Source organism: Flavobacterium lindanitolerans (genome assembly GCF_002846575.1).
In the GTDB taxonomy this organism is placed as follows: Bacteria; Bacteroidota; Bacteroidia; order Flavobacteriales; family Flavobacteriaceae; genus Flavobacterium; species Flavobacterium lindanitolerans.
The window spans coordinates 1-348,330 of record NZ_PJND01000009.1; the positions used below are offsets into that span (position 1 = coordinate 1).

The 348,330-nt window shown below is 36.9% G+C and carries 297 protein-coding genes, 5 tRNA genes, 1 other RNA gene, 1 pseudogene and 1 riboswitch; of the genes and pseudogenes, 152 read left to right on the plus strand and 152 right to left on the minus strand.

The genetic code is table 11. The annotated features are described in order from the left end of the window. A partial coding sequence (locus B0G92_RS12625; RefSeq protein WP_101472488.1) for a choice-of-anchor L domain-containing protein occupies positions 1 to 8,021 on the minus strand: 8,021 nt, incomplete at its 3' end. Between the two features lie 557 nt (positions 8,022 to 8,578). On the opposite strand from B0G92_RS12625, the gene B0G92_RS12630 reads away from it, so the two are divergent. The 3 genes from B0G92_RS12630 (at position 8,579) to B0G92_RS12640 (ending at position 12,165) form a co-directional block, all read left to right on the plus strand. After that, positions 8,579 to 9,082: a SixA phosphatase family protein gene (locus tag B0G92_RS12630; RefSeq protein WP_056067496.1), complete on the plus strand. Its 504-nt coding sequence runs from the start codon at positions 8,579 to 8,581 to the stop codon at positions 9,080 to 9,082. Further along, positions 9,066 to 11,204 (plus strand): polyphosphate kinase 1, encoded by a 2,139-nt coding sequence (gene ppk1, locus B0G92_RS12635; RefSeq protein WP_180326442.1) that lies wholly within the window; start codon positions 9,066 to 9,068, stop codon positions 11,202 to 11,204. Before B0G92_RS12630 ends, ppk1 begins: the two co-directional genes overlap by 17 nt. Before the next feature lie 70 nt (positions 11,205 to 11,274). After that, positions 11,275 to 12,165 carry a Ppx/GppA phosphatase family protein gene (locus B0G92_RS12640; protein ID WP_056067493.1) on the plus strand — a complete coding sequence of 297 codons (891 nt, stop codon included), beginning with the start codon at positions 11,275 to 11,277 and terminating at the stop codon, positions 12,163 to 12,165. A gap of 74 nt (positions 12,166 to 12,239) precedes the next feature. Here B0G92_RS12640 and B0G92_RS12645 read toward each other — a convergent pair whose 3' ends face one another. Beyond that, on the minus strand, positions 12,240 to 12,650 hold the full coding sequence (locus B0G92_RS12645; RefSeq protein WP_056067491.1) for a hypothetical protein: 411 nt from the start codon (positions 12,648 to 12,650) through the stop codon (positions 12,240 to 12,242). A 16-nt stretch (positions 12,651 to 12,666) separates the two neighbouring features. Between B0G92_RS12645 and B0G92_RS12650 the strand changes: the two genes are divergently transcribed. Next, complete coding sequence (locus tag B0G92_RS12650) at positions 12,667 to 12,864, plus strand: hypothetical protein (protein WP_101472489.1); 198 nt, start codon at positions 12,667 to 12,669, stop codon at positions 12,862 to 12,864. A gap of 16 nt (positions 12,865 to 12,880) precedes the next feature. Here B0G92_RS12650 and dnaX read toward each other — a convergent pair whose 3' ends face one another. The 4 genes from dnaX to B0G92_RS12670 all read right to left on the minus strand — a co-directional run bounded on the left by dnaX (position 12,881) and on the right by B0G92_RS12670 (position 16,066). Next, positions 12,881 to 13,966: a DNA polymerase III subunit gamma/tau gene (gene dnaX, locus B0G92_RS12655; protein WP_101472490.1), complete on the minus strand. Its 1,086-nt coding sequence runs from the start codon at positions 13,964 to 13,966 to the stop codon at positions 12,881 to 12,883. Between the two features lie 86 nt (positions 13,967 to 14,052). Beyond that, positions 14,053 to 14,661, minus strand: coding sequence for a hypothetical protein (locus B0G92_RS12660; protein WP_101472491.1), 609 nt, complete (start codon positions 14,659 to 14,661; stop codon positions 14,053 to 14,055). A 13-nt stretch (positions 14,662 to 14,674) separates the two neighbouring features. Next, positions 14,675 to 15,754 carry a DNA topoisomerase IB gene (locus B0G92_RS12665; RefSeq protein ID WP_101472492.1) on the minus strand — a complete coding sequence of 360 codons (1,080 nt, stop codon included), beginning with the start codon at positions 15,752 to 15,754 and terminating at the stop codon, positions 14,675 to 14,677. Positions 15,755 to 15,757: 3 nt separating this feature from the next. Next, the gene (locus tag B0G92_RS12670; protein ID WP_056067482.1) at positions 15,758 to 16,066 is read right to left on the minus strand and encodes a hypothetical protein; all 309 of its coding nucleotides are present in this window, start codon (positions 16,064 to 16,066) and stop codon (positions 15,758 to 15,760) included. Between the two features lie 147 nt (positions 16,067 to 16,213). Between B0G92_RS12670 and rnpB the strand changes: the two genes are divergently transcribed. Next, positions 16,214 to 16,528, plus strand: an RNA gene (rnpB, locus tag B0G92_RS12675) — RNase P RNA component class A. Here the strand turns inward: rnpB and B0G92_RS12680 are convergent. Both B0G92_RS12680 and B0G92_RS12685 read right to left on the minus strand, forming a co-directional pair. Then, the gene (locus B0G92_RS12680; RefSeq protein ID WP_101472708.1) at positions 16,526 to 17,209 is read right to left on the minus strand and encodes a response regulator transcription factor; all 684 of its coding nucleotides are present in this window, start codon (positions 17,207 to 17,209) and stop codon (positions 16,526 to 16,528) included. The genes rnpB and B0G92_RS12680 overlap by 3 nt on opposite strands. 24 nt (positions 17,210 to 17,233) lie before the next feature. Then, positions 17,234 to 18,613, minus strand: a complete 1,380-nt coding sequence (locus tag B0G92_RS12685) for a sensor histidine kinase (protein WP_101472493.1) — start codon at positions 18,611 to 18,613, stop codon at positions 17,234 to 17,236. Positions 18,614 to 18,755: 142 nt separating this feature from the next. Here B0G92_RS12685 and B0G92_RS12690 point away from each other — a divergent pair, with 142 nt between their 5' ends. The 3 genes from B0G92_RS12690 (at position 18,756) to B0G92_RS12695 (ending at position 21,848) form a co-directional block, all read left to right on the plus strand. Then, positions 18,756 to 19,769, plus strand: a complete 1,014-nt coding sequence (locus tag B0G92_RS12690; RefSeq protein ID WP_101472494.1) for an alpha/beta hydrolase — start codon at positions 18,756 to 18,758, stop codon at positions 19,767 to 19,769. Beyond that, positions 19,759 to 20,256 carry a hypothetical protein gene (locus tag B0G92_RS16805; protein ID WP_245867862.1) on the plus strand — a complete coding sequence of 166 codons (498 nt, stop codon included), beginning with the start codon at positions 19,759 to 19,761 and terminating at the stop codon, positions 20,254 to 20,256. The genes B0G92_RS12690 and B0G92_RS16805 overlap by 11 nt, the downstream gene beginning before the upstream one ends. A 164-nt stretch (positions 20,257 to 20,420) precedes the next feature. After that, entirely contained in the window at positions 20,421 to 21,848 is a 1,428-nt protein-coding gene (locus tag B0G92_RS12695; protein ID WP_245867863.1) for an outer membrane beta-barrel family protein, read from the plus strand. 51 nt (positions 21,849 to 21,899) lie between these two features. Here the strand turns inward: B0G92_RS12695 and B0G92_RS12700 are convergent, their stop codons facing one another. Together B0G92_RS12700 and B0G92_RS12705 are read right to left on the minus strand one after the other, a co-directional pair. Beyond that, positions 21,900 to 22,496 (minus strand): RsmD family RNA methyltransferase, encoded by a 597-nt coding sequence (locus B0G92_RS12700; protein WP_101472495.1) that lies wholly within the window; start codon positions 22,494 to 22,496, stop codon positions 21,900 to 21,902. After that, positions 22,497 to 23,315 carry a DUF3822 family protein gene (locus B0G92_RS12705; protein ID WP_056067471.1) on the minus strand — a complete coding sequence of 273 codons (819 nt, stop codon included), beginning with the start codon at positions 23,313 to 23,315 and terminating at the stop codon, positions 22,497 to 22,499. A 106-nt stretch (positions 23,316 to 23,421) separates the two neighbouring features. Here B0G92_RS12705 and B0G92_RS12710 point away from each other — a divergent pair, with 106 nt between their 5' ends. The 3 genes from B0G92_RS12710 to B0G92_RS12720 all read left to right on the plus strand — a co-directional run bounded on the left by B0G92_RS12710 (position 23,422) and on the right by B0G92_RS12720 (position 26,203). After that, the gene (locus B0G92_RS12710) at positions 23,422 to 24,843 is read left to right on the plus strand and encodes an ATP-dependent DNA helicase (protein ID WP_101472496.1); all 1,422 of its coding nucleotides are present in this window, start codon (positions 23,422 to 23,424) and stop codon (positions 24,841 to 24,843) included. A gap of 113 nt (positions 24,844 to 24,956) precedes the next feature. Beyond that, positions 24,957 to 25,682: a 3-deoxy-manno-octulosonate cytidylyltransferase gene (gene kdsB / locus B0G92_RS12715; protein ID WP_101472497.1), complete on the plus strand. Its 726-nt coding sequence runs from the start codon at positions 24,957 to 24,959 to the stop codon at positions 25,680 to 25,682. 164 nt (positions 25,683 to 25,846) lie between these two features. Next, positions 25,847 to 26,203 (plus strand): PKD domain-containing protein, encoded by a 357-nt coding sequence (locus B0G92_RS12720; RefSeq protein ID WP_101472498.1) that lies wholly within the window; start codon positions 25,847 to 25,849, stop codon positions 26,201 to 26,203. Between the two features lie 221 nt (positions 26,204 to 26,424). On the opposite strand, the gene B0G92_RS12725 is transcribed toward B0G92_RS12720, so the two are convergent. Then, positions 26,425 to 27,087, minus strand: coding sequence for a spermidine synthase (locus tag B0G92_RS12725; protein WP_101472709.1), 663 nt, complete (start codon positions 27,085 to 27,087; stop codon positions 26,425 to 26,427). Between the two features lie 58 nt (positions 27,088 to 27,145). Between B0G92_RS12725 and B0G92_RS12730 the strand changes: the two genes are divergently transcribed. Both B0G92_RS12730 and B0G92_RS12735 read left to right on the plus strand, forming a co-directional pair. Continuing rightward, complete coding sequence (locus B0G92_RS12730; RefSeq protein ID WP_101472499.1) at positions 27,146 to 27,697, plus strand: 1-acyl-sn-glycerol-3-phosphate acyltransferase; 552 nt, start codon at positions 27,146 to 27,148, stop codon at positions 27,695 to 27,697. A gap of 77 nt (positions 27,698 to 27,774) precedes the next feature. Next, the gene (locus B0G92_RS12735) at positions 27,775 to 28,794 is read left to right on the plus strand and encodes a YncE family protein (RefSeq protein ID WP_101472500.1); all 1,020 of its coding nucleotides are present in this window, start codon (positions 27,775 to 27,777) and stop codon (positions 28,792 to 28,794) included. A gap of 64 nt (positions 28,795 to 28,858) precedes the next feature. On the opposite strand, the gene B0G92_RS12740 is transcribed toward B0G92_RS12735, so the two are convergent. Beyond that, on the minus strand, positions 28,859 to 29,248 hold the full coding sequence (locus B0G92_RS12740; protein ID WP_101472501.1) for a helix-turn-helix domain-containing protein: 390 nt from the start codon (positions 29,246 to 29,248) through the stop codon (positions 28,859 to 28,861). Positions 29,249 to 29,552: 304 nt separating this feature from the next. Between B0G92_RS12740 and B0G92_RS12745 the strand changes: the two genes are divergently transcribed. The 4 genes from B0G92_RS12745 (at position 29,553) to B0G92_RS12760 (ending at position 34,454) form a co-directional block, all read left to right on the plus strand. Then, positions 29,553 to 30,707, plus strand: a complete 1,155-nt coding sequence (locus B0G92_RS12745; RefSeq protein ID WP_101472502.1) for a M14 family metallopeptidase — start codon at positions 29,553 to 29,555, stop codon at positions 30,705 to 30,707. Between the two features lie 77 nt (positions 30,708 to 30,784). After that, complete coding sequence (locus B0G92_RS12750) at positions 30,785 to 31,264, plus strand: Lrp/AsnC family transcriptional regulator (protein ID WP_056067456.1); 480 nt, start codon at positions 30,785 to 30,787, stop codon at positions 31,262 to 31,264. Between the two features lie 78 nt (positions 31,265 to 31,342). Next, entirely contained in the window at positions 31,343 to 33,928 is a 2,586-nt protein-coding gene (locus B0G92_RS12755; protein ID WP_101472503.1) for a phosphoenolpyruvate carboxylase, read from the plus strand. A 7-nt stretch (positions 33,929 to 33,935) separates the two neighbouring features. Then, the gene (locus B0G92_RS12760) at positions 33,936 to 34,454 is read left to right on the plus strand and encodes a DinB family protein (RefSeq protein ID WP_056067499.1); all 519 of its coding nucleotides are present in this window, start codon (positions 33,936 to 33,938) and stop codon (positions 34,452 to 34,454) included. On the opposite strand, the gene B0G92_RS12765 is transcribed toward B0G92_RS12760, so the two are convergent. The 6 genes from B0G92_RS12765 to aroB form a co-directional block, all read right to left on the minus strand. Continuing rightward, on the minus strand, positions 34,449 to 34,763 hold the full coding sequence (locus B0G92_RS12765; RefSeq protein WP_143395043.1) for a hypothetical protein: 315 nt from the start codon (positions 34,761 to 34,763) through the stop codon (positions 34,449 to 34,451). The two genes, B0G92_RS12760 and B0G92_RS12765, sit on opposite strands and share 6 nt — an antisense overlap. 212 nt (positions 34,764 to 34,975) lie before the next feature. After that, entirely contained in the window at positions 34,976 to 35,374 is a 399-nt protein-coding gene (locus B0G92_RS12770; RefSeq protein ID WP_101472505.1) for a DNA primase, read from the minus strand. 10 nt (positions 35,375 to 35,384) lie between these two features. Next, positions 35,385 to 36,356 carry a deoxyhypusine synthase family protein gene (locus B0G92_RS12775; RefSeq protein ID WP_056067448.1) on the minus strand — a complete coding sequence of 324 codons (972 nt, stop codon included), beginning with the start codon at positions 36,354 to 36,356 and terminating at the stop codon, positions 35,385 to 35,387. 124 nt (positions 36,357 to 36,480) lie between these two features. After that, positions 36,481 to 37,881 (minus strand): type III PLP-dependent enzyme domain-containing protein, encoded by a 1,401-nt coding sequence (locus B0G92_RS12780; protein WP_056067446.1) that lies wholly within the window; start codon positions 37,879 to 37,881, stop codon positions 36,481 to 36,483. A 56-nt stretch (positions 37,882 to 37,937) separates the two neighbouring features. Beyond that, positions 37,938 to 38,117, minus strand: coding sequence for a hypothetical protein (locus tag B0G92_RS12785; RefSeq protein ID WP_056067444.1), 180 nt, complete (start codon positions 38,115 to 38,117; stop codon positions 37,938 to 37,940). 57 nt (positions 38,118 to 38,174) lie between these two features. Further along, positions 38,175 to 39,242 carry a 3-dehydroquinate synthase gene (gene aroB, locus B0G92_RS12790; protein ID WP_101472506.1) on the minus strand — a complete coding sequence of 356 codons (1,068 nt, stop codon included), beginning with the start codon at positions 39,240 to 39,242 and terminating at the stop codon, positions 38,175 to 38,177. 146 nt (positions 39,243 to 39,388) lie between these two features. Between aroB and B0G92_RS12795 the strand changes: the two genes are divergently transcribed. Continuing rightward, complete coding sequence (locus B0G92_RS12795; RefSeq protein ID WP_101472710.1) at positions 39,389 to 40,558, plus strand: proline dehydrogenase family protein; 1,170 nt, start codon at positions 39,389 to 39,391, stop codon at positions 40,556 to 40,558. A gap of 116 nt (positions 40,559 to 40,674) precedes the next feature. Here B0G92_RS12795 and B0G92_RS12800 read toward each other — a convergent pair whose 3' ends face one another. The 5 genes and pseudogenes from B0G92_RS12800 to B0G92_RS12825 form a co-directional block, all read right to left on the minus strand. After that, positions 40,675 to 41,958 (minus strand): 3-coathanger stack domain-containing protein, encoded by a 1,284-nt coding sequence (locus B0G92_RS12800; RefSeq protein WP_101472507.1) that lies wholly within the window; start codon positions 41,956 to 41,958, stop codon positions 40,675 to 40,677. 29 nt (positions 41,959 to 41,987) lie between these two features. Next, positions 41,988 to 43,577, minus strand: coding sequence for an autotransporter outer membrane beta-barrel domain-containing protein (locus tag B0G92_RS12805; RefSeq protein ID WP_101472508.1), 1,590 nt, complete (start codon positions 43,575 to 43,577; stop codon positions 41,988 to 41,990). 371 nt (positions 43,578 to 43,948) lie between these two features. Beyond that, positions 43,949 to 44,022: transfer RNA gene (locus B0G92_RS12810), tRNA-Val, on the minus strand. Positions 44,023 to 44,732: 710 nt separating this feature from the next. After that, a complete protein-coding gene (locus tag B0G92_RS12820) occupies positions 44,733 to 45,161 on the minus strand; it encodes a hypothetical protein (protein ID WP_101472510.1) in 429 nt (142 codons plus the stop codon). Continuing rightward, positions 45,154 to 45,294: pseudogene (locus B0G92_RS12825) on the minus strand (Y-family DNA polymerase); the annotation flags it as partial. The pseudogene B0G92_RS12825 and the gene B0G92_RS12820, both read right to left, overlap by 8 nt. Positions 45,295 to 45,374: 80 nt before the next feature. On the opposite strand from B0G92_RS12825, the gene B0G92_RS12830 reads away from it, so the two are divergent. After that, a complete protein-coding gene (locus B0G92_RS12830) occupies positions 45,375 to 46,136 on the plus strand; it encodes an XRE family transcriptional regulator (RefSeq protein WP_101472511.1) in 762 nt (253 codons plus the stop codon). A 72-nt stretch (positions 46,137 to 46,208) separates the two neighbouring features. On the opposite strand, the gene B0G92_RS12835 is transcribed toward B0G92_RS12830, so the two are convergent. From B0G92_RS12835 to B0G92_RS12850, 4 genes are all read right to left on the minus strand, one after another. Further along, complete coding sequence (locus B0G92_RS12835) at positions 46,209 to 46,700, minus strand: Imm26 family immunity protein (RefSeq protein ID WP_101472512.1); 492 nt, start codon at positions 46,698 to 46,700, stop codon at positions 46,209 to 46,211. 3 nt (positions 46,701 to 46,703) lie between these two features. After that, complete coding sequence (locus tag B0G92_RS12840) at positions 46,704 to 50,630, minus strand: DUF6443 domain-containing protein (RefSeq protein WP_101472513.1); 3,927 nt, start codon at positions 50,628 to 50,630, stop codon at positions 46,704 to 46,706. Between the two features lie 14 nt (positions 50,631 to 50,644). Further along, positions 50,645 to 52,924, minus strand: coding sequence for an RHS repeat protein (locus B0G92_RS12845; protein WP_143395044.1), 2,280 nt, complete (start codon positions 52,922 to 52,924; stop codon positions 50,645 to 50,647). A gap of 800 nt (positions 52,925 to 53,724) precedes the next feature. Beyond that, a complete protein-coding gene (locus tag B0G92_RS12850; protein ID WP_101472711.1) occupies positions 53,725 to 55,344 on the minus strand; it encodes a T9SS type A sorting domain-containing protein in 1,620 nt (539 codons plus the stop codon). Between the two features lie 453 nt (positions 55,345 to 55,797). On the opposite strand from B0G92_RS12850, the gene B0G92_RS12855 reads away from it, so the two are divergent. Continuing rightward, a complete protein-coding gene (locus B0G92_RS12855) occupies positions 55,798 to 56,085 on the plus strand; it encodes a hypothetical protein (protein WP_101472515.1) in 288 nt (95 codons plus the stop codon). Positions 56,086 to 56,466: 381 nt separating this feature from the next. On the opposite strand, the gene B0G92_RS12860 is transcribed toward B0G92_RS12855, so the two are convergent. The 5 genes from B0G92_RS12860 to porX all read right to left on the minus strand — a co-directional run bounded on the left by B0G92_RS12860 (position 56,467) and on the right by porX (position 60,307). After that, positions 56,467 to 56,541 (minus strand) — tRNA-Val (locus B0G92_RS12860). 60 nt (positions 56,542 to 56,601) lie between these two features. Continuing rightward, a complete protein-coding gene (locus tag B0G92_RS12865) occupies positions 56,602 to 56,988 on the minus strand; it encodes a DUF4258 domain-containing protein (protein ID WP_101472516.1) in 387 nt (128 codons plus the stop codon). Positions 56,989 to 57,016: 28 nt separating this feature from the next. Beyond that, positions 57,017 to 58,210: an alanine dehydrogenase gene (locus tag B0G92_RS12870; RefSeq protein WP_101472517.1), complete on the minus strand. Its 1,194-nt coding sequence runs from the start codon at positions 58,208 to 58,210 to the stop codon at positions 57,017 to 57,019. A gap of 122 nt (positions 58,211 to 58,332) precedes the next feature. Further along, complete coding sequence (gene tsaE, locus B0G92_RS12875) at positions 58,333 to 58,740, minus strand: tRNA (adenosine(37)-N6)-threonylcarbamoyltransferase complex ATPase subunit type 1 TsaE (protein ID WP_101472518.1); 408 nt, start codon at positions 58,738 to 58,740, stop codon at positions 58,333 to 58,335. A 13-nt stretch (positions 58,741 to 58,753) separates the two neighbouring features. Continuing rightward, on the minus strand, positions 58,754 to 60,307 hold the full coding sequence (gene porX, locus B0G92_RS12880) for a T9SS response regulator signal transducer PorX (RefSeq protein ID WP_056073752.1): 1,554 nt from the start codon (positions 60,305 to 60,307) through the stop codon (positions 58,754 to 58,756). Between the two features lie 281 nt (positions 60,308 to 60,588). Between porX and B0G92_RS12885 the strand changes: the two genes are divergently transcribed. Further along, positions 60,589 to 60,840 (plus strand): hypothetical protein, encoded by a 252-nt coding sequence (locus B0G92_RS12885; RefSeq protein WP_101472519.1) that lies wholly within the window; start codon positions 60,589 to 60,591, stop codon positions 60,838 to 60,840. 86 nt (positions 60,841 to 60,926) lie between these two features. On the opposite strand, the gene B0G92_RS16715 is transcribed toward B0G92_RS12885, so the two are convergent. Continuing rightward, positions 60,927 to 61,073, minus strand: a complete 147-nt coding sequence (locus B0G92_RS16715; RefSeq protein WP_180326443.1) for a hypothetical protein — start codon at positions 61,071 to 61,073, stop codon at positions 60,927 to 60,929. Between the two features lie 164 nt (positions 61,074 to 61,237). After that, positions 61,238 to 61,561 carry a hypothetical protein gene (locus tag B0G92_RS12890; RefSeq protein WP_101472520.1) on the minus strand — a complete coding sequence of 108 codons (324 nt, stop codon included), beginning with the start codon at positions 61,559 to 61,561 and terminating at the stop codon, positions 61,238 to 61,240. 171 nt (positions 61,562 to 61,732) lie between these two features. Here B0G92_RS12890 and B0G92_RS12895 point away from each other — a divergent pair, with 171 nt between their 5' ends. From B0G92_RS12895 to B0G92_RS12965, 15 genes are all read left to right on the plus strand, one after another. Next, positions 61,733 to 62,971, plus strand: a complete 1,239-nt coding sequence (locus B0G92_RS12895) for an HD domain-containing protein (protein ID WP_101472521.1) — start codon at positions 61,733 to 61,735, stop codon at positions 62,969 to 62,971. Between the two features lie 30 nt (positions 62,972 to 63,001). Next, a complete protein-coding gene (lpxD, locus tag B0G92_RS12900) occupies positions 63,002 to 64,045 on the plus strand; it encodes a UDP-3-O-(3-hydroxymyristoyl)glucosamine N-acyltransferase (RefSeq protein WP_056073743.1) in 1,044 nt (347 codons plus the stop codon). Next, positions 64,038 to 65,426, plus strand: coding sequence for a bifunctional UDP-3-O-[3-hydroxymyristoyl] N-acetylglucosamine deacetylase/3-hydroxyacyl-ACP dehydratase (locus B0G92_RS12905; protein ID WP_056073741.1), 1,389 nt, complete (start codon positions 64,038 to 64,040; stop codon positions 65,424 to 65,426). Before lpxD ends, B0G92_RS12905 begins: the two co-directional genes overlap by 8 nt. 13 nt (positions 65,427 to 65,439) lie before the next feature. Beyond that, positions 65,440 to 66,225, plus strand: a complete 786-nt coding sequence (gene lpxA / locus B0G92_RS12910; protein WP_056073739.1) for an acyl-ACP--UDP-N-acetylglucosamine O-acyltransferase — start codon at positions 65,440 to 65,442, stop codon at positions 66,223 to 66,225. 36 nt (positions 66,226 to 66,261) lie between these two features. Continuing rightward, a complete protein-coding gene (efp, locus tag B0G92_RS12915) occupies positions 66,262 to 66,828 on the plus strand; it encodes an elongation factor P (protein WP_056073737.1) in 567 nt (188 codons plus the stop codon). An 81-nt stretch (positions 66,829 to 66,909) separates the two neighbouring features. Continuing rightward, positions 66,910 to 67,839 (plus strand): UDP-3-O-(3-hydroxymyristoyl)glucosamine N-acyltransferase, encoded by a 930-nt coding sequence (locus B0G92_RS12920; RefSeq protein WP_101472522.1) that lies wholly within the window; start codon positions 66,910 to 66,912, stop codon positions 67,837 to 67,839. 2 nt (positions 67,840 to 67,841) lie between these two features. Then, positions 67,842 to 68,204 (plus strand): nuclear transport factor 2-like protein, encoded by a 363-nt coding sequence (locus tag B0G92_RS12925; RefSeq protein ID WP_056073734.1) that lies wholly within the window; start codon positions 67,842 to 67,844, stop codon positions 68,202 to 68,204. A gap of 95 nt (positions 68,205 to 68,299) precedes the next feature. Next, positions 68,300 to 69,172 (plus strand): succinate--CoA ligase subunit alpha, encoded by an 873-nt coding sequence (sucD, locus tag B0G92_RS12930; protein WP_056073732.1) that lies wholly within the window; start codon positions 68,300 to 68,302, stop codon positions 69,170 to 69,172. A gap of 80 nt (positions 69,173 to 69,252) precedes the next feature. Continuing rightward, positions 69,253 to 69,738 (plus strand): DNA-deoxyinosine glycosylase, encoded by a 486-nt coding sequence (locus B0G92_RS12935; protein WP_101472523.1) that lies wholly within the window; start codon positions 69,253 to 69,255, stop codon positions 69,736 to 69,738. A 50-nt stretch (positions 69,739 to 69,788) separates the two neighbouring features. Next, complete coding sequence (locus B0G92_RS12940; RefSeq protein ID WP_101472524.1) at positions 69,789 to 70,664, plus strand: pirin family protein; 876 nt, start codon at positions 69,789 to 69,791, stop codon at positions 70,662 to 70,664. 150 nt (positions 70,665 to 70,814) lie between these two features. Next, a riboswitch (SAM-I-IV-variant riboswitch) is annotated at positions 70,815 to 70,911 on the plus strand. Between the two features lie 59 nt (positions 70,912 to 70,970). Continuing rightward, the gene (locus tag B0G92_RS12945) at positions 70,971 to 72,293 is read left to right on the plus strand and encodes a Na+/H+ antiporter NhaC family protein (protein WP_218971862.1); all 1,323 of its coding nucleotides are present in this window, start codon (positions 70,971 to 70,973) and stop codon (positions 72,291 to 72,293) included. A 74-nt stretch (positions 72,294 to 72,367) separates the two neighbouring features. Further along, the gene (gene fabG / locus B0G92_RS12950; protein WP_056073724.1) at positions 72,368 to 73,114 is read left to right on the plus strand and encodes a 3-oxoacyl-[acyl-carrier-protein] reductase; all 747 of its coding nucleotides are present in this window, start codon (positions 72,368 to 72,370) and stop codon (positions 73,112 to 73,114) included. 325 nt (positions 73,115 to 73,439) lie between these two features. Then, entirely contained in the window at positions 73,440 to 75,467 is a 2,028-nt protein-coding gene (locus tag B0G92_RS12955) for a hypothetical protein (RefSeq protein WP_101472526.1), read from the plus strand. Between the two features lie 425 nt (positions 75,468 to 75,892). Next, complete coding sequence (locus tag B0G92_RS12960; protein WP_101472527.1) at positions 75,893 to 76,315, plus strand: META domain-containing protein; 423 nt, start codon at positions 75,893 to 75,895, stop codon at positions 76,313 to 76,315. Between the two features lie 5 nt (positions 76,316 to 76,320). After that, complete coding sequence (locus tag B0G92_RS12965; RefSeq protein WP_101472528.1) at positions 76,321 to 77,118, plus strand: META domain-containing protein; 798 nt, start codon at positions 76,321 to 76,323, stop codon at positions 77,116 to 77,118. A 33-nt stretch (positions 77,119 to 77,151) separates the two neighbouring features. Here B0G92_RS12965 and B0G92_RS12970 read toward each other — a convergent pair whose 3' ends face one another. Both B0G92_RS12970 and B0G92_RS12975 read right to left on the minus strand, forming a co-directional pair. Next, positions 77,152 to 77,553, minus strand: a complete 402-nt coding sequence (locus B0G92_RS12970) for a hypothetical protein (RefSeq protein ID WP_056073712.1) — start codon at positions 77,551 to 77,553, stop codon at positions 77,152 to 77,154. 69 nt (positions 77,554 to 77,622) lie between these two features. After that, positions 77,623 to 78,888, minus strand: coding sequence for an OmpA family protein (locus B0G92_RS12975; RefSeq protein WP_101472529.1), 1,266 nt, complete (start codon positions 78,886 to 78,888; stop codon positions 77,623 to 77,625). Between the two features lie 389 nt (positions 78,889 to 79,277). Between B0G92_RS12975 and B0G92_RS12980 the strand changes: the two genes are divergently transcribed. Next, positions 79,278 to 79,667, plus strand: coding sequence for an acyl-CoA thioesterase (locus B0G92_RS12980; RefSeq protein WP_056073709.1), 390 nt, complete (start codon positions 79,278 to 79,280; stop codon positions 79,665 to 79,667). 3 nt (positions 79,668 to 79,670) lie between these two features. On the opposite strand, the gene B0G92_RS12985 is transcribed toward B0G92_RS12980, so the two are convergent. The 3 genes from B0G92_RS12985 to nhaA are packed head-to-tail and all read right to left on the minus strand — an operon-like array spanning position 79,671 to position 82,580. Then, the gene (locus B0G92_RS12985) at positions 79,671 to 80,921 is read right to left on the minus strand and encodes a mechanosensitive ion channel family protein (protein ID WP_056073707.1); all 1,251 of its coding nucleotides are present in this window, start codon (positions 80,919 to 80,921) and stop codon (positions 79,671 to 79,673) included. Positions 80,922 to 80,924: 3 nt separating this feature from the next. Further along, entirely contained in the window at positions 80,925 to 81,215 is a 291-nt protein-coding gene (locus tag B0G92_RS12990) for a DUF3817 domain-containing protein (RefSeq protein ID WP_056073705.1), read from the minus strand. Between the two features lie 15 nt (positions 81,216 to 81,230). Beyond that, the gene (gene nhaA, locus B0G92_RS12995) at positions 81,231 to 82,580 is read right to left on the minus strand and encodes a Na+/H+ antiporter NhaA (protein ID WP_101472530.1); all 1,350 of its coding nucleotides are present in this window, start codon (positions 82,578 to 82,580) and stop codon (positions 81,231 to 81,233) included. A gap of 136 nt (positions 82,581 to 82,716) precedes the next feature. On the opposite strand from nhaA, the gene B0G92_RS13000 reads away from it, so the two are divergent. Further along, positions 82,717 to 83,229 carry a DUF6155 family protein gene (locus tag B0G92_RS13000; RefSeq protein WP_101472531.1) on the plus strand — a complete coding sequence of 171 codons (513 nt, stop codon included), beginning with the start codon at positions 82,717 to 82,719 and terminating at the stop codon, positions 83,227 to 83,229. A 4-nt stretch (positions 83,230 to 83,233) separates the two neighbouring features. Here the strand turns inward: B0G92_RS13000 and B0G92_RS13005 are convergent, their stop codons facing one another. After that, the gene (locus B0G92_RS13005) at positions 83,234 to 83,941 is read right to left on the minus strand and encodes an endonuclease V (RefSeq protein ID WP_180326444.1); all 708 of its coding nucleotides are present in this window, start codon (positions 83,939 to 83,941) and stop codon (positions 83,234 to 83,236) included. A gap of 171 nt (positions 83,942 to 84,112) precedes the next feature. Here B0G92_RS13005 and B0G92_RS13010 point away from each other — a divergent pair, with 171 nt between their 5' ends. Both B0G92_RS13010 and hutH read left to right on the plus strand, forming a co-directional pair. Next, positions 84,113 to 85,648 (plus strand): DEAD/DEAH box helicase, encoded by a 1,536-nt coding sequence (locus tag B0G92_RS13010; protein ID WP_180326445.1) that lies wholly within the window; start codon positions 84,113 to 84,115, stop codon positions 85,646 to 85,648. A gap of 96 nt (positions 85,649 to 85,744) precedes the next feature. After that, positions 85,745 to 87,253, plus strand: a complete 1,509-nt coding sequence (gene hutH, locus B0G92_RS13015) for a histidine ammonia-lyase (RefSeq protein WP_101472533.1) — start codon at positions 85,745 to 85,747, stop codon at positions 87,251 to 87,253. Positions 87,254 to 87,287: 34 nt separating this feature from the next. On the opposite strand, the gene B0G92_RS13020 is transcribed toward hutH, so the two are convergent. The 3 genes from B0G92_RS13020 to B0G92_RS13030 all read right to left on the minus strand — a co-directional run bounded on the left by B0G92_RS13020 (position 87,288) and on the right by B0G92_RS13030 (position 91,973). Continuing rightward, positions 87,288 to 87,803, minus strand: coding sequence for a DUF421 domain-containing protein (locus B0G92_RS13020; protein ID WP_101472534.1), 516 nt, complete (start codon positions 87,801 to 87,803; stop codon positions 87,288 to 87,290). Continuing rightward, positions 87,803 to 89,173: a 30S ribosomal protein S6--L-glutamate ligase gene (gene rimK, locus B0G92_RS13025; RefSeq protein WP_056073694.1), complete on the minus strand. Its 1,371-nt coding sequence runs from the start codon at positions 89,171 to 89,173 to the stop codon at positions 87,803 to 87,805. The genes B0G92_RS13020 and rimK overlap by 1 nt, the downstream gene beginning before the upstream one ends. 253 nt (positions 89,174 to 89,426) lie before the next feature. Then, on the minus strand, positions 89,427 to 91,973 hold the full coding sequence (locus tag B0G92_RS13030; RefSeq protein WP_056073692.1) for an ATP-dependent Clp protease ATP-binding subunit: 2,547 nt from the start codon (positions 91,971 to 91,973) through the stop codon (positions 89,427 to 89,429). 259 nt (positions 91,974 to 92,232) lie between these two features. Here B0G92_RS13030 and gyrA point away from each other — a divergent pair, with 259 nt between their 5' ends. Further along, positions 92,233 to 94,767 carry a DNA gyrase subunit A gene (gene gyrA, locus B0G92_RS13035; protein ID WP_101472535.1) on the plus strand — a complete coding sequence of 845 codons (2,535 nt, stop codon included), beginning with the start codon at positions 92,233 to 92,235 and terminating at the stop codon, positions 94,765 to 94,767. Positions 94,768 to 94,798: 31 nt separating this feature from the next. Further along, positions 94,799 to 96,136, plus strand: coding sequence for a tetratricopeptide repeat protein (locus tag B0G92_RS13040; RefSeq protein ID WP_101472536.1), 1,338 nt, complete (start codon positions 94,799 to 94,801; stop codon positions 96,134 to 96,136). A 53-nt stretch (positions 96,137 to 96,189) separates the two neighbouring features. On the opposite strand, the gene B0G92_RS13045 is transcribed toward B0G92_RS13040, so the two are convergent. The 6 genes from B0G92_RS13045 to B0G92_RS13070 all read right to left on the minus strand — a co-directional run bounded on the left by B0G92_RS13045 (position 96,190) and on the right by B0G92_RS13070 (position 99,201). After that, positions 96,190 to 96,951 carry a C40 family peptidase gene (locus tag B0G92_RS13045; protein WP_101472537.1) on the minus strand — a complete coding sequence of 254 codons (762 nt, stop codon included), beginning with the start codon at positions 96,949 to 96,951 and terminating at the stop codon, positions 96,190 to 96,192. 100 nt (positions 96,952 to 97,051) lie between these two features. Further along, positions 97,052 to 98,230, minus strand: a complete 1,179-nt coding sequence (locus B0G92_RS13050; protein WP_101472538.1) for an acetyl-CoA C-acyltransferase — start codon at positions 98,228 to 98,230, stop codon at positions 97,052 to 97,054. A 209-nt stretch (positions 98,231 to 98,439) separates the two neighbouring features. After that, the gene (locus B0G92_RS13055; protein ID WP_101472713.1) at positions 98,440 to 98,844 is read right to left on the minus strand and encodes a DUF5367 domain-containing protein; all 405 of its coding nucleotides are present in this window, start codon (positions 98,842 to 98,844) and stop codon (positions 98,440 to 98,442) included. A 100-nt stretch (positions 98,845 to 98,944) separates the two neighbouring features. Then, a tRNA-Arg gene (locus B0G92_RS13060) sits at positions 98,945 to 99,018 on the minus strand. Positions 99,019 to 99,033: 15 nt separating this feature from the next. Further along, positions 99,034 to 99,108, minus strand: a tRNA-Pro gene (locus tag B0G92_RS13065). Between the two features lie 9 nt (positions 99,109 to 99,117). Further along, positions 99,118 to 99,201: transfer RNA gene (locus B0G92_RS13070), tRNA-Ser, on the minus strand. Between the two features lie 266 nt (positions 99,202 to 99,467). Between B0G92_RS13070 and B0G92_RS13075 the strand changes: the two genes are divergently transcribed. Together B0G92_RS13075 and B0G92_RS13080 are read left to right on the plus strand one after the other, a co-directional pair. Beyond that, on the plus strand, positions 99,468 to 100,319 hold the full coding sequence (locus tag B0G92_RS13075; protein WP_101472539.1) for an NAD(P)H-hydrate dehydratase: 852 nt from the start codon (positions 99,468 to 99,470) through the stop codon (positions 100,317 to 100,319). Positions 100,320 to 100,321: 2 nt separating this feature from the next. Continuing rightward, positions 100,322 to 100,873 (plus strand): GNAT family N-acetyltransferase, encoded by a 552-nt coding sequence (locus B0G92_RS13080; RefSeq protein ID WP_056073591.1) that lies wholly within the window; start codon positions 100,322 to 100,324, stop codon positions 100,871 to 100,873. Here B0G92_RS13080 and B0G92_RS13085 read toward each other — a convergent pair whose 3' ends face one another. Then, positions 100,874 to 101,563, minus strand: coding sequence for a hypothetical protein (locus B0G92_RS13085; RefSeq protein ID WP_056073589.1), 690 nt, complete (start codon positions 101,561 to 101,563; stop codon positions 100,874 to 100,876). Between the two features lie 227 nt (positions 101,564 to 101,790). Here B0G92_RS13085 and B0G92_RS13090 point away from each other — a divergent pair, with 227 nt between their 5' ends. From B0G92_RS13090 to B0G92_RS16720, 3 genes are read left to right on the plus strand one after another with little or no spacing between them, the layout of a single operon-like run. Further along, complete coding sequence (locus B0G92_RS13090) at positions 101,791 to 103,254, plus strand: glycoside hydrolase family 130 protein (RefSeq protein ID WP_101472540.1); 1,464 nt, start codon at positions 101,791 to 101,793, stop codon at positions 103,252 to 103,254. Positions 103,255 to 103,270: 16 nt separating this feature from the next. Continuing rightward, on the plus strand, positions 103,271 to 103,576 hold the full coding sequence (locus tag B0G92_RS13095; protein WP_101472541.1) for a hypothetical protein: 306 nt from the start codon (positions 103,271 to 103,273) through the stop codon (positions 103,574 to 103,576). An 8-nt stretch (positions 103,577 to 103,584) separates the two neighbouring features. Then, positions 103,585 to 103,761 (plus strand): hypothetical protein, encoded by a 177-nt coding sequence (locus B0G92_RS16720; RefSeq protein WP_180326446.1) that lies wholly within the window; start codon positions 103,585 to 103,587, stop codon positions 103,759 to 103,761. 234 nt (positions 103,762 to 103,995) lie between these two features. Here B0G92_RS16720 and arsB read toward each other — a convergent pair whose 3' ends face one another. The 12 genes from arsB to B0G92_RS13160 form a co-directional block, all read right to left on the minus strand. Further along, positions 103,996 to 105,039 (minus strand): ACR3 family arsenite efflux transporter, encoded by a 1,044-nt coding sequence (gene arsB, locus B0G92_RS13105; protein ID WP_101472543.1) that lies wholly within the window; start codon positions 105,037 to 105,039, stop codon positions 103,996 to 103,998. 6 nt (positions 105,040 to 105,045) lie between these two features. Then, positions 105,046 to 105,657: a low molecular weight phosphatase family protein gene (locus B0G92_RS13110; protein WP_101472544.1), complete on the minus strand. Its 612-nt coding sequence runs from the start codon at positions 105,655 to 105,657 to the stop codon at positions 105,046 to 105,048. A 19-nt stretch (positions 105,658 to 105,676) separates the two neighbouring features. Then, positions 105,677 to 106,150, minus strand: coding sequence for a DUF6428 family protein (locus B0G92_RS13115; RefSeq protein WP_101472545.1), 474 nt, complete (start codon positions 106,148 to 106,150; stop codon positions 105,677 to 105,679). Between the two features lie 64 nt (positions 106,151 to 106,214). After that, entirely contained in the window at positions 106,215 to 106,547 is a 333-nt protein-coding gene (locus tag B0G92_RS13120; protein ID WP_101472546.1) for an ArsR/SmtB family transcription factor, read from the minus strand. A 499-nt stretch (positions 106,548 to 107,046) separates the two neighbouring features. Then, positions 107,047 to 109,332 carry a DUF2357 domain-containing protein gene (locus B0G92_RS13125; protein WP_101472547.1) on the minus strand — a complete coding sequence of 762 codons (2,286 nt, stop codon included), beginning with the start codon at positions 109,330 to 109,332 and terminating at the stop codon, positions 107,047 to 107,049. Positions 109,333 to 109,334: 2 nt separating this feature from the next. Continuing rightward, complete coding sequence (locus B0G92_RS13130; protein ID WP_101472548.1) at positions 109,335 to 111,338, minus strand: McrB family protein; 2,004 nt, start codon at positions 111,336 to 111,338, stop codon at positions 109,335 to 109,337. A 7-nt stretch (positions 111,339 to 111,345) separates the two neighbouring features. Further along, positions 111,346 to 112,449, minus strand: coding sequence for a DNA cytosine methyltransferase (locus B0G92_RS13135; RefSeq protein WP_101472549.1), 1,104 nt, complete (start codon positions 112,447 to 112,449; stop codon positions 111,346 to 111,348). 3 nt (positions 112,450 to 112,452) lie between these two features. Then, positions 112,453 to 112,878, minus strand: a complete 426-nt coding sequence (locus tag B0G92_RS13140) for a very short patch repair endonuclease (protein WP_101472550.1) — start codon at positions 112,876 to 112,878, stop codon at positions 112,453 to 112,455. 690 nt (positions 112,879 to 113,568) lie between these two features. Next, positions 113,569 to 114,033 carry a hypothetical protein gene (locus tag B0G92_RS13145; protein WP_101472551.1) on the minus strand — a complete coding sequence of 155 codons (465 nt, stop codon included), beginning with the start codon at positions 114,031 to 114,033 and terminating at the stop codon, positions 113,569 to 113,571. Between the two features lie 11 nt (positions 114,034 to 114,044). After that, entirely contained in the window at positions 114,045 to 115,202 is a 1,158-nt protein-coding gene (locus tag B0G92_RS13150) for an HNH endonuclease (protein ID WP_245867871.1), read from the minus strand. Between the two features lie 38 nt (positions 115,203 to 115,240). Then, positions 115,241 to 116,701, minus strand: a complete 1,461-nt coding sequence (locus B0G92_RS13155) for a hypothetical protein (protein ID WP_101472552.1) — start codon at positions 116,699 to 116,701, stop codon at positions 115,241 to 115,243. Positions 116,702 to 116,728: 27 nt separating this feature from the next. Then, complete coding sequence (locus B0G92_RS13160) at positions 116,729 to 117,139, minus strand: helix-turn-helix domain-containing protein (RefSeq protein WP_101472553.1); 411 nt, start codon at positions 117,137 to 117,139, stop codon at positions 116,729 to 116,731. Positions 117,140 to 117,189: 50 nt separating this feature from the next. Here B0G92_RS13160 and B0G92_RS16810 point away from each other — a divergent pair, with 50 nt between their 5' ends. After that, positions 117,190 to 117,759: a SymE family type I addiction module toxin gene (locus tag B0G92_RS16810; RefSeq protein ID WP_245867874.1), complete on the plus strand. Its 570-nt coding sequence runs from the start codon at positions 117,190 to 117,192 to the stop codon at positions 117,757 to 117,759. Positions 117,760 to 117,797: 38 nt separating this feature from the next. Then, complete coding sequence (locus B0G92_RS13170; protein WP_101472554.1) at positions 117,798 to 118,172, plus strand: SymE family type I addiction module toxin; 375 nt, start codon at positions 117,798 to 117,800, stop codon at positions 118,170 to 118,172. A gap of 257 nt (positions 118,173 to 118,429) precedes the next feature. Here B0G92_RS13170 and darG read toward each other — a convergent pair whose 3' ends face one another. From darG to B0G92_RS13215, 9 genes are all read right to left on the minus strand, one after another. After that, positions 118,430 to 119,467 carry a type II toxin-antitoxin system antitoxin DNA ADP-ribosyl glycohydrolase DarG gene (gene darG / locus B0G92_RS13175; RefSeq protein ID WP_101472555.1) on the minus strand — a complete coding sequence of 346 codons (1,038 nt, stop codon included), beginning with the start codon at positions 119,465 to 119,467 and terminating at the stop codon, positions 118,430 to 118,432. 11 nt (positions 119,468 to 119,478) lie between these two features. After that, on the minus strand, positions 119,479 to 120,147 hold the full coding sequence (gene darT / locus B0G92_RS13180) for a type II toxin-antitoxin system toxin DNA ADP-ribosyl transferase DarT (protein ID WP_245867877.1): 669 nt from the start codon (positions 120,145 to 120,147) through the stop codon (positions 119,479 to 119,481). Positions 120,148 to 120,249: 102 nt separating this feature from the next. Next, positions 120,250 to 122,253 (minus strand): ATP-binding protein, encoded by a 2,004-nt coding sequence (locus B0G92_RS13185; RefSeq protein WP_101472556.1) that lies wholly within the window; start codon positions 122,251 to 122,253, stop codon positions 120,250 to 120,252. A 56-nt stretch (positions 122,254 to 122,309) separates the two neighbouring features. Then, positions 122,310 to 122,720 carry a helix-turn-helix transcriptional regulator gene (locus B0G92_RS13190; RefSeq protein WP_101472557.1) on the minus strand — a complete coding sequence of 137 codons (411 nt, stop codon included), beginning with the start codon at positions 122,718 to 122,720 and terminating at the stop codon, positions 122,310 to 122,312. A gap of 1,515 nt (positions 122,721 to 124,235) precedes the next feature. Next, positions 124,236 to 125,408 (minus strand): restriction endonuclease subunit S, encoded by a 1,173-nt coding sequence (locus B0G92_RS13195; RefSeq protein WP_078691057.1) that lies wholly within the window; start codon positions 125,406 to 125,408, stop codon positions 124,236 to 124,238. Beyond that, on the minus strand, positions 125,401 to 126,903 hold the full coding sequence (locus tag B0G92_RS13200; protein ID WP_101472558.1) for a class I SAM-dependent DNA methyltransferase: 1,503 nt from the start codon (positions 126,901 to 126,903) through the stop codon (positions 125,401 to 125,403). Before B0G92_RS13200 ends, B0G92_RS13195 begins: the two co-directional genes overlap by 8 nt. Then, positions 126,903 to 128,657, minus strand: coding sequence for an AAA family ATPase (locus B0G92_RS13205; RefSeq protein ID WP_078691055.1), 1,755 nt, complete (start codon positions 128,655 to 128,657; stop codon positions 126,903 to 126,905). The genes B0G92_RS13200 and B0G92_RS13205 overlap by 1 nt, the downstream gene beginning before the upstream one ends. Then, complete coding sequence (gene hsdR, locus B0G92_RS13210) at positions 128,657 to 130,975, minus strand: EcoAI/FtnUII family type I restriction enzme subunit R (RefSeq protein ID WP_101472559.1); 2,319 nt, start codon at positions 130,973 to 130,975, stop codon at positions 128,657 to 128,659. The genes B0G92_RS13205 and hsdR overlap by 1 nt, the downstream gene beginning before the upstream one ends. A gap of 268 nt (positions 130,976 to 131,243) precedes the next feature. After that, the gene (locus B0G92_RS13215; protein WP_061889415.1) at positions 131,244 to 131,675 is read right to left on the minus strand and encodes a helix-turn-helix domain-containing protein; all 432 of its coding nucleotides are present in this window, start codon (positions 131,673 to 131,675) and stop codon (positions 131,244 to 131,246) included. A 152-nt stretch (positions 131,676 to 131,827) separates the two neighbouring features. Here B0G92_RS13215 and B0G92_RS13220 point away from each other — a divergent pair, with 152 nt between their 5' ends. Then, entirely contained in the window at positions 131,828 to 132,073 is a 246-nt protein-coding gene (locus B0G92_RS13220) for a hypothetical protein (RefSeq protein WP_101472560.1), read from the plus strand. 827 nt (positions 132,074 to 132,900) lie between these two features. Here the strand turns inward: B0G92_RS13220 and B0G92_RS13225 are convergent. The 3 genes from B0G92_RS13225 to B0G92_RS13235 form a co-directional block, all read right to left on the minus strand. Next, positions 132,901 to 133,188: a chaperone modulator CbpM gene (locus tag B0G92_RS13225; RefSeq protein ID WP_101472561.1), complete on the minus strand. Its 288-nt coding sequence runs from the start codon at positions 133,186 to 133,188 to the stop codon at positions 132,901 to 132,903. Positions 133,189 to 133,199: 11 nt separating this feature from the next. Then, on the minus strand, positions 133,200 to 134,093 hold the full coding sequence (locus B0G92_RS13230) for a DnaJ C-terminal domain-containing protein (RefSeq protein ID WP_101472562.1): 894 nt from the start codon (positions 134,091 to 134,093) through the stop codon (positions 133,200 to 133,202). A gap of 121 nt (positions 134,094 to 134,214) precedes the next feature. After that, a complete protein-coding gene (locus B0G92_RS13235) occupies positions 134,215 to 134,721 on the minus strand; it encodes a DUF2911 domain-containing protein (protein ID WP_101472563.1) in 507 nt (168 codons plus the stop codon). Positions 134,722 to 134,873: 152 nt separating this feature from the next. Between B0G92_RS13235 and B0G92_RS13240 the strand changes: the two genes are divergently transcribed. The 8 genes from B0G92_RS13240 (at position 134,874) to B0G92_RS13275 (ending at position 143,339) form a co-directional block, all read left to right on the plus strand. Further along, positions 134,874 to 135,737 (plus strand): DMT family transporter, encoded by an 864-nt coding sequence (locus B0G92_RS13240; RefSeq protein WP_101472564.1) that lies wholly within the window; start codon positions 134,874 to 134,876, stop codon positions 135,735 to 135,737. Between the two features lie 80 nt (positions 135,738 to 135,817). Then, positions 135,818 to 137,734: a DUF294 nucleotidyltransferase-like domain-containing protein gene (locus B0G92_RS13245; protein WP_101472565.1), complete on the plus strand. Its 1,917-nt coding sequence runs from the start codon at positions 135,818 to 135,820 to the stop codon at positions 137,732 to 137,734. 3 nt (positions 137,735 to 137,737) lie between these two features. Continuing rightward, complete coding sequence (locus B0G92_RS13250; RefSeq protein ID WP_101472566.1) at positions 137,738 to 138,331, plus strand: 3'-5' exonuclease; 594 nt, start codon at positions 137,738 to 137,740, stop codon at positions 138,329 to 138,331. Between the two features lie 105 nt (positions 138,332 to 138,436). Then, complete coding sequence (locus B0G92_RS13255; RefSeq protein WP_101472567.1) at positions 138,437 to 139,528, plus strand: sensor histidine kinase; 1,092 nt, start codon at positions 138,437 to 138,439, stop codon at positions 139,526 to 139,528. A 3-nt stretch (positions 139,529 to 139,531) separates the two neighbouring features. Then, a complete protein-coding gene (locus B0G92_RS13260) occupies positions 139,532 to 140,863 on the plus strand; it encodes a sigma-54-dependent transcriptional regulator (protein ID WP_101472568.1) in 1,332 nt (443 codons plus the stop codon). 388 nt (positions 140,864 to 141,251) lie between these two features. Next, entirely contained in the window at positions 141,252 to 142,532 is a 1,281-nt protein-coding gene (locus B0G92_RS13265) for a Glu/Leu/Phe/Val family dehydrogenase (protein WP_056073779.1), read from the plus strand. 16 nt (positions 142,533 to 142,548) lie between these two features. Beyond that, a complete protein-coding gene (locus tag B0G92_RS13270; RefSeq protein ID WP_056073554.1) occupies positions 142,549 to 142,947 on the plus strand; it encodes a GreA/GreB family elongation factor in 399 nt (132 codons plus the stop codon). 5 nt (positions 142,948 to 142,952) lie between these two features. Continuing rightward, positions 142,953 to 143,339 carry a hypothetical protein gene (locus B0G92_RS13275; RefSeq protein ID WP_143395045.1) on the plus strand — a complete coding sequence of 129 codons (387 nt, stop codon included), beginning with the start codon at positions 142,953 to 142,955 and terminating at the stop codon, positions 143,337 to 143,339. A 223-nt stretch (positions 143,340 to 143,562) separates the two neighbouring features. On the opposite strand, the gene B0G92_RS16725 is transcribed toward B0G92_RS13275, so the two are convergent. Further along, positions 143,563 to 143,994 (minus strand): helix-turn-helix transcriptional regulator, encoded by a 432-nt coding sequence (locus B0G92_RS16725; protein ID WP_180326447.1) that lies wholly within the window; start codon positions 143,992 to 143,994, stop codon positions 143,563 to 143,565. A gap of 742 nt (positions 143,995 to 144,736) precedes the next feature. On the opposite strand from B0G92_RS16725, the gene B0G92_RS13285 reads away from it, so the two are divergent. Then, a complete protein-coding gene (locus B0G92_RS13285; protein WP_101472570.1) occupies positions 144,737 to 146,362 on the plus strand; it encodes a helix-turn-helix domain-containing protein in 1,626 nt (541 codons plus the stop codon). Between the two features lie 27 nt (positions 146,363 to 146,389). Here the strand turns inward: B0G92_RS13285 and B0G92_RS13290 are convergent, their stop codons facing one another. The 4 genes from B0G92_RS13290 to B0G92_RS13305 form a co-directional block, all read right to left on the minus strand. Then, entirely contained in the window at positions 146,390 to 147,559 is a 1,170-nt protein-coding gene (locus B0G92_RS13290; RefSeq protein ID WP_180326448.1) for a sensor histidine kinase, read from the minus strand. Between the two features lie 161 nt (positions 147,560 to 147,720). Next, positions 147,721 to 148,143 (minus strand): hypothetical protein, encoded by a 423-nt coding sequence (locus tag B0G92_RS13295; RefSeq protein WP_101472572.1) that lies wholly within the window; start codon positions 148,141 to 148,143, stop codon positions 147,721 to 147,723. Between the two features lie 499 nt (positions 148,144 to 148,642). Then, a complete protein-coding gene (locus B0G92_RS13300) occupies positions 148,643 to 149,665 on the minus strand; it encodes an LLM class flavin-dependent oxidoreductase (RefSeq protein WP_101472573.1) in 1,023 nt (340 codons plus the stop codon). Between the two features lie 91 nt (positions 149,666 to 149,756). Beyond that, positions 149,757 to 150,362 carry an FMN-dependent NADH-azoreductase gene (locus tag B0G92_RS13305; RefSeq protein WP_101472574.1) on the minus strand — a complete coding sequence of 202 codons (606 nt, stop codon included), beginning with the start codon at positions 150,360 to 150,362 and terminating at the stop codon, positions 149,757 to 149,759. A 98-nt stretch (positions 150,363 to 150,460) separates the two neighbouring features. Here B0G92_RS13305 and B0G92_RS13310 point away from each other — a divergent pair, with 98 nt between their 5' ends. Next, on the plus strand, positions 150,461 to 150,805 hold the full coding sequence (locus tag B0G92_RS13310) for a winged helix-turn-helix transcriptional regulator (protein ID WP_101472575.1): 345 nt from the start codon (positions 150,461 to 150,463) through the stop codon (positions 150,803 to 150,805). 3 nt (positions 150,806 to 150,808) lie between these two features. Here B0G92_RS13310 and B0G92_RS13315 read toward each other — a convergent pair whose 3' ends face one another. Together B0G92_RS13315 and B0G92_RS13320 are read right to left on the minus strand one after the other, a co-directional pair. Next, positions 150,809 to 151,336, minus strand: a complete 528-nt coding sequence (locus B0G92_RS13315; protein WP_101472576.1) for a hypothetical protein — start codon at positions 151,334 to 151,336, stop codon at positions 150,809 to 150,811. Next, positions 151,333 to 152,238, minus strand: a complete 906-nt coding sequence (locus tag B0G92_RS13320) for a hypothetical protein (RefSeq protein ID WP_101472577.1) — start codon at positions 152,236 to 152,238, stop codon at positions 151,333 to 151,335. Before B0G92_RS13320 ends, B0G92_RS13315 begins: the two co-directional genes overlap by 4 nt. A gap of 163 nt (positions 152,239 to 152,401) precedes the next feature. On the opposite strand from B0G92_RS13320, the gene B0G92_RS13325 reads away from it, so the two are divergent. Then, positions 152,402 to 153,388 carry an SIMPL domain-containing protein gene (locus tag B0G92_RS13325; RefSeq protein ID WP_101472578.1) on the plus strand — a complete coding sequence of 329 codons (987 nt, stop codon included), beginning with the start codon at positions 152,402 to 152,404 and terminating at the stop codon, positions 153,386 to 153,388. 60 nt (positions 153,389 to 153,448) lie between these two features. Here B0G92_RS13325 and acs read toward each other — a convergent pair whose 3' ends face one another. Then, positions 153,449 to 155,356: an acetate--CoA ligase gene (gene acs / locus B0G92_RS13330; protein WP_101472579.1), complete on the minus strand. Its 1,908-nt coding sequence runs from the start codon at positions 155,354 to 155,356 to the stop codon at positions 153,449 to 153,451. Between the two features lie 349 nt (positions 155,357 to 155,705). Between acs and B0G92_RS13335 the strand changes: the two genes are divergently transcribed. After that, positions 155,706 to 156,290, plus strand: a complete 585-nt coding sequence (locus tag B0G92_RS13335) for an HPP family protein (protein ID WP_101472580.1) — start codon at positions 155,706 to 155,708, stop codon at positions 156,288 to 156,290. 27 nt (positions 156,291 to 156,317) lie between these two features. Here the strand turns inward: B0G92_RS13335 and B0G92_RS13340 are convergent, their stop codons facing one another. Both B0G92_RS13340 and B0G92_RS13345 read right to left on the minus strand, forming a co-directional pair. Further along, complete coding sequence (locus B0G92_RS13340; RefSeq protein WP_101472581.1) at positions 156,318 to 156,752, minus strand: DUF2147 domain-containing protein; 435 nt, start codon at positions 156,750 to 156,752, stop codon at positions 156,318 to 156,320. Next, positions 156,749 to 157,651 carry an outer membrane beta-barrel protein gene (locus tag B0G92_RS13345; RefSeq protein WP_101472582.1) on the minus strand — a complete coding sequence of 301 codons (903 nt, stop codon included), beginning with the start codon at positions 157,649 to 157,651 and terminating at the stop codon, positions 156,749 to 156,751. Before B0G92_RS13345 ends, B0G92_RS13340 begins: the two co-directional genes overlap by 4 nt. 218 nt (positions 157,652 to 157,869) lie before the next feature. On the opposite strand from B0G92_RS13345, the gene B0G92_RS13350 reads away from it, so the two are divergent. Both B0G92_RS13350 and B0G92_RS13355 read left to right on the plus strand, forming a co-directional pair. Continuing rightward, positions 157,870 to 158,700, plus strand: a complete 831-nt coding sequence (locus tag B0G92_RS13350; protein WP_245867880.1) for a LytR/AlgR family response regulator transcription factor — start codon at positions 157,870 to 157,872, stop codon at positions 158,698 to 158,700. A 68-nt stretch (positions 158,701 to 158,768) separates the two neighbouring features. After that, the gene (locus B0G92_RS13355; RefSeq protein ID WP_101472583.1) at positions 158,769 to 159,434 is read left to right on the plus strand and encodes a dioxygenase family protein; all 666 of its coding nucleotides are present in this window, start codon (positions 158,769 to 158,771) and stop codon (positions 159,432 to 159,434) included. Positions 159,435 to 159,509: 75 nt separating this feature from the next. Here B0G92_RS13355 and B0G92_RS13360 read toward each other — a convergent pair whose 3' ends face one another. The 7 genes from B0G92_RS13360 to B0G92_RS13390 form a co-directional block, all read right to left on the minus strand. Continuing rightward, entirely contained in the window at positions 159,510 to 160,487 is a 978-nt protein-coding gene (locus B0G92_RS13360) for an NAD-dependent epimerase/dehydratase family protein (RefSeq protein WP_101472584.1), read from the minus strand. Beyond that, complete coding sequence (locus B0G92_RS13365) at positions 160,484 to 161,305, minus strand: SDR family NAD(P)-dependent oxidoreductase (protein ID WP_101472585.1); 822 nt, start codon at positions 161,303 to 161,305, stop codon at positions 160,484 to 160,486. Before B0G92_RS13365 ends, B0G92_RS13360 begins: the two co-directional genes overlap by 4 nt. Before the next feature lie 128 nt (positions 161,306 to 161,433). Beyond that, positions 161,434 to 162,546, minus strand: coding sequence for a helix-turn-helix domain-containing protein (locus B0G92_RS13370; protein ID WP_101472586.1), 1,113 nt, complete (start codon positions 162,544 to 162,546; stop codon positions 161,434 to 161,436). A gap of 38 nt (positions 162,547 to 162,584) precedes the next feature. Beyond that, complete coding sequence (locus tag B0G92_RS13375; protein WP_101472587.1) at positions 162,585 to 163,784, minus strand: patatin-like phospholipase family protein; 1,200 nt, start codon at positions 163,782 to 163,784, stop codon at positions 162,585 to 162,587. 228 nt (positions 163,785 to 164,012) lie between these two features. After that, positions 164,013 to 164,918: a glycerophosphodiester phosphodiesterase family protein gene (locus tag B0G92_RS13380; protein ID WP_101472588.1), complete on the minus strand. Its 906-nt coding sequence runs from the start codon at positions 164,916 to 164,918 to the stop codon at positions 164,013 to 164,015. A gap of 76 nt (positions 164,919 to 164,994) precedes the next feature. After that, entirely contained in the window at positions 164,995 to 167,736 is a 2,742-nt protein-coding gene (locus tag B0G92_RS13385) for a DUF7619 domain-containing protein (RefSeq protein ID WP_180326449.1), read from the minus strand. 172 nt (positions 167,737 to 167,908) lie between these two features. Further along, the gene (locus tag B0G92_RS13390) at positions 167,909 to 168,883 is read right to left on the minus strand and encodes a DUF4421 family protein (protein WP_101472590.1); all 975 of its coding nucleotides are present in this window, start codon (positions 168,881 to 168,883) and stop codon (positions 167,909 to 167,911) included. A 109-nt stretch (positions 168,884 to 168,992) separates the two neighbouring features. On the opposite strand from B0G92_RS13390, the gene B0G92_RS13395 reads away from it, so the two are divergent. From B0G92_RS13395 to B0G92_RS13420, 6 genes are all read left to right on the plus strand, one after another. Then, positions 168,993 to 169,343, plus strand: coding sequence for a DUF2200 domain-containing protein (locus tag B0G92_RS13395; protein ID WP_101472591.1), 351 nt, complete (start codon positions 168,993 to 168,995; stop codon positions 169,341 to 169,343). Between the two features lie 831 nt (positions 169,344 to 170,174). Continuing rightward, positions 170,175 to 170,951, plus strand: coding sequence for a hypothetical protein (locus tag B0G92_RS13400; RefSeq protein ID WP_101472592.1), 777 nt, complete (start codon positions 170,175 to 170,177; stop codon positions 170,949 to 170,951). Between the two features lie 43 nt (positions 170,952 to 170,994). Beyond that, entirely contained in the window at positions 170,995 to 171,816 is an 822-nt protein-coding gene (locus B0G92_RS13405) for a hypothetical protein (RefSeq protein ID WP_101472593.1), read from the plus strand. Positions 171,817 to 171,892: 76 nt separating this feature from the next. Next, a complete protein-coding gene (locus tag B0G92_RS13410) occupies positions 171,893 to 172,723 on the plus strand; it encodes a hypothetical protein (protein WP_101472594.1) in 831 nt (276 codons plus the stop codon). A 95-nt stretch (positions 172,724 to 172,818) separates the two neighbouring features. Beyond that, complete coding sequence (locus B0G92_RS13415) at positions 172,819 to 173,829, plus strand: META domain-containing protein (protein WP_245867883.1); 1,011 nt, start codon at positions 172,819 to 172,821, stop codon at positions 173,827 to 173,829. 48 nt (positions 173,830 to 173,877) lie between these two features. Further along, complete coding sequence (locus B0G92_RS13420; RefSeq protein ID WP_101472596.1) at positions 173,878 to 174,894, plus strand: threonine aldolase family protein; 1,017 nt, start codon at positions 173,878 to 173,880, stop codon at positions 174,892 to 174,894. 217 nt (positions 174,895 to 175,111) lie between these two features. Here B0G92_RS13420 and B0G92_RS13425 read toward each other — a convergent pair whose 3' ends face one another. Together B0G92_RS13425 and B0G92_RS13430 are read right to left on the minus strand one after the other, a co-directional pair. Further along, positions 175,112 to 176,944 carry a hypothetical protein gene (locus B0G92_RS13425; RefSeq protein WP_101472597.1) on the minus strand — a complete coding sequence of 611 codons (1,833 nt, stop codon included), beginning with the start codon at positions 176,942 to 176,944 and terminating at the stop codon, positions 175,112 to 175,114. 39 nt (positions 176,945 to 176,983) lie between these two features. Next, positions 176,984 to 177,400 carry a hypothetical protein gene (locus B0G92_RS13430; protein WP_101472598.1) on the minus strand — a complete coding sequence of 139 codons (417 nt, stop codon included), beginning with the start codon at positions 177,398 to 177,400 and terminating at the stop codon, positions 176,984 to 176,986. Between the two features lie 311 nt (positions 177,401 to 177,711). On the opposite strand from B0G92_RS13430, the gene B0G92_RS13435 reads away from it, so the two are divergent. The 10 genes from B0G92_RS13435 (at position 177,712) to B0G92_RS13480 (ending at position 189,181) form a co-directional block, all read left to right on the plus strand. Further along, positions 177,712 to 178,317, plus strand: coding sequence for a flavin reductase family protein (locus B0G92_RS13435; RefSeq protein ID WP_101472599.1), 606 nt, complete (start codon positions 177,712 to 177,714; stop codon positions 178,315 to 178,317). Between the two features lie 71 nt (positions 178,318 to 178,388). Continuing rightward, positions 178,389 to 180,686, plus strand: coding sequence for an oxidoreductase (locus tag B0G92_RS13440; protein ID WP_101472600.1), 2,298 nt, complete (start codon positions 178,389 to 178,391; stop codon positions 180,684 to 180,686). A 41-nt stretch (positions 180,687 to 180,727) separates the two neighbouring features. Then, positions 180,728 to 182,341 carry an AMP-binding protein gene (locus B0G92_RS13445; RefSeq protein ID WP_101472601.1) on the plus strand — a complete coding sequence of 538 codons (1,614 nt, stop codon included), beginning with the start codon at positions 180,728 to 180,730 and terminating at the stop codon, positions 182,339 to 182,341. 54 nt (positions 182,342 to 182,395) lie between these two features. Continuing rightward, positions 182,396 to 183,976, plus strand: coding sequence for an FMN-binding glutamate synthase family protein (locus tag B0G92_RS13450; RefSeq protein ID WP_101472602.1), 1,581 nt, complete (start codon positions 182,396 to 182,398; stop codon positions 183,974 to 183,976). A 24-nt stretch (positions 183,977 to 184,000) separates the two neighbouring features. Further along, a complete protein-coding gene (locus B0G92_RS13455) occupies positions 184,001 to 184,429 on the plus strand; it encodes an acyl-CoA thioesterase (RefSeq protein ID WP_101472603.1) in 429 nt (142 codons plus the stop codon). Positions 184,430 to 184,541: 112 nt separating this feature from the next. After that, positions 184,542 to 185,522: a carbon-nitrogen hydrolase family protein gene (locus B0G92_RS13460; RefSeq protein ID WP_101472604.1), complete on the plus strand. Its 981-nt coding sequence runs from the start codon at positions 184,542 to 184,544 to the stop codon at positions 185,520 to 185,522. A gap of 70 nt (positions 185,523 to 185,592) precedes the next feature. Beyond that, positions 185,593 to 186,201 carry a hypothetical protein gene (locus B0G92_RS13465; protein ID WP_101472605.1) on the plus strand — a complete coding sequence of 203 codons (609 nt, stop codon included), beginning with the start codon at positions 185,593 to 185,595 and terminating at the stop codon, positions 186,199 to 186,201. 84 nt (positions 186,202 to 186,285) lie between these two features. Further along, on the plus strand, positions 186,286 to 187,398 hold the full coding sequence (locus tag B0G92_RS13470) for a cupin domain-containing protein (protein WP_101472606.1): 1,113 nt from the start codon (positions 186,286 to 186,288) through the stop codon (positions 187,396 to 187,398). Positions 187,399 to 187,454: 56 nt separating this feature from the next. Beyond that, positions 187,455 to 188,369, plus strand: coding sequence for a fumarylacetoacetate hydrolase family protein (locus B0G92_RS13475; protein WP_101472607.1), 915 nt, complete (start codon positions 187,455 to 187,457; stop codon positions 188,367 to 188,369). 62 nt (positions 188,370 to 188,431) lie between these two features. Then, positions 188,432 to 189,181 (plus strand): maleate cis-trans isomerase family protein, encoded by a 750-nt coding sequence (locus B0G92_RS13480; RefSeq protein WP_056073471.1) that lies wholly within the window; start codon positions 188,432 to 188,434, stop codon positions 189,179 to 189,181. A gap of 226 nt (positions 189,182 to 189,407) precedes the next feature. Here B0G92_RS13480 and B0G92_RS13485 read toward each other — a convergent pair whose 3' ends face one another. Further along, a complete protein-coding gene (locus B0G92_RS13485; protein ID WP_056073469.1) occupies positions 189,408 to 190,124 on the minus strand; it encodes a 3-ketoacyl-ACP reductase in 717 nt (238 codons plus the stop codon). 195 nt (positions 190,125 to 190,319) lie between these two features. On the opposite strand from B0G92_RS13485, the gene B0G92_RS13490 reads away from it, so the two are divergent. Beyond that, positions 190,320 to 190,841, plus strand: a complete 522-nt coding sequence (locus B0G92_RS13490) for a thioredoxin family protein (protein ID WP_101472608.1) — start codon at positions 190,320 to 190,322, stop codon at positions 190,839 to 190,841. 53 nt (positions 190,842 to 190,894) lie between these two features. Here B0G92_RS13490 and B0G92_RS13495 read toward each other — a convergent pair whose 3' ends face one another. Continuing rightward, positions 190,895 to 193,177 (minus strand): multicopper oxidase family protein, encoded by a 2,283-nt coding sequence (locus B0G92_RS13495; RefSeq protein ID WP_101472609.1) that lies wholly within the window; start codon positions 193,175 to 193,177, stop codon positions 190,895 to 190,897. Between the two features lie 11 nt (positions 193,178 to 193,188). Further along, on the minus strand, positions 193,189 to 194,037 hold the full coding sequence (locus tag B0G92_RS13500; RefSeq protein WP_101472610.1) for a DUF3347 domain-containing protein: 849 nt from the start codon (positions 194,035 to 194,037) through the stop codon (positions 193,189 to 193,191). A gap of 729 nt (positions 194,038 to 194,766) precedes the next feature. Here B0G92_RS13500 and B0G92_RS13510 point away from each other — a divergent pair. From B0G92_RS13510 to B0G92_RS13525, 4 genes are all read left to right on the plus strand, one after another. Then, a complete protein-coding gene (locus B0G92_RS13510; protein WP_101472612.1) occupies positions 194,767 to 196,863 on the plus strand; it encodes a glycoside hydrolase family 97 protein in 2,097 nt (698 codons plus the stop codon). A 131-nt stretch (positions 196,864 to 196,994) separates the two neighbouring features. Further along, positions 196,995 to 197,795 (plus strand): TIGR00266 family protein, encoded by an 801-nt coding sequence (locus tag B0G92_RS13515; RefSeq protein ID WP_056073456.1) that lies wholly within the window; start codon positions 196,995 to 196,997, stop codon positions 197,793 to 197,795. A gap of 44 nt (positions 197,796 to 197,839) precedes the next feature. Then, positions 197,840 to 198,295 (plus strand): DUF2750 domain-containing protein, encoded by a 456-nt coding sequence (locus tag B0G92_RS13520; RefSeq protein WP_056073454.1) that lies wholly within the window; start codon positions 197,840 to 197,842, stop codon positions 198,293 to 198,295. 50 nt (positions 198,296 to 198,345) lie between these two features. Continuing rightward, entirely contained in the window at positions 198,346 to 200,733 is a 2,388-nt protein-coding gene (locus tag B0G92_RS13525; protein ID WP_101472613.1) for a mechanosensitive ion channel family protein, read from the plus strand. A 100-nt stretch (positions 200,734 to 200,833) separates the two neighbouring features. Here the strand turns inward: B0G92_RS13525 and B0G92_RS13530 are convergent, their stop codons facing one another. After that, a complete protein-coding gene (locus tag B0G92_RS13530) occupies positions 200,834 to 201,463 on the minus strand; it encodes a matrixin family metalloprotease (protein ID WP_101472614.1) in 630 nt (209 codons plus the stop codon). Next, positions 201,453 to 203,201, minus strand: coding sequence for a DUF885 domain-containing protein (locus B0G92_RS13535; protein ID WP_101472615.1), 1,749 nt, complete (start codon positions 203,199 to 203,201; stop codon positions 201,453 to 201,455). The genes B0G92_RS13530 and B0G92_RS13535 overlap by 11 nt, the downstream gene beginning before the upstream one ends. A 646-nt stretch (positions 203,202 to 203,847) precedes the next feature. On the opposite strand from B0G92_RS13535, the gene B0G92_RS13545 reads away from it, so the two are divergent. Then, positions 203,848 to 204,408: a DUF6642 family protein gene (locus B0G92_RS13545; RefSeq protein WP_101472617.1), complete on the plus strand. Its 561-nt coding sequence runs from the start codon at positions 203,848 to 203,850 to the stop codon at positions 204,406 to 204,408. A gap of 50 nt (positions 204,409 to 204,458) precedes the next feature. Here B0G92_RS13545 and B0G92_RS13550 read toward each other — a convergent pair whose 3' ends face one another. Beyond that, a complete protein-coding gene (locus B0G92_RS13550) occupies positions 204,459 to 205,904 on the minus strand; it encodes a glycosyltransferase family 2 protein (protein ID WP_101472618.1) in 1,446 nt (481 codons plus the stop codon). Positions 205,905 to 206,219: 315 nt separating this feature from the next. On the opposite strand from B0G92_RS13550, the gene B0G92_RS13555 reads away from it, so the two are divergent. Genes B0G92_RS13555 through B0G92_RS13565 form a run of 3 tightly spaced genes read left to right on the plus strand, consistent with a single transcriptional unit; the run spans position 206,220 to position 208,467 of the window. After that, on the plus strand, positions 206,220 to 206,552 hold the full coding sequence (locus B0G92_RS13555; protein WP_101472619.1) for a PadR family transcriptional regulator: 333 nt from the start codon (positions 206,220 to 206,222) through the stop codon (positions 206,550 to 206,552). Positions 206,553 to 206,554: 2 nt separating this feature from the next. Further along, complete coding sequence (locus B0G92_RS13560) at positions 206,555 to 207,151, plus strand: hypothetical protein (RefSeq protein ID WP_101472620.1); 597 nt, start codon at positions 206,555 to 206,557, stop codon at positions 207,149 to 207,151. A 2-nt stretch (positions 207,152 to 207,153) separates the two neighbouring features. Then, the gene (locus B0G92_RS13565; RefSeq protein WP_101472621.1) at positions 207,154 to 208,467 is read left to right on the plus strand and encodes a serine hydrolase domain-containing protein; all 1,314 of its coding nucleotides are present in this window, start codon (positions 207,154 to 207,156) and stop codon (positions 208,465 to 208,467) included. 77 nt (positions 208,468 to 208,544) lie between these two features. Here the strand turns inward: B0G92_RS13565 and B0G92_RS13570 are convergent, their stop codons facing one another. Further along, a complete protein-coding gene (locus B0G92_RS13570) occupies positions 208,545 to 210,521 on the minus strand; it encodes an alpha-ketoacid dehydrogenase subunit alpha/beta (RefSeq protein WP_101472622.1) in 1,977 nt (658 codons plus the stop codon). Positions 210,522 to 210,713: 192 nt separating this feature from the next. Here B0G92_RS13570 and B0G92_RS13575 point away from each other — a divergent pair, with 192 nt between their 5' ends. The 9 genes from B0G92_RS13575 to B0G92_RS13615 all read left to right on the plus strand — a co-directional run bounded on the left by B0G92_RS13575 (position 210,714) and on the right by B0G92_RS13615 (position 217,671). Beyond that, complete coding sequence (locus B0G92_RS13575) at positions 210,714 to 211,664, plus strand: isopenicillin N synthase family dioxygenase (protein ID WP_101472623.1); 951 nt, start codon at positions 210,714 to 210,716, stop codon at positions 211,662 to 211,664. A 98-nt stretch (positions 211,665 to 211,762) separates the two neighbouring features. Then, positions 211,763 to 212,152: a GxxExxY protein gene (locus B0G92_RS13580; protein WP_101472624.1), complete on the plus strand. Its 390-nt coding sequence runs from the start codon at positions 211,763 to 211,765 to the stop codon at positions 212,150 to 212,152. 674 nt (positions 212,153 to 212,826) lie between these two features. Further along, a complete protein-coding gene (locus B0G92_RS13585) occupies positions 212,827 to 213,159 on the plus strand; it encodes a translation initiation factor (RefSeq protein WP_101472717.1) in 333 nt (110 codons plus the stop codon). Between the two features lie 85 nt (positions 213,160 to 213,244). After that, a complete protein-coding gene (locus tag B0G92_RS13590; RefSeq protein WP_056073433.1) occupies positions 213,245 to 214,117 on the plus strand; it encodes a nucleoside phosphorylase in 873 nt (290 codons plus the stop codon). Beyond that, the gene (locus B0G92_RS13595) at positions 214,117 to 214,575 is read left to right on the plus strand and encodes a DinB family protein (RefSeq protein WP_235498611.1); all 459 of its coding nucleotides are present in this window, start codon (positions 214,117 to 214,119) and stop codon (positions 214,573 to 214,575) included. Before B0G92_RS13590 ends, B0G92_RS13595 begins: the two co-directional genes overlap by 1 nt. After that, positions 214,572 to 215,420, plus strand: a complete 849-nt coding sequence (locus tag B0G92_RS13600) for a substrate-binding domain-containing protein (protein ID WP_101472625.1) — start codon at positions 214,572 to 214,574, stop codon at positions 215,418 to 215,420. The genes B0G92_RS13595 and B0G92_RS13600 overlap by 4 nt, the downstream gene beginning before the upstream one ends. A 28-nt stretch (positions 215,421 to 215,448) precedes the next feature. After that, positions 215,449 to 216,384, plus strand: a complete 936-nt coding sequence (locus B0G92_RS13605) for a transglutaminase-like domain-containing protein (protein ID WP_101472626.1) — start codon at positions 215,449 to 215,451, stop codon at positions 216,382 to 216,384. Positions 216,385 to 216,515: 131 nt separating this feature from the next. Beyond that, positions 216,516 to 217,088, plus strand: a complete 573-nt coding sequence (locus B0G92_RS13610; protein ID WP_101472627.1) for a DUF3575 domain-containing protein — start codon at positions 216,516 to 216,518, stop codon at positions 217,086 to 217,088. Between the two features lie 10 nt (positions 217,089 to 217,098). Then, complete coding sequence (locus B0G92_RS13615; protein WP_101472628.1) at positions 217,099 to 217,671, plus strand: hypothetical protein; 573 nt, start codon at positions 217,099 to 217,101, stop codon at positions 217,669 to 217,671. Positions 217,672 to 217,677: 6 nt separating this feature from the next. Here B0G92_RS13615 and B0G92_RS13620 read toward each other — a convergent pair whose 3' ends face one another. Next, positions 217,678 to 218,343: a uracil-DNA glycosylase gene (locus B0G92_RS13620; protein ID WP_101472629.1), complete on the minus strand. Its 666-nt coding sequence runs from the start codon at positions 218,341 to 218,343 to the stop codon at positions 217,678 to 217,680. A 347-nt stretch (positions 218,344 to 218,690) separates the two neighbouring features. Here B0G92_RS13620 and B0G92_RS13625 point away from each other — a divergent pair, with 347 nt between their 5' ends. Continuing rightward, on the plus strand, positions 218,691 to 220,862 hold the full coding sequence (locus B0G92_RS13625; RefSeq protein ID WP_101472630.1) for an endonuclease MutS2: 2,172 nt from the start codon (positions 218,691 to 218,693) through the stop codon (positions 220,860 to 220,862). Between the two features lie 12 nt (positions 220,863 to 220,874). Continuing rightward, positions 220,875 to 221,285, plus strand: coding sequence for a thiol-disulfide oxidoreductase DCC family protein (locus tag B0G92_RS13630; RefSeq protein ID WP_180326450.1), 411 nt, complete (start codon positions 220,875 to 220,877; stop codon positions 221,283 to 221,285). 52 nt (positions 221,286 to 221,337) lie between these two features. Here the strand turns inward: B0G92_RS13630 and B0G92_RS13635 are convergent, their stop codons facing one another. Further along, complete coding sequence (locus B0G92_RS13635) at positions 221,338 to 222,192, minus strand: T9SS-dependent choice-of-anchor J family protein (protein ID WP_101472632.1); 855 nt, start codon at positions 222,190 to 222,192, stop codon at positions 221,338 to 221,340. Between the two features lie 110 nt (positions 222,193 to 222,302). Further along, entirely contained in the window at positions 222,303 to 223,358 is a 1,056-nt protein-coding gene (aroC, locus tag B0G92_RS13640; RefSeq protein ID WP_101472633.1) for a chorismate synthase, read from the minus strand. Between the two features lie 139 nt (positions 223,359 to 223,497). Between aroC and B0G92_RS13645 the strand changes: the two genes are divergently transcribed. Next, positions 223,498 to 224,322: a UDP-2,3-diacylglucosamine diphosphatase gene (locus B0G92_RS13645; RefSeq protein ID WP_101472718.1), complete on the plus strand. Its 825-nt coding sequence runs from the start codon at positions 223,498 to 223,500 to the stop codon at positions 224,320 to 224,322. Positions 224,323 to 224,463: 141 nt separating this feature from the next. Continuing rightward, positions 224,464 to 224,952, plus strand: a complete 489-nt coding sequence (locus B0G92_RS13650) for a hypothetical protein (RefSeq protein ID WP_056073402.1) — start codon at positions 224,464 to 224,466, stop codon at positions 224,950 to 224,952. Between the two features lie 50 nt (positions 224,953 to 225,002). Here B0G92_RS13650 and B0G92_RS13655 read toward each other — a convergent pair whose 3' ends face one another. The 11 genes from B0G92_RS13655 to B0G92_RS13705 form a co-directional block, all read right to left on the minus strand. Next, positions 225,003 to 225,455: a protease complex subunit PrcB family protein gene (locus B0G92_RS13655; protein WP_101472634.1), complete on the minus strand. Its 453-nt coding sequence runs from the start codon at positions 225,453 to 225,455 to the stop codon at positions 225,003 to 225,005. 2 nt (positions 225,456 to 225,457) lie between these two features. Next, positions 225,458 to 226,588, minus strand: coding sequence for an N-acetyl-alpha-D-glucosaminyl L-malate synthase BshA (bshA, locus tag B0G92_RS13660; protein ID WP_056073396.1), 1,131 nt, complete (start codon positions 226,586 to 226,588; stop codon positions 225,458 to 225,460). Between the two features lie 320 nt (positions 226,589 to 226,908). Beyond that, positions 226,909 to 227,364: a DUF1801 domain-containing protein gene (locus tag B0G92_RS13665; RefSeq protein ID WP_101472635.1), complete on the minus strand. Its 456-nt coding sequence runs from the start codon at positions 227,362 to 227,364 to the stop codon at positions 226,909 to 226,911. 25 nt (positions 227,365 to 227,389) lie between these two features. Beyond that, positions 227,390 to 230,299, minus strand: a complete 2,910-nt coding sequence (locus B0G92_RS13670; RefSeq protein ID WP_101472636.1) for a serine hydrolase domain-containing protein — start codon at positions 230,297 to 230,299, stop codon at positions 227,390 to 227,392. Positions 230,300 to 230,315: 16 nt separating this feature from the next. Continuing rightward, a complete protein-coding gene (locus B0G92_RS13675; RefSeq protein WP_056073387.1) occupies positions 230,316 to 230,798 on the minus strand; it encodes a hypothetical protein in 483 nt (160 codons plus the stop codon). 5 nt (positions 230,799 to 230,803) lie between these two features. After that, positions 230,804 to 231,412, minus strand: a complete 609-nt coding sequence (locus tag B0G92_RS13680; protein ID WP_143395047.1) for a hypothetical protein — start codon at positions 231,410 to 231,412, stop codon at positions 230,804 to 230,806. Positions 231,413 to 231,443: 31 nt separating this feature from the next. Then, positions 231,444 to 232,235: a (Fe-S)-binding protein gene (locus B0G92_RS13685; RefSeq protein WP_101472638.1), complete on the minus strand. Its 792-nt coding sequence runs from the start codon at positions 232,233 to 232,235 to the stop codon at positions 231,444 to 231,446. Positions 232,236 to 232,272: 37 nt separating this feature from the next. Continuing rightward, positions 232,273 to 232,719 carry an LNS2 domain-containing protein gene (locus tag B0G92_RS13690; protein ID WP_056073381.1) on the minus strand — a complete coding sequence of 149 codons (447 nt, stop codon included), beginning with the start codon at positions 232,717 to 232,719 and terminating at the stop codon, positions 232,273 to 232,275. 46 nt (positions 232,720 to 232,765) lie between these two features. Beyond that, positions 232,766 to 234,094 carry a 4Fe-4S dicluster domain-containing protein gene (locus B0G92_RS13695; RefSeq protein WP_101472639.1) on the minus strand — a complete coding sequence of 443 codons (1,329 nt, stop codon included), beginning with the start codon at positions 234,092 to 234,094 and terminating at the stop codon, positions 232,766 to 232,768. Positions 234,095 to 234,103: 9 nt separating this feature from the next. Continuing rightward, positions 234,104 to 235,075 (minus strand): MlaD family protein, encoded by a 972-nt coding sequence (locus B0G92_RS13700; RefSeq protein ID WP_101472719.1) that lies wholly within the window; start codon positions 235,073 to 235,075, stop codon positions 234,104 to 234,106. A gap of 57 nt (positions 235,076 to 235,132) precedes the next feature. Next, positions 235,133 to 236,326, minus strand: coding sequence for an N-acetylmuramoyl-L-alanine amidase family protein (locus B0G92_RS13705; RefSeq protein ID WP_101472640.1), 1,194 nt, complete (start codon positions 236,324 to 236,326; stop codon positions 235,133 to 235,135). Positions 236,327 to 236,460: 134 nt separating this feature from the next. On the opposite strand from B0G92_RS13705, the gene B0G92_RS13710 reads away from it, so the two are divergent. Further along, entirely contained in the window at positions 236,461 to 239,154 is a 2,694-nt protein-coding gene (locus tag B0G92_RS13710; RefSeq protein ID WP_375153606.1) for a putative LPS assembly protein LptD, read from the plus strand. Positions 239,155 to 239,166: 12 nt separating this feature from the next. After that, on the plus strand, positions 239,167 to 239,547 hold the full coding sequence (locus tag B0G92_RS13715) for a RidA family protein (protein WP_056073371.1): 381 nt from the start codon (positions 239,167 to 239,169) through the stop codon (positions 239,545 to 239,547). 93 nt (positions 239,548 to 239,640) lie between these two features. Here the strand turns inward: B0G92_RS13715 and B0G92_RS13720 are convergent, their stop codons facing one another. The 4 genes from B0G92_RS13720 to B0G92_RS13735 form a co-directional block, all read right to left on the minus strand. After that, on the minus strand, positions 239,641 to 240,489 hold the full coding sequence (locus tag B0G92_RS13720; protein WP_056073368.1) for a BadF/BadG/BcrA/BcrD ATPase family protein: 849 nt from the start codon (positions 240,487 to 240,489) through the stop codon (positions 239,641 to 239,643). A 212-nt stretch (positions 240,490 to 240,701) separates the two neighbouring features. Then, complete coding sequence (gene gap / locus B0G92_RS13725) at positions 240,702 to 241,703, minus strand: type I glyceraldehyde-3-phosphate dehydrogenase (protein ID WP_056073365.1); 1,002 nt, start codon at positions 241,701 to 241,703, stop codon at positions 240,702 to 240,704. Positions 241,704 to 241,799: 96 nt separating this feature from the next. After that, positions 241,800 to 242,786, minus strand: coding sequence for a 6-phosphofructokinase (pfkA, locus tag B0G92_RS13730; RefSeq protein ID WP_056073362.1), 987 nt, complete (start codon positions 242,784 to 242,786; stop codon positions 241,800 to 241,802). A 292-nt stretch (positions 242,787 to 243,078) separates the two neighbouring features. After that, on the minus strand, positions 243,079 to 247,527 hold the full coding sequence (locus B0G92_RS13735) for a translocation/assembly module TamB domain-containing protein (protein ID WP_101472642.1): 4,449 nt from the start codon (positions 247,525 to 247,527) through the stop codon (positions 243,079 to 243,081). A gap of 106 nt (positions 247,528 to 247,633) precedes the next feature. Between B0G92_RS13735 and tsaD the strand changes: the two genes are divergently transcribed. The 6 genes from tsaD (at position 247,634) to B0G92_RS13765 (ending at position 252,934) form a co-directional block, all read left to right on the plus strand. Further along, the gene (gene tsaD, locus B0G92_RS13740) at positions 247,634 to 248,656 is read left to right on the plus strand and encodes a tRNA (adenosine(37)-N6)-threonylcarbamoyltransferase complex transferase subunit TsaD (RefSeq protein ID WP_101472643.1); all 1,023 of its coding nucleotides are present in this window, start codon (positions 247,634 to 247,636) and stop codon (positions 248,654 to 248,656) included. Between the two features lie 2 nt (positions 248,657 to 248,658). Continuing rightward, positions 248,659 to 249,369: a 16S rRNA (uracil(1498)-N(3))-methyltransferase gene (locus B0G92_RS13745; protein WP_101472644.1), complete on the plus strand. Its 711-nt coding sequence runs from the start codon at positions 248,659 to 248,661 to the stop codon at positions 249,367 to 249,369. 14 nt (positions 249,370 to 249,383) lie between these two features. Next, entirely contained in the window at positions 249,384 to 250,025 is a 642-nt protein-coding gene (locus B0G92_RS13750) for a DUF4159 domain-containing protein (protein ID WP_056073350.1), read from the plus strand. A 67-nt stretch (positions 250,026 to 250,092) separates the two neighbouring features. Further along, entirely contained in the window at positions 250,093 to 251,184 is a 1,092-nt protein-coding gene (locus tag B0G92_RS13755) for an AI-2E family transporter (protein WP_056073347.1), read from the plus strand. After that, positions 251,181 to 252,368: a THUMP-like domain-containing protein gene (locus tag B0G92_RS13760; protein WP_101472645.1), complete on the plus strand. Its 1,188-nt coding sequence runs from the start codon at positions 251,181 to 251,183 to the stop codon at positions 252,366 to 252,368. Before B0G92_RS13755 ends, B0G92_RS13760 begins: the two co-directional genes overlap by 4 nt. Next, complete coding sequence (locus tag B0G92_RS13765) at positions 252,365 to 252,934, plus strand: hypothetical protein (RefSeq protein ID WP_056073342.1); 570 nt, start codon at positions 252,365 to 252,367, stop codon at positions 252,932 to 252,934. The genes B0G92_RS13760 and B0G92_RS13765 overlap by 4 nt, the downstream gene beginning before the upstream one ends. 1 nt (position 252,935) lies before the next feature. On the opposite strand, the gene ddpX is transcribed toward B0G92_RS13765, so the two are convergent. Next, positions 252,936 to 253,637 carry a D-alanyl-D-alanine dipeptidase gene (ddpX, locus tag B0G92_RS13770; protein WP_101472646.1) on the minus strand — a complete coding sequence of 234 codons (702 nt, stop codon included), beginning with the start codon at positions 253,635 to 253,637 and terminating at the stop codon, positions 252,936 to 252,938. Positions 253,638 to 253,727: 90 nt separating this feature from the next. Here ddpX and B0G92_RS13775 point away from each other — a divergent pair, with 90 nt between their 5' ends. Then, positions 253,728 to 254,219, plus strand: a complete 492-nt coding sequence (locus tag B0G92_RS13775; RefSeq protein WP_101472647.1) for a hypothetical protein — start codon at positions 253,728 to 253,730, stop codon at positions 254,217 to 254,219. A gap of 59 nt (positions 254,220 to 254,278) precedes the next feature. Here B0G92_RS13775 and B0G92_RS13780 read toward each other — a convergent pair whose 3' ends face one another. Further along, positions 254,279 to 255,214 carry a polysaccharide deacetylase family protein gene (locus tag B0G92_RS13780; protein ID WP_101472648.1) on the minus strand — a complete coding sequence of 312 codons (936 nt, stop codon included), beginning with the start codon at positions 255,212 to 255,214 and terminating at the stop codon, positions 254,279 to 254,281. Between the two features lie 147 nt (positions 255,215 to 255,361). On the opposite strand from B0G92_RS13780, the gene gcvT reads away from it, so the two are divergent. The 5 genes from gcvT (at position 255,362) to B0G92_RS13805 (ending at position 261,159) form a co-directional block, all read left to right on the plus strand. Next, positions 255,362 to 256,444, plus strand: a complete 1,083-nt coding sequence (gene gcvT / locus B0G92_RS13785; protein ID WP_101472649.1) for a glycine cleavage system aminomethyltransferase GcvT — start codon at positions 255,362 to 255,364, stop codon at positions 256,442 to 256,444. Positions 256,445 to 256,450: 6 nt separating this feature from the next. Further along, on the plus strand, positions 256,451 to 258,499 hold the full coding sequence (locus B0G92_RS13790) for a S41 family peptidase (RefSeq protein ID WP_101472650.1): 2,049 nt from the start codon (positions 256,451 to 256,453) through the stop codon (positions 258,497 to 258,499). A 7-nt stretch (positions 258,500 to 258,506) separates the two neighbouring features. After that, a complete protein-coding gene (locus tag B0G92_RS13795) occupies positions 258,507 to 259,541 on the plus strand; it encodes an LIC11966 family surface protein (protein WP_101472651.1) in 1,035 nt (344 codons plus the stop codon). Positions 259,542 to 259,601: 60 nt separating this feature from the next. After that, positions 259,602 to 260,312: a YebC/PmpR family DNA-binding transcriptional regulator gene (locus tag B0G92_RS13800; RefSeq protein ID WP_056073320.1), complete on the plus strand. Its 711-nt coding sequence runs from the start codon at positions 259,602 to 259,604 to the stop codon at positions 260,310 to 260,312. A 100-nt stretch (positions 260,313 to 260,412) separates the two neighbouring features. Next, positions 260,413 to 261,159, plus strand: coding sequence for a head GIN domain-containing protein (locus tag B0G92_RS13805; RefSeq protein ID WP_101472652.1), 747 nt, complete (start codon positions 260,413 to 260,415; stop codon positions 261,157 to 261,159). Between the two features lie 75 nt (positions 261,160 to 261,234). Here B0G92_RS13805 and capA read toward each other — a convergent pair whose 3' ends face one another. Continuing rightward, the gene (gene capA / locus B0G92_RS13810; RefSeq protein ID WP_056073314.1) at positions 261,235 to 262,275 is read right to left on the minus strand and encodes a cysteate synthase; all 1,041 of its coding nucleotides are present in this window, start codon (positions 262,273 to 262,275) and stop codon (positions 261,235 to 261,237) included. Between the two features lie 78 nt (positions 262,276 to 262,353). After that, entirely contained in the window at positions 262,354 to 264,414 is a 2,061-nt protein-coding gene (locus B0G92_RS13815; RefSeq protein WP_375153607.1) for a S9 family peptidase, read from the minus strand. A 145-nt stretch (positions 264,415 to 264,559) separates the two neighbouring features. Between B0G92_RS13815 and B0G92_RS13820 the strand changes: the two genes are divergently transcribed. Continuing rightward, positions 264,560 to 264,883 carry a YbaB/EbfC family nucleoid-associated protein gene (locus B0G92_RS13820; protein ID WP_056073307.1) on the plus strand — a complete coding sequence of 108 codons (324 nt, stop codon included), beginning with the start codon at positions 264,560 to 264,562 and terminating at the stop codon, positions 264,881 to 264,883. A 91-nt stretch (positions 264,884 to 264,974) separates the two neighbouring features. On the opposite strand, the gene B0G92_RS13825 is transcribed toward B0G92_RS13820, so the two are convergent. Next, positions 264,975 to 266,000 carry a threonine aldolase family protein gene (locus B0G92_RS13825; protein WP_101472654.1) on the minus strand — a complete coding sequence of 342 codons (1,026 nt, stop codon included), beginning with the start codon at positions 265,998 to 266,000 and terminating at the stop codon, positions 264,975 to 264,977. 48 nt (positions 266,001 to 266,048) lie between these two features. Here B0G92_RS13825 and prfB point away from each other — a divergent pair. Both prfB and B0G92_RS13835 read left to right on the plus strand, forming a co-directional pair. Next, positions 266,049 to 267,147 (plus strand): peptide chain release factor 2 gene (gene prfB / locus B0G92_RS13830; RefSeq protein WP_121366419.1). Its coding sequence is split into 2 segments (ribosomal slippage): positions 266,049 to 266,111 and positions 266,113 to 267,147, totalling 1,098 coding nucleotides; the frame shifts between segments, so codons are not numbered across the junction. Between the two features lie 204 nt (positions 267,148 to 267,351). Continuing rightward, positions 267,352 to 268,575, plus strand: a complete 1,224-nt coding sequence (locus B0G92_RS13835; protein ID WP_101472655.1) for a GAF domain-containing sensor histidine kinase — start codon at positions 267,352 to 267,354, stop codon at positions 268,573 to 268,575. An 89-nt stretch (positions 268,576 to 268,664) separates the two neighbouring features. On the opposite strand, the gene B0G92_RS13840 is transcribed toward B0G92_RS13835, so the two are convergent. From B0G92_RS13840 to B0G92_RS13850, 3 genes are all read right to left on the minus strand, one after another. Further along, a complete protein-coding gene (locus B0G92_RS13840; RefSeq protein WP_101472656.1) occupies positions 268,665 to 269,432 on the minus strand; it encodes a dienelactone hydrolase family protein in 768 nt (255 codons plus the stop codon). A gap of 108 nt (positions 269,433 to 269,540) precedes the next feature. Continuing rightward, positions 269,541 to 270,824: an inorganic phosphate transporter gene (locus tag B0G92_RS13845; RefSeq protein WP_056073288.1), complete on the minus strand. Its 1,284-nt coding sequence runs from the start codon at positions 270,822 to 270,824 to the stop codon at positions 269,541 to 269,543. 23 nt (positions 270,825 to 270,847) lie between these two features. Beyond that, positions 270,848 to 271,492 carry a DUF47 domain-containing protein gene (locus B0G92_RS13850; RefSeq protein ID WP_056073285.1) on the minus strand — a complete coding sequence of 215 codons (645 nt, stop codon included), beginning with the start codon at positions 271,490 to 271,492 and terminating at the stop codon, positions 270,848 to 270,850. Between the two features lie 195 nt (positions 271,493 to 271,687). On the opposite strand from B0G92_RS13850, the gene B0G92_RS13855 reads away from it, so the two are divergent. The 3 genes from B0G92_RS13855 to B0G92_RS13865 are packed head-to-tail and all read left to right on the plus strand — an operon-like array spanning position 271,688 to position 275,627. Beyond that, a complete protein-coding gene (locus B0G92_RS13855) occupies positions 271,688 to 273,316 on the plus strand; it encodes an acyl-CoA carboxylase subunit beta (protein ID WP_101472657.1) in 1,629 nt (542 codons plus the stop codon). A gap of 5 nt (positions 273,317 to 273,321) precedes the next feature. Continuing rightward, positions 273,322 to 273,987 carry a class I SAM-dependent methyltransferase gene (locus tag B0G92_RS13860; RefSeq protein ID WP_101472658.1) on the plus strand — a complete coding sequence of 222 codons (666 nt, stop codon included), beginning with the start codon at positions 273,322 to 273,324 and terminating at the stop codon, positions 273,985 to 273,987. 23 nt (positions 273,988 to 274,010) lie between these two features. Then, positions 274,011 to 275,627, plus strand: coding sequence for a M1 family metallopeptidase (locus tag B0G92_RS13865; RefSeq protein WP_101472659.1), 1,617 nt, complete (start codon positions 274,011 to 274,013; stop codon positions 275,625 to 275,627). Positions 275,628 to 275,650: 23 nt separating this feature from the next. Here the strand turns inward: B0G92_RS13865 and B0G92_RS13870 are convergent, their stop codons facing one another. Together B0G92_RS13870 and B0G92_RS13875 are read right to left on the minus strand one after the other, a co-directional pair. After that, the gene (locus B0G92_RS13870; protein WP_101472660.1) at positions 275,651 to 276,697 is read right to left on the minus strand and encodes an AMP-binding protein; all 1,047 of its coding nucleotides are present in this window, start codon (positions 276,695 to 276,697) and stop codon (positions 275,651 to 275,653) included. Continuing rightward, positions 276,675 to 277,664, minus strand: a complete 990-nt coding sequence (locus B0G92_RS13875) for a CPBP family intramembrane glutamic endopeptidase (protein WP_101472661.1) — start codon at positions 277,662 to 277,664, stop codon at positions 276,675 to 276,677. The genes B0G92_RS13870 and B0G92_RS13875 overlap by 23 nt, the downstream gene beginning before the upstream one ends. A gap of 117 nt (positions 277,665 to 277,781) precedes the next feature. On the opposite strand from B0G92_RS13875, the gene arsC reads away from it, so the two are divergent. The 5 genes from arsC to B0G92_RS13905 all read left to right on the plus strand — a co-directional run bounded on the left by arsC (position 277,782) and on the right by B0G92_RS13905 (position 284,671). Next, positions 277,782 to 278,123 carry an arsenate reductase (glutaredoxin) gene (gene arsC, locus B0G92_RS13880; protein ID WP_101472662.1) on the plus strand — a complete coding sequence of 114 codons (342 nt, stop codon included), beginning with the start codon at positions 277,782 to 277,784 and terminating at the stop codon, positions 278,121 to 278,123. Positions 278,124 to 278,221: 98 nt separating this feature from the next. Continuing rightward, entirely contained in the window at positions 278,222 to 280,702 is a 2,481-nt protein-coding gene (locus B0G92_RS13885; protein ID WP_056073266.1) for a TonB-dependent receptor, read from the plus strand. Positions 280,703 to 281,170: 468 nt separating this feature from the next. Next, complete coding sequence (locus B0G92_RS13895; RefSeq protein WP_101472664.1) at positions 281,171 to 281,725, plus strand: STM3941 family protein; 555 nt, start codon at positions 281,171 to 281,173, stop codon at positions 281,723 to 281,725. Between the two features lie 21 nt (positions 281,726 to 281,746). Beyond that, positions 281,747 to 283,144, plus strand: coding sequence for a class II fumarate hydratase (gene fumC / locus B0G92_RS13900; RefSeq protein WP_101472665.1), 1,398 nt, complete (start codon positions 281,747 to 281,749; stop codon positions 283,142 to 283,144). Positions 283,145 to 283,378: 234 nt separating this feature from the next. After that, the gene (locus tag B0G92_RS13905; protein WP_143395048.1) at positions 283,379 to 284,671 is read left to right on the plus strand and encodes a hypothetical protein; all 1,293 of its coding nucleotides are present in this window, start codon (positions 283,379 to 283,381) and stop codon (positions 284,669 to 284,671) included. A gap of 1 nt (position 284,672) precedes the next feature. On the opposite strand, the gene B0G92_RS13910 is transcribed toward B0G92_RS13905, so the two are convergent. Further along, the gene (locus B0G92_RS13910) at positions 284,673 to 285,377 is read right to left on the minus strand and encodes a DUF1003 domain-containing protein (protein ID WP_101472667.1); all 705 of its coding nucleotides are present in this window, start codon (positions 285,375 to 285,377) and stop codon (positions 284,673 to 284,675) included. Positions 285,378 to 285,424: 47 nt separating this feature from the next. Further along, positions 285,425 to 286,507, minus strand: coding sequence for a magnesium/cobalt transporter CorA (gene corA, locus B0G92_RS13915; RefSeq protein ID WP_101472668.1), 1,083 nt, complete (start codon positions 286,505 to 286,507; stop codon positions 285,425 to 285,427). Positions 286,508 to 286,644: 137 nt separating this feature from the next. Here corA and hutI point away from each other — a divergent pair, with 137 nt between their 5' ends. Genes hutI through blaCHM form a run of 3 tightly spaced genes read left to right on the plus strand, consistent with a single transcriptional unit; the run spans position 286,645 to position 289,224 of the window. After that, the gene (gene hutI, locus B0G92_RS13920; RefSeq protein WP_101472669.1) at positions 286,645 to 287,880 is read left to right on the plus strand and encodes an imidazolonepropionase; all 1,236 of its coding nucleotides are present in this window, start codon (positions 286,645 to 286,647) and stop codon (positions 287,878 to 287,880) included. Between the two features lie 3 nt (positions 287,881 to 287,883). After that, entirely contained in the window at positions 287,884 to 288,444 is a 561-nt protein-coding gene (locus tag B0G92_RS13925) for a hypothetical protein (protein ID WP_101472670.1), read from the plus strand. A gap of 27 nt (positions 288,445 to 288,471) precedes the next feature. Then, entirely contained in the window at positions 288,472 to 289,224 is a 753-nt protein-coding gene (blaCHM, locus tag B0G92_RS13930) for a CHM family subclass B1 metallo-beta-lactamase (protein WP_101472671.1), read from the plus strand. A 99-nt stretch (positions 289,225 to 289,323) separates the two neighbouring features. Here the strand turns inward: blaCHM and B0G92_RS13935 are convergent, their stop codons facing one another. Continuing rightward, positions 289,324 to 290,205, minus strand: coding sequence for a type IV pilus inner membrane component PilO (locus tag B0G92_RS13935; RefSeq protein WP_056073237.1), 882 nt, complete (start codon positions 290,203 to 290,205; stop codon positions 289,324 to 289,326). Between the two features lie 108 nt (positions 290,206 to 290,313). On the opposite strand from B0G92_RS13935, the gene B0G92_RS13940 reads away from it, so the two are divergent. The 8 genes from B0G92_RS13940 to B0G92_RS13975 all read left to right on the plus strand — a co-directional run bounded on the left by B0G92_RS13940 (position 290,314) and on the right by B0G92_RS13975 (position 301,262). Then, positions 290,314 to 291,354: a formimidoylglutamase gene (locus tag B0G92_RS13940; RefSeq protein WP_101472672.1), complete on the plus strand. Its 1,041-nt coding sequence runs from the start codon at positions 290,314 to 290,316 to the stop codon at positions 291,352 to 291,354. Further along, entirely contained in the window at positions 291,355 to 292,029 is a 675-nt protein-coding gene (locus B0G92_RS13945; protein ID WP_056073232.1) for a response regulator transcription factor, read from the plus strand. 3 nt (positions 292,030 to 292,032) lie between these two features. Beyond that, the gene (locus B0G92_RS13950) at positions 292,033 to 293,385 is read left to right on the plus strand and encodes a sensor histidine kinase (RefSeq protein ID WP_101472673.1); all 1,353 of its coding nucleotides are present in this window, start codon (positions 292,033 to 292,035) and stop codon (positions 293,383 to 293,385) included. A 94-nt stretch (positions 293,386 to 293,479) separates the two neighbouring features. After that, positions 293,480 to 294,766, plus strand: a complete 1,287-nt coding sequence (locus tag B0G92_RS13955) for a TolC family protein (RefSeq protein ID WP_180326451.1) — start codon at positions 293,480 to 293,482, stop codon at positions 294,764 to 294,766. 27 nt (positions 294,767 to 294,793) lie between these two features. Then, positions 294,794 to 295,870, plus strand: coding sequence for an efflux RND transporter periplasmic adaptor subunit (locus B0G92_RS13960; protein WP_101472675.1), 1,077 nt, complete (start codon positions 294,794 to 294,796; stop codon positions 295,868 to 295,870). 7 nt (positions 295,871 to 295,877) lie between these two features. Further along, positions 295,878 to 298,967 (plus strand): efflux RND transporter permease subunit, encoded by a 3,090-nt coding sequence (locus B0G92_RS13965; protein WP_101472676.1) that lies wholly within the window; start codon positions 295,878 to 295,880, stop codon positions 298,965 to 298,967. Positions 298,968 to 299,128: 161 nt separating this feature from the next. Continuing rightward, complete coding sequence (locus B0G92_RS13970; RefSeq protein WP_056073218.1) at positions 299,129 to 300,382, plus strand: DEAD/DEAH box helicase; 1,254 nt, start codon at positions 299,129 to 299,131, stop codon at positions 300,380 to 300,382. Between the two features lie 49 nt (positions 300,383 to 300,431). Next, positions 300,432 to 301,262, plus strand: a complete 831-nt coding sequence (locus tag B0G92_RS13975) for an endonuclease/exonuclease/phosphatase family protein (protein ID WP_101472677.1) — start codon at positions 300,432 to 300,434, stop codon at positions 301,260 to 301,262. A 1-nt stretch (position 301,263) separates the two neighbouring features. Here B0G92_RS13975 and B0G92_RS13980 read toward each other — a convergent pair whose 3' ends face one another. From B0G92_RS13980 to B0G92_RS14000, 5 genes are all read right to left on the minus strand, one after another. Next, positions 301,264 to 303,471, minus strand: coding sequence for an ATP-binding protein (locus B0G92_RS13980; protein WP_101472678.1), 2,208 nt, complete (start codon positions 303,469 to 303,471; stop codon positions 301,264 to 301,266). Positions 303,472 to 303,540: 69 nt separating this feature from the next. Then, on the minus strand, positions 303,541 to 305,235 hold the full coding sequence (gene ettA / locus B0G92_RS13985; protein WP_101472679.1) for an energy-dependent translational throttle protein EttA: 1,695 nt from the start codon (positions 305,233 to 305,235) through the stop codon (positions 303,541 to 303,543). A 301-nt stretch (positions 305,236 to 305,536) separates the two neighbouring features. Beyond that, positions 305,537 to 307,183, minus strand: a complete 1,647-nt coding sequence (locus tag B0G92_RS13990; protein WP_101472680.1) for a T9SS type A sorting domain-containing protein — start codon at positions 307,181 to 307,183, stop codon at positions 305,537 to 305,539. 340 nt (positions 307,184 to 307,523) lie between these two features. Next, positions 307,524 to 307,973, minus strand: coding sequence for a GNAT family N-acetyltransferase (locus tag B0G92_RS13995; RefSeq protein ID WP_101472681.1), 450 nt, complete (start codon positions 307,971 to 307,973; stop codon positions 307,524 to 307,526). Between the two features lie 133 nt (positions 307,974 to 308,106). Next, positions 308,107 to 308,832 (minus strand): hypothetical protein, encoded by a 726-nt coding sequence (locus tag B0G92_RS14000; protein ID WP_101472682.1) that lies wholly within the window; start codon positions 308,830 to 308,832, stop codon positions 308,107 to 308,109. 640 nt (positions 308,833 to 309,472) lie between these two features. Between B0G92_RS14000 and B0G92_RS14005 the strand changes: the two genes are divergently transcribed. Together B0G92_RS14005 and B0G92_RS14010 are read left to right on the plus strand one after the other, a co-directional pair. Further along, positions 309,473 to 310,036: a Crp/Fnr family transcriptional regulator gene (locus B0G92_RS14005; protein WP_101472683.1), complete on the plus strand. Its 564-nt coding sequence runs from the start codon at positions 309,473 to 309,475 to the stop codon at positions 310,034 to 310,036. A gap of 329 nt (positions 310,037 to 310,365) precedes the next feature. Next, positions 310,366 to 310,695: a DMT family transporter gene (locus B0G92_RS14010; protein WP_056073199.1), complete on the plus strand. Its 330-nt coding sequence runs from the start codon at positions 310,366 to 310,368 to the stop codon at positions 310,693 to 310,695. Between the two features lie 31 nt (positions 310,696 to 310,726). On the opposite strand, the gene B0G92_RS14015 is transcribed toward B0G92_RS14010, so the two are convergent. Continuing rightward, the gene (locus B0G92_RS14015; protein ID WP_101472684.1) at positions 310,727 to 311,455 is read right to left on the minus strand and encodes a siderophore-interacting protein; all 729 of its coding nucleotides are present in this window, start codon (positions 311,453 to 311,455) and stop codon (positions 310,727 to 310,729) included. A gap of 116 nt (positions 311,456 to 311,571) precedes the next feature. Between B0G92_RS14015 and B0G92_RS14020 the strand changes: the two genes are divergently transcribed. Next, positions 311,572 to 312,570, plus strand: coding sequence for a helix-turn-helix domain-containing protein (locus B0G92_RS14020; RefSeq protein WP_180326452.1), 999 nt, complete (start codon positions 311,572 to 311,574; stop codon positions 312,568 to 312,570). A gap of 48 nt (positions 312,571 to 312,618) precedes the next feature. Here B0G92_RS14020 and B0G92_RS14025 read toward each other — a convergent pair whose 3' ends face one another. The 4 genes from B0G92_RS14025 to B0G92_RS14040 all read right to left on the minus strand — a co-directional run bounded on the left by B0G92_RS14025 (position 312,619) and on the right by B0G92_RS14040 (position 315,193). Then, the gene (locus B0G92_RS14025; RefSeq protein ID WP_056073191.1) at positions 312,619 to 312,801 is read right to left on the minus strand and encodes a CAL67264 family membrane protein; all 183 of its coding nucleotides are present in this window, start codon (positions 312,799 to 312,801) and stop codon (positions 312,619 to 312,621) included. A 129-nt stretch (positions 312,802 to 312,930) separates the two neighbouring features. Continuing rightward, positions 312,931 to 314,076, minus strand: a complete 1,146-nt coding sequence (locus B0G92_RS14030) for a GyrI-like domain-containing protein (protein WP_101472686.1) — start codon at positions 314,074 to 314,076, stop codon at positions 312,931 to 312,933. A 2-nt stretch (positions 314,077 to 314,078) separates the two neighbouring features. After that, positions 314,079 to 314,645 (minus strand): YdcF family protein, encoded by a 567-nt coding sequence (locus B0G92_RS14035; RefSeq protein ID WP_101472687.1) that lies wholly within the window; start codon positions 314,643 to 314,645, stop codon positions 314,079 to 314,081. A 41-nt stretch (positions 314,646 to 314,686) separates the two neighbouring features. Continuing rightward, positions 314,687 to 315,193, minus strand: coding sequence for a hypothetical protein (locus tag B0G92_RS14040; protein WP_143395049.1), 507 nt, complete (start codon positions 315,191 to 315,193; stop codon positions 314,687 to 314,689). Between the two features lie 1,064 nt (positions 315,194 to 316,257). Between B0G92_RS14040 and B0G92_RS14045 the strand changes: the two genes are divergently transcribed. Then, positions 316,258 to 321,411, plus strand: a complete 5,154-nt coding sequence (locus B0G92_RS14045) for a GEVED domain-containing protein (RefSeq protein WP_101472689.1) — start codon at positions 316,258 to 316,260, stop codon at positions 321,409 to 321,411. Positions 321,412 to 321,655: 244 nt separating this feature from the next. On the opposite strand, the gene holA is transcribed toward B0G92_RS14045, so the two are convergent. The 3 genes from holA to B0G92_RS14065 all read right to left on the minus strand — a co-directional run bounded on the left by holA (position 321,656) and on the right by B0G92_RS14065 (position 324,232). Then, complete coding sequence (gene holA, locus B0G92_RS14050; RefSeq protein WP_101472690.1) at positions 321,656 to 322,660, minus strand: DNA polymerase III subunit delta; 1,005 nt, start codon at positions 322,658 to 322,660, stop codon at positions 321,656 to 321,658. A gap of 223 nt (positions 322,661 to 322,883) precedes the next feature. Then, complete coding sequence (locus B0G92_RS14055; RefSeq protein ID WP_143395050.1) at positions 322,884 to 323,291, minus strand: hypothetical protein; 408 nt, start codon at positions 323,289 to 323,291, stop codon at positions 322,884 to 322,886. A 116-nt stretch (positions 323,292 to 323,407) separates the two neighbouring features. Next, a complete protein-coding gene (locus B0G92_RS14065; protein ID WP_101472693.1) occupies positions 323,408 to 324,232 on the minus strand; it encodes a helix-turn-helix domain-containing protein in 825 nt (274 codons plus the stop codon). Positions 324,233 to 324,490: 258 nt separating this feature from the next. Between B0G92_RS14065 and B0G92_RS14070 the strand changes: the two genes are divergently transcribed. From B0G92_RS14070 to B0G92_RS14085, 4 genes are all read left to right on the plus strand, one after another. Further along, complete coding sequence (locus tag B0G92_RS14070) at positions 324,491 to 325,249, plus strand: phosphatase PAP2 family protein (protein WP_101472694.1); 759 nt, start codon at positions 324,491 to 324,493, stop codon at positions 325,247 to 325,249. Positions 325,250 to 325,274: 25 nt separating this feature from the next. Then, a complete protein-coding gene (locus B0G92_RS14075; RefSeq protein ID WP_056073165.1) occupies positions 325,275 to 325,718 on the plus strand; it encodes a type I restriction enzyme HsdR N-terminal domain-containing protein in 444 nt (147 codons plus the stop codon). A gap of 18 nt (positions 325,719 to 325,736) precedes the next feature. After that, a complete protein-coding gene (locus tag B0G92_RS14080; protein WP_101472720.1) occupies positions 325,737 to 326,732 on the plus strand; it encodes a glycosyltransferase family 2 protein in 996 nt (331 codons plus the stop codon). 75 nt (positions 326,733 to 326,807) lie between these two features. Further along, complete coding sequence (locus B0G92_RS14085) at positions 326,808 to 327,647, plus strand: OmpA family protein (RefSeq protein ID WP_101472695.1); 840 nt, start codon at positions 326,808 to 326,810, stop codon at positions 327,645 to 327,647. Positions 327,648 to 327,860: 213 nt separating this feature from the next. On the opposite strand, the gene B0G92_RS14090 is transcribed toward B0G92_RS14085, so the two are convergent. The 3 genes from B0G92_RS14090 to B0G92_RS14100 all read right to left on the minus strand — a co-directional run bounded on the left by B0G92_RS14090 (position 327,861) and on the right by B0G92_RS14100 (position 332,390). Further along, the gene (locus tag B0G92_RS14090) at positions 327,861 to 328,481 is read right to left on the minus strand and encodes an L-threonylcarbamoyladenylate synthase (RefSeq protein ID WP_056073159.1); all 621 of its coding nucleotides are present in this window, start codon (positions 328,479 to 328,481) and stop codon (positions 327,861 to 327,863) included. Between the two features lie 129 nt (positions 328,482 to 328,610). Beyond that, positions 328,611 to 330,947, minus strand: coding sequence for an ATP-dependent helicase (locus B0G92_RS14095; protein WP_101472696.1), 2,337 nt, complete (start codon positions 330,945 to 330,947; stop codon positions 328,611 to 328,613). 108 nt (positions 330,948 to 331,055) lie between these two features. Continuing rightward, positions 331,056 to 332,390 (minus strand): peptide-N-glycosidase F-related protein, encoded by a 1,335-nt coding sequence (locus B0G92_RS14100; protein ID WP_101472697.1) that lies wholly within the window; start codon positions 332,388 to 332,390, stop codon positions 331,056 to 331,058. Between the two features lie 216 nt (positions 332,391 to 332,606). On the opposite strand from B0G92_RS14100, the gene B0G92_RS14105 reads away from it, so the two are divergent. Continuing rightward, positions 332,607 to 333,128 carry a DUF7935 family protein gene (locus B0G92_RS14105; protein ID WP_056073153.1) on the plus strand — a complete coding sequence of 174 codons (522 nt, stop codon included), beginning with the start codon at positions 332,607 to 332,609 and terminating at the stop codon, positions 333,126 to 333,128. 36 nt (positions 333,129 to 333,164) lie between these two features. Here the strand turns inward: B0G92_RS14105 and B0G92_RS14110 are convergent, their stop codons facing one another. Together B0G92_RS14110 and B0G92_RS14115 are read right to left on the minus strand one after the other, a co-directional pair. Further along, on the minus strand, positions 333,165 to 334,061 hold the full coding sequence (locus tag B0G92_RS14110; protein ID WP_101472698.1) for a patatin-like phospholipase family protein: 897 nt from the start codon (positions 334,059 to 334,061) through the stop codon (positions 333,165 to 333,167). Positions 334,062 to 334,127: 66 nt separating this feature from the next. Continuing rightward, positions 334,128 to 336,197 carry a M1 family metallopeptidase gene (locus B0G92_RS14115; protein ID WP_101472699.1) on the minus strand — a complete coding sequence of 690 codons (2,070 nt, stop codon included), beginning with the start codon at positions 336,195 to 336,197 and terminating at the stop codon, positions 334,128 to 334,130. Positions 336,198 to 336,323: 126 nt separating this feature from the next. On the opposite strand from B0G92_RS14115, the gene B0G92_RS14120 reads away from it, so the two are divergent. Both B0G92_RS14120 and B0G92_RS14125 read left to right on the plus strand, forming a co-directional pair. Beyond that, entirely contained in the window at positions 336,324 to 336,827 is a 504-nt protein-coding gene (locus B0G92_RS14120; protein ID WP_101472700.1) for a hypothetical protein, read from the plus strand. Positions 336,828 to 336,831: 4 nt separating this feature from the next. Continuing rightward, a complete protein-coding gene (locus B0G92_RS14125; RefSeq protein WP_101472701.1) occupies positions 336,832 to 337,518 on the plus strand; it encodes an aspartyl/asparaginyl beta-hydroxylase domain-containing protein in 687 nt (228 codons plus the stop codon). Positions 337,519 to 337,624: 106 nt separating this feature from the next. On the opposite strand, the gene B0G92_RS14130 is transcribed toward B0G92_RS14125, so the two are convergent. Beyond that, positions 337,625 to 339,319, minus strand: a complete 1,695-nt coding sequence (locus tag B0G92_RS14130) for a carbamoyltransferase family protein (protein WP_101472702.1) — start codon at positions 339,317 to 339,319, stop codon at positions 337,625 to 337,627. A 157-nt stretch (positions 339,320 to 339,476) separates the two neighbouring features. Here B0G92_RS14130 and recG point away from each other — a divergent pair, with 157 nt between their 5' ends. Together recG and B0G92_RS14140 are read left to right on the plus strand one after the other, a co-directional pair. Further along, positions 339,477 to 341,582 carry an ATP-dependent DNA helicase RecG gene (gene recG, locus B0G92_RS14135; protein ID WP_101472703.1) on the plus strand — a complete coding sequence of 702 codons (2,106 nt, stop codon included), beginning with the start codon at positions 339,477 to 339,479 and terminating at the stop codon, positions 341,580 to 341,582. A gap of 22 nt (positions 341,583 to 341,604) precedes the next feature. Then, a complete protein-coding gene (locus B0G92_RS14140; RefSeq protein ID WP_101472704.1) occupies positions 341,605 to 342,471 on the plus strand; it encodes a bestrophin family protein in 867 nt (288 codons plus the stop codon). 388 nt (positions 342,472 to 342,859) lie between these two features. On the opposite strand, the gene B0G92_RS14145 is transcribed toward B0G92_RS14140, so the two are convergent. Next, positions 342,860 to 344,803 carry a KUP/HAK/KT family potassium transporter gene (locus B0G92_RS14145; RefSeq protein ID WP_101472705.1) on the minus strand — a complete coding sequence of 648 codons (1,944 nt, stop codon included), beginning with the start codon at positions 344,801 to 344,803 and terminating at the stop codon, positions 342,860 to 342,862. A gap of 238 nt (positions 344,804 to 345,041) precedes the next feature. Between B0G92_RS14145 and pheT the strand changes: the two genes are divergently transcribed. Then, the gene (gene pheT, locus B0G92_RS14150; RefSeq protein WP_101472721.1) at positions 345,042 to 347,465 is read left to right on the plus strand and encodes a phenylalanine--tRNA ligase subunit beta; all 2,424 of its coding nucleotides are present in this window, start codon (positions 345,042 to 345,044) and stop codon (positions 347,463 to 347,465) included. A 79-nt stretch (positions 347,466 to 347,544) separates the two neighbouring features. Here the strand turns inward: pheT and B0G92_RS14155 are convergent, their stop codons facing one another. After that, positions 347,545 to 348,102 (minus strand): fasciclin domain-containing protein, encoded by a 558-nt coding sequence (locus tag B0G92_RS14155; protein WP_101472706.1) that lies wholly within the window; start codon positions 348,100 to 348,102, stop codon positions 347,545 to 347,547. Positions 348,103 to 348,330: the final 228 nt, after the last annotated feature.

Consider the following 348,330-nt stretch of genomic DNA (forward strand, 5'->3'; position numbering starts at 1 on the left):
GGGATACTGTCGCAAGACGCAGCCACTTCGGCAGCAGGCAGTGTTCCATCGAATGCAGGAGCCTGGGTATCTGTTACGGTCACAACCTGAGTGTGCTCGGCAGTGTTACCACAAAGGTCGGTAGCCGTCCATTTTCTAGTAAGGGTATAGCTTCCTGCACAAGCACCATCGGTTCTGGTCTCGGCGAATGTTACGGTCGCACTTCCGCAGGCATCTGTCGCAGTAAGCACAGCCGCAGCCGGGATACTGTCGCAAGACGCAGCCACTTCGGCAGCAGGCAGTGTTCCAGCGAACACAGGAGCCTGTGTATCGGTCACGGTTACTACCTGGGTATGTACGGCAGTGTTTCCGCAAAGGTCGGTAGCCGTCCATTTTCTAGTAAGGGTATAGCTTCCTGCACAAGCACCATCGGTTCTGGTCTCGGCGAATGTTACGGTTGCACTTCCACAGGCATCGGTTGCAGTTAACGTAGCCGCAGCCGGGATACTGTCGCAAGACGCAGCCACTTCGGCAGCAGGCAGTGTTCCATCGAATGCAGGAGCCTGGGTATCTGTTACGGTCACAACCTGAGTGTGCTCGGCAGTGTTCCCGCAAAGATCGGTAGCCGTCCATTTTCTTGTAAGCGTATAGCTTCCAGCACAAGCACCATCGGTCCTTGTCTCGGCAAAAGTTACGGTCGCGCTTCCGCAGGCGTCGGTCGCAGTAAGCACAGCCGCAGCAGGGATACTGTCGCAAGATGCAGCCACTTCGGCAGCAGGCAGTGTTCCAGCGAACGCAGGAGCCTGGGTATCGGTCACGGTCACTACCTGTACATGCTCGGCAGTGTTACCACAAAGGTCGGTAGCCGTCCATTTTCTAGTAAGGGTGTAGCTTCCAGCGCAGGCACCGTCGGTCCTTGTCTCGGCAAAAGTTACGGTCGCACTTCCGCAGGCGTCGGTCGCAGTAAGCACAGCCGCAGCAGGGATACTGTCGCAAGACGCAGCCACTTCGGCAGCAGGCAGTGTTCCTGCAAATACAGGAGCCTGGGTATCGGTCACGGTCACTACCTGAGTGTGTTCGGCAGTGTTACCACAAAGGTCAGTAGCCGTCCATTTTCTAGTCAATATATATGATGACGGACAGTTTCCGTCAGTCCTTGTCTCGGCGAACGTTACCGTCGCGCTTCCGCAGGCGTCGGTCGCAGTAAGCACAGCCGCAGCCGGGATACTGTCGCAAGATGCAGCCACTTCGGCAGCAGGCAGTGTTCCAGCGAACGCAGGAGCCTGGGTATCGGTCACGGTCACTACCTGTACATGCTCGGCAGTGTTGCCGCATAGGTCGGTAGCCGTCCATTTTCTAGTAAGGGTGTAGCTTCCGGCGCAGGCACCGTCGGTCCTTGTCTCGGCAAAAGTTACGGTCGCACTTCCGCAGGCGTCGGTCGCAGTAAGCACAGCCGCAGCAGGGATACTGTCGCAAGACGCAGCCACTTCGGCAGCAGGCAGTGTTCCTGCAAATACAGGAGCTTGGGTATCGGTCACGGTCACTACCTGAGTGTGTTCGGCAGTATTTCCACAAAGGTCGGTAGCCGTCCATTTTCTTGTAAGGGTATAGCTTCCTGCACAAGCACCATCGGTTCTTGTCTCAGCAAAAGTTACAGTCGCGCTTCCGCAGGCATCGGTTGCAGTTAACGTAGCCGCAGTTGGGATGTTTCCACAAGATGCAGTGATACTAGCCGCAGGCAATGTTCCTGCAAATACAGGAGCCTGGGTATCGGTTACGGTTACTATTTGCGTATGTTCGGCAGTGTTGCCGCATAGGTCGGTAGCCGTCCATTTTCTTGTAAGCGTGTAGCTTCCAGCACATGCACCGTCAGTTCTTGTCTCAGCAAACGTTACCGTTGCGCTTCCGCAAGCATCTGTTGCAGTTAACGTAACTGCAGTAGGTACGTTCTCACATGAAGCCGTGATGTTTGATGGCAATGTTCCTGTAAAGGTAGGGGGCACATTGTCTTGTACGGTTACAATCTGAGTGTGTTCAGCAGTGTTCCCGCAAAGATCGGTAGCCGTCCATTTTCTTGTAAGCGTGTAGCTTCCTGCACAAGCACCATCGGTTCTTGTCTCAGCAAAAGTTACAGTCGCACTTCCGCATGCATCAGTTGCAGTTAACGTAACTGCAGTAGGTACGTTCTCACATGAAGCCGTGATGTTTGATGGCAATGTTCCTGTAAAGGTAGGGGGCACATTGTCCTGTACAGTTACTGTCTGAGTGTGTTCAGCAGTGTTCCCACAAAGGTCGGTAGCCGTCCATTTTCTTGTAAGCGTGTAGCTTCCGGCGCAGGCACCGTCGGTTCTAGTCTCGGCGAATGTTACAGTCGCACTTCCGCAAGCATCGGTTGCAGTAAGCACAGCCGCAGTTGGGATGTTTCCACATGAAGCAGTAATACTGGCCGCAGGCAATGTTCCTGCGAATACAGGGGCCTGGGTATCTGTTACGGTCACAACCTGAGTGTGTTCGGCAGTGTTACCACAAAGGTCGGTAGCCGTCCATTTTCTTGTAAGCGTATAGCTTCCAGCACAAGCACCATCGGTTCTTGTCTCAGCGAATGTTACAGTCGCGCTTCCGCAAGCATCGGTTGCAGTAAGCACAGCCGCAGTTGGGATGTTTCCACATGAAGCAGTAATACTGGCCGCAGGCAATGTTCCTGCGAATACAGGGGCCTGGGTATCTGTTACGGTCACAACCTGAGTGTGTTCGGCAGTGTTACCACAAAGGTCAGTAGCCGTCCATTTTCTTGTAAGGGTGTAGCTTCCGGCGCAGGCACCGTCGATCCTTGTCTCGGCGAATGTTACAGTCGCGCTTCCACAGGCATCGGTCGCCGTAAGCGTAGCCGCAGTTGGGATGTTTCCACAAGATGCAGTGATACTAGCCGCAGGCAATGTACCAGTAAATACAGGAGCCTGTGTATCGGTTACGGTTACTACTTGCGTATGTACGGCAGTGTTCCCGCACAGGTCGGTAGCCGTCCATTTTCTTGTAAGCGTATAGCTTCCGGCGCAGGCACCGTCGATCCTTGTCTCGGCGAATGTTACAGTCGCGCTTCCACAGGCATCGGTTGCAGTAAGCGTAGCCGCAGTTGGGATGTTTCCGCATGAAGCAGTGATACTGGCCGCAGGCAATGTTCCTGCGAATACAGGAGCCTGGGTATCGGTAACGGTTACTGTTTGCGTATGTACGGCAGTGTTCCCGCACAGGTCGGTAGCCGTCCATTTTCTTGTAAGCGTGTAGCTTCCGGCGCAGGCACCGTCGGTCCTTGTCTCGGCGAATGTTACGGTCGCGCTTCCACAGGCATCGGTTGCCGTAAGCGTAGCTGCAGTTGGGATGTTTCCGCAAGATGCGGTGATACTGGCCGCAGGCAATGTACCAGTAAATGTTGGAGCCTGTGTATCGGTTACGGTTACTGTTTGCGTATGTACGGCAGTGTTCCCGCACAGGTCGGTAGCCGTCCATTTTCTTGTAAGCGTATAGCTTCCGGCGCAGGCACCGTCGGTCCTTGTCTCGGCGAATGTTACCGTTGCGCTTCCACAGGCATCGGTTGCCGTAAGCGTAGCCGCAGTTGGGATGTTTCCGCATGAAGCAGTGATACTGGCCGCAGGCAATGTACCAGTAAATACAGGAGCCTGTGTATCGGTTACGGTTACTGTTTGCGTATGTACGGCAGTGTTACCACAAAGGTCGGTAGCCGTCCATTTTCTTGTAAGCGTGTAGCTTCCGGCGCAGGCACCGTCGGTCCTTGTCTCGGCGAATGTTACCGTTGCGCTTCCACAGGCATCGGTTGCAGTAAGCGTAGCCGCAGTTGGGATGTTTCCACAAGCTGCTGTAATGTTTGATGGCAATGTACCAGTAAATACAGGAGCCTGTGTATCGGTTACGGTTACTGTTTGCGTATGTACGGCAGTGTTCCCGCAAAGGTCGGTAGCCGTCCATTTTCTAGTAAGGGTGTAGCTTCCTGCACATGATCCATCAGTCCTAGTCTCGGCAAAAGTTACAGTCGCGCTTCCACAGGCATCGGTCGCAGTTAACGTAGCCGCAGTTGGGATGTTTCCACATGAAGCAGTAATACTGGCCGCAGGCAATGTTCCTGCGAATACAGGGGCCTGGGTATCTGTTACGGTCACAACCTGAGTGTGTTCGGCAGTGTTACCACAAAGGTCAGTAGCCGTCCATTTTCTTGTAAGCGTATAGCTTCCAGCACAAGCACCATCGGTTCTTGTCTCGGCGAATGTTACCGTTGCGCTTCCACAGGCATCGGTTGCCGTAAGCGTAGCCGCAGTTGGGATGTTTCCGCAAGCTGCTGTAATGTTTGATGGCAATGTACCAGTAAATACAGGAGCCTGTGTATCGGTTACGGTTACTGTTTGCGTATGTACGGCAGTGTTCCCGCACAGGTCGGTAGCCGTCCATTTTCTTGTAAGGGTATAGCTTCCAGGGCAGGCACCGTCGGTCCTAGTCTCGGCAAAAGTTACAGTCGCGCTTCCACAGGCATCGGTCGCAGTTAACGTAGCCGCAGTTGGGATGTTTCCGCATGAAGCAGTGATACTGGCCGCAGGCAATGTACCAGTAAATGTTGGAGCCTGTGTATCGGTTACGGTTACTGTTTGCGTATGTACGGCAGTGTTCCCGCACAGGTCGGTAGCCGTCCATTTTCTTGTAAGCGTATAGCTTCCGGCGCAGGCACCGTCGGTCCTAGTCTCGGCAAAAGTTACAGTCGCGCTTCCACAGGCATCGGTCGCAGTTAACGTAGCCGCAGTTGGGATGTTTCCGCATGAAGCAGTGATACTGGCCGCAGGCAATGTACCAGTAAATGTTGGAGCCTGTGTATCGGTTACGGTTACTGTTTGCGTATGTACGGCAGTGTTCCCACAAAGGTCGGTAGCCGTCCATTTTCTTGTAAGGGTGTAGCTTCCGGCGCAGGCACCGTCGGTCCTTGTCTCGGCGAATGTTACCGTTGCGCTTCCACAGGCATCGGTTGCCGTAAGCGTAGCCGCAGTTGGGATGTTTCCGCAAGCTGCTGTAATGTTTGATGGCAATGTACCAGTAAATACAGGAGCCTGTGTATCGGTTACGGTTACTGTTTGCGTATGTACGGCAGTGTTCCCGCACAGGTCGGTAGCCGTCCATTTTCTTGTAAGGGTATAGCTTCCAGGGCAGGCACCGTCGGTCCTTGTCTCGGCGAATGTTACGGTCGCGCTTCCGCAGGCATCGGTCGCGGTAAGCGTAGCCGCTGCCGGGATGTTTCCGCAAGATGCGGTGATGCTGGCAGCAGGCAGCGTTCCTGCAAATACAGGAGCCTGGGTATCGGTTACGGTCACTACCTGGGTATGTACGGCAGTGTTCCCGCACAGGTCGGTAGCCGTCCATTTTCTTGTAAGGGTGTAGCTTCCGGCGCAGGCACCGTCAGTCCTTGTCTCTGCAAATGTTACCGTTGCATTTCCGCAGGCATCGGTTGCGGTAAGCGTAGCCGCAGCTGGGATGTTTCCACAAGCTGCAGTGATACTGGCAGTAGGAAGGGTTCCGTTAAATGTTGGAGCTGTAGTGTCGTTTATAGTGATTGTCTGAGTAAAATTTGCAGTTGTACAATCTGTAGCAACTGTAAATACTCTAGTGACAACCGTAGGACAACTTCCTATTTTAGTGTCTTTATAAGTTATTGTATGTGCCAGAGATGCATTTGAAGTTGTTCCTCCTGCACTTTGGAATTGTGCCAATGTAATTGAGACAGGTGTTTCGCTATAAGTCAAAGGAGTAATACTACTTTGGTTACAACCCTGAATACTGGCATTAGTCGGACCAGTCAAGGTAACAGTAGGTTTTACATTCACAGTTACCTGGGCACATGCTGAATTTCCACAACTGTTTTCCCAACGTACATAATAGGTAGTTGTTTGAGTTGGAGCTGCAACTGAAAGGTTATTTCCTGTTCCAATTGCTGTTCCGCCACAACTTGAAGTATACCATTTTAAGGTAGTGCCTGATCCTCCTGTAGCAGATAAAACAATATTTCCACCTGTATTTGAACAGATATTATTATTGTTTACGCTTGCAGCAGTTGGCGCTACAGGCGCTGAATCAACATTAACAACTACCTGATCTGTTGATGTACATTGTCCGTTAGCATTGGTTACTGTCAGTGTGTAGGTAGTAGTTGTTGTTGGAGAAGCAATAGGATTTGCAATATTATTGAAATTTAATCCTGTTGACGGACTCCAGCTGTAAATAATACCACCGCTACCGCTTAGTTGCGTATTTCCTCCCGGACAGATAGTAACATCAGGTCCAGCATTTGCAACAATAGGAGTAGGGTTTCCAATAGTAGCAGTACCACTAAGATTTGGTTTACAACTTCCTGGGTCTTTTACAACTACAGTATAATTTCCTGGTGAGAGGTTTGAAAAAGTATTGATACTTTGCCAATTTGCACCATTATCAATAGAATATAAGTAGCTTCCTGAGCCACCTGAAACGTTTACGGTCAATGTTCCATTGTTTTGTCCGTTACACTGTGCATTAGTAGCATTGATAGAATTAAGAACAGCCGTTTCGTAGATGGTCATCGTTTGCGTTACATATACTACGTCACTGGAACAAGGACAGCTTGTTATTGTCCTTACAATAAAAGTTTCGCTATTGTCTGAAATAGCATCAGCTACAGTAGTATAAGGTATGTCGATATAAGTTTGGTTAGCCGGAATTGTTACCTGTGTTGGGAATGGTTGTCCACCAGTTGTCTGAATGTCGACTCCATTGGTAAAAGTTCCGGATAAAAGCAGATTCACAACTAATGGCTGTGAAATATCACTGCCAGTTCTTTGTACTCTGAATTTATTATTACATCCTTCAAAAATATTGTTCTGGTTTTCAATCATGTTTCCATAGTTCGTAAGAACTATATTTTCTGAGTTAAAACTTCTGGCTCCTAAGAAAACACCCGAATCCCATTGCTGGTCACTTGCATCACCAATACTCAATTTGATTCTGTAGGTGGAGCAAGGTGTAACTGGATAGGTAGCAGTTAGGATAACAGTATTTCCATCAAATTGTGTAGTAGTTGATCCAGATGCATTATTTTGATAATATTGCCCGTTTACTGCAGGGAAATTAACACCATCAACGTTTGTTCCTGCTGCGTGGATTGTATTGATAGAGATTGGAGTTGTACTACTAGGAAGTAATGCCAAATTGATAGCATTATTTCTGTAAGGGCCTGAAATTCCAGGACCGCTTAAGAAAAAACCAAAGGCATCATTATATCCGGTTTCACAATATTCCAAATATTCTTCTGAAGAAAAGACATATTTAAATTCTAAAGTATTACCTGCTGGTACGAAATCAAATTCCAAAGTCGCGGCATCGTAAATTCTTCTACCTGTAATGCTTGCCAAATCAGGATCATTGGCTGCACTTACCATTTCGTCCGTGCTTCCTCCCGTATTGTTTGGCCCCATTGCAGATGAAGCTTTTCCGGTCGTAAGCAATAATCCTTCTTCAATAGGAAAAGTAGAAGTCCCTTTATTGAAATAAGCTAATTGGCGATTTCCAGGTGTTGATGACCATGTATGGTTTTGCCACGTGTAAGTATTGTTATTTCTTGAATAATAACCAAATCTTACATTGCTTGCCGATAAGCAACCCGTAACAAAAAGGTTTTTCACCAATTGTTCTGGTGTATAAGCATTGTATGTAGCATTTTCTGCTACCGAAATTGATCCGGCAACAGCCATGGTTTGATATTCCAGTCCGCCCTTATTCTCTTTTACTTTAGGAGCATAGGGAATATTAGGCTTTGTAGCCCTGCCGGATACTGGAAGTTCTTTTTGCTGTGCAAACGAAGGTATCGCAACTAAAATTAACAAGCCTAGGAGAAATAATCTACTAAGAACTATTTTGTTATTAAATAGGACTTGTTTTTTTAGGCAGCCATTTTTCTTTTCGGTGATAAAAGCTTGTGGAACTTTTATTTCCTCACGCAGCGTAAAATTTTTCATGTACGTATTTTTTGGGTAAAGTTTTTAAAAAGCATAGATCTTATTTTGATAGAAATAAGAACATTCGAATTACTTTTCGGGATAAAACTAACATCTAGTTTTTTAGATAAATAATTTTATCCGTGAATAGCATAAATAGTCGTTAAAGTATCTTTTTTACATAATTCTCTGGTTATTCAATTCAATTTTTTAATTATTGTCAGTTTTCTGGTTTCTTTATTGATTTATCGTTAAAATAAAAGCATAGAATGACAGTCCAAGTATTTTTGGATACAGAGTATTTGTTAAAAGGGAAATTTTGCAACCTGACTGATAGAAAACTTCAAAAGGTGGTATTAAGTTTTGCTATCTAAAATTTGCAACTGATGGTAGTCTAAAGTTTATATTAATTGACTTTTCTATAGCGAATTTATGTTAATAAATATTTAACTAATCGAAATCGGTAGTTTTTTCGATAAAAGTGCTTAAAATGTCTGTGAAGTAAACTTTTTTTTGTAATTTGTTCTTATAAATAGTGGTGTTTTTTGAAGTCTAACTAGTTTTTTAAATTATCATTTATGAAAAATTTGATATTAATACGACATGGAAAATCAAGCTGGAATGCCCCACTTCTGGATAAAGATCGTCCTTTAGCCAGTAGAGGAATGCAGGATGCCCATTTGGTTTCGATGGAAATAGGAAAACACCTTCCTAAAACTTTTACTATACTAAGCAGCACAGCAAAAAGAGCTTCAGAAACGGCTATTATTTTTGCCCAAAATCTTTCATGTCCGATTGAAAGCATTATTTTTAAGGACGAACTGTATACTTTCGATGACCGTCAGCTGGAGAAAATTATAAAATCATGTAATAATGATTATGACAACGTTATTCTTTTCGGACATAATGATGCTATAACAAATTTTGTTAATAAATTTGGGAACGTTTTTATCGATAATGTTCCTACAACGGGATTTGTTTCTATTAATTTTCAAAGCAATGACTGGCAATCGATCGATAAGGGCAAAACGCAACAAGTGATTTTTCCTAGAGATTTAAAAAAATATGATTCCACCAACTGATTACCGTTATATTGATCGTGAAAAAAGCTGGCTTGCTTTTAATGCGAGAGTTCTTCAAGAAGCCGCCGATAAAAATGTACCACTATTAGACAGACTCCGATTTTTAGGAATTTTTTCCAATAATCTTGATGAATTTTTCCGTGTCCGATTTGCAGCTATCCGCAGATTGAGCCATGCTGGTGTTTCAGGTGAAAAACTTTTGGGAGGCATCAGTTCACAGCAATTGGTCAAGGATATAACAGAAATCGTAATCCAGCAACAATCGGAAAGTTTAAGAATCCTGAGCAATATTGAAAGTGAGCTCGAAAACGAGAATATTTTTATCATTAACGAGACCGAAATTTCCCGTGAACAGGAAAATTTTATAAAAGACTTTTTCATACAGAAAGTTAGTCCGGCTCTGGTAACGATTATTTTGAATGACCTTGCTGAATTTCCTATTTTAAAGGATACATCCGGATATCTGGCTGTTAAATTGGTTATGACCAAACCCAAATCAACAACCAAAATAGTTGTTAAGGATACGGTATTAAAAATCAAAAAACCAAAAAAAGACGTACGTTATGCCGTTATTGAAATTCCAAAAACCATAAACCGGTTTGTTGTATTACCATCAAGCAATGATAAGCAATATATCATATTGTTGGATGATGTTATAAGATATAACCTGGGCAGTATATTCAATATTTTTGACTATGAGAGCATATCAGCACACATGATAAAAATAACGAGAGACGCGCAGCTGGATATTGATAGTGATCAGAGCAAAAGTTTGATGGAAAAAATTTCCACCAGTGTAAAAGATCGCAGGATAGGGGAACCGGTACGTTTTGTATATGACCAGTCTATAGAAAAAGATACGCTGAAATTTTTCCTGAATAAAATGGGAATAGACTCGACAGATAGTATTATTCCTGGAGGAAGATACCATAACCGACGGGATTATATGGATTTTCCTAACCTTGGAAGACAAGATCTTTTATACCAGTCTAATGTTCCTTTGCCGGTTGACGGATTAAGCCTGGAAGGGAGCATGCTCGAAAAGATTGCCAAAAAAGATTATCTGGTCAATGCGCCTTACCAATCGTTTTCTTACCTGATTAAATTTTTACGTGAAGCAGCACTGGATCCAAAAGTAATTTCGATAAAGATTACTTTGTACCGTCTGGCTAAAAATTCCCAGATTATCAGTTCCTTGATTAATGCAGCAAAAAATGGCAAGAAAGTAACTGTGCAAATCGAATTGCAGGCCCGTTTTGATGAAGCCAGCAACATTTCGTATGCAGAACAGATGCAGACTGAAGGAATTGAATTGATTTTCGGAATAAAAGGGCTGAAAGTTCACAGTAAGATATGTGTGATTGAACGTGTTGAAGAAGGAAAGGTAAAACGTTACGGACTAATTTCGACCGGGAATTTTAACGAATCAACAGCTAAGGTTTATACTGATGTGACCTTGTTTACGAGCCATTCTAAAATATTAAAAGATGTCGCAAAGATTTTTGATTTCTTTGATATCAATTACCGCGTACACCGATATAAACACCTTATCGTTTCACCCCATTACACAAGAACGCGTTTTGAAAAACTGATTGATAGGGAAATTGCCAATGCTCAAGAGGGAAAAGAAGCTCATATCAGTTTGAAAATGAATAGCCTTTCAGATTATGGTATGATTGATAAACTGTATGATGCAAGCAGGGCAGGAGTAAAAATAAGGCTGATTGTGAGAGGAATTTGTTCCCTGATTCCGGGTGTTCCGGGAATGAGCGATAATATAGAAGCCATCAGTATTGTCGATAATTATTTGGAGCATTCCCGTGTTTATATTTTTAATAATGATGGAGATCCGGAAGTTTACATCTCATCAGCCGATTTTATGACCCGAAATCTTGATGAAAGGGTTGAAGTTACCTGTCCTATTTATGATGAGAGCATAAAACAGGAATTGATAGACACCTTCAATATAGGTTGGAAAGGAAATGTAAAAGCAAGGCTGCATTCTGAAAAATTAGACAATTTGTACAGGGTTCGCAAAGATGCTCCTGTTTTCAGGGCACAGTTAGAAACCTATAATTATTACAGAAACAAACTGGAAGTAATTGCAGAAAACCTTAATTAGTTTGTACATCTGTTAACGGCCAGAAATGGTATTGTTTCCGGCTTTATTAAAATGATAGAATAAATAATTTATGATTACGATAAGAAAATATGCGGCGATAGACATTGGCTCCAATGCGATGCGCCTGCTGATTGCCAATATTGTTGAACAAAAAGGAAAAGAAACCCAATTTAGCAAAAGTTCCCTGGTGCGTGTCCCGATTCGTCTGGGTCAGGATGCTTTCACCGTAGGGGAAATTACGGAAGAAAATATCGAAAGAATGGTGGATGCCATGAAAGCATTCAAACTTTTGATGAAAGTGCATAAAGTAGAAAAATATATGGCCTGCGCAACTTCTGCTATGCGTGAGGCATACAATGGCAAGGAAGTCGTAGACCTGATTAAGAAAAAGGCAGATGTAAAAATTGAAATTATAGACGGGAAGAAAGAAGCGGCTATAATTGCTTCTTCAGACCTGCACCATTTGCTGAAAACCGACCAAACCTATCTTTATGTAGATGTTGGCGGAGGTAGTACTGAATTTTCTCTTTTTACAGAAGGCAAGATAGTCGCCTCCAAATCATTTAAGATTGGAACCGTACGTTTGCTGAATAATATGGTTAATGACATCGTATGGCAGGAAATTGAGAAATGGATTAAACATGTGACGGAAGATTACGAACACATCAACATGATTGGTTCCGGCGGAAATATTAATAAGGTTTTTAAAATGTCAGGAAAATTACAGGAAAAACCTTTGTCGTATATGTATCTGAATTCTCAGTTTTCTTTTCTCAACGGACTTTCCTATGAGCAAAGAATAGCCGAACTGGGGCTCAATGCAGACCGTGCGGATGTAATTATACCCGCGCTCAAAGTATATCTTAATGCAATGAAATGGAGTGGTGCCCGCAATATCTATGTGCCAAAAATAGGGCTTTCAGACGGTATTGTTAAGGCGATGTATTATAATAAGATTTAAGAAGGAAGATTTTAGATTTAAGATATCAGATTTAGGATTTAAGAGCGAAATTCAAAAATCTTAAATCAAAAATCCTAAATATCCAGGTCGAACGTTTTTCGCAAAATATCCAGGCTCGGATTAATTTCATTGAGCCTGTTGTATTTGTCCTGAGGTGTAAAGGCAAACTTATTCTCAACGGTTTCGTTGACAACAACCTCGATTTGGATATCGTAATTATGGAGTTTCCCACGCAAATGCCCTAAAAGGTCATGCTTTTCAGATTCAAATTCAATTTTTGAACCTTCGTTAGGAAGCTCATGATAAATGGTAGTTCCTTTTAATTTAGGGTCATTAATTAATAAAAGCGCTTCCAGAATTTTATATCCTTTATCGCCCAAACGCTGTGCATATTTGTTCCATTGCAACAGCATGTCGGTTTCTGTAAAAGGTTCTTTAGGCAATTCAGCCTCATGTCTTACAATAGTACTGTTTACTTTTTCCAACTCTCGTTTTGCTCTAATGCTGGAAAGTGATAAGGCAGAAATTTTCGTTACACTTTTATCTTCGATAGAAGTAGATGTTTCAACCTTGGCTACCGGAGCAATTTCTTTTTCCGGTTTTTCTTCTATAGCAGGTACAGGTTCAGCAACAACGGGAGGAGTTGCGACTTGGATAATTTCGGGTGATTTTACAGGGATTTCGAGTACTCTTCCGTAGAAATGATTAGGAGGAATTATATATCCGTCAACTTTTTTTTTTCTCCATCAAAAGTGATAGAGGCCAATTGCATTAAGCAAAGTTCAACAAGAAGACGTTGGTTTTGGCTGGATTTGAATTTCAAATCACAGTCATTTGCCAGGTCAATTCCTTTTAAAAGAAAATCCTGTGAAGCTTTTTGGGCTTGCAATCCATACATTTTCTGTGCTTGTTCTCCGGCTTCGAGCAAAGCCAAAGTGCTAGGGGTTTTTGAAACCAGCAAATCCCTGAAATGGGAAGCAAGTCCGGCAATAAAATGATGTCCGTCAAAACCTTTGGATAGAATTTCATTATAAGCAATCAGCAGTTCCGGGATTTTGTTTTCCAAAATCAGGTCGGTCATGTTGATATACGTTTCATAATCCAGTACATTCAGGTTTTCGGTTACCGCCAATCGGGTAAGGTTGTTTCCTGAAAAACTGACAACCCTGTCAAAAATAGACAAGGCATCACGCATCGCACCATCGGCTTTTTGGGCAATAATGTGCAAAGCATCATCTTCAAAAGTAATTCCTTCGCTATTGGCTACATCTGCCAGATGATTTTTGGCGTCTTTTACCGTAATTCTTTTGAAATCGAATATCTGGCAACGCGATAATATCGTTGGAATTATTTTATGCTTTTCTGTAGTTGCCAATATAAAAATGGCATGTTTTGGCGGTTCTTCCAGGGTTTTTAAAAACGCATTGAAAGCAGCCTGTGAAAGCATGTGAACCTCGTCAATGATATAAACTTTGTATTGACCTGTTTGTGGTGGGATACGTACCTGGTCAATCAGATTTCGGATATCGTCAACCGAGTTGTTGGATGCGGCATCCAGCTCAAAAACGTTGAAAGCAAAATCTTCGGTTGGGTCATCATAACCTTCCTGATTTATTTTTCGGGCCAGGATTCTGGCACAAGTTGTCTTACCAACACCACGTGGTCCGGTAAAAAGCAAAGCCTGTGCAAGGTGGTTGTTTTCTATAGCATTCAACAAGGTATTTGTAATAGCCTGCTGACCCACAACATCTTTAAATGTTTGCGGACGGTATTTGCGGGCTGATACAACGAAATGTTCCATAGAAATTTGACTGGACGACAAATATAGGTCTAAATTTAAAGATTAAAAAATACTGTTGAAAAGTTTTAAAATTAGTTTTTCTATACTTAAAAGCGTTCCATATCGGGATGGAAAGTAATGTATTCGTCAGTTACTTTTTTGCTTGTTTCATGAACGATAATACTGATACAGTTTTCTTTTCTGATTTCAAATGCAATTCCCAAATCTACAGCATCATATATTTCAACGGTGCCTTCTGCATCTTTGTATTTTCCACATAATACTAATTTTGGATAACTTTTTCGGATTGTATTTATAGAACTTCCTGTTGAAATTCCTTCTTCCGTTTTAAATTCCGGAGAAGTAATACGGATAAGCCGGATTACTTTTTCGGTCATCTCAGAATTTTTATAAGTTGTATAAATATTCAACTCGTTTTTCTTATCGTCTTTGGAATACCAGGTACTCCAGGCTTTTCCCATAGCTGCATCAGAAAAATCAGGTCGTCCTAAAGCAGCGAGTGTTTCTGCATTTTGTCCCAAATGGGTAAGTCCTATGCTTTTTCCCGGAACGATAAGCTGTTTTTTATCGGTAGTTTTAACCAAAATAGTTTCAGCAATCGTATCTGAAACAGGAGTGGTTTCAATAGTTTTTGCTTTTTTGTCGGAACATGAAATAAAACCGATTCCCATAAAAAGCCAGATTGTTTTTTTCATGACAATTTTTAATTTATCCTAAAACTTCAGCAATAGTTTCTTTTTTCAAGAGCCTGACCAATGCTTCTTCTTCGGGGTTCAGTTTATTGTTTTTAATATTAGCTTTTACCTTGTAATTCCAGATAGAACCTTTTTCATAAGAGGCGATGACGGTAGGATGCACATAATACTTTTTACAGACAGCTCTGGTATTTCCCAACTTTTTGGCCACATCATCAATAACCGAAACGATATTTCTTTTGCATTCCGTAACCGTAATAAACTGGCCTATTTCCTGAAAAGTAAACAGTGCGTGTACGCTTCCTGCCCATACCCTGAAATCTTTTGCCGTAAAATCTTCGTGTGTAATTTCTTTGAGATAATTATTAATGTCTGCCGAGCCAATGGAGTGGTGTTTTCCTTCATCATCATAATACTGGAAAAGTTCCTGTCCCGGAATTTCTTTGCATTTTTTGACCAGATTGGCCAACTTACGACTTTGCAGGCTTATTTTATGCGACACGCCTTTTTTGCCTTTAAACTCAAAATAGACGGATGAATTAGAAAACTTCACATGTTTGTCCCGCAATGTTGTTAATCCAAAAGAGCCATATAATTTTTTATAGGCATCATTTCCAACACGAATATGGGTTAGTTCGATTAGTTTAACAACCAACGCGACTACTTTTTCATAAGGAAGTCCTTTACGATTCAAATCTTTTTCGATTTGTTTTCGTATCATTGGAAGGGCATTTGCAAACCGTCTCAATCTGTAAAACTTAGATTGATTCCGGATTTTATTCCAATTCGGATGATAACGGTATTGTTTTCTTCCTCTGGCATCAATTCCGGTGACTTGCAAATGCCCATTTTCATAAGGAGAAATCCAAACATTCTCCCAAGCCGGTGGTATGACCAGCTTTTTTATCCTTTCGATTACAGACTTATCTTTAATTATCGTATTGTTTTCATCCTTGTAGACAAAAGCATTGTCTTTGCCTTTTATTCTGTAATAGCCTTTATGCATTTGAGGAGCATATCTCAATCCTACAGACTGGGCCGTTACTTTTGGATTACTGCCAATTTTTTGAAGTTTTGCCTCTAATCGGTTCATGCTTTATTCGGAAGGCTGTCTGCCTTTAATTACGAGTTCATGTAAAGTTTGGGCTGCTTCGTCTTCTGAAAAAGACAGGTCTCCGGAAACATAGACTCCTTTTTCACCTTTGTCCGATTTGATTCCGTATACGGTTGCTTCGTCTCCAGGGTCGGTAGCTCCTTCATAACGGTATATGTGGACAATTTCAAAGCAATCACCACAATCTTTAATACGGTCTGCTTCAAGATTAAAATCTACTGTGAATCCTTTTTCTGCCAACTCTTCCAAAGCTTTGGATACGGTGGCATAATGATACATTTGATGGTCCATGACTTATATTTTTAATTGGTTTTTAGTATTTCTAATTTACAATATAAATTTCCCTGAAGCTGCTAACGGAATGTTAATTGAGTTTATAAGATTATAAGGTAAGATTACAGATTAATGGAAATCTTGATTAATTGTATTAGTTTTGCAGTCGCAGACCGCCTTATCGCCGTCTTGAAAAAGAGGGAGGAAAGTCCGGGCACCATAGAGCAACATAGCGGGTAACGCCCGTCACCGAAAGCAATTCCGGGAGGACAAGTGCAACAGAAAGTATGTACAGGTAATGCTGTAGTGAAACCAGGTAAACTCTATGTGGTGAAATACCAAGTATATCGGCTTTTAAGGGCTGCTCGTCCGTTGCCGAAGGGTAGGTAGATTGAGTTCCGGAGTAATTCGGAATCTAGATAAATGATAAGGGTTTCTTTTTAAGAAATACAGAACCCGGCTTACAGGTCTGCTTTTTTATTGTTTGAGTTTGAACTCCAATCCGATATTACGGATACTTTCAATAGAGATTTTTGGGTCATTTCCAAAGTATTTTCTCAAACGGCTGATAAAAACATCCATGCTTCGACCTGAAAAAAAATCATCATTTCCCCAAACAGCTTTTAGTATTTCTTCCCGTTTCAACAGTTGGTTTTTATTTTTGTAAAGGAAAAAAATTAAGGAACCTTCTTTTTCAGTAACTCTTTGAATAGTTTCTCCGATTTTCAATTCCAGACGTTGCGGATTAAAAACATAATCACTAATTCGGATTTCTTCTGAAACAGGCAGAGATGTCTTTTCACTTCTTCTTACTATATTATTTAAACGGAGAACCAGCTCATCTGCTTCAAAAGGTTTGGCAATATAATCGTCGGCTCCTAATTTGAGTCCTTTGATTTTATCGTCTTTTAATTTTCGGGCTGTGAGAAAAACAAAAGGAACTTCCGGATTAATCTTAATGATTTTTTCTGCCAGTGTGAATCCGTCAATTTTAGGCATCATGACATCAAAAATGCAGATACTGAATTCTTCGTTTTGGAAAAGGTTCAACGCTTCTTCGCCATCTTTGGCCCAAAAAACCTGAAAATTATGAAGGTCAAGATATTGCTTGAGAATCATTGCAAAATCAAAATCATCTTCTGCTAAAAGTACTTTTTTGATAGTAATCGCCACTGCTTAAATAAATTATCCGTTGGAAACCTGAAGTCTAAGGTCAAAAGTAGCTCCTTTGCCAAGGTCGCTAATAACATGAATGCTTCCCTGATGTGCTTTTATAATCTGGTCTACATAATAAAGTCCTAACCCCAATCCTTTGGCATCATGCAGGTCGCCCTGTTCTACACGGTAAAATTTATCAAACAGGAGGGAATGCTTGTTTTTCGAAATACCAATTCCGTCATCTGAAATGCTGATGGCAAACTGACCTTCCTCCAACGAAGATTTTACCTTAATGTTTGTACAGCCATATTTTACGGCATTTTCTAAAACATTGGTGATAGCGGTGGTCAGGTGGAACTTATCTAGGTTAATACTGATTTTTTTGGAATCGAGCATTTTTTCAATCAAAATATCGGGATAGGCAATCTGGAAATCGTTGATAATTGAATTTAAAAAGTCCGGCATCAGCACTTTTTCTTTGTGCAGTTCGATTTCTTCATAGCCTAAGGAATTGGTCATTACCTGGTCAATTAGATTTTGCAGACGATTATTCTGGCGAATAATGGTTCCCAATACCGTGTTGTAGGTTTCTTCATTTTCGCGTATTTCCTTACGTTCCAGAATTTTTGCAGAAACAGAAAGTGTGGTTAGCGGTGTTTTGAGCTCATGGGTAATATTATTGATAAAGTCAGTCTTGATGTCACTGATTTTCTTTTGCTTAATCAGGGCTTTTAATGCGATTACGAAAAGGGTGATTAGTGTGAGTATGGAAAAAACAGCAAAAATAAGAATGAGTGCCATTCGTTTAAGTACGATATATTCCCAGTTTTTAATGGATACGTATAAGGTGTCTTCCGTCAGAAGTTTATAATCGGAATTGAGTTCCTGTTTTTTGAATGAACCGCTGGTAGTTCCCACATAATTCCGAATCAGAAAAGCATCGTCCAGAGAAGCCAGGTCACCGTATAATTTATTTTCAATGAAAGGCTTTTCTGCGAATATAGTGTCGGCTTCTTTTGTAGCGTCATAAATCACGAATTTGTCTAAAACAATCGCAAAATCAATAGTCAGGTTTGGTATTTCATTTTCGAATTCTTCCTGTAGTTTTCGGGTAAGTTCACTTTTGAATTCATTTTGCAGTAGGGCATTTTTAATATGGAATCGTGTGCTTTTATCCCGCAAATAATTTTCTGCTAATTGTTTATACAACAAGTCTTTTTTGCTGAATATGGTAGAATCGATATCACTATAATCGTTGGTGATTTTTGCAATTTTTGCCTTGATTTCAGAACGGAACTGCTCGACTTTATACTCATAGGTAGTTTTGACCAGATAGTATTGTATGGCCGAAAGCACGACCAGAACCAGAGCCGAGAATCCTATTAATAGGTTGATTTTCTTTTTCATACTAACAGATTGCAGAACCAAAAATAAGCGATTTATTCTGAAAAAAAGATATTAACCCAGCATTAACCTAGCATTAACTCTCGCAGTCTGTTTTTAAACCAATTTTGCTACATACGATATATGAACAATTTCAAATCGCAAAATGCAAACCAAACAAGTATTTATAATTATGCTGCTGTTTTCAAAAATCTATTCCTATTCACAGAAAATCCCGGAAGATTTCGGCTACAGACATATTGCCATGAAATATCAGGACGACCCGGTTGATATTATTGTTATCTCTAAAAAAGGCGAAGAAAAGTTAGCCAAACCTGTTTTCTTCTTTTGCCAGGGAAGTCTGCCGCAACCTGTTGTAAAATATGATGAAAAAGGGCTTTACGGTACACTACCATTTGATGAGAATTCCTTTTTGGAAACCTATCATATTGTTATTGTCGGAAAACCATTCATACCAATTATTTCTGATGTCAATAAATTAGGAAAAGACTATATGTATTTGAAAGACATAGAAAAGGAAATCCCACCCAAAGGATATACCGAAAGAAATTATCTGGATTATTATGTGTTTCGGAATAACTTCATAGTAAAGCAGCTGGCTAAAGAACGTTGGGTAAAGAATAAAAAACTGGTTGTAGCCGGACATTCCGAAGGCAGTTCTATTGCTGCAAAAATGGCCTCTATCAATAAAAAAATCACCCACCTGATTTATTCAGGAGGCAATCCTTATGGAAGAATAATGAATATTTTGGCACAGAGCAGAAGCTTTGACACGGATTCCATAGATGAAGGAAAAAATACGATAGAACATTGGAAAAAGGTCGTTGCACATTCTAACGATACAAGTCTGACGAATGGCGATGCCTATAAAACGACCTACAGTTTTTCATTGCCTCAAAAAGATAACCTGATGGGCTTAAAGATTCCGGTATTGGTTTCTTATGGAACCAAAGATTGGTCAGGTCCGTTCAATGACTTGTTTCAGATTGAAGCCATCCGCGAAAAAAAAGACAATTGCATTTTTAAAAGCTATCTGAATCTGGAGCATAATTATTTCCCTGTCAATGAGGATGGTACTGTTAATTATGAAGTATATAATTGGGATAAAATTGCTGTAGATTGGTTAAACTGGCTAAACAATTCTGATAATGAAAATTAGGTTAGTAGTACTAACCGTACTATTGGCAAGTTATCCTTCTTTTGCCCAGAAAACAGAAAACGACACCTTGAATCAAATGGAAGAAGTTGTCATTGAAGGAAACACGAAAACATTTATTTATAAAAACGGAAATGTTAAGATTGATATCGCAAATTCAATTCACAAAACCGTTTCCAATACTTTAGACCTTTTGTCGAGGCTTCCCAAAATCCAAATAAGCCCGGATAGGGAAAAAATTACGGTTATAGGAAAAGGAACGCCATTAGTGTATATAGACAATCAGAAAGTTGAAATGAACGACCTGAATGCGCTATCGGTTGAGGACATCAAAACAATAGAAATCATTGATAATCCGTCGTCAAAATATGAAGCTGAAGGCAGGTCTGTTATATTGATTACCAGAAAAAGAAACAAAAAAGAAGGCTACCAACTGACTTTTTTAGAAACTGCTGCTTTTAAAAAAAATTCAATAATTATGTCGGACTGAATTCAAGCTTCAAATTAAGTAAAACAGAATTTAAGGCAAACTTCAATTACAACAAGTTAAATCCTTGGGAAAGCAACGGAAGTGACTATAAGATTCCGGCAAACAATATCCAATCTGATTACCGGGTTGCAGGCTATACGAACAGAGATAAATACGTCTATGGCGTGAGTGTCTATCATAAGATTAATGAAGAAGAAGATTTTTCATTTACCGCAAACGGAACCTCCAAAAATGATGATTTTGACTTTTCTACCAAAACAAACAGCAAAATTGGAGAAGAACAAAATCGTATACGGACTTTAGGGAAAAGTAAAGAATATGAAAATTTTATCAATTCATTTTTAAATTATAATAAAAAAATAACCAGTTGGGAAGCGTCTCTTTTTGCAGGATTGCAGTATTCTAACTACAATTCGGAATCGTTTACAAGTGCTTTGAACAATTACAATGAAACAAGCTACGAGCCTTTCCAACAGACCCAGGATGGTTTCAATGTAAATGTCTTTTCAGGAAGGATTGATTTTGAAAAGAAATTTAAAAATGAAATGAAGTGGGAGACAGGAGCCCAATATTCTTCAGCTATTGCCCATACAGATTTAGATATTAAAAATTTTGAGCAGGATTTGGCTTCCAATTCAAAGTACCAACTCAAAGAAAAAAATACGGCGGCCTATGCTCAATTATCAGGAACACTTATGAAGATTTCCTGGATGGCAGGTGTGAGGGCAGAAAACACGAAAATCTTCGGACGTTATGAGGGAGAGCCGGTTTCAGTTGATAAGGACTATACTACTTTATTTCCAAAAGCGCAGCTAAGTATACCTATTGACAGTACAAAAACGCTGAACCTGAATTATGGAAGAAGTATTTCCAGACCTGATTATTCATCTACCAGCCAAGGTCTTACTTATATCAATCCGTATTTTGCCTTTGCTACCAATATCAATTTAAATCCATCTATTACGAGTGAAATAGCGGCTAATTTGCAGTATAGGGACAAATCTGTAAAGTTGAGCTACTACGAAAACAGCAACGTAATAAACTATGGTTTTTTATATAATGAACCGCAAAACTTATTGATTTACAGACCGCAAAATTTTGAAAAAGAAACTGGATATAATCTGGAATTTTTGTTGCCTTTTAGCAGCAATTTCTGGTCTTCGAACAATACCGTCAGCTTTATTTTAAATAAAATTGAAGACACATCAGCAGTAATTGGAGATACTAAACCGTATGCTTATTATTATTCCAATCATGTTTTTAAATTAAAAAATGAATTGCAGTTTTCCTTAACGGGCTGGGGACTCACGAGCAGAAATGAAGGAGTTTTTCAAAGAAACTCTTATTTTCAATTGGATTTAGCGGCTTCAAAGACTTTTATCAAGAATCTTTCCTGTACGGTCAATTACAACAATGTGTTTAGAAACAGAACGTTTACAGAAAATTTTGAAGTCAGTAACGTACGTTCCAACGCTATATTTTTTGTAGATAATTGCGAATTTTCAATAGCAATCCGATATACTTTAGGAAAAATAAAAGACTCTATTTATAAAGAAAAAGAAGTAAACGAAAATTCAGGAAGGATAAAATAATTCCGCAGCGTTATTCATCAATCAAAAATCACAAACGGTTATGTCTGCGGATTATCCTTCGTCATCTTCTGTAATTTCGGCTTCATTTTTTAATTCTTCATCTTCACCGCTGTTGATTTCAAAGAATGAAAAAACAGAGCCACCATAGCTTTTCTTGAACGAAAAATTAATCATGTGGTCCAGCTTTGTATATTTTGAGTGTTCGATAATCATCATGCCGTCTTCTTCGAGAAGTTCATTGGCAAAGATAAGTTCGACGAGTTTTTCAAATGTTGCCTGATCAAGGTCATAAGGCGGGTCGGCAAAAATAATATCATAAGCCGCTTTACTCTTTTCAACAAACTTAAACACATCGCTTTTGATTCCTGCTATGCCAAAACCAAATTCATCGGCTGTCTGTTTGATAAATTTTACACAGCCAAAATCACCGTCAACACTTGTAATCGTTTCACAGCCACGGGAAGCAAACTCATAGCTAATGTTACCGGTTCCGGCAAATAAGTCTAAAACTTTCAATCCGTTGAAATTGAAATAATTGTTCAATACGTTGAACAGGGCTTCCTTGCTCATGTCTGTCGTTGGACGGACCGGCAGGCCTTTTGGAGGCGAAATACGCCTTCCTTTATATTTCCCGGATATAATTCTCATTTATGAGTTGAATAAGATAAAATATTTTAAGTTTTCCAGTGTTGAAAAATCATTGTGCTTTTGCGTATGGAATACATTCATCAATGAAATGTTCCTGATATAACGATAAGCAATCTTAAACAGGTCACTCTCTTCTGAAATTTCGCCCAGCAATTGCAGTTTAAAAGTTTCAGGGTTCAATTTTAGCTGCTCAGCTGTAAAAAGGATATAGTAGATAAAATCCTCTTTGGTCTGGTATTCAAACGAATTAAACAACAAAAGCTTTTGGTTTTCTATCACGACAATCTCGAAATGCTCTTTCCCTACATGAACAAATAGCTGTGTTTCTGAAACATTCTTTGAATTCTCAAGAAGTTTCTGCACTAAAATGCTGTTCACGTGCAGGTAATCAAAACTATCAAACTGGTCCAGCAGATAATTATTGAAATTAACATACGGAATGTAAGTATTGACCATATCAAAAGGTTCAAGAACGTCAAAGGCAAAAAAATCAGATTCAAAAACTTTGGTACTGTATTGCAGATAACTTCCTAAATAGTTTTCATCAAACATCGCTTTTGGCACAAAAGAAGAAAGATTGTTTTCGTGGAGAACAACTACTTCGTCATAGGTTGCCGTAAGTTCTTTATGGTTTACAAAAGCCTGCCAGTAATGATCTTCTACCTTAATAGATTTTTCAAAATCATTAAAATCGACTTCCTTGACAAACAGAACGGTCTGATTCAAAGTATCAAAACAGCAAAATCGGAATCCATTCAAAGATACCTGAATGGAAAGTTTCCTGTATTTTTTTTCTGTTATGTTTGTGTTAGCCGACATTGATTTTTTCTGGTGTTCGCAAACTTACAATTTTTTGTGGCATACTCCTCATATTTATAGGGCAAAACTTATACTAAATCTATAACTTTACAGCAAATAATAAACCATGAATGCTGCATTTTTCTACAAAACCCTGAAGTCGAAGTTTCCGTACCAGCCTACTGTCAAACAGGATATCTTCTTCCAGAAAATTGCTGAATTTCTGACCAATGACAAACAGGATGAAATTTTTGTGCTAAAAGGTTATGCCGGAACAGGAAAGACAACCGTAATTTCGACTTTGGTCAACAACCTTACAGAAATCAATAAAAAATATGTGCTTTTGGCACCCACCGGTCGTGCGGCAAAGGTCATTGCCAATTATTCGCAAAAGCCGGCCTATACCATCCACAAAAAAATCTATTATCCTAAAACAAAAAGTGGAGGAGTGACCTTTACTACTCAGCAGAACAAACATAAAAATACGATTTTTATCGTTGACGAATCGTCTATGATTTCAGATTCAGGTAATGAAACCAGTATGTATGAAAATGGTTCACTGTTAGACGACCTCATATATTATGTGTATTCCGGAGTTAACTGTAAAATGATTCTTTTGGGTGATACGGCACAGTTACCGCCGGTAAATCTTGACATATCGCCGGCTCTGGATATTAATCTGCTACATAGAAATTATGATATGGAAGTTTCCCACATCGAATTTGATGAAGTAATGCGACAGGAAGAAAATTCCGGAATATTGTTCAATGCAACTGAACTGAGGGAACAATTGGAGGAAGACTTTTTTGAAGATTTCAAGTTTGATGTAACGCATTTTAAAGATATTGTCAGACTAACAGACGGTTATGACATTCAGGATGCCATCCACACAGCCTACAGCAATTACGGATTGGAAGATACCGCATTTATTGTACGTTCCAACAAAAGGGCCAATGCCTATAACCAGCAAATCCGGACTAGAATCCTGGATAAGGAGAGTGAACTTTCTACAGGCGATTTCCTTATGGTTGTAAAAAATAATTATTTTTGGCTCAAGGATTCTACAGAAACCGATTTTATAGCCAATGGCGATATTGTCGAAGTTATGGAAATCTATAAGATGCAGGAATTGTATGGCTTTAAGTTTGCTACCGTAAAAATAAGAATGGTGGATTATCCGAATCAGATACCATTTGAAACGGTCTTGATTTTAGATACATTGACAAGCGAATCGGCTTCATTGACCTATGAAGAATCAAACCGACTGTATCAGGAAGTAATGCTGGATTATGAAGAGGAAAGAACAGCCTACAGGAAATTCCAGAAAGTAAAAGAAAACAGGTATTTTAACGCCTTGCAGGTAAAGTTTTCCTATGCCATGACCTGCCACAAATCACAGGGTGGACAATGGAATACCGTATTTGTTGAACAGCCTTATTTGCCTAATGGAATCGACAGAGATTACATCCGCTGGTTATATACAGCCATTACCAGGGCTAAAGACAAATTATATTTGATTGGCTTTAAAGATGAAAACTTTATAGAATAGTGGATAGGCTATAGTTGGTAGTGGATAGTGAATAGGCGTTAGTTTATAGTTGAGAGTCAAAAATCTAAAATCATAAATCTAAAATCATAGATCTTAAATCAAAAATATTTAAAATGAAAATAATAGCAGTAATCCCAGCGCGTTATGCTTCAACCCGATTTCATGCCAAGCTGATGCAGGATTTGGGTGGGAAAACGGTAATTACCAGAACCTATGAAGCGGCCGTTTCAACACAGCTTTTTGATGATGTTTTTGTAGCCACCGATTCTAAGCTCATCTTTGATGAAATTGTTTCGAATGGGGGCAAGGCTATCATGAGTAAAAAGGAACATGAATCCGGTAGCGACAGGATAGCGGAAGCTGTTGAAGACCTGGATGTTGATATTGTTGTAAACGTGCAGGGCGACGAACCTTTTATTAATAAAGAACCGCTTGAAAAACTTTTAGAAGTATTCAGAAATGATGAAGCCCGCCAGATTGACCTGGCGTCTCTGATGCGCGAAATAAAAGACAAGGAAGAAATTGCAAATCCAAACAATGTAAAGGTAATTGTTGACCAAAGTGGTCTGGCTTTATACTTCTCACGTTCAGTTATCCCATACCCGAGAGATGAAAATGCAGGTGTGCGTTATTTTCAGCACATTGGTATTTATGCGTTTAGAAAACCGGCCTTAATGGATTTTTACAGCCTGCCGATGAAATCTCTGGAGGCTTCTGAAAAATTGGAACAGCTCCGATATCTGGAATATGGCAAGAAAATAAAAATGGTAGAAACCACTCATGTAGGAATTGGTATTGATACGGTTGAGGATTTGGAGAAGGCGAGGAAGTTGGTTTAGGATTTAAGATTTAAGATTGCAGATTTCAGATGTGAGATTTCAGCTTGCAACTTGCAGAATTGCATTTAGTTTGTACTGAAATAAAGTAAAGAAGATAATGCCTTTTTACTTAAAGACTAAAAATATTTACCTATCTTAGGGTTATCAAACTAAACGGTAACATTATGAAAAGACTGTCTCTTATTATCATTTTTGCTTTCGCTTTTGCTGCCTGTGATAAGGATGACGGTAAAAGTATAGTCGATTGCCTTGGTGAATCCCTATTTTTAAATGCCCATCATTCTATATCCAGTGAAAATCCAATGCAGGTAAATTATAGCGTTACTTATGAAGGAAGCCATACACTGAACAATACTGTTAAATGGGATTTTGGTGACGGAACACAACAGACAGTTACAAGTACTGAAGTAAGTCATACATATTCGCAACCAGGAAACTATACAGCTACGGCTTCTGTTAAGGTTAGTGTAAATGGGGCAACCTGTTCGTCAGACCTTCATGAGCATGTTACCATACAATAAGACGAAGCAAAATAGATTTTAAATTTCTGATATAAGATTTTGGATATGAAAATCTGTTTAATTTGTACAATTTGTGGCAGACAAGACTAAGATAGCAGATTTCAGAATGTACAATTTCTGAGGACAGTCTGGAAAAAACAATCTTTGCAATCAGTGGCAAAATAGAATACAAATGTAAGATTACAGAAATCTAAAAGTGAATTTTTTGCTGGGAATCTCAATTATTTCTTTTCTATTATAATGAGTTCGTTATAACGCTCAATTCTTGGGATAGTTCGTAAAGTATAGAATTCCGAATTGATGTTGGACAGATACTCTTTGTTACGCAGCCTGTCTTTATCAGTAAGACACATCGTATTAAAAAGAATAATTCCCTTTTTGTCTAAAAGTTCACAGATTTGTTTCTGAAAAAAATCTTCAAAAAGAAAGTCCGGCATTGTAGTATCCTGAAAAATATCAACAATAATAAGTCCGTATTTGTTTTTGTCTTTTAAAACATATTTAGAAGCATCATCAACAATGATTTCTAAATTCGGGATTTTGTCCAATCCAAAATAGGAATTGGCGATTTGCAGTACTTCAGAATCGATTTCTACTCCCGTAATCCTGCCTTTAAATCCAATTTCTTCACTTAAAGTTTTAATTACGCTTCCGCCTGCAACTCCAAGAACAAGAATGTGTTCCGCTTTTAATACAGTTTCAAAACCTATGTTTTCCAATCCTATTCTAAGAATACGCTGCAGGCTTCCATAAGAATAATTGGTGTTTTTAGAATCCAATACCAATTCACCATTGGCCCAGGTGACTTCCAGGTTTTTACTCACGGACGAATGCTGCTTATAAACATTTATGGGCAGGAGGTAGCTTAGTATTCTTTTTAGCACAAAACTTAATTTGCCCAAAAATAAGTATAAATGTTACATTTACAGAAAATAATAAAGCATGAAGCGTATTATTTATAAACTTATCTTTTTCAAAATAATGGGATGGAGCATCAAAGGAACGATGAATCCCGAAATTAAGAAATCTATTATTATTGTCGTGCCGCATACCAGCTGGCATGATTTCTACATAGGCCTTTTTGCCCGAGGCATTATCAATCTGGAGATGAATTATGTCGCCAAAAAAGAACTTTTTAAATTTCCATTCGGCGCTTATTTCCGTTGGATGGGTGGTGCTCCACTCAACAGAAACTCCCGACAAAATACAGTGGAGGCCATAGCGGAGATTTTTAAAAAAAGAGAAATCTTCCGACTGGCAATCGCTCCGGAAGGAACCCGTAAAAAAGTGACAGACTGGAAGACAGGCTTTTATTATATTGCATTGAAAGCAGAAGTTCCCATAATTCCGGTTGCATTTGATTATGCAAAAAAGGAGGTAGTACTCAATGAGGCTTTTTACCCGACTGGCGATATACAAAAAGATTTTGCAGAACTAAAGAGCAAATACAAAGGTATAGTAGGCAGGATTCCGGAATACAGTTTTGAAATTTAGGCAGGTTTTAAAAAAATAAATCCACATCCGTTTTTTTCTCGTATTTATAATTATCAACCTTTTTTAAAACCATAATTATGAGAAAAAAACTTTTACTAGCAGGACTTTTTTGTAGCATTTTAGGATTTGTTTCGTGCAGCAGTGATGACGATTCAAATGGAAATCCAGGCAGCGCAAAACTTGAATTGTTTACTTCGAGCAATACAAGCGGAACAATTACCTACACGGATTTATTAGCATCAATGCCAATGGCAAAAACATTTACTGTAGGTTCTCTGGATGCAGATGGTATTTATTATAATAATACCCGTGACGAGGTTATCATTGCATCCCGAACCAACAACCGTCTCGAAGTTTATGGCAATTTCAGAAATGCATTATCGTCTTCTGCCACATCTTTAACGATGACGGCCAGTAGTGCAACAGGCGATTTTACCAATGCAAGAGAAATAGCCGTTGTTGGAGACAGGGTAGTTGTAGTACAGGATCAGGCCGAAATTAATGGTAACACTAATAAACTTTTAGTGTATCAAAGAACTACATCAGGATTTACATTGGAGAAAACATTTACTGTAGGTTTTAAACTATGGGGAATTACTGTTTCTAATGGAAATTTATATGCAGTAGTAGATCTTAGCAGTGATATAGCTGTCTTTAACTCTTTTTTTTCAAAGCCAAACGGCACATTGGTGGCAGACAAGAGAGTTAGCATAGAAGGATTAACCAGGACACATGGAATTGCCTATTCGGAACAAGATAATGTTATGGTTCTCACAGATGTAGGTTTAGCTACTTCTGCAACAGATGGGGGAATTGTAGTTATAGAAAATTTTAACTCAGTATTTTCGTCAACAGCATCAGGGGGTTCTATCGCCTTGTCGAAACAAAAAAGAATATACGGGCCTAATTCATTGTTGGGAAATCCGGTAGATGTTTCTTATGATGAACAGACCAATAAAATCTATGTGGCTGAAAGATTAAATGGTGGAGGACAGGTATTAAGTTTTGCTTATCCAACATCAGCCCAGTCAGATGTCATGCCGTTAACAGCAAGATTAGAACCGGGTGTTACCGGAATATATTTAAGAAGGGAATAATGTTTGTTTTTTATGTATTAGTTGGGAAAACCTTGGCTTGAGAGTCAAGGTTTTTTTATGCCGTCTATTGGGGGTGATATTCTTTAAAAGCTCCGTTTTTATAAAAGATTACTATTCTTTCAATTGTATCATTTTTAATAATCGTTTCTTCCTTTTTGAAATTGACGGGTTGTTTTTCATCGGTATCTGATAGAGTAGGCGGATATGCTATATTGTATTCTTCATTATTTTTCGGGAATGAACCTTTGCCGTTTAAAATCCAATACAAATCAATTTCAGGAAATACATCTAAAATTTTTAATATAAAATCAAGGCTTGGTTTGTTTCTTCCGGATAGAAGATGTGATATGCTGGAACGTTGCACACCAATCTTATCGGCAAAAGAAGAAGCAGTGAGATTGTAATAGTCAAGAATTTTTTCAAGCCGTTTTATAAAATCTTCCGTGTTTACCATTGTAAAGCTTTATTTTAATAAAAGAACGTTACAAATGTAAATATATAGTTGTTATAAATGTAATTTATAAATAGAATCGGGTGTTTTCATCTGCTTTTTTAGTTTATATAATTATATTTAAATAATTGATTAATAGATTTTTAGTTATTTTGAAGTCGCTTAAAGTAAAATGTGTTAAAGTTTTTCTAACGAAAATATAGTGGTAGGGAGTATTTTGTTTACAGAGTTAAATTATTTTGAATTTTAATTGATTTACAATTGTAAATAATAAGATGTTTACTTTTGTAAAATATAATTCAGCACTATGGATTTTGAAAAAGTATTCCGGGAGAACAAGGAAAAAACGTTAGAAGGAAGATATATTACTCTTGATAAAATTGAGCCTTTATTAAGAACGATTAACAAGAATGAAAATTTAGATGTAATTGGAAAATCAGTATTAGGAAAACCAATCTATTCCTATACTATCGGAACAGGCAAAATTAAGATACTGCTTTGGTCACAGATGCATGGAAATGAAGGAACGACTACCAAGGCATTATTTGATCTTTTAAATGTATTAAACAGCGACACGATTTTAGGAAAAGAGCTTCTAAGCCATTTTACTTTTCTGGCCGTACCCATGCTTAATCCGGATGGCGCGGAAAGATATACGCGCATTAATGCTAACGGAATTGACCTTAACAGGGATTTCCAGGATTTAAGCCAGCCTGAAAGCCGTCTGCTCAGAGAGCTATATAATGACTTTAAACCGGACTTTTGCTATAATCTTCATGACCAACGTACCATTTTTGCGGCTGGAGATGTTAATAAACCTGCAACGGTTTCCTTTTTAGCACCTTCGTTTAACGATGCAAGAGAAGTTAATGAGGTTCGTATAAAAGCAATGGATGTCATAGTTGCAATGAATACAACTTTACAAGCTTTTATTCCCGGACAAGTGGGGCGTTTTGATGACGGTTTTAATCTGAATTGTGTTGGAGATACCTTTACTTATCTGGGATCGCCAACTATTTTATTCGAAGCCGGACATTATCAGCAGGATTACGAACGCGAAATGACGCGAAAATTTATTTTTATAGCATTGATTTCAGGGTTGAAATATATTTACGAAAACGATATAGTTCTCAATGAAACGGAAAAATATTTCAATATTCCTCAAAACAAACCAGTTTTTTACGACTTCATTTATAAAAATATCAAAATTTACTATGATAATAAACAAATTATTACGAATTTTGCAATTCAATTTACGGAGGTTTTGAATGAAGGGAAAATTGAATTTATTGCCTTCATTGTCGAAATAGGTGAGCTGACACAAAACTTTGGACATTTTGAATATGATGCAAAAGGAGCTTCCTATTCTGATGATCAGGACAACATTCCGAAATTGGGTCAAAAAGCTGAGTTTTATTTATCAGAAAAAGTTAAAATTGTTAACGGATTGCCAAATGTTTAACGATTCGCTTTTTTTATTTAAAAAAAATTAATTTTTTTGTAGTCGAATTTTGAAAACAAATACAAACATAAAATTATATGAATAAGTTTCGTTTAGATGAAGTTGATCATCAGATATTAGATATGCTGATTGACAATACAAGAGTTCCTTTTACAGATATAGCAAAAAAACTACTAATCTCTGCAGGAACTGTCCATGTGAGAGTTAAGAAAATGGAAGAAGCTGGTATTATCATGGGTTCATCTTTGACCTTGAATTACGAGAAATTAGGATATTCTTTTATTGCCTATGTAGGAGTTTTTCTTCACAATACTTCACAAACTAAATTTGTATTGGAAAGAATCAATGAAATTCCTTTTGTTACTGTTGCCCACGTAACTACCGGAAAATTCAATATCTTCTGTAAAATCCGTGCTATGGATACAAAACATGCAAAAGAAGTAATCTTCATGATTGATGATATCGAAGGAGTATACAGAACTGAAACCATGATTTCTCTTGACGAAAGTATCAACGATAAAAAACGTTTGATGCACACTATCTTCAAGGATATGTAATCTTTTGATAAGAATAATTTAAGACCCTCTTGTGAAAACTTGAGGGTTTTTTTATTAATTTAATGCAAAATTATACCCATGTACACTTCCCCGAGATTAGAGAGGTTTGAAGAAAACGTACTCGCTAAATATCAGATATATAACAGTATTCTTATTACGCTTCCGTTTGACAATATTGGCAATACAGGAATAATGCTGCCGCTTTTTGCAGAAGTTTGTGAATCAGGTTACAAAAAGGAATGGAATCCCCAACAGATTGTAGATTTTTTCTCTGAAAAATACCTGGATAATGCTTCCGAAAAAGAAAAAATAGACCTTATGTTCCGGTTTATCCAATATGTAGAAAGGCAGGTAGTCTTGTTTGATGCTATTGAAGATGCTGCTTTTTCTGTAGTGAATAATCTCGATGGAGAAAATTCACTCAGGAACACAAAAGACAAGGCGGAGTCTAAAGACAATCTGAAGGAACTAAAAGCTTTTTTTGAAGAATTTAAAATCCGGACTGTACTGACAGCGCATCCTACACAGTTTTATCCGGGATCAGTATTAGGGATTATCACAGATTTAGAAGATGCCATCAGAAACAATAATCTGAAAAGGATGCGTGAACTTCTGGCACAGTTAGGAAAAACACCATTCATTAAAAAAGAAAAACCAACTCCTTTTGATGAAGCGGTCAGCCTGACCTGGTATCTTGAAAACGTTTTTTATGAAACGGCAGGAAAAATGATGCATTTTTTCCAGAAAAATATTTATGATGGAGAATTGCCTAAAAATCAAATTTTAAATCTGGGATTCTGGCCCGGAGGTGACCGTGATGGAAACCCATTTGTTACAACAGATATAACTTTGCAGGTAACACAAAGATTGCGTACTTCAATACTCAAATGCTATTACAGGGATATTCGGGATTTGAAAAGAAAGCTGACTTTTCATCAGGTAGACCAATTGTGGACAGAGCTTGAACATAAAATTTACCGTTCTGTGTTTTATTCGGAAGGCGATTTGTATATAACTTTGGACGAAATGAAAGCCACATTGCTGGACATTCGCAATAGGATTATTGAAAACCACCAATCACTGTATCTTGACGATTTGGACGAATTTATTAACAAAGTAAATCTTTTCGGATTTTACTTTGCTACATTGGACATCAGGCAAAACAGCAAAATTCATGATAAGGTTATTAAGGATATTGTAAAAGTTACAAACGAACGCCAATTGTCTGTTTTTCCTAAAGACTATTCCTCATTGAATGAAAGTCAAAAATTAGATTGGATGGCGAAAGCCACTGCCAGTCTTGATCCGGAATGGTTTGAAGATGAACTGACCAGAGCTACTGTTGAGTCAATATATGCCATACAGAAAATACAGGAACAGAATGGTGAAATGGGGGCTAATCGTTACATCATCAGTAATAACCAGAGCGCACTAAACGTTTTGGAAACCTATGCACTTTTTCGTTTGTGCGGATGGGAAAATTCTTCTGTTGATATTGTTCCGCTTTTTGAAACTGTAGAGGATTTGGAAAATGCGCAACGAGTAATGCAAACGCTTTATACCAATCCGCTGTATTCGGAGCATTTAAAATCCAGAAATAATAAGCAGACCATTATGCTTGGTTTTTCTGATGGAACAAAAGACGGAGGTTATCTGATGGCTAATTGGAGTATTTATAAGGCAAAAGAGGCGCTGACTTCAATTTCCAGAAATTATGGTATTGAAGTTGTTTTCTTTGACGGAAGAGGAGGGCCACCGGCCAGAGGAGGAGGTAAGACCCATAAGTTCTATGCTTCACAGGGACCCGATATAGAAAATAATGAAATTCAGATAACCATTCAGGGACAAACCATCAGTTCTAATTTTGGAACTTTGGATTCCTGCCGTTATAATCTTGAAAATCTGTTAAGTGCCGGAGCAGCCAATCAGTTTTTTAATAAGGGAGAAAATAAACTTTCTGATACTGAAAAAAAGACCTTGGAATCGCTTTCGCAAATAAGCTATAAAGAATATTCCGATTTTAAAAACCATCCTAAGTTTATCCCATATCTGGAAAGAAGAAGTGCGCTTAAGTATTATGCAATGGCGAATATAGGTAGCCGTCCTTCTAAAAGGAGTCAATCCGAAAAACTTGATTTCAATGACCTTCGGGCAATTCCTTTTGTAGGGGCCTGGAGTCAATTAAAACAAAATGTTCCCGGATTTTTTGGAGTAGGTACAGCTCTGAAGCATTTTGAAGACAATGGAAACTGGCAGGAAGTTCAGGAGTTGTATGACCATTCACTTTTCTTTAAAACCTTGATTGAAAACAGTATGATGTCGTTGGCAAAATCGTTTTTCCCTTTGACATCCTATATGAAAGACGATCCGGAATTTGGTGAATTTTGGGAAATCATTTTTAATGAATTTAAAGAAACAAAAAGGCTGGTACTGAAATTATCCGGTTTTGATGCCTTGATGGAAAACTATCCTGACGGGAAAGCTTCTATACAAATGCGGGAACAAATTGTATTGCCATTGCTTACTATACAACAATATGCCCTGACTAAAATAAACGATTTAAACCTTAAAGGCAATCCGGACGAAGAAATGCTGAAAATCTATGAAAAAATAGTAATGCGTTCTCTTTTTGGAAATATTAATGCCAGTAGAAACTCTGCTTAAAATAACTATGAAAACAGACCAATTATTACCAACTGAATTTGCACCGTATTATTCTACCTATATTTCCAGGGTAGATCAGGAAGCAAACCTGCTTGAAGAGCTTGAAATTTCTGTACATGAATTTATAAAATTTGTACAAAACATTCCTTTGGATAAGTATGATTATCGATATGCTGAAGGTAAATGGACCATTAAAGATATTATCCAGCATTTGATGGATTCTGAAAGGATTTTTGCTTATCGTGCCCTCAGAATTGCAAGAAACGATAAAACACCATTGCCTGGTTTTGAAGAAAATGATTATGCCGATACTGCTAATGCAAATGAAAGGAGTATTAGGGATTTGCTTACAGAATTAGCTATAATCAGACAGTCTACAATAGCCTTGTTTGCTACGTTTAATGAAGAAATTCTAAAAAGAATGGGGATTGCATCCGGATATGATGTCTCAGTCAGGGCTTTGGGTTTTATAATCATCGGACACCAGAAGCACCATCAGAAGATCTTTATGGAACGTTACTTATAATTTGGAAAAATAACGGGTTCCGGCAAAAATATCAATCGCCTGTATAATAGCAAACAGTACAAGGGCAAACAGGAACAGAACAATCCCTTTTTCTTTTCTATGTTTATTTCTGGAAAATAAAGACAGGATGAAAAAGCCAAAGGCAATTGGGATGGCGATTTTAAAGCCGCGTGTGATTTCGAACATCCGCAGGTAGATTCCTAAAATAGAAAGACCCCATAGGAGGAAAATTATTTTTAGAGCTATTAAAGTTTTGAAATCAAACCATTCCTGGCAATGCTTTTGTTTCCGGTTGCTTTTAAATAACATGGTCATTAAGATTGTGGTAGAGTGTAAAAATATGAAATATGTATTTATTTTAGAAAAAACATCGATGTATATTTAGAAATATACGATAAATTACGTATGTTTGTTTTAGTAATTGTTAAATAAATGATTTTTTTACATCTGTTCCACTCTGTGGAATAAAAAAAACGGAACTCAAATTGAGTTCCGTTTTTTTTATGGAAATAGCTGGGAAGCTAGTCTTCATCATCATCTTCATCGTCAGCGATATCAGCAATATCTCTGTCCTCATCATCATCTTCGTCATCCAATTCGATTTTGTCTTCTTTTTCTTCGTCGTCATCATCGTCTGCATCATCATCCATGTCAAGATCTTTGATGGCTTCCATTGGTACAACTACATCTTCTAAATCATCATCTTCATCAAAGTTTTCGATTCTGCTGGCAAGTTTGGTGCTCACTTTTACCAGATAAATAGTGTCTTCTGTTCTAACTTCTACAGCCTCTACCAACTCGTTTTTAGCATTTTTGAAACGGATGATATTGGAGTCGTCATATCCATCAGGAAATTTTTCGACAAGCAAAGTCAGAATTTCATTGGTTAGTTTAGAATAATCTACAATAATTCTTTTCATACAATTTTTATTATAAGTCTAGTAGGTAAGCAAAAATTAATGGAGCTACGATGGTAGCATCCGACTCAATAACAAATTTTGGAGTGTTTATGTCTAGTTTACCCCAAGTGATTTTCTCATTTGGAACAGCTCCTGAATAGGAACCGTAGCTGGTAGTCGAATCTGAAATCTGACAGAAATAGCTCCAGAAAGGAACATCATGCATTTCCATATCCTGATATAGCATTGGTACAACACAGATAGGAAAGTCTCCGGCAATTCCTCCTCCAATTTGGAAGAATCCGACACCTTTGTCGCTGTTTTTTGTATACCAGTCAGCAAGGAAAGTCATGTATTCGATTCCTGACTTCATTGTAGAAGCTTTTAGTTCTCCTTTGATAACATAAGAAGCAAAAATATTACCCATTGTGCTGTCTTCCCAACCCGGTACAATGATAGGAAGGTTTTTTTCTGCAGCAGCATACATCCAGCTGTCTTTCAGGTCAATTTCGTAATATTCTTCCAATACTCCGGAAAGTAGCATCTTGTACATGAATTCATGCGGAAAATAACGTTCTCCGGCATCATCAGCATCTTTCCAGATTTTATAGATATGTTTTTGTAATCTTCTGAAAGCTTCGTGTTCAGGAATACATGTGTCTGTAACACGGTTTAATCCTCTTTCTAATAAATCCCATTCTTGTTGTGGCGTCAAATCGCGATAATTTGGAACTCTTTCATAGTGAGAATGCGCAACAAGATTCATGATATCTTCTTCCAGATTCGCTCCTGTGCAGGAAATAATCTGAACTTTATCCTTTCGAATCATTTCGGCAAAAATCTTTCCGATTTCAGCCGTACTCATGGCGCCAGCCAAAGTCACCATCATTTTTGATCCGTTCTGTAACTGTTGTTCATAAGCTTTTGCAGCATCAACTACGGTGGCAGAATTGAAATGCAGATAGTACTTCTCAATAAATTGACTGATTGGTCCTTTACTCATTTTGTTGTTTGTTAGTTTCTTTTAATGTTTGTCCGACTGGCAATCCAAAATAATTTTGAAATGGGGTAAGTCGGGATGATTGTAAGTGGGAAAAAACCACTTTTAATTATTTTCCAAAAATAGATTATTTTTTCGCGTAACCTAATATTTTTAAAATATCTTCTGAACTTTGTTGCTCAGAAAAAACTTCTGTGGCTAAAATACCATTTTCATCCCTGTCAATCAAGATGTGTTTTGGCTGTGGAATCAAACAGTGGTGAATTCCGCCAAAGCCTCCAATGGTTTCCTGATAGGCACCGGTATTGAAAAATCCAATATACAAAGGTTTTTCCTTATTGTATTTTGGCAGGTAAATCGCGTTCATGTTCTGCTCAGAGTTGTAATAATCATCGCTGTCACATGTCATTCCGCCCAATAAGACTCTTTCGTATTGGTCATTCCATCGATTGACGGCCAACATAATAAAGCGTTTGTTGATTGCCCAGGTATCTGGCAGTGTAGTAATGAAAGACGAGTCAATCATATTCCACTTTTCTCTGTCGTTTTGCTGTTTTTGATACAATACCTGATAAATGGCACCACCACTTTCTCCAACAGTAAAGGAGCCAAACTCAGTAAAGATATTCGGAACATCAACTTCAGCTTCGTCACATGCAATTTTAATCTGATTGATGATTTCGTCAATCATATACTGATAGTCGTATTCAAAAGCAAGAGAGTTTTTGATGGGAAAACCACCGCCAATGTTCAGTCCGTCCAATGTTGGGCATTCTTTTTTAAGCGCGATATATACCTTAATACATTTTACAAGTTCGTTCCAGTAATAGGAGTTGTCATTAATACCGGTATTGATGAAAAAGTGAAGCATCTTCAGTTCCAGGTTCTTGTTTTCCTGAATCTGTTTTTTGTAGAAGTTCACAATGTTTTTATATCCTATTCCTAATCGGGAAGTATAGAATTCGAATTTTGGCTCTTCCTCAGCAGCAATTCTGATTCCGATTTTAAATTTTCCTTTTATTTCAGCCTGAAGAAGGTCTAATTCTTCATAGTTGTCAATAATCGGAATGGCATTTTTATGGCCATTATTAATCAGTCGTGCAATATTGGTAATGTATTGGTCTCTTTTGAAACCGTTACAAATAACATAAGTGCTTTTGTTAATTTTACCGTTCTCAAGCAGGTTCTCAACAATATTAATATCAAAAGCAGAAGAAGTTTCGATATGGATGTTGTTTTTAAAAGCCTCGTTCATCACAAATTCAAAGTGAGAACTTTTTGTACAATAGCAATAGTAATATTTTCCTTCGTATTTGTTTTTTTCCATCGCCTTTCTAAACCAGGCTTTAGCCCGGTTGATATTGTTGGAAATTTGTGGCAAATAGGTGAACTTTAAAGGTGTGCCATATTGCTCCACCAGTTTCATCAGGTCGATATTGTGAAATTGAAGGTTGTCTTTGTTTAATTTAAACTCGTCTTGAGGGAAATAATAAGTTTGGTTGATTAGGTCAAAATATTTTGTATTCATTTATTTGTCAGTGTTTTAGATTAAAAATAAGAAAAAAATAATTTTTAATCTAAAGTTCAGACCCTAATATTTGCATAAATGATTGGGAGCTTTTCCTGATACATATTGGAGTATTGAAAAATATCAAAATTATGGATGCTCTTTACACCAAAAGAACCTTTCAGGAAATACTGAAAAGTTGCTTTGTTTTCGGCTCCCACGCTCGAAAAAGAATTGGCGTTTTGACTTTTTTTCATTGGGGCAAATGTAAAAAATATTATAACTGATATGCAATGATTTTTATTAAAAATATATTAAGAATTATATTCTAAAAACGCATCTATAATCAATTCGTTATCAGCTTTTTGTCCTGTGGATATACCGCCAATTCCATCAAGAAGTGCAAATTGGATTGTTCCGTATTCGTTTTTCTTGTCATGAATAAGCAATTCCAGTATGGGTTGGATGTCTTTTTCTTCAAAAACAACCCTTTCAAAAATATTATCAATTCCGTTTTTGATTTCTTCAAATTCCAGGTCGGAAATGAGATCTTTTCTCAGTGAAATATAACTCTCTAAAATCATTCCGGCAGCAATAGCCTCACCATGCAACAGTGATGTTTTGTTTTCATTTTCCAGAAAATAACTTTCAATGGCATGGCCTAAAGTATGTCCAAAATTCAAGGATTTTCGCAATCCGTTTTCTTTCGGATCCAGGGTTACGATAGTGTTTTTTATTTCAACTGATTGATAAATAAGAGTGTCTAAATCACCTGTATTTAAATTATTTAAGTCTAAAAATAATGACCAGTATTTTTTATCGAAGATTAGTCCGTGTTTTAGCATTTCAGCCAATCCGGAACGCATTTGGTTTTGAGGCAATGTTTCCAGATAGGTCGTGTCTATCAAAACCATTTTTGGTACGTTAATAACACCGATTTGATTTTTAAGGCTCCCGAGGTCGATTCCGTTTTTACCCCCAACTGAAGCATCGACCATAGCTAATAATGTAGTCGGAACATTTATAAAATCAATCCCTCTTTTAAATGTAGAAGCCACAAAGCCTCCCATGTCGGTTACAACGCCACCACCAACATTAATAACAAGACTTTTTCTGTCGGCACCCAAATCAGTCAGGACATTCCAAAGCTCAACACAGGTTTCTATATTTTTATTGATTTCTCCAGGCTCAAATTCGATGATTTCGATGTTTAAATCGGTTTCAAGATTAGGGAGAAATACAGGGAGGCAATATTCATTAGTATCACTGTCTGCAAAAATAAAAATAGAAGAATATTGATTTTCTGCCAAATGGCTGTTTAATGCTTCGTAGGCATTTTCATTAAAAAAGATGGAATATCCGTTGGCTTCAATTGGTTTCATCTGATGTTTTTGAGTGGCAATTCATGACGTATTCAGACAAGCGCCATAAAAATTGCTTATTTGTAATTTTAAAAGGCAAAATAAGGCAATTTTTAAGAAAAAATCACGAAGCTCTATTTATATTTGCAACATTATTAAACAAACGAATGGAAAAGATTTTCAACAATACACAAGTTGCTTTTGCACTAAAGAGTGATACTGAACTTGATAGGGCTTATTTTCTTTTTAAAATGATTGCTTCAGAACCGCTAGTTCGTATTGGCACGGCAGTCACAAATTTTGCCTTAAAGGCACATTTACCGGTTGAAGGCCTGATTCGGGCGACAGTCTTCGATCATTTCTGCGGAGGCGTTAACGAAGAAGATTGCCTTACAGTAGTAGATAAAATGTTTACAAAAGGTGTTTCGTCTGTTCTGGATTATTCGGTAGAAGGAAAAGAAGAAGAGGAGCAATTCGACCTGGCGCTCGAAATGACTTTGAAAACAATTGAATTTGCAAAAGAAAGACAGGCTATTCCGTTTGCGGTTTTTAAACCTACCGGATTGGGAAGATTTGAATTGTATGAAAAATTAGGAGAAGGAAAAGAGTTTTCAAAAGAAGAAACAGAAGAATGGCAACGTGTTGTTAACCGATTTGATCTGGTTTGTAAAACCGCTCATGCGAAAGATGTTGCGCTTCTAATCGATGCTGAAGAAAGCTGGATGCAGGATGCGGCAGATGATTTGGTATTGGAAATGATGCGTAAATACAATAGAGAGAAAGCGATTGTTTTTAATACGTTGCAATTGTATCGTTGGGATAGGGTAGACTATCTGAAAAAAATCCATGAGATTGCCAAAGTTGAAGGATTTTATATCGGTATGAAGCTGGTTCGAGGCGCTTATATGGAAAAGGAAAATAAACGTGCTGAAGAAAAAGGTTATGTTTCTCCAATCTGTATTTCAAAAGAAGCGACCGATGTGAATTATGATACCGCTGTAATCTATATGGTGGAACATCTGGAAAAGATGGCCATTTTCGCAGGAACCCATAATGAAGACAGTTCTTATAAGCTGATGAAACTTATGGATGAAAATAATATCGAAAAAGGCGATACTAGAGTTTGGTTTGGGCAATTGTATGGAATGAGTGACAATATCAGTTATAACCTGGCTTCGAATGGCTATAATGTTGCCAAGTACCTTCCTTTTGGCCCCGTGAGGGATGTTATGCCCTATTTAATCCGCAGGGCTGAGGAAAATACTTCAGTAGCAGGACAGACTAGTAGGGAATTGAACCTTATTAAAGTAGAAAGAGATAGGAGAAAAGGGAAGTAGTTTCCTGAATATAAATATAAAAGCCGGTTTCTCTTGAAACCGGCTTTTTGCTGTCTGCTCTTTTTTAAAAGCATTGTCCTGACTATAATGCTGTCATTAACAGAATTGTTTAGGGATTAATTCTTAACCAGTTTTGATTTAAAAATTTTCCCATCTACAGTGGTAACGGTAACAAGATAGACTCCTTCTTTATAATCGTTAACTGCCACCTCATGTTTTTCAGCTTCTTTAATTTTCTTATCAAGCATAATTCTTCCATCCATTGAAACTATGGATATATGTTGTATTAAAGAAGAATTTAGCATAATGGTTACGCTAGTGCTTGAAGGATTTGGAAACAGGCTGATTTTTTCCTCTTTCCCATTATTCTTATTTGGTTCAAGATTGGCCTTTCTTCCCACAAAGTCACTCGGGCACTCTTGGATGTAGGCTCTGAACCGGGAACGATACATACTGTGGAATCCTGGTTTAAGTACAATTGTATTTCCTGCATGATATATACCAACACCTCCATCACTAGTGTTACTGATTATGCTATTTGATGCAGTTATAGAATTTGATGCTTGTCGATTATCATGAGTTCCGATATTTACATCATGAGTTGGAGATATAAGGACAAGATCAGGAAGACAATCTTTAATCGCTATAGAACAGATTTCTTCTGTTGTATTGTTGATTTCTGCTGGAGTCATAATAAAATCTGTTTTATTCAAAAGAAATCTGGGTGTTATTCCAGCTCCGTCAGGATCAGTAGGATAAGATTCTACAATTCCTGTGTAAGTTCCCCCTGTACTTGCTACAGCAGCTGCTGCTTGTGTTGCATTTGCATTTGGGGAAACTATTGTTACAACAAATTTAGCATTACGAATTGTTTTGAAAGTCGTATAGTTCTGGAAAGCAGTACTGGTGTTCATTCCTGGGGAACTAGTATTTACAATATAGGAAGTTGGAGAATTTCTAGTAGCATCAGTAAAAAAATAAATAACTAACGAGTTGCCTGCTGTTGGACTTAACGAGGTTATCGGACTTACTATGCCAGGATTTGGGATTCCATCAAGTGCATTTCCTATCAAGCCTAATGCCTCGTGTGCAAAATCACCAATACCTACAGCATTTCGTCTGGTGAAAACAGGTACAACGTTAGTAAAAGGGGTTTCAATCCAGATTTTACTTTCAGAAGCATCACCTGTAGAACCATATTGCACTATGGAGATTCTATTATTGGGGTTGCAGACTATGACTTTTTCCATTATTGCCTGAACAGAACTGGTCATTTGCGTATATTCTAAATTGCTAATAGAACCGCTATTGTCAAGCCAAAATATTACGTCACTTCCTTGTGGATAGCCTTTAAAGGTAAATAGCAGAAAGGAAAGGTATATTAAATATACGTTCTTCATATTGTGTGTCTTTAATGTTAAACGAATATCTAATTTCTCTCTGATAAGATTTTTACCTGTTTCGTAAGCTCTTCTATTTTCTTATTCTGCTCGATCAAATAAAGTGTCAGCTCCTCGATTTTTTCTTGTTGTATTTTAGCCATTTCACCCAATTCAAGACCTTCTTCTGCTACTTTTGCTGCCGAAGGAACATTTGGGAGGTGACCATTTTCTTTAATAAAAGTCTCCACTTCAGCCAATGGCTTTAACTGATACTCTGGCGCAAAAACATAATCTGCCCATGCCGACATAAGATTGACTCTTACTTCTTCTGTTAAAATGCCTCCTTTGACAAATAGCTTGTAGTTGGCCAAGCTAACTGCTCCAGCTGTTGCAGGGAAAGCATCTGGTGTTGCATAGGTATTGATTCCGCCAATACCTACTTTTCCGGTTGAAAAATCGCCATAGATTAGCGTAGTCGTTGCACTATTTGCGATATGGAGCTTATTACTTCCAAGTTCGTTATATCCTGCAGAATCTCCAAGAAATACATTTCGTGAACCAGTATTGTTGGAATATCCTGCATTTGAGCCGATATAAGTATTGCCTTGCCCACTTGAATTTAAAGCTCCAGCTCTACCTCCAATAAAAGTGTTATATGAAGTTGTTGTGTTAAGTCCTGCTATAAAGCCCACAAAGACATTATTGACTCCTGTGGTATTTTCATATCCTGAACTGGCACCAACATATACATTATCATAGCCAGTTATATTGCTAAACCCTGAATTGGTGCCTGTAAACGTATTACGATAGCCTGTTGAGTTTGAGCGGCCTGAATCGTACCCATAAAAACTATTTGAATAACCATCTTTATTATAAAGTCCTGAATTGTTTCCAGTAAAAGTGTTGAATGTTCCAGTCGTATTATTAAATCCTGAGCTGGATCCTACAAAAACATTATATGAAGCCGTAGTATTAAGTCCGGCTGAATAACCCACAAATACATTGTCATTACCAGTAGAATTCTTATATCCGGAATTTGCTCCTAAATATACATTTTGTACACCTGTAGTATTATTCAGTCCAGAAAGGGCGCCAAAAAAAGTATTTTCGCTTCCACTTGTATTACTAAGACCTGAGAAAGCACCATAAAAAGAATTATTATCTGCAATATTATAATATCCTGACTTGTATCCGCTAAATACATTATGTTCGCCTTTAATATTAGAATATCCTGCCGACCATCCTGTAAAAACATTATTACTTGCCTTGGAAGAATTAAAACCTGAATAAGATCCTGTGAATGTATTATAATTACCGGACGAATTTTTATTTCCGGAAGAATAACCAATGAAAACATTTTCCCCTCCAGATATATTATTTACTCCTCCTAATGCTCCTAAAAAAGTATTTTTACCACCACCTGTATTGGTCATTCCTGCCTGATAGCCAAAAAAAGAATTTGATCCTCCAGTGTTTCCTGCACCGCCAATTAATGACCCGACTACTGTGTTCTGTGTTGATGGGGGAGCCACGTTACCGGTTCCTAAAGTTCCTGTTCCTACTACTGTATTTTGTGCTTGTATGTAAAATGTTCCTGAACAAACAGCCAGCACTGCTAATTTAATTTTTGTATTCATAAGTATCAGATTAAGTTATTGTTTAAAAATGATGAATTTGTTTACAGCTATAATCATAATTTATTTATTTGCATAATAAGAGAGATTTGTGTTTTTAAATATTTATAACACTTTAATGTTGAAAAAATCAATATCAGTATTAAATTATTGTTTTTGTTGTAAAACAAATAGCAAAAAGTAATAAGTGGAACTATATGAGAATAAGCGGGTGATTTTTACCGATAACTGGTAAAAAGAAAATTCTTAAAACTGAGTTTTAATCATAAAAATATGTTTACTAAAGAGTTAGAAGAAGAAGCAAATAGTTTCATTGCATAGAAATAAAAAAGCCAGTTTCAAAAGAAACTGGCTTTTTTATTATTTAATATGGGTGGGTCATACTGGAATCGAACCAGTGACTTCTACCCTGTCAAGGTAGCACTCTGAACCGCTGAGTTAATGACCCTAATGTGTTGAAATAAAAAAAGCAAGCCTAAAGGCTTGCTTTGTGGGCGATGAGGGATTCGAACTACGTTCGTTTAACCTGCATAAATCCACTATTCCTGTGCATTTGAACCAAAATTGCCACGAATGTGCCAATTGGTCTATTTTGCATAAAAAAAGCCACCAAAACGGTAGCTTTTTTCGTTTTGCGGAAAGGGAGGGATTCGAACTTGATTGCCTTATCCTTTTAAAGCAAGTTTTTTATTGACTTAATAGATGTGCGCCATGAAAGCGCCATGTCAAACTAAACTACTTTTTACCTTTTTATATCTTAAAGGGCTCCTGCCTCGAAGCCGACTGAATTTAAAGAACGCCGTAATCTCATGTTAATTGATGTGTAAATTTACCGATATTTTTTTTAAAATAGAGGTCAGCAACTTAAATTATGAGATTAGATTGTTAAAAACATATTTTTATCCCTTAACCTTCCCAAACGTTTCTAACTCCATAAACTTTGATTTAAAAAGATTCGAAGGTATTTTCTTCTTTAGTAGGTTATGAAAATTTTCGTCATGAGTAGATAATATGATCTGTTTTTTTGATTAACAACAATACTTCGTAATAAATCTATAGTTGATAATATATTGATACTATCCATTGACTGTATTGGGTCGTCCACAAAGATACAGTCGATCGGCTTCCCCTTACCATCTTTCGTATTCGAAGCTTTTGCTAAAAAATACATAAACTCAATATATTTAGTTGTGCTTGGCTAAAATATAAATTTGGAATAATATAGCTTTTATCATCATTTTCCTTGTAAAGGCAAACATTTAGTTTTGGTTTATTATCTTTGAAATCGGGAATAAATTTAACTTTTTTATAATCAGGATGCGGATCTATTCTTTTGTATAGATCATTAATCAAATCTTCATAGAAAAATGATCTAATTTGGGTTTCGATATGTAACGATACTTTATCAGCTTCATCTTTCAGACTTTTGGTCACTTTATTTTTCAAGTTTTTATTTGCCTTCAGATCATTTTCTATTTTTTTGTTTTTTTCAAAGTTCAGATAGGGAAGAATATTATCTTTTAATTGAGATAAAAGCTTAAGTTCCTTTTCTTCATTATTTTTCTTTAATTTATTAATTCGATTCAATAGAACAGGATGCCACCACGCCACGCTCGCCGCCGCCGACAATCAGCGGAATCCCGTCCAGCTTGGAATTTGCCAAGATTTCGCAGGATACAAAAAATGTATCCAGATCCATGTGAACAATCGCTCTCTCCATCATCATCAAATTTTACTTCAACAAAATTGCTAATATATTTAGTATCATATACTATCTTTGTTGCTACAAATCATAGCAAAATGTCGATACTATCAGAAAACCTACGCTATTTGCGCGCGCAGCGGGGATTATCTCAGCAGCGTGTCGCTGACGATCTTATCCTTACGCGGGCCAGATATTCCAAGTACGAGGAGGCTGCGGCCGAGCCGCCGCTTGAAGTGCTGTTGCGGATATCGCGCTATTTCCAGATCAGCATCGACCTTATATTGTCCTTGGACGTGCGGAAGGTCCCGACAGGCGATCTACTGAAACTTGAAAATAACAGGTTGCTTCTTCCTATCAAGGTCGATGGCGGGGGCGAGAACTATATCGAAGTGGTCACGCAAAAAGTCAAGGCAGGCTACCTTGAAGGCTATGCCGATCCCGAATATATAGAAGGCTTAGAACATATCTCACTACCGTTTTTGAGACATGGAAAGTTCAGGGCATTTCCAATAAGCGGAGATTCGATGCCGCCACATAGAGATGGTTCTCTCATTGTGGGGCAGTATTTGGAGAGCTTGAATGAGATAACAGAAAGCAAGTCATATATACTGCTGACCCGAAATGAGGGTATTGTTTATAAGAGAATAAAAAGGGACGGGGAAGGGAGGTTGGTACTCTATTCAGATAATGACTTTTATAAGCCTTATCCTATAAACCCCGAGGATATCATCGAGGTCTGGAGCTACGCCGCAAGCATCACTACCCATGAATTTGAGCCTGAGGACTTAAGCCCACAAAAAATCAGAGAAATGTTTGAGCAAATAAGGAATGAGATTATCGAGATCAGAAAAAAATAAAACCGGATATAACAGAAAAGAAAAGGGTGTATTATACACCCTCTTCCAATCAATATGCCTCGCAACCTGCTGTCATAATTCTTCTATCAGATTGGTAATCTGAACCACATTAGTATATAGCAGGTCATCGAAAACCGGGTTCCAGTCTGTAAGCTTGTAATGTGCTTGAAAAACCGTTTCCAGTCTTACAGGTGCTACGTAACTACGATAGGAAAGATAGTCCTCTTCAGCTCTAGTAGCTTTTCTGATTTGTTTCTCAAAAAAATCTTCGATGTAAACCGGACCAGTTCCAACTTTGTAATATGGCAATTTTATGTCCTTGAGATTCGACTTCTCGTTGCCGATAATAATCCAGTGTTTATGATGTAGCTTAGCATCGAAGGTATTGGCGAACAATAATATATCATCCTCTATTAGGTCTTTTATGTCGGGGCGTGATTTATATAGTCCCTTGAAGATAATTACAGAAATAGCGTTCTTTTTAAATTTACTTACTATCTGCCCATATCCTGTATTCTTTTCGTTTACCTGAAACTCGAATATATCTCCTTCCTTTAAATTCATCGGTTAATTTTTTTGTTTAATTACATTTTTCTTATTTGATGCACCCCCCGTCGGATTTGATTTGTTCGTTGGACCACCCAACTTTTCAAGCGCTTTCTGTTCCTTCACATCCAGCGATGTCGGAAAATTACCTTTTGTATTGCCTCTATCAATTATCTTAAATTCAAAATCTGCATTCGGATGGGCTCTTGCATGCTCAGCCTGACGAGCAAGATAGCGTGCCTCATTTTTTGCCTGTCCGACATACGGTTTTATCTTTCCTGTCAAATCAGTCCTTAAATATACTACTCCTTCTGCGTTAATCCTAGGTCTGAAGGCTAGTACTCCAGCAGCTCCAAGCACTCTCTGTGGATCTGTCCATTGGCTCAATGCTTCAGAATATGACATCGCCAACGCATTCTTCATGGTTGGGTTTTGTAAGTAGTCAATCGCATTTTGCCTTGACCACTGCGTTGTAAAGGCATCAAGCAGAGAATGCAGCTTATTTACTGTCTCTATGCCTAAAAACTCAGACTTGAAATGATCGTTCCACTCTTGGGAATTATAAAGAACCGGTGCTGTATATCTTACTAACGACTTGAATTTTTTAAGCTCTGAATCGGGAACCGTAATAATATCCTCGCTACCATCATCAGTTTCCAATATCAAATTGCCTTTGGTGTCAATGTACTTTGTTGCCCAAGTCTGCCCTGTTAGCCCTGTCGGATCTAAATAAGCTATTGGGTTGTTATGAGCATATTGAAAAGGTGTTTCGTCATCAGAAATTTCCGCTAGCGGGTCTATGGTTGTCCATCTTCCGATGGCAGGGTCATAATTCCTAGCTCCATAATCATAAAGATTGAGGCCTATTTCATCCTGAAACTCTTTCTCATTGTATTTAAACTGGTATGCCTTCCTGTAACCAGGAGGCAATGGAGAAATTCCCAATGGGTATTGAACTCCAAATTCATTTAAAACATACTCATATCGGTCAGAATTATATTTTTCATGTTTGGCTCCGAAAGGATAATAATGATTCTCTTCCAAGATCACTAACTTGCCTTCCTTGTCATCCATTCCGTAGCTCAATCTAACGTTGCCCAAATGGTCAGTGTAATTGAACACATACGCAAAGCGGGTTTTTATGGCTTGTACATACCCCTCGGTGGTTTGAAAAAAGTCAAGTATTCCAGAACTATATTGGAATCCGGAAAGGTATTCAGTCTCTGTAACGACCGTACCCTCGGTTACTGTTTTTTTAAGCTTTTCACCAGATGCGTTGTAAAGGTAGTTTATTTTTCCTCCAGCCCTAAAATTAATTTCCAGGGGTAGATCCATATGGTTATAGGAGATAGACAAAATGCCTTTATTTTCATCCTTGATTATATTTCCTCTATTATCGTAAAGATATTCTTCCTCCATATCTGCACCATCCCTGAAACCTGCAGGATGGTTTGTATTGTCTTTTACGCTTTTAAGCCTTCCGTGCGTATCATAGGCGTAGTCCAGTGCATCTATCTCAATGGAAAAACTATCGTAATCTAAGTCGCCGAAACGGTTTATATGCATTATGTTTCCATTTTTGTCGTAGTCCATAAATTCATTGTATGAATTCGATGCCCTACCATTTTTAAAGTAGAATGCACTTCTGAGTCTGTTTAACGGATCATAATAGTATGCGTAATCTCTTTTCTTGTAATCACTTCTTGATATCCAAGAAGATTGCGATATATTGCCATTGAAAAGCGGTGGAAGGTTACTATCAGGACTATCGCCAACCTCCCAATAATTAAGTTTAAAGGCAAAAAGGTCTTTGTTTGCGATTATCTCGTCCTCGAAATTATTTATCGAATTTATCTCCGTCAGCCAACCACGAATATTATAGGAGAAGTCAATTTTCTGTAATGGCCAGTTTCCATCAAGGTCCGTACCACCTACTTTTTTGGAGATTAGTTGTCCAAGTTCGTCATAGGCATTTAGACTAAGCAACTGCTCTGGATTCTGCCCTAGAATCTCATGAGTATGCAATAATAATCTGCCTTGGGCAGTGTATTTATACTTGTCGTATATCTTAATTTCTCCTTTTGCACCTAATCTGCTGTGAGCTGTCAATGTATGTATAGGCTTTCCCGAAAAATCAAATCTGCTGTCAGTCTTAGTATAGCCCCCTAAATAGTTGGTAATATACTTTCTGATCTCCCTTTCCTTATAATCATAGAGAATATATAAAAGCTCTCCTGTATAATTACTGGAACTCTGTAACGCACGACTCCATGTTCCTGTTGTGAGGCCATTTGGTTTTCTTACGAGATTGAAATAAACTTCCTGTCCTTCGACGGACCCAAAATCGATAGGAAAACCACCATAAGAATAATCGTCATAGTAGTTGATTGATAGTATATGGTAGCCTGAAGTTGGGAAAGCCTGATTAGTATACCGTACTGGAATACCATTTATATTTGAGTCTGAAGCAGACCTACTTTCATTAAAATATGTAGTTTCTGCATTCAGTTGCATCTGTAGGTTCTGTCGTGTTGTGCTATTAATTTCGGTTCCAATAGGCATCCATCCTGTGAGTATCTGTCTGTCAAAAGCATCAAACTTTGTAATATGCCATCCCACGGAGCTTAAATCACTAAAGGGAGATGCCGTGGGGCCCATGGCGATAGCTCTATCAAGTTTGTCATATACTATATATTCCCATTGCCTACCAGGTACTTTTTTTTCTACGAGTCTAAATTTCGCATCATATTTGTATTGGTAACACAGATCTGAAACTATGTTTTGATTTATGACTGTGGTATAAACAGTTTCACCGCTACCAAAAGCAGACGTATCCAAGGGGGCCGAAACAGAATGGTTCAGAGTGGTAAAATTTCCTGCATTTGGGTAGTTGTCAATAAATTTTAATTGGTTATTCTGTACGTATACTGTATATCTTGCAAAACCGGCAATTAGCGTTCCAATGGTCATATCGGGAATTGGTTGGCTCGCATTTATTGTAATACTCTTTGAAACATCTATTTGTGTAGCGGAAAAACTACCTGCAAAACTTACTGTTATTGAATTATTATTAATGCTAATACCGCCGTCGCCACCACCGTTATAGCTTAACAAGATGTTTCCGAGACCGACGCGTTGGTAATAACTGTATGGAAGTTGAGATGATGATGTTGTAGCTACTGTCTCCGAAGCTGCTGGCGGGATAACAAAGGCAAGGTCTCCACTTGTATTGTACACGTAGTAGGTATCCAGGATGGATGTTTCACTTTTGTAAGTTCTTTTTAATAGCACCCTATCTAAACCATCCTTGAATTCTTCGGCAGTGTTGCGTTTTCCCGATGTCCAGTTTTCGTCCTTGGTGATTGTCTTATAGAGTTTTCCTGCTGGACAGTAACCCCTTGAGGCTAATATACCAGCATCTACATAGAAATCCTGTACTTTGTCGTCAGTGGAATTTACGTCATACACATACTTTAGTGTCCTATCGTTGTCATTATTTTCGTTACCGGCCCAAGGCGCGCCGGGAGCAGCTTGTTTGAGTACTCTATCCAGTGGACTTTTGTCAAAGAAAATCTTGGTATAGGGGTTAGAATTCCCTGTATATAGTGGATAGTTGAGAGTATTTACTTCCGCATCAACGTCAAATAACATGTCTTGGCTACCTTTTTCGTACGGAAGGTATTGTCGATCTTCTCTTCCTAGAATATCGTAGGTCATATGAATGCCAAGGTCCTTTCCAGAACCAGACTGCTTATGGGCTATTTTCTGTATAGGACGCCCCAGACCGTCATAGTATGTGATATCAACTTTTACTTGTTCAGGATCATTATCTGGTAGTGAAACGGAGGATTCAACCTTATAGGTTTTCGCTTTCACATAGTTTTGGTCATGACTCTGTGCTGATAATATATAGGGTATCAGGAGAAATATCTTATATATGTTTTTCATAATCTTTTTATTAATTAAGGTCTAAAATGGTATTCATATTCGGCCAATAATTTTTCTCTTTCATCCCTAACGGAAATCAATCGGCCTGCGTCGTCATATTTATAATATGCTGTATTCCCTTTGGCATCCGTGATACTACTTAAGCCGATTCCTTGTATATGAGTATAACTGGTAACCATGGCCGATGGAAGAGAGCTTCTTAGATTGTCCAAAGCAGCGGCGAGCATCGTCTCCGTTCCAGTATCTGAGATGTTCTGTAAATTTGATATAAGTGGCGCTATTTGGCTATATTCCACTTTGTCTATTTTTGCGATTGGTAATGTGCCGCCATATCCCCAGATCACACATGACCTCAATCCATTTTCGATATGGAATTCTGCTAAATTCCCCTTATCATCATACCTGTCATAAATCACCTTTTTCCTATGTTCAGGAGCCGTACTTCCGCTGGGCCTTACCTCCACAGACGTTGGTAGTATCATGCCCATTGATTCCTGATAGCTGTAAACTTGCTGATTCATTTGCCCATTTTTTGTAACGGACTTAACAAGTGGTAAAGTCAGCCAGTTTCTTGAGGTACTTGTTGGAGTGTTATAATAAACTGTATTCTGAAGACTTATCAGAGTCCCAAATTGATCCCTTATTTCAAGTGATGTTGGCAGATTATAATTATTATAACCATAGCTTGCGGTCGTCCATCTAGATCCAGATGGGAAATACTCCGTAGTTTTTTCGGAAGAAAGAAGGCTCTGCTTCGCGTAAATGGCATAATAGCCGACCAGATGCTGCGGCTTATAATATGGAACGCATCCGCCACCAGCACAGTCAAATCCAAAGAGATTTCTAAAACCAACAATCGTATTGCCATAGTAGATATTTGATTTTTTTGTCGTATAAGTGTATTCTGTTCTTACAAGAGGTGATTGAGATCCAGCTGTATAGATTTCCTTACCCAATAACTTGCCGTTTTCTATAGAGTTTATGTCCATTAAGGAAGGCATTTCGATGTCGATTTTGTAGTCATGTTGTTGGAGAGACCTCTCGTCCCTGTTATTGGCGAAGCTAAACACCGTTCTGCCATTTCCCTCCTGTGATTCATGCGACATCGTTACAGTAGAATATCCTATGGCGTTATAGGAGCCAAGAAGGGCCGGACGCTGGTAATTGGTATTGTTGAATTCGTCAACCACGAAGTTAGAGCCTTGGTAGGTATCATTAGTGAAGGGGCCACCACCTGGCACAAAAGAATAGGTGGTAGCGGTATAGTGTTTTAGTATTTCAAATGGAACTATTGATATACCTCCTGAATATGTATAATTTGTTTTGCGTTGCACTATATTATTATCGGAGAGGATGATGCTGCGCACTCTTAATCCGTTGCCCCGTACGAAATCGCCGACAATATTTCCGGCATTCGGGATGGCAGTCTCAAACACCGCCCGTTGGTATTCATTCAGTTCGTAATCATATTCGACCTTTCCTCCAGTTGGGTATTGTATTGTTTTCAGTACAGATGCTTTAGCGAAATTTAGGTACGCTGATTTATCGTTACCATTGTCACCGAAAGCGGGATAGCCGACAGCTGTTGGATTAGGTGCAAGTGAGGTGTTTGTCGTCCTTCCATTGTAGAAGCCCCAAAAGTCTACTGCCGTAGATGTCTTTCTAGGAAGGTTGGTCTGCTCATAGCTAAAAAGATATGGGCTGCTGCCGATTTCCTGTAAAGAAGTTAATTTTAATCTATATGAATTATGGACTGGGTTGTAGTTCGGATTGTTTGGAGTTGGTGTCATAAAGACATTTCCATTCTCGGTTGCAATAAAATAATCATAGGAGAACCGAAAATCTTTGAGTATTATATTCTTTAAATTTTTTATGACAACTTTATCTAATTTCTTGTCATTTATCCTGTCCAAGCGATCGGAATATTCAAATGATATGGTTTCGTTTGGAGTAAAAATTCCGGTTACATATATCATTCGTTCGCTCATGATACTGCTTGTCAATGGATATGATGTCAAATCTCCGCCCTGAAATGAAGAGGTGCTAAGATTCCCGTAGCGGCGCCCCTGTCCCGCATAAAAGTTCCATGGACTTACTTGGGATATCCTACGCAATTTTTGATTATACGAACCTGTCTTTGTAATTCCGTAATCTGTATATTCAAATAGGATTTCCTTGTTTTTAGTCGTAATGATCTTTATTAGACTCCATGTATTGGTGTAGCTGTTTCCGCTCGACTGAAGGAAATCAGGTGTGATATCGTCTGTACGTGTTGAGGTGTTGTCCTGACGCATTTTTCCAAATATATATTGGTTTCCATCAGGCGTGGTAATTTTCCAGCCGATGGGGGTTGGACTAGCGTTATCAACGATCTGTTCCACGTTGTAGCCTTTATTATCGAGCACTTCTATGGTCCCATTAGTCGTATCGAATCTTTTGATAAACTTGAGTGAATGGCCCAGGAATGCCACCCTGAAGATGTCGGGTTCACTATCTATATAAGGATCGTTGACGTCCCAATCCTGCGTTTGACAGAAGGATCTTCCTTCAATAGGATAACCATTTGTTGCGATAAAAATAGAGTTCGAGACAGAAGGGGGTGTGGTTACAAAACTAGGTTCAGGTGTACAGTTGGTCCCGTTTGGTAGGCTTTGGCAGATTGATGGAGAAAGGTTGCTACAATTCATCGGCCATTCGTAGATTACAGGATTGACAGCTTTCTGGTATTTTAATAGTTTTCTAGTATATTGAACAGTAGAAAGGTCATCCTTATCATTGATTGTCTGCATGATCTGACCAAAGTTCATATTCCATCCAAGACCGACATTGCTGGACTCCTCACTTACCCTAAATCCCCCGGCATGATAGGTCAGCGCTATGGGAAGTATAACTTCGTCCACTTGAATATTATACATTGGTATGCTTATTGGCGGAACGCCAGTGTATTCACCAACTGGGATCTGGTCGTATTTTGTAAATTCGAAGGACTTTGAAGGTTCCGGCGCTTTGAAAGAGGGAAGATCCTGTGCGCTCATAATACCAGCATTAGCCAGAAATATGATAATTTGAAGTACTTTTTTCATAGATATGATGATTAATTGTTCTTATTCACTGTCTTTGCAATCTTTACAGAATCTGACTGTATATTGGTCCGGATTTCTACAATGTAGATACCTTCGGGGACGCCCCCTAGATCAACTGGAATGGTACGACCTGCAGTAAGTTCGAAATGTTGGAGCTGTCTGCCAGAGATATCGTATACTGTGGCTGTACCTTTTTCAAAATCATAGCCAAGTACCACATTTGAATAATGTAAGGTTGGATTGGGGAATGCCTCCAGTGATTTCCTTTTCTCTTCTTTCTTTTTCCTGTCTTTTAACTTAACAACCCAAAAATCATTTCTTCCCTGTATGGAACTCCTGTCACGTGACGCACCGCCACTCGAAGTCCCTGCGAGTAGATAACCACCATCCCTTGTTTGAAAGGCCTTTCGAAGAATGTCCTCATTTGCACTTCCTACATTTTTTGTCCACTGTTCTTGGCCTAACTCGTCAGTCTTGATGACAAAGAAATCATTTATACCCTCACGATCTTTTTTCTTAATTACCGTCACTTCGCTTTTGCTGTGACCAGCCAGTAGAAGTGACCCATCGGCATTTTCTTCAATAGATGTCAGGATATCAGTAGCACCGTTGTCGTATGATTTTTGCCATAGTATTGCTCCGGCAGTATCAATCTTTACCAGCCAGAAATCTGTGCCCTTACCATGCACGCTGGTTTTATTGCCTCCCATGGAAGAATTTGAATATCCGGCTAAAATATAATTGCCATCTATTGTTTGCTGAACTGACTGTAGCTGATCATCTGCGTTGCCACCAAATGTTTTCTGCCACTCAAGAGTTCCAGAACTATCTAATTTAATTACCCAGTAATCGGATTCTCCGTAGTTTTTTTCCCTCTTATTTCCAGATTCCGGCGAGTTGGAAGATCCACCGAGAAGATAACCTCCATCACTGGTTTGCAGGACGCTTCGCAGTTCATCTGAATATTGCCCGCCGTAAGTTTTCTGCCATTCGATTTTTCCGTCGCTATCGAGCTTTACGATAAAGTAGTCGAGGTTCCCCAAACACTTGTCTGTCTTTCCGAAGAGATCTTCGACTCCATTTTTTAGCGTGCTACTTTTTCCGGAACTTGAAGAACCACCGATAACGTATCCGCCGTCTATTGTCGGTACGATACACTGCAGGAGTTCCTGCCCAGAACCTCCAATTGTACATTGCCACTGTTCTGCGCCTTTGGCATTCAGCTTAAGGATCCAAAAGTCTTCCAAACCGCGGCAAGAGTCTTTCTTATGAAGATCTTTCTCTGAGTCGGAAGTTCCAGCAAGTATGAATCCGCCATCGCGGGTAAGCCTGATACTCTGTAGCATATCGGCTCCCGATCCACCGAAGCTTTTCTGCCAATCCAAATCGCCTTTCTCGTCCATTTTCCAAATGAAATAGTCCAAGTCACCATTGCCGTCGTCTGTCTTGTTGCCACTCTTGTTCGATAATGAGCTTCCGGCTAGGATAAATCCATAATCAGGGGTGGGTTGCGCGTCGAAGAGATAATCCGAGTGTTTTCCTCCATAAGATTTTTCCCAGAGGATATCCTGTGCCTGCACGGGCGTGCAGAGCAGTGCCACAATTAGCACGAACAAAATTTTTGTTTGCATAGAAATCTGTTTTGTTGTTAAATAATTACTTATAACGGGCATAGGTATCCCAATCAGTTTTGGCTGCCATGTCATTGTTATAGTGAGGTTAGTGGGTTTCAAAAGCGAATGTAGTGATGTTTTTAATAGGCTGTTTTCTATAAAAGCATTCTTTTTAGAAATTTATTAACAATTGAAATCCAATGGAATACAGGAGAGGGTCAGTCGGCTACAACTTGAATTCCAGGCTGTCTAGTGGTCCAGCCTGAAACAAAGGAAAGGATCATCGGATAACTGCTATCTGCAGCTTTCTGCCTCCGCTACGCCATTCCTAGCGTGAGGCAACATTGCGTGGTATTTGGAAAAGTATATTTTGATAAAGGCTTATACGGGGTCGTCGACAAAGATATAAAAACGGAGTAAACTCCGTTAATTTTAAATTAAATTTCTTGCGTCTATGTGCAATTTTGCATTATGGAGAAAGAACTGAACGAAATCAAGAAACAGCTGACAGCCAGAATACATCTTGTCTTCCTAAAAGACTTCAATGGAAACAAGACGCTGTTCGCGAGGACGGTCGGCTGCGACGAGAAAGCGATCAGGCTGCTGTTCGATTTCGGTCAGGGCATGTCTCTCAATCTTCTGCTTAAAATCTCCCGTGCGATCGGCAAGACCCCAAGCGAGCTACTGGATGGGCTGGCTCTTCCGCACGATGTCGAGGTTCCACTGCCCAACAAAAGAAAGCCTACAAAAAAGGGTTAACACTTTTATGCACGTCTCCTAAATTTCGACTTATTTTCTTTATTATTTACGATGCATCCTGCTGCTATCTGCCCTTGTTGTGCTATAGATTTCGCATAGGCCGGCTTATATTTTTTGGCTGAAATTAATTTTATTTAAATCAAGTTGTTAGCGTGCTTTATGTGTTGATATACAGTTGTTTACATTGTTTTTCGTGGCACTTTTTTTTAGAAAAAAAAGTGCCACAGATTTACCATATATACTTTGTAAATTTTTGAAAATTTTGTAGGTAGGCCGTAAAACAGAAAAACCTGCGAATTTCAAAATTCGCAGGTTTTACGTCTCTCTTCAGATATTTTTTGCAAAAGAAACGGCAATTTAATGCCATCTTCAATCAGGTTGTGGGCGATGAGGGATTCGAACCCCCGACCCTCTGGGTGTAAACCAGATGCTCTGAACCAACTGAGCTAATCGCCCCAATTGCGAGTGCAAATATACACGAACTATTTGTATTTGCAAGCGTTTCACCTGCTTTTTTTAATCTTTTTTTATTTCGTTCAGAAGGACCTTGTCTGAATAATTAACCATGGAAACCGTAATTGGTTCGCCTTTAGTGTTTTTGCCTTTTATAAAATAAATTTTGCCTCCTTTAAATGGCTCATTACTTTTCGAGAAATCAACATCGCCATATTGCATGCAGTTCTTAACATCCTGTAATGTTACCCAATTTTCTTTTAAAGTGGCTTCGGATTCCGCACTGTAATGAAGCGGCTTTTTTCTTAAATCCTGAAGTACGCGACAGTTGGGTAAATAACAGAAACTTACATTTCTGGATTCGGCTTTGGCCTGAAGAAAATAAACGACAATTATGGTTCCTAGTAATAATCCTCCCAGATAATAGGCGAGGCGTTGTGAAAATTTCATTAGAATTGATTTTGGCGCAAAGATAAGATTAAAAAACAATTAAATTGATGTCGCTTCCCGGCAAATCAAACCAATCTGCAATGGTTTTATTGGTCAGTATGCCATGATAAAAGTAAACTCCGTTTTTGAGTCCTTTGTTGCAGCGGATGGCACTTTCAATTCCACCATCTTCGGCAATCTGTAATAGGGAAGGAGTAATAATGTTGCTGATGGAAAGTGAAGCTGTTTTAGAATAACGTGAAGGTATGTTGGGCACGCAATAGTGGATTACATCATTCTTAATAAACGTAGGTTTTTCATGCGTGGTCACTTCCGAGGTTTCAAAGCAACCTCCGGTATCAATACTGACATCTACAATTACAGCGCCTTTTTTCATATGTTCGACCATTGTTTCTGAAACCACTACAGGGCATCGGTCTTTACCTTTCATCGCACCTATGGCCACATCACATCTGCGTAAGGCTTTTAGTAAAGATTTAGGCTGTATGGTCGAAGTAAAAATTCTTTGGTTCAGGTTGTTCTGTAGTCTGCGTAGTTTTGTAATAGAGTTATCAAAAACTTTTACGTTGGCTCCAAGACCAATGGCAGTTCTTGCAGCAAATTCAGCTACCGTTCCTGCCCCTATAATGACAACTTCAGTAGGAGGTACTCCGGTAATATTACCAAAAAGAAGCCCTTTCCCGAATTGGTTATTAATCATTAATTCGGCAGCAATGAGTATAGATCCGGTTCCAGCAATTTCACTTAGTGATTTTACTGCAGGATAGGAGCCGTCATCATCTTTTATGAATTCAAAAGCAAGTGCCGTAATTTTTTTTCTGGCTAGAGCCTCAAAATATTCTTTTTTACGGGTTTTGATTTGTAATGCAGAAATAACAAGCGAATTGCTGTTCATCATTTCAATCTCCGGCAATGTCAATGGTTCGACCTTTAAGACCATTGGGCAGTTGAATACTTTTTTTGTATCCTGTGTGATTTCAGCACCGGCATTGCTGTATTCCTGGTCACTATAACTGGAACTTTCTCCGGCTCCGGCTTCAATCAAAATACGGTGCCCATGAGAGGTTAACGTATTCACGGCATCGGGAGTCAGGCAGATTCGGCGTTCCTGAAAAGAAGATTCTTTAGGGATTCCAATGAACAGGTCGCTTTTTTTGCGTGCAACTTCCAGCTTTTCCTCCTGTGGAATCAACTGCTGCTTGGTGAAAGGTGTGAATGACATATTTCCTGCTGTGTATTAAAGGTCTAAGTTAAGAAAAAGTTATGAAGTCGCAAGAGTTCAGTACTATAAAAATTAACAACCCTGGCAGGGTTTTAAAACCTGTCAGGGTGAGTTTTTAAAAATTATTTTAATGTCAGTTTTCTTTTTCCGTCCTTTTCAACTTTTATCGTAATAATCGAATGTTCGGAAGGGATAAGACTAGGAATTTTTTCAGCCCATTCAATAAAGCACCATTCTCCGGAATAAAGATATTCATCGACTCCCATGTCATAAGCTTCACTTTCATTATTCAAACGATAAACATCAAAATGATAGACAATTTCACCGCCATCAGTTTCATATTCATTAACTAAAGAAAATGTAGGACTTGAAGTCGCGTTAGAAACTCCCAAAGCTTTGGAAAGTGCCTTAATCATAGTTGTTTTTCCGGCTCCCATGTCGCCATGAAACAATATGACTTTATGCGGCTTCTGTACTAATATTTTTTGAGCGACCTGATTGATTTCATCAAGCGTAAATTGTATTTCCATAGATTCAAAAGGTCTATTTCGGGTTGAATACCAAAAACGGAATAATCATTTCTTCCAGCGATATACCACCGTGCTGATAGGTATTTCTGTAATAGCTGACATAGTGGTTATAATTGTTCACATAAGCTAGGAAATAATCATTTTTTGCAAAAATATAAGAACTGCTCATATTTATGGCAGGCAGTTGTATGCTTTTTGGATCTTTTATGGCAAAAACATCTTTTTCTTCATAGGTAAGGCTTCTTCCTGTTTTGTAACGAAGATTCAGGCTGGTATTTCTGTCACCAATTACTTTTGATGGGTTTTTTACGTTTATCGTACCGTGGTCCGTTGTCAGAATCAGGCGGAATCCTAATTGCTGTGCTTGCTGTATGATTTCTAAAAGAGGCGAATTTTTAAACCAGCTCAAAGTAAGAGAGCGGTAGGCCTTGTCATTGGAAGCCAGTTCTTTTACCACTTCCATTTCGGTTTTGGCATGCGAAAGCATATCCACGAAATTATAAACAACCGTAACCAGATCGTTGTTTTTCAATGTCTTGAAATTGTCAACCAGTTTTTTTCCTCCTGCAAAATTGGTGATTTTGAAATAATCCTGTTTGATATTCATTCCGAGGCGTTTCAACTGTTCGGTAAGAAATTCAGCTTCGTATAAATTTTTCCCCCCGTCTTCTACATCATTTTTCCAGTATTGCGGGTACTTTTTCTCCATTTCTAAAGGCGTCAATCCTGAAAAAATAGCATTTCTGGCATATTGGGTTGCAGTAGGTAATATGGAGAAAAAAGGCGTTTCTTTTTCCAGTTTGTAATGGTTGGCAACCACACTTTCAAAGGCTTTCCATTGATCATAGCGCAGGTTGTCGATAACTACAAACAATATAGGGCGGTCTTTTTTCTTTAATTCCGGAAGAACCAATTCTTTAAAAAGTGTGTGTGATAAGGTAGGCCTGTCTGCATTTTGTTGGAACCAGTCTTCATAATTACGTTCTATAAACTTTCCAAATTGGGAATTGGCTTCTACTTTTTGGGATTCCAGGATTTCAAACATGCTCTGGTCGTCAATATTTTCAAGTTCTAGTTCCCAATACAGTAATTTTTGATACAGTTCTATCCAATCCTCATAAGAATTCACCATAGCCAGTTCCATAGAAATCTTTCTGAATTCTTTTTGGTAGTCCAGTGTGGTCTTTTCAGAAACAAGTCTTGTATTGTCAAGATTTTTTTTAAGGCTAAGAAGTATTTGATTTGGATTAACCGGTTTGATTAGATAATCTGCAATTTTGGAGCCAATGGCTTCTTCCATGATATATTCTTCCTCACTTTTTGTAATCATGATGATTGGGGTGGCGGTCTTTTTTTCTTTCATTTCAGAAAGTGTTTCCAGACCACTCATTCCGGGCATGTTCTCATCAAGAAAAACAATATCAAAATTGCCTTCTTCGAAGATGTCTATTGCATCCCGACCATTATTGCAAGTGGTTACGTCATAGTTTTTTTTCTCAAGAAACAGAATGTGAGGTTTAAGCAGATCAATTTCATCATCAACCCAGAGTATCTTTATTTTGTCCATATTTTTCGGATAGGTTTATCGTAACAATTACATCGCAATTTAACACTTTTGTCTTTCGAATCTCTTAAAATTTATGTAAAAATAAACCAACAAAAATACGTTATAATAAAGTTCAATTTTATGATTTTTATTCTCAAAAAATCTAAAAATAAGGTATGGATATATTTTATTTAAAATAGATGTAAATTATTGAAATATAAACATTTAATTTTTGTTTTAACTATTTTTTTAGTAAATTTACGATAGTTAAATGGCTTGTATAACTTAACACTTTTGCAATCATGGAAACGGACAGAAACAAAACAATTGAAGAATGGGATGGAGAATGGTTTGGCGGTAATCAAACGCTTGCCTACAATAACATGCAAAACCTAAAGTATCTTGAATCAGATGAGTTCAATGAAAAAGCAAAGGTTATGTTTGAAAAATCTCTTGAAGAAGATCATGTTGATTACAGACCACATTCTTTTACGAGATCCTCATTGAGGACGCCTGAAGCCAGGGTAATAACGGAGAACATCCCTGACCGATAGGCATTGATGGACAAGTTCGGAATTTTTCGGACAAATTTATTTTAGTTAGCGAATATAAAAACAAAAGGCTCATTTCGAGCCTTTTGTTATTTGGTATAAGTGCTGTCTATTTTAGCAGCCTGTTTTTCCTGACTGTTATCACTTGAAGTGCCATCGTCGCAATTACTGCAACCTGCTATAAATGCTACCAATAGAAGCAATAGTGATATTACGAATTTTGTGTTAGTTTTCATAAGATTGTGTTTTTTGTTCAATTTCAAATATTCTAAAACAAAAGCGATTTCTTCTTATGTTTTTATTTTTTTTTGTTATACAATTCCACGGTTTAAATATACCGGAAAATAAAAAGGTCTCCCGCACTACTAGGAGACCTTTTCTTCAATACTCTAAATAGAATCTACTTATTTCTTGGTTTTTTCACGGGTTGTACACCCTTGCTACTATCTTTTGTGACAGGAGATAGTTTGTCGGGATTCACTTTCGTGTTATTTTTTGATTGTTGCTGGTCTGCTGCCTTTTTTTCAGTTTCAAGCTTTTCTTCCTCTTTCTTTTTATCAGCATCAATTCGGGCAGCTCTTTCCATTTGAGTTTGAGTAGGACGGGGAGGCTCCTGCTGTATTCTGTCTTGTATATCAGCCTGAGGGTTGTCGTCTTTATCAATTTGGGCAGAACCAAAACCGAGGCCTGCAAAAAAAGCAATGGCTATAAATATCTTTTTCATAATTTCTTTTTTTAGCTTTTTCGATACTTAAAGTTACGGCTTAAAAACTACCTGCTAAAGTTTGTAATCCTAATTAACTGCAATTTAACGGCATATATTAAATAGTGTTAATTATACTTTTTAGTTAAAAAATGGCTAACTTGCTTATATTTGTACTCCAATTTAACAACAGTGAGCTATACGAACAAACTGAAAATATTTAATGATCCTATTTATGGGTTTATTACGATTCCGGATACGCTTTTATATGATTTAATCCAACACCCTTATTTTCAGAGGCTTCGTAGGATTTCACAGATGGGATTATCATACCTGGTATATCCCGGTGCGCACCACACCCGATTCCATCATGCCTTAGGCTGCATGCACATTATGCAAAAGGCTGTTGAAGTATTACGGTATAAAGGCGTTATTATTTCAAATGAGGAAGAAAAAGCATTATACATTGCAATTTTATTGCATGACATAGGACATGGCCCGTTTTCGCATGCTATGGAACACAGTATAGTAGAAAATGTAAATCATGAAGCAATTTCATTATTATTTATGAATAAGCTTAATGAAGAGTTTGATGGACAGCTTACTTTGGCAATACGGGTTTTCAAAGGTGAATACCATAGAAAGTTTATGCTACAGCTTATTTCGAGTCAGCTGGACATGGACAGGATGGATTATCTTAGAAGAGACAGTTTTTACTCGGGTGTTGCAGAAGGAAATATCAATTCGGACCGATTAATTCAGATGATGAATGTGGTTGATGATGTTTTGGTCATTGAAGAAAAAGGAATCTACTCTGTCGAAAAATTTCTGATGGCAAGAAGGCTTATGTACTGGCAGGCTTATCTTCATAAAACGAGCCTGGTAGCAGAAAATATGCTGGTTAGAGTACTCAAAAGAGCAAAGGAATTATCACAAAAAGGAGTCGTATTGCCGTGTAGTGAACCGTTATTGTATTTTATGCAGCATAAGGTTGAATTAAATGATTTTGACGATGCTGTTCTTGAAAGATTTTCACAACTGGATGACACCGATATTATTGCGGCTTTAAAAGCATGGCAAAATCATAATGATTTTATATTGAGTAATTTAAGTAAAATGATTGTGAATCGGGATTTGCTGAAAATTAAGCTCAGTAGCGAAAAATATACACCTGAAGATGTGGAAGACCTAAAATCAAAGTTGACTAATTTTTACAGGATTTCACAACAGGAAGCTTCCTATTTTATATTCAAAGGAAAAATTAAAAACCAGGCCTATAATAAGGATGTTGAACCTATCAAAATATTAAAAAAGGATAGGACAATTGAAGATGTTGTTGAAGCTTCGGATCAGCTCAATCTCAAGGCACTTTCAAAGCCTGTAACCAAATATTTTATTTGTTTCCCAAAAGTACTTGCGGAAAATTCATAAATAAAATCAAATTTTTATATTTTTGTCAAGATGAAATTCACAGCAGAACAAATAGCAGGTATTTTAGACGGTGAAGTAGTAGGGAATCCCCATGCGGAAGTTTATAAATTGTCAAAAATAGAAGAAGGTTCCGAAGGATCCCTGACATTTTTGGCAAACCCTAAATACCTTAATTATATTTATACCACTCAGGCAACGATTACGATTGTAAATACTACATTTACTCCGGAATCTGAAATTACTACCACACTTATTAAGGTAGAAGACGCCTATAAATCCTTTTCCAAATTATTAGAATATTACAATCAGGTTAAACTGATGAAGTCTGGCATAGAACAGCCTTCTGTAATTTCTGAAAACGTGACCTATGGTGATAACCTCTATCTGGGAAGTTTTTGCTATATTGGCAAAAATGTCAAAATAGGAGAGAACGTTAAGATATATCCTAATAGTTTTGTAGGAGATAATGTAACTATTGGTGATAATACTATCCTTTTTGCAGGTGTGCGTATCTATTCAGAAACAGAAATAGGAAGAGGATGCACCATCCACTCGGGAGCTATTATAGGTTCTGACGGTTTTGGTTTTGTGCCAAATGAAGAAGGTGTTTACAGTAAGGTACCACAAATAGGAAATGTTATTATTGAAGATAATGTAGATATTGGCTCATGCACTACCATTGACAGGGCTACATTAGGTTCTACTATAATCAAAAAAGGCGTTAAGCTCGATAACCAGATTCAGATTGCTCACAACGTTGTAATTGGAGAAAATACGGTTATAGCTTCACAAACGGGTGTTGCGGGTTCTACCAAAATAGGCAGTAATTGCATTATTGGCGGACAAGTAGGCATAGTAGGTCATATTACTATTGGTAATGGTGTCCGTATTCAGGCGCAGTCCGGAGTGGGTAAAAACCTTGCTGACGGAGAAACAGTTCAGGGTAGTCCGGCATTAGGCTATTCTGATTTTAATAAATCGTATGTTCATTTCAAGAACCTGCCAAAGATAGTATCAGATATTGAAGCCTTAAAAAAACAAGTAACAAACGAAAATAGCATAAACAATGGTTAAACAGAAGACCATAAAGAATGAAATCTCACTAACAGGCGTGGGATTGCATACTGGTAAAGAAGTAAAAATGACTTTCAAGCCTGCTCCTATAAACAATGGTTTTACATTTGTAAGGGTAGATTTAGAAGGCCAGCCTATTATTGAAGCAGATGCCAATTATGTAGTAAACACACAACGTGGCACCAACTTAGAGAAAAAAGGAGTAAAAATTCAAACTTCTGAACACGTATTGGCAGCATTCATTGGTTGCGATATCGATAACGTTATTATTGAATTGGATGCTTCGGAACCGCCTATTATGGATGGCTCCTCAAAGTTTTTTGTTGAGGCGATTGAAAAAGCCGGAATCGAAGAACAGGATGCCGAGCGTAAAGTATATGTAGTAAAAGAAGTTATTTCTTATACTGATGAGGCTACCGGAAGCGAAATTTTGGTAATGCCATCTGACGATTATCAGGTAACCACTATGGTCGATTTTGGTACAAAAGTTTTGGGTACTCAAAACGCTACCATGAAAAGCATTGCTGATTTCAAGACAGAAATTGCAGATGCAAGAACCTTCAGCTTCCTTCACGAATTGGAAGCATTGCTGGAAAACGGATTGATAAAAGGAGGCGACCTAAACAATGCTATTGTTTATGTTGACAAGGAAATTTCTGATAGCACTATGGAAAACCTAAAGGTAGCTTTTGGAAAAGATAAGATTTCTGTAAAACCAAACGGAGTTTTAGACAACCTGACTTTACACTATCCAAACGAAGCAGCCCGCCACAAATTACTTGATGTTGTTGGTGACCTGGCCTTAATCGGAATGAAGATTAAAGGAAAAGTTATAGCAAATAAACCAGGACATTTTGTGAATACGCAATTCGCTAAAAAAATGTCCAAAATCATCAAAATAGAACAAAGAAATCAGGTACCTGTTTATGATTTAAATCAGGAACCTTTAATGGATATCCATAAAATTATGAGCATTTTGCCTCATAGACCACCTTTCCTGTTTATTGATAGAATTATAGAAATGTCAGATACACATGTTGTTGGATTAAAGAATGTGACTATGAATGAAAGTTTCTTCGTAGGCCACTTTCCAGGAGCACCGGTAATGCCAGGCGTTATCATTGTAGAAGCCATGGCACAGACGGGAGGAATCCTTATTTTGAGCTCTGTACCGGATCCTGAAAATTACCTGACTTATTTTATGAAAATTGACAATGTAAAATTCAAACAAAAGGTATTGCCGGGAGACAGCCTAATTTTCAAATGTGATTTGATGTCTCCAATCAGAAGGGGAATTTGCCAGATGCAGGCCAGTGCTTATGCTAACGGAAGATTAGTAGCAGAAGCGGAGCTGATGGCGCAAATTTCAAAAACTAACTAATCAAAAAAGATTTATGAATCAACCTTTAGCATACGTTCATCCTGGTGCAAAAATCGCTAAAAATGTTGTAATAGAGCCATTCACAACAATTCATAATAATGTTGTTATTGGTGATGGAACCTGGATAGGTTCTAATGTTACAATTATGGAAGGTGCAAGAATAGGGAAGAACTGCAATATTTTTCCGGGTGCTGTAATTTCAGCAGTTCCGCAAGACCTTAAATTTGGAGGAGAAGATTCTTTGGCAATTATTGGAGATAATTCAACAATCAGAGAATGTGTTACCATCAACAGAGGTACAATTGCTTCCGGACAGACCGTTATAGGCAAGAATTGCCTGGTTATGGCAACTGCGCATATTGCCCACGACTGTCATATAGGCGACAACGCAATTATAGTTAATGGTGTTGCCTTAGCAGGTCACGTAACTGTAGGTAACTACGCCATCATAGGAGGTTTGGCAGCCGTTCACCAGTTCATCAGCATTGGAGATCATGCTATGATTTCCGGAGGATCTCTGGTAAGAAAAGATGTTCCCCCTTATACAAAAGCGGCAAAAGAACCGCTTTCTTATGTAGGAATTAATTCTGTGGGATTGAGGAGAAGAGGCTTTTCTACTGAAAAAATCAGAGAAATTCAGGAAATCTACCGAATCTTATACCAGAAAAATTACAACACGACTCAGGCTTTAAGTATAATTGAAGCAGAAATGGAAGCTACTCCGGAAAGAGACGAAATTATCCTTTTCATCAGAAACTCATCAAGAGGAGTAATGAAAGGATATACAGGAATTTATTAATAATTAAAGCAAAATAAAAAACGAAATAACAAACAAATGGCAAGTACTGCAGACATTAGAAACGGATTGTGTATCAAATTCAACCACGATATTTATAAAATTGTAGAGTTCCTTCACGTAAAACCTGGAAAAGGCCCGGCTTTCGTTAGAACTAAACTAAAAAGCTTAACTTCAGGAAAAGTTTTGGATAACACTTTTTCTGCAGGACATAAAATTGATGTAATCCGTGTTGAAACACACACTTTCCAGTTTTTATATGCTGAAGGAAATGAGTATCACTTCATGAATGCTGAAACCTTTGAGCAAATTTCATTAAACAAAGATGTGCTTGATGCACCGGAATTACTAAAAGAGGGAACTAATGTAATGATCCAGATCAATACAGAAACGGATTTGCCTCTTTCTGTAGACATGCCGGCTTCTATAATTTTAGAAGTTACTTATGCAGAACCTGGAGTAAAAGGTAACACGGCTACAAACGCAACAAAGCCGGCAACCGTAGAAACCGGAGCTACTGTAAACGTTCCTTTGTTTATCAATGAAGGTGACAAAATCAAAATTGATACCGCTACAGGAGCTTACATGGAGCGTGTAAAAGAATAATTAAATTAGTAAATTTGAAAATGAGATAGCTTTTAGTTATCTCATTTTCTTATTAGCTCAATTTCAAATCATACGACCAATATGAAATTTCCTAAAACACATACTTTAAAAGAAGTTGCTGACATTATTGACAGCAAATATATTGGCGATCCAAATTTTCCGGTTTACGGAATGAATGAAATTCATGTCGTAGAACCAGGAGATATTGTCTTTGTCGACCATCCAAAATATTATGACAAAGCGTTACAATCAGCAGCTACAATTATTCTGATTAATAAAGAAGTAGAATGTCCGGAAGGAAAAGCATTGCTTGTTTCAGATGATCCGTTTCGGGATTTCAATAAACTGACAAGACATTTCAGACCTTTTAGGGCTACTGAAACGGCGATTTCGCTTAGCGCAGAAATTGGTGAAGGAACCTATATCCAGCCCAATTGTTTTATTGGTAATCAGGTCAGAATAGGAAAAAATTGTATCATCCATTCGAATGTCTCTATATATGACCATACGGTTATTGGAGATAACGTAATAATTCATGCAGGAGCTATTTTAGGGGCAGATGCTTTTTACTATAAAAAGCGCCCTGAAGGTTTTGACCAGCTTATTTCCGGAGGAAGGGTTGTTATTGAAGACAATGTAGGAATAGGTGCCTTATGTACTATCGACCGTGGGGTAACCGGGGATACTACTATTGGTGAAGGAACAAAACTGGACAATCAGGTTCATGTTGGACACGATACGGTAATCGGAAAAAAATGCCTTATCGCTGCACAGACCGGAATCGCAGGTTGTGTAAAAATCATGGACGAAGTAACCATTTGGGGGCAAGTAGGAGTTATTAGCAGTATCACAATTGGTGAAAGGGCTGTTGTTATGGCGCAATCCGGTATTACAAAATCAATCGAAGGCGATAAAACCTATTTTGGTACTCCGGCCGACGAAGCCCGTGAAAAATTAAAACAATATGCCAACGTAAAGAAAATTCCGGAAATCCTTAATAAACTGAAATAAGAATGACACCAAAAGAAATCGTACAGAATTTTTACAAGTCAGATGCACTTCTTGACCAAAAAATAATGGAATCTTCATTGCATCCTGAAGTTGTTTTAGACTGGAATAGTTCAAAAGGATTTTTGCAGATGAACAGGACTGAAATATTAGCCTTGTCTGCTGAACTTCAGGTTGCCTATACACGATCAAAAATTCGCATCAGCCATATTCTGGAAGAAGAAAATTTGGTTTCTGTAAGATATTCACACTATGTAAAAACATTTGAAAACCCAAGAGAAGAGATGCTTTTGGCCCATTTTATGGTAATCTGGGAAATAAAAGACGGCAAACTTTACAGGGGATTTCAAATGAGCCAACTGTCCTGATTTCTTAAATATTTAAGCATAAAAAACTTTCCTATTAGGCATCAAAACCTTACTTTTGCAACACCATTCAAAAAAATAAATTTAAAAAATATATTATGAGCGTTTTAGTCAATAAAGATTCTAAAATAATTGTTCAAGGTTTTACAGGAAGCGAAGGAACTTTTCACGCTTCTCAAATGATTGAATACGGAACAAATGTTGTAGGTGGTGTAACTCCGGGTAAAGGAGGAACAACTCACTTAGACCGTCCGGTTTTCAACACTGTTAAAGATGCTGTTGATCAGGCTGGAGCAGATACTACAATCATTTTCGTACCGCCAGCTTTCGCGGCTGACGCAATTATGGAAGCTGCAGATGCAGGAATCAAAGTCATTATCACAATTACTGAAGGAATTCCGGTTGCTGATATGGTTAAGGCTTACGCTTATATTCAAAATAAAGATTGTCGCCTTGTAGGTCCAAACTGTCCGGGTGTAATTACTCCGGAAGAAGCTAAAGTTGGTATCATGCCAGGTTTCGTTTTCAAAAAAGGAAAAGTAGGTATCGTTTCCAAATCAGGAACACTTACTTATGAAGCAGCAGATCAGGTGGTAAAACAAGGTATGGGAATCACTACGGCTATCGGTATTGGAGGAGATCCAATCATTGGAACTACTACAAAAGAAGCTGTTGAATTGTTGATGAACGACCCTGAAACAGAATGTATCATCATGATTGGTGAAATCGGTGGGCAATTAGAAGCTGATGCTGCTAAATGGATTAAAGCTGACGGGAACAGAAAACCGGTTATCGGATTCATCGCTGGTGAAACTGCTCCAAAAGGAAGAACAATGGGTCACGCTGGTGCAATTGTAGGTGGAGCTGACGATACAGCTGAAGCTAAAAAACGCATCATGAGAGAAAATGGTATCCACGTTGTTGATTCTCCTGCTGAAATCGGTAAAAAAGTAAAAGAAGTTATGGGTTAATCTCCATATAATTGATATAAAAAGCCTTGCATATTGCGAGGCTTTTTTATTTAATGACGATTTTTTTATAATTTTAAAGAATGAAACAAGCCTTTCTGCCATTAGTTAATCAAAACTCCAAAATCCTTATTTTAGGAACTATGCCCGGAGAAAAATCGCTGGAATTACAGGAATATTATGGTAATAAAGGGAACAGTTTCTGGAAGCTGCTTTTCACGCTATTTAACCGGCCCTTGCCAAAAGAATATATAGAAAAGAAACAGTTATTAGAAGAGAACAATATTGCACTTTGGGATGTTCTGGCCTATTGTGAAAGAACAGGAAGTCTGGACAGCAATATAAAGAATGAAAAAGCCAATGATTTTGAAAGCTTTTACAAGCAATATCCCAATATTAAACATGTCTTTTTTTCGAGTAAAAATGCATCCAATTTCTATGATAAATATGTAGGTCGGAAAAAAGATTTGCAGTATTCCATTTTACCATCACCAAGTGGTGCCAATGCTTCTAAAAGTTTTTTACAAAAACTGGAAGAATGGGAAGCTATTTTGGAAGCACTGAAATAATTTTAGTAAATTAGATTCCTTAGAATTATCCTTAATAAACAAAACAAAATATGTCAAACATCGACTTAATCATAGAAGAAAGGCCACGTGATATTGGGGACTTTTTGGTAGGCAGACTATTACCTTTCCGTAAAAAAAGAATGGTAGGGCCATTTATCTTTATTGACCACATGGGACCAACAAAAATGGGACCGGATCATTATATGGATGTAGGCCAGCATCCGCACATTGGATTGGCAACATTGACTTTCTTGCTCGAAGGCGAAGTCATGCATAAGGATAGTATTGGCACTGTACAGAAAATAGCTCCGGGGTCTGTAAACTGGATGATTGCCGGAAATGGTGTAACCCATACCGAAAGAACTCCTGAAGAATTAAGACACGGAAAAGAGTATATGATGCATGGCTACCAAATATGGGTAGCACTGCCAAAAGACAAAGAAGATATGGAGCCGGAATTTCACCATTTTGACAGGAACGATCTGCCACGATGGAAAGACGAAACGGCAGAATTTACATTAGTGGCAGGAAAAGGATACGGTAAAGAATCACCGGTTCCGGTACATTCTGATCTGTTTATGGTCGAAATCAAAACCCAGGATGAATACCTTCTCCATACAGAAGGACAGCTTTTTGGGGAAATTGGAATCTGTGTCGTTGAAGGCGCTGTTCAGGCCTGTGATAATCATGTTGAAAAAGGAAATATGTTGGTGTCAAAATTGGACAATGCCTGTTCCATGACCCTCAAACCAAATACCCATATTATTCTTTTTGGTGGTCAACCGCTTCCTGAAGAGCGATTTATCTATTGGAATTTTGTGTCTTCCAGCAATGAAAAAATTGAAGCGGCAAAAGAACGTTGGAGAAAAAAAGAATTTCCGAAGGTAAAAGACGATAACAGTTATGTTGTCATGCCGGAAGTTTAATTCAAATAAAACAAACCAAAAAGCCTCTCTGTTGAATTGATAATAGAGAGGCTTTGTTTTTACAGATAATTTAATTGCGCGGAAGATTATTAAATATTTGTAAAAACTGCAATTACTGTAAATATAATTTAAAATATGCTTTATATTTGCATCCGTTATCACGAATCTCATAAAGAGATAGCAACCTGCAACAACAAGCAAGGTGCTAAAACGATAAGCCAAATCCTTTGGAAAAAATGTTGCCATTCCACACTTTTTTCGGTTTGCTTTTCGTCGTGAGCTTTATTAATTTTTAAGCAATCGATGATGAAACATCTTATTAAAACTAAAGGTTCTATTGTAGCCTTATTGCCCTTTTTCATTTTTATCTTTACATTCCTTGGTGTCGGAATCCTGCTCAATGACTTTTATGCTTTGCCGTCTCCAATAGCAGTAACTTTTGGGATAATTACAGCCTTTTTACTTTTTAGGGAATCTATTGAGGCAAAAGTTGACACGCTGATAAAAGGCTGCGGAAATAATCAAATCATCACAATGTGTCTTATTTATCTGCTGTCCGGAGCTTTTGCTGTCGTTACTCAGGCAATGGGAGCTGTAGACGCAGTTGTAAATTTAGGAATCAGTACAATAGACACGGAGTATTTCCCATTAGGCATCTTTTTAATAGCCTCATTTTTATCAACTGCCACAGGAACTTCTGTCGGCTCGATAGTAGCCTTAGGACCAATCGCCATCAGCCTGGCTGACAAAAGCGGTGCTTCCATGCCTTTAATTGCCGGGTCATTACTGGGCGGCTCCATGTTGGGAGACAACTTGTCTATTATATCAGACACTACAATTGCTGCCACACAATCGCTTGGATGTGAAATGCGCGATAAATTTAAAGTCAATCTCTTTATAGCGTTACCGGCATCTATTATCACAATACTATTACTTTTCTATCTAGGAGTTAATTCAGAAATAAGTCCGGTAGCTATTGAAAAAGAAAGCTACGAACTCATTACAATACTGCCATATATCCTTGTAATAGGCCTAGCTGTGTCAGGTTTAAATGTTTTTATAACCCTGTTGATTGGGATATTGGTTGCGGGAATTATTGGCTTTTTCCAAAATGATTTCACTGTACTGAGTTTTTTACAGAAAAACTATGAAGGCTTTTTAAGCATGACCGATATATTTCTATTATCAATGCTAACGGGCGGACTGGCCGCCTTAGTTGAAAAAGCGGGAGGCATTGATTATGTTCTGCAAAAGATAAAGTCAAAAATTAAGAGCAAAAAATCAGCACAAATGGGAATAGGTACTTTGGTGAGTTTTACCAACGTGGCTATTGCCAATAACACTGTTTCTATTGTAATTACCGGAGCCATAGCCAAAGAAATTAGTGATGAATATGAACTGAGTCCTAAAAAAACAGCTGCAATTCTCGATATTTTTTCATGTATAGTGCAGGGAATTCTTCCGTATGGAGCACAAGTGCTGTTAATTTTAAATTTTGCAAAGGGACGATTGGATGTGATTGACCTGATTGCAAATGCCTGGTATATTTATATACTGCTGATTTTTACACTGATTGCGATTTATAGCAAAACATGGAACAAAAGGATAGATAAATTCCTGAAAGTTTAAAGGCTTGTCTTACAGTATTGCGATTGAATTCTTATATTTGTCACTCAACAAAGACAAACTAAATATATTTTATAATGAAATTACTAGAAGGAAAAACAGCGATCATTACAGGTGCCAGCCGAGGAATTGGTAGAGGAATTGCAGAAGTTTTTGCAAAACACGGTGCAAATGTGGCATTCACTTATAGTTCATCTGCTGAAGCGGCTAAAGTTTTGGAAGATGAATTGATAGCGCTTGGCGTAAAAGCTAAAGGATATCAGTCTAATGCTGCTGATTTTAATGAAGCACAAAAACTAGTAGATGATGTAATCGCAACTTTTGGAACTATTGATATTTTGATTAACAATGCAGGAATTACAAAAGATAACCTGCTGATGCGTATTTCAGAAGAAGATTTCGATAAAGTAATTGAAGTGAATCTGAAGTCTGTTTTCAACATGACGAAAGCTGTTCAGAAAATTATGCTTAAAAACCGTGCAGGTTCTATTATAAACATGAGTTCTGTAGTAGGAGTGAAGGGTAATGCCGGACAAACCAACTATGCGGCTTCAAAAGCCGGCGTTATCGGATTTACAAAGTCAGTTGCTTTAGAGCTTGGTTCAAGAAATATCCGTTGTAATGCAATTGCTCCAGGTTTTATTGAAACTGAAATGACAGGAAAACTAAACGAAGATGTTGTTCAGGGCTGGAGAGACGCTATACCATTAAAACGTGGCGGAACACCTGAAGATGTCGCAAATGCTTGCCTTTTCTTAGCTTCTGATATGAGTGGCTATATTACAGGACAGGTTATGAACGTTGATGGTGGAATGCTAACCTAATCATATAAATTAAGAATTACGGATTTCAAATCCGTAATTCTTAATTCGTAATACGCTACAATTATCTGTGAAAAACAAGTATATCTATATCATTATAATTCTGCTTCTTGGAATTTTATTGACTGTTTTTGGTGCATTATTAAAGATAATGCATTTTGAAATAGGATTCTTTACAGGAAACATAGTGCTTATGATAGGAATGCTACTAAAAGTAATAGCTTTATTTTTGTTTATAGTGAAGCTTATTAGCAATAAAAATGATAGTTTTCTTAACAAGTAGTTGAAAAAAACTAGAATTTTAAATTTCATCCATTTCATATAAAAAATGACGACAAACACCATTCTATTACTTTTACTTTCAATACTAATAGCAGGAGGTTTGTCTTTTTTCCAATACTTTTTCAGGTCTAAAAATAAGTCGAAAACCCAACTGCTTTTAGCCTTTTTACGTTTCTTTTCTATTTTTGGCATCTTACTCTTGCTAATCAATCCCAAAATTACAACCAGTACTCTTGAAATAGTAAAAACGCCATTACCTGTTGTTGTTGATAATTCCAGTTCTATAACAGAATTAAAAGCAAACGAAACGGCTTTGGATATCCATAAAAAACTGGTTTCTGATTCAAGACTACAGGAAAAATTTGATATTCAGTCGTATCAGTTTTCTAATGAATTTGAACTATCTGATGGTTTTAATTTTAAGGGAACGCAGACCAATCTGGATGAAGTTGCCAAGAACCTGAAAAGCATTAATAAAAACACGGCTTTCCCGACAGTCATCCTAACTGATGGAAACCAGACTTCAGGGAATGATTATGTTTATAGCTTTAATCCAAATAACAGAGTATTTCCTGTAATTCTGGGAGATACGACTACTTTTCTGGATTTGAAAATCAGCCAGCTTAATGTCAATAAATATGCATTTCATAAGAACAAATTTCCAGTAGAAGTATTTCTTCAATATTCCGGAAACAAAAGTATTGACGCCAATTCTAGTATTTCACAAGGAGGAGCTGTTTTGACAAAACAAAGCGTTTCTTTTACGCCTTCAAAGAAAACAGCCGTGTTAAACGTTTTATTACCGGCAGATAAAATAGGCGTTCAGGTTTTTAAAGCATCGATAACTTCTAAAGAGGCTGAAAAAAACACCTATAATAATCACAAGAATTTTGCTGTTGAAGTCATTGACCAAAAGTCTGAAGTTGCCTTGATTACTGCAATAAATCATCCTGATATTGGCGCTTTAAAACGTTCAATAGAAACTAATCTACAACGTAAAGTAACGATAGTCAATCCAAATAAAATCAATTCATTACAAGATTATAATATCTTGATTTTATATCAGCCTAATTCAGAATTTAAATCTGTTTTTGAAGCCAATAAACTGGCTGGATTGAATACCTGGATTATTACTGGAATCAATACAGATTTTAATTTTCTGAACCAGCAGCAAAACACATTGCAATTCAAAATGAGTGGGCAAAAAGAAGATTACCTGTCCGATTTTAATGCTCAGTTCAATCTGTTTGCTATTGATAATATCGGTTTTGAAAACCTGCCGCCATTGCAAAATGCTTTTGGAACCGTTACTCCAAAGGAAAACATAGAAGTTTTGGTTTCATCCCGTATCAGAAATGTCAATACCGGAGCCCCTCTATTGGCATATTCCGAAAACCAGGGAAAAAGAAATGCTTTTCTTTTAGGGGAAAATATCTGGAAATGGAGATTGCAAAACCATATAGAGAACCAATCCTATGATAAATTTGATGTTTTTATTGATAAGACCATACAATTTTTAGCATCGAATAATGCAAGGAAATCACTTGTGGTTAATCATGAAAACTTCTATAACTCTGGTGAGGCCATTGAAATTACCGCACAGTATTTTAATAAGAATTACGAATTTGATGAAAATGCCAGACTCACAATTTCCATCACCAATAAAAAGACAAAACAAACCAAAAACTATGACCTTTTAAAAGGCAATAATTCCTATAAGGTCAATCTTGACGGACTTTCTGCCGGTGAATATAGCTTCAAGGTAGTGGAGGCAAAATCAAAAAACACCTACAACGGCTTTTTTGAAGTTTTGGATTTTGATATTGAAAGGCAGTTTGTCAATCCTGATTTGAATAAACTGACACAATTGGCTTCCCAAACTCAGGGAAAGGTTTTCCATCCTAATCAGGTGGAAGAGCTTATTAAATCGCTATTGCAAAATGACGAATACAAAGCCACACAAAAAGAAATTATCAAAAAAACACCGTTGGTAGACTGGATATGGCTACTGATACTGATTGTAGTTTCCCTTGCCGCAGAATGGTTTATAAGGAAATATAATGGGCTTTTATAAAGGTGCTAAGCAGCTAAGGTTCTGAGATGCTAAGGTTGTGTATTCAATGGTAGAAGAGAAAGTATTTTAATAAAACTTCTTTAAAAATCTGCGTAAATTGTTTTAATCCTTGGCCAATCCGCGTTCAAATTTAAAATTTTCAAAGCGCTAAGTAGCTAAGGCTCTAAGGTGCTAAGGTTCTAAGGTTGCGTATTCATGGTAGAAGAGAAAGTATTTTAATAAAACTTCTTAAAAAAATCTGAGTAAATTATTTTAATCCGTGACCAAAACCTGTTCCAAATCTAAAGTTGGTCAGCCTAAATCTAATCTTTGTATCTAATATATAGATTTTCTAAGTTTTTTTGAACTCTAAATATCCTCTATCACATTTTATACTCTGCGATGAAAAGCGTATATTTATGTTTCAATCATAACATCAAAAAAATATGAAAGCTAAATTTTTATCGGTAATCTGTGCCATAGTCTTAGTCGGATTACAATCTTGTAGCTGCAAAAAAGGAGCAGAAGCCATTGCTGAACTTTCAACAGGAAGCTGGGAATTAGAGCAAACTTTTGGAGAGCCCATTGATAAAGGAGAATTTGCTAAAATTCCAGTATTGAATTTCGACAAGACAGAAAACCGTATTTCTGGAAATTCAGGATGCAATTCAATGTCGGGAAGTTATACTATTAAAGAAGACAATATTAGTTTCGGTCCAATCGCACAGACAAAAATGGCTTGTCAGGGAACCGGAGAAGGAAAATTTATGACCTTGTTCAATTCCGTACAAAAATTCAAATTACAGGGAAACAAATTGAAATTATACGATGGAAACGGTACTAAAGTACTGTCTTTCATTAAAAAATAAATCTCATGAAAAAACAATCAATAATCGCATTGGCCGCCTTAAGCTTTCTATTTATTAATTGCAAACCCAAGTCAGCAGAAAAAGAAGTTAGTGGTACTGATTCTCTTTCTGTATCAAAGGATAGTGTAGCCATTAAACAAACAAATGACGTTTTTTTCAAAGCCTCAGGAACAGAGCCGTTTTGGGGAATTGAAATCATGAAGGATTCGGTCCGGTTTACATCACCTGAAACGGAAAATAATTTTACATTATTATACGGAAAGCCGAATAGGGCTATGGATGCCAATGTCATTTCGTATGAAGCAAAATCAGACAGCATTCATTTAAAATTTACGATACAGCAAGGCAAATGTTCTGACGGCATGTCTGATAATGAATATAATTATCATGTGAATGCTTCATTAAAAAGAGGAAAAGATAAAGATTTTAAAAATCTTGAAGGTTGCGGAAATTATATTGTAGATAAGCAATTGGAAGGAAATTGGATTTTGGAAGAATTAGAAGGCAAAAAAATTAATCCCGATGACTTTGAAAAAAAATTGCCGGGCATAGAGATTAATGCTAAAGAATCCAAATTTACAGGTTTTGCAGGTTGTAATGGAATGGGAGGCAAGCTGTTCTATGAAACAGAAATATTGCGATTTACGGATGTTTTTACCACAGAAATGATGTGCCCTAATTATGATAAGGAGAAATTATTTGTAAAAGCCTTACAAAGCACAACAACTTATCAGATAAAAAAAGACAAGCTTTATCTTCTTAATCCTGACGGAACCAAAGCAGTTCTTAGAAAAGCGAATTAAAACAAAAAAGAGGCAAAATTGCCTCTTTTTTGTTTATTCTTCTTGCAGTTCAAAAAGCTGTATCTGGTTTTTTAGTCTTTCAATCAGCATATTCATCATTCTCTTATTGAGCGAGGACGAGTTTTTTATGTATACATCATATTCATGAATTGTAAACAAACCAATCACAATTCCTTTAAGAGAATTCCGGAACTTAATATCCTTTTGAATAGAGTTTTCTATATACGCCAGTTTCTTTTCGACAGGATAGCTGTAGAAATCATTTTTATATTTTGAAATATAATTTCTAAAAACATCAATAAAAAGATCGTTCTGAAGTTTTAATATCGGGCGTAAGACCTGGTTTTGAAAAATTTCATCAGATGAAGACTCGCTTGTAACTGTTCCTAAAGTTTCACCTCTGAATTCAGAAATGAAAGCGTCCCTGTTTTCCATGGTTTTTCTTTTAAAGATAAAAAAAAACCGCCGTATTACTACAGCGGTTTTGAAATATTTATGAAGAAATTATTTAACTCTGAAAGTAACTCTTCTTACGATTTGGCGTGCTTCTTTAGAATTTTTATTTACAGAAGCATCTTCACCATTTCCAATAACCGTTAATCTTGAAGCATTGATTCCTGAATTAACAACAATATCTCTTACAGAATTTGCTCTTCTTTGTGACAAATCTTTATTGTAATCTGAATTTCCTATTTCATCTGCATAACCAATGATTTCTGCATTAGCTGATGGGTTTGCTTTCAAATATTTCACTAAGAAATCAACACCAGACAGGGAAGTCGTTGTTGGTTTGGCTGAATTAAAGTCAAAATATACATTGACATAACCACCGTTGATCAGCTCTTCAATTGTACTGTTGGAAGCAGAAGCTTTACCATTTTGTCCGTACGTTTTATCAAGATAGCTTTCCAATTCATCAGGCACACCATTTTGGTTTCTGTCGATAGACTGACCTTTTGTGTTTACAGCAACTCCGGCAATAGAGTTTGGCTCTAAATCATACATATCCGGCACACCATCCTTATCAGAATCAGCCAATCCTGTCTCAATGTTGCCTACTCTTTCTTCTAAGGCTTTCAATTCATCCAGCTTAGTCTCAGAATACCAGTCTGCGTGTTTCTCATTTTTACCCAGATAGAATGTCAAACCTACAGACGCATTCAATAATGTACCATCAAATGTTCCTGTAGTTGTAGGTCCTTGACCGTCAAAATTATAATTTTGCTTTCCATGAACAATTCCTGTAAGATCTCCGGTCAATACAACACTGTTGCTTAATTTTACCTGACCGGTAATTCCCAGGATTCCATTACCCATGTAATCTTCTCCGTCAAAACCATCTTTGGCAGATAACTGAGAAACCCCAAAACCACCGTGAACTAACAAACCAAATGTATCAGTCCAATCTTCAAAATTCAATACTCTTCCCAGGTTAACAACTCCTTGAAGGCTTGTTCTTAAATAAGTACTTTCAAATGGATTGCTGTCATCATGTTCCTGAAATTTGTCATAACCGAAATCAAGTTTCAAACCAAATTTTGGATTGAACATGTATCGGACACCCAAATCTGCATGGAATAGATTTAATGTTGAAGTATAATAACCATCAGTCATTGCTCTGGTTGGCTTATTTACCCCTCCGTTTACTTCAATCGACCATTTGTTGTAGCCATCTGATGAAGCCTTTTCTACGGTTGCAGCAGAATCTTGTGCGTTTGCAGAAGCGAAAGCCAGCAATAAAAACGATAATAATGGTAAATTCTTTTTCATAGTTCTTAATGGATTTTAATTTAATTTTTCTCTTTTTTGAGCAACATTTCTAAGGCAAAGATAGACTATAGAATTTTAACATTTCTTACTTTTTGTTATATAATTCCCATGTTTATATTTTTTTTAATAATTCTATAACTTTTTTTTATGACTAGTAAATTAAGGTGTTGGCAATAATATTCTAATAGTACACTGTTCATTTAATGCTGGTTACGAGTATCAGAGTGTAGTACTTATCATACCTTCTTTTTTAAAACAGGAAGGAATTACTTGAACGCCCTTTTAGTAAATTTTGGCAAGTTTTTAAGAGTTTTTTCATGTTTTTATCCCGGTTGGATTCAATTTTAATAGGCGAGAAATCATTAATTTTGTCTTGTCAAACTAAAATTATGAGATTTCATACAAGAAAATGGGTAAAACCGGAAGATTTAAACCCAAATCAGACACTATTCGGAGGAAAACTTTTATCATGGATCGATGAAGAAGCAGCATTATATGCCATAATCCAATTAGAAAACGAACGTGTGGTAACCAAACACATGTCTGAGATTAACTTTATCAGCTCTGCCAAACAAGGAGATATTGTTGAAATTGGAATTGATGTCGTAAAATTCGGAAAGACATCACTGACGTTGAAATGTGAGGTGAGAAATATTATGACAAAGGAAACCATTATTACGGTCAACTCAATAACAATGGTAAATCTGGACAGCTTTGGGCGTCCTTCGATTCATGGCAAGACAGCAATCGAATTTGTCCGTGACAGAATCAAAAAATAGGCTTTATTCGGTATGAACTCCTTTTTCAGAAGGTAACTCATAGATTTCCAAATCAAAATAAGGCACGGCAGCAATGATATGGTCGAAAATATCGGCCATAATATACTCATAGTTAATCCAGCGCTTGTCATTCGAAAATGCGTAGACTTCAATTGGAATACCTTTTTCTGTTGGTTGTAAGTGACGACACATCATGGTCATGTCTTTATTTATTCCGGGGTGATTTGCCAGATACTGATTGATATACTTTCTAAACAATCCCAGATTTGTCATGTTCCTACCATTAATGGTCAGGCTTTTGTCAATATTATTATTGGTGTTGTATTTGTCAATATCCTGTTGGCGGTGCTCAATATAAGAACTCACAAGCTGTATTTTTTTCAGGCCTTCCAATTCATCAGTATGCAGGAACCGCACGCTGTTTGCTTTAATCAGAACATATCTTTTGATTCTTCTCCCGCCGGAATTCTGCATACCGCGCCAGTTTTTGAAAGAATCAGAAATCAGGCTATAGGTAGGAATTGTTGTGGTGGTATTGTCAAAATTGCGAACTTTTACAGTAGCAAGATTAATTTCTACCACATCGCCATCAGCACCATATTTTTCAAAAGTTACCCAATCGCCAATTCGAACCAAGTCATTTACGGAGACCTGAATACTGGCTACAAATCCTAAAATAGTATCTTTAAAAATCAGAATTACAATAGCTGAAATTGCTCCAAAAGTGGCAAAAAGCGTAGTAAAAGAAGTTTCAAAAAGAATCAGTACAATGCTTGTAACCCCAAAAATCCAGAGTACAATCATAAATACCTGAATATAGCTGTCTATAGGCTTGTCATTAAAATCCGGCAGTCGCTTGAGGTAATCTTTTATGGCATTTAAAATACTTCTGATAATCCAAAGAACCAGAAATACGATATAGATTTCCAATCCTTTTCTGAAGAATCCTTCCCAATAGGCAAAATCCTTCAGAATGATTGGAACGGTTATGTTTACAAAAAGAAGCGGAATCAGATAAGCAATATATTTAGTGGTTTTATTGGCAACCAGTAAATCATCAAACTGAGTTTCCGTTCTTTGTGCAATAGTACTAAAGACTTCGATTAATATTTTTTTGAATACATAATGAATTACAAAGACAGCTATTCCAAGCAGGATAAAGTTAACGAAAACATTGGCATAGGATGATACCGTGTCGCTATAGCCCCATTCTTTAAATAGATTATATGTCCAATTAAATATTTTCTCGATCATATTTTAGTTTGCTTCTGCATTCAGGTATTTCTTTTCAACGTAAAAAGCACCTAAAGGAATTATGGAGCCTAGAACAATCAATGCGAATTTTTTAGCGCTCCAGTTAAGTTCAATTTTTAACATGATAGCCAGAATAATGTACGCTATAAATAAAAGCCCGTGTGTCATTCCAATAGGAAATAGAAATGTTTTGTATAATTCAGGGTTGCTTCCTTTAAGGATTAACATATTTCCAAATAATAAAAGATAAGAGATACCCTCCAGTAAAGCGACGATTTTAAAAAGTTTAAGCATTGTAAAAAAGAAGTATTATAAATTAGTAATTGAATTTTCGGGATTATTATTTTTAGAGAGCAGGAAATAACCAATTACTCCACCAATCAATGATGCAGCAAAAATACCTAATTTTGCCTGCAGTTCGTATTCAGGGTTCTCAAAAGCAAGATTAGTAACAAAAAGAGACATTGTAAATCCTATTGAAGCCAGAAATCCTACGCCAAAAAGACTTTTGTTTGTCAATCCTTCGGGTAAGCTTGCCCATTTGAAACGTATCATTAACGATGATACTCCATACACACCAATTACCTTGCCTGCCAATAATCCAAAAACAACACCTAAAGTAACAGAACTTGCTGCATTTTCAATAATACCGCTGGAAAATGTAACTCCGGCATTGGCCAATGCAAAAACAGGCATGATAATAAAACTAACTAAGGAATGTAAGCCATGTTCCAGTCTGTGAAGTGGTGACATGGCATCTTTTGATAATTTACGTATATTCTGTAAAACATGAAGCTGGTCTTCAGAAAGAGTAGGAGCATCAGTCGGGTCAAGCTCTTTGAACTGATTCAATCGGGTCCTGATTTTTGAAATGAATAGTGTTTCGTCTATTCTGGATCCGGCCGGAATCGTAAAAGCTACCAAAACAGCCGCGATAGTTGCATGGACACCGGAAAGCAAAAAGGGAAGCCAAACGCCGGCAATACCAACCAAAGCATAAAATAAAATATTTCGGATTCCGAATTTATTGCAGATCAGCAGAAAAACAAAAAAGCCGAGTCCAATCCCTAAGGCTAGGCTATTAATAGAAGCCGTATAAAAAAATGCAATAACCAGAACAGCACCTAAATCATCAACAATGGCGAGGGCGGTGAGGAATATTTTTAATGTTGCCGGTATCTTATCACCTAAAAGATACAGAACGCCCAAAGCAAAGGCTATATCTGTAGCCATTGGAATTCCCCATCCATGAGAAGAATCGGCTCCAAAATTAAATGCGGTATAAATCAGAGCAGGAAAAACCATTCCTCCAATGGCGGCCACAATTGGCAATAATGCTTTTTTAGGCTGTGACAATTCCCCTCCAATCATTTCCCTTTTAAGTTCCAGCCCCACCACAAAAAAGAAAACTGCCATCAGTCCGTCATTTACCCAGTGATGAATAGTATAATTAAGATATAGTTCATCATTAATTGTAAAACCTATTTTGTGTTCCCAAATGTGATGGTACCAATCTTTCCAGCTCGAATTAGCCAAGAAAATAGCTACCACGGCAGCAATAAAAAGAAGAATACCACCTGTAGTAGACTTACTGATAAAGTTGTTAAGGGGGTTAATAATCCATTTTTCTGCGGGAGTTGCTTTTATCGGGTCTTCCATGGAATTTTTTTAGAGATTTGTCAAATTTAAGCATTCCGAATGAGGATTAAAAGCAAGAGTTATGCTATCTTTCTAAATTTGGCAAAGTAGCAGCAATCATAGGATAGTAGTATATTTGTAAAAAGAGAATTCTGAAATGAGCAAAAGAGATTTAAAAAAATATCTTAAAGAATTAGATAAAGAGCAATTGGAAGAACAGCTGTTAGAGTTGTATGAGAAATTCTCTGACGTTAAAACCTATTACGATTTTGTATTCAATCCTAAAGAAGATAAACTGCTTCAGGAAGCAAAATTAAAGGTTACTAATGAATATTTTCCTCTTAAAGGAAAACGTGCCAAGTTACGCCGTTCTGTGGCGCAGAAATATATCAAGCATTTTTTAAGCCTTGGTGTTGATTCTTATGTAATTGCAGACCTGATGCTCCATAATCTTGAAGTAGCACAGAAATATACTGCCCGAAGAGAAATGCGCTATGCTTCATTTTATAAAAGCATGCTGAATTCGTTTGAACAGGTTGTCAAATACAGCATTGAAAACGGAATGGTTTCTGAATTCAGGGAGAGAATACTTCACATAAAAGATAATGCTTTCAAACAAAATTGGGAAAACAAAGAAGAACTGGAAAGGCTTTTTGATGCTATCGAATAGCTCTTTAGAACAGCGGTAGCTGTACATCGAATTCATGATATCCTGCCTGACGTTGTCCCGTACGGAAAAGATTAACCATAACATGTGCCTGTCTTGTAGGTTCGGGAATTCTGTATTTCTGAACTGTACGATTCATGATTTCCAGACTGTCGTCTACTGACATGTGGTGCCCGGGTGAAATAAAAACAGGTTTGACATGGGTTTTTGTGCGGAGCGCGAAGCCTAGTTTGTCCTGATTTTTATAAATAGGGCGGAAGCTGAACTTTTCATCTTCCAAAACATCGTATTTTCCGTGAAGCATATTTTTTGCACAGCCAATTGTTGGATGATCGGTAAGCAGTCCAAAATGCGATGCAATTCCCATTCTACGGGGATGTGTGATTCCTTGTCCGTCAAGAATCAATAAATCAGGTTTTACAGGAATCTGCTCCCAGGCTTTTATCAGGGTAGGAACTTCACGAAAGGCCAAATATTCGGCTTTATATTCAAATTTGGATTCCCCTACAGCCAAAGAATACGAAAGAGGAATCAAATCAGGATAGCTTAAAATAACAATCCCGGCATATAATTTAGAACTGCCTACTTCATGTGAAATATCTGCTCCGGCAATCGTACTAATATTTTTATTACGCGTCTTTAAGGAAATATTCTCCTTCATCTCATTTTGGAGACGTGTTGCCATTTCTATTGTAAAATTATCGTAATTCAGCATATACAGGCGTATTATCAGGCATTAAATGCCAGATTTTCAAAATTAGGCTATTTAAAAACGAATGACATTATATGATTTCCTAATATTTCTATAATTTTTTTTAAAATAAAGCCCAAAAATAACCCTACAAGTCTTTTTAGTCTGTACTTTTGCAAATTATTCAAAATCGCAATGTCCCAAAAAAACCTAGAATTAGAAATCGAAGAAAAAAAAGAACTTTATGCCTACCAGCAAGGGGATATCGATGCGATTTTTGAACGAATCAATAACGCTCCGCATAATCACCATTTGCTTTACCAGCTTCCAACCGGAGGAGGAAAGACTGTCGTATTTTCTGAAATCGTAAGACGCTATCTTTCTTATAATGACAAAAAAGTTCTGGTATTGACACACCGCATTGAGCTTTGTAAGCAAACGTCAAAAATGCTGAAAGGATTCAATGTCAAAAACAAAATCATTAACAGCAAAATCAAGGAATTGCCGGATCAGGATGAATATTCTTGTTTTGTTGCGATGGTGGAGACTTTAAAAAACCGGCTGAATGACGAAAAATTAAAAATCGGAAATATTGGACTTGTAATTATTGATGAAGCCCATTATAATTCTTTCCGGAAACTGCTGTCATCATTTAAAAATTCTTTTATATTGGGCGTTACCGCTACTCCTTTGAGTTCCAATATAAAACTGCCAATGAATGAAAATTATGACGAGCTCATCATAGGGGATCCGATAAGCAGATTAATTGAAAACGGATATTTGGCAAAAGCCGTTACTTATAGTTATGATGTAGGATTGACTTCCCTTAAGGTTGGCATTAACGGAGATTATACCGTTAAATCTTCTGATGATCTATATACGAATATGGTCATGCAGGAAAAATTACTTCATGCCTATACAGAAAAATCATTAGGAAAGAAAACCCTGATTTTTAATAATGGAATTTATACTTCTTTATATGTATATGAAACCTTTAAAGAAGCCGGATATCCTATCAGGCATTTGGATAATACGACTTCAAATGAAGAAAGGAAAGAAATTTTATCGTGGTTCAAACATACTCCGGATGCTATTCTGACTTCTGTGGGAATCCTGACAACCGGATTCGATGAGCCAACTGTTGAAACGATCATCCTAAACAGGGCAACCAAATCCCTTACCTTATATTTCCAGATGATTGGGCGCGGTTCGAGGAAATTACCCAATAAAGACAGTTTTACCGTAATCGACCTGGGGAACAATGCTGCCCGTTTTGGTTTGTGGAGTGATCCTGTTGACTGGCAACATATTTTCAAATCGCCTGAATTCTATCTTGAAAGCCTGCGTAATGATACCGAAATCGAAATGCATTTTAAATATAAGATGTCTCCGGAAGTTCGGGCCAAATTTGCCAATACCGCCGTTGTTGAATTTGATGTGGATGAAGAACACAGAATAGCCATTTCGCAAAACCTGCGTTCTAAGGTAGTTTTAGAAAAATCTCTGGATCAGCATGCTTCTATGTGTGTTGATAATGCGGAAACTATAAACGAAGCCAAAAACCTTTCTAAGCTGCTGTATGACGATATCGAATCCAGAATTAGGTATTATACAAACTGCCTGAGTAAAAGCAGTAAAAATTACCGTGAATGGCTGGTTGAGGATTATAAAACTAAATTATTGCTTTTGATAGGGAAAAAATATCGGGAGAAAATCATGAACGAAGATTAATAAGACCCATTTCCCAAATTTTTCAAAAACAGATTCACAATAGTTGCTTTTTTGATAGTATTTGCGGAATTTTGAGGCACAAATAAGCAAACAAAAATGGACAATACACATTATATAAGCGGTGAATTACTGTCGTTAGAAAATTTAGAAGAAATTATCAGCCATAATAAGACCTTGGCTTTGTCTGAAGAAGCAAAAGTCAATATTCAGAAATGCCGTGATTATCTTGATAAAAAGATGGAATCTCACAAAGAGCCAATCTATGGAATCAATACCGGTTTCGGTTCTTTGTATAATATAAAAATATCAAACGAAAATCTTACCAAATTACAAGAGAATCTTGTAAAGTCACATGCCTGCGGAACAGGAGAGGAAGTGCCAAAAGACATCGTTAAGATGATGCTTCTGTTAAAAATCCAGTCGTTAAGTTATGGCTATTCCGGTGTTCAGTTAGAAACCGTTGAGCGTTTGATTGACTTTTATAATAATGATATTTTCCCTGTTGTATATGAATTAGGCTCTTTAGGAGCATCGGGTGATTTGGCGCCTTTGGCGCATTTATCTTTGCCTTTAATCGGAGAGGGGGAAGTTTATTTTAATGACAAAAAACATGATTCTATTGACGTATTAAACCATTTTGGCTGGCAACCTATCCAATTAAAATCAAAAGAAGGATTGGCCTTGTTGAATGGAACCCAGTTTATGAATGCTTATGGCGCTCATATTTTAATACGTGCGGCTAAATATTCTTACCTGGCAGATTTGATAGGTACGGTTTCCTTAGAAGCTTTTGATGGAAGAATTGAGCCTTTTAATGAATTGATACATTTAATTCGTCCACATAAAGGGCAGATTGTTACCGCAAAAAGAGTCATTGAATTTTTAGACGGAAGTGAGATTATTTCGCAAAAGAAACAGCATGTACAAGATCCATATTCTTTCCGCTGTATTCCGCAAGTACATGGAGCTTCGAAAGATGCGATTGATTATGTGAAGAAAGTATTTAAAACAGAAATCAATTCGGTTACAGACAATCCAAACGTTTTTATTGAAAGCGACCAGATTATTTCAGGTGGAAATTTCCACGGCCAGCCTTTGGCATTGGCTTTGGATTTTCTGGCAATTGCCTTAGCAGAATTAGGAAATATTTCAGAAAGAAGAACTTATCAGCTAATTTCAGGATTGAGAGGACTTCCGGCTTTTTTAGTAGACAATCCGGGATTGAACTCAGGATTTATGATTCCGCAATATACAGCCGCGAGTATTGTAAGCCAGAACAAACAATTGGCAACTCCTGCCAGCATTGACAGTATTGTTTCTTCTAACGGTCAAGAAGACCATGTGAGTATGGGAGCAAACGGCGCTACAAAAGCATTACGCATTATGGATAATTTAGAGCGTATCCTTGCTATAGAATTAATGAATGCCTCACAGGCAATCCATTTTAGAGCACCATTGAAATCGAGTGATTTTATTGAAATGTTCGTAAAAGCATATAGAGAAGAAGTGCCTTTAGTGAGCGAAGATAGAATTTTGCATTATGATATCGAGAAAACGGTTGCTTTCTTAAAAAGCTTCCAGATTGATGAGAGTGTACAGAATTAAAATAAAAAAGCAGGCTGTAAGCCTGCTTTTTTATTTAATCTATTCCGTTTAAGGTTTTATGGTTTCTTCTTCTTTTGTAGTGTGTCTGTTTCAGATTTTCATTGCCTGAAATAATGCTGATATTACCATCTATTTCTAAAAAGGCATATTTTACATCTTTATAATATTCAACGCCGTGTTCGTGCATGGCTTCTGTCAATTCATCGGAAGTAATGCCAAGCCGCGCCAGCGTTTTAAACTCAATTTTTCCTTTGTGGACAAGCACTTCGGGTTTTTGCTGCAAGAAATTATTTAATTTCTTATAACGGAACATGAGTTTTTTCAGAATAAAGTTGACCAGAAACAAAGCTCCTGCAGCTACAAGTCCACCCCATAGCGAAGTATCACTTCCAACCATGGCGTTCTGGACAGAATTACTGATAAGGAGAATCAATATGACATCGGCAGTATTAAGCTGCGATAGTTCCTTTTTCCCGAAAACGCGCAATGCTATAACCATAAAAAAATATACGGCTACGCTTCGCAGGATAATATCGAGATACGGATTCATTATTTCCACTTAAAGTTTTTCTCAATAGCCTTAATCATTTCTCCGGCAATATCTTTGTTTGTTGCGCCTTCAATACCTTCAAGGCCGGGAGAGGAGTTTACTTCCAAAAGAAGCGGTCCTTTTGACGAACGAATAATATCTACTCCGGCTACTTTCAGGTTCATGGCCTTAGCCGCCTTAATGGCAATTCTTTTTTCTTCTGAAGTTACTTTGATGACAGAAGCCGTACCTCCCAAATGGATATTTGCCCTGAATTCTCCTGGTAAGGCTTCACGCTGGATAGCGGCCACTACTTTTCCGTCAATCACAAAGCATCGAATGTCTTTTCCGTTGGCTTCTTTGATAAATTCCTGAACCAGAATATTGGCATTTAAGCTTTTAAAAGCATTGATAACACTTTCTGCTGCTTTTTTTGTTTCTGCCAAAACGACACCTTTTCCCTGAGTCCCTTCTAATAATTTTACGATTAGGGGCGAACCTCCAACCATTTTAATAAGGTCATCCGTATCTAAGGGAGAATTGGCAAATCCTGTTGTTGGTATGTCAACACCGTGATTGAGTAACAATTGTAAGGAATACAATTTATCACGCGATTGTGTAATAGCAGATGCAGAATTAAGGCAGAATACCTTCATGGCTTCAAACTGGCGGGTAAGCGCACAGCCATAAAAAGTGATACTTGGACGAATTCTAGGAATGACAGCATCAAAATCACTTAAAATTTTACCGCCACGGTAATGAATTTCGGGTTTGGTAGCATCTAATTTCATGTAGCATTCCTTAATATTCAGGAAATGCATTTCATGTCCTCGCTGTTCGCCGGCTTCTATGATTCTTTTGTTGGAATACAATTCCGGATTACTGGCCAGGAGGCCTATTTTCAATCCGGTTTTTGCTCTTTCGGAATTATGATATAGTTCTTTTAGTTTGTCATTGGTAGGCTGCCCTAAAAGGTATTTTTGTTCCGGGTCAACCAAAACTCGCCCACTCATTGCTTCACGTCCTAAAAGCATCCTGAAACCCATAGAATCCCTATTGGTCAGGGTCATTTCTATTGGCCATTTGTGTTCGCCAAAATCCAGTGTAGTGCGTATAACATAACGCTGTTCGCGAAATCCGCTTGAACTTTTTACAATTCTTTTATCAACTAAAAGTGCTTCGCAATGAATAATCGTCTTGAGATTGTTTTGTATGGGATTGATATCGAATTTTACCCAGCTTTCACCGTCTCTCACAAAAGGAGCGATGTTAACTGCATGAAGCGCAGATGTTTTGGCACCTGAGTCGACACGAGCCTTAATAAGGGGGATTCCTAATTCAGGAAATGAACACCATTCTTCACTTCCAAGGATAACTTTGTTTGTAGACATAGCAAGTATTGATTGTAACAATAGACTAAAGTACTACTTATTTTAGAATCAAAAATTAATTTTTTGTAATTATTAAAAATAAGAGTTGATCGAGAATAATCCATTTAATCTCTAAATCTGCGGCTAAAGAGTTTGAGTAAATATCTTTATTGGTCATTAAATAATCAAGCCACTGATTTAGGACTTTGAAAATTCTTGTATGAATCTCATCTGTCTCTAAATCAGTGGCCTGAAATTAGTATTTTAAACCTACTTAATTGGCAGGTTCTTCTGCTTTTTTAATCTGGACTGTCAGTTCCTGAGAAGTTTCATCCAAATCCATAAATATGAGGTCACCAGAGTTAATTTTAGAAGTAATGATTTCTTCTGCAAGGGCATCCTCTACATATTTCTGGATAGCTCTTTTTAACGGTCTGGCTCCAAATTGCTTATCGAAACCTTTGTCTGCGATAAAAGCTTTTGCCTTTTCAGACAATTCCAGATTATAGCCCAATTCGGCAATTCTGGCGTATAGTTTTTTCAATTCGATTTCAATAATCTGGTCGATATGTTCTTTTTCAAGAGCATTGAATACGATCACATCATCGATTCTGTTCAAAAACTCTGGCGCAAAAGCTTTTTTCAGCGCATTTTCAATAACGCTCTTAGCATTTTCATCGGCTTGTGATACTTTAGCTGCTGTTCCAAAACCAACGCCTTGTCCGAAATCTTTCAATTGACGGGCTCCAACATTAGACGTCATGATAATGATTGTGTTTTTAAAATCAATCTTGCGTCCTAAACTATCTGTCAGGAATCCGTCGTCCAGAACCTGAAGCATCATGTTGAAAACGTCAGGATGGGCTTTTTCAATCTCGTCTAAAAGTACAACACAGTATGGTTTTCTACGAACTTTTTCAGTTAATTGTCCTCCTTCTTCATATCCTACATATCCCGGAGGCGCTCCAACCAATCTTGAAATCGCAAATTTTTCCATGTATTCGCTCATATCAATACGGACCAATGCATCTTCAGAATCGAATAATTCTTTGGCGATAACTTTAGCCAATTGGGTTTTTCCAACACCCGTCTGTCCTAAGAAAATAAAGGAACCAATCGGACGATTCGGATCTTTTAATCCGGCACGGTTTCTTTGGATAGATCGGGCAATTTTCAAAACAGCTTCTTTCTGCCCAATTACTTTATTTTCAATTAGTTCAGGAAGTTTAGCTAATTTATTGCTTTCAGTTTGTGCAATACGGTTTACAGGAATTCCTGACATCATAGAAACCACATCGGCAACATTGTCTTCTGTTACCTGAATACGGTTATTTTTAGAATCCTCTTCCCATTGTTCCTGAGCTATTGCCAAATCTTTTTCAATACGTTTTTCGTCATCGCGAAGCTTTGCAGCCTCTTCATACTTTTGCTTTTTGACAACCGTATTTTTAAGCTCTCTGACTTCTTCCAATTGACGTTCTAAATCCAAAATCTGTTTTGGAACATCAATGTTGGTAATGTGAACACGTGAACCTGCTTCATCCAAAGCATCAATGGCTTTGTCCGGAAGGAAGCGCTCAGACATGTATCTGTCTGTTAACTTTACGCAAGCTTCAATGGCTTCAGGCGTATAAGTCACATTATGGTGATCTTCGTATTTGTTTTTTATATTGTTCAGAATCGTAATTGTTTCCGCTACAGAAGTAGGTTCTACAATCACTTTCTGGAAACGTCTTTCCAAAGCACCGTCTTTTTCTATGTATTGGCGGTATTCATCAAGCGTTGTTGCTCCAATACATTGGATTTCACCTCTGGCTAAAGCCGGCTTAAACATATTCGATGCATCAAGCGAGCCCGTAGCTCCGCCGGCACCAACGATAGTATGGATTTCATCTATAAACAGAATTATATCGTCGTTCTTTTCCAGTTCGTTCATCACGGCTTTCATACGTTCTTCAAACTGCCCGCGATACTTGGTTCCGGCAACTAAACTGGCCAGATCAAGTGTCACTACACGTTTGTTGAATAAAATACGTGAAACTTTCTTTTGGATAATTCTTAAGGCAAGTCCTTCAGCAATAGCCGATTTACCTACACCTGGTTCTCCAATCAAAAGAGGGTTGTTCTTTTTTCTTCGGCTTAAAATCTGTGAAACGCGCTCAATTTCTTTTTCGCGTCCAACAACAGGGTCCAATTTGCCTTCTTCAGCCATTTCTGTCAAATCACGTCCAAAGTTGTCTAAAACCGGAGTTTTTGATTTCTTATTGGACTTACTGGCCGGCGTATTAAAAGCACCTTCTTTTAAACTGTCATCTTGTCCTGAATCATCATTGTAAGATTCATTTTTTGGCAAGTCATTCAAAAATTCTTCTTCGCTGTTTGGTGTCATATTCAAATATTGTTCTTTAGCTGAATCATAATCAATCTTCATCTTATTCAACAGCTTGGTTGTGGGATCATTTTCGTTTCTCAAAATACACAATAATAAGTGTGCAGTACTAATGGAAGGGCTCTGAAAAACTTTAGCTTCAAGATACGTCGTTTTTAGTGCTCTTTCGGCCTGACGCGTCAAATGAAGGTTTTTCTTTTCATTGCTTGCTTCAACATTAGGATTTGCTGGGCTTAATATTTCGACTTTTCTGCGCAAATGCTCTAAATCTATAGACAGATTGTTAAGTATATTTATTGCTTTACCGTTTCCATCTCTTAATATGCCCAACATTAGATGTTCCGTTCCAATAAAGTCATGGCCCAAACGGAGCGCCTCTTCTTTACTGTAAGTGATTACATCTTTTACTCTAGGTGAAAAATTATCATCCATAATATAAAATATTGGTCTTGTAAATTTAATGAATTAGTTGAGTAAATACAAAAATCATACCCTGACATAAGTACTGACAGCTAAGTGACAAAAAAATACCCGAAAATAAAAATATGTCAAAAATTATTTATCAACTATGGAGGGGCTTTTTTATGTTGATAAATCCCTGAAATTAGTGATAAAAAATGCACTGAAAATGTTACGAATTACGTATATTGGCACGTTTTGAAACGAATTTAATTTTTTAATATAAATACTTATGGCTGAAGGAGAAAAGTTAATTCCTATTAACATAGAAGACGAAATGAAATCCTCTTACATCGATTATTCGATGTCTGTAATAGTTTCCAGAGCGCTTCCTGATGTTAGAGATGGTTTGAAACCCGTACATAGAAGAGTACTTTATGGTATGTACGAATTAGGAGTTTTTTCAAATAGAGCACACAAAAAATCTGCAAGAATTGTCGGTGAAGTTTTAGGTAAATACCACCCACACGGTGATACATCTGTATATGACGCGATGGTTCGTATGGCCCAGGAATGGAGCTTACGTTATTTATTAGTAGACGGTCAGGGTAACTTTGGTTCCGTTGATGGTGATAGCCCGGCAGCCATGCGTTATACTGAAGCCAGAATGCGTAAGATCGCAGAGGAAATAATGGCAGATATTGACAAAGAGACAGTCGATTTCCAATTGAACTTTGACGACACCCTGGAAGAACCTAAGGTAATGCCTACAAAAGTTCCTACCTTATTAATAAACGGTGCTTCGGGTATTGCTGTTGGTATGGCTACCAATATGGCGCCTCACAACTTAAGTGAAGTTGTTGACGGTACGTTGGCATACATCGATAATAACGATATAGAAATTGACGAACTGATGCACCATATCAAAGCTCCTGATTTTCCAACCGGGGGAACTATTTATGGATATGAAGGCGTTCGTGAAGCATTCAAAACGGGAAGAGGAAGAATTGTAATGCGTGCCAAAGTTAATTTCGAAGAAGTTGACGGAAGAGAATGCATTGTGGTTACTGAAATTCCATACCAGGTTAATAAGGCTGACATGATTAAGAAAACAGCCGACCTGGTAAATGAGAAAAAAATTGACGGTATCTCAAACATTCGTGACGAATCGGACAGAAACGGAATGCGTATCGTATACATATTAAGACGTGACGCCGTTCCTAATGTCGTTTTGAATACCTTATATAAGTATACACAACTACAATCGTCTTTCAGCGTAAATAATATTGCGTTGGTTAATGGCAGACCTCAGTTGTTGAACCTAAAAGACCTGATTCACCATTTCGTGGAGCACCGTCATGAAGTGGTAACCCGCAGGGCGCAATATGAATTGCGTAAAGCAGAAGAAAGAGCCCATATTTTAGAAGGATTAATTATCGCTTCTGATAATATTGACGAAGTAATCCAATTAATCCGTTCCTCAAGCAATACTGATGAAGCAAGAGAAAAATTGATTGCAAGATTCAACCTTTCTGAAATCCAGGCAAAAGCAATCGTCGAAATGCGTTTGAGACAATTGACAGGTCTGGAGCAGGATAAATTGCGTGCGGAATATGAAGAAATCATGAAATTGATTGCCCACTTGAAAGAATTATTGGCAAGCAAAGAAATGAGAATGGCTCTAATCAAGGAAGAACTGACTGAAATTAAGGATAAATATGGCGACGAACGTCGTTCAACTATCGAATATTCAGGCGGTGATGTGAGTATTGAAGATTTAATTGCAGACGAAAATGTAGTAATTACAATTTCTCATGCAGGATATATCAAGAGAACGAATCTTTCAGAATACAAAACCCAAAACAGGGGTGGAGTAGGACAAAAAGGAGTGGCAACTAGAGATCAGGACTTCCTGGAGCACCTTTTCGTGGCTACCAACCACCAGTATATGATGTTCTTTACTCAAAAAGGAAAATGTTTCTGGATGAGAGTATATGAAATTCCTGAAGGAACAAAAACGTCAAAAGGAAGAGCAATCCAAAATCTTATCAATATTGAGAATGACGATAAAGTCAAAGCATTTATCTGTACTCAGGATTTGAAAAATCAGGACTATATAAATTCTCATTATGTAATTATGGCTACCAAGCAAGGTCAGGTTAAAAAGACATTGCTGGAGCAATATTCCCGTCCTAGAGTTAACGGTATTGCCGCAATTACTATTAAGGAAGACGATGAACTACTGGAAGCAAAACTGACAAACGGTGAAAGCCAGATTCTTATTGCTGTGAAATCCGGTAAATTGGTACGTTTTGAAGAAAACAAAACACGTCCGATGGGAAGAAGTGCTTCCGGTGTTCGAGGTATTACCTTAGGGCATGAGAAAGATGAAGTAATTGGCATGGTATCTGTAAACGATATGGAAAGTGAAATCCTGGTAGTTTCTGAAAACGGTTATGGAAAACGTTCTTCACTTGAAGATTACCGAATCACGAACAGAGGAGGTAAGGGTGTGAAAACACTAAACATTACTGACAAAACAGGAGAGCTGATTTCTATCAATAACGTTACCGATGCAGATGACTTAATGATTATCAACAAATCCGGATTAACAATCCGTATGGAAGTATCTGACCTTCGTGTTATGGGTAGAGCGACTCAGGGAGTAAGGCTTATCAATATTAAAGGTAATGACTCTATTGCAGCCGTAACAAAAGTAATCCGTGAAGAACAGGTTATTGATGAAACTGAAGGAGATGGTGAAAATACTGCTTTAGAAGCATCAACCAATGATGATGTAACCGAAGTAGAAAATACCGAAGAATAATACAACTACTATATAACCAAAATTAAAAATTATGAAAAGTAAATATTTATTATTGGCGTCAGCTTTTCTGGTTTCGGGTTTGACATTTGCCCAGAAAGATGAGCTAAAGACGTTAAAGAAAATTTATGACAAAGATGAAATTAAGGCAAAAGACCTTACGGAGTATAAAGCTGCCATTGAAAAGTCTGAACCATTGCTGGCAAATGCATCTGAATCTGATAAAATTTATTTAGGCTTTTACAAATCGCTAGTGCCATTTATTGAAGCACAAGAAGCAGCTAGCCGCCCTGAGAACAGAGCAAATCCACAAGCTGCCTTGATGAAAATATTTAATGCAAATAACATTTTTCAATTAGCTGACAATACAAGTAAGGTTATTGAATTTGAAAAAACGTCTGGAAAACAAGTCCTGACTAAAAGCATCAATGAGGATATTGCTGACATGAAACCTATGCTGTTAAATTATGCAGTTAATTTGGGTAAGCAAAAAAATTATAAAGATGCAACAACTGTATTGTACAGTCTTTATCTTCTTGACAAAACGGATCTGGAAAAACTTTATTACGCAGGAAATTATGCTGTCAATGACAAAGATTATGATAAAGCGTTGACCTACTATAATGAACTTATAAAGCAAAATTATTCTGGTGAAAGATCAGAATATATGGCAACGAGTAAACTTAGTGGAGAAGAGGTGACATTTGCTTCGTTGGCTGACAGAGAAAAAGCAGTTAAAATGGGGACTCACGAGAAACCAAGAACTGAGCAAATTAAATCAAAAAGAGGTGAAATTTACAGAAATGTGGCCTTGATTTATAACAGTAAAGGTGATGTTGCAGCTGCAACTAAAGCTGTAGCTGAGGCAAGAGCCGCTAATCCTGACGATCTTACTTTAGCCATGACACAGGCAGATTTGTTTATGAAGAGTAATAATATAGAAGGTTATAAGCAGGTCATTGCTCAGGTTATCTCCAAAAGTCCAAATGATCCGAACCTGTTTTACAATTTAGGAGTACTTGCAGCTCAGGCAAATGAAAATGTTGAAGCTGAAAAGTATTATAAAAAGGCAATTGAAATTGATCCTAATTATATCAACGCCTACCTAAACCTTTCTGTTTTGAAATTAAACGGAGATACTGCAATCGTTGATGAAATGAATAAACTAGGTACTTCTGCAAAAGATAATAAAAGATATGATGAATTAAAGGTGAAAAGAGAAGCTATTTTTAAAAGCACTTTGCCATATCTTGAAAAAGCGAATAAATTAGATCCTAAAAATGAGGACGTATACAGAACATTATTAAACGTATACAATTATCTTGAAATGACTTCTGAAGCTAAAGCTTTAAAGGCATCATTTAATGGTTAATTATAGGTTCGTTTAAAAGACAAAAAAACCGAAGATAAAAATCTTCGGTTTTTTTATATTATTTTCTTAATAACTCTTAGCTTGTGCGTATGTCTGTTAGTCTCAGCATTATATATGCCCAGGTGATCTAATCTGTCAATTCTGACTTTTCCACTGGCATGTATAATATAATTGTCATCCATAATAAGTCCGACATGTATTATTTTACCTTCTTCATTGTCAAAAAAGGCCAAATCTCCCGGTTCACTTTCTTCAATAAAACTTAGCGCTTCACCTTGGGTTGCCTGTTGTGAGGCATCTCTCATCAATTTATAGCCGTTAAGTTTATATACCATTTGGGTTAAACCGGAACAGTCAATACCAAAAGGAGTCTTTCCGCCCCACAAATACGGAGCATTCAAATACATAAATGCGGTATTTATCAAATTGGATTTTGGTTTTATGCCACTGATTTTCATTCCTTCAAAATCCAGATTCGTTTTATTAATTGCCGGATTACTAAGAAAAGAAAGTGATGCACCTAAAGGAATAGGCATTAGTAAATTATTTGGAGAATTTACATATTCAATCAAATCCGCATTGAGGATTATCGCCTCATTACACAGCTGATTGTAATCCGTTTCAGAAATAGCCTGGAATTGTTTTTCATCTACCCAGCCCTCATAACCATCAAAATGCAATTGAATTTTTGACCATTGCTTATTTTGCTCTAAAATCTTAAAATGCTCACCAAAAAGTACTTGTGATACAATTTCGCTACGGTCGCTAGGTTCAAATCTTAAAGGTATTATGGCTAGATTACAAATTCCAAACATTGAGGGTTTGCTTTAAATTAAATGATGAATTTCGGATTTTAAAGATACAAAATCATTTAAATCCAAAATCCATCATTACAGAATATAATTTTATGCTTTGTTATGCTCTTTCAATTACAATTGCAGAAGCACCACCACCGCCATTGCAAATTGCAGCAGCACCAATTTTAGCATTGTTCTGCTCCAATACATTTAATAATGTGATGATAATTCTGACACCTGAGCATCCAAGCGGGTGACCCAAAGAAACAGCACCACCATTCACATTTACCTTATTGTTGTCTAATCCCAGAATTTTAGCATTGGCCAAACCTACTACAGAAAAAGCCTCGTTGAATTCGAAGAAATCTACATCATTAATAGCTATCCCTGCTTTATCTAATGCCTTTGGCAATGCCTTAGCCGGAGAAGTCGTAAACCATTTTGGTTCCTGTGCTGCATCAGCATAGCTCTTAATATAAGCAAGTGGTTTTAATCCTAAAGCCTTTGCTTTTTCTTCACTCATCAAAACAACAGCTCCCGCACCATCATTGATAGTAGAAGCATTGGCTGCAGTTACTGTCCCTTCTTTTGTAAAAGCAGGATTCAGGCTTGGGATTTTATCTAATTTTACGTTAGTGTATTCCTCGTCTTTAGTAACCATAATCGGGTCACCTTTTCGCTGAGGAACAGCAACAGGAACTACTTCATTATCAAATTTTCCGGCATCCCACGCTTTTGCAGAACGCTCATACGATTGTATAGCAAACTGGTCTTGCTCTTCTCTGGAAATTTTATATTCCGTAGCACAAAGATCAGCGCAAACTCCCATAGCATTATTGTCATAAGCATCTGTAAGTCCGTCTTTCTGCATACCGTCAATCATAGAAGCAGGACCAAATTTATGACCATTTCTCAAATGAAGATAATGTGGAATCATGCTCATATTTTCCATTCCGCCGGCAACGATAATTTCTGCATCACCACTGATGATTGACTGAGCACCCATCATAACCGCTTTCATACCGGAAGCACAAACTTTATTTACTGTTGTAGCAATAACGCTATCAGGTAAACCTGCATACAAAGCCGCCTGACGTGCAGGAGCCTGTCCAACACCAGCCTGAACAACATTACCCATCAATACTTCATCAATAAGCTTTGGATCTAAATTGATTTTATCTAATGCGCCTTTGATTGCAACAGCTCCTAATTGAGGAGCGCTAACAGTAGAAAGAGCTCCCATAAAACTTCCTATTGGAGTTCTGGCAGCGGATACAATGACAACTTTTTTATTCATAATTGTTTAATTCTTTGTTTGTTTTTGCGAATTTAATTCTTTTTCGGAGAAATAGAAACCAGTTTTTGAATTAAGTTTAAAATTAACTGCGTTAAAAAAATTAAGTTATTTCAAGTAAAAAGCTTCACACTAATAAATTTTAATTCTCGGTTACAGGATTTAAAATAATTGAGCTATGATTCCTATTTAATTTTTTTGTTTTATTATAATCAATTCCCATTTTTCTGTTTTTTTCTCAACAGCCCAAAAATTAAAACGATAGAGTAGGCAAACATTAACCATGAAGCAAAAGTCTTACTATAGGTTTCAGGCATATTAGGAAATAAATTTTCAAAAAACTGTATGCATACCGTATCCAATAGCATACCGGGTAAAACCATAATGGCTGCAGATTTTATACTTTCAAGATTGTTTAAGTTTAGTTTATTAAAGACTGAAGTTGAAATGAGGCCTAAAGTTGGTATCAGAATGACATATAAAACTGCCATTGCTAATGCGTTGTCGACAATAAAAAAATAGTGCCCTGCAACTCTAAATAATACGGTGGCCGATAACCAAACCAAAAATCCAACAATAAAACTAATTAGCTTGTAATTTACTTTGTGTGTTTTCATTCCAAATTTCAATTTTAGATTGTAGGTTTTTTCAAACACAAAGTTACTTATCAGAAGGGATAAAAACAAAAAAAGCAACTCTTTTGAAGTTGCTTTTTTGTGAACGCAGAAGGATTCGAACCTTCGACCGCCTGCTTAGAAGGCAGGTGCTCTATCCAGCTGAGCTATGCGTCCATTATTTCAATACCGTCGGGGTGGCAGGATTCGAACCTGCGGCCTCCTGCTCCCAAAGCAGGCGCGATAACCGGGCTACGCTACACCCCGAAAAAAAAGCGGAGAGACAGGGACTCGAACCCTGGCGACGATTGCTCGTCGACAGATTAGCAATCTGCTCCGTTACCACTCCGGCACCTCTCCTTAATAAATTCGTAAGAACTTATCCTTTTTTGCGGTTGCAAATGTAGCTTATCATTCTATAAATTACAACTATTTCGTAAGTTTTTTTATCTTTTTTTTACATAAAAATTAAAATGTATTAACACTCAGTACAATAGAAAAATATTTTTCAGGTCTGTTTTTCTCAATTTTGCTTCGCCGGTAATGACTTTCTCTTAACCGAATATAAATTGAACAGGTATTACTATCTTTATTGCTTATTAAATCTTTTTAAATGTGATTCACAGATGGAGGCCTTACTTATTAATAAACACGAAATCCTCAAACGTTACAAACCTGTCTCGGTCCAGGCCCATAAGGGAACACAAGGGCATGCGCTAATTATCGGTGGAAGCTATGGAAAAATAGGGTCCATTATCTTAGCATCAAAAGCAAGTTTAAAATCAGGTTGTGGCTTGGTAACAGCTTTAATTCCAAAATGCGGCTATACCAGCATTCAGACTTCATTTCCGGAAGCAATGGTTATTACCGATAAAGAAGAAGCATATATTTCAGAAATAGAATTTGAGATTATTCCCAATGCTATTGCAATAGGCATGGGTATTGGCCAACACGAAACAACCCAAAAAGCATTTATAAAATTCCTAAAGAACAACAACAAACCGCTATTGATTGACGCCGATGGAATCAACATACTTTCAAAAAACAAAGAACTGTTTGATTTTGTTTCAGAACAGACAATATTGACTCCTCACAGGAAAGAATTGCAAAGACTTATTGGAGATTGGAGTTCTGAGGAAGAGATGATTGAAAAGGCAGCGAGGTTGACCGAATCAAAAAAATGGATAATTGTCATAAAAGGGGCACCAACACAAATAATCTCGGGCAATGCAATATATACCAACTCAACAGGAAATCAGGCCTTAGCGACAGCCGGAAGCGGTGATACGCTTTCAGGAATTATAGCAGGTTTATTAGCTCAGGGATATACGCCGGAAGATGCAGCAATACTTGGCGTATATATTCACGGACTAACAGCAGACATTGGCTCAAAATCGCTCGGATACCAAGCTTTTATAGCTTCAGATATTATTGAAAATTTGGGAAAAGCTTTTTTATCTTTGGACGAAAATTTTTAAGAATGGAAACTTTATCAATACATACTGAACGATTGCACATCAGACACCTTACTCAAAATGATCTGGATGATTTTCACATATACAGATCTAATCCTGAGGTTACGAAATACCAGGGTTTTGATGTAATGACACGCGAACAGGCTTCCGAATTTATAGCCAAGCAGGAAAATAAATTATTTGGTAAAAGAGGTGAGTGGGTACAATATGCCATTGAAAGCAAAGAAACCGGAAGATTGATAGGAGATTGTGCTATAAAACTAGACGCTTTTGACGAGCGTATTGCTGAAGTTGGAATGACAATTTCTCACCTGCACCAGCAAAAAGGTTATGCAAAAGAAGCCTTTTCCGGGATTATGGATTTTCTTTTTGCCGTTAAAAACATACATCGGATAGTTGAAACGGTAGATGCAGAAAATATTGCTTCAATAAGTCTTTTAGAAAGCTTAAAATTTCGTAGGGAAGGGCATTTTATAGAGAATATCTTTTTTAAAGGAAATTGGGGAAGCGAGTTCCAATATGCTATGCTAAAGAGGGAATGGCTGGCCAATAGCTAGCTATTCTTTTACAATAATAGCTGTTGCTTTAAAACCGGTTGCCAGATTCCAGCGATTGGCTACGACAAGGTTTCCTTTATCATCAAATACATGAAATTCAGCCGTATTAGGTCCTGATGTTCCCTGATTCAGTGCTTCAAAATCAACTCTGTTAAAGCCCGGTTTTAAAGGTAATTTCAAGGTTCTGAAATCAGTAGTTAATGTAACCGAAGCTACTACCACAACATCATTCACAGAAATTTTTATCATGTCGCCATCCGGAGCTCCGTGATCGCGGAATACTATATTTACATATTCACCATTATTTTTAAAATCACCAAAATACTGGTTTCCTTTTACAGCAACCTGAGATTCACCGCCACTTTTTTTATTTAACTCTTTGGTGTATTTATCGCCTGGATTCGCAAATTGCTCGCTACCCTGACCGAAATTGACCGTATCGGTTCCGCCAACTTTATATTTATCTGACTTTGGAAGCGACTTGGGAATTGTAAAACCAAAATTTGGATCTACAGTAGTGTTTGACTCTGTAGAGGGTATTGACATCGTACTGTTTGTATTGGCAGAAGGTATTGAAATCGACTTGTTGTAGTCAACCTGAGCATACATCTGAGCAGTAAAAAAAACAATAAAGAGTAAAGCAACAGATTTCATGGATACTTTTTGATAAACAGTTTCTGCAAAATTCATGCTAAAATTAAAAAACTTTTAAGTTTTATAGCCTCTTAGATAAAAAATAAAGGCTGCAACTTATAAAATTTTGACTGCAAATGCCATCTTGAGCTTTTGTTTTGGGTTAATTTTAGCATTTCAGGTGCTTTTCGTATAAATTAAAAATCGTATTTTAGGGATAAGATTTTTTCATCCAAAAACAGGATACTCTTACATTTCATCGAAAATTTTTTAAAACAATGCCCATGAGATTGTCTGTTGAACGAAAACCTATAAAAGTATATCCCGATTCCGGACGTGTCATTGCCCGGTATTTTTTCAATGGCGAAGAACGTGCTGTTGAACTCCTTAAAAAGCTATTACTTCTGGATAACGAAACCGTTTTTGGATTAATTTCTCCACTGTTACAGGATTTTTCAAAACGTCATAGAAATATTACCAAAAAGCTATTAAAACATTGCGACAGGGTAAAAGTTTATATTGAGAAAGCAGGCGGTAATTATGAAAAACTTGACGATTACACCAAACTGCTCATTGGTTCTTATTTTACGCATGAATATTCGATAGAATCGGCAGCTTTTTTCAATCCGTCAATTGTTCCCGATCCTGACCAGACTAATCTTGAAGAAGGCCAACTTCGGGTACTGATTAGCTTTAGGGCAGTGGGAGAGGGGCATGTTTCTTCAGTAGTTTTCAGGCGTGCCATGATAGATAAGCATGGAAATATAACTGTAATTCCTGCCGGAAATTATATTGATGAAGCTGAAAAAGTCCATAACATGGTCTATAACAAAAAGCTTTTCCTCAAAAAAGCACAGGAAGCAGATATTAATGATGATTTCTTAAAAGCTGTAGACGAAAAACTGGGCGAGCGTTTTGATTATGACAGCCTCAAAAAAGTGGTTATTGAAGCCAAAGAGAAAACAAAAGACGAAAAGATAATCACGCAATACAATATGATTTTGGCCTTATCTGATAGCTATCGAAAAATAAGTTTTTCAAAGGATACCGATATAAGCGACAGGGTTATTTTCCCCATTTCAGATTTTGAAAGCAACGGGATAGAAGATGCCCGTTTTGTCAGATTTGTAAAAGAAAACGGAAAAGTAATTTATTACTGTACATATACCGCTTATGATGGAAATCACATCATGCCAAAACTCCTTCAGACCTATGATTTCTATGATTTCAAAACAAGTCCGTTAAACGGTTCCGGAGCAAAAAACAAGAACCTGGCTTTATTTCCCAGAAAAATTAATGGTAAATATGCTATGCTTTCCCGTATTGATGGCTGGAATAATTATTTAATGTATTCCGAACATATCAATATCTGGGAAAAACCAATAAAAATACAAAGTCCGGAATATCCATGGGAATTGGTACAGATAGGAAACTGCGGTTCACCTATAGAAACCAAATACGGCTGGCTTATCATAACACATGCCGTTGGACCAATGCGACGCTATTGTATTGGCGCCTCATTATTAGATATTGACAATCCAGAAATAGAAATAGGACGTTTAAAAGAGCCGCTCATTATGCCCAATCCCGATGAACGCGAAGGTTATGTTCCCAACGTTGTTTATTCCTGTGGTTCCATCATACATAACAACGACCTGATTATTCCTTACGGACTCTCAGACCATAGTTCCGGATTTGCTTCAGTGAACTTGGATTTGCTATTAGAAAAGCTTGTTAAAGGAGGTTAAGTTTATTTTCAACTCTATGCAGAAAAAAAGTTTTTTTATAAAATTAGCATTGTTAATTGTTCCAATACTTCTTATTTCCAGCGTTCCATTAACAAAACAAAGCTATCAAAGTATTGGCGGCGGCGGTTATGACCTGACTAATCTATATTGCGGATTCTTTATTCTTCTGGCTATAATCATCTGGATTCTTTTTATTATCGGTCATTCGATAATTTTCAGAAAAAACAGAAATACCTTGAATGATAACCTAAAATTAGTAGGCATTGGTTTTGGAACATTTTTTATTGCCTCTTTAATACTGTTTAATACCTGGATAACTTAATCAAAACTATGGATAATCACATCACTATTACAACAACTAACGGGAAACGCTGTCTGATTTTTATTGACAAAATCACACATATCTGCGAAGATGAAAACGGAAAAGCTATAATTTATTTTGGTAGTGAAAAAGTTATTTGTAAGGAAAGCTACAGTGAGATTATGCATGAAATTAAGTTTCTTTAAAGTACAAGTAACAGAATGGGCCACAAGCCAACCACAATTTTTAAAAGATTTCCTTTTGGGCTATCCAAAGGGTCAGGCTATACGCTACAAGTCCTCGATCGTGTTTAGCTCTGGATTTTTCGCTTCTATCCTTCACACAATTTTGCTTAAAGTGATTGGGAACTAACTATTAAAAAATGGGGCTTTACTACATAATAGATTTAATACATAGTTGGGAAGACCTAAATATTTGCTTTATGCAAGCTTTGGACTGAAATATTTTTTCTTAAACCACAATGATAGGTTAACTAATGCAATAAGTGCTGGAACTTCTACAAGTGGACCTATAACTCCCACGAACGCCTGACCACTATTAATACCAAAAACGCCAATAGCAACTGCTATTGCTAATTCAAAGTTATTTCCTGTAGCAGTAAAGGCTATTGAAGTGCTTTGCGAATAGTCAGCACCGACTTTCTTGCTTGCAATAAAGCTAATCACAAACATCAAAGCAAAGTATATTACTAAAGGAATTGCAATACGTATTACATCCACTGGTAATTGTACAATCAATTCTCCTTTTAGACTAAACATTACTACGATTGTAAATAATAACGCTATTAAAGTAACTGGAGATATGAACGGAATAAATTTTTCCTGATACCACTTCTCATTTTTTAAAGCAATTAATCCGTATCTGCCTATAATTCCAGCAAGGAAAGGTATACCAAGATATATTCCCACACTTTTTGCAATCTCTTCAATTGTAATATCTACTTCAATTCCATGTACACCAAATAATGGTGGTAGTATAGTTATAAAGATGTAAGCATAAACACTATAGAGCAACACTTGAAAAATACTATTCAATGCGACAAGTCCTGCTGCATATTCTCGACTTCCATCAGCTAATTCATTCCAAACAATAACCATTGCTATACAACGTGCAAGTCCTATCAAAATTAAGCCTGTCATATATTCAGGATATCCTTTGAGAAATAAAAGCGCTAACGCAAACATTAATACAGGACCAATAATCCAATTCAGAAATAACGAAGTTCCCAAAACTTTTACATTTCGGAAAACTTTTCCAATATGTTCATAACGAACCTTTGCCAACGGAGGATACATCATAAGGATTAGACCGACGGCTAATGGCATATTGGTTGTACCACTACTATAACTATTAATCCATTGAGTAGATGTTGGTAAGAAATAACCTAAAGAAATTCCTAAAGCCATTGCTAGAAATATCCACAAGGTAAGATAACGGTCAAGAAATTTTAGTTTTGATTGCATGGGCTATTATTTTATTTGAGAAAATATATAGAACATTTCTGTTGCTATTTGTAAACTTTTTTCTAAATATACCTGTGTTTGCTCTGGTGTGTTATCCGAAACTTTAGGGTCTTCAAAAGTAATAGGTACTCTTTTTTCTGCTCCCACAATGAATGGACATCCGCCATCAGCTTGGGAACAAGTCATAATCGCTGCAAATTCGGATGTAGGGTTAAAAGGGTTTTCATATTTTTTAGAGAATCCGATTATTGGCAAAATGTTCTCGCCATATTTAACAGCATAAACGGGATTCACACCATCTGCAATCTTAAATATGTTGAAACCTTGATTAGATAATGTTTCGATGACTTTAGGAAACAATGCAGTTTCTTCTGTACCACCCGAATAACAATATACGTTTTGGATCTTGAAATATTCTGATGCAACCTGTGCCCAAATCTGTGAAAAATGACTTCTACGTGAATTATGGGTGCAAATAAAATTTAGATTTATATCCTGTTTGTTATTTACTTTTTGCTGAATATACTCAACTAAAGGTTGTAAAATACTTTTTCGTTCCTCGTTACCTAATTCTTCAAAATATAGTTGTTTGATTGTCTCTGATAATTTCTGATACATAATAACTATTTTTTATGGGTTAACAACATCCTGAATCCGGAGTACAGCAAGAAGTTTGTTTCGAGGTTAATTCTGCTAAATTTTTCTTTTCTTTTTCTAATGGAATACCACAAGCATCTTGAGCCAGGCAGGCTGTTGTTTTATTTTTTAGAATAAATGTTTTGCCATTAAAATCAAGATTATATTTACCAATTGTATTATTTTGATATTCAACTTCAATTTCTGAATCATCAATACCTAATTTATCTTCTGATAAACTAATAATATGTAAAAGCTTTGCGGGCTTTAAACGATGCTCATAATCGTCAGCATTCCACAATTGAAAATTTACTACTTTCTCATTACGGATAACACCACCACAGTCAATGAAATTTTTAATAATCTCACCAATTTCCGTAACGTGAAAATGCTCAGGAACAAATGTTCCGTTTTCTAATTGAAATTCAACATTATCTAATGTTGGTAGAATTTTTTTAATTTCAGATAATTTCATACAATAGATTTAAAGTTTATAATTATATATTGCAATATTACGATTATAAAAATCAAAAAAAGGTTTACAAGCAACAGCTCGATACCTTTACTTCTTGATTTAAGAATATATTAAATTCATTCTGTAATTCTTTCCAGACTTTTTCATTAATACAATAACAAACAGATTTTCCCTCAATAGTTCCTTGTATTATGCCAATGCTTTTAAGTTCTTTCAGATGTTGAGATATAGTTGCCTGGGCTAAACCTAATTCATCTACTAAATCATTACAGATACAAGCTTTTTTGTCAATAATAAATTGAAGTATCGCAATGCGTGCAGGATGTCCTAAAACCTTGAATGCTGAGGCTAACTTATTGTGCTCATCTGTAAATATTTCTGATTTTGTAAGTCCCATAATGAATTATTTTACATCGCAATATTACGATAATAAATTTGAAAAGCAAAAAAAATTTTTTTTTAATTATTCATTTTTAAATAATGTCTCTTAAACAACCGAAAAAAGGGCAGGGGACACGCACAAGTAATCCCCAATGTGCCTAAAATCCCGAATGTGATAAATAAACAAAATGTGCCTCACAAAATAATGTAGAGAAAGCCTGTAGACCTGAGTAGCACGATGAGTGGCGAAGCCACAAAGACTGCAACTTTTAAAAAGATTTTCCTTTGGGCGTGCCCCTACGGGTCGGGCTATCCGCTACAAGTCCTCGCTCGTGCCTCGCTCTGGGCTTTTCGCTGCTATCCCTCACGCAAACCCGTCATAAAATAGAGTAGGAGTATACGATTAATATACCTCATATAGTAATATAAAAACAATATGATGTGAATATTAGAATTAGCAAAAGTCAATTATGAATTCATTTTTGTTAATTAGAATTAATGAAGAATAAAATAAGTTATTTAATTTTATTCTTCATTAATTCATGTAAACTTGCAGTGTAAGGGAAAGCAGAGGCTCTTCCTGAAGCATAGTTAGCTAATTTCTTGAAATCCCATTTCAGATTTTTAAATTCTGGATCGGTAACAGGTTCCAGTTCCATAACCAGATAATATTCCTGTGATGGATTCTGGTATCCTTTTTTCAGCATATCTTCTTTTGAGAAAACTTTTGGCCCATTGCCTGTAATTTTCCAAAAATTGCCTGAATCCATATCTCCGGTTGTATGAAGGAGAAGATATTTGGCACCTACTGTCTCTTTATTTAAAATAAGAGAACCGGTTCCGGTACCTATTCTAAAATTATATAGTTTGTTTTTTTTAATCCATTCATACTGCTCATCAGAATTATAAAAGCCAATCAACACAAATGTATCATCGGGAATTAAGTCTCTGTTAGTGCTATAAGGTTCCGGTAATGGTTCCCTTAGTTCATCACTAATATCCGGTGGAGTTTTATAAACATCAAAAGTTCTGAATGCAAGTTTTTCCCTTTGCGAAGTGCGGTTTACAAAATGTTCAATAATTTCCAGTATAAAAGCTTTTAATTCTCCGGTACCATTATCTGTTTTGGATGGACGAACAGGAAAAGCTCCAAGACCAGGAATAATTTCATGAAATCCTTTTCGTTTAAACGGATCTTCTCCGGGGTACAATACATATGCTCCTCCTGTTCTTCGGATTGCATCTTTATAAGCATGCATCTTCAGCAAGTCAGCATTTTTATATATCCCTTTCCTTTGTTCTGATTTCTCTTCTTTGGCAACAGAATCATTATTAGCATTTAGAAGATCATTTAGATTAGCAACTTTATACTTTGCATCAAAATGAATATGAACAATCAGTTCCTGTTGCTCAGCTTCTGATTCTGTGATACCAGCCGGCCAAAAAGACAAAGTATAGTCCGGACGTAATGTTGTGGTCCAGCTTCCGGGATCAGGATATATTTTTCCACCGGAAAAAGTTCGGTTATAGTTAAAACGGATATTTAATTTTCTTGTTCCTGCATTATAAATTCCCCGAAGTGCTGTAAATTTACCTTGCCTGATCTGAAGATTGAGCCCGTCGGGAGTTTCTTTAATAAGGTTCGCAATATCTTTCGGATCTATATCAAAAACAGATTGAAACAGGTCTAATAGTTTGAAAAACAGCCAGTACTCATATAATGTGGCAATGTCTTTCTTGCCTCCACTGTATATATCATCACCTCCTGTCCAGATAAGCTTTGCTGCAAGATCAAACATTAGCCATACACGCAATACCTCGCGATAACCTTCTTTTCTCTGTAATACAGGACTATTTAGTTTTAGTGTTGTGGGTCTTGAAATGTCTTTGAAAATACTATGATGCAAATGAGATTCCAATTCACGAATCATCAGTTTAGATTCGTTGCCGAGTTTACTTCCATTAGCTGAAGCATTGTTAATGTCTGTACAGAATTTTAAAAATGTTTCGAGCACATGTTTGATAAAGCGATTTTCGGGAGTATCTATTGAATCAGTTTTACAGACAGCCGAAATGCGTTCGGGAAGTGTTTTTATACCATATTTTGAAAGGCTGGAAGATGTTGGAAGCAGTGTTTGCGCCTGTTTTCCTTTAAACAATTCTTTTATATTGCTATTTGATAATCTTCTAACCTGGCGAATGTCCTTTTGTTCAGTTTTTTCGCTCCACTGCGTTACCGGTGCTGTGGTAATACGGTGTATAGCTTCATTAAATTCCATAGAACCAATAACTGATTGCACAAAAGCAAATCTCTGATAAAGGGACTGGCTATCTTTTGTATAATCTATATCAAAATAATGTGATGCAGGCGCATTTGCCTGCAACAAGAGATCAGTACACTTTTCTGTGATAAACTCCAGCATATCGCGGTAATCGTCTCTATATCCGGTTTTAACAGATTGGACTTCTAAAGCTACTTCTCCGAATTTTTCTGTATCACCCTTTTTATAAACAGGTATAAAAAGTGTTCCTACAAATATGTTTGGTGCTAATGTTCCAAGATTAATATTCCGTTTGTGTTGCTGAATGATATTTTCTCCGATATCACCCAGATAATAATCCGGAGAATTTATTTGGTAATCATAATAGCACCCTTCCATCAGCTGAAAGCGGGCTTCATTATTTTCGACAGCATTTTCTTCCGCATCAAATAAAGTACTTTGCCTGCGGGCATCTATAATGAGCCGCAAACCTTCCTGAATCGAATCCAGATGAATTTCTATGAATGATACTGATTTCATTATTATGCTTCTGCAAAACTTGCGAATCCGTTATCAACAGCGTTTTTATACATCCTGGTTATTTTCTCCAACGATAAAGAATATTTTACCTGAGGACCATTAAAATCAAAACTATCATTTTCAAAGATATCTTTCTGTATTTTGATACCCTCATTGACACAGAATCCTGCCAAAGTTTCTAAAACCGGACAAAGCTTTCTTCGGGATCCATGGAGTTTTGGTAGTAGTTTTTGCATTACCATAATGTCAAGCTTTTTGTCTGCACTGAGTGAAGAATCAAGTACATCTAGCTGATGCATAAGTTGTAACATTTCGGATGCACTTCTGTAGCCAAATTCTGCTCCTGTTTTCTTTAATTCACCAAAAAACTTTACCAACTCATTATTTACCGATTCAGTATTTTCCATACCATTGAAAGATTTATCTTTTGAAAGCTGCAGGAAACTTTTGGCCATACCTGTACCTTCCGTAGTAAGTTTATCCATATCTAATGGTTTTATATTGCCAAGAAATGCTTTCATTTCTTCTTCTGATATACGGAATTCTATCGTATTAGCTCTATCCAGTACTTTTGGACTAAACATATTGGTTGTTTCGTCAATATTAACAGTCCCTATAATAAAGAGATTCGAAGGAATTATCAGTTTTTCAGGCACTCCGTTTTCCACTCCGGCAGAAGCATGTAAAGGAATTTCTTCTTTAGACTCCATTACACTCAAAAAATCTGCAAAATAGCGTTCAACATGACTTAGATTCATTTCATCCAGAATTATAAAATGTGGTAATTCGGGTTTATTATCAGCCTGAATTATCAAATCCAGTATTCCGCTATCTGGTTTTACATATTCCTTTGGATTCAGAGCATTAGGATAACCCAATAAAGGTTCTCTGTTAGTCCAGTCTGCACCAACCGGCACTATGCAATACTGACTGTCATCCTGACAGATCCATTGCACAAAAGCCTGAGCCAGCTTTGTTTTACCTGAGCCGGAAAGTCCTGTAAGAATTACAAAAGGCTTGGTAAGCAAAGAAGCAAGAAAGCGGGTGGTAAGCTCTTTATTATAATTTAATCCTGACAATTCCAGACTTTTATCAAAGGCCTTAGTATCAAATGCTACATCCGGAATTTCGTCAAGTTTAATTAATGAATAAACTCCGTTTTTTCTTTTAAGTAAATAGTCTGGAAAATTATCTTCAAAATATTTTTTCAAATTTGAGAAAGAGAGACTGTAATTTCCTTCTCCGTTCCATTGAGTTGAGAAATAGTAATATTTTCCTTCTTTTATATAAATTGGTTCTTCAAAATACCTTGTTGTATTTGAAGATGTAAGATTTTCCTTTGTTTGTGGAGAACCAAATTCTCCTATAAGGCGTTTGAAAAACTCAAAATCATGTGAAATAAAACCAATTTCATTAATGACAGAAGGTTTTTGAGTAGTGACAGATAACAAATCATTCCAACTATCCTTGAAAAAGTATGAAAAAGCATGTTTGGCAAAATCTCTGATTGACTTATCCGAATATATCATATTTTCTTTATTAGTAGTGGCTAATAAAGAAGTTTCCGAATCCGGTGTGAATGTATCAGATAAAGCTGTTAATTCGTCAATTGCTTTTTGAATACTTTCTTTATCTAAAACAATATATTCTTCAGGATTGACAGAATCATGCTCTGGTTCGTTTGCCCATATTATTATTTTACTTAAAGTAGTAAACATTGGTTTGGTTTGCACGGTAATTTGTGCATTAGCTGTTTCGTCAGTAAAAAATTCTGCTCCTAAATCACGCCATTCTTTTTCAACGTAGTTTTCTTTACCAATAAAAGAATCATGGTTGTCATATATATTTTCCAGACAAGTTTTAAAAGACTCTAAACTTAGGGTAAAATACTTTTTACTTCCACGTTGTCCGGAATTACTAAATATAATATATCCACCTTTTTCCGATAATTCAGCAGTGAATTTTGAACTACCATTTTCGTATTTTGAAAAATCAAGCCAATTCATATTTCTATTAATTTAATAGTTGTTTTATTATTTCTGATGCTACTGTTTTAACTACAGGAACAGACACACTGTTTCCGAACTGTTTGTATGCCTGATTATCCGATACGGGTATTTCGTACCAGTTATCAATAGGGAAGCCCTGTAATCTTGCTGCCTCCGTTGGATGTAATTTTCTGGGGCGATCCGGTCTTCCCGGTATATTGTTTTGTTCTATCAGAATTTCGCTGCCATCTTTATAATATCGGGCAGAAATTGTGCTGGTATAGGCTGATTTTGAATTGAAAGACGAATACCCAAATCCATTTCCTTTTTCTGCATGTTCTGTTCTTCTTCTTTGGTGCCCGTCCCAAAGCTTTTCTGATATTGTATATGTTTTATTACTTTTCTTTTCCAGTTTTTCCAGTTCTGAATTTTTCAAAAGAATATCACCTACAGATATAGGTTTGGCATCGTCATCCCTTTTCGACTTGTCATAGATCACCATTCCGTCTTTATCAATTCCATAAGGAAATTTAAATTCTGATTTTTTTACAGAATCCCTGTACCAGGCAACAATAAAGATTCTTTCCCTGTTTTGCGGGACACCAAAATGCTTACTGTTCAAGACTTCGGCTGCAACCTCATATCCCAAATCATTTAGAGTTTTCTTTATAACCCTGAATGTATTTCCTTTATCATGATTTTTAAATCCTTTAACATTTTCCAGCAATAAAACCTTTGGAATTGTTACTTTACTATTCTTTTTATGAGCTTCAATTTTTGCTTTTACAATTTCTTTAATGTTAAAGAAAAGAGTCCCTCTCGTGTCATCAAATCCTTTTTTTAATCCGGCATGAGAAAATGGCTGGCATGGAAAACCTGCACAAAGTATGTCAAACTCTGGTATCTTGCTGTAATTTAGTTCTTCATCGGTAATATCTTTATTAAAATTACCATTTTCAAACATCTGAGGAGATATACTTTTAAAATTATGCTCATAAGTTTGTCTTGCAAACTTGTCTATTTCTGAAGCAAAAACACAATCTCCTCCGTTTTCGTGCATTGCAATATGAAATCCTCCAATTCCGGCAAATAAATCAATAAATCTGAAGCTTTTTTTTCTTTTGGGCATTGTTTAGTTATTATTTGCTGTTATTGTATTATATATTTTATTCAAAGTTAACTCTCTTTTTTCCGGCTTTAGTTCACATTCCCATACAGTATGTATATTCCATTCCAAATCTGCCAGTTGTTCAATCACCATATTATCTCTTTGTATTGTATTTTCTATTTTCTGTTTCCACCATTCTGTTTTTGTTTTGGGTAGAATAAAATATTTGCAGTTTTCATGCCCATGCCAAAAACATCCATGTATGAAAATTACTGTATTATATTTGGGTAATACTATATCGGGCTTTCCGGGAAGTTTTTTGTCATACAGCCTATACCGCAAACCTTTTGCAAATAGAAACTTTCTTACTAAAAGTTCAGGTTTAGTATCCTTACCTTTTATCTGGCTCATATTAAAGCTTCTAACTTCTTTTGAATGTACATCTGTCATTGTTTCTCTTTCTAGATAATAATTTAGCAAATAATTCCTTTTAAAATCCGTAAATGCTATTTATTATTTTTCTGGCCTTCATGAAAATTATCCCAATTAGTTTTATTCTTTTGCTATCAAAAAAACAGGGTGTATTTTACACAAAAATATACAAAATATTGTTAATAACAGACACCTTTCATAGGATCGAAACAGGAGTGAAGTTTACTCCTTTTTTTATTTGCATAGACGATACATTATTCATTTAAATGTATTAGAGATAAGCATTTGAATTTCTGATGTTTTTGTTCTTTAAACACCTTAATTAACACATTTTAGTATATGGATAAATATCCAAAACTTGTATTTTCCTCAAACAACCAAAAAGGGCAGGAGATACCCATAACAATCCCTAATGTGCCTGGAAATAGCAGAACTTTGTTCGCAAGTTTCATTAAAAGCAAATGAATATTGCTTTTCTTCACTTATGCTACAAGTCCCTCGCTTGTGCTTCGCCGTGGGCTTTTCGTTTCTATCTCTCACACAATCTCTGCTTAAAAATACTAGGAGACATAGCCCAATGAGGATGAACCGTGTCTTAACTATAAATTAGAAGCGTCAAGATACTTTACAATAAATTCAGAAATACGTTGATATCTGTTTCTAATCTCAATCTCTGCCCATTTATCTTTTTCTCTAATTTCTGTATAACTAGAAATTGTCAATTAATATAGAGAGAAAATCATTTGCGATTTCAAAATTTTCATTTTGATTATCAATGTTTTGAAATTCTTTTAATCCATGAAAAAGATTGTTTCTAAATCTAAACACAATAATTGTGATAGCAAGAATGATATCATTTGGGTTTGTGTTATTTCCTAACAAGACATCTTCAACTAAAGTTCTTCTATCATTAGGTCGAAAATAAAGAAACTGAAAACGATTATTGATAGCACCATTATCAGTATAACGGTTTTTAAAATAATCAAAATGTTTTTGAAATAAATTTACATCTATATTACGATTAGCCAATTCTTGACTAAACTGAGTAATTGTAAAATGGGTATTACATATCTTTCCCTCAAATACGTTCCACATTAAAGAAAAGTTCTTAATATGTTCGAGTTGCTGCTCGTTAAAATTTGTACCATATTTGTTATTAAGCCACTGTGTCATAATTGATTTTTTTATTTGGTGTTTTCAGTAAGAATTGTTTTTAACTCTTCAATTGTTAATGGAGGTTTTTGTTTATGTAACATTGCATGACAATTAGGACAAACTGGACGTAAATCTTTTATTGGATCAACAACATATTTTTTTTTTATCATTGAAATTTGTGTCAAATGATGAACGTGTATGAAATCTTTACCAATTTTTCCAAAACGTTTCTCAAAATTCAATTGGCAAACACTACAAGAATATCCATAATGGCTAATACAAGCTGCTCTTGCATATGGGTTTCTTTCATATCGTGTTTGTATTATTTGATTTAATGCTCCTTCTGTATAAGTTTTACCTTCTTCATTGTTTGAAGGTAAGTAAGGATTATTTTTAATTTCTTGTGTTGTAATGAAGTTAAACCACATAGCTTCTAACTCCTCCACAATTTCCGGTTTAATTGATATACCAGAAGATTGAGGTGTCCAATTTTGATTTTTTAAGTTTCCTGTTTTTAGAATGTCTAATTCTAAAATTGGTTCTTCATTAGGGTTTAGTAAAATATCAAAATCAATTAGAATACGAGGGATTTCTTTATCTTTGATCTTCCAATGCTCAGCTATAAAAGGGTAGGATGCAACATAACCCGATGCAAAAATTCCTCTAGGTTCAGATCCTAATCTTACTAAAAATGCTCTATCACCTAATTTAATTTTTTTATGACTTGCACAACTCCATCTTTCACTTGCTTTTCCGGTATTTTCCAGTTGTTCAATATTCTGTTCTAGATTTTCCCAATTCCATTTTTCAGGATTCCAAGCAAAAAGAAAGGTATTCATTGAGTGTCCTTTTTGAAATTCTTTGATCTTAAATTTTTTATTTCCAGCTTCAAATATTTCCCAAACTCCATGTTTAATTATATCATACTTTATAACTTTCCCTCTGCCAGTAGTATATAAAAAATCATATACTGAGTCCGAATTTGTTAGACGAGGCTTTTGATTTTCGGGATAATGAATTCTGGAATTATGATTAACCGTTAGCACTATTATTTGAGCATTAATAGTTAAAGGATTTACATCATTCCATTTATTCTGAATATAATTTCTAATATCTGTATAAGATGCTTTCCCATTAAGATTATTAACGGCCTCTTTAATCATTTGCCAAACGTAAGGTCTTTTCATAATGAATATGCTATAAGGAATAATTGCAATTAACAGTTTTACTTCTTCCCATACTTTCTAAAAGCAGCGATGAACTGATAAATCAAGAATCCGATAATGATTTTATTAAGATAGTCAATTGTCAAGGCGAAACCGTTAAGTTCTTCTTTCTTTACTAAAAAGTCTGACCGATGCGTTATGTCTAGGAAAGAGAAGTAATAACCAAATAAATTCCAATCAAACGATGTCGAAGCAAACAATCTGCCTAAACTTAGCAGGTATAGTAAATAGAATGCGATTGATATAAATACAGTTGCAATAAAAGGCTCTTTTATTGATAATCCATGATTATTTGACGAGCTATTTATCTTTAAAATTTGTCTATCCCAGAATGGTAAATTTTCAACATTCATAAGAGCCTCATTAGACACTGCATGAAATTTTTGAGCTTCATAAAAATTCCCCGATGCTTCTAGTAATTTCCTGAATTGTAGAAATACCTCATATCGTGTTTTGAAATAATTTTTGTCTTTTTTGTCAGGATAATGAATGTTCTCTATGGTTTGAATTTTGCCAAAATCCTTGTAGTCGTTTGGGAAATCACAGGCTGTAAAAGTAGTTTGCCCGAACTTATTTCTATAAAGAGATATTGTAGAATAATCATCAAATGCAAAATTATCAAACCAGACTTTGTCAAGATTTGATTCACGTATTTCCAATTTCTTTTCTTCAGATTCTTTTCTAAATGGTCTTATATTATAGAAAGTTGCTCCTAATTGTGTAGAAAAATTATGAATATACCAATTATCTATTTCACTATTTTCAATTAATAATTCTCCTGTTGAATATCCACTGATTGATAGCGCTAATAATTTGGCATTAATTATCTTAGTTAATTTATGTTCTCTATCCGCAGAATACTTAAGGTTTAAACTAATTTCAATTTTTTTCTTTACTTCGTCAGTCAAACAATTATCAGCATTGTTTTCATCTTTTACTTCTTTTTCATTAACTGTAAAAATAATATCTTCACAATCATAGATGTAAAATGATTGCTTTACTTTAAGAAAATCAACAACAGGCTTACCATATTTATAATAGATTCTAGTCCAACGATGTGGAACTATATTTTCTTCGGTATAAGAAACTGTGACATTCTTTAAATTAAGTAGAAATAATGAATTATTTAGAAGACAATTATTTACGGTAACACTTTTTAGATTCTCATTTTTTATTTGCCCATCTAAAATTGAACTTCCAAAGAAAATTGAAAGATTTGTAGTTGTAATTTTATCAACTTTTATTTCTCCTATAAAACAATCTGTGAATTGAATATATATGTTTGGAAATTCAATGGCTTCATCGTTTTCAATTTTCAATTTTGTAAAATGACAATTAATAAAGCTAAATGTCATTCGTCCATCTTGAAAAGAAACGCCTTCAAAATCTGAGGCTTTAATTACAATTTTGGCATCATTGTAATCTTCATCTCTAATTATTTGATAAGGTTTTAGTTGCATGCTTACAAATCTTGTGATGCCAAATATTTATTTCCCCTCAATCAACCTCTCCAACTTCTCAATCATTTCCTTTTGCTGCTGAAGCATACGTTCATAAAGCTCAACCATCTTATCAAGAGGATTGAAAGTCGGCTGAATATTTATAGCGTTTAAAGTTGATGTGTCGTTACTTGTAAATGTATTTGAGATAATATTTACCGCTTGTTCCTCGTCAAAATTTTCAATAGCCTCGGTAGGCACTTTCAGGATTTTAGCCACTTGTTCTAAAATATCCTTTTCTACGGATTCTTTTTGTTCCAGGAGAGAGATTTTCTTTTGGTTCCAGTCTTCGCCCAATTCGTAGGCTAGGGCGTCTTGCTTGATGCCGAGCATTTCACGGAAACGCTTTATGTTTCGACCTTGGTGTATTTTCTTGTTTGGCATATTGGTATGTATCATAAATCTCAAATATACTCTTTTTAGTTAAAATAATTAACAACTATTGGCAAATGAAGTTTCTAAATTATGCTTTTTTCGGAATAAAACATCCTGAAACGGAATTCATTATCCCGCAAACCTTCCCTTACTTCACAACATCATTGCACAATGATATAAAAAACACTGACGGAAACAAATATAAACCAATCCAAATACGCCAAATTACGGGAAACCGTATTTATTCAATATCCACCATAAAAACACACCAAATTATGTGCAACGTAAGATTTTTAACAGAAGAGGAAGAAAACCAAATCGTATTGGACACCCGTTACATCACCGTAAATCGCATCCCCATAAAAGGACATTACAACCCGCACGAATGCTGCTCCAAAGTCCAGCTACAGGGCAGATGGATTGACAAATGCGGATTCAAACCAAACGACAAACTCACAGTAAGTGTCTACCGCAACAGGCTCGTCATAGAAAAGCAAAAACCCAATACCATAAACCCCAAAGTGCTGGCACGTGAGCAGAAAGCCAACGAGAAATACGTTCGGGAGCGAGTCAGACAGCTTGTAAGTCCGGATATATTCAATCGACTAAGCTTTAAAAACGGAGAGATTAAATGGATTAAATAATTTCTCTACACTGTAATAACTTCCAAAAAACACGATATATGAGCACCAAAAACACCGAAAAAAAGCCAGAAAACCAAAGCAAGGACGAACTCATTGAAATGCGCCGCCTTACGGTATCTGCCATTTACATGAACAGTGAAGGCTACAACAAAAACGACTACGCATCCCGAATAATGCTCCTGGGCAAATGGGTTCGCAAATGCGGATTCAACGAAGGCGACAAGCTCACAATTTCCATATACCAGAATAGGATAGTAGTCGAAAAAGAAGACCCAAACACGCTAGACACCAAACTCTTAGCCCGAATCCAAGACGAAAGTAGTAGACTTCTCAGAAAGAAAATCAAAGCAATGGTACATCCCGAAGTATTCGAGCAACTGCGGTTTGTAAACGGACAAATCAAGATAAAATAACCGACCCTAGTGCAATCGGTTTTTAGCCAATTGTGGAGCCACAGACGATGCCTACCTTTTAAAAACATTTTCCTTTGGGCGTGCCCCTCCGGGTCGGGCTATCCGCTACAAGTCCTCGCTCGTACCTCGCTGTGGGCTTTTCGCTGCTATCCCTCACGCAAACCCGTCATAAAATAGAGTAGGGTACATAACCGAATGAAAATAGCAATGAGTTACGAAGTACATTTCTATTTAAAGAAATATGTATTTAAAACTTTTTAAGGATGTGTGAATGAAGCTTTTTGTATATGATTTAGAGAAATATTAATATAGTTTGGATTAGAAATAAGACTTCGTTTTCTATCACTCCATTCTTCTAATTTTTTTGTAATGATTAAGTTGTTGAAAGTATCGCTTTTGATAGCAACATAATCAATACTTGACAATAGTTCTAATGCAAAATCAGAATAAAAACCATTTAAAAATGTAATCGTATTTTGAGCGATTTTGTGAAGAACGGGATTGTTTTCAACATGAGCTTTTACAGTTTCATATCCGTCAGAAATCAAAGTCAGTGGTTCAAAAGGCTTTTTATTCATGTCACTATATCCCATAAGATAACTACCATTCAATGCATTTAGTACAAATCTAACCTTGCCCGAATATGGACCATAAAATTTTGGTTCAAATTCTAGTTTAAAGTATTCTTTTGCTCCAAATCTTTGTAAAAAATAGCATACTTTTTCGCTGGAAAACTCTGATACGTATTCTCCATTTCTTACTAAATCATATAAAACGTAAAGTAGTAATGCTCGAGCGTCTGTTAATTTTACTCTCTCATTTTTAAGATGTTCCTTGATTTCTTGGGTAGGCTCGTACACAAAAATATTAATATCTAAATTTTGTAATTTCTGATTTATTATTTTTTTTACTCTTTCCCATTCTAACCCCCCATTACCTGCTCCTAAAGGCGGAAGGGCAATACTCTTTATTTTATTGTCGTTGATTACATTAATTAAATCATCTAGACCAGCCTCAATGTAACTATATTCAGATGGTTTTCTCCAACTTTTTTTGGTTGGAAAATTTATTATTATTTTATCTCCAGAGTCAAAATTACTGTCTTTAAAAACAAATAAACGACCAATATCAACTTTATTTTCTTTACATGCCTTTGCATAAGCTTTAAAGTTATTTGGAAAAGCTTTTTTGAACTGCAAGGCAATACCTTTACCCATAACACCATCTGTATTGACTGTATTGATAAGTGCTTCGGCGCTACTATCAAGTATATTTCCCGTAATGTATTGTATCATCTTTTGTTTTTTTAATAATAAGCTCGGGGAATCATTTTTATTTTTTCATCAGCAATCCCCATATTAATTAATTGCTGTTTTGCAGTATTGTTATAGCAAACATATCCTGCTATGAAATTAGCAGGTATATCTTCAGAAATTAAAAACTCTGCTTGTTTTTTTCTTTTAAGATCTAAATTTTCAGAACCTGCCCAGTAGGAAGTTTTAATTGCTGTCCAATCTATAATATTAGGCAAATTATTTATTTGGCTTGTATCATAGAAAGAAGTTAAACTATCTGTACCATGCCCATCAGAAAAATAAAATGTCATTCCTGCATTTACAATATTTTTTATTCTACAAACAACATATACTATGTTTTGAGGAGGAGTTGCTTGTACAACAAAATTACCACCATGTTGCATAACATAAAGCATCGGCATTTTTACACCCAAATAGAACGGAATATAATCTCCTAAGGTAATAGTGGGGGCGTACAAATTGTTTATGTTTCCATTATTTATACTAACTTCTTTTCTACTTCTAGTATCTATAAGGCTTACGTCTCCAATGCTAACAAAGTTAGGATTAGAATTATGAGAAGTTTTATGCGTTATACCGTGTGCGAGGATATGTGGAATATTCTCAATGTGTGTCATACGATATAAATACAAATCATCTATACTCATTTGTTTTGTCATCAGTAATTATTAATAATAATTATAGGTAAATATAAACAAAATAATCTTCTTGTAAATGTTGACTATATAACCTCTTTGATATTATTAATAATTAAGAAGTTATTATCCTGTAGCTGATTTAGTTAGTATAAAAGGTAATTCTTTAATATCTCCGGATTCCATTAGGTTCTCAATAACTGTTTCTTTGAAGTCAAGATTTTCAATCAAATGCTTATGTCTAATTTCAAATATTTTAAACAAGTCATCCCATTTCATTGCATAAATCTCATAGTTTTTAACGCTTTCAACTAGGAATTTTTTTCCTTTATTTTTCTGAGATTCATATTTATCCTTAATCCATTCATCAACAGATTTACCAATTAAAATTAATTTCCATTTTCTTAGTTCGCTATTAAATTGAGGTTCAGAGATAATAAAACGAATATACGCTTCAATTTGGTCATATTGTTCCTTTCCGATAACAACAGTTGGTCGTTTTAACTCTACAATTATATTTTCTTCAATACTTAACTCATCATTGATAACCTCATTAGATTGGATTTTTCTGGCAATGAAAATGTCTGGTCTTTTTAATTTATTTTTTGATGTCAGATACGATTTCTCTTTTTTACCGCTTTCTATAAATGATAGATAATTATTTAAAGTAGTTTCAAAATTTACGTCAGCACTAACTAGATGATACTGCTCTCCAAATAACCAATAATTATTTTCAATAACCTTTTGAATATGGTCTCTTTCGTTAGTGAATTTTTCTAATTCAATAACTAATTTTTTTAATATCGTAACAGTATTAAATCGGTTTTTTAGTTCGTTTATTAATGCTGTAATGTGAATTACTTTTGTATCTTCTAATACTTTTGCAAATTCTAACCGTTCTTCATCGCTAAGGTCAATTAAACTTTCTAATATTGTTAATATATTATCTCGTTGTTCACTATCAAGCAATAAATTTAAAAAGCCTACTATTGTTTTACTCTGTTGGTCTTTCAGTCCTTGGAATATTTTGGGATTTAGACAATATATTTCTTTTACAACATTCTCTAAATCTTTTTCCCTTATTCTGTCGTAGGAATTATTTCGGAACTTAGGGAAAATATTTTTTCGTCTGAAATCTTCAATTAATTTTTCTGCTTTCTTTTCTCTTACGAAATTCTTTTCCTGTTCAGCAACTAAATGATTAAGGTACTGAATCAAAGCTTTAAACGTTCTATCATTTTTAGTGTTACCTAATTCATTAAAAGTGGGATTTGAATCTTCTTTACTAGATGGTAAGAAATTGTCGAAATAAGGAGAGTTGATATAAACAGAATGATGAAAATCTTCTGTTTTATTATTAAAGGAAGTATGCTGTCTGTCGACTATTTTTAAACTATCATTTAAGAAATAGTAATAATATTTATCTCCAATGTTCCTTTTCCATTTTACGAAATCAATTTTAAATTCATGATTACCATATTTAAAATTATCAGAAACTGAATATTCAATAACATCTTTATAATCAACATAGATATTATTGACATTGAGAGCATAATTTTCATTTCTATTTAAAAATAGATACCACCCAAATTCAGCGGTTAAAAAATCAAAAAAATCTTCATTTTCTAATAGGTCAGCTGTTAATTCTGTAAAATCATTAAACTCAACAGTTGTTCCTGTTTTTTTAGTTTTTGAAGAAATATTGTTTGATGTTTCAAACGAAGGTAAAGTTCCTTTGTTTAAAAGGATATCATAGGAGAGTTGTTTATTTCCTTGTCTAAAAGTTGTTTTCCAAATGGCTTGATTACAAAAACCGATAAAAGAAAATCGTCCTTTTCCTTTTTTACCTTTTACAATACCATTATGAGTATTTGAAACCTGTTTTTGAGAATCTAAAAATTGTCCAAATGTTTGGTCAATAGTATTAATATCTATCCCAACACCATTATCTTCAATATGTAATTTATGAAAATACCCAAGCTGATTTGCATCATAAATAATTGAAACTTGCTTGGCGTTAGCATCAAAGCCATTCCAAATATACTCAGCTAAAGATTTTTTGTAATCTTTGTTTAAGCTTTGTTCAATACTTTTATAAGTAATTTTTGTAGTATGCTTTTGCTTAGTCATTAGTTTTTATTGTATGTTAACCTCAATTTTCACGATATCACTAATAGTAAAGTATATTATTTCCCCTCAATCAACCTTTCCAACTTCTCAATCATTTCCTTTTGTTGTTGAATCATACGTTCGTATAATTCCACCATTTTATCAAGAGGATTAAAATTAAAAGTAGGGTGGACATTCATACCATTTGATTGGTCATGTGTATTGAATGTATTTGAGATAATATTTACTGCCTGTTCCTCGTCAAAATTTTCAATGGCTTCCACAGGCAATTTTAAAATTTTAGCCACTTGTTCTAAAATATCCTTTTCTACGGACTCTTTTTGTTCCAGGAGAGAGATTTTCTTTTGGTTCCAGTCTTCGCCCAATTCGTAGGCTAGGGCCTCTTGCTTGATGCCCAGCATTTCACGGAAACGCTTTATATTTCGACCTTGGTGTATTTTCTTGTTTGGCATATCGGTATGTATCATAAATCTCAAATATACTGTTTTTAGTTAAAATAATTAACAACTATTGGCAAATGAAGTTTCTAAATTATGCTTTTTTCAAGATAAAACATTCTGATTAGGAATTGACTACCCAAGAGGGCTTGTTTTACTTCACGGCATAAAAGCACAATGAAATGAAAAACGCCGAGAGTAACAAAGATAAGCTATTGGAAATACGCAAAATTACGGTTTGCCGTAAAGTATTTAACTTCCATAATTATCATCCCATAATCACAATATGTGGCAAAAAGCTGTGGTATATCAACCATTAAATAGAGCAGTGGAATAGTACTATTATTTTATAAAACGCTGATTTATAACATTAAAACAAGCTTGTCTTGAAGCAAAATTTCTCTACATTATGTTAAATAGAAACTCTGTTTGAAGCACACGCTCTGGCATTGATGAATGAGCGTTTAAAAACGGACGTAGCGAAGCGTTAAAAAATGTAAACTGTTTGAGCATAAACCAAAGGTTTACGGGCGTAGCTCAGAGTTTTTACATTTTAGCGTAGCGCAGTCGGTTTTTAGCGAATTGCGAAGCAATCACGAACACCAAATAAATAAATAAATAAATAAATAAATAAACCGTGAGTAATGCATCATAGCCTTGATTTTTTGGTTCTTTTGCATCAAGGCAAAAGAACAGATAATTAACGTGTGAGCGCCAGCATAGAAAAATGCCAAAAAAAAGCCGTCAGGCACATTGGCATTTTTTGTATGCCAGCGAACTCCACGAAACGTAAGTTAGATGAGACCTTAGCTTAAAATAAAAACGCCGAATCAAAATAAAATTTCGCTTTCCGAGCGTTGGCAAAAAAAATTAAATCGACAGGACGAGCGTCGGCAAATTGTGCAGCGAAAATTCAATGTGTAAATTTTATTTCCAGACACATTTAATTTTTAGCAAACAAGCGCGTTGGCCGAGCGGCTATTTCCGGAGGCTCCGAACATAATGACTAATTATAGGTCTAAATGCTTCCGAAAGCTAAACTTCCTTATGAAAGACACACCAATTATTTTACATAATATTATTATAGGGCAACCGAGCTTGCGAGGACTATTTTGACCTATAATGTACGGAGCATTATGTTAAATAGCTTTGGTATTTAATTTTTTAGAGCAGGGGAAAAGGGGAATTTTATTTTCACTCTTTAACCGATAAACCTCCATAAAACCGACTCACTTCCTCGTTAAACACCACTCCGCGTGAGGGATAGCAGCGGCATCCTTTTGAGAGTTTACGAACAAAAGATAAAGCGCATAGCCCGACCCCTGACCAACCAATAAACAACTGAAAAAAGGGCAGGGGACACGCCCAAACAATCCTCAATGTTGCTGAAATCCCGAATGTGATAAATAAACAAAATGTGCCTCACAAAATAATGTAGAGAAAGTATATAAAACTGAGTAGCACAATGAGTGGCGAAGCCACAAAGACTGGCAACCCCTAAAAAGATTTTGAGCGTACCTTAATTAAAAGTTGAATAGAGAAATTTTATAATTCTCCTTTAAAAGCTTGATCTAGTAAACTACTTTTTAATGCTTTCATATTGTCTAACTTTATCTTTAATTCTTTCGTCATTTTTTCATGTAAATTATATAATTTCTCAATTCTTGATACAGTTTGTTCTTGAACATCTAATGGTGGTAAAACCATCATTCTTTTTTCTATATTTCCTTTTGTAATATGAATCATTCCAACTCCTCGACCACCTTCTTCTTTAATTTTGTCAGTGTCCCTCTCTAATAGATAATATAAAAATTTCTTTGAAACATTATCTGAAAGAGGAACAAGCTTCCATATATGATAATGATAAATTGATTTTTCACCATCCCATATTTTCGGACCAAAAGAAGCAGACCAAGCATATAATAAATCTCCTTTTTCACAATATTTATTTTCTTCCAGTTCCATATTTGAATAATACCATCCTCTATTGGAGAAAAAATTACCAACTCTTAATATTGGGTATTTTCCTGCATTGAACATTTCACTTTGTTTATATGCACGCCCATTAATAACCGTAACAATTTCTGCAAGTGTTTTCTTCCTATATTTTAATTCTAAGGCACTAAATTCTCCATCAAGAGAACTATTTATTAAAGCTTTAGAATAATTCAAATTATCTTCAAGTAGTGTAATTGAATTATCAATTTTTTCAAATATAGTATCAAGTTTTTTAACAATTTTATTCTGTTCGGTAGGAGAGGGAACAAATATTGACCAATCTTCTATGAATTTTGTAGGTACCCTTTTTAATCCTCCTGCCCCTGTCATACTTAATTTAGCTAAATGTATGAAAGAGCTTGTTTTAAGTGAATAATAGATCCATTTGGATGAAACAGTTTCTTTAGGTCTTAAAATATGAAATTCAGAAGATCCAAATCCAATATTATTTTCAAGATTTGTAGCAATTCCTAATTTTCCATTTTCAAAGCATGGTGTTACCTTTGCTAAAACAACATCATTATTTTGAAAATAAGTATAACCTTTATATACTTCAATTAAAGGTTTAATTATGTTTGAACTAAAGTTTTGGTTATCTTCAATGAGCAAGTTCATTGGGACAAATGAAACTTTTAATTCGTTATTGAATTTCCCTAATTCTGATTTTTTAGGATTAATTATACAAACTTCACTAAGTTTTTTAATTTTTAATTTATCCATGTATCAAGGATTCTATTTGGTTTATAAAATCACTTATTTTCTTTTCATTATCTTTTATTTTTGATAATATCTTTTTGGGGGTTAAGTGTTCTACTTCTATAATTTTGTGTGGATTTTTTGCACTGATATCATAATCTATTATATCTTCAACTGAAACCGTCCAATCATTACATCCCTCATAAGTTTTTTCATTGGTTTGATTTCTCTTATTTGGATTTTTAAATAAATCAACAAACTCTTGCATATGCTCATAAGCAATAGGTTTATTTTTTGTCAGCTTATATGATGGATTTACTTCATAATACCAAATCTTGGAAGTAGAGCCTTTTCTATCAAAATAAAGAATATTGGTTTTTACTCCACTATAAGGTAGGAAAACACCGCTTGGTAAACTCACAATTGTATGCACATTAAAGTTTTCTAAAAGATCTTGCTTTATTTTTTTAAAGGCATTGCTTGTTTGAAATAAAACACCTTCGGGAATTATAATAGAGGCTCTTCCTTCTAATTTCAGCATTTTCATAAAATGTTGAAGGAATAACATTTCCGTTGCATTTGTTTCTATTGGAAAATTTTGTTGAATTTGTGTCTTTTCTTTACCTCCAAAAGGTGGATTGGCTAGAATTACATTGTGTCGGTCTTTTTCTTGAAAATCTCTAATGTTTTGGGTTAGTGTATTTCCTTTATATACATTTGGACTTTCAATGCCATGCAATATCATATTCATCATCCCCATTACATAACCTAATGAAGTCTTTTCTTGTCCGTAAAAAGTATCTGTTTGGATTGTTTCCCACCCAGATGCAGAAAGCTTTTTTTTCTTTTCGGGCAATGTCATGAATTCAAATGATTCAACTAGAAAGCCAGCACTACCAACAGCTCCATCATAAATAGTTTCTCCTACTTGTGGGGCAACAGTTTCAACCATGGCTTTAATAATTGCCCTTGGAGTGTAAAATTCGCCTGAGTTTCCACCATCAGACCCCATACCTTTTAGCAAATTTTCATAAATATGCGATAGCTCAAATAGTTCATCAGAACTTTGAAAATCTAAACTGTCGATAATATCTAATACTTCTCTTAATGTATGCCCACTAACAATTCTGTTATCTAGAAATTCAAAAATTGCTCCTATTTTATACTTTATTGACTTTGGATTGTTATTATTATTTTTAAAATTTTGTAAATAATCAAATAAAGTTTTATTGACAAACTCAATTAGATCACTACCAGTCAGAGCCCGTTTAACATCTAATTTTCCATTTTCATCTTTAGGACATGCCCAATTTTCCCATCGTAAATCTTTGCGAATTACATATTCATATTCGTTACCATCAAGGTATGCCTCATCTGCCTTGTTGATTTCATAGTCATTTAAGAATTTCAGAAATAGAACCCAAGAGATTTGCTCTGTATAATGCATAGCACCACTAATTCCATCATCTCGTCTAAGTATATCCGTTATTCTATCTATCTTATTTTGTATGTCGCTCATTATGCAATTGTATCTCTTAAATAATTATATATTGTTTCAATATCATTTGAAATTTCATCCGCTTGAATATGGCTAATCATTTCGTCTAACATTTCTTCATTAAATCCTATTCCATCTAAATTATACATAGGTCTTAAAATAGTTTTAAAATCACCATTTCTAAAATCTGTTATGTTGTCTAAATTATCTCCAGTAGCATAATTTGGTAAATTGTAAAGAGCATTTACTGCATCATTGCAATTCTTTACATCAAACAGAGTGGGGGACAATAAGTAATTTTCAATCTCTCTTCGCTTCCAAGATAGAAGATGTGTTTTTGTAAGATTATTATTGAATTTTTTAACTCTATCAAATTCTGCATGAATATTAACATTCAAGCTATTTGAAATTTGATTTTCTGGAAGCTCATCCTTATCACAAATTAGAAATATTTCTTTCGTGAGTATTTCTTTATTTAAATTTTCTTTTCTAAACTCATCAATAAAATAAAGTTTTTGTTTACCAAATATTTCGTTTGGATTATCATAACCAGAAGATTTGGCAATTGGTAAAAATTTATCGAGTGTTTCTAATATTCCATCTCCAAGTTTTTTTACAGCTAGTTTCTTAAAAATTGTCCAATCACTTACATTGTCCATGATTACAGGGTATAAAACTCTTGACAATATTTTAAACTGGTAGTTTTTCTGTCCTACTATACTATCTAATCTTTTCGAAAGTTCTAAAAAAGTTAAACTTTCTTCGACTCTCCCATTTTCTATTACCTTAATATTCTCAATTTTATTATGTAATATGGATTCTGAAATGTGAGTAGTAGTAATTATTATTCCTTCACAGTTATTTAGTTCTTTCCACATTTTACTCAAATTCTTGTAATATAAATGAGAATCTATTTCATCAAAAAGAAATATAGTGCTTTCATTATCAAATAGATCTATTATTGCATAAGTGGATAAAATTTGATACTCACCATCGCTTAAATGTTTAAATTGGAGGTTGTTTTTAAATCTTAGATTGAATTCGGATAATTCGGAATTTGATAGCCAACCATTAGTTGCTAAAGCCCAAAAACTAAATAGTTTGTTTACATTTTTATGTGTAAATACTTCAAAACCTTTCCTTGAATCAAATGTTAACCATCTTTTAACTAAATTCTCATTATTTTGAAAATCAAAATCAATATCAAAAGCTTGGATGATTTTTTCTAATGTTTCATGAAATTCAGTTTTTCTCAGCAAGTTTTCTTGTAATTCATATCCTTCATCATTTTCATTGTTTCCTAATTCTTCTCTTTCAATTTCTTCTCTAATCTTAAATACATAGTTTTTTCTAATCCTAAATCTGAAGTCAAGTCTGCTAGAAATGTCATCACCTAGTTCATCAGTTTCAATATAACCTTTTTCTTTTAAGTAAGTTCTAACAAGTCCACTTTCTTTAAATATGGAAGACCAAAAAATCAATAACTTTATCCATTCATTATTAAAATAAAATGATTGAATTGGCTCATTTCTTTCTCTTATATATTTTTGATTTGTTTGCTTATGTTTGTTAAAAAGTTCTGTAAAAAGTTCATTTTGTCCTGAACTGAAACAGATTACTCTGAAATCATCATGTTCGATGTACTTTTCAAATATTGCTTCTAAAATTGATGATTTACCAGATCCATTACCACCAATAAAAGTAGTAATACCATTATTCACGCTAATTGTTTGAGGATGGTGTGAGATCTTACTTTTAAATTCTAATGTAGCCATTATACTGCTTGATAAATATGTTGTTGAAGTTGATAATATGCACCTAATAAATTTTTCATGTCGCCAAAAACAACTTTTGCATCTTTTGGTGTTCCAAGTTTTAGTTTGACTAAATCGCCAAGTCTTTCTCGTTGTAATTCTTCGATCCCAAATTTTTCATAATGATTTAGAACATATTCTAAAAACTCCCTTGCTTTTAAATTTTGGTAAATGGTGAAGAAATTGTCATTACGAACAGCACTTGCTCTTTCTCTTCTTGTTTTTATATCTGAACTAAAAGAAATGTGAGATAAGACATCGAAAATATCACATTCGGGTGATGCAATCATGTCACGTAAGGCATCTAACTGTTCTTTTTCAAAGCCTAGGGTTCCTAATTGAGCTAGGAGCTCTTTTCTTGTGTCTGGATTGGCCCATATTTTACGGAGATGATTTTCATCTTGGTAGATGGCTGGTAATTCTCCAACTAATTTTTCAAGAAATTCTCTAACAGTTAATGGTTTTCCATTTTCATCTATGTATCTTATATCAACATCAATAACTTTTAGAATTCTTCCGTTACTTAATTCTATAATTAATTTCTCTTTTCTTTCTCCATATTCTTCCTTCGGTTCTTGAATTGTAGTTACTGATGTTTTTTTTCTTATTTTTTCATCGTTAATTTCACCTGTTTCATATGTTTCAGTTTCATCTTCCGGGATTCCATCCCAGGCAGAATCATAAAATAAATCTGTTGCACCAGCAAAATCAATTATTGTAAAAAAATCTTTACCATCATAAACTCGTGTTCCTCTACCAATAATTTGTTTAAACTCAACTATTGAGCCTATAGGAGAGGTAAGGACTATATTTCTAACATTTCTGGCATCAATACCAGTAGTCAGCATTTTTGACGATGTTAGAATTACAGGGATGTCTTTATCATTATCTTGAAACGCTTCTAAAAAATTTCTCCCAATTTTACCTTCATCAGATGTTACTCTGACGCAGTAATTAGAATCGGAAACAGTTTTGTGTTTGTTTATCATATCTCTTAATTCCAAGGCATGATCTTGATTTACGCAAAAGACAATTGTCTTTTCCATTTTTCCAATATTATTTAAGATTGCTCTTGCAATTAAATCTGTTCTTTTTGGGATTATTATACTCTTGTCAAAGTCATTTATATCATATCTGTCCTTCTTTATTTCGCCTTGAATGACTTTGTTATCATTTGTATGAATATATTCGTCAATATTTGTTCTAATTCTTTTTACTTTATACGGAGTTAGAAAGCCATCGTTAATCCCATCACTTAGAGAATATTCATAAATTGGCTTTCCAAAATATTTATAAGTGTCAACATTGTCTTCTCTTTTTGGGGTTGCAGTTAATCCTAAATGAACCGCCTTATTAAAATGTGAGAGTATTGCTCTCCAAGAACCATCTTCATCTGCACTTCCACGGTGACATTCATCAATAATAATTAAATCAAAAAAGTCAGCAGGATATGATTTGTAATAAGCTCCAATATTTTCTCGTTCTGCAATTGCTTGATAGATAGCAAAAAATATAAAAGCATTTGTTGGAACAACACCATTTCTGCTTTTGACTTCTTCACCATTGATCTTTACAAGATCTTTTTCGTATGGGTTAAAGGTGTTTATGGCTTGATCTGCCAAAACATTTCTATCTGCCAAAAATAAGATTCTTGGTCTTCTATTTTCTCCATCAATATTCCATTTTGCTTGAAAAAGCTTATGAACTATTTGAAATGATATAAATGTTTTACCAGTTCCTGTTGCGAGGGTCAATAAAATTCTCTTCTTTTCTTCAGCAATATTCTCTAGAACTTTATTAACGGCAATTTCTTGATAGTATCTTGGACGCATTGCGCCGGTTAAATAAAATGGTATGTTATGTAATTTCTTTTTTAACTCAATGTTTTTTCCATAAAGTCGATTATAAAGTTCTTGCGGAGTAGGGAACTTTTCAATATAATCTCCCTTTCCAACTGTTCTGTTAAACTCATATATCTGTTTACCATTTGTAGAATAAACGAAGTCTATTTTTAACTTTTCAGCATAGTCTATAGCCTGTTGAAGCCCTTTTGTTGGGTGTTCATCAGATCTTTTAGCTTCAATTAAGCCTAAATTAATATTGTTGAATTTTAAAAGATAATCAAGATATAATCTTTTCCCTCTTTGATTCCCAAGTAACTTTCTACCATCAGTGAAGTAATATTCTCTTTCAATATTATCAGAAGTCCAATCACTTTCAATAAGTTTTGGATCAATATAGTTAGCTCTTGTGTCAGCTTCAGAGATATTTTTTGTCATAAATTAATCTTCTTTAAGCAGGTCTTTAACACTTACTTTTAAAGTCAGAATTTTATTAAGTACTTCAAGCTTAGGTTGTACAACAAGATTTGGAAATAATAATTAGTCACCTTTTGTCTAGCTATTGCTATCCATATTATTTATACTATGCGAATTTACTGTAATTAGTAATGCAAACAAAGTCTAGCAATAGTAAAGACTATAATAAATACAAGCATAATAGTTATGCTTTGCCATAATAGAACTTATATTGAAAGGTAACGATTGCTTACTTCCCCTCAATCAATTTCTCCAACCTCGCCATCATTTCATCCTTTTCCTTTAGCATACGCTCGTAGAGTGCAATTTTTTCATCATATAATTCGACTACTTTATCAATAGGATTGAAACTAGGTTGATTATTAAAAAAAGCAGGTTGTTGACAATTGTCAAAAGAAGCAGTATTTGAGATAATGTTTACCGCCTGTTCCTCATCAAAATTCTCAATAGCCTCGGTAGGCACTTTTAGGATTTTAGCCACTTGTTCTAAAATATCCTTTTCTACGGACTCTTTTTGTTCCAGGAGAGAGATTTTCTTTTGGTTCCAGTCTTCGCCCAATTCGTAGGCTAGGGCGTCTTGCTTGATGCCGAGCATTTCACGGAAACGCTTTATGTTTCGACCTTGGTGTATTTTCTTGTTTGGCATATCGGTATGTATCATAAATCTCAAATATACTCTTTTTAGTTAAAATAATTAACAACTATTGGCAAATGAAGTTTCTAAATTATGCTTTTTTCAAGATAAAACATTCTGATTAGGAATTGATTACCCAAGTGGGCTTGTTTTACATCACGGCATAAAAGCACAATGATATGAAAAACGCCGAGAGTAACAAAGATAAGCCATTGGAAATACGCAAAATTACGGTTTGCCGTAAAGTATTTAGCTTCCATAATTACCATCCCATAATCACGATATGTGGCAAATTGTTAAAGAAAAGCGGATTCAGGGCAGGCGACAAGCTAGCTCTGAAAGTCTATGAAAAGAAAATCATCGTAGAAATCGAAATGCCGAGAGAGGAATTTTATAAGGAAAACCTGTGGAATATTAAGGATTAATAGAGCAGTGGAGTAGTACTATGATTTTATAAAATGCTGATTTATAACATTAAAACAAGCTTCTCTTGAAGCAGAATTTCTATACATTATGTTAAATAGAAACTCCGTTTGAAGCACACGCTCTGGCATTGATGAATGAGCGTTTAAAAAACGGACGTAGCGAAGCGTTAAAAAATGTAAACTGTTTGAGCGCAGCGAGTTTTTACATTTTAGCGTAGCGCAGTCGGTTTTTAGCGAGGGCATCATAGCCTTGATTTTTTGGTTCTTTTGCATCAAGGCAAAAGAACAGATAATTAACGTCGTGAGCGCCAGCATAAAAAAATGCCCAAAGAAAGCCGACAGGCACATTGGCATTTTTTGTATGCCAGCGAACTCCACAAAATAAAATTTCGCTTTCCGAGCGTTGGCAAAAAAAATTAAATCGACAGGACGAGCGTCGGCAAATTGTGCAGCAAAAATTCAATGTGTAAATTTATTTCCAAACACATTTAATTTTTAGCAAACAAGCGCGTTGGCCGAGCGGCTATTTCCGGAGGCTCCGAACATAATGACTAATTATAGGTCTAAATACTTCTGAAAGCCAAACATCCTTATGAAAGACACACCAATTATTTTACATAATATTATTATAGGGCAACCGAGCCTGCGAGGACTATTTTGACCTATAATTTATATTATGTAAAATAAACTTTTCCCAAATTAAACCAATCTTCTCCTTTATCACAACTATATTTGCATACAAAATCATATCAATGGAATATTTATTTATACTGCTTGTTATCTTCTTATTATTCTACGTACCAAAATATTTTAAAAAGCGTAAATAATTATTCGTGCAATCGTAATCGGTTTTTTAAATCCTGGATTTCTTGCTGGAGTTTTTTTTGTTTTTGAAGCAGATTTAAAATTGCATCGATTCCTTCCGGATTGATGTGCAGTTCATAATACAATTGCCTGCAACGGTCTAAATCTTCTAATTTTTCAGAATCCATAAATTTTTCGTTATTCTTGTTTTCAAACGGAATGATTCCCATTTCGTCCAGAATATCTATGAATGCCCTTTCAATTTTATAATGTTTGCAGTAATCTGATATAATGATTCTTTCGATTTTCATCTCCTAATTTTTTAAAGTTTAGATAATTCCCTAAAAGCTTCTTTTTGTTTTTCAGTCAAGTTGGTTGGAATCTTAATGTCATACGTTATAATCAGATCACCAAATGAGCCTTCTTTTTTATAAACAGCCATTCCTTTGTTTTTAAGCCTGACTTTTGTTCCGTTCTGGGTTTCTGGCGGAACTTTCAGCTTAACCTTTCCATCTAAGGTTTCAACAGTGATTTCTCCTCCTAAAATTGCCGTAAACAAATCCAAACTTACGGTTTTGTATAAATCGTTATTAAGTCGTTTGTATTCCGCATCTTCTTCAATCCTAAATGTAATATACAAATCTCCTGCCGGTCCGTTATTGGCTCCCGGACCTCCATGTCCCTTTAGTTTTATAACTTGTCCGTCTGCTACACCTGCCGGAACAGTAATCCTTAAATTTTTCCCGTTTACGGTAATGGTCTGCTTATGGGTTTGGGCAATATCGTGGAGTTTCAAATGCAGTTCGGCATTGTAATCCTGTCCTTTGAAACCGGCTTGCCTGCCACTACTTCGTCTGTCTCCAAACATGGATTCAAAAAAATCCGAGAAATCAGCATTGCCAAATGAAGCATCATCGCCAAAATTGGAATAGGAACTGCCTGAATATTGCGATTGTGATTGAGATTGCCTTGCCTTTTCATATTCTTCTGCATGCTGCCAGTTTTCACCATAAGCATCATACTTTTTTCTTTTTTCAGGGTCGCTTAAGACTTCATTAGCTTCATTAATCTGCTGGAATTTTTTATTAGCCTCAGTATCATTCGGATTTAAATCCGGATGGTATTTCCGGGCCAATTTCCGGTATGCTTTTTTTATTTCGTCAGTACTAGCCTTTTTGTCAACTTCTAAAACGCTGTAATAGTCTATAAATGCCATGGTTATGATTGTTGTTACACTATAAATTTAAAAAAATAATCAGTACTACACAACTGACATAAAATAAAAAACACTGCCCTTTACAGACAGTGCTTCATCTAAATTAAGTATTGAAGAAAATCTATTTAATTTTTACAGGGATATCCCAGTTTTCCCAACTTAGGGTAATATTGTCCTTGTTGATTTTATAAACCAGCTTTTCAGTCATTGAAGCTGATTTTTTAGGAGTTACTTTTACTCTTAACTGGTCCTGTTTGGCATCCATTTTATAAGCCCCCCATTGTTTCCACTCTTTGTTGAAAATAATGGTTGCGGCATCTTTTTCCGGAATTACAAAGAAAGCATATTTTCCGGCAGGCAATTTTTTTCCTTCAACGGTAATTTCTTTATCGGTTTCAAAAGTTGTAGCCTCATTAGCTCCGGCTCGCCATACTTCTCCAAAAGGAACAAGTTCTCCCCAAATAGCTCTTCCTTTTACGGATGGGCTACCATAGTTGATAGTAATTGTTGCGCCATTAATTTTTCCGGTAACTGTTTCTGCCGGACTTGCCTTTTTATCCTGGGCATTCGCGAAAATAGTCATTACTAATGTCATCAGAAATATTCCGATTCTTTTTTGTAGTTTCATGTGATTTGTGTTGATTGTTAATTTGTTATGTTTTGGCTAGTAAAGATAATCAAGTGAATGTCTGTTGATTTTTTATTTATAATTCTTTTAAGAATTTTAACACCAAAAATGAATGCGATTTTCAGTTACTTTTGTAGTTAAAAGATTTTAAAATGTTCTATATAGTCTTAAGCATAATTTGCAGTGTTTCGGTAGGAGCGCTTCTTAAATTTTCAAAAAGATATTCATTTGATATTATCCAGGTCATAGCTGTAAACTATATTTTGGCATTGGGTTTATGTTATATTACCTTCCGGCCTGATGTTTCTGTAGTGAATAGCAGTTCGCCCTGGAAAATATATATAGGACTTGCCATTTTATTGCCTTCTGTGTTCTTATTACTGGCTTCTTCTATAAAACACATTGGTATAGTTAAGACTGATATTGCCCAACGCCTATCCCTGTTTATTCCTATTCTGGCAGCTTATTTTATTTTTAAGGAAAACTTTACAACTTTAAAATTAATGGGGCTGATTGTTGGTTTTCCGGCAATTTTCCTTACGCTATCCAAAAAACAATCAGACACCCAGGAAAACAGATGGATTTTTCCCGTGTTGGTACTATTAGGGTTTGGAATCATTGATATCTTATTTAAGCAGATTGCTCTGGAAAAAAGCATTCCTTACACCACTTCCCTATTTATAGTATTCTTTGGCGCTTTAGTATTGGCACTGTGTTTTACGATATACTCTGTTTTTGTAAAGAAGAATCCCATACAATGGAAAAACATTATTATAGGTTCCTTTTTAGGAATTTTAAACTTTGGAAATATCCTGTTTTATTTAAAAGCACATAAGGCTTTTTCAGAGAATCCTTCCACCGTTTTCGCGGCTATGAACCTGGGTGTAATTGTTTTGGGCAGTTTGGTTGGAATTATCGCTTTTAAAGAGAAAGTCACTTTAAAAAACTATATCGGAATTGTTCTTGCCCTTGGTTCTATTGTACTGATTACTCTTTCACAAATTCAGGCAAAATAGCGTGGAAGTATTTTTAAACTTCTTTTGCAAAGAATCAGAATAAATTTTATTTTTACTTATCATCTAGCTAACAAGATTTTATGAAAAACCCGATTGCGGAGAAGGTTGTTGATTTTCTCAAGAACTATCCGCCTTTCAACAGCTTAAATTACCAGGAATTACTGCATATTGCTTCTGAAGTTAAGGTACTTTATCTCGAAAAAGGTAAGATTCTTTTCCAGATTGGCGATGCCTGTCATGATAGCTTTTACATTGTGGCTTCCGGGGCTATTGGGTTATCCGTAACTTCTGATGCCGAAGAAACTTTAATTGACAAATGTGATGAAGGCGATATTTTAGGGCTTCGTCCGTTTTTTGCCAAAAACAATTATCTGATGACGGCAAAAGCCCGTGAAGAGAGTATTGTTTATGCAATTCCGATACAGATTTTCCAACCCTATGTGTTTGCCAATCATGATGTAATGAGTTTTATGCTGGAGAGCTTTGCCTCCAATACACGAAATCCATATGACAAAGAACATAGAGGAAAGCTGATTTCTGAAAATATTATCTATAAGGAACAACAGGCCGATATACAATATTTCCAATCCATCCAGTATTCAAAAGAGCCAATAACAGCTTCTCCTGAAGCTATTGTTAGAGATATTGCCCAGATGATGACCGACAAGCTGATTGGGAGTGTCATTATCACAAAAGATGATTTCCCGATTGGAATCGTAACTGATAAAGATTTACGTTCTAAGATTGCTACCGGTCACTTCCAAATCTCGACTACCGCAGCTAAAATCATGACTTCACCTGTAGTGACGGTACCTGAAGACCTTTCCCTGGCCGAAGCTCAGGTATATATGCTTAAATATAATGTAGATTATCTCTGCGTTACGGAAGACGGCTCAGATAAATCTCGTGTAAGGGGAATTATTTCTGAAAATGATTTGGTGGTTGCACAAGCCAATAACCCTGGTGTATTGATTAAGGAAGTTAAACGTGCACAATCCGCCAAAGATTTGAAACGTATCCGTGAAAAATTATCAGAACTGATACAGACTTCAATTACAAAAGATATTCCGGTTTCGCATATCATGAATATTTCAGGAGAAATTAACACCGCCATTACAAGACGGGCTATTGATTTGGCCATTCTTGAAATGGGCTCTCCTCCTGCCCGATTTGCATGGTTGAGTATTGGCAGCCAGGGCAGAAAAGAACAGTTATTGCTAACTGACCAGGATAGCTTTTTGGTTTTTGAAGATGTGCCTCAGGACAAATACCGCGATGTAAAAGATTATTTCCTGCGTTTGGCCCGAAGAACAACTTCTACCCTTGAAAAGGTGGGTTATTTCTTAAGTCCGGATGGTTTTGTTTCAAGTAATATGATGTGGTGTAAATCACTGACAGACTGGATTAAACAATACGGAAATTGGATTAATACTCCAGGTGAAAACAGTGAAGTGATAAACACTATTTTCTTTGACTATGAAATTGCTTTTGGCGAAACCTCTATCGAAGAAGCCCTTACAGAAATCATTTTCAAAAATGCAAAAGGAAACAAATTGTTTTTTGACTATCTGGGCAATGACGCCTTGAGAAAACCACCGCCATTAGGATTCTTTCGCCAATTCCTGGTCGAAGAAGAAGGCGAAAATAAAGATATGTTTGACATCAAAACAAGAGCCCTGACCCCGCTTATTGATGCTGGGCGTTTGTTAGTTTTGCATCAGAATATAAAAGGAATCAACAATACTTATATGCGTTTCAAACAGTTAGCAATTGCCGACCCTAGAAATTCAGAATTGTTCCTAAACTGTGCCGAAGCTTTCCTTACACTATCCGAATTCAGGACTGTAGAGGGTTTAAAAAATGACAGCTCCGGACAATTTATTAATCTGGAGGAGCTTTCAAAAACTGATAAAGTCAAGCTAAAAAATTGCTTTATCCCGATAAAAGAAGTTCAGGAACTAATCAAGAGCAGGTTTAAGCTCACCTATTTCTCATAAATCATGCTGGATTGGCTAAAAATAAATAAAGATTACCCACAATTCTGGAAAGATTATCTCGGAAAGTTTGAGAACAAATCCAGAAGATTTGTGGCATTTAGTACTGAAACTACAGGCCTGGATGCCGAAAAAGATGTCATCCTGTCTATTGGTGCCGTAGCTATAGAAAACAATACTATTATTGTAAAAGATAGTTTTGAAGCACTTATTTTTCAGGAGAAATTTACTCCTGAAACAGCCTTAAAAACAGGTGTCATAAAAGGAGTTCCTGAGGAAAAACATTCCGAAAGTGAGGCCATAGAATCTTTTATTAACTATTTAGGCAATGCCGTTTTGATAGGGCACCGGATTCATTTTGATATTGCCATGATTAATACTGCCTTAGAAAAATTACATTGTGGCAAACTTAAAAATGAGGCTTTGGACATTGAAGTAATGTTTAAGAAATGGAAACAACTACCTGAAGAAAAGCAGTTTAGCTTAGATGAATTAGGCGCTTACTTTAAGATATCGAAGAGTGACAGGCACACGGCTTCTAATGACGCTTTTACAATTTCACTCCTATTCCAAAGGTTAAAACAACGCCTTGGTTTATAACCCAAATCCAATTTTTTTTCACTTTTCTTAAAAAGAAGCAAATATTTTTTTGCAATTCTATTTAATAAGTAACTTTGCGGTCCACTATTTTATAAATTGGCAAAAATGCTTGAAATATCAACAGAAGAAAAACTTAAGGAACGCATCAAGGAATTGAGCTGCCTATATGATATTTCAAAGACCACGAGCATGAATGCAAACTGCTCTGAATCTGCCTTAAGGGAAATCTGTACTATTGTGAAAATTGCCTGGCGGTTTAGCGATGTTAGTATAGTGGAGCTCCAATGTAATGACTTTTATTTCACAACGTCAAAACTTCCGGAAGATACCCGTTTTCAGGTCAGTTGTATTTCTATTTTTGAAAAAGAAGCCGGTTATATTAAAGTACATTATCCAATAAGCAGCGGAGCTTTTTTTCTGATTGAGGAAGAACAACAACTGTTGGATAAAGTTGCCCTTGAAATTGGCAATTATATTGAGAAAAATCATATCCGGGAAAGAGAAAAGCAGTTGCAAAGAAGTGTGGAACGCATTGACAGACTGTCAATTCTTGGTGAAATAACAGCCGGAATTGCCCATGAACTCAATACACCACTCGGAAATATACTTGGCTTTGCCGAATTGATAAACGAACAGAATATTGATAGACAGGTAGCCCAGGATGTTTCAAAAATCATCAATGCGGCCATTTATTCAAGGGAAATTGTAAAAAAACTGATGTTCTTTTCTTGTGAAATGCCACAAAATATGGAGATTGTTCCTATTAAACCTATTGTAGTTGAGGCCTTATCACTCCTGGGACCTAATTTTAAAAAGGCACAGGTTTCTTATGAACTTATCTTTGACAATCCGGAACTAAAAGCCCAGATAGACAATATCCAATTGACCCAGGTTCTGTTTAATATCCTTATAAATTCGATTTATGTAGCTCCTGAAAACAGTAGCATTACTGTTAAAGTTACTGACGATTCCAATAATTTTTACATTGAGATTGCCGACGAAGGAAGTGGTATCCCGGAAGAAATCAAATCACGAATATTTGAACCATTCTTTACTACAAAACCCATTGGTGAAGGTTCCGGCTTAGGATTGAGCGTTGTGCATGGTATAGTAAAAAGTCATAAAGGTGACATTATAGCATTGGACAACCAACCAAAAGGTACAATTTTTCATGTAAGGCTCCCTTTAAACTCCTAAAAAATGCTGAAAAAAGAAAACATATTGATTGTTGATGACAATTATGATATGCTGGAATTGTTACAGCGTAATTTAAAGGCGCAGAATTTCCATACCTATAAGGCTTCTTCGGTAATGGAAGCTATTGATATTCTTAAAGTTGTAGCTATCGATTTATTGATTACAGATTTGCAAATGCCCGGCCTGAACGGAATTGAGCTAATCAAATTTGCCGAAGAACATTTTCCTGAAATTCCTAAACTGGTTATTACCGGATTTCCTTCAGTTGATACGGCTGTTAATGCTGTAAAATCCGGTGCTTTGGATTATCTCGTAAAACCATTTACCAGTGAAGAATTAAAAAAGGCGGTACAGAATTCGTTTGAAGGAAAAATAGGTTCAAAGAAAAAAAGCTCTCCTACTCTTCCCAACTCTGACAAAAAGATAACAAACTATGCCGGAATTGTTGGTGATTCCGAACAATTTGAAAATTTAGTTGACGTTATTGAACGCGTCAAAAATAATAAGGCCACCGTTTTAATTCAGGGCGAAAGTGGTACCGGAAAAGAACTGATTGCCAGAGCCATTCATTTTAAGGGCTCTTTTGCATCAAACCCTTTTGTAGCTGTGAATTGTGGCGGAATTCCTGAAAACCTGATGGAATCGGAATTATTTGGTTATGAAAAGGGCGCCTTTACAGGTGCCAATGAAAGCAAGATTGGTTTATTCCAGGCAGCAAACGGCGGAACAATCTTTTTGGACGAGATTGGCACGGCACCATTAGCTGTACAAACCAGACTGTTGAGGGTTTTACAGGAAAAGGAAGTCACAAGAATAGGCTCACAAAAAGCCCATAAAATAGACGTCAGGGTCATTTCTGCCACCAATAATGACTTATATGAAATGGTACAAAAAGGAAACTTTCGCGAAGATTTGTATTACAGGTTAAATGTAGTAAGCATTGAAACGAAACCTTTGAGAGAAAGAAAGAACGACATCCGTCCTTTAATTACTACCTTTATAAAAAAATACGGCATTGAATACGGAAAACCGAATTGTACGATTTCTGACAAGGCAATAGAAATCCTGCTAAGACATTCGTGGCCGGGAAATGTGAGAGAATTAGAAAACATTATACAGAGAATGATAATTATGTGTGATTACGCAATCGATATAGTTGACATTCCTGATTATTTGAAATACCAACAACCTACCGAAGGAGAAACCCTAAAGCCCTTAAAAGATATTGAAAAAGACCACATACTAAAAGTACTGCATGCCGTTGGCGACAATAAAACCAAAGCAGCAGAAATTCTACAGATAGACAGAAAAACATTAAGGCAAAAACTGCTTTAAGATATCCGGGGAGTTTTTACCCGATTGGTACTTTTCTCTCCGGTATTTATTTAGATTATAAAATTGTTCAAAAAGTAATTAACTGATTATCAAATATTTTTAAAAATGTATCACACTATGGCACACAGTTTGTTTTATGGCACGTCACCATAATTGAATAGAGTTATTATGTCACAAAATTTACAGGAGCTTTCCTTTAAGAAATCTCCTCAAGCCCAGATTCCGATTATTGCTTGTACCGAAAATATTTTTAATGGTATCAAATCATGCGGTTTAGAGATATTGCAACATCAGGTAAAAATAGGATTATGCATTAATTGTGAGAGGAACAATTATTGCGCCTGGAAAGAGAACAAAAAAATATACTGCGAACACTATCAATAAAATTATGATTACTGCAAAAGAACCTGCTAAAAAAAGCATGTATGAAAATGTAATGGAACAGTTTAATAAAACTGCTGACATTATGAATTTGAATCCTGATATCAGGAAGATTTTATCAATTACAAATAATGAAATCCTTGTTCATTTTCCTGTGAAAATGGATAACGGACAAGTAGAAGTATTTACTGGCTACAGAGTTCAGCATAACAACGCTCTTGGACCATACAAAGGAGGTTTAAGATTCCACCCTACTATGGACGGAGATGATGCCAAGGCTTTGGCAATGTGGATGACATGGAAAACTTCATTGGCAGGATTGCCTTATGGCGGTGCTAAAGGTGGTATCCAGATTAATCCAAGAGATTATTCGCTTTCTGAATTAGAGCGAATCACAAGAAGATTTACTTTCGCTTTGGGCGATAATATTGGTCCGGAATTGGATATTCCTGCTCCGGACGTAAATACAAACGAGCAAACAATGGCTTGGATTGCTGACACTTATATGTCAACAAAATCTCCATCTGAAAGGTCAAACAACAAACACGTAGTAACAGGAAAACCTGTTGGTTCCGGTGGATTAGAAGGTCGTGACCGTGCTACAGGATTTGGTGTTTACCTGACTCTAAAACTTTTCTTCGAAAACAAAAATGAAACATTAGCCGGTAAAAAATACATCGTTCAAGGATTTGGAAACGTGGGTTACTGGGTTTCTTACTTCATGGAAAAAGATGGAGCTAAATTATTAGCTGTTCAGGATGCTCACGCTACAATTATCAATGAAAATGGAATTTCTGTTAATGATTTGTACGAGCATTCAAAACCAAGAAAAGGTTCCATCCAGGGATTCACAGGTGCTAAAGAAATGGAACCTAAAGATTTCTTCGCTTTAGACTGTGATTTTGTAATCCCGGCTGCTTTGGGTAACCAAATTACTGCTGCTAATGCTTATGATATCAAAGCAAAAGTAGTAGCAGAAGGTGCTAACGGACCAACAGATAACGAAGGAGAAAGAATTCTTTTGGAAAGGGGAATAACTATTATCCCGGATATCTTATGTAACTCAGGTGGTGTTATTGGTAGCTACTTTGAGTGGTTGCAAAACCGTAATGGTGAATTATGGCCATTGGATGAAGTTATGGCTAAAATCGAAAAGAAACTTACTGAAAACTACAAAAAAGTGCAAAATATCGTAAATGAAAAGCAGGTAGACTGGAGAACGGCTGCCTACATTCTGGCTATTTCCAGAATTGAAACTGCTTATATACAACGTGGTATTTTCCCTTAATTAATTGTAGTGAATCATGAAAGAAATAATCATCGAGAAAAGAGAATATGAAATGCTGCGACAGATTATCTCTAATGCAGGTCATAATGTAGACAAAACTTACAAGGCTTCTATTGAAAAGCTGGCTAATGAGCTTAAATCGGCAACGATTATGGACAAGGAAAGCATGCCGGAAGAGATTGTAAGGTTTAATTCTATAGTAACAGTACAGATGCCTTTTGGTGACCCGAAAAGCTTCCAGATTGTTACACCCGAAAAAAGCGATATTTCACAAAACAGATTGTCAATTCTGGCTCCTATGGGACTGGCCTTATTTGGCTATGCTGTTTCAGATGAAATTATGTGGCAATTCCCATCCGGAATGAATGCCATAAAAATTCTGAATGTAGAACAACCGGACGCTTTACAAAAATAATGACCATGAAAAAAGAGGTAATCAAGATACATCAGGACCAGGATGACTTGCAAAAGTTTTTCATCAACAGGGATGTTGACCGCTGGAAAGATGAAGTGGCTATCATTGAAGAAGAAATCATTTTGTTTTCCAATTTATTGGGAGCTAAAAATGACAAGTCTTATTCAAATATCTTGGAAAAGATGAAGGTTTTCAAGGTTCAGAATTCTGAAATTCAAGAAGAATTAATCAATTATGACCGAAAATTAGAGGTATTGAAAGAATGTGAAGACCTTCAATGTGAAACCTTTTTCTTGAATTCTCATAACGATTTCAAGGAAAAGATTGAAGTACATTTTTACCAGTACCGAAATTTCAAGAAGAATGTTTTTTCTGTAATCAATAATAAATAATTAATTGTACCCAAAAAGTAATTGAGAATATACCATGATTATTAAGTAGATTCGTTTGAGACAGTTACTTTTAAAACACCGGTTTACGCCGGTGTTTTTTTTTAATTATTTTGATAAAGATGATTGGCTGACTTCGAGTGCAATTGTATTTTAGCCACGGATAGGATGATTACGCAGATTTTATGTTTATTTGATGAACCGAATTATATTAAATATAAAAACTCTATAGATTAGCAGCCCATACATAAATATCGACCTTTTCGTTAATATTATATTTTCTCCTGATTCTGTACTTTTTCCCCTCTATGCTTCTAATGCTGGAATTGGTAAACTTAGCTATTTCTTTTGTGGTAAAACCCAGTTTTATATAGGCACAGAATTCCTGTTCGCTTGCCACGACATTAGGTTGAATTTCAATCAGCCTTTCGCAGAAGTAAGGATACAGTTCCTTAAATTTTGGAAAGAAATGACTACTGTTCTGTACAGCCATATCTATAACTTCTTTTAATTTGTCTATATCAATTTCTGCTTCTCTTTTCCATATTCCAACCCTCTTTTTATAATATTTTATGGATATGGCTTGTTTTCTTATGATAAAACAGACAAGCCAAAATACAAGTCCAATTGAACCCAGCAATGATTCGAAAAAAATCATATCGTTTACCGGATGTTTAACTGAATTTGTCTTTATATCTAAAAACATCATGAAAAAAAGGAAAAAGCATATTAATACTATTGCCTTTTTATTTCTACTGATTTTAAAAAAAACAGGCAATGATAGAATCAACGGAATGTAATAGAAATAAATTCCCGACCCCAGCCCTATGTGAGAAGATATATAAAAAAAAATAAAACTCAATAACAGATATGTAAAGGTTTGGGCAAGGGCATTAAATTTTAAATCTGTGAATATCGTATAAAAGAAGAGAATGGACAGAAGAAAGAAGCAATACGAAATTAAAGATGATATATAAATAAAATCATATACAGAAATAGCAAAAAATAAAAGCGAGAGCGAAAGGAAACTTTTATTCCATAATTTAATATGTTCCACTTCCATTTTTTGCGTATACTTTTCGGTTCCAACTTCAATTAATTTGCAATAAAAACCTGAAATGCTTTCTAAAACCATAGTAGTTTGTAATTAAAAAATAAAGCCTGAAATTCAATGCAATTTTAAGCCAAAAAACTACGCAAGTACATGCATGTGTGTAATCATTTCGGAATATATCACATTAAATACATTAAACAAACAAATGATTTTCAATAAATTAGATAACAAAATACGATATTGAAGTTTTCATATATGTCTTTTAAATACAGTAATTAAAATAATCTTAATAGTAAGACGTATATTACAAATAATTAAATTTGCAGTACCCACAAAATAAAAATTTATGAACAGAATATTTTCGGCCTTACTCCTTCTCTGCTTGTTTTCTTCGCTACTCAATGCCCAATCAAATAAAGAGGATATCGACAAATTATTAAAGGATGCGGGATACACTTTGGATTTTGTTGATAATCAGAAAGGCTTAAAAATTATACTAAAGGCAAGAGAAGCCTCCAAACGAATCGGATATAAGGAAGGATTACTAAAAAGCGGAAGCATGTTAACCGTTTTTTATATGCGTGAAGATAATTATAAAAAAGTGATTGAAACCAGTCGGGAAATGGAACCCCTTGCACTGGAACTCAAAAATTATATAGCACTCACAGATTTATACAGGATGATGGCACTTGCGCACGGTCAATTGGGATTGAGCAAACCAAGCTATGAAAAATACCAGGCTGCCTTAAAAGCTTCCAAAAAAATTCAGCAGAAAAATACGCGCCATTATAAAACGTCACTCATTTATGGGAATATGATAACCTATTTTGATCGTATGGACGACAATTATTCCCAGGATAGTATTTTACATTACCTGAAAAAAAGTTTAGAAGAAATAAAACAAATTGATGACAATAGCCCGGATACAAAGCTTAATGACAAATATGATATACTTGCCGGTACTAACTCCAATATTGGCATGTTCTATATAAATCAGCATAAACCACAAAGAGTAGATCTCGCCGAAAAGTATTTTATGGATGCAATAGCCATATACGATAATAAAAAATACAAGCTTATGGCCATAAACAGAGTGTTACTATCAAACTCTTTTGGCCGTTTCTTCCAAGCAAAAAAAGACTATAATAACACCATAAAATATGCTACTAATGCTTTAGAATTAGAAAGAAAAGCGAATTCACCTTATATGCGAAAAGAGTCTTATGAAATGCTGGCAGACTCTTATCTTGAATTAGACAACAAAGCTCTGTCAAAAAAGTATATGCAATTGTATACAAGTATAAACGACAGTATTACGGCAGCGCAAAATGCAAGTATTGAAGCGCCTGTAAACCAAATCGTTTCACAGGAAAAAAAGAAGCATACAACGATAATAGTTATTATTTCCGGTTGTATTCTTGTCATTATGGCTTTTATTGTAAGGCTATTCTGGAAAAGAAAGAACAGGATTTTACATGAAAACTATGAAAGCTTAATTGAAAAACTAAAGTCAGAAAAAAAACCAGGCAGACTTACTGAAGAAGAAAATTATGGTAAGATCTCGTCAGATAAATCGTTTACTATTATAGAAGAAACTACTGATGCCCTACTCTTGAAACTGGAAAAATTTGAAAAATCTAAAAATGTGATTAAAAAGGAAGTTAGCCTTACCTGGCTGGCTAATCATCTGAATACCAACACGCGATATCTTTCTGAAGTTATAAAAAAATATAAGGGCAAATCATTTAATAATTACATCAATGGCTTAAGGATAAACTATATTGTAGAATTACTTTATGAAGAACCCAAACACAGAGAATATAAAATAAGTTATCTTGCTGAATTATGCGGCTTTTCGTCAAGAGAGGTATTTACAACGATATTTAAAAAAGAAACAGGCATCTCTCCCTCCTATTTTATTGATAATTTAAAAAATAAGGATATTTCTTCAGGAACAGAAAATAAAGAATAGTGTTTTTATTTGTTCTTTCTGTAATGATTAAGCCACAATCTTGGCGGTGGTTCTTTCCCTATTAATTGAGCCGGATGGAACGCCATAGCTGAAAATGATACCACCTGTATTGCGATTTTCAGCCCAAATTCTTCCGCCAAGTTTTACTATAAAATCTTTACTAAACGAAAGTGCAATACCTGCGCCATCACGTGTTGAACCTCCTTTACTGCTTATGGAAAACAGTTTTTTCATTTGATTATCGGATAGTCCTGGTCCTTCATCTTTTACAGAAATTATAATTTCCTTCCCTGTTTTGAGGGCATCTATAGCAATAGTTTTGCCTTTAGGAGAAAATTTTAATGCATTCGATAACAGGTTTCTGTTTACGAATTGCAGCATTTCCCGGTCAGATGTAGTTAAAATGCCTTCAGGCACATTATTAATAACGGTTATACTTTTTTCATTAAGTTGTGCCTTGTAACCACTAATGGCTTCATTAAGCAACGAACGGATATTTACGGTTTCAAAATTGATTTTAAATTCTCCAAGCTGGTGTTTAATCCATTGCAGGGTAGCATCAAAATTTTCCAGCGTTAATGAAATATCGTTGCTTACAGCCAGATAAAAAGATTCCTTTTCTGATTTGGTAAGTAATTCCGAATTTCTTTCTAACAATCGCATCATATAAAGCATTGAAATAAGAGGTGAACGGAAATCATGAGCCAATATGGAAACCAGGTTAGATTTAATTGTATCTGCTTCAGATAAAGAACTGATTTTATTTTCGAGGAGCTCACATAATGCAACCTTCCTTCTATAATTGTTTCTGATTTTTTTATATGCACGTAACAGCAGCAATAACAGAATAGCACAGGTTATTGAAAAGAAAATCAATATCATGACGGTCTGTCGTAATGCTTTTTGCGATAGTTGGAGATTTCCAGTGCTTTCCAATAATTGATTATAATCTCTCCCATAACCTCCTGCATTATCGGAAGTGGTTACTTTGTCAGAAACAGACAGGCTGTTGGTATTATCTTTTTTTGTAATAGCTGTTGTGCCGGTATGAGTTGCCTGAGAAAGCAAAATACCTTTGTTATTAGCAACGGCCTCTAACCGGATAGAATTATCAGACATTCCGGTTCTAATTCCAACCTCTCCATAAGCCCCACAGGCTCCCATAGCAAATAATAAGGTTAGAAATTTGTAGTTCATCACTGACATTTTAAGGTTAAGTTTGTTCTATTTATAAATCTCTAACAACAATTAACAATAAGGTTGTTTAGAAAAACATTCAAAACAACAAGATGATAAGACTGATGGGGTAAGTATAAAAAAAGGCGAACTAAAAAATAAAAACTGTGGGAGACAGTACTTTAAATAGCAGTTGCCCAAAAAGCCCTAAGTTTAACTAGTGCTTCCTCTATCTGAAACATTTCTGCAGTTGTATATCCAATTTTACGGCTGGCAGCAACAGCTTTAAGTTCCAATATTGTTATAGGCGAAATAGTTATATATATAGCACATGAGTTAGCTTCAATGTGAGATGTTTCCGTCCATATGGACAGTTTGGGTCCTGCTATGGAATGTACATAGCCATATTCTTCGAAAATTCTGTATACATCAGTAACACTGACCTTAAAATCAAAACAGGTATCAAATACACTATTGATCAATTTGGTGATATAAGTCAGTTCAATGGCATGGTTTTGAATCAAACTGTCATTTTTTTCGACCAGAAATTGTTTTATAAAGCTCTTTAATATCCGGTGCTCTTCAACTGCTAAATTATGTCCCATATTCAAAATCATTCATTAATCTATTAGTTCCATACAGTTCTAATTAAGCAAGAAACCTCTATTAGCCCTTGCCCACTTTATACAAATAACATAGGATAAATATGCTTTGGCAATAGACAATAGCTGTCATTACAAAGAAAAAAAACAAGGTGAATAAAAAGCAAAAACAACTAACGCATATATACACGTGTATAGTTATTTTTTTATAAAAAACTGATAATGATTTATTTAAATAAAATCATATGATAGTAAAAACTATATAAATCAAATACTATTTGAAAATAAAAAGTATTTTTAAGTAGGCACGTGTAGTTAAAAATTTACTTTTTCATCCGGGGTAACAATCAATATAAAGCAGTGTGGGAATGCCTCAGATTTAGTAATTCAGGTGCAATTAATATTATTTTATCAGATTTTAATCTGTACCAAACAAAAATCCCAGCCTAAAAAAGCCGGGATTTTATTTTTGTATTAATGATGTAAGATTTAACCGGTAAGCCTAACGCCATCCCAATCCCGGTGCCACATGATCCAAAATAGATGACAATACATGCACGTTGTAATCAACACCTAATGTATTGGGAATAGTCAAAAGCAAGGTGTCGGCTTCCTGAATTGCTTCGTCTTCGGCCAATTCTTTTATCAGTTTATCCGGTTCTGCGGCATAGCTCCGTCCAAAAATGGCATTTCTGCCGGGTTCAATCATTCCAATCTGGTCTACTCTATTGGCTTCCTGACCAAAATAAAGTCGGTCCTGGTCATTTACCAAAGCAAAGATAGAACGACTCACAGACACTCTTGGTTCTCCCGGATGTCCTGCTTTTTTCCAGGCTTCCTTATACAATCGGATTTGTTCGGCTTGCTGTACATGAAAAGGCTTGCCGCTTTCATCAAATTTCAGGGTTGAACTTTGGAGGTGCATTCTGTTTTCTGCTGCCCAAACTGCTGTTGCATTCGAAGCGGCTCCCCACCAGATACGTTCACGCAATCCTTTTGAGTAAGGTTCCAAACGCAGTAAACCCGGCGGATTAGGAAACATCGGAGTTGGATTAGGTTGGGCAAAACCAACACCATCCAGTCTTTGTAAAAATTCCATGGCCTTACTGCGCCCCATATCGGCATCGTTTTCTCCTTCTTTTGGTTCATATCCAAAATAGCGCCAGCCTTCAATGACCTGTTCCGGCGAACCTCTGCTTATTCCTAATTGCAATCGTCCTTCTGAAATCAGGTCGGCTGCTCCGGCATCTTCCACCATATAGAGCGGATTTTCATAACGCATGTCAATCACTCCCGTACCTATTTCTATCTTACTTGTTTTGGCTCCAATAGCCGAAAGTAAAGGAAATGGTGAGGCTAACTGCGCTGCAAAATGATGTACGCGAAAATAAGCGCCATCTATACCAATCTCTTCGGCTGCAACAGCAAGGTCAATAGATTGGAGTAACGTATCGCTAGCCGTACGCGTTTTATAAGCCGGATGATTGGCCCAATGCCCAAACGATAAAAATCCTATTTTCTTCATTATTTGGTCTTAATTTTGTCTCTTGTAAAGATAAAGATTTTCTGTCGGAAAATTGACAGGCTGCTAACCTATATCCCAATTGTTTCTGTCTTTATAAACTATAGGCGGCTACAGACTGCAGTGCTTTTGGTAAAGCTTCATCCTTAAATTGAGGAATTGCAGAGCCTTCAACCCTAAAAACAGTTATGTCTGTAATACCCAGAAAACCTAATACATTCCGCATGTATTTTTCAGTAAGGTCAAATTCCTTTAATGGTCCTTCAGAAAAAATTCCTCCGCTTGCTATTGCCAGGAATACCTTTTTATCCTTCAGTAATCCCTCTGCTCCATTTTCTGAATAACGAAAAGTTATACCAACCCTAACGATATGGTCTATCCATGCTTTAAGTGATGAAGGAATGCTCAAATTATACATGGGCACATCTATGACCAGTATATCTGCCGGTAACAGTTCTTCTAAAGCATCATTTGAATAAGATATTGCATCCTTCAGTTCAGCAGAAAGGTTCTGTGCAGGTGTCATAAATGAATTGAAATGGAGTTCGTTAAGATGTGGGATTTCATCTTTTGTTAGATTTCGTATAACAGTATCTATTTCCGGGTGTTGAGTTTTAATTTTTTCTACAATTGCATTTCCCAATTGAAAACTCATGGATTCCTTTCCTTTGAAGCTGGTTATTACTCTTAATAATTTCATCTTTTTTTATTTTTAAATTGTTATCACAAATTTTAAAAGAATTACTATACATTTGTTATCTGTTACAAAAAGGATAGTAGTTACAAAAAGAATAGTATATGGAAATACATACAGAAGATAGATGTGCTAAAGCTAAACTAGCCATCCGAGATACATTAGATGTGGTAGGCGGGAAATGGAAACTGGTCCTTCTTTCTGTTTTAAGAAATGGAAAAAGAGGGTTTAATGAATTATCCCGAGAAGCCGGAATTTCGCCCCGGATTTTGTCAAAAGAGCTTCAAGAACTGGAAATGAATGGTCTTGTGAGTAGAGAAGTCTGTAATACGAAACCTGTCACAGTGCAATACGCACTGACAGAGTATAGCAAAACTTTGGAAGAAGTATTAATTGCAATGGAAAAATGGGGAAACCTGCATAGACAGAAAGTAATTTCGGGAAACTGATTCCTATTCCATCTCTCCTAAAAAAAGACTCCAGACTTCTTTCTTTTTATTTCCAAACGTTTTTGCTTCCGGGTAGAAATAAATCCTTTGGGATATATTTTTTTGTAAAGTTTCCGTATCTCTTTGAATAGTCAGTATATAGGATGCAGTCCAGTAATTGCCAAACGTTTTCATTTTCCGGATATTTTTTATCTCAAATTTGAGTTCTTTGGAGGCTACTTTCTCCAGTAATCTGTCTACACTTATTTTATCTGAAGTAAAAAAGTCTGAAACCAAAGTGTTTTCCTTATACAAAGTATTAATTCTTTCTTCTAATTGTTTTTTTAAAGTATTGGGAGTGTTTTTAGCAGAATATATTTCTAAAAGCTCATAAAAATCTTCCAGTTTTGAAAAAGAATTCTCTTCATAAGCTTCAAGTACTTTTACAGAAAAGTTGGCTTTTATACTGTTTGCTGCAATAGCATGGTTGGCTTCCTGCGCAAAAGTGCAGTTGTAAAAAAGGAATACTATGACTGTAAAATACTTTATCATTGTTTGATTCTTATAAATTCAATTTTTCCTTCATTGTTGTTTTTAATTTCCAGAATCTGCATTCGCTTTACTGATTCGGTAGGAATAATCAGTTTTTCCGAAAACTCATTTTTATTGAAATATTCGGCTCCCAAATCATTTTTAAGCATCACAATGACTTCCAGATTATCCGATAAGATTTTATTGAGCTGTATTTTTCGGGTTTCCCAATCTTTAATATCCGATTTCATAAAGGCTTTAAGCATCATGGCATAATCATCGGGCTGTAATAAGATTTCAGTCTTTTCTGAAGTCTTGTTTACTTTTATCTCCTGTTTTTTATAGTAAGGGCTCTGAATGACAACTTTTGCATTTTCATCTTTCAGCGCCACTTCTATTTCAGAATTACGAATGGGTATTTCAATTTTTTTATCATCCTCAATAGTATAGGCTTTTACTTCTTTTGCCTGAATGGTATCATTTGTAAATTCATTCTTCAGTTGCAATTTCTGTGTCTGTTTCTTTCCAGAGTAAGCAAAAAAGAGAATAGCAACCATTAAAACAGCTAAAAAACCAATAACAACAAAATGTCTTTTATTCTTTTGGGAATGGTTTTCTTTTTGCCCAATAACCACTTCCCTATTGGTAAAGACAAATTCATCCCAACCTGAACATCCGGAAAATTGGCTTAAAATATCAAGCATGTCTTTTCTTGGCAGTTTGGAATTGGTTTCGGCTTTAAGATGTGTGTAAATCCATTTTTCACTAATTCCCTGTCTGGTTTTCTCTTCAACCAATTCGATAAGATTCTGAATATCCTGTGAAGAAAAACTTTTCCAGTTTCCTTGAAAATAAGGATACTGCTTCTGGTAAGTCACAAGCACTTCCTGTTTTAAAAGTTGGAAAAAGTCTAATTCGGTCATCAACAAAAATGAGTTCAAAAGTAGCCCGAAAGGTATAAAAAACTGTTGTAAATCTGCTGTAAAACTACTGTAAAAAGGTTACAGCCAAAGGAAAGCGGTTTTACCGGGCTCAATTTTGAATGGCAACGTAATCTTGCATCATTAATCAATAACAAAAATCAAGATGAAATTAAAATTCACAATTGCAGGTATTTTATTCTTTGGTATGGCTTACGCCCAACATGGCGCCAACCAGGTGTATAACAATCAGAATAATCCGTATAACTATAAAAATGCGGGCTTATTTCAAAACGCAGAAAAGGTTAACTATACAGAGGACGGTATTAATTTCAGGATTGCAATTTTAAACAATGTAAAACCGGATTCCTATGTGGTCACTTTGGGGCTAAACGAAGAAGGATTGTCTGTAAAAGACTGCAATGCCAAAATCAATAAACGTTTGGATGGTTTCAAAAATGCGTTGAAAAAAACGGGAATCCGGGAAGAAGAGATTTTTGTTGATTTTATTTCACAGACTAAAATTTATGACTATAAATCAACTTCTACCTCCAGTCAGGTTAATATAACTCAGGAAGATAAAGGATTTGAGATAAAAAAGAATATTATTGTCAAACTAAAAGATGTCAGCTTGTTCGACAAACTGATTGATATGGCTTCGGAATATGAAATCTACAACATCATCAAAGTCGATTATAAAAAAGCTGATACCGAAAAAATCTATGATGAAATGTTGGCGGAAGCTAATGAGGTTTTAAAATCCAGAAGTAAAATTTATGATAAATACGGAAAAAGAGATTTTGAATCGGAGCCACAGCTATTAATAAATTTCTACAGTATCCAACCGGGTAAACAGTATAAAAACTTTACTGCCTTTGAAAGTTCAGATGCCGTTTATAATGATTATTACAATTCCAATAAGGTGTTGGTACGAAAAGAACAAAGGAAAAATAAGACTTTTTATTATGACGGTATAGACCCGGATTCTTTTGACAAGATTATGAATTCTGATTCTCCGGCTGTAGGCATTCAATATGTAATGGAATTCAGTATTTCTTACAAGACAAAGAAAAAACCAAAAGAAGAAACCAAAAAATTATATCATATTATAACTCCTAACGGAGACGTAAGAACATTGGATCTTAAGAACTAAAAAAGAAACAGCTTCAAGCACTTGTCTTGAAGCTGTTTTTATAATTTAACTCAATACATTTTATACTCTTCCGTTTTTGATTTCCTCAACAATTTCCGGATTCAATAACGTTGTTGTATCTCCAAAATTAGAGAAATCGCCTTCTGCAATTTTTCTAAGGATTCTTCTCATAATTTTACCGGAACGTGTTTTTGGCAATCCGGAAACAAACTGAATTTTATCCAGTTTTGCAATTGGTCCAATATGACCGGAAATGTGCTGGTTGATTTCGTTTGCCAAATTTGCCCTGTCTCTGGATTCGCCATATTCTTTAAGAATAATAAAGCCATACAAAGCATTTCCTTTAATATCATGAGGGAAACCAACAATTGCCGATTCAGCCACAGCAGGGTGTTCGTTAATAGCATCTTCAATAGGAGCTGTTCCCAGATTATGTCCGGAAACAATTACCACATCGTCTACACGACCCGTGATTCTGTAATAGCCTACTTCATCACGCAATGCGCCATCACCCGTGAAATATTTGCCTGGAAAAGCCGTAAAATAAGTCTCTTTAAATCGTTGGTGGTCACCCCAAATGGTTCGTGCCATTCCCGGCCATGGAAATTTAATGCAAAGGCTTCCTACAATTTGGTTTTCTTCAATTTCATTTCGTTTTTCATCCATCAAAACGGCCTGGATTCCTGGTAAAGGAAAAGTTGCATAAGTTGGTTTTGTTGGTGTTATAAAAGGTAGCGGTGAAATCATGATTCCTCCGGTTTCTGTCTGCCACCAGGTATCTACAATCGGGCATCTTTTTTTACCCACGTGGTTGTTATACCAATGCCATGCTTCTTCATTAATCGGTTCTCCTACAGAGCCAATGACTTTTAATGTTGACAGGTCATACTTTTCAACCCACTCGCTGTTTTCTTTAGCCAAAGAACGGATGGCTGTTGGAGCCGTATAAAATTGAGTAACCTTATGTTTGTCGATGACTTCCCAAAATCTTCCAAAATCAGGATAAGACGGAACTCCTTCAAAAATTACGGTTGTGGCACCATTTAGCAACGGACCGTATAATATATAGGAATGTCCTGTAATCCACCCTATGTCGGCAGTACACCAATAGATGTCGTTTTCTTCGTAATTGAATATATTTTTAAACGTATAGGCTGCAAAAACCATATAACCTGCCGTAGTGTGAAGCATCCCTTTAGGTTTTCCTGTAGAACCCGAAGTATAAAGAATAAACAATGGGTCTTCAGCATCCATAATTTCAGCTACATTATTTGGAATTGCAGCTTCCAACAGCGGCTGTAACCACAAATCGCGGCCTGTTTTCATGTTGATTTCTGCATTTGTTCTTTTAACAACCAGGACTTTTTCTACAGAAGGGCATTTTTCCAGAGCCTCATCAATAATACCTTTAAGGTCAATTGATTTGTTTCCTCTATAGGCGCCATCAGATGTGATAACCATTTTGCATTGCGAATCATTTACTCTAGTAGTTACTGCCGAAGCCGAAAATCCGGCAAAAATAACCGAGTGAACTGCTCCTATTCGGGCACATGCTAAAACGGCAATAGCCAATTCAGGAATCATGGGCAGGTAAATACATACTCTGTCGCCTTTCTTTATTCCTTGCTCCCTAAGAACATTGGCCATTTTTGCTACCCTGTCGTATAGTTCATTGTAGGTAATATGCTGTGCTTCTTCTTTTGGGTCATTTGGCTCAAAAATAATAGCCGTTTTGTTTCCTCTTTTAGCCAGATGCCTGTCTATACAGTTTTTGGTAATATTAACTTTAGCATTTAAAAACCACTTGACATCAGCCTCCTGCATATCGAATTCAACAACCTTATCCCATTTTTGATACCATGTAAAATTCTCATCAGCAATTTTGTCCCAAAATTTTCTGGGTTCTCGTATGGATTTGTTATAATGTTTAAAGTATTGTTCCAGACTCTTGACTTGGTAATAGCTCATAATTGTATTAATTATAGATGGATTGAATGATGGTAAATATACTAAACATTGCCTTAAATGGGTATCTGCAGACATTTTTTTTCTCAAATTTTATGAACCTGAGACTTATTTAAAAACGTTAAATTAAAAGTAAAAACCATCTGATGAACTATCTTTGCATGAATCCTGAAAATAAGATGTGAATTAGTAAAAAACTGCTTGGGCTAAAATGGCTTAAGCTTGCTCTTGCAGCAGTGCCGGTAGTTTTTTTTGAACTTTATGTAATTTATTTTTATGTTTCTTTAGTTTCTAAATATGTAGCCCAAAGCTTTGCCCATTATTGTATATACCTACACAAAACAACCGCCTAATGCCAATCAAAAAGATACATCGCACCTACCGTAAAACCAGATATGTTCTTTATAAAGAAACACTTGTTGATTTCAGAGAGCATTTTTGGGCATTTATTGGTTCATTTGTTGGAATGGGACTCATTGCTTATTTGCAGTTTGGGTCGTTCAATGAAAATGATTTTGTATTTCTGATAGGTTCCTTTGGAGCTTCCTGTGTTTTGGTCTATGGTGTAATTCAAAGTCCATTGGCGCAACCCCGTAATCTGATAGGAGGCCATGTCGTTTCGGCACTAATTGGCGTTACGGTACAAAAACTGGTTCCGGATGTTTTATGGATAGCTGCTCCACTTGCCGTTTCGTTATCTATCGTATTGATGCAAATCACTAAAACATTGCATCCGCCTGGTGGTGCAACGGCATTGATTGCGGTTACTGGCGGTCCGCAAATAAAAGCACTTGGATATGGCTATGTTATCTTCCCTGTGCTAAGTGGCGCTCTTATTTTGTTGTTTATTGCCTTAATTTTTAACAACCTGACTCCAAAACGAAAATATCCTTCTGCTCCTATTTTGAGAAAAAAGAAAAGAAAAAAGCATCCATAAAAAAGCTCCCGTTTGGGAGCCTTTTTTTTATTTTTCAACGCGGGTCCAATATTGCGTTCTTCCCAGTAGAGAAAAGCCAATATAACCGCGGACTTTTAGTTTGTCTTTATTTTCAAGATTGATATGGCATTTGTATTCTTTCCCGTTTTTTGGATCCAAAATAGTGCCGCCTTCCCAGGTATCATCATTTTTAGACAATCCTTCAATAATCACCAATCCTTTTATTGGTTTGTCTTTTTTGCTGCCTTTGCATTTTTCGCAGGTCTTGTCTTCTTTTCCTTTTTCAAGTATTTCAACTACTTTGCCGTAAAGCTTGTCGTTCTTTTCATAAATTTCGACAATAGACTTGGCAGCTCCGGTTTCATCATCAAAGGTTTTCCACCGTCCGGTAACAGATTGTGCCTGTCCTGTCTGTATTCCTGCAAAAAGCAGAACGATACAATATGCAACTAGCTTTTTCATTTTCCGAAACTATAACGTATACCTATGTTTACTCCTATTCCACTGGCATTTACATACTGTGTTGGCAATCTGCGTGGAGAATCAGGGTCTGCCGGTCCTTGTGTATAACTGTCTGAAAAAACGAATTTCTTTTCATTTACAGGAAGGTCTGCCAATTGCTGTCCCGGAACCAATACGGCATTTCCGTTAGTAACCGCCGTAGTTCTGTATTCTGTAATTTCTGCCGATTTACTCTTGATGCTCAAATTTTTAAACTCTACTTCGCCAAAAACCTGCAATCTTGGTGCAACAGGATAGGTAACACCTAATGCACCTACAAAACCAACACTAAATTTCGATTCTACCTCTGATTTGGCTTCTACGTGAATGTCGGTTCCCTGACCGCCACCATCAGTTTGATTGGCCGTAGTTTCAATAAAAAGTTTTCCGGCTGTGGGTATAATGGCTCCAATTCTTGCGTACGGATTCAATTTGCTCAAACCCGGAGTAATATAAATGGCGGGGATAATGTCCAACCCTCTTAAATAGGCTACTTCTTCCGACTGGAGCTGCGGACTGGTTAATTTTCCTATAGTTTTATCATAGCCTGAAAAGTAATTGAAACCTATTTCGGCTCCTATATAGTTATTAAACATATATCCTGCCGTAATATTTCCTTTAAATCCACCTCCCAAAGTTCCATTCAGAGATTTTATCCTCATGGTTCCATCAGGATTTACGGTAATATCGGTAGATTGCTGAATCATTGTCAGCCCATTCGGGTCGGCATTGTTAAATTCTGTTTTTCCTGATTCGGTAACAAAACCTAAGCCACCCCGGATATAAAATTCCTGTGCCTGGCTTTTTGTGCCAATTAAGGCGAAACATATCGTGCAAATTATAAGGCTTGCCTTTTTCATAATTTAGATTTTAAAGTTTAAAGTAATCAGTTATGCATCCTTTTTTCAAGTGTTTCGTTCAGGTTGCATATTAAAGTTAGCCATTTTCCGCTAGACATTAACCGATTTTAGCATACCTTAACAGTTGGTCTTTCTTCGATAAATTGAAAAAATCCATTCTTTAAAATTGTCCATTGCTAACTTTTAAGTTATTTTGTAAAGTATAAATAAGGACTATTTTGACACTTCAGGCAACCCATACTGTTTTTAACAGCAGGCTGAAAATGAGAACTGTTTTCACGGCCTGTTTAGTCTTGTTTATCACTGTAAACGTGCTTATAGATTACCTGTCTACACTATCCCAAAACAGCGCGTTCTACCTGTCAGAATCGTTACTGTTCAGTTCCTATTGGATTTTGTTCCTTCCTTTGCTGACATTATTTTTAAAACTGACCGAAAAGAAAGATAAAATCGCAATTAAAATATTACTTATTGGCGGGGCAATTGCATTTCACCTGCTATCATATCCTGCCTTGATTTGGATTGTCTCAAAAATATTCTATTCCCATACGTTTTCGTATTGGCAGACTTTTAATTTTGGTATATCGGCCTATTTGATAAAAACGATTATTATTTATGGGTTTATGCTAATAGCTTTCTCTTTATCGAATCAGAAAATCCAAACTGCACCATTATCTCCATCAAATGAGAAAAAAGCTTATATCAATTCTATTTTAATTTCAGACAGCACTAACAGAAAAACAGTAGTGGCAGTAAACGATATATTATATTTTTCTGCCAATTCTCCTTATGTCAACATTTATCAGCTTTCCAAAAAACATCTGTATAGCGGAACCTTAAAATCTTTGGAAGTACAATTAGACAACAAACAGTTTGTACGTATACACAAATCATATATAGTGAACATAAATAAGATTATATCTGTCCGGTCAAGACAAAACGGTGATTATGATATTACCCTCACAGATGATACTGTTTTGAGGTTGAGCCGTAATTATGCCAAGAATTTTAAACTTCACTTTTCAGCACATCAGCTTAGCTTAAAATAAACTCCGCTTACACTATTTTAGTTGGAAATCAAATGTTTTCATTATCATTTTGCATAAAATATTTGATTATGAAAAAACGAATTTTCTTTAAACTGATTTTTTTGCAACTGGTGTTTATGAGTTGTAACGGACAACAGGCGAATGAAAAATTACTCCCTAAAAACAATCCCATTGTTGGCGGTGGTTGTGATGGTTGCGAACTGATGTATATAGGAATACCCAAAGAATTGCATGCTACAGATACAAGCTCCGGGTGGAATGAAAAGGGCCAAAAACTGATTGTCAGCGGAACTGTTTTTCAATTGGACCAAAAGACACCGGCCCCAAATGTTATTCTCTACTACTGGCAGACTGATAATGCCGGATATTATTCGCCTACACAAAAAATGGATGAAAGAGTAAAACGCCACGGCCATATTCGGGGTTGGGTGAAAACCGATAAAAACGGAAAATATACTATCAAAACGATACGTCCTGCCCCCTATCCAAATGATGTTTTGCCGGCACATATCCATCTGTCTATAAAGGAACCGGATGTTGCTAATGAATATTATACCGATGAAATCAATTTTGAGGATGACAAATTATTGACTGCTCATTTTAAAAAATATCCTCAGGAAAAGCGTGGCGGTAGCGGTGTTGTAAAAATTAAGGTTAAAGATGGTGTGCAAATTACTACGCATAATATTGTTTTGGGGTTGAATATTCCTAACTATCCTAAGAAATTTAGATAAAATTCGATATTAATTTAGTTTATGGTCCGTTATTTATCACGCAAAGACGCTAAGTCGCTATGTTTGCAACAGCAATTACCTCAAAACATTCTCTGACTTAAAATAAGTTACAGCATCGTGTATGGCAGCATCTATAGGTTTGTATTTTATTCCAAGTTCCTGAACTGATTTTTTATTTATAAAGAAATTATTCTGGCAAAGAATACGCATATTGGTCAGGCTTATACTTGTTTCCAACCCGAAGAATCTTGCGCAATTGCCGCCATAACCTAACAGATGAAGTAACCATTTGGACAGCGGTATCATTATTGGGCGTTGGTTGGAATATTGTTGAAGTAATTCAAAAAATGCCTTATAAGAGAGGTTACTATTTGCTAAAAGGTATTTTTCTCCGTTTTTTCCTTTCTCAATACCGGCTATAATACCTCTTGCCACGTCTTTTACGTCCACAAAGTTTTTACCACCCGGTGGATAAAACAGTATTTGTTTTTTCCATGCCATCAGTATTATTTTACCGGAACTGGGTTTGGTATCATAAGCACCAAGCATAAATGTTGGGTTTACAATAATCACATCCATACTGTCTTTGTTTTGTAAGAGGAAATTTTCGGCTTCCAGTTTGCTTTTGGCATAATACGAATCTTTAAACGGATAACGCACAGCCTTATCTTCTGAACCCAATTCAAACAAATCACTGTGTCCTAACGTGTTTGCAGAACTTACAAAAACAAATTTTTTAACAGAACCCGATACAAGCGCAGACCGGAACAGGCTTATGGTAGCATTACAGTTTATTTTTTGATAATCGGAATAACGTAAGAGATGCTGTCTGGTTTCGGCAGCAATATGAATAACTACTTCACATGCATCCATATGTGTGCATAGGTCTTCTTGCAAGTCGCCTTTTATCAATTCCAAATGGGAATGTTCTGCTCCTTTAAAGCTATCCGGATTGCGTACTAATGCCTTAACCTGCCAGCCTAGTGCCAGCATTTCATGAACTAAATTTGTTCCTAGCAGTCCATTCGCTCCCGTGACAAAAACTGTTTTCATACTTCCGGATTTAGCTCTCTTTTTATAGACCGTGTCAATAACGGTAGTTTTATCCAGATTGGAAGCATGACAAGCATTAGCCAGCTCATACGGTTAACCATGATTACCGTATCCCGTTTTAGGAGTTGACGGATACAATATCTTGCTACAGCGTCCGGATTGAGTAACGTTAGTTTTCCTAAAAAGCCTTGTTTTTCGATTCGGCGTGTGATTTCCGGACTTGTTTTCATAGCACCCGGATTTACAACGCTGACAAAAACGCTAGTGTGTTTTAGTTCTTCATACAATCCTCTGGAGAAAGAATGTACGAATGCCTTAGAAGCCGGATAAACCGTTTTGTAGCCAATAGGGCAAAATGCTGCCATGCTCGATACGTTTAGAATATAAGCCTTTTCCTTTTTTTTCAGATTGGGCAGTAATTGATGGGTTAGCAATGAGGTTGCCATTACATTTACCTCAATGATTTTGCTGATATATTCTGCTGTAGCCTCATCAAATTTTTGGGTTCCGCCGGTTCCGGCATTGTTTATCAGCATAAATACTGAAAAGTTTGCATTGACCCAGGCTGCAAAATCCAATACATTTTTTTTGACGGAAAGGTCGGTTTCGTAAAAAAATACCTTTACCCCATATCGTTCAGAAATTTCTGAAGACAATTCCGAAAGTTCCTGTCCCGGCAGACTCATCAAAATCAGCGGTATATTATTTTTAGCCAGTTCATAGGCAAATGCCCTGCCCAAGCCTTGGCTGGCTCCGGTAACAACAGCATATCCGGTTTCATTTCCAGATGCAACTGTCTCGTCATTTTTTCGTAGCATGATTCACTTTTTATTCCAAAAGTATACTCTTGCCCTTATAAAAATGTTTGGATTTATAGAAACGAACTCTTTTTGAACACCCTATAATCAACTGTAAAATAAGCAGTTGAAAAATAAAAAGTTCCATTTTATAAATCAGAACTCTTTTTTCTGAATTCTGAAGGTGTGAGGTCCGTAAATTTTTTAAAAGTAATATTAAATGAGGTCTTGGAATTAAATCCCGATTCAAAGGCAATGCCTAAAATTGACAGGTTATTATTCCTGTTATCGGCTAACAATTCCTTTGCCTTTTCAATTCTGTATTTATTGATAAACTGAAAAAAGTTTTCATTAAATCCGGTGTTGATAACATACGAAAGCTGATGTGGTGTTACTTCCATCAATTGTGCAAGTTTTATCAAATTCAAATCACCATCAAGATAAGGAGCTTCAGATTGCATAACTCCTAACAAACGTTGTTTTATGAGTTCGGTTTCTTCATTGCCAAGCAGCTTGATTTTTGGGCCTTCATTAGTTTTGCTTTCTTCCTGAAATGAAAAAACAGTATCAGCCTGTTGTGTTCCTACCGGATACACTTCCTGCTGTTTTAAAGAATAGTAGGCTATAAAATAAATTGCTATAAGGAAAGCAAGGTTCAGATAAGTGCCCGGCCTTTCTGCAATAAATATAATATTGTATACCGTGATTATAATTCCGGAAGCCAATATGGTATAGGCAATGTATTTAAGCCAGTTTAGACTGATTGGGTAAGTATCTGAAGAAAATTGCTGGATTTTCCTTTGATGCCTGTTGATTATCTCACAGGAATACAGAGCATAGAATAAACTTTGTACCAGCATAATTACGGTTAACCACGCCCTCAGGATGTCTTTATCTGCCTTGTCATAAAAGTACGATAACGATAACAAGGCCAGGAACAGACCGGCCAACGGTAAATGTCTCAATTCTTTTAAGGAAAAAGAAAATCCAGGATTTGTAAAATGAACCGCACTATAATAAAATGTCAACGGAGTAAAAAACTGCAGGAAATTCAAAACAAATAAAAAAGGCTTGCCAATGGATGCTATTCCCAAAATCTCGGCAGCTTCATCTATCCAGAAAGTTCCCCACAAAAACAAAAATAATCCCAGCCATACATTCGCTTTCCTGTTGACTTTTAACGGATTGAAAATAACAAGCATAGTTAGCATGGCAAAGCCTCCTAACAGAAAAATTACAATCAATCGGTCAATATATATCATGGATAGTCAAAGCAATTATTTTTGTTTATGCATAAAACTCAAGTTTTCCAATCGTTTATGCCATCATTATATCTTATGTGTCCAAAGGTTGGCAACAGCTCATTTTCTCTGGTTATCGAGTATTCTATTGGCTGGTTAGGTATTTTACCTTCTTTCCAGCCCGCATAACATTCTTCCAGTTTTTGGATTTCTTCGTCTTTTGTCAGATTCATGTCCATACGATACAGCGTATTCAGCAATTCTTCCATTTCGGGAAGCGTATTTTTATCGGTATGAATCATAGGCGAAAGTCTTATAAACCGTTTTAATGCAGCGGCGTCTAATCCTTCTTTATAATCTTCCCCAAATAAAAACATAAAAGCTACATAGTTGGACCAGTCAGGCGGTTCATACAATATGGTTTTTGCCTGATTTACAATCGACATTTTAAAAAACTGCAATTGCGGCTTCCACAGCCAGAATTTATATTTTTTTCGGCGCTGTTTGATAGTTGTCTGTTTGATGTCATAAAACGTCTTTTTATCGTCATTCGACATCGATTTATTGGAAGTTCCTAAAGAAACCAGGGTTATAGAATCTCTTGGCACACCTGATTTTATGGCTTCAATGACTCCGGCAGCAATAGGGTTATTAAATCCACCTAAAGCGCCATCCCATAATTCAAAAAAGACTCCGGAATTCTTTGCTTTGAAACGGGCCGGAAAATCGAAATACTGTATTGGCGCATTTGAAGAACCGTGAATGGCCTGTGTGAGCTTTACCGAATCATAATAAGGACCGCCGCCATATGACCTGAAAAATTTCGCCCGATTATTTAAGGCGTCATAAGTACAGACGATTAGCTTTAAATCGGGTTTGCCAATAAAATCAGGAAGTTCGTTCATTTGTCTTTTGGCAGATTCCGTAAACAGTTCGCGAAACGCCTTTCCTTTTCTTTTGGAACTGTATTTTGGGCCTATACTTTTGATATAGTCTACGGGAAAAAAACGTTCCCAAAACGAATTTTTGCTAAAAATTTTTTCTCTGATTTTTTGGTCCTTGAAGAGTGCAATAGCCTTGTCTAAAGGCCAGTCTTCTACCAAAGCCGCAAGAATAATACTGCCTCCGGAATTAGCTATCACCATATCAAATTCTTTGAGAATTGCATGGCCAGTCTTGTCGGGATATCTGTCTTTTAAGGTGAGTAACTGTAGTAATGACCAGCTTCCGCCTCCGTCAAGCGATAGTATTTTATACATCTTGCTAATTTATGAGCTTCTAATTTAGTTATAAAAATAAGTGCTTTTGTGCTGGTATCAAAAAATAGCGGAAAAATAATGATGCTTGTTGTGCTAAGGAGAATTATTTTCACGCAAAGACGCAACGTCGCAAAGTATTAAATCTATTAGCTTTATAAGTTTATTAGAAATTTTTAAATCAAATACAATTATTATGTTTCTGAAAATAAAATAATTGATTAAGTTTATTTAAAGTCTTTTAATAACCTTTTCCGGATAATCTGTAATGATGCCATCAACCTTTAATTCAATCATTTTGTCGATGTCTTTTTCGTCATTTACAGTCCACGGGATTAATCTCATATTAAGTTTCCTGACTGAATCAACCAAAGCTTGATTGACTTGTCCGTAATGCGGACTATATATCTGCGGCTTGAAATCCAATTTTGACAAATTCTTTGTAAGTCCCTTATCGCCCGCTAAAATCGCGATAGTCACATCAGGATATTTTTTATGCAAAGCATTTAGTATGGCCGGGTCAAAAGACTGGATATTACTTCTGTTTTGTATTTCTTTTTTCTTAACAATTTCCATCACCATTGCAACAAATACGTCCGGTTGCGGTTGGGATTTGTCGTATTGGTCTGCCCCTGACTTGATTTCAATATTATAACGAATGGGTTTGCCTGGTCTGTGTTTAGCTGTATAGGCTTCCATATCGTCAATCAGTTCTGAAAACAATGGCTTATAGGCCTTGAATTTTTGCTGTTCCGGAAAATGCGTATTTCCTTTGGAACCAATATCAAACTTACGAATACTGTCATAAGGCATCTGATATAAATTATAAGACCTTTCCTTTTCACGGGTAACAGGCATCCCGTTAGGGAGCGATACATATTCGGAAGACATAAAAGGTTCATGAGAAACCACCACCTTTTTATCTCCGGAAATAACAACATCAAGTTCAATTACGTCAGCGCCTTTGTCAATAGCACTACGAAAAGCTTCCAGGCTGTTTTCAGGAAAATGCCCTCTGTCTCCACGATGGCCCTGAACTTCGATGTGTGATAATTTTGCAGTAGCAGTATTATGGGCTATGTTGCAAGAGGTAGCTGCCCAACAGGCAACCAAAAGAAAAGCGGGATATTTTTTCATTATTCAGTAGGTAATTGATTGGAAAAAGACAAATCCTTTCCGAACAAATATACAACATTCCCCCTACTTTGACTGGTTAGTATTTTACAAACTTAGCCGTTGCAGTTCCTTCATCAGAATAAATCCTGATAACATAATTTCCTGAAGCCAGATTAGATATGTCCAATACTTTGGTGTCGAAAGTGCTACTGAACGTCCTTACCGGTTGCCCCATTATATTATATACAGTCACAGATTTTATCAAAATTTCATCCTTATTTGTAATAGTTATAAAATCACTTGAAGGATTTGGAAAAATCATAAAACGGTTTGAAAATTCATAATCCTTGTCACTAAGCGATTCGATTCTGGTGGTTACTCTTTCTGTCATAACCGGCAAATTAAAATCAAAATAAATACTGGCGGCATTGCTAAAACTATCGCCCGGAGCCAAAGACGGCTTAGTCTTAATTTTAAAAGCAATATAACCATCATTAATATGGTCATAAAAAGGGAGATTGATGTCTTTAAAAACAAATTCAATCTTATTGGTATTGCTAATCTTGGTACTAAAATTATGGCTGCTTTCTATGGTTGAAAGGGTACTTATATCAAAACGTTCCGTATCGATAAGGTCTTTTACTACAATATCTTTTGCAACAAAATTGCCGGTGTTCTCAAAGCGTATAATATAATGCACATATTGCCCAATTATGGAAGAAGAAACCGAAAGTCCCTGAAGACAGGTTTTGTCATTAGGGTCAAAAGAATTAACTACTTTCTGGCGTAAGACAATCGTATTGTCTTCTGGCACAGCGTCTAATGAAGGTGTGATTATTGTAACTTTATAGTTAAGAATGTCTCCGCTATTAAGAGAAGGATTATCCGTTGGCCTATTCAATATAAAACGCAGTGCAATAGTACGCGATTCAAAAGGTTTTAAATTAGAAAAAGACCATATCAAACGTCCAGGATTCTGTGCTGTTGATGTGGTTATTTCAGGGTGAATTATTGTAGCATCGAATTCCAATTGAATATTTCCGGATTGTGTTCTGGTACCTTTATTTCTATATGAAATAGCGTAATTGGCTACATTCCCAGGCACTGCATCATTTAAAGGCAATAAGGTGATTTCAACGTCAGGATATTCTCCTTTTGATTTCAGGCAAAAAAGCTGCTCTAAAGAACCTGAGGGTTGGTCAGGAAATGAATACGTCATACTTGGTGGCGAAACATCAAAATAATCCGGGTTAGCGAGAAGAGGAATAATGGTTGTGTTGCCATCCAGCAATGGTAAATTATATTGCCCGCTCCTATCTGAAAAATATACCGTTTCAGTTGTTCCGCGAATTAATTTATAACCGGCAAAGGAAACAACGGTATCTTCTGCATCACAGCCATTCATGTCATCATCAAAAGTTGTACTGCTCTTCACGACATTATAATTACCACCCGGTGTAAAAGAGCAGTAAGAATTGACTCCGCATTCAAGACCAGGCAGTGCTGCCAACCATGCTTCTATCATATCTATCTCATCTTCATCGGCACAGATATAGCGAAGACGGGGCACAGTGGATAATGAATGCTCAAAAAAAGCTGTATTATCCTTTCCGTTTTTTATAAAAAGCGAAGTAAGTAATGGGTTGGAACCAAACTCCAACACTTCAACACCCGGACATTGGGTAATATCCAAAGATGACAGCCTGTTACCGTCAAAACTAGCCGACCTTAGTTCCTTATCTGCAAGAACCGTTAATGCACCGCTAAGTCCGTAATTACTGCATGGTAAAGAATCAAGCCGTTCAAATCCTCGTAAATCTAAAGTGGCCAATGGATTACTTCTAAAGTTAAGCCTCCCGATACTCAGCTCCGGACAACCATAAACCTTTAAATATTCTAACTGGTTGTTCGCAAGACTTAGCTCTGTTATTGCCGGACCGGAAACTGTCAGCGACAACAGTTTATTATTGTCTGCAATTACACTAACCAATTCCGGATAGTCAACCAGATTGCTGAGCGAAACCAATCGATTATTATGCAGCAACAGCCGTTTTAATTTAGTAAGTCCTGTAAAATCTAAAGCAGTCAGGACGTTATTAGAGCAATTGAGTTCTTCTAACGTTGTTTGGGCCGATAGGTCCAATTGTGCCAATCGGTTGTTATGGCAATAAAGTTTTTTGATAAAGTTTCCGGCTAATTGTAAGATTGCCAGTTGATTATTCTGACATTCCAAATCACGTAGCCTGGCCAGTCCGGTTAGATTAAGAATACTCAATCGGTTAAAAGAGCATTCCAAATCGCGAAGACGACTGTTCACTGAAAGATTCAAATCCGTTAGGGAATTATAAGAACAATACAGATACTCAAGGTTAGGAGAATTGTTTATATTTAGCGAAATCAAAGCGTTATGCCGGCAGTCAATAAAATTCAGCCCTGGATTATTCAGCACCAGGCTTTCGAGTTTGTTGTTGGCACAGGAAAGACTGTATAGTTTTGAGCAGGCTGATAAGTCTAATGAAACAATTTTGTTGTTTGCACATTGCAATGATGTCAATGAAGGTAAATCTGAGGTTGGAACAGAACTTAATTGGTTATCATTGCATAGTAAGGTAGTGATTGCCGTAAAATATTCAATTCCCTTTAAATTGGCAATTGAAGAAGACGATACATTGATATAACTAACTGCCAAAGCTTCTGCTGCTTCAATCTCACCATTTTCATTACTATCAATACGGAAGTATTGTCCCTGCCTGTTTTTGGCAATCTCATTCCCGGCATCAGCAGCCAGCAGTTTTGCCTTAAAATTAGCATCGGGAATATATAGCCCTTGACCCTTCATGCTTTGCCAAAAGCAAAACACCAAGAGGGCGTAATATAGTTTTTTCATGGGGGTATATTTACAAAGCGTAAATATATCTTAAAAAAATCATAAAAACCCACTTTTTGGGAAGTTAATTTAAAGAATCCTTATTAAATCATTCAATATGCAATCATTTCAATTTCAAAGCAGTTTATTCTTTTCCAAATAAACTATTAATACGTTTAGGTGCTTTAAAACGATATCCAATATAAAATTCCAAGAACTGCTGTTGGTCTGCTACATGTATTTGGGCATCAGAGTTGTATGAAAATGAATTCAGGCTTGTAGCGGCTCCGGCAAAAAAACGTTCCGTATTATAACCCAATGTTAATCTAAACAGTGTTTGAAAAGAAAGACCATCTATAACTTCATCGGGTTTATTGTCATTGTAAACCGTTCTTGTGCTATTAAATCCCAACCCCGCATAGGCACCTGCTGATACAAGCCATTTGTTGCGTATAATCCAATTATAATAATATCCAGGACCAACAGCTATATCAAAAATATGGTCTTTGCTGGGTTCGTTGTTTTTAATTTGCGTAAAATAGTAACTAATGCTGGGCACAAAACTGCCCGCGCTTTTTTGCTGCCATTCACTTTGTAGAAAAATTGTCCGAAACGAAAAATCCGGATTAAAGACATAAGAGGTGCTTCCTCCTATCTTTTGTACTTGAAAATGAGGAAACAGTATATTATTTTCTATTCCAATATCTTTCCTGTCTATATAAAACCCTTTAGTTTTTACATATTGTAACTCTTGCATCCAGGAACCAAAATAGAGTCGTGTTCCAAAATTATAAAACTTCGTATGTCCTCTAAGAGCGTCATCTTTATTGAAGCGAAGAAACTCTGGCGTATAGCCCAAATCTATTTCAATAAACTTATAAATTAGCGTTAGTGTTGAACGCAGCCGTTGATTGGGTGACAAAGTAAAATCCAGATGATTTGTTCTGTCTTTCACACGAAACGAATTAAAACTATTACTGAGTCCAAGACGTAGTTTGATATGGTTGTCATATTTTTCTATACGCTTTTCAGGCTTTTGCACAGCAACAGTATCTCCTATTTGCGCCTGACAAATAGTGGCATAAAAAACGATAAAAAACAGGGCATATTTTTTTACCATCTCGTATTCCTATTCTTTTATGCAAGATACAAATTAACACTTTAAAATAAGATGGAGTTATATAATATTGGCATTTTTGTAATTTGCATACAACTCAAAATAACTAAGTATGAACAATACAAGAATATATAAAATGTCATTTGCAAGCGTTTATCCGCACTATATTCAAAAAGTTGAGAAAAAAGGACACACCAAAGAAGAATTAGACACTATTATTTTTTGGCTGACGGGATATGACGAAAAAAGTCTCCAACAAGTAATCGAACAAAAGACAGATTTTGAAACTTTTTTTGCCAAAGCTCCACAAATCAACCCTAACGTTTCAAAAATCACAGGAGTCATCTGCGGTTACCTTGTTGAAGATATCGAAGATAAACTGATGCAACAAATTCGTTATCTGGACAAGCTGGTCGATGAATTGGCCAAAGGAAAAGCAATGGAAAAGATTTTAAGGCAATAACGAACACAATAAGTCATTATTGCTTTTCAACTATAGACTTTCGACTTTCGACTATCAACTAAAAAACTACTAACATTCTTTAAGTTTTTCATGATGAAAAAAATTAAAGAATTAGTAAGGCTGTTTTACGTAAAAGGTTTTTATTTTGTTTTAGAAAATAAATCAAGAAAAGTGCACTTCAACCATTAATAATATCTGTTAATCGATATTTTATAACATATTGTGGATTTTACACCCTAACTTAAGCCAAAATAAAATTTATTTGTTAGTTTTGCAATATATAATAAAAAAGAATACATAAATAGTATTCCGCACGTTAGCAACGACAATATAACCTTTGCTTAACAAAACAGGTAAGAATACCAAAACTTGTATGCTGATTTGGCCGAACAACACTCCCACCAGGTCTTATCTAAAGCATGACAAACAGACTATTTTTTAATTACTAGCTGATAATGCAGATGTCAAACCCGATATCAGGCTATAAATTAACAGTTTATTCTCACATGCCTAACGTATTCTAACGGCATAGAAGAAGCAACGCTGATATTATAGTTAGATGTTCAGGTTATTTCCGATATCACAGAATCAGATGTAATCGCTATTCTCAGATCCTGGAGCAGGAACTTGCGAATACCCTAATATGTCATATTCCTCCCTGTATTTGAATTTTGTTTGCAACACATTTTATTAGCATACCAAATAATTACTCCTGAAAAAAGCCTAAGCCAATCAATTCATTTTACGCCGTACCTGTTAATTAATTTCAATGGTTAAACCGTTAAAACTAAAAACATGAACATTCAAAACGCTTGTTTAATATTATTGTTTATGAGTCTTAGCCTTAATGGCTTTGCACAACAAACGGGTATAAATACTAAAAATCCGCAAGGCACATTACATGTTGATCCGGCCATGAACAACTCTCTCACCGGATTACCAACAATTGCACAACAGACAGACGATTTTATAATTACGAATACGGGTAATGTAGGTATTGGCACGATAACTCCCAATACCAGATTACACATTAACAGTACTACCTCTGGTGCATTGCGTATTGAGGATGGCACACAGGCTGCCAACAGGTTATTGGTTAGTGATGTCAATGGAAGAGGTATATGGATTACTCCTGCTGTTACAAAAGATGTGACGATGTGTAATTTTCCCTCTCCTGCTCAAACAATAACTTTGACAGGAACAAATAATGGAGGAACTGCCAATCCTGTATATTCCAATCTCTATTTGGATCTTGAGCCTGGCAGATGGATAGTAAATGCCGGTATTACGCTGGAAAATTTACCAACAGGCACAATACAGGGCTGGGGGCATGCGTGGCTTTCTACAAATAACTCTGGCGCTCCGGCACAAAATGGTTTTACTCATTTAGGAGCGGCCGGCAACAATACTTCTTATGCAGGCGTACTGCAGGGTGCTTTTTTAACCTATACGCCTGCAACGCCAAAAGTGGCTTTTATATCCGGCACCTCGATCATACAGGTTAACGGCACATCAACCTTGCGTATTTTTCTTATGCTGGAGAGATTTAGCTATACCTACAGGACAAATGCACCGCAAAATTATTTTTATGCTGTGCCCGTTAACTAATTACGACAAAACATCCGGCACTATTTATAACTAATACTTAAATATGAAAATTAAAGACATGAAAATACTAAACATTTGCTTATGGTTGCTATTCATTGGTTTTAGTTTTAATAGCTTTGCACAAACCGGCATTAATACCAAAAACCCTTGGGGTACATTACATGTTGATCCGGCAAAAAACACTCCTGCTACCGGAACAGTTACAACGCAACAAACTGATGATTTTATTGTTGATGACAATACAGGAAATGTAGGTATTGGTACAGTTTCACCTATTACTAAACTGCATATTAATAACGGAACCCCCAATCCGTCTATCACTATAACCGATGGTACCCAAGGTGTTGACAAAATACTCACTTCTGATGCCAATGGTGTAGCCACCTGGGTTATGCCTCCGCTTATCACATCAGCAGTATTAGGCACTTTTCCAAGTATCAGTTTACCGGTAACACCAACCGGAGCAACAGACCCCCCTATTTTCTCAACGCTAAGGATTGCTTTAAAACCCGGAAAATGGATAGTCAATGTAGGTTTGGTTTTTGATACTCTAGGTAGTGTAACATTCCTGCAAAACGCTTATTTGTCTACATCCTTGACAGGTGCAGTAACACAAACTAACTTTAGTCATTCAGGGCCAGGTGGTTCCAACACCTCTTATGTTGGTGTGATTACAGGCTCAGTAACTTATACGCCAAATACCGCAAGCGACAGAAAAAGCTATATCACAGGCAGCTCAATTATTCAGGTTACAGGTTCACCAATTAGTGTTATCAATCTAAGATTACAGAACCAACCAGCAGGATACTATAGATTTGACCCTTATGCCCCTGAAAATTATTTTTATGCCATTCCTATTAACTAGAATCTATCCGTTGGTTTCGCTATAAAATAATATAATTACCATCGTCCAAATATTCTGGCAGCAAAAAAAATAGAAAATGAGTACACGACAGATCTTTTTAATAGCATTGTTTATAGGCTTTAGCCTTAATAACTTTGCACAACAAACCGGGATAAATACTAAAAATTCCCAGGGAACACTGCATGTTGATGCGGCTCATAACAACCCGGTAACAGGAACACCCACAACACAACAAACAGACGATTTTATTGTTGACGAAACCACGGGCAATGTAGGTATAGGTACTATCTCTCCTAGTACTAAATTACACGTCATTAGCAGTACACCTGGCGCGCTGACCATTGCAGATGGTACTCAAGACGATAACAATGTATTGTTGAGCGATGCTGCAGGCAACGGAAAATGGGTAAGCCATCCTATTATGAGACCTAATGTCAGAGGCAAAGCCATAGCAACCGATATATATTCTGATGGTAATCCTGCAACACCTTACCGCTATACCGGTTTCAGCATCATCCTAACCGAAGGCGATTGGATAGTAAATGCCGGCCTTACATTTACCGAACTGGGAAGAAAAAGAGATGTCAGCCCGAATGTAAGTACGAATGTCGCTTTTTGGCAAAGAGCCTACCTTTCATCAACCAATAGCAGCACGGCGCTATCGCAGACCAACTTCAGCCATTTGGGACCCGCAGGCAACAATACCTGTTATGGCGGTCCAATGTATGGCCTTAATAATCGTGGTGTCTATGAAATCGGATATATTACCGGGAGTTCAGTAATCAGAGTACCCGCCAACACAAAGGCTACAATTTTTTTAATGATTGAAAACCAGCCGGTTTGGTATTACAGATACAATTCAGCTTATTATGAAAACTATTTTTATGCCATACCTATTACACAGTAATAAGAAAAACAGCAACAGTTTTTTAAGCGCAACAAATAAAACCTGGCATAGTTTGTGCCATTTCGATAAAAAAATAAATCTTAAAAATGAAAAAAATGAAATTACAGTTTGCAATACTTTTTTTGAGCATCAGTGCGTTATCCTTCGCTCAAAAAACCGTTACAATGAAGATAAAAGAAAATACCGTTCCTTGTGAAGGTGTAGCTCCTATGAATTGTATGCAGGTAAAAGAAGGAACTGCCAAAGAATGGAGTAACTTTTATAGTACCATAGAAGGTTTTGATTATCAGCCCGGATATGAATATAAGTTAAAGGTAATCAAAACCAAAAGACAGGGCAACATTCCTGCTGATGCTTCTGCCTATACTTACAGTTTAAAAAAACTGGTTTACAAGAAACAGATCAAAACTGCCAATGAAAGCTATTTAGACAAGAAAATGATTTTAAGCCAAATAAACGGCAAAAACATTAATAAGGGCAAAGTATACCTGACTATCGATAAGGCTAAAAATGCTATTTATGGCAAAAGTGGCTGTAACCGTTTCAATGCAGGCTACCAACTAAAAGGCAACCAAATACAAATAAATCTGTTAATGGGTACCTTAATGGCTTGTGACCCGGAAAGCATGCAACTGGAACAGGAATTTAAAACCGCTATGGAAAACAAAAAATTTGAAATCCACACACAAGGTACTGCAGTACATTTTAAGGATCCGAAAACAAAAAAGGTTATCCTGGCTTTTACGATTCCTACGGAAGATGAAATTTGGGCAGCTATTGACGGTAAAAAATGGAAACTGATACAAATGGATAATGTGGGAAAGGACTATGGAAAAGCAGGGCTTCAATTTGATGCAAAAAGCAAAAAAATAACCGGAAATAGTGGTTGTAACAATTTCTTTGGTACTTTTAGTACTGTGAAAGACCAGATTACTTTTTCAGCTTTAGCCGGAACAAAAATGGCATGCATAGATAAAGATGCTGCAGCTACTGAAACAAAAATGCGACACTATCTTTCTGAAACAACATTACGATTTGATGTTGCAGAAGAGACACTCAATTTTTATAAAGATGACAAATTAGTCTTAGTATTTGTTAAACAATAAAGTTCCTTGCCAATAAAAACAATTTAAATAGTAATTAATAACAGCCTAATGAAAATCGATTTAAGAAGCGATACGCTTACACTACCTACTCCACAAATGCAAGAAGCAATGAATAAAGCTCCTTTAGGGGATGATGTCTATGGAGAAGACCCGTCAGTAAATGCCTTAGAAGAAAAAGCCGCAAAGATGTTTGGAATGGAAGCTGCTTTGTTTTGTCCAACAGGCACCATGACCAACCAACTGGCAATAAAAGTGCATACGCGCCCGGGCGATGAGGTAATTTGTGATAAACTTTCCCACATCTATTTGTATGAAGGTGGCGGTATAGCCATGAATGCATTCTCTTCTGTCAGACCTTTGGAAGGTGATCTGGGAAGGATAACCGCTAAAATGGTAGAAGAAAACATCAATAATGCCAATGATGTACACCAACCCATTACACGAATGGTATCTCTTGAAAACACTGTAAATAAAGGAGGTGGAAGCATTTATGATTTTAATGAAATCAAAAAAATCAAGGAAGTATGTCATGCTAATGGCATTATCTTACATTTAGACGGGGCAAGACTCTTCAATGCCCTGATAGAAACCGATCAAACTCCGTTAGACTACGGAAAAACTTTTGACAGCATTTCTATATGTCTTTCAAAAGGACTTGGTTGCCCTGTAGGTTCATTTCTATTGGGTAAAAAAACTTTTATTGACCAGGCCAGACGTTATCGAAAAGCCATGGGTGGTGGCTGGAGACAAGCCGGAGCATTGGCTGCAGCAGGTATTTATGCGCTTGATAATCATATCACCTTATTAAAAGATGACCATCGCAGAGCAAAGGAAATAGGGAAAATGTTAGCTGCAAATTCCTGGGTTGAGAAAGTCTATCCCGTAAGCACAAATATTATTCTGGCACAATTGCCTCAAAATATTACTTCTACTGATTTTGTAGAAAAACTGAAGCAAAATGAAGTGTATTGTGTATCGTTTGGCAAACATTTAGTGCGTTTTGTAACCCATATTGATTTTACGGATGAGCAATTGGAGGTGTTAAGGACAAGATTAGCATTTTAAATAATAAGCATATACATTGACAACCGTCTCAAGATTGAGACGGTTTTTTATTTATTTATTCTTTAATGGTATTCTAAACAAAATACAATAAATTTTATTTTTTTCTTGCTTAGCGGCTCTGCGCCTGTGTGTGAAATTTTTACTCACAAAGATGCATAGCCGCAAATTCATAATAATTAAATCTGGTATAGACTTCCCGGTAGTTTTTTTAAATTATCTAATCCTTCTTAAATTTATTTACGAACGACGAAAGATTAGTAGCATAACCTACCATTATTTGTGGATAAAAGTCTTTTGAACCCAAGTGATAGAAACCTCCTAATCGGGCATAAATTCCATCATTGGAATTACGAGGATCAATCTTGCTATATAAATTAAGCTGTATTCTTACAACGCTTTTATCATCCATATTGGAATTCTTAGAATAGACAATTGGTATATTCTTTAATGAGCCTCTGGCATTGAGCCAATTAAACCCAAGATTTATATCGGCGCCAAAATTCAGTTCAGGACGTATCTCGAAATTAGTGCTAATTTCATGTGTAAGGGCATTCAGTTGGTACTTCCTTTCTTCGTCTGCATCTGCTTTTTGGATCATATAGCGAGCCCCTGCTCTGTAATAACGAACCCCATAACCGAAACTCCACTCCGTAGAAAGTGGTTTCAATTCGATATTTAGAAAATCCAACCCTATTCCTGCATTAATATTATTATACTTTATATAATCAAAAATATTAATCTCAAGTGTAGATAACTCATTCGGACTTACACCGTTTGGAGCATTGACCGGTGTCATAAATCTGGAACTGTCATCAAAGCCATTATAAATTGTTGCATTAATATCTGCCCGCAAGGCACTAAAAGCAGACCAGATACTTACATTTGAAATCCATAACGGTACCTTTAATCTTCCTTCTGCCAAAAGTAGGGAATTGGCATTTTCAGAATTAAGTCCTAAAAAATCAGAAAAAATAACAGCCGTAAAATAATCTGCCAATCTACGTTGCTCAACTTTTACTGAATCTCCTGCCTTTATCCTATAATCATTATTTCTTACAGAAAAATTGAAAGTTCTTTCAGAAGGGTAATAGTGGAATAAGTCATTGTAATTCAGAAAATATCCATCTGCGTCATCATCGTTTGGAGAAATTTTTACATATTGTGTCGAATTGATAAACCCTCTGAGCGGAATACTATGTCGTATATTTCTAGTTACAAATTCTCTGTTTTTTTTAGATTCCTTGTGTTTAAGCATGCCTATTACTTCTATATCTTTAGCCTTATTATTAAAAAACCTCACAGTAGCATAATTTGGAACAAAAACAGCATCTTCATCTAATCCAATAGAATCATTTTTAAAAATTCTCGATGTTATTTTATAAATCCTCACGCCTTCTTTGTTCAACTTTAAAATTCCTGAGTATTGAGGTTCCAGATTCTCTATCTTTTTTAATAGTGTAGAAATCGAATCGTTGAATTTTTTTGAAACTTCTTTAGTAATTGCGTCTTCATTAAATTTTTTACAATAATCATATATTAAACGGTAATCATAATCTGTAAAACCTGATTCACTATGTTTTGTTAATAAATAGCCCTTAAACTGAGATTTAAAATCAGCATATTCTATTTTAAATTCCATTTTATGTGTGGTTGAACATGTTGGTATAGCAGTATTGCAAACCCTTATATTAAAAAAATTCTTCCTTATATTAGGTTTTACACTAACTTCATAATTTTTACCTGTTGCAACCACATTTTTTATAAAATCGTAATCATCTTCACCTTTATTTTTTTTCAAAAAATCTTCAAGATTAACCCTGTCATTAACTTTAAATCCTGCTTTGATCATTGCAGCATGCTCCTCTGTTGTCAAAAACAGTTTCATTAATTCGTCATCAGCATTTTCTTTTTCATAAAAGTCTTCATAAAAAGTTGCCTCATCAGAAACATCTATGATCTCTTCTTCATTCTTAAATAATTTAATTCCAACTGAACCGTTCTCTGCATTTTTTTTCGATTTGAACAGAAAAAGTTTGCTGTTTTCAAACAAATCTTTGTCTCCTTCTTTGGATATTTCCGAAATGTATTCCTAAAAGGATACCTTACTCTTTATATAAACAATTTTTGTTTTAATAAGTTTTAAAAACTCTTCTTTAGGAAGGGTTTGCATAGCATCTAAAAAATTATCATAGGCAATCGTATCTTTCGGAAGAGTTATGGTAAGATCATTATTTATTATAAACTTATAATTCTTAATAAGTCCATCAAGTTTACTGTGAATAGTTTCTATAAAAGATGATACAGCCGTATCGTTTGGAAGAATTACTTTTTTTGAAATATTATCATTCGTAAGGTTTGTAATATGAACATCAAAATCGTCAACATCATTCCTTCCCATTTTTATTTCTATATCGTTACCCATATAGGTAAATTTAAATGTATTGTTTTGGGCGAATATCGAATAGCCAATAAAAAAAAACGCAGTACTTATAAGTATATTTTTCATCTTTTATAAATATTAAAAAAATAAACAATATGTTAACTAAAAAAATAAATTATGAAGCAATAAATTGATATTTTAAATAAATAAAAACAATTAATTAACTATATTTAACAAAAATAAACCATTTAAAAAAAACACCTTTACGGTTTTCCTCATCCCTATAAAAAAATTAATCTTACATTAAAATTTCCTTTTAAAAAGTAATAGTTCTTACTTCCTAATTTTTACACTATTCCTAATTTTACCCTCTTAAAAATACATACCCTAAAAAATAATTCTAAAAATTTCCTTTAATTTGTACAAACGCAAATAAAATGGAATTCAATCCTGACGAACTCGATCAAAAAGCCATCTACAAACTCATCAGCGGAGCTGTTATTCCGAGGCCTATCGGATGGATTTCAACCATTAGCAAAGATGGTATTAATAATCTGGCTCCCTTTTCATTTTTTAATGTTGTTGGAGACGACCCACCCCATGTCATGTTTGCAACGGCCCACTCCAACCAGCAGAAAAAAGATACCCTTGCCAATACGTTAGCTACCGGAGAATTTGTTGTAAATCTGGTTACTGAAGATATTGTTGAGGCCATGAATACTACCGCGCAGACTGTACACGCAGATATTGATGAATTTGAACTGGCCGGCCTTACTCCTGTTCCTTCTGTTAAAGTAAGTCCACCAAGAGTCAAGGAAAGCCCCATTTCTTTTGAATGCAGGCTTGTTCACCATTATTCTCTTGAAGGACACAAATATGGCGGCGCTACAGTTGTTATAGGCAGGGTCGTAATGTTTCATTTTGACGAAAAGGTATTGCTTGACGACTATAAGATTAATATGGAAAACTACAAACCTGTAGCAAGGCTCGCCGGATCGAACTACTCAAAACTGGGAGAAATATTCGCAATTAAAAGACAGTAACAAAACAAAACGAAATCTACCCTGCCAGGGTTGGAACCCTGGCAGGGTGATACTAAAAATATATACATAAAATGAAAATATCCGTAATAGGTGGCGGTCCCGGAGGACTCTACTTTTCTATATTAGCCAAAAAGGCCAATCCGGAATTTCAAATAGACGTCTATGAACGTAACAAGGCAGATGATGCTTTTGGTTTTGGTGTAGTGTTTTCAGACGAAACTCTAAGTGAATTTCTGTCGCGAGACCCTAAATCCTATGAATTGATTCGAAGCCGGTTTGCCTATTGGGACGATTTGGATATTGCACGCGACGGCCAAAAAATACGTATTACAGGAAATGGATTCTGTGGCTGTTCCAGAAAAACATTATTGCAGCTATTGCAGCAAAGATGCCGGGAAGAAGGCGTTATTTTACATTTTGAACATGTAGTAGAAGATTTGGCCGCATTTAAAGACTCTGATGTAATTGTAGCCAGCGATGGCATTAACAGCCTATTTCGCGACAAGCAGGCTACTGATTTCGGAACCACTTCCTCACTACAAAAAAATAAATTTGTATGGATGGGCTCTACCCGTCCGTTAGATGCTTTTACTTATTTTTTCCGAAATACACCCTATGGTCCTATTGTAGCCCATACCTATCAGTATGAAGAAGGAAAAAGTACCTGGATATTTGAAACTTCGCCTGAAACATGGGAAAAAGCAGGTTTCGTGACAGAAGATGAAGAAGGCACCATACAAAAGCTTTCTGAACTTTTCAAAGAAGAATTGGACGGACATGGGCTGATTTCAAATCGTTCGCATTGGAGAAATTTTCCGATTATTACCAATACTGTCTGGCATAAAGATAATATCGTGCTCCTTGGCGATGCCAAAGCTACTGCCCACTATTCCATTGGTTCAGGAACCAAATTGGCAATGGAATGTGCTATTGCCCTGGCCGATGCCATTACCGCTCATCCAAAAGATATTCCGCAAGCTTTCGAAATGTACGAACAAAGTCGCCGCAAACGCGTGGAAATGATACAGCATGCAGCCAAGGTATCGTTAGAATGGTTTGAAGACATGGACAGACATATTCAACAGGATTTTCTTCCTTTTGCCTTTGGTGTTATGACTCGTTCTAAGAAAGTTACTCTGGAAAATCTTGCTATAAGAGATGCTTCTTTTACGGACGCTGTTTTAAAAGATTTTAATAAATCTATTGGTAATGCTGAAACTAAAACACCACCGGCATTTACTCCGTATCAACTTCGCCAAATGCAACTGCAAAACAGAATAGTCATGGCACCTATGGAACAATATGCTGCCAAGGACGGATTGGTTTCTGACTGGCATCTGGTGCATTATGGCAGCCGTGCGACAGGTGGTGTGGGACTTGTTCTAACAGAATGCGTTGCTGTAAGTGAAGAAGGAAAAATTACTTTAGGTTGTCCGCTTATAAGTTCTCAACAACAAATAGATAGCTGGAAAAAAATAACTGATTTTATTCATCAGAACAGCAAAAGTAAAATAGGAATACAACTCGGTCACTCTGGTCGAAGAGGTGCTGTAAAACGCCCTTGGGAAGGTCATGATGAACCAATTGAAACTCCATGGAAACTCCTCGCTCCTTCTGCTATACCTTACAACAGTAAGATGCCGGTGCCAAAAGAAATGGACAGGCAGGATATGGAAAATGTCATTATGCAGTTCCGCAATGCAGCAAAAAATGCAGAACTGGCCGGATTTGATATGATAGAATTACAGGCCAACCATGGCTACCTGTTAGCCTCATTTCTCTCACCGCTAACCAATAACCGCAAAGATGAATATGGCGGAACCGTAACCAATAGGTTAAAATTTCCATTAGAAGTATTCAAAACTGTAAGAGAAAACTTTGATAAAAACCGTCCTATTTCTGTAAGGATTTCAGCTAACGACTGGGCTTATGGCGGTATTACACCGGAAGACGTGTTGGAAATAGCAAAAGCATTTCAACAAGCCGGAGCCGATTGTATTGACGTGTCCTCGGGATATACCGTGAGTCATCAAAAACCCGCCTATGGAAGAATGTACCAGACCCCATTTTCTGACGCTGTGAGAAACTCTACAGGAATTCCGGTAATTACTGCCGGAACCATACAGGATATCGACCAAATTAATACCATCATACTCAACAGAAGGGCTGATTTGGTTGCTTTGGGAAGACCACTCCTACTCGACCCGGGTTTTGTAAGGAACGCCCAGGCCTATGAACAATATCCTGCCGGAGATATTCCCAAGGCCTATGAAGCGGGAATCTCACATCTTTATCCTTATAAATTAAGTGAAAGAAAAGCTGTGGAAGGAATGAAGAAAGCGTTAAAACCGGAAAGCCATAAAAAATAGTTGATAATTGATAGTTGATAATTTGAAAATTGTAATTAAAAATGTTTCAAGATAATTTCGCACAAAAGCACCTGCCATCACAAAAACTGCAACCGGATTATATTTACAATCATCCGGATTTTCAGCTCCCGGAAGCACTTAACTGCGTAGATAGATTATTGGATTCGCATGTCAGAGAAGGTCGTGGCCATCATATTGCCATGCGCACTTTTGAAAAAAACTGGACATATCAGGATTTATATGAAAAAGCGAACCAGATTGCACATGTGCTGGTTGACGATTTGGGTTTGGTTTCAGGCAATCGTGTACTGATACGTTCTGCCAACAATCCAATGTTTGTGGCTTGCTGGTTTGCCGTGCTCAAGGCTGGCGGTATCGTGGTCGCAACAATGCCTTTGCTGCGTGAAAAAGAACTTGAAGTCATGATTGACAGTGCCGAAATATCACATGCTTTTTGCGATTATCGTTTGGAAGAAGCATTAGCTTCAGTAAAATCTACTTTTCTCAAACAGGTCATCACGTTTGACGGCACAGAACAAAGCCTGTCAAAGCTTGAAACACTAATGCATAACAAACCTAAGGAATTTGAGAATTTCCCAACAAAAGCAGATTCGGTTGCCCTAATTGGTTTTACGTCCGGCACTACCGGAAACCCGAAAATGACCTCGCATTATCACAAAGACATACTCCTTATCTGTGAAGCTTTCCCAAAATATTCCTTACAACCCGTTCCGGAAGATATTTTTACCGGTAGTCCGCCTTTGGGGTTTACTTTTGGTTTGGGAGGACTTGTTCTTTTCCCATTTTATTTCGGAGCATCCACATTCCTGATTGAAAAACCGAGTCCGGAACTATTACTGGAAGCCATACAAAACCATAAGGTTTCTATTGTATTCACGGCACCAACAGCCTGGAGAGTATTGGCCACTAAAGTCAAAGACTACAATATTTCATCACTACGCAAATGTGTATCAGCAGGCGAAACTTTGCCTGAAAAAGTCTGGGAAGACTGGTATGAAGCAACCGGCCTGAAAATTATTGACGGCATTGGCGCAACAGAAATGCTGCACATTTTCATTTCTTCTAACGAAGAAAATATGAAAAAAGGTGCTACAGGATTGCCAATACGAGGTTATGAAGCCCGTATCGTAGACCGTAAAGGCAACGAATTAGAAATCAATGAACCGGGAAGATTAGCCGTAAGAGGAATTACCGGATGTAAATACCTGAACCGTACCGACAAGCAAAAAGAATACGTACAGGATGGCTGGAACCTTACCGGTGACATTTTCCGTAAAGACGAAGATGGCTACTATTGGTTTGTAGCCCGCGGCGATGACATGATTATTTCTTCAGGTTACAACATTGCGGCTATAGAAGTTGAAAGTGTATTGCTGAAACATGAGGATATCTCAGAATGTGCAGTAGTAGGGCTACCTGATGAAAACCGCGGTATGCTGGTATGTGCCTATGTTGTTTTAGCCGATAAATCCAAGGCTTGCGATGAGTATGTCAGGAGCTTACAGGACTGGTTTAAAGAAAATGCCGCACCTTATAAATACCCAAGAGAAATCCGTTTTCTGGAACAGCTACCAAAGACAGAAACAGGAAAAATCCAACGATACAAATTAAAGGCTTTTGGCAAGGGAAATTGAGGAAAATTCACTAATATTATCCTTGATAATTTCTTTTAAAAACAAACAAAACTAATGAGAAAAGCATTTGTAGTATTAAGCATCACGGTATTGGCCATTATCGGTATAATGACCTATATCAACTGGAAAGCCAGCTTCCTATTGCTAATATTCATCCCTTTGATTATCATGGGATTGTATGACATGTTCCAATCTAAAAAAACAATCCGCAGAAACTTTCCACTTGTTGGAAGAATGCGCTATCTTTTGGAATCTCTGGGTCCGGGTGTTCGCCAATACTTTATTGAAAAAGACCTGGACGGAAAGCCATTCAACCGTTTGGAAAGAAGCCTTGTTTACCAGCGAAGCAAAAAAGAGACAGACTCCAACCCTTTTGGTACCCAATTAGATATCTACGAAGTAGGTTACCAATGGATTAACCATAGCATCAAGGCTATTCCTTTCTCAAAGGTCGATAGTAATCCAAGAATCAGAATCGGGTCTTCACAATGTGAAAAGCCTTACGATGCCAGTTTATACAATATCAGCGCCATGAGTTTTGGCTCCCTAAGCCGTAACGCGATACAGGCACTTAATGCCGGTGCCAAACAAGGCGGATTTTATCATAACACTGGTGAAGGTGGCCTTTCTCCATATCATTTGGAAGGCGGCGATGTAGTTTGGAATATCGGGACAGGTTATTTCAGTTGCCGTGACGACGATGGTAATTTCTCTTACGAACAATATGCCAAAAGAGCCGTTCTTGATAATGTGAAAATGATTGAAATTAAATTCTCTCAAGGTGCCAAACCGGGACATGGAGGGATATTGCCAAAAGAAAAAGTAACCGATGAAATTGCGGCCATACGTTTGGTAAGCAAAGGAAAAGACATCATTTCGCCTCCTACGCACTCTGCTTTTTCAACACCCTTGGAATTGATGGATTTCATCAAACTACTGCGAAAAGGTTCTGGCGGAAAGCCAATTGGTATGAAAATCTGTATTGGAAACAAATCAGAATTTATCGCTATCTGTAAAGCCATGGTAGAAACGGAAACTTATTTTGATTTTATTACAGTTGATGGCGGCGAAGGTGGAACCGGTGCAGCTCCTCAGGAATATTCTGACCACGTAGGTATGCCTTTAAGAGACGCATTGGCCTTTGTGTATGATTGTCTCGTTGGATTCGGTATTAAAAACCAAATTAAAATCATATGCAGCGGTAAGATAATTACAGGTTTTGACATCATCAAGACATTAGCAACAGGTGCAGACCTTTGCAACTCAGCCAGAGGGATGATGTTCGCCTTAGGCTGTATTCAGGCTTTGGAATGCCACGCTAATACCTGTCCTACCGGAGTCGCTACTCAAGACCCGAGACTCGTTAAAGGATTGGTACCCGAAGAAAAGAGTATTCGAGTAGCTCGTTTTCAGCATGAAACGGTAAAAAGCGCTATGGAACTCATGGCTTCTGCAGGAATCTGCCATCCGGATGAAGTTGACCGACATGTAGTCAGCATGAGAGTTGACAGAACCAAAATTCAGACATTTGCAGAAACCTATCCGGAACTGGAAAATGGCTGTCTGTTAAATGAAAATACGGTACCGGAAAATTTCCGTTCTTTTTGGAAAAAAGCGGCTGCCGCAAGCTTTTAAAAATACCTTAAAGCCATTTTAATTATGAGCAATTATTTTATTAAAGAGGAAAAAATACGTTTTCAGCATGTTGATTATGCAGGAATAGTCTTTTATCCTCGTTTTCTCGAAATGCTGAACGCCTTAGTCGAAGATTGGTTTGAAGAAGCTTTGGAACGTCCGTTTGCTACCATACACGAAACCAATGGTATTCCAACAGTCGATTTAAAAGTACAATTCAGGAAAGCAGCCCGATTGGGAGAAATTTTGAAAAAATATCTATGGGTAAAAAATCTGGGCAGTGCTTCAATGGTTTGCGGATTCCGTTTTGAAGATCAACAGGGAAAAACCTGTCTTGAAGGCGAAGTTACACTTGTGAATGTAGCTATTAGTACCAATAGGGAAAACATCAAATCTGAACCTTTTACTGAAGACATGAAACAAAAAATAACTCCTTTTTTGTCTGAACGCTAAGATTCAAAATCAGAAATCAGAAAATAGATAATAGAAAATAGATATATAGACTATTTAAGCCAAAATCATAAATCATAAATCATAAATCATAAATCATAAATTCATCAATAAAATGGAATTTCCAAAATTTAAAGCCGCTGCAGTACAAACCGCCCCGGTATTCCTAAATGCACAGGCCACGACAGATAAAGCCATAGCATTCATTAAGGAAGCTGCAGGAAAGGGAGCCTCTCTTGTTGCTTTTCCTGAAGTTTTTATTGCCGGCTATCCGTATTGGAATTGGATTATGACTCCTGTACAAGGCAGTAAGTGGTATGAAGTTTTATACAAATGCTCCATAACAACAGATGGCCCCGAAGTACAACAGCTATGTCAGGCTGCCAAAGAACACAACGTGCATGTTGTAATTGGAATCAACGAAAGAGGAAACAGCTACGGAGAAATTTATAACACCAACCTGATTATAGACAATAATGGAATACTTATTGGGAGACACCGTAAACTCGTACCTACCTGGGCTGAAAAACTTACATGGACAAGCGGTGATGGTTCTTCTTTAAAAGTATATCCTACTGAAATAGGTCCAATCGGGACATTGGCCTGTGGAGAAAATACAAATACTTTGGCTCGATTTACTTTACTTTCGCAAGGCGAATTGATTCACATAGCCAATTACATTTCACTTCCTGTTGCTCCACCCGATTATAATATGGCCGAAGCAATAAAGATACGTGCTGCCGCCCACTCCTTTGAAGGAAAATTATTTACGATTGTTTCCTGTTCTACAATTTCTCAGGAAATAATGGATGCCTTGAAAGAAGATGTACCCAATGTTCAGGAATTGCTTACCAGAAAAAACTCTGCCTTCTCTGGCATAATAGGCCCTAATGGGGCCGTTGTTGGTGAGCCGCTAATTGACGAAGAAGGAATCGTCTATGCTGATATTGACCTATCCAAATGCATCCAGCCAAAACAAATGCACGACATATTGGGACATTACAACCGTTTCGATATTTTCGACCTTAGGGTAAATGTTACTCCAACAAGAAAGATTACCTTTATAGATAACCATGAAGAGTTTTCTAAAAAATAAACTTTAACCCTAACCTGCCAGGGTTTAAAACCCTGCCAGGGTTGAAGAAAAAAAATAAACGCCATACAACATGAAAATACAGCCATTAGAACATGAAAAGTTCTATCACATTTTTAATCGTGGAAATAATGGTATCAATCTCTTTTATGATGCTGATTGTTATTATCATTTCCTAAGACTATATGAAAAATATATAGAGCCTGTAGCTGAAACCTATGCCTGGTGCCTGCTAAAAAATCATTTCCATCTTTTGGTTTATATAAAATCACAAAATGAGATTGATAATCGCAAGCTAAAATATTCAACCGTTGAAAAACCAAGAATAATAAGCGCATCTAAACAGTTCTCGCATCTGTTTAATGCATATACACAGGCAATAAACAAACGTTTCAAAAGAACGGGAAGCTTATTTGAAAAACCGTTTCACAGGAAATTAGTAGCATCAAATGATTATTTTCAGAAATTGGTTGTTTACATTCACAATAACCCTGTACATCATGGTTTTTGCAAAAATATAAACGATTACCCATGGTCTTCTTACGGAAGTATTATTTCTGAGAAACCAACTAAAATAAAAAGAAAAGAAGTTATTGATGTCTTTTATAATTTAGATAATTTTATAGCGTATCATAATCAAAATCAGGATTTTTTTGATATTGACGATTTGATAATAGAATAAAAAACTCTTTATTTCTTTTATCCAACCCTGCCAGGGTTTAAAACCCTGGCAGGGTTGGATAAAGAAGACGAAAAATAAACAAATATGGAATCAAAATTCAACGACGACGTAATTGGAAGAGCCCGGGTTAAGGATACTCCCGAACTTGAGGCCTATTATAAAGAATTAGAAACCCTGGGAGCCGGCGCCTTATGGACCGTAGCTAATGATATTGAACCTTGGGAGCCGCGTACTTCCTCTGTTCCTATGCTCTGGAAATATGAAAACCTAAGAGAACTGGCACTTAAATCATCAGAATTGGTGACTCCGGAACAAGCCGGGCGTCGTGTGGTTTATCTTGTAAATGACAAGCGAAAGGATGTAAGCGCTGCCGTTGGCTGGTTGTATACCGGAATACAGGTTACCCGTCCGGGAGAAAGCACATCGGCACATCGTCATAAAGCTTCTGCCCTACGTTTTATTATGGAAGGTGAAGGTGGCTATACGGTGGTTGATGGCAATAAGATTACATTTGAAGTCAATGATTTTGTAATTACACCCAACAGCACATGGCATGAACATGGTGTTGCAGAAGGCGGAAAAACCTGTATCTGGCAGGACGGTCTGGATATTCCTTTGGTAAATGCGCTGGAAGCTAATGACTATGCTGTTTATGATGGAAAACAGGAATTAAAGTATCCGGTTAATTTTTCACCTCTAACTTATGGAGGTTCAGGATTATTACCCGCTGACAAGGTATGGGATAAACCCTATTCTCCTCTATTCAAATATTCCTGGAAGAATGTTTATCCTTCCTTATTAGAAGCTGCTCAGGTAAATGAGGGCTCACCTTATGATGGCATATTGATGCATTATTCCAATCCTGTTACCGGAGGCCATGTCATGCAGACCATGGGAGCATCCATGCAATTACTAAGAGCTGGTGAACATACAAAAGCACACCAACACACCGGTTCATTTGTTTATCAATGTGCCAAGGGCAAAGGTTATTCTGTCATTAACGGAAAACGTTATGACTGGAAAGAAAGAGATATTTTTTGTGTTCCTTCGTGGGCCGTACATGAACACGTAAATCTTTCAGAAACAGAAGACGCCTGCCTGTTCTCTTTTAACGACCTTCCGGTTATTGAATCTTTAGGGCTATATCAGGAAAGAGCCTATGAAGAAAACGGAGGATTCCAGATAGTTAATAGCTAAAAGTCAAAAAAGAGAAAAGTAAATACAACCATAAAAACCATACTTATAACGAAAAAATGAAATTAGTTACTTTCACGCATAAAAATTCAGAACCAAAGCTTGGAATTTTCAACAATGACACAGTTCTTGACCTGGAAGCGTTTGCACACAAACACAATGAAGAATTTCCAAGAACCATGTTGGAACTGATTGACCTTGGATTGGAAGAAGTTAGCAGAATTGCTGAAATCCTGAAAACCTCTTCAGAAAGTGCCATCGCAGCAGCTTCGCTTCCTTTAAACGAAATAAAGCTTTTGGCTCCAATTACTAAACCAAGAAAAAATATTATCGGTATTGGACTGAATTATACGGAACATGTAGCAGAATCAGCCAGAACACTAGATACGTCAAAAGATTTACCGCAACAGCCGGTTATCTTCTCAAAACCACCAACTGCAGTGATTGGTAACGATGAAGCTATCCTTCACAACACAAAACTGACGCAACAACTGGATTGGGAAGTTGAATTGGCAGTAATAATCAGCAAAAAAGGAAAATACATTGCTAAAGAAAATGCTATGGATTATGTTTTTGGCTACACTGTTATCAATGATATCAGCGCCAGGGATTGCCGTCGTGCAGGACAATGGATTGTTTCAAAAGGACAGGATACTTTCGCACCAATGGGACCTGTTCTGGTTACCAAAGATGAAATCGAAGACCCACACAACCTTAATTTATCGCTGACAGTTAACGGTGTTGAAAAGCAAAATTCAAACACAAAATACATGCTTTTCAGAATTCCTGACCTTATTGAAGACCTAAGTACTGTTTTCACACTCGAAGCAGGCGATATCATTGCGACGGGAACACCTGCAGGTGTAGGCGCCGGAAGAGACCCGCAAGAATGGATGTGGGACGGAGATATCGTTGAAGCTACCGTTGAAGGAATTGGAACGTTAGTGAATACGATTAAGAAAATTAATAATTAGATTTCAGACTTCAGATTTCAGACTTTAGACCTTAGACTTAATAACTTTAGACTTCACTTACAATGAAAAAATATAAAATAGGCCAGATAGTTCCTTCATCCAATACAACGATGGAAACCGAGATACCGGCCCTCTTCCGTTCCAGAGAAACTATTGCACCGGAAAGATTCACTTTCCATTCCAGCAGGATGCGGATGAAAAAAGTAACCAAAGAAGAATTGGAAGCTATGGACGCAATGAGTTTGAAATGTGCTCAGGAACTTTCTGATGCTCAAGTAGACGTGATGGGTTATGCTTGCCTTGTTGCCATTATGAGTATGGGACGTGGCTATCACTGCGTTTCTGAGACAAATCTGCATGAAGAAACCGTAAAGAACGGCTTCCCTACTCCAATCGTGACCAGTGCCGGTGCATTAATCAACGGATTGAAAGTTTTGGGAGCGAAAAAAGTAGCCGTCATTACACCTTACATGAAACCGCTAACGCAGTTGGTTGTAGATTATATCGAGCATCAGGGATTTGAAGTTGTTGATTCTATAGCTTTGGAAATACCTGACAATTTAGAAGTGGCGGCACAAAATCCTATGAATCTTTTAGATATCTACAAACGACTCAACCTAAAAGATGTTGATGTACTTGTCGCTTCTGCCTGCGTACAAATGCCGTCCCTGGAAGCTGTAGACCTGATTGAAAAAGAAATAGGAATTCCAGTTACAACAGCCGCCATCTGTACAACTTATGAAATGATGAAAAAGCTGGGATTGGACACAAAAGTGCCAATTGGTGGTGAATTACTTAGCGGAAAATATTAATAATTCTGTCTTAAAATTGAACCGAACCCGAAAAGAAATAGCTAACTTTAAGTAAACCATAAAAATCAAAAGCTATGAACGGATTCTTCAAAACACTACTCGCAGGATGGGGAGCGAAGAAACTTGGAGGCGGATGCCTTGGAACCATCATTTTATTTTTTATACTCTATTGGCTGTTAGGCTATTTATAGAAATAACAAATCCCCTCAATTGAGGGGATTTTATTTTAAGGATTTGTAGACCAAAGCGAAGCAGACTTGAGCAACGCTCTCCTATTCAGTTTTAATTGGGCAACAACCAATTCAGCAAAATCTTCCGGTTGCAGTACCCTTTCAGGATTACCATCTGTAAGATTCAATGAAAGTGACATTTCAGACGCAATCGTACTCGGCATTAAGGCTGAAACCCTGATATTGTGCTTTCTTACTTCCATCATCAATGCTTCCGAAAATCCGGCAACAGCAAATTTTGATGCCGTGTAGGCGGTTGTATTAGCATTACCTCGAAGCCCGGCCGTAGAAGAAACATTAATAATATCACCCGTATTTCTGGCAATCATTCCCGGAAGTACCTGATGTGTCACATTATAGATACCCATAACATTGACGTTTAGGATTTCCTGCCATCTTTCCGGTTCCATTTCCAAAAAACTTCCAAAAGAAGCTGTTCCTGCATTATTGATAAGTATATCAATAGCACCAAATGCTTCATGGATATAGGCGATTCCTTTTTTGGCAGCTTCAAAATCGGCTACATCAAAAACAGAATAGATTGCCTTTACACCATAAGCCTGCAATTCTGCTATAGTTTCCAGCAAAGCTTCTTCATTTCTACCTGTAATAGCAATGTCAACACCTTCGGCTGCAAGAGCTAAAGCCGTAGCTTTTCCTAATCCGCGGCTTCCTCCGGTTATTAATGCTTTTCTTCCTTGTAATTGTTCCATTTTCGGTATCTTTTTATTTCAGATTTGTATAAACACAAAGTTAGACATCCTTAACATCTCCCGAAGGTTTTTAACTTTTTGTTCAGCTAATTTATTTAGAAATTATTTACTATTATCACACATGGAAATATGCAAGCGAATCGTTAAGTTTGTTATGTATAAACTTTCGCTAACTCTTAAAAACAATTCAACCCAATGAAACTAAAATCACTGTTACTCTGTTTGCTTTTTATTGGTGCAATAACTCAATCATCTGCACAGGAAAGCGCCGATAAAATCCTTGAAAAAGCTTTTACCCAGGCAAAAAAAGAAAAGAAAAATGTTTTTGTAATGTATCATGCTTCCTGGTGCAAATGGTGCAAGAAGATGGAAAACAATATGGAAGCCGAAACCGTCAAGCCATTTTTTGACAAAAACTATGTAACTACGTTTTTGGTAGTGCAGGAATCCAAAGACAAAAAACATCTTGAAAACCCGGGTGCCGATGATATCCTGAAGAAATCCAAAGCAGACAATAGCGGTATTCCTTTCTGGCAGATTTATGATGCTAATGGCAAACTGTTAGCTGATTCTTTTAATGCCAAAGGCGAAAACTTAGGCTGTCCGGCCACAGTTGAAGAAGTAGCAGAATTCACTGATAAGCTGAAAAAAACAGCAAAACTTAGTGAAAAAGACCGCAAAAAGATTGAAGAAGTATTTGTGCTTAAGAAAAAATAAGTAATAAAGAAAAAAGGCCTCCAAAATTTTGGAGGCCTTTTATTTTGGGTTTATTAATAATTAAGTACAAAGCCTACTCCAAAGCCCATATCACTGTCATAATGTGTACGGATACCCATATTTTTATTGAGTACATATCGCAGGTCGACCATATATTCCAAATCAGTATTGGCCATAAAACCGGCACGCAATCTTTTGGAAATAGGAATATCTTCCCGCATTAACTGCAATCGGGCAATCCCATCATGATAAACTTCTGCCTGAAAGTTCACGAGCATTGGCAGTGTGTATACAAACCCTAAACTCACCGCACTTCGGCTATCTTTCTTGTTTTTTTGTCCGAATATGTTCTTTTCGTGTTCATCCTCACCCATTCTTCTGTAACGCCAGTCAAAACCGATAAAAGGCATAAACCATTGCATTTTTCCGATAAAGCGGCCCAAATGGGTTTCTACCTCATACCCATGCATATCGTTGTAACCCAATCGCCACTCCGTTCCTAATGACCATCTCGCGTTCTGAAGCATAGCTTCCCCATCATTACCATTTGTTGCAAAATCATTCTGGGCCATAAAATGCGGCATATTACTTTCTCTTTGCAGCATCTTATAGGCTTTTGCCTTATCTGGAAGATACGGATTTTCATAATCGCCAACAGCAAAAACACGATTCATCCCAGCCATCATATGGTACAAAATATGGCAGTGAAAAAACCAATCACCTTCTTCATTGGCTAAAAATTCAATAGTATTGGTTTCCATCGGCATAATATCCATTACATTCTTAAGCGGTGCGTTTTCTCCTTTTCCATTAATTATTCTGAAATCAAAGCCATGCAGGTGCATTGGGTGGCGCATCATGGAATTATTGTAGATAGTGATGCGCAATACTTCTCCCTTTTTAACTGGAATCTTGTCGGTTTCCGAAAGAATTTTATTGTCCATGCTCCACACATAACGGTTCATATTTCCGGTAAGGGTAAATTTTAATTCCTTTACCGGGGCTTCTTTTGGCAGAACCGTATTGTAAGGCGATTTCAGCATAGCATAATTCAGAGTCACGATATCCGCTAAAGCATTCGCATTATAACGATTCGGGTCATTATCCATGTTCATTCCATGCTGACTGTGGTCGGTTTTTTGTTTGGCATCCTTTTGTTTGGCATCACCTGTAATTTCCGGATACATCACTACATTCATATCCATCTGATTCAGGCTCATGTTCATTCCCATATCATCCAAATCGCCGTTCATTTTCATCATATCGTTCATCATCTTCATTCCCTCAAAATATTTTAACCGGGGAAGCGGAGAAATAAGCTGTTTGACGCCATTCCCAATAAAATAGCTTGCCGACTGCGTCCTGTCTTCTGTAGTGGCTAAAAACTCATAAGAAAGTCCTTCCTCCGGTATGGTAACCACCACGTCATACGTTTCTGATACTGCAATTATCAATCTATCCACTTCTATTGGTTCAACATCATTACCGTCACTGGCCACTACAGTCATCTTACCTCCCGCATAGCGAAGCCAGAAATAGGATGAGGCGCCGCCGTTTGAAATGCGAAGTCTTACCTTATCGCCTGCTTTTAGTTTTTTGCCATCAAAACTTTTTAAATTGGTAGAATTGGCTCCATTGATTAATATCTTATCATAATAAACGTCGCTTACATCCATGGCGAGCATGCGTTTCCATTCGTTTTTAAGCTTGGTTTTGAAATGGCCTTCTCTTATGGCTTCAACATACGATTGTGTTGCTCCTTTTTTTATCGCAGCCCAATCATTGGCATTATGAAGCATCCTGTCAATATTATCCGGATTGAGATTGGTCCATTCACTTAAAATTATAGGAACCGTTGGCAGGTCGTCTATTCCTTTCCGAAACGTTTTATCGTCTTCCCGTTTTTTCATCACAAAATTACCATACATTCCAATCTGTTCCTGCAAACCGGAATGCGAATGATACCAGTGCGTACCATTCTGAATGATTGGAAAACGATAAGTATATACAGCACCGGGAGCTATAGGCTCCTGCGTAAGATAAGGAACTCCATCTTCTTTGTTTGGCAAAAACACGCCATGCCAATGCAGTGATGTACTTTCTTTTAATTGATTATGTACTACAATTTCAGCTATATCGCCTTCAGTAAACGTAAGTGTTGGCATCGGAATCTGTCCGTTGACAGCAATTGCTCTTTTTTCTTTACCTGCGTAATTTACCAGAGTATCTTTTACATAAAGGTCATAACGGACTACTTTTTGTGCATGCAAACTGCCTGCTGTCAGCATAACTAACAGCAGTAGCAATTTGGCTGGATTATAGTTCTTTATATCCATTATTTCACTTTTTACTTTATCGTTTCAACTGTCTTGCCACAAGTCAGCATCTGCGAACCATAATAAGGATTCTTAACTGCGTTTTCCTTGCTTAGCCAATTGGCACCTTTGCCATCATTCGCCATAGGACAAAATTGATAATAAACCGGGACCTCATATTTTGAAACCTTAAGCAATTCATACACGCTTTTTGACAAGGTAATAAAGTGGTCTCTCTGGTGTTTTGCATCCGTAGTTTCTACAATATGCTCTGCATCCTCTTTCAGGTTATTCAGAACTTTCATCCAGACATTATGCTCCTCAGTATTCAACTCATTCATCTTTACTGCAGTTACGGCTTTAACCAAACCTTTGGCTTTTTCAGAAGCTAATTTCCCATCCGTTTTTACCAAAGCATCCTTAACATCAAAATAATTATCAAAAACAGCTTTCAGCTGACTCTGGTTCTTCTGTTCAGTTGCCTTCATATCATGTCCTGAATGCCCGGTATGTGCTATTTCTGTTTTAGCACTCGTCTTTATGGCACGTTCATATTGACAGCATTCCGGAAGTTTTGCATAAACATCATCGGGAGCTCGGAATGAGTCACTGTCATATCCTGCCAGGGCAATGCGTTTTAAAACAGCATCCAGATTGGTAGCCTTCTGGTCATAGGCAATAACAGCCATCTTGGTATCTTTATTCCATTCGACTTTGGCTATTTTATTGACATTTCCGGCTTTTTCAATAGTGCTTTTGCACATATTACAATTACCATAGATTTTTACGTTTTCTTTTTTCTCGTTTTTGATTTGTGCCTCACAGGCAGTAAATACAAATACCATGGCAAATGTTGCCATTATTTTAGATAATGATTCCATTAGATTAATTTTTTAGATATACTACTAAGCTTATTGTTCTCGATTAGACAGACTTATGGCTGCCACAAAAGGATATTAGCCTATTTTGGGAGGTTGCCAGATGGAATGAAAACCCGAAGCAAAGCCTGCTTCAGTATGGTAAAATCCCAATCTTTTTTCTGTTAAGGCAAATAAATTGCTGTTAAATTCCGGAAGTATAAAAAAAGCAGCTGCATTTACACAGGAAACCGGACATATACAGGAAGCATGTTTACACTTTCCTTTACAATTATGAGAAGTGCTGTTCTTATCACAACAGTTCTCTTTCTGTTTTTTGTGAGCAGTTATTTCCTTACTGCAGTTTTTTTTCTGAGAAGATTTGTTGCAGGCGTACGAAGACTCGGGCATCATGAAGATTCCGAATATAATAAGCAGCATAAAATACAGTTTTCTCATTTCTACAGAAAAAGTAAGTTCAAAATTATAGATTTATTTTGAGTTCTTCACTAAGTATTTGTTAAAACAATTTTAGAAAAATGCTTTTTGCCCATTTTTTTACGGCTTTTAGAACAAGATTGATAAAAATAAGCTACTCAGCACTATTACGGCCCAATTTATTTGAAATTATAGTATTTTTGGCAGGAACATACTATCCTATAGGCTCTCGATTTATCATATACTTAGTGAGGAAGTTTTGAAGAACGCTTTTAGAGACTTGAGAATTTACTATTATTAACAAACTAAAATCTTATGAAAAGACTACTGTCTGCCTTTCTCCTTATGGCATGTTGTGTCATAAATGCCCAACAGATTACGTCGCCCGACCAAAATCTTGAATTAAAATTTGGCCTTTCCTCTAAAGGAGAACCTACTTATGAACTGACTTACAAGAAAAAAGCAGTTATCAAGACCAGCAAATTAGGTCTTGAACTGAAAAACGGCACTTCATTTCTGGATGGTTTCCAGATTGACAAAACGGAAAAGAAAACTTTTGATGAAACATGGAGTCCGGTTCTTGGGGAACAAAAAAACATCCGTAACCACTATAATGAGCTTTTGGTTACATTGAGCCAGAAAGCTGCAAACGGACGCTTTATCAAAATTCGCTTTCGTCTGTTCAATGACGGACTCGGATTCCGATATGAATTTCCGGAACAGAAAAACCTAAACCATTTTGTTATCAAAGAAGAGAAAACACAGTTTGCTCTGGCCGGAGACCATAAAGCTTTTTGGCTTCCGGGCGATTATGATACGCAGGAATACAGCACGGTAACTTCAAATCTTTCCGAAGTGAGGGGAAAGATGAAGGCAGCTGTAACACCAAATGCTTCACAAACGACTTTCTCCCCTACCGGATTGCAAACGCCATTGATGATGAAAAGCAAGGACGGATTGTATATCAATATCCACGAAGCAGCATTAGTTGATTACTCCTGTATGTCGCTTAATCTTGACGACAGCAATATGATATTGGAATCGTGGCTGACACCCGATGCTATTGGGGACAAAGGTTATCTTCAGGCACCAACACAATCGCCATGGAGAACTATTGTGGTAAGTGACAAAGCAGCCGACATACTGGCATCAAAATTAATCCTTAACCTGAACGAACCTACAAAATATAAGGATGTTTCCTGGATAAAACCCGTTAAATATGTAGGCGTTTGGTGGGAAATGATTACAGGAAAAAGTTCCTGGGCCTATACTGATTTGGAAAGTGTACAATTAGGTGTAACCGATTATTCCAAAACCAAACCTAACGGGAAGCATGCTGCCAACACAGCCCATGTAAAAGAATATATTGATTTTGCTTCCAAGCATGGTTTTGATGCCGTGCTTGTGGAAGGCTGGAACGAAGGCTGGGAAGACTGGTTTGGAAAATCCAAAGATTATGTTTTTGATTTCGTGACGCCTTATCCTGATTTTGACGTAAAGGAACTTCACCGTTATGCCGCATCAAAAGGTGTCAAAATGATGATGCACCATGAAACATCTGGCTCTGTCACAAATTATGAACGTCATATGGACAAAGCCTACCAGTTTATGGTTGATAATGGCTATAACTCTGTTAAAAGCGGCTATGTAGGTGACATTATCCCAAGAGGAGAATTCCATTACAGCCAAACCATGATTGACCACTACCTGTATGCCATCAAAAAAGCAGCGGAGTATAAAATTATGGTAAATGCCCACGAAGCAGTACGACCAACCGGATTAAGCCGAACTTATCCAAACTTAATCGGTAATGAATCTGCAAGAGGAACCGAATACGAATCATTTGGAGGAAATAATCCTGACCATACTACTATCCTGCCATTTACACGATTAATGGGCGGACCTATGGATTATACACCGGGCATTTTCCAAACTAAAATCAGTGCTTATAATCCGGAAAACAATTCTTTTGTACATACAACTTTGGCAAAACAACTGGCATTGTATGTTACGATGTACAGTCCTTTACAAATGGCTGCCGACCTTCCTGAAACCTATAACAAATTCCTTGATGCTTTCCAGTTCATCAAGGATGTGGCTGTAGACTGGGATGACACCTACATTCTGGAAGCCGAACCTGGCGATTATATTACAATTGCACGTAAGGCAAAAGGGAAAAATGAATGGTTTGTAGGCGGTATTTCGGATGAAAATCCAAGAACAGCCTTGGTTACTTTCGACTACCTTCCAAAAGGAAAAACATTTACGGCTATTATCTATGCCGACGGAAAAGATGCCAGCTATGACAAAAATCCGCAAAGCTATAGCATACGAACCGTTAAGGTAAACTCAAAGACCAAACTGAAGCAGCCAATAGCCCCGGGCGGTGGTTTTGCCATCAGTATTAAATAATTTTTGGTTACAATTAAAAAGGAGCAAGTTGATTTGCTCCTTTTTTTATACCTTTAATTTTGACGAATCAATTGTAACATTTTTACGGCAAATCCTACCAATTAAATAATCAAATCAAAAAACTATACAAAATGACATCACACGAAATTGACTATCAGATTTATGGCGAAGAAATGCAATATGTGGAAATCGAACTGGATCCACAGGAAGCCGTAGTTGCCGAAGCAGGAAGCTTTATGATGATGGATAATGGCATTGCAATGGACACTATTTTTGGTGATGGTTCTAACCAAAACCAGGGCGTTATGGGCAAACTATTTTCTGCCGGAAAAAGACTTCTTACAGGAGAAAGCCTTTTTATGACAGTATTTCTCAATCAATATCATGCAAAACGCAAGGTAAGTTTTGCCTCTCCTTATCCCGGAAAAATCGTACCTATTGACCTGACAGAATACGGCGGGCGTTTTATCTGCCAGAAAGATGCTTTCCTTTGCGCGGCTAAAGGCGTTACCGTTGGTATTGAGTTTTCACGAAAACTCGGACGCGGACTCTTTGGTGGTGAAGGTTTTATCATGCAGAAACTGGAAGGTGATGGAATGGCATTTGTACATGCCGGAGGAACATTAGCCCGAAAAGAACTGGCTCAGGGCGAAACGCTTAAAGTTGATACCGGCTGTATTGTTGGATTTACCCAAAATGTTGATTATGATATTCAGTTCGTTGGCGGTATCAAGAATACTATTTTTGGTGGCGAAGGTTTATTTTATGCCACACTAACAGGACCGGGAATTGTCTACATTCAATCACTTCCATTTAGCAGACTTGCAGGAAGAGTCTGGGCTGCCGCACCTCAGGGAGGCGGAAAAAGCAGAGACGAAGGAAGCATTTTAGGTGGTATCGGGAATCTTTTAGACGGAGACAACAGGTTTTAGAATCCTGTAAAATTGCTACATTTACACCTACTAAATATCACACCATGATTCAGGATGTACTAGAGCTGCAACAGCGCCACGAAGATTTCATCAAAAATATCTGCCAGACAGAAATCGTATTCGGACTTGAAAATAATGTAGGGTTTGCTACACTCGACTCTACAAACTATGAGAATGAAAATGGAAAACCTATGCCCGTGATGTGTTTTTGGTCTGACCGAAACAAAGCGCTTGCCTGTGCTAAAGACAAATGGAAACAATACAGACCTGCTGAAATAAAACTATCTGAATTTATTGAAGAATGGTGTGTTGGGATGTATAACGAAGGACTTCTGGCAGGCACTGATTTTGACGAAAACAAGCAAGGCAACGAATCAGACGCTTTAGAATTGTTGTTGGAAATCACTGCCGAACTGGAATCATTGGGGAAAGAACCCGAATTTAAAAAATTTGAAAACCTTGCCGATTTAGAGGAACAAATCCGGGAGATTTTAGAATAAGCGAATCCATTCTATACAAACAAAAATCAATCATTAGTTTCGTATTTAGCATGAGAAATAAAACTTTGTTTAAATCATTTCCACACAACCCCACCCTACTCCTCCTGTTTGTTTTATTCCTTATGACAGGAATGGCTACAGCACAGGAAAAAGAAAAAACAGCAACAAACCAACCAACCGACAGTAAAAACAAACCTTCTGTGTTTGCTGAAGATGAATTGGCCGCCAGCGACTATCTTGTTTCTATTGAAAGAGCTGGCGAAATGCTTGACAATGCCAAAAGTAAGGGTGCTCTGGATGCCGGAGTTTTATTTCTTCTTGGAGAAATGCAACAGACAGAAAAAGCCTTAAAACTTATTGATTCAAATCTTGGAGCAAAAAACAACGGTAATGTCCGCAATCAGCAGATGTATGGCAAAATCCTTTTAGAACTGCAGCAAAAATTTGAAAACTATTGGACCAGGCTAAACGAAAGTGACGAAAGGATTGTCAAAATACGAAAAGGAAATAAGGCCATTATAAATGACACTGTTTTTAGAAAACTTATCAGGGACAGCCTTCTTATCAAAGAATTTCGTCCACAGCTCAAAGAATTAAAAAATAAATGGGTTACAACAGATAGTCTTTTAAGAGCCAATATTGATTCGCTTAACAACTGGAAAAAAGGCATCGTCGAAAAAAGAATGTTGGTTTCAAAAGACCTTATCCTTGTTAACGAACGACTGAACAAATCCGGGGTTTCGCTTCTGGGTAATGAGCATCCTCATTTGTGGGACAGTACTAGTGACGATAAACAGCAAATGAAAACCTATTTCCAGGAAAAATTCAATGCCGAACAAAAAGCATTTTCCTATTATTTCGGTTATAGCTTTGGCAGTACTTTTATGTTACTGGTATTAGGTGGACTATTGTTATGGTGGATTAGTTTTAACCTGAAATATTTAAAAAGAGTACATCAAATGGAATCGCTGGAAATTTTCCAATTCCGCTATCTGAATCAGGGAGCCATACTACCGGTTATTGTGTTAATACTTAATATAGCTATTGCCATCAACCTCTATGCTCCTGCCCTTTTTATTGAATTTACACACCTGATACTCCTGATTGCGCTGACTATACTGTTTAAAAAAGTGTGGTCTTCAAAAGCTTTCCGAAACTGGCTTTTACTGGTTGCCCTATTTGTCATGTTCAGCTTTATGGATCTTTTTTTTGAAGTAAGCCGAATCCAGCGTTGTATTTTTATTCTGGTCAATCTTGCCAGCATTCGCTTCGGACTCGCTTATCTGAAAACCATACAGGAAGAAATGTATATCAAAGGCCTTTTAAAATATGCCAAAATCTTGTTTCTGACATTGAACATATTAGCCGTGATTTTTAATGTATTCGGACGTGTTTCCTTAGCACATACGCTAAGTCTGGCCGCTGTTATTGCATTGACACAGGTTATAGCCCTTTCCGTATTCCTAAAAATTATATTGGAGATGATAACGCTGCAAATTTATGCCATACGCATCCGCAGGGGTATTGTGAAAATTTTTGACTTCAGGAATCTTGAAAAAAACCTCAAAAAACCATTCATGCTTCTCATTGTTTATTTGTGGATAATTGTCATTGCTTCCAATTTGAATCTTTCCAATATATTTTATGATTCCATCTCATCGCTGCTCACCACACAAAACAAAATAGGTAATTTCTCTTTTACGGTAGGTAATATATTGTTATTCCTGTTAATCGTCTGGATTGCCCATATCATCCAGAAATATGTGGCTTACTTTTTCGGTGAGATTGACGATGAAGACGAAGAAACCATCAACAAAAAACAACACTCCAAGCTATTGATTACACGGCTTCTGCTCCTTATTTTAGGCTATCTGCTGGCCATTTCTGCCGCCGGAATTCCATTGGATAAGATTACTATTGTTTTAGGAGCCTTGGGTGTTGGAGTTGGTTTGGGATTGCAGAATATTGTCAACAATTTTGTGTCGGGTGTAATCCTGATTTTTGACAAGCCCATCCAGATTGGTGATGTAATTGATGTAGGCTCCCAATCCGGAAGAGTAAAAACCATAGGTTTGAGAACCACTAAAATTGATACTTCTAATGGTGCCGAAGTTATTGTTCCTAATGGAAACATTTTGTCGCAAAATATCGTCAATTGGACCTATACCAATAATTCCAAGTTAGTTGACATGAGTTTTACATTACAGGGAGAAATCTCTCAGGAACAAATAAAAGCAACAATTATTAGCTCTATCAAAGAGATTCCAACAATTTATTCTGAAAAAGAGCCCCGGCTTTTTTACAACTTTATTTCTGATACCAAATACCAGCTAAAAATTCAGTTCTGGTGCAATATCTATAGAACTGAAGCAGCCATTAGTGAAGCAAGAATAGTACTTTACGAAGAATTTAAAAAACAAGGCGTTAGTTTTGAGTAAGGTGATTTCCCGAATAGGTCTATATTAAAAAACTTTGCGGCCTTGCGTTTTTGCGTGAAATAATTGCTCGCAAAGACGCAGGGCCGCAAAGCAGAATATATTAAAACCCTATTTCTTGCCTGCAATCCTCACATAAAGAAAGACTTTCATTGTCAATAGTAGCAATACTTTCAACAGCATCTGTCATTACGCATTTTTTATTTTTGCAATGCGGCAACCCTAAATTATGTCCGAGTTCATGGATGGTTATTTTTTTTAATCGCTCCAGTCGGACATTCGGATTTTTATGATGCAACCTAAATGTAGAAATAATACAACTTTTTCCGGGACAAAATCCAAGCCCCATCACACCCCAATCTGTATATTTTGAGGCAGGTTTTATAACTTCTCCACTACTTTCTCTCTTTGTGGTCGAAATATCTTTTACTGTCAGGCCAACAACAAAATCCAAAGAATCGGGCAAGTTCCGCTTTTGTATCCTGATAATACTGTCTGCTCTATAACGAGGCGATTTTATATTTACATAGGCTTCTTGTTTGTATATCTCCTTATGAGGAAGAATGACAGTTCTTACATTATAAAAACTGTCAATTACCTCTGCCATAAGCGTAACCTGTTGTTTAGGAAATGCTCCATAAGGTTGTATGCCTACTATTTTTTGGTTGTTTTTTTGACACGAAAAAAGAATGACCAAAAGCATAAGGGACAGATAACGCTGCTTACTTTTCATTTTGCATCAATTCCTTGATGTATTTGACAGGTGCGCTGCCATAGCTTAAGAATTTTTCATGAAAATGTTTCAGGTTAAAATTCTTGCCTTGCTGTTTTTTCAATTGTTCTCTAAAATCATAGATTTCTGTATAGCCGGTAAAATAAGAACAAAGTTGTACTTGTGACAATGTTACGCGTTTCCATTTCCCTTCTGCTTCCGCATCCTGCTGGAATGCTTCCTTGGTGAGCAGATGAATGCCTTCTTCTTTTGACATATTTCGGGTATGCACGCTGTTGTCCAAAATAGTATTGCAGATTGTTCTCAGATTCCACTTATAATACATCAGCCACATTTCGTCTGAATTTTTATAGCCGCTTTCCAACATCATCCTTTCCGTATAAACTGCCCAACCTTCAATCATGGCTCCATTTCCTAAAATAGCCTTTATAAGGCTTGGCGATTGATTGCTGTAAACCAATTGAGTATAATGCCCAGGAATAGCCTCATGAATATTCAATATCTGTAAAATATAGTCATTATATTCTCTTAGATAGCTTTCAGCATCAGCCGCAGACCAACCGGAAAGGCTTCCAACATTATAATAAGTATTGCCGTTTTTGTCATAAGGACCAGGTGCTGAGATTGAAGCTCCGGCTACACCCGCCATATAATCCGGCTCTTTTCGAACAACCAAAGGCTTGGACGGGTCAATATAAATAAGGTCTTTGGCCTTGACGTAGGCTGTCAGTTCAGAAATCTGCTTCTCAATTTCAGATTGGAATTTTTCAGGTGTGGTGTGCTGTAATGATATTTTGTCGATTACCTGTTTGATAAGTTCCAGCTTATCGGCAGGTTTTGGCGCATTACCTAAATATTTGCTCCATAGCTTGTCGGCCAAAACAAACATTTTGTCATGCAATTCTTTTTTCTGCTCTATCGCTTTTTGATATATCTGCTCCGCATTATAACCGGACTGAATGTCAAAATCAAACTTTTTTGCATAGAGTTCTTTTCCAAGTCGGAAAGAACGAGGTGTTTTATTATCCAACTTCTGTAACCAGGCAGCATAATCCTGAATGGCCTTTACAGATGTTTTTGCCTTTGCCAGAATGGCTTCTTTTTCTTCTTTGCCTAATTTGCTTTTCGCAACAGCAGCCTTGAGGTCGGTTTCAAAAACAGAAATACCACCCAGATTTTGGGCAATGGCCAACTGCGTATGTTCAAGAGTAGGATTCTTAATATTCTTCTTCGCCGCTTCATAATAGGCCGGAATATTATCCATTTTAAGACTGATGTTTTTCAGGCGTGCTTCAAGCGAATCGTAATTTCCATTCAGCATTTCTGCAAAAGAACCACTTACGTTATAGGCCGAAGGGTCCCATTCGTCTGATTTTACTTCCTTGATATTAAAAACAATAGATTCCAGAAGATTTTTAATCATATGGTAATCGGTCTTGTTATTATCTGACAGATTTTCTAAAGAATATTTTTTTAATGAATCCAGCTGAATGGCAGAAAACTGTAACTGTTTTTGCTCATAGGCATCGTCAGGAATCAGCAATACACTATCGTATTTGTGATAACCCTGGCTAGAAGCCCAGCCCGGATTGAGTTTCCATAACTCATCAACAAAATGTTCTTTATAGTTTTCAAAATGAATATCTGAAAACTCTTCTGCAACCGTATCGGTCTTGACTGTCATATTACAGGAATAAAGAGAAGTCAAAACAACTAACGAGAGGAATGTTTTTTTCATAATAAAGAAATAAATTAAGGCTTAAAGATAAGAAAATGTTTATGAGAAGGAATTATTTAAAAAATTTATAAAACTTTGGATAAATTTGATAGGTTCATCAACAAAACTCTAACTAATGGAAAACATTAAAAATAAACAACATTATAAGTTCATTATCTTTTCTTTTATCTTGATAAACATATGGACTTTGTATGGCTTTTTTGACTATTTCACTGATAAAGATTTGATATTTCATGGTCTGGGACTATTTATATTTTATATATATAGTATTTTCTCTTGTCTTATTTTTGGGGCTATATTAATTCTTCTGAGAATTTTATATTTCAAAAAAGAACGAAAAAATAAATTAAGAACCAATTTCTTTTATCTTTTTACCGGCATTTTCAATACTTATATTTTTATTGTCTGGCTTGTCTGTCTTTCTCTAAAAATATTACCAATAGACGACCCGATAATATTTTATTTATTAGGTAACCTGGTAATTTCCATATTTATCCTTTTGGACATTTATTATAAAAAGAATCTGAAAACGACAAACCATGCAGTCGTTCGAGATATTTAACCTTTATTTATATATAACAAATAAAAAGACGAACAAATAATCGCCAAATAAAAAACTATCTTTGTTATATCCTACACCTATTTTATGGATAATGACAAATTCATCTTCTGTCTTGAAGCAGTACCGGATATCGATTCAGAAAGCACGACAGCAACTTTTAAAAGTTTAGAAAATCTGGCTCTTCAAACAGACATTGACAGTATTTACAAAACCTGTGATACGATAGAAGGATTAGAAGAAAGCCTGAATGCTTTGTTGTATGAAGACCATAATTTCAAAAATTATGAAATTATCTATTTAGTCGTTCCCGGCGAAGGAAATACTATTTGCCTGAATAACTATTACTACAGCCTTGAAGAAATTGCTGAACTATTTGAAGGAAAAATGAAAGGGAAAATTCTGCATTTTGCCAATACCAAATCTTTGGATTTAGACCAAGAAGAAGCGCAATATTTTTTAGATGTTAGCGGAGCCAAAGCTGTTTCCGGTTTTGGTTTACGCTCCGGCAAAGCAAACAGTAACCCGTTAGACAATGCCTTTTTTAGCTTCTGTCAGGATGAAGATAATGTAATTGAAATCGTAGAACTATTGCATGAAAAATATTATGCAGCATGTAAGTTGCTGGATTTTAGATTGTACTATTAAAAAAAACAGCCACTTTTTCAAGCAGCTGTTAAAATTTAATTTTTAATACATTAGCGCGTAAGCCAGCCTCTTTTACCTGCTGTAGCTATAGCATATGGTGTAATCCAAAACAATCCAAACGTATATAAAATGCTATACGAATACGCCCATAACGATTCAGAAAAATTATGGCGTTTTGCATAAAAGAACACCGGAAAGCTTGAAAATATCAATATCCCTAAAAGCGTAGAACTAAAAAACAGTACCGGGTGTATTAATATAAAATACAACATGAATAAAAGGAATGGATAAGCCATAGCAAGAGTCAGAAACTGATTTAAGAACATCAATCTTGCCCCTGCTTTCGATTCCTTTCTGAAATTCTTGAAAACAAATTTCGACATCATCAGGTTTTCACGCACATTACTTCTTCCCCATCTGATAAACATTTTAGATAAGCCTTCATATTTTTCAGGAACATTTGTAAGCACATAAGCATTTCTCTGGAACAGTACATGATAGCCCTGTTTTAGAATCATGTTGGTCATAGCGCGGTCTTCACCTATATCTGAAGCCTGTCCCATAAAAGTCTGGTTAATCCATTCCGGTAAACAGGCAAATACGGCTGAGCTTCTATAAGCCGCCAAGGCTCCCGGTGTACATAACACCGTACCAACCTTACTTTCTGCCGAACGGATAAATTCAAAGCTCATCACAAAACTTACATTAAGCATTTTTGGAAGTATGGCTTTTTCATTGTTAAGCACTCTCACATTTCCTGCAACTGCACCGCAATTTTCATTGGTCACAAAAGGACTCACTAGATTTCTCAATGTATCGGTTTTAACGATAGAATCACTATCAATCGTAACAAATATTTCTCCTGTCCCCATATTAAATCCACGGTAAAGCGCATGACGTTTTCCTTTATTTTCAGACTGTTGGTAAATAGACAAACGGTCTCCTAAACGCTTTTTGGCCTGTTGCATCCAATACCACGTATCGTCCTGGCTTCCATCATCAATTGCCAATAATTGCAGTTTTTCCTGTGGATAGTCGCTTTCAGCTATACTTAGTAAAGTATCCCATACGAGTTTACCTTCGTTATAAGCGGGAACTATTACCGTACAGGTTGGCAATAATTCATCTGTAACCGATTTTACAGGCTTGTATCTAAAATACAGGTAAATACTATAAAGTATAAAACCTGCCTTAAATAACAACAGGGCACTTGCAAGAACCAGGAAAGGAAAGCCTATAGTAGAATTAAGTCTTTCAACATTAAACTGATAAAACTCCGGTTGAAGCTCATATACTAAATAAGTTCCAATAATCATCAACAGGAACGTGCCTGCCAATATCATGAGGTTTATTTTTTTCGGAGAACGAAAAAAGAGCATTTTTTCGAGTACAAGACTGTTTATCTGAAAGATAAAGTTTGTCAGGCTTTGCTCTTCTTGGCAGACCTCTTTTTTTGAAGAATAAAATTCTTTTGAAGTAATTGTTTCGCTTTTCATTGTCGTAAAATTGAGTTTAGTTAATGGTGGTGTATGGCGATTTCTTCTCTATTTGTAAGATTTTCTTTTTGTGGAAAACCGTAGAATATTATAAGAAAGAACTCACAACAACACGGTTAGCAAGTGCCATGCCATTTGGAAAAGCGCCTATAATCAGGGACATTTAACATTTTGTAAACAACCCCAAATTGTAGACTTTTTTCACACTATTCCCCAATTCCCCTGTGGTCATAGATAATTTGAAGCAACCTTTTTAGTGTCAAAAAAATATAAATAAATACATTGTTATACTATGTACTTTGTTATATTTGCCTCATGAACGAAGAATATAAAAACAAATGGATATCACAATTAAAGAAAGGAACGCTTTCTTTTATTGTGCTGAGTATTCTTAATAAGGATAAAGAATATTACGGATATGACCTCATTAGTGAGATTAAAAGAATAACAGACATTGATATTGCCGAGGGAACTTTATATCCTTTGCTTATCAGGCTGAAGAATGAAAATCTGGTAGAACACAACTGGGTAGAACAGCCGTCAGGCATTCCCAGAAAATATTACAGAATTACAAAAGAAGGAAAAGCTACAATAGCACAAATGAAAGCCTATTGGGACAATCTGAACCAAACTATCAATTCAATTTAATCATGAAATTTCAAGAAATCACATTTACAGATACGAATGCCCAAAGATTATATAAAGACTATATAGGCAGGGTCAAACATGCAGTAAAAGACCTAAATAAAGAAAACCAGCACGAAACGCTATTGGAAATAAACAGTCACATTTATGAAGCTTTTACAGTTTCAAAAACCAATGAAGTGGAAAGCCTGCTTGATATTTTTGACAAACTCGGACGTCCGGAAATTTTCCTGAAAGAACTGGTAGCAGAAAAAAGACTGGAAGAAGCCACAAAGACATTCAACCCCATAAAAATAATAAAGGCGCTCTTCCTTAATATTACCAACGGAATAAAATACATCATATTTTTGCTGTTGTACCTGTCTTTATTCTCATTCCTCTTTTTGATTTTTGCTAAAATCATTGACCCTGAAAATGTTGGTTTCTTCTATCGTAACAACGATATTTTCGTATTGGGAAAAATAAGCAGTTCTTCTGTCAATTACCAACAATATGAGCAATTGGGTAATTGGTTTATTCCAATAATGGCTGCTTCGGCATTTATCTTATACATCATCATAACATTTCTCCTAAAACTTTCTAAACGATTAAAAAACAAATAAATATGAAATTTAGCTTATTAGCCACCTGCTTTTCTTTATGTATAGCTACAGCAACTTTTTCCCAGTCTTTTGACAGCAAAAAACTAGACCGTTATCTGGAAACACTGGAAAACCACCACAAGTTTATGGGAAGTGTGGCCATTTCAAAAAACAATGAGATAATATATACCAAAACTGTGGGTTTTCAGAATATTAAAGACAAAACAAAAGCAGACAATAACACCGTATACAGGATTGGTTCTATATCCAAAACATTTACAGCCGTTTTGGTACTCAAGGCAGTGGAGCAAAAAAAAGTCAGTTTAAATACAACAATAGACAAATTCTTTCCGTCTATTGCCAATGCAAAAAAAATAACCGTTGAAAATTTATTAAACCACAGTAGCGGAATTGGAAGCTTTACAGATAATGCGGATTATATTTCCTGGCATACCCAACCAAAATCCGAAAAAGAAATGCTGGAAATTATAACAAAAACAGGAAGCGATTTTGAACCCGATACAAAATCGGCCTACAGCAACTCAAATTATGTACTGCTTTCGTATATCCTGGAACACATTTATAAGAAAAAATATTCCGAAATTCTTACCTCTTACATAATTAAACCTTTACAGTTAAAAAATACATACTTCGGGCATTCTCTAAATAATACTCACGAAGCCATATCCTATACATTTTCCACCGACTGGGATCTTCAGCCTAATACAGATGCTTCAATTCCTATGGGAGCAGGTGCCATACAAAGCAATACGGCTGATTTGGTTAAATTCAGTGATGCCTTGTTCAATGGGAAAATTATCAATAAGGAAAGCATCGTAAAAATGAAAACCTTAAAGAACGATTATGGTTTGGGCCTGTTTGATTATACATTTGAAAACCATGCAGGAATTGGACATGACGGTGCAATAGACGGATATAAATCCATCTTCACAAATTTTGAAAATGACAAAATGAGTTATGCCATTACTTCTAATGCAACTAATTATAAGCTCGACCTGATAACAAATATTGTCAAAAGCGCCGCTTTTGGTAATGCTTACGAAATTCCAGAATTTAAAGCCATCCATATTACACCCGAAGAACTGGAGGCTTATACAGGAGTATATTCGGATGAAGGGCTACCTTTCAAAATAACCATCGCAAGGCAAGAAAACAGGATTAGTGCGCAGGCTACAGGTCAGGCACCACTTCCTTTAGAAGCCACAGACAAAAACGTTTTCACTTTTGACAAGGCCGGCATCCAACTGACTTTCAAGTCAGATGCAAAAATGATATTAAAACAATCCGGCAGAGAAATCGAATTAAAAAAAGAATAAAACTCCCCTATTTAGGCATAGATGGTCCAAATAAAAAAGGTGTAGAAAAATCTACACCTTTTTTATTGTAATATATTTTAATAAGCCATCAACTCTTTCAAAGCTTCTTCAAAACGTCCCTTCGATAAGAATTGATCTTCCAATGCTTTTGTAAATGGAATTGGAGAATCTAAGCTTGATACGCGTTTTACCGGCCCGTCAAGATATTCAAAACAATTTTCCATAATCATGGCAGAAATATCGCTGGCAACACCGCCAAACATCGTATCTTCCTGAAGAATAATTGCTTTTCCTGTCTTTTTTACAGAAGCATAAATCGCTTCCGTATCTAATGGCTGTAATGTTCTTAAATCTAACAAATCAGCAGAAATTTCCGGATTCTTAGCCAAAGTTTCCAAAGCCCAATGTACGGCAGCTCCAAAAGCAATGATTGTTACATCTTTACCTTCTTTCAGCAAAGAAGCTTTTCCCAGCGGAAGTGTGTAGTAATCTTTTGGCACATCCTGATAAATGCTTCTGTACAATAGTTTATGTTCAAAAAACAATACCGGATTCGGGTCATTAATAGAAGTATTCAAAAGTCCTTTGGCATCATACGGAAAAGCAGGATAAACCACTTTTAATCCAGGTGTTTTTGTAAACCATGCTTCATTAGTCTGTGAGTGGAAGGGTCCTGCCTGAGTTCCACCGCCACAAGGCATTCTTACCACTACATCTGCTTTTTCCAGCCAACGGTAGTGTGATTTAGCCAAAAGGTTTACAATCGGATTAAAACCTGTTGATACGAAATCTGCAAACTGCATTTCTACAATAGCCTTATGTCCGTTAATTGAAAGTCCCATTCCGGCAGATACCACAGCACTTTCACATATAGGCGTATTGATAATCCTTTCTTTTCCAAATTGTGCTACAAAACCGTCTGTAATCTTAAAAGCACCTCCATATTCTGCAATATCCTGTCCCATGATAACCAGATTTTTATGGCGTTCCATAGACTGTTTCAAACTATTAGAAATGGCATCAATAAGGCGAATATTTATCTTTTTATCTGAAGGAGTAACTTCTTCAAAATCATAAGGTTTGTAAACATCATTTAACTCTTCTTCATAAGTAGCTGTAATTTCAGGTTCGGCTTGCACCATGGCCCAATTCTCATCAATTTCCTTTTTAATTTCAGAACGGATTTCATCATCTTGTTCCTGTGTAAGCACTCCCGCTTCTGAAAGAAATTTTCTGTAATTATCTACCGGGTCTTTAATAGCCCACATATCCATTAATTCCTGTGGTACATATTTGGTGCCACTGGCCTCTTCATGGCCCCGCATTCTGAAAGTTTTAAATTCCAGCAAAACCGGTCTTGGATTTTCAATCATCGAAGCCTTCAGTTCTGATAGCTTGGTAAAAACTTCTAAAATATTATTTCCGTCAATAATATGCGACTCCATTCCGTAACCTATACCTCTATCAGCAAGATTCTCACAACGGTATTGCTCGTTGGTTGGTGTCGAAAGTCCGTAACCATTATTTTCAATTACAAACATCACAGGCAATTCCCATACCGAAGCAATATTCAATGCTTCGTGGAAATCTCCTTCGCTGGTAGCGCCTTCACCAGTAAACACAGCCGTAACTTTTCCGTTCTTTTTTAATTTGTTAGCCAGGGCAATTCCATCGGCAATTCCCATCTGAGGACCCAAATGCGAAATCATTCCTATAATCTTATATTCCTGTGTTCCGAAGTGAAATGAACGATCGCGTCCTTTAGTAAATCCGTTAGCCTTTCCCTGCCATTGCGAAAATAATCGGTAAAGTGGAATGTCTCTTCCTGTAAAAACGCCAAGGTTTCTGTGCATTGGAAGGATATATTCATCCTTATCCAAAACAGCAGTAACACCACATGCTATTGCCTCCTGCCCGATTCCGGAAAACCATTTGGAAACTTTTCCCTGGCGGATAAGAATCAGCATCTTTTCTTCAATCAATCGGGGCTTTAAAATTCTTTTATATAAATCTAATAATTGTTCGTTGGTTAGGTTTTTTCTGTCGAAATTCATAATAGTTACGAAAAGGTTTGCGCAATTTTTTAGCTCGCCCAAAAGTATAAAAAAATAACAGCATAAACTCTTAATGTTACAGAATTTTCTATTGTTAATAACTTTTGAAATTAAATTCTCAAAATAATCTATACATTTGTGATAACAAGGCTTGACGCCTAGCAAAGTTATTAACATATATTTTTAAAGAGTATGCAAAATATTCCTAGTGTTGACTTGCGTGATTTCCTTTCGGACGACCCGAAACGTAAACAAAAATTTGTAAATGAAATCGGAAAAGCTTTCGAAGACATAGGCTTCGTAGCATTAAAAGGTCATTTTTTAGATGACAAACTTGTAGATGAGCTGTATGGCGAAATCAGAAATTTCTTCGCCCTGCCATTAGAAACCAAAAGCAGTTATGAAATCCCTGGTATTGGAGGACAGCGTGGTTATGTTTCCTTTGGAAAAGAACACGCTAAAGGGAAAAAAGAAGGTGATTTGAAAGAATTCTGGCACTTTGGTCAGTATGTAGATAAAAATTCAAGATGGGCTGAAGAATATCCTGACAATGTTGAGGTTAAAGAATTACCTCGATTTAATGAAGTAGGAAAAGAAGCCTTCCAAATGCTGGAAAAAACAGGAATTTATGTATTGAGAGCATTGGCATTACACTTAGGTCTGGACGAATTCTATTTCGACAAATATGCTGAAGAAGGAAATTCAATCTTACGCCCTATCCACTACCCACCAATTACGCAAGAGCCGGAAAATGCTATCCGCGCCGCAGCACATGGCGATATTAATCTGATTACTTTATTGATGGGCGCTCAAGGCCGCGGACTTCAGGTGCAAAACCACAATGGCGACTGGATTGATGCTATTGCAGAACCAGACGAACTGGTAATCAATGTAGGCGATATGCTTTCAAGACATACCAATAACAAACTAAAATCTACCATTCACCAGGTAGTCAATCCTCCAAGAGAATTATGGGGAACTTCCCGTTATTCCATTCCGTTTTTTATGCACCCGGTAAGCGATATGCGTTTGGACTGCCTTGAAAACTGTATCGATGAAGAAAATCCAAAATTATACGAAGACATTTCAGCCGGAGAATTCCTGCACGAACGTTTGGTTGATTTGGGATTAATCAAAAAATAAGTTTTACATTTATACTTTATTAGAAAGACATTGAGTTTTGCTTGATGTCTTTTTGATTTTTTACAATACAAGATATTAGCCATGTAAATTTAAATGTTATGGAAACGAATGAACTGCTCCACAAGGAATTGACTGGAGATATCCTAAAACTATATTACGAAGTTTATAATGAATTGGGATATGGCTTTTTGGAAAGAGTTTATCAAAATGCTCTCTTTTATGAACTGAAATCCAACGGTTTTAAAGTTGAAGCCCAAAAAAGGATTCCGGTTTATTATAAAAACATGATTGTTGGGGACTATTTTGCTGACCTGATAGTAAATGACAGTGTAATTTTAGAATTAAAAGCAGTAGAAAGCTTAACAAAAGAACACCATTATCAGATTATAAACTATCTGCGAGGAACAGAATGTGAAGTCGGATTAGTCCTGAATTTTGGAAGAAAAGTCCAATTCATGCGCCGAGTTTATGAGAATTATAAAAAATAAAATCCGCGAATACTAGTGTCATCCGCATTATCCGCGTTCAATAAAACAGAATTAGATTATAAATTATCTAACAGGAGGAGAATATGAAATCGGATTAATACTGAATTTTGGCAAAAGCCCGATTCATGCGCCGAGTTTACGAAAATCATAAAAAAAATCTGCGAATATCAGCGTCATCCGCCTTATCCGCGTTCAATAAAACAGAATTAAATTAAATTATATAATAGGAGCAGAATATGAAATCGGATTAATACTGAATTTTGGCAAAAGCCAATTCATGCGCCGAGTTTACGAAATTATAAAAAATAAAATCCGCGAATATCAGCGTCATCCGCCTTATCCGCGTTCAATAAAACAGAATTAAATTATAAATTATATAACAGGAGCAGAATATGAAACCGTATTAATACTGAATTTTGGCAAAAACCCGATTCATGCGCCGAGTTTACGAAAATCATAAAAATAAATCCGCGAATATCAGCGTCATCCGCCTTTATCCGCGTTCAATAAAACAGAATTAGATTATAAATTATCTAACAGGAGCAGAATATGAAACCGTATTAATACTGAATTTTGGCAAAAGCCAATTCATGCGCCGAGCTTACGAAATTATAAAAAATAAAATCCGCGAATATCAGCGTCATCCGCCTTATCCGCGTTCAATAAACACCGTTATGGATTTACATGACCAATTAAAAAAACTATTCCCAGATCATCAACCGTCTGAAGAAATCGAAGAAACTGAAAGCGAACCAAAAGAACTTTGGGTCCAGACCGAGCCCATGATTTGCAAATTCGAAAAAAGAAAAGGAAAACCAACTACCATCATCGAAGGTTATACCGGTTCGGACGACGATTTCAAAATTCTAGCGAAAGAATTAAAAACAAAATTAAGCGTAGGCGGTACATTCAAAGACGACTCAATTATCATTCAGGGAGATTACCGTGACAAAATAATGACCATCCTTAAAGAAAAAGGCTTTAAGGTAAAACGTGTTGGCGGATAACCCCACTCCTAACAAATAAAACAATTTAACAACTGGCTTTTTCACTCAGCGGCTTAGCCACTATAAAACTTAGAAACTCAAAAAAATGATACAATCTTCAGAATTAATATTAAACCCTGACGGTAGCGTCTATCACCTGAATTTAAAACCAGAACATATTGCCAATGACATTATTTTCGTTGGCGACCAGAATCGCGTTGAAAAAATTACACAGTTTTTTGATTCCATAGAATTTTCAACACAAAAAAGAGAATTTAAAACCCAGACAGGTATCTTTAAAGGAAAAAGAATAACAGTAATGTCAACCGGAATCGGTCCTGACAATATTGACATCGTAGTTAACGAACTAGACGCGCTTGTCAACATCAACCTGGAAACCCGTCAACCAAAAGAAGAACTGACTTCATTAAACATCATCCGAATAGGAACATCGGGCTCATTGCAGAAAGATATTCCGGTAGACAGCTTCGTTATGTCTAAATATGGATTAGGATTGGACAATATGCTCCGTTCCTACAAAATTGACCGGATTACAGAGGAAGCTTTAGGTGAAGCCTTCCTGCTTCATACCAACTGGGATATCCGAAAAGGAAAACCATATGTGGTACGATGCAGTGAAAAACTGGAAAAACTAATTGAAAGTGACCGAATTTTCAAAGGAATTACTGCAACAGCCGGTGGATTCTACGGCCCTCAAGGCAGAGTCCTGCGTCTTGAAATACAGGACCCGGAATTGAACAACAAAATGGACAATTTCAATTTCAACGACAACAGGATTACCAACCTTGAAATGGAAACGGCTGCTATTTATGGCCTGTCGGCACTGCTCGGACATAATGCTTTATCGTTAAATGCCATCATTGCCAACCGTGCAAGTGGTACTTTTAGTGAAGACCCATACAAGGCTGTAGACGAATTAATTGCATATACGTTAGACAAATTGGCAAACAACTCCTAATGTTGCAGGAAGTAATTCTTAAATTCGAAGAACTGCTGGTCGAAAATCTTGATTACTTTAAGAATACCGACAAGCACGTTTTAGAATTCAAACCTGAAAACAAATGGTCTAAAAAGGAAATATTAGGCCATCTGATTGATTCAGCGGTTCACAATCTGGTTCGGTTTACGGAAATACATTATGCTCCAAAACCTTATCAATACAGAACATACAATCAGGAAGATCTGGTCAGTATTTGTCAATATCAGTCAGCCGACAGTAATGAGTTAATCCAGCTCTGGCTTTCATTGAACAAGCAAATACTCAGGATTTTCAAATCGGTTGACAGTGAAGCATTGCATTATGAAATTGAACTGAATGACAAATCCATCATCAACCTGCGTTTTTTAATGAGTGATTATGTTGCCCATTTAGAGCATCATATAAAACAAATACAAAATAACCGTTATTCAACATGAAAACGATAAAAATAGCCGGGGTACCGGAACATTTTAACCTGCCATGGCATCTTTGCATAGAAAATGGAGAATTTGAAGCACATGATATTGACCTGAAATGGACTGATGTTCCTGAAGGAACAGGCAAGTTATGCCAGATGCTTCGCAATGGCGAAACCGATATTGCCGTAATCCTGACCGAAGGCATCATTAAAGATATTGTCTCGGGTAATCCAAGCAAAATTGTGCAAGTCTATGTCCAATCGCCTCTGATTTGGGGAATCCATGTTAGTGCTGCTTCAAACTACAAGACACTTTCTGACCTGAAAGGAACAAAGGCTGCCATTAGCCGAATTGGTTCAGGTTCTCAACTTATGGCCTATGTCAATGCACACAGTCAAGGATGGAAAACAGAAAATTTACAGTTTGAAATCGTAAATACTATTGATGGTGCCGTAGAAGCATTAACTGCCGGAACAGCCGATTATTTTATGTGGGAACGATTTATGACAAAACCTTTGGTTGACAAAGGAATATTTAGAAGAATTGCCGACTGCCCTACTCCGTGGCCCTGTTTTGTGATTGCCGTGCGAAATGAACTATTGGAAACACAGCCGGAAATCATCAAAACCGTGTTGGAAATCATTAATCAAACAACAGAAGAATTCAAGGATATTCCAAGTATCGATAAAACCTTATCATCACGTTACAATCAAAAAATTGAGGATATACAGGAATGGCTCGCACTGACAGAATGGTCACAAAAAACCTTGGATGACAAAACGTTAAACAATGTTCAAAATCAACTGTTGGAACTTTCTATTATTGATAAAAAAGGTACTTTTGCAGATATAGCACAAATCTAATCAGGATTAAGTTGGCCTTTGGGTTACTATGGAGAAACAAGGTAACATAGACTTCAAAAAAATCAAAGAGAAACTTCAGGTCAAAAAACCTTGGGACAGTATCATTATTTTCCTATTGAATATATTGATAGCTATTCCTGTGTTTATCATTATCCATCAGAATATTATCGACCCAAACTGGTATTTCCATATTGACAGAATACTCCTTTTTATACTTGTAGTCGTTATTATACAATTGGTTCTCAGATTAATGAAAACCATCATTATTCTCTGTATAGCGCTGTATCTGATTGCATTAATTTACGGAAGTCTGTTCGGCAATTATGGCTTTAACAGTGTCTTTGAAGATTATCGTTCAATGGTTTACAGCATGTCAGAAAATCCCAATCCACAGGATATTATTATTTCAAAGCTTTTGCCTTTCCCAAACAAGTCAAAAATTCTGAATGCCATCGAATATGATAACCCAAAAGTCAGGAATTTTGCGTTGCTTGCAACAACCAAATATTTCAGAAACGTCAAAGGATACAGTGAATACCGACGACAAATCCAAAGTTTTGCCGTATTTAAGGAAATACAGCGTCGCTGGAACTACGTAAGTGACCCAAAAGGAAAGGAATACATTGCCAGAGCTACTGAATCGCTGATTCATTTTTCCGGCGATTGTGATGACCACGCCATCCTCATGGCTGCCTGCGTACGCGCTGTTGGCGGAACACCAAGACTTATCCATACCGGCGGCCATATTTATCCGGAGGTTCTTATTGGAAACAAAAAAGCCGATTTGGAAGCAATCAACTACCTTATCAAAGAAGTATTATTCAAAGAAGAAAGTAAAGGAAAAGAAATTCATTATCACATTGACGAACGCGGTCAAATCTGGCTTAATCTGGATTATACAGCCACATATCCGGGAGGTCCGTTCATGTCTGAAGAAATTCTGGGAGCGTTGACCTTGAATTAATTTTTGATTTTGGATTTAGGATATCGGATTGCCCAAATCGTCTATTATCTATCGTCTATTATCTACCTTCTGTTTATCTAAAAATAAAACAATCTTTTTCTATATTTACAACAGTTTACAAAAAGACAACTATGAAAAAATGGCTTTTCGCAGCACTGCTCGCTTTCCAGTTTTCAAATGCACAGGAAAGCTCCAATATCTTTGCAAGGAAACAAAATGAAATAAAATTTGACATACTATCTGTTATAGCATTTTCAAAAGTCCATATCAGCTATGAGCGTTTTCTAAACGAAAACTTTTCAGTTGGTATTAGCGGTAGCTTTCAGGACAGTAAAGATGCTAAAGAAGATTTTGATAAAGGTTATGACCGTACACTTCCTAAGTATGAAGTCAATCCTTTTGTACGTTATTCCTTATCCCATAGTCAGAAAAGTTTCTATTTTGCTGAAATATTTGTTTCTGCAAATGGTGGGAAATACAGAGAATTACAACGTTTTGTAGATGAATCCGGTAACGGTTATTACGACACCTTCAAAGACAATTACACCGACGTAGCCATTGGTGGCGCCCTGGGTTATAAACTGTATATACAGGAAAAATTTGGTCTTGAATTATTTCTGGGAGCAGGAAAAAACCTTTTCAATACGGACAAAAGTCCGGAAGTTGTTCCTCGTGTAGGATTAAATTTTGGCTACAGATTTTAATAAAATTACTATGAAAACGATAAAGATATTACTTTTAGCAATAATCGGATTGGCAGCAGTTACAGGCTGTGGCGACGATGATGAGTTTTACAATTCAAAATATACTTCTATTCCAAATCTGATAACAATTGAGCATCAAAACAGTTACGCAGTAGGCGATGTTTTGTGGCTGAATACAAATTTTTCAAGATACCAGCCTGAACCAAACCAGACTACCCCATTAGATATTTTTAAAACAACAGGAGGAGCCTCATTTAGTTTTGCTTATGGACTGGAAAAAAAGACCGGAACCAACACCTGGACAGCCATTGATATCCGTAGTATAATTAAGGACCAGGGGGATGCAGTTGCTGATTTTTATGTGATTGCAGAAAGTATTTATGAACCTGTTTCTCAAAATTATAAATTCAGAGCCGGAATTCCATTATCAGAAACCGGTGAATACAGACTTGTTTTTGGACTTTCAGAAGTATCGCGACTCGAATTGTCATCAAACAATAATAATTCGGAAGACACTTTCCTTACGATACAGACAACCGCAAACAATCTGACAGCAGGATATTATAATTTTACGGTACAATAAGAATGCTTACCACTCTATTTCTTTTTTTCCGAGAGATTTAAGGTACTCATTAGTCTTGCTAAAATGCTTGTTCCCAAACCAAAGCCCCCTGTTGGCACTTAAAGGTGAAGGATGGCCTGAAGTAAGAATCAGGTGTTTGGAAGTATCAATAAGAGTTCTTTTGTTTTGTGCAAAACCGCCCCAAAGCAAAAAAACAACCTGTTCCCTTTCGCTTGAAACTTTCTGGATAACGGCATCGGTGAAAGTCTCCCAGCCTTTTTTTTGATGGCTTCCTGCTTCTCCTTTTCGAACGGTTAACGTAGCATTTAAAAGCAATACACCTTGGTCTGCCCAACGCTCCAGATTTCCTGTTTGTGGCAGTGGCTTACCCAAATCGGTTTCAATTTCGCGAAAAATATTAAGTAAGGAAGGAGGAAAAGGAATTCCGTCGTTAACAGAAAAACACAATCCGTTTGCCTGATTTGGCCCGTGATAAGGGTCTTGTCCTATGATGACGACTTTTACATCATCAAAATGGCAGTGGTCAAAAGCAGAAAAAATCTGACTCCCTTTTGGATAACAGGTATGATGGGCATATTCTGATTTTACAAAATCAATCAGATGGTGAAAATAAGGCTTTTCGAATTCTTCTGATAAAACGGCTTTCCAGGAAGGATGTATTTTTACTTGCATGGTTTTTAAATGTTAGTTGATAATTGATAGTGGATAGTGTTTAGTTGGTAGTTTACGATAAAAAATGATTTGGTTATAAAAAAGAATTTCTGGCTTTCTACTTTTCGCTTCATAACCTTAGAACCTTAGAACCTTAGAACCTTAGAACCTTAGAACCTTAGAACCTTAGAACCTTAGAACCTTAGAACCTTAGAACCTTAGAACCTTAGAAACCGATACAAATTTCGGAAAGTTAAATTAAAAACAAACTAAAAAATAATTCATTTAAGCAGAAAAGCAAAAAAACTTCTCAAGCCCGTCAGCATAGTTTTTTGTATTTTTGTGCGTAAAAACCGCTATAGAATAAAATGACCAATATAACAGATAAGACATTACAGGATTTAGAATTCAATACCGTACTGCAAGCCATTTCAGAAATCTGCAACACAGAAATCGGGAAGGAAAAAGCACTTCGGATTTCGCCTTTCAAACATAAAAAGGAGTTGATGGATGCTTTGCTTCAAACGTCCGAATATGTTTCTTCTTTCACAAACAATAATGCGATTCCCAATCACGGATTTGAAACTATCAGCAATGAAATAAAATTTCTGGCTATAGAAGACAGCTTTCTTGAAGTGGGAAGTTTTCGAAAAATTGCAGCTATTTCTGATACCGTAAATGTACTGTTGCTTTTTCTTAAAAAGTTCAATGACTATTACCCTAAATTAAGTGAGAAATCTTCGGCTGTAGAATATACCAAATTCATCACACAAAAAATCGATGAAATTGTAGACAAATATGGTGAAATAAAAGACAATGCCTCACCTGCTCTTGTCGAAATCCGAAGAAATATGAATATGGTCCGTGGTAAAATCAACCAGAGTTTTGGAATGGCATTAAGCCAATACAACGGACTGGGCTATTTAGACGACATCAAGGAAAGTATTGTAGAAAACAGACGCGTACTAGCAGTACTGGCTATGTACAGACGAAAAGTAAAAGGCTCCATTTTAGGAAATTCAAAAACAGGAAGCATTACCTATATCGAACCAGAAGCTACTTTGCGTTTTTCAAGAGAATTAAGCAATCTTGAATATGAGGAAAAAGAAGAAATTACACGAATTCTAAAACAGCTCACAAACGACATACGTCCGTTTTTAGACCTGCTTAAGACCTATCAGGAATTCCTAAGCGATATTGATGTGATTGCCGGAAAAGCAAAATATGCCAACAGAATTAACGGTATTTTACCCACAATCACAGATGAAAAGAGATTGTATTTCAGAGAGGCCTACCATCCTATTCTTTATCTCAACAATAAGAAAAAAAATGAGGTGACCTTCCCTCAAACAATTGAACTGACAAACGTAAGCAGAATCATTGTAATTTCTGGGCCTAATGCGGGAGGAAAAACCATTTCACTTAAAACAGTAGGTTTATTGCAATTGATGCTGCAAAGCGGAATGCTTATTCCTGTACATGAGCGTAGTGAGACATTTTTATTTGACCGGATACTGACAGATATTGGTGACAATCAATCTATTGAAAATCATTTAAGTACCTACAGCTACCGTTTAAAAAACATGAACTATTTTCTCAAAAAATGCAATGCTAAAACGCTTTTCCTTATTGATGAATTTGGTACAGGTTCAGACCCTGAATTGGGAGGTGCTTTAGCAGAAACTTTTTTGGAAGAGTTTTATCATAGAGAAGCTTTTGGAATCATCACTACACACTACTCCAATCTGAAAATGCTGGCAAATGAATTGCCTTATGCTTCTAATGCGAATATGCTGTTTGATGAAAAGTCACTGGAACCTATGTACAAACTAATCTTAGGGCAAGCCGGAAGCTCATTTACTTTTGAAGTAGCACAGAAAAATGGTATTCCTTTTGGATTAATTAATCGCGCTAAGAAAAAAATCGAAGGCGGAAAGGTTCGTTTCGACAAAACTATTGCAACACTCCAAAAAGAACGTTCGAAACTTGAAAAAACCTCACAGAATTTAAAAGAAGAAGAAAGCAAAGCCCGTGAAGAGAGTAAAAAAATGGAATCTATCAATTCTAAAATCCAGGATAAACTGGAACGTTATCAGGAATTGTATGATGCGAACCAACGCCTAATCTACATGGGTCAAAAACTGGATGATATTTCTGAAAAATATTTCAACAACAAGAATAAAAAAGAACTTATTGGCGAATTTCTTAAAATGGTTGAAATAGAAAATTCCAAGCGAAAAAAATTAACGGCCAAAGAAAAAAAGGCAAAAGAAATTGTTCAGAAAGAGATAATCAAAGAAGTTACCGTCAAGGTAGAGGAAATTCGCGAAGAGAAAAAAGAGAAGAAAATCAAAGCCATCAAACAGGAAGCAAATAAACCAAAACCTGTTTTAAAACTTGGCGACCGTGTCAGGTTGGTAGACGGAAAAGCCGTCGGAACTATTGACAAAATTGAAAAGAACAAGGTTACGGTAAATTATGGTATCTTTACTTCAAAAGTGGATTTAGAAACTTTAGAATTAGTAGAAGCAAAAAAATAAAATTTAGGCATAATGAACTTACCCCAGGATAAAAAAATCATTTTGTTTGACGGAGTCTGTAATCTCTGTGATTCTTCTATACAATTTATCATCAAACATGATAAAAAAGATATTTTTCGGTTTGTAGCATTGCAATCAGAAATAGGTCTGGAAATAATAAAACATATTGGTATTGATACTTCAAAAATAGATTCTATTTTATTGTATGAACCTGGCAAAGCTTATTATTACAAAGCCCAGGCCGCGTTAAAAATTGCCAAAGAATTGGGAGGTATATACACAGCTATTAGTTGGTTTTCTATACTCCCTAACTTTTTAACCAATACGGTATATGATTACATCGCCAAGAACCGATACAAATGGTATGGGAAAAAAGAGGCCTGTATGATTCCTACACCTGAATTAAAAGCAAAATTCTTATAATAAAAAAAGCCAAACTTTAAGTTTGGCTTTTTATTTTTATCTTAAAAACTAATTAGTTTTTGATAATCTTTTTAGTTACTGAACCTTGATCAGAATTGATTGTCATCATATAAACTCCTGCAGCCAATTCAGAAATATTAACCTGAGCAGAAGAATCTCCATTTAATTCAACTGTTTTAACTGTACGTCCGTTCAAATCCGTTAAACTTACTTGATTAAACAAAACATTAGCATCAGTTGTAATCGTTACAAAATTATTTGATGGGTTTGGATAAACTTTTAATTGAGAAGCCAAGAATTCGTTTGTAGATAATGCAGCCTGAGTTACTTTTAGATCATCAAAATATAATAAGTTTTGATCTGTACAATCATGGTGTCTTAAAGCAATTCTTACTGTCTGACCCGCAGAATTTGAAATATTAACAGTATAAGTAATGGCAGTCTGTGCGTTAGATACATCCATTGTTCTATTAAAAACAGGTGTTAGTGCTTCTATAAGTTCTGCAGTGTTTGCTGTTGGAGGAATTACATAGATTGAAAGCTGTTCAGCAAAAGCAGTTGGATCATTAACTCCAACTTTAAAACTTAACGTAGTAGTCAGACCTGCAGTTCCAGGTATGGTTATTTCCGGAGTAATTAAATAGTTATTAGGAGTCAAAGGTCCTGCAGGTGTTCCAGTTGCTGGGTTCCAAGATCTAGATCCTGCAAAATTACCTGTTAATCCCCAAGCAGCAGTAGTAGCATTTCCCGTAAATAAACCCCAATTGTTTGCATCTCCATCTGCATCAATAATGGAAAGACCAGAACCAGTAGCAGTAGTGAAATCTTGTGAGTAAATTGTTGTTTGTGCATTCATGCTAAAAACAGAACCAAATAAAAGTCCTGCAAAAAGTAATTGTTTTTTCATGTTTTTTAATTTAAATGATTTTCGACGAAATTAATGATAAAACTTATAAGCATACAATTTTTACTGTTAAAATTCCAGCTTAATAATTGTTAAATGTAAAAATATAAAGGCTAAATTTTATTTAATAAATAGTAATCTGCCAAAACCAGTGCAGCCATAGCTTCAACTATAGGTACAGCTCTTGGAACAACGCATGGATCATGTCTTCCTCTTCCCTGCATTTCTACAATATTGCCATGGATGTCCAAAGTCTCCTGTTTCTGCATTATGGTCGCAACAGGCTTAAATGCCACTCTGAAATAAATATCCATTCCGTTACTGATTCCGCCCTGGATACCGCCTGAAAGGTTTGATTTCGTAGTACCATCCGGATTATAAAGGTCATTGTGCTCACTTCCTTTCATTCTTGCACCGCAGAAACCGCTTCCATATTCAAAACCTTTTACGGCATTTATTGAAAGCATGGCCTTGCCCAGTTCTGCATGAAGCTTATCAAAAACAGGTTCACCTAAACCAATCGGAACATTTTGGATAACACAGGTTATCGTTCCTCCAACAGTATCGCCTTGTTTTCGTATTTCCTTAATATAATCTTCCATTTTTTTGGCAGTGGCTTCATCAGGACAACGAACAGGGTTGCTTTCCGTTTTAGAAAAATCCAATGCCTGATACGGTTTGTCGATAAATATATCTCCAACCGAAGAAACAAACGCATTGATTTTTATGGATGGAGTCACCTGCTTTGCAATAGCTCCTGCCACTACCCTGCTTGCCGTTTCCCGGGCTGAGCTCCTGCCACCACCCCTGTAATCTCTGATACCGTATTTTTTTTCATAGACATAATCGGCATGGCTTGGCCTGTAACTTTCCTTAATATGGGAATAGTCATCAGACTTCTGATTGGTATTGGGTATAATAAAGCCAATAGGCGTGCCCGTTGTTTTACCTTCAAAGATTCCCGACAGAAATTGCACTTCGTCATCTTCTTTGCGTTGTGTTACGATAGCGGATTGACCCGGCTTTCTCCTGGACATTTCAAAGCGAATTGCTTCAATGTCTAATGTAATTCCCGGCGGACAACCATCAATTATTCCTCCTAAGGCCTCTCCATGCGACTCCCCAAAAGTGGTAAGCCTGAACAGATTTCCAAAACTATTTCCTGCCATTTTTATTTCATTTTATCGCAAATGTAGCGATTATGCGACAGACTTGAACTTAATTATATCATCACTATATGTTAACATTATCATAAGTAATATGTCGGGGATCTTTTATTTATTTGTTAAACTTTTAAAGCACAATAAATTGAAAAAAAGAGTTGTTGATTTAGTAGTAATCTCAGATGTGCATCTGGGTACTTTTGGTTGCCACGCTAAAGAACTCCACAATTATCTTTGCTCTATTAAGCCCAAAACCTTAATCTTAAACGGAGACATTATCGACATCTGGCAGTTCCGAAAATCGTACTTTCCAAAATCCCACCTTAAAGTAATCCGGAAAATTTTAGACTTCACTTCAAAAGGCACCCAGGTATATTATATTACCGGAAACCATGACGAAATGCTTCGTAAATTCAGTGATTCAAAAGTGGGCAATTTTTCTATCATTGATAAGCTTGTTTTAGATTTGGATGGTGAAAAAGCATGGTTTTTTCATGGGGACGTATTTGATTCTTCCGTACACCATGCCAAGTGGATTGCCAAACTTGGCGGTATTGGTTATGACTATCTGATTCTGCTCAATCGCTTTATTAACTGGTGTCTGACTAAAATGGGCAAAGAGCCCTATTCTTTTTCAAAAAAGATAAAATCAGGAGTTAAATCTGCTGTTAAATTCATATCGGATTTTGAATCCGCTGCTATAGACCTGGCTATTGAAAACAAATACAACTATGTTGTGTGTGGTCATATTCATGAACCCAAAATACTAAACCAGACAACTAAAAAAGGAAAAACAGTATATCTTAATTCCGGTGATTGGGTAGAAAATCTGACTGCTCTCGAGTACAACAAAAAACGGTGGAAACTATACCGCCATTCCGAAAATGAGGAAATTATTGAAGAAGACTATCTCGAAATGGAGACAAAATTGAGCGAAAAACTGATGTCAAGCTTTTTTGTCATGAAATAAACCATTAAAAACGGTCTTATTTTTCCTTTGATTATCAACAATTTATAAAATTTGTAAACTTTTTTGTGTTATATTATTCACAAATTAACGTTTTTTGGCAATATTATTGCTACCTTGTATAAAACTCTAAATTAAAATTTTATGAAAAAATTATTTTTATCAGCTTTTATGCTAGCGGGAATGGCATTCAGTATGCAAGCCCAGGAAATTTCAAAAAATGCATTGGGATTACGTCTTGGTGACAATGACGGTTTTGGTGGTGAGATTTCTTATCAAAGAGGTTTATCAAGCAACAATCGTTTGGAAGTAGACTTAGGCTGGAGAGATAGCAACCACGTTGATGCTATCAAGTTGACAGGTCTTTACCAATGGGTATGGAACATTGAAGGAGGCTTCAACTGGTACGCTGGTGTTGGTGGAGGTCTTGGTACATGGAGCTATGACTACAGAGGAGCTGATGACAGCGGTACATTCTTCTTTGCTGCCGGTGATATAGGTATTGAGTATAAATTTGATATTCCTTTGATGCTGTCTTTAGATTTCAGACCTGAGTTTTATTTCAACCACGATGATTTCAGAGATGATAGTTTCGGACCAGACATCGCATTGGGTATCCGTTATACATTCTAAAAACAGATATAGTTATAAAAGAAACATCCCGAATATTCGGGATGTTTTTTTTATTGAAATATGATTTCTTTAGTGGAATTGATTTTGACAATTGTAAAAGGATTTGTCAAAGCCATGGTAACAATATCACCGGAACCGGGACTGGTTTCCTGCACATCTACATATATCTTCTCTCCTTTTTCTGTCACATTTTTGACTTTAATTGCATAACCGCCCGTATTTCTTTGTCCCATAAATAAAGCGACGATTCTTTCTTTTGTAAAATCAACTTTTGGCACCTGAGTATCATTAATAGTCTCATATAGTTTTTCTAACGAAGCCTTATCTTTAATAACTTCATACGATTTTGCCTCTTTTCCCTGATAGGCAGATTCACTTAAAATTTGATATAGGGCTGTTTGTTGCTTCTTGTTCACATTTTCAGGTTTTTGTTCAGTGGCTTTTTTAGTACTGCCGCAACAAAACAGCAGACAAACTAAAGGCATCAGGATTAGTTTTTTCATAATTACTTGTTTTTTAATGCCTTTTCATAAATGGCTTCATATAAAGGCATGATGTTTAGGATATCAAACTGTTTTGCCACATTCAGGGCATTTTGTTTAAATTTACTCAATTCTTCATCATCTTCCAAAATTGCCAGTGCATTTTTTGCCATATCGTCAACATCTCCTACATCGCTGAGATATCCGGATATTCCGTTAAAGTTAACTTCCGGAAGTCCGCCAGAATTACTTGAAATAACCGGAACGCCACAAGCCATTGCCTCCAATGCTGCCAAACCAAAACTTTCTGTTTCGGACGGAAGCAGGAATAAATCCGTATAACATAATATTTTATCAATATCGTTACTGTTTCCAAAGAAGATTACCTTATCGCTGATTCCTAACTCTTCACAAAGAATTTCTGCTTTTTCCTTTTCCGGACCTTCACCTACCATCATCAGTTTGGCCGGTATTTTCTTTTGAATTTTATCAAAAACTTTTACGACATCAGGAATTCTCTTAATCGCTCTGAAATTACTGATATGTGTTATGATTCTTTCCTCTTTTGAAGCCATCAAAGCTCTTTGACAAGGTGCATTTTCATCAAGTCGCGGTTTGTTGATTTCTATAAAATTCGGAATGACTTCGATGTCTTTTTTAATATCAAAAAGTTTGTATGTCTCGTCTTTCAGACTCTGCGAAACCGAGGTAACTATATCAGACTTGTTAATACTGAAAGTCACGGCAGGTTTATAAAAAGGATGGCTCCCTACCAAGGTAATGTCTGTTCCGTGAAGTGTTGTCACCATTGGTATTTTGATTCCTTCATGTTTCAACATCTGTTTAGCCATATATCCTGCATAAGCATGAGGAATGGCATAATGAACATGGAGCAGTTCTATTTTATGCAGTTTTACCATATCAACCAACTTACTGGAAAGGGCCAATTCATAAGGTTGGAAATGAAATAGCGGATACTCCGGAACGTTGACTTCGTGGTAATGAACATTAGGATTAAGAAGTGCCAATCTCACCGGTTGACTATAGGTGATAAAATGTATTTCGTGTCCTCTTCTGGCCAGTTCAAGACCTAGTTCTGTGGCGACTACGCCGCTACCACCAAAGGTTGGATAGCAAACAATTGCAATTTTCATAATTACTCCTAAAATGAGTAACGAAAATACTCAAAAAAGTAAGGCAAAACTGAATTTCCATTAAAATTAACGCTTATACAATCTTTAGTGCAAGTGGTCTGTTTTTATAGAAATTCATCTTTAATTTATTATAAAAATTAGGTAAAATATATCTTTTGGGTAAAATGATACGCAACCTATTTGAATCCTCAGCATCTCATTAATGTAATGTATATCTGGCTGAAAAAGATACCGGACATATCTTTTAAGGCAAGGTTTGTTTTAGTTTTAATCAAAAAAGCCAATCTCTAAACAAGATTGGCTTTTTATTTATGTAGTCTTTATTTTCTAAATGCTCCTTCGTACATCTCAATCCATTTTTCAGGTGATATTTTTCCAAACAGTTCCCCTAGCAGCTCATAAGGAATCTGGTCCATTTTTTTAAAACGGATGCAGCTTTTTCCCATATCAAGTTTAAGTTTAGAATGTTTTGGATATTCATTCACAAACCAATCTAGCAATTTTGGGTCGGCATAAATTCCCATATGATATAATGCTATAAAGTTTTTCTGCGAAGCAAGGCTTAAAAAAGGTAATGGAATTTCAGGATTGCAATGGTAGCCACCAGGATATAATGAAAATGGTACACAATAACAAAGCATACCATAGTTTATATTCTCTTCAAAACCTTTGGGAAGCTGTTCCAGAATACTATTTCTTAATTTGTTCATAGCTTCTTTCCTTTCTTCAGGAAGACTATCTAAATATTCTTGTGGGTTTTTAGCCGTTGACTGCATGATGTTGTTTTAATTGATTAGGCTCCTAATTTTCTATTGCATCATAAATTACTTTCTGGATATTCTCACGTACATTTTCTTTTGACAAAGTATTCGGTGCATTGGAATCCGGATAGGTTCTGTTGGAAAGGAAAATATAAATAAGCTCTTCTTCCGGATCAGCCCAGGCCATCGTTCCGGTAAATCCTGTATGCCCAAAGCTTGATTTAGAAGTACAGCCACATGTTGGGCCAGTTGTTCCTGGCAATTGCTGTTTGTCAAAACCTAATGCTCTTCTATTTCCTTCCTTGCAATAATAACAAGTATTAAAAGCGTCAAAAGTAGCTGGGCTAAAAAACTGTATGCCGCCATAATTTCCTTTTTGGAGATACATCTGCATAATTTTAGCCAAATCTATTGAATTGGAAAAAACTCCTGCATGGCCACCCACTCCATCCTGCATGGCTGCCGCCATATCATGCACATAACCCTGAATGGTCTGATATCTGAAATATTTATCTTCTTCCGTAGGTGGTATAACGCTCATGTCGAATTTTCTCAACGGATTATAGGTCGTACTATTCGCTCCTAATTTCTTATAAAAATTCTCTTCAGACAGTACATCCAGTTTTTTTCCGGTTTCTTTTTCAAGATACTCTTTCAGAATTATAAAAGTAAAGTCGCTGTATTTGTATTCTTTTTTTGGCAGTAACTTACTCTCGGCAATTTTCTTAATGATAGTATCCTTATAATCGTTTCTTAGGAACAGATTTTCTGCTACCTGTAATGAAAATTCAGGTGTCAATGTATTTTTATAATACTTATCACTAGGTTTTTTATCTGCATTTAGCGTAGCCTGATAGAACGGAATCCACGGCTGGAGTCTGGCATAATGCGATAGCAATTCCTTAAATGTGATATTCTTTTTGTCCGTATTTTCAAAAGCAGGAAGCATCGTTCCTAACCTGGTATCAAGAGTAATTTTTTTCTGGTCGTAAAGTTGCATTACATCCGGTAATGTAGACACAATTTTTGTTAGAGAGGCCACATCATATATATCCGAGTTTTTGACCTTTACTTCATTTTTATAATCGTGGTAGCCATAGGATTTCTGGAAAACGACTTTTCCTTTTCTTGCTACCAATACCTGAATTCCCGGTGTCATTTGCCTTTCGATAGCATTATTAGCAATAAGGTCAATTCTCGCCAGTGCTTTTGAACTCATACCGACATTTTCTGCAGCCGTAAATCCAAGACGATTGAGTTTTTTTGTTTTTAAACCGTCGTTAACCTTAAAGGTCGTTCCGATGGAAACCGGCAATTTTCCTTTCGCATCGATTGCTCCAAAAATAAGCTGACCCGAAACATTCTGTGCGACATCGCTATTCTGATAAGAAACTACCAATCCTTCAATATCACCGAATGAATTGATAGGTATAAGAGAATAAGGTTTTGTAAAAATATCAAGGATAACCTTATTATTCTTTGCTATTTCCTGGATTTTGACCAATTCGTCTACCGTAAAATCATGTTTTTTCCAGGCCCCATCCGCTTTATGATATCCAATTATGACCGTTGTATATTTTTTCAGGTCATCAATCAGCAGATGCAAACTGTCATTGGAAACTTCGGTTACTTCAGTGTACTGCCTTAATGTGTTCAGGAAAGAAGTATTCGTATCGTCACCCAGTTTTACATAGGCAATCTTTTCATTAGCTACATCTTTAATTGGCAGAATTTCATTTTCGTTCTTTAAAACCGTTACCGCATTTTCATACAATTGATATTGCAAGGCTTGTGCATCAGCATTATTCAGGTCATCATAGATATACGGAATCTCAACCGGTTTGTAATTATTCAATCCGGCAAGATATTTATATCTTAATATTTTTTTTACTGATTGCTCCAGTCTTTTTTCAGAAATGACAGTATCCTGAATGGCTACACAAATTTTTTCTAAAGCTAAAGGAACGTTCTCGGCAAAAAGCAAAATATCATTTCCAGCCTTAAAAGCTTCCAGGTCAATATCTCCCGGTTGCTTAAAATTTGTTGCTCCTTTCATATTCAATGCATCAGTAAAAATAAGCCCTTTGAAATGAAGCTCGTTCTGCAGGACATTAGTTACTACATTATAAGAAAGTGATGTTGGGTAATTTTCTTTCGGTTCAAGACTTGGAACGTTCAGGTGTGCCACCATAACGCTGGCAAGGCCTTCACGGAACAATTTTTTATATGGATAAAATTCAATATCGTTAATTCGCTGTTTGGTGAAATTCAGCATTGGTAGCGTATGGTGCGAATCGGTTTCCGTATCACCATGTCCCGGAAAGTGTTTTCCTGTTGCAAAAACACCCTGGTTTTGAATTCCTTTCATCAAAGCCAATGCTCTTTCGGTTACATTCATCTTGTCTTCACCGAAGGAACGGTTACCAATAATCGGATTTTTAGGATTGGTATTAATATCCAAAACCGGCGCAAAATTGAACTGAACGCCCATTCGTCTGCTCTGCTGTCCGTATTTTTCACCCACTTTTTCAATCAGTTTCATATCCTGAATAGCTCCAAGCGTCATATTCCACGGATAGCGGATGACCGAATCCAAGCGCATTGCCAATCCCCATTCGGCATCAATTCCAATAAAAAGAGGTACTTTTGATTTTGATTGGAAACGATTGGTTAGTCTTGCCTGACGTACAGGTCCACCCTGAAAGAAAATTACTCCTCCAATATGTTGTTCCCTGATAAGTTTGTCAATTGCATTAAAATGCACACTGTCTTTATTGGAATAGGCAGCAACCATAAAAAGCTGCCCTATTCTTTCCTGCAATGTCATTTTATTATAGATGCTGTCGACCCAGATTGTTTCTTTGGTTCTATCTAAAACTAATTTAGGCTCACGAAGCTGCGAAAAGGCAATCTGACTGATGAACAGTAGTGCTATAACAAAATATCTCATTCAAGTAAAATTTGGTTTAGAAAAAACGGCTATGCCAGCTTTCACGTGCTGGTACTTCCCAATATTCGTGCCATTCTCCAATAGTGTTAACGAGATTATTGAAAACAATTGTGTTTGCAGAAACGGCCTTTTCCTTGGCCATTTTTTTAAATTCGATTAATGGTTTGTGGGCAATGTGTTCACCAAGTTTGAATGTAACATTCATCTTGTCCAATAAATCGACATTGTATTTTTTCTCCAGCTCCTGTATAAACTGTACGGAACTATCTATAGAACAACCTGTTGCAGATTGCACTTCCTGATTTACGGCTAAAATGATAAATCTGTTGTATTGCAGCAAATAAGATGCTTCAAGACCCGTTCCGTGGGCCGCCCAATTTTCAACAAATGCTTTAAGGTCTGATTCAATTTCAGCCATTTCATCATCTGTGAATTTTCTATTGGATTGGTATATCCAGATTCTTGATTCATCTGGCATATTTTCAAAAGGAATGTACATGGTTGTTATATTTTTTTAATGCCCTGGATTACTTTGTAGTATCTGAAATCCTTGGCTTTTGCATCATAAAATTCTTGTTCCCAGTATTGTACGGAAACTTTGTCGTTTTTCTTGAGTTTGTTCTCTATGAAGAGATTAGAGTCTTCAAAGAATGTCAATACCAAAAAAGTATAGTTCCTGCCAGAATTATCCTTGACAATTACGGTAAGGAATTGCTCCGGTTTTATTTCTATAATCTTTCCTTCAAGGGTAAGAGCCGGTATTTCTTCTATTTCTTCTCCGGATTCCGATTCCATATCGGCAAACATCATCAATACATCCGGACAAACACTTGCCATTTTAATCCCCACATCACCCCCTAATTTTTCCATAGCTCCTTCTGCTTCCATAACATTTCCGTATTTGGCAGTTACTTCCTTTTCATGGCTGGAAAAACTTGAAATAATACACAGTCCTAATTGCATTTGTACCTTTTCAGAAGCTGCATCTTTCAGCATATCCTTTTTTTCGTTAGCACAGGAACAAACTTCTTTTGTTATCACATCAAGAATATCCTGACTTTTAGCGTTCAAACAGAATAATGATAGTACAAATACAAATAATGATTTTTTCATGAGGGAATTAATTTCTTCAGTTTATAGCTTCTTACAGGTCTTTGGCATTCGCTATCAATTCTGCAACATCCATCACTTTTATTTCGGCTTCTTTCTCTTTGTTTTTTACACCGTCGGTAAGCATTGTATTGCAAAACGGACAACCTGCAGCAATAATCTGAGGAGCTGTTTCCAGAGCATCTTCTGTACGCTCGATATTTACTTCTTTATTTCCAGGCTCTGCATCTTTGAACATTTGCGCGCCACCGGCACCACAACATAATCCGTTTGCTCTTGAGCGTTTCATTTCAACAAGCTCAACATCCAGCTTTTGTATTAGTTCTCTTGGTGCTTCATAAATTTTATTAGCCCTACCAAGATAGCAAGGGTCATGGAAAGTAATTCTTTTTCCTTTGAACTGACCACCTTCAATAGTAAGTCTGCCTTCATCCAAAAGAGATTTTAAGAACTGAGTATGGTGTACAACTTCATAAGTGCCACCCAATTCCGGATATTCATTCTTTAACGTATTGAAACAATGCGGACAAGCCGTTACTATCTTTTTTGCCTCATAAGCATTCAGTACTTCAATGTTCATCATGGCCTGCATCTGGAACAAAAATTCATTTCCGGCTCTTTTTGCAGGGTCACCTGTACAGCTTTCTTCCGTACCAAGTACTGCAAACGAAACACCTGCCCTGTTCAGAATCCTGACAAAAGCTTTGGTTATTTTTTTTGCTCTATCGTCAAAGCTTCCGGCACAACCTACCCAGAAGAGTACTTCCGGTTGTTTTCCCTGAGCTAACATTTCGGCCATTGTAGGCACTGATAAAACTTCTGACATATTTTATATTGTTTCGTTGTGGGCTAATTCTACCCTGTTATTCGTGTTTTCCGTCATCAAAAACCTGTATGGTTACTTCCTTCTCAACAAGATCTGTAAATTTTCCACGGTAGCGGGTTGCCTTTACCAAATGATTGTCAATCCAATGGTAGTTTCCGCCACGCGGTTTCCCCATAACCATTCCATGATATTTAAATCCGTGAATTTTTAACCATTGTTCCGTAATCTCACGATGGGCTTCGGTTCTTGAGGTAAAAAAGAAAATGATATGTCCTTCGTCATACCATCTGTTCAATGTAGCTAGTGCGTCAGGATAGACGGCTGCCGTTAACATTCTTTCGGGTTGTTCGTTTGGAATATCATCACAAATTGTCCCGTCAATGTCAATAAGGTAGTTTTTAATTCCTTCCGGCAATATCGGGCTAATCTGCTCTCCGTTTTCGGTAGCCGATACCAGGTTTTTATCAATATCTTCTGTCTTCATTGCAATCCTAGTTAATTCATGGAAGATTATTCAAATATTTTACCTATCAATTTTCATTTTTCCAGTTCAGCCTGTCCTGCTGACTGTACTGCCACGGAGCTCCATTGTTTTCGACATTGGTCATCATAGCATTTAATGACATTGGAGCCGCACTTTGTTCCATTACCAGATAACGTCGCATATCCATAATGATGGATAACGGGCTGATATTAACCGGACATTCTTCAACACAAGCATTACAGCTCGTACACGCCCAAAGTTCTTCCGGAGTAATATAATCGTTCAGTAATGTTTTATTGTCTGCCACAAAAACTCCTTTATTGGCATCGATATTCTTTCCAACTTCTTCCAATCTGTCACGCGTATCCATCATGATTTTTCTAGGTGACAGCTTTTTGCCCGTAATATTTGCCGGACAGGAAGAAGTACAACGACCACATTCCGTACAGGTATAGGCATTTAGGAGTTGCACCCAGTTTAAATCCTGAACATCGCTTGCTCCAAATTTTGCAGGAGCTGCGTCAGCATCGCCTGCCGGAGCAGCAAACGGGTCTGCGTTCGGGTCCATCATCAATTTAACTTCCTTAGTTACCGATTCCAGATTGTCAAATTTCCCCAGCGGATTCAAATCTGCAAAATAAGTATTTGGGAAAGCCAAAAGAATATGAAGGTGCTTTGAAAAATAAAGGTAGTTCATGAAGATTAAGATACCTGCAATGTGCATCCACCAGAAAACTCTTTCCAAGATAAGAAGCGTTTCTGTGCTTATACTATTGAATACAGGTGCTACAAACTGGCTGACAGGAAACGACCCTGCTTGAATAAAATGAGGTGCTCCTCTTTGTTGTAATGTAAAATCAGCGGCATTCATCAATAAGAAAAGAGCCATCAATACGATTTCAAAATAAAGGATATAATTGGCATCGCTTTTTGGCCAACCTTTCAAATCGTTATGGATAAATCGCTTAAGTTTGATAATGTTCCTTCTTACCAAAAAAGTAATTACGGCAACCAAAACTAAAATAGCCAGTATTTCAAAAGCCCCTATCAATACATTATAAGCGGTACCCATAAAAGCAAAAACTCTATGCGTTCCGAAAAGTCCATCAATAATAATTTCCAAAAGTTCTATATTGATGATAATGAACCCGACATAAACGATTATATGAAGTATTGCAGCTATTGGACGTTTGACCATTTTGGACTGCCCTAAAGCCACCCTGGCCATATTGGCCCATCGTTCACCTTTATTATCTGAACGATCAACATCTTGCCCCAGCTTGATGTTACGGATAAGTTTTTTTACGTTTGATATGAAAAATCCAAAACCAACAGCCAGTAAAACCGCAAATAATATATTATCGATATAGCCCATTCTGCTTTCTTAGTTTTTAATAGTATCTTTTACCTTTTTTATTTCTGTTTTAGGCTCAACATAAGGCGTTGCTTTTTTTCCGAAAACAGAGAAATGTACGTAACGCTTCGGGTTGTTTTTCAGGTCGGCAAGCAATTGTTTTAGCTCCAATGACGCACCTTCCAGATTGTTATACATTCCTTCATCTTTAAGCAGTTTTCCCAAAGAACCTTTTCCTGACTGTACATCATTAATGATGTTATCAACATTGGCCAGTGATTTCTCCAGTTTTTTCACAGCCTGTCCTAAATTAGCCTGGGCAATTGAATCGGAAAGCTTAGAGAAATTTGTCGATGTATGATCCAGGTTTGTGAAAGTATTATCAATTTTTGACTTATTGTCTGCTATTAATGAATTGACTCCTTTGGCTGCCTGACTGAACTCTTTCATAGTTGCTGCTAATTCAGCAATAGATGCCTGTAGGTTTTGTTGTGTCTTTTTGTCAAAGATATTATTGATATTTACTAAGAGGCTATCAGCAGAAACTACTGTTTTTTCCACTTTTTCTTGCAAAGGCGAAAGCTTATCGCCTATTGAGGAAAGCATGCCCGGTTTTATATCTGTTAAAAGCATCTGTCCGTTCTCTGCTTCTACAGGATCTTTAAAGTTTGGAATAATAGCAATACTTTTTCCTCCAATAAAACTTGGCTCGTAGATTTTAGCAACGCTTGATTTGGAAATAGGAAAATCGGTTTTCACCTGAAGTTCTACCAATAATTTCCCATTTTCATTTAAGGTAATACTATTGACTTTACCCACGGCCAAACCATTAATAGTTATGGGTGCAGATGGTGCCAATCCTTCTACTTCGTCATACACGGCATAGAATGTCTTGTAATCGTTAAAAAGGTCTCTCCCTTTTAAAAAACTATATCCCCAAATAAATAATAATATTGAGGAAATTACTAAAATAGCGGTCTTGACTTCTCTTGATATTTTCAAAGCTCTGGTGTTTTTAAACAAATTTAATTAAATAATTTCAAACGTTTCTCCAACAAGTTATTTTAATGCTTCCTGGATGCTTACTTTTTTGCCGTTTTTAAAGGCTATGAGGTAGGACGAGGTAAATCCTCTTGATTTGGCTTCCTGTACCAGTTCTTTTGCTTTTTCATAATCACTGGTTTCGCCATACATATATTTATAAAGGTTTCCTTCAGAAATCATCGAAATATTTTCCAACCCTTTAAAATTGCTTGGAACCAAATCCAGTTTTGTACCACTTGCAGAAATCTGTACTTTAAACAATACACCTTTTGAATCTGTTTTAGTTTCAGCAACCGGAGTCTTTGCTTCGTTTTTTTTAGGTTCCGGAGCTTTGGTAACCGGAGTTTTGGCACTGTCTTTCTTTGCCGTAGATGCCATTTCTTTTGGTCTTTCTACTTTTAGCGCTTCTTTATCAATCTTGTTTTCTATAGAAGTTCCTCCGTAATATTCTTTCTTATAGCCCATAATTGCATCTGCTATGGCTTTTGCAATTTCATTTTGTCCTTCTTCAGAGTTAAGATATTGTCCTTCTGTTTTATTCGATAAAAATCCCATTTCAATCAAAATACTAGGCATTGAAGTTTTATGCAATACCATAAATGGGGCCTGTTTTACTCCTCTGCTCTTACGGCTTAGCTGTTGTGTAAAATTATCCTGAATTTTACTTGCCACAGCAATGCTCTGATCAAGATGCTCTTCCTGTATTAATGTAATACCTATTAGAGATTCCGGCGATTTAGGATCATAGCCGGCATATTTTACTTTATAATCTGCTTCCAGGGTGATTACCTCGTTTTCATTTTTAGCCACTTCAAGGTTTGATTTTACCTTTGTAAGACCCATAACGTAAGTCTCTGTTCCGAAAGCTTCAGAATTTGGATTGGAGTTACAGTGAATCGAAACAAATAAATCAGCATTTGCCCTATTAGCAATATTGGCACGTTCAACAAGTTCTATAAATACATCTGTACTTCTTGTATATACAACATCAACACTAGGCTGTTTGTCAAGTAATCTTCCTACCTTTAAAGCAACAGCAAGTGCTATGTTCTTTTCAACAAAACCATTCTTTACAGCTCCAAAATCTTTCGCACCATGTCCGGCATCAAGAACTACTTTAAATTTATCACCTGATTGACCAAAAGCAGCAAAAGATACAATACAGGTTAATACAGCGAGTGAACGTTTGAATTTATTACAGATGTACATATGTTGCTAAAGTTAATTTTAATAAAAATGCTATGGCTATAATTTTGATATTTCTTTATTTTTGATGAAAAATATATGTAAGTTTGGCACGTCAAAAATTAAGCCATATTTTTACAAAAATAGTATTTAAACCTTTGCGCACAAACTTATTTCATATCGTTTTATCAGCAATTTTCCTAACATTAGGAACTGCAGAAACTTATTCTCAGGAAGGAAAAAACAAATCTACCTCAATAGCTGCTGAAAAACAGCCAAATACAAAAAAAGATTCCGTCTCAGTCAGCTTGTCAGATATTACTAAATCTGCTGATACTACTGCGCAAGATACTATCAAGCCCAAGAAAACTTTCCTGGAAAGCAGAGTAAAGCGTAAGGCTGTTGACTATGAAAAAATGGATCAAAAGAAAAAACAGCTTACCCTTTATAACAAAGCGGAACTGTATTATCAGGATTTTGAGCTTAAGGCAGGAATAATCGTTATGGATTATGAAAAGAACGAAGTCTATGCCGGAAGGATTAAAGATTCAGCAGGAAATTACACGCAAAGACCTGTTTTTAAACAGGGTACGAATGTTATTGAACCCGATTCCATCCGTTTCAACACCATTACAAAAAAAGCGCTGGTATGGAACTCCAGATCGGCTCAGGGTGATTTGAATATTAAAGGAGAGGTTACAAAAAAAGAAAACGATTCTGTTTATTTCATCAAAAATGCCAGGATAACTACCTCTAAAAATATTGACGATCCGGAATACTACTTTTTAGCCCGAAAACTAAAATTGGTACCCGGCAAAAAGGTTGTAGTTGGACTTACAAATATGGTTATTGCCGATGTCCCAACTCCTTTGGGAATTCCTTTTGCCTTTTTTCCTATGTCTAACAAAGGAACATCCGGTTTGATACTTCCCTCTCCCAACAATACAAACAGGCAGGGTTTTGCATTGCAGAACGGAGGTCTCTATCTTGCCCTTTCTGATAATTATGACCTGGCCGTACTTGGTGATTACTATACTAACGGAAGTTATGCCATGCGTTTTGAATCGAGTTATGCAAAGCGATACAAATTCCGGGGTAACGTAAACGTTCGTTTTGAAAACCAAATCCAAAGTGAGAGAGGTTTTCCAGACTATACCAAGGCTACGCAGTACAATATTCAGTGGACACATTCACAAGATGCAAAGTCTAATCCGAATTCCCGATTTTCTGCCTCTGTAAACCTTGGAAGTAGTAAATATTACCAACAATCGATGAACCAGGCTAACGTAGGTTCTGCATTAAATAATACGCTAAGTTCCTCTGTTTCTTACTCCAGAACTTTTAATTCGGTTCCGCAGGTGAATATGTCTGTTACGGCTACACATTCCCAAAATACTCAGACGGAAACTATCAACATGACCCTTCCAACATTTCAGGGAAGTGTGGACAGGATATTTCCTTTTGCTTCTGAAAATGAAAACAAAAGAGGCCTTATCAAAAACCTGAACATTCAGTACAACCTGAATGCCCAAAATCAGATTACAACTAAAGATTCGTTGTTTTTCAAACCTCAAATGTTCAGGGATGCACGTGTTGGTTTCCAACATACAATTCCGGTTAACACCAACTTCAAGGTATTTAAGCATTTCAGCGTATCTGCCGGAGGAACCTATAATGAGGTCTGGTATATGAAAACCATTGAAAAACGATTCAATCCGGTATCACAAAAGGTAGAAAATTTTGATGTTCGCGGTTTTGATGCATTCAGAACCTATAATTTCTCTTCCAGTATTGGTACGACAATTTATGGTACGTTTAATTTAGGTGAAAACAAAAAGATTCAGGCCATCCGTCACGTCATGAGACCTTCGGTTTCTTACAGCTATACACCAAGTTTTGCTAAATATTACGATACTTATGACCCGGACGGAACCGGAACTATGCTAAAAGAATACAGCCGGTTTGAAGGAGGAATTTACGGTGCTCCCGGCAAAAATATTTCGAACAACATCGGATTCAGTTTAAGCAACACTTTTGAAGCAAAGGTGACCGATAAGGACAGTACCAAAACTGAACCTAAAAAGATTATGTTGCTGAACAACCTGAACTTCTCGACTTCCTATGATATGACAGCCGATTCCCTTAAATTGGCTCCATTGCGTGTGAGTGGAGGTACGGCATTGTTCAAGGAAAAAATGAACATTAACTTTGCAGCTACCCTTGACCCTTATGCATTGGATAATGCCAACCGAAGAATCGACAGGTTCAATATTGACAACGGAGGAAGTTTATTTCGACTGTCAAGTGCCAATATTACCATCAATTATTCTTTCTCGAGTACGGATGGTACAAATGAAAATGACAGGTCTGACCCTTTGAAAAACCAGGGATTAAGAAACGGAGGACGTGAGGATGACTTGTTTGGAACCGCAAGAGACCTGGGCGACAACAGACAGAGCCAATTTAATGATGAAGATACCGAAAAGGCAGAAAAAAAGACACGATTTTATCATGCTTTACTTCCCTGGAACATGACTCTGGCCTATTCCCTGACGTATAACAATTCCAGCCGACAGAATGAAATAACAAACAATTCTGTGATGATTTCCGGAAATGTTGACCTGACACCCCGATGGAAAGTGGGAATATCAACCGGTTATGATTTTGTACAGAAAGGCGTTACCTTTACCCAACTTCGTTTTGAAAGAGATTTATTAAGCTGGAGGATGGATTTTAACTGGATTCCAATTGGAGATTATACTTCATGGGGATTCTTCATCGGAATCAAATCGTCCGTGTTGAGCGACATCAAGTGGGATAAGAGAAGACAACCAGACAGAAGACTACGTTAATTAAAATAATTTATGAAAAAAATAATTTTTACCGAAAAAGCTCCTGCTCCAATAGGGCCATACAATCAGGCTGTAGCATTTGGCAATACACTTTTTACCTCAGGACAGATTGCTATCAATCCACAAACAGGTGAATTGGTTTTAGAGGATATTGAAACTGAAACCAGGCAAGTAATGGAAAACATGAAAGCTGTTCTGGAGGAAGCAGGAATGACTTTTGAAAACGTAATAAAAACGTCCATTTTCATTATGGACATGAATAATTTTGCAAAAATCAATGGTGTTTACGGAAGTTATTTTGATGAAAAAACAGCTCCTGCAAGAGAAACCGTTCAGGTTGCAGGACTGCCAAAAGGCGTGAATGTTGAAATTTCAATGATTGCTATGAAATAATTTTTGCTATAGATTAAGTAGCTAATAGATTACTTCTATTTTTATAATACAAAAAAGCCGACTTCAAATAAGTCGGCTTTTTTGTTATTACGATTAGTTAATCTTGTGGTATTCTATCAGTCCGTCGATTGGCCTTCTTAAAACATTGCCCAGCCTAAGACCATTTTTATCAAGTACTTGTTTTAGTTCGTCTTTCAGGTAAAAAGCGATTGAACCTACAAAATGAACCGGTACCTCACGGCAATCTTCAAATTGGGTAATATAATTGTCTACAAAAACCTGCATTGCCTCGAATACCAGCTTCTGTATGAACTCATCATCCTTATGCTGAATAAGAAATTTAGCAAACGTTGCCAAATAAGCATTTGGATTGGCCTGTTTGTATAAATGGTTTTTGATTACATCCGGGTCCAAGTCATATTCTTTTTCGAAAAGAGAAGCCAGGTGTTTCGGCATTTTGCCAAAATAATAGGCTCGTATCAAATCCCTTCCAAAACGATTACCACTGCAATCATCCATAGCAATATAACCCAGCGACTGTATTTTTTGGTGAAGCTCTTCCCCGTCAAAATAACTGCAATTGGAACCCGTTCCCAAAATAGATATGATTGCTTTTTCATTAGTTGGATTGGTAGCATAGGCTGCCGCATAGGTATCTTCTTTAACTGATACTTCCGCATGAGGAAAAAATTCCCTGAACGTTTCTGCAAGCGAATTTTTCATACGGTCTGTGCCACATCCGGCTCCATAGAAAAAAAGATGGGTTACGTCCTTTCTGTTATGATAGATATCGAAACGGTCTTCCAGACGTTCAATAACTTCTTTTTTATCCAAAACTTCAGGATTTAACCCTAAAGATTGTGTGGTGAACAACTTATTGCCATTATCATCCAAAGCAATCCAGTCTGCTTTTGTTGACCCACTGTCTACTAATAATTTCATTTATGGTTTGTTAGTTTGTTTAATATTTGCAGAAGCCTGAAAACAGCTTCCTATTATCTTACCTAATTTTATAAATTCTTACACCAAAATCCGGACTGAAAGATTTAAAAAAACTAAAGTAAGGAAAAAATGGTTGGGGAATAGTAGCCCCCCGTTTTGAAAATAAAAAAGTCCCGCCAATAGCAAAAATGACGGGACCTTTTAATTATTAATTACAATTGCGCGATGTGTACAGATAAATCAATCAGTTTGCTTGAGTATCCGTATTCGTTATCATACCAGGAAACAAGCTTAAAGAAGGTCGAATTTAATCCGATTCCGGCTTTAGCATCTACGATAGAAGTACGGGAATCAGAGATAAAATCCTGTGAAACCACGTCGTCTTCCGTATAACCGATAATGCCTTTATAGTCTGTTTCAGAAGCATTTTTCAATACTTTCATGATATCCTCATAAGTAGTTTCTTTTTGAAGTTTTACGGTTAAATCTACTACAGAAACGTCAGCATTTGGAACACGCATGGACATACCTGTCAATTTTCCGTTCAATTCCGGAATTACTTTACCTACAGCTTTTGCAGCACCTGTAGAAGCCGGGATAATATTTAAAAGAGCTGCTCTTCCACCACGGAAATCCTTGCGTGAAGGACCATCAACCGTTAATTGTGTTGCTGTTGTAGCGTGAACCGTTGTCATCAATCCTTCAACAATTCCAAAATTGTCGTTGATTACTTTTGCCAATGGAGCCAAACAGTTTGTTGTACAGGAAGCATTGGAAACAATCGTATCTGCCGCTGTAGCTTTTGTATGGTTTACTCCCATAACAAACATTGGAGCATCTGCAGATGGCGCAGAGATTACAACTTTTTTAGCTCCACCTTTGATATGCTCATTGGCTTTTTCAAGAGTTGTGAAAATTCCGGTACATTCTGCTACCACATCTACTCCCACTTCATCCCATTTCAATACAGACGGGTCTTTTTCTGCTGTTACACGAATCAGTCTGTCATTTACAAAAAGCTTTCCGTCTTTTACTTCAACTTTTCCTGCAAAACGTCCGTGTACAGAATCATATTTTAAAAGGTAAGCCAGGTGTTCAACATCTAACAAGTCGTTAATGGCTACTACTTCTACGTTATCTCTATTTATGGTTTCTCTGAAAACGATTCTACCAATTCTTCCGAAACCGTTTATTCCTAATTTTACTTTTGACATTTTTTCTACTTGCTTAGGGCTTCAAGCGGCACGCTTTCAGCCAATTTATATATTTGTTTATTTTACTGTTTTTGATGGGAATTTGCGACCAAATAATTAAGTCGTCATAATGTCTGATACTCTCAACAATTCCCTGTCGATTTGTGAATGCCCTTTGATAGCCTGTTCTAAAGGAGTCAATTCAATCTTGTCATTCAAAAGTCCAACCATATAGTTGCTTTTTCCATCAAGAATCGATTCAACGGCTTTTACACCTAAACGGCTTGCCAGAACGCGGTCAAAACAGGAAGGCGCACCACCTCGCTGCATGTGTCCTAAAACAGATACGCGAACATCATATTCAGGCATGTTTTCTTCAACATAGTCTTTAAGTTCGAAAACATTTTTGCCTATTTTGTCACCTTCTGCAATAACTACAATACTGGAAGATTTTCCTGACAGTTTGCTTTTACGCAACGATTCCAATAGGCGGTCCAGTCCAAGATCTTCCTCCGGAATTAATATTTCTTCAGCTCCGGCACCAATACCTGCATTCAAGGCAATATGTCCTGCATCACGCCCCATCACCTCTACAAAGAAAAGTCGGTTGTGGGAACTCGCTGTATCTCTGATTTTATCGATGGCTTCTACTACAGTATTCAAAGCCGTGTCATATCCTAATGTATGGGTTGTTCCGAAAATATCATTGTCTATAGTTCCCGGAATTCCGATTATTGGAAAACCATATTCTTTATTGAAAACAAGTCCTCCTGTAAAGCTTCCGTCGCCACCAATGACAACCAAAGCCTCTACTCCTGCAGCCGACAAATTGCTGTGGGCTTTCTTTCTGCCTTCTTCCGTCATGAATTCTTTAGAACGGGCAGACTTTAAAATTGTTCCTCCTTTATTAATGATATTGTTTACGCTTCGAGGTCCCATTTCTTTAAAATCGCCTTCTATCATACCTTGATATCCTCTGTAGATTCCGATACATTCAATGTTATGATAAGCGCAGGTTCTAACGACCGAACGGATAGCGGCATTCATTCCCGGAGAATCACCTCCAGATGTCAATACGCCGATTTTTTTTATTGTTTTTGACATTTATTTGCTGTTAATACTGTAAAATTAGCAAACAAATATTACTTTAAGAATAGGGTTTTTAATAATTTAGGAAACAATTAGAATTTCAATCGATTTCGTTGATAAGTTTTTATTTTCGTTGCTGTAAAGTTGGTAATTTTTGTAAATTATAGGGTAAAAATCGCCAAGTTGATAAAGATTAATCCATTACAGGGACTTATTTCTATAAACTTATTTGCGGCTCTGCGCCTTTGCGAGCAATTATTTTCACGCAAAGACGCAGAACCGCAAAGTTCATAAACAGTATTTAGTGTTAATCCATATCCGGAACTTTTGGCTGTTCCGTTTTTTGTTTTTCAGTCTTTTGCGTATCGGCTTTCTTTCTTCGGTCCTGTGTCCATTGGATAAAATCAGGCGAAAGGTCCGAATCCGGCATATGGTCTGTTGAAGTATTTTCTTTTTCTTCTTTGGTTTTGATATTGAAAATCTTATACCATAATTCTTTCAGAGTATCAAAATCGACTTCATAGGAAACCCCAAGTCCTTGGGTATAGCCAATTCCTTCTCCTATATAGTTAATGTCATTTTCACGGTTAAATACTCTTAAATTTAGAGTTCCGTCATCATTTACCCTGTATTTCACTTCTACATTACCCACAATTACGGATTGGTTCACACCACCCACAGGCACACCCACTTTTCCGTCAATAGAAATCCTTTCGTTAATTTGTGTGGTTATGGCAATCCCGAACTGGCTGCTGGTTTCTGCTGTTGGCGTACGGTCTGCCATCTGATAATCCAAAGCAACGGTAAATTTACCGTCTTCATCCTGGAACAAATCGTTAAACAAACCGCTGGCTCTTTCAAACAAGCTTCCGTATACTGCCGTTCCTGCGTTTTCCGAACTCAGGAAGTTTCCTGTACCCAAAAGCGAAAGTGCCTGGTTGACACGGGTATCCTTATCATCCAATTTTACCTGCAATTCCGATTTCAATACAGAACTTACCGTAGGGAAATTAATCGTAAAGTCAGGGTCAGGATTCATCAGGTTTCCGGTCAATCCGATTACTACTTCAACCGGAACTTTTCGGTTAAAGGAGGCATTATCCTGCAAAACAGCCGGATTGGCCTGGGTTTTGTAAATGGCATCAATGTTCAGACGGGCTCGTAAAGGGTCACCATCCCATGAAATAGAACTTCCCTTTTTTACCTGGAATTTCTTATCAATAATTCCTCCGTATTTGAAATTGTATTCTCCTTCCCTAACCTGGAAGTCACCCCACATATTGAATTTACCCAGAGTACTGATTTCAAGTCGCATCGTACCGTCACCATTCCCTTTCAGGGCATGTCCGGTATTTCTATCAATAATAATTTCTATTTCTGCTTCGGGTGTGATTTTTAAATCAAACTGCAATTCCAGTCCTGAATTGTTTATAACCTTTTCAACTATACCTTTTTCCAGATTGTATTTTTCTTTCGGGCTCAGGAATGTGATAAAAGTATTGTTCCCTACTCCTGCTGCCGAATTTATAGGAATCTTAATACTGGTTCCTTGTTTGGATTCCGCATCCACCGTAATCAACAATCCATTGGTAGGTCCTTTTATAGAAGCCCGTCCGGCAATAAAAGCAGTACCAAAATACATGGCATCATCAGAATCTTTGGTGTCCAGTGCCAATAATCGGTCAGATTGTATGTTAAGGTCGAGTACCCACTTTTTGAAATTTTGATGCTTGATGCTTCCAGTCAGATATCCTTTTGTTTTGTATTTGGTATCGGTCATCCTTGCATCATTAAAGCGGAATTGGTTCTCCGTTAAATCAACAATGGAACGTTCGTCAAATTCATAATCGACATTCAGATAAGGTACTTTGAGCCCAACTTCATCCAGGAAAAGCCTTCCGTTAATTTGCGGTTCTTTTAGTGTCCCGACAAAATTGGCATTACCCGTAGCAAATCCGCGAATCCTCGAAATGACATTACCGCCCAACGGACTCAACGCACCAAGATTGAATTTGTTGAATTTGAAGTCCAGATCAAAAAGCGTCTGCTTGTTCAATATGCCTATATCTCCCGTGATTATGAAGTTCTCAACATTATCATTTTCCAATACGGAGTTTACGCTAAACCTGTTCAGGTTTTCATTTCCCTGAATCTGAACCGAAAGATTACCCAAAGCAATCTCGTTCACGTTCAGACTATCGACTGTAATCGTTGAAGCCGGTTGATAGATTGCCTTGTTCTGTTTAAAATCAATTTCACCGTTTAGTTTTCCTTCAATACGCAGGCTATCCATTTCGGGCAATAATTTGCCAAGGCTTACTTCCCTGAAGCTTAACTTCAAATCCTTGTAAGTACTATCGCGAATAATGCCTCCCAACTCAATCTTTTGGTTGTTATGCGTCATCAAAATGTTTTCGATAGAGAAATTCTTAAACTTCTTATCAAAAACAATTTTGTTGTCGTTGGCATCATTTTCATTCAGGAACCACATATAGTCCTTGATATTGACTTCAGACTTCTTAATACCGACAACGTTGTTATTCTTTTCGTCAATCGTGTGGTAAACGTTCAGGTTGTAAAAGTCTTTACTTTCATTTCCGCCTTTAAATTCGGTTCTGAAAAAGAGCGTGTCTTCAAGCTTAACGTTAATCGTACTGAAATTTGAAATTTTATAACGCTTGGTCTTAATGCTGTCCATTTCGATATAGGCATTATACAGCGGGTTCTGGTTGTCTATTTCCAAAGAAACCTTATCAAAATAATTTCCGTAAGCCTTAATCTCAGGCGAATCGAAATTCATCTTAAACTGATTCGAGTCGGAAGTCATTTTTCCTGAAACCACAGTATTTGTCCCAATAGATACTTCCGGCAGGAAAACTTCAATCAGTTTATTGTAAACGGAAAGATTAAAATCTAAAAACTGTCCGGGTTTTACCTTATTGGGTTTGTAATTGGTATACAGGCTACCTATTGCATTTTCAATAATTTTAGGTACCTGTCTGAATTCATATTTCCCTACAATCTGTCCTTTAATAATATCAGGCGAATTAATTGCAATTGTACGAACCCTGTTTTCGTCAAAACGGGACTGGATTGTAAAATCATCGAAGAAATAGATGTCTTTTTGGTTTTGGTAAGAAGTCTGTGAAATAAAAATGTCACCGTACATATTATCGATACTGTTTCCGGTAATCTGCATGGTTACATCGCCCTTAAAAAGTGAAATGGAATCTCTTTTTACAAGATTGAGTTTGTTTAAATCCGCATAATCAATCAGGGCATGGAAATCATAATGGTTTTCCGATTTGCTCAAATCAAGCAATCCTTTGAAATCCATTTTCAGGTTTTCATCATTTACGACAACCTTTCCCTGAAACAACGGATTTTTAAACGTTCCGTCAACTTCTATATTTTTATAATCGTATTTTTTAAAATTCAGGCTATAAATTTTCCCGCTCACTTTTGTATCCAAAAATTTTCGCGTGAATCCTTTTCCGGCTACTTCCAAATCCAATGTTACAGGGCCAAAATCTTTCTGTCGCAAAAATCTTCCTATATTGAATTTTTCAAAGTTTATATTTCCTTTGTAAGAAGCATTGTCAATATTATCAATATCATACAACTGTAAATCTGCCGCAAGCTCTCCAATAGAAGTTGTCAGGTAAATGTCTGCTTTTACATCAGAATGGGTGATTTGTGCATTACCCGTAATATCAAAATCTCCAAGATATTCTAATGAAGAAGGAAGTTTTTCTCCTAATATTCTTGGCAATATCGATTTCAGGTTGGCATAATCCGATGACAGCTTTTTAAAATCTCCACGAATAAGAAATGCATCTTTATCCGGATTAAAAAGGTTTTTGAAATTAATATCTCCAATAATCTGGGAATGGTTGTCTACAATCAGCTTTAAATTGCGGGTAAAGAAATCATTCATCGTCCCGGCCAGGATGGTCGAAAAATTAAATTTCTTGTTTTTCCCGAATTCACCGTAGAAATGATTCAGGTCGTTTGTGGAAATTGAGGCAGAATCCACATCTACATCAAAGTGAACTTTGTTGACAAAATCAGCAAGCCCGCCTTCTTTGTAGGTCAATACCACATTTCCTTTCAGGTTGGATTCTTTCGTCAGAAGCGTCAGTTCTTTTAAAAGAATGCTTTCTTTTGAATAGCTGAATTTTCCTGTCAGGTCTTTAACATAGAGGCCTCTGTGGTCTTGAAAGGCCAGCTTTCGTATTTCCGTGGTAATATCGCTTCCGTAAATCTTAAACTTACGTACACTGGCATCCATTTTAGTAAAATCAACGCTGGTTTTGGTAATCGCATTTTCGTTTGTAATCTTGAAATGGCTCTTAGACAGATAGATATTATCAGCATTTAGCTGGAACGGCTTATGTGATTTTTTACCGGTATCAAACAGTCCGACAAAAACATTGATATTGGACTCTTCTTCTCCTTTGTAGTTTTTAAGATTAAAAAACAGCCTGTCTGCATAGATGTCTCCAAAAATCAAATCTCCTGATTTCAGTTTTTTAAAACTTAAAATATTGGTCTTAATCGAATTGGCATAAATCAGGGTATCTTTGTGATGGTCCCTAATGAGTACCGTTTTCAGTTTTACACCACCAAAAATGGAGATTGCAACCTGGTCAACATTAATGTCTGTTCCATAATCTTCGTTTAAGGTTTCGGTAACGTAATGTGCTATTTTGGTTTGAACAAAAGGCAGTGAAAGAGCAATGCCGAGTAACAGCAAAAGTAGAATTATACCCAGTAAGGTACGAAATACTATTTTTTTAAATTTTTTGATACTCTTAATTGTTTTATTTTTGTCAAATATAATTCAAAATCCGTGCCCTTTTATGGGAAATAACTCTCTTTTTATATTAGCTATCGAAAGTTCCTGCGACGATACCGCAGCTGCCATTCTTCAAGACAACAAAGTCCTGTCCAATGTTGTTGCAAATCAGAGCATTCACGGCGAATATGGCGGTGTAGTTCCCGAACTTGCTTCGAGAGCCCACCAGCAAAATATCGTTCCCGTTATTGAAATGGCGATTCGCAAAGCAAATATCGATAAAAAACAGTTAAATGCAATAGCTTTTACACAAGGTCCGGGTCTTATGGGGTCGCTATTGGTAGGCAGTTCTTTTGCCAAATCCTTATCGCTTGCCTTAAAGGTTCCGTTGATTGCCGTTAACCATATGCATGCCCATATTCTGGCGCATTTTATAGAAGAAGAAGGTTACGACAAGCCGGAATTTCCTTTTCTGGCATTGACAATCAGCGGCGGACATACGCAAATCGTCAAGGTTAACGATTTCTTTGATATGGAAATTATTGGAGAAACGACAGATGACGCTGTTGGTGAAGCTTTTGACAAGAGCGCCAAAATTCTGGGACTTCCCTATCCTGGCGGACCTTTGGTTGACAAATATGCCAAATTGGGAAACCCGAAAGCTTTTTCATTTACCAAACCAAAAGTTCCGGGACTTGATTTCAGCTTTAGCGGCCTAAAAACAGCCATATTGTATTTTATACAGAAAAATGTCGCCCAAAATCCAAATTTCATTGAAGAAAATCTGAATGATATCTGTGCTTCCATACAGCACACGATTATTGAAATTTTGATGGACAAATTAAAACTGGCAGCCCAACAAACCGGTATCAATCAGATTGCCATTGGTGGTGGTGTTTCTGCCAATTCGGGGATTCGCCAGACATTGAAAGAAGCAGAAACAAAATACGGCTGGAAAACCTTTATTCCCAAATTCGAATATACCACAGATAATGCCGCCATGATTGGAATTGTCGGATATCATAAATATCTTGCTTCAAAATTTGAAGATAATTCAGTCGTTTCCAAAGCGCGTATTCCGTTTTAATTATGCAATTATTCTATAATCCAACAATCACAACAGCAACAGAAACCTTCTTTTTCGACAAGGAAGAAAGCAAACACATCGTTAAAGTATTACGTAAAAAAGAAGGTGATAATCTATATGTAACCAACGGATTAGGTTATTTATTTAAAACCGAAATTGCATTAGCTTCAGATTCAAAATGTTTGGTAAAAATTATTGGCTCTGAAAAAGGTGAAGCAACCGGATATAAGCTTCATCTGGCTGTTGCGCCTACCAAAATGAACGACCGTTTTGAATGGTTTCTGGAAAAAGCAACCGAAATAGGAATTGGTGAAATTACACCTATCATCTGTGACCATTCTGAAAGAAAAGTAGTCAAGACAGACCGTTTTGACAAGATTATATTATCGGCTATGAAACAGTCGCTGCATTATTATCTCCCAAAATTGAATGAACCTGTTTCGTTTAAGGATTTTATAAAACAGCAACAAAACGAAGGGCTAAAGCTCATCGCCCACTGTGAGGAAACCCAGAAAAAATCATTAAAAGAAACCGTATTACCCAATCAGGACGTTACGATACTTATTGGTCCGGAAGGTGATTTTTCTGAAAAAGAAATCAAATTGGCGGTCGAAAACAATTACATTCCCGTAACTTTAGGCAATACGCGATTGAGAACTGAAACTGCTGCTGTTGTTGCTTGCCATAGTGTAGTTTTTATAAACGAAAAATAAATCCGGTTGAGATTATGAAGAAAATATATTTTGCATTTCTGTTGTGTTTTTCCCTTGTAGCCCAATCGCAGGAAATTGCCTTATTAAAATACAATGGCGGTGGTGACTGGTATGGAAATCCGACTTCTTTGCCCAACCTGATTAAATTTTGCAATCAAAATATAAATACCCGAATCACTCCAAAACCGGCAACGGTTGAACCGGGAAGTCCTGACCTGCTCTCCTATCCTTTTGTACACATGACCGGACACGGGAATGTGGTATTCAGTGATTCCGAAATAAACAATCTACGAAACTATCTTACTTCCGGTGGATTTCTCCATGTAGATGACAACTATGGAATGGATGAATATATCCGCAGGGAACTGAAAAGAATTTTTCCAAACAACGCTCTTGTGGAAATCCCGGCAAACCATCCCATATTCCAAAAACCTTTTTCATTTCCTGCCGGAATCCCGAAAATCCACGAACACGACAACAAAAGGCCACAGGCATTTGGAATTTTTATAGACAACAGGCTGGCACTTTTGTATACTTATGAAACCGATTTGGGTGATGGATGGGAAGACCCGGAAGTGCACAACGACCCAAAAGAAGTTCGTGAAAAAGCACTAAAAATGGGCGCCAATATTATCTATTATATTTTCAATAATTAGAAACGGGATTTTATTTTTAGAAGAACTCCGATTTTTTTAACTAAATTTAGATTCTAAAAAGAAAAATATGGTGACCTCAAAAACTATTGCTAACGGAATATTGCGTGCTTTGGCAGTAATAACCGGAATTTTGCTCTTGCTGTTTCTTTTATATAAAATCCAGTCCGTTATTCTTTTCCTGTTCATTGCTTTGATTGTCAGCATGATTGGAAATCCGATTGTCAAATTCCTGGAAAAAAGATTAAAGTTCAACCATATCGTAGCAGTTATAGTAACACTGGTATTCTTTATATTGCTCATGGCGGGCTTTATCATGATGTTTGTTCCGTTAATCGTTTCGCAGGGCGAAAATCTTTCTTTATTAGATACAGCACGACTTGAAGCCGATTTGGTGGATTTGACCGAAAGACTGAAGAGTTATTTTTCAGACCATAATATCGACATCGAAAGTATGGTCAAAAAATCAGACCTGACCTCGAAACTGAATCTGAATTTTATTCCTAATTTCATAAATTCTTTGGTTTCAATACTCGGAAATGTTGGTGTCGCTATAGGTTCTGTCATTTTTATTACTTTTTTCTTTTTGAAAGACCAGAAACTCTTTATCGTCAATGCCAAGAAGATACTTCCAAACGAACACGAAGACAAAATCCTGAATTCTTTCAGAAAAATAAACCACTTGTTAAGCCGTTATTTTATTGGCCTTATCGGACAGGTAACCATTTTATTTATTTGCTACCTAATCGTATTGCTGATTTTTGGTGTGGAAAATGCATTTATCATCGCTTTTATCACAGCAATTCTGAATATCATACCTTATATCGGACCGCTTATTGCCACTGTCCTTGTTGCCATATTGACAATGCTGGGCCACATGGACCCTGAATCACAGGGCGAAATGCTATCGACAACAATATATGTATTGATTGGCTACACCGTTGCCCAAATTATTGATAACAACATCACCACTCCGTTAATATTCTCCAACAGCGTCAATTCCCATCCTTTGGAAATTTTTGTGGTAATTCTGGCGAGCGGATTTATTTTTGGAGTACTGGGAATGATTGTGGCAGTACCACTTTATACCATTGTAAAAGTAGTTGCCAAAGAATTTTTCCCTCAAAATCCTATCGTAAAAATTTTAACCCGAAACATTTGATTTCTGACATTCTAAAACCCGAAATCCAGAATTTTATAGAAGCCAATATCAGGAAAGATATTTCAAAACTGGCTTTCCAGAAAAATCCGTTTCCTGAAATCGACTTTGCCGTATTGTTAAACCAGATAGCGGCAAAAGGCAAGGCAGAACAGAAACTTCCTACCTGGTATGCAGCAAAAAACATTGTTTATCCTCCAAAACTATCAATAGAACAGACTTCATCTGAAGAAACAGCTTCCTACAAAGCAGCAATTGTTTCCGGAAAAAGCCTGATTGACCTGACCGGCGGCTTTGGTGTTGACAGTTATTATTTTTCAAAAAAAATGAAATCGGTTGTTCATTGTGAAATGAATGCGGAATTATCTGATATTGCAAGTCATAATTTTAAAATACTCCATGCCTCAAATATCGAATGCTTTACAGGCGACAGTTCGGAAATACTTCAGAAGCTGAATCGGAAATTTGACTGGATGTATGTTGACCCATCAAGACGAAGTGATGTAAAAGGAAAGGTTTTCCTTTTAAAAGATTGTCTGCCCAATGTTCCGGAATTGCAGAAATTCTATTTTGAATATTCAGACAATCTGCTGATAAAGACAGCTCCCATTCTGGATATTGCTGCAGGATTATCAGAACTTACCAATGTAAAGGCCATCCATATTATAGCCATTGAAAACGAAGTCAAAGAATTGCTTTGGGAAATTTCAAAAGATTATACCGGCAGTATAACAATTATTACCTTAAACAAAACCAAAGAAAAGACTGAAAAACTTGATTTTGTACTGGGTGAAAGTGAAAGTGCTTTTTACGGATTGCCTAAAAAATATCTTTATGAACCTAATAGTTCAATAATGAAATCCGGCTTTTTTGAGTCGGTGAGCGCCAAATTTAAACTGGACAAGCTTCATCCGCTTTCGCATCTTTATACTGCCAATGAATTGGTTGATTTTCCCGGAAGAACCTTTCAGATTGATGAAGTAATAAAATACGGCAAAACTGAAATGAAGGAACTGCTACAAAATAAAAAAGCCAATATTACTATCCGGAATTTTCCGGAAACCGTTGAGAACCTTCGAAAAAAGTGGAAAATAAATGACGGAGGAAACCTGTATTGTTTTTTTACGACCAATATGAATAATGACAAAATAGTATTACTTTGCACCAAAATAAAAACAGAAGAATGAAACGATTGCTTATACTTACTTTTTTAATGCTTCAAATGGGCGTTTATGCCCAGAAATCATGCGAATACAGTTCCAATTTTACAGATTCCATAGGCAGCTATAAAGAAACGGTACAAAAAATCGTATATGAAAAAAACTTTGCAGGAACTTCGAGTTATATCTTTTTCTCACTGATTAATGCCAATGGTACTCCACTGTTGAATTTCCAAAATATTCAAAAAAGTAAAGATTTCATCAAGGCATTTTGTTTCGATAAAAATTCACGGGTTTACCTGCAATTGGCAAATGGCAAAATAATTACCATGCTGATTTCTGATGAGGGAAGCTGCGGATCAATGATTCGGGATGAAGCTCAAAGTTCCAATATTAGAATTTCTACGGGTGCCTTTTTATTTATGAAAAATACGATGGAAGAGTTGGAAAAATCCCCAATTACGTTAATCCGTATAAAATACGCTTCAGAAACGGTTGACTATATTATGAAAAAGGAACTTACTTCCGAATTAAACGGAGAGAAATCCTATCCTGAAAATTTCTTTATCGACCATCTTAAATGCCTGAACTAGATTAGTTCTTGCAGTCCCATGTAAAATTAGATACAGGTAAAGTCGAAGCGCTCATCAGGTTGTAATGCCACCATTCCGAAGCAAAAGAACGGAATCCGTTTTTCAGCATTATTTCTTTTAAAATCTTTCGATTGGTTGCAGCTTCTGCCGAAATGTTTTTATAGTCATGTGCCGCTTCCGGTCCGAAATGGTCAAATCCTGTTCCCATATCCAATTCATTACCGCTGTAATCTGTTAGCGTTATGTCTACAGCCCCTCCTCTATTATGAATGGAACCTTTAGCCGGGTCGGCCACATAAGTAGGATTTGGCGTTATTGCCCACATCTTCTTTTGTACATCCAGAGGTCTGTAGCAATCATATACTTTAATCTTATATCCAAGTTTTAAAAACGCCTGATTCGCTTTGATTAAAGCTTTAACGGTTTTAAACCGGAGATAGCATTCCGCGCAATCGTATACTTTTGTTTTCAGGAAATTGTCTTCTGTTGCATATTTCATATCATAAAAGAAATCTTTACCATAATCCCTTAAATTCACAAAAGCAGTATCGCTGATGTTAGCTTTGGCCGCTTCCAGAATCGCAGCATTTTCGTCAATATATTCACGATTGCTTGACAAAAGAGCATCGCTATAAACCACCTCTTGTGGATTTTTGCAAGACGAAAGAACAATTAGGCACACTATTAGCTGTAGAAATCTCATAATGATTTGAAATGTTTAATTTGTACTACAAATCTATTCATTTGTATCAATTAATTTACTAATTTTAATTCAAATTAAAAAACACAAAGTATGAAAAAATTAATTGTTTTAGGTATTGCTTTGTTATTTTCAGGCTACATGAGCGCCCAGGAAACAACGGCGAAGAAGAAAGCAAAAGCAGAAGTAGCCCAGGCAAAAGCAGACAGTAAGAAAGCTGTTGAAAAAGCGGATGCAAAAGCAAAAAAAGCAGAAGAATCTGCCAAGAAAGATGTAGCTAAGGCTAAAGAAAAGGCAGTAGAATCGAAAACAGAAGCAAAAGCTGATGTAGCCAAGAAAAAAGCAGATGCTAAAGTAGAAACGGCAAAAGCCAAAGAAAAAGCTGCGGTAACAAAAACGGAAGCAAAAGCGGATGTTGCCAAGGCAAAGGCAGATGCAAAAGTCGAAGTCAAAAAATATAATGCAGATGTAAAAGATAAGGCATCTGGCGAATATTACAACGGCAAGAAGGTTTACACAGGACCTAAAGGCGGTAAATACTACATCAACAAAAACGGAAATAAAACATATATCGACCAAAAATAATTTTGGTCAGCCCTCACAAAAAATCCCGATTAGTTTATAATCGGGATTTTTTTATTGGATTATCCTTTTGTTATCTTATCGTAGAGTTTTTCTATTTCTGCGTTATCGGGTTCTTTTTTCATAATGGCGGTGGCTTCCTTTTGGGATTTCATCCATCTATAGAGCCAGGAAACACCCCATTTTTTATAATAATTATCTTTCTGTTGGTAAACACTGTCCTGTAAGGCTTCATCAAGACTCACAAAAGTATAGCCTTTTGTTTTTAGCAGTTTTACGATTTTGGGTAGGTAATCAGCATTCAGCAAGTTGTCGTGGCATAAATAAATATGACGAACCGGTCTTTTGTATTGCTGCGTTCCCAGCATTTCAAAAAACTCAAAAAATTCTATGGTCTTTTTCACATACTTCTCCCCTGTACTTTTGGCATTCGCAATATCATTTTTGGCGAGGTAATATTCATAAACCGTACTATAGGCCCAATCTTCACTCTCAACCGTATAAGGCGTAATGCGATATCCTTTTTGTGTCAGGTAATTTTCAATTTCTTTATGCTGCAATGTGTCTTTTCCCAAATCATTAAATGGAAATCTGAAATGTTTTAATGGCTTACTATATTTTTTTGCCAGTTCTTTAGTAATAGCTTCTCCTTTATAAATATCATTGGCAAAAACCGTTAGTCCTGCATCAGAATAGCGTAAATGGCTAAAACTATGGTTGCCCAGCGTAATGTAGCTTCGCTTAACCCAATTTTCCAACAAGCGGAAATTCATTGACACAGAATCTGTTTCATAAATTTTTCCTTCATTGATAAAAATAGCAATCGGTAATTGTAACGAATCCAGTTTTTTCAATAATAAAGACTGAAATCCATCCTTTTGGAATCTTTTTGTATTGGGAATATCATCTATCGTAATAGCAACCTGCTTCTGCGCATACAGCTGCACAGAAAAAAATACAGAAAAAAATAGTACTGTTGTCCTGATATTGAATTTCATATTTTTTGTTTGTTTTCAAATATAAAAAACCTTGATAATTATTTATCTCATCAAGGTATAATATTCCTAAAAAATCCACGGTTTTCACCTTTGAAACTGCAAAAAAAAACAATAAATTAGCAACTTTAATTTTTATACACAGCACAAATGAAAAATACCGCGCTTACGCACGTTCACGAAAATCTTGGAGCTAAAATGGTTCCTTTTGCAGGATATAATATGCCAGTACAATATGAAGGAGTAAATATTGAACACGAAACTGTTCGTAACGGAGTTGGAGTTTTTGATGTTTCACACATGGGAGAATTCCTTATTTCAGGTCCAAATGCCCTGGCTTTAATCCAAAAAGTAACCACAAATGATGCTTCTACATTAACCGTAGGCAAAGCACAATATTCTTGTCTTCCAAACGAAAATGGCGGTATTGTAGACGATTTGATTGTTTATAAAATGAAAGAAGACCAATATTTGCTGGTTGTGAATGCCTCTAACATTGAGAAAGACTGGAATTGGATTTCTACAAAAAATGATGTTGGTGCTGAAATGAGAAATATCTCTGACGACTATTCATTATTAGCCATACAAGGACCAAAAGCTGTAGAAGCAATGCAGTCACTGACGTCTGTTGACCTTGCTGCAATCAAATACTACCACTTTGAAGTGGGAGATTTTGCCGGAGTACCGGATGTAATCATTTCTGCAACTGGCTACACCGGTTCGGGCGGTTTTGAAATCTACGCAAAAAACGAAAACATCGAACAAATCTGGAATAAGGTATTTGAAGCCGGAAAATCATATGGTATCAAACCTATCGGATTAGCGGCAAGAGATACGCTTCGTCTTGAAATGGGCTTCTGTCTTTACGGGAATGACATTAATGACACGACTTCGCCTATCGAAGCCGGTTTGGGTTGGATTACTAAATTCAACAAAGAATTTACCAATTCTGAAAATCTTCTAAAACAGAAAGAAGCCGGAGTCTTAAGAAAGCTTGTTGGTTTTGAATTGACAGAAAGAGGAATTCCACGCCATGACTATGAAATCGTTGACAAAGATGGAAACATCATCGGGGTAGTAACTTCCGGGACTATGGCACCATCTTTGAACAAAGGTATTGGTCTGGGCTACGTTACCACAGAATTCTCCGGAGTAGATAGTGAGATTTTTATCCGTATCCGAAAAAATGACATCCCGGCCAAAGTCGTTAAATTGCCCTTTTATAAAAAATAAAAATATATGAATAGAATCCTGCTGTTTTTACTGTTTATCCCTTTTGTATCACATTCACAAGATAGCGGTAAATCCTGCGATGTTCTTATAAAAATAAACAAGCTCATCCAACATGAGCATTTCAATCCTAAACCGGTAGACGACAGCCTATCGGTTTATGTTTTTGAAACATTAATGAATGAATTGGATACGGACAAAAATATTTTCCTGAAAACGGAATATGATTATCTGTCAAAGTACAAATTCAAACTTGATGATTATATTGCCGGTAACGACTGTTCTTTTTTCGAAGATTTTTCCAAAACCTATAAGAAAGCTCTGGAAAGAAGCAAGACTGCCATTGAAAAATTACAGAAAGAAAAGCTGGATTACAATACAAACGATACAGTCCGTTTTACCAAAAAGAATTTTCCGTTTTATGTAAAAGCAGAAGACGTGAGCAAAGTTTTTGCAAAAAGGCTGCGTTTTGATATTTTGGAAGATATTGCCAAGACCAGTAAAAATTATGATTCCCTAAAACAGAACTTTGCAAGTCTTGAAAAAAAATCAAGGGAAAAAATATTCGAGACAGCCCTTTGTAAAATCACCAACAGGCTGGACTCCAAAGAAGGTATCGAAAAGAACATCCGAAACAGTTTTTACTCTATTTTCTGTTCCTACTTTGACCCGCATACCTCCTACTTTTCATACGACACCAAATCCTCTTTCCTATCTGAACTTTCCACAGATAATTTTTCTCTGGGAATGTATGTCTCCCTGAATGAAAATGAGGAGCTGATTGTTCAGGAAATTGTCCCGGGAGGCCCTGCCGCAAGAACAGAAATCATAGAAAAAGGAGACCAGGTAATTAAAGTATCTCCCAAAAAAGGAGAAGATTTTCTCGTTTCCTGCAGTTCTCTGGAAACCATTGGAAGTATTATTTTTTCAGATACTCACAAAGAAATTACACTTTCAATGCGAAAGAAAAACGGAACATTATACGATGTCACACTTCAGAAAAAAATAATGAAGGCAGACGACCATGCGGCCTACAGCTATATAGTGTCAAAAAACAACACCCGCATCGGATATATCAATATTCCGAGTTTTTATACTGATTTTGACAGAAACACGGTTCAGGGTATTTCGGATGACGTTGCAAAGGAAATTCTAAAGTTAAAAAAAGATAATATTGAAGGACTGATACTTGACCTTCAGGATGATGGGGGCGGTTCTATGGAAGAAGCCATAAAATTGTCCGGAATGTTTATTGACGCTGGCCCTATTTCCGTTTTGGTCAACAATAAGAAAGAACAAAAAATCATTAAGGATTTCAATCGGGGTGTTGTATATAATGGCCCCATAGTTGTATTGGTAAATGGAAATTCTGCTTCGGCCAGTGAATTTTTTGCTTCTGTGATGCAGGACTATAACAGAGCTATTATTATAGGAGCAACAACATTAGGTAAAGCTTCCATGCAGCAAATACTTCCAATAGAAAACGGAAACGAACAGGATTTTGTTAAACTGACCATTGAAAAATTCTACCGAATTACAGGAAAAAGCCATCAGCTAACCGGAGTTGTTCCTGATGTAGCGATTCCAACCCTATATGACGGTATTATTTCAAGGGAAAAAAGCAGTAAAACGGCATTAAAAAATGATGTTATTACTACAAAGGCTAAGTTTGTTCCTTATTCAAGAAGTGATTTTGAAAACCTGATTGCACAAAGCAAAAAAAGAGTCAGCAACAATGCCTATTTCAATGAAATAAACGCTATCAATACAAAAATCAATTCCATATACAATTCTCCAAAAGATCCAATCCTGTTAAATTTTGAAAGCGTATTCAAAGATGTACACAGTATTGATGCGTTTTTTGATTCCGTAAAAAAGATAGTTGAGACACCAATTGATTTTGAAATTGCGAATACTTCCTACGAAAAAGAAATATTGAAATTTGATGAGTTCCAGAAAAGCATTAGCGAATATCGTATTAAGGACTTAAAGACTAATGCTTATGTTTTGGAAGGCATCAATATTATTTCCGATTATTACGCCACTAAAAAAAACTAGACAATCCATGAAAAAAACCGTACTTGCCATTTTTGCCTTATTTGCCATAACACTAGCCAAAGCCCAGGATTTCCGAACTCCTGTTGATTATCTGAACTTTATCGGGAAAGAATCTGCTGCTATTTCGAGAAATACGTGGAATTACACTAAAGCTGTTGCACACAGCAAAAGTGCCAGAAGGATTGATGCTTCCCGAAAAGCCTTGCTCAAATCGATACAAAATGCTTCAAAGAAAATAGCCGGGCTGAAAAACGGCTACAAAGGAGACACTGAATATCGAGACCAGCTCCTGTCCTATCTGTCGATTTCGGAAAAATACATCAATGATGAATATGAAAAAATCATCGACATGCAGGAAGTTGCAGAACAATCATATGATTTTATGGAAGCCTATATTATGGCACGTGACCTGGTAAATGAAAAAATAAATGATGAAGTTGAAAAGCTCAACGCCAACCAGAAACTTTTTGGGAATAAATACAATATTCAGATTACGGATGATAATTCCGATTTAAGCAAAAAAATGAGGGCTTCAAATGCCGTCTTCAAATACCATACGGAAATGTTCCTTATCTTTTTCAAAGTGAATGTAACCGATATAAATCTGATGAAATCAATTGAACAAAAAGACCTGAATGCCATACAACAACACGCTTCTTCATTGGAACTTTATGCCAATGAAGGTTTGGAAAAGCTAAAAACAACAGTTCCTTTTAATAAGGATGCCAGTCTGATTGAAGCGACAAAAAAAGCACTTGAATTTTATAAAAAAGAGGCGATTGAGCTTACGCCTAAAGTAGTTTCATTCCTGATGCTGAACCAACAGGTAGAGGACACTAAAGAATCTTTGGATAAAAAACCTGAAAAGAACAGGACAAAACAGGAAATTGACAATTTCAACAATCTGGTAAAATCCGTAAACAACGAAATCAGCGAATACAATAAGCTGAATTCTAAGTTCTACCAGAACAAAATAGCCGTTAATACGGAATGGGAACAGGCCGGTGAACAATTTATTTCAAAACATGTTCCGAAAGATTAAAATAGATTTGAAATAAAAAAGGATAAAACTTATTTTTGCAACGTTAAAAAAATTTTAGAAATGGGAAGAGCGTTTGAGTTCAGAAAAAATAGAAAAATGAAGCGCTGGTCAGCAATGGCTAAAGCATTTACAAGAATTGGAAAAGATATTGTAATGGCGGTTAAGGAAGGCGGTCCAAATCCGGAGTCCAACTCCAGATTAAGGGCAGTTATCCAAAATGCCAAAGCTGTGAACATGCCTAAGGATAATGTTGAAAGAGCTATCAAAAAGGCAACGGACAAAGACACGGCAAACTATAAAGAAGTTTTATTTGAAGGATATGCACCACACGGAATTGCAATCCTGATTGAAACTGCTACAGACAATAATAACAGAACTGTAGCCAACATCAGAAGCTATTTCAACAAATGCAACGGAACTTTAGGAACACAGGGTTCTGTAGAGTTTATGTTTGACCATACCTGCAACTTCAGAATTCCGGCAGAAGGAATCGACATTGAAGAAATGGAATTGGAATTCATTGATTTTGGTGCCGAAGAAATTTTTGCCGATGAAGACGGCATCCTGATTTATGCTCCATTCGAAAGTTTTGGCGCCATCCAGAAAGAATTGGAAAACAGAGGCATTGAAATCCTTTCTTCCGGATTTGAGAGAATTCCGCAGGTAACCAAAAAACTTACGGAAGACCAGATAGCAGACGTAGAGAAGCTTTTGGAAAAAATTGAAGAAGATGACGACGTTCAAAACGTTTACCATACTATGGAAGAATAAACACAGAATTATCTTTAATACAAAACTCCTGAATACTCAGGAGTTTTTTTATTTGTAGGAATTGCATAAATTTACGATTCAATCATTTAATTAAATCATCATGAAAAAAACACAATTCTTATTGCTATTCGGCTTATTCTTTATTGCTGTGGCAAATTCACAAACCAAGACAGAAAGCAGAACTGTTGGTAATTTTTCAAAAGTTGAATCGAGAGGTTCAGCAAAAGTAGTTCTGGTAGCGGGCAATTCAAATACCCTAACTGCCGAAGGAGATGAAAAAACACTACAAAACCTGATTACCGAAGTAGAAGGAAATACGCTTAAGATTTATATCAAGAGTACCAAAAAACTAAACCTTAAAGGCGAAGTAGTTGTAAAGGTCCCGATTAAACAATTAGACGAAGTAAGTCTTTCAGGTTCTGGAAGTATCAAATCAGAAATTTCTATAAAGTCTAATAAGTTTGTTGCTTCAGTAAGCGGTTCTGGAAAAATAGATTTGGATAATGTAAACGCTGATGCTGCTTCTATAAAAATAGACGGTTCCGGAAAAGTTGAAATGAACCTTAATGCCAATACTGCAGACGCCAAAATTAATGGCTCCGGCAAAATAGAATTAGAGGGAAGAGCCAATGTTTTTTCTACAGAAATTAGTGGTTCAGGTAGTGTAGATGCTTCTGATTTTACTTCATCGACCACTAAAGCGGCTATTCATGGTTCCGGATATGTCAAAACAAAAACCGAAAAAGACCTTACTGCCGATATTCAAGGTTCAGGGGTTGTAAAATATACAGGGAATCCCAGTATAAAGAAAAACATCAGCGGTTCCGGACAGGTAACAAAAGGCTAACCGAAACTGTTCTCAACGGATTAAAATAAAAAAACTCCGGAAATTCCGGAGTTTTTTTATGCTTTATAAAATCGGTTATTTTATGAATTCTATTTTCTGAGCTTCTTCAGCATTTACGCTATCGAAGAATCCTTGTTCGTTCATCCAGTCATCACTAAATACTTTGCTCATATATCTTGAACCATGATCAGGGAAAATAGCAATTACGTTACTGTCTTTATTAAATTCACCTTCTTCTGCATATTGTTTGATAGCCTGAAGAACGGCTCCGGAAGTATACCCTACAAATAAGCCTTCTTTTTTGGCTATTTCTCTTGTAGCGTGTGCGCTTTCTTCGTCGGTTACTTTTATGAATTTGTCGATAGAATCAAAATCGGTTGCTGTTGGAATTAAATTTTTCCCTAAACCTTCGATTCTGTATGGGTAGATTTCATTAGAATCAAACTCTTTTGTTTCGTGGTATTTTTTCAATACAGAACCAAAAGCATCAACACCTAATATTCTAATGTTTGGATTTTTTTCTTTAAGAAATTTTGCGGCTCCGGAAATAGTTCCTCCTGTTCCGCTACAGGCAACCAGGTGTGTAATTTTTCCGTTGGTTTGCTCCCAGATTTCCGGTCCGGTTGTTTGGTAGTGTGCATCAATATTCAGTTGATTGAAATACTGGTTGATGTAAACAGAACCTTTTGTTTCTTCATGAAGTCTTTTTGCAACATTATAGTAAGACCTTTCATCGTCTGCTGAAACATGGGCAGGGCAAACATACACCTTGGCTCCCATACTTCTCAGCATATCTATTTTATCTTTTGATGATTTTGAACTTACTGCCAAAATACAATTGTAGCCTTTTATAATGCTCACCATTGCAATACTGAATCCCGTATTTCCTGATGTCGTTTCAATTATTGTATCGCCTGGTGACAAAATCCCTTGTCTTTCGGCTTCCTCAATAATATATAATGCAATTCTATCTTTAGTGGAGTGTCCCGGATTAAAAGCTTCTACTTTTGCGTAGAAATTACCTTCTATATTTTCAGTGACTTTATTGAGCTTAATAAGTGGGGTATTACCTATTAATTCCAATACGTTATTATAAGCTTTTATTTCTTCTTTCATAAAAAAATAGTTAATCAAGGCAACTCATTGAATTTTTATTGACCTCAAATCCTTGCAAATTTAACAAAAAAAATCTAATTAGTTTTCAATTCCTTCTAAATCTAACAAAAAACTGAATTCCTTAGCTAATTCCTTCAATGCTTCAAACCTTCCTGAAGCACCTCCATGCCCCGCATCCATGTTAGTATCAAGGAATAACAAATTAGTATCCGTTTTCAAGGTTCTTAATTTGGCGACCCATTTCGCCGGTTCCCAATATTGAACCTGCGAATCATGAAGTCCTGTTGACACATACATATTTGGATAATTCTGTGCTTTGACATTATCATAGGGCGAATAGGATTTCATATAATCGTAATATTCTTTTTCGTTTGGATTTCCCCATTCATCATATTCCCCTGTAGTAAGCGGAATTGTATCATCAAGCATAGTCGTTACAACATCTACAAAAGGAACCTGTGCAATAACACCATGATACAGTTCAGGTGCCATGTTTACAACCGCTCCCATCAATAAACCACCAGCAGAACCACCTTCGGCATACAGATGTTCAGCGCTGGTATATTTTTCCTTAATTACAAATTTGGAACAATCTATAAAATCAGTAAAAGTATTTTTTTTATGGAGTAATTTACCATTCTCATACCATAATCTTCCCATATCTTCACCTCCGCGAATATGGGCAATGGCATAAATAAATCCTCTGTCTAAAAGCGATAGTCTGGTAGATGAAAAATAAGGATCCATAGTAGCGCCATAAGAACCATAGGCATATAACAGCAATGGATTTTTACCATCTTTTTTCATTCCTTTTCTGTAAATCATGGAAATAGGAATTTTAGTACCGTCTTCAGCAGTAGCCCAAACTCTTTCTTCTACATAATTTTTCTTGTCAAACTTTCCGCCCAAAACCTGCTGTTCCTTCTTGATTTCCTTTTCTTTCGTTTTCATATTGAAATCGATTACGGAAGATGGGGTTCCAAGTGACTGATAGCTGTAACGCAAAATCTGCGTATCAAAGTCCGGATTTGTAGAAATATTAGCGGTATAGGTTTCGCTGTCAAACGGCAGATAATACTCCCCTTTTCCATTCCAGGGCATAATCCTTATCTTGTTTAATCCGTTAGAACGTTCACCAAGAACCAAATAATCTTTAAAAATTTCAATGTCTTCCAGCAGCACGTCTTCACGATGCGGAATCAAATCTTTCCAATTTTCCATAGAAGTCGCTTTTTCAGGCGTTTTCATCAATTTAAAATTGGTTGCATCATCTTTATTGGTCAATATGTAAAAGCTATCGCCATAATGAGCTATACTGTATTCCATTCCTCTGACTCTTGGCTGAAAAACTTTAAATTCGCCATCCGGGTCATCTGCTAATAACGTCCTGAATTCTGTCGTTAAAGTACTTGAAGAACTGATTACGATATATTTTTTTGATTTTTCCTTGCTTACAGAAACATTAAACGTATCGTCTACTTCATCATAAACCAAAACGTCCTGTTCCTGCCTGCCGCCAAGTTTGTGTTTGAAAACCTTATCCGAACGCAAGGTCTGTTTATCCTGCTGTGTATAAAACAAGGTTTTATTATCATTAGCCCATGTTGAGCTACCCGTTGTATTTTCAATTTTATCTTCAAACAGCTTTCCGGTTTGGAGATTTTTTACCTGGATAGTATAAATTCTTCTTCCTATAATATCCACTCCAAAAGAAGCGTATTTATTATCCGGACTAATGCTCACTCCTCCTAACTGAAAATAGGAATGCCCTTTTGCCATCTCATTGCAGTCAAAAAGAATTTCTTCCTTTGCAGTAAGGCTGCCTTTTTTTCTGGCATAAATAGGATAATCTTTACCGGTTTCAAAGCGCGTTATATACCAATAGCCATTAAAAAAATAAGGCACGGAAGAATCATCTTCTTTAATCCTGCCTTTCATTTCCTCAAACAGCAACTTTTTCAATCCTTTGGTATGAGCGGTCATCTCCTCATAGTACTGATTTTCGCTATTCAGATAGTCAATAACTTCTTTGTTTTGTCTATCATTTAACCAAAAATAATCGTCTACTCTTTTATCGCCGTGCTTTTCCAGCGTTTTAGGTATTTTTTTTGCTGTTGGCGGGGGTATTGTTATTGACATTTTACGGAATGTATTTTGCGAATATGAAGTTGCAAAAATAATACAAAGGCAACATAAAATTAATTTATTTTTCATCTAATTCTCCCTTGAATATGACTATGCAATTTAATAATTTCGCAATTATAAATCATAAAAATTATCAACAATGTTTGGAGACTTAATGGGCATGATGGGCAAACTAAAAGAAACCCAACAAAAAATAGAAGAAACTAAAAAAAGGCTTGATTCTGTTTTGATTGACGAGCAAAGCAACGACGGGCTTTTGAAAGTTACGCTTACGGCTAACCGTACAGTAAAATCAATAGAAATAGACGACAGTTTACTGGAAGACAAAGAACAACTTGAAGACTATCTGGTATTAGTTATGAACAAAGCCATCCAAAAAGCAACAGCTGTAAACGAAGCAGAATTAGGCGCAGTAGCAAAAGACGGTATGCCTAATATTCCGGGTATGGATATGTTTAAATAGCTGTAAGCGATAAGCTGTAGGCTGTAAGCAATATGCTTTAGGCTTTAATTAGTAAGCGATTGGCTTACAGCTTAAAGCCTAGAGCGTACATCTAAAAAGTTAGTTTTTGCAACGTTTCTATGACATAGGTATGCATGACATCTCTATAGTCCAGATGGGTAACAATTCGGAGTTTGCCTTTGCCTAATGAACTGATAAAAATATTTTTCTGCTTTAATTTTTCAATCACAACATCTTCATTATACTGCGGTTTTACGGCAAATATCAAGATATTGGTTTCCACAGGTTCAACGCTTTCTACCCAAGGCAATTGTTTAAGTATATAAGCCAGTTCTTTTGCCTTGTTATGGTCTTCCTGCAAACGGCTCACATTATGCTTTAAGGCATAAATTCCGGCACCTGCCAAATAGCCTGCCTGACGCATTCCGCCACCCAACATCTTTCTGATTCTCAAGGCACGGTCCATTGTTTCTTTACTTCCTAACAATACAGAACCTACAGGCGCGCCTAATCCTTTTGAGAGGCAGACGGAAATCGTATCGAATAATTCTCCGAAGTGCTTCGGATTTTGTCTTTTTGCCACTAAGGCGTTCCACAAACGGGCACCGTCTAAATGGTATTTTAAGTTATTTTCTTTGCAGACTTCTTTAATCTTAGCAAGCTCTTCTATTTCATAGCAAGCTCCCCCCCCTTTGTTTGTCGTATTTTCTATACTTACCATACTGGTTAAAGGACTGTGGTAAAATTCCGGAGGATTAATCGATTCTCTGACTTGTTCTGCCGTAATCATTCCTCTCTTCCCATCAACCAAACAACAGGAAACACCACTGTTAAATGATGCTCCACCTCCTTCGTAATGAAAAATATGCGACCATTTATCACAGATTATCTGCTCACCCGGATTGGTATGCAGTTTAATTGCCGTTTGGTTAGCCATTGTTCCGGAGGGAAAAAAAAGCGCTGCTTCCATCCCAAATATACTGGCGACCATCTCTTCTAATTCATTGACGGTCGGGTCTTGCTTATATACATCATCGCCTACTTTTGAACGAAACATCTGCTGTAGCATTTCATTTGTCGGTTTTGTTACCGTATCGCTTACTAAATTTATTTCCATAATATCAAAAGTATACCTTATTTTTGTGGGTATAAAAGTATAAAATTTATGACAACTACCGAACAAATTAAAGGTATTGTAGAACGCCTTGGTGCGTTGAGGAGGTATCTTTGACGTCGATAAGAAACTAATCGAAATTGCTAACGAAGAAGAAAAAACACTAGCTCCTGATTTTTGGAACAACCCCAAAGAAGCCGAAGCACATGTTAAAATGCTGCGTTCCAAGAAAAAGTGGGTTGAAGATTACGACAAAGCTGTTTCTCTGGCCGAAGAACTGCAATTGGCTTATGAGTTTTACAGAGAAGGCGAAATGACCGCCGAAGAATTGGACGAACAATACAATCTGGCCAATACGCATATCGAAAATATTGAGTTCAAAAACATGCTGTCTGATGAAGGCGACAGTTTAAGCGCAGTATTGCAGATTACAGCAGGAGCCGGTGGTACAGAAAGCTGTGACTGGGCCCAAATGCTAATGCGAATGTATATGATGTGGGGTGAAAAGAATGGCTACAAAATCAAAGAACTGAACTTTCAGGCTGGCGAGGTAGCCGGAATAAAAACAGTAACACTTGAATTTGAAGGCGATTATTCTTTTGGCTATTTAAAAGGCGAAAATGGCGTTCATCGCCTCGTACGAATTTCACCTTTTGACAGCAATGGAAAACGCCATACCTCTTTTGCTTCGGTGTATGTATATCCATTGGCGGACGACACTATTGAAATCGAAATTAATCCTGCTGATATTTCATGGGAAACCATGCGTTCAAGTGGTGCGGGCGGACAGAATGTTAACAAGGTTGAAACAGCCGTACGACTCCGTCACCACCCGACTGGAATCATTATCGAAAACTCTGAAACCCGTTCTCAATTAGACAACAAGACCAAAGCCATGCAATTGCTGAAATCGCAATTATATGAAATCGAATTAAAAAAGAAGCAGGCGCTGCGGGACGAAATTGAAGCCAAAAAGATGAAAATCGAATGGGGCTCACAGATACGAAACTATGTGATGCATCCGTATAAATTGGTAAAAGATGTAAGAACTGAGCAGGAAACCAGTGACGTGGAATCTGTTATGAATGGTGAAATTGATGAGTTCCTGAAAGCATTTTTAATGATGATGGGACAAAAAGAAGAGGAATAATCATACAAACATAAAATCGCGAATTATAGCTCAGACCCCTAATTTACTGGTAATGAGATATAATTCGCTTTTTTATTTTTCATTATTTTAATATTTTTTTAAGAAATTATGGTTTAAGTGTAACAATTTCTCCAAACAGAAGTCCTATCTTTATCTGAGATTCTTAAATTAAAACCGATTTAAGGTCTTAATCTGGAGGATGCCATGATTTACAAAAAGCCCATTTCATTTATTCCGAATAACGAAGCTTTACGGCTTCAGAAACTTTATGACTATCAGGTTCTTGATACGCATTCGGAAGACACCTTTGACAAGATTGCCCTATTGGCCTCGCAAATATTCAATACCAAAAATGCTTTCGTAACTTTTGTTGACGAACACCGTGTTTACTTTAAGGCTAACATAGGCGATTTTCAGGCAACAGAAGTTCGAAGAGAAGACAGCTTATGTTCGCTGGCAATTCTGGATGAAAAAATTACGGTCTTTAGTGATACCCGGACTATTCCTGATTTATCTGAAAATCGTTTTGTCAATTCTCAAAATGGAATACGGTTTTATGCCGGTGCTCCTTTAAAAACTCCTGAAGGATATTCTGTAGGAACCGTTTGTGTTATTGACAGTGCACCCAAAGAAGTCACAGAACATCAAATGGATATGCTACGAACACTTGCCGATATTGTAATCAACAAACTCGAAAGCAGGCTGCGCTACAACACCATTATCAAGTCACAAAACGAACTTATGGGTATTGCCCTGCATGAAATTAAAAATCCGCTGGCATCCATAAGCCTTGCCAACGACATTTTAAGGCTTGACACATCAAAAACGCAAAAGATGACCGATATGATTAAATATTGTGTCGCTACCATACAAAATAAGCTAACCGACCTGCTTAAGCTCTCTGAAGACGGCGAGAAAGAACAAAGACTTTCTATTGAAGAAGCCGACCTGAAAGAAATGCTGGACCGTTTGGTAAACAATTTTGAATTACTGGCTAACAAAAAGAACCAGATAATTGAATTGACAATTGAAGATACGCTCCCAAAAATCAATATCGACAAAACCAAAATTTCTGATGTGCTCCATAATCTTTTGAGCAACGCCATCAAGTATTCTTACAGCAATACCACAATCAAAATTATTGCTAAAAAAATTGATGATTTTGTAGAAATTGAGTTCCAGGACCAGGGACAAGGACTGAATGATGAAGACGCCGATAAACTTTTCAAAAAATTCGCCAAATTAAGTTCCAAACCAACCGGAAAAGAAAGTTCTAACGGATTAGGATTATCCATTTGCAAGTCGTTTGTGGAGTTGCATAAAGGGCAAATTTTTGCCAAAAGTCCCGGAAAGGAATTAGGTACTTCATTTTTTATCTCACTGCCTATTATCTATAAGCAGGAAGAAACTGAAATCTCACATCATTAAAAAACTTATACGTTTTAAACCTTGCGGCTCTGCACCTTTACGTGACATTATTGCTCGCAAAGACGCAGAGCCGCAAAGTTTTGTAATTCTTATTTCAACACTTCGTTGAAGAATAACTTCATTGCTTCCCAGGAACGTTTATCTGCCAGTTCATTATAAGCTGCTCCTTTCGAATTATCGTTTCCGGCACTTTTTTCAGTAAATGCATGAACTGCATCAGCATAATAATTCATTTGCCAGTCGGCTTTGGCCGCTCTCATTTCATTTTGGAAATCCTTGATTTCTTTTTCTGAAATATACGGGTCATCTGCTCCGTGAAGAACCAACACTTTTGGCTGTATGGCACTTATTTCACGGGAAGCATCTTTACCCAAACCTCCGTGGAATGATACTACTCCCCTTACTTTCATATTAACTCTTGCCGCTTCCAATGCACCTGTACCTCCAAAACAATAGCCTATCACGACCACATTGTCAGCATTAGCACCCTGTTTTACCAATTCCGCCAAAGCGAGCGAAATCCTGTTCTGGTATTCTTTAATATTTGTTTTATAATATCCGGATTTTTCGCCTGCCTCTTTTGTGTCTTTGGGTCTTTTATCTGCTCCATAAATATCGGCCACAAAAGCATAATATCCCATATCTGCCAGCTTGGTTGCAATCTCTTTGGAATGTTCATCAACTCCTTTCCATGCCGGAAGAATAAGCACACCAGGTTTATTTCCTAGTGCTTTTTTAGGAACTGCAGAAAAACCGCTTAAAATTTGTGCATTGTCTTTATAATCAACTTTTTTAAGCTGGGCCATAGCTACATTTGTTACCAATATTGAAAGAATAATAAAGTTTCTGGTTTTCATTTTTTTTGTTTTTATTAAAAATAACTATTTATTTGCTAACACCGGGTTAAGAATGTGCTAAAAGCAAAAAACCACCGCAAAAGCAGTGGTTTAGTGTATATTGTTTCGTTACAGGAACATATTCAGAACATAGTAAAACAATGCTGCTAAAATAGCTGAAATCGGAATAGTTAGTACCCAGGCCCATATCAGGCTAACGGTAACTCCCCAACGAACGGCAGAAATACGCTTAGTCAGACCTACTCCAATAATCGAACCTGTAATTGTGTGGGTTGTACTTACCGGGATTTTTAAGTGTTCTGTAAAATACAAAGTCAAAGCTCCTGCTGTTTCTGCGGCAACTCCTTCAAACGAAGTTACTTTTGTAATTTTAGATCCCATGGTCTTTACAATCTTCCAACCACCACTCAATGTTCCGGCTGCAATAGCAGAATAACACGCAAGCGGAATCCAGGATGGCATATGGAAATCTCCTGTTTCATCAGGAAGTACCACATTCAGCCATTCCGGCATACTTTCCTGTGGCAAGCCATTTGTGTGGATATAAACAGCTACAGCCGCTGCAATAATACCCATTACTTTTTGAGAATCGTTTCCACCATGTCCTAAACTGAAAGCCGCAGACGAAAGAAGCTGCATCTTTTTAAGCCATGATTCTGATTTACTATGGCTCATTCTGCTAAAGAACAAACAAAATGTACTTACAGACAGTATGATAAACGCCACCAAAAACCATTTGATATTATGTGCTTCAAAAACAACACTCCAAAAATGAGAATCAAAACGAGGTTTTTTAATCTTGTCATAAGGTATCATCTGATAGGCAACAAATACAACCGTAGCAATCATCAAAGCTCCTGTAAACAGTTTGGGATAAATGCTTTTTTTAGATGAATTAAGAAGCCAAATCGAAATGAGATAGGAAGCCAATGCCCCGAGCAACGGTGCGAGGACAATAAAGGCAATAATAATTATAACTCCTGAAGGCATTCCACCACCACTTGCCGCCTTGTACCATGTAACCACGTCAAAACCGGCATGGGCAATTGCCGCACCGGCAAAACCACCAATCAGAGTATGTGAAGAACTGGAAGGAATTCCCAGCCACCAGGTCAATAAATTCCAACAAATTGCGGCTATGATTCCCGCTAAAATAACCGTCAGGTTAATTTCCATCGTATTGGCTGTTTTGGCCACCGTATCGGCAACACCAAACCCAAAAACCCAATAAGCCAGGAAGTTAAAGAACGCAGCCCAAACAACAGCCTGAAACGGAGTAAGCACCTTTGTCGCAACAATAGTTGCAATCGCGTTCGCTGCATCGTGGAAACCGTTGATATAATCAAAGATTAATGCAAGAACGATTATGACAATTAATATTGTAAAATCCATAAGATTGTTGAGTCAAAAATGATTTAGGAGTGCTTAACTACCACAGATTCCAAAACGTTTGCTACGCTCTTACATTTGTCTGATGCAGATTCAAGTGCAGACAAAACTTCTTTATACTTGATGATGTTTTTAGCATCAGTCTCATTTTCAAAGATATCGGCAACCGCTTTGTCAAAAACGTTATCTGCCTTACTTTCCAACTTATTGATTTTTTTGCAGGCATCTGCAATCGCTTTAAGATTTTTCAAATCTTTCAACTCTTTTATCGCAATACCAATATGCTGGCAGGCTTCCAGGTTGATTTCAGTCAATTTACGAATTGATTTCGTGATTTTTTCTACCTGATACAAACGCATTCTACTGGCAGCACCATGCATATAATCTGCCACATCATCCATTGATTTTACAAGGGCGAAAATATCCTCACGGTCAAATGGAGTAATAAAGTTTCTGCTTAGCTCCAGGTGGGTTTTGTGTGTAATTTCCTCAATAATAGCCTCTAGCTCTTCGATTTTTCTGAAATAGTTCTCTCTTTCTAGCTTTGGCGCATTTACTGCCTCGTGCAAAGTTTCAGCCAATAAGATTAAATTTTGTGAAGCCTGTTCGAAAAGAGGGAAGAACTTTTTATCTTTAGGAACTAAAAACTGGAAAATACTGTTTAAAGACATAGGTTTGTTATTTAATGGTGCAAATGTATCTCTTTAATGTTAAGACAATATTAATAAATCATAAATAAGCAGTTATTAAAATTTACGATTTGGTAATATTGGAAAGTACTTCCTGAAAGCCGATTTCTTTTTTATTGCAAACGTTTTCGTATTTTAGCAATCTCAAAAAAATAAGCAAAATACACTCTATACATTATGGATATCAACTTCAATAAAAACGAAGACCACAACAAACTCTTATTATCTGATTTAAAGCAACGCTTCGCTAAAGTAAGACTGGGCGGAGGCGAAAAAAGAATAGAAAAATTACACGCAGAAGGTAAAATGACCGCCAGGGAAAGAATTGATTACCTTCTCGACCCTAAAAAAGAAAGTATTGAAATAGGCGCATTTGTAGGTGATGGCATGTATGCTGAACATGGCGGTTGTCCATCCGGAGGCGTTGTAGTCAAAATAGGCTACATCAAAGGAAAACAATGTGTCGTAGTAGCCAATGATGCTACCGTAAAGGCCGGAGCCTGGTTTCCGATTACAGGAAAAAAGAACCTTCGTGCCCAGGAAATTGCCATGGAAAACAGACTGCCTATTATTTATTTGGTAGACAGTGCCGGAGTATACCTGCCAATGCAGGATGAAATTTTCCCGGATAAAGAACATTTCGGAAGAATTTTCAGAAACAATGCCATTATGAGCAGCATGGGCATTACACAAATTGCTGCCGTTATGGGAAGCTGTGTTGCCGGTGGAGCCTACCTTCCTATTATGAGTGATGAGGCACTGATTGTTGACAAAACCGGAAGTATCTTCCTGGCCGGAAGCTATCTTGTAAAAGCTGCCATAGGCGAAAGCATTGATAACGAAACATTGGGCGGTGCAACCACTCATTGTGAAATTTCAGGAGTAACTGATTACAAAGCGAAAGACGATAAGGACGCTTTAGACAAAATAAAAAATATCGTAGACAAAATCGGGGATTACGAAAAAGCCGGATTTAACAGAATACAACCCGAAAAACCAGCCTTAAGTGAAAAAGAAATCTACGGTATACTGCCTAAATTAAGAACGGAACAATACGATATGATGGACATCATCAAACGTTTGGTTGATAATTCCGAATTTGAAGCATATAAAGAAGGCTATGGCCAGACTATCATTACAGGATATGCCAGAATTGACGGTTGGGCAGTAGGAATCGTTGCCAACCAACGAAAAGTCGTAAAATCCAAAAAAGGTGAAATGCAGTTTGGAGGCGTTATTTATTCGGATTCTGCAGATAAGGCAACGCGTTTTATTGCCAATTGCAACCAAAAGAAAATCCCTTTGGTTTTCTTGCAGGACGTAACCGGATTTATGGTTGGAAGCAAATCGGAACATGGTGGTATTATCAAAGATGGAGCAAAAATGGTAAACGCGGTTTCAAACTCTGTTGTACCTAAATTTACGGTGGTTGTTGGAAACTCTTACGGCGCAGGAAATTATGCGATGTGTGGAAAGGCCTATGACCCAAGATTGATTTTTGCATGGCCAAGCGCAGAACTGGCAGTAATGGGCGGAACCCAGGCTGCCAAAGTATTAATGCAGATAGAAGCTTCATCACTTAAAGCAAAGGGCGAAGTCGTTGACGAAGAAAAAGAACAGGAGCTTTTTGACAAGATAAAAGCCAAATATGATGCCCAGGTGTCTCCTTATTATGCCGCTTCACGCCTATGGACGGATGCCGTCATTGACCCATTAGAAACCAGAACCTGGATTTCCATGGGAATTGAAGCAGCCAACCACGCTCCTATCGAAAAGCAATTTAACCTTGGTGTAATTCAAGTTTAACCACTATGGGAAATCTTTCAGAAAAAGAACTTCAGGAACTTGCAGGACAATTGAGCCATCCTAACGGAGAAAGTGGCATACAGACAGCTTACAGCATGAATGTTGCGAATGACAACATGATTCGTCACACAATAGAGCAAATTGAAATCATGCCTCATTCAAAGATTTTAGAAATTGGTCCCGGAAACGGAATCCATATAAAATATTTATTTGAGAAGGAAGCCAATCTGAATTATTATGGGATAGACATATCAGAACTCATGATTGAGGAAGCCTTAAGGCTCAATTCTGAGTTTACTGCTACCGAAAGAGCCATTTTTGAACTAACTGACGGTAAAAAAATATCGTATCCCGATTCTTTTTTCGATAGTGCTTTCACTGCCAATACTATTTATTTCTGGAAAAATCCCGCAGAATATATAAATGAAATTTTTAGAGTATTACAATCGGGAGGCTCCTTTATTCTGGCTTTTATTCCGAAAGAAGTAATGGAAAAAATTCCTTTTTCAAAATACGGATTCGAACTTTATGATACTGAAAAGGCAAAATCATTGCTTGAAAATGCCGGATTCCGTATTGAAAACATCTTATCAGAAACAGAAGAAGTTTTGAGCAATACTGGCGAAATAAAAATCCGTACTTTTACGATTATCAAGGCTCAAAAACCTTAACCACAACCTTATAAAGTCCGCTAATGAAACGATTCTTCCCTTTCTTTATTCTCTTGTGTGGGCTTCAGAACAGCCTTGCCCAGGAATTCACCAGGAAAGATTCTTTGCGTGGCGGTTTTTCTTTTGAAAGAATTTGTTATAATGTACAGCGCTATGACCTGAATATTACTATCAATCCGGAAGAAAAATCGATTAGGGGTTATAATGACATCACGTTTAAAACAGTAAAAAACACTCAAAAAATTCAGGTCGATTTATTCGAAAATATGAAAATCGACAGTATCATTTTTGATGGCAGACCTCTCGAATATAAAAGAGAATTTGATGCTGTTTTTATTACTTTTCCAAAACCATTGGCTGTTGATGGAACAGACAAAACAATACGTTGTTATTACTCCGGCAACCCTCAAATTGCAAAATACCCACCCTGGGATGGAGGCTTTGTATTCAAAACCGATAGCAAAGGAAAGCCCTGGATTGGTGTTGCCGTACAGGGAACGGGAGCCAGCTTATGGTATCCTGTAAAAGATTCCCAAAGTGACGAACCTGATTTTGGCGCTACCATAAAGGTTGCCGTACCTGACGGATTGATGAATGTTTCCAATGGAAGATTTATGGGCAGTGAAAATCTGAAAAACGGTTACACCCGTTGGGATTGGGAAGTAAAAAGCCCTATCAACACTTATGATATCACGGTGAATATTGCTGATTACGTTCATATCCATGATAACCACAACGGACTGGACCTTGATTATTATGTACTGCCGGAAAATGAAGAAAAAGCCAAAAAACATTTTGAAGAAGTAAAACCAATGCTGGACTGTTTCGAAGCTAAATTTGGCAAATATCCTTTTGCGGAAGATGGTTACAAACTTGTTGAAACTTCTTATTTAGGTATGGAGCACCAAAGCGCTGTTGCTTACGGAAATAAATACAGAAAGGGTTATCAGGGAAGTGACATTTCCGGCACGGGTATTGGCTTGCTTTTCGACTATATCACCATTCATGAAAGTGGCCACGAATGGTTTGGCAATAGCATTACTTCAAAAGATATTGCAGACTTGTGGATTCACGAAGGATTTACGACCTATTCAGAATCCGTATTTGTAGAATGCCTCTATGGTTATGAAAAAGCGATGGAATACATAAACGGGCAAAAAAAACGCGTTTCCAACAGAAGCCCTATTATTGGCTACTATGGAGTTAACGATAAAGGCTCTACTGACATGTATTACAAAGGAGCATTGTTATTGAACACGCTTCGGCATATTGTTAATGACGACCAGAAATGGTGGAAATTGCTTCTGAAATATTCCGAAACCTACCGTCATAAGATTATAGACACCCAAACCGTAATTACCTTTTTTAATACTGAAACCGGTCGGGACCTGACTCCTGTTTTTGAGCAATACCTCAGGTATAAAAATATTCCCGAACTGGAAGTAGCTGTCAAGAACAAAGAAGTAAAATTCAGATGGATTACAGATGTACCCGATTTCAAAATGCCAATTATCATAAAACAAGGCAGTAAAGAAGCAAGACTTGAAGCGACCAATAAATGGAAATCACATTCTATTAAAAATAACGACCCCGTAAAATTTGATGATTACCAATTCCTTATAAAAATAACATACAATTAAAAAGAGCGCCAATGGCGCTCTTTTTATATACTGGCTAAACTTTCTTTCCGCAACACTTTTCCGGTTGGGGTTTCTAAAAATTTAGGAATAAACAATACCACTTTTGGTTTTTCATATTTTCCAAGCTCAGCAAAAGCAGCATCGTCAATAACATAAGGGTCGCCTTCTACTGCCAAAACCAGTTTTTCACCTAATTCCTCATTTTCCTGGGAGGCTATAAAAAACCGACGGTCGATTTTATGCGATAATTTTTCTTCTATCTGCTCGGGAAAGAGCTTTATCCCTCCGCTATTGATAACATTGTCTATACGTCCAAGCCAAATAAATTGGTGGTCATTCAAAACTTTTACAACATCATTCGTCACGACGACTTCTTCTGAAATTGCCGGCGCATTAACAACAAGACAGTGTCTTTCGTCTTCCGCAACGGTTATTCCCGGTAAAACATCAAATGCTTCTTCTCCCACTCGCTTTGCGGCTATATGCGTAATGGTTTCTGTCATTCCGTAAGTCTCATAAATCGAGGAGGGGATTTTTTTCAGCTCCTCAGCCAAAGCAGAATTAACTTTAGCACCACCTATAATAAGCTTTTTTACCTGTGAAAGCTTTTCTAAAGAATGCTGTGCCTGAATTGGAACCATTGCCGCAAAATCATAGGTTTCTTCATTTCTTTCCAAAGGCGTGGAAGTAGGTTCTACAAAATCCATATCCAGGCCTAAGATAAACGCTCTGACAAACATCATCTTTCCGGCAACATATTTGGCAGGAAGACAGTGCAGTACTTTATCGCCAGGAGCCAGTTCAAAAAAATCTCCGGTAGCTAAAGCGGAATTTACCATAGCCTGTTTGCTGATTTGTATCTTTTTTGGAGCACCGGTAGTTCCGGAAGTTGTCATTTCGATATAATCCTTTTCATCAAACCAGTCCAATATAAAAATCCCGACCGGCCTTTCATAAGCCTCTCCTTCTTTTATAAAACTATAGGCAACGCGGCATAAATCGTCTTTATTCAAATGAAATCCATTTAGTTTAAAGCGATTGTGTACATCATAATATGTGGGCTTCTCCATCGTTTTTGTCAAATTGATTGCTGTGGTAAGTGTCATCAGTTGTTAGGTTATCCGGAATGGTCCCGGTCAATTTCTCTTTCCAATTTTTCCATTGGTACTTCTTACTAAAGATAAATAAAAGAATTGGAAAAATTATAAAAACCGGAAGTAAAACATCAAATCCTGCTGCAGGCTCAGAATGGTCTTTTAATATGGAGTGAGTCTGGAAAACCGTCCAGTCAGACGTTACCAGCAAACCACCAATCAAATTATTTGCGGCATGGAATCCAAGCGACAATTCAATACCTTCATCCATCAAGGCCAAAACACCTAGAAATAACCCCGTACCTATATAATATATCATAATAATATAGCCCATTTTTTCAACTTCAGGATTGAAGATATGGAGCAGTCCAAAAATTACAGAAGTCATTAACAACGGAAACCATTTATTTTTTGACAAAAGCGCAAAACCCTGCATAAGATAACCCCTGAAAACATATTCTTCGGTACTGGTCTGAATTGGTATCAAAGCTATTCCGATAATCGCTAAAATAGCAAATGGAACCGGCTGAAAATTAACTTCATAATCCTGGGGCGAAACAAAATAAGCAGCAACAGTCATAATAACGGTAATCGCTGTCCATAGTCCAAACGCGAAGAAAAAACGCTTCCAGTCCATTTTTGGCCGTGAAGTAGTCACTTCAATAAATCTCTGACGATGCAAAAATTTCAAAACAAAAAACAAAGCCAGCAAAGCAAAAGCAAACGAAATCAGCATCAGGAAGAGTGTCAGATTTGAATCGAGAAAAGTTAACATAGCTGCCTGGTCTGTTGGAAAGTCCTTATTTTCTTCAATAGATTTTACCGCAATAGCAATCATCAATGGAAACTGGCCTATCGTAGACGCAGCAATTACAATAACCGAACCCACAATATATTTCCAAAATGCGTTTCCTTTACTCTTAAAGCCTTGAGCTATAAACATATCTTAAATTTTAGTTTAGAAAATTATTAGTCCCCTAATTTATTCAATTGTTGCGAAATAATCACCTATTTTTAAATTGCATTTCTTTTCTTTGCGGTTTATTCAATTTGGAGCACTATGATTAAAATATACCACAACCCGCGATGCGGGAAATCGAGAGAAGGACTTAGCCTGCTTGAAAAGTCAAGAAAAGAGTTTGAAGTAATACAATACCTGAAAGAAGTTCCAACGGCAGAGGAACTCAAATCCATCATAAAACTTTTGGGAATACCGCCTATTGAACTGGTGCGCCAAAAGGAAGAAATCTGGACACAGAACTTTAAGGGCAAGACTTTAACCGATGAAGAAATCATCAAAATTATGGCCGAAAACCCGATTCTTATTGAAAGGCCGATTGTTGTGAATGGCAAAACTGCCACTATTGGACGACCACCGGAAAAAATACTGGAAATCCTCTAATAACATTAAATAGCTTTATTTAACAAACCTTTATGAAATCAGGCTTAAACCAAAGCCTACTTTTGCTGTCTTAAGCTAAATAATCAACATTCTAGTTAATGAAAAATCTAAAATTTGCAATATCCCTCCTATTGCTATCCGTTTCACTTCTCAGTTATGCGCAGGAAAGGCCGCAGGCTAAAAAAGTAAAAATCACAGGTAAAATTACCGAAAAATCAACTTCCCAACCTTTAGGTTATGCTACAGTAACGCTACAAAATTCTAAGCGTCCCGATGTTATAACCGGTGGAATGACTGATGAAAATGGTGTGTTCACAATAGAGGCAAATGCAGGTACTTATGATGTAAAATTTGAATTTATCTCTTTTAAGCCAATCGAAATGAAACAGCTGGCTATAGAAGAAGATAAAAATTTTGGAACCGTTGCTTTAGAAGCCGAAGCCGAAATGCTTGATGCCGTTGAAATCCGTGCCGAACGTTCGACTGTAGAAATCAAACTGGATAAAAAAGTATATAATGTTGGACAGGATATGATTGTCAAAGGAGGAACTATCAGTGATGTTTTAGACAACGTTCCTTCTGTTTCTGTTGACGTTGATGGTAATGTAAGTCTTCGTGGTAATGAAAACGTAAGAATCCTTATTGACGGAAAACCGTCCGGTTTAGCAGGTATTAATATTGCAGATGCTTTAAAAATGCTTCCGGCTGATGCGGTAGACAAAGTAGAAGTAATTACGAATCCTTCTGCCAGATATGATGCCGAAGGTGGTGCCGGAATTCTTAACATTATTCTGAAAAAAGGAAAAAATCAAGGTATTAATGGTACCGTAACCGCTACAACCGGTAATCCGGCCAATCATGGATTTACAGGAACAGTTAATTACAAAACCGAACAATTCAACCTTTTCACTACTCAAGGCTATAGCTACAGAAAAGGACCTGGAAACTCTATGACAGATACGGAATATCTGGATGAAAACGGAGATGTTACGGGTTATTTAAAGGAAAGAAGAAACAACGAAAGGTTAAACAAAAGCTACAATGGAGTTTTAGGTTTGGAATGGTACCTGGACAAATCGATTACGTGGACAAATACGTTGTCGTATAGAAGAAGTTCTGGCGAAAACCCGGATAACGTTTTCCAGTACCGATATGACCCGGCGATGAACCTGCAAAGCATCACCAACCGATTCAGCTTGGAATCTGATAAAGACGAAAACGTTGATTTCTCTTCCAATTTCATCAAAAAATTTAAAAAGGACGGACACCAGTTAACAGTTGACCTTTCCTTCTCACAAAGTGATGATGATGAAGATGCTGATATTCCTAGCAGAAATGTGTTGGACGGCACGCCAATAAGCGAGCAGAGAACCGGTAATATCCAAAAACAAAACCGTTCATTGCTTCAGACAGATTATGTTTTGCCAATAGGAGAAAACAGCCAGTTTGAAGCCGGATATCGTGGAAATTTCAATGACCTTTTAACCGACTATTCTGTAGAAAATTTCAATTATGGTACAGGTGGTTGGGAAAACGATCCACAGTTCACAAACACATTGGAGTATAAAGAAAAAGTAAATGCATTTTACAGCCAGTTTGGGACGAAAATCAACAGAATGTCTTATTTGGTAGGTTTGCGTTGGGAAGATTCCAATATTGATATCAACCAATTGACTCAGAATATCTATAAAAACAAGAAATACAACAATTTCTTTCCAAGCGCATTCTTAACGTATGAATTCAATGAAAACAGCAGTGCTTCGTTAAGCTACAGCCGCAGGATTTCAAGACCTCGCTCCCGCTCTATCAACCCGTTTTCGAGTTTGTCGAGTAACATCAACCTGTTTAGAGGTAATCCGGACCTTGACCCGTCAATGACCGATGCTTTTGATTTTGGCTACCTGAACAAATTTGGCAAGCTGACTTTTAATACGTCTATGTATTTTAACAGAACAAAAGATGCGGTACAATATGTAAGAAATACGGAAATCATCAACGGAACTGCCACTTTGGTAACTTCTCCGGTAAACGTTGGTTCTGAAGACCGTTTTGGATTTGAGTTTACATTATCCTACAACCCATACAGATGGTGGAGACTGAACAGTAACTTCAACCTGTTCCGAAACCAGACTAAAGGAAATTATACTTATACCGACTTATCCAATAATTCACAGACAATTGATTTCAGCAACACAGCTTATTCATGGTTTGCACGAATCAACTCAAAAATCAACCTTCCATTAGGAATCGACTGGCAGGCTAATACGACGTATAACGCACCACAGACCAATGCTCAGGGAAGGTCGAAAGGAATTATTAGTGCCAACCTGGCGTTTAGTAAGGATGTATTGAAAGATAAAGGAACCATTGCCTTAAACGTAAACGACCTTTTCAACTCCAGAAAAAGAATTACAGAAACGAATCTGGCAACCCAAAATGCCTATTCTGAAATGCAATGGAGAGAAAGACAAATCACTCTTTCTTTTACTTACCGTTTCAACAAAAAGAAAAACGAGAGAGAGAAACAGCCTAAAAGAATGGATAGCGATAATGGTGGTGAAGACTACATGGGCGGATAATATAAAAGCCTCCACTCAGGAGGCTTTCCACAAAAAAAGGGAACCAATTTGGTTCCCTTTTTTATTTTGAGTACAGATTTAACTGAATTACTCTTTCTTTTTGTTCTTTCTTTCTTTGTATCTCTCAAATAGAGCACCACCAATCCAATAAGGAAGGAAGCTAACTAAAAAAATCATCAACCAGAAGCCGATGGTTAAGATAGTCAAGAAAAGTAAGAAACCTAAATACTGTTGAAATTCAAACATGTTTTCCGGAATTTTTTGAATACCTGTCAAAGATAGGTGTAATATTCATTTTGACCAATAAAAACAGTAAAAATAATTTTTAAATCATTTTTTAAACCTACTTATAATCCTTATTTTTGGGCTGGCTTTCAGTAAGCTAATAAAAAATTCTCTCAAAAAGCATTTTTTACGGCCTGTATAATAAGTAATGTGAATTTCTGTCAGCCAACTAATTATATCAAGATGGATACTTCTTCTGAAACGATAATCATAAAACTGAGTCGGAAAAAAATGATACTCGCATTGCTGGGTTCTTTCCTATTCGTTATTATGGGAATCTGGATGGTAATAGACCATAAGGAAATAACCTCCATTTTTTTAAAATTTCCTCTTGCCGTATTAATCGCCGGTATCCTATCCATTCTTTTCTTTGGTTTTCTTTCTATTTTAATCATAAAAAAATTATCCTCGCAAACAGACGGATTAATCATTTCATCTGGAGGAATCACCGATAATTCAAGCGCCATTAGTGCCGGATTTATTCCATGGACAGAAATTACGGCTATTACTGAAACTTCATATGCAGGTCAGGCTTTTGTCATTATCGTTATTAAAAATCCTGAAGAATTTATCGCTGCCCAAAAAAGCAGTTTTAAGCGCAAGGCAATGACAGCAAACCACAAATCTTTTGGTGGTGCCGTAAGCATATCGGCAAATAGCCTTCAAACGACACATAAAAATCTCAAAAAGATTTTAGTTGAAAAACTAACCGAGTACAACAGAATGAATACTATATAACAACAAACAAATTACAATACAATGGAATACAGAATTGAAAAAGACACGATGGGTGAAGTGCAGGTTCCTGCAGATAAATATTGGGGAGCCCAAACGGAGCGTTCCAGAAACAACTTTAAAATTGGACCGTCGGCTTCTATGCCAAAAGAAATCATTGAAGGTTTTGCCTATTTGAAAAAGGCTGCTGCATATGCCAATCATGACCTTGGTGTTTTGCCTGTTGAAAAGAGAGATGCTATCGCTCAGGTTTGCGACGAAATTCTGGCTGGTAAACTGGAAGGAGAATTTCCTTTGGTAATCTGGCAAACAGGTTCGGGTACGCAAAGTAACATGAACGTTAATGAAGTAATTGCAAACAGAGCTCAGGTTTTGGCTGGTGGTAAAATTGGTGAAGGTGAACAGTTTATAAAAGCAAACGATGATGTAAACAAGTCACAATCTTCTAACGATACCTACCCTACAGGAATGCATATTGCAGCCTACAAAGCGGTGGTAGAAGTAACAATTCCTGGTGTTGAAAAATTAAGAGATACACTACATGCTAAAGCCGAAGCTTACAAAAATGTAGTAAAAATTGGCCGTACTCACTTAATGGATGCTACACCATTGACTTTAGGTCAGGAAATTTCAGGCTATGTAGCTCAATTGAACTACGGCTTAAAAGCAGTTAAAAATACATTGGCACACTTGTCTGAAGTAGCTTTGGGCGGAACAGCCGTAGGAACGGGATTAAATACTCCTGAAGGTTATGATGTAAAAGTTGCTGAATATATCGCAAAATTCACAGGACATCCTTTTGTTACGGCTCCTAATAAATTTGAAGCACTGGCCTCTCATGATGCCATTGTAGAAACACACGGTGCCTTAAAACAATTGGCTGTATCATTAAACAAAATTGCAAACGACGTAAGAATGTTGGCTTCCGGTCCACGTTCAGGAATTGGAGAAATCCTTATTCCGGAAAATGAACCGGGTTCTTCAATCATGCCAGGAAAAGTAAACCCTACACAATGTGAGGCATTAACGATGGTTTGCGCTCAGGTTATGGGTAATGACATTGCTATTACAATTGGCGGTACACAAGGACACTATGAATTAAACGTATTCAAACCTTTGATGGCTTCTAACTTCCTGCAATCGGCACGTTTGCTAGGAGATGCCTGCGTTTCTTTTGATGAGCACTGTGCACAGGGCATTGAGCCAAACTATACGCGAATCAAGGAATTGGTTGACAATTCGTTAATGCTTGTAACAGCATTAAATACTAAGATTGGTTATTATAAAGCAGCAGAAATTGCACAAACAGCACACAAAAACGGTACTACACTAAAAGAAGAAGCCGTTCGTCTTGGTTATGTTTCGCCTGAGGATTTTGATGCCTGGGTTAAACCGGAAGACATGGTGGGAAGCTTAAAATAATTTTTAGTCCAACCTTCATTCTGCCAGGGTTTAAAACCCTGGCAGAGTTAGAAGCTTAGAAAAATAGTAAAAAGCCTGAAGTAAACTTCAGGCTTTTTTGTTTCCAATCAAAATCACAGCATACTATAATTAAATTTTAAACGTTTAAGTAAGCATTCAACAATACTTTATGTAAATTTTTTCTATTTTAAAAAATTCTTATATTCGTAATTATCATCAATCAATCAAATACAAATGACTAAGACTCACCCCCTAACCGAGAAAAAATGGTCGGCTGGCCGTAAGTTTCTTACCCTGTTTCTTATTTTCTACCTGTTTCTTTACATGTTTCCTTTTCCGTTTGACCAGATTCCCGGAGTCAATATCCTAACAGGCTGGTATGAAGACGCTATTGACATCATAACCCTATGGGTTGGAAAAAACATATTGCAAATCGAAAAGTTACAGCAAATTATCAACACTGGCAGTGGCGATACTACTTTTAATTACGTAAGGCTTTTTGCCTATATACTAATAGCTTTACTTGCTTCAATTATTGTCTTTTTTATTACCAGGAAAAGAATCAATTATGACAGGCAGTATTATTGGATTATAGTATATGCCCGTTATTACGTTGGATTGTATCTCGTTATCTATGGCATATTCAAACTTGTCGAGGGGCAGTTTTCCTTTCATGATTATGGTCGCCTTGAAGAAAACTTTGGTGATGCTACTCCAATGGGATTGCTCTGGACATTTATGGGCCACTCTAAAATATATGGAGGTTTTACCGGAATCATTGAAGCCGGAGCCGGTTTTCTATTACTATTTCATAACACCAAAACATTAGGCGCCCTACTTAGCGTGGCCGTAATGAGCAATGTAGTATTAATGAATTTTTGCTTTGACGTTCCTGTAAAATTATTCTCGAGCCACTTGCTACTCATTTCCATCATTATTCTAATACCTAACTTAAAAAAGCTTTATAACTTTTTTATACTCAACAAAACCGAAACACTTGACCATTGCAAACTGGTTTTTGAAAACAAATGGAAAGTCAGAGCAAGAACTATTGGAAAAACATTATTGATTTTGGGCTTCACCGTTGATATTGTTTTAATGGGAGTTGATTATATGCGCACCAATGGCTCATTGGCACCAGAAGCACCTCTAAAAGGTAGCTACCATACAACCGCTTTCTATATCTCAGAAAACGATTCGCTAAAAAATACAGAAGACAAAAAAATACTGTGGAACAGGCTGCATATTTCCGGAAACTATGGCAGTATCCGTACCGAATCCGACAGTACAAATTATTATGCTATAAAAATTGATACGCTTAAAAATACAATAGAATTTAAATCCTATCGCGATACGACAGACATCTCCGTATTGCATTATGAAGAAAAAGCACCAAAAACATTTCTTTTAAAAGGAAAATTCGGAAAACAGAACATACAGGCAGAATTCAATAAAAAGTCATTGAATGATTATCGCTTGGTCAATACCGGCTTCCATTGGATACAGGAATATCCGAATAACCGATAAATTATCCGTGTTTTTTGTTTTCAATCTTTTTCAAAATATCCTCCATCATATCCATCTGTACTTTCTGGATTTCAACCAATGATTGTTCCTGATGCAGTAAAAGATGGTCGATTTTTTCGTGGAGCATTCTGATTTCCAATTCTGATTTCAGGTTAATCATATAATCCTTTTTAGCCCTTTCGCGGTCTTTTTCTTCCTGTCTGTTCTGGCTCATCATAATGATAGGCGCCTGTAAAGCTGCAATACAGGACAGAATAAGGTTTAAAAGAATAAACGGATAAGGGTCAAAACCTTTATTGAGGAGTATAAATACATTTCCGACAATCCATAAACAAAGGAAAGCCATAAACGACAGTATGAATGTCCAGCTTCCGCCAAAAGAAGCTACTTTATCGGCTATCTTCTGGCCTAGCGTAAATTCCTGGATTTCATCGTCCAGCTTATCCGCCAGAATCGTATTGTCATTCAATGCTCTTAAAACGGTCTGCTCCATTTCAGAAAGGTCACCTGTTTCTTTCAGAAGCATTTCGGCTATATATCTTTCACGGAAAGAACGCAATTCATCAACAGACATGCATTTATCATTTTCAAAATCAGGATGTTCTACCTTGATAAAATCCAATATTGATTTTCGGACAACCTTTGCTGTAACTCTTTCATTTTCCGGAAATTCTTTTCCTGAAATATCGCTTTTAAATTTTTTCATAAAAGAAAATAATTGATAGTGGATAGTTTTTAGTGGATAGTTGATAGTTAGAACCAGTGTTTTCTTTTGAAATAGTAGACCATGCCAAGCACCGTTAGGAACATCACACCTAAAACTATAAAATAGCCGTTTTCCATTTTCAGCTCGGGCATATTTTCAAAGTTCATTCCGTAAACCCCTACTATAAAAGTAAGTGGCATAAAGATTACAGAAAATATGGTGAGTGTTTTCATGATCTGGTTCATGCGCTGGCTTTGAGAGGAAAAGAATACGTTTGATGCACTATCCAGTGATTTCAAATCATAATCAATCTGTTCCAAAAGCTCAAGGCTTTTTTGATAAAGGCGTTCAAAAAAAGCATAATTGGATTTTTCAATGCTTCCGAAACCATCATCTTTTTGGTGGGTTTTCAAATTAAAAAGGGCATCACGCAACGGGATGATAGAACGTTTCAGGAAGTTCAGATTTTCACGCTCCTTTTCTATGTTTTCTAAAAAGACAGACTTGTAACTGTTTTTGGCTTCCACAAGCAACGCTTCAATGCCGTTTTCATAACTCTCTATCGTTATAAAAAAGTTTTCCATGACAGCATCCAGCAAAAGATACAGCAGATAATCACTTTTCTTCTTACGGACAATACCGCTATGCGTCTTGATTCGTTCGCGAATGTGCGTAAAAAAGTCGCTCTTTTTTTCCTGAAAAGAAACCAGTAGGTTGTCCTTCAGCAAAAAACTAATCTGTTCAACCCTAACAACGGCCGATTCTTCTTCCTGCAGAATAGATTTGATACTAAAAAAAAGAACGTCGTCAAGCTCGTCCATTTTTGTCCTTCTCGAAACATTCAGTATATCGCCAATGATAAAATTCTGGATATTTAAAAGTTCGCCTATGTCCTGGATTAGTTTTACATCATGAAGACCATGCACATTAAGCCATTTGACATCCTCGGCCTGCAACGGGTCTTCAATTTCTTTCCGTACGCGGTCAAGTGAAACTTTTTTATATTCTTCATATCCCAAATCATCATATACAAACAGCTGCATTTCAACCGTATCTGTATTATGGATGCCTGTATATTCAAAATAATTGGGCTGTACTTTTCGGACTTCCTTATAACGTATTCTTCTCAAGACATTTTAATTTGTTATAAAGATAGGAGTTTTTAAAATTCCATTTACATTTACAAAAATATTTCCGCCTGATATCGAGAAGCCTGAAAAGCTGCCAAACCCTACTCTATCGGGTCAATTTGCAAACATTACAAAAGATGAAAACACTTCTGATTAACATACAAGAATTACTCCAGGTAAGGCCTACTCCTATTGACAAGGTTTCCGGAACGGATATGGCAACGCTACCTGCCATCCAAAATGCCTTTCTTCTTATTGAAAACAATCTGATTAGCGATTTTGGAAAAATGGAAGACCTTCCTAAGATTCCTGAAGCTCAAATTATTGATGCAACCGGAAAAACAGTACTTCCAGCCTGGTGCGACAGCCATACACATATTGTATATGCCGGAAATCGCGTACAGGAGTTTGTTGACCGTATCAACGGTTTGTCGTATGAAGAAATTGCCAATCGCGGTGGTGGTATTTTAAATTCGGCAAAAAAATTAAATGAAACTTCAGAAGAAGAAATCTACCAACAATCCAAAGAACGCCTGAAAGAAGTCATGAAACAGGGTTCCGGAGCTGTAGAGATAAAATCAGGCTACGGACTAACAGTCGAGGGCGAACTGAAAATGCTCCGCGTTATCAAAAAATTAAAAGAAAATTATCCGGTAGCCATAAAGGCTACTTTTTTGGGCGCCCATGCCTTTCCTAAGGAATTTAAAGAAAATCATTCCGGTTATATTGATGTTATCGTGAATGAAATGCTTCCAAAAATAGCCGCAGAAAATCTGGCCGATTATATCGATGCTTTTCTTGAAACGGGTTATTTTTCTGTTGAAGAAACAGAAAGAATCATGGAAGCCGGAAAGAAGTATGGTTTGCCTGCCAAAATCCATGTCAACCAATTTACAGCCATCAACGGGATTGAAGCCTGTGTAAAACACAATGCCCTTTCTGTTGACCATTTGGAAATCGTAACCGATGAAGATATTGAAATACTGAAAAATTCCGATACGATGCCAGTCGCATTGCCTTCCTGCTCCTATTTTATCAGTATTCCATATACGCCAGCCCGAAAAATGATGGAAGCCGGACTGCCATTAGCTTTGGCAACCGATTTTAATCCGGGAACCACACCGTCCGGCAATATGAACTTTGTAGTGGCAACAGCCTGTATTAAAATGAAAATGACACCGGAAGAAGCGATTAATGCCGCTACTATTAACGGAGCCTATGCTATGGGACTTTCAGAAACCCACGGTTCTATTACCAAAGGAAAACGTGCCAACCTGATTATTACCAAACCAATCACTTCTTTTTATCAATTGCCGTATGCTTTTGGTACCAATTTGATTGAGCAGGTGATTATTGAAGGGAAATTGGTTTGATAAATGAATCATTATCTGTACAAAAACTTCATAGTTGAAGTACTGAACGAACCTACATACGAATTGGGGTCAACGAATAAGGATTTCAACTATGAAAAGATTTTTTTCAGCGATGACGGACAAGAATATCATCCTACGTCTAAACATGGAATTAAAATTTACAGAGATAATCAGGTCATCACCGGTTCTCTGCTAATTGGTTCAGGTGGAGCAACAGGAGTGTATCAAAATTCATCTTTAATTGACGATAATGAATTACTCATTTGCTGTTGTGATACCGTATTTTGCATAGCGCTTCCAACTCTGGATTTAAAATGGAAAACAAAAGCTGATTGGGCAACATGTTTTAGAATCTTCAAACAGGACAATGACTACATTGTACATGGAGAAACTCAAATTTCAAAACTTGATAAAGGCGGAAATATAAAATGGGAATTTGGCGGTGCAGATATTTTTGTTTCATTAGATAATGAAGAAGTGTTTACAATTGAAAATGATGGTATTTCACTTATTGACTTTTCAAAAACAAAATACAAGATAAATTTTGATGGAAAATTGGTTTGAAGTAAAACATTTTAATAACTATAAACAATGATTAAAAATATCTTTACTGCTATTTTATTCTATTTTATTGCCATAAGTTGTAATTCCCAGAAAAAAGACAATTTTAAAGCAAAAGAAATTTATAAATCTGATAATCTGACCATTACTCAAATATCAGAAAATTCTTTTATCCATACTTCATTTAAACAAACCAATGATTTTGGCAATGTTCCCTGTAATGGACTCATAGTAAGAGACAATAATGAAACTATTGTTTTTGATACGCCAGTCAATAACACTATTTCAGAAGAATTAATAAAATGGATAAATGAGACTCTTCATTCAAAAATTAATGCCATTATTCCAACTCACTTTCATGACGACTGTCTTGGAGGATTAGAAGCATTTCATAATCACAATATTCCTTCTTATGCCTATATTAAAACCGTTGAATTAGCCAAAGAAAATAATTTTACTATTCCTAAAAATAGCTTTAATGATTCCGTAATATTAAAAGTGGGAGATAAAGAAACCATTACAAAATTTTTCGGAGAAGGCCATACAAAAGACAATGTTGTTGGTTATTTCCCAAGTGAGAATATATTATTTGGAGGATGTTTATTAAAAGAACTAAAGGCAAGTAAGGGATATTTAGGAGACGCCAATATTTCCGCCTGGTCAAATACGGTTGAAAAAGTCAAAAGGGAATATCCTGATGTAAAAATTATCGTTCCGGGACACGGAAAATATGGAAACCATGAATTACTTGATTATACCATTAAGTTATTCAAAACTCAATAAAAATTTAGCTATTGGCAGAATAGAACGGAAACCATGGTTAAAAAAAGGAGCCAATTGGCTCCTTTTCTATGCAGTTTAAGTTTTGGTGTTTTGTTTGTCTTATTTCAGCGTAAAGCTTGTTTTTGAAACCAGTGTTCCTTTGTCAAAAATATTTACAAAGTAGGTGCCTTTTTCAAAATCTACGCCATTGCCGTCCAAAAATTCGCAGACATCTACTGCTTTATTTTCATAGGCCACTGTAGTTGTGAAACTGTAAGTCAATGACATATCGCCAAAAGCTTCTGTTTTTTTCTCACCTAACACGTTGTTTTTGCTGTCGATGATTTGAACGTAGTACAGCTTGTTTCCTGATTTGGCAACCTCATTTTGCGCAATAGCAAAACAAACTTTAAGCTTATCCGCTCTTCTTGCTCTTTCGGTTACAACCTGTTTTCCTGAACTTCTTTCTTTGATGGCTTCAGTTCTTAAATTCATTACTGTTAGCTTCGAAGCTTTTTCAACGGTTTTGGCCAGATTTTCATTTTGAATGACCAATGTGTCGTTAAATCTTTTAGCTTCTCCTAAGGCCATAGAAATACTGTCATTTTTGGAAGCTAAAAGCGAATTCTGATTTTTCAGTAATCCGTTTTCTTTCGCTAATGCATTAAATTTGGCGTTAAGAGCATTGTATTGGCTTTGGTATTTTTTCAGAGAAGCCACGTCTCCTTTTGATTTTTCGAGGTCAGCCATCAGTTTGACAACTTTTTCTCTTTCTGCAATCAGCTCATCCGATATGGATGTGTTTTCTGCGATAGCAGCATCTAATTTGGTTTTCAGAGCGGCGAGGTCATTCATTGCAGTCTCTTTGTCCTTGACTAAAAGAGTTTCTGTAGATTTTGCATCGCTGCTCATTTTGTACATGTAGACTAAACTCCCCGCGAGCAGAATTGCCAAAACGACGATAATCGCTTTTAAGCTCGAATTGCTTTTTTGATTTTCCATAATAGTAGTGGTAATGGTTTAAACAAATTAAATAATTTTTTGGGGGATTTATAAGACACTTAACGTAAGTTTATATAATTATATTATTTTTGAACCTAAATATTTTTTATGGAAAAGCTTATTCCCTTCACTGTGCACGATTTAGCAAGAGTAACTAATTTTCGAAGCGGTGAGGTTAAATTTGGCGAAAAAATGCAGACCATCCCAAAAGGGGCGGATGCTTCAGAATACCTAAAAAATTCCGATGCGAAATTTGTGTTGTTCGGAATTCCGGAAGACATTGGCGTACGGGCCAATTACGGACGACCGGGAGCTGCTTCTGCCTGGGAAAGTACTATAAAAAGCATTGCCAATATCCAGCACAACCGCTTTAGCAAAGGCAACCAGATTTTAGTCCTGGGCCATTTGGATGTGGCCGAAGAAATGAAAGAAGTAGAAAATCTGGATTTTAATATTATTGAAGAACGCAAACAGCTTTCCAAAGTAGTAGAAAAGATTGACAAGGAAGTTTCACATATTATTTTCAATATCGTTAAAGCCGGAAAAATTCCGGTTATTATAGGCGGCGGACATAACAATGCCTATGGAAATATCAAAGGAACTGCTCTTGCCAAAGGAAAAGCCATTAATGCAGTTAATTTTGACGCCCATTCCGATTTCAGAATATTGGAAGGAAGACACAGCGGCAACGGTTTTTCGTATGCGTATGAAGAAGGCTTTCTGAAAAAATATTTTGTTTTTGGGCTACACGAAAGCTATACCTCCAAAAGTGTGCTGCATGAAATAAAAAAACTGGAAGACAGGGTTCGAATCAATACCTATGATGAAATCAACATCCGCAAAGAAAAAGATTTCAGATTGGAAATGGAAAGAGCGTATTCGTTTATCCGAAATGACTTTTACGGTATCGAAATTGATTTGGATTCCATTCCCGGAATACCAAGCAGCGCGATGACATTGAGCGGCTTTTCTGTAGAAGAAGTACGCCAGTTTATCCATTTTTTCAGCCAGGACCCAAATGCGTGCTATCTCCATATTTGCGAAGGAGCTCCTGATTTGGGAGATTCCAAAAACAGCCATCTGGTTGGAAAATTAATAGGTTATCTTGTAACCGATTTTATGAAAGCCAAGAGCGAAATAGAAAAATAGATGAATATACTTCTCATTGAAGACGACAAACGAATCAGCGATTTTGTAATCAAGGGACTGGAAGAAAACGGTTTTTCCGTTACCCTTGCCGTTACCGGAGAAATTGCACGTGAAATGGTGTCGGAAAACGAATGGGATATCATCCTGATGGATATTATGCTGCCCGGCATAGATGGGATACAACTTACGAAACTCATCCGATTCAAAAAAAACCATACCCCTATTCTGGTATTGAGTGCGCTGGATGATGCAGACAATAAAGTAGCTGCCTTAGATAGCGGTGCTGATGATTATCTGGTTAAGCCTTTTCATTTCAAAGAATTGATTTCGAGGATAAATGCGTTGACAAGAAGAACCAAATTCAATTATAAAGAAAAAGAACAGGTTTATTTTTGCCATAACCTGACGGTCAATCTTGACGAGCATTCCGTTTTTCAAAATGACCAGCCTATTGATTTGTCGCCAAGAGAATACAAACTGCTTTTGTTTTTATTGGAGAACAAGAACAAGGTCGTTTCCAGAACACAAATCCTAAATGCCGTTTGGGGCATCCATTATGACAATAATACGAATGTGGTAGACGTATATATTTCTTATCTTAGAAACAAAATTGACGAAAACCAGCATAAATTCATCCATACCATCAAAGGAACCGGCTACATGCTCAAAGAATAGTTTATGAAAATCCGAAACCGCTTAACGTTAATCTCATCCCTTACTTTTGGATTTGTTTTCATTATCGCGTCGGTTTTGATTTATTTTGCATTCTACAACAGTTCTGAAAAGGTTGTCTTTAAAGAATTGCAGAAAACCTGCCTGCTCTCTGCCATCTATTATCTTGAAAAAGATGAACTCCCGCACTATGAACACTCCGCTATTAAAGAACAATTTGAGGAGAATATCCAAAATGATATCGTTCGGGTTTACGACCTCAATAATGTTATTGTTTATGGTGAAAAGGAAGCCGACAGGAACATAAATCCTACGAATCTTAACTTTATCCGCAAAAACAAAAAACTTAGCTTTAAGTCCAACAACCACTTTTATTACGGAATCTTTTATAATGACAACCAGGGAGATTTTGTGGTATTTGTAAAAACAAAAAGCGAAGTATTTAAGTCGCAAACGAACCGATTGCTGGTTATTATGATTGTCGTTTTATTTGGTGGACTATTTTTGATTTTCCTCCTGAGCCGTTTACTTTCCAATATTGCCTATCGCCCAATTACAAATGTTATCAACCAGGTTAATTCGATGGAATTAAGCTCCTTAGACGATCCTATCTTATCTTCTAATACAAATGACGAAGTACAGGAACTGATAGCCACATTCAACAATCTTTTGAGCCGTCTTTCGGATACTTTTGCCATACAAAAGAATTTTATCAACTACGTTTCACACGAGTTTAAAACGCCTTTAGCTTCAATTTCCGGAAATCTGGAAGTTTTTGCCCAAAAGGACAGAACGCCGGAAGAATATCAAAAAGTAACTTCGGAGGCTTTGGAAAATGTCTACCATATCGAAGAAATACTAAACAATCTTATGATGCTTTCCGGACTGAAAACTATCCATCAGGAAAATGAAACTTTCCGTATTGATGAAACCGTTTGGGACATCAACGACCAGATTTTTGAAACACACGAAAAGCAGGAAATCGGTATTGATTTAGACGTAAAAAATGAGGAATTGCTATCCGTTAAAGGTAATGAAGTGCAAATCAGGCTGGCATTGTACAATCTGATAGAAAATGCCGTAAAATATTCAGAAGGAAATCCTATAAAAATTTCACTTTCAGAGGTAAACAATCAACTTCAAATTATAATAGAGGATTATGGGAAAGGTATTCTAAAAGAAGACCTGAACTACATACAGCAGACCTTTTATCGTGGCAAAAATGTAGGCAATATCAAAGGAAGCGGTATTGGACTTTCACTGGCAACTATTATTTTTAAGCAAAACAACATACAATTTACAATTCATTCAGAAGAAAACTCCGGAACCCGTATTACACTACTGTTTCCAAAACTCTAATCGTTTTCTAATGTTGGATTAATCTACTTCTAATGCGGCTCAAATAGGGCTATAATCTTTGCGATATAGATTTGCAGTCATAAATAGACTCAAATTGAAACGCATTTTTTTTACCGCCATTTTTACAAGCTTTTGCCTATCCGGCAAAGCACAGAATACTACAGCAAGAGATACCGTATCGGTTTCCAGGGCTGAAGCCGAAACTATTTTTCTAAAAAACAACCTGAGACTGCTGTCTGAAAAGCTGAATATCGACCAGGCAGAAGCTCAGGTAATCCAGGCCAGATTGTGGCCAAATCCGCGTTTGGAAGTGGGTGAAATCAACTTGTGGTCAAATGCAAAATCAGAACAGCTTCCTCCCATTTTTGGAAATTGGGGAAAAACTTCTGAAGTAACTGTTGGTTTGGAACAACTCATCTATACGGCACGAAAAAGAAAGAAGCAGATTGAAATGGAAAAAGTAGGCGTAGAAATAGCACAGGAATATTTTCAGGACTTCCTGCGTATTCTAAAAGTCGAATTCCGAAACAACCTGACGCAGTTACAGTATACTCAGGAAAAACAGAACCTGTATAAAAAGCAACTGACTTCTATCCAAAAACTTCTTACTGCTTATTCCAATCAGGCGAAACAAGGGAATATCAGCAAAAGCGAATTCATCCGTCTGAAAGCCTCCGAACTCGAATTTGTAAAACAATTAAGCGATTTGCAAAAAGAAAACAACCAGCTCCAAAAAGAGCTTAAAACGCTGATGAACCTTCCTCCGCAAAGCTATCTTAAAATAAGCATAGACAAATTCGTCCCGGATTTGGATAAAGTAGCCAATATCAATCTTGCTGAACTGGCATCTTCTGCTTTGGAAAACCGTCCGGATGTAAAGGCATCGGTTCTTGAAGAGAAATACAATAACCGGAAATATAAATATGAATTGTCACAACGCACACCTGATGTCACTTTATTAGCCAGTTATGACAGAGGTGGAAACATCATGAATGACTTTGTGGGTGTGGGATTTGCCATAGACCTTCCCTTTTTCAGCAGAAACCAGGGAAACATCAAATCTGCCAAAATAGAAATCCAAAAAAGCCAGTATATGAAAGAAGAAAAAAACAATCAGGCACAGAATGAAGTCATTCAGGCTTATGAAGATTTGGTCGTATCCAAAAGATTATACGAAAATATCGAGGCCTCTTATGAAAAAGACTTAGATCTGCTTTTGGAAAGCCATCAGAAAAACTTCACCTTGAGAAACACCAGCATGTTGGAATATCTGGACTTTGTCAATGCTTATCTCGAAAACAAAACCATCATTCTGGATTCTAAAAAAGAACTGAATGAACATTTTGAGGAACTGCAGTTTGTAATAGGCAAAGAGCTTTAATCTTCTCTAATTCAGAAAACACATATCATGAAATATATCTATTTAATGCCATTAGCGTTGCTTTTCAGTTGTAACGAAAAAGAAACTGTTACTGAAAAAAACGAAAAATTCTGTCTCAACGACGACCTTAAAAAGAAAGTCACCATTGAAGAAATAAAAAGAGAACCCGTTTCAGAAACTTTTACGCTGACCGGAAATGTTACTTACAATTCTGATAATGTGATACAGTTTACAAGCCTCATTAATGGCGTGGTAACCAACACTTATTTTTCTTTGGGCGATTATGTCAAAAAAGGACAGGTATTGGCCGAAATCAAAAGTACGGAACTTAACGGATTACAATCTGAAAATAAATCGGTTGAATCACAATTGGCTGTAGCACAGCGACAGCTTGCCTCCGTGAAATCAATGTTTGAAGACGGGATTGCATCCCAAAAAGACCTTATTCAGGCAGAAAGCGAAGTCAAAGTGCTCAAAGCTTCACTTGAAAATATAAAAAGTAACCTGGCATTGTATAGTGCTAGTCCTGAAAAATCTGTGTTCCAAATCAAGGCTCCGTCCAATGGTTTTATAGTTGCCAAAAACATGAGCTCAGGAATGCAGATTTCTTCAGGCAGCGAACCCCTGTTTACCATATCCGACCTGAATGAGGTTTGGGTTATGGTTAATATTTATGCAACGGACATGCAGAATATCAAAGAAAATATGGAGGTGAAAATCAAAACACTGGCTTATCCGGATGAAGTCTTTAGCGGAAAAATTTCGGCTTTATCGCAAGTATTCGATGCTGAAGAACATGTCTTAAAAGCACGAATCGTGATGAAAAATACTGACTTGAAGCTAAAACCGGGCATGTCTGCTGATATTATCCTGAACAAATCCAACGCTCCTGCTGAATCCTTACTTGCGGTACCGGTAAAAGCTGTGATTTTTGACGACAATCAAAATTTTCTGGTTGTCTACAAAGACGATTGCAATCTTGAAATCAGACAGGTAGACCCTGTAACTAAAAACAGGGAGGTCGTTTATTTCGACAAGGGAATCCAGGAAAATGAAAAAATTATTTCTAAAAATCAGCTGCTGATTTATGAAAGCCTAAAATAACATTACAATGCAAAAGCTAGTACAAAGTATAGTAGCATTCTCGCTCAAAAATTCGCTTATCGTATTCTTTGCAACCGTGTTGTTGTTTGCCGGAGGAATCATAAGTTATATGCACACTCCTATTGAGGCATTTCCGGATGTCACCAACACAAGAGCGCGAATCATCACGCAATGGCCGGGACGAAGCGCCGAAGAAGTAGAAAAATTCATCACCCTGCCCATTTCAAAGCAGATGAATACCATCCCGAAAAAAGCGGAGGTTCGTTCCATTTCGCTTTTCGGATTGTCTGTTGTTACGGTTCTTTTTAACGAAGACGTAGACGATTTTTATGCCCAACAATATGCCTCCAACAGAATGGCAAGTGTTAGCCTTCCCGAAGGAGCCGATGCCGAAATTGACCCGCCTTATGGTGCCACCGGTGAAATTTTCCGTTATGTCGTAAAGGGCAACCTGCCTATAAAAGAACTTACTGCCATACAGGACTGGGTAATTGAACGGGAATTGGTTTCGGTTCCGGGTGTTGCTAACGTAGTAAGTTTTGGTGGAGAAGAAAAAATCTACGAAATAAAAATCAATCCGACAGAACTTGTCAACTATGACCTCTCGCCTCTTGACGTTTATGAAGCGGTTTCCAAAAGCAATATCAATGTGGGTGGTGATGTCATACAGCGTGGTGACCAGGCTTATGTAGTGCGTGGTGTGGGCTTACTGGACAATATTGACGATATCGGAAACATACTGATTGAAGTAAAAGGTTCTACTCCTATTCTGGTAAAACACGTCGCAGAAGTAAAAATTGGTTCTAAACCCCGATTAGGACAAGTAGGATTAGACAATAATGACGATTTGGTAGAGGGAATCGTTGTCATGCTTCGCGGAGAAAATCCAAGTGAAGTTATTGCCAACCTAAGAACCCGAATTGACGAACTGAATGAAAGAATCTTACCAAAAGGGGTTACTATTGAACCTTTTATAGACAGAACGGAATTGGTCAACACCACCGTCCATACGGTTACAAAAAACCTGATTGAAGGTGTATTGCTCGTGTCGCTGATTGTTTTCATCTTCATGTATAACTGGCGTACGACCGTTATTGTTGCCTCTGTAATTCCGCTTTCGTTTTTGTTTGCCATCATCATGTTGCGCATACAAGGACTTCCGGCCAACCTGATTTCTATGGGTGCGCTTGATTTTGGATTGCTGCTGGAAGGAACACTCGTCATTGTGGAACAGGTTTTTGTCTCGCTCGAAAAGAAAGCGCATAAGGTGGGAATGCAGCGTTTCAACAATATGTCAAAAATGGGACTTATCAAAAAAAGTGTGGGAAGCGTGGCAACCTATATTTTCTTTGCCCTAATCATATTAATCGTTGCCCTGTTGCCTATTTTCTCTTTCCAGAAAGTAGAAGGAAAAATGTTCTCCCCGTTGGCATTTACTTTGGGCTATGCTTTAGTAGGTTCATTGATATTGAGCCTTACTTATGTTCCGGCGATGTGCAAGGTGCTGCTAACCAAAAACATTGTTGAAAAGGAAAACAAGATTTCCCGATTCTTTAGAGAGAATCTTTATAAAATGTTCCAGTGGAGTGAAAAGCATCGCAGGGCTACCGTATATGGTTTTGTAATCCTGCTCGCCATTTGCTTTGGACGATTTATGTTCTATGGTTCAGAGTTTATTCCTAAACTGAATGAAGGAGCCATCTATATTCGCGCTACGTTACCAAACAGCATCAATCTTGATGAATCCGTACGTCTCACCAAAGAAATGAAAACGAAGCTCCAGAAATTTGACGAGGTAAAATTCATCCTTTCCCAAACCGGAAGGCCAAATGACGGAACCGACCCAACCGGCTTTTTCAACATTGAATTTCACATGGAACTGAAACACCAGAACGAATGGAAAAGGAAAATTTCAAAAGAAGACCTGATTGCTGAAATCAAAGAAAAGCTTGAAGAATATCCGGGCATCAATTTCGGGTTCAGTCAGCCAATTCAGGATAATGTTGAAGAATATGTAGCCGGAGTAAAAAGTCCGCTGGTTATCAAAATATTTGGTGATGATTTGTTCAAACTGGAAGAATATGCCAATAAGGTAGCCAAATCAATTGCTCCTGTAAAAGGTATTGAAGATGTGAATGTGTATAAAAATATTGGGCTGCCGGAATTGCGAATCCAGTTGCATGATTCAAAAATGGCGCGCTATGGCGTAAAAACTTCTGATGCACAGGCAGTAATTGCGATGACAATTGGCGGTCAGGCGGCAACTACATTCTATGAAAACGAACGTATGTTTGATGTTAGAATCCGTTTTGAAAAAGAATACAGAGACTCTAAAGAAAAAATAGAAAATATCCTGATTCCTGCCATGGACGGTAAAAAAGTGCCGCTGCGTGAAATTGCAACGGTCAGCTATCAAACCGGGCCAACCTTTATTTACAGAGAAGGTAACAGCCGTTACATTGCCATTGGTTTCAGTATTGAAGGACGTGATTTGGGCAGTACTATCGCAGAAGCCCAGAAAAAAGTAGCTGCCGAAGTCAAGCTTCCGAAAGAAAATACCATGAAATGGGCCGGTGAATTCGAAAGTAAGGAACGTGCTTCCAAACAATTAGCAATTATTGTTCCGGTGGTATTATTATTTATACTGTTCCTGCTGTATTTCAATTTTGGAAACATGAAAGACACATTGATTGCAACCAGTACGATTCCGTATGCCTTTGCGGGAGGTTTCCTTTCGTTATGGATGACAGGAACCATCTTCGGGATTTCCGCAGGTATTGGTTTTATTATCCTTTTTGGAGTTAACACTATTAACGGAATCATTTTGATTGCCGTCATGAAAGATAATCTTCGGGCTAAAATGCCTTTAAAGCAAGCCATTTCCGAAGGTGTTTACAGCAGAATTCGTCCCATTGTGATGATTGCGCTGATGGGTTCCATGGGTCTATTACCTGCGGCGCTTTCATCAGGGATGGGTTCCGAAATCCAAAAACCTTTAGCCATTATGATTGTAGGCGGCCTGCTTTTCTGTATGATTTTTTCATTGACTGTCCTGCCGCAGGTATTTTATATCGCCTATAGAAAAAAACATGAGTAGTTGCATGTTGGTTTGTTTTATTTTTGGTTAATAGGGTTCAAAGCTCCAATTATTGGGGCTTTGTTCTTTTTTGGCGGTAAAAAACAAAAGGAATCCGTTTAATAATTAAAGACTATCTTTGCCGCATATTTGCAATTAATGCAACTATTAAATTTGATTTTATGTTATTTGAAGATTTATCTCTTTCTAAAAGTATACAAACAGCCGTTCACGAACTTGGCTACATTGAAGCCACTCCTATCCAGGAAAAATCCATCCCGATTATACTGGCCGGAAATGATTTGGTAGGCTGTGCACAAACCGGTACCGGAAAAACCGGTGCTTTTGCTATTCCTATTGTTCATCATTTGCACCGTATTGTAGGTTCTGCTAAGAAAACAAAACAAATAAGGGCGCTCGTTGTTACGCCTACCCGCGAATTGGCCGTACAAATAGGACAAAGTTTTGATGCCTATGCAAAATATACCAATCTGGTACAGCTAACCATTTTTGGTGGTGTTTCGCAAGTGCCACAAGTAGAACTGCTAAAAAAGGGCGTTGACATCCTAATCGTTACACCGGGAAGATTGCTCGACCTTCACAAACAAGGTTTTATCAATCTTGACCACCTTCATACCCTGGTTCTGGACGAAGCCGACCAGATGCTTGACATGGGGTTTATCCATGATGTGAAAAAGATAGTAAAGCTTACGCCAAAAAACAGGCAGACGCTTTTATTTTCGGCTACTATGCCAATGGCTATCCGCGAATTGGCTGAAACTTTCCTGAACCAACCGGAATATGTTTCCGTTTCTCCTCCGTCAACAACGGCTGAAACTGTAGAGCAGCGTATTTATTTTGTTCATAAAACTGACAAGCGAAAATTATTATACCATTTAATCCGAAATGAAAAAATTTCTGATGTACTTGTTTTTGCCAGAACCAAACACGGTGCTGACAACGTTGTCAAAGCGCTAAGAAAACAGGGCGTAGCTGCTGAAGCCATTCATGGTGATAAATCACAAAATGCCAGACAGCGCGTATTGGACAGTTTTAAGAGTAAGGAAGTTGGTGTGCTTGTTGCTACCGATATTGCGGCAAGAGGAATCGATATTGACAAGCTGCCTTACATCATCAACTTTGATCTTCCTAACGTTCCGGAAACCTATGTGCATAGAATTGGAAGAACCGGACGTGCCGGAAATGGTGGTATTGCCATATCATTCTGTTCCAAAGACGAAGAAGTCTACTGGAAAGATATTCAGCGACTCATCAAAGTCAATGTCAAAACAATTGGCGACCATCCCTATCCGTGGAAAGACGAAGAAGAACCTAATCCGGATGCAAAACCTGATTTCCGTCATAAAAATAAATCTAAAGGAAATAATTCGAGAAAATCGGATGCCTCAAAAAAGAATAAGAAACGCTGGTATTAACCAGCGTTTTTTGTCTTAAATTTGTATTTCTGATATAATCTCCTCTACCATGAAATCTGTTTTTCTTTTTCTTCTGCTTGCAAGTCAGGTAACATTTTCTCAAGACCTTAAAATCATGAGCTACAACATCCGTCTCGATACCCAAAGTGATGGCGATAACCAATGGTCAAAACGAAAAGAATTCCTGACAGACCAGGTGAAATTCTATATGCCGGATTTTATGGGCGTACAGGAAGCATTACCGCAACAGATGAGCTATATTGACAGTACGTTAACCGGTTATGGTTTTATTGGGAAAGGCAGAGACGATGGAAAATCAAAAGGAGAACATAGTGCTATTTTCTATAACTCTGATAAGTTCAAACTTTTGGAAGAAAATACTTTCTGGCTATCTGAAACTCCTGAAAAACCATCAAAAGGTTGGGATGCGGCCTATAACAGAGTATGCACTTACGGTTTGTTCCAAAACAAGAAAAACAAAAAGAAAGTATGGGTGTTCAATACGCATTTTGACCATGTTGGTGATATTGCCAGAGCCGAAAGTTCTAAACTTATTTTAGAAAAAATCAGAAAAATTAACAGAGACAATCTTCCTGTTGTCCTTACCGGCGATTTCAACCTTGAAGCTGATACGCGACCATTGCAATTGATTAAGGAACAAATGGACGATGCCCAAAAAGTATGCAGAGGCATTGTATTTGGTCCCGAAGGTACTTTTAATGCTTTTGAATTTAATAAGCCGGTGACTACAAGAATTGACTATATTTTTATCAACAGGAATACGATGGAAGTTGTCAAATTTGCCACATTGAGCGATTCAAAAGATTGCCGTTATCCATCTGACCACCTTCCGATTTATGCCGAAATCAATTTCAGATAAGCTAATGTACATGCTTAGCAATCTGGCTGTTAATAATCTGAAATAAACGCAGAGGTTCAAATGGTTTTATGAGGATGTCGTCCATTCCGGACAATTTGGCTTCGTCTGTAATTTCATCCTTATCAAATGCAGTAAGCGCAATTACAGGAATGTCAATACCTTTGTCACGAATCATTCGTGTAGTTTCAAATCCGTTAATGACCGGCATATTAATATCCATCAGGATAGCATCAAAATTTTCCTTGTCAAGAATTTCAAGAGCGGCATAACCGTCATCAACAACAACGCATTTGTAATTGTTTTTCTCAATGATTTTTTTGGTTACCATCTGGTTGATTTTGTTGTCTTCTACCACCAGAATTTTATAAGAAGAACTATTGGTTGTATCAACATCTATGTTTTCAATATAAGATTTTGTGGCATTGGCATCATATTCAAAAGGAATGATAAATGTTACTGTTGTGCCCTCTCCTTCCTTACTTTCCAGTTGAATAGTACTTCCTAAAAGCTCCAAAAGACGTTTTACGATAGACAAGCCAAGCCCTGTTCCCTGATAATCTCCTTCCTTCCGGTCTATCTGTACAAATTTTTCAAAAATCTTGTTCTGGTTTTCTATCGCAATCCCACAGCCATTATCCACAATCTCAAATTTGACGTGATGTATATTGCCTACTTTTTTCACCAATGCTGCGGTTAATCGTATAGTTCCGTTTTGTGTAAATTTTAAGGCATTGCTGGTAAGATTTACCAAAATCTGTGACAAACGCAGTTTATCGCCTATCAGATATTCCGGTATTTCTATACCTACATCAATGAGTACCTTATTTTTGTTTTTGATGGCAATGAACTGTAAGGCTTCCTTGACCTTTTCAATTTCATCCATAATATTGAGCGGCAATTCCTCCAAAACAATTTTCTTATCTTCTATTTTATGAATCTGAAGCAGGTCATTGACAAGCGAAAGAAGATAGCGCGCCGAAAACTTTAAGGAATTGATATGTGGGCTATTTTCCAATTCTTTATGTTCATCCAGAATTAAATTGGTAACTCCTATGACGCCATACAAAGGAGTCCTCAATTCGTGGGTTACCGTAGAAATAAACTGGCTTTTTAATTTGGAAGATTCTTCGGCCTTGTCTTTTGCAATTTTTAATTCGGCATTACTTTCCAAAAGCTGCTGGTTGACTTTTTTTCTGTAGATACTGTTTTTATAGAAAGTATAAAGCAACAGTAGTAAAATGATAAGGATGGCCAGGAATAGTATAACGATGATTTTAGAATTTTTCAGATTTTCCTGCTGTGCATATTTTTCGAGTTCAATTTTATCAATCTTTCTTCTCGATTCATCCAATTCAATCTGAACGCCTGCTATCTGGGCACTTTTCATTTTTTCATGATTGTGCAAATCATCTTTCAGCTTTTCATAATTGACTTTATTCAGATACGCATTTTTATAATCTTTTATTTCATACAGGTGTTTTGAATATTCGGCATAAGCATCTGCCAGAGCATTTTGTTGTTTGTATCTGATTCCGTAATCAATTGCAGTCCTGAAATAAAAACCGGCCCGCCTGGCATCTCCCTTATTGCTGTAATACATTCCTAAAAGATTGTTTACAATCACTCTCGATTCGATATCGCCATATTTATCAAGATGCTTTTCAACATCTTTAACATAGGGATAACCCTGTTCAAAATCTTTTTTATTAAAATAAGCCCAGGCCAGGTTCATTTCCGTAAAGATAATCTCTGTGGTATCTTTTCCTTTATTGGCGTATTGTAATGATTTTTTATAATGGTAGATTCCTTTATCGTAATCTTTAATTACAAAATTGTAGATGTTGCCAATATTGTTATGAATCCAATCTTTTATGGTGTCATTTTTGGTCTTCAGTGAATATTGGAGTGCCTTATTATAATAAGCAAGAGCCATTTTTGTATTCAAAAGCTCTTCATGGCAACCGGCAATAGTATTGTAGGACATCGCAACATAGTCATATTGCTTGTTTTTGTAAGCCAGATTGAGAGCCTGTTTTGAAACCTGCAGCGATTCCATATATTTCAGGTCTATGAGTAGGCCATCTGCTTTGCATATGAGATCATAAATCTTAACCCTTACTTTGTTTAATGAGTCTTTCTCCTGTGAAAAGGACTGATTGTAAAAAAATAATGAGATAAGAACAAATGAAATTATTCTATTTCGGGGCATAGATAATTTTTATCCAAATATACTTATATAATGAAAAAATCCCGGTATGAACCGAGATTTTGTTACTTTTTAATTTCGTATTAATTTTTTGTACTTGATACGTTTTGGTGTCAGGTCGCCACCCAGGCGTTTTTTCTTATTTTCTTCATAATCAGAGAAGCTTCCTTCAAAGAAATAAACTTCAGAATTTCCTTCGAAAGCAAGAATATGTGTACAGATTCTGTCCAGGAACCAACGGTCGTGGGAAATAACCACGGCACAGCCTGCAAAATTTTCCAGACCTTCTTCCAAAGCACGAAGCGTATTAATATCCAAATCGTTGGTAGGCTCATCCAGAAGCAATACGTTCCCTTCTTCTTTTAGGGTCATTGCCAGGTGCAATCTGTTTCTTTCTCCACCGGAAAGCGTACTTACTTTTTTATTCTGGTCGCTTCCTCCAAAGTTAAATCGGCTCAGGTAGGCTCTTGAGTTTACCTGCTTTCCTCCCATCATGATTAATTCCTGTCCGTCGCAGAAGTTTTCCCAGATGGACTTATTAGGGTCAATATTAGAGTGGCTTTGGTCTACGTAAGCAATCTTAACCGTTTCTCCAATAGTAAACTCTCCTTTATCCGGAGTTTCCTCGCCCATAATCATTCTGAAAATAGTGGTCTTACCGGCACCGTTTGGCCCAATAATACCCACAATTCCGGCTTGTGGCAAAGTAAAATTCAAATCTTCGTATAAAAGCTTGTCGCCATAGCCTTTTGCTACGCCTTTAGCCTCGATAACGTTTGTTCCCAAACGAGGTCCGTTCGGGATATAGATTTCCAGATTTTCATCCAGTTGCTTTTGGTCTTCGTTTAAAAGCTTGTCGTAGTTTTGCAAACGCGCTTTTTGTTTGGTCTGGCGGCCTTTGGCTCCCTGGCGTACCCATTCCAACTCTCGCTCCAATGTTTTTCTTCTTTTGGAAGCCACTTTCTCTTCCTGTGCCATTCTGTTTGATTTCTGGTCAAGCCATGAAGAATAGTTTCCTTTCCACGGAATACCTTCACCTCTATCCAATTCCAAAATCCAACCGGCAACATTATCTAAGAAATAACGGTCGTGGGTTACAGCAATTACGGTTCCGGAATATTGTGCAAGGTGCTGCTCTAACCACAATACAGATTCAGCATCTAAGTGGTTGGTAGGCTCATCGAGCAAAAGTACGTCCGGTTGTTGTAATAAAAGTCGGCATAATGCCACACGTCTTCTTTCTCCTCCGGAAAGCACTTTAATTGGTGTATCCGGTTCCGGAGTACGCAATGCGTCCATAGCAATTTCCAGCTTGGTATCGATTTCCCAGGCACCCAAAGCGTCAATCTTATCCTGAAGTTCAGCCTGACGGTCCATCAGTTTCTCCATTTTGTCTGCATCTTCATAAACTTCCGGTAATCCAAACTGGTCGTTGATTTTGTTGAACTCGTCTAAAACAGCCATGGTTTCAGCCACACCTTCTCTTACAATTTCAATTACGGTTTTGTTTTCATCCAGTTGCGGCTCCTGCTCTAAATAACCAACGGTATAACCCGGTGCAAAAACCACATCACCCTGATAGTTTTTATCTACTCCGGCGATGATTCTTAATAAGGAAGATTTTCCCGAACCGTTAAGTCCGAGAATACCGATTTTAGCTCCGTAAAAGAAACTAAGATATATATTTTTTAATACCTGTTTGTCGCTGCTTTGGTAAGTCTTGCTTACTTTCTGCATCGAAAAAATTACCTTCTTATCGTCTGACATATAAAATTTAAATTATATTAAATATTTGATTTACAATGTTTTAATTTCAGATTTTTGTTTACTCAAATGTTCCCGCATTAGGTTTCCTTTGACATTAAACCTTATATCAGCCAAAACTTAAAACTATGGCAACAAAGATAGTCTTAAATAAAAAAAAAGCAAGCGATGGTTTTGGGTTTAATTAGCATTCAATCCTTGAGAGCAGGGACTTTATTTGTTGGAATTTTGCAATATCTCCAATACAAATTCTAATATTTTGGGCAGAAGCCATTGAAACTTCTGCCTATTTTAATCCTATGTTTTATTCTAATATGATTTTTTTCACAAACATTTCATCTTCAATCTGAATATTCATCAGGTAAATACCTTGCGGATAACCCGATAAGTCAATCGTCGTTCCAGTTTGATTTGATACGGTTCTACCGGCCAAATCATTGATTACTACGTTTATGTTTTCAGTTTCCGCTTTGATCAAAAATTTTCCATTAGAAGGATTTGGGTACACTACTATTTCTTTTTTATTAGCAACAAAAGGGTCTGTTCCCAATGTTGAGCCAGTAAGATACACTTTCCAATAAGGGGTTGAAGGCAGGCCAAATGCGGTATCAACGCCATAATTCCCTATCGTCACTTCCTGTGAAGTGACTACCAGGTCGGGCCTGCTGTCACCGTTCATATCCATTACTGTCCAGGTCTGGTCACCGTCTATATTGCCTGTGCTTCCATCGGCGATGGCATTAAAACCATGTACCGCCATCGAACTCAAATAGCCGCCCTGTGGCAAGGTCCAGTTGACAGCCGTAGTGGCAAAACCGTTCCCGCTGTTTAGATATACTTTCCAATGAGGGGTCGAAGGCAGGCCAAATGCGGTATCAACGCCATAATTCCCTATAGTCACTTCCTGTGAAGTGACTACCAGGTCGGGCCTGCTGTCACCGTTCATGTCCATTACTGTCCAGGTCTGGTCACCGTCTATATTGCCTGTGCTTCCATCGGCGATGGCATTAAAACCATGTACCGCCATCGAACTCAAATAGCCGCCCTGTGGCAAGGTCCAGTTGACAGCCGTAGTGGCAAAACCGTTTCCGCTGTTTAGATATACTTTCCAATGAGGGGTTGAAGGCAGGCCAAATGCGGTACCAACACCATAATTCCCTATAGTCACTTTCTGTGAAGTGACTACCAGGTCGGGCTTTCTGTCACCGTTCATGTCCATTACTGTCCAGGTCTGGTCACCGTCTATATTGCCTGTGTCTCCATCGGCAATGGCATTAAAGCCATGTACAGCCATCGAACTTAAATAGCCGCCCTGTGGCAAGGTCCAGTTGACAGCCGTGGTGGCAAAACCGTTCCCGCTGTTAAGATATACTTTCCAATGAGGGGTTGAAGGCAGGCCAAATGCGGTACCAACACCATAATTCCCTATAGTCACTTTCTGTGAAGTGACTACCAGGTCGGGCTTTCTGTCACCGTTCATGTCCATTACTGTCCAGGTCTGGTCACCGTCTATATTGCCTGTGTCTCCATCGGCAATGGCATTAAAGCCATGTACAGCCATCGAACTTAAATAGCCGCCCTGAGGCAAGGTCCAGTTTATAGCAGTAGTGTTATAACCGTTTCCATTGTTTAGATATACTTTCCAATGAGGGGTTGAAGGCAGGCCAAATGCGGTACCAACACCATAATTCCCTATAGTCACTTTCTGTGAAGTGACTACCAGGTCCGGCTTGCCGTCACCGTTCATGTCCATTGTGGTCCATGTCTGGTCACCGTCTATATTGCCTGTGTCTCCATCAGCGATGGCATTAAAGCCATGTGTCGCCATCGAACTTAAATAGCCACCCTGAGGCAAGGTCCAGTTCACAGCAGTAGTATTAAAACCGGTTTGGGCATTTAAGCAACCTATTGTTGAGAAAGCAATAGATAAAAGCGTAAATTTCAATTTCATTTTAAGATAGTTTAAATGGTAGTACTTGATTTAGAAGCCAAATATAGAAATTTAAAAATATTAAATCGATGCAAAAACCAAAGGTGCTACACACTATCTTTTTGACAAGCAGTCAGGATTTAAAAAGACAAATAGAAGAAATACCGGAGCTTTCTCAAGTTCTGAATTATAAACTAATACTATTAAAATTTGTAAAATTCTATCAATGTAAACAGACACCATTCTACTCTAATTTTCAATTAAGCGTTTAATTCGTGTTCACAAGCTGCAAAGAAGTCGGAAATAGAAAGAAGGTAAAAAAGACCTCAATAGAATTATAAGGACAAAATATTACTTTACTTTACACTTCTATTTGATAGATTCTTGATTCTTCTTCCCAGGGATGATATCCCTGACCAATATATCGGAAACCGTATTTCTCGTAATATCCAACATGGTCCGTACACAAATTCAGGTATTTGAATCCGCCAGTTTTTGTATCCTGTTTTGCTTTTTCTAAAAGCAGGGCTGCATAATTGTTTCCTCTATGTTCTTCATCAATGTATAAGGCGCAAATCCAGGGATACAAATCTCCGCGACTGATAAAATCGTTGGTTATCAATCCTGCACAGCCTATTATTTCATTGTCTTTTTCCAACAGATACCATTGTGGCAGAAATTGTTCGGCACCAATGCAGTTTGAAATACAGTCTTCATACATGATAGGTGAAACTTCAGGCCAGTTTTGCTGAAGGTATTTTATGGCTATGTCTTTATATTCAGGCTCATGCCTTACGGATAGTATTCTCATTTTAAATTTAATTTATAGTTGCGGCTCTGCGCCTTTGCGTGAAAATATCTCGCAAAGGCGCAGAGCCGCAAAGATATTATTAGGTGTGGGCAAGGCTTAAAAAAAGAACTGGATTTTTACTTATTGGGTTGCCTTAGTTTTTTAGTTTTCTGAATTCTTCTTTTTTTGAAATCAAAAAATCGGTTATTTCCAATACGTTATTATTATTGATAAGAGTTGACATCTTAGCATCGGCATAACAGAATTCAAGGAAAATTTCTATTTCATCTTCTTTTAATTGTAAAGTATTGAGAAAAAAGTCTTTATTGAAATTATCAGAAATATATTCCTTCATTTCTATGTTGGATATTACCTTGTCTTTTTTCTTACCCTTGAAAAGATTTCCAACCATTTTACCTATGGCTACAAAATCAAGACCGTGAATTATGGCACCGTTGTAGACCATCATATTCGTTGGAGAGTTCAGTATATTATCTACCGAACGCAGTGGAGCTACAGCCGGAGGTTCTGGTTTCACATCATCTACTTCTTTTTTAATCTCTACTTCTACCAACTGTATCGCTTCCTGGTTCATGTTTGTTTCAACACCCGTTTTTCCAAAATCTTTCTGATTAAGAGTAACCCTTCTGGATGTATAATTTTTTCCTGCAAAAATCAGAACATCGCCAACTTTTGCCTTGATAGAAAATTTTCCCGAAGCATCTGTCACAACCACTGAACCGCTTGTTTGATTGATAACTTCAATTCCGGCAGTTGGAAAACCCTCGGTGGTTACCTTTCCATGCACTGGGTTTTCAGACTGGCTGAAAGCAAGCTGAACTGCAAATAAGAATAGAGCAATAAGAGAAGTAATTTTCATCAATTCAGTACTGTTTAAAAAATTATATAAGCCTTTCAAAAATAAGCTTTTTCTTTCATCGTTGGATTTGGGACAATTCTTTTACAACAAAATTAACGTCTTTCTGCTGTTTTAAATGGCCATGCACAAGTTTTATGGTAAATTGATTGCCCTACTGACTTAAATAAGTTCTCTTTCACATATAAAACAAACTTAGTAACTAAATACGTTGGTCACTTAGCACCTTTTTTAACCACAAATTGGAATGATTATACAGATTTCTTTTAAAAAACTTCCTCTTGTACACAAACACATAAACTTAGCACCTTTGAAGCTTAGCAACTTAGTACCTCTTTAGCCACAGATTAAAATGATTACACATTTCAGAAATATATATTAAATGAAAGAAGCTACAAAAACTACTTTCAAAGATTTTCTCTTTTACACCTATAGCACACAAACTTAGTACCTCAGAACCTTAGCATCTTAGTACCTCTTTTAGCCACAGATTGGAATGATTATACAGATTTCTTTTAAACAACTTCCTCTGGTACACAAAACACATAAACTTAGTACCTCAGAACCTTAGCTCCTTAGCACCTCTTTTATCCTCTTTCCATTTTTCCGAAAAAAACTTACCTTGCAGAAACATTTATCATAAATGAAACTTCACGAAATACTGAACCAAATATATCCGCTTTCTCAAGAAGCGGCTCAAAAAATCCTGAGATATAGCGGCGAAATACAATTGTCAAAAGGACATACGCTCCTGGAAGCTGATAAAAACGAAACTTCTATTTATTTTATCAAAAAAGGCATGGTCAGGGCATTTGCTCCAAAAGAAGAAAAAGACATCACTTTTTGGTTTGGTAAGGAAGGCGACCCTATTGTTTCCATGAAAAGCTATGTAGCCAATCTTCCCGGTTATGAATGTGTGGAATTGCTAGAGGACTGCGAATTGTATGAAATCAAAAATAAAGACCTGCAGCAGCTTTTTCTTGAAGATATCCAAATAGCAAACTGGGGACGCAAATTTGCAGAACGGCTTTTGGTGCAAACCGAAGAACGTCTTATTTCCAAATTATTCAAGTCTGCTAAAGAGCGCTATTTGGAATTGTTGGAGGAAAATCCGGATTTTGTCCAGAGAATACAGCTTGGCTATATTGCTTCTTATTTGGGAATTACACAAGTAAGCCTTAGCCGAATCAGGGCTGAAATAAAATAAGAAAGAATGCTAATTTCAACCATTTTTTCTTTTACCTAAAAAAACAAACTTAGCACCCTAGAATTTCAGCAACTTAGCACCTCTTTCTATTCCCGCCACAGATTAGAACAATTACACAGATTCTAAGAAGCCTATATCTAATGATAAGAAATGCTAAAACTTATTTTAATAATTTCTCTTTTACTTAAAAGCACAAAAACTTAGTAACTCAGTACCTTAGAAGCTTAGAACCTAACAACACAAGTACCTCTTTCACTTTTTATCATTTGTAAAAAATATTTTCATCCTAAGAACCGACCTTTGCATGGAATTTTTAAAGAAAAAAGTTTATGAACTGGATTATCTTAATCATTGCAGGATTGTTTGAAGTTGCTTTTACCTTTTGTTTAGGTAAAGCTAAAGAAGCCACAGGCAATGAAGCTTATGCATGGTATGGTGGTTTTCTTGTTGCGTGTATTATTAGTATGTCGCTATTGATTAAAGCCACACAAAATCTTCCACTTGGAACGGCCTATGCTGTATGGACAGGTATTGGTGCCGTAGGAACCGTATTGCTTGGAATATTTGTTTTTAAAGACCCTGCCAATTTCTGGAGAATCTTTTTTATTGTAACATTGATTGCTTCCATTGTAGGACTGAAAGCCGTTTCAGCTCATTAATAAACAATATCTGAAATACATTAGCGGGCTGTTACAGCCCGCTTTTTCCATCTGCCCAATAGGGTTCTGTTTTTATCTTTTTACTACTGATTCCTTTTGACAACAAAAACTTTCGGAAAGCCTGAATTGATTTTGTCCGTCCTGTCAGATAAAAAACCGTATCTACTGCTGTTAGCCAAAAATCTTCTTCCCATTCCTTTACAATGTCGATAACAGGCTGAGCGGGATATTCTGATGATTTGCCTACAATTTTCACGGAGCTGCCCAATCTTTCTGCCCAATCCTGATGCGGTTCATCAAGTTCTGCAAAACCAAAGAAAAATTCGCCTCTGCGTTCCGCTTCTTCTTCCATGCATTTCATCCAGCCTAAGGAAGTTTCATCGCCAAATAAAAAATGGTTTACCCGGTTTTCAGAGTAATAAAGTTTTCCACCCGGACCCAACAACTTTGCCCTATCCCCCATTTTTAATCCTTCTACCCAGTTGCTTCCCGGTCCCAGGCCGTGCAGATAGAATACAATTTCACAAAATCCTGTTTTGGCATCAAAAGCAGATAGCGTATAATGGCGGTATTCCGTATCATTAACCCGTACTTTAACTACATTGCCCGGCATAAATTTTATCTTTCTGAAATCGCCTTCAAAACGCACTCTTTTTAATTTTTCATCTAAATATTCTACATTGGTTATAACTGTTTCATACATGAATCGCTGATACACAACTTCCATGGTATCTCCCAGCCATTTTGGTACTTTTGTCATTTTTGATTTTTATTTGTTTAGATTGATTCTAAATAATTATCTTTGTACAAATGTCTGCTATTCTTGCCTATTTTAGTTACGCAAGACGGATGTTGTTTTACGCAAAACGGATTAGGATGAGAATTACCATAAATGATAGCGATTTGGATGAAATTATTTTTGAAAAAGATTTTCATGCAGCTTATGACGGGTTAACAGATATTGTGGAACAGGAAACCCAACTGTTTGATAACAAGATTGGGTATACTGATATTTCAGAAATATGGTTTGATGGTGTACATACGTTACGTCGCCGTTCGCAATTGAATCAGGAAGTTTGTTTGGTTGCCAAAAGTGACCTCTCTGTATTTGAGATGCATTTTTCTTTGACAGGAAGCGCCGAAGTAGAATCGCTCAATTCCAAATTTGATTATTCATTCGGACCTCAACAGCATAATTTCTTTTATTCCAGTAATTTTGAAGGAAAGTTTAGGGGCGGCAAACAGGAAAAACCCAACGAGGTTTTTGAAATCCATTTTACAGAAAACTATTTCAACCGTTTTGTTGATTCTGAAAGCAAGACTATTGATAAGTTTCTGAAGCAAATTGACAAACAGGAAATCAGTAATTGCCTGAGTCCGCACCATATGCCCATAACAGCACAGATGAATCTTATCCTTTCGCAAATTAACCAATGCCAAAGGAAAGGTGTTTTAAAGCGATTGTACTTGGAATCAAAAATCTTAGAACTCTTCATGCTTCAGATTGAACAGTTTGAAAGCGTACAATTGACCCCAACTTCCGAAAAACTAAAAAAAGAAGATGTAGAAAAGATTTACTATGCCAAAAAATTGTTGGAACAGAACATATCAGAACCTTATTCACTTTTAGAGCTCGCCCATAAAGTAGGTCTTAATGATTTTAAACTCAAAAAAGGTTTTAAAATTCTTTTTGGTACCACTGTGTTTGGCTACTTACATGAAATTAGGATGCAACAGTCAAAACGTATGTTGCTGGAAGAAAATAAACCGGTTAAGGAAGTAGCGGCCTACTGCGGCTATCAGTATGTACAGCATTTTACGACTGCCTTTAAAAACAAGTTTGGTATTACACCGGGCAAACTTGCCCATTCATAAAAAAATCCGCTTTTAGCGGATTTTTTATCGATAACTCGTGTATGCTTTTTATACACGGCCTTTCAGCGAACTGAAAACCCATGCAATGGCAAAAAAGCCTATTCCTACTGCCCCAAAACCCCAACCGGCTACATCGTCATAACGAAAGATGCCTAAGCCAATTAGCAGCAGCCCCATCAGGACCATAACAAAGGTTGCCCAGCCCAGAATGGTGTTTTTATTCATTCCCATAAATATATTTGTTTGCTCTTTTTAAAAAGAAGTGAATTGCAAAGTTCGGTAAAATATTTGTTTTGCCGAAAGGAAAATGTTTTTTTGAGGTTCTGAGATGCTGAGGTTCTGAGGTGCTAAGGTTTTTCCTTAGGATCTTAGGACCTTTTTTCTTCTTTTCCTTATTTTTTTAGCGATTAATAATAAATCGGTTACGGGCGTATTTCCCGGTCCATCATCTTTTTTGCGACGTTCATCGATAATAGTAAAACCGTTTGTTTTTAGTGTCGTAAGTAAAAATTCTGCCGGATAATAATGCATATAGATAGAATCACCGGAACTTGCTTTTTCCCATCCGGATTTTTCATAGTCATTTTCCATAGTGCTTATAAAAAACAAACCATTTTGTTCCAATACATTGTAAGCATCAGCAATAAGTTTTTGGGTTTCTTCTTTGGAAAGATAAGGCAGGCAAAAAGCACATACAATACCATCGTAAGTTTTGGAAACTTTACCCAAATCACGACAGTCCATCAACCGGAATGTTGCTGAGGGATTATTGGCTTTTGCCAATTCAATCATTTTGGGTGCCAGGTCGGTACCTAATATTTTAAAATCAGGACGTTTTCCGAGCAAATATTTGGTCACATTACCTGGTCCGCAAGCAAGTTCCAGGATCGAGGCATTTGGTTTTGTAATATTGTCGCAAAACAGATTCAACGAATCGGCATATAGCCCGACGTCCATAAATTTATCCTGATATCTATCGGCCAGCTTATCAAAAAGAGCTACGGCTATCTTTGTTTTATCAGTTACCTTTGGTTTTATGGGAATCCAGATTTCTTCCTCTGATTCCGGGTCGCCGTGTTTGTATTTGTCGCCTAACAATTCGAAATGTTCTCTGCTATCAAGTACATAATCTGCATTGGGAAGCCAGGTGTTAAAAATATATCCAAATACTTCTGCTCCGGTTTCGGGTCCGCCTTTATGTAAAAAAACAGCATATTCCCCACCTTCTAAGGTATAGCTTTCCATACCATCAGGAATACTTTCAAAATTACCTACAGCTATGGCTGCCCATTTCGTAAATTTCTTATCTGGGCTGAAATTTTCAAAATAGGTGGTATCATAGATTTGCATGGAAAACAAATCAGTATTCAGGTTATTTGTTATTTCCTTACGTCTGGGCATAAAAGCATTCCAAAGTGCAAATGTCTGGTTATTCGCCAACGACATTTCCTTATGTATTCCAACAAGGCGTGTCATGGGAAGTGTTTTTATGATTGGCTCCATCATACTTATTTTAATCGGTCGTAATAATAAGCAAAAAATTCCCGGAATAGCGAATAAAAATCCCTGTACTCGGAATAATCAGGACTTACGCTGCTTACGTTTTCAAAACCTTCTTTCCTAAACAGCATTTTGGTTCTCGTCAGGTGAAAGTATTGGGAAACCACAATAACACTGTTGTAATGCAGACTATCTCTCATTTGAATTGCATTTGCTACAGTAGCTGTAGTATTATTGCCTTTATTGTCTACAATAATCAAAGAATACGGTATTCCTTTTTCTATCAGATATTCTTTCATTTTGTCACCTTCCAAAAAGCCTTCTTTTCCAAGTCCACCGCTAACAATAATCTTTTTTACGAGTCCATCTTTGTATAGCTTTAAACCGCATTCCATTCGTTTTTCCAACCGTTCAGACAAAGTACCATCTGTATTTACGGTTGTCCCTAAAATTACTGCTATATCAGCCGATTTCCCTTCGTCTTTATTTCCATCAATGATGGTGTAGATGATGTGTATGCTGAACCATAAAAAAAGAAGAATACTGAAAAATCTTATTATTTTTTTATAGTTCATGAGGTATATCAAATTATGAATAACTTATCCTTTCAGTTAGCTTATTTTTCATTCTTACTTTCATTTAAAAATCCCTCAAGAGCATTTAAATAATACGTTTCAATATCAATTATCCTTATAGAGTTAAATTCAAAATTTTCTTCTCCTAAAAATATGCCTTTTGTACTCAACTTATTTATTCTAAATGATTTTTCATTTATTTTAGTAATTACTCCAATAATACAATATTCACTACTTTCAAATTCAAATGCAACTAATTTTGAAGTATTTAAAAAGCTTGAAAGTAAACTTTGATAACTTTCAAGTAGTAAATCGGAAAAGGAATCGGATATTTCCTCATCATACCTCATCTTAATTATCTTATAATCAATCACTTCTTTAGATACTTCTACTACTTTCTTTATATATTTTTTATTAATAAAAGAATATCCGTCTAATACATAATCTACAAGATTATGATTCACTAAAACCCATTGATTTCCTTCTTTTATTTTAACACCTGTAATCAACTTTGGCCTTCTACTAATTTTTACGTCTATCAGTTCCATAATATATTTTTGAATCACTTTTTCTCTTAGCGTTTTTCTTATTTAAACCAGGTTTAAATCATTTTGGCAAGAAATCAAGTGCAAAAATAGAAGAATACTTAATGAGTTTGATGCTACTATAGGTTTAAAACACCTATACACGAATTATTTACTATTTTTTATAAACTACTGTAAAACCCTGCATCCTTTCTAAGAGAACAAAGTGCACACATACGTCAAACTCCAAAATACATTTATCGAATCATATCAATCAAATTCTCATTCATAACTGTCATATACTTTTTTCGTATTGCCTTATCTATAACAAAAAACAATCTTTGGCTTGTTATAATCAACTTATGAAAATGCATTAAATACTAAATACTAATTTTTTTTTAATAAGTGCCTCTGCAAGTTTCTTCATAAACTTTAGGTTTAGTTAATACAAAATAAAGCCCGGAGGCACTTTAAAAAACGTTCGATTAAAAATTCACAGTTATATATAATTACACACAGAATAGAATGAAGAATAAAAGAATATTAAGGTAAGAACAGCTGCTTGCGTAATTTTTTTCAGATTAGTTTATTTTGATTAACAGCAATTATAACTTATAAAAAATGAAGAGCAGCTTTCTTTAACTACTATAAAGTGCTTCCCTGCTTTTTCATGGTTTAGTTTTATGAATATGGGAAGTACTTTTTAAATAATTACGACCAAACACTTTGGAAGATAAAGACCTCTTATAATCAACAACGGGATTTACCATACGGGGGTATAGATTTAAATTTCGTTAGTTGGAGTCAAAATTATAAGAGTTCGGGCTAAGATGTTAAGGTTGCTCTCCGAACATTTTTCATAAAAAGATTTTAATCATCATAGTTTATTAAATGGAAAATTATTGCGTTATACAGAGTCAAAAAAATTGGAGAGCGCCTTACTTTTTAGCATAAGACTCAATGAAAAAGAAAAATACGCCATACGGATATGAGCCACATCATTCTGTTATGGCTTTTATATATACTAAAAATTTCAACAATATAGCGCTGTGATAGCGCCTGTTTAACTTTAATCAAATATACTTAGAATGAAAAATTTTACTCAACCCCATCGGAAGAAATTCCGAACCAAGCAATGGCTCACATTGCTGTATTGTATGGGCATGGGCATTTTTCTGTATGCCTACTCAGGACCAGAAATGCTACAGCCTCAAAAAACAACTGCTACAGCAGGTACACTAGCCTATTGTACACCAGCAGGAACAGGAACCAGCTACTTTATTAAGGACTTTACCACTACAGGTGGTTTTCTTAACATTATAAATACTAACTCCGGAATAGGAAGCGGAGGTTATTCAAATGCTACTACAAAAATTGTACGTCAGTCAGCCGGAGGTTCATTTGAATTTTCGGCAGTCTATAGCTCAGGAACTTATGGCTTAGCCATATGGATTGATTGGAATGGCAATACAACTTTTGAAGCTTCAGAAAGAATTTTTAACACAACATCATACGGATCTTCTGCTACAGGAACAATTACAATTCCAGCAGGTACTGCCAATGGTAGCTACCGTATGAGAGTCCTGGCTGACTTCAACAAGTCGAATCCGGACAATCCATGCGGTTTCAATTCAGGAAACGGCGAAGCAGAAGATTATACTTTAGAAGTTGGCGACCCGCCAACATGTATCCCGCCAACAGCTCTTGGTGCCGGAAACGTTACATTTAATTCAGCTCAACTTTCATGGATGAGTGAAGGATTCCTATTCGATGTAGAATACGGTCCTTCAGGTTTTGCATTAGGTAGCGGTACACTTGCTTCATCTGTGGCAAATCCGTATACTCCTGGCGGACTTACAGCAAATACGATGTATCAGTTTTATGTACGTACTGATTGTGGAGGCGGCGATAAAAGCATATGGTCTGGCCCATATAGCTTTTATACAGGCTATTGTCTTCCGGTTGCTACCTCTACAAGTTACTTTATAAAAGATTTTGTAACAACAGGTGGAATAAGCAATATCAACAATACTAATTCCGGTATTGGAGCAGGCGGTTATACCAACAATTCTGGCAACGCTTCTATGAAAGTAAGTTACTTCGAAGGTGGCTCAGTCAACTTCAGTGCAGTTTACAGTGGTGGTTCCGGTTTTGCTATTTGGGTAGACTGGAACAATAACATGTCATTCGACACTGATGAAAGAGTATTCAATACTACGGCGTATGGTTCTTCGTCTACAGGAAGTATTGCCGTTCCTGCCGGAACTCCTGTGGGTAACTACAGAATGAGAATCCGCATGGATTATAATAACAACAACCCTTCTGATGCCTGCGGATTCAACTCAGGTAACGGAGAAGCAGAAGATTATACTTTTGAAGTAATACCAACACCTTCTTGCTTGCCTCCAACAGACCTTGGAGCAGGAAATGTGACCTTTACATCGGCACAATTTTCCTGGTTGGGCGACGGGACTGTATTTGACGTAGAATATGGACCTGCAGGATTTACCAGAGGTACAGGAATTATGGCTTCTTCTGTTGGAAACCCATATGATGTTACAGCACTGACTCCTGAAACTTCCTACGAATACTATGTGCGTAAAAGTTGCGGAGCAGAAAACAAAAGTGCGTGGGCAGGACCTTTCCGCTTCTATACAGGCTACTGTGTTCCGACTGCAACATCTACAAGCTATTTAATAAAAGATTTTACTACTACGGGTGCAATCACCAATATCAATAACGTAAATTCAGGTATTGGAACTGGTGGTTATTCAAACCATACTACGATGAAGGTAAGACACTACGAAACCGGAGTTGTTAACTTTAGCGCAGCTTACAGCGGCAGTTCAGGTTTCGCAATGTGGATTGACTGGAACAAAAACATGGCTTTTGATGCCGACGAAAGGGTATATAATACGACTTCCTATGGCTCATCTTCAACAGGAAGCTTTACTATTCCTGCCGGAACGCCTGTTGGCGAATACCGCTTAAGAATCCGTATGGATTATAACAATAGTAATCCTTCAAATGCATGTTCGTTTAACTCCGGAAATGGAGAAGCAGAAGACTATACTCTTGAAGTAGTTACACCTCCAACATGTATGCCTCCAACAGAATTAGGAGCTGGAAATATAGTATATACAACAGCACAATTTTCATGGACGAGCGAAGGAACCGTATTTGACGTTGAATATGGACCTGCAGGTTTCACGCAAGGAACCGGAACTATCGTTTCTTCTGTTGCTAATCCATACAATGCTACAGGATTAACACCAGATACTGCATACCACTACTATGTGCGTAGAGATTGCGGTGCGGGCGATAAGAGTCCATGGGCAGGACCTTTCCGTTTCTTTACCGGGCCATGTAAGCCTGTGGCAAATACGACAAGTTATTTTGTAAAGAACTTTACAACAACTGGCGGCTTTATAAACATCAACAATCTGAATACAGGTTTTGGTACCGGAGGTTACTCCAACTATACAGCCATGAAAGTACAACAATTTACAGGCGGAACTGTAAACTTTAGCGCTGCATACAGCAGCGGTTCCGGATTTTCAATCTGGATTGACTGGAACAACAACATGACCTTTGAGGCTTCGGAAAAAGTATTCAACACTACAGCCTATGGTTCAGCTGCTACCGGAACTATTACTGTTCCTGCTGGCACACCTCTGGGCAACTACAGAATGAGAATAATGATGGATAACAATACAAGTAATCCAAACAACCCTTGTGAATTTGTTGAATATGAAGATTGGGATTGGGGTGATGTATACTATAGCGGTGAGGCAGAAGACTATACTTTTGAAGTAACTACTCCTCCAAGCTGTATGCCTCCAACAGAATTGGGTGCCGGAAATATGACTTTTACAACGGCACAGCTTTCCTGGATGGGTGAAGGAACCGTATTTGATGTGGAATATGGTCCTACAGGTTTCACGCAAGGAACAGGAACACTAATGTCTTCTGTAGGAAATCCTTATGATGCTACAGGATTAACATCAGATACTAATTATCAATACTATGTGCGTAGAGATTGTGGTTCCGGAGATAAGAGTCCATGGGCTGGACCATTTAGTTTCAGAACCGGATACTGTCTTCCTGCTGCTACATCTACTTCTTACTTTATCAGAGATTTCTCTACTACAGAAGGATATGTAAATATTAGCAATACAGGTACTGCAATAGGAACCGGAGGTTATTCCAACTTCTCAACCTTAAAAGTACAGCAATCTGAAGGCAGAACAATCAATTTTAGCGCAGCATACAGCGGTGGTTCCGGTTTTGCTATCTGGGTAGATTGGAACAAAAACATGGCTTTTGATACTGACGAAAGAGTATTCAATACTACAGCGTATGGTGCATCATCTACAGGAACCATTACTGTTCCCGCCGGAACTCCAATAGGAAGCTACAGAATGAGAATCCGTATGGACTACAACAACAGCAGTCCTTCAGACGCTTGTGGATTTAATTCAGGAAATGGAGAAGCAGAAGATTATACACTTGAAGTAATTGCTGTGCCATCTTGTATACCTCCAACAAATCTAAACATTGCAAGTATGACTCCAACAACGGCACTTCTTGCCTGGACGAGCGACGGAACATTGTTTGATGTTGAATACGGACCAAATGGATTTACACAAGGCACAGGAACTACACGTACCGGTGTAACAAGCCCATACAGTGTTACAGATTTAACTGCAGATACTGCTTACCAGTTCTATGTGCGTAAAGACTGTGGTTCCGGAGACAAGAGCCTTTGGGCTGGACCATTCCGTTTCACAACGGCATATTGTACGCCAACCGCTACCTCAACAAGCTACTATATTAATAGCTTTACAACTACCGGTGGTGCGACAAACATCAGCAATACAAATACAAGTATAGGAACAGGCGGTTATTCCAACCACACTACTATGAAAGTACAACAATATGAAGGTGCTTCTGTAGATTTCAGTGCGGCTTATAGCAGTGGTTCCGGTTTTGCTATCTGGATTGACTGGAACAACAACATGACTTTTGAAGCTTCTGAAAGAGTATTCAACACTACTGCATATGGTGCTGCTGCTACTGGAACTATTACTGTTCCGGCGTTGACACCTGTAGGAAACTACAGAATGAGAATCCGTATGGATTTTAATAACAACAGTCCATCTGATGCTTGTTCGTTTAATTCAGGAAATGGTGAAGCAGAAGATTATACTTTTGAAGTTATCACTCCACCATCCTGCCCTGCTCCAACAGGAGGAACAGCCGGAAATCTTACAATTGCAACTGCACAGCTATCATGGGTAAGTGCCGGAACTTTGTTTGACGTTGAATATGGACCTAGAGGATTTACACAAGGTGCAGGAACTATGGCTTCGGGAGTACCTAACCAACACACCATTTCAGGACTTTCAGCCAATACTGCTTATCAATTCTATGTACGCAGAGATTGTGGTTCCGGAGACAAGAGCACATGGGCTGGACCATTTGCATTCAGAACTGCTTGCGGAACACAAACAGTTCCTTATCTGATTGATTTTGAAGATGCAACTACGCCTGCATTGCCAGCTTGTACTTCAAGTCAAAATGCCGGAACGGGTAACAATTGGAAAACAGACAATATCAACAGAGGTGGATTCAACTCTAAAGTACTGAATTACAGCTATAACTCTTCTAATCCGGCCAATGCATGGTTCTATAGTAATGGTGTACAACTGGAAGCGGGAACTAACTATACGCTGAAATTCCAATATGCTAACAGCGGTAATACTACTTATGTAGAAAGTGTGAAAGTTAACATCGGAACTGCTGCAGATTTTAATGCGATGACAAGGAATTTAGCTGATTATCCGTCTATTGTAAACGACTCTCAGTTAGAATCGTCTACTACTTTTACAGTAGAAACCAGCGGTATATATTATATTGGTTTCAATGCTTATTCAATCACAAACAGGGCTCAGATTTATATTGACAATATCTCTCTTGATGTGGCTTTATCTAATCCTGATTTTGATGCGACATCCTTTAAGGCATATCCAAACCCGGTTAAAAATATCCTGAATCTGTCTTATGACAAAAACATCAGCGATGTTGCCGTATTCAACCTTATCGGACAGCAAGTTATGACAAGAACAATAAACAATGACAAAGGACAAATTGATATGTCTGGTCTGCCGGCCGGTACTTACATGGTTAAAGTAACTGCTGATAATGCCGTGAAGACTATCAAGATAATCAAACAAGATTAATAATTGGATTAAGTTTAGGTTTCTTTTAAATCGGGCATATAGCAGATAGAGATAGAAATAGGGCTTCTTGTTCTATATATGCCCAAATTATTAAGATCGCGGTGGTAGTAGATCTTAATGCCCAGAAGCACTCCAGGAAAACCTGGAGTGTTTTTTTTATTAAGAGGTAATATTTTCCTAATTGAGTAAAAAAAATGCGCACTTTAAAAAGTACGCATCAATTATAAATCATTAATTTCTTCTTTTAACTGAAAATATTTGCCAGCATTTCTTTCATCAAATCACCGGGCGGCAACCCATTGGCTCCAACTCCCTTACTTTTAACATCAATATCCCGAAGAGAAGCAACAATTTGGCTTACTTTTTTCATTGGGTAATTTTTAATAGCCACATCATATTCCTTCACAAAAAAAGGGTTAATACCTAAAGCAGAAGCAACGCTTTTTGGGCTGCGATCTTTCAAACCGTGGTATTTGAGCAATTGGACAAAAAAACCAAAAGTCTGTCCTACTGTTAACACCAATGGGTTGTCTTTCGGATTGTCTGCAAAATATTGTGCTATCTGATAGGCTTTTTTTATGTTACGCTCGCCAATCGCCTTACGGAGTTCAAATACATTAAAATCCTTGCTGAAACCAATATTTTCTTCAATCACTTCCGGTGTTATGGTACTACCTTGTGGTAAAATAATGGCTAATTTATCCAATTCATTGGCTATTTTACTTAAGTCTGTACCTAAAAAATCAACCAACATTGCCGCGGCTTTAGGCTCAATATTTAATTTTTTTCCGGCCAACACCCGTTTTAGCCAGTCGCCTACCTGATTTTCATACAGTTTCTTGCTTTCATATACAAGACCGGTCTTATCTAAAAACTTGGTCAGTTTCTTTCTTTTGTCTAGTGTTTTATATTTATAGGCAATGACCAGCACCGTCGTAGGCATCGGATTTTCAGCATAACTTTCCAGTTTGTCAATGCTTCGCGAAAGTTCCTGTGCTTCCCTTACAATAACTACCTGCCGCTCTGCCATCATAGGATAACGTTTTGCCGTAGAAACTATATCGTCAACAGACACGTCCCTTCCATAAAGCACGGTCTGGTTAAAACCTTTCTCATCTTCAGAAAGAAGGTTTGCTTCCATATATTCCGTAAGCTTATCGATATAATAAGGCTCCTCGCCCATCAGGAAATAAATTGGCTTAATGTTTCCTGCCTTAATATCATTGACAATTTTTACAACCTCATCCACTGCTTTTATATTTGGTATTTATCAAAACCCAAAAATAAGGCTTTAATAGCAGAACTATCAAAAAAAATACAAAAGCTCACATTATTTGTATTTGAGTTTTTTTTGGGGTTAGACCTATTCTCAAATCCTTTTAATGATTATATAAAAAAAGAACTTATTGCCAAAACAGCAATAAGTCCCAAATCCATGACAGTGTAGGTAGCTGCCAGTTAAAATGATGATATTATCTGAGGTTGTGCTGTATACGTGCGGTCAGAATTGTCCCTGTAACCGTCTCCTCTTTTTTTAAAACACCATCTACAAATACCTGTACTTTCAAAGTAGAAGCAGCATCTACTCCTACTCCATTCGCTGTAAAATTTGCTACACTCGCATTTTCCGGTAAAGCAATTTCCGGACTTGTCCAGGTGGTTACGCCCAGGCCCGATACTGTAGTCAGCCTGGAATCATAACCATACAAAAGATGGCTGAGTGTTGAACCTGAAGAAGTTTCCGCTTTCAAAACCAATGTATGTGTTGAAGCATTTGGCACATCTTCCGAACCTCCATCATCCTTGGAACATGCTGTATAAGCAATCGATATCATGGTCACAATAAACAAACTAGTAATTTTCTTTTTCCTTGTTTTCATAGTTACAGTAATGATTTTAATCGTTAAAGATTTATTTCAGATTATCTCTGGGTTAAAACAAAAATCTTTTTCAAAATTAAAATCAGAAATGCGAACAGAATTGTATCAGAACGACATCAGGCCAATTCTTCAATATAAATAAAGGAGGCACTTTCAGAACCCAGGCTGGATTGCTTGACAAATTCATAAGGAGAAAGGCCGGAAAATAATTTAAAATCTTTTATAAAATGAGACTGATCTGAATACTCAAGATCATAGGCCAACTGGGTAAGGCTCCCATAATCTGCCAACGACAGGGCCGGTAATGACTTTTCAAATTTTGCAACCCTGGCAAATTTTCGGGCAGATACACCAACATTTTGTTTAAACCTGCGTTGCAGCTGCCGTTCTGAAATCTGATAGTGAGAAGCAATTGTTGCCAGATTTTTTTCATTATCCAAACGATCTGCCCAATTTCCAAGGAAAAGATGGTCAATAACCACATCTCCTTTTGATTTCGATGTTCTTTTATAAAAATATTCGCTGAGTATCGAAACTCTTTCAAGGTGATTTTTAGCGTTTAATAATAAAACTGGGATTTCAGTCTTGTCCAGGAGCTGGATATCAGGCGTCTGATTGGTCAGTTCAGCAGCATTTATACCAAAAAGGAAATGTAAGGCATGCGGTTGGAAACTTACCCCAAAATGAGAAAAATGACTCTCCCAATAAGCATCAGTTGGCTGAGTATCTACGCCACTTAAATAACATATAGGCTTTATAGTGCCTTGAGCGTCTTTAATAGGCGAAAATGAACAAATATCCTGAAAAACAAGTCGTGGATAACGGTCAGCAAAAGAACGGATATGCAAAGCTTCTGTAGCCGATGTGCAAACATCATAACTCCAGAAATAACGTATCCAGTTTTTAAGGGCCGGATGTACGGGATATTGCTTATAATTCATAGTCCTGAATCCTCATTGCTTACAAATTGGCAGAATACAATTAATACATCAATGCTTCAATATTCTTCTAAATATTGCTTATTTGTTACATTCTACATCCTATTTCAATGCCAAATGTACAAATATTTAAGATTTAAAAATAGCAGGCAAAAAAGTTCATAAACCCAATCCTTAAGATTTGATTAAAGTAGCTACAGCCTTTCAATTAAAATTCTCCCGTTGCGTTAAATCTGAAAGTAACCTTCATAATCTTAAATTATGTCTAAAAAAATCGTGCTATTATGTATTGTCTGCAATGCAATAGCGACTTATGCCCAACAAAACGTAACAGATTCTATCCCGGTCTTAAAACCAGACAGCCTGAAATTTAACTACAAATCCTTAATTATACCGGGAGCCCTTATAGGATATGGTGTTATTGGACTAGAAAGCGACTGGCTCAAAGGATTCAACTCTGAAATCAAAGAAGAAGTTAATGAAGATATTGATAAAAAAATAACCATAGATGACTTTACACAATATGCCCCTTTTGTATCTGTGTATGGTTTAAATGCTTTAGGAATCAAAGGAAAACACAACTTCAAAGACCGTTCTATTATTTTAGGTACATCTTATCTGCTAATGAGCGGAACAGTATTAAGCCTCAAAGGCATCACCAAGGTTGAAAGGCCTGATGGAAGTTCCAACAATTCTTTTCCTTCCGGACATACGGCTACTGCCTTTGCCGGGGCTGAATTTTTATGGCAGGAATATAAAGATGTCTCCATATGGTATGGCATCACAGGTTATGCAATAGCTACAGGAACCGGGCTATTCCGTATTTACAACGATCGTCACTGGCTTACTGATGTTGCTGCCGGAGCCGGAATAGGAATCCTCAGTACCAAAGTAGCTTATTGGCTGCATCCTTACATCAAAAGAACATTTTTTGGAGAAAAAGAAACCAAATCTACAGTAATGATGGCTCCATTCTATAATGGGAAACAGTTGGGATGTGGATTCGTAATGAATTTTTAAACCAGAATTTTGTTACTTTGCATTCATGCAGCAACTCAATTTCAACTCCTATGATTTTCGGTTTAGGAATACAGAAGGACGGATTTCCATATTTGACGAAATCCGAAAAAAGTTTATTATCCTGACACCGGAAGAATGGGTTCGTCAAAACGTAGTACAATACCTGCTGCAGGAAAAAAAATATCCGAAATCGTATATTAACGTAGAAAAAGTCATCAAAATTAACGGACTTGTAAAACGTTATGACGTAGTAGTCTTCCAACCCAATGGCAAATTATTTCTGTTAGTAGAATGCAAATCAACAGATATTGTCATAAACCAAACCACCTTCGACCAGATTGCCCGTTATAATATGGTACTGGAGTCGGAATATTTAATGGTAACAAATGGACTCAATCATTATTTTTGCCAGATGGATTACCAAAACGAAAAATATAATTTTCTAAAAGAACTTCCTGCTTTCAATTAGATGAAGCAAACAACAGTCATGAAAAAAACAGCAATCGTCATACTCAACTGGAACGGAAAAAAACTGCTTGAGGAATTTCTGCCTTCCGTTGTGCAATTCTCTTCCGAGGCCACTATTTATGTAGCTGATAATGCCTCATCAGACGATTCTGTTACTTTTATAAAAAATACTTTCCCGTCTGTCAAAATTATTCAAAATACAGACAACTTTGGTTTTGCCAAAGGTTACAATCAGGCACTCCGATTTGTAGAAGAAGAATATTATGCCCTGGTGAATTCTGATATTGAAGTAACTGAAAATTGGTTGACACCGGTAATCGATTTGTTTGACAGCGAACCCGAAACAGCTATCATCCAGCCCAAAATATTAGACTACAAAAACAAGCAAATGTTTGAATATGCCGGTGCCGGTGGCGGATTTATTGACAAATACGGTTTCCCTTTTTGCAGAGGAAGAATATTCCAGACATTGGAAAAAGATAAGGGTCAATACAATGATAGTATTGATATCTTTTGGGCTTCCGGTGCCTGCTTTTTTATACGTAAAGAAATCTACAGAAACTTAGATGGCTTTGATGAAGACTTTTTTGCCCATCAGGAAGAAATTGATCTTTGCTGGCGTGCTTTCAATCAAAATTTAAAAGTAAAATATTGTGGAAAATCTACAGTATATCATGTGGGCGGTGCGACTTTAAAAGATTCAAATCCGCATAAAACATTCCTTAATTTCCGCAATTCGCTTTGGATGATGCTCAAAAATCTGCCAAAAAATAAGCTCTTCCCTGTCCTTTTCCTACGCCTTGCGCAAGATGGGCTTGCCGGAATTAAATTTATGACGGAAGGTAAGTTCTCCCATCTTTGGGCAATCCTCAAAGCTCATTTTTATTTTTATTTAAAATTTTTCAGATTCTTAAACAAAAGAGAATCAAAACAATACAACAATTACTACAAAATTAAGAGTATTACCTATTACTATTTCGTCAAAAAAGGCAAGGTTTTTGAAAACAAATTTTAACAATAGTTTATACTTGTTAAACTTGAAACCCTATTTTTAATCCTTAAATTTGTTAAAATTTTAAAACCGAAACCTATGAAAAAAGTCATTTTTATACTTTCGATTGCAGCATTCACGCTGACTTCGTGTGGTTCAAAAAAGAAGATTGCTGAATTAGAAGCTAAAAACAAAGAAATTCAAGACTTACTAAACACTGCCACAGTAAAATTGAATACCTGCTTGACAGAGAGAGACGCATTGGCGCATCAAATCGATTTCCTGAAAAAGAACAATTCTGATTTGATCAACAATATGGGGAACCTGACTACCTTGTCTTCAAAAGGAGCTGAAAATCTTGAAAAATCATTAGAGAGCCTGAAAGAAAAAGACTTAAAAATTACACGTCTTCAGGATGCTTTAACGAAAAAAGACTCTGTAACATTGGCTTTGGTAACCAGTTTAAAAAGTTCTGTTGGTATCAGCGATCCGGACATTCAGGTTAACGTTGAAAAAGGAGTGGTTTTCATTTCTATTGCAGACAAGCTTCTTTTCAAAAGCGGTAGCTATGTTGTAAGTGACAGGGCTAAAGAAGTATTGGCTAAAGTAGCTAAAGTAGTAAACAGCAAGCCTGATTTTGAATGTATGGTTGAAGGACACACTGATAATGTTCCTTACAAATCAAACGGAATTTTGCTTGATAACTGGGATTTGAGTGTAAAACGTTCTACATCAATCATCCGTGTATTACAGGAATTGAACGTAAACCCAAAACAATTGATTGCTGCGGGAAGAAGCGAATACATTCCATTAGTTGATAATAATTCAGCTGAAAACAGATCAATCAACAGAAGAACCAGAATTGTGGTATTGCCAAAAATCGACCAGTTCTATGATATGATCGAAAAAGAAATGAAAAATATGACGGCAAAACAATAAGCCATCAGAATAAAGAATAAATGAAAAAGCAGGCCCAAAAGCCTGCTTTTTATGTATCCCTAATTTTTTTTATTAATAACCAATTAAATATTTAAATTAAGAATAGCATATGGTATAAATCGTTATCACTAGTAGGATTCTTAATAATTGGTACTGCTAATTTAGGAATTATTTATCGCAACAGCCAAAATTTTGCGAAAAAACTCACACAGATTATAAAATATCTATACTTCCTTTCCCTTCTCTGACTACTACAGGTTCGCTTCCGGATAAATCAATTATGGTAGAAGCCTGATTATCGCCATAACCCCCATCAATCACCACATCCACAATATTTTGCCATTTCTCAAAAATCAATTCCGGATCGGTGGTATATTCTATCACATCATCATCATCATGAATAGATGTAGACACAATCGGGTTTCCTAACTGTTTTACAATTTCAAGTGCAATTGAATTATCAGGCACACGAATACCTACTGTATTCTTTTTCTTGAATTCCTTTGGAAGATTGTTATTTCCCGGAAGGATAAAAGTATACGGTCCCGGCAATGCCCTTTTCAATAATTTGAATGTAGAAGTATCGATCTGTTTCACATAATCAGAAAGGTTGCTCAAATCATGGCAGACAAATGAGAAATTAGCCTTTTCCAGTTTGATACCTTTGATTTTGGCAATGCGTTCCAATGCTTTTGTATTGGTAATGTCACATCCGAGTCCGTAAACCGTATCCGTTGGATAAATCACCAATCCTCCATCCCGAAGTACTTTGACCACTTTCGCGATTTCTTTTTCATTCGGATTTTGAGGGTATATTTTTATAAACTGAGCCATATGCTGTCATTTTATATTTAAAGTTAGTGATTTTGGGAACTTAAATACTTTGCGAGAAACTATTTCATGCAAAGCCCGCAAGGACACAAAGTTTATCTTGAAACAAATAGCTTCGTATCTTATTTAAAGTTACGACAATATGTCAAGTCTTGCAAAACGAAGCAATAATTTCTTAATTCCTCCTACTTCAAATTTGATTTCTGCTTTTTTGTCTGCTCCGGCACCTTCAATATTCAGCACCTGCCCTTTTCCAAAACGTTCGTGCATCACAATATTGCCAACATTCAATTTAGTATCTGATGCTGAACTACCTGAACTTGTTGGCGGATTAGAAGCAACAGGTTTTAACTTTCGAATATTCAGATTAGGTGAAGGTTCGTCATCATCGTATCTTTTTGGTGGTGTGCCATTAACCGGTTTTGACAACCTCAGCTTTGATTTGTCTACATCACCGAAAATATCCATGTCAATCATCGGCTTGTAACGATAATTGCTTTCTGTAGGGGTTAGATATTCTAAATATTCGCCCTTAATTTCATCTATAAATCGTGATGGTTCAGAATCCATTAATTTTCCCCAGCGATAACGTGACTGGGCATAGGTCAGGTAAGCCTGGTGTTCTGCTCTGGTGAGTGCCACATAAAAAAGTCTTCTTTCTTCTTCCAATTCGCTTCGTGTGCTGACACTCATTGCACTCGGAAACAGGTCTTCTTCCATTCCCACAATAAAAACATACGGAAATTCAAGCCCTTTAGCCAGGTGAATGGTCATTAAAGCTACACGGTCATCGTCTCCCGTATCTTTATCCAAATCGGTTGCGAGGGCAACATCTTCCAAAAACTCTGACAATGCTCCTCTTGCCCCATCAACTTCTTTCTGACCTTCAATAAAATCTTTGATACCATTCAGCAATTCTTCAATATTTTCAAGCCTTGCAATACCTTCCGGCGTACCATCTTTCTTCAGTTCCTGAATCAGTCCGGTTTTTTTGGTTACATGCTCCGCCAGATAAAATGCGTCATGGTTCTGGTCGATGACCTGGAAGCTCTTAATCATTGTGACAAAATCCTGTATCCTTGACTTCGTTCCCGAGTTCAATTTAAGATCGATCTTGTCGATATGTTCCATTACTTCAAAAATCGAACGCTTGTAATGATTTGCTGCAATTGTCAGTTTTTCAACAGTCGTATCTCCTATTCCTCTGGCCGGATAATTAATCACACGTACCAGTGCTTCTTCGTCCTTTGGATTGATAACCAACCTCAGGTAACAAAGTACGTCCTTGATTTCCTTTCTTTGATAGAATGACAGCCCTCCATAAATCCTGTAAGGAATATCACGTTTTCTGAGAGCATCTTCCATAGCACGTGACTGCGCATTCGTACGGTACAAAATGGCAAACTGCCCGTTCATCATTTGAAGCTGCATCTTTTTTTCAAAAATCTCACTGGCAACAAATCTTCCTTCTTCACCATCTGTAAGGCTTCGGTGTACTTTTATCCTTGGCCCGTCAGCATTGGCAGTCCAAACCACCTTATCCAGTTTTGTTTTGTTCTTGTCAATAATAGAATTCGCCGCTTCTACAATATTTTTTGAGGAACGGTAATTCTGTTCCAAACGGTAGGTTTTTACTCCGTCATAATCCTTCTGGAAATTTAGGATATTGTTAATATTGGCTCCGCGGAAAGCATAAATACTCTGTGCATCATCTCCAACAACACAGATATTCTGGAACCTATCTGATAAGGCACGTACAATCAAATATTGAGAATGGTTGGTATCCTGATACTCATCAACCAGAATATAACGAAAACGATCCTGATATTTTGCCAGAACATCCGGAAAACGAGTCAACAATTCATTCGTTTTCAATAGCAAATCGTCAAAATCCATAGCACCGGCTTTAAAACAACGGTCCACATAATTTTGGTAGATTTCACCCAGACGCGGTTTTTTTGACATGGCATCCTGCTCCTGCAATTCCGGATTATTAAAATAAGCCTTGACAGTTATCAAGCTGTTTTTATAAGATGAAATCCGTCCCAATACCTGTTTTGGCTTGTAAACATCTTTATCCAACTGCATTTCCTTGATAATGGCACCTATTAACCTTACGGAATCCTGAGAATCGTAAATTGTAAAGTTAGAAGGATAACCAAGCTTGTCCGCTTCTGAACGTAAAATTCTTGCAAAAACAGAGTGGAAAGTTCCCATCCAAAGGTTCTTTGCCTCACTCGATCCCACTATATCGGCAATACGCTTTTTCATTTCACGTGCTGCCTTGTTCGTAAACGTGAGGGCCAGGATATTAAAAGCATCAACACCCTGATGCATCAGATACGCAATACGAATGGTCAATACTCTTGTCTTCCCAGAACCTGCTCCTGCAATAATAATCATTGGCCCGTCTTTCTGAAGGACAGGCGCCTGTTGAGCTTCATTAAGCTGGCTTATATAATGCTGCATTTTTATTCTTTTTCTCTTGCAAAAATACGCATTTAGATTGTAGAAAAATAATTGGATTTTTGAAGAAAAACAGCAGGTTGTATGTCAATAATAATTATCCTGTTTTGTCTATAGCTTTACGATTTTTTGAGTAGCAATTTCATCATTCATAAATTCTATTCTAACAAGGTAGGTTCCCTGGGCAACCCTTGAAAGGTCTATCGTTTTACTAGTTCCTCTTGCTATTTCTTGTCCTAACAGGCTAAAAACAGCATAGCCCTTCACCTCCTGATTCGTTTCTATTGCCACCACATTTCTTGTCGGGTTTGGCAAGAGGCTATAGACATTGGACTCAAACTTTTTAATATCAAGAGCCTGTCCTGTTCCCTGCAGATATAATGAAACAGGAAAATCTCCCTGACCATTCGCAAAAACAGCCTCCGGCACTTCAATCTTGAATGAGTGCTGCCCGGCATTCAGGTTGCCTACAGAAATCTCCCTGATTGGAATAATAGAACCCGGACACCAGTTACTAAAAGACTGCCATTGCGCCTCCGTTCTTGGTGCTGGCCCATAAATCCCATTACCTTGTGTATTATAAATTCTATAAGGCTCACAAGTGGGTTCTCCGGGACGATAAGTCAATACAGGAGTACCATCAAATGTGATATAATGCAATCTTCTATTGTATTCCTCTCCTCCACTGTTAGCACCATGATTTGAAGTTATCAGATAAAATTTTGCATCTGTGATAGGATTAGGAATATTAAAATTTATAGTCCTTACGGTCTGGCCTACGACATCCGTCGCATTTTCATTATAATTATTCAAATATTTCTTAAAATTCAATGGCAGTAAAAAAGCAGGTAATGAAGTTGTTGGTGTCCCATCTGAGACAAGCTTCAATGTACCAAAAAACACATCATTTCTACCAGAACATCCGGCAACCTCAGTATTTGCAGCATACGGAACTCCAAAAACTTCCAGTTCCATCCAAAAATCATAAGATGCATTTAAACCGGGATCATTTAATATTTGTGACAGATTATCTACAGTAAAAGTATATGGAACTTCATCCGGCAATCTGTTTTTATTCATAAAAGGAGTAATAAACCGGCCTAATTCTATTCGTCGTACGTTATCGGGGTTATAACTCACCAATCCTTTGGGAGCCAAAACAAGATTCACATTTCCTATACGGTCATAATTATCACATGCCGCTTTAATAGTTACCTCAATAGTCATGGAAGATCCATAAGGCACCTGTAATCCTCCATTAATTCTTTTGGCATACAAATCATTTCTATGGCGAATAACACCATTGGGAGTCGGAAAATTTACGACTGTGGCATATCCGTCATAAAATAAAATCTCATCAAAAACAGTAAGTACATTTTGGGCTTGAACTTTTATTCCGGATAACGTCAATAATCCGAAAGTTAAAAACAGTAGCGTTTTTTTCATAAATTAATTTATTTTTAAATTCAAGTTATATTATTCAAGATAAAATTACAAATATTTATATTAAAAACATTTTTATAACAATTCAAAATTAAATACTAATTAACTTAACCTCTACGTTACCAAACTATACACTATCAACTATACACTATCAACTAATAAATAAACTATCAACTATACTTAATTTATTCTATTTTTGTTTTCTTTAAATAAAATTCTATGGACACAACCAAAATAATTGAGCTATTAAGCTATACCTTACCCGCAGTAATAACCGGTGGCGTAGCTTTTTACTTTTTTAAACTACACACAAAAAACGAAGAAGGACGCCGCAGATATTTAATACAAAGAGATGCACAAAAAAGTGCCCTTCCAATCCGATTACAGGCTTATGAAAGAATGGCCCTGTTTTTAGAAAGAATCAACCCATCCAACCTGTTAATTCGTATTGCTCCAAATTCAAGTGACAAAATGGACTATCAAAATCTGGTTGTCATGCATATTGAAAATGAATTTGAACACAATCTTACACAACAAATCTATCTGTCAGACGAGTGCTGGACTATCATCACAACTGCAAAAAATGCCACAATCCAGATGATTCGAAAAGCAGCTTTAAATCCTGAAGTCGATACTGCCAATAAATTACGGGAAGCGGTGCTAAATGAACTGCTGGAAAAACAATCCCCTAGCAATAATGCATTAGCCTATATAAAAGACGAAGTCGGCGGACTTTGGTAAAAATAAAAAAGCCTCAAAATTTGAGGCTTTTTTATTTTATATCTGGCTCATGGTTTCGCTCTTATTCTTAGCATATTCATAGCCCTGATGCCACCAGTCGAGCATGATTTTCTTATTAAAAACCAATGGGTTATCCGTCAGCTTCGTAGGCGTATAATAAAAGTTAAGCTTGACATTCTTAGCTGCCGCTGCCAACCTCCCAATGATAATATCTTTGCGTTCTACCTGGTCAATAATTGTCCCAAACAAATCAATTGTGAGCGAGAATGGATTTTTTCCGATTACTTTTTCTGCCGTATTATGTTCCGTTTCCAACACGATTACATCTACTTCGGTTGCTCCCCGATTAATTGCTTCCTGTATTGGGATAACATTAGATATTCCACCATCGGCATATTCAAACCTGTTTTTAGTCACAAGACTCATAAACGGAATATAATTACAGGATATCCATATCCATTCGCAGAAATCTTCATAACAGCAATCTAATATGGATTTATATTCTACACAGTTTTTAGTGATATTCGTAACTGCTACAATAATTTCTTTTGAAGAACTTTGCAATTGGTCAAATTCTTCTTTGGAAAAATTATCTTCGATATAGCTCTTAAGGCTTTTACTTTCGCCAAAAGTACGCTTGCCTTTCATAAACTGCATAATCACATTAAAGTGATTGATAGTAATCACCTCCTGATTTTTCTTGTGTTTGATGATAAAAGGATTGACACTGAAAATTTTGTCCATGTCAACATTCGTATACAGCTTGAATATTTTATCTTCCTTATTCAAGGCCAGATGTGGAATCAAAAGACTACCGGTCGAAGAGCCTATAAATAAATCGTAGTTGATATTTTTTTCCTTGATAAGATATTGGGCTACACCGCCGGCAAATGCCCCTTTGCTCCCGCCGCCCGAAATGACTAATGCTCGCATAAATCTGCAATGATTTTTCTCTAAAAATAATGCTATTCTATCAAATTGAGACGAACTTTAACAATCCTATGGATTTAACAATTTTTCCAAAATAGCTTTCTCATTATCCGGCAATGATGGCAGAAGTTCTAAATAGTATAATCTGTAGCGTTCTTTTTTGGTCAGTTCCCGTATTTTATCTCTTGCAAATTTGGAAAACTGCCATTTGTGATGGGTCAGCGGATTGACAAGCGCTTTTAAAACATTTGTGTCATTCCCATTTATATACAAAAGATTGGTTATGGCATTCTGTCGAATTGAACTCTCATAATCAGGTGAAGTATAATCTAAGAGTTCATCATAATAAGCAGGTTTGTGTTCAGGTTCAAAATCTTTTGTTGCCAGGGCCATTGTGAGCCATAGGATTCTAAGATTTTTATCATTCATGCCAATCCAGTTACGGGATTTGTCAAGATATTTGGCACGGTCATCCGGAAACTGTGACCATAAAACATTTAAGGCAATTTCTTTTGTCACATACGATTTGTCATCCAAAAAAGTTTCAAAATCAGGCCTGAATGATTCCGGAAACTGGTTGAGTGTTTTTGCTACAGCCTGCCTTACTTTAATATTGTTTGACTGCATGGCCTGTCTGATAATAGGTTCCTTTTCAGAAAAATCTACAGATTGTAACTGAAAAAGTATTTCTTCCTTTACCGGATAATAGACATCAGATACTATTGTTTCCGCAAAGACCTGCTGTTTCTCCGCCAAAGGCTTTTCTGCCATTGAAAGTACATTTAAATATTGTTCAATGAATTTATTTTTCTTCAATATTCCTAAAGCTTCTGCTACTTCAAATCCGGATTGTTCAAGCCAAACCTGTTGGAATTTCCTGGTATCATAATTAGAGACAGCATTAATTTCTGCTAAAAAATTAGCCGTACTGACATTTTTAAATGCATATTTTTCAAGGTACTTTTTAACGGCCTTGTTAAAGTTTTTTGCGCCTATATTTTCTCTTAGTACATGCAAGGCCCAGGCTCCTTTTTGATAGAATGTTAGAGAACTTGCTTTTTCATTTAGCAGCGGAATCGTATCAGTTTTAGAGGCCTGTTGCAGCCTTTCGGCGATTTCATAAAGCTGCCAGTTAAAATGGTCTTCTCCAAACAGCTCTCTTTCTGCCAGTAGAGCATAATAGGTTGCAAATCCTTCCTGCAGCCAATGATGCTTTCCTGAAGTGGCCGTAATTAAGTCTCCAAACCATTGATGGGCCAGTTCGTGGGCATTTACGTTAATATAATTCCTATCATTATAACCTATTTCGTCCACCACATAATCCTCAGAAAAAATAGTGGCTGTCGTATTTTCCATTCCGCCATACAAAAAATCTCTTACAGGAACCTGACGGTAAATTCCCCATGGATATCTGACTCCTATTTCTTTCTCAAGAAAGTCAAAAATAGCCTTGTTGTATTTGTAGGTATATTCAAATTTTGAAGCATCTTCTTTAGAAAGGTACATTTCCAAAGGCGTACCGGAGGCAGTCGTTTCGGTTTGTTTTGCAAATTTTCCAATAGCAAGCATGACTAGATAGGAACTCATGGGCTTTTCCATCTGGTACTCCCATTGTTTTTCATTTCCTTTATCCGACACGCTTTTTAATTTTCCATTAGACAAGACTTCAAAATCTTTGTCGTATGAAATACTCAATCCAAAGACGACTTTTTCATTTACTTCGTCAAAACTCGGTAGCCAATGGCTGGTATATTTCCCTTGTCCCTGTGTCCATATTTGAAGGTGTTCCTTTTCTCCTATAAAATACAATGTCTGCTTCGGAAAGGCTTCATACTCAAATGTCAGCGTATTTTTCCCTTTCTTAAAGCCTTTGTAGAGCTGCAATTCTTTACCTGAATTTTTAAATTCCGTAACGGCATTGTTAACCTTCAGATTTGAAAAAGCCATATTCCTGGCATCAATACGGATAGTGTCAATGGCTGAAAGTACTTCAAAGGTATAGGTCACTTGTCCCGATATTTTTTTATGGGATGGATCTAAAGCAAGCGTAGCATTTAAGGTTTTAAAATCAACCTTTTGGAACTGCTGTGAAAAAAGACAAGAAGGAACAAGAAGGAAAGTATATAGTAATCGTCTCATTTTAAAAATATCTTGATTTCAAAGTTACGAAGGTTTCAGAAACAATTGCTGTTCCTTTCTGAAGAACTTTTTTGATTCGGATTGCGATGGATTTGCTATATTGTATCGCAAAAACCTATCATAATTATGGTTGATAAAAATCCTGATTTGCAAAAAACAGTTCAATTCCTGGAGGGAATTGGTATACCGGTTACTGAAAAAAAACTGGATGACAGTACTTTCCTTCCCGGATTGGCTTTGGGTCCCGGAGTTATCTATGTCGATTACGAAAAGCTAAAATATCCCGGCGACCTGTTACACGAAGCAGGGCATCTGGCTGTTGCTACCCCCGCAGAAAGAAATGTTGCAGGAACCCAACAAATGGCTCCGGAATGGCCCACACAGGGAGAAGAAATCGCAGCCATGCTTTGGTCTTATGCCGCTGTAAAACATATAGAACTGCCTGTAGAATTTGTATTTCATCCTAATGGCTATAAGGATAATTCTGAGTGGCTGATTTCTAATTTCGACAGTGAGAATTATATCGGATTGCCATTGCTGGAATGGGCAGGTTTGGCTTATAGAAAAGAACGTGCCCTAAAAGAAGGAAAGCAGGCTTTTCCTGTAATGACAAAATGGTTAAGAGAATAGCACCATGGAAAATTTAGTACGCTCCATAAAATTCCCATTGTTTTTTGATACCGAAAGGCTTAAAAACGACCTTAGTAAAATTATTGATAAAAATTGGACAGCCCATTATAATGCCAGGGATTATACAGGCGAATGGACTTCCATAGCCCTAATGTCTGAAAGTGGAAAATCAGACCAGATTTATGCCTCGCCCGTTTCTGAAAAACTGGTACCTACTGAAATTTTAAATTCCTGTACCTATTTCCAAGAAATCCTTGATAGTTTACTATTTGAAAAAACAGCTGTCCGTTTATTACGACTGGCTGTTGGTGCCGAAGTGAAACCACACAGCGACAATTGTCTTGGTTATGAAGATGGCTGTTTTAGATTGCATATCCCGGTAATTACCAACAGCGAAGTCGAATTTATTTTGGATGGAAACCGGTTAGTGATGAATGAAGGCGAATGTTGGTATATTGACGCTAATTTTACGCATTCTGTTGCCAATCGTGGCAATGCAGACCGCATTCATTTAGTTATTGACGGATTAAGAAATGCATGGACGGACGAATTATTCTTCAAAGAAGCCAAACCTGACGGATTTATAAAACCGGAAGCCACCATAAGTGACGAACAAAAAAGACTGATGATAGCCGAACTGCAACGCATGAATACGCCTGCCGCCTTAGAACTATTAAAAACTCTGGAATAAGCTAAAAGAAAGAAAGAAAGAAAGAACTATCCCACTTCTCCATCTTTGCAACTCTGCGCCTTTGCGAGAGAAAATTGCACGCAAAGGCGCAGAGCCGCTAAGCTAATTATTTTTCGACCACCGTATTTTCCATAACCAGCACATCAAGGTCTGTTATTCCAAACAAATAGAGTGCTTCTTCTGGCGTTTCAACTATAGGCATCCCTTTCTTATTCAGGCTGGTATTAAGCAAAACGGCAATACCTGTCTTCTTATAAAAGGCTTCTATAAGCTTGGCAAACCTGGGATTCCAGCTTTCTTCTACGGTTTGTACCCGGGCCGAACCGTCTTCATGCGTGACATTTTTTAATTCTTTATAATGTATTTCACGCGTTCTGTCAACCAGAATCATATACGGACTATAACGTGCCGATTCAAAATATTCACCAACTTTAGATTTCAATACAGCCGGTGCAAAAGGGCGAAAATCTTCCCGAAACTTAATATCCAGATTAATATGGTCTTTCATTTTTTCAATACCGGGATGTGCTAGAATACTCCTCCTCCCTAAAGCTCTTGGCCCAAACTCTGAACCGGATTGAAACCAGGCTATGGTTTTTCCTTCTTTTAGTTTTGCTGCGCAATAATCCAACAACTCCTCTTCATTGGGTATTCTTTTCGGGACATATTTTTTGTTTTCTTCTTTTTGGAATGCAGCATCAATTTCTGCTTCAGAATACGGCCTCCCAAAACAGGTGCTGCCATCATGAGGCATTTTTGGCATTTTCAAATATTCTAACCAGCCATAATAAGCACAACCCAAAGCCAGACCATTATCTCCGGCAGCAGGCTCAAAATAAATTTCGCGGACAATTCCGGAATCCTGCAGTTTTGCATTGGCCACGGCATTAAGTGCTACACCTCCGGTATAGCAAAGATTGGAATGGGGAAACTTTTCCAACCGGTTATGGATGCACTGCAATACGCCTTTTTCTACCTGTTCCTGTGCCCAGCGTGCAATGTTGGCATAGTATTCAAAATGTTCTTTAAAATATTCATATCCGGTTGACGGATTATCAAATTTTTTCTTCCAATCTTCCTTAACAAATAAATTTCCCGATTGAAATTCAAAAGCCTCAAAATCATATATGCCGGATTTCCCATACGGAGCCAATCCCATCAACTTGCCCACATCATCCATATCGCCAAAAACATAATTGCTTACGGACGCATAAAAACCACCAATAGAGTGTTGGGTCGTAGGTAGTGAAAAGTTACCGGATTGATTCGACATTACACTAAAATCCTTGACTAAAGGCACTAACTTTTGTCCGTCAAAATGATAAAAGCTATCTTTTTCACAAAGCATCCTTACCTCGTTTAAATATTCAGGAGCAATCTGTTTCTCCTGCTCGGGATGCAATTTTAAAAACTGCTCAAGTGGGCTTCCACAACCATCAATTACCATCACATTGCATTCCGAAAAAGGAGAAGTTCCTACTGCGCTGTAGGCATGGGCTAAATGATGAGAAATATCTATAATCCTGATTTTTTCATGACCTGAAAAAATCCGCTCTCCTTTAAAATAATTCCGGTTCGGGATGTCAAAATTGGCACATTGAACTACAAGAGCAAGGTCATCTAATCCTATTCCTTCAGCATCCAGACAATATTGTATCGCCAGCGTGTCATTACCTCCATCATGCTTTTTGCGGCTCAAACGTTCTTTTTCGATACCTACACAAACACGCCCGTCTTTGAGTAAAACTGCCGAACCGTTATGTGAAAGACCTGTTCCCAGGATATATATAGGTTTTGCCATAATTTTGATTCCTATTTCTAAATTTCAAATATATCATTTTCTTTAGCCAAAATCTTACTTTTATAAATCAAAACCGCAATTGAGGAATCTGTTTTCCAATCAAAATACCATTTTATAGTTTTCAATTAATGGCTTATATTCGTGTTTTCATATAGCAATGCAAAACAATTTATTAGAAACCCCTATTGAATACCTAAAAGGCGTCGGGCCAGCCCGCGGCGAATTGCTTCGCAAAGAATTAGGCATTCACAAATATGGAGACCTGATAAATTTATTCCCAAACCGATATATTGACCGCACACGTTATTACAAAATAAATGAACTGCAGAATACCAATGCTGAAGTCCAGATCATTGGAAAGATTATCCACATCAAAACCGTTGAGCAAAAAAAAGGAAAACGCCTTGTTGCTACTTTTGTTGACGAAACGGGAGAAATGGAACTGGTTTGGTTTCAGGGACAAAAATGGATACGTGAAAATTTAAAGCTGAATACCGTATATGTTATTTTTGGGAAATGTACTTCATTCAATGGCCAATTCAATATGGCACATCCCGAAATGGAATTGCTTGCAGAACATGAGCAGAACCTTCGTTCTGCCATGCAACCCGTTTATCCTTCTACGGAGAAACTGACCCAAAGAGGAATTTCAAACCGCACGATTAACAAAATCATGCAACAGCTTTTTATTGAAACGCAAGCCGCTTTTAAGGAGCCACTGCCTAATTATCTTCTGGAAGAATTAAAGCTGATTCCAAAAAATGCTGCGCTGTTCAACATCCATTTCCCTAAAAGCCCTGACTTACTGGCCAAAGCACAATTCCGATTAAAATTTGAAGAATTGTTTTTTATACAACTGCAGCTCATTACAAAAAATCTGATTCGAAAGAATAAAATCAAAGGGCATCCTTTTGAAAAAGTAGGCGTCTATTTTAATGATTTCTATAACAATCATTTGCCTTTTGACCTGACTAATGCTCAAAAAAGAGTGCTGAAAGAAATCCGGAACGATATGGGAAATCCCGCACAGATGAACCGTTTACTGCAAGGTGACGTGGGTTCCGGAAAAACTATTGTGGCTTTAATGAGCATGTTATTGGCACTTGACAACGGATTTCAGGCCTGTCTTATGGCACCTACAGAAATTCTGGCAAACCAACATTTTAACGGATTGATGGAATTGGCTAAACCTTTGAATATAAATATCAAATTGCTAACAGGTTCCACTAAAACTTCAGATAGAAAAATCATTCATGAAGAACTGGAAAATGGCAGTTTGCATATCCTTATTGGCACTCATGCCCTGTTAGAAGACAAAGTGAAATTCCATAATTTAGGTCTTGCTATTATTGACGAGCAGCATCGTTTTGGAGTAGAACAACGTTCCAAACTTTGGAAAAAGAACGAAATTCCTCCTCACGTTCTGGTCATGACGGCAACACCAATTCCAAGAACATTGGCCATGAGTTTATATGGCGACCTTGATATTTCTGTAATCGATGAACTCCCACCGGGAAGAAAACCCATTCAAACCGTACACCGTTATGACTCCAGCCGATTAAAAGTCTGGAAATTCATCCGGGACGAAATAGAAAAAGGAAGGCAGATTTATATCGTTTATCCCCTGATTCAGGAATCAGAAAGCATGGATTATAAAGACCTTATGGATGGTTACGAAAGTATTTCAAGAGATTTTCCTTTGCCAAAATACAGTGTGAGCATTGTACACGGAAAAATGAAACCGGCCGATAAGGACTCCGAAATGCAACGCTTTTCGCAAGGCAAAACCAATATTATGGTAGCCACAACCGTTATTGAAGTCGGGGTGAATGTCCCAAACGCCAGTGTTATGATTATTGAAAGTGCAGAACGCTTTGGCTTGTCACAATTGCACCAGCTTCGCGGACGCGTAGGTCGTGGTGCGGAACAAAGTTATTGCATACTGATGACAGGTCATAAATTAAGCAATGATAGTAAAATTCGCATGGAAACGATGACAAAAACTAATGACGGATTTGAAATAGCCGAAGTTGATTTAAAACTTCGTGGGCCGGGTGATATTATGGGAACCCAGCAAAGCGGTGTATTGAACCTGCAAATAGCTGATTTGGTAAAAGACCGGGAAATTCTGCAATTGGCCAGACATTGTGCCGTTAAGTTATTAAAAGACGATGCACCAATGGTAAAACCGGAACATCAGAACCTGCGTCAGGCTTTTATCGAAATGTCAAAAAAGAAGAATATTTGGAACTATATCAGTTAAGAACCCTTAAACCTCAAAATACATGATTTCATACAACCCTAAAGAATGGCTTTCGTTTATCTTCTACTTTCATAAGGGCGATACTTTCCGGAAGCTTTTCTGGATAATGATTCTTATCGCCCTCTATTCAGCCGGAATTGCCTATCTGGAATTGGAGTACTGGAAGCTGTCTGCCAATAGCCTTGTGAAAAACATAACGGTAATGCACAACATGCTCGGGTTTGTCATTTCCCTTTTATTGGTGTTCCGAACCAATACCGCTTATGACCGTTGGTGGGAAGGTAGAAAAATGTGGGGCGCATTGGTTAACAACAGCCGTAATCTGGCTATAAAGTTGTCCGTAATGCTGACGGATAAAGAAGACAAAGAGTTCTTCAAGAAAATCATCCCTGCCTATGCTTCTGTGCTAAACCTGCATTTAAAGATGGAAAGTATCAGCCATGAGCTTTTTGACGATAAAACCTTATCACAAGACCATTACAAGCACAAACCTAACCAGATAGCCAAAACAATGATACAGCGCATCAACGAAATGTATAAGGATGGGAAAATTACCGGCGACCAGCTCATTGTCCTGAATGCCGAAATACAATCTTTTACTGATATCTGTGGTGCTTGCGAAAGAATCAAAAACACTCCTATTCCCTATTCCTACAGTGCCTTTATTAAAAAATTCATCTTTACGTATGTACTGACATTACCCTTTGGCTATGTTTTCCAATTGGGCTACTATGTCATTCCTGTAGTTGTTTTTATCTTTTATGTACTGGCGAGTTTGGAGCTTATTGCAGAAGAAATTGAAGACCCTTTCGGAAATGACCCGAATGACCTGCCAACACAGAAGATTTCTGAAAACATTCAAAAAAATGTGGAGGAATTGATTTATTAATAGCTCGTTTAAGTGATTATTGCCACTATTGCGACTCCGGATCTTTGTGTAAAAATGTTGATCGCAAAGGCGCAGTGTCGCAAAGAAAGTAATTGAAGTGAATATTCTTTTTTATCTTCTTTTTGATGATAACTCTTTAAATCTGTGTCATCCTTTTAATCTGCGGCTAAAAGTTACTAAGCAGTTAAGGGTCCCGTAGCACTAAGTTTATGTGATTTTGGGTAAAAGAGAAAGTCGTTAACCTCTTAAATCCGTACCAACATTTAATATGTAAGTAAAATAGAAATTTATAATCCAAAAGCTTTTTATATTCAGGCATAAAGTTCTGGTTTATTAGCATAAAAAAGTCGAAGCAATGCTTCGACTTTTTTATTTATTTCTATCAAGATTAATCAACCCTTGTCAGGCAAATTTCTCTAGGAGCCGTAATCAATAACGGGAACGACTCAATGGTCACAGAACTGGAATCGAGACCAAATGCTTTCTCTTCTGAAAGTCCCATTTTCTTCAGGATGTTATAACAGTCCAAAATCCATTTTTCATAGAATGGCAAATCGTTATCATAAGAAATAAATTTCTCTATCAATATAAACCTAAAGTCGCCAATGATATTGTTTTTATTTAACGAAGCATAACGGCTGGTTACGTCTACCTCCTTATTCTTCACCATGTCCTCTACTACCTTTTTAAACATCAGACTGATTCTTGGTGCCACACGGAAACCAAGTCTGAAATCAATACGAATTACATCATCGTGAATAAATTCATTTACACGATATTCCATTGTATACGGCTCATCAACAACATGAACATGGACAAACCAATAAATATCGGCACGTTTTGGCTGTTTGTTCAAAATCGAATACATGATTTTCGATTCAATTTCAGTCCTGTGGTCAGCACTTGTCAGATAAACAAGGTTCGTAGCATATTTTGGCACGCTCAAATCTTTGCTCAAATCTTCCAGAACCGGCAGGTAATCTGACAGCTTAACAAACACCAGGTAGCGGTTTCTGATTTTTCTGGCAAAGTACCAGACAAACATCGTTGCCATGAGCAGCATTGCAATAAGCAATGTGATATAACCTCCATCTGAGAATTTATGAAGATTGGCAATCAGGAATGAAATTTCTATAACGGCATAGGTCGTAATCAATACCGTAATAAAAATCTTATTGTATCTTTTTAGAATCAGGTAGTAATTCAAAAGCGAAGTTGTCATCAACATCGTCATTACGATAGCCAAACCATAAGCGGCCTCCATACCTGAAGATTCCTTAAAGTATAAAACCACCAAAACGCAACCTATCCATAACATCCAGTTTAATGAAGGAATATACAATTGTCCTTTCAGTTCTGTAGGATATTTGATTTTTACTTTTGGCCAGAAATTCAAACGAATGGCTTCGTTAATCAATGTAAACGAACCGCTGATCATAGCCTGGCTGGCAACAACAGCAGCCAAAGTCGCAATTCCAATTCCGAAAGGCAGAAACCAATCCGGCATAATGGCATAAAACGGATTCGTTACTCCGGCCTCTTTCAGGGTTTTCCCTTCATGTGAAATCAGCCATGCTCCCTGTCCGAAATAATTGAGCAAAAGCATACTTTTTACAAAAATCCAGCTTACACGAATGTTTTCTTTTCCGCAATGTCCTAAATCAGAATACAAGGCTTCTGCTCCTGTCGTACATAAAAATACAGCGCCTAAAATCAGGAATCCCTGCTTATGATTCATCAAAAGTTCATAAGCATGATAAGGGTTAAAAGCCGAAAGGACATTGATGTTTGTACTCAATTGGATTCCTCCCAGAATTCCGAGCATCGAGAACCAGGTAAACATAATTGGTCCGAAAAATTTACCAATAAGTTTGGTTCCGAATTGCTGTAAACCGAAAAGAATGGTAATAATAGCAATAACAATAGGAATAGTAGGAATGTCGGGATTGATTACCCTAAGACCTTCAATTGCCGAAGAAACTGAAATCGGTGGTGTAATAATTCCATCGGCCAAAAGCGTACTTCCTCCTATAATAGCCGGAAAAAGCAGCCACTTTACTTTTGTTTTTCTGATTAAGGTATATAAAGAAAAAATTCCACCCTCACCCTTGTTATCGGCACGGAGTGTTATAATTACATATTTTACGGTAGTCTGTAATGTCAGTGTCCAAAATATGGCCGAAATGGCACCTACGATATCCCTGGAATTAATAGGGTCGCTCCCAACTATCGCATTTAAAACGTACAACGGTGAAGTTCCGATGTCACCAAAAATAATCCCTAAAGTAACTAATAATCCGGCAGCAGATAATTTGTGAATATGTTTTCCCACGGAAAGTCAATTTAAAAGAGACAAAATTACAAATAATTACCATATCCAAATTAAAATCAGGCAGGTATTATTTTAACAAAATTTTTAGAAGTCTGAAACATTGTATTTTCCTGTCCGATATTGTTCGGTTTCCAATAATTTTAAGACATTTTTCTTTAATTTAGAAGCCTTAAAATTCTTTGAAAAATCAAAAAAACCTATCTTTGCAACCTTACAAAAAATAATACCAAAAACAACAATGAAAATTTCATATAACTGGCTTAAGCAATTTATCAAAACAGATTTAAAATCTGATGAGACCGCATCACTCCTAACCGATTTGGGATTGGAAGTAGAAGGTATTGAAAAATACCAGTCTGTAAAAGGCGGTTTGGAAGGTATTGTTGTGGGCCATGTCCTGACGTGCGTTCAGCATCCAAATGCCGACCGTCTGAAAGTAACTACGGTAGACCTTGGAACCGGTGCCCCGGTGCAGATTGTTTGTGGCGCATCCAATGTAGCTGCCGGACAAAAAGTGCCTGTAGCTACTATAGGAACTACACTATATGACAAAGATGGAAATTCATTCCAGATTAAAAAGGGAAAAATCAGAGACCAGGAAAGCCACGGTATGATTTGCGCAGAGGATGAATTAGGCCTTGGAACCAGTCATGATGGAATTATGATTCTTGATGACAAATATGCTCCGGGAACACCGGCATCAAAAGTTTTCAGTATTGAAAATGACGAAGTATTTGAAATAGGGCTGACTCCTAACCGAGCCGATGCAATGAGCCATCTTGGAGTAGCCAGAGATTTAAGAGCCGGTATGCTCCAGACCAATGCACATACTGAATTGATTACGCCTTCTGTCAGCAACTTCAGGGTTGACAAAAGGACGTTAAAGATGGATATCAAAGTTGAGGATGCAAAACTGGCACCAAGATATTGCGGTGTGACAATTTCCGGAATCGTCGTAAAACAATCACCGGAATGGCTGCAAAACCGACTAAAGGCTATTGGACTGACTCCAAAAAATAATATCGTGGATGTTACCAATTATGTAATGCATGAATTGGGACAGCCTTTGCATGCTTTTGATGCTGCCAAAATAAAAGGTAATAAAGTAATCGTAAAAACAGTAGCTGCCGGAACAAAATTCACAACTCTTGATGATGTTGAAAGAACACTTCATGAAGAAGACCTGATGATTTGTGATGAAAATGGGCCAATGTGTATAGCAGGTGTTTTTGGCGGTAAAAACTCAGGGGTTTCAGAAAACACAACTTCTATTTTCCTGGAAAGTGCTTACTTCAATCCGGTTTGTATCAGAAAATCTGCCAAAAGACACGGATTGAATACCGATGCTTCTTTCCGTTTTGAAAGAGGCATTGACCCAACCATTACCGAATATGCGTTAAAGCGTGCGGCATTATTGATTCAGGAAGTAGCCGGAGGCGAAATTACTTCTGACATTATTGATATCTATCCAAAAAAGATCGAAGATTTCCCTGTATTCCTGAATTTTGCAAAAGCAACAAAAATTATCGGACAGGAAATATCTAAAGAAACCATCAAGAAGATTTTGGTTTCGCTTGACATAAAAGTAAACAGCGTATCGGATGCGGGATTAGGTCTGATTATACCTTCCTATCGCGTTGACGTGCAACGTGAAATTGACGTGATTGAAGAAATACTAAGAGTTTACGGCTATAATAATATCAACTTCACTAAAAAATTCAACGCTACTGTTTCCAATGCGGCAAGAACAGAAGATTATAAGGTGCAGAATATTATCGCTACCCAATTGAATTCACAGGGATTCAATGAAATGATGGCCAATTCGCTTACTTCACCGGAATATGTAAAACTATCTGAAATGCTTCGCGAAGAATTCAACGTATTAATCATGAATCCGTTGAGCAATGATTTGTCGGCAATGAGACAGTCGTTACTATTCTCCGGATTAGAAGCTGTTTCTTATAACATTAACCGAAAAAATTCAGACTTAAAATTGTTTGAATTCGGGAAATCATATCACAAACTACCTTCCGGATATACCGAAAACAAACACCTTACCCTGTTTACAACCGGAAATCGTTTGAGAGAAAGCTGGAATACGCCTCAAAAACCTTCGGATTTCTTCTTATTCAAAGGTTATGTAATGGGAATCCTGTCAAGGCTGGGGATTGAAAAAACAAATAACAAGCCGGTTGAATCTGACGTATTTGCAGAAGGAATTGCCATTGCTGTTGGAAACGATATCATTGTAGAGTTAGGAACAGTAAAAAAATCGGTTCTTAAACATTTTGACATCAAGCAGGAAGTTTTGTTTGCCGACTTTAACTGGAATTCAATCTTGAAATTGATTTCAAACAAAATTAAGTTTACCGATATTCCTAAATATCCTGAGGTAAGGAGAGATTTGGCGCTTTTGGTTGACCAGAATGTAGCATTTGATTCTATTTACACTGTTGCACGCCAGACTGAAAAATCTTTACTCAAAGACATCAATCTGTTTGACGTATATGAAGGCAAAAACCTTCCTGAAGGTAAAAAATCCTATGCGGTTAGCTTTATTATTCAGGATAGTTCAAAAACCCTTACAGATGCCCAGATTGACAAGATTATGGGCAAATTAAAGAACAATCTCGAAACAGAGCTTGGAGCTGTTCTTCGTTAAGACTTATTTTATAAAATAAAAAAATCCCGATTGTATCGGGATTTTTCATTTATAATTCAAAAATAGTATCTAGTTTGAATTATGCTTTTGGCATCACTACAGTATCAACCACATGAATAACTCCGTTAGACTGATTCACATCAGCAATAGTAACTTTTGACTTATTTCCGTTTTCATCTGTGATATAAAGAGTTTTACCATCCATCCATGCCGTCAGCTTACCGCCTTGAACAGTTGCGAGCACAGCCTTTCCGTTTCCTTTCTTTATGGCTTTAGCAATATCAGCTGAACTCATTTTTCCTGCTACCACATGATAGGTTAAGATGGATTGCAATTTTGATTTGTTTTCCGGCTTTAACAAAGTCTCAACGGTTCCTTTAGGCAATTTGGCAAAAGCTTCATTTGTTGGAGCAAAAACGGTAAAAGGTCCTTTTCCCTGCAAAGTCTCTACAAGACCTGCTGCTTTTACTGCTGCTACCAATGTGGTATGGTCTTTTGAATTTATTGCATTTTCAATAATGTTTTTTGAAGGATACATTGGAGCTCCTCCTACCATTACTGTTTTTTCTTTTTGTGCAAATACGGCAGTTCCGAATAGTAATGCAATTGCGATTGATAAAAATTTGGTGGTTTTCATAATTAAATGTTTTTTGTTTATACAAGGCATTTACGCAAATACATTTGCTTTGGTTTTAAATATTCTGGATTTATGATTTTTGATTTTTGATTTTGGACTTTCAACTTTAGACTTTAGAATTTAGACTTTAGACTGAGTCGTCCTAAAATAGGTTGACAGATTTTAGAATAAAAATATATTAACCGGTCAGGTTTCCTGGCTGGTTTTTTTCATGTATAAAGTTAGGTG

Excerpts from the sequence above, each read along its gene's own strand:
- B0G92_RS12630 (WP_056067496.1), top strand. The coding sequence starts at position 8,579 with ATGAAAAATTTGATATTAATACGACATGGAAAATCAAGCTGGAATGCC.
- ppk1 (WP_180326442.1), top strand. The coding sequence starts at position 9,066 with ATGATTCCACCAACTGATTACCGTTATATTGATCGTGAAAAAAGCTGG.
- B0G92_RS12640 (WP_056067493.1), top strand. The coding sequence starts at position 11,275 with ATGATTACGATAAGAAAATATGCGGCGATAGACATTGGCTCCAATGCG.
- B0G92_RS12650 (WP_101472489.1), top strand. The coding sequence starts at position 12,667 with ATGCTGGAAAGTGATAAGGCAGAAATTTTCGTTACACTTTTATCTTCG.
- dnaX (WP_101472490.1), bottom strand. The coding sequence starts at position 13,966 with ATGGAACATTTCGTTGTATCAGCCCGCAAATACCGTCCGCAAACATTT.
- B0G92_RS12660 (WP_101472491.1), bottom strand. The coding sequence starts at position 14,661 with ATGAAAAAAACAATCTGGCTTTTTATGGGAATCGGTTTTATTTCATGT.
- B0G92_RS12665 (WP_101472492.1), bottom strand. The coding sequence starts at position 15,754 with ATGAACCGATTAGAGGCAAAACTTCAAAAAATTGGCAGTAATCCAAAA.
- B0G92_RS12670 (WP_056067482.1), bottom strand. The coding sequence starts at position 16,066 with ATGGACCATCAAATGTATCATTATGCCACCGTATCCAAAGCTTTGGAA.
- B0G92_RS12685 (WP_101472493.1), bottom strand. The coding sequence starts at position 18,613 with ATGAAAAAGAAAATCAACCTATTAATAGGATTCTCGGCTCTGGTTCTG.
- B0G92_RS12690 (WP_101472494.1), top strand. The coding sequence starts at position 18,756 with ATGCAAACCAAACAAGTATTTATAATTATGCTGCTGTTTTCAAAAATC.
- B0G92_RS16805 (WP_245867862.1), top strand. The coding sequence starts at position 19,759 with ATGAAAATTAGGTTAGTAGTACTAACCGTACTATTGGCAAGTTATCCT.
- B0G92_RS12700 (WP_101472495.1), bottom strand. The coding sequence starts at position 22,496 with ATGAGAATTATATCCGGGAAATATAAAGGAAGGCGTATTTCGCCTCCA.
- B0G92_RS12705 (WP_056067471.1), bottom strand. The coding sequence starts at position 23,315 with ATGTCGGCTAACACAAACATAACAGAAAAAAAATACAGGAAACTTTCC.
- B0G92_RS12710 (WP_101472496.1), top strand. The coding sequence starts at position 23,422 with ATGAATGCTGCATTTTTCTACAAAACCCTGAAGTCGAAGTTTCCGTAC.
- kdsB (WP_101472497.1), top strand. The coding sequence starts at position 24,957 with ATGAAAATAATAGCAGTAATCCCAGCGCGTTATGCTTCAACCCGATTT.
- B0G92_RS12720 (WP_101472498.1), top strand. The coding sequence starts at position 25,847 with ATGAAAAGACTGTCTCTTATTATCATTTTTGCTTTCGCTTTTGCTGCC.
- B0G92_RS12730 (WP_101472499.1), top strand. The coding sequence starts at position 27,146 with ATGAAGCGTATTATTTATAAACTTATCTTTTTCAAAATAATGGGATGG.
- B0G92_RS12735 (WP_101472500.1), top strand. The coding sequence starts at position 27,775 with ATGAGAAAAAAACTTTTACTAGCAGGACTTTTTTGTAGCATTTTAGGA.
- B0G92_RS12740 (WP_101472501.1), bottom strand. The coding sequence starts at position 29,248 with ATGGTAAACACGGAAGATTTTATAAAACGGCTTGAAAAAATTCTTGAC.
- B0G92_RS12745 (WP_101472502.1), top strand. The coding sequence starts at position 29,553 with ATGGATTTTGAAAAAGTATTCCGGGAGAACAAGGAAAAAACGTTAGAA.
- B0G92_RS12750 (WP_056067456.1), top strand. The coding sequence starts at position 30,785 with ATGAATAAGTTTCGTTTAGATGAAGTTGATCATCAGATATTAGATATG.
- B0G92_RS12755 (WP_101472503.1), top strand. The coding sequence starts at position 31,343 with ATGTACACTTCCCCGAGATTAGAGAGGTTTGAAGAAAACGTACTCGCT.
- B0G92_RS12760 (WP_056067499.1), top strand. The coding sequence starts at position 33,936 with ATGAAAACAGACCAATTATTACCAACTGAATTTGCACCGTATTATTCT.
- B0G92_RS12765 (WP_143395043.1), bottom strand. The coding sequence starts at position 34,763 with ATGTTATTTAAAAGCAACCGGAAACAAAAGCATTGCCAGGAATGGTTT.
- B0G92_RS12770 (WP_101472505.1), bottom strand. The coding sequence starts at position 35,374 with ATGAAAAGAATTATTGTAGATTATTCTAAACTAACCAATGAAATTCTG.
- B0G92_RS12775 (WP_056067448.1), bottom strand. The coding sequence starts at position 36,356 with ATGAGTAAAGGACCAATCAGTCAATTTATTGAGAAGTACTATCTGCAT.
- B0G92_RS12780 (WP_056067446.1), bottom strand. The coding sequence starts at position 37,881 with ATGAATACAAAATATTTTGACCTAATCAACCAAACTTATTATTTCCCT.
- B0G92_RS12785 (WP_056067444.1), bottom strand. The coding sequence starts at position 38,117 with ATGAAAAAAAGTCAAAACGCCAATTCTTTTTCGAGCGTGGGAGCCGAA.
- aroB (WP_101472506.1), bottom strand. The coding sequence starts at position 39,242 with ATGAAACCAATTGAAGCCAACGGATATTCCATCTTTTTTAATGAAAAT.
- B0G92_RS12795 (WP_101472710.1), top strand. The coding sequence starts at position 39,389 with ATGGAAAAGATTTTCAACAATACACAAGTTGCTTTTGCACTAAAGAGT.
- B0G92_RS12800 (WP_101472507.1), bottom strand. The coding sequence starts at position 41,958 with ATGAAGAACGTATATTTAATATACCTTTCCTTTCTGCTATTTACCTTT.
- B0G92_RS12805 (WP_101472508.1), bottom strand. The coding sequence starts at position 43,577 with ATGAATACAAAAATTAAATTAGCAGTGCTGGCTGTTTGTTCAGGAACA.
- B0G92_RS12830 (WP_101472511.1), top strand. The coding sequence starts at position 45,375 with ATGTCGATACTATCAGAAAACCTACGCTATTTGCGCGCGCAGCGGGGA.
- B0G92_RS12835 (WP_101472512.1), bottom strand. The coding sequence starts at position 46,700 with ATGAATTTAAAGGAAGGAGATATATTCGAGTTTCAGGTAAACGAAAAG.
- B0G92_RS12840 (WP_101472513.1), bottom strand. The coding sequence starts at position 50,630 with ATGAAAAACATATATAAGATATTTCTCCTGATACCCTATATATTATCA.
- B0G92_RS12845 (WP_143395044.1), bottom strand. The coding sequence starts at position 52,924 with ATGCGTCAGGACAACACCTCAACACGTACAGACGATATCACACCTGAT.
- B0G92_RS12850 (WP_101472711.1), bottom strand. The coding sequence starts at position 55,344 with ATGCAAACAAAAATTTTGTTCGTGCTAATTGTGGCACTGCTCTGCACG.
- B0G92_RS12855 (WP_101472515.1), top strand. The coding sequence starts at position 55,798 with ATGGAGAAAGAACTGAACGAAATCAAGAAACAGCTGACAGCCAGAATA.
- B0G92_RS12865 (WP_101472516.1), bottom strand. The coding sequence starts at position 56,988 with ATGAAATTTTCACAACGCCTCGCCTATTATCTGGGAGGATTATTACTA.
- B0G92_RS12870 (WP_101472517.1), bottom strand. The coding sequence starts at position 58,210 with ATGTCATTCACACCTTTCACCAAGCAGCAGTTGATTCCACAGGAGGAA.
- tsaE (WP_101472518.1), bottom strand. The coding sequence starts at position 58,740 with ATGGAAATACAATTTACGCTTGATGAAATCAATCAGGTCGCTCAAAAA.
- porX (WP_056073752.1), bottom strand. The coding sequence starts at position 60,307 with ATGGACAAAATAAAGATACTCTGGGTTGATGATGAAATTGATCTGCTT.
- B0G92_RS12885 (WP_101472519.1), top strand. The coding sequence starts at position 60,589 with ATGGAAACGGACAGAAACAAAACAATTGAAGAATGGGATGGAGAATGG.
- B0G92_RS16715 (WP_180326443.1), bottom strand. The coding sequence starts at position 61,073 with ATGAAAACTAACACAAAATTCGTAATATCACTATTGCTTCTATTGGTA.
- B0G92_RS12890 (WP_101472520.1), bottom strand. The coding sequence starts at position 61,561 with ATGAAAAAGATATTTATAGCCATTGCTTTTTTTGCAGGCCTCGGTTTT.
- lpxD (WP_056073743.1), top strand. The coding sequence starts at position 63,002 with ATGAAATTCACAGCAGAACAAATAGCAGGTATTTTAGACGGTGAAGTA.
- B0G92_RS12905 (WP_056073741.1), top strand. The coding sequence starts at position 64,038 with ATGGTTAAACAGAAGACCATAAAGAATGAAATCTCACTAACAGGCGTG.
- lpxA (WP_056073739.1), top strand. The coding sequence starts at position 65,440 with ATGAATCAACCTTTAGCATACGTTCATCCTGGTGCAAAAATCGCTAAA.
- efp (WP_056073737.1), top strand. The coding sequence starts at position 66,262 with ATGGCAAGTACTGCAGACATTAGAAACGGATTGTGTATCAAATTCAAC.
- B0G92_RS12920 (WP_101472522.1), top strand. The coding sequence starts at position 66,910 with ATGAAATTTCCTAAAACACATACTTTAAAAGAAGTTGCTGACATTATT.
- B0G92_RS12925 (WP_056073734.1), top strand. The coding sequence starts at position 67,842 with ATGACACCAAAAGAAATCGTACAGAATTTTTACAAGTCAGATGCACTT.
- sucD (WP_056073732.1), top strand. The coding sequence starts at position 68,300 with ATGAGCGTTTTAGTCAATAAAGATTCTAAAATAATTGTTCAAGGTTTT.
- B0G92_RS12935 (WP_101472523.1), top strand. The coding sequence starts at position 69,253 with ATGAAACAAGCCTTTCTGCCATTAGTTAATCAAAACTCCAAAATCCTT.
- B0G92_RS12940 (WP_101472524.1), top strand. The coding sequence starts at position 69,789 with ATGTCAAACATCGACTTAATCATAGAAGAAAGGCCACGTGATATTGGG.
- B0G92_RS12945 (WP_218971862.1), top strand. The coding sequence starts at position 70,971 with ATGAAACATCTTATTAAAACTAAAGGTTCTATTGTAGCCTTATTGCCC.
- fabG (WP_056073724.1), top strand. The coding sequence starts at position 72,368 with ATGAAATTACTAGAAGGAAAAACAGCGATCATTACAGGTGCCAGCCGA.
- B0G92_RS12955 (WP_101472526.1), top strand. The coding sequence starts at position 73,440 with ATGACGACAAACACCATTCTATTACTTTTACTTTCAATACTAATAGCA.
- B0G92_RS12960 (WP_101472527.1), top strand. The coding sequence starts at position 75,893 with ATGAAAGCTAAATTTTTATCGGTAATCTGTGCCATAGTCTTAGTCGGA.
- B0G92_RS12965 (WP_101472528.1), top strand. The coding sequence starts at position 76,321 with ATGAAAAAACAATCAATAATCGCATTGGCCGCCTTAAGCTTTCTATTT.
- B0G92_RS12970 (WP_056073712.1), bottom strand. The coding sequence starts at position 77,553 with ATGGAAAACAGGGACGCTTTCATTTCTGAATTCAGAGGTGAAACTTTA.
- B0G92_RS12975 (WP_101472529.1), bottom strand. The coding sequence starts at position 78,888 with ATGAAAAAGAATTTACCATTATTATCGTTTTTATTGCTGGCTTTCGCT.
- B0G92_RS12980 (WP_056073709.1), top strand. The coding sequence starts at position 79,278 with ATGAGATTTCATACAAGAAAATGGGTAAAACCGGAAGATTTAAACCCA.
- B0G92_RS12985 (WP_056073707.1), bottom strand. The coding sequence starts at position 80,921 with ATGATCGAGAAAATATTTAATTGGACATATAATCTATTTAAAGAATGG.
- B0G92_RS12990 (WP_056073705.1), bottom strand. The coding sequence starts at position 81,215 with ATGCTTAAACTTTTTAAAATCGTCGCTTTACTGGAGGGTATCTCTTAT.
- nhaA (WP_101472530.1), bottom strand. The coding sequence starts at position 82,580 with ATGGAAGACCCGATAAAAGCAACTCCCGCAGAAAAATGGATTATTAAC.
- B0G92_RS13000 (WP_101472531.1), top strand. The coding sequence starts at position 82,717 with ATGAGCAAAAGAGATTTAAAAAAATATCTTAAAGAATTAGATAAAGAG.
- B0G92_RS13005 (WP_180326444.1), bottom strand. The coding sequence starts at position 83,941 with ATGCTGAATTACGATAATTTTACAATAGAAATGGCAACACGTCTCCAA.
- B0G92_RS13010 (WP_180326445.1), top strand. The coding sequence starts at position 84,113 with ATGTCCCAAAAAAACCTAGAATTAGAAATCGAAGAAAAAAAAGAACTT.
- hutH (WP_101472533.1), top strand. The coding sequence starts at position 85,745 with ATGGACAATACACATTATATAAGCGGTGAATTACTGTCGTTAGAAAAT.
- B0G92_RS13020 (WP_101472534.1), bottom strand. The coding sequence starts at position 87,803 with ATGAATCCGTATCTCGATATTATCCTGCGAAGCGTAGCCGTATATTTT.
- rimK (WP_056073694.1), bottom strand. The coding sequence starts at position 89,173 with ATGTCTACAAACAAAGTTATCCTTGGAAGTGAAGAATGGTGTTCATTT.
- B0G92_RS13030 (WP_056073692.1), bottom strand. The coding sequence starts at position 91,973 with ATGGATGATAATTTTTCACCTAGAGTAAAAGATGTAATCACTTACAGT.
- gyrA (WP_101472535.1), top strand. The coding sequence starts at position 92,233 with ATGGCTGAAGGAGAAAAGTTAATTCCTATTAACATAGAAGACGAAATG.
- B0G92_RS13040 (WP_101472536.1), top strand. The coding sequence starts at position 94,799 with ATGAAAAGTAAATATTTATTATTGGCGTCAGCTTTTCTGGTTTCGGGT.
- B0G92_RS13045 (WP_101472537.1), bottom strand. The coding sequence starts at position 96,951 with ATGTTTGGAATTTGTAATCTAGCCATAATACCTTTAAGATTTGAACCT.
- B0G92_RS13050 (WP_101472538.1), bottom strand. The coding sequence starts at position 98,230 with ATGAATAAAAAAGTTGTCATTGTATCCGCTGCCAGAACTCCAATAGGA.
- B0G92_RS13055 (WP_101472713.1), bottom strand. The coding sequence starts at position 98,844 with ATGAAAACACACAAAGTAAATTACAAGCTAATTAGTTTTATTGTTGGA.
- B0G92_RS13075 (WP_101472539.1), top strand. The coding sequence starts at position 99,468 with ATGGAGGCCTTACTTATTAATAAACACGAAATCCTCAAACGTTACAAA.
- B0G92_RS13080 (WP_056073591.1), top strand. The coding sequence starts at position 100,322 with ATGGAAACTTTATCAATACATACTGAACGATTGCACATCAGACACCTT.
- B0G92_RS13085 (WP_056073589.1), bottom strand. The coding sequence starts at position 101,563 with ATGAATTTTGCAGAAACTGTTTATCAAAAAGTATCCATGAAATCTGTT.
- B0G92_RS13090 (WP_101472540.1), top strand. The coding sequence starts at position 101,791 with ATGAGATTGTCTGTTGAACGAAAACCTATAAAAGTATATCCCGATTCC.
- B0G92_RS13095 (WP_101472541.1), top strand. The coding sequence starts at position 103,271 with ATGCAGAAAAAAAGTTTTTTTATAAAATTAGCATTGTTAATTGTTCCA.
- B0G92_RS16720 (WP_180326446.1), top strand. The coding sequence starts at position 103,585 with ATGGATAATCACATCACTATTACAACAACTAACGGGAAACGCTGTCTG.
- arsB (WP_101472543.1), bottom strand. The coding sequence starts at position 105,039 with ATGCAATCAAAACTAAAATTTCTTGACCGTTATCTTACCTTGTGGATA.
- B0G92_RS13110 (WP_101472544.1), bottom strand. The coding sequence starts at position 105,657 with ATGTATCAGAAATTATCAGAGACAATCAAACAACTATATTTTGAAGAA.
- B0G92_RS13115 (WP_101472545.1), bottom strand. The coding sequence starts at position 106,150 with ATGAAATTATCTGAAATTAAAAAAATTCTACCAACATTAGATAATGTT.
- B0G92_RS13120 (WP_101472546.1), bottom strand. The coding sequence starts at position 106,547 with ATGGGACTTACAAAATCAGAAATATTTACAGATGAGCACAATAAGTTA.
- B0G92_RS13125 (WP_101472547.1), bottom strand. The coding sequence starts at position 109,332 with ATGAAATCAGTATCATTCATAGAAATTCATCTGGATTCGATTCAGGAA.
- B0G92_RS13130 (WP_101472548.1), bottom strand. The coding sequence starts at position 111,338 with ATGAATTGGCTTGATTTTTCAAAATACGAAAATGGTAGTTCAAAATTC.
- B0G92_RS13135 (WP_101472549.1), bottom strand. The coding sequence starts at position 112,449 with ATGCCCAAAAGAAAAAAAAGCTTCAGATTTATTGATTTATTTGCCGGA.
- B0G92_RS13140 (WP_101472550.1), bottom strand. The coding sequence starts at position 112,878 with ATGACAGATGTACATTCAAAAGAAGTTAGAAGCTTTAATATGAGCCAG.
- B0G92_RS13145 (WP_101472551.1), bottom strand. The coding sequence starts at position 114,033 with ATGACACAGTGGCTTAATAACAAATATGGTACAAATTTTAACGAGCAG.
- B0G92_RS13150 (WP_245867871.1), bottom strand. The coding sequence starts at position 115,202 with ATGAAAAGACCTTACGTTTGGCAAATGATTAAAGAGGCCGTTAATAAT.
- B0G92_RS13155 (WP_101472552.1), bottom strand. The coding sequence starts at position 116,701 with ATGCAACTAAAACCTTATCAAATAATTAGAGATGAAGATTACAATGAT.
- B0G92_RS13160 (WP_101472553.1), bottom strand. The coding sequence starts at position 117,139 with ATGATACATACCAATATGCCAAACAAGAAAATACACCAAGGTCGAAAC.
- B0G92_RS16810 (WP_245867874.1), top strand. The coding sequence starts at position 117,190 with ATGAAGTTTCTAAATTATGCTTTTTTCGGAATAAAACATCCTGAAACG.
- B0G92_RS13170 (WP_101472554.1), top strand. The coding sequence starts at position 117,798 with ATGAGCACCAAAAACACCGAAAAAAAGCCAGAAAACCAAAGCAAGGAC.
- darG (WP_101472555.1), bottom strand. The coding sequence starts at position 119,467 with ATGATACAATACATTACGGGAAATATACTTGATAGTAGCGCCGAAGCA.
- darT (WP_245867877.1), bottom strand. The coding sequence starts at position 120,147 with ATGACAAAACAAATGAGTATAGATGATTTGTATTTATATCGTATGACA.
- B0G92_RS13185 (WP_101472556.1), bottom strand. The coding sequence starts at position 122,253 with ATGACTAAGCAAAAGCATACTACAAAAATTACTTATAAAAGTATTGAA.
- B0G92_RS13190 (WP_101472557.1), bottom strand. The coding sequence starts at position 122,720 with ATGATACATACCGATATGCCAAACAAGAAAATACACCAAGGTCGAAAT.
- B0G92_RS13195 (WP_078691057.1), bottom strand. The coding sequence starts at position 125,408 with ATGGATAAATTAAAAATTAAAAAACTTAGTGAAGTTTGTATAATTAAT.
- B0G92_RS13200 (WP_101472558.1), bottom strand. The coding sequence starts at position 126,903 with ATGAGCGACATACAAAATAAGATAGATAGAATAACGGATATACTTAGA.
- B0G92_RS13205 (WP_078691055.1), bottom strand. The coding sequence starts at position 128,657 with ATGGCTACATTAGAATTTAAAAGTAAGATCTCACACCATCCTCAAACA.
- hsdR (WP_101472559.1), bottom strand. The coding sequence starts at position 130,975 with ATGACAAAAAATATCTCTGAAGCTGACACAAGAGCTAACTATATTGAT.
- B0G92_RS13215 (WP_061889415.1), bottom strand. The coding sequence starts at position 131,675 with ATGATACATACCGATATGCCAAACAAGAAAATACACCAAGGTCGAAAC.
- B0G92_RS13220 (WP_101472560.1), top strand. The coding sequence starts at position 131,828 with ATGAAAAACGCCGAGAGTAACAAAGATAAGCCATTGGAAATACGCAAA.
- B0G92_RS13225 (WP_101472561.1), bottom strand. The coding sequence starts at position 133,188 with ATGAAAATCGAAAGAATCATTATATCAGATTACTGCAAACATTATAAA.
- B0G92_RS13230 (WP_101472562.1), bottom strand. The coding sequence starts at position 134,093 with ATGGCATTTATAGACTATTACAGCGTTTTAGAAGTTGACAAAAAGGCT.
- B0G92_RS13235 (WP_101472563.1), bottom strand. The coding sequence starts at position 134,721 with ATGAAACTACAAAAAAGAATCGGAATATTTCTGATGACATTAGTAATG.
- B0G92_RS13240 (WP_101472564.1), top strand. The coding sequence starts at position 134,874 with ATGTTCTATATAGTCTTAAGCATAATTTGCAGTGTTTCGGTAGGAGCG.
- B0G92_RS13245 (WP_101472565.1), top strand. The coding sequence starts at position 135,818 with ATGAAAAACCCGATTGCGGAGAAGGTTGTTGATTTTCTCAAGAACTAT.
- B0G92_RS13250 (WP_101472566.1), top strand. The coding sequence starts at position 137,738 with ATGCTGGATTGGCTAAAAATAAATAAAGATTACCCACAATTCTGGAAA.
- B0G92_RS13255 (WP_101472567.1), top strand. The coding sequence starts at position 138,437 with ATGCTTGAAATATCAACAGAAGAAAAACTTAAGGAACGCATCAAGGAA.
- B0G92_RS13260 (WP_101472568.1), top strand. The coding sequence starts at position 139,532 with ATGCTGAAAAAAGAAAACATATTGATTGTTGATGACAATTATGATATG.
- B0G92_RS13265 (WP_056073779.1), top strand. The coding sequence starts at position 141,252 with ATGATTACTGCAAAAGAACCTGCTAAAAAAAGCATGTATGAAAATGTA.
- B0G92_RS13270 (WP_056073554.1), top strand. The coding sequence starts at position 142,549 with ATGAAAGAAATAATCATCGAGAAAAGAGAATATGAAATGCTGCGACAG.
- B0G92_RS13275 (WP_143395045.1), top strand. The coding sequence starts at position 142,953 with ATGAAAAAAGAGGTAATCAAGATACATCAGGACCAGGATGACTTGCAA.
- B0G92_RS16725 (WP_180326447.1), bottom strand. The coding sequence starts at position 143,994 with ATGATTTTTTTCGAATCATTGCTGGGTTCAATTGGACTTGTATTTTGG.
- B0G92_RS13285 (WP_101472570.1), top strand. The coding sequence starts at position 144,737 with ATGAACAGAATATTTTCGGCCTTACTCCTTCTCTGCTTGTTTTCTTCG.
- B0G92_RS13290 (WP_180326448.1), bottom strand. The coding sequence starts at position 147,559 with ATGAACTACAAATTTCTAACCTTATTATTTGCTATGGGAGCCTGTGGG.
- B0G92_RS13295 (WP_101472572.1), bottom strand. The coding sequence starts at position 148,143 with ATGGGACATAATTTAGCAGTTGAAGAGCACCGGATATTAAAGAGCTTT.
- B0G92_RS13300 (WP_101472573.1), bottom strand. The coding sequence starts at position 149,665 with ATGAAGAAAATAGGATTTTTATCGTTTGGGCATTGGGCCAATCATCCG.
- B0G92_RS13305 (WP_101472574.1), bottom strand. The coding sequence starts at position 150,362 with ATGAAATTATTAAGAGTAATAACCAGCTTCAAAGGAAAGGAATCCATG.
- B0G92_RS13310 (WP_101472575.1), top strand. The coding sequence starts at position 150,461 with ATGGAAATACATACAGAAGATAGATGTGCTAAAGCTAAACTAGCCATC.
- B0G92_RS13315 (WP_101472576.1), bottom strand. The coding sequence starts at position 151,336 with ATGATAAAGTATTTTACAGTCATAGTATTCCTTTTTTACAACTGCACT.
- B0G92_RS13320 (WP_101472577.1), bottom strand. The coding sequence starts at position 152,238 with ATGACCGAATTAGACTTTTTCCAACTTTTAAAACAGGAAGTGCTTGTG.
- B0G92_RS13325 (WP_101472578.1), top strand. The coding sequence starts at position 152,402 with ATGAAATTAAAATTCACAATTGCAGGTATTTTATTCTTTGGTATGGCT.
- acs (WP_101472579.1), bottom strand. The coding sequence starts at position 155,356 with ATGAGCTATTACCAAGTCAAGAGTCTGGAACAATACTTTAAACATTAT.
- B0G92_RS13335 (WP_101472580.1), top strand. The coding sequence starts at position 155,706 with ATGCCAATCAAAAAGATACATCGCACCTACCGTAAAACCAGATATGTT.
- B0G92_RS13340 (WP_101472581.1), bottom strand. The coding sequence starts at position 156,752 with ATGAAAAAGCTAGTTGCATATTGTATCGTTCTGCTTTTTGCAGGAATA.
- B0G92_RS13345 (WP_101472582.1), bottom strand. The coding sequence starts at position 157,651 with ATGAAAAAGGCAAGCCTTATAATTTGCACGATATGTTTCGCCTTAATT.
- B0G92_RS13355 (WP_101472583.1), top strand. The coding sequence starts at position 158,769 with ATGAAAAAACGAATTTTCTTTAAACTGATTTTTTTGCAACTGGTGTTT.
- B0G92_RS13360 (WP_101472584.1), bottom strand. The coding sequence starts at position 160,487 with ATGAAAACAGTTTTTGTCACGGGAGCGAATGGACTGCTAGGAACAAAT.
- B0G92_RS13365 (WP_101472585.1), bottom strand. The coding sequence starts at position 161,305 with ATGCTACGAAAAAATGACGAGACAGTTGCATCTGGAAATGAAACCGGA.
- B0G92_RS13370 (WP_101472586.1), bottom strand. The coding sequence starts at position 162,546 with ATGATATATATTGACCGATTGATTGTAATTTTTCTGTTAGGAGGCTTT.
- B0G92_RS13375 (WP_101472587.1), bottom strand. The coding sequence starts at position 163,784 with ATGTATAAAATACTATCGCTTGACGGAGGCGGAAGCTGGTCATTACTA.
- B0G92_RS13380 (WP_101472588.1), bottom strand. The coding sequence starts at position 164,918 with ATGAAAAAATATCCCGCTTTTCTTTTGGTTGCCTGTTGGGCAGCTACC.
- B0G92_RS13385 (WP_180326449.1), bottom strand. The coding sequence starts at position 167,736 with ATGAAGGGTCAAGGGCTATATATTCCCGATGCTAATTTTAAGGCAAAA.
- B0G92_RS13390 (WP_101472590.1), bottom strand. The coding sequence starts at position 168,883 with ATGGTAAAAAAATATGCCCTGTTTTTTATCGTTTTTTATGCCACTATT.
- B0G92_RS13395 (WP_101472591.1), top strand. The coding sequence starts at position 168,993 with ATGAACAATACAAGAATATATAAAATGTCATTTGCAAGCGTTTATCCG.
- B0G92_RS13400 (WP_101472592.1), top strand. The coding sequence starts at position 170,175 with ATGAGTCTTAGCCTTAATGGCTTTGCACAACAAACGGGTATAAATACT.
- B0G92_RS13405 (WP_101472593.1), top strand. The coding sequence starts at position 170,995 with ATGAAAATTAAAGACATGAAAATACTAAACATTTGCTTATGGTTGCTA.
- B0G92_RS13410 (WP_101472594.1), top strand. The coding sequence starts at position 171,893 with ATGAGTACACGACAGATCTTTTTAATAGCATTGTTTATAGGCTTTAGC.
- B0G92_RS13415 (WP_245867883.1), top strand. The coding sequence starts at position 172,819 with ATGAAATTACAGTTTGCAATACTTTTTTTGAGCATCAGTGCGTTATCC.
- B0G92_RS13420 (WP_101472596.1), top strand. The coding sequence starts at position 173,878 with ATGAAAATCGATTTAAGAAGCGATACGCTTACACTACCTACTCCACAA.
- B0G92_RS13430 (WP_101472598.1), bottom strand. The coding sequence starts at position 177,400 with ATGAAAAATATACTTATAAGTACTGCGTTTTTTTTTATTGGCTATTCG.
- B0G92_RS13435 (WP_101472599.1), top strand. The coding sequence starts at position 177,712 with ATGGAATTCAATCCTGACGAACTCGATCAAAAAGCCATCTACAAACTC.
- B0G92_RS13440 (WP_101472600.1), top strand. The coding sequence starts at position 178,389 with ATGAAAATATCCGTAATAGGTGGCGGTCCCGGAGGACTCTACTTTTCT.
- B0G92_RS13445 (WP_101472601.1), top strand. The coding sequence starts at position 180,728 with ATGTTTCAAGATAATTTCGCACAAAAGCACCTGCCATCACAAAAACTG.
- B0G92_RS13450 (WP_101472602.1), top strand. The coding sequence starts at position 182,396 with ATGAGAAAAGCATTTGTAGTATTAAGCATCACGGTATTGGCCATTATC.
- B0G92_RS13455 (WP_101472603.1), top strand. The coding sequence starts at position 184,001 with ATGAGCAATTATTTTATTAAAGAGGAAAAAATACGTTTTCAGCATGTT.
- B0G92_RS13460 (WP_101472604.1), top strand. The coding sequence starts at position 184,542 with ATGGAATTTCCAAAATTTAAAGCCGCTGCAGTACAAACCGCCCCGGTA.
- B0G92_RS13465 (WP_101472605.1), top strand. The coding sequence starts at position 185,593 with ATGAAAATACAGCCATTAGAACATGAAAAGTTCTATCACATTTTTAAT.
- B0G92_RS13470 (WP_101472606.1), top strand. The coding sequence starts at position 186,286 with ATGGAATCAAAATTCAACGACGACGTAATTGGAAGAGCCCGGGTTAAG.
- B0G92_RS13475 (WP_101472607.1), top strand. The coding sequence starts at position 187,455 with ATGAAATTAGTTACTTTCACGCATAAAAATTCAGAACCAAAGCTTGGA.
- B0G92_RS13480 (WP_056073471.1), top strand. The coding sequence starts at position 188,432 with ATGAAAAAATATAAAATAGGCCAGATAGTTCCTTCATCCAATACAACG.
- B0G92_RS13485 (WP_056073469.1), bottom strand. The coding sequence starts at position 190,124 with ATGGAACAATTACAAGGAAGAAAAGCATTAATAACCGGAGGAAGCCGC.
- B0G92_RS13490 (WP_101472608.1), top strand. The coding sequence starts at position 190,320 with ATGAAACTAAAATCACTGTTACTCTGTTTGCTTTTTATTGGTGCAATA.
- B0G92_RS13495 (WP_101472609.1), bottom strand. The coding sequence starts at position 193,177 with ATGGATATAAAGAACTATAATCCAGCCAAATTGCTACTGCTGTTAGTT.
- B0G92_RS13500 (WP_101472610.1), bottom strand. The coding sequence starts at position 194,037 with ATGGAATCATTATCTAAAATAATGGCAACATTTGCCATGGTATTTGTA.
- B0G92_RS13510 (WP_101472612.1), top strand. The coding sequence starts at position 194,767 with ATGAAAAGACTACTGTCTGCCTTTCTCCTTATGGCATGTTGTGTCATA.
- B0G92_RS13515 (WP_056073456.1), top strand. The coding sequence starts at position 196,995 with ATGACATCACACGAAATTGACTATCAGATTTATGGCGAAGAAATGCAA.
- B0G92_RS13520 (WP_056073454.1), top strand. The coding sequence starts at position 197,840 with ATGATTCAGGATGTACTAGAGCTGCAACAGCGCCACGAAGATTTCATC.
- B0G92_RS13525 (WP_101472613.1), top strand. The coding sequence starts at position 198,346 with ATGAGAAATAAAACTTTGTTTAAATCATTTCCACACAACCCCACCCTA.
- B0G92_RS13530 (WP_101472614.1), bottom strand. The coding sequence starts at position 201,463 with ATGAAAAGTAAGCAGCGTTATCTGTCCCTTATGCTTTTGGTCATTCTT.
- B0G92_RS13535 (WP_101472615.1), bottom strand. The coding sequence starts at position 203,201 with ATGAAAAAAACATTCCTCTCGTTAGTTGTTTTGACTTCTCTTTATTCC.
- B0G92_RS13545 (WP_101472617.1), top strand. The coding sequence starts at position 203,848 with ATGGATAATGACAAATTCATCTTCTGTCTTGAAGCAGTACCGGATATC.
- B0G92_RS13550 (WP_101472618.1), bottom strand. The coding sequence starts at position 205,904 with ATGAAAAGCGAAACAATTACTTCAAAAGAATTTTATTCTTCAAAAAAA.
- B0G92_RS13555 (WP_101472619.1), top strand. The coding sequence starts at position 206,220 with ATGAACGAAGAATATAAAAACAAATGGATATCACAATTAAAGAAAGGA.
- B0G92_RS13560 (WP_101472620.1), top strand. The coding sequence starts at position 206,555 with ATGAAATTTCAAGAAATCACATTTACAGATACGAATGCCCAAAGATTA.
- B0G92_RS13565 (WP_101472621.1), top strand. The coding sequence starts at position 207,154 with ATGAAATTTAGCTTATTAGCCACCTGCTTTTCTTTATGTATAGCTACA.
- B0G92_RS13570 (WP_101472622.1), bottom strand. The coding sequence starts at position 210,521 with ATGAATTTCGACAGAAAAAACCTAACCAACGAACAATTATTAGATTTA.
- B0G92_RS13575 (WP_101472623.1), top strand. The coding sequence starts at position 210,714 with ATGCAAAATATTCCTAGTGTTGACTTGCGTGATTTCCTTTCGGACGAC.
- B0G92_RS13580 (WP_101472624.1), top strand. The coding sequence starts at position 211,763 with ATGGAAACGAATGAACTGCTCCACAAGGAATTGACTGGAGATATCCTA.
- B0G92_RS13585 (WP_101472717.1), top strand. The coding sequence starts at position 212,827 with ATGGATTTACATGACCAATTAAAAAAACTATTCCCAGATCATCAACCG.
- B0G92_RS13590 (WP_056073433.1), top strand. The coding sequence starts at position 213,245 with ATGATACAATCTTCAGAATTAATATTAAACCCTGACGGTAGCGTCTAT.
- B0G92_RS13595 (WP_235498611.1), top strand. The coding sequence starts at position 214,117 with ATGTTGCAGGAAGTAATTCTTAAATTCGAAGAACTGCTGGTCGAAAAT.
- B0G92_RS13600 (WP_101472625.1), top strand. The coding sequence starts at position 214,572 with ATGAAAACGATAAAAATAGCCGGGGTACCGGAACATTTTAACCTGCCA.
- B0G92_RS13605 (WP_101472626.1), top strand. The coding sequence starts at position 215,449 with ATGGAGAAACAAGGTAACATAGACTTCAAAAAAATCAAAGAGAAACTT.
- B0G92_RS13610 (WP_101472627.1), top strand. The coding sequence starts at position 216,516 with ATGAAAAAATGGCTTTTCGCAGCACTGCTCGCTTTCCAGTTTTCAAAT.
- B0G92_RS13615 (WP_101472628.1), top strand. The coding sequence starts at position 217,099 with ATGAAAACGATAAAGATATTACTTTTAGCAATAATCGGATTGGCAGCA.
- B0G92_RS13620 (WP_101472629.1), bottom strand. The coding sequence starts at position 218,343 with ATGCAAGTAAAAATACATCCTTCCTGGAAAGCCGTTTTATCAGAAGAA.
- B0G92_RS13625 (WP_101472630.1), top strand. The coding sequence starts at position 218,691 with ATGACCAATATAACAGATAAGACATTACAGGATTTAGAATTCAATACC.
- B0G92_RS13630 (WP_180326450.1), top strand. The coding sequence starts at position 220,875 with ATGAACTTACCCCAGGATAAAAAAATCATTTTGTTTGACGGAGTCTGT.
- B0G92_RS13635 (WP_101472632.1), bottom strand. The coding sequence starts at position 222,192 with ATGAAAAAACAATTACTTTTTGCAGGACTTTTATTTGGTTCTGTTTTT.
- aroC (WP_101472633.1), bottom strand. The coding sequence starts at position 223,358 with ATGGCAGGAAATAGTTTTGGAAATCTGTTCAGGCTTACCACTTTTGGG.
- B0G92_RS13650 (WP_056073402.1), top strand. The coding sequence starts at position 224,464 with ATGAAAAAATTATTTTTATCAGCTTTTATGCTAGCGGGAATGGCATTC.
- B0G92_RS13655 (WP_101472634.1), bottom strand. The coding sequence starts at position 225,455 with ATGAAAAAACTAATCCTGATGCCTTTAGTTTGTCTGCTGTTTTGTTGC.
- bshA (WP_056073396.1), bottom strand. The coding sequence starts at position 226,588 with ATGAAAATTGCAATTGTTTGCTATCCAACCTTTGGTGGTAGCGGCGTA.
- B0G92_RS13665 (WP_101472635.1), bottom strand. The coding sequence starts at position 227,364 with ATGCAGTCAACGGCTAAAAACCCACAAGAATATTTAGATAGTCTTCCT.
- B0G92_RS13670 (WP_101472636.1), bottom strand. The coding sequence starts at position 230,299 with ATGAGATATTTTGTTATAGCACTACTGTTCATCAGTCAGATTGCCTTT.
- B0G92_RS13675 (WP_056073387.1), bottom strand. The coding sequence starts at position 230,798 with ATGTACATTCCTTTTGAAAATATGCCAGATGAATCAAGAATCTGGATA.
- B0G92_RS13680 (WP_143395047.1), bottom strand. The coding sequence starts at position 231,412 with ATGAAAAAATCATTATTTGTATTTGTACTATCATTATTCTGTTTGAAC.
- B0G92_RS13685 (WP_101472638.1), bottom strand. The coding sequence starts at position 232,235 with ATGTCAGAAGTTTTATCAGTGCCTACAATGGCCGAAATGTTAGCTCAG.
- B0G92_RS13690 (WP_056073381.1), bottom strand. The coding sequence starts at position 232,719 with ATGAAGACAGAAGATATTGATAAAAACCTGGTATCGGCTACCGAAAAC.
- B0G92_RS13695 (WP_101472639.1), bottom strand. The coding sequence starts at position 234,094 with ATGGGCTATATCGATAATATATTATTTGCGGTTTTACTGGCTGTTGGT.
- B0G92_RS13705 (WP_101472640.1), bottom strand. The coding sequence starts at position 236,326 with ATGTACATCTGTAATAAATTCAAACGTTCACTCGCTGTATTAACCTGT.
- B0G92_RS13715 (WP_056073371.1), top strand. The coding sequence starts at position 239,167 with ATGAAAAAAATAATTTTTACCGAAAAAGCTCCTGCTCCAATAGGGCCA.
- B0G92_RS13720 (WP_056073368.1), bottom strand. The coding sequence starts at position 240,489 with ATGAAATTATTAGTAGACAGTGGGTCAACAAAAGCAGACTGGATTGCT.
- gap (WP_056073365.1), bottom strand. The coding sequence starts at position 241,703 with ATGTCAAAAGTAAAATTAGGAATAAACGGTTTCGGAAGAATTGGTAGA.
- pfkA (WP_056073362.1), bottom strand. The coding sequence starts at position 242,786 with ATGTCAAAAACAATAAAAAAAATCGGCGTATTGACATCTGGAGGTGAT.
- tsaD (WP_101472643.1), top strand. The coding sequence starts at position 247,634 with ATGGGAAATAACTCTCTTTTTATATTAGCTATCGAAAGTTCCTGCGAC.
- B0G92_RS13745 (WP_101472644.1), top strand. The coding sequence starts at position 248,659 with ATGCAATTATTCTATAATCCAACAATCACAACAGCAACAGAAACCTTC.
- B0G92_RS13750 (WP_056073350.1), top strand. The coding sequence starts at position 249,384 with ATGAAGAAAATATATTTTGCATTTCTGTTGTGTTTTTCCCTTGTAGCC.
- B0G92_RS13755 (WP_056073347.1), top strand. The coding sequence starts at position 250,093 with ATGGTGACCTCAAAAACTATTGCTAACGGAATATTGCGTGCTTTGGCA.
- B0G92_RS13765 (WP_056073342.1), top strand. The coding sequence starts at position 252,365 with ATGAAACGATTGCTTATACTTACTTTTTTAATGCTTCAAATGGGCGTT.
- ddpX (WP_101472646.1), bottom strand. The coding sequence starts at position 253,637 with ATGAGATTTCTACAGCTAATAGTGTGCCTAATTGTTCTTTCGTCTTGC.
- B0G92_RS13775 (WP_101472647.1), top strand. The coding sequence starts at position 253,728 with ATGAAAAAATTAATTGTTTTAGGTATTGCTTTGTTATTTTCAGGCTAC.
- B0G92_RS13780 (WP_101472648.1), bottom strand. The coding sequence starts at position 255,214 with ATGAAATTCAATATCAGGACAACAGTACTATTTTTTTCTGTATTTTTT.
- gcvT (WP_101472649.1), top strand. The coding sequence starts at position 255,362 with ATGAAAAATACCGCGCTTACGCACGTTCACGAAAATCTTGGAGCTAAA.
- B0G92_RS13790 (WP_101472650.1), top strand. The coding sequence starts at position 256,451 with ATGAATAGAATCCTGCTGTTTTTACTGTTTATCCCTTTTGTATCACAT.
- B0G92_RS13795 (WP_101472651.1), top strand. The coding sequence starts at position 258,507 with ATGAAAAAAACCGTACTTGCCATTTTTGCCTTATTTGCCATAACACTA.
- B0G92_RS13800 (WP_056073320.1), top strand. The coding sequence starts at position 259,602 with ATGGGAAGAGCGTTTGAGTTCAGAAAAAATAGAAAAATGAAGCGCTGG.
- B0G92_RS13805 (WP_101472652.1), top strand. The coding sequence starts at position 260,413 with ATGAAAAAAACACAATTCTTATTGCTATTCGGCTTATTCTTTATTGCT.
- capA (WP_056073314.1), bottom strand. The coding sequence starts at position 262,275 with ATGAAAGAAGAAATAAAAGCTTATAATAACGTATTGGAATTAATAGGT.
- B0G92_RS13815 (WP_375153607.1), bottom strand. The coding sequence starts at position 264,414 with ATGTCAATAACAATACCCCCGCCAACAGCAAAAAAAATACCTAAAACG.
- B0G92_RS13820 (WP_056073307.1), top strand. The coding sequence starts at position 264,560 with ATGTTTGGAGACTTAATGGGCATGATGGGCAAACTAAAAGAAACCCAA.
- B0G92_RS13825 (WP_101472654.1), bottom strand. The coding sequence starts at position 266,000 with ATGGAAATAAATTTAGTAAGCGATACGGTAACAAAACCGACAAATGAA.
- B0G92_RS13835 (WP_101472655.1), top strand. The coding sequence starts at position 267,352 with ATGATTTACAAAAAGCCCATTTCATTTATTCCGAATAACGAAGCTTTA.
- B0G92_RS13840 (WP_101472656.1), bottom strand. The coding sequence starts at position 269,432 with ATGAAAACCAGAAACTTTATTATTCTTTCAATATTGGTAACAAATGTA.
- B0G92_RS13845 (WP_056073288.1), bottom strand. The coding sequence starts at position 270,824 with ATGGATTTTACAATATTAATTGTCATAATCGTTCTTGCATTAATCTTT.
- B0G92_RS13850 (WP_056073285.1), bottom strand. The coding sequence starts at position 271,492 with ATGTCTTTAAACAGTATTTTCCAGTTTTTAGTTCCTAAAGATAAAAAG.
- B0G92_RS13855 (WP_101472657.1), top strand. The coding sequence starts at position 271,688 with ATGGATATCAACTTCAATAAAAACGAAGACCACAACAAACTCTTATTA.
- B0G92_RS13860 (WP_101472658.1), top strand. The coding sequence starts at position 273,322 with ATGGGAAATCTTTCAGAAAAAGAACTTCAGGAACTTGCAGGACAATTG.
- B0G92_RS13865 (WP_101472659.1), top strand. The coding sequence starts at position 274,011 with ATGAAACGATTCTTCCCTTTCTTTATTCTCTTGTGTGGGCTTCAGAAC.
- B0G92_RS13870 (WP_101472660.1), bottom strand. The coding sequence starts at position 276,697 with ATGGAGAAGCCCACATATTATGATGTACACAATCGCTTTAAACTAAAT.
- B0G92_RS13875 (WP_101472661.1), bottom strand. The coding sequence starts at position 277,664 with ATGTTTATAGCTCAAGGCTTTAAGAGTAAAGGAAACGCATTTTGGAAA.
- arsC (WP_101472662.1), top strand. The coding sequence starts at position 277,782 with ATGATTAAAATATACCACAACCCGCGATGCGGGAAATCGAGAGAAGGA.
- B0G92_RS13885 (WP_056073266.1), top strand. The coding sequence starts at position 278,222 with ATGAAAAATCTAAAATTTGCAATATCCCTCCTATTGCTATCCGTTTCA.
- B0G92_RS13895 (WP_101472664.1), top strand. The coding sequence starts at position 281,171 with ATGGATACTTCTTCTGAAACGATAATCATAAAACTGAGTCGGAAAAAA.
- fumC (WP_101472665.1), top strand. The coding sequence starts at position 281,747 with ATGGAATACAGAATTGAAAAAGACACGATGGGTGAAGTGCAGGTTCCT.
- B0G92_RS13905 (WP_143395048.1), top strand. The coding sequence starts at position 283,379 with ATGACTAAGACTCACCCCCTAACCGAGAAAAAATGGTCGGCTGGCCGT.
- B0G92_RS13910 (WP_101472667.1), bottom strand. The coding sequence starts at position 285,377 with ATGAAAAAATTTAAAAGCGATATTTCAGGAAAAGAATTTCCGGAAAAT.
- hutI (WP_101472669.1), top strand. The coding sequence starts at position 286,645 with ATGAAAACACTTCTGATTAACATACAAGAATTACTCCAGGTAAGGCCT.
- B0G92_RS13925 (WP_101472670.1), top strand. The coding sequence starts at position 287,884 with ATGAATCATTATCTGTACAAAAACTTCATAGTTGAAGTACTGAACGAA.
- blaCHM (WP_101472671.1), top strand. The coding sequence starts at position 288,472 with ATGATTAAAAATATCTTTACTGCTATTTTATTCTATTTTATTGCCATA.
- B0G92_RS13935 (WP_056073237.1), bottom strand. The coding sequence starts at position 290,205 with ATGGAAAATCAAAAAAGCAATTCGAGCTTAAAAGCGATTATCGTCGTT.
- B0G92_RS13940 (WP_101472672.1), top strand. The coding sequence starts at position 290,314 with ATGGAAAAGCTTATTCCCTTCACTGTGCACGATTTAGCAAGAGTAACT.
- B0G92_RS13945 (WP_056073232.1), top strand. The coding sequence starts at position 291,355 with ATGAATATACTTCTCATTGAAGACGACAAACGAATCAGCGATTTTGTA.
- B0G92_RS13950 (WP_101472673.1), top strand. The coding sequence starts at position 292,033 with ATGAAAATCCGAAACCGCTTAACGTTAATCTCATCCCTTACTTTTGGA.
- B0G92_RS13960 (WP_101472675.1), top strand. The coding sequence starts at position 294,794 with ATGAAATATATCTATTTAATGCCATTAGCGTTGCTTTTCAGTTGTAAC.
- B0G92_RS13965 (WP_101472676.1), top strand. The coding sequence starts at position 295,878 with ATGCAAAAGCTAGTACAAAGTATAGTAGCATTCTCGCTCAAAAATTCG.
- B0G92_RS13970 (WP_056073218.1), top strand. The coding sequence starts at position 299,129 with ATGTTATTTGAAGATTTATCTCTTTCTAAAAGTATACAAACAGCCGTT.
- B0G92_RS13975 (WP_101472677.1), top strand. The coding sequence starts at position 300,432 with ATGAAATCTGTTTTTCTTTTTCTTCTGCTTGCAAGTCAGGTAACATTT.
- B0G92_RS13980 (WP_101472678.1), bottom strand. The coding sequence starts at position 303,471 with ATGCCCCGAAATAGAATAATTTCATTTGTTCTTATCTCATTATTTTTT.
- ettA (WP_101472679.1), bottom strand. The coding sequence starts at position 305,235 with ATGTCAGACGATAAGAAGGTAATTTTTTCGATGCAGAAAGTAAGCAAG.
- B0G92_RS13990 (WP_101472680.1), bottom strand. The coding sequence starts at position 307,183 with ATGAAATTGAAATTTACGCTTTTATCTATTGCTTTCTCAACAATAGGT.
- B0G92_RS13995 (WP_101472681.1), bottom strand. The coding sequence starts at position 307,973 with ATGAGAATACTATCCGTAAGGCATGAGCCTGAATATAAAGACATAGCC.
- B0G92_RS14000 (WP_101472682.1), bottom strand. The coding sequence starts at position 308,832 with ATGAAAATTACTTCTCTTATTGCTCTATTCTTATTTGCAGTTCAGCTT.
- B0G92_RS14005 (WP_101472683.1), top strand. The coding sequence starts at position 309,473 with ATGAAACTTCACGAAATACTGAACCAAATATATCCGCTTTCTCAAGAA.
- B0G92_RS14010 (WP_056073199.1), top strand. The coding sequence starts at position 310,366 with ATGAACTGGATTATCTTAATCATTGCAGGATTGTTTGAAGTTGCTTTT.
- B0G92_RS14015 (WP_101472684.1), bottom strand. The coding sequence starts at position 311,455 with ATGACAAAAGTACCAAAATGGCTGGGAGATACCATGGAAGTTGTGTAT.
- B0G92_RS14020 (WP_180326452.1), top strand. The coding sequence starts at position 311,572 with ATGAGAATTACCATAAATGATAGCGATTTGGATGAAATTATTTTTGAA.
- B0G92_RS14025 (WP_056073191.1), bottom strand. The coding sequence starts at position 312,801 with ATGGGAATGAATAAAAACACCATTCTGGGCTGGGCAACCTTTGTTATG.
- B0G92_RS14030 (WP_101472686.1), bottom strand. The coding sequence starts at position 314,076 with ATGATGGAGCCAATCATAAAAACACTTCCCATGACACGCCTTGTTGGA.
- B0G92_RS14035 (WP_101472687.1), bottom strand. The coding sequence starts at position 314,645 with ATGAACTATAAAAAAATAATAAGATTTTTCAGTATTCTTCTTTTTTTA.
- B0G92_RS14040 (WP_143395049.1), bottom strand. The coding sequence starts at position 315,193 with ATGGAACTGATAGACGTAAAAATTAGTAGAAGGCCAAAGTTGATTACA.
- B0G92_RS14045 (WP_101472689.1), top strand. The coding sequence starts at position 316,258 with ATGAAAAATTTTACTCAACCCCATCGGAAGAAATTCCGAACCAAGCAA.
- B0G92_RS14055 (WP_143395050.1), bottom strand. The coding sequence starts at position 323,291 with ATGAAAACAAGGAAAAAGAAAATTACTAGTTTGTTTATTGTGACCATG.
- B0G92_RS14065 (WP_101472693.1), bottom strand. The coding sequence starts at position 324,232 with ATGAATTATAAGCAATATCCCGTACATCCGGCCCTTAAAAACTGGATA.
- B0G92_RS14070 (WP_101472694.1), top strand. The coding sequence starts at position 324,491 with ATGTCTAAAAAAATCGTGCTATTATGTATTGTCTGCAATGCAATAGCG.
- B0G92_RS14075 (WP_056073165.1), top strand. The coding sequence starts at position 325,275 with ATGCAGCAACTCAATTTCAACTCCTATGATTTTCGGTTTAGGAATACA.
- B0G92_RS14080 (WP_101472720.1), top strand. The coding sequence starts at position 325,737 with ATGAAAAAAACAGCAATCGTCATACTCAACTGGAACGGAAAAAAACTG.
- B0G92_RS14085 (WP_101472695.1), top strand. The coding sequence starts at position 326,808 with ATGAAAAAAGTCATTTTTATACTTTCGATTGCAGCATTCACGCTGACT.
- B0G92_RS14090 (WP_056073159.1), bottom strand. The coding sequence starts at position 328,481 with ATGGCTCAGTTTATAAAAATATACCCTCAAAATCCGAATGAAAAAGAA.
- B0G92_RS14095 (WP_101472696.1), bottom strand. The coding sequence starts at position 330,947 with ATGCAGCATTATATAAGCCAGCTTAATGAAGCTCAACAGGCGCCTGTC.
- B0G92_RS14100 (WP_101472697.1), bottom strand. The coding sequence starts at position 332,390 with ATGAAAAAAACGCTACTGTTTTTAACTTTCGGATTATTGACGTTATCC.
- B0G92_RS14105 (WP_056073153.1), top strand. The coding sequence starts at position 332,607 with ATGGACACAACCAAAATAATTGAGCTATTAAGCTATACCTTACCCGCA.
- B0G92_RS14110 (WP_101472698.1), bottom strand. The coding sequence starts at position 334,061 with ATGCGAGCATTAGTCATTTCGGGCGGCGGGAGCAAAGGGGCATTTGCC.
- B0G92_RS14115 (WP_101472699.1), bottom strand. The coding sequence starts at position 336,197 with ATGAGACGATTACTATATACTTTCCTTCTTGTTCCTTCTTGTCTTTTT.
- B0G92_RS14120 (WP_101472700.1), top strand. The coding sequence starts at position 336,324 with ATGGTTGATAAAAATCCTGATTTGCAAAAAACAGTTCAATTCCTGGAG.
- B0G92_RS14125 (WP_101472701.1), top strand. The coding sequence starts at position 336,832 with ATGGAAAATTTAGTACGCTCCATAAAATTCCCATTGTTTTTTGATACC.
- B0G92_RS14130 (WP_101472702.1), bottom strand. The coding sequence starts at position 339,319 with ATGGCAAAACCTATATATATCCTGGGAACAGGTCTTTCACATAACGGT.
- recG (WP_101472703.1), top strand. The coding sequence starts at position 339,477 with ATGCAAAACAATTTATTAGAAACCCCTATTGAATACCTAAAAGGCGTC.
- B0G92_RS14140 (WP_101472704.1), top strand. The coding sequence starts at position 341,605 with ATGATTTCATACAACCCTAAAGAATGGCTTTCGTTTATCTTCTACTTT.
- pheT (WP_101472721.1), top strand. The coding sequence starts at position 345,042 with ATGAAAATTTCATATAACTGGCTTAAGCAATTTATCAAAACAGATTTA.
- B0G92_RS14155 (WP_101472706.1), bottom strand. The coding sequence starts at position 348,102 with ATGAAAACCACCAAATTTTTATCAATCGCAATTGCATTACTATTCGGA.